Here is a 402720-nt window from a genome sequence, read left to right on the forward strand (position 1 = left end):
GCACGGACCAGCCCCGTTTCTCCGACGGCCGAGATCGTGCGGCCCCCGACGGAGACGGTCGCGTCGAAGACGGCACCCGCATCGTTCGTGACACGGCCCAGCTCGTCGAAGATCATCGGGTCCAGGTCGCTGGTGATCGCGACACCCGACGGCATCGTCGCTACGAAAGGGGTGCGATTCGTCTCGGGGTCGGCGATCGGCGAACCGAAGGCGCCGGTTCGACAGGAAGCCCGCTGGTCGAGCGTGTAGCCCGACCCGGAGAAGGCGACGCGAACCGGGCAGCCCGAGCTGGCGCCGAGGCGCCGTGCGAAGCGCAGGTCTGCGAGCGCCTTCCGGTGGGCCTGAGCCGCGGCCAGATCGCTGATCGAGAGCATGCGGGGCGCCGCGGTCACGGCGACGATGCCGATGATCACGATCACGACGATCGTCTCGAGCAGCGTGAAGCCCTCGCCCAGGCGAGGATCAAGCTCCCGTTCGCGATCGTGTCCGCCGGGCACGAATCCGTCTCAGGGGACGGTGACCACGATCTGCCCGTTGCCCGTGTTGTAGGCGATCGAGCGACCCGCGACGGGATTGTACGTGTACGTGCAGGTCGTGTTGTCGGTCGTGGCCTGCCATTCGGCGGAGGTGTTGGTCGCGATCGAGGGCGCGTCGCTCAGCAGCGAGTTCCAGACCTGGATGCATTCGGTTGCCGAGGTCGTCCCGTTGCCGCCGCCGGCATTCGAGTTCTCCGGCCAGCCGGCATCGTTGAAGCCGATGGTCACGCCGCCTTCCAGGGTGGCGGAGTTCACCGCGGCCGTGGCGCCCTGCGCAATCCAGGACGCGTGGCTCAGGTTCACGCCGCTCGAGATCGCGCCGCCGATCGCCTGGGTCTTGGCGTTGTGCGCCTCCCCGGTCATGTCGATGAAGCGGGGCAGCGCGGTCGCCGCGAGAATGCCGATGATGACGATCACGACGACCAGCTCGATGATCGTGAAGCCCTGGTTTCGACGTCGATGAGTGCGAGCGTCCATGGAGATCTCCTGTGAATGCGCCATCGATTCTCCGATCGGAGGTCCGTACCGTGCCCGGCGCACTGGGTTGGAATTCGGTTCACCACACCTCGAGCTTTACCGTGTGAGTGGATTCCTTCGATTCGCTCCACCGGGGCTCGATGAATGACCCGAGCACGCCTACGGTCATTTCTCCAGGGTCATCCCTTGGCGGCCGACGCCATCTCCCACATCGGGAGGTAGACGCCGAGGGCGAGGACGAGGACGAGCGCGCCGACGAAGATCATCATCACGGGCTCGATGAGGTCGCCGAGGGTCTTCAGGTCGTAGTCGACCTCGCGCTCGTAGTACCCGGCGACTTCCGAGAGCGTGTCCTCGACGGCACCGGTCTCCTCCCCGACCGAAAGCATCTGGAGGACGAGCGGGGTGAACAGGCCGCTCGAGTAGGCGGCCGCCGTCAGTGCGTCGCCGCCCTCGATGTCCCGCCGGATCTCCTGGATCTGTTCACCGACGGAGTCGTTGTCGACCGCTCGAGCAGCGATCGAGAGGCATTGCGTCACCGGGAGCCCGGCGCCCAGGGTGATCGCGAGCGTGCGGCAGAACCGGGCCATCAGCGCGCGTTCGAGGATCCCGCCGATCTTCGGTACGCGAAGGACCAGACGGTCCCACTGCTTGTGCCCCTCCGGAGTGGCGTGCCATTTGCGCGCCAGCCATGCGGCGCAGAGGAGCATGGAGAGAGCGATGTGCCAGTAAGTGGTCGTGAGCTCCGACGTCGTGATGAGGAGCCGGGTCGCCCAGGGGAGGTCGGAGCCGAAGCTCGAGAAGAGATTCGCGAAGGGCGGTACGACGTAGACGTCGATCACCGCGACCGAGACGATCATCGCGATCAGCACCATCGTCGGATACCGGAACGCGCTCTTGATCCGTTTGCGGGTCTCGTCCTCGAGCTCGAGGTAGCCGTGCAGCTGCTCGAAGGACTCTTCCAACCGTCCGGAGCTCTCTCCGATGTGGACGACCGAGATGAAGAGGTTCGAGAAGACGTCGGGATAGTTCTGCAGGACACTCGCGAGTTCGCGTCCCTTCTCCAACTCGTCGGCGACTTCACCGAGGATGCGCCCGAACTCGGGATTGCGCATCGAATCCGCGAGGCCACGCAGGCCGCGCGTGATCGGGACGCCCGCGCGGGACAACGTCACCATCTGGCGACAGAACATGATCACGTCCACGAGATCGATCGATCGACGATTCCACCAGCGGGAGAGCCCGGACGCGACGTCGTCGCCCGCTGCGCCGGATTCCTGGATCCGGACCGGAACGATCCCCTTCGCCGTCAGCTCTGCCGCGACGCTGCTCGTGGACGCGGCTTCGATCCGTCCCCGGATCGACTCTCCGCTCGAGCTCCGGCCTGTGTACTCGAATAACGCCAACGGGTATCTCCAGCTTGCCTGCTCGGATCAGGCCCGCCCGGGGCTCAGGCCGTCACCTTCGCGGCTCGCGCCTTCAGACCGGCGCCGGTGTCTTCCTGCTCACCGGCGATCCGGAGGACTTCCTCGAGGGTCGTCGTCCCCTTGGAGGCGTACTCGAGGGCGCAGATCGAGAGCGGGCGGAATCCCTTCGTCTCGGCCGCGGCGGCGATGTACGCCTGGGTGTCGTTCCGACGAAGGGCGTCAGCCATCGCTTCGTCGATCTCGAGCAGCTCGTAGACGCCCGTGCGACCCTTGTAGCCCGTGCCATTGCATTGCGGGCATCCCCGGCCCATGAGGAAATCCAGGAACTCCGCGCTCTCTCCGGCATTCGCCCGAAGCCACATCTTCTCCTGGCTCGTCAGCTTGTAGGGCTCCGCGCACGACTCGCACACGCGCCGAATCAAGCGCTGCGCGAGGACCGCGGAAAGCGCGGTCGCGACGAGGAAGCCTTCCGCGCCCATGTCCAGGAGACGAGCGGCGCTCCCCGCGGCGCTGTTCGTGTGGAGGGTCGAGAAGACGAGGTGTCCGGTCATCGCCGATCGAAGCGCGATCTCCGCCGTCTCCTGGTCGCGCATCTCACCGATCATCACCACGTCCGGATCCTGTCGGAGGGCCGATCGGAGCACGGAGGCGAAGCTCAATCCGATCTTCGCGTTGACCTGGCATTGCTGGATTCGTGGCAGGCGGTATTCGACCGGATCCTCCGCGGAGATGATCTTCTTGGTCGACTCGTTGAGTTCGGCGAGCGCGCCATAGAGTGTCGTCGTCTTGCCGCTACCGGTCGGGCCCGTCACGAGGATGAGCCCGTGTGGCTGATGGATGAAGTGACGGAAGCGGCGAAGGATTCTGTCCGGCATGCCGATGCCGTCGAGCCCGAGGGCATCGTCGCTCTGGTCCAGGAGGCGCATGACGACGGATTCTCCCCACTGAACGGGGAGGGTCGACACGCGCACGTCGATGTTGCGCCCGCTCACGCGGATGTTGAAGCGGCCATCCTGGGGCAACCGTCGCTCGGAGATGTTCAGGCCGGACATCAGCTTGAGCCGCAGGACCAGCGCCGACGCGATTCGCGTCTCCTTCATCGTCTGTTCGTTCAGGACACCGTCGACCCGTTGACGGATTCGAAGGCAGTTCTCGTCGGGCTCGATGTGGATGTCCGACGTGCCGACCTGGACGGCGTCCTCGAAGATCGATTTCAGGAGCCGGACGACCGCCGCGTCGTTCTCCTGCGCGCCCGACTCCAGCTGCGAAAGGTCGAAATCCGAACCGGAATCGAGCTCCTCGTGAAGCTCCTCGGCGAGCGTGTGGATCTCGCTCGTCTTCCGGTAGTTCCGGTCGATCGCGGCGAGCAGCTCCGATTCCCGCACGACGGCGGGCTCGACCGACGTCTTGATGATCCGCTCGATCTCGTCCATCGCGAAGATGTTCGTCGGATCGGCCATGCCCACGAGCGCCGTGTCGTTCTTGACGTCGAGCACGATCGCGCGAAATCGGCGCGCGTAGGTCTCGGGCAGGAGCTCGACGACCTTGGGCTTCGTTTCGTACCGGGTCATGTCGACCTTGGGGATGTCGAGCTGCTGCGAGAGGAAGTTCAGGAACTCGTCCTCGTCGATGTACCGGGCCTCGATCAGCTGTCGTCCCAGCTTGAGCCCGCTCTTCTTCTGGGCGGCGAGCGCGGATTCGAGCTGCTGCTGGGAGATGACCTCGTTCTCGACCAGGAGCTCGCCGATTCGGACCTTCTTGCGGGCCATGTCTATTCCTCCGCGTCCAGTCGCTCGATTCGCGCGGCGGCCCACTGTCGCGAAGCGCGCGGGAGGGTGCCGAGCTGCATCGCGATTCGATAGACGTCCGCGGCCTCCGCGCGTCGTGTGAGAGCGTCGAGGGAGATGCCCAGACCGAGCCACCACTTCGATTCGCCGGGGTACCTTCGGACGATCGCCTCGTAGCGAACGACGGCATCCTCATGCCGTCCGGCCCGCTGCAGGATCGCCGCGGCCAACGCATGGAGCTCGGGGGCCTCGGTCACGCTCGTCGTGGCGGACTCGAGAACTCGCAGGGCCTCGTCGGGGTGGCCTCCGTCGTCGAGCAGACGCGCCAACAACATCGCGATCTCCGGCTCATCGCCGCGGGTGCCGTGGGCGCGCGCCGCGAGGGCGATCGCCTCTTCGATCCGTCCGGAGTCGCGGAGGAGGGTGGCCCACTCGACGAGGGCCGCGTCGTGGGTCTCGTCGTGCGCGAGGGCCTCGCGAAAATGCCCTTCGGCCTGTTCGAGGTCCCCGCCGTCGCGAGCCCGTCGCGCCGCGAGGGTTGCCTCGGCTGCAAGCGCCCTGGCTTCCGCCTGCCTGCGTCGCGCGCGCTCCGCAAAGGAAGGTTCGATTTCCATCGTCGCTTCCCGCTTCGGAGAGAGAGCGGACCCGGTCGAGTCCGTGACGTATCGGAGCGGCGCGGCGATCCGGGACTTCGGCCCGCCCGCGGGCTCTTCGGCGCCGAGCTCGACTTCCGTCGCGTCGGTCGTCGACGCCGCGAGATCGAGGAGCAGGGTCGATCCCGACTCGCTCTCGAGCGATTGCGTTCGAACGTGCGTTCCGGGATCGAGCTCGAAGGCCAGATGCAGTGAATCGTCGCGCTGTGCGGTCGAAACGGCCCGGATGGGGGTGTCGACGAGGTCGAGCTCGGGACGCCAGGATCCGAGTCGGGTTCGTTCGAGGACGATCGCGAGTCGGTTCGCCTCATCGATCCGGCGCGTGAGGTGGCGCGTGCGACCGTCCGTCGAGATCCGAACCAACACGCGTCCCGCGTCACGCTCGAGCGCCATCGCGCGCAGCCGAACGGGGCGCTCGATCCGCGTGCCTTCGACGGCCCCGGTCGTCGCGACGTCGCCCGCGGCGGCGTCCGGCGGCCTCGGAATGGCCTCCGACGCCGGTTGCCGGCTTTGCTCGACTTCGCTTGCCGGGCCCGTGGTCGCGACCGCCGGCGCGGGTCTCGCCGCGACCGCCGGCGGTCGTGCGGTCTTCGGCGCGTCGAGGATCCAGAAGAGCGAGACCCCGATGAACGAGAGGGTGATCCCCGTCGCCCACCACTTGCCGCGGCGCGAGCGCCGTCGCTCCCGGACCCGCTCGCGAGCACTCAGGCCGCGAGCGACATCGTCCCTCCCGTACGGGCCGGGCCGTTCCTCGAACCCGAGGATGAGATCGTTGATGAGGCTCATCGAGTTCTCTCCTCGATCAGCGCGTCAGGCTCGACCAGCGTTGGGCGAGCGGCCGGGTGCCGGTTCGGGTCGAGAAGAGCGGACGCTTCTGCCACCGCTGGACGCCTTCGGTGTCGACGAGCGCCTTTCCGACGTGCCGTCGCCCGACCTGATAAGCACTCTCGCTCACGGCGGCGAGGAGCGCCTTGTGGCAGATGACGTTGATGAGCCGCGGAATGCCGCCACTCGCGCGGTGGATCCGTTCGATCGCGGCGGGCGTGAAGATCGTCTCGGGGCGGGCTGCGTCGGCCTCCGCCAGTCGGCCCCAGACGTAGTCCCGACAGGCCTTCCGGTCGATCGGCTCGAGTCGGGCAGTCCAGGTGATGCGTTGCTGGAGCTGACGCATCGAGTAGCGGGAGAGTCGCTCGTCGAGCTCGGGCTGCCCGAAGAGAACGACCTGCAACATGCGCCCCTGGCTGCTCTCCAGGTTCGAGAGGAGTCGCAGCTCTTCGAGGCTCTCGATCGGTGCCGTCTGCGCCTCGTCGACGAAGATCACGACGCGGGATCCCTTTCGCGCGATCTCGAGGAGGACTTCCCGGATCTCCCTGTGAGCCAGGTGGTGGCTGCCGCGCGGAGGCATGGTGATGTCGAGCTCGTCGGCGATCGCGTGCAGCAGGTCGAGCCGCCTCATCGCCGGATTGGGCAGGTAGACGGGGATGAACGAATCATCGATCTGGTCGAGCAGGCTCCGACAGAGCGCGGTCTTTCCGGTGCCGACCTCGCCGGTGATCTTGACGAAGCCCTCGCCCGATCGGAGCCCGAAGAGGATCGTGTTCAGCGCGTCGCGGTGGTCCGGGAGGTCTACGTAGACCGATGCATTGGAAACGGTCTCGAAGGGCATGCGAGTCAGCCCGAAGTAGTCGAGGTACATCGTCGGATTCCTCTCGCGCGTCGCCTAGCGACTCACCGGCGGCTGCGGAGGCAGCCAACCGTCCAGTTCGATCTCGCGGTCCGGTCGATCGCGGCCCGTGTTCCAGATCCCATCGATCCGTCCGGACGTGGACCGGAGCTCACCGCTCCAGACGTCGTTGTCGACGACCATCGGCCGCAGCAGGATCACGAGCTCGGTCTGGCGGCTCGCGAGGCGCGAGTGCTCGAAGAGTCGTCCGAGCCAGGGGACCCGACTGATCCAGGGGATGCCCGAGGTCTCGTCGCGCGCGTTGCTCTGGATCAGTCCGCCGATCACGACGATCTGGCCCGATCGGGCGCGCACGATGCTGTCCGACTCGCGAATGGTAGAGAAGGCGAGGGGGAGCTCGAGGGTCTCGTCCGCGACCGTGAAGGACTTCGTCTGGTCCGTGACCTCGGTGATCGCGGGATGGACGTGGAGGATCACGTCGTCCGTGTCGCTGATCTGGGGCGTGACGTCGAGCGCGATCCCCGAGAAGAAGGGCGTGAGCGTCACGTTGGGGGTCGACGTGGTCGCGGTGCCCGTGACGGTGGTCGTCGAGACCTCGGTCACGAAGAACTCGTCGCTGCCGACCTTGATGACCGCCTTCTGGTTGTTGACGGTCGAGATCCGGGGATTGGAGAGGGTGCGGACCTTGCCCTGGGTCTCGAGCAGCTCGATGAATGCGCTGAACTTGTCCGCCTGGATCGCGAGCGAGAAGACACCGCCGAAGGCGCTTCCGGCGGTGCCGGCGAGCAGATCTTCGAGGGGCGGGCCGATGTTCTGGCTGCTTCCGCGGCTGTCGGAGAAGCCGTTCTCGAAGACGGAGCCGCCGCCGCTCTGGCCGATCACGGCGGAGTCTCCGTCGTGGGTCGCCATCTGTGCCCAGTTGATTCCGGACTGGAAGCCGTCGTTGAGCGTCACCTCGAGGATCTTGGCCTCGAGGATCACGACGCGGTTCAGGTTCGCTTCGGCGCGTCGGAGGTACTGCGAGACCTTTCCCTGCTCGGCCGGGAACGCTCGCACGACGAGCAGTCCCGCGTGCGGACTCGCGTAGACGGAGCGGCCTTCCCCCTCGCCTACGATCGACTGGACGCTCGCGACGATCTCGTTCCAGAGGTCGGTCTTGCTGCTGGTCTGAATGCGGCTCCCCGCGCCGCTCTCTCCGCTGGCCGAGCCCTGTAGCTGCCCGACGTCTCCGCCCACGACGTCCGAGATCTGCCCCGCGCTCACGCGCGTCTCGGAGGATCCGGATCGCTGCAGGTTCAGGTAGTCGAGATGGAAGACGCGCGTACGAAGGCCAGCGGGCAGGACCATGAAGCCCGTTCGGGTCTTCTCGTAGCCGTAGCCGTAGGCCTGCTGGAGGGTGTCGAGCACTTCTTCGACGGTCACGTCCCGGAGCGCCAGCGAGATCTCGCCGGCGACGCCCGGGGCGAGGGCGATGCTGTACGGCGTGCCTTCGACGAGGGACATGAAGAACTGTCGTGCTTCCGCGCGATCGACCGTGACGTCGAAGCGGGGTTCGTTCGTCGCCCCCGACTCCTCGCCGCGGAGCGCCAGGCTGAAGGACGGCATCAGGGATTCCCGGACTTCGTCGGGGAGCGCGGGCTCAGCCGGCGGCGGAGCCTCGGCGACGCCTTCGAACGGCTCCTCCTCCGGAGCTTCGGGGTTCGGCGTCGCGCAGCCCACGAGGAGCGCCGCGAGGACGAAGGTCGGCGAGAGGGCGCGTCGCATTCGCGATCGGATCCTGGGAACGGAGATCATGATTCGAATCCTTCGCGGCGCGCCGGCGGCGTTTCCACGGTTTCAGCGTTCCCCCGGTCCGGGGCGGCGACGAGCGGGGCGTCGTCTCGACCGGCCGCGCCTCGCTGGGTGCGTCGCTTGATTTCCACCGGGATCAGCTCGAGCTCGATCGTTCGACCCTGGCGTCGAAGCGTGACCCGATCTCCCTCGATCGAGACCACGCGGGCCGACAGCACGACGTCGCCCACGCCGACGCGCTGGTCGTTCACGATCGCGATCCGCCGCGAGTCCGCCTGGAAGACGGCCTGAAGCGAGAGCGCCTCGGACTCGCCGGATTCCGACGTCTCGACCGACGCCCCGAAGGCCGGCGGTCGTGTCGGGTCCGGGGTCGTGTCGGCCGCCGACGGAAGGGCGAAGGCCGCGGCCAGGGCGAGCAGCGCCAAGTTCAGCGTGATCGAGCGATCAGACACCGATCCATTCCTCCACTTCGCTCAGGGTGTGGAGGTCGATCGTGATGCGCGCGTGGGGGTACGCGATCACCTCGTACTCGAGTCGATCCCACAGGAGGTGCCAACGCGCGCGCTCCACCCGCTCGAGGTATTCGACGGTCGAAGCGAAATCGCCGACGAGCTCGACGTGCATGCCGTGGCGGTAGAGGCTCGTCGTCGCATCGAGGACACTCGGCTCCGCTTCGTCGAGAGCGCCGGAGCCCACGCGGTGCGGCGTTTCGCTCGCGACCCGGACGAGCTCGAGGCCGTCGCTCGAACGAAGCATCGCCTCGAGGACGGAGACGACGTCTTCGGGCGGGACGAGCTCGGAGACCTCGCTCGCGATGTCGCGGTTGACGGACTCGAGCGCCCCTTCGAGCACCTGACGTCGTTGGCGCCAGGCGATCTCGTCCGGGCTGAGCTCGACTCTGTCGAGCGTCTCACGTTTCTCCTCGAGCGACTCGATCTCCTGCCGGATCGACCTGGAGAGTTGCTCGGCCCGCTTGATCTCGGCCTCCGCGGGCTGGATCAGGACATTGTCGAAGAAGAGGACGAGGACCGCGACCGCGCCGATGCCCACCACCGCGCGCTCGCGAGTGGTGAGGGCCTGGAACTTCTCGTCGAGACGAAGGAACTCGCTCTGGAAGGTCTCGCGAAGCCGTCTCAAGACTCGCCCTCCCCGCCGTAGACACTCGGCTCGTCCCGGTTCTTCCCGGAGAGGTCCTCGCTCTGCGAATCGTCGAGGGTCGCGAGGCGAAAGGCGATCGCTGGGTCGCGCCCGTCGCGTCGTTCGAGCAGGAAGGTCCGGAACCGTCGATCCTCGAAGCCGGAATCGCTTCCGAGACGACGGAGGTATCTGGGAATCGCCTCGGGCGTGAGCGATTTCCCCTCGATCTCGATGGCGTCGCCGCCGCTGGAGAAGCGGATTCGCTGCAGCCAGATCGACTCGAGGTCCTGGCGGGCGAGTCCACCGAGGAGGTTCGAGAACGAAGCGTCGCGTCGAGAGGTTCGCTGGGTCATGTCACGGAGGATCGAACGCCGGGCATCGAGCTCGGCGCTCAAGGCCGCGATCTCGGCCTCGGGATCCGCCTCGACGCCGCCCGCGACGGCGGCGGAGACGCGCGCGTCGACCTCGGCCGCCAGGAGGTCACGCCGCGACTGCAGGGCAGAGACTTCGGTCTCGAGCAGCTCCGCTCGCCAGGTCGCGAGCCCCAGGTAGATCGAGAGCAGGACGAGCACCGCCGCGGCCATTCGCGCGACGGAGGCGATTCCGAATCCACCTCGTCGCTTGCGGAGGGTCGTGGGCAGGAGTGCGTCGCCGATCGGACTCATTGCCCCGGTCGTGCAGCCGGCGGCCATCGCGACGGACAGGTGGAGATCCGTGGGTACGTCGGAAGGCGCCGCGAAGTAGCTGTCGAACTCGAACCACTCGATCGCGAGCGGCCGGAGCGCTTCGCTGAGGATCGGAACGAGCGGTGAGGTGTCGACCGTCGAAGGCAGGAGGGTGAGTCGCGAGGCCGGTGCGAGCCCGTACTCGCTCTCGTAGTAGTCGAGGGATCGCTGGATGTCGAGGAGCAGGGGATCCACGCCTTCCATGACCTCGGGCGCCATCGAGTCGCCGGAGAGCGCGATCTGGGCTGCGCGGTCGATCGCATCGAGGTCGACGTGGAGGTTTCTTGCGAGATGGAGATCGCCGCCCTGGGCGATCGTGAGCACGCTCGCCTTCTCGTCCATTCGCAACATCGCGGATCCCGAGACGATCTCGGGCATCTGCTGCGCGAGGGCGACCATTGCCGTCTCGACCACGTCGAAGCCGATGGGCCGAAGTCCGGCATCCTGGATCGCCCGTGAGGCAGCGGCGACGAAGTCGCCCCGCGCGGCGATGACGAACATGTGCGGCGTGCGTCCCCGCCTGGATTCTTCGGGCAGCGTGAGGATCGCGAGCTCGGCGTCGTCGACGTCGAACTCGACGAGGTCCTTGACCAGCCACCGGGTCGCGTCGCTGAGGTCTTCGTCCGGGACGTTGGCCGGGCGTTCGACGAGGCGCAGGCTGTAGCCATCGGAGGCGATGACGATACGGCACGCGTGGCCTCGAAGGCCGTGGCGTTCGACGAAGTCGCGAAGCGGGAGCGCGAAGTCCTCGAGGGCTTCGTAGGCGATCGTCTCCCAGGCGAGGATCTGCGTGGGAGCGCCGAGGGTGGAGTCGACGTGGACGACGCAGATCTCCCGCGCGCCTACGAAGATGCCCACCGAGGCTGCTTCGAGGTCGCCGGATTCCTTCTTGCGCTTCCACCAGGCCAAGTCGCCTTCTCCCCCTCGACGTCGTGGAGCATCACGCGCTCCTCGGTCGCCGTGGGCTCCCTGCAGCGATCGCGCAATCGATGCGCTGGCCGCGTGCAATGGAGCTGGACTCTTTGGCTGTTAACGGAAGCTGCGCGCGAAAGTTGAGAAAGGGTCGCTGGCGCGCGCCTCGTCTGCGCACGAAGCCGGGGCATTCCGCCACGAAGCGGGGTGGGGACTCCAGGCGCGCTTCCGGATCGACCGGATCGCGTCTGCCGAGAACACCCCCGGCCGACTCGGGTCGCACCCCTAGCGGAGCGGGCTGCCCTCGACGAAGCGCACGGCCTTCTTGCGCTCGCCCGACTCGGAGAACGTCAGCAGCCAGCCGTGCTGAAGGCCCGCGTCGAACTCGGCCTGCGCGCGTACGGCGCCGGACGGATGGAAGCGTGTCCACACGCCGATCCGGAGACCCTCGTGGTACTCGCCGACCTGCTCGGGCTTGCCATTCGCGAAGTAGCGCGCGTACCAGCCGTGGCGCAGGCCGCCGTTCCCGGCGCGCTGTTGGCACCATTCCTCTTCGCCCGTCTCGCCGGCGCGCGTGCGCAGCTCGGTTCCTTCCGGACAGGCGTCGGCGACCTGGACGGCGAAGGGCCGGAGCGGCGCGCCCTCGGCCAGAGGTGCCGCGGCGGCGGGGGCGTCGGAGCCGCCAGACGTGCGCGCGGACCTCTTCGAGCCGAGGACGAGGGATCCTGATCTCGACGCGCCGTCGGCGTCGGGCGAGTCGAGGCTCGCTTCGAGTCGGTTCAGATGGTGGGCCAGCTCTTCGTAGGTCTGGCGGTCGAGGTCGGCGTGCAGTCCTTCGAGATCGGCGCGGAGGCTTCGGACCAGGGCGAGGGCGTCCATCCGGTCGTCGTCCATCGCGGCGGGGGCGAGCAGGGCATCGAGCTGTTCGAAGCGCCCCTTCAGCTCGAAGAGCGCGTGGATCGTCCGGTCGTTCTGCCGCCGGGGGAGGGCCTCCTGCGGCGGCCTCTCGGCGAGCTCGGAGGGGAGCGCCGTCGGCGCGGGGCCCTCGATGGCCCCGTCGAAAGCACCGTCGGACTCCATCGCCTCGAGCTCCGCCATCTGCGCCGCCATCGCGGCCTCGCCCCACTCGGCCAGCATCCCTTCGAACGCTTCCTCGTCGACGTGGTGGGCGAGGTAGACGCCGGGCAGGATCAACGCGAGGGAGAGAACGGCCGCGGCGACGAGGCCGCCGCGATGTGGCCGGGCCCAGCCGTCGTGGAAGGCGAGCACCCAGGTCGCGATGACGTTCAGGAGGGGAAGGGCGAGGAGCAGGCCGAAGACCGGCGGCAGCGCGCGCCGATCCGCGAGGCGCCATCCGAGCCAGCCCGAGAAGCCCAGGAAATAGAGGTCGACCACCCAGGTCGAATAGGCCCCGATCAGGGTGGCGAGGGGGCCTTCGCCCAGCGCACCACTCGCGAAGCCCGTCAGGACCGCAGACAGAACGACCGCGGCGCTCAGCACGACGACCTGCCAGACGGTGCCGCCCGCAGCCCAGATCATCGGGATGAACTGGAGGCCCGGGATCCAGGCGAGGACCTCCGCCGTGTCGGACTGGTCCGTCTTCCGCGCGATCACGGACGTGGGGTGGCCCATCACGCAGAGGGAGAAGACGAGGACGGCGATGACGACGGTGATCACGATTCCCATGCAGGGGACATCGGCAACACAGATGTAGGATTTTAACACCATTTCGGTGGTTTGGAGTGATCGCGCGGTCCTGTGCGGAATGTTGCATTGAAAATGAAAACCGCTTTCGTTAAAACCGGGGCCCGCCTGAAAACGACTTTCAATTCCGATCCTGAACCGGAGATTCCATGAACCGCCCGATGTCCTCTTTCGTGGGCAGCAGCTGGGCCGCCCTCGCGGCCTTCCTGCTGATCGCGATCACGAATCCTGCCCTTGCCGAAGGCGAAGCCGACGAGGCTTCGAACGAAGCCACCGACAGCGAACGCCTCGAAGTCGTCGAAGCCAAGGTCGATGCGCTGACCGACGAGGTCGGCCGACTCGAGTCGATCTTCGCCGTTCCCGAGGAGCTCGAGTTCGAGTCCTTCAGCGGCCTCGGCCCCGCTGCGTCGAAGGTCTACAAGCGCGAGTCCGGTCTCTCGATCGGCGGCTACGGCGAGACCCGCCTGCGGACGTTCCACGGCCAGGGCGACGACAACGAGAACGACGTCTTCGATTCCCTCCGCGCAGTCCTGTACGTCGGCTACAAGTTCAACGACAAGTGGGTGTTCAACTCCGAGCTCGAGTTCGAACACGCCGGAACCGGCGGCGGCGGCTCCGTCTCGACGGAATTCGCGACGATCGACTACCTCCACCGCGACGAGTTCAACGTCCGTGCCGGCGTGTTGCTCATCCCGATGGGCTTCGTGAACGAGATCCACGAACCGAACTTCTTCTACGGCGCGGAGCGTCCCGAGGTCGAGCGACAGATCATGCCGTCGACCTGGCGCGAGAACGGTGCGGGCATCTTCGGCACGATCGCCGACCGCGTGCACTACCGCATCTACGTCGTGAATGGCCTCGACGGCGAGGGCTTCGACGAGGGCGGCCTCCGCGGCGGCCGGCAGAGGGCCAGCCGAGCCCTCTCCGACGACTTCGCCTTCGTGGGTCGCGTCGACGTCGACGTGACCGACGGGCTTCTGGTCGGTGGCTCGGTCTACGCGGGCCAGAGCGGCCAGGAGCAGCGTTCCGGCGGTTCGGCCCCGGTCGTGGGTGAGCTCCTGCCGGACCTGATGACGCACATCTACGAGATCCACGCCCAGTACAAGGGCAACGGGTTCAGCTTCCGCGGCCTCTGGAGCGAGGCCTTCATCGACGAGGCCGGCGCCCACAACCGCATCCTGGGCAGCGGACTCGCCTCCCGGATGCAGGGCTGGTACGTCGAGGGCGGGTACGACATCCTTCCGCTCTTCTGCGACACCAAACAGACCCTCGAACCCTTCTTCCGGTTCTCCCAGCTGGACACCCAGCACAAGACGCCTGACGGGGTGATCCGGGACGCGACCCGGGACGTGAACATCTATACCGCAGGCCTCCACTACCGGCCGATTCCGCAGGTCGTCTTCAAGCTGGACTACCGGCGCTTCGACCAGCGAAGCGGGTCTCGCGCGAACGAGGTACAAGCGCTCGTTGGCTACGTCTTCTAGTCGGAAATCGACACCGGTTCGGCCGGTACTCGGGAACGATTCGTTTCCCGTGAGCGCCCCGCCCGTCCTCCGGAATGCCGGACGGGTGGGGCGGCTCGCGTTTCTGCTCGGCGTGTTCGTCGCGGCGCTCGTGCCGACCCTCGCGTCGGCGAAGGTCTTCGTGAGCCAGAACCAGGCGCTGCGCGAAGCATTTCCCGACGCGACCCGGATCGAGCGCGAGACGAAGGTCCTCGTCGGGGCCGACTTCGACCGGATCAAGGATCTCACGAAGGACGACCGTCCGGCGAAGGTGATCGTCCTTCACACCGCCTGGCGCGACGACACCGTCCTCGGCTACGCGCACATCGACGTGCACAACGTGCGGACGAAGCCGGAGGCCTTCATGGTCGTGCTGACGCCCGACGGCATCGTGCGGAGCGTGCGCGTGCTCGCCTTTCACGAGCCCCTCGACTATCTGCCCACGGATCGCTGGTACGCCCAGTTCCAGGGCAAGACCCGGGAAGACCGCATGCGGGTCGGTGGCGACATCCACGGGGTGGTCGGCGCCACGCTGTCCGCCCAGGCGGCGTCGGATGGCGTGCGTCGCATGCTCGCGTACTTCGAGGTGCTCCTGAAGGCCGAGCCCATGGCGGCGGTGACGGAGGCGGCGCTCGTGCCTTCCGCCGATGCCGCCGATGAAGCGGCGCCGGTGGAACCCTAGACTCCGATTTTCGAGGGGAAACCGTGCGATTCACCGTCACCGGCGAGTGGGACCACAATCGACTGCTCCAGGTCGTGGTCGTGCTCTATTGCTTCTTCGTGATCCTGCTCTGGTTCACGAACTGGATGCTCTACTTCGACGCGATGGATCTCACGACGGCCTCCGTCGTCGATCACTATCTCGGCAACGAAGAAGAGTTTCGTTCGCCGCGGACGTATCGCGGGATGGTCGAGCTCGCCCATTTCCATCTCTTCGCAATGGGGATGCTGATGATGGTGCTCACGCACCTCGCGCTCTTCGTGCCCGTAGGCGCGCCGCTCAAGATCGCGCTGATCGTCGTCCCCTTCTTCTCGGCGCTCGCCTCCGAGGGCGCGGGTTGGCTCGTCCGCTACGGAGGCGCCGGATTCGCATGGACGAAGATCGCGGGGGTGCTGCTCCTTCAAGGCAGCCTCGCGGCGCTCGTTGCGATCGCCCTGTGGTCCGTCTTCGCCGGGAACCAGGGGGCGAACTACAGCGACTCGGACGATGACGACGACTGGGACTGATCCTCGGTCGCGGCGCTGCCTTCGGCGAGGTCGCTTTCTGGCGGTCGCAGCGCTCGCGTTGGGCTGCTGTGCCTGCGTCGCTCCGAGCTTCCAGTTCGACCTGCGCGAAGAGCGGGTCGTCGTCTCGGATGGATGGCTCGCGATGGGGACGTTCTTCGACGTCGATCTGCGCGTGCCACCGTCGCGAGTCGACGAGGCGCGTGCCTGGCTCGACGCCCAGCGTCAGGAGATCGCCCGTCGGGAAGCGATCTATTCCCGATACGATCCGCAGAGCGAGCTCTCGCAGCTGAACGCCGCATTGGCCGATGAGCGTGTCCTGCGCGACGGCGCCCGCGCCGGCCCCGAGCTCGAGGCGATCCTCTACGAGGCCCTCGAGGTCTGGGAGGGGAGCGCCGGAGCCTTCGATCCGACGGTCGGCCCCTTGATCGACCTCTGGGCCGACGCCGCCCTTCGAGGCGAATTCCCGGGACTCGACCGGATTCGCGAGACGCGCCGGCGCGTCGGGGCGCAGAGTCTTCTGTTGCCGGGAGACGGCGTGGTCGGCGTGACCGTCGAGGACGTCCAGATCGATCTCGATGGACTCGCGAAGGGCGTGACCCTCGACCGGATCGGCGCGGATTTCCGCGCCGTCTTCCCGAGTTCGGCTGCGCTCTTCAGCTTCGGCGAGAGCAGCGTCTACGCAGTCGGCGATCCAGAGGGCCGACCGCGCGGCGGCGGCTGGCGTCTCGAAGTCCGGTCACGGGATGACCGCGGGACCCGACTCTCGACGATCCAGCTCCGCGACCTCGCCCTCTCGGTCAGCTCGAGCCTCGGGCGGACCAGCGAGATCGGCGACGCGCGTATCTCCCATGTGGTGGATCCGCGCACGGCGGTCACGGTCGAGGGGACCGTCGAGGCGGTCGTCGTCTCTCCGCGCGCAGGCCTCGCCGACGGGTGGAGCACTGCTCTTCTGGTCCTGGGGGCCCAACGCGAGTCGATGCGACTCGTCGAACGGGCGGAGCTCGAGGCCTACGTCTTCGAGCAGGCGGGCCGCATCGCGGCGACCGACGGCTGGGAGGCGCTCGAAGCGGAACGCGCGCCCGACGCTCCGGTGGAGGCCGGGCCGGGCATCACCCCGGTCGGGTTCGAGTAGGCCCTGTCGATCAGTCCTGGGGGCCGTCCGCGAGCGCGCAGTCGCGGCGCGCTTCCTCGGTGCACGTGCAGGCGCGACCGGTCCCACCGCAGGACCCCTTCAGCTCTCGATTCGAGAAGATCACGCCGACTGCCATGGCAGCCATGGCGAGGCCGAAGAAGAGGGCGGTGGCGAGGAAGGTTTCCATGGACGGGGGCTCCCTGGGGACGTGCCGACGAACTATAGCCGACGGAGCGAGGAGGACGCGGAAGCACGCTCGGCGCCGGCTCAGCGGGCCTCCAGGTATTCGACCAATGCGCGCGCATTGTTGAGGTCGCGTTCCCGGGAGCCGAAGACGATCGAGTTCCGCCCCGGGACGAGCTCGGCGCGTAGGGCGTCGACCGCCTCCGGCCGGGCGTCGAGCTCCGCGAAGTAGCGCTCCCGGAAGCGCTCCCACTTCTCGGGATCGTGCTGGTACCACTTTCGAAGTGCATCCGAGGGGGCCGCGTCCTTCGCCCAGTAGTCGATCCGGGCCTTCTCCCGGGAGAGGCCGCGGGGCCAGAGCCGGTCGATCAGGATCCGCTTTCCATCGTCGTCGGACGCCGGCTCGTAGACGCGCTTCGTCACCAGCTCGATTCGCTTCGAGCGCGCGGTCATCGTCGCTCTCCTCGACCCGTTGGCGAGGATCCGTCTTCGCTGCGCCGAGGGACGCCGCGCGGGAAGGTCGGGAGCCGGGTCACCAGCGCGTACCAGGGGGCCGACTCCTCGGTCCAGATGTGGACGAGCGGTCGGGCCCCGGGGTCTCCGTCCAGGCTGCCGACCCGCAGAATCAGCTCGTCCTGGTCGTCCCAGGCGGCGAAGAGCTTCGCGCCGCAATGGCCGCAGAAGTGGCGCTTCTTGCCGGGCGACGATTCCCAGGCGCGCAGGGAGGCTTCGCCGCGCTGCCACCGGACGGCGTCGCGCGGGAGGCGCGCCGTCGTCGCGAACGCACCGCCCTCCGCCTTCTGGCACGTGCGACAATGGCAGAAGCCGATCGGGCCGAGGGGCCCCTCGATCGTGTAGCGGACGGCGCCGCAGAGGCAGCCGCCTTCGAGGCGTTCGCTGGACATGACGGTCCCCGGGCGTGCGCCGCCAGCCTAGCAAGCCTGTCCCCTGGATCGCGTATCCTGTCGGCAGAGAAATGGTTCGGGAGCGCGGACGATGAAGCGGGACGTCGAAACGCCGAAGGCCTACCTCGACCAGCTCGAGGGCGACCAGCTGGCCCTCGTGAAGGCGCTGCGAAAGGCGATCCGCCGGGCGATGCCCCGCTTCGACGAAGGGCTTCGCTACGGGATGCTCGACTATCCCGGGCTGGCGAACGTCGCGGCGCAGAAGCGGTACGTCGCGCTCTACGTCGCGCCGGAGATCCTGAAGAAGCACCGGGCGGCGTTCGCGGGCGTCGATGCCGGCAAGAGCTGCCTGCGTTTCACGAAGCCGGAGCAGGCCGACCCCGCGGCCCTCGACGCCCTCCTCGAGGAAGTCTGGGCCTGGCGCCGAGCGAAGGACGACTGATCAGGGTCGCAGCCGCGATTGGCGCAGGATCCAGGGCTGGGAACGTACCTCGTCGTAGTCGCCGTCGTGGATCTCGAAGCCGGCCCGCGCGAGTCGTTCGTCGAAATCGTCCTCGCTCCAGTAGTGGAACCAACGGGGCTCGCCGTAGCGTGCGTCCTCCCACTCGTCGCCGGTGCCACCCTTGACCGACGTATGCAGCCAGCCGCCCGGCCGCAGGATCCGGGCGATCTCGGCGAGGGCAAGGTCGACCTCGTCGGGCCAGAGGTGGAGCAGCGAGGCATTCACCCAGGCGCCCCCGAAGGCATCGTCGACGAAGGGAAGCCAGCGGAGGTCGCCCTGAACCCGCGGACCTTCGAAGTCCGCGAGTCCCGCGCGGAGCATGCCCAGCGAGAAGTCCATCGACACGGTCTCGACGCCGAGCCCTCGAAGCGCGATCGAGTCCCGCCCGGGGCCGCAACCGAGATCCGCGACCCGAGCCCCGCGCCCGACCCGACGGACGAGCGCTTCGGTCCAGGGCTCGCTGAAGGTCGGATCGCTCGCCTTCGCGCGAAAGGCCTCGGCGATCCGGTCGTAGGTGGCGCGGTTGCGCCTCGCGGTGTCGTCGTCGGTGGTCAGAACGTCGTGATCGCCCAGATCGAGGCGACGATGGTGGTGATCGCGGTGCCCCCGGCACCGATCGTCCTGAGGACGTTGTTCGATCCATCTCCCTTCATGCCGAAGGCATGGCAGGCGCGGAAGACGACGACGGCGACGCCGAGACCGTGGATCACGTTGCCGGGCGTGCGGTTCATCTCGAGCAGCGCCATCAGGATCAGGAGCAGCGGCACCGTCTCGACGAAATTCGCGTGCCGTCGCATGGCGACCCGAAGATCCGTTCGTCCGCCGTCGCCGAGGGCGACGCCGTTCTCGCCCCCGCGCAGCCGACCGGCTGCGGCCGAGATCACGAACGCCATCAGGCCGAGGAATCCCGCATAGAGCGCGGTGATGGTGGGCATCGCGACGAGCTCGGGCATGGCATCAGCCTCCAGTCCTTCGATGAACGAGAGCGTAGCGGTTGGTCAAGCCTCGCGAATGCCAGGCCGTTTCGCGTCTTCGTCGCGGACGGAGCGCCGGGGTGCGCGCATGCACGCGTTGACATTCGAGCCCGGTCGCGACAGAATGCCGCCCGAAGACGCTGAAGAGAGGAGGCATGGATGCCGACCCACACCGTTCCGAGCATCGCCCTTGTGCCCCCGCGCCGCCTTCGGATCCCCGAATAGCGACCGGCCCAGAATCGAACGCTCTCGAGTGAAGTGAGCTCCGTGCTGCGATGAAGTAGCCGGGTCTCCTTCGCCGCAGCCGTCGTGCTCGCACGACGTGCAGCGTCCGGTCCTCATCTTCGATCCGCGCGGCGCACGCCCAAGCCCTTTCCCCCTGCTTGGAACCCGCTTTCGCGTGACGGCGCGGAGGCCTTGCGCGCAGGCGTACCTCCACGCCTGGCGATCGACGTGCGACGCGCACGTTGAGAGACGAGGATCTCGTGAGTCGACGAAACCGTCGCGGACGCCGCGATGTTTCTACGGACTTCTTCTGCAAGCGTTGCCGCCTTTCGATGTCGGGCAGCGCACCTGGAACCGATCATCGAAACCACTGTTCTCAGTGCCTCTGGAGTCGTCACGTCGACGAACGTCCCGGAGACCGGAGATCGGACTGCCGCGGCGGAATGGAGCCGATCGCGATCTGGGTCCGGCCGGACGGGGAGTGGGCGATCGTGCACCGATGTGCGACGTGTCACGTCGTCCGTGTGAATCGGATCGCCGGGGACGACAACGAGCACGCATTGGCTTCGCTCGCCGCTCGTCCGATCGCGCTCCCCCCGTTTCCGCTCGATCGGCGCCCCGTCCCTGTGCGATTTCGCGAGGAGGAGGACTAGTCGTCCAGCTCGGCGATCTGCTTCTGCGAAGCGTCGGCGCGCCACGCGGCCTCGAAGATCGCCCGCGCCTGGCTCTTCTCGAGCTTCGACGTCCGCGCGAGGACCCAGGGGTACCCCTCGTAGTGGTCCGTGATGTAGAAGACCTTCGGGTCCATCTCGATCAGCGCTTCCTGCTCGTCGAGGCTCGCGACCTTCATCACGAGCGCCGGCTCCTTCTGATGGACCCGGACGAGGAGCTTCTTGCGGACCTTGAAAGCCGGCGTGCCGTAGGAGGAGCCCTCCTCCACGCCCGGATACGAGAGGAAGAGCTCGCGCAGCTTCTCGAAGGTCAACGCGGTCCTTCCGAGGCGCTCGCGAAGAGCGCGAGCACGCGATGGCCGAAGACGAGGGCCGCAATCACGACCGCAGCGATGGCCGCGATCAGCACGGCGCCCGCGGCGACGTCCTTCGCGCGCCCGATCTCCTCGTTGTGGTCCGGCGAGACCGCGTCGCCGATCGCTTCGATCGCGGTGTTGACCGCTTCGAGAGAGAGGACCGCGGCCATCGTCAGAACGAGGATCATCCACTCGATCCGCGGCAGATCGAGGGCGAGACCGCCGGCGATGACGAGGATCGCGCTCGCCAGGTGGAAGCGCGCGTTCGGCTCGGTTCGGAGCATCGAACCGAGCCCGCGGAAGGCGTTTCCGAAGGTGCGAGCGGACGGGATGAGTCTCGCCATTCGAAGAGCGTAGCGGGTCCGCGATCACGACCCACGCGGGGATCAGGGGGTCGGCGGGGCCGGGTCGATCGTCGGTGGGAAGAGCGCGTTGCTCTTCGCCTCGATCACGTCGCCTTCGCCGCGGACGAGGATGAGCGCGGCGATGTCCCACTCCTCCGTGAGGGCGAGGCCGTCCTCCTCGCCGATCACCATGAGCGCGGTCGCCCAGGCATCGGCCTCCGCCGCGGAGGTGGCGATCACCGTCGTCGCCGCGGGTCCGTTCTCGACGGGGCGCCCGGTCCGCGGATCGATCGTGTGGGAGATGCGGCGCCCGTCTTCGCGATAGAAGATCCGGTAGTCGCCGGAGCTGGCCATGCCCTGATTCGAGAGCTCGACGATCGACTGGATCGCTCTGCCTTCGTCGAGCGGCTTTTCGATCGCCAGCCGCCAGGGCCCCCCACCCGGCCGCTCACCGGCGGCATAGACCTCGCCCCCGATCTCGACCATGAAGTCTTCGCGACCGAGGTCGAGGAGGCCGTCGGCGACGAAATCGACTCCATAGCCCTTGGCGATCGACGAGAGGTCGATCTCGAGGGCGGGGTCGGCCTTCCGGAGGAAGCCTCGCCCGCCGACGGTGCCGCGCCCGACCCTGAGGAGCCGCGCGCCCATGTGGCCGAGGGCTTCGTGGATCTCTTCTTCGGTCGGCGGCTGGCCGACGCGCGCGCCCTGACCGAAGCCCCAGAGCGCGACGAGCGGACCAACGGAGATGTCGTAGGCACCGCCCGTCCATTTGCCGAGCTCGACGGCGAACGCGACGAGGCTTGCGGTCTCGTAGGCGACCGGGAAGGGGTCGGTCGAAGCGTGGGCGTTGAAGCGCGAGACCTCGGAGTCCGGATTCCAGTTCGACATCCATCCGTCGATCCGGGCCAGTCGCTCCTCGGCCATCGCCGCGACGTCCCGCTTGATCCGCCCGCCGAGTCCCTCGCCGGCGACCCGGATCTGGTAGGTCGTTCCCATCGTCTCTCCCGTCACGACGATCACGTCCGGGGCGGCGGGATCGTCGGCGAACCAGAGTCGGTGGACGGAGAGTGCACCGAGCAGCACGAAGGCGATCGCGATCATACGAAGCGTATGCGCGTCGAGGACGAGTCGCGGAGGAGGCATGGGTGGAGTCTCGCTCGGGGTGCCCGGAAGAGAAAGGGCGGATCCGATCGAATCGGATCCGCCCCTTCCGGACTCCAGTGTCGTCGACGGGTCTCCGCCGATGCCGTGGCTAGCCACCGACGCCGTGGCTAGCCACCAAAGTCGTCGAACATCACGTTCTCCGGCTCGACCCCGAGGTCGGTGAGCATCTTGATGACCGCATCGTTCATCATCGGCGGTCCACAGATGTAGTACTCGCAGTCCTCGGGTGCCGGGTGGTCCTTCAGGTAGTTGTCGTACAGCACCTGATGGATGAAGCCCGTGTAGCCGTCGAAGTTGTCCTCGGGCTGCGGCTCCGAGAGGGCGAGGTGCCAGACGAAGTTGTCGTTCTCCGAGGCGATCGTGTCGAAGTCTTCGATGTAGAAGGCCTCGCGCAGCGACCGGGCGCCGTACCAGAACGACACCTTGCGGTCGGTGTGGAGCCGGCGGAACTGGTCGAAGATGTGTGAGCGCATCGGCGCCATGCCCGCGCCACCGCCGATGAAGATCATCTCGTTGTCGGTCGGCTTCGCGAAGAACTCGCCGAAGGGGCCCGAGATCGTGACCTCGTCACCCGGCTTCAGGTCGAAGATGTACGAGGACATCTGGCCCGGCGGGATGCCTTCCGGTCCGCGGGGCGGGGGCGACGCGATCCGGACGTTGAGCATGATGATGCCCTCCTCCTCCGGATAGTTCGCCATCGAGTATGCACGCGTGACCGTCTCGTTCACCGTCGAGACGTAGCGCCAGACGTCGAAGTTGTCCCAGTCGCCGTGGTACTCCTCCTCGACGTCGAAATCGCGGTAGTTGACCGTGTGCGGCGGACATTCGATCTGGATGTAGCCACCGGCCCGGAAGGGGACGCTCTCGCCTGCGGGAAGCTCGAGGACGAGTTCCTTGATGAAGGTCGCGACATTGTGATTCGATCGGACCTTGCACTTCCAGCGTCGCACGCCGAAGACCTCGTCCGGGATCTCGATCTCCATGTCCTCCTTGACCTTGACCTGACAGGAGAGTCGGCAGCCCTCGCGGGCCTCGCCCCGGTTGATGTGGCCGGTCTCGGTCGGGAGGATCGAACCGCCGCCCTCGTGGACCTTGACGCGGCAGACGCCGCAGGTGCCCTGACCGCCGCAAGCGGAGGGGATGAAGATCCCGTTGTCCGCGAGCGTGTTGAGCAGCGTGCTGCCCGCCGCCGTCGTGAGCGCCTTGTCCGGATCCTCGTTGATCAGGATCTTGACGTTGCCGCTCTGGACGAGGCGGGATCGCGCAGCCATCAGGACGAGCACGAGGGCGATGACCACGCCCGTGAAGGTCGCTACGCCTGCAATTACGGTTTCCATCGATTGAAGCTCCCTCGCTCCTCTGAGGGCCGGTTCGAAGCAGACCGGAGCCCTCAGCGGTCGATCGCCGTGCGATCGACAGCGCGCTCTGCGCGCGTCTACAACTGAATGCCGGAAAAGGCCATGAAGCCGACGGACATGAGCCCGACGGTGATGAACGTGATGCCGAGCCCGCGAAGCGGACCGGGCACGTTGCTGTACCGCATCTTCTCGCGGATCGCGGCGAGGGCGGCGATCGCGAGGAGCCAGCCGATGCCGGAGCCCACGCCGAAGACCGTCGCTTCACCGAGCGAGTAGGCGCGCTCCTGCATGAAGAGCGATGCGCCCAGGATCGCGCAGTTCACCGCGATCAACGGCAGGAAGATGCCGAGTGCGTTGTAGAGCTCGGGCAGATAGCGGTCGAGCGTCATCTCGACGATCTGCACGGCCGCCGCGATGGTTCCGATGAAGGTCAGGAACTTCAGGAACTCGAGGCTCACGCCATCGACGATCGCCCCCTCCGCGAGCAGCAGCCCGAAGAGGAACTGGTTCAGCGGGCAGGTGATCGCGAGGACGAAGACGACCGCGAGACCGAGACCGACTGCCTGCTCGACCTTCTTGGAGACGGCTAGAAAGGAGCACATCCCCAGGAAGAAGGCCAAGGCCATGTTCTCAACGAAGATTGCCTTCGTTGCTAAGCTCAAGTAGTGCTCCAACGTGGAACTCCTCTTCGATCTGTTCGGGCTTCCATGAGCGCACGGCCCAGATGAAGCATCCAATGAGGAAGAAAGCGGCGGGCGCCAGGACCATCAGCCCGTTCGGCACGTACCAGCCACCCTCGTTGACGGGGTGCAGGATCGTATAGCCGTAGAACTTGCCGGTCCCGAAGAGCTCGCGGAAGAACGCGACGGCGATCAGGACGATCGAGTAGCCGACACCGTTGGCGAAGCCGTCGATCGCCGAGAGACGGACGGTGTTCTGCATGGCGAAGGCCTCGGCGCGGCCCATCACGATGCAGTTCGTGATGATCAGGCCGACGAAGACCGAGAGCTGCTTCGCGATGTCGTAGACGAAGGCCTTGAGGACCTGGTCGGTGATGATCACGAGCGACGCGATCACCGTCAGCTGGACGATGATGCGGATCGAGCTCGGGATGTGATTGCGCATCGCCGAGATCGCGACGTTCGAGAGCGTGCAGACTGCGACCACCGCGAGGCTCATCACCACCGCCGTCTCCATCTTGGTCGTGACGGCGAGCGCCGAGCAGATCCCCAGGACCTGGAGGGCGATCGGATTGTTGTTGAAGAGCGGGTCGATCATCGCTTCGCGCGGGCTGGTATCGGCCATCTTTTCTGCTCCTGAGTGGGTACGCCCTGGAGGCGTTTCGGAAGGGCTGTGCGGCAAGCTCGCCGAGCGCCCGCAGGCGAAGGTCTAGCCGGCGGACTCGCGGTACTTGTCGAGGTAGGGGCCGAAGCCGTCGTCACCGAGCCAGAAGCGCACGAGGTTCGTCACGCCGCGACTGGTGATGGTCGCGCCGGAGAGGCCGTCGACCTGGTAGGGGTCGTTTTCGACGGATCCCGCGATTCCCTTCTTGACGGTGATCGCCGGCTTTCCGCGGTCGTCGAAGGCGAGGCGGCCGGGCCAGAGCGCCTTCCAGCGCGGGTTGTCGACTTCGCCGCCGAGGCCCGGCGTCTCGCCGTGATCGTAGAAGGTGATGCCGCGAATCGTGCGTGCGTCGGGCTCGAGGGCCAGGTAGCCGTAGAGGAAGCCCCAGAGGCCGTAGCCCTCGATCGGCAGGATCAGGCCCTTGAGCTCGCCATCTTGGACGATGTCGAAGACGACGACCTCGTTCGGGAGGCGCAGGATCTTCGACGCGTTCTCGGGCGCGACGAAGCTGGTTCCGTCGCCCTTCGTCGCCTTGCGCTGGTCGTAGCTCGCCACGTCGACGCTCGGCGCCGGGGCGCCCGTCTTCAGGTCGATCGCCTTGGGCTGGATCGACTCGGTGTAGAGGGCGTTCACCTCGTCGGCCGAGAGGCCGGCGTCCGCGTCCATCAGCCCCGCCACGGTCAGGACCTTCTTCTGGACGTCGAGGCGCTTGTTGGCTTCCTGGAGGTCCTTGAGTCCGACCGCGGAGCCCGCGACGAAGAGCGAGGCGACGAGGCACACGGCGGCCGCGAAGCCGATGATGTAGCCGGTACTATGCTGCATAGCGTGCTTCCCTTCGGCGGATGTTGGCCTGCACGAAGTAGTGGTCGATCAGCGGCGCGAACATGTTCATGAACAGGATCGCGAGCATCATGCCTTCCGGGTAGGCCGGGTTGACGACGCGAATCAGCACGACCAGCACGCCGATCAGGCCGCCGTAGATCAGCTTGCCCTGGTTGGTGAAGGCCGAGGAGACGGGGTCGGTCGCCATGAAGACCATGCCGAAGGCCCAGCCGCCGAGGACCGCGTGCCAGTACCACGGGACGCCGAACATCGGATTGGTGTCCGAGCCGATCGCGTTGAGGGTGCCCGCCATGAAGATCGTGCCGACCACGACGCCGGCCATCGTCCGCCAGGAGCCGATTCCGGTCCAGATCAGCAGGAAAGCGCCGATCAGGCACGCCAGCGTCGAGGTCTCGCCCATCGAGCCGGGCACGAAGCCGAGGAACGCGTCCATCCAGCTCGCGCCGGCGAGGGCCGCCTCGCCCTCGACCGCGGCCGCGGCCAGCCAGGTCGCGCCGGAGAAGCCGTCGACGGCGGAGAAGTCGGCGGCGATCCAGGCAGCGTCGCCGCTCATGGCCGCCGGGTAGGCGAAGAAGAGGAACGCGCGCGCGGTCAGCGCGGGGTTCAGGAAGTTCATCCCGGTCCCGCCGAAGATCTCCTTCGCGAAGACCGTTCCGAAGGCGGTGCCGAGGACGACCATCCAGAGCGAGATCGTCGGCGGCAGCGTCAGCGGGATCAGCATGCCCGAGACGAGGAAGCCCTCGTTGATCTCGTGCTTGCGGATCATCGCGGTCAGCGGCTCGACGATGCCGCCGGTGAGCATCGCGGCGGCCATGATCGGCAGGTACTGCCCGGCGCCGACCAGCACGTTCAGGAACGGGTTCCGGAAATCGTAGTCGAACCCGAGGGCGTCGAAGAGCCAGGCCTGCCAGGTGTCGAGGGGCACGGCGCCCGAGGCGATCGCCAGCTGCGCCTGGTAGCCCGTGTTGTACATCGCCATCAGGATGCACGGGACCAGCGCGATCACGACGGTGAACATCAGGCGCTTGTTGTCGATGCCGTCGCGCACGTGCGAGGCCGTGCGCGTCACCTCGCCGGGCGTGAAGAGGCCCGTGAACTGGGCTTCCCAGAGCGGGTAGAAGAACTCGAGCTTCCCGCCCTTTTCGAAGTGGTGCTTGACGTTGAGATGGGCGTCCTTCAGGAACTGCATGGCTCCCTCAGCCCTCCTTCTCGATGAGTTCGAGGTTCTGTCGCAGGAGCGGTCCGTAGTTGACCTTGCCCGGGCAGACGTAGGTGCAGAGCGCGAGGTCCTCTTCGTCGAGCTCGAGGACGCCGAGGCTCTCGGCCCGCTCCGTGTCCCCGACGATGAGAGCGCGGAGGAGGAACGTCGGCATGATGTCCATCGGCATCACCTGCTCGTACTGGCCGATCGGGACCATTGCGCGCTGGCTGCCGTTGGTGTTCGTCGTGAATCGGAACTTCTTCGGCTTGAAGACCTTCGAGAGGTAGATCCCGGCGAGCGAGAACATGTCCGCGCCCGGCGTGAGCCATCCCATGAACACGTTCTCGCGATCCTCTTCGAGGAGGCTGACCTGGCGCTCGTAGCGGCCCAGGAAATCGAAGGCCTCGCCGTGGGTGCGTTTGCCGGAGAGCGCGGATCCCGAGATCGTGCGGATCTCGGCATCCAGCCCGGCGACGTCCTCTGCGACGATCTCGCTCACGCAGGCGCCGATCCGCGAACGGACGAGGCGCGGATCCTCGACGACCGGTCCACCGACCGAGAGGACGCGGGAGACGTCGAGGCGTCCGGTCCGCGCGAGCGCGCCGACGGCCGCGACGTCCTGGTATCCGATGTACCAGGCAGCGTGTTCGCGGTTCACCGGACGCACCGCGTGGATGTGGTAGCCGGGCGTCCCTGCCGGATGCGGGCCCGCGAAGGTCTGGACCTTGACGTTCTCGGGCTTGTCCGCGCCGAGCACCTCCGCGAGCTCGGAGTGCTCCGCCACGCACAGGTGGGTCGGGGCATCGAGCAGCTTCGCGAGGAGCGTGACGCCGAGGCGGAAGTCGTCGAGTCGGTCCTGGAGGACCACCTCCGGGAGCGGCGCGTGCGGGTTCGTGTCCATCGCCGTGATGAAGAGCGCCTCGGCCTGGCTTTCCGGAGACGGGACCTTGCTGAACGGGCGTACGCGAATCGCCGTCCAGAGCCCGGATTCGACGAGCAGAGCTCGAAGCTGCTCTCCGGAGAGGCTCGCGGGATCGCCCGACGGAGCGTGCTCGAAGGTCTGGAACTCGTCGTCGCCGGGCTGGCCGTTTCGCTCGCCGTCGGAGAGATCGATGACCACCGACTGGAGAGCGCGCTTCTCACCACGATTGATCGCGAGGACGCGGCCGGCGCCGGGCGCAGTGTGGAGTACGCCGGGCATCTTGCGGTCCTCGAAGAGGACCTGGCCGCGCTTGACCGTGTCGCCCTCGGCGACGTGCATCCGCGGCTTCATGCCGGGGAAATCGTCCGCCATGACGGCGACACGCGAACAGGGAGACGTACCTCGAACGACCTGGAGCGGCTTCCCGGGAATCGGGAGGTCGAGGCCCTTCTCGATCTTGTGCAGTGCCATGCTTGCTCGATTGTTGGGGTCCGCGAGCGGGCCCGTGCTGGTTGCGCGTCGCCCCCGGATCCGACGGTCGTGTGGATCGGGGTTGGGCTTCCGCCGAGGTCGTTCGGCTGAAGGGGCAGGCGACTTGTGTTCCGTCGTGAACCCGGATTCGAGCATCGCGACCGACCCTTCGGAGGGCTGATCGCCGGAATCGTCCCGCGGGCCTAACGAAGCCGACCCGACGGGCGCAGGGACCACGTCAGTCATCGGCGTTCATCGTCGTAAGGGACCGATCTCGAAAGGATTCTGGCTTCTGGAACGCCCGGGAGAGTAGGGTCCCGGCGGGGTTCTTTCAACCGGATTGCGTAGGGAGGAGGGGGACGCTTTCGGGATCTAGGGGCCTCTCGCGCATCGCCTTCGGGGGTTCACCCGACGGCGGCGGTCCAGGGCGCGTACGCGTCGGAGCGAACCGCTCCGGAGCAGGCCGGTCGAGGCTCGGGTGGCCTTGACCGAGTCGAGAACGGCCTCGAGAGAGCCTCTAACCCTCGAAATCGACGAGTGTTAGGCGCCCCGGCCGCTTCACGTGCCCGAATCGGAGAACCGGCCGAAGCGACGGGCGCGGAGGCGCGCGGGGAAGGTCGGTCCGGGGATGTCGTGGTGAGTCACGATCGGGACGGACCCTGGGATGGTGGGCCTTCTCGGACGACGATACGATAGAGGCAGCAGGATTTCGCTGCAACGAATCGCGGCGCGACGAGGGAGTGCGCCGCCAGCCGCCTCCGCAAGACGTCTTTCGGCGCGCGGGGGCACTCGAAAGAGAAGCTCGAAGAGGTCCCGAGCCCGACGACGCGACGCCCACGATCCGCCCGCCGCTCTCGCTCGCGGTGGCCCTGCTCTCGAGTGGCCATCGCCTGCCGTCCGGGCCCGCCCCCCCGACTCGAGTCCTCGAGCAAGGAGGTCCCATGAGAGAACCCAACCGAATCCTGACGGCCCGGGATCTGATGACTTCGAGCTTGATCACGTTCCGGCCGAATCAGACGATCCTCGAAGCGATCGCGACGCTCACGAAGCGGGGCGTCTCCGGAGCGCCGGTGGTCGATGACGAGGGCGTCCTGATCGGCATCCTCTCGGAGCTCGACTGTCTCCGGATGCTCGCTTCCGACGAGTTCTATCAGGAGGAGCAGGAAGAGCAGGGCGCTCTGGTCGGGCAGTTCATGACCCGGGACTTCCAGACCATCCCGCCCGAGATGGGGATCTACGCGATCTCCCACTACTTCCTGACGAGGCCGATTCGTCGCCTGCCGGTCGTCGACAAGAACCGGCTGCTCGGCCAGGTGAGTCGGCGGGACATCCTCCGTGGGATGGAGGAGATGAGCCGGAAGCGGTTGGTCCGGAAGCGATACCCGGATTACCTGCAGCCGACCTGACCTCTCGCGGCGGCCGTGGCGTCATGGCCGCCGCGAAAGGGCTCGCGAGCGTTCTCAGCTCGGGAGGGCGACGAGCACGGTCCCCGTCACGTGATCTCCGAGCTGGTTGGCGCCGCGGACGGAGACCTCGATCGTTCCCGCTGCGTCGTCCTTCGCCGTGACGGCGCCTTCGACGGTCATCGTGTCGCCGGGATAGTTCGGGGCGCCGAGTCGGATGTCGATCTTCTTGAGGGTCGCGCCCGGGCCGGTCCAGTCCGTCACGAAGCGTCCGACGAAGCCGTTGGTCGTCAGGATGTTCATGAAGATGTCCGGCGAGCCACGCTCTTTCGCGAGCTCGGGGTCGTGGTGCACGTCCTGGTAGTCGCGGCTCGCGATCGCCGTGGCGACGATCAGGGTGCGCGAGAGCGGGATCTCGAGCGACGGGAGCTTCTCTCCGACGGTGACCGAAGCCAGCGATCTCGTTTCACTCATTGGAGGACCGCTCCCGCGTCGGCTCCGCTCTTCGCCTCGGCCGCCATTCGCGCACCCAGCGTCGCAAGCTGCTCGTTGGAGCCGCCGAGGGTCATCGCGATGTGCTTGAGGCGCAGGAAGTGGCGGTGGATCGGGTAGTCGACGTCCGCGCCGATGCCGCCGTGGAGGTGCTGGCACGTGTGCGAGACGCGGTGACCGCCCATGCAGGCCCACCACTTCGCGATCGCCGCCTGCTTCTCGGCCGGATCGCCGTTGTCGATCCGCCAGGCCGCCTGCCACATGGTCGAGCGCATCGCCTCGACGTCGATGTACGCGTCGGCTGCACGGAGCGACACGCCCTGGAACGAACCGATCGGCTTGTCGAACTGCTTGCGCTCGCTCGTATAGGTCGCCGTCTGCTTCAAGCCTTCGTCGGCGACGCCGACGGCGAGGGCGGAGAGGGCCGTCGCAGCGCGCGGCTCCAGCCAGTCGAGGACGGCCTCGCCCGAACCGGGGAGCGCGAGCACGTCGCCCGCGGCCACGTTCACGCCGTCGAGGTTCAGCACGAACTGGCGTTCGTGCGCCGTGGTCTCCTGCTGCTCGAGGGTCACGCCGGCCGCGCCCGGCTCGACGAGGAAGAGGCCGAGCCCGCCGTCGCCCTGGGCGGAGACGAGGATCTTGTCGGCCGCCGCCGCGAAGGGTACGCAGACCTTCTGGCCGGAGAGGGCGAAGCCGTCGCCCGTCGCTTCCGCGCGCGTGCGCGCCTTGCGCGACAGCGCCGGGTCACCGACCTCGAAGAGCGCCGCGGTCAGGAGCGTGCTGCCGTTCGCGATGGCGGGAAGCAGGTCCTTCTTGAGGATCTCGCTTCCGAACTGCTGGATCGGCAGGGCCGTGTAGACGACCGACTCGATGAGCGGGATCGGAGCGAGGTTGCGGCCCGCCTGCTCGAGGAGAAGGCAGAGCGCGAGGAAGCTCCAGTCCTGTCCGCCGTGCTCTTCCGAGAGCGCGAGACCGAGCAGGTTCGACTCGGCGAGGGACGCCCAGAGGACCTGGTCGAAGCCCGGGCCGTCCGCGTCGGCCTCGACCTCGCGCAGGCGGTCGAAGCTCGTCGCGTCGCCGAGGATCTGGCCGGCCAGCTCCTGGACCGCTTCTTCTTCTTCACTGAAATCGAAATTCATCGGGAACTCCGTGATTGTTTCTGTCTGCGCGGCCCGTGGCCGTCGCGTGGGAGGAGGGGGCCAACCCGTCGCCGAGCGCCCGCAGGCGACAGACCAGGCGACTAACTCGGCGGTCGGAACTTGAGGATGCGAAAGCGCATCGTCGCGACGACCTCGCCGGCGGCATCCTTGTACGTGTAGAGCTGGGTCACGAAGTGACCGACGCCGAGGCCCGTCTTCTTCTCGCCGGAAATCGACTCGGTCGTGACCTCGTGACTGATCTGGTCACCGGGGACGAGCTCGCGGAAGTACTCCTGCTCGCAGTTGGTCGCGACGACCGAGGTGAAGCCCGCCTCGTCGAGGACGTCGAGGGATTGCTTCTGGTCGCCCAGCGCCGCGGCGTAGGCCTCTTCCTCTTCGGTCGAAGGCCGCAGTCCGCGCATCGTCCAGGCCTGCAGCATGGCCGGCGGCGCGATCAGCCCATCCCGGCCGGCAGCCTTCGCGGCCTCCGGGTCGAGGTACGCCGGATTGCGATCGCCGATCGCGTCGCACCAATGGTGGATCATCGGCTCGTTGACCGGATAGGGGCAGGTGCCCGTCGGGCCCGCCGGCGTGCCGGCGAAGGCGTCCAGGGTCTTCTGAAGATCGTCGCTCATACCGAGGTCTCCCCGCCTAGCGCGGAACGCGCGGCATGCGGAGGCCGGCCATCGAGACGATCTCCCGCTGGATCTCGTTCACACCGCCACCGAAAGTGTTGATCGTCGCCTGCCGCGCCTCGTGCTCGATCTCGCCGTCGATCTGCGCCGCCGGCGAGCCCGCGGCGACGAGCGCGCTGGGGCCCACGATCTCCTGGAGCAGGCGGTAGACCTCGAGCACGACCTCGGTTCCGTAGACCTTGACCGCGGAGGCGTCCGCCGGGTTCACGAACCCGGACTCGAGCTGCGACGTCATGCGCCAGTTGAGGAGCTTCATTGCTTCGATTCGCGCGTAGACCTCGGCCAGGTTCGACTGGACCCACGGCAGGTCGATCATCTTCTGACCGTCCGGCGTCTCGGTATCCCGCGCCCAGCTGATCACCTTCTCGGTCCGCGCGTACGCCGCGGAGCCGAAAGCCGCGAGTCCGACACGTTCGTGGTTCAGCTGGGAAGTGATCAGCTTCCAGCCGCCGTGCAGCCCGCCGACGATGTTCTCCTTGGGAACGCGCACGTTCTCGTAGTAGGACATCGCCGTGGCGGAGCCGGAGAGCGTGTGGATCGGCGCGGCGCTGAAGCCCTCGCTGTCGGCGGGGACGATGAACATCGTGATGCCCTTGTGCTTCGGGGCATCCGGATCGGTTCGCGCGGCGAGCCAGATGAAGTCCGTGTCCGTCGCACCCGACGTGAACATCTTCGTGCCGTTGATGACGTAGTCGTCGCCGTCGGCGACGGCCGTCGTCGTGAGGCTCGCGAGGTCCGTACCCGCGTTCGGCTCGGAGTAGCCGATCGAGAAGTGACACTCGCCGTGGAGGATCTTCGGCAGGTATTCCGCCTTCTGTTCCTCGCTGCCGTACTCCATCAGCGCCGGGCCGACCGTCGAGACGGTCACGAAGGGGAAGGGCGCGCCCGAGCGGCGCTGCTCTTCGAGGAAGATCATCTGCTCGACCATGGTCATGCCGCCGCCGCCGTACTCGCTCGGCCAGCCGACGCCGAGCCAGCCGTCCTTGCCGATCTGGCGCACGAGCTCGCGGTACTTCTGGCCGCCTTCCATGCCGGAGACTTCGGCCTTGACCTCGGGCGTCATCAGGTGGTCGAAGTAGGCACGGAGCTGCTGTCGCAGCGCCTTCTGGTCTTCGGTCAGGTCGATGTACATCTCTTCGTCTCCTCATGGACCGGATGGCGCGGTGACGCTTCGCAGGATCGGGCGGGCGCCGGCGCATCCGGGGTTGGGCGGCCGGAGCCGGTTCCGCCCCGAGTCATCGAAACCATAGCTGCGGAAAGAGGTGGGTGAAACATGTTCTACCGGGGGGTCATGGCGCCCCGAGGCGGCTTCCAGGGTCGCTCTGGCGCGTTTCGCGTCCCGACGGGGAGGCAGGGCCGAGGCCTCCCGCCGCGGCGTCCGGCTCGGGCATGCGGGGCTTCCACCGGAGACCCGGAGCCCAGCCGATCTTGAAAGGGTGTGGGTGACTCCGAATCGATGGACCCCCGAGTCGGTGGAGGGAGCGGTCCGGGCCGACCCCCTTCGGCCGCGTCTGCGCGCTCGACGACAGGAAGAATTTCCTGCCGCCCTCGTTCCCGTCATTCCACGCGCGTTTCCGAGGGGCAACGCACCGGCAGGTGAGCGCGCCAACCCATCGGACTGAAAGCACTGCTCCCATGTGCTCCCGGCGTCACCGTACTGCGGCGAGGCGCGCGCATCCGGTGGTGCGGCGGTCACGAGTGGTCCAGCGAGGGCGTTTCGCGGCTTGCCGTGAGACAGAGCGCGGGTACGCTTCGTTTTTCCTTCTGCCGATGAATCTTCCGGGGGCGAGCCGGGAGATGTGCCGAAAGGCAGCTCCCCAGAATTACCGAGTGTGAGAACAAGAACGCTTCGACCGCGGCGCAACCTGGCGGCCGCGCGAAGCGCTCGACTGTTTGAGGCACACCGGTTTGCGTCTGTCGTCTGGGCTCGAGGAATCCATCGTGGATGAAGACCTGAAGCGGATCGCCGCTCGGATCCGTAGCTGGCGGGACGAAGCCGGGCTGACTCTGCAGCAGCTCGGAGACCGCTCCGGCGTTTCCGCCAGCACGATCCACAAGATCGAGAACCTCCAGACGGTTCCGACGATCGCCGTGCTGCTCAAGGTGGCCCACGGGCTCAATCGGCGGCCGAGCGAGCTGCTCGCCGAAGTCGACGTCGGCCGGCAGGTGGCGGTCATGCGCCGCGACGATCGGCAGACCCTGTCGGTCGATTCGCGTGGGGCGATCGAACACCTCGTCGGGACGATCCCGCGGAACAAGCTCGACGTATGGCGCGTGCGGATCGAGCCCGGGATCGGTGCGGGCATGGAGGGTGATGAGCCCTGGCAGTTCCACGGCGAGATGGTCCTGCTCGTCGAAGAGGGCCTCGTCCGGACCGACGTCGGTGGCGAGATCTTCGAGGTCGGGCCCGGCGACTCGATCCACTTCGACCCGAGCATCCCCCACCGCTGGGTCGCCGCCGGCGAGAAGCCGGCGCAGGCGGTGGTCGTCGCGATCATCCCCGAGCGTCTGCAGGGGGACCTGATGGGCAGGATCACCGCCGCGATGGGGAACTCGTCGATCGAGGAGCCGGGCGCCGCGGCGCTGGCGGAGAACGCCTAGGGCTCAGGCCCGAGTCGGGTCCGCTTCGGCTTCACCGCCTCGGTCCGTGCGCTCCTCGGCGACGTCGCGGAGCACCTTCAGGATGCCCTCGCCGTAGCGCTGGGCCTTCGTCTCGCCGATCCCGTGGGCAAGGGTCAGATCCTCGACGCGCCTCGGCGGTTCCTCGAAGAGTCGTGAGAGTTCCCGGAGCGCGCGATCGCTCGCGATCACGTAGGGCGGCACGCCTTCGACCTGCGCGACCGTGAGTCGGTGGGCACGGAGCGCTTCGAAACGAGCCTGGCCGGCCTCGTCGAGCGGCGCGTCCTCCGTCGCCGTACCGCCCTTCTTACGGACGACGAAGCCCGGACTCGAGGGTGTCGGCGTTCGTGGCCCCGCCCCCTTCTCGGGCGGCAGCAGCAGACGGACCTCGCGCTCTCCGCGCATGACCGCCGCGCCGAGCTCGGTCAGCACCGCGACCGGGCGATCGCCACCGTCGAAGTCGAGCCAGCCCGCGGTGACGCAACGGCGCAGCAGGCGCGTGAGCCAGACCTCGCTTCGTTCGGCGAGGATCCCGAACGTCTTCGTCAGGTCGAGGCCGGCGCTCCGCAGGCGGGGATCGTCGACGCCCCGAAGCAGCGCGACGGCTGCCGAAAGGCCGTACCGGCCGTGGATCCGCGCGACCGCCGAGAGACTCTTGCGCACGAGGAGCGACACCTCCTCATCGGACTCGTCGTTCGCCCGTTGACCGCCGGCGCCCAGCTGGACGCAGATGTCGCAGCGCCCGCAGCCGGCGAGGGTCTCCTCCTCGTCACCGAAGTAGCGCAACACTGCATCGTGTCGGCAGGTCCCGCCTTCCGCGAAACGCATCAGCTCGAGGAAGAGGCTCCAGCGATGACGTGCGCTCTCGCTCGCGCCGGGGCCATCATGCACGGCATCGTTCTCGATCAGCGCGCGCCGGCGGGCCAGATCTCCCGGACCGACGAGCATCTGGCCGACCGCCGGCTCTCCGTCCCGTCCCGCACGCCCGACCTCCTGGTAGTAGGCCTCGATCGAGCCGGGAGGGGCGAGATGGATCACCGCCCGGACATCCGCGCGGTCGATCCCCATCCCGAAGGCGTTGGTCGCGACTACGACTTCGACCTCGCCTTCGGCGAAGGCGGCGTGGACGCGGTCGCGTTCCTCGGCGGTCAGCCCCGCGTGGTAGGACTCGGCGCGCCAGCCCCGGTCCCGGAGCCGATCCCGCTCGTTCTCCGTCGACTTGCGTGTCGGGCCGTAGAGGATCGCGCAGCCGCGACCTTCGCCCGGCGCGCCGAGCGTCTCGTGGAGCACACCGTCGACGGTGCGCCTTCGCTCGGCGGTTCGTTCGACCTCGAGCACGCGGAGCGCGAGGTTCGGACGCGCGAAGCCGCGGACGAGCTGGGGCGTCTCCGCCGGCAGCCCGAGGCGGACGAGGATCTCGTCGCGAACGAAGGGCGTGGCGGTCGCGGTACACGCGAGAACGCGCGCGCCCGGATGCTCCTTCAGGACGTGACCGATCTCGAGGTACTCGGGTCGGAAGTCGTGGCCCCATTCGGAGATGCAGTGCGCCTCGTCGATCGCGAAGAGCGGGACCTCGAGCCGGCGCAGGATCTCGCGGAAGCGCGGGAAGACCAGCCGCTCCGGCGCGACGTAGACGAGCCGGACGCGACCCGCTTCGAGGTCGTCGAGTCGACGCGCCATCTCCGCGCCGTCGAGGGTCGAAGCCAGGTAGGTCGCTTCGATTCCCAGTCGCTCGAGGGCATCCACCTGGTCGCGCATCAGCGCGATCAGCGGCGACACGACGACCGTCGTGCCTTCGAGGAGCAACGCGGGCAGCTGGTAGCAGAGGCTCTTGCCGCCGCCGGTCGGCGCGACCAGCAGCATCCGGTCGTCATCGAGGAGGCCTTCGATCGCTTCTCGTTGGCCGGGGCGGAACGTCGCGTGGCCGAGGCGGGCGAGGCGCTCGAGGAGTGCGGCCTCCCGCGCGTTCGGATCGTCCGGGTTCCACCCGAAGCTGCCCGGATCCGTTTGTTCTGCCATTCCGGGGGGATCTTCCTGTTCCTGCTCGTCGGGGGCGGCGTGGGGAGCGAATCGGGGAGCAGGCTAGCACGCGAAGGCCGCGCGCTTGCGGCGTGAACGCGCCGCATCGGGCACTCTCTCCACTTCCTCCAGTCCTGGATCCGGGAGCCCCGCATGGTCGAGATGACTCTGGTCTACGAAGGCGGTCTGCACACGACCGCGACCCACGGCCCGTCCGGCGCCGAGCTGGCGACCGATGCGCCGGTCGACAACCAGGGGAAGGGGGCGTCCTTCTCGCCGACGGATCTCCTCGGCACGGCTCTGGCGAGCTGCATGCTGACGACGATGGCGATCGTCGGGGACCGCGAGGGCTGGAAGATCGACGGTGCGCGGGCGCGGGTCGAGAAGCACATGGAGCTCGAGCCCCGGCGACGAGTCGGTCGCCTGGTCGTCGCGCTCACGATGCCGCCGGGTCTGCCGGAGGCGGCGCGGGCGAAGCTCGACGAGACCGCGCGCGGGTGTCCCGTCGCCCTCTCGATCCATCCCGACCTCGCGGTCGATCTGTCGATCGACTGGAGCTGAGGCCGGCGCGGAGATCCAGCGAGTGGAAACGGACGGGCGCTACACCCTCTACGGAGACCTCGCGCGTCGGGACGCGGCCGGATTGGCGGCGATCCTCGTGGCGAAGCGCGTCCCGGTCGAGCTCGTGGACGAGACGTCCTCGCTCGCGATGGTGCTCGCGTCGAGGGCGGGGCGCGACCGGGGCCCGTACCTGAGGACGCCGGAGGGCTTCGTCCTCGCCGACCCGTTCGCAATCCGGGAATGGCTCGACCGGGTCCATCCCGAGCCGGTGCTCCTGCCGACCACGCCGGTGCGACGGACCTGCGCCCGACTCCTCGAGGACTGGGTCGAGCTCTGGCTCCCGCATTGGCCACGGCGCTCCTGGGGCACGCTCGAACGGCTCGGTCTCCACGTCGGGGCGGCGGGCTTCCTGCTCGGCCGCGCGCCCACGCGCCCCGATCGCCTGCTCGCCGCGTGGCTCGAGACCGAAGTGCTCGTCCACGCGCACGCGCGCGAGCATCTCGCCCGGATCGCGCCTCGGCTCGTGCGATTCGGGGACGACCTGCTCGCCGCCGAGGAACGGGTCGACGGGTCGGCCGAGGAAGGGGACGCGATCCCGATCTCGCTCCTCGACGTGCTCGAAGAGATCGCGGCGGACTACCACGCGTTCCTGGTCCTGAACCATCAGGCCCTCAAGGATCACGAGGACGAGGTCCGGATCGATCTGGGCCTCGGGCGTGAGCCCCTTCCGGTCCAGCCCGAGTGCGAGGCACGGCGAACCGCGATCGGCCGGGAGCTGTCGTCCCTGGACCGGGAGGTTCGCCGCCGCGTTGCGGGGATGCTCGAGCCCGTGGGCGCCTGGCACGCGCTCACGCTCCCCCCGGTCCTCGAGGACAGGGACACGAGCGATCCGCGCAGCCTCTAGCGGGCCGGGTCGTTCTTTCGGCTCGCTTCCGCGACGAAGGGCTCGACGAGCTTGCTCGGGTTGCGGCCATCGACGTAGCCCATGAACGAGTGTTGCATGAGGTCGTAGCCGAGCATCGCGCGCACGCGCTCCGAGTATCGCGCCGCGGTCTCCGGCGGGACCGCGAGGACCATGTTCTCGATCTGCCGGAGCCAGGGCTGGCAGTACTGGAGCGTGATGCCGAGGCGCGTCGTGTTCGTGTGGTTCGCGCCGCCGCGGTGGAAGAGCGAGCCCAGCCAGACGAGGCAGGAGCCCGCCGGCATGACCGCCTTGAACGTGCGTGCGTCGTCGGCGGCGGGCGCTTCGCCGGGTCCCCAGAGATGGCTCCCCGGGATGATCTCCGTCGCCCCGTTCTCCTCGGTGAAGTCGTCGAGGGTCCACATCGTGCTGACGCCCTGGGGCGGTCGCGGGCGCGGCGGCGCGCCCGCTTCATCGTCGACGTGATAGTCCTGGCGGACCTCGTCCGGATGTTTGTTGATCGCGAGTCCACCCCAGAGCAGGTACGACGGCGCGAGGAAACGATCGATCAGGGCGAGTACGTCCGGGTGCTCGACGAGCGGAGCGATCGACGGGGCCTTGGCGAGGAGGGCATAGACCCGCTGGGTCTTGTGGCCTTCGAAGGGATTGCGGCCGAAGTGCGTGAGGTGCGGCGCGAGCTCGCCGCGAATCGTTTCGACCTCCTCGCGTGAGAGCAGCGACGGCAGGATCACGTAGCCGTGCGTCTCGAGGTGTTCGAGGGCCTCGGGGTTCGCATCGGACGTGGGAACGGCGGGTAGGGTGGCCATGGTGTGGCGGGTCTCCGGTTCGCCCGGTCGCGGCGCGCCCTCGGCGCGCTCGCCGCTAGCGGGTCTCTCCGCGCGCGATCGCTTCGAACACGTCCTCGCCTGCGACGGCGCGCGCCACGTCTTCGAGCCAGGGGAATTTCCGGATCGTGTGACCGCCGTCGACCGTCATGCTCTGGCCGGTGATCCAGGCGGATTCGGGACCGGCCAGGAAGCGGATCGCGCGACCGATGTCCGAGGCGCTTCCATCCTTCTTGATCGGCTGCTCTGCGAGGAACGCGTCGATCATCGGCCGGTTCTCGAACATCGTGTCCGTCGCGCCGGTCCGCGTCAGACCCGGGCGGACGGAGTTCACCCGGATCCCGTGCTGGCCGACCTCGTCCGCCGCGACGCGCACCAGCTGGTCGCAGGCCGCCTTGGCGGCGCAGTAGGCGGCCAGGAACGGAGAGGAGAACTCCGCGGCGGTCGAGCTCGTCACGACGATCGAGCCGCCCCCGGACTTCACCATCGCGAGGCCGGCGTACTTGATCATCAGGTACGTCGGTCGCACGTTGAGGTCGATCGTCGCCGAGAACTCTTCGTCGTCGTAGCCAAGGACCGGGCAGTAGTTTCCGCCGCCGGGGACCGAGACGGCGATGTCGAGGCCCGACTCGCCGGCGGCGGCCGCGACGGCATCACGGACCTGCGCGCCGTCCATCCCGTCGCAGGTTCGCGTCGAGAGCGAGCCGCCGTCGGGCGCTGCCTCTCGAAGTCCCTCTGCGGCCGCCTCCAGGCGCGCTGCGTCACGCGCGCAGATCAGGACGTCCGCTCCGTCCGCGAGGAGCGCTTCGGAGGTCGCGAGTCCGATCCCGCTGCTCGCGCCGATCACGAGGGCCCGCTTGCCCGCGAGGCTCCCCGGGCCTCCGATCCGGTTTCCCATCCCTGCGGCGTCGTCCGTCGCCATGCTCGCTCTCCTTCGCACCCGACCGCGGAGAGCAGCTCCGCGACGGCGTCCAGCGAGGGTAGTGCGGGCGGCTGGCGGTCGTCAGTCCGCGCGGCGCGCGGCATCGAGGGAGATCACGGGGGCGCGTTCGGCGTCGACGTCGCCGCGGCGCACGTCCGGCGCGCCGATGCGGGCCGCGTCCGCGGCCTGGTCGTCGCTCTGCTCCTGGCTCTCGCGCTCCGCCTGGACCCGCGCCTCGTAGTGGGCGATCTCGCGATCCCGGGTGGCGTCGTCCCAGTCGAGGACCTCGGCCATGAGCCGCGCGGCGGGCAGGGCGGCGATCACACCCCGGTCGAACGTCTCGATCGAGATGCGCGTTCGCCGAGTGAGGACGTCGTCGAGATGGAGCGCACCCTCGTGGCTCGCTGCGTAGCGGATCTCCGCGGCGAGGTACGTCGGCGCGCCGTCGAGGGGCTCGGCGAGCGTCGGGCGCTCACGGATCGAATCGAGCAGCTCGTGGATCCGGGTGCCGTAGCGATCGAGCAGTCGCTCGATCACGTGGACGTGCAGGCCGGTCTCCTCGGCGAGGGCCTCGCGCCGGTTCCAGTGGGCGCGGTAGCCGGCGGCGCCGACGAGGGGCGTCTCGTGGGAGCAGGAGGCCGGGACCTTCTGCTCGAGGCCGCGCGCGGCGACGTCGACCACGTCCTTGGCCATCACGCGATAGGTCGTGTACTTGCCGCCGGCGACCGTGATCAGCCCCGAGACCGATTGACTGACCGCGTGCTCGCGGGAGAGCTTGCTGGTCGCGTCGCTCTCGCCCTGGAGGAGTGGGCGGAGCCCGGCGTAGACGCCCTCGATGTCTTCGTGGCGAAGCGGCTGGGCGAGGACGTCGTTCACACGGTCGAGCAGGTAGTCGATGTCGGTCCGGCTCGCGGCGGGGTGGGCGAGGTCGAGATTCCAGTCCGTATCCGTCGTCCCGACGATCCAGTGGCTGTCCCACGGAATCACGAAGAGCACGCTCTTCTCGGTCCTGAGGATGAGGCCCGCGTCGCCGTGGATGCGGTCGCGGGGGACGACGAGATGGATGCCCTTCGAGGCGCGGACGTGGATCCGGCCGCGGCCGGCAAGCTTCTGGACGATGTCGGTCCAGACGCCCGTCGCATTCACGACCTGACGTCCGCGGATCTCGAGGGTGGCGCCGCTCTCGAGACAGGTCGCTTCGACCCCGGCGACCCGCGCGCCGGACATCACGAAGCCTTCTGCGCGAACGCTCGAGAGCGTCGCCGCGCCGTGCATCCGCGCCGTGCGCACCAGGGTCATCGTGTGCCGCGCGTCGTCGACCTGCGCGTCGTAGTACTGGATCCCGCCGACCAGGCGATCGCCGCGAAGACCCGGGAAGCGCCGGAGGACGCCGCGGCGCGTGAGGTGTCGATGGCGCGGGAGCGCGCGACGCCCGGCGAGGGTGTCGTAGAGGAGCGTGCCGGCGCCGATGTAGATCCGCTCCCAGATGCGTCGCGTGAGCGGATAGAGGAAGGGGACGGGCTTCACGAGGTGCGGGCTCAATCGATCGAGGAGCAGCGTCTGCTCCGTCAGCGCCTCGCGCACGAGCCCGAAGTCGAGCTGCTCGAGGTAGCGGAGTCCGCCGTGGATCAGCTTGCTCGACCGGCTCGAGGTCCCCGAGGCCCAATCGCGTTGTTCGATGAGCGCGACGGAGAGGCCACGACTGGCCGCATCGAGGGCGGTGCCTGCGCCGACCACGCCGCCGCCGATCACGACGAGGTCGAAGGTCTCCTGCTGGACACGTTCGAGATCGCGGCTTCGCTGGGCCGGATCGAGTCGGGCCGGATCCATGTTCGGCTCTCCGGGGACGCGGGGGGAGGGCGGAAGAGTAGCGTTCGGGGGGCGTGGGCTTCGTGGCCCCTGGTCAGTCCGGCGTCGAGGAGGTCGAGACCCTACTCGTTCAGACCTCGAGGCCTTCGTGGGTGGTCTCCACGTCGTCGCGGATCACCTGCTGGATGTGCTCCGAGAGCGGACGGAAGGCGACGGCCATGCCCCTGGGCAACCCGTTCCGGTCCCCACCCATGTTCGTGTAGAGGATCCGGCCCGAGACGAGGAGCCGATCGCGCCCGATCGGGAGCTCGAGTGCGATGTCCGAGCCGACGACCCAGGGTCGCGGCGTCACGAAGTAGGCGCCGCCGCTCGAGAGCGAGTAGCAGCGGACCGCCTTCTCCTTGCCCGAGGAATAGGTCCGCGTCCGCCACTCCATCGGCGCGCGCTGTTCGCCCCGGGGCGGTCGCTCCGACCAGGGAGAGAGGGCGCGATTGATCTGGAAGCGGAGCGCGTGGCGACCGAAGCGGCCGAAGAGAGCGAGCTCGACGCCAGCGTCCCGGATCTCGCGGCGGCGTTCGTCGCCGGGGGCGCGGCCGAAGGCGATCGGGACGAGGTCCGGCGCACCGGCGCGGATGCGCAGCTCGGCGAGGGCGGTCTCGAAGTCGTCGTCGATGTGGATCTCGGGCACGAGCACGACCTGCGGCGGTCGCTCGAAGGTCTCGGCGGAGTCGATCGCGTCGGCCAGGGAGGTCGCGACCAGACTCGCTGCGGGGAGGGCTTCGACCTCCTTGGCGAGCGCGCGGCGGAAGAGGCCGTCGGGACCGATCACGAGGACCGGGTCGTGGCGATGGGCGGCGAGTTGGGATCCGTTCCAGGTTTGCATGACCGACTCGGGCTTCGAAGAGCGTTGCGGAGATTTTTTCGTGGGGCGCGTTCCGTTCTCGTCGAAACCGTCTACCCGTCTCGAATCGATCGGAGCGCCCGAGGCGTGTCTTGAGGCCCAGGCGTGTCTCGAGGCGATAGACTCGTGCGCCGTGACCGACTCACAGGACACATCGCCCGCCGCCGTCCCCGCGTCGTCATCCACGTCACATCGCCTCCGCGTGATGGGCGTCGAGCTCCGCGTCGACGAGCCCGAGAGCGAGCTGCGCGCAAGATGCGCGCAGCGCATCGGCATCGAACCGGAACGCATCGTCCACCTGCGGATCGCCCACCGCGCCCTCGACGCCCGGCGGCGCGGTCGCCGGCACGACCTGCGCTTCGTCCATCACGTCGATCTGACGCTCGCCCCGGACGCGAGTGCCGCCGGGAGCAAGGCCGTGGCGAAGGCGCTCCGGACGGGAATCCTCCGCGAGCTGCCGCCGCCGGCGCGCTTCGAGCGCGACGGCGTGGAAGCCGCGGCGCGCGGGCGGAAGATCGCGGTCGTCGGGGCCGGGCCGGCCGGGCTCTACGCCGCGTGGACTCTCGCCTCGAACGGCGTCGCGGTCGACGTCCTCGATCGCGGCCCATCTCTCCGGGAACGCGGCCGCGCCGTCGCGCGCTTCACCCGGTCCCGGGAGCTCGATCCCGAGCGCAACCTCCTCTTCGGAGAAGGCGGCGCGGGCACCTACTCCGACGGCAAGCTCTACACGCGGAGCCATCACGCCCTGGAAGAGCCGATCGTGGCGACCCTCGTCGAGGCCGGAGCGGAGCCCGCGATCGCCTTCGATGCGCGCGCCCACGTCGGCACGGATCGGCTGCACCGCATCCTTCCCCGTCTCCGCGAGCGCCTCGAGTCGATGGGCGTCCGCTTCCACTTCGAGACGCGACTCGAGGGCCTCGAGCGGGCGCGCGACGGTCGCGTGGTCGCGCTCCGGACGAGCGAGGGGCGCTTCGATTGCGACGGGGTCGTCCTCGCCGTCGGGCACAGTGCACGGGACACGCTCCGGTCGCTCCACGCCGAAGGACTCCCCCTCGAAGCGAAACCCTTTCAGCTCGGCCTGCGGGTGGAGCATCCCCAGGCGCTCGTCGACGTCGGACGCTTCGGTGAGGGCGCGGACCTCGAGAAGCTCGGGCACGCCTACTATTCGCTCGTCGCGAAGGGGTCCGAGGGCGTCGCCGCGGTCCACAGCTTCTGCATGTGTCCCGGTGGACAGGTCGTCGCGGCGGTCGCGCAGCCGGGTCTGCTCTGCACGAACGGCATGAGCAACTCGCGGCACTCCTCGCCCTTCGCGAACTCGGGCCTCGTCGTGACCCTCGGGCCGCGCGAGTACGGCCGGGGCATCCTCGCCGGGGTCGACTACCAGGAAGCGCTCGAAGCCCGTTTCTTCGAGGCGGGTGGCGGCGACTACTCGGTGCCCGCGCAGCGGGTCGACGACTTCCTGTCGGGTCGCGCTTCGAGCGCGCTTCCGCGCAGCAGCTACAAGCTCGGGACGGTCCCGCGCCGGATCGACACGCTCCTCCCGGAACCCATCACGGACGCGCTGCGCGCCGGGATCGCGCGCTTCGACCGACAGCTCCCGGGCTACGCGAGCGAGGCCGGGCTCCTGGTCGGGATCGAATCCCGAAGCTCGGGCCCCCTGCGCATCCCGCGCGATCGCGTCTCGCGCGAGGCGACGGGGATCCCGAACCTGTGGCCGGTCGGCGAGGGGGCCGGCTACGCGGGCGGGATCATGAGCGCGGCGATCGACGGCGCGCGGAGCGCGTGGGCGCTGCTCGGCGTGGTCGAGGACTGAGGCGCATCTCGGAGCCGTCGTCGCCGGCGCGTGTGGGCGGTATCGTAATCACGTGCCGCCTCCGTCGTCCCCCGCATACGCGCGTTATGTCCTCGGTGTGATGTTCGCGCTCACGGCGCTGAACGTGATGGATCGACAGGTGCTCGCGGCGCTGGTCGAGCCGGTGAAGGCCGAGTTCGCGCTGACCGACCTGCAGATGGGGATCCTGCTCGGCAGCGCCTTCGGCTTTGCCCACGTGGTCGCGATGGTGCCGGCGGGGCGACTCGCGGATCGCGGGAGCCGCCGCAACGTCCTGGGCGGCGGGCTCGTGCTCTGGAGCGCTTTGACGTCGCTGACGGGACTGGCGCAGGCGGTCTGGCACCTCTTCGCGACCCGGGTGGGCGTCGCGATCGGCGAGACCGTGGGGAGCGGTCCGGCGCAGTCGCTCCTGACCGACTATTTCCCGATCGAGCAACGCGGGCGCGCGCTCTCGATCCACGCGTCGGGGGGCACCTTCGGCGCCATGATCGGCCTGGCGCTGGGCGGTCTCCTGGGCCAGATGGTCGGTTGGCGGTGGACCTTCGTCTTCTTCGGGATCCCGGGCCTGCTGCTCGCCGCCCTGTTGGTGGCGACGGTCCGGGAGCCGGTGCGAGGTGCGGCGGACGGCCTGACGACGAACGAGGCGACGCCGACCCTCCCGGCGGTCCTTCGGAAGCTCGCCGCGATGTCGACGTTCCGGCATCTCCTGGTCGCGGGTTCGCTCAACTGCCTGGCGAACTACGCCCTGCTGGCGTGGGCGTCGGCGGCGATGATGCGGGGGCACGGGCTCTCGCTCGCCGAGGCCGGTGCGCGGGTCGGGTTCTACGTGACGATGGTCTCCGCGCTCGGCTTGATCGCGGCCGGCGCGATCGCCGACCGCCTCGGGCGCCGCGACCTCCGCTGGTACCTGTGGTGGCCCTCGATCGCCTCCGTCGGCGCGTTCCCCTTCCTGGGCGCGTTCCTCGTGCTGCCGGATCCGGACGTCGCGTTCCTCGTCGCGATCCCCGGCGCCTTCCTGAACACGATGTGGGTCGGCACGTTCAACGCGACCGTCCACTTGCTCGCGCGTCCGTCGATGCGGGCGACGTCGTCGGCGCTCTTCGCGATGATCACGAGCGGGCTGGTCGGTCAGGGGCTCGGTCCGCCGCTCGTGGGCTTCCTCTCGGATCGGCTCACGCCGACCTACGGCGACGACGCGCTCCGCTATGCCCTTGCCGTCGCCCTCGCCGCGAGCGTCTGGGCAGGGCTGCACGGGGTGCTCGCCGCGCGGAGTCTCGAGCGCGAGCGCTTCGCGCCGGACGCCGTCGAAGAGACGCGTTAGTCGGAGAGCACGAGGGCGTGGGGGATCTCGTCCTCGTCGTCGGGCTGAGCCGGGAGCGGGTGGGAGAGGATTTCGCCGCATCGCGCGATGGCCTCTTCGAGGCCTTCGGTGAGGCGCCCGGCGCGGATTCCGGCGAGGATCCGATCCACGATCTCCTCCCAGCTCTCGCCGGGCCCCCGCGCCTGGTCGATCGCCTCGTCCGCCAGGACGACGACCCGGTGTTCGAGGAGGGCGACGAAGATCAGGATGCCGGTCCGGCCGCGGGTCCTGCGGAGTCCCTGCTCCTGGAAGGCGTGGAAGGCCGCGCGCTCGGCGCGTTGCTGGAGCTCGACGTCGGTCAGGAAGAGGCGGCGGATCGCGTCGATCCGGCAGAGCAGATGACCCAGCGCGAGACCCGTGAGCTGGAGCGCGAGGATCTCGAAGACGAGCCCTTCGACGGGCAGGTAGAAGGAAAGCAGGAGCGCGAGGGTCGCGAGCGCGACGCCGAGTCGCCAGGCCGCCGCCGGGTGCGGGTCGCACGCGCGCACGACGCTCACCACGATCTCGCCCGAGGTATTCGCCTCCGCGCGCTCTACGGCGGCTTCGATCCGCTCCCGTTCGGCGGTCCCGATCAGCTTCGACGGCCGCATCTCACCACCCTCCCGAGGCGCCGCCGCCTCCGAATCCACCGCCGAGGCCGCCTCCGAATCCGCCCCCGAAGCCGCCGCCGCCGAACCCGCCGCCGGAGCCGCCTACGTAGAAGCCCCCGCGGCCGCGTCGTCCCGGACTGACGGCACCCGTCACGAACATGGTCGAAGAGACGGCCGCCGCGAAGACGGCAGCGCCGAACGCGGCGAGGAGGGATCCGGTCAGCAGGCCGCACAGACCGCCGGCACAGATCGTCGACGCGAACGGCGCCAGCCACACGGGCTTCCGGTGAGTCAAGAAGGCCCCGATCAGAACGCCGAGCAGCGCGGAAACGAGGAAGTCGTTCGAGGACGATTCGATGGAGCGCCGAGCCTCCGCGGGCGGCAGCGCCTCACCGCGGCCGACGGCGAGGATCGCGTCGACGCCCGCCACGATGCCGGCGGCCATCCGGTCGCGTCGGAACTCGGGGATCATCTGCTCGCGCAGGATGCGCGCGGCGACGGCGTCCGGGAGGACGCCCTCGAGGCCGTAGCCGACCTCGATCCGCGCTTTTCGATCCTGTGAGGCGACGATCAGGATCACGCCGTTGTCGAACTCGGCGGTGCCGATCTTCCAGGCTTCGGCGACGCGGATCCCGAAGGCTTCGATCGGCTCGCCGTCGAGGGTCGGGACCGTGAGTACGACGACCTGATGCCGCGTCTCCGCTTCGTAGGCGCCGAGGGTCGAGCGCAGCCGGTTCTCGGTCTCTGCCGCGAGGAGTCCTGCGCCGTCGACGACGCGGGAGGTCAGCTCGGGGACCGCGATCTCTGCGAGCGCGGGGGCGGCACCGGCGAGAAGCGCGACGAGCGTCAGGACGAGTGTCGTCCGGATCGCGACCTCGCGAAACGACGCGCCGGGAACGTTCCCGCGCCGCCCGAGCCTCAGAACGTGATCTCCGGCGGCCGGTCTCCGACGTCCGCGCGGGCCTCGAAGGTGGGCTTCACCTCGGCACCGATGACCATCGCCGTCAGGTTCGTCGGGAAGGAGCGGACGAGGGTGTTGTAGCGGCGTACGCCGTCGATGAAGCGGCCGCGGGCGACGGTGATCCGGTTCTCGGTCCCTTCGATCTGGGCCTGGAGATCCCGGAAGCCGGCGGTCGCGGTCAGCTGCGGATAGCTCTCGGCGACGGCGAAGAGGCGGGAGAGGGCGCTCGAGAGCTGGCCCTGGGCGTCCATGAAGCGCTGGAGCGCCTCGGGGTCGTTCACGAGCTCGGGCGTGACCTGGATGCTCGTCGCCTGGGATCGCGCAGCGACGACCCCCTCGAGCGTCTCCTGCTCGAACGCGGCGGCGCCCTTGACCGTCTGCACGAGGTTGGGGATCAGGTCCGCGCGACGCTGGTACTGGTTGGTCACCTCGGCCCACTGCGCCTTGACCTCTTCGTCGCCGGCCTGGATGTCGTTGTAGCCACAGCCGGTCAGCGACAGCGCGAGCAGCAGCGCGGCGAGTACGCCCGATCGTCGTCTTCGGTCCTTCACGTTTCGAACCCCCCTTTCGAATCCGTCCCGTCCGTCGAGCGTGGTCTGGTGTTGGCGAGCCTAGGCGGGCGTCGCCTGCGCTCCGCGGATCAGCCGACCCGGTCGCGCGTCCGTGATCTCTCCATCGCGCATCGTCACCTGTCCGGAAACGATCGTCGCGTCGTAGCCCCGGCTCTTCTGGAGCAGCCGTCGCGCCCCGCCGGGCAGGTCGAAGGCCATCTCCGGTCGGCGGAGCGAGAGGTTGTCGAAGTCGATCACGTTGAAGTCGGCCTTGTAGCCGGGGGCGACCACGCCGCGGTCGTAGAGTCCGTAGACCCGCGCCGTGTCCTGGGTCATGCGATGGACGGCGTGCTCGAGGCCGACCTTGGGTCCCCGCTTCCGGTCGCGAACCCAGTGGGTCAGCATGAAGGTCTGGAGCGAGGCGTCGCAGATCACGCCGCAGTGCGCGCCGCCGTCGCCGAGGGACACGACCGCCCGGTCGTCGTTCAGCAGCTCGTGCATCAAGTCGAGGTTGCCGTCGCTGTAGTTGAAGAAGGTGAGCAACAGGAGCTCCTTGCCTTCGTCGCGCAGCATGTAGTCGTAGAGGACCTCGTCCGCGTTCCGGCCCTCGCGCTGGGCGATCGCCCAGATGCTCTGCTCCGGGCCCGGCTCGTAGTCCGGCGGATCGCCGAGGGGGAAGATCTTCTTCAGCATGTATTCGTTGTCGAGCATGCTGCCGAAGCCGGCCGAATCGTCCCGCTCCGGACCGAGGATCCGTGCACGCACGTCGGGATCCTTCATGCGGGCGACGCGCTCCGCAAGCGGCAGGTCCTTGATCTCGAGATAGGCCGGCCGGCTGAGGAACTGGTTCGCCTCGGTCTGATGGCCCGTGAGGATGCCGAAGGGACGCGGGGCGAACTGGGCCATCACGTCACCGCCGTTCTCGTGGGACTTGTGGCAGATCTCGACCAGCTCACGCCACTGGTTCGGCGCGCCGTCGAACTGGAGCATCGCGAAGGAGACCGGCCGCTGGATCTCCTTCGAGAGGCGCTGCATCCACTCGATCTCCTTGAGCGCCGAGTCGACCTCGTCCCCGCCCATGTCGCCCGCGGCGCCGGCGCCGGCGAGCTCGAACACGCCCTGGCCGAGGTCGCCGAGCACGCGACCGATCCCGAAGAGCTCGTCCTCCGCGGCGAAGGTGCCGGGCACCGGCTCGCCGGAGAGCGCCTTGTGTCCCATCGTCCGCGAGGTAGAGAAGCCGAGCGCGCCCGCCTGGATGCCTTCCTTCACGAGCTCGGCCATCTCGGCGATGTCGTCGGCGGTGGCCGCTTCGTTGTTCGCGCCGCGTTCGCCCATCACGTACGTGCGGATCGAGCCGTGAGGCACGTGGGTCCCGAGGTCCACCGCGAGCGGCGAGCGCTCGAGCGCGTCGAGGTATTCCGGGAAGGTCTCCCAGTCCCACTTGATGCCCTCGGAGAGCGCGGCGCCCGGGATGTCCTCCACGCCTTCCATCAGCTCGATCATCATCTGTCGCTGGTCCGGGCGCGCCGGGGCGAAGCCGACCCCGCAATTCCCGACGACGGCGGTCGTCACGCCGTGCCAGCCCGAGGGCAGCAGGTGCGGATCCCAGGTCGCCTGGGCGTCGTAGTGGGTGTGGATGTCGACGAAGCCCGGGGTGACCAGGCGGCCGTCGGCGTCGATCGTCTCCCGCGCCTCGCCCTCGACCTTGCCGACCTCGGTGATCACGCCGTCGCTCACGGCGACGTCGCCCGAGAAGGCTTCGTTCGTTCCGGTTCCGTCGACGATCTTTCCGTTGCGGATGACGAGGTCGTGCATGGCGAAGGGTGTCCTCGAGGATCCAGGACGGATCCGGATGGGGGGTGAACCCCCAATGGTGGCAGCATGCGCGACTGCCGTCGACCCTCGAAGACGCGGTCGCTCGGCTGCAATGCGCCGGCGGAAGGAATAGGCTTGCCGGTGCCTGCGGGCCCGGCCAGGGCCCCGGCCGGAGGTGACCGAGTGATTGCCGATATCTCCTTCGAGATCTGGCTCGCAGGTGGGCTGGCTCTCTACATGGCCTGGGCGATCGGCGCGAACGACGTCGCGAACGCGATGGGCACGAGCGTCGGCTCGGGTGCGCTGACGATTCGCGGCGCGATCATCGTCGCCGCGGTGCTCGAGTTCGGCGGCGCGTTTCTCGCGGGTGGGCACGTCACGAATACCGTCCGCAAGGGCATGCTCGACATGAACCTCGTGACGGAAGAAGCGATCCTCTACGGCATGCTCGCTGCGTTGGCCTCGGCGGCGACGCTCCTGCTGGCTGCGACGAGATTCGGGCTTCCCGTCTCGACGACCCACTCGATCGTCGGCGCGATCGTCGGGTTCGGCGCGATCGCGATCGGTCCGGACGCGGTCAACTGGGCCAAGGTCGGGCAGATCGTGCTCAGTTGGCTGACCTCGCCGCTCCTCTCGGGCGTGCTCGCGTTCGCGATCTTCAACCTGACGCGGCGGGCCGTGCTCGATCGGCCGGATCCCATGACGGAGGTGCGACGCGTCGGTCCCTTCTTCTTCTTCTACGTCTTCTTCATCATGGGCCTGGTCACGCTCTTCAAGGGTCTCAAGAACCTGAAGCTCGATCTCGATCTTCCCGAGGCGCTCGGCGGATCGGTCGTGCTCGGTCTCGTCGGAATGGCTTTCGGATACTTCGTCCTCCGGCGAGTCGACGCCGGTGAGGAGGTCGAGGGGAATCGTTTCGGTCAGGTCGAGCGCGTCTTCGTCGTTCTCCAGATCCTGACCGCTTGCGCGGTGGCCTTTGCGCACGGCTCGAACGACGTCGCGAACTCGATCGGCCCGCTGGCGGCGGTCGTGAGTGTCGTCGAAGGCGGGGGCGTGGCGGCCAAGGCGCCGGTCGAGCCGTGGATGCTCGCCGTCGGCGGCCTCGGGATCGTTCTCGGCCTCGGGACCTGGGGCTACCGGGTGATGGAGACGGTCGGGAAGAAGATCACCGAGCTGACGCCGAGTCGCGGTTTCTCGGCGGAGCTCGCGGCGGCGACGACGATCGTCCTCGCGAGTCGTATGGGCATTCCGATCTCGACGACCCATACGCTGGTCGGCGCCGTGTTGGGTGTGGGGATGGCCCGCGGGATCGCCGCGATCGACCTTCGCGTGGTCGGGAGCATCGTCGCTTCCTGGGTCGCGACGCTGCCGATCGCGGCCGCGCTCGCGATCTTCTTCTTCTACTTCTTCAAGGGACTCCTGTCCTAGCAACCGGAGCGAACCATGGCCTGGATCGACAAGCTCGTCGGCCGATCTCCGATCGAACCGATGCAGGAACACATGAAGGCGGCGGTCGCCTGCGCCGAGCAGATCCCGGAGCTCGTCGCCGCGATGTCCATCGGTGACCTGGAGGCGATCGCACGCGTTCGCGCGAAGATCGACGAGCGCGAGCACGAGGCGGACGGGATCAAGAACGAGATCCGGAACCATCTGCCGCGTCGATTCATGCTCGCGATCGAGCGGCGCGATCTGCTGGAGGTTCTGGAGAGCCAGGACTCCATCGCAGACGTCGCGCAGGACATCGCAGAGCTCGCGGACCAGCGGGGCATGGTTCTGCCCGAGAACCTGCGGGAACCCGTCGAGGCTCTGGCATCGCGCGTGGTCGCCGCCTGCAAGCTGGCCGAGAGCATCATCAACGAGCTGGACGAGCTACTCGAGACCGGTTTCGCCGGGCGCGAGTCCAGTCGGGTCGAGGGCATGATCGCCGATCTCGGCCGGCTCGAGACGGAGACGGACGAGCTCCAGGATCGCTGCTGTCGGGTCCTCTTCGGCATGGAAGACGAGCTCGGCGTCGCGACCGTGTACTGGCACCGCCTCGTACTCTGGATCGCGACGATCGCGGATCACGCCGAGCGGGTCGGAAACCGTCTACGTCTCCTGATCGCGCACTGATCCGTGCGGGCCGCGTTAGGCCTCGTCTCGCCTCGATTCGACCCCGACGGTCGCGGGCGCCGAGCGGGGACGCTGTAGCGTCGCCTCAGCCCGTCGTGAACTCCGCGAAGCGCAGGGCGAAGAAGAGCAGGATGCTCACCAGCAGCGTGAGACCGGCCCAGTGCACCTTCGGGTTGCGCGAGGCCGACTGGATCGTGAGGACCGAGGCGGTCAGGATCCGGACCGCCAGGAGCTGGCCGGTATTCTCGCCGTATCGACCGAGGTGGTCGGTGAGGAGCCACTCGAGGAGGCCCGCCATCGCGATCCAGATCGCGATCAGCAGGTAGGCCGCGCGCCCGCTCGAGAAGTAGTGGGCGCGGAGGCTCGTCGAGTCCGCCCAGGTCGCGGGGGGATGGATCAGGACCGCGGCGCCGGCCAGGGGAAGCGTCGAGGCGAAGTAGACGAGGAAGGTTCCGAAGGTCCACGGCACGTCGCGGTAGATCCAGCTCCCCCAGATCGACTGGACGAGGGTGATCAGGAAGAGGATCGAGCTCACGGTGTGGAGCGCGTAGGGCGGTTGGCTCTCGCGCAGCGCGAACTGCCGCCCCCAACCGGCGAGCACCTGCGAGACGGCGAAGGCCGTCACGAACGAGACGACCATCGTGATGTACTCGAAATGGTCCATCCCGATCGTCTCCAGGAGGGCGTGGCTAGAGCGTGACCTTCGCCGTGCCCACGACCGGGGTCTCGCCCTTTTCGTTCCGGAGCGTCAGGTCGACCTCGATCACCTTCGTGTCGTCGTCGATGTCGGTGACGACGCCGCTGGCGACGGGCTTCGAGTCGACGAGGAGCGGGGCGCGGAAGATCGTGTCGACGTTCAACACCTTCGCGTTCGGCGCCCAGGCATGGATCGCGGCGACGAGGATCCCCTGGCTCATGATGCCTGGCACGATCGCGCCGGGGAGTCCGGCCTTCTTCGCGGCCTCGTGGTCGGTGAATCGGTCGGCGAGCATCATGGAGGCCTTGGCGAAGACCTTCACGGTGTCGAGGCTCACGTCGACGTCGACCTCGGGGAGGTCCTCGCCGAACTCGACGTCTTCGAACTGCTTCTCGGAGGTCTCGGGGGTGTCGGAGGGCTTGCTCATGGCTCAGTCGAACTCGCGCTGGACCAGACGCCAGTCGACCGTCGCGAGAGGGTCGCCGCCCTGGTTGTAGAAGTTCATGCGGTGGACGATGAAGAGCATGGTGCCGGTCCGGCCGCTCTTCTCGTAGATGTCGTGGATCTCGCTCCGGCCGGTCACGCGGTCGCCCTGTCGGACCGGCTGGTGGACCTGGATCGACTTGCCGGCGTCGAAGCATCGGTGCATCTCGACCGGGAATCCCTCGGGCAGCGAGCGCGTCCCGTGGATCCGCGTGAGGTAGTTGGGCACGCCCTGGAAGTCCGCGTGGGACGGGTCGACGAAGCGCGGATGGGTCTCGCCGCAGGCGGTGGCGAAGCCGACGAGGGAGTCGGCCTCGATCTCGAGGTCGATCTCGTCGAAGACGTGGTCGCCGTATTCGGCGAGGAGTTCGGCAGCGGTCATGGTCGTTCTCGGCGGAGGGCGGCGGATCGGCCGCGGACCCGATCGTAGAGGTTTCGCCTGCGATGTCGAATCCGGCGCTCTCGAGATTCGCGTAGGAAACAGGCGGGCGCCCGTTCCTGGATTCTCGCTTCATTCGTCCGTCGGGGCGAGCCATTCCTTCGCGATTCCCGAGCCTCGGGCGCCACGAAGAGACGAGACCCCGGCGCGTTCGGCTCGGCCGGGGATTCGGAAGGAACCGCCCATGACCCCCCGATTCCGTGCCCCCTCGTCTCTCGTCGTCTTCTTTGTCCTGAGCTTCGCCGCCGGCGGTGCCCAGGCGTACACCGAGACCACCGACGGCGAGTTCTCCGCCGACCCCCTCGCGCCGACGCCGGTCGACGTCGCGCCGGGCAGCAACCTCTTCACGGGCTCGGTCGCGGCGCCCGAGGACGTGCGGGACTACTGGACGTTCACGATCGATCCCGGCGAGCTCCTGACGGCGATCCAGCTCGTGTCGTCCGAGGACGGCACGACCGGCGGAGCCCCTGACCGGGGGTTCATCGCCCTCCACCCGGGGGCGACGGCCGCGATCCCCGGTGGCAGCACGATCGGCGGGTTCCTCGGCGGCGATCATCTCGATGCGATCGACGCGGGAACGGACGTGCTCCTCAACCTGGCCGGGGCGCCGCTCGGCGGAACCGGCTTCACCGCGCCCCTCGGGCCAGGCGACTATGCGTTCCTCATTCAGCAGACCAGCGGCCAGATCATTGCCTACACCTTCGACTTCGTCGTCATCCCGGAGCCCGGCACGGCGTTGCTCCTCGGACTCGGGCTGGCCGGTCTGTCGGCGAGACGTCGCCGGTAGCTCGCGCCCGGATCGCCTTCGCTCCTAGACTGTCCAGCGAGGAGGGCGTCTCGTGATCAAGGTCATCGTGATGGTGAAGCGGAATTCCGCGCTCACCCCGGCAGAGTTCCATCGCCATTGGCGCGAGGTGCACGCGCGCCTCGTCGCGGACACCCCGAGCGTCGCCCGCCGCATCGTCCGCTACGAGCAGAACCACCGAACCGAGGAGGACTACGCCCGCGGCGAAGTCGACTTCGACGGCGTGGCGATCGCCTGGTACCGCTCGCGCGAGGACATGGACGCGCTCTTCGCGGAGCCCGACTACCAGGCCGTCATCGCCCCGGACGAGGCCCGGCTCTCGGATCAGGAACGCAACGTCTGGATCGTGACGGAAGAGGAAGAGGTGGTGATCGGCGGCGAGCGCTGAGCACCCCGCGGATGCCCCGCTACGCCTGGTCGAGGGGCGTCACCGCCTCGTACCCATCGCCCTTGAGCGCCGCGACCAGGCCGTCGATGTCGCGGATTTCCGCGTCGAAGCGCGTCGCACAGCGGCCGATGTGGGAGACGATGTGGGAGTCGGATCCGCCGATCCGCTTCCAGCCGTAGCGTTCCGCATAGGCGAGGGCCTCTTCGTTCTCTCCCTCGCGACTGCCGCCGTTCAGGGTCTCGACGATCTCGACGCCCTCGACTTCGCCCCTGGACTCCCAGTGGGCGCACATCCCGACCTTCGGACGGCCGGGGTGGCAGGGCACGGGGACCGCGCCGCAGCGCTTGCTCTCCTCGAGGACCATGGCGAGGGGGTTTCGGATGTCTGCGAAGTCGAAGCGCGCCTTCAGGTCGTCGTTCACGCCGAAGACGAGGACGTGGCCGTACTCGGTCTCGACCTCGCTCGCCTTCAGGATCAGCAGGCCGAACTCGTCCTCGAGGGCGCGGTAGTCGCTGGTGTCGTCGAACTGCCGGTGTTCCGTCAGGACGAAGCCGTCGAGGGGGAGTGACTTCTTCCGGATCCACTGGCAGTAGTTCTCGACCTTCGCGCGTCCGTCGTCGCTCGCGACCGAGTGGGAGTGGAGGTCGAGGATCATGCGGGCACGAACCTCGGCACGCCGAGCACGTCGCCGTTCTTCGACGGCGTCGGGACGAAGTCGACCTTGACGGGCATCCCGATCGTGACCGTGTCCGGGTCGCAGTCGACGATGTTCGTCAGGAGCTGGGGACCCTCTTCGAGCTGGACGTACGAGACGACGTAGGGGACCGCTTTCGCGAACGCGGGCATCTGGTTCTGCCGGACGACCGAGTAGGTGTAGACCTCGCCGCGTCCGCTCGCGACGAAGTGCTCGATGTCGTCGGAGAGGCAGCTGGCACAGAGGCCGCGGGGGCGGTGTTGGACCACGCCGCAGTCGCGGCAGCGCTGCAACACGAGCTCTCCACGGCCCGCGCCTTCCCAGTACGCGCGGCTCTCCCAGTCGATCGCGGGCGCGGAGTATTCGGGATTCTGCTTTTCGTCGGCCATCTCGCTCTCCCCTAGCTGTTGGACAGGATCAGCGTCGCGCCGCTGTGCATCAGACCGAGATAGCCGCCGGTTCCGTGGGCGACCGCGAGCTCGGCACCTTCGACCTGCCGCGCGCCCAGGCCGCCGCGCAGCTGCCGCACGGCCTCGATCACGAGGAAGATGCCGCGCATCCCGGAATGATTGGAGGAGAGTCCGCCGCCGTCCGGGTTGACCGGGAGGCGTCCGCCGAGCCCGATCCCGCCGTTCTCGACGAACGCGCCGCCCTCTCCCTTCTTGCAGAAGCCGAGGTTCTCGAGGGTGCAGAGGACGGTGATCGTGAACGAGTCGTAGATCGTCGCGAGGTGCATGTCGGCGGGCGAGAGGCCGGCCATCGCGAAAGCCTGCTCGCCGGACTGCTTCGCGGCGATCGTCGTCAGGTCCGGCGCGCCGATCTCGCGGTGGGCGACGGACTCACCGGTCCCGCGCACGACGACCGGCTTCTGCCGCAGGTCCTTTGCGCGTTCGAGGCTCGTCACGATCACGGCGCCGCCGCCGTCGCTGATGATGCAGCAGTCGAGGAGGTGGAGCGGGTCGGCGATCACGCGGCTCTCGAGCACGTCGGCCCGGGTGATCGGGTTCTGCATCTTCGCGTGGGGATTCAGCGAGGCGTGGTGACGGGTGGAGACGGCGATGTCCGCCAGCTGCTCGCTCGTCGTGCCGTACTCGTGCATGTGGCGGTGGGCGACCATCGCGTAGGACGAGACGAGCGTCATGCCGTAAGGCGTGTTGAACGCCGCGCCCGGGTCGCGTCCGCCGGAGTTGCCCGTCCCGATCGCCATCGCGTCGGAGGCGGCCGTCGATCCATAGAGGATCAGTCCGACGTCGCAGAGCCCCGCGTGGATCGCCGCAGCGGCGTGCGCCACGTGGGAGACGAAGCTCGATCCGCCGATGTTGCTCCCGTCGAGGTAGCGCGGCTTGATGTTCAGGTACTCGGAGAGCTGGACCGGCATCATCGCGTCGGAAGCCATCGACGCACAGAAGAGGCCGTCGACGTCCGAGAGCGTGAGCCCCGCGTCGGTGAGGGCTTCCCGGGTGCACTCGCCCATGATCTGGAAGGAGGTCTTGTCCGGCGCCCATCGGCTCTCGTATTCGTGGATGCCGGCGATCGCGATCTTTCCGGAGAACGACATGCTAGGCGGCCTCCGCGGCGCTTCGGATCCGATCGGCGAGGGCTTCGGGCTGCTCGAGCGGGAGGAAATGGGCGGCGGCCTCGATCGTCGAGGACCGGCCGTTCGAGAGCGCGCTCGCCAGGGCCTCGGCTCGCGCGACACAGTCCGCGTTCTCGGCGGCGCCGGACACGACCGTCACCGGGCATTCGATGCCACACGCCGCCGCGTCGAAGGCGTCCGACCAGGCGCGGCTCGCCTGGAGGTCGACGAGGGTCGCGCGCGGATCGGTCTTGATCCCTTCCATGTACGCCTTCTGCATCATCTCGCGCCCGCCTTCCTTGCAGACGCGGGCCGGATCGAAGGGGCGCGGGGCCTTGCCGCGGGTGACCTGGGCCATGGTCGAGATCGCGTCGTCCTCGATCCCGAGTGCGAGGCCCGAACCGCAGAGGACGAGCCCGGCGACGCGGGTCTGCTTCGCCCATTCGAGGGCGATCAAGGCGCCCATGCCGTGGCCGACCAGGATCGGCTCGTTCGCGCCGCACCAGTCCGCGACCCAGCGCGCCATCTCGGTCATGTCGCCGATCGAGGGCAGGGCGTCGAGGGAGCCCGAGCGTCCGTGACCCGGGAGGTCGAAGGCGATCGCGCCGCCGAAGGCTTCGACCGAGGAGAGCAGACCCTCGAAGACCGAGCTCTGGAGCCCGGCGTCGTGGAGGCAGACGATCGGCGGGCCGTCGCCCAGGACGGGCGGATCCTGGGGCAGGGTCGTGCGGCCGGTGTGGCGCACGAGGATCGGCAGGCCGTCCCGTCGGACGTATTTCTCGGGCATCGGGGGCTCCCGGATGAGGCGCGGCGTCGCGCCGAGGGAGTCCGACGAGTAGCAGAAAGTCCGCGCAGGCTCCGGGTACGTCCGGTGCCCGCGCGGACCTCGAGAGAGCGCGGTGGCTACTGCGGCGGGCCGGTCGGGATGTCCTTGAACGCGACGCCCTTGTCGGCGCGGGCGTCCGAGGGGAGGCCCATCACGCGCTCGGCGATGATGTTGCGCAGGATCTCGTCCGTGCCGCCCGCGATCCGCAGTCCGGGCAGCGAGAGGTAGCGCTCCTGCCACGCCGCGCCGTCCGGCGTCACCTCGTCGTCGAGCAGCGCGCCCGACGCGCCCGCGAGGTCCATCGCGAACGAAGCCGCCTCCTGCTGGAGCACCGCGCCGACCAGCTTGCCCATCGAGGCCTCGGGCCCCGGCGGCAATCCCTTGGAGAGCGCGGTCAACGTCCGAAGCGACGTGTTCTTGAGACCGCGCGCCTTCGTCACGTAGTCCGCGATCCGCTCGCGGACGGCGGTGTCTTCGATCGCCGGCTTGCCGTCGAGCTCGATCCCCTCGGCGAACTCGACCAGATCCTCGAGCGAGCCCACGCCCATCCCGGAGCCGATCGACTGGCGTTCGTTCATCAGCGTCGTGAGTGCCACCGACCAACCGTTGCCGACCTCGGAGAGACGCTGGTCGTCGGGGATGCGGACATCGGTGAAGAAGACTTCGTTGAAGCCCTGGGCCTTGTTGATCTGGGTGATGGGTCGGATCTCGATCCCGGGCGACTTCATGTTGACCACGAAGTAGGAGAGGCCCGCGTGCTTCACGACCGTCGGGTCGGTGCGCACGACGAGGATGCCCCACTCGCAGATCTGCGCGCCGGAGGTCCAGATCTTCTGGCCGTTCACGACCCACTCGTCGCCGTCCTTGACGGCGGTCGTCCGCAGGCCCGCGAGGTCCGAGCCGGCGGAGGGCTCGGAGAAGAGCTGGCACCAGACCTCCTCACCCGAGAGGAGCTTCGGGATCCAGCGCGCCTGCTGCTCCGGCGTACCGTGGGCCATGACGGTCGGGCCGCACATGCCGATGCCGATCGAGAAGATGTCGCCGGGCGTCTTGAACCTCGCCTGCTCCTCGTTCCAGATCACGTTCTCCATGGGTGTGGCGCCGCGGCCGCCGTATTCCTTGGGCCAGGTGATGCAGGCCCAGCCGGCGTCGGCCTTCTTCTTCTGCCAGGCCTGGGCCGCGGCCACGTTCTCGTCGGAAAGGTTCTCGCCCATGATCGGGGCGTCGTCGTCGGGCCCCCGCAGCTCGGCGTTCGCCTCGAGCCAGGTGCGCGCTTCGGCGCGGAAGGCGGCTTCTTCGGGAGTGTCGTTGAAATCCATGTCGTGTCTCCTGGGCGGATCGCCCGGCTGATGAGTAGAAGGAAGGAGGGGCGGTCGGATTCGCGGCTCGAGTGTCCGGCGCGAATCCCCTGGTTCCGGCGGAGCCGGAACTGACTAGACGAGCCGATCGATCAGGAGGTTCTTCCAGTATTTCGGGGTGCCGAGCTGCGACGAGAGGAGCTTGGCTCGCCGGTAGAAGAGGTGGCAGTCGTACTCCCACGTGTATCCGACGCCACCGTGGAACTCGATCATCTCGACCGTCGTGTCCTCGAAGGCTTCGCAGGCCGAGATCCGGGCGATCGCCGCGGCGGTCGCGAGCTCGGGGTCGTCGGTCGAGAGCGCCCAGGCGGCGTAGTACGCGTTCGATCGGGCGAGCTCGACCTTGCACCAGAGGTCGGCCATGCGGTGCTTGATCGCCTGGTTCGCGGCGATCGGCTTGCCGAAGGCGTAGCGACCGAGGATGAACTCGCGGGTGATCTCGAGGGCGCGTTCGGCGGCGCCGACCTGCTCGAAGGCCTGGAGAACCGCGGCGACGTCGAGGAGCTTCGCGATCCCCGCCTCGTCGGCGCCGGCGAGCTTCTCCGCCGCCGCCCCGTCGAACGCGAGCTTCGCCTGGGTCCGGCTCATGTCGAAGGAGTCGAGCCCCTCGCGGGTCACGCCCGCGCCGTCCAGGTCGACCACGTAGAGGCCGAGGGCTCCGCCTTCCGTCGCGGCGACGATCGCCACGTTCGCGACGTCGCCGTCCGCGACCGGAAGCTTCGTACCGCTGAGCGCGCCGCCGGAGACGCTCGCCTCGATTCCGGCCACCGCGTTCTGGCCGGGCTTCTCGGTGAAGGCGAAGGTGCCGATCGCCGAGCCGTCGGCGAGCTTCGGGAGCCAGGCGCCCTTCTGGGCGTCGGAGCCGAAACGGAGGATCGCCTCCGTGGCGACGTAGACGCTCGGGCCGAAGGGGATCGGCGCGAGGGCGCGACCGACCTCGAAGGCGATCATCGCGAGCTCGAGGTAGCCGAACTCGGCCCCGCCGTACTGCTCGGGCACGACCGCCCCCTGCCAGCCCATCTCCGCGGCGCCCTTCCAGAGGTCCGTCGCATAGGGCTGATCGCCCTCGAGGATCTCGCGACAGGTCGTGAGGGGTGAGTTGGCTTCGAGGTAGTCCCTCGCCGTTTGCTGCAAGAGCTTCTGTTCATCGGAAAAGTCGAAGTTCATGGCCTTCGGTGCTCCCTGTACGGATCTCACGGATCCCGGCCGGCGCGCCGTGTGCGTCTCGGGGGTCACGGAGAGGAATCGGGTCGGCAAGTCGCGGTGGAGGCGGGGCGGGCGCTCGGCCTTCTCTCCGCTGCGTGCGCAGAATCGCCGAATAGGAAGGCGTGTCAACGCCGGGTCCTGCTCGCGGATTGCTACTTTCCGCCGCGAGCGGAGCTGCGATCGAGCGGACGAAGCGGAGGTCAACGTGCGCCATTTTCCGGGATCCGATCCGAGGCCTTCGGCCGGAATCCCTTCTCGTGCCTCGAGGCCGTCTTTCCTCGTCACCGTGCTCCTTCTTCTCTTCTTCCCCGGGGTCGCGCTCGCTCAGGCGCTCGGGGTCGCGGAGACCGAGAACCTCGTTCGTATGCGGCACTACGAGGGCGTGCCGGCGGAATCGCTGGAAAGGATCGGGGCCGAAGGCTGTGAGCGCCTCGTCGAGATGCTGGCCGATCCCAAGGAGCGCAAGAGCCACGCCGAAGTCCTTCTCGGAATCGGGCGCTGTCGGCCCGACGGGGGTCTCGAGGCGATCGCGGCCTGGGCCGACCGACCCCGCGACGGAGAGATCGACCGCGCCACCTTTCGAGCCTGGCAGGCGCTGCCCTTCGCGTTGGCAGCCCTCGCCGAAGAAGACCCGCGTGCCGTCGCGCGCCTCACGGCCCGCCTAGAGAGCGAAGACACGCCGCGATGGACCTTCCGGCATCACCGGGGCGATCGCCTGAGGAAGCTGCGCAAGCGCGCGGCGGCGGATTGCCTCGCCGATACGGATCACCCGGACGCCGACGCCGCGCTCGATCGCGCCGCGCGTCGCGCACGCAACGTCGAAGTGAGGGCCCACATCGAGCGGGCCCGCGACCGCTACCGGGAACGCCGGGCGGAGCGTCGCGGCGACCGTCGTGAGGTCGGACGCGGGGGAATGAACCGATGAGGGCGGGATGGACCCGATTCATGGCAGCGACCCTCGCATGTTCGTTCTTCGGCGTCGTCTTCGGCTCCGCGGCGGCTGCGCAGACTGGACCCGAAGTCGATCTCCACGATCTGACCTGGTTCGTGCACGTCGATCTGATCGATCCCGGCGCCGGTGAGGATCTCGTCTACTGGAGCAACGCCATCTCCGAGGCCGTCGATCAGGGCAATCAGCTCCTGCAAGGCTCTCACGGACCCGCTGACAACGTCTGTTGCGCGAAGCTGGGTAGCTCGGTGGCAGTCTCGACCTTCGGCTCCCCCGACGACGGCCTCGATGTCATCGACAGCCTGGCCGACCAGCAGGCGATCGCCGCGCTCGGCAGCGGCATGGGATCGAGTGCCTTCCTCGTCGACAGCCTGACCTACTGCAGCGGCTCGTCGCCGGGGGCGATCGGCTGCGCGCTCCGGCCGAACTGTTCCGCCAACGCGAACGACGACCCGAACCTCTGGATGATGGTGACCGTGGATGCGTTCGAGGACGAGACCCTGGGTGCCGTGATCGCGCACGAACGCGGCCACAACTCCTGCCTTCAGCACGTCTCGACCCCGACCTGTGCCCTCATGCAGGCTTCGGTCTTCACGCCCGGCCTCGCCGGCTGTATCTCGCTGTCCGAGTGCACGAGCATCCGGAACGCCCGGACCGAGGTGTCGAGCGGCGAGTTCTGTACTTGTCACGACGGCTCTGGGTCGACGCTCGCCGACGGCGCCCTCTGCGACGCGAACGGCGGCGTCTGCTCCGGCGGTTGCTGCGGCCCCATCACGGGCGACGCCGGTGTGCGACTGCTCGCGGCGGGGGGACCGGGCGAGTTCGGCTTCCCGCCCGAGGAGGCGCTCACGGTCTCGCCCTACACGGGGGGCTGGTCGAGCCTCGGGACGTTCGCGCCCACCAACGACGACGTGCGCGGACTCGCCTACGCCTGGGATTCGGGCACGCTCTACGGGATCGTGCCTACGACCGCCGACGACGCGCTGGTCACGATCGACCCCGACACCGGGCAGATCGTGAGCTGGGTCGGGGCGATCGCGAACGGCACGGACGAGTTCATCAACCTGGCCTACGACCCGGGCCCGACGGCGGCGACCACGGACGATCGCCTGCTGGCAGTCGAATCGGAAGCGGATCCCGTGAACTTCGGGCAGGTCCGGTCGATCGACCCGGCGAATCCGAATACCTCGACGCTGCTCGGACAGCTCGGACGGAGTCCGTCGACCGCCTTCAGCGGCGCGGCGTTCCACCCGGGCCTGAACAAGCTGTTCCTGGCCTCGCCCTTCGGAAACACGGATCCGGAAGATCCGCCGCTCTTGACCGGGATCTGGGAGATCGACATGTCAGCCTGCCAGGGCGGGAACTGCACGCCGACCCAGCGCATCGGCCAGGGACTCTTCTGGAACAACGCCAGTCTCGCCTACTCGCCGGACACGGAAATGCTCTACGCCGTCGGTGAAGTGACCTACAACGTCGTGGGGGGCGGAAGCACGACCGTGTCCTTCTACAACGTCATCGATCCCACGACGATCTCGACGGTCGAGACCCAGCACGTCGACCGCTTCACGCCCGCAGGTCTCGCGAGCGTGCCGGAGCCGGGGCTCGGTGTCGGGCTGCTGCTCGGAGCAGGCCTGCTGGCCAGGCTACGACGCTCCCGTCGCTCGTAGGCGCCCTCGCGCGTCTCCTCGTTCCCGATCCTGCGACCCGCCCGGATTCCCGGAAAACGTGATGCCTGTCACGGCGGTAGATCCCCGCCTTCCGTTGACTGCGCGGCGTCGGACCCACTCGCTTTGTGACGAATCGCACCTTTCGTCCATTGGGGAGGGCAACGGGGTGAGAAGAGGAGGATGAGATGACGATTTCGAAGACGAAGGGCGCGGTGTTCGCGTCGATTCTCGGGCTGACGGTCGCGGCCGTCGGCTGCAGCGAAGATCAGGCGTCGACGCCCGGCGAGGCGCTCGACCAGACCCTCGGCAACGTCCAGGCCGGATTCGAAGACGCGGCGGACAGCGTCCGCCAGGGCGCCGGCGAGGCGCTCGACAGCGCGAACGACATGGTGAACGACGCGGTCGAGGGCGCCCAGGATGCCGCCAGCGGCGCGGCGGACGCGGTCAACGGCGCGGTCGAAGACGCGACGGACGCCACCAGGAAGGCGGCGAGCGACGCGGCCAATGCGGCCGGGGACACGATCGACTCGGCGAACGACGCGATGGGCGACGCGGCGGACTCTGCGAACGCCGCGATGAACGACGCCGCGGACTCCGCGAACGCTGCGATGAACGACGCCGCGGACGACGCGCGCTCGGCGCTCCAGTAGACCTCGCTCGTCGGCGGGCCGACGCGGCCTGTCGACGCGAACGACCATCGGATCCCGAGCGGATCCGAAACGGGGGGCCGTGCCCGGATGCCTGCCAAGAGCAGGGTCCGGCCACGGCCCCGTTTCGTCGTGCCGTCCTCCGCGCCGGGCGCCCGCAGGCGGCGGACCATCCCGCCGAGCGCCCGCAGGCGGCGGACTAGCCCGCCGAGCGCCCGCAGGCGGCGGACTAGCCCGACGGTCGGTTCACACCGACTGTGGCGGGCTCGGCGTCGTCGACCTCGGCCCCGGCCGAGACCGCAGGGGTCTCCGCCGTCGCGGTCGATGCGGCGACCTCGTCGAGCCACTGCAGCGATCCGAGCAGGACCAGGATCATGACCGCCAGGGCGGCAGCCGCCGCGGCGTTCCAGACGATGCGCTCGAACCAGAGCGCGGCGCGGTGATCGGCTTCCATTCTTCGCTGCGTTCCGGGCTGCATTTCGGGCTGCATGGTGGCTCTCTCTTTCTGGATCCGTCGCTGCGGGGTCCTTCCCCGGGAGGTTCGATCCGTCGTTTTCGTTCCCATCTTCGTGATCCGGCTCCGCCGGCCGGCCCGGGCTCGGGTTCCGCGTCCTGAAACGACGGAACCCCTCCGGCCGGTCGGGCGGGAGGGGTTCTCGTGGACTCGGTCCCCGCTTCTCGCGGGGCTTGTCGGGGTGGTTCGCTTACTGGCGATGCGTCACCTCGACCCGGGTTCGGAGTCCCCCTCCGTTGTCGATGCTCGAGCAGTGGCCCTGCTTGGCGCCGGCCTGCGTAAAGGACGCAAGGACCGGGTTCGCAGCCCCGCCGCGCGTCCAGCGCGTGCTCGACTGGATGCCGCGGCCAACCACGACACCGCCTCGCAGTACGCCTTCGACGACGCACGGCGGGACGACCATCGGGGTCGTCGCGGCGGCGCCTGCGGCGTAGAGGCTGATGTGGTTGGTGGACATCATCGGAACGGGAAACCTCGTGATTCGGGTCCGCGCTGGAACCTCGGTTGCGGGCTTTGTATCGGTTGACGCCCGCGAAGTCAAAGGCGTTTTCGCGTCGCCACGAAAATTTGCGACGCAGGGCCGCCGAGCGCGGGCCGAGGCGGTGCTAGGCGGTCGTGTCGTGGGGCGGCTGGACCGGGATCTCGGTGATCGAGGTCGCTCCGCCCATGCACACGTCGACGTCGTGCCCCGATACCCGCGGGCGGGCGTGGAAGTCGCTGATCCAGTGGAGCACCCCGTCGCGGGTTTCGTAGTGGAAGTCGTGGGGGCTCGGGTCGAGGGCGCAGAAGACGAGGTCGTGGCTCGTGCCCTCGTCCGTGGGGTGGGGCAGGTTCACGTTCCAGAAGTAACCGGGGCGGGGGGCGCGTTCGAGCAGGACCTCGAGGACCTGCTGGGCGCGCTCGGCGGTGGCGGCCCAGTCCGGGGCGCGGTGCTTCCCGATGTACTGGGAGATCGCGATCGCCGGGAAGCCGAGGATCGTGGCCTCCCGGGCGGCAGCGGCGGTCCCGGAGATGTAGGTGTCCATGCCGAGGTTGGCGCCATGATTGATCCCGGAGACCAGCCAGAGCGGGTCGTCGCCTGCATCGCCGAGGGTCTGCCGCGCGAAGGCGGCGCTCCGACCGAGGGCGACCCGCGCACAGTCGGCCGGGGTGCCGGCGAGGCCGAATCGGAGGGGGCCGTGCTGGTCGAGACGCAGCGGCTCGCGGGTCGTCACCGCGTGCCCGACGCCGCTCTGGGGCCCCGCCGGGGCGACGATCAGGCATTCGGCGCGGGGCGCGAGCACTTCGTGGAGGGTGGCGAGTCCATCGGCGGAAACGCCATCATCGTTCGAGAGCACCAGCGGCATCGGCCCCTTCCAGGTCGGTTGCGAGTTGGGGAGGCGGGGCGATCGTGGTCGGCGCCCGGCCTTGGACGCAAGCCCGGCCCTGCCTGCCTCGGTTCTGCCGACGGGCTGCATTTCCCGACGAAAAAACCGCAGCGCGTGATGGGAAACCCCTTCTATTGGCGCTGGAATGGACGATAGCTTCAAGGTCCACCGCTGGGGTGGCCCGGTAGAGACTCGACCGCGATCCGATCGCGCGTTCGAGCGGAGTGGGTACGACCCGGAGATGACCCCCCTGAAGATTTCGACGGAACAGATGATCGCGCTGCACGGCTTCTTCGCCGAGGCGGCGGCGGTCGGCGAACAGGCCCTCGGCGAGATGACCGGCTGCGACACCGAAGTCGAGGTCCAGGAGATCCGCGCGACCGCGTTGGCGGAGTTCGGCGAGCGGGGTCTGTGCCTCTCGGACGATCTCGTCGCCTCGGTCATGGGACGCCTGGACGGGCGCCTGCCGGGCACGCTCTCCCTCGCCCTCGAGCCGGAGGACGCGCTCCTCTGGGCCCGGTTGGCGGGCGGGGACGATCCGCTCGAGGCCTTCGTCGCGCTCTCGCGCACGCTGCTCGAGGGCGTGTCCCGCGCGCTCGGGGAGCTGCTCGACGGCGAGGCGCGCTTCGAAGGGGCCCGCCTCGTCGAGGAGCCCGAGCTCGCGATGCTCGTGAAGACCCACGCGCCGTCGGACACGATCGTCTTCTCGACGCGCCTGCGCATCGACGCCCGGGATGAGGTCCTGACCGCCGTCTCGCACATGCTGGTCGAGCCGAAGTACCTGGCCCAGGTCCTGTCGGCGCTGTCCGCTGCGCATCACTGATCTCATCAGTTCGCCCTTCGGGCGAACCAGGATGGACAGGTCGGTGGCCTTGCTGGGCGCGCTTCGCGCGACCGGCGGGCGACGCGACGCTGCTAACGTGGCGCGTCATGGCGATCTTCCTGATTCGACACGGCGAGACTCCCGGAAATCGGGACCGGATCATCCAGTTCCCGGACACGCCGCTCTCGGACCGAGGGCTCGAGCAGGCCGCGCGCCTCGGCGAGCGGATGGCGGGGCAGCCGATCCGCGAGATCTGGGTGAGCGACCACGCGCGGGCCCACCAGACGGCCCAGGCGGTCGAGCGCGCGACTGGCGCGAGCCTGTCCGTCGTCGAGGACCTGGCCGAGCGGAACCTCGGCGCCCTGCGTGGGCGCCCGTATTCCGAGCTCGACTTCGACCCCTTCGCGCCGGGCTACGTCCCGCCGGAAGGGGAGAGTTGGGAGGTCTTCCACGACCGGGTCGACAGCGTCTGGGCCCGGATCGAGGACCACTGGCGCGCGCACTTCGCGGGCGCCGACGACCATTTCTGCATCGTGACCCACGGCCTGGTCCTCCGCTCTCTCTTCGAGCGAAGGCTGCTGGGCGAGGCCGGACTCCAGGCGCACGCGAACGCCGACGGGCAGGTCGCGATCGCGAACACCGCCGTCTCGATCCTCGAGCCCCGCCCCCGCGAAGGCGATGTCCTCGACCATTCGATCGAGCTGCTCGCCTGCGTCGCCCACCTCGACGCGTCGACCGCGCCCCGCGCGAACCCGAACGTCGGGATGTAGACCCCGGCGAGCCCGAACTCCGCTCCCCGCTCCGGCGCCGAGCGGCGCTTCGTGATACCCCTACGGCATGGCCGATTCAGGGGGGAATCGCGGGACGCTCTCGGACGCGTCCGGGAGCTCGGGCGTCGACGTCCTCGCCGAAGTCTTCGGCCATGCGTCGTTCCGGCCCGGGCAGGCGGAGGCGGTCGAGGCCGTGCTCGACGGGCGCGATGCGGCCGTCTTGCTCCCGACCGGGTCGGGGAAGTCCGTCTGTTACCAGGTCCCGGCGATCGCGCTGGCGCGGGAGGGGCGCGGTACCACGATCGTCGTCTCGCCGCTCATCGCGCTGATGCAGGACCAGGTCGGTGCGCTCCGCGGGCGAGGCGTCGCCGCGGGCGCGCTTCATTCCCATCAAGACGACGACGAGCAGGCGGACACGGTCCGCGATCTGCTGTCCGGCCAGCTCGCGCTTCTCTACGTCTCCCCGGAGCGGGCCGCGAAGGCCAGCTTCCGGCGGATGCTCGACCGGATCGACGTCGCGCTCGTGGCGATCGACGAGGCCCACTGTGAGACGCAGTGGGGGCACGACTTCCGCCCGGACTACATGCTGCTCCGAGAGCTCCGGGACGTCGTCGACTGCCCGATGATCGCGCTCACGGCGACCGCCACTCCGGTCGTGCTCAAGGAGATCGAGAGCCGGCTCGGACTCGTGAAGCCCGCCCGGGTCCGCACGGGCTTCGATCGTCCGAACCTCTCGTTCGCGGTCCACGCGATTCGAACCGAGAAGGAACGGACGGAGGCGACCCTCGCCGCGATCGACGCCGCCGGGATCCGTGGGCGGGGCGGACGGGGGCGCGTGATCGTCTACTGCTCGACCCGCAAGGTCACCGAGCGCGTCGCGAAGTCCCTGCGCTCCTCCGGGCTCCGCGTCGGTCACTACCACGGCGGCCGGACGGCGCTCGCCCGCGAGCGTGCCCAGCAGGCCTTCGAGCAGGGCCGCACCCGGATCCTCGTCGCGACGAACGCCTTCGGGATGGGGATCGACCTCCCCGACATCCGCCTGATCGTCCACTACCAGACCCCCGGAAGTCTCGAGGCCTACTACCAGGAGGCGGGGCGGGCAGGCCGGGACGGGGACCCGGCGCGCTGTCTGCTCTTCTTCGGGCGCGCCGATCTCCAGACCCAGCGGCGGCTCGCCCAGAGCGGCCCGTCGAGCGCGGCCCTCGATCAGCGACGCGAGGACGCCCTCGGCGAGATCGAACGCTACGCGATCGGGATGGCCTGTCGGCACGCGGGGCTCGTCGCGCACTTCACGGGGGGCGAAGACGAGCCGACCTGCGGGCGCTGCGACGTGTGCGACGGGTCCGCGAGCGACGTCGACTCGGACGTCTTTGGCGCCGAGCGGGCGGCTCCTCCGGAGCCGCTGACCGCCGAGGTCGAGGACGTGATCGTGTCGGCGGTCGATCGACTCTCGCGCCCGGTCGGGCGTCGCAATCTCGCCCAGGCGCTCCGCGGCGGGAAGGCGAAGAGCCTCTCGCGGGGCGGGCTGCTCACGATGCCCGAGTACGGAACGCTCTCGGACTACGACGAGGATCGCCTCGTCGCCGGGATCGACAGGCTCCTCGCGCGGGGGCGGCTCGAACGAACGGGCAAGAAGTACCCGACGGTCTGGATCCCGGGGAAGCCGGTGCGCCCGGCGCGAACGCGCGGCGGGGAAGGCGCATCGGACGCGCGGCCCGTTAAGAAGAAGTCGTCGCGCTACGGGGGCGACATCGCCCGCGCCCTCGACAACTACCGCCGCCGTCGGGCGCGCACGCTCGGATGGAAGACATACATGGTCTTCCAGCGCGCGGCGATGCTCGCGATCGACCGCGAGGAACCCTCGACCCTCGACGAGCTCGCACGGATCCCGGGGCTCGGCCCGGCCAAGATCGAGCGCTTTGGCGAGGACATTCTCCAGATCGTGCGCGAGCACGGGGGGTGTTAGGCGCCGAGGACTCTACGCTCCGTCGAGCTCGACCTCGATCAGCACGACGTGACTCGCGCACTGCTCGATGTCGGACGCGCGCGGGGTCCGGTCCGCTTCGAGCTTGATGCCGTACACGCTCGCGTCGCGAGGAAGCGCGGTCAGGAACTCGCGCACGCCGGTTCGGAAGGCCTCGCTGTCGGTGGTGATCGCTCGGGCGGATCCGGGAAGGCGCTCGCCGGCGATCTCGACCTCGACCGGGCGAGACTCGCCCGTGAAGTTCTTCCACCAGCTCGTGTTGTAGCTCGACAGCAGACGGACCTGGCTGCCTTCGCGCACGTAGGAGAGCGGCGTCTCGTACTGCTTGCCCGACTTGCGGCCCGCGTAGCGGAGGATGCAGAGGTTGCCCTTCGCGACCCCCATCCGGAGGAGGGGGCGCATACCGACGTTCAGCAGGCTGAAGAACGTGTTGGAGAGGCTCAATGTCCGGCGTCCCCCTCGCTGGCCTGCTGCGCGTCCGCGTCCGCGTCGCGGATCATCGCCTCGACGACCTCTTCGAAGTCGTCGTTGTAGATCGCGCGGGTCCGGGACCACCAGGTCCGGATCCCCGGATGGCGGAGGTTGGCCCGGATCGCGCCCGCCTGGTCGCTCCAGACGTTCTCGGCGGTGGCGCCTTCGATGTAGCGCGTCCAGGTGTTCTGGTGGGCGAAGAAGAGCTCCTGGAAGAGCCGGCCCGTCCGGACCTTCTCGACCGGGTCGAGGGCATCGTAGTCCTCGATCCCCTTCAACCAGAGGGCGGCCAGCTCGGGATCGCGGATCAGCGGGTCCCGGAAGCGCGAGAACGAGCTCGCGATCGCGTCGAGGGCCGCGACCCGGAGCTCTCGGCTGTGCTCCCCGATCTGCTTCGTGTTCTGGCGGATCTGGACCGAGAGATAGGCGAGGGACACGATCACGCCGAGGGCGCCGAGGAGCTCTGCGATCGCGCCGACCGCGTCCCAGTTCACGAGGGCGCTCCCGGGTCGAACGCCCCCGCCCTCACGCGTAGTCGTCCGGCAGGTTGCGCCCGGTGAACAGCATGAAGGTCACGTTCTCCTCGCAGTCGCAGTCCTCGTCCCACTCGCGGACCGTCGTGAACTCCTCCTTCTCGGAGTGGTAGTAGAACGAGTTCAGGTCGAGGAGGTCCGCGAAGGCGACGAGGGTCGAGTGGGCCCACGAGGTCCAACCGTGATAGTTGAACATTGTCTTGTCCTTGCGCCCGTTCGTCGCCTGGAGGCGGAAGGAGAGCTGGTTGGTCAGCGGGTTCGGGTCGCCGCCCTTCTCGCCGGCGAGCTCGCACTTGAAGCCCGCGTCCTCCTGCTCCTGGCGGGTGAGCTCGTCGGTGTCGCCCATCTCCGACACGAGGCAGATCTGCGGCGTCTCGAGCATGAGGTAGTCGACGTGCTCCGTCGCCACCTTCATCAGCTGCATCATCTGCTTGGCGTCGAAGAAGTGGTGGCTCTGCTTGCCGATGTACGCGAGGGATTCGCCTTCGCTCTTCGACTTGATCTGGTCCCAGATCGCGGGCGCGAGCACGTCGCCGACGACGTACTCCTTCTTCGCCTGCGGGAGCCAGTTCTGGCCCATCACGAGCTCGGCGGCTTCCTCGTCGAGGTCGATCATCAGGTAGTTGAAGTCCGGGTAGCGGAAGTGGCCCGAATAACAGAACTCGGCGGTGCCGGCCATCGGCTCGACGATCGTCCGGACGTTCCGACACATCCGTGTCTCGATGAAGTCCTCGACGCCGAAGTCGAAGGTCCCGAGGACCGAGGAGTAGACCTTGTAGGGATCGAGGGCGTCGATCCCGCCGGTCTGGTACGCCTGGATGTAGTCGTAGTTCTCCACGAAGGGCGAGTCGTAGTTCTTCGTCCAGCCGAGCTCGCTGAAGTCGTGGAAGCCACAGCGGGTGATCGACTGCCAGAGCGCGAGGCGCTCCTTGCGGTCGTCCGGCATCCCGCAGGCGTCCTTGAAGCCGCGCAGCACGCACCCGTGGATCCGCGCGAGAAAGCCCCTGCGCTGGTCCTCGGTCATGTCCTCGAGGTCGCAGTCCCCCTGGAGCCGGATCCAGTCGGGCTTCGCGAGGTCTCCGCTCTCGATCCGCCCGAGGAGCTTGTCGAGGTCCTCGAACGTCTTGGCGATCTTCAGTACTTCCTTGCGGGACATGGCAACTCGGCTCGATTCACTGGGAAGAGCGCTCGCGCTCTTCGAGGTATTTCGTGAGGGAGCGATGGACCTGTCGGGCGCGTTCGCCTCGCCAGCCCTGCATCGACGTCAGCACGAAATACGCCTGCTGCGGAATCGCATCGGCGCCCTGCTGCTTGATCGCTTCGAGCGCCTGCTCGGCGACCGAGACGACCACGCCACTCGGACACGAGCGCGTCACGAACATGATCGCTTCGATCACGCCCAGGTCGCGCGCGTAGTCGCGGTCTTCGTCGCCGGCATCGCCGGTTCCGTCAGTCGTGTCCGCGTTCGACGTCATCGGTCGCGGGCATCCTCCCCCAAGCACCGAACGATATCGCATTCGGGTGCGACATTCTCCGACATCGCACGATCGAGCGTGATCGGGACGGGCAGGCTGCACGCGTCGCGACGACACGAACTCGGTCGACGTCGTCTCGATCGATGACTCGGTCGCGCCCTCCACACGGAACGGGTCCGCACCGCCGTCGCGTCGCGCTTCGCCGCGCCGATCCACTTTCCGCTGGACACCCGCCGTCCGGGGCGAGGCCGGTGGCGACGAAACGCTCGGCAAGGCCGGTGCGCTCGTCCTTGCCGGCGACCGACGCGGTCTCTCCGTTCGCGAGGCGTGATGTGTCGTGACTTGCGACGGAGGGCGGACGCTCGACCCGAACGGGCGGACGGTCGAGCTCATGCGCGTCGATCCGATCGAAGGGAACGGTGCGTCCTTCGCCCGCTTCGTCGTGTCGGACGGGCTCTGCACCTGCGACCCGTTCCGGGTCGGCCGAACCGCCGTGTTCGGCCGGGTCAGCGGCGGGAGGACGGCTGCAACGGCGCTGGGCCCTCGAGATCGCCGGGCCGGCGACGCAGCTCGTGTCCGGGCACCGCCCCGGGTCGCGAGCGGCTCGTGCCTCGCGTGTCCGTCGCCCCGCGCCGAGATTCGCGACCGTGTTCGCAAGATGGCCGATGGGCGGTCCGCCCGTCGCGCCGATGGCTTCGGCGGGTCGCATGTGATCGTCTCGAGTCGTCCGATTGACCCTTGGGGGAATAAAATCGATTAATATGATGTCCTTAAACGAGGGGCCTTTGTCATTGATGACGAAACTCGGGCCCGGCATCCTCTTCCCATGTCGAGCCCGCCGCTTCCGCCCCGACGAATCGCGATGGTCGCCTATCCGGGCGTCCAGCTCCTCGACGTCGTCGGTCCGCTCGAGGTCTTCGCTGCGGCGAGCGAAGCGGTCGGCGTGCAAGGCGCCGACGCGACCGCCCGTGGCTACGAGATCACCGTCGTCGGCTCCGCGCCCGGCACCGTCCGGGCCTCCTCGGGGCTCGCGATCGGCGTCGACCGGGCCTACGAGGATCTGCCCGACGAGATCGACACGCTGATCGTCGCCGGCGGCCACGGGACCGCCCGGGCGTTCCGCGAGCCCCGGATCCTCGAGGCGGTTCGCTCTGGCGCCGCCCGGGCCCGGCGGACCTGCTCCGTCTGCACGGGGGCGTTCGTGCTGGCGGCGGCGGGTCTTCTCGACGGTCGGCGCGCCACGACCCACTGGGGCAGTGCTGACGAGCTCGCGCGGCGCTTCCCCGACGTCGACGTCGACCCGGATCCGATCTTCGTTCGCGACGGGGACGTCTGGACCTCGGCGGGGGTGACGGCGGGCATGGACCTCGCCCTCGCGCTGGTCGAAGACGACCTCGGGCGGGATCTCGCCCTCGAGGTGTCGCGTCGGATGGTCTTCTTCCTGAAGCGGCCCGGCGGCCAGTCCCAGTTCTCGGCCCAGCTGGCGGGTCAGGCGGCCGATCGCGATCCGCTCCGGGAGCTGCAGGCCTGGGTCGTCGAGCACCCGGCGGAGGATCACGCGGTGGAGCGCCTGGCGGCTCGGGTCTCGATGAGCCCGCGGAACTTCTCGCGGGTGTTCGCGAAGCAGGTCGGGTTGTCGCCGGGGCGCTTCGTCGAGCGGGTACGGGTCGAGGCGGCACGAAGGCGTCTCGAGGATTCGCCGGGCTCGGTAGACGCGGTCGCCAGCGACGTGGGCTTCGGCACGGCGGAGACGATGCGTCGCGCGTTCCTCCGCCAGATCGGCGTGGGACCTTCGGCCTATCGCGAACGATTCAACAGCGCCCCCTGAGCCGGACACCAACAGAGAGGAACGAACGAGATGGCGGACGACAAGCGAACGATCGGAATCGTGCTCTTCGATCGGGCGGAAGAGCTCGACTGGGTCGGGCCCTTCGAGGTCTTCACGATGGCCCGTGAGGCGTCGGGCGGAAAGGGACCCGCGAGCGAGATCGAGGTCGTGCTCGCGAGCGAGCACGGCGGTGTCGTGACGGGGGCGAAGGGACTCCGGAACGAGGTCGATTTCTCCTTCGCCGACGCACCCGACTTCGACGTCCTTCTCGTTCCGGGAGGGATCGGCACCCGGGACGAGATGAAGAATCCCGTGATGCTCGACTTCCTGCGAAAGCAGGCGGCGACCGCCGAGTGGGTCACGTCCGTCTGTACCGGCTCGATCGTGCTCGAAGCCGCGGGCCTCACGAAAGGCAAGAAGATCACGACCCACTGGGGCTATCTGCCGACCCTGCGCGAGGACGCGGCCGGTCGCGCCGAGGTCCTCGAGAACGTCCGCTACGTCCGCGACGGCAATCTGCTGACCGCGGCCGGCGTCTCGGCGGGCATCGATTCCGCGCTCTGGCTCGTCGGTCAGCTCTACGGCGTGCGCCACGCGCGGATCACCCAGAAGATGATGGAGTACGACCCGGCGCCGCCCTACGCCGCCGAGGTCTGAGCCGCCGCCGAACCGAGCCCCGAACGCACGAAGGCCGCGATCCCCGACCGGATCGCGGCCTCGTGGAGCCCGCGCGCCCGGTCCGTGCCGCGCCCGATGCGGGGGGTGCGGCGCGGGCCGGGTGGGGACTCGGGGTCGTGCAGGTCAGGCCGTCGCTGCCTCGGGCTCCGGCCGTCCCTTCGGCACGAACATCGGGGTCGTCGCCTGGTACTGCTCGTAGCGGCGACCGAAGGCGGCCACGAGGTCCCGTTCTTCGAGGCGCACGGCGACCAGGATGTAGACGGTACAGACCCCGGCGAAGAGCAGGTGGCCCACGCTCATGGTCGGCGTCGCCCAGAGCGTGACGAACCAGCCGACGTAGAGCGGATGTCGCACGAAGCGGTAGAGCGAGGGCGTGACGAAGGCATCCTCGCGGGCGTCTCTCCGCCTCAAGCCGTCCCACACCTGACGCAGCCCGAAGAGCTCGAAGTGATCGATCAGCACGGTCGAATAGAGGACGGTGCCGACCCCCACGGCGAAGAGTCCGAATCCGATCCCCTGGCCGAGCGTCGACTCGAAGCTCCAGATCGTCTCGGGCAGCGGTCGCCAGAATGCGAAGACCGCGATCATCACGACGCTCGAGAGCAGGACGTAGGTCGCCCGCTCGATCGGCTCCGGCACGATCCGCGTCCAGGCCCGCTTGAAGGCGGGGCGTGCCATGCCCGAGTGCTGGACGGCGAAGAGGGCGAGCAGCGCGAGGTCGATCGCGACGGCGGTGCCGAGCGAGCCCGTCTCCCCGGAATCGATCGACTTCGGGACGAATCGGTTCGTCAGGAAGCCAGCCGTGTAGAGGAACGTGCCGAAAAAGAGGGCGTAGGACAGGGCGCCGTAGGCGAAGTGCGCGATGCGCTGCATGTGGGTCTCCGTGATTCCATCGGGGCGGACGGGCGATCCTCGGGATCGCGTCCGCGGGCTGTGTTTCGATGGGATCAGTATCGGAGCTCCTGGGCTTCCTCTCTGTCGGGGGCTTCACACAGGCGTCGATTCAGGCGCCGGGCTTCGCAGGGACGCGTCAGGGCTTGCGAAAGCGCAGGGTCATCCGGTCACTCTCGCCGATCGCGAGATACTTCTCGCGATCCGTGTCGCCGAGCCGGAGCGTCGGCGGCAGCGTCCACACCCCGCCCTCGTAGTCGGCAGAATCGTTCGGATTCGCGTTGATCTCGCTCTTCGCGTCGAGGACGAAGCCGGCGGACTCGGCGAGGGCGATGACCTTCTCCTCGGGGACATAGCCGTTGAACTCCGAGGTGTCCGTCTTCGGCCCCGCGCGGTGCTGCACGACGCCGAGCACGCCACCGGACTTGAGGACCGCGAAGAAGGCCGCGTAGGCGTCTTTCGCTGCGCCATCGCGGATCAGACCGTGGGTGTTCCGGAAGTTGAGCACGAGATCGACGCTCTCGTCAGCGCCGAGCTGGATCGTCGGCGGGTGGAGCACGGCGAGGTCGAGATCGCCGTAGCGCTCCGGCTGCTCCTCGAAGCGCGCGAGCAGCGCCTCGTGGGATCGGGTGACGTAGGCGGGAAGGTCCGGCTTCGAGAGGTCGTAGGAGGCGGCGATGTAGCGGCCGTCCGCCGCGAGCAGCGGCGCGAGGATCTCGGTGTACCAGAGGCCGCCGCCGGGTCGGATCTCGAGGACGGACATGTCGGGCTCGAGGCCGAAGAAGGTCAGCGTCTCGACCGGGTGTCGGTAGCCGTTTCGGGCGCGGTTCGACTCGCTCCGATGGGGATCGGCCGCCGCGCGCTCGATCGCCGCCGCGACCGGATCCGGCCCGTCGGCCGTTCCGCCGCCGAGCCACTGGCAGCCGGTGGTCGCGAGCGAGAGCGACAGGAAGAGAACGGAACCGAATCGAGACATGGGAACCCTCCGCGCGGAGCGAGCGAATCGCTCTCCGCGGAGCAGAGTCTGCCGCATCCCCGTCCCCGAGACGACGCTCCGTGGCGACGAGCCCCCCGGAGCCCTCAGCGCAAGACGCGCTCACCGAAGAGCGCGTCGAGAGGCGCGCAGCGCCGAAGATCTAGTAGCCGAGGTTCGACGCCAACCACTTCTCCGCCTCGTCGGCAGAGAGATCCATCCGCGCAGCGTAGTCCTCGATCTGATCCCGACCGAGGCGACCGACCGTGAAATAGCGAGCGTCCGGGTGGGCGAAGTAGAGGCCCGAGACGCTCGCCGCCGGCGTCATCGCGCAGGTCTCCGTCAGCTCCATCCCGACCGACGGGGCGTCGAGCAGCGGAAAGAGGGTGCGCTTGGGGAGGTGGTCGGGACAGGCGGGATAGCCGAACGCGGGGCGGATCCCGCGATACCGCTCGGCGATCAGATCCTCGTTCGAGAGGTTCTCGCCGTCGCCGTAGCCCCACTCCCGGCGCGCTCGCGCGTGGAGGAACTCGGCGAAGGCCTCGGCGAGGCGATCCGCGAGGGCCTTGACCATGATCGCCTTGTAGTCGTCGTGGTCCTTCTCGAAGCGCGCCGACAGGTCTTCCGCCTCGGTTCCGCTCGTGACGGCGAACGCGCCCACGTAGTCGGCCACGCCGTCTTCGCGGCTCGCGACGAAGTCCGCCAGGCACCGGTTCGGCTTGCCGTCGGGGGCGATCGCCTGCTGCCGGAGCATCGGGAAGCGCGCGACCTCGCCGGTCAGCTCTTCATCCGCGAACAGGACGACGTCGTCGCCCTCCCGACGCGCCGGCCAGAAGCCGTAGACGCCGCGGGGCCGGAGCCACTGCTTCTCGATGATCTCGTCGAGGAGCGAGCGGCCGTGCTCGTAGAGCTCGCGCGCCGCGGCACCGACCTTCGGGTCGTCGAGGATCTTCGGGTACTTGCCCTTCAGGTCCCAGGTGGAGAAGAAGAAGGTCCAGTCGATGAAGGGGTCGAGGTCCGCCGCGCTCACGTCGTCGATCACGCGCTTGCCCAGGAACCCGGGCTTCGCGGGTGCTGCCGTGAAGTCGAGTTTCTCGGCGTTCGCGCGTGCGTCGTCGATCGCGAGCAGGGGCTTCTCCTTGCGGCCGTCGTAGATGGCCCGGAGCTTCTCCTGCTCGTCGCGGTTCTCCTGTGCGAACCCGTCCCGTCGCTCGTCGGACAGGAGGTCCGACACGACGTTGACCGAGCGCGACGCGTCGAGGACGTGCACGACTGGCTGCGAATAGTTCGGCGCGATCTTGACCGCCGTGTGCTGTCGACTCGTCGTCGCACCGCCGATCAGCAACGGCAGCTCGAGGCCTCGCCGCTCCATCTCCTTGGCGACCGACGCCATTTCGTCGAGGGACGGGGTGATCAGGCCGGACAGTCCGATCATCTGCGCGCCTTCGGAGATCGCGGCTTCGAGGATCTTGTCGGCGGGCACCATCACGCCCAGGTCGATGACCTCGTAGTTGTTGCAGCCGAGGACCACGCCCACGATGTTCTTGCCGATGTCGTGGACGTCGCCCTTGACCGTCGCCATCACGATCTTGCCCTGGCTCGATCCCTCGACCTTCTCGGCCTCGAGATAGGGTTCGAGGTAGGCGACCGCCTTCTTCATGGAGCGCGCGCTCTTCACGACCTGCGGCAGGAACATCTTGCCCGCGCCGAAGAGGTCGCCGACGACGCGCATGCCGTCCATGAGGGGGCCTTCGATCACGTCGATCGGACGACCGAGCTTCTGGCGTGCTTCTTCCGTGTCGTCGTCGATGTAGTCGACGATCCCGTGGACGAGGGCGTGGGAGAGTCGCTCCTCGACGCTGTTCTCGCGCCAGGTGAGATCGACTTCGCGCTTCTTGCCCGCGCCCTTCACGGTCTCGGCGAACTCGACCATCCGCTCGGTCGCGTCGTCGCGCCGGTTGAAGAGGATGTCCTCGACGTGCTCGAGGAGATCCTTCGGGATGTCCTCGTAGAGCTCGAGCTGGCCGGCGTTCACGATCCCCATGTCCATGCCGGCCTGTGTGGCGTGGAAGAGGAAGGCCGAGTGGATGGCTTCGCGGACGCGGTTGTTCCCTCGGAACGAGAAGGACAGGTTCGAGACACCGCCCGAGATGTGGACGCCGGGACAGCGCTCGCGGATCTCGCGAGACGCGTCGATGAAGTTCTTCGCGTAGTCGTCGTGCTCTTCGATCCCCGTCGCGATCGCGAGGATGTTCGGGTCGAAGATGATGTCTTCGGGCGGGAACCCGGCCTGGTCGACGAGGATCCGGTAGGAGCGCTCGCAGATCTCGATCTTGCGTTCGGTCGTGTCCGCCTGGCCCGCTTCGTCGAAGGCCATGACGACGACGCCGGCGCCGTAGCGACGGATCAGCTTCGCCTTCTCGAGGAAGTCGGCTTCACCTTCCTTGAGCGAGATCGAGTTCACGACCGCCTTGCCCTGGACGCAGCGGAGCCCCGCCTCGAGCACGCTCCACTTGGAGCTGTCGATCATGATCGGGATCTTCGCGACCTCGGGCTCGCTCGCGATCAGATTCAGGAAGCGGGTCATCGCCGCTTCGCTGTCGAGCATGCCCTCGTCCATGTTGACGTCGAGCAGGTTCGCGCCGCCACGCACCTGGTCGAGGGCGACCTCGAGGGCGGTGTCGTAGTCGTCGGCCTCGATCAGCTTCCGGAACTTCGCGGAGCCGGTCACGTTCGTCCGCTCGCCGATCATCTGGAAGTTCGAGTCGGGCCGGATCACGAGGGTCTCGAGCCCGGAGTAGAAGGTCGCTTCTGCTTCGGCAGCGGGAATTGCCCGGGGCGCCACGCCTTCGACCGCCTCGGCGATCGCCTGGATGTGGGGCGGCGTCGTGCCGCAGCAGCCGCCGACGAAGTTGACGAGCCCGCTCGTGGCGAATTCGCCGACCAGCTCGCCGGTCGTCGCGGGTGCCTCGTCGTACTCGCCGAAGGCGTTGGGCAGGCCGGCGTTCGGATAGCTCGAGACGTAGCAGTCGGCGATCCGGGCGAGCTCCGCCACGTGGGGGCGCATGTCCGTGGCCCCGAGCGAGCAGTTCACGCCGACCGAGAGCGGCCTCGAGTGGGCGACCGAGCGCCAGAACGCGTCGACGGTCTGGCCCGAGAGCGTGCGACCACTCGCGTCGGTGATCGCGACGGAGATCATGATCGGCAGGCGGATGCCGCTCGCTTCGAAGGCTTCGTCGATCGCGACGAGGGCCGCCTTCGCGTTCAGCGTGTCGAAGATCGTCTCGACGAGCAGAACGTCGACGTCGCCCTCGATCAGCGCGTCGACCTGCTCGCGGTAGGCGGCCTTCAGCTCCTCGAAGGTGAGGCTTCGCGCGGATGGATCGTTCACGTCCGGCGAGATGGACAGCGTCTTCGGGGTCGGGCCGACGGCACCGGCGACGAAGCGCGGCTTCGACGGATCCTTCGCGGTCCACGCTGCGGCCGACTCTGCGGCGATTCGTGCGGACGCGAGATTGAGGTCGCGCACCGTGTGCTCGAGGGCGTAGTCCGCCTGGGAGATCGCGTTCGAGCCGAAGGTGTTCGTCTCGACGATGTCCGCGCCGGCGGCGAAGAAGTCGTCGTGGATCTTCCGGATGACGTCGGGGCGCGTGAGCGAGAGGAGCTCGTTGTCCCCCTTCAGCTCGCTCTCGTGGTCGACGAAGGTGTCTCCCCGGAAGTCCTTCTCCTCGAGTCCGAAGCCCTGGATCATCGAGCCCATCGCCCCGTCGAGGACGAGGATCTTCTCGCGGAGGAGACCGAGGAGCGTCTCGATGCGTTCGGGTCGGGCAGGGCGGCTGGACATGGCATGAGCTCCAGGGGGAAGCGCCGACGGCAGAGCCGCCGCGGCCGATTCGAAGGGCGCGAAGTTAACATCAGGACATTCGGATATCCAGATATAAGGGTTGAGGCAGGCTGATGCCCCCGGGGGCAAGCGACGGCGCCGAGACCGAGCGTCGTCCTGCGACTTCCTATAGTGGCGGGGAGCAGGTCGAGGAGTGGCTCGAGGCGAGATGGCAGCGTTGCGGCAGTTCCTGGCGCGACCCGACGTGCGCGAGCACTGCGAGATCGCGGGTCGTTTCGGCGTGATGGCGTATCACGGCGGGAACCTCGAGCGTACGACCGACGCGGTCGCGACCGAGGTCGCCGCCCGGACGGGCGCCTCCCTCTATACCGTCGCCCAGGCCGCGCCGAGTCGGACCCACCTCGCCTCGACGGCTTTCGATCCCGCCCACTCCGACGCGCTGGCCCGCTTCCTCGACCACGTCGACGTCGTCGTCACGATCCACGGCTACGGCCGCCGCCGGCTCCGCCATCACCTCCTGCTCGGTGGACGCAATCGTTCGCTCGCGACCCACGTGGCCGGCCACCTGCGCCGCGACCTGCCAGCGCGCTACGTCGTGCTCGACGACCTCGATCGAATTCCGAACGAGCTGCGCGGCCAGCACGAACGGAACCCGGTCAACCGACCGCCAGGGCAGGGTGTGCAGATCGAGCTTCCGCCTTCGATCCGCTGGAACTGGCGGGAGTGGGGGTGGTCGGATCACGCGGGCGTGTCGCGAACGGTCGCCATCCAGCGACTGATCGACGGCTTGTCCGCCGCCGTCGAGAACTGGCCGATCGCGCGCCCCTGAAGCGGGTCGGGCCCTTCGCTCAGCGCGTCATCCGGTCCCGATAGTCCCACACGGTCAGCCGTTCCACCTCGACGGCGATCAGGACTTCGTGGTCCGCCCGGGAGAGCAGCCACTTCGCGAGGGAAGACGAGCGGTCTCCGAGGTAGCGATCGATCAGGCGTCCGAGCTCCCGGGGCCCTCCGTCCGGGCCGACGGTCGCGCGGCCGGTCCCGCGGACGCCGAAGTAGGGCGGCTCGTTCGGGGCCAGCTCGAAGCCGCAGCGGGGGTCGCGCGCGAGCGCTTTCGCGACCCAGGCGTCGGCCTGCGTGGCACAGAGGAGACGGTCGCCGTCACGGCGGAACCAGAGGGAGCAGACGCGTGGGTAGCCCCGGGCGTCGGTGGCCGAGAGGCGGAGCGGGGCGATGAATCCGTCGAGGTGGTCGTCCACTTCCGATCGAGACCACGGGCTGTCTTCGGCGATCTGCACGGCTCCCCTCCTTCGCACGGAATGTTCACGCAGACGAAGTGCGTCGCAACCAACGTCGGAAGGCGGCCATCACGGCGGCGTGCAACGGTGCCTGCGTCCAGAGATAGATCCACCAGGGCAGGCGCGGCGCGTAGTCCTGGAGCGCGGACAGGGCCCCGTCTCCGTCCGGCGTGCTGCGGAACTCGAGTCGCGGTTCGCCGCTCGGGCGCTCGGCGGCGAGGAGGCCACCGACGACGTCGAGGACGTAGCGGCCCGAGGAGGTCGCGACGTCCCGGGGACGGAGGCGGATCAGGGGTGCCCGCAGCCCGCGAAGGCGGATCGTCGTCTCTTCTTCGTTCGTCGTGACGATCAGGAGCGCGGGGACCAGGCGCCCGAGCCACTCGACGTAGGCCCGCCCGAGCCAGCTCGCGTCCCGACCCTCCGGGAGGGGGAGGCGCTGGACCGACCGGGCGATCGGACGCTTCCACCCGCCCGTGTGGTCGACGGAATCCGCGAGCGCTTCCCGGAAGGGTCGACCCGGGAAGCCCATCTCCTCCTGCAGCCAGGGGTCCTTCACGACCATCGGATGCCGCAGACTCTCGATCAGCGGGCGCACGAGACTGCGCGAGTTGCCCGTCACGAGCGAGACCCAGAGCTCCGAGAGCGCCGGCGACACGAAGGGAACCGGGATCATCGGGCGTCTGCGCCCGAGGACCTGCGCCGTCGTCTTCATCATCTCGCGGTAGGTCATGACGTCCGGTCCGCCGACGTCGCAGATCCGCCCGGTCGTGGATTCGTGGTGGCAGCAGTAGGCGAGGATCTCGATCACGTCCGAGAGGGCGATCGGCTGGGTCTCGGACGAGGTCCAGCTCGGGCAGACCATGAGCGGCAGCCGTTCGACCAGACGGACGAGGAGGTTGAGCGACGAGCCCTCCGGGCCGACGACGAGGCCCGCACGAACCGCCGTCACCGGAACGCCGTGGGCAGCGAGGGCGTGCTCGACCTCCGCTCGACTCGCGAGGTGGCTCGAGATGCCCTTGTGCTCGTCCGGCGGAAGGAGGCCGCCCAGGTAGACGATCCGCTCGACCCCCGCCTCCGCCGCGGCCCGACCGAAGTTGTCGGCGATCAGCAGGTCGAGATCGTCGAAGCGGCCCTGCGTCAGTCGTGCGTTCGGGCTCATCGAGTGGACGAGATAGACCGCGAGGTCCGCGCCCTCGAGCGCTTCGCGGGTCTGCCGAACCGAGAAGAGATCACATCGTCGCGGCTCGATGCCGGGCGTCACCTCGCCGCCCGTATCCGCGTCGTCCCCACGACGCTGGCGTCGACCGAGGGTGAGTACGCGATCCGTCGGTGCGAGCTTGCGGGCGAGCGCGGAGCCGACGAACCCCGAGGCGCCGGCGATCGCGATGCGAAGGGGAAGGCGGGCTTCGGCGGCAGGCAAGTCGGGGATCGAAGACATGGACACGGTGGAGCCTAGCCGCGCGGTGGCCTCGCCGTCTCTCAGCCCTCGATCTCGCGGCGCCAGCGGCCGCCCTTGAACTGCTCGAGGATCTTCTCGACCCGCACCGTCGCCTCGTCGGGGATGAGTGCTGCGTCCCGGTGGCTCTGCAGGAAATCGTTGAGTCCCGCGACCGACGCGAGCATCTCGCGGTCGGCTTGCACGAAGCCCATCGTCCAGCTCCCGAAGGCGCGTTGTGGCGACTCTTCACGGAGCAGGACCCGGGTGTCCGTGTGACGATCGTCCGACTCGATGACGTCGTAGAGGGACTCGATTACTTCGAGGTCGCCCTCGAGGACCTGCAGGAAGGTCGGATCTGCGTAGAGGAGCATGCCGGAGACGCCGAGTCGACCGTTCTTGGCGCGGATGTGCGCGAGCAGCTCGAGCAGCTCGTCGGCGTCGCAGGGATCGACGGCGCGGCTGGTGTACACGATGCGATGAATCGCGGTTTCCGGTTCCTGGTCGGGTCGTTCGTCGGGCATGAGGTCGGGATCGCCCGATCGGCTGGAAGGCTTGATCGAGGGATTCACCGAGTGGGTTCGCCCACCCGATAGGCCCTACCCGCGGGGTGACGTTCGGATTCATCTGCGCGGGGTGGTTGCCAGGAGATCCGGTGTGCCCAGGATTCGCGTCCGAGCGCGAGCGGCCCGAAGAGGCCGCCTCTCGCACCGATGGACCCATTTCCGGAGCCCGTTCATGACCGCGACCACCCAACCCTTCCAGGCCGAGACGCAGAAGCTGCTCGATCTGATGATCCACTCCCTCTACTCGAACAAGGAGGTCTTTCTTCGCGAGCTGATCTCGAATGCGTCCGACGCCCTCGACCGACGTCGCTTCGAGGCGGTCTCGAACCCGGAGCTCGCGGTGGAAGGGGAACTCGGGATCGAGCTGGTCGCGAACCGAATCGACCGGACCCTCACGATCTCGGACAACGGGATCGGCATGAACCGGGAGGAGCTGGTCGAACACCTCGGGACGATCGCGCGATCGGGCACGCTCGAGTTCCTGAAGCGGGCAGGCGAGAGTGACGACGCGAGCCCGGATCTGATCGGTCAGTTCGGTGTCGGCTTCTACGCGAGCTTCATGGTCGCCGACGAAGTCGACGTCGTGAGTCGCCGAGCCGGTGAAGACAAGGCCGCGCGGTGGACCTCGAAGGGCGCCGGGGAGTATTCGCTCGACGATGCGGAGCGGGAAGCAGCCGGGACGACGATCCGGCTCACCCTCAAGGAAGTCGACGGCGAGGCCGGACTCTCGGACTTCGCCGACGAGTGGGTCCTCCGCAACGTCGTGAAGAAGTACTCGGACTTCGTCGCCTACCCGATCACGCTCACGGTCATCGAAGAGGCCTCCATGCCCGAGCCCGAGGACGGCGACGAAGCGATCGACGTCACGCCGGGCGAACCGCTCGAGCGCGCGGTGGACGCGCCGCTCAACTCGATGAAGGCGATCTGGACGCGGCCGGAGGCGGAGGTCGAAGAGGACGACTTCAACGAGTTCTACAAGCACGTCACCCACGACTTCCAGGACCCGATGCTCCGCGTCAGCACGTCGATCGAGGGCACCTTCGAGGCGAAGGCGCTCCTCTACGTGCCGGGCAAGGCGCCCTTCGACCTCTACCACCGCGAGCGCGCGCACAACGGCGTGCAGCTCTACGTACGGCGCGTCTTCATCATGGACGAGTGCCGGGAGCTCCTGCCGGAGTGGCTGCGCTTCGTTCGCGGCGTCGTCGATGCCGAGGATCTCTCGCTCAACGTCTCGCGGGAGATGCTCCAGCAGGACAAGCAGATCCAGACGATCCGCAAGCACCTGGTCAAGAAGGTCGCCGACAGCCTCAAGAAGATGTCGAAGGACGAACCCGAGGCGTACCTCTCGTTCTGGGGCGAGTTCGGTCCCGTCGTGAAGGAGGGCCTCCTCGACTGGGAAGAAAAGAAGGACCGGATCTTCGATCTCGTCCTCGCGCCTTCGACGAACCACGACACGGAGCTCACCGGCCTGACGAGCTACATCGAGCGCATGTCCGACGACCAGGAGGCGATCTACTACATCGCGGGTCCGAACCTCGACGTGCTGCGTCGCTCGCCTCATCTCGAGGCGTTCGAGGAGAAGGGGATCGAGGTCCTCTTCCTGACGGATCCCGTCGACGAAGTCTGGGCCAACCAGGGTCCGCTGGAGTACGCGGGGAAGCCCTTCAGGAGCATCGGCCACGGCGAGGTCGAGCTCGGCTCCGACGAGGACAAGGAGAGAGCCAAGGAAGATCTCGGCAAGAAGGAAGAGAGCTTCCAGGACCTGCTCGCCGCGATGAAGGCCTCGATCGAAGGCGACGTGAAGGAGGTGCGGCTCTCGAGTCGCCTGAAGAGTTCCGCGTCGTGTCTCGTCCTCGAGGAGGGGGACCTCTCGCCGCAGCTCGAGGCGATGCTCCGCCAGGCCGGGCAGGCGATCCCGGAGCGCCAGCCCATCCTCGAGCTGAACCCGGACCACGCCGTCGTCGCGGCGCTCGGGAAGCGCTTCGAGGCGAACCCGACCGATCCGCGGATCGGCAAGTCGGCCCGGCTGCTGCTCGGGCAGGCGATCCTCGCCGAGGGCGGGCAGCTCGACGATCCGACCGCGTTCGCGGAGCTCGTGAACGAATTGATGGCCGAGACGCTCTAGGCGCCCAGGCGAGCGCGTCGAGCGCCGCGGCGCTAGGCGGGGACGGGCGACAGGGGCAGCGTGACGCGGATCTGCGTCCCGTTCGCGCCGTCGCTCTCGATTTCGAGGGCGCCGCCGTGGTCGATCGCGATGTCGCGGGCGACGGAGAGCCCGAGACCCGTTCCGCCCTCACGCAGGCGCGTGGTGTAGAAGGGGTCGAAGACGTGACGCAGGTCCTGCTCCGAGATGCCGGGACCGTCGTCGGTCACGAGGATCTCGGCCTGGTCGGGACCGGTGCGGAGGCCGATGTGGACCGTGGCACCCTCGTCCCGGGATTCGAGGGCGTTGCGGATCAGGTTGATCAGCGATTCCTCGATCTCGACGGGGTTCGCCGAGATGATGGCCTCGGGCGCCTCGACCTCGACCTGGACCACGCCGTCCCGGCTCGCCGCATAAGGCCGGCACAGGTCGGCGACGCGCGTGATCGTGGGGCCGAGGTCGACGAGGCGCCGTTCCGACGGTTCGTTGCGCGCGAAGCGGAGCAAGTGCTTCACGATGTCGCCACAGCGACGCGCCTCTTCGATGTTGACGCGCAGGGCATCGGCGAGGCCGTCGGCATCGGTCGACGCCTGCTCGAACTCCTTGAGCGCGAGCTCCGAGCTCAGCAGGATCCCGCCGACCGGGTTGTTGATCTGATGGGCGATTCCAGCGGCCAGGGTCCCGACCGAGGCGAGACGCTCCCTTCGCTGGAGCTCGATCACCGAGGCGGTGAGCGCCTGGGTGCGTGACGCGACCTCTGCTTCGAGCGCCTGGCGATGGCGCGCGTCCTGCGCGGCCTTGTCGACCCGCCGTGTCACGTCCCGCGCCGTGACGACGAGGTGCTGCCTCCCGGTCGCGCTGTCGAAGGGTCTCGACTTGGCCTCGATCACCACCCGCTCACGCCCCGTCATCGACGTGGGGATCTCGAGCTCGACGGGACCAGCGGGGCCGGCGAGGAGCGTCTGCAGGTCGGGGCTGTCGTGGCGGCGGAAGACTTCGTCCAGCAGCTCGAAGGCATCGACGCCGATCATCGCGTTCGGGTCGATCCCGAAGAGCGTCTCGTGGGCCGGGTTCGCGTAGACGAATCGTCCCTGGGCATCGAGCTCGTAGATCAGATCGCTCGCGCCTTCCGCGAGGTCGCGGAAGTGGGTGAAGGCCGCTTCGCGCGCGGCGCGGTTCGACGCGTTCTGGGCTTCGAGCGCGCTGATCTGGGCGAGGTGTTCCCGCGCGTAATAGCGGAGCGTGACCGAGAGCACCGAGGCCGAGACGAGGGTCATGACCGGCTCGACCCACGCCGCGATCGGATCGGCGGAGGAGGCGATCGAGAGGCCCTGGACCAGGAACGCTCCCGCCAGGATCAGCGCGTAGTCGAGTCGCGGGATCCCGGCGATGACGCCCGCGCCGAGTGCGAGGAGATAGAGGACGGGCGTATGGGCGGCAGCGTCGTGGATCGAGTGGAGGACGAAGTTGTTGACGAGAATGACGGCGACGAGGACCGCCGTGCGGGATCGGGGACGCTGTGGGCGACGCGCCGCCAGCACGAAGAGCAGGATCGCCGAGGCGAACTCGAGGGACGGGAGCCCGCCCTCGTGGAGGCCACCGAAGACGAAGTGGACGGCGGCCGAGGCCAGATATCCGAGCCCGACCGCGAAGGTCGCCGGATGGATGGCGCGGGCGAGCGACGCGTCCAGGACGGCTTGCCCTCTGGTCGAGAGATCTTCCGCCATGCCGACCACGGTAGCGAAGCCGATTCACCGATCATGAGGCTGTCGGAAGGGATGGCCTGGAATCGCGCGTCGGAAACTTCTCGACCTAGCGGAGGCCCATCCCGACGTAGTCTTCGGGCAACGAGGCAGGGCGAAGGATCACGTCCGACGACGCCGGGCCGATCCGAGCCGCGAGGCGCTCCATCACGGCTCGATCGAAGCCGTAGAACTCGACCGCGTTGGCGCCGAGGATGCGCGCGGTCTCGTCGGGAGGGACGCCGTGGAAGGCGTGGCGAAGACACGTCGGCGTCTCGGGCCAGGTGCCTTCCGGGTGCGGGAAGTCCGAGCCCCAGAGGAGGTTCTCGATGCCGATCTCGTGGCGCATCTCGACCTCGCCCCGTGAGATGAAGGTCGCGGTGATCGCGCACCGATCCCGCCAGTACGCGCTCGGCCGTCGCTCGATCCGATCGCGCAGGGCCTGCGAGTTCCACATGTCGTACATCTCGTCGAGGCGCATCAGCTCCTGGGGGACCCAGTGCGAGAGTGCTTCTGCGAAGACGAGCTTCAGGCCCGGAACGCGATCGAAGACGCCGCCCCAGATGAAGAACCAGAGCGGTCTCCGGTCGTAGAAGGTCGATTCCGTGAAGTGGAAGAACGAGGCCAGGGGCTCCTCCGATCCGTACGCGGTCGCGCCGTCCGGCGAGCGGGCGTTGCCACCGTGGATGCTGACGGGCAGATCGAGGTCGGCGGCGAGGGACCAGAGCGGGTCGTAGACCGGGTCGTGATAGCCGGGGAGCCCCGGCTCCAGGGGCGGCACGAGCAGCCCGCCCCGGAGTCCGTCTTCGCGGGCCCGCTTCGTCTCGGTCATCAGGGCGTCGACGTCGTGGGCCGCGGGCAGCTGGATCACCCCCGCGCGTCGCGTGGGGTTCTCGTTGCAGAACTCCGCGAGCCAGCGGTTGTAGGCTCGCGCGCCCGCCAGCTGGAGCTCGAAGGGCCAGGGTCTGCCCGAGAAGATCGGGCCCTCGGACTCCATGATGTCCGAGAAGGGCGGCTGGTTCTCGACGAAGCCGTCGCCGTAGAGGATCTCGCCCGCGATGCCTTCCGCGTCGAGGAAACGGTCGCGGACGGCGCCGTCGAAGAGGCCGAGGGTCGCTTCGAGCGCGCGTTCCGAGAAGGCAGCAGCTGCTTCGGGGGTCGCGCCGGTCGCCTGCATGAAGCCGTCGAGGAAGCCGGCGAGGGCGTCGCGATCACCGCGCGCCGCGGCCTCCGCGAGGGGCGCACTCGGCCGTGATCGCCAGTAGCGATCGAACTCGTCGCGATATTCGGGGTCGAAGTAGGGCGCGAAGCCGGGGAGGGGAGGGCCGGCGTGTCCGTCGCCGGAGATGACGAGATAGCGGTCGCTCATGTCGGCTCCTGCTCGTCCTTGCGTTTTTCGACTGGTCTCGCGAGTTCGCGATTCGTGCTGGACGCGCTTGCCCGGGAGCGGGGATCGGCGACGCTCGGCGGGACGCGAAGACAAGGTGGCAGGCACGGCCGGGGTGTCAAACGCCCGGTCCCGGGAGGTGCGCGTGCGGGAGAACGAGATGGGACAGCCGATCGGATTCGCGATCGACGATTGGCAGGGGGCGGAGTCGCCGGTCCACGAGGGGATCGAGGGGGCGCGATGCCGGCTCGAGCCGCTCTCCGCCGATCGTCACGCGGAGGTCCTCCATGAAGCCTTCGCCGCGAACGCCGACGGCAGCAACTGGACCTACCTGCCCTACGGCCCCTTCGAGAGCGCGGCGGCGTACGCCGCGTGCGTTCGCGACTTCGAACGTCTCGGAGCGGCGGGAGACACGCTCTTCTTCGCGATCGTCGAGGGAGGGAGCGAGCGTCCGATCGGCGTCTCGTCCTGGCTTCGGATCGCACCCGCGCTGGGCGCGATCGAGGTCGGACATCTCTGCTTCTCTCCGGCGCTCCAGCGCACGCCGCTCTCGACCGAGGCGATGTTCCTGATGATGCGGCGGGTCTTCGAGGAGTGGGGCTATCGCCGCTACGAATGGAAATGCGACGCGCTGAACGCGCCGTCGCGCGCGGCGGCGGCCCGGCTGGGCTTCCGGTACGAGGGCACGTTCCGACATCAGACCGTCGTGAAGGGTCGCAATCGAGACACCGCGTGGTTCTCGATCACCGACCTCGAGTGGCCCGCGCTGAAGGCGGGCTTCGAGGCCTGGCTCGATCCGGCGAACTTCGACGCCGCCGGTGGCCAGAAGCGGCGGCTCCGGGACTTTCTACCGGCGACGGCGGGGCGACCGCTCGCAGAAGATCTCGCCTAACGCGCCTTCTTCCAGGCGGCGATCCGTTCTTCGAGCGGCTCGAAGGATCTCGTGAATCCGTCGAGGTCGTCGTAGCGCGCCCCCTGGATGTACTCCGTCACGCCGAGCGCTTCGAGGGCGGCGAGTCGATCGAGATCTTCGGCTTCGGACCGGTGACCGAGTGCGCCGAAGGCAGCGATCTCGGGATCGGCGCGACCGGCGTCGACGAAGCGTGCCCGGAGTGCGTCCGCGTGCTCGCGGATCTTCTCGGGATCGTCGGTCATCGGCATCCATCCATCGCCCGCGCGGACGGCGCGATCGAGGGCGTGGGGCGCCGCGCCGCCGATCCAGATCCGCGGTTTCGGAGGGTTCGGGCGGAAGAGGAAGGGTTGATCACGGAGCGAGGTCACGTCGCCCTCGGCGCCGAAGGCTTCGTTCAGGAAACGGAGCGTCTCGTCGGTGATCCGGCCGCGCTGGCTCCGGTCGACGCCGAGCGCCCTGAACTCGCTGCCCATCCAGCCGATGCCCACGCCGAGCTCGAGGCGCCCGCCCGACAGCTCCTGGATCGTCGCGATCGCCTTGGCGGTCGGGAGGATCGGGCGGTAGGGCACGACGAGAACGGCCGTTCCGATCCGGATGCGGTCCGTCGCAGCGGCGAGCCAGGCGAGGGAGGTGAGCGGGTCGAGGTAGCGTCCGCCGGAACCCTCGGCGTCGTCAGGCGGGATCGCGATGTGGTCCGGCACCCAGAGGGCGTCGAGACCGGCCTCCTCGGCGAGGCGCGCGCTCTCCCGCAGAACCTCTGCGTTGGCGGCGGCCCCCATCAGTCGAAGCGCGAAGCCGAAGCGCATGCCGATCTCCGGGTTGCGGGTTTGGGTCGTTCGGAAGGAATCGACGGGCCGGTCGGGAACGATTCGGTCGAACTTAGCGCTTGCCTCGCGGCGTGTGCGGACCATCACGTTTCGACCGGATCGAGGCCCTCGAGTGGTTCCTTCGCTTCCCGGAACCGTGGGTTTCCGGAAGTACCCGGTCCGGATCGACGCACATTTCACGTTTGCGTTATTTTCCGCGCGCTGTCCGTAGGGTCCGGGGGCGATCGTCTCCGCCCGCGCGGCCCGGGAGGATCCATTCTGAGCGGCTCCGCCGATGACGACTTCATTTCCGTTCGAGACGTCGATCTCGCCTTCGGAAGTCGGATCGTCTACGACAAGCTCTCGTGTTCGATGCGCAAGGGCGGTGTCCATCTGCTCCTGGGGGGCAGCGGCTCCGGCAAGTCGACGCTCCTCCGGATGATCGGTGGCCTGCAGCAGCCGACCGAGGGAGAGGTGCGCGTCGCGGGCCAACGTCTCTCCGGGCTCCGGGAGCGCGACCTCGGTCAGATCCGCAAGGGGATCGGCATGCTCTTCCAGAACGGGGCGCTCCTCGATTCGATGACCGTGCTCGAGAACGTCGGACTCCCCCTTCGCGAGCACACGGACCAGTCGATCCCGCAGATCGCCGAGCGCGTTCGGACCGTCCTCTCGGCGGTGGGGCTCGAGGACGTCGAGCCGCTGCTTCCGAGCGAGCTCTCCGGCGGCATGCTCCGCCGCGTCGCCTTCGCCCGCGCGATCGTCATGGAGCCCGAGATCCTTCTCTGCGACGAGCCCTTTTCGGGGCTCGATCCGCTGAACGTCACTCGAATCGAAGATCTCCTCATGCGCTTGAATCGCGACCTCGGCCTCACGGTCGTCATCACGTCTCATCACATGGCGTCCTCCCTCCGCATGGCCGACCAGATCATCCTGCTCCGCGACCGCAACTGCGTCGCGGGCACCCCGGAGGAGCTGGCCGGAGGACACGACGAGGGCGTGATCGAATTCCTCGGTGAAGACGGGCGCGCCTATCTCGCGCGTCTCCACGAGATCGAAGGAGCGTCGCCGGCATGATCGAATCGATCCGCTCCCTCGGTTCGCGCACCAACGAGCAGCTCGAGGGCCTCGGGCGAGTTACCGCCTTCGGCACGGCGATCACCGGCGCGACCCTTCGGCCGCCCACCCGCTTCGGCTTCTTTCTACGCGCGCTCTACGACGCGGGCGTCCTTTCTGTCGCGTTGATCGCGCTCTCCGGCTTCACGGTCGGGATGGTGCTCGGCCTTCAGCTCTTCAACGTGCTGACCCGCTTCGGGGCGGACGAGGGCCTCGGCGCGGTCGTCGGCCTCTCGCTGATTCGCGAGCTCGGCCCCGTGGTCTGCGGCCTGCTCGTCACGGGCCGTGCCGGCTCGGCGGTGACGGCCGAGATCGGCACGATGAAGGCGACCGAACAGCTCGACGGCCTGCGCATGATGGCGATCGACCCGATCCACTTCGTGGCGATGCCGCGGGCGCTCGCGCTGACCTTCGCGATGCCGCTCCTCAACGCGATCTTCATCGTCTTCGCGATCGCCGGGGCCTATGCGATCGGCGTCGCCAATCAGGGCATGGACGCGGGCGTCTACCAGTCCGGTCTCGAGAGCGCCGTCGAGTTCCGACAGGACGTGGCGCAGAGCCTCCTCAAGAGCCTCGTCTTCGGGATGCTGATCGGCCTGGTCTCGACCTACAAGGGCCACCACTGCGCGCCCAACGCCGTCGGCGTCGCGCGCGCGACGACCTCGACGGTGGTGACCGCCTCCGTCGTCATTCTCTTGTCCGACTACGTGATCACGGCGCTCTGGGGCGTCTAGTTTTTCGCCTGCGGGCGCTCGGCGAAGCGGTGCCTCGACCGAGCCGAGCTCGAAAGGAAGGATCGATATGCAGAGCAACGCCACCCGCGACCTCGTCGTCGGCCTCTTCGTCCTGATCGGACTGCTGGCGCTCGCCTACCTCTCGCTCCAGGTGGGCGGCATCGAGCTCTCCCAGGGCGAGAAGATCCTGCTCAAGGCCACCTTCGACGACATCGGCGGCCTCTCCGCCCGCGCACCGGTCCGCGTCGCCGGCGTGAAGATCGGCCAGGTCTCGGGGATCGACCTCGACGAGGACCTGCGCGCGACGGTCAGCCTCGAGGTCGACGCGGACGTCGGGCTCTCGATCGACTCCTCCGCGGCGATCCGGACCGCCGGGCTGTTGGGCGACCAGTTCATCGCCGTCGAGCTCGGTGCCGAGGATGATGTGCTCCTCGACGGGGAGGCCTTCCAGTTCACCGAGAGCGCCCTCTCGATCGAGAAGCTCGTCGGCCAGCTCGTCCACGACGCGGGCGTCTAGACCAGCCGATCGACTTCGAGAGACGATGTTGGTCGGCGGCGTAGCCGGTCGGTCGTCTGGCACGTAGTATCCGCGCGACCCGCTGGCCCATCCATCTGGAACGTCTCGTGAACTCCGCCCGTCGAATCTTTCCGTCCACGCTGATCGCGGTTCTCATGCTGCTGGTCACGACCGGGTGTGCCTGGCGAGAGGGGCCGGACCCGCTGGAGGACGCGAACCGCAAGGTCTTCGCCTTCAATGAAGGGCTCGATCGCTACCTGTTGGCGCCCGCGGCGACGGCCTGGGACTTCGTCGTGCCCGAGTTCGCGCAGAAGGGCCTCGACAATTTCTTCGGTCACCTGAACATGCCGATCGTCCTCGCGAACGACATCCTCCAGGGCAAACCGATCGCGGCCTTCGAGGACCTCGCGCGGATCACGCACAACACGGTCTTCGGCTTCGGTGGCTTCTACGACATTGCGACCGACCTCGGAATTCCCGAGAACGACGAGGATTTTGGTCAGACGCTGGGCTACTACGGGACGCCCGCGGGGCCCTACCTGATGGTTCCGATCCTGGGCCCGTATACGCTTCGGGACGGCTTCGGCGAGATCGTGGACACGACGGCGACGGGCTATCTCTACTCTCCCGTCTGGACATCGGCGCGTACGCTGAATCTCGACACGGCTGAACTCTGGGGCGTCTCGATCGGTCAGAAGGGCCTGGAGCTCCTGAACCTGCGCTCGATCTTCGACGAGGAGCTCGAGGAGAGCCGGAAGGACGCCTTCGACTACTACGTGTTCGTGCGCAACGCCTATCTCCAGAGCCGGGCGGCGAAGGTGGCCGACCAGACCGACGCGCCGGTGATCGACGAAGACGACCTCTACTTCTTCGACGAAGAGGAGTTCGAAGAGGATGAGGAAGAGGAGGACTATGATGACATCTGAGCCGACGGTCGACGGACTCCGGGCGCGTCATCGGGTCTCGCTGACCCGGCGAAGCTCGCGGCGCGCGTTCACGCGCGGCGTGCTCGGCGGGATCGCGATCCTGCTCGTGAGCGCGCCGGTGGGTTTCTCCGCCGATGACTCCGCCGAAGAGGCCGAGCTGACGGCGGAGCCCACGCAGATCATCGAGAAGGCCGCCGGTCAGATCATGGCCGTCCTCGCGCGCAAGGACGAGCCCGCCGAGGTCCGCGTCCGAGAGATCGAGGAGATCGCCTACGCGATCTTCGACTTCACCACGATGTCGAAGCTCGTGCTGGCTCGAAACTGGCGGAAGATGGACAAGCCGAAGCGCGCCGAGTTCGTCCGCGAGTTCAAGACCCACCTCTCACGGACCTACGGCACGCGTCTGGATCGCTACGACCAGGAGGAGGTCGAGGTCTACGGCGCCCAGGTCGAGGTCCGAAACGACGTCACGGTCAAGAGCCGGATCGTGGGCGGCCAGTTCGACGGCGCGGAGATCGCCTACCGCCTGCGCAACCGCAAGGACGCGTGGAAGATCATCGACGTCGTGATCGAGGGCGTCTCCCTCGTCTCGAACTACCGCTCCCAGTTCGCGACCGTGCTGAACGGCGGAACGATCGACGATCTCATCACGAAGCTGAAGGACAAGAACTTCGTCGTCGACCAACCGGCGCCCGAGAAGGGGCAGGGGTAGGCCCGCCTGCCTTCACCGGAGAAGGGAGTCGCGCGGAAATGCGGGCGAAGTACGAAGGCCAGGCCTTCACGGATCGGTTCGGACCCTGGGCCGCGATCGCAGGCGGCTCGGACGGGATCGGCCGGGCCTTCGCGGAAGTGCTCGCCGAACGAGGCTTCGACCTCGTCCTGATCGCGCGCAACGAAGCGAAGCTCGAGGACACGGCCCGCGCGATCCGGGATGCCCACTGTGTCGAGGTCCGGGTCGCGAGCATCGATCTGACCGGGGCCGACCTCGAGAAGGAGGTCGCTCAGGCGCTCGAGGGCCTCGACCTCGGTCTCTTCATCTACAACGCGGGCTCGGGACGCGGCATGGGGCCCTTCCTCGAGTCCGAGGCCGATCACTGGCTCCACCAGATGGAGCTCAGCTGCCGTGGACCGCTCCTGCTCTCGCATCAGGTCGGCCGCACGCTCTGCGCCCGGGGCCGGGGCGGCCTGATCATCATGTCCTCGCTGAGCTCGCTCTGCGGAAGCGCCTATACGACGACCTACGCCGCATCGAAGGCCTTCGACACGATCCTCGCCGAAGGGCTGTGGCAGGAGTTCGGGCCGCAGGGCGTCGACGTCGTCGGCTGTCTCGCCGGATCGACGGATACCGAGACCTTCCGCGAGGACACCGGGGGGAGCGACGAGGCGATGGATCCCCGGGACGTCGCCCTCGAGACCCTCGCGTTCCTCGGGCGCGGGCCGACCTTCGTTCCGGGCGCCGCGAATCGCGCCGGGGCGAAGGCGATGTGGCCGGTTCCCCGGATTCCCCTCGTCCAGGCGCTCAGCAGGGTCAATGCGACGAACTTCGCGCTGCCGTATCACGCGCAGGAAGGCGAGGAGTTCGGGGATCTCGACTAGGCTCCGTCCGGGGACTCGAACCCGGGAGACGGAATGGGAAAGCTCGAAGGCAAGGTCGCACTCGTGACGGGAGCGGCCTCCGGTGTGGGTCGGCAGACGGCGCCATGGGCAGCCCCGAGCAGGTCGCGGACCTGATCGCGTTCCTCGCCTCGGACGAGGCGGCCTACATCAACGGCGAGGACATCGTGATCGACGGCGGCACGCGCTCCGCGATCTAGTCCCGGCTCCGGGTGATCGCCGTCGCGCGCTCAGTCCTCGCTTCCGTTCGGGTCGCGCCAGGTCCGCTCGAAGGGGAGGCGCCAGGCGCGCGGCGCGATCAGCTGGTGGATCGCGTTCGGTCCCCACGACCCCACCGAATAGGGACGGGCGGGAGGCGGTGTCTCGAGGAGCGGCGCGGCGACCTCCCAGAGACGCTCGATGCCTTCCGCGGTCGTGAAGAGCGTTCGGTCCCCGCGCATCGCGTCGAGGATCAGCCGCTCGTAGGCCTCGAGGACGTCGCCTGCGAACTCCGTGTCGCGCATGGCGAACTGCAGGCTGAGCTTGTCGAGCCGCATGCCGGGCCCCGGGCGCTTCCCGTAGAAGGAGAGCGACATCTTGGAGACGTCGGAGAGGTCGAAGGTGAGGTGGTCCGGGCCGTGGGCGCCGACGCCGGAGTCGGCGGGGAACATGCTCTTGGGTGGTTCCCGGAACGCGATCGAGATGATCCGCTGACCTTCGGCGAGCCGCTTCCCGGTTCGCAGGAAGAAGGGCACGTCGGCCCATCGCCAATTGTCGATCATGCACTTGAGGGCGATGAACGTCTCGGTCTCGGATTCCGGATCGACCCCCTCGATCTCGCGGTAGTCGGCGTACTGGCCGCGCACCACGTCCTCCGGATGAATCGGCTGCATGCTCCGGAAGACCTTGTTCTTCTCCTCGCTGATCGGGCCGGGTGCGAGCTCCGTCGGCGGCTCCATCGCCGTGAACGCGAGGATCTGGAAGAGGTGCGTCACGACCATGTCGCGGAAGGCGCCGGTCGCCTCGTAGAACGCCGCCCGCGTCTCGAGTCCGAGCGTCTCGGGCACGTCGATCTGGATGTGGTCGATGAAATTCCGGTTCCAGATCGGCTCGAAGAGCCCGTTCGCGAAGCGGAAGGCGAGGATGTTCTGCGCCGGCTCCTTGCCCAGGAAGTGGTCGATCCGGAAGATCTGCTCCTCGTCGAAGACCGCGTGCAGCTGACGGTTCAGGGCGCAGGAACTCTCGAGGTTCGTGCCAAAGGGCTTCTCCATCACGATCCGTGAACGCTCGACCAGACCGGCTTCGCCGATGGTCTCGACCGCGGAGAGCGCGGCGCCGGGCGGCACGCTCAGATAGTGGAGTCGTCGGCACTCTTCGTCGAGCTCGCGCTCGGCACGCTCGACGGCGTCACGCAGCGCGCTCGGGCCGGCTCCGAGCGGCACGTATTCGAGGAGCGATTCGAAGTGCCGGACGCGATCGGGCTGGGGCGCTTCGTCGGCGAATTCTTCGAGCGCCTCGCGGACGATGGCGCGGAAGCGTTCGGTGTCGAGCTCCTCGAGCGAGACGCCGATGATGCGGCTCTTGGGGACGAAGCCCTCACCGACGAGATGGAAGAGGCCGGGGAGGAGCTTGCGACGCGAGAGATCGCCCGTCGCTCCGAAGAGGACCACGACCTGCGGATATTGCGGACCGATGTCCGCCGCGTTCTTGCTCAAAGCCTGCCTCCGCGTCGATGCGCGTCGTCGTTCGATTCGAAGGTACGGCACTCCTTCGTCCGGCGCCGAGGGCGCGGCCCGCAGAGGCGGGAGAATCCGCGCGTCTGGGTCGGGTTCGGCCCAAACCGTCGGCCACCCACGATCCCTGCCGATCTCGGCGGAGGACTTCGATATGGTGGACACGCGCAGGTCGGCCGGGGACGCCCGGTCGTGGTCGTGACGGAGGGGCGAATGCAGATCGCGCTGGTCGGACTCGGAAAGATGGGCGCCAACATGGCGCGTCGGCTGATGCAGGGGGGGCACGAGGTCGTCGTCTACGACCTCGATCGCGAGGCCGTCGACGCGTTGGAGAGCGAGGGCGCCGTCGGGGCGACCGATCTCGCCGATCTCGCGACGCGACTCGAGGCTCCGCGCGCGGTCTGGGTGATGGTGCCCTGTGGTGATCCGACGGAAGCCGTGATTCGCGACCTCGTTCAGGTGCTGGGGCCCGACGACGTCATCATCGACGGCGGCAACGCCCACTACAAGGATGACGTTCGCCGGGCCGGCGAGCTGGCGGAGTCCGGCCTCCACTACGTCGACGTGGGCACGAGCGGCGGCGTCTGGGGACTCGAGCGGGGCTACTGCTTGATGATCGGCGCGTCGGAGGCGATCTGGAACCGACTCCGGCCCGTCTTCGCGACCCTGGCCCCGGGACGCGGCGACATCGAGGCCACCCCCGGCCGGCGCGCCGGCGCCAGCACCGCCGAGGAAGGCTACCTCCACTGCGGCCCGCCCGGAGCCGGGCACTTCGTCAAGATGATCCACAACGGGATCGAGTACGGCATGATGCAGGCCTACGCGGAAGGCTTCGACATCCTGCGCGCCCAGGGCGGCGAGAGCGTCGAAGAATCGCTGCGACTCTCGCTCGACGTCGGTGAGATCGCGGAGGTCTGGCGGCGCGGCAGCGTCGTGACGTCCTGGCTGCTCGACCTGACGGCTTCGGCCCTCGCGAAGAGCCCGGAGCTCGACGAGTACTCGGGCCACGTCTCCGACTCGGGCGAAGGGCGCTGGACCGTCGAGGCGGCCGTCGAATCCGGGACACCCGCCGAAGTGCTGACGTCCTCGCTCTATACCCGCTTCCGTTCGCGCAAGAGCCACACCTTCGCGGAGAAGATCCTGTCCGCCATGCGCGCCGGCTTCGGCGGCCACCAGGAGCCACGTTAGTTGGCCGACCCCGCGCCGGACTCCCTGCAGCCGCTGGCTTCCGGAGGTCGCCTTCATCGGTTTCCCGACGCCGAAGCCGTGGCGCGCTCGGCGGCGGACGCCTTCGAGGCGGAGGCGGTCGCGGCGATCGATGCGCGCGGCGCGTTCCGGGTCCTGCTCTCCGGAGGCTCGACTCCGAAGCGGATGCTCGAGGTGCTCGCCGAGCGGGTCGACGACGTGCCTTTCGGCTGGGACGCCGTCCGCTTCTTCTTCGGCGACGAAAGGTCGGTCGGGCCGGATCATCCGGATTCGAACTACGGGATGGCGTGCCGCGCGCTGCTCGACGCGATCCCGGGGTCGGCGCGGCGCGCGGAGCGATTGCGGGGAGAGGCGCCGGATCCGTCGGAGGCGGCGCGCGACTACGAAGCGTGCGTGGCCCGGGAGTTCGGGGTCTCCACCCACGGCGCGCCCCCGGCCTTCGATCTGGTCTTCCTCGGGATGGGAGACGACGGTCACACGGCTTCGCTGTTTCCGGGGACCGCCGCGCTCGAGGAGCAGACGCGCTGGTTCGTCGCGAACGAGGTACCGCAGCTCGGGACCCGTCGATTGACGGCGACCTTTCCCCTGCTCGCCGGCGCGCGGCGGATCGTCTTTCTGGTTTGCGGAGCGGGGAAGCGGGCGCGCATGGCCGAGATCATGAGTCCGAATCGGGATCCCTCCGCGGTTCATCCGTGCGAGCGTGTTCGAAACGAAGGGCGGCTCGACTGGTTCGTCGATCGGGCCGCGGTGGGCGATCTCCGATGAGTCGCCCCGATCGGATCGTGTCGCTCCTGCCTTCCGCGACCGAGATCGTGTTCGCGGTCGGCGCGGGGGATCGGCTCGTCGGTCGTTCCCACGAGTGCGACCATCCCCCCGGCGTCGAAGTGCTCCCGGTACTCACGCGCCCGAGGCGGTCGCTGCCGCGCGCGAGCGGCGCGATCGATCGGACGGTCCGGGAGATCGTCGCCGAGGCGATCGCCGTCTACGAGCTCGACCTGCCGACCCTGGAATCGGCTGCCCCGGACCTGATCGTGACGCAGGACCTGTGCGAGGTCTGCGCCGTCTCCCTCGACGACGTGCGGCAGGCCCTGAACGAGCTGGCGGCGCGGGACGTCGAGATCTGCAGCCTGAGTCCGCTTCGTCTCTCCGACGTATGGGAGGACGTGCGGCGGGTCGGGCGCGCCGCAGGGCGCGCGTCGGAAGGGGAGGCGGCCGCGCGATCCTTCGAGGCGCGCTGCGCCGCGCTCGGCGAGGCGACCGCTCTGCTCGGGCGCCCTCGGGTCCTGACGATCGAGTGGCTCGACCCGGTCATGATCGGCGGGACGTGGATGCCGGAGCTCGTCGAGATCGCCGGCGGCGAGGCGCTCGTGACCCGGGCGGGCGATCACGCTCCGACCCTCGAGCTGGACGCGCTGCGCGCCCTCGACCCCGACGTCGTCGTGCTGAAGCCCTGCGGTTTCGACGTCGCGCGGACCCTCCGCGAGACGGCGCTGTTCCGAACGATGCTTCCCTGGGAGGAGTGGCGCGCGGCGAGGAGTGGAGAGGTCTACGTCGCCGATGGCAACGCGTACTTCAATCGGCCCGGTCCGCGGCTCGTCGAGTCCGCGGAGATCCTGGCGGCGATCCTCCATCCAGGGTCGTTTCCCGACCTCGTCGCGCGCCACGGACCCGAGCTCCGGCGGATCACGCCCGAAGGCGAGGCCGTCGCGTTCCGCTGACTTCGAGGGAGGGCCGAACGAGCGTGCCGCTCAGCCGCCGTCCCCCGGCTCCTCCGCCTCGGGCGGGGTCGCGTCCTGGAGGTCGTTCCGGAAGCCCTCGGGCAGCTGCACCTTCTGCCGTCCGCCCTTCTTGCCGCGCTTGACGCGCATGGCAGTCGGCGGAAAGGCCATCTCCGGATCGCCTTCGTCGAGAATCGCGTCGAGCTCGGAGAGCGAGTCGATCCGGATCAGCTTGTCGCGCATCTTGGTCGAGCCCGGGAAGCCCTTGGTGTACCAGGTCGCGTGCTTTCGAAAGTCGCGGATGCCGATCCGCTCGGTCACCCATTCGCAGAGGAGGCGTGCGTGGGTGCGCATCGTCTCGATCACTTCGCCGAAGTTCGGCGGGTCCGGCGGCGCAACGCCTGCGAAGACGGCAGCGAGATCGCGGAAGAGCCACGGGCGACCGAGACAGCCGCGCCCGACGACCACGCCGTCGCAGCCGGTCGCGCGCATCATGCGAAGGGCATCGTAGGCTTCCCAGATGTCGCCGTTGCCGAAGACGGGGATCGAATCGACGGCCTGCTTGAGCTCGCCGATCGCGTTCCAGTCGGCCTCGCCGTCGTAGAGCTGGGCAGCGGTCCGAGCGTGGAGGGCGATGGCCTTCACGCCTTCGGCCTCGGCGATCCGGCCGGTTTCGAGGAAGGTCATCCAGTCGTCGTCGATCCCCATGCGGAACTTGATCGTGACGGGGATGTCGCCCGCGTTCTTCACGGCGGCGCGCACGATCGATTCGAGGAGCCGCGGCTTGGCCGGAATCGCTGCGCCGCCCCCCTTTCGCGTGACCTTGCGGACCGGGCATCCGAAGTTCATGTCGATGTGATCGACGCGGTCCTCGCCGACGAGGAGCTTCGTCGCCTCGCCGACGTAGTGTGGGTCGACGCCGTAGAGCTGGAGGCTGCGCGGGCTCTCGTCGGGATCGAACTCGGCGAGGTGCATCGTCTTCGCGTTCCGCTCGACCAGCGCCCGGGCCGTGATCATCTCGGAGACGTAGAGCCCGGCGCCGAAGCTTCGGCAGAGGCGCCGGAAGGGCGCGTTCGTGATCCCGGCCATCGGCGCGAGGACGACCGGCGGGTCCGCCAGGATCGGGCCGAGGGAGACCGGTGCGAACTCGCCGGGGGCGGCGGGCGCGACGTCGCGGTTGATCTCGCTTACGTAGGTGGGGTCCAAGTCGGCATTCCAGCGCACAGGCAGGCGGGTAGATACCACGCCTCGGGCGTCCCGTGAATCGCGGTCGGCGCACGGACGCCCACGAGGCCGTCGCCCGTGGGGTCGCGCGCCGTCGTGTATGCGATCGGTCCGGCCGCCGGGCCCGTCGCTTGCCCCGAGCGCCGATCCGGGCTCTCTTCTGCCCATGAAGCGACTGCCGCCGTTCCTGCTCGTGTGGACCCTTCTCCTCCTGCCGTCCGCCCCGACGCAGGCGCAGGTCGGGCTCTTCCCGACCGAGGTCGAGCGGGTCGACGTGATCGTGATCGAGCGGGACGGTCGCGAACTCTACGCCTTCGATTCGGTGACGGGCGGACGCGTGACCGCGCGACTCGAAGTCGCCGAGGAGGTTCTCTTCCAGGCGAGTCGAGGGCGGGTCGCCGTCGTCGTGACCGATCGACGGGCGCTCGGGGTGACGCCGGGCCGCGACTGGAGCGAGCTCCGGTTCCGGATCGAGGAGTCGCCTGCGGCGTCGGTCCTGGTCGAAGACCGGCTGGCCCTCCTGGTCTCGAATCGCCGCGTGCTCGCGTTCAACGGTCTGGATGGTTGGGTCGAGGAGGCGTTCTCGCCCAACGAGGTCGCGACGGCGGTCCGGGTCGGAACGGCCGTCGGTGTGGTCACGACCAATCGCCGTGCGCTCGGGATCGCGCCTCGTCTGCGGAGGTTCGCGTCGGAGGCGCTGCAGCTGCGCGAAGGCCTCGAGGCGGTGACGGCGCAGGATACGCTGGTGACGATCCGGACCGCGCGTCGCATCCTCGTCTTCTCCGCGCCGCGTGGGACGTGGACGACACAGAAGCGTCTGCTGCGCTGACTCGGAATGCGCTCGTTCGGGTGCGTTCCGCGTCGTGCGTTCGGGCGCGGGCTGCCCGGAGCGCCTCGAACTCGAGGGGCTCGACGATCTTCGAGGCGCCCCGTGCCTCGCGCTTCGGGTCCAGCCGGATCCCCGTCGCGTCGCCCACGCGATCGAGACCGTCGAAGCAGCCGACGATCGAAGCCGCCTGGGCCGTGGCGCTTTCGCCGACCGCGGGGATCAGGGTCCGTGCGCCGCCGGGTCCGCCGCTCAGACGGCCTCGATTCGGGCCACCCGCCAGTCGCGTCCCGCGCGGCTCTGCGCCTGGGTGCGCGCGCCGGCTTCGCTGTTCGAACGGACCTGGAGCGTCTTGCTCTGGGGCCGGTCGAAGCGAATCAGGCGGACGCGGTAGGACCGCATCTGCGTGTCCCAGGTCCGGGGCATCGCTGCGGCGGGCTCGTTCGTCTCGTTCAGGTCCAGGGTGTGCTGCTCATCCATCGCATCGTCCTCCGATGCATCTGGGTCGTCGGAGCCCCGCTCCGGGGACCGTCGATCTACCCACCGACGCCCCTTTGCTTCCGCTCTGCCGATCTGCGAGGTGCCGTTCCCCGCGGGCCAGACTCGAGCCGCGGGAGCCCCGAGGTTCCCCCGCTTGACGATTGCGGCGAATGGCCCACTCTACGCCGCACCCCCCCACAGATCGCTCCACACAGGAGCCCGCCGCCGCGGACCGCGCGTCTCGAACGCCTGCAGAGCCGGCCTCCAGGGGTCCGCGCCGAGCATCGCCCGACTCGTGCGAAGCGCCCGTGCGCGCGGAGTCCGACGTCCGACGGACCGCAACCTGCGGAAGGGCTGGGAACATGGCCGCCAAGAAGAAAGCCGCGAAGAAGAAGGCCGCTGCGAAGCCCAACGGCTCCGGCGGGAAGAAGGACGTCAAGTACGACGAGAAGGCGATCCAGACCCTGGACGCCCTCGAGCACATCCGGCTGCGGACCGGCATGTACATCGGCCGCCTCGGCGACGGCACGAATCCCGTCGACGGCATCTACGTGATGATGAAGGAAGTGATCGACAACTCGATCGACGAATTCATCATGGGCGAAGGCAAGAAGATCGAGATCTCCCGCGACGACAAGACCGTCGAGGTCCGGGACTTCGGTCGCGGCATTCCCCTCGGCAAGGTCGTCGAGTGCGTGAGCCAGATCAATACCGGCGGCAAGTACAACGACGACGTCTTCCAGTTCTCCGTCGGCCTGAACGGCGTCGGCACCAAGGCGGTCAACGCGCTCTCGTCGGACTTCGAGGTGAAGAGCGTCCGCGACGGCAAGTACAAGCAGGCGAGCTTCGTCCGCGGGAAGCTCAAGAAGGAGAAGGGTGGGAAGTCGAGCGAGCCGAACGGGACCTACATCCGCTTCACCCCGGACGAGGAGATCTTCGGCGACTACGCCTTCCAGGAAAACTTCATCGAGCACCGCCTCCGCTACTACGCCTACCTGAATCGCGGTCTCAAGCTCCAGTACAACTGCCCGCCGCGGAAGGACACGTTCCAGTCGAAGGCCGGCCTGAAGGATCTGCTCCTCGACGAGCTCGGGGAAGCGCAGCCGCTCTACGAGATCGCGACCGGGGACGGGGACCACTTCGAGATGGCCTTCACCCACGGCAACGCCTACGGCGAGTCCTATTTCTCGTTCGTGAACGGCCAGTACACGAACGACGGCGGGACCCATCAAAGTGCGTTTCGCGAAGGCTTGCTCAAGGGCGTGAACGAGTTCTCGAAGAAGAGCTACGCGGGCGAGGACGTGCGCGACGGAATCGTCGCGGCCATCAGCGTGAAGCTCCAGGATCCCGTCTTCGAGAGCCAGACGAAGAACAAGCTCGGTTCCGCCGACGTACGGAGCTGGCTCGTTCCCGCGGTCAAGGACCAGGTGATCCGCTGGCTCCACGCCAACAAGAACGAGGCGAAGGTCCTCCTCGAGAAGGTCGCCCTCAACGAGAAGGTCCGGAAGGAGCTCTCGGCGATCAAGAAGGATGCCCGGGAGCGCGCCAAGAAGGTCGCGATCCGGATCCCGAAGCTCACCGACTGCAAGTTCCACTACGACGATCCGAAGGCGAAGCGCCGCGAGGACACGACGATCTTCCTCTCCGAGGGCGACTCGGCGGCGGGCGTAATGGTCCCGACCCGCGACGTGTACACCCAGGCGATCTTCTCGCTCAAGGGCAAGCCCCTCAACTGCTACGGGCTGAAGCGCGATGCGATCTACAAAAACGAAGAGCTCTACAACATCATGCGCGCCCTCGGAATCGAGGAGAGCCTCGAAGGGCTTCGGTACAACCGCGTCGTGATCGCGACCGACGCCGACGTCGACGGGATGCACATCCGCAATCTGCTGCTCACGTTCTTCCTCCGGTACTTCGAGGATCTCGTCCTGAAGGGGCACGTCTACATTCTCGAGACGCCGCTTTTTCGCGTCCGGAACAAGAAAGAAACGCGCTACTGCTACACCGACGCCGAGCGCGACGAAGCACTCGAGGCGATCAAGGGTCCGGAGGTCACCCGGTTCAAGGGCCTCGGCGAGATCAGCCCCAAGGAGTTCGGCCAGTTCATCGGCGACGGAATTCGACTCGTGCAGGTCAGCGTCGGCTCGATGGGTGAGGTCGAGAAGAGTCTCGACTTCTTCATGGGCAAGAACACGCCGGCCCGCAAAGAATTCATCGTGGACAACCTTGCTACGGACGTTCTTTGAACGTCCTTCGCAACATCGTCCACGACGATCGTGAGACTCTTTTCCTTGCGGTCGTCTGAGCTTGCTCGATGGAGTGGAAGAGGCCAGTTCGGCGCACCCTGGGTCGGGACGCCATGCATCTTGTTCGCGGCGCTCGTCGCTGCTGATTCGAGGGGAATGAATCGATGAGCCAACTCGAGAGCTTGATGAAGGACCACTTCATCGAGTACGCGAGCTACTTCATCCTCGATCGCGCGATCCCGGAGCTCCGAGACGGTCTGAAGCCCGTCCAGCGCCGGATCATGCACACGCTGTTCAAGATGAACGACGGCCGCTTCCACAAGGTGGCCAACGTCATCGGCGACACGATGAAGCTCCATCCGCACGGGGACGCGTCGATCGGCGATGCGCTCGTGGTCCTGGCGAACAAGGACTACTTCATCGAGCGCCAGGGGAATTTCGGCAACGTCCTGACGGGCCACCCCGCCGCCGCGCCGCGCTACATCGAGTGCCGACTGACCGATCTGGCGCTCGAGACCATGTTCCATCCGGCGCTCACCGAGTTCGTCGACTCCTACGACGGTCGAAACCAGGAGCCCGTCGTCCTCCCGACCAAGCTCCCGGTCATCCTGATGACCGGCACGGAAGGGATCGCGGTCGGGATGTCGACCAAGATCCTGCCCCACAACCTGCCGGAGATCTGGGCGGCGCAGATCGCGATCCTCAAGAAGAAGAAGTTCAAGCTCTTCCCGGATTTTCCGCAGGGCGGTCTGATGGACGTCTCCGCCTACGAGGACGGTGCGGGCAAGGTCGACCTTCGGGCGAAGATCGAGTCGCGCGACAAGAAGACGGTCGTGATCCGTGAGATCCCCTTCGGCACGACGACCGAGAGCCTGATCGCCTCGATCGAGGCGGCGGTCCAGAAGGGGCGCGTCAAGCTCTCGTCGATCGACGACTTCACGACCGACAAGGTCGAGATCGAGCTCTCGATCGCCCGCGGCTCCGACGCCAAGGAAGTCATCCCGCAGCTCTACGCCTACACGGACTGCTCGGTCTCGGTTTCCTCCAACCTCGTCGTGATCGACGACCGGAAGCCCATGCAGCTCTCGGTCACCGAGATCGCGAAGGCCTTGACCGAGCAGCTCAAGAAGCAGCTCAAGGCCGAGCTCGAGTACGACCGGGAGCAGCTGATCGATCGCAAGCACTGGCTGACGCTCGAGCAGATCTTCGTCGAGAAGCGCGTCTACAAGCAGATCGAGAACAAGAAGACCGCGGACGGCGTTCGCAAGGCCGTCTGGGACGGGATGCAGAAGCACAAGCGTCTCTTCGTCCGTCCGATGGTCGACGAGGACATCTCGAGGCTCCTCGAAGTCCGCATCCGCCGGATCTCCGCCTACGACATCGAGCGCAATCGCCAGGAAATCGCGGACATCAACAAGAAGATCAAGGAGATCGAGCGCAAGCTGAAGAACATGGTCAAGACGACCGTGGACTATCTCGAGGGGATGATCGAGAAGTACGGTGAGCAGTACCCGCGCCGCACGCAGATCACGGAGATCCAGCAGGTCGACAAGAAGGCCGTCGCGCGCCAGAACCTGCGCCTCTCCTACGACAAGAAGTCGAGCTTCTTCGGGACCGACGTCCGCGGCGACCAGTTCAAGATGACGGTCTCGGAGTTCGAGCACGTGCTGGGGATCGCGAAGGACGGGACCTATCGGATCATGAACGCGCCGGAGAAGGTCCTCTTCACGGGCCCCATGATCTACGCCGAGCTCTTCGACCCGGAGCAGGGCACGGAGTTCATCGTCGTCTACCGCGACAAGAAGAAGATGGCCTTTGCCAAGAAGATCAAGATCGAGAAGTTCATCCGGAACCGCGAGTACCGCCTGATCAAGGAAAAGGGGGGGCGGGTCGACCTCTTGCTGGGCCCCGACGAGCTCGGCACGGTCCACATGGATTTCGTCCCCGCGAAACGGCAGCGCCTCAAAGAAGCGGACTTCGACCTCGGCGGCCTAGAGTGGACCAGTCCGACGGCGCGGGGCGTGCGGATGGCGCCCAAGCCCGTCGGCAAGGTCAAGTTCCTGCCAGCGCCCGAGGGCGACGGCGGCGCCAGGAAGAAGGGCGCGACGAAGAAGGCCGCCGGTACGAAGGCGGCGAGCGGCAAGGCGAAGAAGGATGGCAAGCAGGGCGATCTCTTCTAGGGCGGGGGCGAGGCGGATGTTGGAGGTCTCACTCGTCGCAGCGCTCGTCCTGGGGATCCTCGTATTCGTCGCGTGCAACCGCGCCGACCGCGCCAAGGACTTCGCGGCAGCGGGTCCCGGGCTCGGGATGCAGTTCTCGGACGATCTGCCGGAAGACGCGGCGGCGGCGATTCGCGCGATACCCTCGGTCGCGCGGCGGACACGGAACTTCTTTCCGAGGGTGCTCGCGAACCCCGAGGCGATGGTCTTCGACTGGGTCTGGCAGGACGACCGCCTGAAGGACCGCAACCGCGGGACGCAGACGGTGGTGGCGCTCCGTCGGCCCGGAGCGGCGATGCCGGGGTTTCTGCTCGCGGAGAAGGCGGCGATCACGCGTGAGGACGCGCGGGCCGCGGGAGACGAGGTCGCGTTCACGTCTCCGGATCGATGGCTCGATCGATACGCCCTCCACGGCGAGGACAAGGAGGCGCTCCGGCGGCTCTTTCCCGAAGCGGCGCGCGAGGCGCTCACGACTCTAGCGGGTCTCCGCCTGGAGGGAGCCGGAGAGTGGGTGATCGTGTACGGACCCGAGCGCGACGTGGACCCGACGTCGTTCACGACGGAGCTCGCCACGGCGCGGGCGCTGGTGGAAAGCTGGGTCTCGCCGCCGACGGGATCTCAGTAGCGATTCCGCTGGTCCCGCGCGCGTAGATCCGCGGGCGGAGGAGCAGAAGCATGTGGAAGCGGTTGGGCATCGGATTCGCGCTGATCGTGGGCGTCCCTTTCTTCGTCGGCGTGGCGTTCCTGCTCGAAGCCCATCTCGAGCTGCGCGGCCTCGAAGTGCCGCTTCCGAGCGAGGCGGAGCGCGCCGCGTTCGCGGCCTCCGAGCCGGGACCGGTCTCGATCACCTGGCTCGAGAGCGGCCGCCAGCGACGGAGCGACGGTCTCTCGTCGACGACCGGGAGCTTCCTGCTCGGCTGGCCCGACGGACGCGAGTTCCTGATCGATGTCGGAATGACGGCGGATGGCATGCTCGAATTCGGCGCGGCCCTGGAGGTGGCGATGGACGCGGGTCCGATCCAGGTATTCGGTTCGGCGGGGGCCCAGCTCGGTCCCTCGGCCGAGCGGGTCGCAGGCGTCGGATTCAGCCATCTCCATCACGATCACACGGATGGCGCCGCCGAGCTCTGCCTCGCCCGGGACGGCGCGCCGCTCCCGATGGCCTGGGTACCGGATCAGGCGGAGCGCGGCAACTACACGACGGATCCCGGGCGGGCGCGACTGGACGACGCGACCTGCCTCGAGCCCGTGCGTCTCGCGCCCTCGAGCGCGGAGAGCGCGCTCCACCCGGTTCCGGGGCTCCCGGGACTCGCCGCGTTCACCGCGGGCGGGCACACCCCCGGCAGCACGGTCTTCGTCGCGCGCCTGCCGAACCGGATCGTGTACTTCGCAGGCGACATCACCAACGAGCGCCCACGTCTGCTCGCCAACGAAGGCAAGGGGTTCGTCTACAGCTACCTGATGGTGCCCGAGAACACCGGACGGCTCGACGTGCTCCGGCGATGGCTCGCCTCCCGACACGCCGAGGCGGACACCTTCGTCGTCGTGTCCCACGACCTCGAGGGGATGGCCGAAGCGGGGATTGCCCTGCCGGTCCGGTGATCGGGGCTAGCGGCCGATGTGCTCCAGGAGGAACTCCCGGAGCGCCTTGAAGTACCTGATCCGATCCTGGCTTCGCGCGAAGCCGTGTCCGGTCCGAGCCAGCTCGATCGTTCGGACAGGCGTGCCTTCGAGCTCGAGCGCGATCTTCATTCGGACGAGATGGTCCCAGTCGACGCGGCGATCCCATCGGCCGTGCGCCAGCAGGACCGGGATCCGGATCTTCTCGGCGTTGTATGCGGGGGAGTACTCGACCTGCTCGACGTAGTCTTCGTCGGGATTTCCGACGCGCTCTTTCATCCCCTCGACCAACCGTTCGCCCAGGAAGACGTCGTCGTTGTTGAACATCAGCGCGATGTCAGAGACACCCATGAGCGAGCTGGCGCACCGGTACGCCTCGGGCCGGCGCACGACGAGCATGAGCGCCGAGTATCCGCCGTAGCTGGCACCGTGGGTACAGATCCGATCGCCGTCGACCAACCCGCTCGACACGACCTGGTCGATGGCGGCTTCGATGTCGTCCTCGATTCCGCGACCCCATTGACGATTCCCGGCTTTCTCGAAGCGGGTGCCTCGTCCACCGGAACCGCGGTAGTTTACGCGCAAGATCGCGTAGCCCATCCTCGCTAGGTACTGGACGTCGGTGTTGTAGGTCAGCTGATCCGCCACGCCGATCGGTCCGCCATGAGGCATGACGACGAGCGGGGGTGTCCCCTTCATTCTCGGAGGGAGGGTGAGGAAGGCCGTTACCTCGATTCCGTCCGTCGATGCCACCCGGAAGCTCCGGCTCTGCGCGAGGATGTTGTTGTCGAGCCAGGGGCGGATCCGTCCGATCTCCTCGACATCGCCGCTCTCGATATCCAGCACGTAGAACCCCCCCCGGATCACCGGGCGGCGATACCTGGACGGAGACCACTCGCCCGTCGAGTGAGCGACCCGTGACCATCGGCCTCCGACCGGGGAAGGCGCGGTCGAGCGCGTCTCGTAGGAGTCCGTCGTTCGTCTCGAAGTAGTCCTGCCGGATCTCGCCCTCTTCGATGAAGGTCACGCCGAGGATTCCGCTACCGGAACCGTCATAGAGGACCGAGATGAGATCGGCCGTCGGATGCTCGTAGACGATGCGACCCACCTCGTCGTTCTCCGGGTCGTACGCGTAGAGGCCGTAGCGGTCGTCGTCCGGTTTGGTGGCCACGAGCATCGCGTCTCCCTCGCTCGTGAAGCCCATGGGTACCAGGTCGAGCTCGTAGATCTTCTCCTCGTCGGTCACCGTTCGCGCGATTCGCCAACTGGTCTCGCCTCGATTCCGGTACCGGATCCGCAGTACGAGTGGATCGTTGCCGATCGTGATGGCGCCGCGGATTTCGCCGCGCCCGTCCGAGAGCCAGCTGATCACGTCTTCGTCGAATGACGCGACGGGTTCTCGCCGCTCCTCGGATTCGGGCCTCGTCCAACGCCGCCAAACCTTGTTCGTCACTTCGAGGTCCGCGTAGGGGACGCGATAGACGGCGCGACCACGCTCGAAGGGTTGGAAGAGCAGCTCGCCCTTCACCTGCGTGAGCGCATCGACGACCCGGCCCGTCGTATTGACGTCGATCCTCTCGAACGCGAGGGGATCGTCGCCCCCGCTGAACGCGACCAGGCCGTAGAAGGTGCGCCTCGCCGTCGCGATCTTCGAGTTCGCATCCCAGCCGAGGAGGAGCGTGTCTTCATCGGACCACTCGAGATGGCTGAGGATGCAGGAGTCCAGATGGGCGCACGGAGCGAACTCCCAGACGATCCGGTCGTCGCCGCTTTCGAGATCGACGACCGCGGCTCGAGGCCCCTTGCGTTCGCGTCGATAGACGGCCACGCGTTTCCCGTTCGGGCTCACCCGCGCGAGAAAGTGATAGGGGTCGGAGAAGAGTTCGCTCACCGAGGCGAGGACCTTCACCTCGCTGGCCGTCGCGGGGACGACCGTCGTCATGAGAACGAGCACGAGAAGGAGTCGAAGGAGCGCGCTTCGTGCCCGGCGAGGCTCAGGGCTTCGCATCGTCGCCTCCTGACTCCGCGGATGCCTCGGCCCGGAGACGCTTGAGCCGCGTCGAGTAGTAGTTCAGGAAGTTGTCGCGTCGCCTCCCCGTGTAGCTCGCCGGATGTTCGAGGAGGAGCCAATCGGCTTCGTCGAGAAGCTTCTCGGCGATCTGTCCGCTCCGGTTCATGGTGAAGCTCATGAGCCGGAAACCGTCGCGAAACACGATCAGTCGGCCGGGGTAGTTGACCTCCCCTTCGTGCACGGTGAATTCGAGGAACGGGTTCTCGTCGTTCAGGTCGACCTCGAAGGGGACCATCTTTCCCCGACGCGGGTACCCCATGATCTCGACCCGGCGGAAGCGGTAGTCGCCCGCTTCGACCGCGATCAGCTTGAGAGAGTTTCCTTGCGGAAGATCTTCGATGCTGAACTTCCGGCCGGAGTCGCTCGTCGGCGCGACCCAGAGACGCGGGACGTCGTGGCTCAGCTGCATGTCGAGGAGCACGAAACCCTGGCCGGGTCCGAGTGCATGCTCCGTCTCGATCGGGCGCAGCGCGACTCGGAGCGTGCTCGCGGAGGTTCCGGCGCAGCTCGCGATCGAGAGAAGCGCCAGTGCACCCGACAGAGAGAGCCACCGGCGGAAGAGAACGCTGCGCATACGTCGATCATAGGCGGTCGAAGAGGCTGGCCATTGAACCGAGTTAAGCGCCCCGGCTGATCGCGAATCCCGACGAGGGCCTCGCGGCGGGGGCGGCGCCTGGTCGGGCCGATCGGGTCGAGGGCGAGAGAACGACCGTCTCCTGGCCCTCAGGGCCCCGACAGCCGATTCCGCTTGACTTTTCTTTCGATATTTCGATAGATATAAAAATATGGAAAAGCAAGACGTTCTCAGCGCCCTCGCAGCCCTCGCTCAGGAGACCCGGCTCGACGTGTTCCTGCGCCTCGTCCAGGCGGGGCCCGCCGGAATGCCCGCGGGCCAGCTGGCGAGCGAGCTCGGGGCGTCCCCCGCGACGCTCTCCTTCCACCTGAAGGAGCTGCGAAATGCGCGCCTCGTCCACTCGGCGCGTGAGGGAAGGTCGATCCGGTACGCGCCGGATTTCGCCGTCATCCAGGACATGGTCGGCTTCCTCGGAGACAACTGTTGCCGCGACTCGCCGTGTGACGCCGAGCTCGCGACGGATCTCGATCACTGAACGCCCGTCGGCGTCCAGGACGCCGCTCGAAAGGAACGAACATGAGACTGCAGCTCGCACTCAACGTGAACGACATCGACCAGGCGGTCGAGTTCTACTCGAAGCTCTTCGATGCGGAGCCCGCGAAGCGCAAGCCGGGCTACGCGAACTTCGCGATCGCCAACCCGCCGCTCAAGCTGGTGCTCTTCGAGGTGAAGGACGCTCCAGAGCGTCTCAACCACCTGGGGGTCGAGGTCTTCGAGGCCGAGGACGTGACCGCGGCGACGGAGCGTCTCAAGGCCGCCGGACTCGCCGATCTCGTCGAAGACGAAGCGACCTGCTGCTATGCGAAGCAGGACAAGGTCTGGGCGGTCGAGCCCCAGGGCCTGCGCTGGGAGTGGTATCGCGTCCTCGAGGACAGCGAGACCTTCGGCGAGGACGCGACCGGCGTCGTGGAGACCGAGGAGACGCCGAAGCCGCGGATCGAAGCCTGCTGCTAGACCCGCGCTTCCAGCTCAGTACTGCCGCCACCGCCGTTGGATGTGACGCTGGCGGACGTCGACCTCGCGTCGACGATCTGCCGTGCTCACGACGGGCGTGTCCGCGGGCAGGAGGTCCCGCACGCCCTCGATCGGTGTCACGACGGTCTTGAGCGTCGGCATCTGGTCCCGGGGCGGCAGCTCGTCGAAGAGGAAGCGCATCGACATCGTCGCCTTCTCGAGGCCCGTCGTGGCGAGCCAGCCCGGCGTGCCCGGATCCCGCTTGGAGATCACGTAGTAGCGCGCGCCGTCGGAGGCGATCGGGTTCTGGCTGCCCGTCTGACTGCTCACGTAGTTCGCCTGGTCCGGGGACTCGCCCCAGAGATTGCTCAGCTGGAACCCGACGTAGTGGGGCTCGACGGGCGACTCGACGCGAACGACCAGGGCCTCGTCGTTGCCGATCTCGAGGGTTCCGGCGGCGTAGAGCTGACCGGCGCCGGCGGTCCCACCGGCGATGAAGGGCGGGGACGGCGGGTTCAGGTCGTTCGACGGGAGCGCCTGACGGCCGTCGCCGTTGCGGTCACCGTTCACCTCGAGTCCGAGCTCGTGGAGTCGATTCCAGAACGCCACCTGGTTCGCGACGAGTCGGCCGATCTGCCCGAGGTGGAGGCCCATCTCGGCGCTCGAACGTGGCGGTCGGGGCATCCCGCGCATGTCCATCCGGACGATCTCGAGCTCGAGCGGGACCTCGTCGTTCCAGTCCGAGAAGATCTCGCGCACGTTGAGCTGGGTCGCGTTGCGCATCCGGTAGGTCGTCGTTCCGAAGACCGACGGGCAGGGGACCTCCGCACGGCTGGCGAGGAAGTGCCCCTCGTAGTCGTGGGGGCGGCGGGCGGCGACGACGATCTCGAAGCGTCCCTCGTCGTCGAGCTCGAGATCGAACTGATCGAGGGAATCGAGGGTCTGGTTCCGACACGCGGTCATCTCTTCGAGCTGCCCGGTCTGGCCGATCACCGCCGTCGAGGTCTGGAAGATCACCACTCGCGGCGCACGGGCCCCGTCTCCTCCCCGCTCGCCGGTCCGCCAGGCCCGCGAATCGAGAGCGCGTCCCCGGACGCGGTACACGCCCTCGGCATCGATCGTCGCCGAGAGGTACATCGTGTCGGGATTGTCGATCGTCCATTTCGAGAGCATTCGGACCGAGCGCTGGAAGTAGGGGAAGTCGGGATCGCGTTGGGTCTGCGCCTCGATGATCCGCGCGAGGTGACCGAGGAGGTACCGGTAGCCCTCGGCGAGGTTGCGGTCCGTCGGCTCGGGTGGAAAGAAGGTCGGATCTTCGATCGCCGTCCGCGCGTCCTCGAGTCCCTGTACGAAATCGACCCAGCCGCGCCCGAGCGCGACGGGAGCGACCGCCGACTCGGCGGAGACCGTGACCCTGGCCGGCGCCTCGCTCTCGGGCTCGCTCGTCCCGAAGAGTGCGCAGCCGGACGCGAGGAAGGGAGTCAGCATCAGGGCCCGCCAGGAGCGGCGTGCCGGGAGTCCGAACGTCAAGGGATTCTCCTCGTCGCCACGATGGGGAGCGATCGGGCGTTCCGGGGGCTGTCGTGGGTCCACGCGGCCGGTGGCCCGCCGGGCGGCGGGGCTGTTATCGTGGCCCCGGTCGTCGCGGGCGTCAATCGGGCTCGCGTCTCGCCACCGGTCGTAGGTGCACGCATGAATCGTCGCGCCCCGGGTGAGTTCGGCGACGTCACAGAACACGAGAACGATGGGAGTCGATTCATGGACGCGATGGAAGCCCTCTACACCACGCGCGCGATGCGCCGCGTGAAGCCGGACCCGATCCCCGACGAAGTCCAGAAGAAGATCCTCGACGCGGCGATCCGCGCGCCGAGCGGCGGCAACTCCCAGGGCTGGCGCTTCCTCCTGGTCGACGATCCCGAGGTGAAGGGCCAGCTCGGTCCGGTCTACCGCGGCTGCATGGACACGCTCTGGGGCTCGATCTACAAGGATCGGATCGACGCAGCGGAGGCCAATCCGGACGACCCCGAGAGTATCTCGACCATGAAGATGGTCCGGTCGGCGAGCCATCTCGCGGAGAATTTCGAGAGCTACCCGCTCTTCCTCTTCGGCTTCTGCCAGTTCGACAACAGCGGCGGCTCGATCTGGCCTGCGATCTGGAACGCCTGCCTGGCGGCGCGGACCGAGGGTGTGGGCTCGGCGGTCACGAGCGTCTTCTTCTTCCAGCTCGAAGAGATGAAGAAGATCCTCGGGGTCCCCGACGACACCTGGCACTTCGCGGCCTGCGTGAGCTTCGGCTACCCGACCGGGCGCTGGGGCGTCGCGCCGCGGATCCCGGTCCACGAGGTGTCGTTCCGGAACTCGTGGGACGGGGACCTCGGATTCGAGATTCCCGAGCCGCTCTTCCAGATGGACTGAGCCGCATGGCGGAATTCGACGCGGTCATGTGGGATTTCGGCGGAGTCTTCTCGCCGTCGCCCTTCACGACGGTCACGACCCTCGGGCGCGAGAAGGGATACGACCCCGACCGCTTCTTTGCCGCGGTCTTCGGCCCCTACGACGTGGACGGTGACCATCCGTGGCACCGCCTCGAGCGGGGGGAACTCGACTTCATGGGCGCGCGGGAGGAGATCATGTCCCTCGCGCGGGCCGAGGGCATGGAGGCGGATCCGATCGAGCTCTTCACCCGGATGGGTGAGGTCGGCGGCGGCATGCGGGCCGAGGTCATCGCGATGGCGACGACACTCAAGACCCGCGGCTTCCAGACCGCGATCGTGACGAACAACGCCCGGGAGTTCCGCGAGAACTGGACGAAGTCGGTTCCGATCGACGAGATCTGTCACGCGATCGTCGACTCGAGCGAGATCGGGATCCGCAAGCCGGATCCCCGGATCTTCGAGCACGCCCTCGTGACGCTCGGCGGGGTCGACCCGAACCGAGCGATCTTCGTCGACGACTTCGAGGCCAACGTCGAGGCGGCGGAGGCCCTCGGCTTCCGCGGCGTCCTGATGAAGGACGACTATCATCCGGCGCTCGAGGAGATCGAGCGATTGACGCGTTAGGTCACGGCGCGTCCACAGCCCGAGGACTGACCGAATGATCCGGCGATCGCCGATTCCCTTGCTGTGCACGAGCATGGCTCTCCTGCTGGTGCTCGCCTGCGCGACACCCCTCCGAGAACAGCCGTGGTACGAGGTCTCGAGCGATCGATTCACGGTCGTCTCGAATCTCGATCTCGACGAGGTGAAGAAGCTCGTCGTCTCGCTCGAACAGTTCCACGCGCTCGTCACGGTGACGACGAATCTCCGCGACTACGAGTCGCCGATTCCGACCGAGATCGTGGCGTTCGCGTCGCGTTCGCAGCTCGCGAAGTTCACGCGATCGAGGAACGTGGCGGGCGTCTTCATGCCCGGACTGCGGAGCAATCTGGTTCTGCTCGCGGAATCCGGGACTCGGCTCAGCGCGACCGATGTCGTACGCCACGAGTACGTCCACTACGTGGTGGCGAACGGCGCGGAGGCGCGCGTTCCGCTCTGGTACAACGAGGGCTTCGCCGAGTTCCTGAGTACGGCGAGAGTCTCGGACGGAAAGATGGTGGTCGGGGGCGTGCCCAGGCTTCGAGCCGACTGGCTCCAGCGCGGTCTCTGGCTCGACGCGAGGACGTTGATCGAGACTTCGGATCTTTCCGGGCTCCGGCGCAGCGACGTCGGAATGTTCTACGCCCAGGCCTGGCTCCTGGTCCACTACCTGAACCTCGATCGTCAGTCCGATCAGAAGATGATCGATGGCCTCAATCGGTATACGGCGCTCCTCGGGCGGGGAGTCGAGTCGGTCGAAGCCTTCGAGCGCGGTTTCGGCGAGGACGTGGACAGCCTGAACGAAAGTCTCCGGAACACGGCGAACGGGCGGTACGGATCTGGCTTGCAGCTCGTCGGGATGGACGTCGACAGGCTGGCCTACGATCGCGAGCCGCCGCGGGTCCGCGACCTGGCGCCCGGAGAGGTGTCGCTCGCGCTCGCTCGCGTATGCCTGAGGCACGGCGACTGGGACTGCGTTCGCGAGCGGGCGAGCCGGGCGGTCGAGGCGTCACCGTCGAGTGCGCGGGCGCATGCGATGCTCGGCGACGGGTACAAGGTCGCGAAGGAGTGGGATCAGGCCGAGTCGAGCTTCAGGCGAGCGCTCGAGCTCGCGGGCGATGACCCGATGGTGCGTCTCGACTGGGGCGAGTACCTGTTGTCGCGGGCGTACGACACGCCCGACGAAGACGAGAGGCGGAAACTCCTCGGAGAGGCGCGCGAGTCGTTTCGTGCGCTGCTCGACGCGAACGAGCGGAACCCCGAAGCCTGGACGGTTCTCGCTCAGACCTACGGTCTTCCGGGGGAGGACCTTTCATGCGCCCTCCCAGCGATCGATCGGGCCTTCGAGCTGCTTCCCTCTTCGGACGCCGTGAAACAGACACGTGCTCAGCTGCTGCTGCTCTCGGGGCAGCGACTCGAGGCGATTCGTGCGATCCACGGTTGGCTGGGGCTCGGTCACGTGACGTCGCCCCAGACGGCCGACGAGATCCTCGAGGGCATACTCGAGCAGCAGCGCCAACTCGCGTCGTCGCTCGGCGTCGACTACGTCGAACCGAAGGCCGAGTACTAGGCCTCGATCAGGACACCGTCCTTCTTGAGCTCGCCGACTTCGTGGACGGCGCCGAGCTCCTGGTCGAGATAGTCGGGGCCTTCCGCCGTGGGCAGGAACCATCCCGTCGGGCACATGGTCAGGATCTCGACGAACGAGAAGCCCTGGCCCTTCATCTGGGACTCGAACGCGCGGTCCAGGAAGCGTCGGGTCCGGTGGACGCCCTTCGCGTCGTGGACCGACGCGCGCGCGCAATAGGCGGTGCCCTGGAGCCGGGCGAGCAGATCACCGATCAGGATCGGATAGCCGTGCTCGCCGGCGTCGCGTCCCTCGATCGAGTTCTTGGTGCGCTGTCCGAGGACGGTGGTCGCGGTCATGTGGCCGCCGGTCTCGCCGAAGACGCCGTTGTTGAGCAGGATGCAGGTGACGTTCTCGCCGCGGGCGGCGGTGTGGATCACCTCCTGCAGGCCCTCGTTGACCATGTCGCCGTCGCCCTGGAGCGTGAAGACCAGGTTCTCCGGCAGCATGCGTTTCGCGCCCGTCGCGACGGAAGGGGCGCGACCGTGGAGCGCCTGGATCAGGTCGATGTCCATCAGGCTCGTGAGCGCCGTGTAGCAGCCGATCCCGATCGTCCCGATCGCACGCTGGCTCATACCCATCTCGTCGATCGCGTCGAGGATCTGGCGAAGGGCGAGAGGCTCGCCGCAGCCGGGGCAGAGGTCGTGCTCGCCCATCAGGGTGAGCGGCGGGAGCGAGGTGCCGGTCTGGCGGCAGGCACCGACGGGCGGTGCGTCGGTCGGGATCACGCGAAGCGGGTCGTTGGGGTCGGTCATCGGAGGACTCCTCGAAGGACGGAGTGAAAGAAACGGAGTGGAGGGAGCCGGCGGATCAGGCGACGACCCCGCGCGGAACGGGACGTCCCGCGTGGGCGTCACGGGCCCGTCCGGCGATCAGGTCGCTGTCGAGCAGCGCCCCGATCCCGAAGCCGGCCCCGTCCGTCGAGATGCCGCCGATCGGGACCACTGGAACGGAGCCGAGCAGCGAGAGCTGCACGTCTTCGATCATCTGGCCCGCGTTCTGTTCGAGCACGGCGACCTTCGAGCAGCCTTCGGCGGCCTTCACGAGGGCCTCCTTCGGGAAGGGCCACAGGCTGATCGGACGGAAGAGCCCGACCTTGATCCCTTCGGCCCGGAGGTCGCGCATCGCCGCGTGGGCGAACCGAGCGAGGGTTCCGAAGGCGACGATCAGCAGATCGGCGTCGTCTGTGTCGATCGCTTCGTAGCGTTGCTCCGCTTCGAGGATCTCGTCTTCCTTGTCGGCGAGATTCTGCCAGAAGCCGTTCGGGTCGATGCCCTTCGAGCCCTTCTCCATGCCGATCGGGTTCACGTTCCGCGAACGGCCCGAGCCACCGAGGGATCCGTCCACGGCCCAGTCCTTCGCGGGGAGCGATCCGAAGTCGATCTTCGGGGTCGCCACGGCCTCGGCGGTGTGCGCGATCAGGTAGTCGCCGTAGATCACGACCGGGTGGCGCCACTTGTCGGCCAGGTGGAAGGCGAGCTGGGTGAGCTCGACGGCTTCGCCGACGCTCTGGGGGGCGAGGACGATGTGGCGGTAGTCGCCGTGTCCGCCGCCGCGAGTGGCCTGGAAGTAGTCGCCCTGTCCGCGGGCCATGTTGAAGATCACGATCGGGATCTCCGCCCGCGTGATCTCCGACATCGACTCCTGCATGAGCGAGAGGCCCTGGCCCGTCGAGCCGGTCGCGGCGCGCGCGCCGGTCGCCGCCGCACCCCAGGCCTGGCCGATCGCCTCGATCTCGCTCTCGGCGTTGATGCAGGCGCCACCTTCGTCCGGCAGGCGCTTCGCGAAGCACTCGAGCACTTCGGTGAAGGGGGTCATCGGGTAGCCCGAGAAGAATCGGCAGCCCGCCGCGATCGCGGCTTCGGCGATTGCCTCGGAGCCTTCCATCAGTCGTCGTTCGGTCGTGGACACGTTCATCGTCCTCTCGTCGTGGACACTTTGGGGCTCCCTACGCGTCGAAGCGGTAGACGTCGAAGCAGAAATCGGGGCAGACCATCAAGCAGGCTCCGCAACCCGTGCAGCCTTCGAGGAGCTCGGGCAGCAGGTAGCCGGAGCTGTTGCGGACGGAGGACATACGCAGGACTTCGGGCGGACAGGCCGGGATGCAGAGCTCACAGCCCTTGCATCGCTCGGCGTCGAGCACCACGGTGCCTCGCGGTCCGCGAGTGGATCGGGTCTCGCTCGTCGGAGCGCTCATGCTGCGGCCTCCTGCCACGCGGGCACGGTGCCCGGCGAGACGGCTTCGCGACCTGCGGCGAGCGCGCGCTGGTTCGCTTCGAGAAACTGATGGCGATACGGGGGGAGCGATTGGGAGAGACCGGTCTCCAGCGCCGCGGGGCCGACGAGCCCGGTCGCCTGCGCGAACGCGCCTAGCAGAACGAGCGCCGCCGCCTTCGGAGCGTCGACTTCGCGGGCGAGCTTCGTCGCGGAGATCGCGACGACCGAAGCCTTCGTGTCGGGGAGCGGGCCTTCGAGCAGGTCGCCATCGACGAAGACGGCGCCGTCGGCGCGCAGCTTCGGCAGGATCGGGTCGGCGAAGCGCGGGTGGGCGATGACCGCCGACCAGGCATGCGAGACCATGGGCGGCGCGGTGATCGGGCCGTCGGCGATCACGAGGGTCGCGTCGGTGTTCCCACCGCGCATCGTCCCGCCATACGTGCCGAGGGACATGACCTCGCGGTCCTCCGCGGTGGCCGCGAGGGCGAGGATCTTCGCAGCGAGCTGGACGCCCTGCCCACCGATCCCGGTCCAGAGCACTTCACGTTCGATCGTCACTGGCTCTCTTCTCCTTCCTGAATCACGCTCGTGCCTCCGAATGCGCGCGTCGCGCCGCGGGTGAGGCCCGCGAGGGCCAGGGCTTCGAGGGCTTCGACCTCGGCGTCGGCGGGGCGGCGCCCCTCGATCAGCCGGGCTTCGACCCAGCCCATCATGAGGTGGTAGAGCGCCTCGCTCTCGGTGTCGGGATCGACCTCCGGCATGCGCCCGTTCGTGCGACCGCGCTCGAGGGCCGCCAGGAGCGGCGCAGCGACGAGCCGTTCGGAACCGGCGACCTCCGTCGGAAAGGACTCGGCGAGTCGGCCGCGGGAGAGGGCGAAGGGGCGCGAGGCGCGGGCGCTGCTCGGATCGAGGGCCTGGGCGGCCATGCCCCGGATCCACTCGCGGGCGGCTTCGACCGGATCGTCGACGCCGGCCATGCGCTGTTCGAGGTAGCGGGCGAGCCCGCGGATCCCGTCGTCGAGGACGGTGACCAGCAGCTCGTGCTTCCCCCGGAAGTGACGGTAGAAGGCCTGATTCGAGAGCCCCGCCTCGCGCAGGATGTCGGAGACCTTGGGTTCGAGGTGGCCGGTCCGCTCGATCACGCGGAAGGCGGCGGAGACCAGTCGCTCGACCTCGTCCTCCGCCGCGGCCCGCCGGCGGGCGAGGCTGCGGTCGACGGCGCTCCCTACGGCGCCGGTCCCCGGGCCCGATCCGGAAAGGGGGCCAGGCTCGGACGCGGGGGCGCAAAGCAGGGTTGAAATGCCTGTGAAGGCCTTAGGAACGTTGTTCTCCATTCCGAGAATGGTATTCTCGGTTCGAGCCCACGGCAAGGGGCATTCCGCGGCGCGGGGGGCGAGGCAGTCCGCCATGATCCGCGCGGTGGCCCGTGGGCGCAGGCCGATCTAGGGAGGAACGCGGGTGGAGAGCCAGGGCCGGAAGCTGCTGATCGGGGACATCCTGCGGCGCGCTGCCGAGGCGACCCCGGATGCGCCGGCGGCCTGCGTGGGCGCCGAGGACCGCGGCTATGCCACGCGTACCTTCGCCGAGCTCGAGCGGGACGCGAACCGCCTGGCCCTCGCGCTTCGGACGCAGCTCGGCGTCGGTCACGGGGACCGTATCCTCGCCTGGGCCGACACCTCGATCGAGGTGCTCCCGCTCTTCGTCGCGGTCGCCAAGCTCGGCGCCGTCTTCGCTCCGCTCAACGCGCGCCTCGGCGCTTCGGAGGCGGGGGAGGTCGCGGCACTGGCGCGGGGGACGCTGCTGATCGTCGACACGGCCCGAGCGCCCGGAGCGGAAGTGCTCGCGAAGGCAGCGGGGGTCGACCAGTGGGCGCTGCTTCCGGTCGGGGAAGCGGGGCGCGCGACGTCGGAAGGAGATCGCGGCGAGAATCCCGAGCGACTCGTGCTCGACGCGACGTCGCTGCCGGATCCGCCGCGCGCGATCGAGGAGCCGCGCCTCGAAGAAACCGATCCCCACGTGATCTTCTTCACGAGCGGAAGTACGGGCCGACCCAAGGGGGTCGTCCTCTCCCATCGCGCGAACTGGCTGCGCGGCTTCCAGGGCGTGTTCCGGGACGAGCCCGAGCGGACGGTGTGCATGTTCCCGCTCTTCCACATGGCCGCCTTCACCCTCGCGATCTCGGCCTGGCAGACCCGCGGCGAGATCACCTACACCGACTCCTCCGCCGAAGCCCTGCTCGCGGCCTGCGAGGCGCGAAAGGCGAATCGCCTCTACGGCCTGCCGCTCGTGTGGAAGCGGATCGTCGAGGCGGACCTCTCGAGATACGACCTCTCGCATCTCGTCCAGCTCGACTCGGGCACCTCCGCGACGCCCATCGAGCTCCTCGAACGCATGCGCGATTGCTTTCCCGCGGCGAAGATCCGGATCTACTACGGCTCGACGGAGGTCGGTTCCGCGACGGCGCTGCCCGACGAGGACGTGATCCGGAAGCCGGGGAGCGTCGGGATTCCCTCGGTGAACGTCGACGTCCGTCTCGATTCCGATGGCGAGATCCTCGCGCGCAGTCCCTACCTGATGGACGGCTACTTCGACGACGCCGAGGCGACCGAGGCGGCCTTCGAGAACGGATGGTTCCGGATGGGCGATCTCGGGGCCGTCGACGACGACGGCTATCTCTCGATCGTCGGTCGCAAGAAGGAGGTCCTTCGGACCGGTGGCGAGAGCGTCTCGCCCAACGAGGTCGAGGGCGTCCTGCGCGACTTCCCGGGAATCGAGGAGGTCGCGATCGTCGGCTTGCCGGATCCGGAATGGGGCGAGGTGTTGTGTGCGGCGGTCGTGGCGTCACCGGATTCGACGCCGACGCTCGAAGCGCTCCGGGCCCATTGCGAAGGGCGCCTCGCCGGCTTCAAGAAGCCGAGACGGATCGCGATCCTCGAGAAGCTTCCCCGGACGGCCGCGACGTCCCAGGTCCAGCGCACGATGCTCGTCGAAGAGATCCAGACGCGCGGGCTCGCGAAGGAGGAGTAGGCGGATGAGCGAGTCGATGACGATCGGGACCCAGCTGCCCGTCGACCTCGGGGCCGCCGTGACGGCGCGCTTCCCGGAGATCTCGGTCGTCGAGATTCCGCCGGAGGGTCCCGTCGACCCGGGCCTCCGGATCGACGTCCTGCTGACGCTGCCCTGGGGCACGCCGAACCTCGAGCAGATCCTCGGGTGCGGGGTCCGCTGGGTCCACGCCTACGGGACCGGCGTGAACGGCTTTCCCTTCGAGCTCCTCGGCGGCGTCCCGCTCACGTGCTCCCGCGGCGCGAGCGCGACGGCCATCTCCGAGTGGGTGATCGCGGTGCTGCTCGCGGCGGAGAAGCGGCTGCCGGAGACCTGGCTCGATGCGCCGCCGGAGCGCTGGAACGTGGCGGAGCTCGGTACGCTCCGGGACAAGAACCTGGCGCTGATCGGATTCGGCGGGATCGCCCAGGCCGTCGCGCGACGGGCGCTGCCCTTCGACATGAAGGTCCAGGGCTTCCGGCGGACGGCGGCGAAGAGCCCGGTGCCGGGCGTGGAGATCGCCACGAGTCTGGCGACCCTCCTCGCCGAGGCCGACCACGTGGTGGTGGCGGCGCCGGAGACCCCGGCCACACGTCATCTCCTGAACGACGAGACGTTCGGGATGATGAAGCCCGGGGCGCATCTCGTGAACATCGCGCGGGGCGGGCTCGTCGATCAGGACGCGCTCCGACGCGCCCTCGACACGGGACAGGTCGGGCTCGCGACCCTCGATTGCGTCGAACCGGAGCCGCTGCCCGAGGGCCACTGGCTCTACGCGCATCCGCGCGTCCGGCTCACGCCACACATCTCCTGGGCAGGCCCGGAGAGTCATGCCGGACTGATGGACCGCTTCGTCGAGAACCTCGAGCGATTCGTCGGTGGTGAGGCGCTGGCGTACCGCGTCGATCCCGACGAGCAGTACTGAGCGGCGGCGACCCGGCGCCCTGCCTACGAGTTCTTGATCTCGACGATCACTTCCCGGTAGGTCTCGTCGCCCACGTTGTAGGCCCACTCGAAGCCCCCCTTCGGGATCGAGACCGTGTTGCCGGCGGCGGGGACCTTGCCGACGAAGGAGGGCATCGCGTCGCCGGGTCCGGTCACGCCGGCCACGAAGTCGCCCTGGAAGATGATCAGGTAGTAGTCGAGCTCGTGACGGTGGAGGTCGCTCGCTTCGCCGGGCTCGAGGACGAGCTCCCACATCCGCACGCGATCGTCCTCGAAGATGACCGTGCCTCCGACGTTGCCGACCGGATCGTCCTTGTGCTCCTCGGCGAAGCGGTCGAGGCGGGCCTGCATCTCGGGGGTCAGGTCGATGAACTCGGGCGGGGTCGCGATCATGGGGTCTCTCCTCGGAGGGCGTGTCGACGGCGCAGCGATCCTAGGCCGGAAGCAGAGCCGATGCGAGGTCGGATTCCGGTGTGTCGGAGTCTGGCGGACGTCGCGTCAGACCGCGGCTTCGCCCTCTTCGCCGGTCCGGATGCGGATCACCTGCTCGACGTCGTAGACGAAGATCTTGCCGTCGCCGATCTTGCCCGTCTGCGCGGTTTCGGAAATTGTGGCGACGACCGTGTCCAGCTGATCGTCGCGCACGACGACCTCGAGCAGGGTCTTCGGCAGGAGGTCGACCTCGTACTCGGCGCCGCGGTAGACCTCGGTGTGTCCCTTCTGGCGGCCGTAGCCCTTGCCTTCGGTGACGGTGAGACCTTCGACGCCGACCTGCGCGAGGGCATCGCGAACGTCGTCGAGCTTGAACGGCTTGATGACGGCCTGGACGAGCTTCATGTGGGGGTCCTTTCGCGGGCGCCGTGCGCCGCGCCATCGGGACGCCGGAGGGGCGGGCGACGTGGCCCGCCCCGATCCGGGTCCTAGAGGATGTAACCGCGCTCTTCGTGTTCGGAGAGGTCGAGACCCTTGGACTCGGCTTCTTCGTCGACGCGGAGCCCGACGATCGCGTCGGTGATCTTGAGCAGCACGAAGCCGGCGCCCGCGGCCCAGCCGGCGGTGATCAGGGCGGCGAGCAGCTGGGTCCCGACCTGCGATCCGATCGCCATGTCGTCGACCAGGCCCCCGAACGCGGAGGCGCCGAAGACGCCGGCGAGGACGGTGCCGACGAAGCCGCCGACGCCGTGGACGCCGAAGACGTCGAGGCTGTCGTCGTAGCCCATCCGGGTCTTCAGGGTGGTCGAGGCGAGGAAGCAGATCGTGCCCGAGGCGAGGCCGATGCAGAAGCCGCCCATCGGGCCGACCACGCCCGCTGCCGGGGTGACCGCGGCGAGGCCGGCGATGGCGCCGGTCGCGATGCCCAGGACGGAGGGCTTCCCGTGCTTGAACCATTCGATGAACATCCAGGTCAGTGCCGCCGTCGATGCGGAGACGTGGGTGACGGTGATGGACATGGCGGCGGCGCCGTTCGCGGCGAGGCCCGAGCCGCCGTTGAAGCCGTACCAACCGACCCAGAGCATGCCCGTACCGGTCACACACATCGTCAGGTTGTGCGGCGGCATCGGCGTGTCGGGATAGCCCTTGCGCGGACCGATCACGATCGCGGCGACCAGCGCGGAGACGCCCGCCGTGATGTGCACGACGATTCCGCCGGCGAGATCGATCACGCCCCAGTCCCAGAAGAGGCCGCCGTCGCCGCCCCAGGTCATGTGGCAGATCGGGACGTAGACGACGAAGAGCCAGAGCGCCGAGAAGAGCAGGACCGCCGAGAACTTCATGCGCTCGGCGAAGGCGCCGATCATGAGGGCGGGCGTGATGACGGCGAAGGTGCACTGGAAGATGAAGAAGAGGATCTCGGGGATCGTGCCGGCCAGTGCGTCGGTCCCGACGCCTGCGAGGAACATCTTGTCGAGGCTGCCGACGAAGGAGTTCAGGTTCACTTCGCCCGCGACCATCCCCTCGGTTCCGAAGGCGAGCGTGTAGCCGAAGTCCAGCCAGAGGAGCGTCATCAACGCGGTCAGCGCGAGACACTGCATCAGCACCGACAACACGTTCTTCGTTCGGACGAGGCCGCCGTAGAAGAGGGCGAGTCCGGGCAGCGTCATGAAGAGGACGAGCGCGGTCGAAGCGAGGATCCAGGCGGTGTCCCCGGAGTCCAGCTCGTCGGCCATCGCGACGGAGGGCATGCCGACGAGCATGGCCACGAGGAACGGGACCGTGAGAGGCGAAGCGAAACGCGGGCGCGCGGAGCGAGACATGGTGGGGTCCTCGTGGGCTCGCGATCCCGTCTCGGGTCGGCGGGGACGAGCGGTCGTGGGAGGTCGTGAGAGGAACCCGCCGCACTCGATCGAGCATCGGATGCGAACCCGGAGCACGGCGGAAGGCCGTGCAGTTCTAATCCGAAGTGAGCCTCGAGGCAAACATAATGGTGCTTTTCGGCACAGATCCGGGCAGAGGTGTGCATCTGGCCGCACAGAGGGGGCGTTCCGCCCGCCTGCAGGCCCGCCTCGCCTGGCTTCGGGCGTGCGTCCCCGCCGCTCGGCGGGCGCACGCGCGGAGTCGGACCCGCCCGGACCGGGCTAGGGGACGAGGCACTCCAGTCGGTCGACGGCGTGGACCGGCGGGTTGGCGCCCGCCATCAGTTCGGTGATCGCGCCATAGACGAGCTGCTGCTGCTTGACCCGATTGAGGCCCTCGAAGGCCGCGTCGGTCACGGTGATCTCGAAGTGGCCCGGTCCCTGCGGACGGACGTCGATCAGGGCGTCGGGGAGCGCTCCAGCGATCGCCGCGCGGATCTGCTCGGCGATCTCTTCCGGCGGCGGTCCCGCGTTGATGATCTGCAGTGCCATGCGTCTCTCCGCCTAATATCGCGGCACGTCGGGGTCGATCTCCTGGCTCCAGGCATCGATCCCGCCGACCACGTTGAAGACCTGGGTGAAGCCGAGGGAGACGAACTGCTCGGCGGCCTGCTGCGAGCGGCCGCCGTGGTGGCAGTGGAGCACGAGCTTCGTGTCCCGCGGCAGGCCCTCGATCCGTGCGGCCTCGGTCTCGTTCAGGAGGACTGCGCCCGGGATCGCGGCGATCGCTCGCTCCTCCGGCGTCCGCACGTCGAGCAGCTCGATCGCTTCGCCCGCGTCGATCGAACGCTTCAGATCCGAGACCGACATCTGCTGGACCCGCGGCGCATTCGGGTTGTCGACCTTGAAGGCCTGGCCATTCGGCGTGTCGGCGACGTCGATGGTGATGCCGTCCGCGCGGCCCGCCGACATCGGATCGAGGAGCAGGGTCATCCCGGCGCCGCCGCCCTCGACGATCGCCTCGACGTCCGCGGGCGTCCGCGGCGCGAGGGAGAGGTGTGCCTGGAACGTGGCGTCGACGGAGAGGTGGAGCTCGCGGCCGCCGCCGCCGTGCTCCGCGGCGGCGCCGGCGAGGGCCTGCGCCGCGACGTCGCTCACGGTGATCTTCGGCTGGACGACCTCGACGGGCTCGAGGCCGAGCGCATCGTAGAGCTCGCCGTTGCCCATCATCTCCTGGACGATGTCGCAGCCGCCCACGAACTCCCCCTTCACGTAGAGCTGGGGGATCGTCGGCCACGACGAGAAGGTCTTGATGCCGTCTCGAATGTGCGGCGCGGAGAGCACGTCGACCGTGTGATAGGTCTCGAGCATCGAGTCGAGGATGCCGACGACGGTCGCCGAGAAGCCGCACTGCGGCGAGCGACGGTTGCCCTTCATGAAGAGGACGACCTCGTTCGTTTCGATCGTGTCGGTGATTTCCTGACGGACGGATTCATCGAGGGACATAACATCTCCGTGTTGCTGGGCGCGCGCACGAGGAATGAAGGACGGCGCGATCGGGGCGGCGAGGCGTCACGCAGGAGCGTGGGCGCGCCAGAACCCCGGAGGGCCCGCGCCGGTAGCGCGAACCCTAGCAGCAATGGGCGGGGATGGCCGAAATCGAGCGTTTCGGGAAGACCGGAGGCGGTCGCCTAGCCGGAGACCTCCTGGCTGTCCTTGACCCGGTCGGCACACAGGTTGAGGACCGGGTCGACGTCCGCCTCCGTGAGGTCGAGGAACGACCACGCGGGCTGGGCCGACAGGTCCAGGTCCTCGATCGGACGGGATCGGCCGACGCCGAGCTTGGAGAGGGCCATGCTCGTGATGGTGGTGAGGGCACAGGTCCGGGCCACGTCGTCGTCGAGTTCGGCGAGCTTGCCGGGGCTGTGGTGGTGCTGGATCGTGAGGACCAGGCTGTCGGGCAGGCCCCATTGCTGGACCACGGCCGCGCCGAGCTCGGCGTGGCTGAAGCCGAAGACCTCTTTCTCGACTTCGGTGAAGCTCCGCCCTTCGTTGTAGACGGTCATCATCACCCGCTCGTACTCCTCGCGGTGGCTGTTCGCGAGGGCCGTCTTGCCGATGTGGTGCATCAGGCCGGCAGTGAAGGCGATGTCGGGGTCGACGCCGATCCCGCGATAGTCCGCGAGGAGCGCCGCCACGGGGCCGGAGAGGGAGGAGTGCTGCCAGAGCAGCTTCTCCATCAGGCCGAAGCGCTTGTACGTCTCCTTCATGGAGGCCGCGAGCACGAGGTTCCGGACCGTCATCGTGCCGAGCAGCGAGATCGCGTGGGAAAGGCTCTGGATCTCGCTCGGAAAGCCGTAGAGGGCGGAGTTCGAGATCTTCAGGATCCGCGCGGCGATGGCGGCATCCTGGTCGATCAGCGAGCGGATGTCGTCGATCGAGCTGTCGGGATTGTCGACCGCCTGCACGACCTGATTGGCGATCGCGGGCATGGTCGGGAGGTCCCCCTCCGAGGCCTGCAGATAGCTGTCGAGACGATTGCTCATTTGGGGATGGACTCCGGGCGGACGTCGGCGCGCATGGGGTGGACGAAAGGCCACGCTCGACCTGTCTTTTCGACCGGATCGGAGCTTTCCATGAGGGTTGGATTCCGCGGTGACGCCGCCTTTCCCGAGGGGGCGATCAGGCTTCGGCGAGGAGCCGCTTCGCGATGCGTTTGGCGGTCTTGGCGGCGCGGGGCGTGCCTTCGATCTGGGCGGTGACGATCGCCCCCTCGAGGAGGAGCGCGAGCTCGTCGCGGAGATCGGTCTCGCGCGGCAGGTCGGCGGCCTCGACTAGCTCCCCCAGGTAGTCGCGCATGCGTCGCTTGAAGCTCTGACAGGAGCGCCGGAAGTCGGACTCGGTCTCGCTGTGCTCGCCGATCGCGTTGATGTACAGGCAGCCGTAGAAATCCGGCTCGGAGAACCAGTCGGCGGCGACGTCGAAGACCGCGAGGAGGCGAGCGCGGGGCGACTTCGCGCGCGCCTCAACCCGCCGCGCGAATCGGTTCCGGAACGCGCTGTCATAGTGGGCGAGGACGGCGAGCACGACCTCCTCCCGGGATCGGAAGTGGTTGTAGAGCGTCTTCTTCGACACGCCCGCTTCCGAGGCGATTCGGTCCATGCCGGTCGCGTGGAAGCCGTCGCGCGCGAAGAGCCGCAGGGCGGCGTCCACGACCGCTTGTCTTCGGGGCGGGTGGGGCAAGGGGCGTACTCCGATTCGGGCAAGGGGAAACTACCTCGTTTCTTTTCGGAGCGCCCAGATTGAGCCGATCGGTCAATCAATCGGGCCGTTCTGCCCTTCAGGACGCGCATAAATCGCGGCAGACTCTCTCTCGAAAGTAAACAATATCGTTTACTTTAGAATCGAGTCGACCTCCTGGCGGGGTCGGCCGCCCGGCGGGCCGGTCCCGCCCTCATTGGAGTCCATCATGAAGACCCTCCCCATCCTGATCCTGGCGACGACGTTCGTCGCCGTCTCGCTCTCCCCCGCCTTCGGCGCCGACGAGCACAACGTCGTGCCCGGTCTCACCGCCGAAGGCGCGCCGCTCGGGCTGCATGGGATCGACCCCGTCGCGTTCGTCGAGCTCGGCAATCGAATCGAGGGCACCCATGCGTACACCGAGACGCACGAAGGGGTCGCCTACTACTTCGCGAGCAAGGACAACGCGAAGGCCTTCAGGCGCAATCCGGGCCGCTACGCCCCGCAGAATGGAGGCTTCTGCACCTACGGCGTGTCCGTCGGAAAGAAATTCGACGGGAACCCCCGCTACGCCGCGGTCGTGGACGACCGGCTCTACGTCTTCCTGAACGAAGACATCCTGCGCGCGTTCGACGAGGACCGCGCTGGAGCGATCGCCAAGGCGGCGCGCAACTGGAAGAAGATCCGGTCGACCGCGGCCCGCGATCTCTGAAGCCTTCGCCCGACGGGAGCCGGCGTGCTCCCGTCGGGCCGGCTCGTGCCATCACCCACGGAGGCCGGTTCCATGCCCGACATTCTCAGCGAAGTGCTCGACACCCTCGAGCTCGAGTCCAGTATCTACTTCCGGGCGCAGCTCTCACGGCCCTACTCGATCGCCGTGCCCGAGCATCCGAACGTGGTCCGCTTCCACATCGCGAGCGAGGGGCGATGCGTGCTCTCGCTGGAAGGTGTCGACCCGGTGGCCTTCGGGCCCGGGGATCTGGTGATGGTCCCGCGTGGCTCGGGCCACGTGCTGTCCGACGACGCCGAGCAGGCAGCCCGCCCCCTCTCCGAGGTGCTCGACTCGAGCGGCTTCGACGGCGACGGCCCCCTCGTCTACGGCGGCGGGGGCGAGCGTACCGTCCTCGTCTGCGGCCACTTCGGGTTCAGCCCACGCGTCACCCACCCCTTCCTCGAGACGCTCCCGCCCGTGCTGCACCTTCGCCGCGACGAGGGGCCCGACTACTCGTGGGTCGAGCGGATGCTCGCCTTCACCGAGCACGAGTCCCGCACGCGTCCGACGGGTTGGCAGGGCGTGGTCGAACGCCTCTCCCAGGTGCTCTTCGTCTACGTGCTGCGCGCGCATCTCGAACAGGGCGAGGGAGATCTCGGTGCCTTGGCTGCGCTCTCGGATCCCCAGCTCGCTGCGGCGATGACCTGCATCCACGATTCGCCGGCGACCGACTGGACGCTCGACACGCTGGCGCAGAAGGCCGGTCTCTCCCGCTCGGCCTTCGTCCGGCGCTTCAGCTCCGTGTGCGGCGTCGCCCCGATGAAATACCTCGCCCGCTGGCGGATGGCCTGGTCGCGCCACCTCCTGGCGAGGTCGTCCCTGACCGTCGGGGAGATCGCGGCGCGCGTCGGATACGCGTCCGAGGCGGCCTTCGGTCGCGCCTTCCGCGATCACTTCGAGGAACCCCCGGGCGCGTACCGCCGCGCCCAGCGCGAGGCGGAATCCGCGCTCGCAGGACCTTCTCCGTTCTCACGTTCGCCCATCGAGGCGGACGTGGATCCACGCGCCCGACCCTGAAACGAAAGGAAGAACGATGATCGATCACATCAGCGTCGGCGTCTCGGCGATCGAGGCAGCGGCCGACTTCTACGGCCCGGTCCTCGGGCGCCTGGGCGTCAAGGAGCTCGCCCGGATGGACGGACTCGTCGCGTACGGTCGCGACCGGATCGAGTTCCTGGCGATGCAGCCCTTCGACCGAGGGGACGCGAGCGCTGGGAACGGAACGCACGTCGCGTTCCACGCGGCGGACGAGGACGCCGTCACGGCGTTCCACGCGGCGGCGCTCGAGGCGGGCGGGCGCTGCGCCGGCCCGCCCGGCGAGCGTGCCTATCCGCACGCGACCGTCTTCGCGGCCTACGTCCTCGATCCGTTCGGGAACAAGCTCGAGGCGCTCACGGCCGGGTTCGCGGCCTGATCGTCTCGCTGCGCGGCCCGGCACACCCCCCGTGCCGGGTCGCCTCTCGGGACGATCCCCGGCCGGAAGGCCCGACCGCGACTACTCGCTACAGACCCGCGTTGCCGCGGGGAGCCGATCGCACTCGAGGGTCTCGGTCACGCCGCCGGTGACCTGGGAGCAGGCGCCGCTGTGCGCCTGCATCTCGGCCATCGCGAGGTCTGCCGCCTGGGAGACGGAGCACGCGCGGCGTCCCTTGTACTCGACGCAGATCTCGCACCGGACGCTCGTGGCGTCCAGCGCGTAGAAGATCACGGCCGCGACGAAGGCGATTCCGATCGCGATGCCGATCGCGGTGCGCGCCATGAGGACTTCGCGGTCTCCTGCAGTTCGACGAGGTCGGCGAGGATCCGGAGCGCCTCGACCATCTGGGGTGTCGGCTCCTCTTCCTCTTCGTCTTCGGCCGAAGGAGTAGCGCTTTCGTTCGCCTCCTTCGATTCACCGCCGTCGCTGGCTTCCGAGGACTCGGCCTCGGCGTTCTCCGCCGTCGCCTCGGTCGATCCCTCGTCGCCCTCCGAGGTCTCCGCGGCTTCGGAGGCTTCTCCGACCGAATCTTCGGTCTCGTCCTGCTCGGCGCGCCAGGAAGCGAGGTGGATCACGTCGTCCTCCTCGGCCTGCTTGGCGAGGAGTTCTTCGATCTCCTTGAACTCCTCGTCCTCGGAGACGCGCTCCGCGGAGCGCCGTCGGAGCTCGGAGAGGAGCTGGTCGTTGACCGGCGTCCAGGTCGGTTCGACCGGGCTCGTCGATTCGTTGCGTCCGAAGCGCGGCATGCGGGTGAAGCCCGAGTGCACGCCCAGGAAGGGCGTGATGGTCTGGCTGCCGAGGGAGTAGGGCGTGTAGCGCTCGCCGAACTCGTCCGTCGCGAAGAGCGACGGCAGGATGATGTCGGCGGAGACGCCCGAGTGCTGGGTCGACTCGCCGCCGGGTCGGAAGAAGAGGGCGGTCGTGACCTTGAGCGCGCCGAGCTTGCCGGGCTGGTCGACGTAGCTCTGGACGGTTCCCTTTCCGAACGTGTGGTCGTCGCCGACGATGACCGCGCGACCGTAGTCCTGCATGGCGCCGGCCACGATCTCGGAAGCCGAGGCGGTGATGCGCGAGGTCAGGATCACGAGCGGGCCGTCGTAGACCGTGTCCGGGTAGGGGTCGGCCATGTACTGGACTTCGGAGAAGACGTTCTTGACCGCGACGACGTTGCCTTCCGGTATGAAGAGGCCCGCGATGTCCCGAGCGCTGTCGAGCTTCCCTCCGCCGTTTCGCGAGAGGTCGAGGAGGACGCCGTCGGCCTTCCATTCGGCGGCCTGGCGGAGCAGGTCGCGCACGTCGCGGTGGCTCTGGCGCTTGGACGGATCGGCGTCGCCGTAGAAGGTGGGGAGATCGATCACCGCGAGGCGCCGGATCTCGCCGTCGACCTCGATTTCGTGCTTCTCGAGCGTCGCTGCGGCGTCTTCGATCGTGACCTTGTCGCGCACGATCGGGACTTCGAAGCGCTCCTTCTTGCGCAGGACGGTGAGTTCGACGGTCGTGCCGCGCTCCCCGCGGATCATGGCGACGACGTCGCGCAGCGCCATGTCGACGATGTCGATCGGGTCCTCTCCCTCCTGGCGGACGGCGATGATCTTGTCGCCGGGCTCGAGGGCATCGGCCTTGTCCGTCGCACCGCCGGGAATGATCCGCTCGACCACGGAGTATCCGTCCTTCGAGGAGAGCGCGACGCCGATGCCGTCGAGGGACAGACTCATCTGGATCTTGAAGTCCTCGTCGGCTTCCGGCGGATAGTAGGCGGAGTGCGGATCGAGGGCGCCGGCGAAGGCGTTGAGGAACGTGCCGTAGGTGTCCCGCGGCTCGAGCTCCTTCGCGCGCTTCGTCATCAGCTCGTAGCGATGGATCAGCTTCTCCTTCGCCTTGTCGAGCTCCATGTCGCTGCTCAGGTAGTTCGACATCTGGAAGTGGACGAGCCGCTCGAGGAGCTTGACCCGGCCTTCTTCCGTCGACGGATGGCCGCGCTTGTCGGGGTCGAGGATCAGGCGGACGTCGGTGTCGAGGGCGTAGTCCTCCTTCGAGACGAAGGCCCGGACGTCTTTCTCCATCCGCTCGTAGCGCCCGACGAGGTCCATCTCGATCCCGTCGAGCAGCTCGCACTCCCCGTTCTGGAGCGCGAAGAAGACGCCCGCGAGGCGGCGGCGGAGATCCTTGATCTCGCCGGAGAGGAAGAGGGTCTTCGAGGGATCGATCTTCTCGAGGTAGGCGTCGATGGCGCGCTCGCGGATCTCCGTGTCGAGACCGCGGTAGCTGATGTGGCGCTTGAGCAGGGCCTGGAGCAGGTCCCAGCTGGTCGAGCAGGTGAGCTCCGGCTGCTTGTAGGCGTGCGCCCCGGAGGGGGCGAGGACCAGGAGGAGAGCGGTCGCCGCGAGGAGACCGCTCAGGAAACGGGATCGGCGCCGGGACTGAGGGGGGACGGGCCCGGGCCGGCCGGGAGGGGTCTCGTAGCTGCGCATCATGACTCCGATAATAGGGAGGGCCGCAGGTGGCGTCAGGCACGCCGCGAGCGCTCCCCGCATTTCCCTTCGGTCGCGCGCCGACGGGATCTGAGGTTTTGGGGGCCGACCGCCCCGATTTCGTTCACGAATTCACCCGACCGGAGGTCCCTCGGCTACAGTCGCGGCCCCCGAGGCCGGGTCCCACACGGCTTCGGAAGGATGGAGAGGGATCGATGCCGGATTTTCACTTCCAGGAGATGTTCGAGAGCGGTGACGACCCGACGGAGTACCGACTCCTCGGGTCGGAGGGCGTCTCGACGGTCGAAATCGACGGGCGCGAGATCCTCAAGATCGAGCCCGAGGTCCTGACGAACCTCGCGGCGGCCGCGATCAAGGACGTGTCGCACCTGCTGCGCCCGGGCCACCTCGCCCAGCTCGCGAAGATCCTGGAAGACCCCGAAGCGAGCGACAACGATCGCTTCGTCGCCCTCGAGCTGCTCAAGAACGCGAACATCGCCGCGGGCATGGTCTACCCGGGCTGCCAGGACACCGGCACGGCGATCGTCATGGGCAAGAAGGGGCAGGACGTCTACGTACCCGGCCACGACGAAGAGGCTCTCAGCCGCGGGATCTTCCAGACCTATACCGAGACGAACCTCCGTTACTCGCAGGTGGCGCCCCTGTCGATGTACGAGGAGAAGAACACCGGCACGAACCTGCCCGCGCAGATCGACCTCTACGCGACGGAGGGCGACGAGTACAAGTTCCTGTTCGTCACCAAGGGGGGTGGCTCGGCCAACAAGTCGCTCCTCTTTCAAGAGACGAAGGCGCTCCTCAACCCCGACTCGATCAAGAAGTTCATGGTCGAGAAGCTCAAGTCGCTCGGGACGGCGGCCTGCCCGCCCTACCACCTGGCGGTCGTGATCGGCGGAACCAGCGCGGAGATGACGCTCAAGACCGTCAAGCTCGCGAGCTGCAAGGAGCTCGACCATCTCCCGACCTCGGGAAACGTTCATGGCCGCGCATTCCGCGACGTCGAGCTCGAAGAGGAGATCCTCCAGCTGACCCGCGAGGTCGGGATCGGCGCTCAGTTCGGTGGCAAGTACTTCTGCCACGACGTCCGCGTGATCCGCCTGCCGCGCCACGGCGCGTCCTGCCCGGTCGGGATCGGCGTCTCGTGCTCCGCGGATCGCCAGATCAAGGCCAAGATCAACAAGAAGGGCGTCTTCCTCGAGCAGCTCGAGACCGATCCGGCGCGCTTCATGCCCGACCTGGTCGCCCACGAGCTGACCCGCGAGCCGGTCGCGATCGATCTGAATCGCCCGATGGAAGAGGTCCTCGCCGATCTCTCCCAGCACCCGGTCACGACCCAGCTCTCGCTCACGGGCACGATCATCGTCGCCCGCGACATCGCCCACGCCAAGCTCAAGGAGCGCCTCGACGCCGGCGAGGAGATGCCCCAGTACATGAAGGACCACGCCGTCTACTACGCGGGCCCCGCGAAGACGCCGGAAGGCGAGATCTCCGGCTCCTTCGGCCCGACGACGGCGGGCCGCATGGACTCGTACGTCGACCTCTTCCAGCAGCACGGCGGGTCGATGATCATGCTCGCGAAGGGCAACCGGTCGCAGCAGGTCACCGACGCGTGCGAGAAGCACGGTGGGTTCTATCTCGGGTCGGTCGGCGGCCCCGCCGCGATCCTGGCGAAGAACTGCATCAAGAAGGTCGAGATCCAGGAGTACGAAGAGCTCGGGATGGAAGCCATCTGGCGCATCGAGGTCGAGGACTTCCCGGCGTTCATCATCGTGGACGACAAGGGCAACGACTTTTTTGCGAAGATCTGATTCTCCGAATCAGATCTTCGTAGGCCGCGGGCACTTTCGCGGCGGAGTCCGTCGTGGCGGTTGATCCGGATCGATCGCCCACCCGCCAGGTCATCGCGATGCCGGCGGTGCGCCGGTTCCTGGGCGCCCAGTTCTTCTCGGCGTTCGCGCGGTCGCTCCTCCAGGCGACGATCGCGTGGCATCTCTGGAAGCTGACCGAGTCGTACTTCATGCTCGGCGTGATCGGGTTCGTCGAGTTCGTGCCGGTGATCCCGGTCTCGCTCTTCGCCGGCGCTTTCGCGGACGCCCACGATCGCAAGCGGATCGTGCTCTCGACGCGGTCGCTCACGCTCTGCGGCGCACTCGTCCTCGCGCTGGCGACCCGCGCGGCCTCGCCCGAGGTCGAGACCGGCGTCGTCCTCGCGACGGCCTTCGCGCTCGCCTTCTCGTCCTCCTTCGAGAACCCCGCGAGCACGTCGATCCTGCCGAACCTCGTGCCGATCCGGATCTTCGCTTCGGCGACCGTCGTCTCCGCGAACGTCCGGAACGTCGCGCGCATGAGCGGACCGGTCGCGATGGGCGCGCTCACGGCGGGCTTCGGGATCGCCTCCGCCTATCAGGTGACCGTCGGATGCCTCGCCGCGTCGCTGGTCCTGCTGTCGGGGGTCACGGTGCCGCGCCCGGCCGCCGAGGCGCGCCCGCGGGTCTCCTGGGTCGCCGTCCGCGAGGGGCTCGTCTTCGTTCGCGAGCAGAAGGCGATCCTCGGATCGATGACCCTCGACATGTTCGCGGTCATCTTCGCCGGGGCGACGGCGATGCTCCCGGTCTACGCGGACGAGATCCTCGGGGTCGGCGAGTTCGGGTACGGGCTGCTCTCGGCGTCGATGCAGCTCGGGACGCTGGTGATGGCGGCGATCATGTTGTGGCTGCCTCCCTTCGAGCGGCCCGGGCGGGCACTGCTCTGGGCCGTGCTCGGCTTCGGGCTCTCGACGATCGTGTTCGGCCTCTCGCGCTCCTTCCCACTCTCGGTCGCGGCCTTCGTCCTGGCAGGCATGGCCGATCAGGTCAGCATGGTGACGCGCTCGGTGATCCTCCAGCTCTCCACGCCGGACGCGCTCCGCGGACGCGTCAACTCCGTCGGCATGATCTTCATCGGCGCGAGCAACGAGCTCGGTGCGGCGGAGTCCGGGTTCCTGGCGGCCGTCACGAACGCGACGGTGTCGGTCGTCGCGGGCGGGTTCGCCTGCCTCGGGGCGCTGGGACTCGTGAACGCGCGGATGCCGCAGCTGCGCGACTTCGAGGTCGGCGCGGTGCGCGTCGGCGGAGATCCGACCGCAACGCACGCTATCGTGGCAACCGCGTCCGGGAACAGGCGTGGGGGACGGAAATGACACAGCGAGACGTAGTGGTTCTGGGCGCGGCGCGCTCGGCGATCGGGACCTTCCAGGGAGGGCTCTCAGGGATCGAGCCCGCCGACCTGGCCGGTCAGGTCATGAAGGCGTCGATCGAGCGGTCCGGCGTCGAGCCGGAGCAGATCGAGTACGTGACGGTCGGGAACACGATTCCCACGGAGAGCCGCTTCGCCTACGTCGCCCGGGTGGCGAGCATTCAGGCCGGTCTCTCGATGGACTCCGTCGCGATGTCCGTGAACCGCCTCTGTTCCTCCGGTCTGCAGGGCATCGTCACGACGGCGCAGAACATCCTGCTCGGCGACTGCGACTACGGCGTGGGCGGCGGGGTCGAGGTGATGAGCCGCGGTGCCTATCTCAGCCCGGCCCTGCGGAGCGGCGCGCGGATGGGGGATTCGACCCTGATCGACAGCATGCTCGCGACGCTGACCGACCCCTTCGGCGTCGGTCACATGGGGATCACCGCCGAGAACCTGGCCGCCAAGTGGGGCATCACGCGCGAGGAGCAGGACGCCTTGGCCGTCGAGTCCCATCGGCGCGCCGCGGCCGCGATCGCGGAGGGCCGATTCAAGGAGCAGATCGTCCCCGTCGCGCTGAAGACGCGAAAGGGCGAAGTCTCCTTCGAGACCGACGAGCACGTGAAGCCCGATACTTCGCTCGAGAGCCTCGCGGGCCTGCGCCCCGCCTTCAAGAAGGACGGGACCGTGACCGCCGGCAACGCTTCGGGCATCAACGACGGCGCCGCCTTCTTCGTGCTCGGCGAAGCGGACGCGGCGGCGAAGCAGGGACACACGCCGCTCGCGCGCCTGGTCGGCTACGCGGTCGCCGGCGTGCCGAACGACGTGATGGGCGAGGGGCCGATCCCCGCGAGCCGGCGGGTGCTGGACCGGTGCGGCCTGACCCTCGACCAGATGGACGTCATCGAGTCGAACGAGGCGTTCGCGGCCCAGGCCATCGCGGTCGCGCGGGGTCTCGAGCTCGACATGGAGAAGACGAACCCGAACGGCGGGGCGATCGCCCTCGGTCATCCGATCGGCTGCTCCGGCGCGTTCCTCGCGACGAAGGCCCTCTACGAGCTGCATCGCACCGGCGGGCGCCACGCCCTCGTGACGATGTGCGTCGGTGGCGGTCAGGGGATCGCGGCGGTCTTCGAACGACTCTGACAGTCATGACGGAGGGAGACCTGACATGGAAGCGACCTATCCGGCTCTGATCACGTGCATCGCGATCCTCGAATACATGGCCTTCACGCTGCGGACGGGCTTCGGCCGCCAGAAATACGGGGTCGAGGTCCCCGCCGTGACCGGGCATCCGGAGTTCGAGCGGATCTTCCGCGTTCAGCAGAATACGCTGGAACAGCTGATCATCTTCCTGCCCGCGCTCTGGATCTTCTCGTCGTTCGTGAGTCCGACGATCGGTGCGGGGGTCGGGCTCCTGTTCGTGATCGGCCGTCCGATCTACGCGATCACCTACGTGAAGGATCCCTCGACGCGAACGCTCGGGTTCCTGATGGGCTTCTTCGCGAACGTGGTCCTCGTTCTCGGGAGCCTCGGTGGGGTCATTGCGAGTCTGCTCTAGAGGGGGCGGATCGAACCGAAGGCTCCTCGGGTGCGCCTTGCTGTTCGCGCTGGTGGGCTGCGGCGATCCGGTCGGGACGCCCTGCGAAATCGTCGGCGACGGATTTCATGCCCGCCACGATTGTGAGCACAGGTGTCTGTCTCGGTGGCAGATCACCTGCCCGAGCGGCGCAGCGGTCACGCCCGACACCTGTTCCGGCGCCTTCGGCTGCACACCCGGCAGCTGTCCGAGCGGCAGCGTCTGCTACGCCGATGACGACCCGTTCGACGACCGAAGCTTCTGTGTGGTCGCAGACGCGTGCGGTCCGCTCGACGCCGCAGCGCTCGCGGACTGGGAGCGTCGCAGCCTGGCTCGTCAGAAGGCCGTGATCGCCGAGCGAGCGGCCAGGGAAGCGCGCAAGGCGGCCTGGCAGGCCGAGCATCCCGACGCGGTCACGGCTCCCGGAGCGACCCGCCCCTGACCCGAGCCGGGCCGCCGGGGCCTCGTGCACCCCGTCGCGTGCCGTCCGACCGGATGGACGCGAGCGGGTCCCCGGCGGATCGAATCCTCCACGGGCTTGCCTGCGGAGCACGCAACCCGCCGGCAACACCGCCGCGTGTCGCCGGAGGGGGACGCCCTCCGGAGAGGCCGTCGCGCTTTTTGCGTCACCCGAAGCCCCTCCTCAGGGACTTACGAGGCGAGGGTGGAGTTCCCCGTCTTCGTCCAGGGACGAGGGGCTCCGCGAACGAGTTCTCTCGAATCGTCCCGAGGTGACGCGACGATGATGGCGCGATCGATGCTCTGGCTCAGATACGGCTTCTGTACCTGCCTGGGATTGGCAGTGATCGGTTTGGCTGCGGTCTCCCCCGATCCCCTGCCGGATGCATCCACCGGAACCGACGTCCCCAGGGACGCCGGCCTCCGCTAGCCCCCACGCTCCGTCTCCTCCCATCCGAAAAGGGTCCATCGACTCCCTGGATGGACCGCCGCCCCACCGTCCCTCGAGCGGTGGGGCGGCCTCGTTTCGGGGCCCCGTTCCGCCGAGGGCTTCGCGCTCCGCCCCGCGCTGTGCTTCGCTCGCGCGATGGACCCCGTCCGGATCGAATCACTCGAGGATCCCCGGATCGCCGACTACCGGAACCTGAAGGACGCGCAGCTCGCCCGCGATCGCGACCGCTTCATCGTCGAAGGGCGCGGCAACCTCCGGGTCCTCCTCGAGCGTTCGCCCCTCGTCCCCGAATCGATCCTGCTGTCGGACCGCGCGTGGGCCGCGCTCGAAGCCGAACTCGGCGACGCACGGCCCGACTGTCCGATCTTCGTCGCATCGCAGTCCGTCCTCGACGCGATCGTCGGCTTTGCGATCCACCGCGGCGTGCTGTCCGCCTGTGCGCGGCCGGCGTCTCGGGATCCGCTCGCGCTCGTCCGCGAGACGATCTCGCGCGCCGGGTCGCGGTCGCGCTCGGCGCGCTTCGTCCTGCTCGAAGGCCTGACCAATCACGACAACGTGGGCGGGATCCTGCGCAGCGCGATGGCCCTCGGCGGCGACGCGGTCCTGCTCTGCCCGCGTTCTTGTGATCCGCTCTACCGGAAGGCGATCCGGACCTCGATGGGCGGGAGCCTGGTCGTTCCCTTCGCCCGCGCGGAGGACTTCGACGCGCTGCTGGCCGGCCTGGTCGATCTCGGCGTCGCGGTCGTCGGCCTCGATCCCGATCCCCGGGGCATCGATCTCGCGGACCTCGACCCGAGCGCGCTCGGGCACACGGCGCTCCTGGTCGGGACCGAAGGCGAGGGGATCTCCGAGGCGGCCCTCGCGCGGGCGACCCACCGCGCCCGGATCGACATGGAGCCCGGGGTCGATTCCCTGAACGTCTCCGTCGCGGCCGCGATCGCGCTCCACCGCTTTCGCGCGAGGTGACCGCCGGCCATTGCGGCCCGTCGTTCGGAGCCCGACGTTACGTCCTTCGCAGAGGAGCGAGCGACGTGGCGCGCGATGGATCGATTCTGGTGGTGAAGACGGGAGAGGCGCTCGCGCCCGTGAAGGCGGCGCGCGGCGACTTCCACCAATGGATCGCGAAGGGCATGGGGGTCGCCGACGACGAGCTGGCGGTGGCGCACGTCCATGCGGGCGATCCGCTTCCTGATCCCGCCTCGATCTCGGGGGTCGTCGTGACGGGCTCGCCGCTCATGGTCACCGACCGCGCCGATTGGAGCGAAGCCTCGGCGGCGTGGCTCGCGAAGATCGTCGAGGCGGACGCGATGCCGGTTCTCGGCATCTGCTACGGCCACCAGCTCCTGGCCCACGCCCTCGGCGGCGAGGTCGGGGCGAATCCGAACGGACGCGAGATGGGGACCGTCGAGGTCCGACACGATACGGCGGCGATCGTCGACGATCCGGTCCTGATCGGGGCCGTCGAGCCGGGGCACATGTCCCATCTCGAGAGCGTTCTCCGGCCGCCGTCCGACGCGCAGGTGCTCGCGACGACGGACCTCGAGGCCCACGCGGTGCTCAAGTTCGGTCCGCGACAATGGGGGCTGCAGTACCACCCGGAGTTCGACCGGGACATCATGCAGGGGTACGTCGCGGCCCGCCGCGAGATCATCGAGAGCGAGGGGCTCGACCCGGATGCGATGATCGAGAACGCGGTCGAGACCCCGGTCCTCACGAGCACCCTCGAGCGGTTCGCGGCCTTCGTCGAGAAGGGCTGACGCGCGGAGCGCAGGGGGCCGGGGCGCGCGATCAGCGCCGTGAGTGCCGCTTTACGCGGGCGCGGGCCTTCTCTTCCGCTCGCGCTTCGTCGCGGTGGCGCCGCACCTGCTCGCGGTAGACCCAGCGAAGCAGCTGCGAACGATTCGTCTCGTCGAGCCCCGCGAACTCGACCGCCGTGCTCGGCTTGCCGCGTCGGGTCGTCGGCGCGTCCGGTGCGCGGACGATCCGACCGGGGAGCACGAAGCAGAGCGAGCCGGGCAGCTCGAAATGGCAGACCACGTCTTCATCGACCCCGAAGTCGTCGTCGCTGGCGAAGCGGAGGCCGCCGGCCGAGACGTCGAGGAGGTCGAATACGTCGTCGATCGGCTCGTCCTGGTCTTCCGCGGGGCCCGGCATCACGAGCCGCACGACGCGGACCTGGTAGCCGTGGGCGGAGACCCGGACGAAGGCGCGCTGCTGGACTCGCTCCCATTCGGCCTCGATCCTGAGACCGAAGGTCGAAGGCGAGCACGCCACGACCGTCGCCTGGGTCGCGTAGCGCGCGTCGTCGGGGATCGGGCACTCGACGAGCAGGCTCTCGCCGCGGCGCAGAGGCTCGATCGAGCCGAGGAACCAGTGGGTTCCGTCCTCGACGTGGTCGACCGGGACGACCAGCGGAAAGCCGCCGGCGGGTCCCTCCGGATGCAGGATCACGAGACGCCCGGCCTCGATGATGAGCCGGCGCGTCTGTGGGCTGGCGTCTTCCACGTCTTCCACGTCGCGGTCCCCTCGGCCCGATCGACGGGCCTCGCACTCGTTTCGGCCTGTCCGACCGACGCTTGAGTTCGGGCCCTGCCTGTCGCCCCGAGGGGAAGAGCGTCAAGCGCGGTGGTGCAGCCCCGCGTTGCTCGACATTTCGAGTGATCACTCTTAGAGTCACCGCATGGATTATCGGGTCGCAGCGCTCGCAGAAGCCGCCGGTGTCGGCGTCGACACCGTGCGCTTCTACCAGTCCCGCGGCCTGATTCCCGGACCGCGGCGCGAGGGTCGCTTCGCGATCTACGGCGAGGTCCACCTCGAGCGTATCCGGAGGATCCGGGCGCTCCTCGACCAGGGCTTCTCGCTCGCGCAGATTCGCCGACTCCTCGAGGACGAGGCCGCCGAGGGCAGCTCCGCCGGAGCCCCCGATCGCGCCGACGATCGCGGCCTCCTCGAAGCCCTCGCCGCCCGGAGCATCGGCGAAGGCACCGTCTCCCGGGCCGAGCTCTCCGCCGAGACCGGCGTCCCCGAGGCGCTGGTCGCGTCGGTGATCCAGGCCGGCCTGATCCAGCCGATCGAGGTGCAGGGCGAGGAGCGCTTCCCGCGCCAGGACCTCGAGATGGTGAAGGGGGCGCTCGAGATCCTCGGAATGGGTCTGCCCCTCGACCGGCTCCTCGAGCTCGCGGCCCAGCACGCGGCGAACGTCGACGCGCTGGCCGAGCAGGCGATCGACCTCTTCGACGATCACGTCCGCACACCGCTGCGCGAGGCCTCGGGCGACGAAGAAGAAGAAGTCCGCCGGACCTTCGAGCGGCTCCTTCCCCGGGCGACCCAGATCGTCGCCCTGCATTTCCAGCGTACCGTCGTCGCCCGCGCTCTCGCGCGGCTTCGCGGGCGCGGCGAGGAGAGCGCCCTCGAACGTGCGCTCGATGCGACCCAGAAGGCCCGACTCGAGGTCTCCTGGCGTTAGGCCTCGAGACGAGTGGATGGGCAGAGCAAAGACAGTGGAGTTTCCGTGGCGTTAGGCGATCTGCCGACCGGTGAAGACAAGCGCGTTCGCGTGCAGGACATGTTCGACCGCATCGCACCGAAATACGATGCGCTCAACCGCGTGATGAGCATCGGCATGGACCAGCGATGGCGGCGCCGACTGCTCGACAAGATCGGCGTCGGGGACGGTGACCTGGTCGTCGACCTCGCCTGCGGGACCGGCGACTTCTGCGAGCTCGTCGAAGAACGGGGCGCCGAGGTCATCGGCGTCGATTTCGCGCTCCAGATGCTGAAGCAGGGGCGCACCCGCGGTCTCGATTTCCGCTCGGTCCAGGGCGACGGCGAGTGGCTGCCCTTCAAGACGGCCTCCGTCGACGTGGTGACCTGCGGCTTCGCGCTCCGCAACTTCGTGTCGCTCAAGGGCGTGCTCGCCGAGACCGCCCGGATCCTGAAGCCCGGCGGGCGGATCGCGCTGGTCGACGTCGATCGCCCCGCGTGGGCCCCGATCCGCGCCGCGCATTCCCTCTACTTCGATCGGATCGTGCCCTTCGTCGGCGGCCTCGTCTCCGACAAGAAGGCCTACGCCTATCTCCCGCAGTCGACGGCCTACCTGCCGCCGCCGGAGGAGCTCAAGGAGATGCTCTCGGGGGCGGGCTTCCTCGAGGTGGAGCGCGAGACCGTCTTCCTCGGCTCCGCGCAGATGCTGACCGGCGTGCGCGGTCCGCTCACGCCGGTGGGAGGAGGACGCGAGTGAACCTGCGACCCGACGCCGACACGATCGAACATCTCGTCGCGCGGGCGCGCGACGAGGGACGAACGCTCTGGCTCGCCTGCGTCGTCGCCGACCCGGCGGTCGAGGCCGTGCTCGCCTGTCCCCTGAGTGGCTTCGCTGCCGCGGGACGCGTGGATCGCTTCTTCTGGGAGCAGGGTGAGTCCGGAGATCTGGCGCTGGCCGTCGGTCTCGCGGACGAGATCGAGAGCGCCGGGGCGGATCGCTTCGCGGACGTCCGGAGCTGGACGCGCGAGGTGTCGGCACGGATGGCGTGGACCGGCGAGACGCGCGTGGCGGGCAGCCCCTCCTTCTTCGGCGGTTTCGGATTCGAGTCGACCTCACGCGGCAGCGAGGATTGGAAGGCCTTCCCGGCGGCGCGCTTCGTTCTGCCGGCGCTCGTCGTTTCGCGGATCGACGGTGCGCCGAGCGCGACGCTGGTCGTGCGGGTGGAGCCCGGGGCGACGGCGGCGTCGGTCCAGGCGGAGCTCGAGGCGCGGGCCCGCTCGCTCGAATCCCTCGCGACCCTGCCGGAAGCCCCGGCGGCAGCTCCGATCGATCTCTCCGACGTCTGGGGAGATGGACCCGAGTACCGGGTCCAGTCGGATCGGCCCCACGCGGTCTTCTGCGCTCAGGTCGAGGACGCCCTCGGCGCCTTCGAAGAGGGTGAACTCGAAAAGGTCGTCCTCGCTCGCTCGCTCTCGGTCGCGCACGACGGTCCGGTCGACGTGCCGGATTTCCTGGGACGACTGCGCGGGCTCTATCCGACCTGCACCCTGGTCGCGATGGGACGTGGCGACGACACCTTCCTGGCGGCAACGCCGGAGCTGCTCGTCCGGACGCGCGGCGACGTCGTCGCGACCGCCGCCCTCGCCGGGTCGGCGCCGCGCGGACGGCATCCCGAGGAGGACCAGGCGCTCGGGGCGTCGCTCCTCGCGAGCGCGAAGGAACGCGCGGAGCACGGGCACGTCGTCGAGGCGGTCCGCGGCGTCCTGGAGGCGCGCACCGTACGGCTCGACGTGCCCGAGGCGCCGGTGCTGCGAAGGCTCTTCGGCATCCAGCACCTCGAGACCTCGATCGCCGGTCGCCTGCGACCCGAGCACACCGACATCGTCGGGCTCGTCGAAGCCCTGCATCCGACCCCGGCCGTGGGGGGCGTCCCGGCGCCGGCCGCGCGGGAATGGTTGAGCCGGGTCGAAGGGCTCGATCGCGGCTGGTACGCCGCTCCGATCGGTTGGCTCGACCTCGAGGGTGGAGGCGACTTCCGCGTCGCGCTCCGGTCGGCGCTGATCCGGAACGGGGCCGACGAGGCCGGGGGCGGAAGTCGTACGCTGCTCTTCGCAGGAGCGGGACTCGTCGCTGGCTCGGTGCCCGCGCAGGAGCTCGCGGAGACGCGGATCAAGCTTCGCGCGCTGCTCGCTCCGCTGACGGAGATCTAGGTGACGGTTCCGCCCGATCTCCGGACGGAGCGCCCGGCGTCGGCCTTCGTCGCCGATCCCGCGGCGGTGTACGCCTACGTGGGCGCGTTCTTCCACGGCGTCCGCGCCGCCGGCGTCGAACACGTGGTCGTCTCGCCCGGTTCGCGATCGACGCCCCTCACGATCAGCGCCCGGCATACGCCGGGCCTGCGGACCTGGGTCGAGCTCGACGAACGGGCCGCGGCGTTCTTCGCTCTCGGGCTCGCGAAGGCCTCGGGCCGTCCCGCCGTCCTCGTCTGTACGTCGGGCACCGCGGCGGCGAACTACCTGCCGGCGATCGTCGAGGCCCACTACTCGCGGGTGCCCATGATCGTGGCGACGACGGACCGGCCGCCGGAGCTGCGCGACTGGGGCGCCGGGCAGACGATCGAGCAGAACGGTCTCTACGGCGGCTACACGCGCTGGGCGAGCGAGGTCCCGATTCCCGAAGCGGGGGAGGCCTCGCTGCGTCATGCGGGGCAGCTCGCGGGTCGGGCCTTCGACGAAGCGACGTCGACGCCGGCGGGCGCGGTGCACTTGAACTGGCCCCTCCGCGAGCCGCTGCCGCCGCCGGAAGGGGAGCTCGAAGAGATCCTCGCCGCGTCGGCCGCAGAGCTGCGGGTGCCGCGCTTCTCGGCGGCGCGAGCGATCCCGGCGCGCGAGGACATCGACGTGCTCGCCGGACTCGCGGAGGCGCACGAACGCGGGGTGATCCTCGTCGGGCCGCGCGACGACGACCCCGCCCTCGCCGACGCGATCGCAGCGTTCGGGACGGCGTCGGGGTGGCCCGTGCTCGCCGATCCCGCCGCGAACCTGCGCGCGGGCCGCGAGCCGGGCCGGGCGCCGATTCTCGACGCGGGCGACCTGCTGCTGCGGGACGGGCCCTTCCGCGAAGCGCGCGTGCCCGAAGTCGTGGTCCGGGTCGGGGATCCGCCGGTCTCGAAGCCCCAGCGGCTCTGGATCGAGGCCGCAGAACCTCGCGAAGTGCTCTGGCTCGACGAAGGCGGGCAGTGGGGCGAGCCCTCTCATCGCGCGACCCGCGTCGTTCGCGGGGGCGCGGCGGCGCTCCTCGATGGCGCCGCGGCGCAGCTCGGCGTGCCGTCGGCGCGACCGCCGCTGCGCGAGCGGGCCTGGTGTCGGGACTTCGAAGCGATGAACACCGTCGCGCGCGCGGCGATCGACGACGTCGCGCGGGACGACGCGGGCTTCTGCGGCCTCACGGTGGCGAGCGCCGTCGCGCGATGCACCCCGGACGACGCAGCGCTCTTCGTGTCGAACAGCATGGCGGTTCGCCTCCTCGATCTGGGCTTCGGCGTGCGCGCGTCCCGTCTCCGCGTCCACGCGAGTCGCGGTGCCGCGGGAATCGACGGGATCAACTCGACCGCCCTCGGGATCGCGGCGGCCACGGATCGGCCGACGGTGCTCTTCACCGGCGATCTCGCCTTCCTGCACGATCTCTCCGGCCTGCTGATCACGCGGCGGGTCACGCTCCCCCTCACGATCGTCGTGCTCGACGACGACGGCGGCGGGATCTTCTCCATGCTGCCGATCGCGAGCCAGGGCGAGTCGGTCGCGTTCCGCGAGCTCTTCCATACCCCGCACGGTCTCGACCTCGAGCGCGTGGCCGGGGCATTCGCGCTGCCGTACTCGCGTGTCTCCGAGGTCGCTGCGCTCGAGAAGGCGATCGAGGAAGGGACCGCCGCGCGCGGCGTCTCGATCGTCCACGTCCCGGTCGAGGCGGGGACGAACGAGACCCGCTACCGGGCGGCCGTCGCGAAGGCGCGCGCCGCGGTCGATGCGGAGGCCCCCTCATGAGCGGCGTCTTCGTCGACGCCGACGGCGTGCGCCTGCGTGCCGTGATCGAGGGCCCCGAATCGGCCCCGCCGGTCCTGATCCTGCATGGCTTCACGGGCTCCGCCGAGAGCATGGCGTGCGTCGCCGCGCCCCTCGCGGCCGACTACCGCGTCGTGCGCCTCGAGCTGGTCGGGCACGGAGAGAGTGATGCCCCCGACGACGTCGCGCCCTACGCGATGGACGTCTGCACGCGGCAGGTCGCGTCCGCCGCGTCCGCCCTCGGACTCGAGCGGCCTCACCTCGTCGGCTACTCGATGGGGGGGCGCACGGCCCTCGCGACCGCCGTCGCCTTCCCCGGACGGTTCGCGAGCGTGAGCCTGATCGGCGCGACGGCGGGGATCGCGGACGAGGCGGATCGCGCGGCCCGGATCGCAGCGGACGAAGCCCTCGCCGATCGGATCGAGGACGAAGGACTCGAGGCCTTCGTCGACCACTGGATGGCGCTGCCGATCTTCGCGAGCCAGTCGCGCCTCGGCCCGGACTTCCTGGCGCGGGCGCGGGCGGAGCGTCTCCGTCAGCGGCCGAAGGGCCTCGCGAACAGTTTGCGGGGGATGGGGGCGGGCGCGCAGGCACCGGTCTGGGAGGGGCTCGAGCACGTGACGGCGCCGGTGTTGCTCGTGGCGGGGGGCGAGGACGCGAAGTTCCGGGCGATCGCCGACGCGTTGGCCGCGCCGATGCCCGACGCACGGATCGAGATCATCGAGGGCGTCGGCCACGCCGCGCATCTCGAGGACGTGAACGCCTTCGGCGACGTGTTGCGCGCCTTCCTCGCCGAGATCGAGACGCGCCGGGAAGGAGAACGAGGATGAGCGAGGTACGACCGGGGAGCCCCGGCGCATGGGTGATGGCGATCCGGCCGCAGACGCTGCCGGTCTCGATCGGGCCCGTGCTCGTGGGGACGGCGGTGGCCTTCGTCGAAGGGGGCCTCCATGCGGGCGCAGCGCTGGCCGCGGCAATCGGCGCGCTCTGTCTGCAGATCGGTTCGAATTTCGCCAACGACGTCTTCGACTTCGAGAAGGGCGCGGACACCGAGGAGCGGATCGGCCCGCCCCGCGCGGCCCAGCTCGGTCTGCTCACGCCGGCGCAGCTGAAGCGCGGCATGATCGTCGTCTTCGCCCTCGCGACCCTCGCTGGCCTCTATCTGACGGCAGTGGCCGGCCCGGTCATCCTCGCGATCGGGGCCGTCTCGATCGTCGCCGCGATCGCCTATACCGGCGGTCCCTATCCGCTCGGTTACCACGGCCTGGGCGACGCCGCGGTCTTCCTCTTCTTCGGCCTCGTGGCCGTGGTCGGCACGACCTTCGTGCAGACGGGGACGCTGCCGACCCTCGCCTGGCTCTGTGCGATCCCCGTCGGTGCGTTCGCGACCGCGATCCTCGTCGTGAACAACCTGCGCGACGTCGACACCGACACGGTCGCCGGGAAGCGGACGCTCGCGGTCCGGCTCGGGCGGAGCGGAGCGCGAGCGGAGTGGGCGTTTCTCGTCTGGGGCGCGCTTCTCTTTCCGGTGGGCCTCTGGCTCGCCTTGGGACTCTCGCCCTGGGTGCTGCTTCCCTTCGCCTGTCTGCCCCGAGTCGTCCGGATCTTCGGCGTGATCCAGACGAGCGAAGAGGGGCCGGCGCTCAACCAGGCCCTCGCGGCGACGGCGCAGACGGGCTTCCTGTTTTCGTTGCTGCTCGCGCTCGGTCTCGTGGCCGGGGTGACCGGGTGAGCCGTCGACCTGCCCTTCGCTCCGCGGGCCCGGGCCGATCGTGAGGCAGCCGGACTTCGGCGGCTGGCGCCGCGGGCGGATCCTGCAGGCCGCGCTTCCACTGGTGCGGCCCCTCGCGACGGCGCACGGTCCGATCGAGCGCCGCAACGCCCTCGTCGTCGCCCTCGAGGACGAAGACGGTCGGGTCGGTTGGGGCGAAGCGACGCCGCTGCCCGAGTTCGGGACCGAGTCCTTCGAGTCCTGCCGCAAGCGGCTGGTCGCGCTTCTCGACGGGACCGCGCCCGCCTCGGACGTCACGAAGCCTTGCGCGGACTTCGCCTGGTCGACGGCCACGCGGGACCTCGAAGCGAGGCAGGTGGGGGAGAGCTTCGCCGAGCGCCTCGGCCGGGACGCGGGCTTCGGGGACGGCCCCCTGCCGAGCGTCTCGTCCCAGGCCCTCGTTGGCGGCGAGACCCCCGAGGCGGTCGTGGAATCGGCGCGGGCCCTCGTCGCCCGGGGCTTCCAGGCCTTCAAGCTCAAGCTCGCGGTGTCGCCGGGCGCGCGCCGTCTCGGTGTCGATCTCGATCGCGTCGCGGCCCTGCGACAGGTGATCGGTCCCTCGGCGCGGCTCCGGCTCGATGCGAACGAAGCGTGGAGTGAGACGGAGGCGCGTCGCGCGTTGGTGGCGCTCGCGTGCTTCGACGTCGACTATGTGGAGCAGCCCGTCGCGCGCACGGATCTCGAGGCGCTCGCGCGGCTCGCCGCCGAGGCGGACATCGCGATCGCGGCCGACGAGGCGCTGCTCGGAGCGGGATGGCGGCGCGTGCTCGAGGCGCGGCCGGTCTCGATCTGGATCGCGAAGCCTGCGGCCCTCGGTTCCCTCGACGCTGCCCTCGAGCTCGTCCGCGCGGTGGGCGAGCAGGGGGGACGGCTGGTCTGGTCGACGCTGATCGATGGGGCGATCGGTCGCGCGGCGGCGCGTGCCCTCGCGGGCGCGACCGGCGCGCCGGACGAGATCCACGGCCTCGGAACCGGGCCGCTCCTCGCCGCGGACCTCTGTGACGCGTCGGATCCCGTCACGGAGGGGCGACTTCCGACGCCGACCGGGCCCGGTCTCGGCCTCACGCCGGACGGGCCCGTCTTCGACGCGGCGAAGCTCGTCCACGAGGTCACGCGGTGACCGGCGCGGAGGAGGGCGTGCTCGCGAACGCGCTTCGCGACCACGGGAGCGCCGAGGCGATTCGCATGGGGGCGACGTCGCTCACCTGGTCGGCGCTCGCGCACGCGTCGCGACGGATGCAGGCCGCCCTCGAAGACGCCGGCGTCGCGAAGGGGGATCTCGTCGCGGTGCTCGCGCCGCCATCGGTCGAGGGCGCAGCCCTCCTCTTCGCGCTCCTCGAGCTCGGGGCCCCGATGCTGCCGCTCAATGCCCGCCTCTCCGAGATCGAGCAGGCGCAGGCGATCGAGGAGACCCACGCGCGCTTCCTCGTCGTCGCGCCGAGCGACGCGCTCGGCTCGCGACTCGCGAGGGAAACGGGCTGCGGTCTTCTCGCGCTCGCGCCGCGGGATGGCGCGAGCCCGCTCGCTCGTCTCGAGTCGCCGGATGGCGCGAGCCCGCTCGTTCGGCTCGAGTCGCCGGATGGCGCGAGCCCGCTCGTTTTTCTCGCGTCGCCGGCGCCCGGGCGCGCGGACGAGCTCGCCGGCGCCGCCGAACGACGACGGGACGAAGGGGCGGCGCTCGTGCTGCGCACGTCCGGGACCAGCGGGCGGCCGAAGGGCGCCGTGCTCGGGCTCGACAACCTGATCGCGAGCGCCGACGGGGCCGCGTCGCTGCTCGGCAGCTCGCCTTCCGATCGCTGGCTGCTCTGCATGCCGCTCTTCCACATCGGCGGGCTCGCGATCCTGATTCGCGCTTCCCGGGTCGGCGCGAGCGTCGTCCTGCACGCGCGCTTCGACGAGGTCGAGGTCGCGCGGGCGCTCGACGAGGACGGGATCACGCGGGTGAGCTTCGTCGCGACGATGCTCGAGCGGGTCCTCGCGACGCGAGGAGACCGTCCGGCGCCGGCGACCCTCGAGCTCGTGCTGCTCGGGGGCGGACCCGCGAGCGACGACCTGATCCGGCGCGCCGAGGCGCTCGGGTATCCCCTGGCCCCCACCTACGGACTGACGGAGGCGGCCTCGCAGGTGGCGACGCGACCGCCGCGCGCCGCGGTCGACGAGCCCGCCGGAGGACTCGTGCCGTTGGGCGGAGTCTCGCTTCGGATCGTGGACGAGAACGGCACGGCGTGTGCGCCAGGGGTCGAAGGGGAGATCCGGGTGCGCGGGCCGATCGTGATGCGGGGCTACCTCGACGACCCGGAGGCCTCGCGCGCGGCGCTTCTCGACGGCTGGCTCGCGACCGGCGACATCGGCCGCCTCGACGAAGCGGGCCGCCTGCGCGTCCTCGATCGCCGCACCGATCTGATCCTGTCCGGCGGCGAGAACGTCTATCCGGCGCAGATCGAGTCGGTGCTCGAAGCCCATCCCGACGTGGTCGAAGCCGGAGTCCGGGGCATCGAAGACGAGACCTACGGCGCTCGTCCCGCCGCCTGGGTCGTCCTCCGCGAGGAGGCACGGCTCGCGCCTTCCGCGCTGCTCGCGTACTGCCGCGCGCGTCTCGCCGGCTATGCGGTACCTGCTCGGATCGAAACGGTCGACGTACTTCCGCGCAACGCGACGGGCAAGTTGCTTCGTCGGCGCCTCGGCGGGGACGACTAGCCGATCGGAAACGACCGGGCGCCGGGCCGCCGATCACGCGGCCCGCGAAGGCCGCCGTTTCGTGGCCGCATCTTCGAAGGCTCGGGGCAAGGCCGCTTCGCACGGATGCTATGTTCGGCCCACCCCCTGATCGAAGGGGGAAGCGTGCGCCGACGCCGGTTCCAGATTCGCATCGCGCCTCACGCGCTCGCGGCCCGCGCTCTGGCCGCAGCGGTTCTGCTCTTTCATTACGCCTCCCCCGCGCTCACGGTCGAGGGCGAGCCCGATTCGACGCCGGATCTGGCGCGCTGGACCTGGATCGGGGTCGTCGAGTCCGGTAGCGATCCGATGGACCCGTCGATCGTGCCCGGGGCACCGCTCAAGATCGAGTTCGTCGCCGATCGCGCGGCCAGGCGGCGCGGCACCGGTCAGATCCTCGGCTTCGGGGACTGTGACGTCGAGGCGAATCTTCGGCTCTGGGTCGGTGATTCGGTCTTCGAGCTCGGCGCCAACCGGCAGACGGGCGACTGTCCGTACCTCGACCTGAGCCTGAGTCTCGACGATCAGGGTGGGACTGCGGCCCGGAATCCCGCGGTCGAATGCATTGGACGCCTCGACGCGCCGGAATGCGCCGTCCTCAGTCTCTTCGCAGCCGGCGAGGCCTGGTGCACGTCGGGAGCGCACGGCTCGACCTGCTCCCGCGTCGCGCTGCCGCACGGTCCCGAAGGCGAAGGGCGGCGCTACTGGGAGGTGGCCCGGCTCGGCGTGCGATTCGCCGACGACGCGGCCCGCTTTCCGAACCTCTGGGCAGCCGCCTCGCCCGACAGCGAATGCCAGTGGAGCTTCGGCCAGCACTTCATCATCGGCGACGGACTCCTGCCGCCCGACACGCCGGACCTGTCCGCTCTGCCTCCGGGTGAAATCGTCCTCGAGCTGCCGTTTCGGGACGTCCGGATTCGCGGACGATTGATCGCGCCGGGCGGCGTCCCACTCCGCACGGCGTGGACGATGGGAGGTTCCGTCGTCGACGTGCACGACGGCAGCGGGGGCCTCCCGTTCGACCCCGCCCTCTCGTTCCTGCCCCTCGGATCGCGCGTCCAACTCGACATCTCGGTCGACGACGCGCGTCCGACGAGTCGGGATCCCTGTGGAGTGACGAGTGCCGGCCGTCCACCGCCCGACGTGCACACTCGCCTCGACTTCGGGCTCGCTCCCGATCGCGACTTCCGCATCTCCGGTCGTCTCGGCGACTACCGGTTGGCCGGGCGCGACTGGGAGAGCTGCGATCTCCTCTGCGAACGTCCGCCTCGCCTCGACGTGTACGCGGCCACCGCAACGGATCCGCTCGTGGGCTGGCTTCCCTCTCGGTTGCAGCAGGAGGAGGCCTATTTCCGCTCCCTCGGATGCGAGGAGGACCGGGACGAGTATCCGCCCGAGTGCGCCGAGCCCTGGGTCGACCCGGCCAATCCGCCGCCCCTCGACACGCTCATCCTGACGACCAGTCTCCATCGGCGGGCCGTCCGCGCCGATGGCGCCACGAGCTCGGCGCTCGTCTCGGTTCTTCTGCAGGGCAGCGCGGTCTTCGACCCCGATCGGCCACTGGCGAATTCGTTCGACTTCTCGGCCCTGCGGACGGCGAGGGTGCTCGCAGTCGTCCTGGCGGAGCAGCCGTCGCATTTCGTCGAGATCGAGCTCGACCATCTCGAGAAGCACGAGTGGCGTTGCCGTCCTCCCTTCTTCCCGGGTGACGCGACGGGGGACGGCGCGGTCGATCTCGACGACGAACAGCGCATCCGCGGCAACCTCGGTAAGCGGTACGTCAGCCAGAGACAGGGCGATCTCGACTGTGATGGCTTCGTCGACGAGGCGGATCTGGCGATCTGGGCCGACAATCTGCGACCGCCGCTCTTCGCGCCCGAGCCGAGCTTCGGGGCGGCGCTCCTGATCGGGGCGGCTTCGCTGGTGGCTTCGACCGGGAGATCCCGTTCGTCCTCCGTGCGAGCGTCTTCGATCGGCTGAGTCGCTGCTTCGGATCTCGGATCAGGAGCCCGCGGGTGTCGGCTCGTCGAGCGCTTCGGCGATCCGGTTCCGCACGCGCTCCATCATCTCTTCCGGGGCGGTCTTCTCCACGTCCGACGGAGATACGGCGTCGAGGATCTCGATCGAGATGTCGTGGCGGCCCTGGAGGACGAAGCCGCGCTTCGGCAGCGCGTCTCCGGTCCCGCGGATCACGAGGGGCTGGATCGGCACGCCGTTTCGCTGGGCGATCTCGAAGGCGCCCGGCTTGAAGGCGCGCATGCGTCCGGTCGGGGAACGCGTGCCTTCCGGGAACATCACGATCGAGCTGCCCGCGTCGAGCGCCGCGTCGCAGGCGCGCATCATCGACATCACGCTGGTCTTCGTCCCGCGCTGGAGCGGGATGTACCCGCACAGGGTCATGTTCCAGCCGATCAAGGGCACGCGGAAGTTCTCGATCTTCGAGACCCACTTGAAGTGGCTCTGGAGTCGGAACATCACGAGGATGTCGAGCAGCGACAGGTGGTTGGCGACGATCACCGCCGGCCCCGCCCGATGGAGCCGCTCGCGACCGTGGATCGTCACCGCCCACGCGGGATTCAGCCAGGTGTAGAGCGAGGCCCAGAAGCAGGTGAAGCGGTGGAGGAGGGCGCGTCGGGAGTCGAAGGGCGCGGTGACGACGAAGATCAGGACCGCGATCGGAAAGAGCACGATCGAGGAGAGGGCGATGAAGGCCCAGAAGAGCGCGGAGAGCACCGGTCGCATCAGGCGCCCTCCGCTCGGTCAGTCGCCGAGCCGTCCGCTCGGGCGCGCACCGCACGTGCCGCTTCGACGAAGGCCGCGAAGAGGGCGCGGCTCGTCGCCTCGTCCATCTTTTCCGGGTGCCACTGCACGCCGATCTCCCAGCGATCCGGGGTCTCGATGGCTTCGATGACCCCGTCGGAAGCGGTCGCCGCGACGCGGTGACCGTCACCGATCGCGCGAACGGCCTGATGATGGAGGCTGTTGACCCGATGCGCACCCGGGCCGAGGATCGCCGCGAGGCGCGTCTGCGGGGCGACCTCGATCGGGTGGCGCCGGGACTCGTCGAGGCGGTGGGCATCGAATGCGCCGACGGCGCTCGGGAGATGGGGCTCGAGCTCGGCGCCGGATTCGCGGGCGAGCAGCTGCATCCCGTAGCAGATCCCCAGTATGGGCCGGTCGCGTTCGCGCGCGGCGGCCAGGATCGCCGCGTCGAAGGCGATCTGCGAAGCCGGAGCGAGGTCGAGCTCGACGCCCGAAGGAAGCGGTCGATCGCTCGGGAAATCGTCGCCGCCGGGCAGGAGCAGCCCATCGAGCCCTTCGATCAGCCCCGCCGTGTCCGACTGGATCGGAAGCTGCACCGCGATCCCGCCCGCCTCGTCGACCGCCCGCGCGTAGGCGTGGTCGATGTAGACGTAGTCCCTACCCGGCCGCCAGCGACCGCGATCGTCGAGGCAGAGCGGAATCCCGATTCGCGGCCTTTCCATGGCACGAGCATAGCCAGCTGCGGCATCCTGCCCGGATGGCGCAGGTGGTGATCGCGGGATGCGGCTACGTGGGGAACGCGTTGGCCGGGATGCTGATGGCGGAGGGGCACGAAGTCTTCGGCGTCCGACGAAACGTCGACGCCCTGGCTCCGGGCGTGAAGGGCATCGCCGGCGATCTCGCCGAGCCGTCGGCGCTCGGGCCGGCGCCGCCGCGGGTCGAGTACGCGGTCTTCGCCGTCGGCGCCGACGGCGGAAACGAGAAGGCCTATCGCCACGCCTATCTCGACGGCCTCGCGGGCTTCCTCCAGTGGCTCCTCGACGAGGGACAGCGACCGAAGCGGATCGTGATGACCTCGAGCACGAGCGTCTACGGGCAGCGGCGAGGCGAGATCATCACCGAGGAATCCCCCACCCATCCCACCCAGTTCCGCGGCGAGACCCTGCTCGCGAGCGAGGGGCTCGTCTCCGCCAGCGCGATCCGGAGCGTCGTCGTCCGACTCGGGGGGATCTACGGGCCCGGTCGCACGCGCTTGATCCAGCGTGCCCGGTCGGGGGAGCTCGTCCTGCGAGGGCGTGAGCACTACACGAACCGGATCCACCGGGACGATGCCGCCGGCCTGATTCGTCATCTGCTCTTCCATCCCGATCCGGCGCCCCTCTATCTCGGCGTCGACGACCGGAGCGCCGAGGAGTCCGAGGTCTACACCTGGCTCGCGAAGGAGACCGGTGGCCCGCCGCCGAAGGAGCCGGACGCCGAGGCCGCGCCGAGCGATCGGCGGAGGGAGGTCGGGAGCAAGCGATGCAGCAACGCCCTCGCCCGGGAGAGCGGCTACCGATTCCGCTTCCCGACCTACCGTGAGGGCTACGGCGAGCTGATCCGCGAGACGGCCGACGCTTGAGCGACGGCCGTCCGATGCCGCGACTCGCCTCCGAGACCCTCGCCATGCCCGGGGCGATCTATTCGCCCTTCGCGGATCGCATGGCGGATCACCCGGGCCCGCTCTTCCCCCTCCACGTCGGCGATACCTGGCGGGATCCCTTCCCCGGCGCGCGCTCCGAGGACGTCGCGTCGGCGGATCATCCGCGCCTCCACGCCTACGGCGACACGCGCGGCCTGCCGGCGCTGATCGAGGCGATCGCCGCGAAGCTCGCGCGCCGCAACGGGCTGACGCACGCGCCGGACGAGATCCTCGTGACCGCCGGCGCGACGGGAGGACTGGCGGCCGTCGCCGGAGCGACGCTCTCGCCCGGCGACGAGATCCTGATCCTGGCCCCGTTCTGGCCCCTCATCCGGGGGATCGCCCAGAGCTTCCGCGCGAAGCCCGTGGAGGTCCCCTTCTTCGATCGCGTCTCGAACGTCGAGGAGGCCGTCGCGTCGGTCGCTTCACGGATCACCCCCCGGAGCCGCGTCCTCTACGTCTCGACGCCGTCGAATCCGACGGGTCGGGTGATTCCGGGGGAGTGGCTCGAAGCGCTCGCGGCGCTCGCCCGGCGCCACGACCTCTGGATCTTCTCCGACGAGGTCTACGAGGACTATCACTACGACGGCGGCCCCGGCGCCCACGTCTCGATGGCCTGCTTCGCGCCCGAACGGACGGTCTCGGTCTACTCGTTCTCGAAGAGCTACGCGATGGCGGGGCAGCGGGTGGGCTACCTGGCCGCGCCCGCGGACCTGATCCACAACGCACGCAAGATCGGGACCCACGTCTACTACCACGCACCGATCATCGCGCAGTACACGGCCCTCGCGGCCCTCGAAGGCGGGGCGGGCTGGCTCGAGACGGCCCACGCCCAGGATCGCGAGGTCGGACGCCGGGTCGCCGACCTGCTCGGCGAGGACGCGCCGCGGGGCGGGACCTTCCTCTTCCTGGACGTGCGCGATCGCCTGGACGAACGGGGGCTCGAGGGACTGCTCGAGGACTGCCTCGCCGAGGGCGTCCTCGTCGCGCCGGGCTCGAGCTGCGGCGAGGCCTACGGCGAATGGATCCGGTTGAGCTTCACGGCCGCACCGGCGGACGACGTGATCGAGGCGGCGACGCGACTCGCGAAGGTCCTCGGTCGCGGCTGAAGCGCGCGGGGGCACGCCCTTCGGGCCCGTGATCGAGTATCCTCGGTCGGCCGCGCCTCGCGCGACGACACCTCGCCCGCGCCTGTCGAGCGCCCGACCGAAGGACCCCCGCCATGTCGATCGATCTCGTGAAGAACGCCCCGAAGACGCCCGCCCGGGAGGCGAGCATCCAGTCGATGGAGCTCGCGATGGCCGGCGATGGGGAGGGCTGGCTCGCCCTCTTCGCCGACGATGCCGTCGTCCAGGATCCCTACGGCCCGTCCGAGTGGGATCCGGAAGGGCGCGGTCGGATCGGCAAGGACGAGATCCGCGATTTCTGTGCGGCCTTCATCAAGCCCGACGCGATCCGTTTCGAGGTCCGCCAGACCCTCGACGGCAACGGTGCCTGCGTGAACGTCGGGACGATCATCGCCAAGGGACCCGATGGCCGCGTCGGCTGGAACGAAGTGATCAACGTCTACGAGGTGAACGACGCGGGCAAGATCACCCTTCTGCGCTCCTACTGGGACTTCGCGGCCAACCAGAAGACCTTCTTCTAGTCCACGCGGGCGCCCTTGCTCACCGTCGAACGCAGCAATCGGACCGAACGACTCTTCGAAGGTCTCGCGACCCGCCTGATGGCGCCCGGTCGCTCGCCCCTCGCGCCGTCGACCGTCATCGTCCAGGGCCCCGGCATGGAGCGCTGGCTCGCGCAGTCGCTGGCGCGCGCCTACGGGGTCTGCGCGAACACCGAGTTCATCTTCCCGCGAGACTTTCTCGAGCGGGTATTCGCGCAGGTCGAAGGGGACGCGCGACCGGCAGCGGGTCTCTGGCAGGGGGGGCGTCTCGTCTGGGCCGTCGCTCGCCAGCTCGAAGCCCTGCGCGACGACCCGGACTTCGCCCCCCTCGCGCTCCATCTCCAGGCGGCGGACGGCGAGTGGCGGCTCGTCCAGCTCGCGGGCGAGATCGCGGCGATGCTCGATCGCTATGCGACGCACCGCCCACAGTGGCTGCACGACTGGTGCGAAGGGCGCGACCTGCCCACCGAGGGCGACGCGCGTTGGCAGGGGCGGCTCGTTCACGCCCTCGGCCAGGCGAGCGCGGATCGTCCCTTCGCGGATCGAGCGCTCGCCGTCCTCGAAGCGCTCGAGAGCGAGTCGGCGCAGGCCGCGCTCGCGCAGGCGTGGCCCCGGGGTGTCGAGGTCTTCGCGGTGTCGACGCTGCTCCCGGTCGATCTCGCGGTCCTCGATCGGGTGTCTCGGATCGTCGACGTGCATCTGTCGATCCTGAGTCCGTCGCGCCAGTGGTGGGCAGAGCTCTGGCACGAGGTCCGGGACGCCGAGCGCGCGGGGCTCCTCCAGCCGGGCGGGCTGCCGATGGCCCCGCCGCCGGCAGAGGCGCTGATCGATCCGCCGACCCCCGCCGGGCGACTCCTCGCGAACCTCGGGCGACTCGGCGCGGATTTCCAGCGCTGTCTCGAAGAGCTCGAGTCGGCGCAGGAAGCGCCGGAGGATCGATACGAGACGCCGTTCGCCGCCACGCTGCTCGGTCGCCTGCAGCGACGCTTCCTCGACCTCGACACGCCCGGGGAGGATGAGCGGGTCGTCGCCGCGGACGACGATTCGATCCAGATCCATCGCTGTCACGGACCGCGACGGGAGCTCGAGGTCGTCCACGCGCAGCTCCACGAAGCGTTCCGTGCCCTCCCGGATCTCGTGCCCGAGGACGTGATCGTGATGGCGCCGGGGATCGATGCCATTGCGCCGGACATCGAGGCGGTCTTCGGGGCGTTGCGTCGAGAGGACGGCGCGATTCCGCATCGGATCGCGGATCGTGGCGCGATGCGACGTTCCCCCGTCGCGGAGACCTTCGTCGCGCTCCTTCAGCTGATGACCGGACGCGCGGGACGCGGTGAGGTCATCGACTGGCTCGCCCGCGAGCCGGCCCGCGCACGCTTCGGCCTCGAGGCGGACGCGGTCGAGGAGGTGGCGGAGTGGGCGGCGCGGGCGGGGATCCGATTCGGGCTCGATGCCGACCATCGCGCGTCGCTCGGGCTCGCCGCCGACCCGGCGCATACCTGGACGGAAGGTCTCGCGCGCCTGGCGCTCTCCCACGCGGTGGGGACGACCGGAGCGGCCTATCAGGATCTCGCGGCGGAGCGCATCGGACCGATGGCCGATCCCGCGCTCCTCGGTGCGGTCGGGGACGTGGTCGACCTGCTCGTCGCCGCGCGCCGCGTCGCTTCCGGTCGTCGTTCGGTCGGCGGCTGGTGTCGCTGGCTCGCGGAGCTGCTCGACGCGGCGTGCGACGGCGGGGATCTTTCCGCGGACGAACACGTTCGGATCCGCACGCATCTCACGCGAATCGCCGAGGACGCGGAGGTCGTGGGGTTCGAGGACGAGATCCCCTTCGAAGCGATCCGCGAGCGGGTCGTCGGGGCCTTGACTGCGAGCCCCGCCCCCCAGGCGTTCCTGGCCGGGGGCGTGACCTTCTGCGAGCTGGTACCGCTGCGCGCGATCCCGTTCCGGGTCGTCGTGATCCTCGGCCTGGTCGACGGCGCGTTCCCACGCGGCCGCGCCGCGCCGGGCTACGACCTGATGGCGCGGGCGCCGCGCGCAGGGGACCGAAGCCAGCGGAGCGACGACCGCTATCTCTTTCTCGAGGCGCTGCTCTCCGCGCGAGACCGGTTGATCCTCACGGCGCCGGCGCGTGACGTGCGCGACGGCAGTGACCTCCCGCTCTCGATCGTCGTGACCGAGCTCCTCGAAGCGCTCGACGGGACCTTCGTCGCGGAAGACGGTCGCGCGCTGCGCGAGCAGCTCGTCGCCGAGCACGCGCTCCACGGCTTCAGTCCGAGCTACTTCGAAGGGCGCCCCGGCCTGGGGCGGCGTGGACTCGACCCCGACGCCTACGCGGGGGCACGGGCGCGAAGGCAGGCGCTCCAGGACGGGGGCGGTCGCGTGCGTCGCTTCCTCGACGAGCCGATCGACGCGGCGCACGCGGTTCCGCCGATCGACCATCTCGGCCTCGAAACGCTGACGGCTCTGATCGGTCGACCCTCGCGGACCTTTCTTCGCGATCGACTGCACGTCCGACTCCCCCAGGAAGAAGACGTCGTCGACGAGCTCGACCCCTTTACCCTCGACGGCCTCGATCGCTGGGGACTCGGCAGCGCGCTGCTCCAGGCGATGGAAGAGGGCGCTTCCCCGGAAGCCGCGCTCGAGCGGTTGGCCGCCTCTGCGTCGACGCCCCGAGGCGTCGCCGGGCGCTCCGCCTTGCGGAGCATCCTGACCCAGGTCCTCGACGTCGCCCGCGTCGCGGCAGCTCGACGCGCGAGCGGTTCGCTCCCGGACCACCGAGCGAGTCTCGACCTCGAGCTCGCTTCCGGTCGGGTCGTCCGCCTCTCGGGCCGCCTCGATCACCTCACGCCGGCGGGGCGCGTCCTCGCGCGGTTCACGAAGCACGGGAAACGCGGCGAGCTCGAGGACTGGGTCCGCCACCTCTTCCTCTGCGCGTGCGTCGAGGAAGGGGCCGACCTCGAGCCGCATACCTTCGTCGTCGGACGCCCGACCGACACGAAGCAGCCTCGCCCGGTGATCGAGTTCGAGCCGGTCGAAGGCGCGCGCCGCGAGCTGGTCCGACTGCTCGACTGGGCGCTCGAGTCCGGGGATGGCCCGCTACCCTTCTTCCCGGACACCTCGCGTGAGTACGCGGCGGGGGCTGCGGACGATCCGGCGCAGGCCCGCCGGGCGGCCAATCTCCACTTCTTCGGGAGCGGCTCGGCCGCGTTCGGTCCGGGTCCCGAGGGCCAGCGCGAGCTCGAGATGCTGAGGTTGTGGGAAGGGCGCTCCCCGCTGGCCGAACCGGTGCCCGGCGTCGAAGGCCTCGACTTCGAGACGCTGGCGCGGGCGATCTACCAGCCGCTCTTCGATGCACGGAAGGAGCACGCTTCGTGAAGGCGCTCGATCCGTGGACGATGCCCCTCTCCGGAACGGCGCTCATCGAGGCGAGCGCGGGGACCGGCAAGACCTACACCCTGACGACCCTCTACGTCCGGCTGCTCGTCGAACGACGCCTCCAGCCGCGCGAGATCCTCGTCGTGACCTACACGAACGCGGCGACCGCCGAGCTTCGCGACCGCGTGCGTAGTCGGGTCCTCGAGGTGATCGACGCAGGCGATCGTGCGTCGAAGGGCGAGGCGCTCGGCGACGACCCCGAGTCGGAGCAGCGTCTGCGCGACCTCGCCGAGAAGGCGGCGCAGGATCCGGCCGGCGATCCGCTCCTTCGCGCGCTCTCGGAGTTCGACGAGGCGGCGATCTTCACCATCCATGGCTTCTGTCAGCGAACCCTCCAGGAGAACGCCTTCGAGAGCGGGATGCCCTTCGATGCCGAACTCGTCGAGAGGTCGAAGCCGATCGAGCTGACCCTGGCCCACGATCTCTTCCGCCGGCTGATCGCCGACGAGGACCCGGGGATGGTTCGTTGGCTGGTCGACGGTCCCGGTGCGAAGTGGGGATTCGAGCCGGACGCGCTCTACGGGAAGATCCTGTCGCAGCTCGGTGCGGACGACGACATGCCGCTCCTGCCCGCGCGGGAGGGCGGGGATGGCGGCGACGGACTCTCGGCGCTCGTCGCCGAAGCGGCAGCCGCGCGCCGGACCTGGGCCGCCGCCTGGAGAGCGGGACGCGACGAGATCCGCGAGCTCTTCACCGATCCGAAGCGCATGAACCAGGGCAGCTACAAGCTCTCGCGGATCGATTCACAGTTCCTTCCCTACTTCGACGGCGTGGCCCAGCGAGTCGAAGACGCGGGGGACGACGACGGCGCGGTCACCGCGGTCCCGCTCCCCGAGAGCCATTTCAAGCAGTTCACGACCGCAGGCCTCGCGAAGGGGGCCAACAAGAACCAGGATCCGGTTGCCCACCGCGTCGTGGCCGACTTCGACGTCGTCTGGGCCCAGACCGCAGCAATCGAAGCGATGCGCGAGACGCGCGTCCTCGAGCTGCGGCGACGCTTCGTCGAGCTCGCTCGCGAAGAGGCCGCGCGCCGCCGCGACGAGCGTCATCTCTATTTCTTCGACGATCTTCTGAGCGAGGTCCGGCGCGCGCTTCGAGGCGACGGTGGCGAACGACTGACTTCGCTGCTCCGCGAGCGCTACCCCATCGCGTTGATCGACGAGTTCCAGGACACGGACCCGGTCCAGTACGACGTGTTCAGACGGGTCTGGCACGATGCGCCGAAGGAAGCCGGACTCGGACTCGTGTTGATCGGCGATCCGAAGCAGGCGATCTATTCGTTCCGCGGGGCCGACGTGTTCACCTACCTGTCCGCGCACGAAGACGCGGGCGAGGCGGTCTACGGTCTCGAACGCAACTACCGATCGGATCCGAACCTGATCGAGGCCGTGAACGCGCTCTTCGGTCGACCCAAGGATCCGTTCAGGGTCGGAAAGATCGAGTTCTCGCCCGTCGGCGCGCGCCCGGACTTCACGCCTTCATTCGACGCCGGACGAGGCGTCGGTGGCGCGCTTCGGATCCTGATGCTCGAGCGCGAGTCGATCGAGCAGGCGACGGGGCAGTCGATCGACGTCGCGTCCCTGCTCGAGGCGAGGTTCGGCCGGACGCTCGGGGTGCGCGCCGTCGCGAACGATCTCGCGCGGCGCCTCGATTCCGGTGCGCAGGTGAAGGGCGAGCCGCTCGCGCCGTCGGACGTCGCGATCCTGTGTCGCAAGAAGTCGGAGATCCGACTGATGCGGGAAGCCCTCGAATCATCGGGCATTCCGTGCGTCGACCGGGGAGAGGCGGACGTCTTCGAGTCGCGCGAGGCATGGGAGATGTCGAGCGTGTTGCAGGCGATGCTCCACCCGACGGACCCGGCCCGGCTTCGCGGGGCTTGTTCGACCGGTGCCCATGGTGCGGACGCCGCGAGAATCGCGGCGTTGTCCGACGAGTCGACGGACCTGGCCGAGCGCTCGGAGGCGTTTGCGGAGTACGGTCGGATCTGGACGCAGTCCGGCTTCGGCCGGGCCTTCGAGACCTGGCGTCGCCGAGAGCGCGTGACCGAACGGCTCCTCGCCTATCGCGACGGCGAGCGGAGGATCACGAACTGGCTCCACCTCGCAGAGCTGCTCCAGCGCTACGCCAGCGAGAACCGGCCGTCGCGGGGCGGCCTGGTCTCGGCCCTCGATCGCGCGATCGCTTCGTCCGAGGCCCGTTCGAGCTTCGGTGGCGAAGCGTCGCTCCTCCGGTTGGAACGCGACGATCGCGCGGTCCAGCTCGTGACCCTTCACGGATGCAAGGGGCTCGAGTATCCCCTCGTCTATCTGCCCTTCCTGTGGGAGGATCCGGATTCCGGTGGCCGAGCCACAGGGAAGCCGCCCGTCCGATTCCACGACGAGGAGACGGGCGAGCGAAGCTTCGATCTCGCACGCTCGAAGGCGAGCGTCGACGCGGCGAAGGCCGAGACCTTCGCGGAGGAGCTGCGCCTGCTCTACGTGGGGCTGACCCGTGCGCGTCACGAGTGCGTGATCGGCTGGGGGGCGTTCAAGACGGCACCGAAGACCCCGCTCGCGTCGCTTCTCGCAGGGGCGGACGAATCCGGGACCGAGCTCAAGAAGTGGAGTGACGACGAATGGGTGGCCGCGTTCGAGACGATCGCGGCGACGGGCGACGCGTCGGTCTCGGTCGAGACGATGGACCTCTCCGAACGATCGCCGTGGAAGGGCGAGGCACCGGAGGTCGCTGCCCTCGTCGCGCCCGATCCGCCGGCATCGCTTCCCGCGGCGACCCGGACCACCAGCTTCACCGGTCTCACCCGCGAAGGACACGCCGCCGGGACGCCGGTGGCGGGAATCGACGTGCTCGGGCGCGATCTCGATTTCGCGGTGGATGTGGCGGAGGAGGACTCGGCGCTCCCCGAAGCGCCGGACCTCGCGCGCGACCTCCATCTCTTTCCGCGCGGCGCCGAGGCGGGGACGCTGCTGCACTCGGTGCTCGAACTCGTCGATTTCCCGACCGTCGCGGCGCAGGGCAGCGAGCCCCACCGCGAGGAGGCGCTCCGCCTGCTCGCCGCGAGCGGGATGGAGCCCGGCCTCGTCGACACGGCGCTCGGGGTGGTGGACGCCGTCGCGACGACCCCGCTGCGACTCGAGCCCGCGCCGTTCCGGCTGGCGGATCTGGGCGTGGGCGCGTTGCGCCCGGAGATGGAGTTCACGCTCGGGGCGCCGGGGGGCGGGTTCACGCCGTCGGCTCTCGCCGCCGCCCTCGAACGCGCGCCGGAGGGTTCGCCGCTCCGACGGTATGCGCCCGCCGCTTCGCGTCTCGGCTTCACGGCGCTTCGCGGGTTCCTGCGCGGCTTCATCGACGCCGTCTTCTTCGACGGCGAGCGCTACTGCCTGGCGGACTACAAGTCGAACCATCTCGGTGCGCGGCAGGCGGACTATCTGCCGGATGCGCTCGTCGCGCCGATGATCGACCACGACTACGTCCTCCAGTACCTCCTCTACACGGTCGCCCTCGATCGTCACCTCGCGACCTGCCTTCCGGACTACGACTACGATCGCGACTTCGGCGGAATCTACTACCTCTTCCTGCGCGGCTTCGCGCCGGAGCACGCGCCGCTCTGCGGCGTGTTCCACGACCGACCGCCGCGGCAGATCGTCGAGCGCGTCTCGGCGCTCCTGGGCCGGGAGCCCGAGGAGCGCGCGGCATGACGCTTCCTCTCTTTCCCGAAGCGAGCGAGCGGCCGTCGCCGAGTGCGAGCGGCCGCGACGTGCTCGACCGCATGCGCGCGGCGGGGGTCCTGACGGCCCTCGACGCACAGTTCGCCCGGCGGCTCACGGCGCTCTACGAGGTCGAAGACGAGGGCGTCCGTTGGGCGGCGGCGGTCGTCTGTCACCAACAGGCGAACGGACACGTCTGCGCGGATCTGCGACAGCTCGCGCGGGACGGCCTCGTCGCGGAGCTCGGGGACGAGGTCCGGGTCGAGTCCGTGCTCCAGACCCACGACGACGTCGAGGCCTGGATCGAGACGATCGCGCGGAGTCCGCTCGTGACACGGGAGGGGGAAGAGATCGAGCCGCGGCCTCTCGTCCTCGACGTGAAGCAGCGGCTCTATCTCGCCCGGGAGTTCGAGGCGGAGGTCGGGCTCGCGCGCCGTCTCGCGGAGCGGGGCGCCGCGCCGGATTTTCAGCTCGATCCCGACTGGACCGAAGACGTGATCGCACGGCTCGCCGGGGACGGGGATCCCGCGGCGGCCTCCGCTCTCCGGGTCGGCTTGACGCGCCCCCTCGCGATCGTGACCGGAGGGCCGGGAACGGGCAAGACGACCCTCGTCGTGCGGTTGATCGCCGCGCTCGTCGAGCGCGCCCTCGAGCGTGACGAGCCCGCGCCGCGGGTCCGGCTCCTTGCCCCGACCGGGAAGGCAGCGGCGGCGATGGCCGGAGCGTTCGCGCGCGGCCGCGAGAACGTCGACGCACCGTCGGCGGTGCTCGAAGCCTTGCCGGAGCAGGCCGGCACGATCCAGCGCGCGCTGCTCGGTCAGTCGCGCCTCGATCGCTTCGGGCGCGCGCCGGACGTCCGGCTCGACGCGGACGTGGTCGTCGTCGACGAAGCGTCGATGGTCGACCTCGCCATGATGAAGCGACTCTTCGACGCGTGCGTCGACGTGCCGCGCGTCCTCCTCCTGGGCGACTCGGATCAGCTCGCGAGCGTCGAGTCGGGGGCCGTGCTCCACGAGCTGAGCACGCCCGAAGGCCACGGTGGCGGTCTCGATCGCTCGCGGGTCCGCCTGACGAGGAGCCATCGCTTCGACGCGGAGGGCGGGATCGGTCGGCTCGCCGCGGCGATTCGGGACGGGGACGTGGACGCGGTGCTCGCGCTCCTCGACGATCCGGCGGTCCCGGAGGTGTCGCGCTTCGACGCCACCCGGCCGGACGAAGTGATCGTCCGCGTCGTCGCGGAGGCCGAAGCGATGCATCGCGCCGTCGCCGAAGTCGGCGATCCCGCCGAGAAGCTCGCTCTGCTCGGCCGCCACCGCGTGCTCTGCGCCCATCGTCGCGGACCGCTCGGCGCGACGGCTCTCGGGGCGCGCCTCGACGAAGCGGCGGCCGCGGTCCACGCGACGACGACCCGCGCCGGCTGGTGGCGTGGGCGCATGCTCCTGGTGACACGCAACGCGCCGGATCAGGATCTCTGGAACGGCGACATCGGCCTGATCGACGAGACGACGAACGGTTTGCGGGCGCTCTTCCCCGACGGCCACGGTGGCGTTCGGTCGCTCTCGGCCGGCCGCCTGCCGAGTCACGAGAGCGCGGTCGCGATGAGCGTGCACAAGAGTCAGGGGTCCGAGTTCGACGAGGTCGACCTGGTGCTGGGCGACCGGTCTTCGCCGATCATGACCCGCGAGCTCTTCTACACCGGTGTGACCCGCGCGCGCGAGGCGATCCGGGTCTTCGCCTCCGCCCCGGCGATCCGTGAGATGATGGCGCGACGGATCGTGCGCGACTCGGGGCTCGCGGAGAGGATCTGGAGCGACTGATGGCGAGCGGACGCCGAAAGAAGCCGGGACGGCGCGGACGCAGCGCGGAGGAAGCCAAGTCCCAGCCCGATTTCGAGGGCGGGAGCCCCGGACTCGTCGTCGCCCATCACGGCGTCGCCGTCCTCGTCCGCTTCGACGACGGCAGCGAGCGCCAGGTCTGGCTCCAACCGGAGCAGAAGGCCGTCGTCGGCGACCGGGTCCGCGTCGACGGTGACCGGCTCGCCGTCGATCCCGCACACGGGGTCCTGCGACGTCGAGATCCGCGGGGGCGCGAGCGCACGATCGCCACGAATCTCGACTGGCTCGGGATCGTCGTCGCCGTCGAGCCGCGGGAGCCTCCGGGCTACATCGATCGTGGTTTCGTGATCGCGCGCGCGGCGGGGATCGAGCCCTTCCTCGTGCTGAACAAGACCGATCTCGACGAGGGCGACGTGCTCGGGGCGCGCCTCGAGGAGATCTACGGGCCATCCGGACCCGTCCTCCGGGTGTCCGCCGAACAGCGCGTCGGGCTCGAAGCAATCGACGCGCTCCTGGCGGGCGGGAAGCTCGGCGCGTTCGTCGGTCCCTCCGGCGTCGGCAAGAGCTCGCTCCTGAACGCGCTCGTGCCGGATCTCGATCTGCGGGTCGGAGCGCTGAATCGCGGGAGCGGGAAGGGGACGCATACCACGACGACGGCGACGCTCCACGCGCTCGGAGAGGGCGGCTTCCTCGTGGATACCGCGGGCTTCAAGGACTTCATCGCGGTCGACGTCTCGCCCCTGGAAGCCGCTGTTGGATTCCCCGGATTCGAGGTCGCTCTCGAAGCGGGCTGTCGTTTCCGGGACTGTCGCCACCGGACGGAGCCCGGCTGCGGGGTCCTCGCCGCCCTCGAGGCGGGCGAGATCGACGAGCGCCGCCACCGCGCCTACGTGCAGCTCATCGAAGAGCTCGAGTCTCCGGACGATCTCCGCCGCTAGTCGTCGTCGGGCCCGGGCCGCTCGAAGCTGATCCGCCCGATCTTGCCGGCCCGAAGGTCCCGGAGAAAGACGTCGGCGGCACGATCGAGATCGACGTGTCCGCCGGAACGGAGCGCCCCCCGCCGTCTTCCCACCGCCTCGAGCAACTCCACGGCGCGCGTCGCGTCCGTGGGATCCGGTGACGTCCGCGCGAGGATGCCGGCGACGCCGTCTTCGAGGTCGAAGCGCTCCTCGAGGAGTGCCGGGTAGGTCGTCGCGACGAAGCAGACGGCCCAGCCCGCGACGTCGATCGGTTCGAAGGCGTTCTCGCCGACGGCGCCGCTCGCCGCGAGCCGGCGCGCGCCCTCCTGGTCGTCCAGCTTCGGCCAGAGGACGCCCGGAGAGTCGAAGATGGACAGATCGTGGTCGAGTTCGACCCGCTGGGCGCGTCGCGTGACCGCTGGCCGATCGCCGACCTTCGCCACCTTCTTGCCGGTCAGGGTGTTGATCAGCGTGGACTTGCCGACGTTCGGGATCCCGACGACGAGGATCCGGACGGTCTTGCCCGGCCCGCCCCGGTGCGGCGCGAGCTCACGACAGCGCTCCGGGATCTTCGCCACGCTCCTCCGCTCGCTCATCACGAGAGCGAGGGGGCGCGGGCCTTCCCAGGCCCGGGTCCACGCTTCGGTCACTTCGGGATCGGCGAGGTCGGACTTCGTGAACAGGGTGAGGATCGGCTTGTCGCGCGCGAGCTCCCCGAGCATCGGGTTCCGACTCGAGTGCGGCAGCCGCGCATCGACGAGCTCGACGACCACGTCGCATTTCCGGATCGCGTCGCCGATCTCCCGGCGCGCGCGATTCATGTGTCCGGGGAACCAGTTGATCTTCGCCATAGCCGGCGCGATTCGCGCCTCTCCCGTTCAGATGCCCGCACGATAGCGGCCCCCCTCCGTCCGGCGGTACTCTGGGCCATGGGGGTTCCTTCCATGTCGTCGAGCGAGTCGGTCCGAAGCCTGTTAGCCCGCGAAGCCGCCGGAGGCGACGCGCTCGTCCGCGGCTGGCTCCGCACCGTCCGCCACGGAAAGGGCGTGTCCTTTCTCGACGTCTCGGACGGCTCCTGCATGGACGGTCTCCAGGTCGTCGCGGGCCCGGAAACCGAGGGCTACGAAGAGGTCGTGAAGCAGCTCTCGACCGGCTGCTCGGTCGTTGCGCGCGGCGAGCTCGTCGACTCGCCCGCCAAGGGACAGCGCTTCGAGCTGAAGGCGAGCGAGGTCGAGCTCGTGGGCGATGCCGGTGAGGACTATCCGCTCCAGAAGAAGCGGCACAGCTTCGAGTTCCTGCGCACGATCGCGCACCTCCGACCGCGGACCAATACGATCGGGGCGGTGCTCCGGGTGCGGAACGCGGCCTCGATGGCGATCCACGATTTCTTCCAGCGCGAGGAATTCTTCTATCTCCACACGCCGATCATCACCGCGAGCGATGCGGAGGGTGCGGGAGAGATGTTCCGCGTGACGACCTTGCCGGTCGGCGACCCGCCGCGGGACGAGGACGGGAAGGTCGACGATGCGCAGGATTTCTTCTCGCGCCCCGCCTACCTCACCGTCTCCGGGCAGCTAGAGGGCGAGATCGGCGCGCTGGCGCTCTCGCGGGTCTACACCTTCGGTCCGACCTTCCGGGCCGAGAACTCGAACACCGCGCGCCATCTCGCGGAGTTCTGGATGGTCGAGCCCGAAGCCGCATTCTACGACCTCGATGATCTGGCGGATCTCTCCGAGCGGTTCCTCAAGTCCGTCTTCACGGACGTGCTCGACCGCTGTGAGGACGACATGGCCTTCTTCGAGAAGCGGATCGAGAAGCAGGCGATCGAGCGCATGAAGACGGTGATCGAGCGGCCCTTCGAGCGGATCCCCTACCGGCAGGCGATCGCGATCCTCGAGAAGGCCCGGGACGGCGGCGAGAAGTTCGAGTTCCCGGTCGGCTTCGGCCTCGACCTGCAGAGCGAGCACGAGCGCTACCTGACCGAGAAGCACACGGGCTGCCCCGTCGTGGTCACGGACTGGCCGAAGGAGATCAAGGCCTTCTACATGTACCGGAACGAGGACGACGAGACCGTCGCGGCGATGGACGTGCTCGTCGGCGGCGTCGGCGAGATCATCGGCGGCTCCCAGCGGGAGCACCGCGCGGACGTGCTCGAGGCGACGATCCGGGCGCAGGGCCTCGAGCCCGACGACTACTGGTGGTACCTCGACCTTCGTCGTTTCGGCAGCGTGCCCCACGCGGGCTTCGGCCTCGGCTTCGAGCGGATCATCCAGTTCATCACGGGCATGGCGAACATCCGCGACGTGATCCCGTTCCCGCGGACGCCGGGCTCGGCGGAGTTCTAGACCCTCGGGTCGCGCCGCTCGGTCGCCTCCGTCCGCAATCGTCCCCGACCGCCCTTCTTCTCAATCGCCATAGGTCTCTCGCGCCCAGCGATCGAGCTCCTGGTTCATCCGGTCGAGGGTCGCAACGGCGAAGCGCTCCTCCGCGACGGTGTCGCGCAGGTTCGCGCCGACCTCGACGAGGCGCGCGAGGCGGCGCTTGCGACCCGCCGGCGACAGCGGCTGGCCGCGACGCGGGCCGGACTGGACGGTCGGTTGGCCTTCGAGGAACGGCGCTTCGAGGCGCTCGAGCTCCAGAGCGAGCCGCGTGCGTCGAGCGCGGACGCGATTCACCCGCCGTACGACGGCGTCGTACCGGTCCTCGGCGTCGGCGCCCAGCGGATCGAAGGGTCGAACGAACTCGATCACCCGGGACGGCTTCGCGTCGATCTCCGTGTCCGGCGCGACGGAAGGCGCGCCCTTCGGTTCCAACGTGTCGTCCATCATCGACTCCTTGCCGAGGCGCGCGCTCGCTCGACGTCCGAGCGGATCGACACGCGTGCCTCGATAGGTAGGTTCCTCGCGAGATCAATACGGGTCGCGAAGAATGGGTCACCGAGTCGAACGATCGGGAACGCGAGCTCCGCTGATGACGCATCAGGTCGCTCGTTTCGACGAGAGGAACGAAGCGGGGTGACCACGCCCGCGACACCGGGCCCAAGGAAGCGGCCGCCTAGGGGCCCGTGGCGGCGCTCAGGCCGCGCAGACGTAGTCGAAGCCTTCGCGATAGCCGTACTCGTCGAGACGTGCCCGGATCTCCCCACGCGGGGTCGATCCTGCGACGGAGACCACGAGCGGGTAGGGCGGTCGTTCTTCGAGGGCATCGACCGGGACTACGGGTGCGCCCCCGATCGCGTTACCGAGCCGGCCGGGGTGGACCTCGACGATCGCTGCGGCGCGATGGCCGAGGGGCTCCAGCGCGTGGCGAAGGGCCTTGCCCGTCGAACCGTGCCCCCAGAGCAGGTATTCCGGCGAGCCGTCGAGGAAGTCGCGCGACAGGTGCCACGCGCGACACGCCGTGAACCGGTCGAGGCGACAGCGCGGATCCGTTCGGGAGAGTCGCGTCGGGAGATCGCGCCAGCCGAGGAGCCGCTCGGGCACCGTGCCGACGACGGGGCCGTCGCGGAGTAGACGCAGCACCAGGTCGTAGTCCTCGGGCCATCCGCGATCGCGATAGCCGAGGGCGGTGAGGCGATCCCGGCGGATCATCAGGGTCGGGTGCGCGACGGGGCATTCGATGAAGCGCTCGCGCCAGATCCGCGCCGGTGTATCGAGGGCGTTCAGCCAGCGTTCGTATTCCCGGCGCCCATCGCGGAGCCCCGCGCGCGGGAAGAGCCGGACACCGCCACCGACCGCCTGGAGGGTCGGTCGGGCGTCGAGCAACGCTGCCTGCTTCTCGATCCGATCTCGCCGCATCCAGTCGTCGGCATCGAGGCGCGCGACGAGGGGCGAGCGCGCTTCGCCGAGGCCGGCCTCCAGGCTGGCCACGATCCCGGCGTGCGGCCGGCGCAGCACGCGGAAGCGGGGATCGCGACGGGCGAAGTCGTCGGCGAGCGAGGCCGAGCCGTCGGTCGAGCCGTCGTCGACGACGAGGCATTCGAGGTCGCGTTCGGTCTGCCGCGCGACGCTTCGAAGCGCGGTCGCGAGGGTGGGGCGTGCGTTCCAGACGGGCATCAACACCGTCACGCGCGGCATCGAGGGAACTCCTGAGGTGAATCGAGCCATCGAGTGGGGGTTACTGACCACGCCGAGTCGAGATTTCCACGGCGAGGGTTGGGTTTCGCGAAACGCCTGCCGATGACAAGGAGCGAGTCGGTTCCCCACTTCTCGATTGGAGTCCTGCGCGTGCTTCGAGCAACGCCTTCCATGACATCCGCGAGGGTCCACATGCGTCGAACGCTGGTCGGCCTCGTCGTCTGCGTGTTCGCCCTCGGCGGATCCGCGACGACCGCCCGTGCGCAATCCGAAGACCAGATCAAGGCGGCGTTCCTCTTCAACTTCGCCCGCTACGTGGAATGGCCCGACGAGGCGTTCGCGAACGGGAGCGCGCCGGTGCGGATCTGCATGGCCGGCGCGGGCGACTTCGCGAGCATCGTGTCGCAGGCCGTCGGTGGCAAGAGCGTCGGCGAGCGTGCCGTCGACGTCGTCTCGGACATGAGCCTCGACGCCGCGGGCGGCTGCCACATCCTCTACGTCGGCGAGGGCCTCGACGCCGGCGCCGGTGCCGTCGCCTCGAGCGTCTCCGGCGGCCACGTGTTCACCGTCGCGGACCGCGAGGGCTTCGCTGCGGCGGGCGGGATCGCCAACTTCATCCGCGCGGACAACAAGATCCGCTTCGAGATCAACCCCAGCGCCGCGAAGCAGGCAGGGCTGAAGATCAGCTCCCGTCTGCTCCGTCTGGCGACGGTCGTGAAGTAGGAGTCCGGGCATGGGCGAATGCGACACGCGGAGCGGGCGATCCTCGAGCTCGACGGAGGGCCGGGTCGATGCCGGATAGCGACGTCGGACGCGATTCGATCCAGCGGCGGATCCAGCGGGGCTTCTTCGTCACGACGGGCCTCGCGCTCGTGCTGACCGCCGGCGCGCTCTTCACGACGGCCTCCCTGCAGTTCCGCCAGGACATGGACGAGAACCTCCGGGTCCTCGCCCGCGTGACCGGCGCGAACTCGGAGGCATCGCTCCTCTTCGACGACGACCAGGCCGCGATGGAGACGCTCCGTGCGCTCAAGGCGGTGGAGTCGATCGAGGCCGCCGTCGTCTACGACGGCGACGGCCGCGTGTTCGCGAAGTACGTCCGCGCCGACATCGAGGGGTTCCGCCCGCCGCGGGATCTCTCCTACGAGCCGACCTGGACGCGGGAGCACATCGACCTCGCTGCGAAGATCCGGATGGGCGAAGAACAGATCGGCACGGTCTACCTCCGCTCGGACACCAAGCAGGTCCAGGCCTTCCTCTTCACGTCGCTCGCCATCGTGTTCGGCGTCGTCGTGATCTCCCTCGTCCTCTGCTGGTGGGGCGCGGCTCGACTCCAGCAGACGATCGCGACGCCCCTCGAACAGCTGGTGCAGGGCGCCGCCTCGATGGCGGCGGGCGATCTCTCGACGCAGGTCACCGTGAGCTCGGACGACGAGACCGGGGCTCTGGCTCGGGCATTCAACGCGATGGTCGACAGTCTGCGCGGCCTGGTCTCGCAGGTCGGTGAGAACACGCGCTACGTCGCGACGGCCATGGGCAAGCTCACCTCCGCGAGCACCACCATGCGGGAGGAGGCCCAGCGCCAGGAGGAGGCCGTCGAATCGACCGCTGAATCCATCGGATCGATCATCGCCTCGATGCACACGGTGAACGCGAACGTCGAGGCGCTCTCGGAGACGGCGATCGAGACGTCGAGCGCGGCCATCGAGATGGACTCCTCGATCGCCGAGACCGCGAACCACATCGACGAGCTGTCGGAGATCATCGAGACGACGGCTTCGAGCGTCGTCGAGATGACGAGCGGGATTCGTGAGATCGCCCGCAGCGCCGACATCCTGAACCAGTCGACGGAATCGACCGCACAGGCCCTCGAGCTTCTCTCGGGCTCGGTCCGCACCGTCGAGTCGAACGCGAACGAGAGCCATGCGCTCTCGGACCAGACCCAGTCGAAGGCGGAGCAGGGCATGTCCGCGGTCCACCAGACCGTCGAAGGCATGGTCGAGATCCAGGAGTCCTTCGAGGGCATCGAGTCGATCATCTCGAGTCTGTCCGAGAAGAGCGAGTCGATCGGTGCCGTCGTCAAGGTCATCGAGTCGGTCGTCGAGCAGACGAACCTGCTCGCCCTCAACGCCGCGATCATCTCGTCGCAGGCGGGGGAGCACGGGCGGGCCTTCTCGGTCGTCGCCGAAGAGGTGCGCAGCCTCGCCGAGCGGACCGCCTCGAGCACCCGCGAGATCGCCGACCTGATCGATTCGGTCCAGGGCGGTGTCCACAGCGCCGTGGCTGCGATGGCGCAGGGCTCCACGCGCGTCGAGCGCGGCGTCGAGCTCTCGAACACGGCCGGCCGCATCCTGCGCGAGATCGGCGAGAGCACCCAGCAGTCGAACCGCTGGGCGAAGGAGATCGTCGAGGCGACCCGGAGCCAGGCGGCGGACATCGACCAGGTCGGGGTCGCGATGACCCAGGTCAAGGAGACCGCGACGCAGCTCAATCGCGGGACCCACGAGCAGGACAGCGCCACCGCGGAGATCACCCGGGGCGTCGAGCAGATGCGTCACCTCGGTCTCGAGGTGAAGAACTCGGCGCAGGAGCAGCGCCGCGAATCGAGCCTGATCACCCAGTCCGTCGAGATCGTCGCTTCGAAGATCAAGGAGATCTCGGTCGAGACCAAGGATCAGAGCAAGCGGGCCGACCAGATCCAGGAGGCCCTCGCGGTCTTCCGGGAGGTCACGGTCCAGACGACGCGTCGGGCCGCGGAGACCGCAGAGACGGTCAAGGATCTCGCGGACCACGCGGAAGGTCTCGAGCAGGAGATCGATCGCTTCCGGCTCTAGGCCCGGACGGCGTTCCGATCAATCCGCGCCGGTCTCCGACGCGCGCGGCGCGCTTACGAAGATCGGGCTCGACCACGCGTTGCCTCCGTCGGCCTGACGGATGCGGACGTAGTGGAACTCGCCGGGCCGCAGCGCCGGGATCTTCCGTTCGAGATCCACGCTGAGGGGCGTCTCCGGCTCGAGGGCGGCGATGCGGCCGCTGCGGACGAGCTCGATCCGGTCGATCGTGTCGGTCGCCTCGTATCGGATTCGAAGCGTGTGCTCGCGGTCGGCGGTCGGGAGCGTGCCGCCCATCGGGACGTCGTCGATCGAGACCTCGAGGAAGGGCCGGATGCCGTTCGTCGCAAACGTGTGTCGCCGGAGGAGGGCGTCCTTCACGGCGCCGCGATCGAGACGTTCGACGAAGAGTCCCGCGAGACCGCCGTGACCGCCGGCGATCTGCGGCAAGCCGGGGTGGCCGTCGTGGGAGTCGCCGCTGCCGATGAAGCCGTAGCGGTAGCCTGCGCGGAGGGCGTCGAGGACGAACCAGCCGGGCATCCCGCCCCGAACCGGGACCGGCATCTCCATGGACTCGCTCTGGCCGTGGACCGAGGCGATCTCGGTGACGGGTTCGAGCGCCGGGTCCGGTCGGTAGCGCCAGTTGACCGCGACGGGGTCGCCGGCGGAGTGATGGGCGAAGGTCAGGGCGTTGCGGCCGCGGAGCGCGTTCCAGAGCTCGTCGGGGCGGTCGGTGGCGTCGTCGACCGCGGAGAAGATCTCCGGGCGCGGCTCGCTGCCCGCCGGATCGAAGTAGAGGACGTGGCGGTGGCCGTGGAGCCAGCTGGTCCACTCGTAGCCCGGGATCGTGACGAAGCGATCGAGCTCCTCGGCGGCGTCGGTCGTGTCGAAGACGCCGCGCGCGGCCTCCGGGTCGAGCGCCAGCGGACGCATCCCCCAGTGGTCGTGGTCGGTCAGGGCGACCACGTCGAGACGCGCGACCTCCCGGGCGTACCGGAAATAGTCCTCCGGGCGGCCCGTTCCGTCGGAGAGGCCGGTGTGGCCGTGGAGGTCCCCCCAGACGAGCCGGCGCGGCCCACGTCGCGCGACGATCGGGGGCAGGGTCGCTGCGAAGTCCGCGAGGCGACCCGTGCCGCGGACTTCGAGACGGAGCACGCCCTCGCCGGAGACCTTGCCGAGCGAGACGCTCGCGCCCCCGTCCTGCCAGTCCGGCACGTCGATCTCTCGCGGCGGACCGAATGCGATCGTCGATTCCGGCAGGGGTCGGATCTCGAGCCCGACCCGCCCAGGGTCAGGCCCGATCGGAGGGGCGCCATCGGCGAGGCGGTCCGTCCGGTTGCCCTGCGCATCGACCAGTGACACGCGGACCGTGAGCGCGTCGCCCGGGGCGAGCTCCGAGGGTCCATGGGCGACGAGGCGCGCCGCGCGGCGTGCCGCGACGTCGAGGCGTGCTCCTTCGTCGGTGAAGCGGCGATAGCCGTCTCCGTCCGCGTCGACGGCGACCCCGATCTCCGCGTCCCGCTCCGCATAGCGGTCGATCTGCGCACCGAAGGGGCCGGCCCCGTAGACGAACCGGACCCGGTCCCCCTCGACCAACGGCCCACCTACGACTTCGAAGCCTGCGCCGGAAGCATCGGGGGCCAGTCGCGCGTCGCCGCGGACGACTTCGGCCACCGTGAAGCCCGGGGTCTCCCGATCGACGTGTTGTGCGGGGCTCCAGTCCCAGAAGGCCTCGGCGGCCAGGAAGAGGAGGCCGCCCTCGCTGACACCGAGGGGGCCGACCTCGAAGACGAGCTCGAAACGATGCGTCGTCGCCGCGGGGAGCACGGGCTTTGTCGAAGCTTCGGTCCGCCGCCACGGGCGACCGCCTTCCCGGGAGGTCGGGCCGACCGGGTCGACCCGCTCGAGCCAGACGCGGCCCCCGCCGTCTCCGGGATGGGCCTCGGCGGCCTGCTCGGCGAGCAGCAGGAGGTGGGTCTCGAGCTGGGCGTTCGGCGAGAGGGTGGGGTGCCGACTGGACCAGTCTTCGGGCAGCTCGAACCACGGGGCCGCCTCGAGGATCGGTGCTTCCCCTTCCTCCGGCTCCGGGGAAGCGGGGATCTGCGCGACGGGTTCTTCCCCGGCCTCGCATCCGGCGATCGCCAGCAGCAGGAGTCCCAGAAGGCCGTGCAGTCGGGACGCAATCTTCCAGCAGGAGCGGATTCCGAAGCCCCGGCGTCGGGGCGTGATCGCGAGCCGGTGTTCGTCCTTCCGTTTTCCCACTAAGGACAGTCGCCGGTCCGTCCGTTGATCAGAGAAGCCGGGAGCGTCGGCGGGCGGGTCCGTCCGGCACCTGGTGTCCCCAGGGAGACGACCGGATTGGGTTGGCTGCAGAAGACGCCGCTCGTGAGCCTGCTCTTCGCCGTCGCGATCGCGGCGGTGCCCTTCTTGCTCGGCGATCCGTCGCCCGGCTCGGGCGCCCGCTTCGACAACGCGCGGGAAGCGGCACGGGACTATTTCGTCCGGAATCCGGTCCTCGACGTAGATGCCCTCGGTGAGCTCGTCCTCGACGCCACCTGGCTCGCGGAGGCTCGCTCGGAGGCCGCCCTCGCCGAAGCCGAGTCCGCGAGCGACGTCCGTCTTCCGCCTCGGCTGCTCGCCCGCTCCCAGGCTCGGCTCGACGGCCTGATCGACGAGGCCTACGTCGCGCGCATGGGCGCCGATCCCGCCTGGCGTCTCGGCGTGCTCGATCAGCAGACGCCGAGCCGGAACTACATCTCGCATGCGTTCGTCCACGGGGCGATGGCGGCGGTCGGGCTGTGCATCGCCGTGCTCCTGTTGGTCGGCGTGCCCCTCGAACGAAGCTGGGGCTCTCCGATCTTCGCGCTCTTCGTGCTCACGTCGATCCCGTTGACCGCACAGGCCTACCGCGTGCTCGACGGCGCGAGTGGCGTGCCGTGGAGCGGCAGCGCAGGCCTCGCCGGCGCGCTCGTCGGAGCCTACTTCATTCGGAGTCTCGGCGGTCAGCTGCCGTTTCCGGGTTGGGTCGTGCTCCCGGTCTGGATCGCGACGGAGTCGTTCGCGGTCCGTGGCCTCTGGATCGACGACCTCGGCGCCGTTCCCTGGGCGACGCTCTGCGCGGCGGTGGGCTTCGGGGCTGCGACGGCAGGCGTCCTGCGACTGCTGAGCGTCGAGGCGCGAATCGACTCGATCTCCAACGAGCGCCGCGGCAAGGGGCCGAACCCGGTCGTCCTTCGCGCCGCGCGTCTGCGCAGCGACGGGGACCCCTATCAGGCCTTCGATCTGATCCAGGCCGCGTGGCGCGAGGATCCCGAGGACAGCGACGTCCGCGAGGCCTTCTTCTCGATCGCCGTCGAGGTCGGACAGCCGGAGGCCGCAGCCGAGGCGATCCTGCCGAGCCTGCGGACGGCGCTTCGCAAGGGCGAGTTCGCCCTCGCGCTCGACTACTGGTACCCCCTCGCGGCGACGCGCTGCGAGGTCTCTCTCGAGCCGACGGCCTTCGTGCGGTTGGGCGAGGCGCTGCTCGACGCGAGTCATCCCGAGGAGGCGCTCTTCTCGCTGCAGGGCGCGATCGACGCCGGCGTGTCCTCCGCCGGTGCGGCGCGGATCGTGAACATCGCTCGTGACCTCGACCCGGAGCTCACCCGCACGGCGGCGCAGCTCGCCCTCGAGGATCCCTCGATCGAAGGCCACCTCCGCGAAGAGCTCGAACGCCTCGTCGCGACGACCGACGCGCCGGGGGCGCCTGCCGCGAGCCCGGCCCCGCCGCCGGCGTCCCGTTCGCAGCTCGATCGTCGGGTGCAGGCCGAGCACCAGACCGTGGAGACGACCGCCTTTCCGCTCGAGCTCGATACCGACGTCGAGCCAGCGCAGACCTCCGATGCCAACGAGGACGCCCTCGCCGCGCAGGCCCTCGATACGGGCGCACTCTCGATGGAGCGTCTCGCTGCGGACGCGGCCGCCGACCCGGAGGCGGCTCCGGTCGACTCCGGCGATGTGCTCTCCCATTGGAACGACCGGTCGGCGATCGATGCCGACGCGCTCGCCGACGTCTCGGGGGTCCTCGAGCCGACGATGAACGAGGACTCGCTCTTCGAGATCGATGATCTCGAGACACCGGAGTCCGGGTTCGATTTCGGTCTCCACAGCGTCGGCGCGGACCAGGTGGATCCGTTGGAGGACGAGACCGACTCGGATCTCACGCCGATGATGGACGCGACCGACGAGCTCACGAGTCCGCTCGCCGGGGACGAAGACACGTCGACCGCCGTCTTCGGCGACGACGCCTCGGCCGCCGCCTCCGATGCCGACGCGAAGACGACGTTCCTCGACGCGACTCCGGCGGTGTCGATCGACGACGACGGCCGGACCGCCTTCTTCGATCCGCAGGCCGAGAGCGACGCGACGCCCGTCGCCCCCGCGACCGGCGACGTCGCGTTCGCCTCGCCGGGCCCCGAGGCCGCGACGACGGTGCTCACTCGCCGCGTGCTCAAGGCCGTCGACGCGGTTCCGGTCGGCGCGAGCGACGTGTGGATCGAGGTCGACGCCGAGGGCCGCGGGAAGACGAAGCTCCCCCTCGACCGGATCGATGCGATCGCCCTCGGTGCGGTCGACGGGCTCGGTCCGCGGCCGGTCCTCGTCATCGACTTCGTGCTCAACTGGACCGGCGACACCCGCGACCCGCTCAAGTCGATCCGGGCGCGCAGCGATCGCTTCGACCCGCTCGCCTTCTCTCCGGGGGCCGCGAATCCCTTCGAAGCGCTCACCACCTGGATCGCGTCCCTCGAGGCGAGAACGGGGGCGACCTGCCTTCCGAACCGGGACGTTCTCGAGGGCCGGTTCGGCCGCTTCGAGGACCTCGCGAGCTACGAACGCGACGTCCTGCTCGCGGAGTCCGCGTCCTAGTCGCTCGCGGTCAACTGCCTTCTTCGGCCTCGACGAAGGCGTTGGTCAGGGACAGCCGCGGCTCCGCCAGGGGCTTCAGACAGCCGTCGTAGAGCCGGCCGCGGACGTGGCTGAACGCGTACTCCTCGATCCCCGGCCCGGTCATCCGACACTTCGTGCTGGCCATGTGCAGCGTGATCACCCGGCGGTGGCGGTCGGTCTCGTTGCCTCCGCTCCGGTGGTAGAGCCGCGTATTGAAGAGCAGGCACTCACCGGGCTGCATCTCGAGGGCGATCGATCGACGATGGACGTCCTCTTCTCCCTCGACGCCCTCGGCGGCGAAGGCGCCGAAGTTGATCCCCTCGCGGGCGCCGTGCTCCTTCACGCCCTCCGTATGGGAACGGGGCACGACTTCGAGGGTGCCGTTCTTCTCGTCGACCGGATCGAGCGGGATCCATACGCCGAGGCAGGAATCCTGTGGCTCGAACATGAAGTAGACCGCGTCCTGGTGGAACGGGTGGACCGACTGGGGAACGCCGAGCGGCTTGTAGATGAACATCAGCAGGAAGGCCATCAGATCCTCGCCGATCAGCGACTCGACGGCGTCGAGGACCTTCGGGAGCGAGAGACACGCGCGGAAGGTCGCGTCGAAGCGGTCCGGGTTGAGGATCTTCCAGACCGCGTGTTCGGGATCCTCGGGCATCGGGAGATGCCCCTTGACGAACGAGATGTCCTTGACGATCCGGTTCGCGGCCTCCGGCGGGACGTCGCCGTGGACGACGTCCCGGGCGCGCGCCAGGAAACGTTCGATCTCGTGGGACTCGAGGACGGGCGGAAGGACGACGTACCCCTCGCGCCAGTAGTGATCGATCTGGTCCTGCGTGAGGCTGCCCATGGTCTTCTCCTGCCCGCGCGTCGCGGAGCGCCCCGCTTCGCCTACCCGCTCGCCGCGCCGTCCGATCCGATCGCCTCGCTCGCGAGGGCGGCGAGCCGCTCGGGAGGGATCGAAAGGAAGAGGCCTTCGGCTTCGGCGGTGAGCGTGTCGCCGGCGTAGACCTGCGCCTCGGTGAAGATCTTCCGGCCCTCTTCGCGCAGCAGCCGGGCTTCGAACCGGAGGTCGACGTGGAGTGGCGTGGGACGGCGGTAGTGCACGGTCAGGCGGCCGGTCATGCCGGGGTTGCCGCCGAGGCTCTGCACGTAGCCGAGCACCTCGTCGAAGGCGGCGGCGATCCAGCCGCCGTGGACGTGACCCGGCGGCCCCTCGTAGGCGGAGCCGAAGGTCGCGGTCGCGCGGGCGGTGAGCTCGCCGGATCGGGCAATCGCCAGCGGCGGCGCGAGCGGGTTGGCGAGACCGATGATCGGGCTCTGGTCGAAGAAGGCGGCCGCATCGCCCGACGTCGCGGCTTCCGGATGGCCCATCGTGCGGACGAGCTTCGGGTGACCCTCGAGACGATCCGCGTAGCGCTCGAGCGCGTCGGCGGCGCTGGCGAGCTCGTCTTCCGGCGCGTCGGAGAGCACCATGTGCTCGATCACGCGGCGCAGGGCATCGGCCAGGCGCCGCTTCTGCCGCCAGACCGTCGGATTCGGAACCGCCTCGGGGTCGTAGTAGGTGCGATCCCCGTCGATCGGGTCGTGCTCGGCCATGAGATGCGCTCCGTTCAGCCGAAGATCGCCGGGTCGAGGTCGACGCCGATCGGGCAGTGGTCGGAGCCCTGGGTGTCGGGCTCGATGAAGGCGTTGCGCACGAAGGGCATCGCCGACGGCGAGGCGAGGACGTAGTCGATCCGCCAGCCGATGTTCTTCGCGCGGACGCCGAAGCGCTGACTCCACCAGGAGTAGTGGCCGGGTCCGTCCTCGAAGGCGCGGAAGGTGTCGATCCAGCCGGCGTCGATCCAGCGGTCGAGCTCTTCGCATTCCACCGGGAGGAATCCCGAGGTCTTGCGGTTGTCCTTCGGCCGGGCGAGGTCGATTTCCTTGTGGGCCGTGTTGTAGTCGCCCATGACGAGGACTCGGTAGCCCCCGCGCCGCCATTTCTCGACCTTCTCGAAGAGGGCGCGATACCAGTCGAGCTTGTAGGGCACGCGGTCGTTGCTTCGGTCCTTGCCTGATCCGTTCGGGAAGTAGCCGTTCGCGACCACGAGGCGGCCGAAGCGCGCGACCTGGAGCCGTCCCTCCGCGTCGAAGCGGTCTTCGCCGAGGCTCGTGTCGAGGCGGTCGGGCTTGCGCCGGGAGAGGAGGCCGACCCCGGAGTAGCCCTTCTTCTCGGCAGCGACGTAGTGGTGCTGGTAGTCGTCGAGGGCGAGGATCTCGTCGGGGATTGCCGTCGTGTCGGCGCGGACTTCCTGCAGGCCGATGATCTCCGCCCGGGAGTCGCGCACCCAGACGTCGAGGCCCTTCTTCGTCGCGGCGCGAATGCCGTTCACGTTCCAGGAATAGACCCGGACGTCGTCCTTGCTCTTCTTCGGGGGTGTCTTCATTCGGGCGGCCACGTTCAGCTCTCGTCGGACAAATAGGTATAGCCGTTCAGGCCCTGGTCGTAGCGCTTCCGGAGGAGGGCCGAATCCTCGAGGGAGATCCGGCCGTCGCGCAACGCCCGCTCGATCGTGCGGCGAACCCGCTCGGAGAGGGCACGCTTGTCGTACTGGACGTAGGAGAGGACATCGGTCACCGCGTCGCCCTCGACGAAGTGCTCGACTTCGTAGCCGTCTTCGCCGTCGAGGCGGACGTGGACGGCGTCGGTGTCCCCGAAGAGGTTGTGCAGATCGCCCAGGATCTCCTGATAGGCGCCGACCAGGAAGACGGCGAGGAAGTAGGGCGCGCCGTTCCAGGCGTGGAGCCGCAGCGTCGGCTGTTCCTCGTGCTCGCCGATGAAACGGTCGAGTCGACCGTCGGAGTCGCAGGTCAGGTCGACGATCGTCCCGTTCCGCGCGGGCTCTTCGTCCAGCCGATGGATCGGCATGACCGGGAAGACCTGCTTGACCGCCCAGGCGTCCGGAGCGGATTGGAAGATCGAGAAGTTTCCGAAATAGGTGTCGGTCAGGAGCTCGTTCAGGTCCTCGAACCCCTCGGGCGTCTCGCCGAGCTGCGAGAGGATCTCTCCGATCCGGCGGCAGCCCGTATGGAAGAGCGTCTCGGACTTCGCGCGGCCGCGCAGGTCGAGGTAGCCGAGGGAGAAGAGCGAAGCGGCTTCGTCGCGTCCGTGGAGCAGATCGTGGTAGCACTCGGAGAGGGTCTCCGGCGCGATCGTATCGACGGCCTCTTTGAGCGAGTGCAGGACGGCGTGGTCGTCCTCTTCACAGGTCGGTGGCTTCGCCGGGCTCTGGTCCCGGTTCACGCCAATCACGTCGAAGACCAGCACCGAGTGGTGGGCGACCATCGCGCGGCCCGACTCGGTGATGAGGTCCGGCTCGGAGATGCCGGCGTCGGCGCAGGCCTGGCTGGCGGCGAAGACGATGTCGTTCGCGTATTCCTGGGTCGAGTAGTTCATGGACGACGGGTCGTCGGTCCCGCCGCCGATGTAGTCGACGCCGAGGCCACCGCCCACGTCGAGCAGGTGGAGCGACTCGGCACCGAGTCGGTGGAGCCCGACGTAGATCCTCATCGCCTCGCGGAGCGCGTCCTTGTGGGCGCGGATCGACGTGATCTGGCTCCCGATGTGGAAGTGGAGCAGCCGGACGCAGTCCAGCATGTCCTCGGCGCGCAGGCGCTCCACCGCCCGCACCAGCTCGTCGGCAGACAGCCCGAACTTCGAGCGCTCGCCGCTCGACTCGACCCAACGACCGGCGCCGACGGTCGACAGCCGCGCCCGCAGTCCGATCTGGGGCCGGATCCCGAGGCTCGCGGCGGCCTTCACGATCAGGTCGATCTCGTTGTACCGGTCGACCACGATCACCGGGTTGCGGCCGAGGCGCTGGGCGAGGAGCGCGGTCTCGACGTAGGCGCGGTCCTTGTAGCCGTTGCAGACGAGCAGCGCGTCCTGCGTGTCGAGCAGCGCCAGGGCGATCAGCAGCTCCGGCTTGCTGCCTGCTTCGAGACCGACACCGAAGGGCGCGCCGAACTCGACGACCTCCTCGACCACGTGGGCCTGCTGGTTGACCTTGATCGGATAGACCCCGCGCCAGCGCCCGGCGTAGGCGTTTTCCGCGATCGCCTCCGAGAAGCAGCCGGCCAGGTGCTCGATCCGCGCCGCGAGGATGTCCGAGAAGCGGATCAGCATGGGACGACGCAGGCCGCGACGCTCGAGCTCGCCGACGAGATGAGGCAGGTCGATCGAGCGCGACGGCTCGCTGCTCGACGCGTTCATCCCGGTCTCCGTTCCACGCGGATGCACGCGGAGGTCTCCGTCGGGAGAGACGGAGAAGAAGCCGTCGCCCCAGTCGGCGATCCGATAGAGATCGGCGCTCTGTTTCGGGGTCCATTCGGACATGGCGACTCCGGCGGTGGACGGCCGCGGGACGGGAAGAGAGGAAAGGGAGGAGGAGGGCGAGCACGCTGGAGGCGCCGCCGCCGGATTCTACATGCCCGCTTTTCGCGTGTACAGGAGTCGAGACCGTCGCCTAGAGCGGCTCTTCGTGCTCTTCCTTGGCGGCGAGGTTCCGCACCTTCACGACGCCGCGGGCGCGCTCGTCGTCGCCGATCAGGAAGACACGCTCGGCGCCGGCCTTGTCCGCATCGCCCAGTACGCGCTTGAGCTTGCTCTGGCCGAGGCAGAGCTCGACCCGACGTCCCTCCGCTCGGAGCCGGGAGGCGACGCCGATCGCGGCGGGCTTCTCTGCCGGTCCGAAGGCGTAGACGACGTCCTGCACATCCCGCGCGAGATCCGGCCAGAGGCCTTCGTCCGCCAGGAGCTCTGCGATCACCGCATCGCCGAATCCGAAGCCGACGGCGGGGACGGGCTTGCCGCCGAGCGTCTCGGCCAGGCGGTCGTAGCGGCCGCCTCCCGCGATCGCGCGCAGCTCGCCCGCCGTATCGAAGGCCTCGAAGACGACGCCCGTGTAGTAGGCGAGGCCGCGGACGACGCTGGCGTCGAAGGGAACATGGTCCGCGATGCCGTAGGCGTCGAGCAGGTCGTAGAGCTTGCGCAGGTCCGCGATCGCCTGCGAGTCGTCGACGGTGAACTTCGCGGCCTCGTCGAGGGAGCGGGCCGACAGCATCTCGATCACGGTCTCGGCCTCGCCCTCGGAGAGCCCGACCTTGCCTTCGGGATCGCAGAGCTGCTCCGTCACCGCCTCGGCCCCGATCTTGTCGATCTTGTCGATCACGACACAGAGCGGTTCGAAGACGTCGGGTCGATCCGCGAGCACGCCTGCGCGCAGCGATTCCTCGAGGAGGGCGCGACTGTTGAGGCGGACGCCCACCTTTCCCCGCGCGAGGCCGAGCCCGTCGAGCGCGTGGAACATCGCCGAGAGCAGCTCCGCCTCCGCCTCGACGCCGGGCTCTCCCCAGACGTCCATGTTCCACTGGAAGTGCTCGCGCCGACGGCCGCGGGTCATGCGTTCGTAGCGCCAGTTCTGCGTAACCGTGAACCAGCGGATCGGGAAGCGCATCGCGCCCTGGCGCGCGATCACCATCCGCGCGATCGACGGCGTCATCTACGCGCGCAGCGCGAGCTCCCGGTCGTGGAGCGTGAAGTGGTAGAGCTGGTCGACGATCTCCTCCCCGGCCTTCCGTCGGAAGAGGTCGAGATGCTCGACCATGGGCGCGTCGACCTCCTCGAAGCCGAACGCATGGGCCGACCGTCGGAACTGGTCGAAGAGCCAGTTCCGACGCCGCATGTCTTCGGGGTAGAAGTCCCGCGTGCCCCGAGGGGCCTTGAGTCCGTCGCCGCCTTTGCCCTTTGCCACGGGCCGCCTTTCGTCTTTCGGGGGCGGATCGCCGACGCCCGGTCGGGGCGGCGATCCCGCGCCGGCCGAATCGGCCGGGATTTCGCGAATCAGGGGATACCACGCTCAGGCCACGATGCGCAGCGTCCGACTCGTTGGGAGGCGATTTCGCTCCCGCGAAGCGGATAGGCGGACCGCCCGCCGTCGGCTCCCCCGGCGGGAGCGGGACTGCTACAAAGCGCCGGGAACGGGCCCGTGGGCCCACCGGTCGACCCGCCCGACGGCGGTCATCCAAACGAGGGATCTGGAACCATGATTTCGATGCTCGCGAAGACTGCGCTCCGAGGGCGCCCCGACAGGCTCGTCCTGACCCTCGCCCTGACGGTTCTCGCCATCGGGGTTCTGGCGTGCGGCGACGACGGCGCGCCCGGCGCCTCCCAGAAGACCGAGCCCGCCCAGGCCGCCGCGGCGCCGACCCCGGCGCCCGAGAAGAAGAAGTCGACCCGCCCGGAGACGCCCGCGGACATCCAGAACGGTCTCGTGCTCGCGCTCTCCGCGTTCCCGGAAGGCTCTTCCGATCCGCTCCCCGCGGAGCTCGAGTTCATCGTCCGCAAGGGCGGCGAGTGGGTCGTCACCCGGATGACCGACGAGGCGAGCAACGTCTTCCACAAGGCGATGGCCTACGAGACCCCCGCCGGCGAGACGAAGCTCCTGACCGGCGCCGGCGAGAAGGCGCTGCTCAAGCTCTGGACGAAGCAGCCGGACGGGGCCTTCTACTCCGAGACGATCTGGGAGAAGGACTTCGGCGGACAGTTCTCGCGCATGCGCGACATCGAGGTCGGCGACATCGACGGCAACGGCACGAACGTGATGGCCGTCGCGACCCACGACCAGGGCGTCGTCGCGGTCGTGCGGCCGACCGCCGACGGCTACGCGGTCGAGGAGCTCGACGTCGAGAAGGACACCTTCGTGCACGAGGTGGAGCTCGGGGACGTCGACGGCGACGGGGCGATGGAGATCTACGCCACGCCCTCCGAGCCGAACAAGCTCGACGGCTCGCACCAGTCGGGCCAGGTCGTGCGCTACGTCCCGAGCAAGGGCGAGGGCCGCGTCGTCGTGGCGGATCTCGGCGATCGCCACGCGAAGGAGATCCTCGTCCACGACATCGACGGCAACGGCAAGGACGAGCTCTACGTGATCGTCGAGGGGCAGGTCGATCCGGAGACGAAGCGCATGAGCCACCGGACCGAGGTCTGGCGCTACGAGGCCGATACGCCGGCGGACCAGGGCGTCGTGATCGCCGAGCTCGACGATCGACTGGGACGCTTCCTGACGCCCGCGGACCTCGATGGCGACGGGAAGAAGGAGATCGTGGCGGCCCTCTTCGCGAAGGGCGTCTGGTGGCTGCGGCCCGGTGACGACCCGACGAAGCCCTGGCGCAAGAAGGCGATCGATCGCCGCTCCTCGAGCTTCGAGCACGCGACGATCGCGCTCGACCTCGACGAGGACGGCCAGCAGGAGCTCTACGTCGCCGGAGACAACCAGGGCGAGATCCGGCGCTACGTCTGGAACGGCCGCCGGCTCGTCAAGGAAGTGATCTACGAGCGGAACGACCCGCGCTCGATCCTGACCTGGAACATCATGCCGATCCCGGCGGAGCTGGCGCTCGAGTAGGCGGCGACGCCGACGTCAGGCGTCCATCCGAGCGAGGGCCAGCATCGCGTTCGTCGCGATCTCGATGCACTGACCCATGTTCGCGTCGAGGTCGATCTCCGAGGGGCCGGGCCAGGGGGCTTTGTCCGAGACGACGCAGATCGCGCCCGCGCGGATCCCGAAGAGTCCCGCGAGGGTCAGCAGGATCCCGGCCTCCATTTCGCAGTTGAGGATGCGGGCCTGCTGCATGTCGCGGATGCGTGCGCCGAGAGGGGACGGCCAGTAGCCGTCGACGCTCATGCTGAGGAGCGTGTCGTCCGGACCCGCGACGGCGTTGCGCGCGTAGAACGCGTCGAGGGACCAGGTCACGCCGGTGCGCACGCGCGCGTTCGTCGCGCTCGCCGCCGCGACGAGCGCGCCGACGACGTCCCAGCTCGCGACCGCCGGATACTCCGGCACGACGTAGGTCTTGCTCGTGCCGTCGTCGCGCACGCAGCCGGTCGTGATCGCGAGGTCGCCGACCTCGAGGGCCGGGTCGAGGCCGCCGGAGTTCCCGATCCGGACGATCGTCTTCACGCCGAGCTTGATCATCTCTTCGAGCAGGACGGCGGTGCCAGGGGCCCCGATGCCGTGCGAGGCGACCGAGAGCGGGATCCCATCCTTCGATCCGGTCACGACCATGTACTCGCGCACCTGCGCCACGACGCGCTTGTCGTCCCAGTCGGCGGAGATGCGCTCGACCCGGGCGGGGTCGCCGCAGACGAAGGCGTGGGGGGCGAGTTCACCGGGACGCAGGCCGGTGATCGGTTGGGCGTCGCTCAAGACGGACTCCTTCGGGTGCGCAGGGGACGCGCGGCGGGGGCAGGAAAGCGGTTTTCGCGGGGGCGTGCCAGACTCCCGGCCCGCGCGCCCCGCGCCCTTCCGGGAGACGCGACATGCTCCGCCTCGAGACCGATCGCCTGATCCTCCGCCCCTTCGCGCCGACCGACTTCGACGCGGTCCACGCCTACGGGAGCGATCCCGAAGTCACGCGCTACACGAGCTTCGGTCCGAACACCGAAGAGGAGACCCGCGGCTTTCTCGAGACGTGCGTCGACGGCATGGCCCTCGCCGCTGCGACTTCGCCGGAGACGCACGTCGAGACCGGCTCCCTCGACTGGGCGATCGTGCTCCGTGACGGCGACTCGTTGATCGGGGGGTGCGGCTTGCGCGGCGGGCTGCCCGGAAGCGGCGAGCTCGAGACCGGCTACGTGCTGAATCGTGGCTATTGGAGGCGGGGCTTCGGGCGCGAAGCGGTCGAGGCCCTGAGGGACTTCGCGTTCGGTCCCTTGGCGGCCCGCCGGGTCTTCGCGCGGATCTTCCCCGCCAACGCCGGGTCGATCGCCCTGATCGAGTCCCTTGGATTCGTGCGGGAAGGGGTGCGGCGGCGGGACTTCTTCGTGCGTGGGGCATGGGAGGACGCGGCGGTCTACGCGCAGCTCGCCGACGATCCGCGATAGACTCCCGGACGAGCGATTCCCCCTGCGTTCCCGGGGATCGCCTCGCCCCTGGAGGTGTCATGCCCCGCCGATCGATCGGAGGCCCGCTCACGATCGGGATCGTCTCGATGGTCCTGGTGCTCGCCCTCGGCGTGGGCTGGCAGATCCTCGTCTGGCGGGACGAGCCCGGCGCCGAGACGGGCATGTCGACCTTCGACCTCGTGCTCTTCGGTTTCGGCACGCTCTTCTTCCTGATGGTCTTCGCGGGCCTGGTCTGGTTGAGCGTGAAGCTCGTCCTCGAGATGCGACTCAACCAGTCCCAGCGCGCGTTCATCGACGCCGTCACGCACGAGTTGAAGACGCCCCTCGCGTCCTTCCGGCTCGGGCTCGAGACCCTCGATCGGCACGAGCTGAAGCCGGAGAAGCGGGCGGAGTTCCTGGGACGAATGGGCGAGGACCTCGATCGCCTCGAGTACACGGTGACCCAGGTGCTGGCGGCCGCCCGGGCGGAGGAAGGGGCGGTCAAGACGGCCGATCGCCCGAGCGTCGATCTGCGCGAAGTCCTCGGAGCGAACGTGCGGGAGCTCCGGGAACGACACGATCTCGATGCCGACGCCGTTCGCCTGGACCCGTCCCGGACGCTTCGGGTGCGCGGTGACGAAGCCGAGCTGGGCGTCATCTTCCGCAACCTGCTCGAGAATGCGGTGAAGTACTCGGACGACCCGATCTGCATCCGCGTCGGGATCATCGAAGTCCCGGACGGCCGCGTGCGCGTCGAGATCTCCGACCAGGGGATCGGCATCCCGAAGCAGGAGCTCGGCCGGATCTTCAACCGGTTCTACCGGGCGGGCCGCGACGTCCAACGACAGGTCTCGGGGCTGGGCCTGGGTCTCTTCGTCGTTCGCACGCTGCTTCGCAAGCACGGCGGCGGGATCGTCGCGCTCTCGGAAGGGGCAGGGCGCGGGAGCCGTTTCGTCGTGACCCTGAGGCCCGCCTGATGGCCGCGGGGCCGGAGTCGAAGGGTCTCGCGGCACGGATCCTCGTCGTCGAGGACGAGGCGCACATCGCCGACGGGTTGCGCTTCAACCTCGAGGAGGAGGGCTATTCGGTCGAGGTCGCGACGGACGGGCGGACCGCCGTCGAGCGGATCTCCGATGGCGAAGCCCCGCGTCTCGACCTCGTGATCCTCGACCTGATGCTGCCCGAGCTCTCCGGCTTCGAGGTCGCGCGCCGGACCCGTGCGTCGGGCAACTACGTCGCGATCCTGATGCTGACCGCGAAAGACGACGGCGCCGACGTCGTCCGCGGCCTCGAGGAAGGAGCGGACGACTACCTGACGAAGCCCTTCCGACTCGAGGAGCTGCTCGCGCGGGTCCGCGGTCTCCTCCGACGCCGACGTTGGGACGGGGCGTTCGAGCGCACGGATCCGAGCGCCGAGGTCCAGGTCGGCAAGAGCGTGATCCACTTCGACCGCTTCGCGATCGAAACGCCCGACGAGACGGTCACGCTCACCACCCGCGAAGCCGGGTTGTTGCGCGCGCTCGTGGACCGCGAAGGCGAGACGGTCACGCGGGGTGAGCTGCTCGAGCAGGTCTGGGGATTGCGCCCCGACACCAAGACGCGTGTGATCGACAGCTTCGTCGTCCGTCTCCGAAAGTATCTCGAACGCGACCCGAGTGAGCCGGAACACATCGTCTCCGTCCGCGGACGCGGCTATCGATTCGATCGTTAGGACCGATCGCAACGGTTCGTCTCTGTCAAGTGCTCATTGCGGATCAATCGTCCACGACGCGATGAGAACGACGCACGAGTGACGCGTGTTTTTCGCTTGTGGAGAGTGGCGGGATCGTGCCAACTTCTCCCCATGAGTTCGTTGCGCATGCATGTCCAGCCGGTCCTCGGCGAGCCGACGCTGATGATGGCGTTCGAAGGTTGGAACGACGCGTGCGAGTCGGCTTCGTCGGCGGTCCGTTTCGTCGATGCCCATCTTCGCGGCGTGCCCCTCGCGGACATCGACCCCGACGACTACTACGACTTCACGGTCCGACGTCCGCAGGTTCACTACGCGACCGGACACTCCGGCCCGATCTCCTGGCCGTCGAGCGAGTTCCGCTACGGCGTGACCGAAGACGGACTCGAGCTGATCACCGGCCTCGGCGTCGAACCGCACATGCGCTGGCGCAGCTACTGCGAGTCGATCGTCGAGCTCGCCGTCGACATGGGCGTCCAGCGCTGTCTCCTGCTGGGCGCGTATCTCGCCGACGTCGTCTACTCCCAGCCCGTCACGGTCTCGGGCTTCGCCAGCGACGCCTCGCTCCTCGAGCGCTTCGAGGTCGAGCCGACCAGCTACGAGGGGCCGACCGGGATCGTCGGTGTGCTCGCGAACGCGCTGATCGAAGAGGGCGTCGAAGTGCTCTCCCTCTGGGCCGGACTCCCCCACTACATCACCGCGACCCCGAACCCGCGCGGTGCCCTCGCGCTCCTGCGCAAGGTCTCGCAGTACCTCGAGGTCCCCTTCGATCTCCAGAAGATGCGGGAGGACGCCCTCCGCTTCGAAGAGGACGTCTCGCGCGTCGTCGCCTCCGACGAAGAGCTCTCCGACTACGTCAAGGAGCTGAAGCGGCGCGAGTTCGCCCAATAGTCGCTCGTCTCGAACGCGGCCTTTCGGATGCCGTGCCGGGGCTGGGCCGGCGCGCGCTCCGATCCTCACTTTCTCTCGGCCTGTCGGCGGGGGGCGTGATCGTTCGGGCGTGGTGCACCAGGCCTCGCGGTTTTTTTGCGGTCTGAGCGCGCGCCGGCCGAGCCTCGGGCGGGGTGCTCGAGGGGCCACGTCCGAGCTCGCTCGGGTCGGTTGCGACTGCCGTGCTTGTTAGGCGGGGCTGCGCGGCGCGGCGTCCGATCGAAATCGTGCGAGCGCACCACGTGCGCCTCTACGCACATCGTCCCGAGCGGCCGGGGCGGCGGGCGCCTGGACCGCAATAAAACCGCGAGGCGCGATGCACGGCCTCCAGTGCATCATGCGGTCCGCCGGCGCGCCGAGGGAAAGTGAGGATCCAGCCGCCCGCCGACCCGGCCGCCTGGCACGGCCTGCGAACGCGCGCGTCAGCCGAGTTCGATACTTTCGCCGATGAGCATGATCGGGATGCTGTCGTCGACGATGTAGAGGACGCGGCCGTCTTCGCGCAGCAGGCCTTCCTCGATCACCGTCTCGACCTTCGCGCCGCCGCGGTTGCGCAGGCGCCCCGCTTCGATCTCGGCGTTGAGCGGCGCGAGGACCGCGGCCTCGGCGCGGGCCACGGGCTGGCGCGTCTCGGGGCAGCAGAGGATGTCGAGGAGTTGGTCGTCGATCGGCATGGGGGAATCCTAGCGGGCGTTCGGCCCGGTCGTCGTCCACGCGCGACGCATGGCCGCGGACGGCATTCGTGTCCGCAGGAGAGGCCGTCGCGATGGACGTCGCCACGCGTCTCGGCGTGACGAAGCCACTCTATCGCAACATCGCGGACGGATAGTCGAGGATGCGGCGGGCCACGATCAGCTGGTTGATCTGCTGGGTGCCCTCGTAGATGTCGTTGATCTTCGCGTCGCGCATCCACTTCTCGACCAGCAGCTTCTTCGAGTAGCCGACCGGGCCGAGGAGTTGGACCGCCTTCTGGGTGATCTTCGTGACCGCGAGGCCGGCCTTCGCCTTGGCCATCGAGGCCTCGAGGTTGTTGGGCTTGCCGGAGTTCATCATCCACGCGGCGCGCCAGGTGAGCAGTCGGGCCGCGCGGAGCTCCGCCTCCATCTCGATCACGTCCCGCTCGATCGCGGTCAGCTCCCGCGGCGGTGCGTCGTAGCGGATCTCGACACCCTGTCGTTCGAGCTCTTCCTTGAGGAAGTCGAGGGCGGCGCGGCCGATGCCCGTCGCCATCGCGGCGACGATCGGGCGGCTCGCGTCGAAGGTCGCCATCGCGCCCTTGAAGCCCTTGTCTTTGGGGTTGGCGCCCGACTTCTTCGGATCCTTCTTCTTGACCTCGCTCGAGCCGAGCAGGTTCTCTGCCGGGACGCGGCAGTCCTCGAAGCGGAGCGTGGCGGTGTCCGAGGCCCGGATGCCGAGCTTCTTCTCACAGCCGATCAGCTCCATGCCCGGGGTGTTCGCCGGCACGACGAAGGACTTGATGCCGCCACGGCCAGCGCTCTTGTCGATCGTGGCCCAGACGACGACGAAGCCGCCGTCGACGGTCGCGGCGCCTTCGCCCGCCGTGCAGAAGATCTTGGTGCCGTTGAGGACGTACTCCCCGGTCGCCTCGTCGTAGTCGGCGGTCGTCTCGATCGCGGCGGAGTCGGAGCCGGCGTTCGGCTCGGTGATGGCCATCGCGCCCCAGATCGGATGCCCCCCCTCCTCGCGGAACGCGTTCATGAACTTGCTGCGCTGCTCCTTGGTTCCGGCGGCGGAGACGGCGGAGCCGCCGAGGGCCGGCGTCGGCATCCGCAGGTAGAGCCCGGCGTCGCCCCAGCAGAGCTCTTCCGCCTGCAGGCAGACGGTCACGAAGCCGTCGTTCTGGAAGGCGCCCTTGTCCTGCGGCCCCTTGCGCCCCTCGCTCCACCAGTAGTCGACCCACTCGGTCGGGAGCGTGTGCTCCTCGAGGTCGTATTTTCGGGAGATCGGGCGCATCTGCTCTCGCGCGATCTTGTTGTAGTGCTCGAGGGAGATCTGCGAGCCGGCGCTGAGTTCGAAGTCGATCGGCATTTCGGACTCCATGTCGCGAGACAGCACGGCGAGAAACTTCGCCGAGCGCCCGCAGGCGAGTATTAGACCAGGGCGAGGGTTTCGAAGCTGGCGAGGCCAGCGAGGTTGCGGAGGTGGAGCTCCGGGAGGTAGTCGCGGATGTAGCCGTGACCGCCGAAGACCTGGACCGCGCCATCGGCGACGCGAAGACCGATCCGCATCATCTGATCCTGCGCGAGGCGGGCGAGGCGGCCCGAGGGCTCGCCTCGATCGAGGGCGTCGGCCGCTTCCCAGATCAGCAGGCGGGCGCCGTCGATCTCGATCGCCATGTCCGCGAGCATGAAGGCGATCGCCTGCCGGGTGGCGATCGGCTGTCCGAAGGTCTCGCGCTGCTTCGCGTAGTCCCGGGAGACCTCGAAGGCCGCGCGTGCCGTTCCGAGCGCGGCGGCGGCGACGGCAATCCGGCCGCGATCGATCAGGCCCCGGATCGCCGCGTCGTCAGCGGCCAGGCGAGCGCTCTCCGGAACGCGGACGCCGGCGAGGGTGAGCTCGGCGGTCGGGAGGCCGTTCAGGCCCATGTTCATCTCGGCCTCGGCCGACAGGCCCGCCGCGTCGAGCGGTACGACGAAGGCCGCGAGGGAGTCGTTTTCCCCTGCAATCACGACGACTTGACTCGTTCCCTCGAGCCAGGGGACCTGGCACTTCACGCCGTCCAGGACGATCTCGCCGCCGTCCGCCTTCGCCGTCGTGTGGGGGTGAAAAACATCGAAATCGAAGCGGGGCTCGACGATGGCGAGGGATCCCGGGACGAATCGATCCCCGACCAGCGAAGGCAGGAGCTCGTTCTGCAGGGATTCGGACCCGAAATCGGCGATCGGGAGGCCCGAGAGGCCGGGCGAGAGGATTGCCAGGGCCGTCGCCATGTCGCCCCAGCCGAGCTCCTCGGCGATCAGCGCGCCGGTCAGCGCGGAGCGCTCGCCGCCGCCGCCGACGGATTCGGGCAGGGCGTTGGCGACGAGACCGAGCTCGTGGGCGGCGTCGAGGACGGCCGTATCAGGGGTACCGCGCTCGTCGGCCTCGCGACACCGGGGGCGGATCTCGTTCTCGGCGAACTGGCGGACGGTCTCGATGATGAGGGCCTGCTCTTCGCTGGGCTCGAAGTCGATCATGGGGAACTCCGGGTGGGCGGGGAGAGGCCGTTCGCAGGCCTCGGTGGGGCGACCGAGCCTATCGGATCGGGTGGGGGATCGCCCCGCCGGTCGAGGACCGCGGGTCGGTCCGGCTTGCCGTTCGCGCGCCGGGATTCGACGCCCGCCGACCTGGCCGCATCGTGCGAACGCGTTCGCCCAAACTCCGGTTGCGAGCGCGGTCGGTCGAGCGCGCGATCGGGGGCTTCGTCGGACGGGGGATCTCCCCGGACGGCACTCCGGACTGCGCCTGCAACCATTCGCTGCGCGCTCCTTCCAGGGGTGCCACGGATACTCCGCCGCGACCGCTTGACGCTGATTTCCGCCCGTTGTAACCACGGGCGCGTTCTCTGAAAAGTCCGCGTTTCGACTGCAGTTCGGTCATGTTCCACCGCCTCTTCCGTCTCCCGCCGCGCCCGATCGGGGCCACCGGTCGGGGAGGAGCGGGCGGCCTCGGTGCGTGTCCGGACAACCCTGAGCACTCCTAGGAAACCGTTTGTTGCACGCGGGGCTGCGTCGCCCGACCGATTCTCTCGGCCGACTCGACGCGACTCGAAACGACCCCCGCAACGACGGATCTCAGAAGGCCCCTACTCCATATGTCTGATACACACTCGTCGAACGAGCAGACCGGAGCAGCGCGACGGCGCTCGCTCGTGATCGGTGCGCTCTCGGCCCTCGCTGCGGCCGTGTTCGTGTTCTGGTCCGGCTGGCCGACGCCCACCGACGGCGCGGCCAACGCTGCCGGTGGCGGTGACGTGCTGATCGCCACCAGCGTCTGCGAGGCCCACCTTCTCCGGTCTCGCAAGGAAGACGATCCGAGCCTCGAGATCGAGATCCCGGCGGAGTACGACAAGCAGTGGCCCTCCGCCTCCGCCTGTCAGTCCGCAGTCGACGCCTGGGACCCGACGGCCGAAGGGCCGATGCAGCCGATCCCGTTCAGCCACAAGCACCACGCGGGCGAGTTCCAGATCGAGTGCCTCTACTGCCATGCCGGGACCGACAAGTCCCAGGCCGCCGGCGTTCCCTCCGTCGAGCTCTGCATGGGCTGCCATTCGCAGTTCCCGGCCGAGTACGACCAGATCGAGGGCATCCGGATCCTCAAGGAGCACTGGAAGCAGAAGAAGCCGGTCGAGTGGGTGCAGATCCATCGCCTCCCCGAACACGTGCAGTTCCGGCACAACCGCCACATCCAGGCGGGCGTCGACTGTCAGAACTGTCACGGCGACGTCGCTTCCTACGACAAGCTCCCGCTCGTCGAGGACTCGCACATCGGATACCTGGTGCCGGTCGCGAAGCTCGAGATGGGCTGGTGCATCAACTGCCATCGACAGAACAACCAGCAGGCGTCCCAGGACTGCCTGAAGTGCCACTACTAACGAGAGGTCTCGAGGAATCCCATGTCCGAGCTCGATCGTCGTGACTTCCTGAAGGTCGTCGGTCTATCAACCGGCGCTGCAGCTACGATTGCCTGTGACCCCCCGGATAAGCTGGTCCCCTATGTGATCCAGCCCGAGGCGATCACGCCCGGGATCGCCACCGACTACGCCTCCACCTGCCAGGAGTGCCCCGTCGGCTGCGGTCTTCACGTCAAGACCCGTGAAGGCCGCCCGATCAAGGTGGAAGGCAACCCCGACCATCCGATCAACCGCGGCGCGCTCTGTGCCCGCGGTCAGGCGGGCTTCTCTCGCGCCTATCACCCGGACCGGATCGAAGGCCCGATGACCCGCGGAAGCGACGGCTCCGCCCAGCCGATCAGTTGGGAAGACGCGACGGCCAAGGTCGCGGCGAAGCTCGGCGGCTCTGCCGGCAAGACCTGGATCCTCGGCGGTCCGGTCGGTCCCTCGCTCACCGGTGTGATCGATCAGTTCGCGGCCGCTGCGGGTCTCGCGGGACATCTCACCTACGACAACTTCGGAACCCAGGCGCTGGTCGAAGCGAGCGAGCAGGTCTTCGGGGCCTCCGCCGCGCCGATCTTCGACCTCTCCGAGGCCGACCTCGTCGTGGACTTCGGCGCCGACTTCCTCGACACGACCGTCGAGCTCGAAGCGCAGTGGACGAAGGCCCGGGACGTCAACACGCACAAGGACGGCGGTGCTCGTCTGATCGCGATCTCGCCGCGGCAGAATCTGACGGCCTCGAACGCGGACCACTGGGTCGCCGCGGCGCCGGGCAGCGAAGGTGTTCTCGCCCTCGCGCTCGCGAAGGCCGTCGCCAGGAAGAAGGGGGCTTCGGTCGCTGCGGTGAGCGGCGCCGACATCGGTGGCGCGGTCTCGGCGGCGGGCATCAGCCAGGGCGTCTTCGACGAGATGGTCGAGAAGCTCGCGAGCGCGAGCCACGCGGTCGCGCTTCCGCCGGGCGTCGCGGCGTCGACCTCGGCCGGCGCGGGCAACGCGGCGGCGGTTCTCCTGCTCAACTCGGTCCTCGGTGCCGTCGGCTCGCAGCTGACCTACCCCGCCGAGGATGCGCCGAAGCGCGCGAGCCTGGCCGACATCATCGGCCTGGTCGAGCAGATGAACGCGGGCAACGTCGACTGCCTCCTCATCCACGACCTGAACCCGGTCTTCTCGCTTCCCGCTTCGATCGGCTTCAAGGAAGCGCTGTCGAAGGTGGACCTCGTCGTCTCCTTCGCGCAGCTGATCGACGAGACCACCGAGGTGGCCGGTCTGCTCATGCCCGACAACGCGGCGGTCGAGAGCTGGGGCGACTCGAGCCCGCGACCGGGTGTCCGCGGGATCGTGCAGCCGACGCTGCGCCCGCTCCACGACACGCGACAGCTCGGCGACTCGATCCTCGCGATCGGTCGCGCCATGGGCGGCGGCGTCGCCTCGCAGCTGCCCGAGGGCAGCTTCAAGAGCGTGCTCGAGTCGAACTGGTCCGGCAGCAGCTGGCGCCAGGCCCTCGCCCGGGGCGGCGAGTTCGGCGCGACCCCGAAGCGCACCGTGTCGGTCGCCGGAAGCGCGGGCAACGTCCGCCCCTCTGCCCCGAAGCTCGCCGGTTCCGGCAGCTACACGCTGGTCGCGTTCCCGCACTCCTATTACGGCGACGGCGCCGGCGCGGCCCTGCCGTGGATGCAGGAGATCCCGGACCCGGTCACCAAGCTTTCCTGGAACAGCTGGGCCGAGATCTCGCAGAGCAAGGCCGACGAGCTCGGCGTCGTGTTCGGTGACGTGATCTCGGTCGAGACCCCCAGCGGCTCGGTGGAGCTCTCGGTCTACCCGCGCGGCGGTATCCGCGACGACGTCGTCGCGATCCCGATCGGCCAGGGCCACACGGTCGGCCACTACGCCTCCCATGCGGGCGACGCCTCCCACGAGGGCGCGACCGCGAAGGACGCGATGCAGCGCGGCGTGAACGTCGCCGATCTGCTCCCGGCGGCGAGCGACGAGGCCGGCGGCCAGGCCTACCTGTCGACGACGGCGAACGTCGCCAAGACGGGACGCTTCCGACGCCTGGCCCTCTCGCAGTGGACCGACAACCAGCGGGGACGCGGTCTCGCGCCGGAGGTCAGCCTCTACGACCTCGCGAAGGGCGGCGGTATGGCGCACTTCGCGGCGGCCGCGAGTGCCGAAGGCGACCACGGCGAAGACGGCGGCGATCACGGTGACGGCGGTGGTCACCACTTCGAAGGCCCGCCCTTCGAGTTCGAACGCGGCTACGACGCCGATCCCGACCAGCCCTACCGCTGGGGCATGACGATCGACAACGACAAGTGCACCGGTTGCGGCGCCTGCATCGCCGCCTGCTACATCGAGAACAACGTCTCGATCGTGGGCGAAGAGATGGCCATCAAGCATCGCGAGATGACCTGGCTCCGGATCGAGCGCTACGTCGGCGACGGTGAGGTCGACTTCAACGACGGTGCCGAGCGCCGGCCCACGCCCGACGGCGAGAAGCTCGGTGAGAACGAGGTGCGGCACCTGCCGATGCTCTGCCAGCACTGTGGCGCGGCACCCTGCGAGGCGGTCTGCCCGGTCATCGCGACCTACCACACCGACGAGGGAATCAACGGCATGGTGTACAACCGCTGTGTCGGCACCCGGTACTGCGGCAACAACTGCACCTACAAGGTCCGTCGCTTCAACTACTTCGACTACGGCAACAAGAACTGGCCCGGCCTTCTCGGCCTGATGCTCAATCCGGACGTCACCGTCCGCGGCCAGGGCGTCATGGAGAAGTGCTCGTTCTGTGTCCAGCGGATCGAGACCGCGCGCCAGCCCGCCAAGGACGAGGGGCGCCCGATCGGGGACGGTGAAGTCCTCACGGCGTGCCAGCAGACCTGCGCAAGCCAGGCCATCACGTTCGGCAACGTGCGTGACGATCAGAGCGCGGCCGTACAGCTCGTGAAGCAAAGCGAAGACCGGGCGTACCACGCGCTCCAGATCCTCAACACCCGCTCCGCCGTGACCTACCTCGCGCAGGTCCGACGGGACGAGAACGGAGGCCACTGATATGGCACCGCCTCCCGCGTCTGCAGTCGCCGACTCGATGACGGCCCCGGCTGCACCCAGGGATTCACAGACCAACGTCGACATCATGGCGGTCACGAAGGGCTTTCACTGGCCCTGGCTGATCGCCCTGATCTTCGCCGTCTCCGGAGTCGGGTTGGCTGCCGGCACGCTGGCCTACCAGACCTACGTGGGTCTCGGAATCGCCGGCTACCAGGCGCCGGTCTTCTGGGGCGTCTACATCATCACGTTCGTCTTCTGGATCGGCATCGGCCACGCCGGCACGCTGATCTCGGCGATCCTCTTCCTCTTCCGGGCGAAGTGGCGGAACGCGATCAACCGCGGCGCCGAGGCGATGACGGTCTTCGCCGTCCTCACCGCGGCGCTCTTCCCGCTGATCCACATCGGGCGCCTCTGGAAGTTCTACTTCCTCCTGCCCTACCCGAACCAGCGCTACCTCTGGGTCAACTTCAAGAGCCCGCTCCTCTGGGACGTGTTCGCGGTCAACACCTACCTGACGATCTCGCTCTTGTTCTTTCTGGTCGGATTGATCCCCGACATCGCGATCGCCCGCGACCGCGCCGTCGGATGGAAGAAGGCGGTCTACACGGTTCTCGCCGGTGGCTGGCAGGGCACGGGCAAGCAGTGGAAGGCGCACAATCGGACCGTCCTTCACCTGTCCGGCATCGCGACCCCGCTGGTCCTCTCGGTCCACTCGATCGTTTCCTGGGACTTCGCCATGTCGATCGTCCCGGGCTGGCACGCCACGATCTTCGCGCCCTACTTCGTCGCGGGCGCGATCTTCGGCGGCTTCGCCATGGTGATCAACGTGATGATCCCGGTCCGCCGGATCTTCAAGCTCGAGCGGTACATCACCGACTACCACTTCGAGAACATGTCGCGGTTCATCCTCTTCACGAGTCTGATCTGCGGCTACGCCTACGGCGCCGAATACTTCATCGCCTGGTACTCGGGCGTCGAGTTCGAGCAGACCTCGTTCTGGCTGCGCGCCTTCGGTCCCTACTGGTTCTCGACCTGGTGCATGATCATCTTCAACGTCGTCATGCCCCAGCTCCTGTGGATCAAGAAGCTCCGGACGAACCTGCCCTTCCTGTTCATCCTCTGCTTCTTCATCAACCTGGGCATGTGGTTCGAGCGGTACGTGATCATCATCACCTCGCTCTCCCGCGAGTACGTGCCGGCGGCCTGGGGTCTCTACATCCCCAGCACCACCGAGCTGATCGTCCTCACGGGCAGCTTCTGCTGGTTCAGCATGTTCTTCCTCCTGTTCCTGAAGATGTTCCCGATCATCGCCATCGCCGAGGTCAAGGAACTCGACATCCACGCGAAGGAGCACCACTGAGATGCCGACTCTCGTGAGCGTCTATGACCTGGTGTCGGATACGTCGAACGCCGTGCGGAGCCTCAAGGCCCGCGGCTTCGACGAGCTGACGACCTACTCGCCGGCTCCCTTCGACGAGCTCGAAGAAGCGGAAGACCCGACGCCCTCCAAGGTGCGGATCTTCACCCTGCTCGGCGGCCTGGTCGGCGTCGTGACCGGCTTCGGCATCCAGATCTGGATGTCGATGGACTGGCCGATCAAGATCGCGGGCAAGAACTTCGCGGCGATCCCGCCCATGTGGATCATCGGCTTCGAGCTGACGATTCTCTTCGGCGGCGTCCTGACCGTGCTGGCGCTCTTCGCGCTCGGCGGTCTCTATCCCCGCCCGCTCGACAAGCACTACAGCCCCCGCTTCTCCGCCGAGGAGTTCGGCGTCGTCGTCGAATGCGCGGAGCGGGACGTGGCCGAGGTCGAAGCCGTCATGCGCGGCAACGGTGCGAAGGAGGTTTCTCTTCATGCGTAGCCGCAGGCGCCTCATGCGTAGCCGCAGCCGCTCCACGCGTAGCCGCAGGCGCTCCATGCGTAGTGCGACCGCGACCCACTCCCTTTCGCAGCCCATCCGCGGCAGCCACACGACGGAACGTCGTGTGATGATGGGCGTGATGTGCTTCTTCTTCCTGACGCAGGTCGGGTGCTGGGAGCAGGTCTCGAAGGAATGGTTCGAGCAGATGAAGTGGCAGCCGGCCGTCCAGGCGTTCGAGCTGAACCAGTACGACCACCAGATCCAGATCACGAATCTGAGCCCGCCCGACGGGACGGTCCCGATCGGCTGGGGCAGCGTGCCGGACCTCGCTTCGATGTCGCTCTCCGAGCAGGACGCGGTCCCGAACCCGAACGCGGCGACCTTCGAGTCCCTCGCGCGCGGCAAGGAGTACTTCGACGTCAACTGCGCGACCTGTCACGGCCCGACCGGCGGTGGCAACGGTCCGATCGCGGCGCCGAACGGTCCGATCCAGGGCGTGCTGCCGATCGGTCCCGGTTCGCCGCTGGGCTTCAGCCTCGCGCCGGGCCTCACTGATGGCCACATCTACACCACGATCTCCCTCGGCCGCGGCCGCATGCCGAGCTACCGCCGGATTCCGCCGGAAGCACGCTGGGACGTCGTGAACTACATCCGCGACCTCAACGGTCAGGGAGGTTGATCGTGAGCGCTGTTGCAACCGCAGCCGAGCGCGCCAATCCGGGCGCTCTTCCCAAGCCGCTCTTCCAGGCCTGCCTCGCCGCCGTCGTGGTCGGCATCGTCTCCCTGATCGGGGGCGTTGCGTCGGATCCGCAGACGGCCTGGCTGTCCTTCCATGCCAACTTCATCTTCTTCACGATGTTGTCCTGTGGCGGCCTCGTGCTGACCGCGATCTACTCGATCGTCGGCGCGCACTGGCCGGGGCCCTATCGCCGCTTCGCGGAGAGCCTCGCCGCCTTCATTCCGGTCGCCTTCGTGCTCGGATGCGTCGGCTACTTCGGCGGCGAGTACATCTTCGACTGGCAGGCGAACGGCGCCATGCACGGCAAGGAAGGCTGGCTGTCGAAGGGTCGCTTCTACGGCACGGACCTGGGTCTGCTGGCGATCATGTCCTTCCTCTCGGTCGCGATGCTCAAGGCCTCGTCCCGCCCGAACCTGCGCAACCTCGCGGAGAACGGCGAAGGCTTCGCCAAGCGCATGGCGGAGAGCTGGACCGCCGGCTGGAAGGGAGACGAAGAGGAGCGTGAGGCGTCGAAGAAGAAGACCGCCTTCATCGCCCCCTTCATCGGCCTCGTCTACGGCATCGGCTTCGCCTTCTTCGCCTTCGATCAGGTCATGTCGATGGAGCAGGCGTGGTTCTCGAACCTCTTCGGCAACTTCGTGTGCTGGGGCGGAATCCTCTCCGCCGTCGCCGCGTGCGCCGTGTCGGGCCTCCTCTCGAAGGACCTGCCCGGCTTCGAGGGCGAGATCACCGAGAGCCGGATGCACGACATCGGCAAGATGATGTTCGCGTTCTCGATCTTCTGGTTCTACCTCTTCTGGGCGCAGTACCTGGTCATCTACTACGGCAACCTGCCGGAAGAGACCTACTACCTGCGGGATCGCCTCGGCGACCAGTTCCTGATCGACAAGGGCTACTCCGCGGCGGCGTTCGCGAAGAGCTGGACGAACTGGGACTTCTCCTGGGCGCGCTTCCAGACCGGCTACGGCTGGATGGCGATGGCGACCTGGGCCTGCAACTGGGTCCTGCCCTTCTTCGTCCTCCTCGGGCAGCGCCCGAAGAAGACCCCGTGGATCGCGGGTCCGATCGCCGGTCTGCTGCTCTTCGGCCTCTGGCTCGAGCGCAACTTGCTCGTCTGGCCCTCGGTCGTGAAGGGCGACATGACGGCGCCCTTCGGCCTGATCCAGTTCGGGATCGCCGCCGGCTTCATCGGCGCGTTCCTGGCGGTGGTGCTCTACTACAGCCGGGTCTTCCCGACGGTCGCGGTCGCGGTGAAGGAAGACTAGTCCTTCGGTCGCGGGCCCACGCCGAGTGGGCCGCGAACGACGCTGAGCGATGACGAAGGGCGCGGTCCACGGGGCCGCGCCCTTCTTTCTTTCGGCGTGCGGTGCGCTTTCTTGGCGTGCGGCGCTCGGAGGCGACGTTGAAGCTACCCTCGGCCCATGCCGCCTGATTCGGACGCGAAGGATTCCCACGTCGAGGTCCCCGCGTCGGAAGGCGGCGCGCGGATCGAGCTCTCGGACGGCGGGGCGCTCGTGCTCGGCGCGGAGGGCGTTCGGCGCGTCGACTTCGACGGGACGGGCGGCACGATCCACGCGTACGAGGCGATCGGGCACGTCTACGCCAGCGAGCGCGTCCTGCTGATCGGGACCGCAGACGACCTGATCACGCTTCGCCAGCGGGATCTCGTCTCGGCGGACCCGAGAGCCGAGCGCGACCGGCTCTTCGAGGCGATCCGGGCACGGCCGGGCGGCGAGGTGATCCTCGCGTCGATCGCTGCGGTCGAGCGCCTGGGCGACCACGAGGGGCCCGCCTGGGTGATCTGGGCGACGGTGCTGCTCTGCGTGATCGGCGCGGGATTGCAGATCGCCGACCGGCTCTTCGACCAGGTGGGGATCTTCGTTCCGGAGCTCGTCGTGCGTGGCGAGTACTGGCGCGCCATCACGATGCACTTCCTGCACGACGTGACCGCGACGCCCGATTTCCTGCGCCCGCTCCTGCCGATGCTCCGCGGTCTACCGATCCACATGGCGTTCAACATGGCGGGGATGCTCGTCCTCGGTCATCTGGTCGAGCGGCCGCTGGGCGGCTGGCGGACCGCGATCGTGCTCGCCTTCGCCGGCTTCGGCACGATCGCCGGGATCTTCGTCTTCGGGCACGGACGGGTGCTGGGCGCTTCCGGGCTCGTTTCCGGGCTCGCCGGCGCGATGCTGGCCCTCGAGCTCCACTACGCGTTCTGGATGCCGACCTACTGGCGGATCCCACGGCGGATCTTCATCGGCCTGCTGCTCTTCCAGTTCGCGGTGGTCGACCAGCTCCTCGCCCACCTCGTCGCGGGCGGCGCGCACCTCGGTGGCTTCGCGGGAGGCTATGTGGCGACCTGGCTCCTCGGCCGGCCCGGCGAGGCGGAGCTGCGGCCGACGGCCTCGACCCGGGTCGGTGCGGTGAGCGCAGCGATCCTGGCGGTGATGGGATTCGTGGGCGCCTGGCCGCTCGCTCGCCACGACCTCCCGGCCCTCGAGCGGCACGCGCTCCGGGTCGCAGACCTTCCCTTCGACTACTACCGCCCGGGCTACGACAACGCCGCAGCCTGGCTGATCTCGATCTCGGGGGAGGCTTCGCCCGAGAGCCTCGATCTCGCCGTGGCGCTCGCGGAGCGAGCGGTGGGCGACACGGCGGGCCTGAACCCGAGCGTGCTCGACACCCTCGCCGAAGCGCTCTTCCAGCGCGGCGACCTCGAGGCATCACTCTTCACGATCGATGCGGCGATCGCGCTCGCGCCGAACGAGCCCTATTTCCGCGAGCAGCGGCGGCGGTTCACTGGCGAGCGGGATCCAGGCGACCGGCCGCCCGAGCCGGGAGAACCGCTTCCCCGGCGATTCGACCCGGTCGACACGAGCGGGGCGGCGATTCCGGAGAACCCCTCCGCCGCTCCCCCGGATGCCCGGGCTCCCGGCCCTGCCTGATCGCGGGCTCGAAACGAGACGATGACCGTGCCGGAACGATCTATCGTCCTTGGGATCGGTCCCGCATGGGACCGAGGAGGGCCGCGATTCCGATGCGTCATCTGATCCCGATCGTTCCCATGCTCGTGCACATCCTGCTTCCGGTGGCGGTGCGCGCGGAAATTCCCGAACCCGTTCCCCACGTGCACCCCGAGTTCGCCGCGTACTCCGACGCGAACGACGATGCCCGACTCGTGAAGGTGAGCGAGCACGTCTACGCGGCCGTCGGCTACGACATCGGGAACATCGGATACGTCGTGACCGAGGAGGGGGTGCTCGTCTTCGACACCGGCGGCGAGGTCCCCCGCGCGCAGCGCGCCCTCGCGGCGCTTCGGGAAGTGACCGACGCGCCGATCGTCGGCGTGGTGTACTCCCACGGCCACGGCGACCATACGGGCGGGATCGACGCGTTCGTTCCGCCCGACCAGCGCGGCGACGTTCCGATCTACGCGGGCAGGAATTTCGAGCGCTACCTCCGGGAGAGCGCCGTTCCGCGGGGTCTCATGCGGGCCTACTACCAGATGGGCTACCTGCTTCCCAAAGACGAGACCGGAAGCGTCGGCTCGGGGATCGGTCCCGCCGTCGGATCGGGCGGTGCGACCTATCAGCGGCCGACGGTCGTCGTCGAGGACACGCTCGACCTCGAGATCGGGGGCGTTCGCATCCACCTCTTCTGGGGAAACACCGACCTCGACGACGGTCTCTCGATGTGGCTCCCCGAAGAGAAGGTGATGTTCGTGGGGGATGCCGCCTACCCGATGCTTCCCGCGATCGCGACGCCACGTTTCGAGTTCGGCCGCCAGTCGTGGGAGGCGCTCGAGACCCTCGATCGATACCGGACCTTTCCGATCGAGCACCTCGTTCCCGGCCATCTGCGGGTGATCTCGGGGCGCGAGGAGGTCGCCCGATTCCTCACGAATTTCCGCGACCTCGTCCAGTACATGCAGGACCAGGCGATTCGAGCGGTCAATCGACGGCTCGACCACGCGGAGGCCGCCACCGAGATGGAAGCGAATCTTCCGCCCCACCTCGCCGACGATCCGAATCTGGCCGAGCGCTATCACGAGTTCGACTGGATCGCCAAGCAGATGTACACGAAGGCCGGCGGCTGGTGGAATGGGGACGTCGTCGACCTGATCGCGATCCCGCCGAAGGCCCGCGCGGAGCGGACCCTCGAGCTGATCGGCAGCCGGCGCAAGGTGCGTCGCGCCGCGGAGAAGGCCTTCGAACGCGGTGAACGCGGATGGGCGGCCGAGCTCGTCCGGATGCTGGTCGTGACGGATCCAGGAGACGCGAAGGCGAAGGAGATGCTTGCCCGGATCCTCCGTACGGTCGCCTACGACGCGAACACGTCGAATCTCCGTCACTACCTGCTGACGGAGGCGCTCGTCATGGAGGGCAAGGCGGATCTCGAGTCCCTCCCGATCGACGTCGCGAATCCGCACTTCCTCGCGGCGAATCCCGACTCGGTGATGTTTCGCGCGATGGGGACGAAGCTCGACCCGGTGTCCAGTGCCGAAGTCGAGCTCGTCGGTGGATTCACGATTCGCGATACGGCGGAGGAGCACACCCTGATCATCCGCCGGGGCGTGATCGAATGGCGCGCGGGGCGCCCCGAGAATGCAGACGTTCGCGTCGCCTTCGATCGGCGGACCTGGCTCCTGATCGCCGGAGGGCACCTGCGCTTTCTCGACGCACAGGCCAAAGGTCTGCTCGAAGCGAGCCCCGGCCGGGAGGCGCTCGCGGCATTCGTTCGACACTTCGACGGAGAGGGTCGGTAGGTGAAGGGGACGCACACGGACTCGGGACTCGCCACGCGCCTTCCTCGTCTCCCGAGCACTCGATGACGGCGCGTGTCGACCTCCTCGCCGACGAATCGGCGATTCGCGACACGCTCGCGCGCTACTGGCGCGGGATCGACCGGCGGGACGTGGCACTCGTCGCGAGCGCCTATCACCCGGATGCCCAGGACGATCACGGCTATTTCGAGGGGTCGGTCGAAGGGTTCCTCGAGTCCCTCGAGCCTTCGGTCTGGCGCTTCTTCGAGAAGACCTTTCATTTCAGCGGTCAGATCGCGGTCGACTTCGATCCCTCGTGTCCCGACCGTGCGGTCGCCGAGTCCTACGCCGAAGCGCATCACCTTCGCCGGGGGGAAGACGGGGCGCTCCACGACCTCGTGTACGGACTTCGGTACGTGGACGCGTTCGAGCGCCGCGACGAAGAGTGGCGGATCGCTCGGCGCGTCTGCGCCTGGGATTGGGCGCGCACCGACCCTTGCGGCGCGATTCCCCTCCCGGACACCTACGCTCGCGGTCGGAACTCGCGAGCGGATCCCGTCTTCGGCCAGCCGCAGAGGACCGGAGCTCCCGAATCCCTCGACACGCTCGCGATCAAGCGGGCCTGCTCGGACACCCTCGCGCGCTACGCGCGCGGGGTCGATCGCTGCGACGTGGAACTCGTCGCCAGTGCGTACCATCCGGATGCCTACGACGACCACGGCGGCTACCAGGGGGATGCGGCCGGCTTCGTCGCCTGGGTGAAGCCGACGGTCATGGACGCGTTCACCTGCACGATGCACAAGCTCGGCAACCAGCTGATCGTGGTCGAGGAGGGGCGCGCCTGGGCGGAGACCTACGCGATCGCGCACCACGTCCAGGGAGACAGCGACCTGCCGACGGACATGATCATGGGTGTCCGGTACCTGGACACCCTCGAGGATCGCGGCGATGGGTGGAAGATCGCGGATCGCAGGATGACCTTCGAATGGGAGCGATCCGTCGAGATCGGCTCCCAGACGGAGTACGAAGGCTTTGCGCGCGGTCGGAGGGACGGCAGCGACCCCGCGCTCGCGCCCCGTACGACGGTCGCCGTGCCGGTCGGGAGCTCCGAGATGGCGGAGCATGCGGAGATCCAGGCGGCGCTCTTCCGCTATTGCCGGGGCGTCGATCGCCGGGATCCCGACCTGATCCGCAGCACCTATCACGCGGACGCCTTCGACGACCACGGCGTGTACAAGGGAGATCTCGAGGGCTTCCTCGAGTTCGTCGAACGGGAGGTCTGGGCGAGGTTCCGGACGACGATGCACAAGCTCGGACAGGCGCTGATCGAGATCGACGGCGACGTGGCCTCCGCGGAGACCTACGCGGTCTGCCACCACGTGATCGCCGAGAACGGCCGGGACGTCGCCGACAGCGTGATGGGGATTCGATACCTCGATCGCTTCGAGCGGCGCGCGGGCTGCTGGCGGATCGCTCGGCGCGAGCTGCGCTGGGAGTGGATCCGGCTGGACGCGCTCGTCCCCCTCGATGCCGACTGGACGCTGGGACGGGCCGATGCGCACGATCCGGTCTGCCTGGCGGTTTCGGGAGAAGGCCCCGGGTCAGCGGCCGGCGAGTCGGGTCTCGGGTAGAGTCGGCTCGCCCCGCGCAGCAGGGACGAACCCGCGCCTCGGCTGCGGCGCCATCCGAGAGAGAAGAACCTTGAGCACCCCCTCCCTTCCGCTTCCCGCCCTGGCCCTCGCGGCCGTGCCCGGCCGTCGCCAGAAGACCCTCGACCTCGCCAAGGAGATCGAGCGCCGTGGCTATGCCGGGATCTACTGCGCGAGCTTCGGGGATGGCGTCGGGCTGTCGCATTCCCTGGCCCACGTGACGGAACGGATTCCGTTCGGCACGTCGATCGCGAACATCTACACGCGCCACGTGAGAGATTATGCGCAGACGATCTCGATGATCCACGAGCTGTCCGGCGGGCGCTTCCGATTCGGGATCGGCGTGAGTCACGATGCGATGAACGGGCGCCTCGGGATCAAGGGAGGCAAGCCCCTCGGCGACATCCGGGAGTTCGTCTCGGGTCTGCACGGCGCGAAGCGGGTGGGCGACCTCCCGCCGATCGTGATCGCAGGGCTGCGCACGAAGATGGTGTCGCTCTCCGCGGAGATCGCAGACGGCGTCGTGTACGCGAACGTCTCCCGGCGACATACGCCGAAGTCGCTCTCGGTGATCCCCGAGGCGCGGCGCTCGAGCGACGACTTCTTCGTCGGAAACATGATCCCGACCTGCGTCTCGGACGATCTCGAGGCCGCCGCGGCGATCAACCGTCGCACCCTGATCATGTACGTGAACTACCCGAACTACCGGAACTACTGGAAGGAGGCGGGCTACGTCGAGGAGATGGAGGCGATCGAAGCCGCCATCGAAGCGGGGGAGCAGGACCGGCTGACCTCGCTCATGACCGACGAATGGCTCTCCGACTGCACCCTCTACGGACCCGCGAGCCGGGTTCTCGAGGGGCTCGAAGCGTGGTACGCAGCCGGCCTGAAGACACCGGTGCTCGTGCCATCGTCGGCGAGCGGTGGCCAGTTCGAGGCCTTCGAAGAGGTCTTCTCGCTGTTCTGATCCGCCGGCTGCGGGCGCTCGCCGGGTGGGCTCAGGCTGCCTCGAGGGTGACCAGTCGCGACGGGACGCCGGCGTGCATGCCGTCGGTCCGGTCGGCGTAGTAGCGGGCGTTCAGGTCCGCCTCGGTCGCGTGTTCGACGAGCCGGAAGCCGCGCTCGGCGACGAGTTCCTCGAAGCGCTCGGGCAGCCAGCTGCTGACCCAGGGCTCGCCACCTTCCTCGGTGGTCATCCCGATCCGGCCGAGATAGTCCGCCTGCTCGGGGGTGAGCGGGACCTTGCCCTGGTAGTTCAGGCAGAGGCGGCTTCCCGGCGCCATCAGCGTCCGGACGTCCGCGAGGGTGGCTTCGGTCGCCTCGACGGAAACGTAGGGGATCGTGTTCATCCACGACCAGACGGACGGGCGTAAGGAATCGAAGCCTGCCGCGGGGAGCGCCTCGGAGACCTTCGTCGATTCGAAGTCGATCGGGACGAACGTGGGGACCTGGGCGGGCGTCTTCCCGGCGGCCTCGATTCGGCGCCGCTTGAGGGCCTGCACGTCCGGGAAGTCGACCTCGAAGACGCGGACGCGGTCCGCCAGGTCGTCGCGACGAAGCGCGAACGTGTCGAACCCCGCCCCCAGGATCACGTACTGGTCGACCCCCGCTTCGACGCATCGCTCGACCTCGTCCTCCGCATAGCGAAGCGAGCCGATCCCGACGGCCAGGATCAGCCGGAAGTCGATGCCCGAGCCGGCGAGGACCTTCGCGTCGTTCTCCGGGTCCTGGGCGACCCCCCGCGACGCTTCGCCGAGGAGCTCGAGGGCCCAGGTGTCCCGCAAAACCGGGTCTTCCGCGTGGAGCGTGTGGCTCGCGCGCCCGAGGACCGCGCCCTCCGCCGTGCCGAGACTCTCTCCATCTCCCGTCTTGGCCATGCTCTCCTCCTTCTAGCGTCGATAGCGCGTCACGACGGCGCGGTAGCGCCGACGCAGCGCTTCCGCGCGCGCCTCGGGCGTGACCCGGGGCGTCGACGCCGGCAAGTGTTCGCGGAGGCCTGCGAACGGCACGCGTTCGAAGGCCGGCGTCGGCGCCTCGTCCGCCCCGAGGAAGCGCATCGCGACCGTACCTCGGGTGTCGCTGGCCGGGTCGAGCCAGTTCGGGACGCCGGGATCCGAGTGCGCGATCACGGCACGAAAGACGCCGTCGTCGTCGACCTGTGCCTGGGCGTGGTTGAGCGAGCTCTGACGGGACGCGAACTCGATCTGCTCCCAATAGCGATTGCCCATCGCGAAGACCCAATGATGGGAGGCCGGGGGCACGAACGAGACGATCACGGCCTCGTCGGCCCCGCAGGCGAAGTTGCCCATGCAGTACGACTGGTCGGCCGCGCCCGCGTTCTTCGCCGCGCGGTCCGCGGCGTGGGTGATCACCGAGTTCTCCGGGAGCGAGAGGAAGCCGGCGCTCATCTGCGCCCACTGTTCCGCCCCCTTCACGAGCCAGGTCTCGAGGAGCGCGAGCTGGGCGCGGACACGCTCCGGCGTGGGTGGCGGGATCGGCCAGGTCGCGTCCTCGCGTTCGATGAAGAGATCGGCGGGTCGCTCGTGCTCCCAGTCCCCGAAGTACTGACGGACGAGCAGGAAGCCCGCGTCCTCCCGCGAAGGCAGCCAGTGCGCCGCTCCGGTTTCGCCCGCGCGCCCTCCGATCTGGAGGTCGAGCACGTCCCCGTCGCCGAGTTCGAGCGCGCGGGCGTCTGCGGACGCGACCGTCTCCGTCGCCGCGACGCTTCCGAGGGCGAAGTGGCCGGCGTTCACCTGGACGTCGAAATGGTTCGCGCTTCCGCGAGGGCCGCGCACGCGGTAGACGCCGTCACCGGCGAGCGGGGCGTAGAGGTAGAGACAATCGGGATGATCGAGGCCCCAGGGCATCGTGTAGTCCATCATCCGACCGAAGACGGGGTGCTCCGGATCGTTGTGGAGCACGCAGCTCACGAGCCCCGCCGCCAGGAAGCGCGCCACATAGCGTTCGGCTTCTGCCTCGAAGCGCGGGGTGTCCGGGGCGTCGATCTGCGCCACGATCTCCGCGGCGCGCTCGATCGCCCCGGCGATCTCGGGCCACGGTTTCGCGTCGATTGATCCGGCCATCAGCGGATACGATAGATCGCTCGCGGCGGGTGCGCGTGAGCCCCGACCGTCGGAGGAGACCCACGCATGGATCGATTCGTCGTGGGCTCCGGGCGATGTGGCTCGACGCTCCTGTCCCGGATGCTCGATCTGCACCCCGAGGTCACCTCGGTCTTCGAGTTCTTCAATGGTCTCGACGTGACCCGGCGCTTCGCGCCGACGCTCGAAGGCGCGGACCTCGCGACGCTCCTGGCCGCCGAGCAGACCGTCGTCACGGCCGCCTTGCGACGGGGTCACACTGCGGAGGAGGTCGTCTATCCCTTCGGCGCGGCCGGGGCGCGCTACGGGCCCGAGGATGCGCTTCCGTGGCTCTGCGTGGCGATGGCGCCACGGCTGACGGACGAGCCCGACGCGCTCTTCGACGCGCTGATCGCCTGGGCGCGGTCACGCCCGAGGGCCTCCGCGGCCGATCACTACCGCGCGCTCTTCGTCTGGCTCTGTGAGCGCCAGGGCACTCGCGCCTGGATCGAGCGCTCGGGCTCTTCGGTCGACTACGCGGCGGCGCTGGCCGCGAGCTTTCCCTCGGCCCGCTTCCTCCACATCCACCGCGACGGCCCCGAGACCGCGCTCTCGATGCGGGAGCACGGGATCTACCGCTTGCCCGTCGCGATGCTCTACGACGTTCTCCTCCCGAGCGGGCGCCGTTTCTCGACGGAGGGCGGCGTCGACTTCGCCGCGCCGCCGGAACCCGGGGACTGGATCTCGGAGGCGCTCGCGACCCGGCTGCCGCCCGAAGTCTTCGGCCGCTACTGGAGCGATCAGGTCGAACGGGGGGCGCAGGCTGCGGCCGAGATCGGGCGGGAGCGTTTCGCCGAGATCTCCTTCGAGGCCCTCGTCGATCGACCCGCGGAGACGCTCGCATTCGTGGCCGCGTTCTTCGAGCTGCCCTCGGGCGATCGATGGATCGACGCCGCGGCGGCCCTCGTTCGTGGCCGTCCGCCCGCGCGGCGTCCGGCGCTGGAGGCGGAAGGACGGCGCACGCTCGATGACGCATGTGCGCCCGGGCGCGAGGCGATCCGAACGGCCCGCGACAAGGGGCTCGTCCGGACGGCCGACGACTGACGCGTCCGCGTCGACGCGCCGGGAGTCAGCCTCGACGAGGTGCGCTTCCGGAACGACCTGCGGAACGGACCTTGGCCGCGAGCGCCGGGGGAAGGCCCGCTTCGGCGAGCCAGGCGGTCGCGGCCTGCGGGTCGACGGTCATCCATCCCTGTCCCGCCGCCGCCCGCATCTCGTGGCGGAGCGCGGGGTCCTCGGCCCGATCGGCGAGAGCGAGGCTCGCTTCCGGGTCGGTCTTGCCGAGCTCGAGGATGAATCGGTGATACGTCCCCTTCATGAGGGGATGCGGCGGATGCTCCATGATCCACGCATAGGCGTCATCCTTGTGCTTGCGGGAGAAGCTGATCCACGCGCGCTTCAGGATGGTCGCCTTCGCCGGCATGTCCGGCAGCGCGAGGGCCCATTCGAGGGCCGTCCGGCCTTCGGAGAGGGCCCAGTAGTAGGCGATGTGCTTGTGGATGGCGGGCCCCTCCGGCGTGTCCACGTTCTCGGCGGCCCAGGCTCTGGCCGCGGCCGTGTCGAACTCGAGCAGGGCGACGCCGGTGCGCGCGAAGAACTCCTTGCGGATGTCGCCCTGGAGGCCGCTCGACGCGTCGACGCTTCGTACGTACTCGAGGGCGGCCTCGACGCCGCGATCCTCGATCAGCGAGCGAGCGATGTGGAGCAGCGCGCCGCCTCGCACCATCGGCTCGAGGTCCTGGACGACGCCGAAGAGCGGACCGGGATCGGGCAGCTCGTCGAGCTCGAGCCAGGCGTCGACGACCGCTCGGGCCGCGGCGGTTCGTCCGTCGGCCTCGGCCGAGGACATGGCCTGGACGGCGTAGGCCGCCGCCTCGGGGTCCTTCGGGCCCCAGTGCTGGATCACGGTGCGAACCCAGGGGTGTCGGTCGCCCCACTGCGGATTGATCGGATGCGCGAAGGCGACGTCCGGGGCTGCCTCCGCCCACCAGCTCGCGACGAGGATCTCGGCGATCTCGTCGACGGCGCCGGCCTTCCGCAGCTCGCGCATCTTCTCGTGCAGCGCGAGTGCGACGGCGGGGTCGGTCTCGTCGAGCAGCTCGAGCAGCGCACGCGTACGTTCGCGCGGCGCATCGATCTCGAGGATCTCTTCCAGGGCGAAGGGCGCCTCGTGGGACGCCGTCGTGCTCTTCGAAGCGGCGGCACCCTCGGTCGGTGCCTGGGCGCCGTGGGCGAACCATCCGAGCGCGAACGCAGCCAGCAGTCCGGTCGCGATTCCGGCGGTCGTTCTTGCGTTCATGGTCCTGGCCTCCTGGAGGTCGATGGGCTGCGCCCGGTCGGCGTTCGCGCCTTCGAAGTGTGGCGAAATGCGGGCGTTCTGCCGAGCGGTTGCGACTTCGGAATCCGAAAAATGGGAAGGGCGGACGATCCTCGGATCGTCCGCCCCTCCGCGAAGGAACTGCGGCGTCGGTCACCCGACGTCGCGATGCGTGGCGCTCAGCGCCGGCTGCGTCGCCGCGCGACGAAGGCCAGGCCACCGAGCCCCGCAACGAGCGCCATTCCGGTCGCCGGCTCGGGAACCGAGAGGTTCATGTTGAGCCGGGTGATCCGGAAGAACGAGTTGCCACTGTCGGGATCGACGGCGATCCCGCCTCCGAGCATCACGATGTTCCGGTTCGAGCCCGTGCCGGCCGGGTTGGGGCCGGTCGTGATCGAGTCGTCACCGGCGCGGCTGAAGAAGAAGCCCTGCGACGCCGGGCGGGTGCCGAAGTTCGGCTCGAAGGGATCGCCACCGACCGTCGTCACGACCAGCGTGTACGGGTAGGGGTCCGAGCCGGAGATCGTCCCCGTCGTCATCTTGAAGCCCCAGCCCTGACCGGGCTGGTTCGGATCGGGGTCCGTGCCGCAGTTGCTGCCGGGACCGACGAAGGGGCTGAACTGCATGAAGCTCTGCCCGACCGTGCCGATGCCGTTGGTGCAGCCGAACGTCTCGATGACCGCGCCGTTCGCGTTGAGCCGCGCGAAGACGCGCGGGCCGTTGTTGCCGGGGAGGGTCGTGAACTCGAAGTTCGGGCGACCACCCGTCCACGCGAGGCTGTTGATGTCCATGTAGGAGCGCGTCGCCTGCGCGTCGGCCGCGTTCGGCGTCGACGGCTGGGCCGGAACGCGCCAGACGTTCTGGGCGAAGTTGCGGAGCAGGCTCAGCGTTCCGCCGAAGTTGTTCCGTCCCGAGGCGTTGCTGATCGACATCCGGATGCCGCGGTCGCCCTGGAGGATGGCGTCCAGCCAGAAGGGGCAGTCCCAGTCGCCGACCTGCGAGGACGCCGTGCCCGGGGCGGGGTTGCCGGGGTTGTGCGCGACCGGCGGGCACCAGGTGATCGCCGTACCGGCGGTGTTGCAGCCCGGGCCGGGGCACTCGGCGAGGGCGCCGGCGCCCTCGGCGAAGGTCGCGACGCCCTGCACGCTCATGAAGGACTTGGTCGTCTGGCCGACGTTGCCGAAGGCCGGGAAGTCACGGAAGTTGAGGCCATTGCGGTTGAGCACGCCGCTCGGGACGGTGACCGTGCGGCCCACGGTGGTGCCCGTGGTCGCGCCCGCGACGCTGACCGCCTGAACACCGTCGGTCGGCGGGTATTCGACCGCCGCACCAGCGCCTTCCTTGCGACCGTAGACGCCCGGAATCAACTCGAACCCCGCGGAGGGGTTCTCCACCAGGATGCTTCCGATCATGTTTCGGGGGGCGGCGCTCGCAGTCGTAGCGGCCACGGCCACCACGGACAGAGCGGCCAGGCCCACGAGGCCCTGGACGAATCTTCGCTTCATCATTCTCTGCTCCTCAACTTCCTTCGATGTCCCGAGCTGGCGCTCGATAAACTCATCCGCCTCGTGCCTGCCTGGGCTTCGTTCGACCCATCGTGCCGGGCCGATCCTTCGAGACGGATCCGACGGGAGCGGATCCCCCCGTCGTATGTGCGCTCCTGGACGGTTCGGGTGACGAACTGTCCGTCAAGACACACAGGCATTCTAAACACATGCGGACTCCGAGTCGATCAAAAAAAAAGCCTGAAATTCAGGTGTTACGGACTGCCCGCGGGTGTGACTTCGGTTCCGGACGCTCAGGCTCCGACGCCCTCGATCGGCGTGATTCGCGTCGGCGGGAGCGCGCGATTCTCCTTCTCGGCGGCGAGAAGGGCCTCTGCACGAGCTTTCTCCCCGCGGGATCGATGCGCGGCCACCAGAGTCGCGAGAGCGTCGATTCCCCCCCGAAACAGCACGGCCCGCTCCGCGAGCTCGACGGTCCGGATGTCCGTCCGTCCGCTCGCCAGTCGAATTCGGGCCAGCTCGAGCGCAGCCGTCGAATCCCAGGGCTGCTCGCGAAGGTGACTCTCCCAGGCCTTCTCGGCCTCCTCTGCGCGACCCATTCGTGCGAGGACGCGTGCGATGCCGCGGCCGGGCTCCCCTTCGACCGGGGCGGCCTCGGCCGCGCGCCGGAAGAGCCCGAGGGCCTCTTCGAGGGCCCCCGCCCGCTCGAGGTGGGCGCCGAGCGAGTGAAGCGGTCGCCAGGCGTCGGGTGCGAGCGCGACCGCCCGCTCGAGATGGGCCTGGACTTCGGAGGCCGCCGCCCCGGTCGCATCGAGCACGAATCCACGAATCTCGTGGATCGCGCCGGCGTCGGGGCTGGCCTCCAGGGCCGCGGCGCTCTCGGCGAGGGCCTGGTCCTTCCGGCCGAGGTCGAGGAGCAGGCGGACACGCACCCGGAGCGCTTCCGCGCTGCGCGCGGCCGTGAAGTCGAATCCCTCGACCGCGTCGAGAGAGTCGAGGGCGGTCTCGGCGCCCTCGGTGGAATCCAGGCGCTCGGCGCGCATCGCCACGGCCGTCGGCCACAGCGGACCGCCCGAGAGGCGTTCGAGCAGGGTGCGGACACTGTCGTTCTCGGCGCTGCTCGCGGCGCGTAGCATCATCCGGATGCCCTCGGCGTCTTCGCGATGCCGTCGGAAGTGCTGGGCGGCGCTGTTCCAGGCGTTCTGGAACGAGCCGGCGTGGAAGTAGAGCTTGGAGAGTCGCAGGGCCGCTTCCGTCTGCTCGGGACCCGAGCGGATCGATTGGCGGTACTCCTCGATCGCCCGCTCGAAGTCGCCGAGCTGCTCCGCCGCTCGCGCGGCGTAGTAGCGCGCGCCGGCGTTGTTGGGCCACGCGGGGAAAACCTCGTCGAGCCGGGCGAGGGCCTCCTTCGGTCGCTGCTCGTTCAGGTGGATTCGCGCCTCGATCAGCCCGCGGTACGAGTCGCGCTCGAGCTGGGCCGCGGTGGCGAGGGCCTCTTCGTGGCGTTCTGCCCGCGCTTGCAGGTCGGCCAGGGTCAGAATGGCGAGCTGGCTCGGTTGCGGTGTCGTGGCGATGGCCTGTCGGTAGGCTTCGATCGCCTTGTCGAGCTCGTCCCGGGCGACGTAGTGGTTCGTCAGGTCCGTCCAGGCCGCGATCCGCGTGCGGGGGGCCGCCTGCTCCGTTCCTTCGAGGAGGATCGCCTCGGCCCGTTCGTCGTCGCCCACCGCGACGGCGCGATCCGCGAGCTCGGTGCGGTAGCGCGCCGTACCCGGCGCGGCTTCCAGCGCCGCTTCCAGGATCGACGTCGCCCGGCCGCCCTCGCCGATGGCGTCGTAGAACGTGATCGATTGGGTGATCACCGCGTCGTCGAGGGGGAACGCCTCGAGGCAGGCGTCGAAGGACGCCCTGGCGGCCTCGGGCTTGCCGCGTTCCGCTTCGAGGGTGGCGCGGGTCGCGCAGACCATGCCGCTGGAGACGGACGGCGTCGCCTGCCCATCGCTCCCCCCATCGATGGCGGCGATGGCCTCGGCCGCCTCGTCGACCCGACCGAGCACGATCAGCGCCGCGGCGCGAGAAGCGAGGGCCGACGCGTCGTCGGGGTGGTGCACGAGAAGCGCGTCGAAGTCCGCGAGTGCTTCTTCCGCCTGTCCCTCGTTCAGATAGGCCATGCCCCGGAGACTGAGCGCGATGGCGGAGTCCGGTACGGCCTCGAGCACGACCGTCGCGTTCTCGATCGTGCCGGGCGCGTCGCCGTTCTGCATGCTGGCGGCGGTGAGCTCGAGGTAGGCGCGCGTATGCCACGCCGGATCCTCGGCGGCCTTCTTCAGGGACCAGACCGCGATGGGTGAGCTGGTCGTCCGATTCAGCGCCCGGCCGTAGAGCAGGTTCACTTCCGGATCGTCCGGGGATGCTTCGAGCAGCGTTCGCAGGGGCTCGAGACTGTCCTCGAAGCGGCCTTCTGCATGCAGGGTCCGGACGTCTTCGATCCGGGGGCCGGCATCGCAAGCCATGAGGATCGCGAGGAACAGACAGACGAGGAGGGCGCGGAGGGTCGGAGTCATGACTCGCCGAGCGTACCACCCCGTGCGGGCCCATGGCGTCGCATCGCTCCGGCAACCGGGGTGCGCTAGACCCTCCCGTCATGAAGATCGTGCGCGCGTTCCTCGCTTCCGCGGCCGGGCTGATCGCCCTGGCCGTGATCCTCTACTTCGCCGGCGTTCTGCAGATCGAGATGGGGAACGCCGACTCGCGTCCGCGCGGGACGATCTACGACATCGAGTCCCTCAAGCGACGAGACGACGTCAACGTCCTCTTCATCCTGACGGACACGCTCCGTTCGCACCGGCTCCACAGCTACGGCTACGACCGCGAGACGTCGCCGACCTTCGACTACATGGCCGAGACGGGCGTGCGGTTCGCGCGACAGCTCGCCCAGTCCTCCTGGACGAAGTGTTCGATGGCCTCGCTCTGGACCGGGGTGTACCCCCAGCGGACCGGCGTGCTGCGCTCCCCCCACGGCACCCCGGAAGAGGCGGTGATGCCGGCGGAGATCTTCCGGGAGGCCGGCTTCCGCACAGCGGGCATCTGGCGGAACGGCTGGGTCGCGCCGAATTTCGGATTCTCCCAGGGCTTCGAGGTCTACGAACGCCCGCTGCCGAAGGGCCGTCCTCGTCACCTCAGGGTCGAGAATCCGCACATCAAGCTCGAGGGAACGGATCTCGATGCGCTCGAAGCCGCCGTCGAGTTCCTGCGGATCCACGGCAAGGAGCGCTGGTTCCTCTACGTGCATCTGATGGACATCCATCAGTACCTCTACGATCCGTCGAGCGCGCTCTTCGGCACGACCTACTCCGACATCTACGACAACTCGATCCACCGCACCGACGGGATCATCGGTCAGCTGCTGACGCATCTCGTCGATGAGGGGCTGCTCGAGAACACGCTCGTGGTGATGGCTTCGGATCACGGCGAGGCGTTCAGCGAGCGGGGCCTCGAAGGCCACGCCCGGGAAGTCTTCCGGGAGTCGACCGAAGTCCCCTTCATCCTCGGCTTTCCCTTCCGCCTCGATCCGGGGCTCGTCGTCGAGCAGCGCACCCGGAACGTCGACATCTTCCCGACCGTCCTCGATCTGCTCGGGCTGCCCCCGCTCCCCGACACGGACGGACGTTCGCTCGCACCGGAGATCTTCGCGGCGGCCTCGGGTCGAGGGGCGGCCGAGGACGACATCGTCGGGGTGGCCCATCTCGATCGCGGTTGGGGACGCGAGACGCACCCTTCGCGTCCCGCCATCGCGATCACCCTCGGTCCCTACCGCTACGTCCTCCAGCGCGGCACGGGAGACCCGAACGATCCCGAGATCGAGTCCCTCTTCGATGCCAGCGACGATCCGCTCGAGCGGCGCAACGTGATCGAAGAGCTCCCGGACGTCGCCGACGACCTCCGCGACCTCGCGGACGAATACCTCGCGACCGAGGGCTCACCCTGGGGCGGGGGGCCGCTCGAAGTCGAGATCGACGAGATGGAAGCGAATCAGCTCCGCGCCCTCGGCTACGCCGTCGAGTAGCCGCCCACCCACCCGCAGCCGGCGGCTCAGGCTCAGAACGAGACTTTTGCGCTCAGGCCGTAGGTTCGCGGGTCGCCGACGAGGTTGCCGACCAGGCCAGGGCCCGCGGAGGCGTCGAAGGCGAGCTGCTTGTAGACCTCGTTGGTCAGGTTGCGGATCCAGCCCGAGACCTCGACGGTGCCCGACTCGTTGGTGAGCGTGACCCGGAGGTTGTGCAGGATCAGGGCTTCCTGACCGATCGCGAGCTCCGGCATGAAGATCTCACCCGTGGCGTCCGGTGCGCCCCGGCCGCCGCTCGGGTCGAAGTAGACGTCGTCCGACCACGTGAACTCGTAGCGGGGGGTGATCGTCATGCCGTTCGCGACGGGAAAGGGGTAGCTGACGTTGCCGGAGACCTTGAACCGAGGCGCGTTCGGGAGCGGGTTGTTGTTGAAGTCGGTGACGATCCGCTGGATGCGGGTCGCGACGCTGCCGTCCTGTCGCCCCAGGGCGTCGGTGAAGTCGAGGAACCGACTCTCGAGCCAGCTGAAGCGAAGCTCCGCGATCAGGCCGTCGATCGGTTCGAGCGTGGTCTCGACCTCGGCGCCGTAGAGCTCGGCGTCGTCGGCGTTGATCACGATCCGCTGCGGGGGCTCGCCGGCGTTGTTCGAGAACGTGAACACCTGGTAGTTGTCGTACGTGTACCAGAAGAACGCGCTGGTGAGCCGCAGTCGATCCTCGAACCAGCTCCCCTTGAAGCCGACTTCGAACGCGTCGATCACCTCGGGGTCGGCCACGTCCGTCACGGAGCCGGCCTTCCGCGCGTCGCGCGCGTTGAACTGCGCGCCCTTCCAGCCGTGGGAGTACTTCACGTAGACGTTCCGGAGCTCGTCGATGTCGTAGTTCAGCTTGATCGTGCCCGTCGGATGATCGACGGTCAGCGTGCGCTGACAGGGCGGAATCTCGCCGTCGAGCGAGATCCGGCAGCTCGAGGTGAGCACGCCGGGTGCGGTCTCCGCGAAGATGCGGGCGGCGAAGCGCTTGTACTCCCAGTTGTACCGTCCGCCGGCTTCGAGGGTGAGGTCGGTCAGGATGTCCCACTCGAAGTCCGCGAAGACGCCGAAGCTGCGCGTGTCCTGGACGTAGTCGGCGACGCTCGGCTCGAAGGGCGTTCGCGTGAACGTGAACTGGTAGTAGTCGAGGCGCTCCTCCAGATAGAAGACGCCCGTGCTCCACGAGAGCGGCATCTCGTCGAGCTCGCCGGAGGCCTGCACGTCCTGGGTGAACTGCCAGAGATCGTCCTCGATCAGGAACTCGAATGCGGTGTTCGGCGAATAGTCGGCATCGATCAGGCGCTCGCGATCGTCACGCTCGAAGCCGGTGATGGAGTCGATCTTCACCGCGTCGAGCGTCCACTCGCCCTTCACGTAGGCGCCCCAGCTCGTCTGCCGCTCGTAGCCCGGGTTGTTGTAGGCCCCCTCGAAGGGACGGCGGTCGAGGGGACGGTCCGCGAGGTTCTGCGCGAGGAGAGAGCTGGCCAGCGCCCTCGACTGCGGGCCCAGGGCACGGCAGGCGGCCTGCGCCGCCGGATCTCCGGGAAACTGCCTTCGACATTCGGCGTTGCTCGGCTGCGGGAGCGGCGCGAGGATCCGCTGGAGCTCCTGCCCGATCTCGGGCTGGACGTAGTTGAGTCGATCGCTCCCGCCGAACGTGTTCCGGGCGCCGATGTGTTCGCCGACGGTTCCGAGCTGGTCGCGGCGACTGCCGTGGAACGAGAAGGTCCACTGCATGTCCACGTCGGGCGGCTCGTAGACCGCGGTGAAGCGGCCCGCCCACACGTCGATGTCGTTGAGCTTGCTCCCGAGGCCGGGCCGGAGATCCACGGCGAGGCTGTTGCCACAGGCTCCCCCGACGTCGATTTCTTCCTGCGTGAGCCCGGCGCAGCGATTCGTGACGAGGCCGTTTCGGCGCTTCAGGGAAAACGCGGCCCGGGCCGCGAGGACGTCCGCGACGATCGGCGCTTCGAGGGCGCCTTCGACGTCGATGGAGTTGAAGTTGCCGTAGTCGAATCGGAGGAATCCACCGAACTCCCCCGTCGGCTTGCGCGTGTAGACCTTGATCGCGCCGGCCGAGGCGTTCCGCCCCGCACCGGATCCCTGGGGTCCCTTCAGGATCGAGACCGCTTCGACGTCGAAGAGCTGCTTCAGCTGGATCGCCGGGAGGTTCTTCGGCACGTCGTCTTCGTAGATCGCGACGGAGCCCGAGGCGTTGGAGTCGAAGGCGTTCAGACCGACGCCGCGGATGAAGAAGGTCGCCGAGGTCGAGCCTGCGGTTCGGATCTCGAGGTTCGGCGTGAAGGCGGCGACGTCCGACATGTCGGCTGCGCCCATCGCTTCGAGGTCGGAAGAATCGAAAGCGGTGACGGAGACCGTCGCCGACGTCAGCGCATCGATCACGCCACTCGAGGTGACGACCATCTCCTCGACCCCGGCCCACGGATCGTTCGTGCCCTCGGCGGAATTCTGCGCCGTCGCCGGGGAAGCGATCAGGTTCGCAACGAGTAGGACGGTGGCCGCGAGCGACTGAACGGCCACGAGCGGTCGAACGGCCACGAGCGACTGAACGGCCACGAGCGACTGAACGGCCACGAGCGGCTGAACGGCCTCGAGCGATAGACGGAGAGCCGTAGTGAGCGCGACGCAGCCGGATCGTCGGCCTGCCGGGGATTTGGGCATGGCGCGATCGTTCAGTATCCGGCGGCGACCGTCAACCGGTTCGGCGGAAGCATCGCTGGGCAAAGATCCCCAGCGTGCTACCCCATTTCCATGTTCCGAACCGCGAAGCCGCGCTCGCCCCGATCGACCCTCCGGACATTCACGCAAACCGGCTCGATGCTCGTTCTCGTCGCAGGCGCGATGCTCTTCCCGCCCGGCGTCCGGGCGGAGGAAGCTTCGAAGCTCGGTGAGCTGCTCGGTGAATGGCAGCCCGGACTCTCGATCTTCACCGCCGGGCTTCCCGAGGAGCGCGCCGGGCAAGCCACCACGGAGTTCGAGGGCTTCCAGGACGGGGAGAGCACCGGACTCCCTTGGAGCGTGGGCGCGGGCGTCGAGCTCGCGAGTCCGCCGCTCTTCGATGCGCCGGTGAAGCCGCGTCTGATCGTCCATGCCGAGTTCGCCTACGTTCTGGACAGCAACGACCCCGTGACGTCCATCGGTGATCCCGGGGGCCGGCCCAGCGTCTCTCCCTTCTTCCCCGCTCCGATCTCGATCGAGAGCCAGGGGGTCGCCCTCAAGGCCCAGGCCAAGCCCTGGGTCCTGACGGGGGGCATCGGGTCTCAGGTCGAGTTCGAGCTCTTCGACCGGGCGGTCTACGTGCGCCCCAGTCTCGAGTGGATGTACCGGCGCGACACGCTCCAGGCGATCGTCGGGGCAGGCGAGGGCGAAGTCCTCGATGGCGCCGGCAACTGCAACCCGTGCCGCGTCCTCTTCATCGATGCGGAGCGCGAGAAGGGCTACCACAGCCTCGGCGCCGGGATCGACGCGGGGATCGACGCGGGACGCGCCGGGCCGATGCTCGCGCGCTTCTTCACGACCTTCCGCGTCTATCACATCCTCGGCGATCGCAAGGCCGACCTCGCGGAGACCGGAACCTGGGAGCTCGAGGACGGCAGCCCGTCCACCCGGGTCCCCCCGACGAGCAGCTTCACGGGACGCTACGAGCGCGAGCCCGTCCACTACCGGGTCGGTGCGGGCTTCCGGCTGCTCTGGTCGCCGGAGTAGCAGCCCCCGCCTGCCCGGACCCGCGCGGTGGGCGGCCCGGCCTCGGCGGGAACGCCTCGAATCCGACGTCGACCGCTTGAATCGCCGCCCACTCGGCCCATACTCCCGCCCCGCCGGCGCCCGGGAACCCTCACGGGCTCGGCGGCGTCGAAGCCGCGTGTCGGCCGCGATCACGCGGCCCTGGACCGCGGACGCCGAGGAGGACGAGATGAGCGACGGGACGGGAGCCCCCGACGAGGGCCAGGGGCCTGCGGCCGGCGAGGCCCAGATCCAGGAACACGTGCGGGTCTGCAACGACCTGGTGGCCGAGGTCGCCAAGGTCGTGGTCGGACAGGAGGCGATGATCCAGCGCCTCGTGGTCGGGCTCCTCACCGGGGGGCACGTGCTCCTCGAAGGCGTCCCCGGCCTCGCCAAGACGCTGACCGTCCGGAGTCTCGCGACGGCGATCGACACCGACTTCTCGCGCATCCAGTTCACGCCGGACATGCTGCCGGCGGACGTGATCGGGACCGAGATCTTCAACCCACGCGAGGGCAGCTACTCGGTCAAGAAGGGGCCGCTCTTCTCGAACCTGGTCCTCGCCGACGAGATCAATCGTGCGCCGGCGAAGGTCCAGGCCGCGCTCCTCGAGGCGATGCAGGAGCGGCAGGTCACGATCGGGGACACGACCTACACCTTCGACGAGCCCTTCCTCGTGCTCGCGACCCAGAACCCGATCGAGCAGGAGGGGACCTACCCGCTCCCCGAAGCCCAGGTCGACCGCTTCATGCTGAAGGTCGTCGTCGGCTACCCGACCAAGGAAGAAGAAAGGAAGATCGTCGACCGGATGGCGAGCGGGCAGCCCGAGCCCGTCGTGTCGAAGGTCGCGACGCCGGCCCAGCTCCTCGCGGCGCGAAAGGTCGCGAGTCAGGTCTTCGTCGACGAGAAGGTGAAGGGCTACGTCGTCGATCTCGTTCACGCGACCCGCGATCCGAAGGCGGCGGGCATCGACGATCTCGAGGGCATGATCGAGACCGGGGCCTCCCCGCGCGCCTCGCTCTTCCTGACCCAGGCCGCGAAGGCGGGGGCCTTCCTCCAGGGTCGCACCTACGCCACGCCCCATGACGTGAAGAACTTCGCCCTCGACGTGCTGCGCCACCGCATCACCGTCACCTACGAGGCCGAGGCCCAGGGCCGCACGAGCGTCGACGTCGTCGAGCGGATCCTCGCGGGCGTCCTCGTCCCCTGACGAGCCGTCAGGCCTTTCTTCTTCGATGCTCACCAGCGAGATCCTCGGGCGCGTTCGCGAGATCCAGGTCCGCACCGGCCGTCAGGTGGCCGACGTGCTCGCGGGGGAGTACGTCTCGGTCTTCAAGGGCCGGGGCATGGAGTTCGACGAGGTCCGTCCCTACGTGCCCGGCGACGACGTCCGGTCGATCGACTGGAACGTCACGGCGCGAACCGGCGAGGCCCACGTCAAGCGCTACGTCGAAGAGCGCCAGCTCACGCTCATGCTGATGGCGGACGTCTCCGCCTCCCAGGACTTCGGCTCGCGCGGACGCAGCAAGCGCGAAGCGACGGCGGAGCTCTGCGCGCTGCTCGCGTTCTCGGCGACCCGGAACGACGACAAGGTCGGCCTCGCGCTCTTCCACGGCGACATCGAGCAGTACATCCCGCCGCGCAAGGGGCAGAAGCACGCGCTGCGCGTCGTGCGCGAGGTCCTGGCCCACGAAGACGCGCGGGCGGCGGAGAGCCTCGAGACGCCCGGCTTCGTCGCGCGTCTCCGCGCCGCGTGGGATCGCTTCGCCACGGGAAGGCGACCGCGGAAGGCGCGCGAGTCCACCGACGTCGGCCACGCCCTCGAGTTCCTGATGCAGGTCACGAAGCGTCGCACGATCTGCTTCGTCGTGAGCGATTTCCTCGACGACGACTTCGAGCACGCGATGGTCACGGCGAATCGGAGGCACGACGTGATCGCGGTCCTCGTGACGGATCCGAACGAGCTCGAAGTGCCGGATGCCGGGCTCGTCGCCCTCGAGGACGCCGAGACCGGCGAGACCCGGGTCGTCGATACGAGCGCCGCTTCGTTCCGGCGCGAAGTCGAGGAGCGGGCGCAGGCGCGCGTCTCGGATCTCCACCGGCGCTTTGCCTCCCTCGGCATCGACTTCATCCACGTCGACGCGAGCGGCGACGTGATCGAGCCCCTGGTGCGCTTCTTTCGCATGCGTGAGCGACGGGGGCGTCGATGATCCGGGGTGTTCGGGGCCTCCTCTTCCTTCTCCTGTTGCTGTCGGTGACCGCGCCGACCTTCGGGCAGGCCGAGGAGAGCGTCGTCGAACAGGCCTTCGAGCGTGGCCCGGTCCGCGGTGTGCTCCGACTCTCGCCCGCGGAGCCGGTGATCGGGGACGTGCTGACCCTCGATCTCGAAGTGGTCTCCGAGCCCGCGGTCGAGCTGTTGATGCCGGAGTTCGGCGAGGCCCTCGGGCGCTTCGAGATCGTCGACTTCGCTCCGAGCGAACGGATCGACGACGAAGGGCGAACGGTCGCGCGACAGACCTATCGACTCCAGCCGAAGCACTCCGGCGTCCAGTCGGTCCCGCCCCTGCGGGTCGAATTCGTCGACCGCCGACCCGGACGCGACCCCGCGCCGGACGGGGAGGACGCCTACGAGCTCCTGACCGAGCGGCTCCGCGTCGACATCGCCCCGGTCCTCGCCGAAGACGCGCCGCTCGAGCTCCGCCCGGCGCACCCCGATCTCGGACCCCGCCGCGGCCCGCTCGGTCCGGTCTGGTTCTGGGCCCTCGCCCTGGGCGTCGCCCTCGCGATCGCCGGACCCTTCGCGTGGCGGGCCCTCGCGGCTGCCCGTGCCCGACGTCGCCAGCGAAGTGCCTACGAAGTCGCCCGCCAGGCCCTCGACGGGCTCCTGTCCGGAGGTCGACCCGACGCCGCTCGCATGGACGCCTTCTACGTGGCGCTCTCGCAGATCGTGCGGACCTATCTCGAAGACCGCTTCGGCTTGCGATCACCGGAGCTGACGACCCAGGAGTTCCTGACCGAGATGGGTCGCTCGCCGGACCTCGCGCGCTCCCACCAGCAGCTCCTCCGTGAGTTCCTGACCCAGGCGGACCTCGTGAAGTTCGCGGGCCACCGCCCGGACGCGACCGTCGTCGACGAGTCGATCGCCTCCGCGGAGCGCTTCCTGGAAGAGACCCGGGACCAGGTACTCGGGTCGCAGCTCGGGGCGAAGTCTGCGGCGGCGGAGGGTGCGGCATGACCGATCTCGCCGGCGCGGGCTTCGAGTGGAGCGATCCGCTCTTCCTCTTCGCCCTGATCTTCGTGCCCCTCGTCTTCATTCGCGCGAACGCGCGGCCGGCGGCGGTCACGTGGTCGAGCCTCTCGCTGGTCGAGACCCGTGGCCGGTCGCTCCGCGCCCGGCTCACGTGGCTGCCCGCCGCGTTGCTGGCGTTGTCGACCGCTTGCCTGGCGCTCGCCCTGGCCGGGCCGCGAACCGGCGACGCGGTGAGCGAGGTGAAGCGGGAGGGCATCGCGATCGCGATGGTGGTCGATCGGTCCGGCTCGATGCAGGCGCGGGACTTCGTGCGCGGTGACCGGAGCGTGAGTCGCCTGGACGCGGTGAAGACGATCTTCCGGGACTTCGTGCTGGGGGGCGGGGACGCCGGCGACGGACGGCCCGACGACCTCGTCGGTCTCGTCTCGTTCGCCCGCTATGCAGACGGGCTCTCGCCGCTGACCCTCGACCACGGCAACCTCGTGGCGATCCTCGATCAGCTCGAGACGCCGACCACCCACGAAGAGGACGGCACGGCGGTCGGCGAAGGCCTCGCCCTCGCGGTCGAGCGACTGCGGCGGCAGGAGACGAAGTCGAAGATCGTGATCCTGCTGACCGACGGCGTGAACAACACCGGGGACATCGAGCCCCGGGAAGCCGCCGACCTCGCGGCCCGCTTCGGGATCCGCGTCTACGCCGTCGGCGCCGGCTATACCGGTCTCGCCCCGGTGCCCGTCCAGATGCCGGGCGGCCGGACCGTCCTCCAGCGCGTCCGCGTCGAGATCGACGAGGTCACGCTCCAGGAGGTCGCCCAGCGAAGCGGCGGTCGCTACTTCCACGCCACCGATGCCGACGGGATCCGCGAGGTCCTCGCCGAGATCGACCGCCTCGAGCGAAGCGAGGTCAGCGAGATCCGCTACCTCGAGTACGAGTACCACTACCTGCCCTTCGTCGCGGTGGCCCTCGTCGCGATGGCGCTCTCGCTCCTGCTCGCGGGCAGCTGGCTTCGGAGGCTGCCGGCATGAGCGGTCTCGGGATCCACTGGGCGCGGCCGGAGCTGCTCTGGGTGGTCGGGGCGTGGCTCTTCGTCGCCCTGGTCGTCGTCGGTCTCGACCGCCGCGGCGCGGGCGCCCTCGACCGTCTGGTGTCGAGCGCGCTCCAGTCGGCGCTGGTGGCGCGGCCGGCGCGCTGGCGCCGGGTGACGCGCCTCGCGCTGCTCGTCGTGTCCGGCTTCGCCATGGCGGCGGCGCTGCTCCAGCCCCAGATGGGCGAGCGTTTCGTCGCGACGCCGCGGGTCGGTGCCGAGATCATGATCGCCCTCGACGTCTCGCGTTCGATGCTCGCGGACGATGCGGCGCCGTCGCGCCTCGAGCGGGCGAAGGCGGAGGTCCGGGACCTGCTGGCCTATCTGCGGGACGACCACGTCGGGCTGATCGCGTTCGCGGGGCGGGCGAGCGTGCTCTCGCCGATGACGCCGGACAAGAGCTTCCTGCGTCTGGCCCTCGACGGCGCCGGCCCGCACAGCGTGCCGCGCGGCGGAACGAAGCTCGCCGAGGCGATCGGCCGCGCGGTCACGGGCTTCGGCGACCCGGGCCCCGCCCAGCGCGCCCTGATCCTGATCACCGACGGCGAGGACCACGACTCCTTCGCCCTCGACGCGGCCCGGCGCGCCGCGGAAGCCGGTATCAAGATCATCGCCATCGGCTTCGGCGACGAAGGCGGCAGCCCGATCTTCGTGCGGGATCCCGAGACCGGGGCGCGGGTGCAGGTGCGCGACGCGGAAGGGCGTCCCGTGATCAGCCGCCTGAACGGGGATCTTCTCCGGGAGCTCGCCCTCGCGACCGACGGCGCCTACGTCCCGGCGGGCACCGGGGTCCTCGACCTCGCGTCGATCTACGATGCGCACATCGCCGGTCTCACCCGGGGCCAGATCGACGAGCGGGGCCGCACGATCCGCGACGAGGCCTATCAGCTCTTCGTCGCCATCGCGTTCGTCGCGCTGCTCGCCGGCGTGCTCCTCGTCGGCGGAAGACCGCCGCGGGGCGGGGCGATCGCGGCGCTGTTCGCGGCGTTCCTCGTGACGACCGCGCATGCCCCCGAGACTGCGGCCCAGGGCGATCCGATCCAGGGGGAGGCCCTCGAGGAGACGGAGGCGGCGCCGCCCGTGCCGCCCGCCCCGACGCCGCAGGTCGACCCCCGCGAGCGCTTCAATCGTGCGAACGCCTCGCTCGCGGCGGGGGACGCTGCGGCGGCGACGGCGGGACTTCGTGATGCGCGACGCGACGCGCCGGACGATCCCGAGCTCCGATTCGCCGCGACCTACAACCTGGGCATGGCGGCGGTCGCGCGCGCGGACGCCGAGGAGGCGCCGGAGGCGAGCCTGGCCGCGCTGCACGAAGCAGCGGACTGGTTCCGCGAAGCCGTCGCGCTCCGCCCCGACGAGGAAGACCCGCGCCACAACCTCGAAGTGGTGCTGCGTCGCGCGCTCCTGCTGGCCGACGAGCTCGCGCGGCAGGAGGAGGGCGATCTCGAGCAGGCGCTCGACGCCCTGATCGATCGCCAGCGGGGCCATCTCGGGACCGCCGCGCAGCTGTTGGGCGCCGTCGCGGGCCGCGAGGGCGAGGAAGAGGAAGCGACGCTCGCGCAGCTCCGTCCCGCCTTCGACGCCGCGGCGACCGAGCAACGCGTGCTGCGCGCGGATGCCGACGCGCTGGCGGAGCGAGTGGTTCGCGAGCGGGAAGCGATCCTGCGGATGGTGGAGGACGTACGGTCGCCGGAGGACGCCCTCCGTGCAGCCCAGCTCGAAGGGGTGCTCGTCTACCTGGATTCGTCGATCGAGCGCATCGGCGGGACCCGTCGCCAGCTCCGCCTGCGTCGGCCGGAGCGCGCCTATCGACGCGGCGCCTCGTCGCTCGGTGAGCTGAAGCGCGCGCGGGACCAGCTGCGGGATCCCGTGCAGCAGATCGACGTGCTGATCCAGGAGACCGGCGAAGTGCTCCAGAAGACGGGCGCGCTGCTCGCTGCGGATCGGCCGTCGCCGAGCGGCGAGCCCGGTCCTGCGCTGCCGGCCTTCCTGACGCGCGGCGCGGTCGAAGAGGAAGCACGTCGACTGACCGATCGCGTCGGGGAGCTCGCGGGTCGCCTGAAGGTCGCGGCCGAGGAGGCCGCGAAGGCAGCGCCTGCGGCGCAGGGACAGTCTGCGGCGCAGGGACAGTCCGCGGCGCCGGTCGAGCCGGGCGCGCCGGATCCCGAGCTCTTGCGAGAGGCCCTGGTCGTCGCGGCGCCCCTCGTCGGCGAGGCGGCGACGTTCCTCGAAGCGGCCACGAACGAGCTCGGCGCGGACGCGCTGCGCGAGGCGTTCGCTTCCGAGGCGCGGGCGGGTCGGGCGCTCGCCGACGCACGGGAGTCTTTCTTCGACCTCGCACGCCTGCTCGGCGTGACCTTCGAGGACCAGTCGCGGATCGCCGACCTGGCTTCGACGGAAGAGGCGGCGATCGCGGAGGTACGCGACGAGTACGCGCCGATGGCGACGGAGCTGCAGTCGAAGAATCTCGAGCGCGCCGATCGACTGGAGATCCTGCTCGCGAAGGAGCGGGCGACCGCGCTGGCGGCGGCGGAGCAGGCGGCCGCTCAGGCCCCGCCGGCCGAGGACGAAGATCCGGCGGCGAACGAGAAGGCCCGGTTCGACGCGGCGAGTGCGCTGCTGGCGGCGGCGGACGGCGAGATGGAGGCGGCGCGCCTCGGCTTCACGGCGCGGGAGCTCGACTGGGTCGCGAGCGGCGCCCACGCGGCCACGGCGCGGGATCAGCTCGAACGCTTGCGCGAGCTCTTTTTTTCCCTGATCGAGCATCTCCAGAAGCTCGCGCGGGATCAGGTCGATCTGGCAGACGAGACGAACGAAGTGGCGACGCTGGCCACCGCGAACGCCGATGCCGAGGAGACCGCGGCCCGCGCCCGCGCGCTCGGCGACGATCAGGGCGGCCTCGAAGAACGGGCAGGCACGATCGCCGACGTCCTGCTGGAACGATCGCAGGTCGAGGCACCGGAGGGCGTCGCTCCGGAGGAGGCCGAGGCGGCACAGGCGAAGGCGCGTCGGGCGGCGGAGCACGTGGCGAGCGCGCAGCTCGCCATGCGCGACGCGAAGCAGGGACTCGAGGCCGAGACGCCGGACTTCGAAGCCGTGGCGCCGCCGCAGACCCTGGCCATCGAAGAGCTCATGAAGGCGCTCAAGCTGCTCTCCCCGCCGCCGCCTCCCGAGGATCAGCAGGGCGAGGATCAGGACGAGTCCGATTCCGAGGAATCCGAGGGGGGCGAGCAACAGCCGCAGCCCGAGGGAGGCGACGAAGGCGACGGTTCGCGCGAGAATGAGGCGGCCGAGTCGCAAGAGGGGCCGCAGGATCCCGGACAGCTCCTCCAGGGCGTGCGGGATCGAGAGGCCGAGCGGCGACGGGATCGCGAGCGCGAGCGCCAGCAGCGGCGATCGCAGCCGGTGGACAGGGACTGGTGAGGCGGGTGATCGACCGGAGAACGGGAAGGCGAGGGGGTTGGGCACGCCGGTACGCGGCCGGCTTCGGCCTGCTCCAGTTCGCCCTCGTCGCGTCGGGCGGGGCCTTCGCTCAGGAGGCGCAGGTCCAGGTCGGACGGGGGCCCCATTACGTCGGGGACCCGATCAACCTCCAGGTCGTCGCGTTCGACTTCGAAGAGGATCCCACGCCGGAGATCGACGCGCCGGCGCTCGAGGACGGCACGCTGCGCTTCGCCGGCGTCTCGCCGAGCGTCTCGTCGTCGATCTCGATCGTGAACGGCCGCATGTCCCGCTCGAAGGAGGTGCGCTTCGTCTACCAGTACGAGCTGATCGCGAACCGCACCGGACGGATCGACCTCCCGCCGTTCCGCGTGCGCCAGGGCGCGACGACCCGTTCGACGGGACCGACCCGCCTCGACGTGAAGGGCGTGCCCACGACCGGGATGGTCGGGCTGTCGGTCTCGCTTCCCGAAGGCCCCATCTTCGTCGGACAGAAGGTGCCCGTCGCGATCGAGCTGCGGATCGATCGCGAGGCCGAGCGGGATCTGATCGAGTACTCGGCGACGGTCCCCCTCTTCGATGTGCCGAACCTGCGCTTTCTGGATGCGCCGGGGAGTAGCCAGAGCACCCTCGAGATCGAGACGGCGGAGGGACGTCTCCGGCTTCCGGCGGCCCTGCGCGAGGAGACCGTGGGCGGTCGGACCGTGCTCGTCCTCCGGGCGGAGCGGACGATGATCGCGCTCTCTCCGGAGCCGCTCCGCGCCGCGCCGCCGCGGATCGTGATCAGCCGGGGGACCCGCTTCCGGCGCGATGTCTTCGGCCAGCGGCAGGCGACCTCGAGCGAACGCCTGATGTCGGAGGGCCGTCCCGTCGACCTCGAAGTGATCGAGGTTCCGAGGATCGGCCGGCCGCCGACCTGGGCCGGGGCCGTCGGCTCCGGCTATACCCTCGAAGTCAGCGCGGACCGCAGCGTCGTCCAGCTCGGGGAGCCGATCGTGCTCTCGTTCGTGCTCCGGGGCGACGGCGATCTCTCGAGCGCGGGGCTTCCGCCCTTCGATGCCCCGGGCTTCTTCGACCCGGCCCGGTTCCGACTGCCGGAGGAGCCGCCGGCGGGACTCGTCGACGAGGATGGCAAGCGGTTCGAGGTCAGCCTTCGCGTCCTCGACGCGAACGTGCGCGAAGTTCCGGCACTCGAGTACGCGTGGTTCGATGCCAAGACGCGGCGCTTCGAGACGACGACGACGCGCCCCATCGCGCTCTCGGTCGGGGCCGCTCAGGTGATCGGCGCCGACGACGTCGACCGCGGTGCCGGCGCTCTCGTCACTTCGTCCGCGTCCGGCGAGGCCGACGGCGACCCGGCCGGCACGCCGTCGTCGCCGGAGCGCCGCGACTCTTTCGCCGCGAGCGGCGCGAACCTCGCGATCGAGCTGCAACCCGCGCGGGTCCTCGACGGCGGCCGCCGCGTCGCGGGGGCCGGCGTCGAGGTCCCCGCGATCTACGCGCTGTCGGTCGCGCTGCTGGGATTCGCGGTCCTGGATGCGCGGCGGAGGAGACGGGATCCCGCTGAGCGGGCGCGGGCCGGTGCGATCGTGGCGGCGCGTCGGGAGATCGAAGGGGCCACCGAGGCGGGGGCGCTCGGACGCGCGCTGCGCGAGTTCGCGGCGGCGATGCCGGAGGCGGCGGCGGGGGAGCACGATGCGCTCCTCGCCGAGTGCGACGCGCTTCGCTTCGCGCCGGGGGGCGAGCAGGCCGAGCTGCCCGCGAGTTTGAAGGCGAGGGCGCTTCGCTTCCTGGACACCCTCGAGTCGGGGAAGGGCGCATGAAGCATCTCGCCTCTCGACCCGCCGGAGGGCGCACGAAGGGTTTGGCCCCGCGACTCGCCCGGGGGCACATGAAGCGTTCGGCCGCGCGAATCGCCGGACTCGTCTCGTTGGCACTGTTGATGGTCGGGCCGGCGTCGGCGCTCGACCGCGAGGCCCGTCTCGCGGAAGCGAGCGAGGCCTACGGGGCGGCCCTGGCCGAGCCCGATCGTGACGCACGCCTTGCGGGCTTTGCGCAGGCGCAACGAGGCTTCGCCTCGCTCGTGGAAGACGGCGTCGCAACGGCGCCGCTCTTCGTCAACCTGGGCAACGCAGCGCTGCAGGCCCAGGATCGCGGGACGGCCGTCCTCGCCTATCACCGCGCGCTGCAGATCGACCCCGACGACCCGACTGCACGCCAGAATCTCGAGTACGCGCGCGGGCGGCTACCGGGCTGGGTCCCGCGGCCGGAGGACGCCGAGGGCTTCCGGGGCTTCTTCGACGACCGACTGCTGCCGAGCGCCTGGCGGGTCCGGGGGGCGGCGGTCGCCTTCCTGGCGATGGCCATCGCAGCCGTCTTCTCGGTCCGCGAGCGACCGGGCGCCTGGCGGGGCGCCGCGGTCTTCGCCGGCGTGGCCTGGGCGCTCCTGTTGGGCTCGACCTTCGTCGGTGGGGCGTCGACGCGGCCCCTCGCCGTCCTGATCGCTGCGGAGACCGAGGCGCGCTCGGCGGACTCGGCGCTCGCACCCCGGGCGTTGCCCGAGCCCCTGCCGGCGGGCGTCGAGGTCGATTTCCTCGAGGAACGCCAGGGCTGGGCGCGTGTCCGGCTCGCGAACGGGCGCGACGTCTGGGTGCGGAGGTCGAACGTGGCACGGGTCGACGCCGAGAACGGGTGATCCCGAGCGCGTCTCTTCGACGCCCCGGTTCGCGGAAGGTTCCATGCTTCGGGGCCGAGTCATTTCCGGGCCATCGACGGACGGGGGGGGCGCGGTAGGGTCCGCCCCGGGCCGGCGGGGATGCGCGATCCTCGTGGGCCGCCGCACGACCGGGGTCGCGACGGCACGAGGAGGTCAGGATGGAGCCCATCCGGGTGGCGATCGCCGGCGTCGGCAACTGTGCGAGCGCGCTCGTGCAGGGCGTCGCATGGTACGCCGAGCGCGAGAGCGACGATCGGGCAGGACTCATGCGCACGTCGATCGGCGGCTTCCGGGCGGAGGATCTCGCGTTCGTCGCGGCCTTCGACGTCGATGCGCGGAAGGTCGGTCGTCCCCTCGAAGAAGCGATCCTCGCGGCGCCGAACTGCACCCGGGTCTTCCAGGACGCGTTGCCCAGGTCGGGGGTGTACGTGCAGTCCGCCCCGGTCTTCGACGGCATCGCGGCGCACATGGCGGACCACCCGGCGGAACGGGCCTTTCGCATCACGGACGAGCCGCCCGTCGATCTCGCCCGCGCCGTCGCCGATTCGGGGGCCGAGATCCTCGTCTCCTATCTCCCGGTCGGGGCCGAGGCCGCGGTTCGAGCCTTCGCCGAAGCCTGCCTGGCGGCGGGCGTCGCCTTCGTGAACTGCGTCCCCGTCTTCATCGCCTCCGATCCCGAATGGAGCCATCGCTTCCGCGAGGCCGGCCTGCCGATCGTGGGCGACGACATCAAGAGCCAGGTGGGCGCCACGATCGTCCACCGGGTGCTCGCCCGCCTGCTCGCCGACCGCGGCGTCGAGCTCGACCGGACCTATCAGCTGAATACGGGCGGCAATACCGACTTCCTCAACATGATGGAACGAACGCGCCTCGCCTCGAAGAAAGTCTCCAAGACCGAAGCGGTCCAGAGCCAGCTCGACGAACGCCTCGCGACCGACGACATCCACATCGGCCCCTCGGACTACGTCCCCTGGCAGGGCGACAACAAGGTCGCGTTCATTCGCGCCGAAGGGCGAGGATTCGGGGACGCGCCGATCGAGCTCGAGCTCCGGCTCTCGGTCCAGGACTCGCCGAACAGCGCCGGCGTCGTGATCGACGCGATCCGCTGCGCGAAGCTCGGCCTCGACCGGGGGATGGGCGGGCCGCTCGATGCGGCGTGCGCCTACTACATGAAGAGTCCGCCGATCCAGATGCGCGACGAGGAAGCGCGGGTCGCGGTCGACGCGTTCATCGAGGCGAAGCCGCTCGCGCGTCGCGACTGAGCGCGTCGGCGTCGCGCGCGAACGGGACGGCCAGCGGCCTACCAGATCAACTCGAGTCCCGCGCCCAGGCCGAACTCGCTGTGCCACTCCGCAGCGATCGCGGCGTATCGGTGGACGCGGAATCGCAGGCCCGTGCTGCCTTCGAATCCCTGCTCCGTGTCGAACTCGACGTCGCCCACGAAGCCGAGCCGCGAGGTGAGGTCGAGCTCCTTGGCGAGGGCGAAGCGCCCATGGCCGCGGGTGTCGATCCAGGCGCGGCCATCGAAGTTGAGCGGAAGGAGCGATTCCGCCCCGAAGACGCCGACGTCCCGCTCGTCTTCGAAACTCGCGCCGGCGAAGAACCGGTAGAAGCGGTTCACGTGATAGCGGTAGCGGGGCAGTACCTCGTGGTCGACGTCCCCTCGATAGCCGATCTCCCACTCGACGCCGAGCTCGTGTCGGCGATTGCTCGCGATGGCTTCGCCTTCGGTGAACTGGGAGAGCCCGCTCGCCTCCGCCCACGCGTAGATCGGGTCCTTGAAGAGCTGCTCGCGTTCTTCCGAGAGCGCGGGGTCGGGCGCGTCCCCTTCGTAGTGGAAGATGCGGCTCATGCCGGCCTTCATGTGGTAGAGGACGTGGCAGTGGAAGAACCAGTCGGCCTCGGCGTCGGCCAGGAACTCGATCGTCGTCGTCTGCATGGGGGCCACGTCGACGGTGTGCTTGAGGGGCGCATGGGCATCGGCCCGACGGAGGGCGTTCGCGCCGAGGACCCGGAAGAAGTGCCCGTGGAGATGCAGCGGGTGGTGCATCATCGTCGTGTTCTCGAGCTCGACTCGGAGGATCTCGCCGCGGCGGATGGGGATCACATCCGACTCGGCGAGGGTCTTTCCGTCGAAGGACCAGACGTAGCGATCCATGTTGCCGGTGAGCCGGAGTCGGATCGTTCGGGACGGCGCGTCTTCGGGGAGGGTGCTCGGGTGGCGCGATTGCAGCCGCTCATAGGGTGGGAGCGGCCGCGGATTGTGCGCCTCGGCGTGTGCGGCGTGACTCGCGTGCGAATCGTCGACGGCCGGCGAGTGGCTTCCGTCGGAAGCGCCGCGGTGTCCCGAGGGCATCTCGTGTCCCTCGTGTCCCTCGTGAACCGGGGGGTGGGAAGCTTCGGCTTCTTCGTGCGGCGCCCTGTCCGGCGTGGGGCTCGCGTGCGACGACCCGTGTGCGGCGCCGTGCCCGGCGTGGCGCATCGCGTAGAGGTTGGGGCGCGGTACGGACTCGGCGGGTCGATCCGGACCGGAGCCGATCCAGGCCGATGCCGAACCGGATCCGTCCTGGGCGGTCGCCCGGAACTCGATCCGGCCGTCGGCGGGAACCTCGACCACGACGTCGTAGGTCTCGGCGATCGCCATCAGGAGCCGATCGGTCTCGAAGGGCCGCACGTCGACGCCGTCGGCGGCGACGATTCGAAAGGGACGGGCGCCGATCCCCAGATAGAAGTAGGTCGACGCGGCCGCGTTCACGATCCGGATCCGGAGTCGCTCGCCCGGCCGGGCCTCGATCGTCGACTCGGGAGCGCCGTTGATCAGGAACGCGTCGTAGGCGACGTCCGAGAGGTCCATCGGGGGCATCCGTCGAAGCGACCTGCGCAGGACGCTGCCGAGCTCGCCGGCGCGCAAGGCGCCCCAGAGACTCTGCGCCGTTCCCTTCTCGACGGAGAAGTACTCGCTGCCTCGCTTCAGCAGGCGCAGGATCTCGTTGGGATCGCGTCGAGTCCAGTCGGAGAGCACGAGGACGACGTCCCGGTCGACGTCGGGTGCCGTCGCAGGTCGATGGTCGTGCGGCCTCGAAGTCGGTGCCTCGTCCTCGTCGATCACGATCGCGCCGTAGACGCCGCGCTGCTCCTGGAGCGCCGTATGGGAGTGGTACCAGTAGGTGCCGGGATGACGGATCGGAATCTCGAACGTGTGGGTTTCGCCGGGCCGGATGCCGGGTGTCGTCAGGCCGGGGACGCCGTCCTGCACGTTCGGGAGCAGGAGCCCGTGCCAGTGGATCGAGCTCGGGACGTCCATCGTGTTCGTCACGCGGATGCGAGCGAGATCCCCGACGCGCCACCGGAGCGTCGGTCCCGGGATGGCCCCGTTCACCGTCATGCCTTCCGACGTGACCCCGGCGATCTCGACCGATTCGCGCGCGATCGTGAGCTCGGCCTCGACGATGCGGAGTCCGTCGTGCTCGGTCTGGGCGATCGGCGGGGTGGCGCCGACCGTCCGTGCGGCACTCGCGAGGAGGAGAACGAGCAGGAAGGCGGACCGCAGATGGGCGGGAGTGGGACCTCGAGACATAGGGGTGCTCCAGTGAGATCGAGCCCGCGCGAGCGCAGGCGTGGGCGAACGAGGGACCGGACCGCGAAGGACGGCCGGCAGGTTCGCCGGATCTCAGATCAGGAGCGGGGCGTGGGTGACAGCGAGTCGGGGTGGGGGTGGGTCGTTCGACCGTGGCGGCGTCCGTCGAAGCGCCGCCTCCGAGGCTCGCGCGAGCAGGACGGGTGCCGTCGGTCGCCACACCCGCTCGACGAGCTCGTCGACGCCCGGACGCGCCGCGGCGAAAGGGCCTTCCCGGTCCGATGCCGCGTGCAGACCACAGGTGTCGCAGGGCGCATCCGCCGGGTCCGGACCGGCCGGGTGCTCGGCCATCCCGTCGCAGTGGTCGGCCATCGGCGTCGTTTCCGAGGCCAGGGCGTCGCAGACCACTGAACAGGTCGCACTCGTCGGGACGAGCACGAAGACGCACGCAATCGTGGCGAGAAGCCGACGCACGGTTCGAGCATAGCGTCGGAGGCCGCTGCTACGCTCCCGCCGCGCCTCGACCGGAGACCCCTTTGAAGATCCTCGCCCTCATCGGCAGCCTGCGCGCTGCCTCGTTCAGCAGGAAGCTCGCCCTCGCCGCTGCGGAGCTCGCTCCGGAAGGCACGACCGTCGAGATCGTCGACGGCCGCGATCTCCCGCTCTACGACCAGGACCTCGACGGGGACGAGAAGCCGCCGGCAGTCCAGACGCTCCTCGATCAGGTGAGCGCCGCCGACGGGCTGCTCTTCATCACGCCGGAGTACAACTACGGCGTCCCGGGGACGCTCAAGAACCTGATCGACTGGGCCTCGCGTCCCGCCTACAACTCGCCGCTCAAGGATCGTCCGTCGATGGTCGTGGCGCTCTCTCTCGCGCCGGCGGGAGGATCGCGGGCCCACGCGCAGCTGGGGACCATCCTCGCCGGAACCCTCACGCCGGTCTTCGTGAGCCCGGGCTTCCTGGTGGGTGGTGTCCACGAGCACTTCGACGAGAGCGGTGCCCTCACCAACGAGCTCACTCGGGTCCGGCTCGAGCGGACGCTCGCGGGCTTCGTCGAGTGGGCGGAGAAGACGTCCGCCTGAGCGTCGCGCGTCCAAGGCTCCTTCGCCCCGCCCCACGCGCCCGTCTACCCGCACCCGGGCGGATACGCTCCTCGCCGAAGACCCTTTCCGAATCCCGAATCCCGAATCCACCGGAGGATCCGATCATGCTCGTCATCACCGCCGTCGTCCAGAGCAGCGCCGCCGACATCGAGGCGCTCAAGGACGCCCTCGCCGAGATGGAGACCGCCAGCCGCGCCGAAGACGGTTGCCACGACTACACCTTCCTGCAGGAGGTGAACGATCCCGACGTGCTCCGGATCAACGAGCGCTGGGAGTCGATGGAGGCGCTCCAGAAGCACTTCGCGACGCCTCACATGGCGAAGTTCAACGAGGCGATCTCGGCGCGACCGCCGAAGTCGATGGACCTGCAGATCCACGAGCTCGGCGAGGCGCTCTCGCTTCCGAGCTGACGCCGAGCGCCCGCTCGCCTCCTCCCGAATCGCGCCCGTGGAAGGAGATCGGTCCTTGGCCGACCGCAACTACGGTGAAGGAGACGCGACGCATCAGGCCCTCGGTGGGGTGGATGCGATCCGGCGTCTCGTCGAAGTGTTCTACGAAGAGATGGACACGCTGCCCGAGGCGGCGAGGATCCGCTCGATGCACCCGTCGGATCTCGAGGTGTCGATCGACAAGCTCGCCCGCTTCCTGTCCGGCTGGACCGGAGGGCCGAAGCTCTACTCCGAGAAGTACGGACCGATCAAGATCCCGATCTTCCACCAGCACCTGCCGGTCGGCGAGGAGGAGCGCGACGCCTGGCTCCGGTGCATGGAGCGCGCCCTCGATCGGATGGCGTATCCGGACGACCTGAAGGCCTACATGCTGCGCGAGCTCTTCGTGCCCGCGGAGCGGATCCGCCAGCGGGTCGAGGCCCGCAAGCTCGAGAGAGCCGGCCCCGGAACGGCGGGGCTCACGATCGAGACGAAGAGCGGAGAGAATCGATGAAGCTGCACATGTTTCCCTTCGCGCCCAACCCCGCGAAGGTGCGCCTCTACCTGGCCGAGAAGGCGGAGCTCGGCTGTGAGGTCCCGCTCGAAGAAGTGACGGTCAACCTGCTCGAGTCCGAGCAGAAGAGCGAGGCGTTCCTCGCGAAGAATCCGCGCGGGACGCTGCCGGTTCTCGAGCTGGAGGACGGGACCTGCCTCTGCGAATCGCTGGCGATCATCGAATTCTTCGAGACGACGTACCCGAGCCCCTCGATGTGGGGCGACGACCCGGTCCGCGCGGCCTATGCACGGCAGATCGAGCGGATCGCCGACATCGGCGTCCTGATCAACACCGCCCGGGAGATCCACGCGTCGAACTCGCCGCTCGGGCTCCCGGCGAACCCGCCCGTCGCCGAGTACTTCGCCGGGAACCGCGCAAAGGCCGTGGCCCATCTCGAGAGCGAGATGGCGGATGGGCGCCCCTTCCTCGCCGGGGACCGACCGACCGTCGGTGACTGCACCCTGCAGGCGATCCTGCAGTTCGCGCGGTTCCGCGAGGTCGACGTCCTCGAGGACGCCCCGCGGCTGCGCGAGTGGTGCGACCGCTACCGCGAGCGACCGGCCGCGAAGAAGACGATCCTGCTCTAGAGCGCGTCGAGCGCTTCGATCGCCGCGCGGGCCACGTCTGCGTCACGGGCCTGGTCGGCACCGGAGACGCCGATGCCGCCCAGGACCAGCTCGCCCTCGCGAATCGGGTAGCCGCCATCCGCGGCGATGTAGCCCTCCACCTTGTCGATGATCTTGAGCTCGTCGGCCGGGATCGTGTCGACGTACTGCTTCCATTCGAGGGTGGACATCCCCGTGTGGACGGCGGTGAAGGCCTTGTGGCGGGCGGTCGTCGCAGCGAGGCGGGGCGCGCCTTCGCAGCTGAAGAAGCCGACCTCCTCGCCGGTCGAGTCGTAGACCGCGATGTGGACGCGGATGTCGAGCTCCCGGGCGCGCGCGACGGCCCGATCCAGCAGGGCGAGGGTCGCCTCGGTCGAGAGCGTGGCACGGAGGGCACTGGTGGGCATCGGTTCTCCTGTCTTGGCGCGGCCTGAGCGCGCGCTTCAGGCGGGGTCGTGGGAGCGTGCCGGTCGCGGTCTGACCGGCAGCCGTTCGAGCATCCGCAGGGCGAGCCCTGGAAGGGTCCGGAGCGGCTCCTCGGTCGCGAGCTCGAAGTCGTCGAAGCGCTCGAGCAAGCCGCGGAATGCGGTCTGCAGCTCGAGGCGGGCCAGCGGTGCCCCGACGCAGTGGTGCTCGCCCTGGGAGAACGCCATGTGTGCTCCGGCGTTCGGTCGATCGAGGTCGAGCACGTCCGGATCCGGGAAGATCTCCGGATCCCGGTTCGCGGCCGCGAAGCGGACGTGGACCATCGAGCCCTTCGGAATCGCCGTGCCGGCGACCTCCCCGTCCTCGACGGCATAACGAAAGAAGCCCTGGCTGGGCGATTCGAGGCGGAGGACCTCTTCGACGAAATTCCGGATCCTCGCCGGGTCCGCGCGAAGCGCCGTCGCGACGGCAGGGTGCTCGATCAGGAGCTTGAGGCCCGACGCGAGGGCGCTGGTCACCGTTTCGTGTCCGCCGACGATCAGATGCTCGGCGAGTCCCATCTTCTCGGCCATCGGAAGCGGCGTGCCATCCGGAAACGTCGCGGTCGCGAGGGTCGAGAGGACGTCGTCGCTGGGCGCCTTCTCCTTGCGCTCCATCCAGTCGGCCAGGTAGTGCTGGAGCTCGACGCCGAGATGGGCCACCTCGATCTCGCGCTCCAGGGTGAGCGCGCCCCCGAGCGGCTCGACCCAGGCATCGCTCCAGCGCTTGATCCGCCGGGCATCGTCGGCGGGCAGGCCGAGCAGATGCGTCACGACGCGGATCGGCAGCCAGGCGGCGAACCGCTCGATGAACTCGCACTCCTCGGTCGCGGCCATCTCGTCGAGCAGCCCATCGCACTCGCGTTCGACGAAGGGCGCGAGGGCTCGGACGCGGCCCGCGGTGAAGGCCGGGTTCACCAGGGCGCGATAGTCGCGGTGGATCGGCGGGTCCGACTGCAGGCGCGTGTCCCGTGGCCACCCGTCCGCTTCGAGGACGGCGCGCGCCTCCTCGTGCTGGAACATCGAGAAGCCGGCCTTGCCCAGCAGATCGTTCGACCAGATCTCCGGGTGCCGCAGGACGTGTTGCACGTCCCGGTAGCGGCTCACGAGCCACGCCTCCGCATCCGGCATCCAGTAGACCGGGGCCTGCTCGTGGAGCGCGTGGTAGTAGGCGTAGGGATCCGCCTGGATCGCCGGGTCCATCAGGCTGTGCGCTTCGACCTTCACGCGTGGCTCCCTGCGCCCCGCACCGGCAGTCGCTCGAGGGCGCGGACGGTGGGGTTGCGGACCTGCCAGGTCGGCCCTTCGACGCGGGCGAGGGCGATGTGCCCCGGAGCGAAGAGGGCTTCGAGGACGAGTCGGGCTTCCAGACGGGCAAGGGGAGCGCCGAGACAGTGATGCCGACCGCCGCCGAAGGCCAGTCCCCCCGTGCCGTCGCGATCGGGATCGAAGGTGTCGGGATCGGGGAAGCGGGCCGGATCGCGGTTCGCGGCCGCGAGGCCGAGGAGCACGTTCGCGCCCGCCTCGATCCGACGCCCGTCGATCTCCAGATCCACGAGGGCACATCGCGAGCAGGAGAGGGCGGGTGACTCGAAGCGGAGCGTCTCCTCGACGACCGCCGCGGCGAAGCCGGGCTCCCCGGCGATCCGGGCCCGGATCGAGGGGCGATCGAGCAAGAGGTGGATCGCGCTCGAGATCAGGCCTGCGGTCGTGTCGATCCCCGCCGTGAGGAGGAGGACGGCGTTCGCGACGATCTCGTCCGGGGTCAGTCGCGCGTCGTCGTCGCCGGGTCGACCGAGCGCGTCGAGCAGACCCGTCGCGCCACCGGGATGTTTCAGTCTCTCTTGGAACGCCTCCGCGAGCCCGTCGATCATCGCGAGACTCGCGCCGGGCTCGTCCGGCAGATCGCGCACGAGGAACTCGAAGCCCCGCCACGTCTCGGGATCGACCCCGAAGAGATCCCGCATCACGTCGGAAGGCACGGCGAAGGCGAGGCGCTCGACGAGATCGACGACGCCCGAGCCGAGGCCTTCCCTCACGTCGGCGAGTCTCGCGTCGACGACGTGTTGGATCCGCGACGTGATCGCAAGGATCGCGCGAGGCGTGAAGGAGCGACGGACGAGGGCGCGGGCGCGGTCGTGCGGGGCTCCGTCCCGGGACATGAGCCAGGTCGCCATCACCCGGGCGGCGCGTCCCTCCCGGGCGCCGAACGACGCGGCGACGCCGGAGCCGGCTCCGAAGCGCGCGTCCTTGAGGATCCGGTCGACGAGGTCGTGACTCGTGGCGAGCCAGACCCCGTCCGCGGTCTGGACGAGGGGATCGCGCTCGCGCACCTCGTGCCAGCCGGCATGGGGATCCGCGCGGCTCGCGATCTCGTAGGCATCCCAGCTCGGGGCGGTCGCCTCGGCCTCGGCTTCGATCGGCATGCGGGGGCTCGATCCTCCTGGTTACAAGGATGTTGGCATCCGCCGCGAAGGCGCCGCAAGTCGATTACGCTCCGAGGGACGGGAGGAGTTCGCCGATGCTCGCAGTCCGGTTCGAAGAGGGGAAGGTCGTGCTTCGCGAGGTCGCGCGGCCCGAGGGCGACGGCGTGCGCGTGAAGGTCCGCGCGTGCGGGATCTGCGGCTCGGACGTGACGATCCTCGACAGCGGCTTCCTGATCACCGGCACGCCCGGACACGAGATCGCGGGGGAGCTCGAGGACGGGACGCCGGTCGCGATCGAGCCGCTCGCCTCGTGTGGCGCCTGCGACTACTGCCTCGCCGGCGACACCCAGGTCTGCACCGAGGGCAACGCCATGATCTACGGGATCGGGCGAGACGGTGGGATGGCCGAGGAGCTGATCGTGCCCGAGCGGTGCCTCGTTGCGCTCCCGCGGAGCGTCGACGCTTCGACCGGCTTCCTCGTCGAGCCCCTCGCGGTCGCCGTACACGGGATCCGCCGGAGCGGGATCGACGGCTCGATGCGGGTGCTGGTCGTCGGTGGCGGGACGATCGGCCTGTGCGCGGCGGTGGCGGCGCGTGGCGCGGGAGCGCCCGTCGACCTCATCGCGCGACACCCGGCGCAGACCGCCGCGGCGAAGCAGATCGGGGCCAACGTGATCGACGAAGCGTCCGGAGGCGACTACGACGTGGTGCTCGATTGCGCGGGGACCCCCGCCGCGATCGAGACGTCCTGCAACGCGCTCAAGCCGAAGGGTACGCTCGGGATGCTCGCGTCCTCGTGGGACAAGTTCGAGATTCCGGGCCTCGTCGTCGCGGCGAAGGAGCTCGACATCGTGATCTCCGCGATGTACGGCCGCGCCGGCACGATCCGGGACGTCGACGCCGCGGCGCGTCTGCTCGGGGCGGACGAAGCGGTCGCCGACGCGCTGATCTCGGATCGCTTCCCCCTCGATCAGGCGCCGGCCGCCTTCGAACGGACGCGAGACCGCAAGGGCGGCGCGATCAAGGTCGCGCTCGAGCCCTGACGGCTCGTCGCAGGGATCGGGCGGGCCGCTAGGCGTCCGCCTCGTCCATCGCCTCGAGCACCTTCGCCGGATGGTCCGCGGCCTTCGCGACTTTCGGCCAGTGCTTGCGCACCTTGCCGTCGGGGCCGATCCAGACCGTGCTGCGAATGACGCCCTGGACCTTCTTGCCGTACATCATCTTCTCGCCGAAGGCGCCGTACTTCGTCATGACCTTCTTGTCCGGGTCGCAGAGGAGCGGGAAGTTCAGCTTGAACTTCTTGATGAACGCCTTGTGTTTCTCCTCGCCGTCCGGGGAGCAGCCGAGGACGACCGTGTCGCGCCGCGTCAGCTGGCGCTTGAGGTCACGGAAGCCGCAGGCTTCCTTCGTGCAGCCCGGCGTGTCGTCCCGCGGATAGAAGTAGAGGATCACGTTCTTGCCGGCGTAGTCCGCGAGCTTGTGCGCATCGCCGTTCTGGTCCTTCAGGGTGAATGCGGGGGCCTTGCGGCCTTCGGTCACGGGCATCGAATCCTCCTGGGCGTGTCGGCGGATCCTACCCCTTCCCGCCGGCTCGACCAGAGGACCGGGCTCTCCTACGAAGAACGGGGGCCTCCGAAGAGGCCCCCGTCTCGAGTCGGATGCAGGTCCGACGGTCGAAGTCGGTCGGGATCAGTGCGAGATCGCCGCCGGCAGATCGCCCGCCTGCTTGATCCATCCCTCGACCTGGCTGAGCGTCGGGACCTTCCGGGTCAGGTTCTTCTCCGCGTTCACCTCGGCGAGCTTGTCGGCGAGGTTCGCCGCGTTCCGCGTCGCGAGCTCCTTGACCGTGTCCACCCCGGACGCGACCAGCAGCTCCGCGTACTCGCCCGCGACGCCGCTGATGCGGAAGAGGTCCGCCATGTTCACGAAGGTGAGGATCCGGGACTCGGAGAGCCCCGTGGCCTCGGCGAGTGCCTTGCGTCCCGTCTTCGTGCCGCCCTGCGCGAGCAGGCCGTCGGTGTCCTTGACGCCCGCACCCTCGAACTTCTCGCCGAGAACCGGGCCGATTCCTTCGATTTCCGTGATCTTGAGATTCGCCATCGATTCGTCTCCTTGCGACGTCGCGTCCGGCGCGTCGCCTTCGTCTCTACTTTCCGAACAATTTTCCGGCGAGCCCGGCCAAAGCGCCGGCCCCGCCTCCGTTTCCGCCGCCGAGCCCGCCGAGCATGGACATCAGTCCGTCCGCGCCGCCGGCCTTGTCACCGAGCAGCGAGAGCACGACCGGAATCAGCGAGGACAGCCCGTCGCGGGCCTGTCCCTCGTCGAGTCCGGCCTGGCCGGCGATCGCGCCGACGTCGAGCTTTCCGAGGAGTGCGGCGACTCCGTCGCCCCCTCCCGCGAGCAGGCTCGACAGATCGAGATCGCCGCCCGCGATCGCATCGCCGATTCCCCCGAGCGCGGGCGGGATCAGGCTCTCGGCCTGGCTCGCGTCGAGGTCGCTGCCCTGAGTCACGGCCGCGAGCAGCGCGCCGCCGTGTTCCTTGAGAATCGTCTCCAGCATGATCTACTCCCTGTTCACGCCTCGCTTCCGAGGCGAATCGGAGAAGGGCCCCGTCCCGGTCGGTCGGATCCGCATCGACCGGCCGTCTCGGGACGAGGCCCGTCCCCGTTCAGCGTGACCGGTCGGTATTATTGTACGCCCAGCGACTTGAGGGTCGCGAGCGTCATGCCGCCTTCCGCCAGACCCTTTTCGGTCTGGTAGCCACGAAGGGCCGCGAGCGTCTCACGACCGACGATGCCGTCGATCGGGCCGGGGCTGTGTCCCGCCGCGTCGAGCGCGCGCTGCATGTTGCGCACGATGTCGGGCGTCGTGTTGGTCTTGCAGAGGATCTGGCGCCAGGCCATCTCACCTTCGGTGACCTGCACGCGCTTGCTGACCGTCTGGTACTCCGCGGCGACGGGGATGCGGCGCTCGGAAGCGGACGTCACGACCTTGCGGACCTTCACGGTCTTGTACTTCGCCGGAACCTCGACCGTGCGCGTCGTCGCCGGCGTCGTCACGACCTGTCGCTTGACCGTCTTGTACTCGGCCGGGATCGCGATCTCACGCGTCGTCGGGCCGGCGACCTGCACCTTCTTGCGGACCGTCTTGTACTCGGCCGGGACCTCGACGAGACACATGATCTCGCCCGTCGCCTCGTCGAGCTTCTGGATCGGACCTTCGCCCTTCTTCCAGACCGTGTGCGCCGGCTTCACGAGGATCTGCTCCTCCTGCCACTCGTACTGCGCCGGCACCTCCTCGAGGCGGCTGGACGCGGCCTTCACGAGGACCTGCTCCTCGACCCAGCCGTAGACCGCCGGGATCACTTCGATCCGCTCGGAGGCCGCTTCGACGAGGACCTGCTCCTCGACGGTTTCGTAGGTGGCGGGGATCAGCTCGAGGCGTTCCGAGGCCGCCGACTTCAGGACGTCCTCGGTTCGCGTCTCGTAGGTCGGAGGGACGAAGACCCGCGCGTAGCACTGCCCCGGCTCCGCCGGCGGCAGGAGATCGCCGCCCGGGATCTGGTTGTACGGCGTCGAGACGCGCGTGCTCGGAGGGGCCGCCGAGACGGGGGGCAGGGTCTGGTTCGAGATCTGCGTCTCGAGCGACTGGATGCGGTCTTGCCGCTGGTCGACTTCGCGTTCGAGGCTCGCGACGCGCGCCTGGCTCTCCTCGAGCTGACGGGCGATCTCGCTCTCGGGGGCGGACGTGGAAGCGCAGCCGGTCAGTCCGACGGCCACCGCCGCCCCGAGCAGGGGGAACAAGAGGGTGGAACGGGTCATCAGGATACTCCTTGAGAGATTCGGTCGGTCCGAATCGGACGCGGAACGGGATTGCGTTCCGGAAGAGCCGCCGTGGGTTGCGGAGGCATCATGTGAATCACCAATGCCCTTCGCTGAGATTCGACACGCGACCGACGGTTCCATCGACGACATAGTCATCCGCCGATACGCCGATCGGCGTTTGCGAAACGCGGCGGATCGGATGGGGGAATCGCGTTGCGGTCCCGAAAACGAACGACGCGCGTCTCCCACGAAGGGAAACGCGCGTCGTCGATTCGGGCGATGTCGATCGGAGGCTACTCGGATCGCAGTCGTCGCAACCAGTGCTGCATGTGCTCGCCCGCCGCTTCCCGTCCTCCGAGGCCGAAGGAGAGCGCGAAAGCCACGGCGATCGCGCCGAGGGTCAGGCCGAACGCGAGATTCACGATGTCGTCGGCGAGCCCCATCGCACGCAGCCCCATCGCGACCACGAGACCCAGGATCGCGTAGCGTGCGAGGCCGGCCATCGGTGACCCGCCGGAGCCCGCGAGACGGAGCATGGCGGCGTGGACGAGATTCGCGATCCACACGCCGGCCGCGATGATCATGCCGCCGAGCAGGACCTGCCCCGCGAAGCCGATCAGGGTCGCGACGATCATCGAGAGCTGGTCGAAGCCGAGGCGATTCGCGGCCTCGGTCAGGGCGAAGAGCATCACGAAGAACGACACGCCGCGACCGACCCAGCTCGCCAGGCTGCCAGACCCGGACTCGGCCGCGGGAATCCCCAGGCGCTCCGGAAGGCGATCGACGCCGAGGCCGCCTGCGAGGTTGCTCGCGAGCGTCGAGAGGAAGCCCGCGACGAGCCACGCGACCCCGAGGATGATCACGGCGGCGAACACGTTCGGCAGCGCATCCATGAAGGTGCCGAGCATCCGGGTGGCGGGATCCGAGATCGCCTCGATTCCGAGCGCGTTCAGGGCCGCGATGATCGCGGGGACGAGGATGAAGACGTAGGCGATCAGGCCGAGCAGTCCCGAGAGGGCCATCGTGCCCTGCAGCCCGGCGCTCTGGCCGAGGCGATCGATTCCGGTCGCCCCGAGCAGGTTCGTGACGAGGTCGCGAACGAGCCGTGCGACGAAGAGACCCACGAGCGCGATCACACCGGCGCCGAACACGTCGGGCAGCAGCCCGAGCATGTCGTCGAGCATGCCCTGTACGGGCGCGAGGAGCCCCTCCATCTCGAGCGCGCCGAGGATCCCGGGCAGGAAGAGCAGGAAGACGAGTCCGTAGAGCACGTTCCCGAGGCTCTCGGACACGGGCCGCATTCCCGCTTCGGTCGCGATCTTCTCGTCGAGGGAGGTCGCCGCGAGGGCGCGCGTGACGCCCGTCCGGAGGACGACCGCGAGCAGCCAGGCCACGCCGAGGAGGACGCCGGCGGCGATCGCCTTCGGCACGAAGCCCAGCACCTGGTCGACGAGACTCTGGAGCGAGGCGGACGCGTACTCGATCTCGAGCACGTTGAAGAACGCGACGAGGGTGATCAGGAGGACGAGGTAGTAGGCCCCCTTCCCGACGCCCCCCGCGACGTCCGCTTCGTTTCCGGTCGTCGCCGCGATTCGTTCGTTCAGTCCCAGGCGGTTGAACACGCCGCGCACGACCGCACGCACGACGACGGCCACCATCCAGCCGATCAACAGGAGTCCGATCGCTCCCGCGAGCATCGGTAGCGTCTCGCCGAGCGACGCGCTCAGCTCTTCGAAGAGGGCATTCCAGTCCACGGGCATCTCCTTCGCGTGCCGACGGGCGCGTGCGGCAAGCGGTCACACCCCGACCTGCCGGGGCTGAAGCGGAAATGCGGATGCTTCGAGAGCCGACACATCTCCGCGTGGGAGCGAGGGGATCCACTCGCCTCCGGGGCGCACGGACGTTTCGTTCACGACACGGAGCGCGCGGTACGATCGCCACGGCTGCGGGGGCGGGGCCCCGATTCCGGGGGACGCGTGCTAGTCGGCCCGGACCTCGATCGCCGAGGCGCGGCGCGCCTGCTCGAGGATGAAGGCCTGGATGCTGCGGACTTCGGACGCGGAGAGGAAGTCGTCGAAGCGCGGCATGCCGGCGGGCTGGAGCAGCCCTTCGAGGAGGATGCGCGGGAAGAGCGTGTGGGTCGCCTCGTTCATGTACCGCAGGTCCGGTACGCCGGAGCCGCCGCCGACGGCGCCCGGGCCGTGGCAGGCGGAGCAGTGCTCCTGATAGCGGAGGGCGCCGAGGCGACGCTCCGCCCGAGTCGACTCGAGGGAATAGGTCGGCGGTGGCACCGGACCGAGCGGAGGCCGGCCCGGCGGGACCTGGGCCTCGCCGCCGAGCTTCCAGGCGAGGACGCGTCCGCCGCCGCGGACCTTCGCGAGCAGCGCCGCCTCGCCCCCGCTCATCGCGAACGACGCGCCCCATCCCGCGGCCACCGCGACGTACTGCTCACCGTCGACCCGGTAGGTGATCGGCCCGGCCATCACGCCCGTGCCGACGGGGGATTCCCAGAGCCTCTCGCCCGTCGAGGCGCGGTACGCGACGAAGCGGCCATCCGCCGCGCCCTCGAAGAGGAGATCGTCGCCCGTCGACAGCGTGCCGCCGTTGAAGGCCGTGATGTGGGGCACGCGCCAGACTTCCTTCTGCGCGACGGGATCCCAGGCGAGCAGGAAGGCCTCCCAGCGTTCGTCGTCTTCGCTCGAACCGAAGTTCTCGTAGACCGCCATGTCGATCCCGGTGTTCCAGGTGCCTGGGCGGTAGCGCCAATCCGGGTTCATCTTGAACACGGCGCCCATGTTGCGGACCGGGAAGTAGACCAGGCCGGTCTTCGGATGGAAGCTCATCGGCGGCCAGCTGTGGGCGCCATAGGGGCTCGGTCGGACGAACTTCGCGACCTCGCGATAGTCCGTGTCCGTTTCGACGGGACGACCCTGTTCGTCGACGTGGGAGGCCCAGGTCGCTTCGGTGAACTTCTCCGCCGAGATGTACTCGCCGTTCGTTCGATCGATCACGAAGAAGAAGCCGTTCTTGGGCGCCTGCATCAGGACCTTCCGCGTTCGGCCCTCGATCTCGAGATCGGCGAGGAGGATGTGCTGGGTCGCGGTGTAGTCCCAGGTGTCGCCGGGGGTCGTCTGGTAGTGCCAGACGAGCTCGCCGGTCTCGGGACGGAGCGCGAGGATCGAGGAGAGGTAGAGGTTGTCGCCGCCCCCGGGACTGCGGAGCCAGCGGACATGCGGCGCGCCGTTGCCGGTTCCGACGTAGAGCAGCCGGAGCTCCGGGTCGTAGGCGAGGGCGTCCCAGACGGTCCCGCCGCCGCCGGCCTTCCACCATTCGCCGGTCCAGGTCGCGGCGGCGCGCTCGATCGCCTCGGACTCGAATCCCTCCGCCGGATCGCCCGGCACGGTGTAGGTCCGCCAGGCGAGCTCGCCGGTCTCCGCGTGATAGGCGGAGACGTAGCCGCGCGCGCCAAGGTCCGCGCCGGCGTTGCCGATCACGACGAGCCCTTCGACCACGCGGGGGGCGCCGGTGATCGAGTACGCCCACTCGGGCTCCCGGGTGTCGACGTCCCAGAGCGCTTCGCCGGTCTCGGCATCGATTCCGATCAATCTCCCGTCCAGGGTTCCGAGGAAGACGCGCCCGTCCGACCAGGCGGCGCCGCGGTTCACGACTCCGCAGCAGATGTCCCGGGCCATCCCGCGCGGGACCTCGGGATCGAAGCTCCAGAGCTTCTCGCCCGTCTTCGCGTCGAGGGCGTGCAGGATGCTCCACGGGGCGGTCACGAACATCCGACCTTCGACGACCAGCGGCGTCGACTCGACGCCGCGATCGCTCATCAGGTCGAAGCTCCAGGCGAGTCCGAGCTCGTGGACGTTCTCCACGTCGATCTCGTCGAGGGGGCTGTATCGCTGCTCCGCGAGGGTGCCGCCGTGGCTGCGCCACTCGATGTCGGGCGGTCCGGTTTCGGTCGGTGCGCCGGGCGGGGACGGGCAGCCGAAGAGCGCCGGAATCAGGCAGGCGAGACCGACGAGCGGAAGGGAACGACGGACCAGACGCATGCGGACCTCGGCGCAGTGAACGAGGCCCCGATGATGGGCCAGTCGCGTCGTCTCGCTAGTCCCCGCGCTCAGTCGCCCTCGTCGAACTCGATGCCTTCGACGGGTGACACCGGCAGCCCGAAGAGCCCCGCCGAGGCGGCCGTCATCCCGTTGATCACGCCGACCCGCGGCACGGGCCACATCCCCCTGGCCGCGGCCTGGTTCGTGGGACCGGGGACCCAGTTGGGCCCCTTGCCGAGATGGTCGAGGGCGCCGCGCGCGACCTCGGTCGGCGGCATCGCGTCGGCGAAGGCCTCCGGCTCCTGCTGCATCACGGTCTCGGTCCGCGTGGCGCCGGCCAGCACGCCGAGTACGTCGATGCCGGCCGGGGAGAGCTCCGCCCAGAGACCCTCGGCGAGGGTCGTGTCGAAGGCCTTGGTCGCGGAGTAGGTCGCCTGGTTTCCGCTCCCGGAGAGGCAGGCGAGAGAGGACATGAAGACGAGACCGCCGCGCCCGCGCGCGCGGAGTCGCGCGCCGAAGTGGTGGCCGAGCACGACCGGCGCGCGGCAGCTGAGCGAGACGAGGAAGAGCGCGTCGTCGACCGCCTGGTCGAGGAAGTGACCGGCCGCGGGATTGGAGCCGGCGTTGTAGACGAAGAGACCGACGTCGAGATCCACGGTCGCGTCCGCGACCGTCTGGCCGATGTCGTCGCGCGTGAGGTCCGCCTGGATCGTCCGGGTCGCGACCCCGAAGTCCGCTTCGATGGATCGGGCGAGCGCATCGAGCGGCTCGGCACGTCGCGCGATCAACGCGACGTCGAGACCGCGTGAGGCCGATTCGCGCGCGAACGCGCCGCCGATTCCGTCGGATCCGCCGGCGATCACCGCCCAGGGCCCGAACCGTTCGCGGAAAGCGTCGCCCTCGTAGCGAGCGGCCATCGATCCCTCCCTGCGCGAGGACGCGCCGTGGGCCTACCCGCGGTTCGCCCGGAGCGCGGCGATCCGTTCGTCGAGGGGCGGATGGGTCGAGAAGAGCTTCGCGAAGCCGCCGCCGCCGATTCCCATCGCCGCCATCCCGTCCGGAAGCTCGGCGGTTCCGCCCTTCAGGCGTTCGAGGGCCCCGATCATGTTCTCGGAGCCGGCGTACTGGGCACCGCCGGCGTCGGCGCGAAACTCGCGCTGCCGGGAGAACCAGCAGACGATGATCGAGGCGAGGATGCCGAGCAGCATCTGCGCGACGAGCGAGACGATCCAGTAGCCGGGGCCGTGACCGCGCTCGGTCTTGAAGACGAGCCGGTCGACGAGGTGACCGGCGATGCGCGAGAAGAAGACGACGAAGGTGTTCACGACGCCCTGGATCAGGGTCAGGGTGACCATGTCGCCGTTCGCGATGTGGGCGACCTCGTGTCCGATCACGGCGTCCACTTCGTTGCGGTTCATGCCGCGGAGGAGGCCGGTCGAGACGGCGACCAGGGCGCTGTCCCGGCGCATGCCCGTCGCGAAGGCGTTCGGCTCGTTCGCGGGGAAGACGCAGACCTCGGGCATGCCGATCCCGGCGGCTTCCGCGTGGGCGCGCACCCGGCTGACGATCCACTGGGCCTCGGGGTCCGTGCTGTCCTCGATGTTCTGGCAGCCCGTCGAGCGCTTGGCCATGAACTTCGACATCGCGAGCGAGATGAAGGAGCCCGTGAAACCGATGACCGCCGAGTAGATCAGCAGGGCCTGGAGGTCGAGGTCGACCCCCTGCTCGTCGAGCACGTTCCCGATCCCGAAGATCGAGAAGATCACGGAGATCACCAGGATCACCGCCAGGTTGGTGAGAAGGAAGAGCGCGATGCGCTTCATGGGTTCGGGTCCTTTTCGGGCGTCGCTCGGGAGGTCGGAGTCTAGGAATCGTCGGGTGACGGATCCAGCGAACGGATGCGCACGTTCCGGAACCGCGTCAAGTCCCCGTGATCCTGGAGGACGATGTGTCCGCGGGGGGACGCGCAGAAGCCCGTTCGCGCCGCGAACTTGCTGGCGGCGAGGGCTTCACGCCACTCGGGCGAGTCCAGTTGGACGTCGACCACGCGGATTCCGTTCAGATAGTGCGAGAGTCGTCCGTCCTCGAGGTGGACCCGGCCCTGGTTCCAGGCGTCCACGCCGCGAAAGGGCGCTGCGTTCGGGGCCAGCAGGTCGTAGAGCCCGGCGAGCCGGCGGGTTCCGGGGCGGCCGCGGTTCGCGTCCGGGTGACCGGCGTCGTCCAGGATCTGGAACTCGCACCCGAGGGCGTGGACGAAGCCCATCTCGCGCTGGGGCTCGGCGCGGTACTTGACGCCGCTGTTGCCCTCGCGGGCGACCTGGAACTCGAAGTCGAGGACGAAGTCCCCGAAGCGTTCCCGGCTGAAGAGATCTCCGCCCGCCCGGAACTCGACCAGACCGGCCTTCCGGATCGAGAGCGTGCCGTCGTCGGTGGACCACCCGTCCGCAGGAAAGGTCGCTTCGTCCGCGGCCTGCCATCCCGCTCCGCTCCGCCCGTCGAAGAGAAGGCGCCAGCCCGCGGCGCGTTCCGCCGCCGTGAGCGTATTCGGTGTGGCGGGTGCCCACGGTTCGATCCGGGTCGGTCGGTCGTCGGATTCTTCGGTCGCGGCGACCGGGAGCGCGATCAGGGCGAGTGCGAGAGCGAGCGTCGAAGCGATCGCCTCGAAGCGGCGCGGCGTCACGCGCGGCCCAGTCGCTTCAGCGCGGACCGAGCGGCGAAGTATCCGCCGAGGCCATGGACGCCGCCGCCCGGGGGCGTCGCGGCCGAGCAGATGAAGAGCCGCGGGTTCGGCGTCGAATAGGGATCGAGGCGGGTGACCGGGCTGTTGAAGAGCTGGAATGCATCCGCCACGCCGCCGGTGATGGCGCCGCCCACGTAGTTCGGGTTGTGGGCCTCGAACTCGGCGGCGTTCGTCGTGTGCCGCGCGAGGATCCGGTCCCTGAAGCCGGGGGCGAAGCGTTCGATCTGGCGCTCGATCGCTTCCGTACGATCGACGGTCGAGCCGTGGGGAACGTGGCAGTAGGCGTAGCCCGTGTGCTGTCCCGCTGGCGCGCGGCGGTCATCGAACTGACTCTGCTGGCAGAGGATCAGGTAGGGCTTGTCGTTGAGGCGCCCCGCGTACATGTCGCGTTCCGAAGCGCAGATCTCTTCGAGGGTGCCGCCCACGTGGACCGTCGAGGCTTCGAGGCAGCGCTGGTCCTTCCAGGGAATCGGTCCGTCGAGGGCCCAGTCGACCTTGAACGCACCGGGGCCGTAGCGGTAGCGCTCGAGACGACGGCGGTAGCCTGCCGGCAGATCGTCCGCGCCGATCGAGGCGAGCTGGGACGGGGAGGTGTCGAAGAGGACGACCTTCGCGTCGGGGAGCGCATCGAGGCGCTCGACGCGATGGCCGAGCTCGATCTCTCCGCCGAGGCTCGTGAAGTAGGAAGCGAGGGCGCGACCGATCGATTGGGAGCCGCCGCGGGCGACCGGCCAGTTCTCGACATGGGCGGTCAGGGCGAAGAGGGTCCCGAGCGCGGCGGTCAAGGGCTGCGACAGCGGGAGGACCGAATGCCCCGCGCATCCCGCCAGCAGCGCGCGCGCCCGCTCCTCCCGGAAGAGCAATCGTGCCAGCCGATTGGCCGAGAACGCGGCCCGGAGTCCGAAGCGCGCCATCTGGATCGGGTGCTTCGGGATCCCGAGCGGGGCCATCGCGTCGGCCAGCAGCCCGTGCGCGTCCCGCATCAGCGGCTCGATCAGTCGGATGTAGTTCCTCCGGTCGCGGCCGAGCTCGTCCGCGGTCCGGTCGAGGGAGCGGTAGATCATGACCGCGTCCGCGTCGTCGAGGGGATGCGCGACCGAGGCCGGGGGGAGGACCCATTCGAGGCCGTGCTCGTCGAGTGGAAGCTGCCGGTAGTACGGCGACAGGATGCCCATGGGGTGTACGGCGGAGCACACGTCGTGAAGGAAGCCGGGCAGGGTCAGCTCGGCGCTGCGCGTCCCGCCGCCCACTTCGTCGGCCGCCTCGACGACGCGCACGCTCGCACCGTTTCGGGCGAGCTCGATCGCCGCCGCGAGACCGTTCGGTCCGGAGCCGATCACGATCGCGTCAGGGGTGGAGTCGTGCGAGGTGGTGCTCATGGGACCCAGACCGTAAATCGTGCCGACGCGGCGGGCCAGCGAATCCGCGAGCTAGAGTCTCGCCGCGCGCGGCCGCTCCGGGGCGCGTCGGAGGAGTGGAGAGCATGGCCGGACGGCCGATCGATGCAGCCTGTCTCGAGGCGCCGGTCACGGGCGTCGGACTCGTGCCGGGGACCCTGGGCGATCAGCTCGAGGCGAGCGGTGACCGGGTGTCGCTCCTCGTCTTCCTGCGTCACTTCGGCTGCATCTTCTGCCGGGAGACGCTGGCGGATCTTCGCGCGGCGTCGGAGGCCGACGAGGCCTACCCGGACGTCCTCTTCTTCTTCCAGGGGAGTGCCACCGAAGGGCGCGCCTTCCTTCGCCGCTACTGGCCCGACGCCCGGGCCATCGCGGATCCCGATCTCGAATTCTACGAGCGCTTCGGCGTGCGTCGCGCGAGCTTCCTCGAGGCGCTCGGGCCGGCAGTGGTTCTCGGCGCCCGTTCACGCGCGCGGGCCAAGGGCCACGAGAACGGTCCGCGTAGCGGGGACATCTGGCGCATGCCGGGCGTCTTCGCCGTCGCGGACAAAGAGATCATCTGGGCCCACCAGCCGCGACATGCGGCGGATCACCCTGACTTCGATCGGATCCCGTCGATCGTCTCCGCCGCGACCACGGACTGACCGGCTAGGCGTCGGGTTCGACGGGACAGGTCTTCGGCGCGCGGCCGGTCAGCCGCAGGCGATTCCGCGCGAACCAGGTGTAGAGCCGGTCGAGTACCGCGCGAACCAGGCCGACGTGGGCGATCCGCACGATCCAGCCGCGGTCGAGGGCTTCGTAGAGGTGGATGAACACGTCCACTCCCTCCACGATCGTGCCGTCCGGCAGCATCCCGTGGATCCGCTCCTCGATCGTGGCCTGTTCCAGGCCGTACGCGGTCGCGTCGAAGCCGGGCAGCGAAAGATCCACGAGGTCGACGCGTCCGGCGCCTGCGTCCAGGCGCCGAACCACGTCGATCTCGCGCTTGCACAGCGGGCACGCGCCGTCGAAGAAGACGCGGAAGCGCCACTCGACCGGCTGGGCTTCGGGCTGGGGGAGAACCGACGCCGCCAACGCGCTAGCTCCAGCCGAATTCGGCACCGAGGGCCGCGGCAGCCGGGTGCTCTCGAAGCTGCTCGAGGGCGCGGCGCTCGATCTGCCGCACCCGCTCCCGGCTCACCCCGAGTCGCGCGCCGATCTGCGCCAGGGACGCCGCGGGCTCGCCCGAGAGACCGAAGCGCGCGTCGATCACCTCGCGCGCGCGATCGTCGAGGGCGGGCAGGACTTCGGCGAGGGTCCGTCGCAGGGCCGCGCCGTCGTGGTCCGCATCGAGGTCCTCGTCCGCCGGTGCTTCGAGGGTGTCCTCGAGCCAGAGGTCGTCGGTGCCCGCGACCGGGACGTGGGTCGAGATCTCGCTGGCGAGGCTTCGTTCGAGATCGGCGGCGTCCTCGGGTGCGAGGCCCATTCGCTCGGCGAGCTCCGAAACCGTCGGCTCTTCGCTCGAGAAGGCGCGGCGGGCTTCCTCGAGTCGCTTGAGCGCGCGCTGCTGGTCGAGGACCGGGCTCGGCACGCGGACGGTCCGCGAGTGCTGCGCGACCGCGCGGATCAGCGCCTGCTCGATCCACCACACGGCGTAGGTCGAGAACTTGTACCCGCGCGAGATGTCGAACTTCTCCACGGCGCGGATCAGTCCGAGGTTGCCCTCCTGGATCAGGTCGAGGAAGGGCACGCCGCGGTTCCGGAAGCCCTTCGCCGAGCGGATGACCAGGCGGAGGTTGTGGCGGATGAAGCGGTTCTTGAGATCCGTCAGCTGGGCGCGGGCATCGTCCGCCTCGCGGAGCACCTTGCGATCCGCGCGGGAGAGGTCCCGGCGTCGGCTCGTGCCGAGCTCGTCCTGGATCTGCATCAAGACAGGGAGCGCGATTTCGGCGTCGAGGGTCGCCTGGGCGAGTCGGTCCAGGGCTCGGCCCAGCGCCGCGTCGTCCTTGGCACGCCCGAGCGCCTTCACGCGCTTGCTGACGTTCGTGAGCGCCGCGTCGATCTGCCCGTTCGCGTCCCGCGTCTGACCGTCCCGATGGAAGCGGGAGAGGGAGCCCGTCACGAGGCCGCGGGCCCGCTTCTCGTTCCAGCGCTCGAGGAGCGCGGTGGCCGTCGCGGGGATCCGGGCCAGCGCCGCACGAAGGTCGGCTTCGGCCTGCTCCATCCCCTCGAAGAGCGCCTTCTGAGTCCCGGTTTCCAGGACCGGCGTGTCGTAGATGTCGTCGAGATAGCTCTGGAGGACATCCGGGGCGGCGGGGAGGGCGCTCGGGGTCGTCGGGGACGGGATGGTGGCGGGCATGGCTGCTCCGTGTTCGTTGGGCGCGGAGTGAGTGTTTCCCAGGATCATCGGTTTGTAAAGAAAAAATCTGTACAAGTATTGAACTGAGCCGATATAGTAACGGCCCAACGGGGAACAACGTGACCGAATCTGTACAGAGCGCTGGGAGAAGCCGTGTCCGCCGAGAGTGACAGCCCGACCGCGACCTACCCCATGCGCGTGGTGACCCGGATGACCGGCCTCTCTCCCGAGCGTCTGCGCGCCTGGGAGACCCGCCATCGCGCCGTGATGCCCCTGCGGACCGACGGGGGAAGCCGCCGCTACAGCGAAACCGACGTCGAACGTCTCCTCCTCCTACGAAAGGCCACGGAAGCCGGTCACAGGATCGGCGATCTCGCGACGTTGGAGCTGGATTCCCTCCGGGAACGATTCGGCGATGGGGAGGCGGTTCCGGCCGGGCGATTCGACGAGATGATCGCTGCCGTCGACGCCCTGGATGCACCAAAGCTGCGAGTGCTCCTCGAGGAGCGCGCGCGCGCCCTCGACCCGGTGCGCTTCGCCTTCGACGAGGTGTTGCCGCTCGCCTTCGAGATCGGACAGCGCTGGCTCGAGGGCCTGACCTCGGTCGCCGCCGAGCATCGGGCCACCAACGTCCTGCGATCCATCCTGGTGGAGGCCGTCGAGAACGGGCCCGTCGACGCGCTCGGTCCGAGGGTCGTCTTCGCTGCGCCGGAGGGTGAGCGACACGATCTGGGCGTCCTGGCGGCGGCGATCGCAGCGCGCAGCTTCGGCGCCCAACCGCTCTTCGTCGGGGCAGACGTCCCCGTGGACGACCTCGTGGAGGCGACGAAGAACGCTCGAGCGGAGGCGCTCGCCCTCGGATTCGTCGTGACGCCGACCGAGGAGGTCGGGCCAATCCTGCGCACCGTGCGGCGCGCGCTGCCGGACGGGGTCGCACTCTGGATCGGCGGCCGCGGCATCGTCGGGTGTCCGCCCGTCGCCGGGGTCGACCGGATCGAACACAATCAGCGCCTCGAAGCGTTCGTCCTCGAGGCGCGCCGAAGCCAGGATCGGGAGGGTGCGCGATGACACGCGTCGCCGTCGTCGGTGCGGGACTCGCAGGACTGCGCGCAGCGCGCCGCCTCCACGATGCGGGCGCCGAGATCCGGGTCTTCGACAAGGCGAGAGGCTCCGGCGGTCGGATGTCGACGCGCCGCACGGACTTCGGTGCGTTCGACCATGGCGCGCAGTACTTCACCGCGCGTGATCCGCGCTTCCGTGCGCAGGTGGAGACCTGGGTCGCCTCGGGTGCGGCGGCGCTCTGGCCGGGGAAAGTGGTGCGGCTCGCCGAAGGGCGGGTCGTCGCCGAGGAGCAGGCCGAGCCCCGCTTCGTCGGTGCACCGAAGATGAACGCCGTCGTCCGGGACCTCCTGGGCGAGATCGATGCCTCCTTCGGGGTTCGGATCGCGTCGCTGCGCCGTCGCGAGAATCGTTGGGTGCTTCGCTGCGACGCGGGCTTCGAGTACGAGGGCTTCGATCTCGTGGTCGTCGCGGTCCCGCCCGCGCAGGCGCTTCCGCTGATCGACGCGTCGTCGAACCTGGGACCCGCGATCGCGGGCGTCCGGATGTGGCCGTGCCACGCGACGATGCTCTCCTTCGAGGCACCGCTTCCGGTGGCCTTCGACGGGGCTTTCGTCGAGAGCGAGTCGATCGCCTGGGTGGCCCGAAACGACTCGAAGGCGGAGCGCGGGAAGGCGTCCTGTTGGGTCGTCCATTCGAACGCCGAGTGGAGCGAGCGCCACGTCGAGCGGGAATCGGCGAGCGTCGGTGCGCACCTCGAGGAAGAGTTCGCCCGGGCGCTCGGGGTCGAGCTTCCGCCCGTTCGCTACCGCGGGACCCACCGTTGGCTCTACGCGCGGCCGGCGCATCCCCTCGACGGGAAGACGCTCTTCGACGCGGAGGCCGGGCTCGGCGTCTGCGGCGACTGGACGCGGGGCGACGAGGTCGAGGACGCCTTCGTATCGGCGGAGGACCTCGTCGACGTGATCCTGCCCGCTCACGGTCTCGGGTGATCCATGCGCGGGCTCCACTGGTTCCGCAACGATCTCCGGCTCCGAGACCATGGCGCGCTCGAAGCCCTGGCCGATCGCGTCGAAGAATGGGGCGCGCTCTTCGTTCTCGATCCGGTGCTGCTCGACGCGAAGCTGACGCGGAATCGCGACCGGTTCATGATCGACTCCGTCGTTTCGCTCCGCGCGGCGCTCGAGAAGCGCGGCGTCTCGCTCGCGACGGTGAAGGGCGACCCCGAGACGGTGGTGCCGCGGATGGCGAAGCGCCTCGGCGTGCAGGTCGTCAGCTTCGTCGAAGCGGATACGCTTCGCGCGCGTTGGCGGGACGAGGCGGTTCGGACTGCCCTCGAAGCCGACGGGCGGGAGGTTCTCGCGATCCGCGATCACACGGTCTTCGGTCCCGGGGAGATCCTGACGAAGAAGGGCGGCCCCCACTCGATCTACTCCCCCTACCGCCGTGCCTGGTGGGCCGCCTGGGAGGCCGCGCCGCGCTGGCCCGCGCCGCGACTCCGCCTTCCGAAGCGGCCGATCGGAGTCGAGCGTCGTGCCGTCGAGGACGCGATCTCGAAGCTCGTCGAGCCGACGTCGCCCCGCGTCGGTCCGGCGGTCGGTGAGGCCGCGGCCCGGCGCCGCCTGACACAGTTTCTGGAGAGCCGCGTCGGTCGCTATGCGACGGATCGGGACGTCCCGGCGGTGGATGGCACTGCGCGGCTCTCGGCCTATCTCCGTTTCGGCGTGATCTCGGCCCGGCGCTGCTTCGCCGCCGGCCTCGCCCACGCCGAAGAGAATCCCCAGGATCGGGAAGGCGTCGAGAAGTGGCTCGACGAGCTGGTCTGGCGGGAGTTCTACGCCGCGGTCCTGGCGAACCGGCCCGAGGTCACGACGCGGAACTTCCGACCGGAATACGACGGTCTCCAGTGGCAGGACGATCCCGAGGGCTTCGCGGCCTGGTGCGAGGGAAGAACCGGCTACCCGATCGTCGACGCGGGGATGCGCCAGCTCGTCGCGACCGGTTGGATGCACAACCGGGTGCGCATGATCGTCGCGAGCTTCCTGACGAAGGATCTGCTGATCGATTGGCGGCGGGGCGCGCGCTTCTTCATGGACCACCTGGTCGATGGGGACCCCGCGTCCAACAGCGGCGGTTGGCAGTGGGCCGCCTCGACGGGAACCGACCCCCAGCCCTATTTCCGGATCTTCAATCCGACGAAGCAGGGAGAGCGCTGGGACCCGGAGGGTCGCTACGTCCGCCAGTGGATCCCGGAGCTCGAAGGCGTCGACACGCGGCACGTGCACGCGCCCTGGCGCGCGGGGACGCCGCCCGCGGACTATCCGGCGCCGATCGTCGCCCATGACGAAGCGCGCAAGCGCGCTCTCGACGTCTACAAGGCGGCGCGTGCGAGCGCGAGCTAGTCGGGTTCGCCGAGGAGCACGTCGACCTGTGCCGTCCGATGGTCGAAGATGCGATCGAGCTGCTTGCGCACGAGGGGGTGCGCGATTCGCCCGATCGGATCGAGGGGGAGGGCATAGTGGACGGTGTCCTGGATCCGGGTCGAGCGCTCGCCCTGCGCCGTGAAGCGGTGCTCGTGGTGCCAGAGGGCGAAGGGTCCCAGGATCTGCTGGTCGACGAAGCGAACGCCGGGCTCCCAGACGCTGATCTCGGTCAGCCAGCTGAATCGCACGCCGTAGAGGGTCAGGCGATACTCGATCAACGCGCCCACGCGCATCTCGATCGGCCGTGGCGTCTCGATCGTGAAGCGGAGCTCGGGGGGCGTGATCGCTTCGAGGTTGCCCGCGTCGGCGAAGAACGGGAAGACGTCGTCGAGGGGACGCGGGAGGGTCTGGTCGGTCTCCAGGGTGTAGATCATCAGGCGCAGGACACTAGTCTTCAGGGGTGGGGCGACAACCGCGCCGCCCCTTCGAGGGAGGACCTCCGTGAGCGACGACGCGCTTCCCGTCTGGCAGCGATGGCACGACGAGAACGAGCCGGTGCGGGTCGGGGTGTCCGCCTGCCTGCTCGGCGCCGAGGTCCGCTTCGACGGCGGACACAAGCGGGACCGCTACGTGACCGACGTTCTCGGAGCGCACGTCGAGTGGCGTCCGGTCTGCCCCGAGCTCGAGGCGGGGCTCGGCCTGCCACGCCCGGCGATCACGCTCGTCGGCGGCGAGCGCGGAGATCGGCTGATCGTCAGCAAGGACGGCTCGGACGTGACCGACGAGATGGCCCGGTACGCGGGTCCTCGGGTCGCGGAGCTCCTCGACGAAGGTCTCGACGGGTTCGTCTTCAAGAAGGACTCCCCGTCTTGCGGCGTGTTCCGGGGCAAGGTTCGGCCTGCGCAGAAGGGGCAGGCCGTCCGAACGGGGATCGGGCACTTCTCCCGGGTCGTCGTCGACACCTGCCCGGAGCTTCCCGTCGAAGAAGAAGGGCGGCTCAATGATGCCCGCCTGCGCGAAGGGTTCATCGAGGCGCTCTTCAGTCACAATCGCTGGCGGATCCTGGTGAAGCGCGGCCTCAGCCGACGAGACCTCGTGGCCTTTCACGAGGCGCACAAGATGCTGCTGCTCGCGCACGACGAGGCGCGCTATCGGACCCTCGGTCGAATCGTGGGGAGCTTCGGGCGGGTGCCGGACGAAGAGGTCTACCGCGACTACGAAGCGACCTTCCTCGCGGCGATTCGGCGGCCCGCCTCGGTCGGCCGGCACGTGAACGTGCTCGAACATCTGTTCGGTCACCTGAAGCATGCGCTCAGTCCCGGCGACAAGAAGGAGATCGGTGTCGCGATCCAGGACTATCGATCCGGGCGCGTTCCGCTGGTGGTCCCGGTCACCCTGCTCCGGTTCCTCGTCGCCTCGCACGACGCCGATTACGTCGGTGGGCAGCTCTACCTGGAGCCGCACCCGCGCGAGATGATGCTCCGCAATCACGTGTGATCCCGCGGCGGCGGCGCCGTGGCGTCGCCGCGCGTGACCCGTCCGCGGGCAGGACGCGCTGATTCCTTGAGCAGGCCGCGGGCACATGCTCGCCCCTGTGCGGCGTCGTGCTGCTCCGGGCCGTCTTCGGGCTGGCACCCATCTTGCTCTTCTCCTTTCTCGTAGCCGGAACGGGAGGCGATGGGATGGCGAGATACGGGTTCGAACGACTCTCCGCGCAGGACGCGGGCTTCCTCTGGGCGGAGACGCCCAATCAACCGATGCACGTCGGGGCCCTCGCGCTCTTCGAGATCGGCCCGCTCCAGCGAGAGGACGGCGGCGTCGACATCGACCGCTACCGCGACCAGGCCGAATCGCGCCTCCACTGGATCCCCCGCTATCGGCAGAAGATCGAGTGGACCCCGTTCGAGCGGTGGCCCGTCTGGGTGGACGATCGGAACTTCGACATCGCGCACCACATCCGCCACATCGCGCTGCCCCGACCGGGCACCCAGGCGCAGCTCAAGGAGATCGCCGCGCGGATCAACTCGAGACGTCTCGACCGTCGACACGCCTTGTGGGAGGTCTGGGTCATCGAGGGCGTCGAGGGTGGTGAGCAGTTCGCGATCCTGAACAAGATCCACCACTGCATGATCGACGGGGCCGCAGGGGCGGACCTCTCGCAGGTTCTGATGTCGCCGTCGCCGAAGGTCGAAGACGGCCCGTCGATCCCGTACATGCCGCGGCCGGCGCCCACGCGCAGCGAGCTGCTGGGGGATGCGCTCTCCGAGACCGTGCGGCGACCGCTCTCTCTGGCGCGCGACTGGATCGCTCAGGCGACCAGCTCTCCGGCCCAGAGGGCGGCCACCGAGATGAGCAGCACGACCGCGTCGGATCGCTTCCGTGCCTTCTCGGAGATGGCGGGTCAGGTCACGTCGGGGGCATCGCCCACGCCGATCAACGGCGAGCTCGGGCCGCATCGCCGCCTCGACTGGCTGACGATGCCGCTCGACGACGTGAAGGAGCTGCGGCGGGAGCTCGGGTGCACGATCAACGACGTCGTGCTCGCGACCGTGACCGGGGCGCTTCGGCGCTACCTGTTCCGCCGCCGCATGGACGTGCGCGAGCTCGACTTCCGGATCTCGGCGCCGGTCAGCACACGGCGCCCCGAGCACGACCGGATCCAGGGCAATCACGTCTCGAGCTGGGTCGTCCCGCTTCCGCTCTCCGTCGAAGATCCGATCGAGCAGGTGGAGGCGATCCAGGAGACGACGGAAGTCCTGAAGTCGTCGAACGCTTCGCTCGCGGTCGAGACGATCATGGATCTCGCAGAGTGGATCCCCGGGCCGATCCTCGAGCGCGCCCTGCCGGCGATCTCGAGCTCCGGTCCGGTGAACGCGATCGTCACCAACGTGCCGGGGCCCCAGTTCCCGCTCTATCTGGCCGGGGCGAGGCTGCTCGCGATGTATCCCGTCGTCCCGCTGATTCCGGGTGGGGGGCTCGGCGTCGCGCTCTTCAGCTACGAAGGCAAGCTCTGTTGGGGATTCAACGGAGACTTCGAGCTGGTTCCGGATCTCGGCTCCCTGGTCGACGACATCGCGGCGTCCTTCGAGGCGCTTCGGCAGGCGACGGTCGACCGCTACCTGGGCCGACGGACCGCCGCGCCGGAAGCGGCGGCCCGCTCCGAGTCGGAGTCGGTCGAGGCGCCGGTGGCCGAGGCGGCGCCGGAGGCCTCCGACGCCTCCGACCCCTCCGACGCCTCCGATGTCCCCGAGGTCGAGGAGGCTCCGTCCGAGGTGCCCAAGCCGATTGCGCTCGTGGACGGGCCCGAGGCGGGTGACGTCGAAGGGGAGGGCTCCGACGCCGAGGATTCGTCGATCGCGGCGGCGTCCGAGATGGAGGAGGTCGGAATCTCGACGGCCATCGGTCGGTAGAGCGCGGGGCTCTCGGCGAGCTGTCGCAGCGTCGCCAGATCGTCTTCGGCCGTCGGCGCGAACAGGTTGCAGACGTAGGTGGCGCGCAGCGTGCTCGCGGGCGAGATCTGTGGGTGCGCCTTGCCCGCATAGCAGAAGACCTTGCCGGGACCGGGGGCCACCTCGGGGCGCTGTCCGACCTCGACTTCGACCGCGCGCGTCCACGGCCCCGTGACGGCGCGAGCGTGGCGTACGCGAAGCGCGATCGGGCGATCTCCTTCGATCGTCGCCGGGGGCAGGGTCACCGCGATCCACGCCTCCATCGACGCGTCGAAGTGCAGGCTCAGCTCGGTCGCCGTATCCGGGAGGAGGATCGCGGCCCGGGAAGGGTCGAGGGAACGATGCCAAAGCCCGTCTCGGCCGAGGGTCTCGCGCGCTTCTCCTGGCGCCCCCGCCTCGCCGCGGAAGGCCGCGCGCGGCCAGCGGACCAGGGCCAGCCCTTCCGAGCCCGCCGCGCGGTCGAAGAACGCGAACGTCACGACGTATCCGGCTTCCTCGACGAACCCGCCCGCCGGGAGGAGCAGTCCGTCCTCACCGAGCGGCGCGATCGCGATCCGCCAGGCCGAGGGCGGCGCCTCCGGGTTCGGGATCCGGGCCACGTCCATCCCGACCGCATCGAAGGGAAGCCGTCGCCGACCGCGCGGCGGCGCGGCCACGATCCGCATCAACGCGACGTGGAGTTCGCCGTCGAGAAGGAGGCCACCGAAGGGCCAGTACCAGGGATCTCGGCCCGTCTCGCGCTTCGCGCGGACGACCCAGGCCGCATCCGCCGGCGGGGAGAAGAACGGGAGAGGGGCGCCCTCCGCATCGTGGCGTCCGAAGCGCTCGAGCCGGAAGCCCTCCGGAGAACACGTCGAGCGGGCGAGGCTGTTCGCGACGAACGGATAGGCCCGGCGGCCGGGCGCTTCCTCTCGTTCGACGAAGCTGTCGCCGAAGAGCCAGAGACTCGCTCTCTCCGGTCCGTCCGAGAGCGGGATCGAGAAGGCGCCGTCGCCGCCGTACCACCCGCTCCGATCGGGGAAGTCCGGAACGCAGTCCGTCGTCGGCGAGCGGTGCGTCGGATCCGAGTCCGGCGGCCCCGCGCAGGCCGCGAAGACGAGGGCGACGCCCATCCACACGGCGCCCGCGCTCGTTCTCGCGCGGTTCGGGACGGGAGGCGGTTCCGTTCGCGGCATGCAGACAGGGTAGGGCGCCCGTCCGAGCGCCGGCGAGCTCGACTGATCTCGATCTCCGATAGAGTCTCCGGGTCCAGGTCGTCCCGAACGCGGACTTCCGCAGCGCCCGGAGCCCCGTCATGAGCCTGCCCGACCCCTTCGAGCCCCTCGAGCTCGTCCCCCTTTGTTCCGCGACCCTGCAGGTCAGCCAGACCTCGATCCTCGAGAACACGCCGCAGGGCAGTCTCATGATCGGCGAGATCGCTTCGTCGACCTGGGAGGGGGACCGGTTCACGGCGCACCAACATGGCCGCACGGCGGCCGATTGGCTCGACGTGGCGCCCGACGGGACGGCCTGTGTCGACGTTCGCCTCACGCTGCAGACGACGGAGGGCGGCCTGATCTTCGTCGAGTACACGGGCCGGACGAATCTCGAGACGGGATACGCCTATACCTGCCCGCGCTTCAGGACCGGCGTGCCCGAGCTCGCCTGGCTCAACCACGTCCAGGCCGTGGCCAAGGGCTACTTCGACGGCGAGGAGATGACGGTGACCTATCCGCAGATCTTCGAGGTGCGTTAGGCGAAGTCTCGTCGCATGGGTCAGAGGCTGGGCTCGACGCGGGTCGCCATGAAACGGACGGCGAACCGGACCTCGTCGTCACTGAGTGCGGCGTTCCCGCCTCGAGCCGGCATCTCGCCGACCTTGCCGTAGAACCCGTTCGTGGCGTGGCCCACGAGCACGTCGAGACCCTGCTCGATCCGGGGGCCCCAGAGATCCCGGTTGCCGATCAGCGGCGCGCCGCCGAGACCGGTCGAGTGACACTGGATGCAGGTGCCGGTCCACACCACGCGTCCCGACTCGAGCTCCGGGTCCGCCAGCGGCGTCTCCCAGAGGCTCGAGTCGGGGAGCGGCGGTCCCTCGGGCATCTCCGAGGGCTCGACGAGCATGACGAACCCGTCGCTCTCCGGCTCCGCGGGCTCCGAGCAACCCGCCGCCAGCGCGACGATCGCGAGCACGGCGGCGCCCGCGCGCAGCGTTCCTGCGACGGCGGCGTCGCCTCGTGACGTCATGATCCGACTGGGATCCGGAGGACGACGCCGCCCATGACGTCGCCGAGGGCGAAGTCCGTCTTCGGCGTGTCCTTGTGTTCGTTGTGACAGGAGACGCAGGCCGGCGCGACGGCCGTATCGGCGTAGACCGCCGTGAAGTATTTCTGACCGCCGAGGGTCTCTTCGGCGTAGAAGTTCTGTCCCTCGTTCGAGGCCACGAACTCGAGCCCTGCGATCTCGACGTCGGTACGCGGGGTGTTCTGCTTGTTGATGGGCCACATCGAGAGCAGCGAGTACGTGAAGCCGACGTCCTTCTCGGCGACCATCTCGGCGCCCATGCGGAACATCTGGGCCGGGAGCGGGAGGGCGGGCTCGTCCTTCCAGTGTTCGCTCGCCGCGATCACCTGCTGTTCCTTCGCCAGGCGGTTCACGACGTTCCGCGTGTAGACCGTGCGGTCGGACTCCATGACGGCGTGCAGCGCGTCTGCCATCAGCTTGGGTTCGATCCCGCCGCCGCCGCCTTCCGCGGGGGGCTGACAGGCCGTGAGCCCGAGGCACGCGGTGAGCGTCGCCCGGGCGATCGTCTTCGAAACCGACTTCATCGTTCGTCTTTCTTGTTCGCGTCGTCCCACGGTGGGGTCCGACCTTCGAGCTGCCACCGCAGGACGGTGGCGAAGTGGATGCTCTCGACTTCTCGCGGCGGTCGGCCGCGATAGTTGGTGGAGACGAGAACGGGGTCTGCCAGCGAATCGAGGGAGAAGGCGAGGCCATGGCACTCCATGCAGGACGACCGGACCATCTTGTCCCGGGGCCTCAGGTGATCGTTCTGGTTGTGATCGACGCGCATGCGCTTCGCGTCGGCGGGATGTCGCGTCCGGGGCAGGTGGCAGGTCGCGCAGGACACGCCGCTGCCTTCCGGCGCGGCCCCGGCGAGCTCGGCGCGCCAGAGCGCCGCGTGGGGCGAGGCCTCCCAGGCGAGCGAGTGCTCGTCGGCGTGACAGCCGAGGCAGGATTCCGCCGCGGCGGTGCGTCGATCGTAGACGTGGGTCGCATGGCAGGCGTTGCAGTCGAGCGTGGCCTCCGCCGCCTCCGCCTGCATCGGTTGGCGCGCTTCCATGGGCCGCATCGGCGGAAGGTCTTCGGCGAACCGCATGCCGTGTCGGCTGGCGAGGAAGCCCTCGGCCTCCAGGGTGTGGCAGTCCCGGCAGACGACGAGATCGACTTCCTGTTGCCACCCGCCGCTCGCGTCCGCATGACAGTCGCTGCACTGCACGCCGCCGCGGGCATGCGCGCTGCCCGCCCATTCCGCGGCGGCCCGCGCCCCTGCGGCGCCGTCGGCTCGTCCGTCGTGCTCCGCGAGCGCGAGCGGAGCGCGGTCGACGGTCGCGGCGACGCCCTGCGCCCGCTTCCACCGCACCTCCGCGACCGGCCGGAAGTCCGGCTCGGCGCGATGCTCGACCAGGTAGTCCTCGTAGAGGGAGCGGTTGTCGTGGAAGTTGTGGCAGGCGGTGTTCGCGCAGCTGTCGAAGGGCAGCTCCGCGTGGGTCGGCCGCTCTTCGCCCACGTTCTCGTGGCAGCGGTAGCAGTAGTCTCCGGGAAGGCTGAGTCCCATCGAGGACGTGATCTCCGGTCGGTGTTCCTGGTGGCAGGTGATGCAGAGCCTCGCGTCGAGGACCTCGACCCGGTCCGCGTTGCGCGGATCGGTGAACTTGGTGCGCGGATGCGAGTCGTCCACCCTCGTGAGCTCGGCCGAGTGGCATCCTTCACAGGCTTCCTGCATCGCCGTCCGATCCGCGAACTTGTCCGTGTGGCACGACTCGCAGGCGAGCTCGATCTGGTAGTGCCCGTCCGTCGTCTCCCCTGGCAGGAAGACGGTCCGGTCGATCGGCATCGACTCGAGCTCCTCCGGCGCCCACATCAGTCCTCCGAGCACGGCTGCTCCCACGATCGTCGCGATCCCTCCTGTCCAGACACCGAACTTCGCCACCCCGATTTCCCGTTCGACTCCCGTGATGTCCTCAGTAGACGTAGACCGCGAGGACGTGGAAGCAGAGGAGGAGCGGCAGCGGCCAGACGAGGGCTACGTGTGCGCCCCGCCAGCCGCGCCGCAGAACGCTGCCGAGCTGCGGAGGAAGCCGGTGTTCGAGACTCGTCGCGAAGGCCGAGAACGTGCCGAGTACGAGCAGGCCGAGCACGGCGCTCATCAGCATCGCGTTCAGGTTGGCGCCGAGTCGCAGACCGGTGTGGACCGCACCGAGCAGGATCGTCGCCAGTCCGACCGACGTGTGGAGGATGCGCGCGGAGCGAACGGTGCTGCGCTTCAGGACGGGGATCCGGTCGCGGAGCGGGAGCAGGAACGCGACCGCCATCACCGCGACGAGGGCGTAGCCGCTCGCCTGCTTCCAGAATCCGTCGCGCCAGAGGAAGTCGATCTCGGGCGTGTCCAGGACCGACGTAGACATCGGGACCGGGCCCAACCACGTCCCCAGAGCGATCGCGGTCAGGCTCGCCCCGGCGATCCAGGCGAGTGCGCTTCCGGCGCCGACGCGTCGACCGACGCTCACCTCGCCGGCGAGCTCCGCGAGGATCGGCTGGCAGGATCCGCAGCCGCTGCCGGCCCCGGTCGCTTCCATCAGCATCGCGCTGGAGTGGCAACCGTCGGTCCAGGCTTCGCGGAGCGTTCCGCAATCTACGCCGGTGCAGGTGCAGACGATCGCTTCGTCGTGCCAGGTCTCGATCGGTCGGGCGTTCTCGCCGCGGAAGAGCTTCCCCCGCTCGAGGAAGCGTCGCTCCTGCGCCATGGTCACCTTCGCATCGCGCGCGATGGCTTCCTGGAGGTCGGGAAACTCGCTCGACGGACCGACGGCGATCGCGCCGACGAGTCGCCCGTTTCGCAGGACGAGTCGGCGGTAGCTGTCCTTCGACTTCCAGACGAGCTCGCGGACGAGGGTACCGTCCGCCAGGGACTCCCCGACGGCAGCGACCTCGACGCCCGGTACCTTGAGACGAGCGCTGGCGGTTCCGCCTACGAAGCTCCCGGTGCCGCTCCCGAAACGCTCCGCCAGCGCGCCTGCCATTGCATAACACGGCGCGACGAATCCGAAGAGGCGACCCTCGTGTCGCGCGACCTCGCCGATCGCGAAGATCTTCGGATCCTTCGTGCGGAGCTCGTCGTCGACCTGGACGCCGCCCCCCGAATGGCATTCGAGGTCCGCCTCGCGGGCGAGCTCGTCGCGGGGGCGGGTGCCGACGGCGAAGACGACGAGATCGGTCTGCAGGGTCTCTCCGGAGCCGAGCTCCACGGCGAGGCCGTCGTCGGTCTCGGTGATCCGGTTCGTTCCCGTGAAGAGGCGCAGGCCGATCCCGAGGCTGCGGATCTTCCCTTCCAGGATCGCGGCACCGTCCACGTCGAGCTGCTTGGGCAGGAGTCGCGGTGCCATCTCGACGACGTCGACTTCGCAGTCCTTCTCGCGGACGCCGTGGGCGAGCTCGAGCCCGAGCAAGCCGCCGCCGATGATCGTGACGTGGGACGCGCGGCGGGCTTCATGAGCGATCCGTTCGGCGTCGCCGGCGTCGCGGTAGGTCATGACGTCCGGGTGTTCGCTCCCCTCGACCGGCGGAAGGAAGGCACGGCTTCCCGTGGCCAGGACCAGATGGTCGTACGGAATTCGCTCGCCGGATTCCGTCTCGACGTGCGCTTCGGCGCGGTCGACTCGCGTGACGCGATCCTTCAGGACGAGTCGCACGTCACGGGACGCGTACCAGTCGGCTTCACGAAAGACCGGGGTGAGACCTCCGGCGACGACCCGCTCCAGATGGATGCGGTCGTAGGGAGGCGACGCCTCTTCGGTGATCAGCGTGATCTCGAGGTACTCGGCGGCGCTGCGACTGATCAGCGATTCGATGAAGTGGAAGGCGGTCATCCCGCCGCCGACGACGACGAGCGATTCGCGTTCGACGGGGGCGTGCGGCTTGCGGGTCCCTCGCTTCTTCTCGCTCCGTCGCCACATGGGCCGGGGTTCTCCGTGCCGCGATGCCAGCCAGGCGAGTTGGGAGGCGTTCGCGACCACCCTTGCGACGCGAACGCCTCCCGTCCCTGCTCCTTGTCGTCATGCCGGACCCACCACGATCCGAGCATGAGCTGGCGGAGTTCGCCATTTCAAGTCTCAGGCCAACTCGATCGGGACGACTCGGAGAAGTCCGGTCGACGATACGCGGCGGGGCGTCGATTTCGTGCGGGATCCCGCTCGAAGAGGCGGCGCACCGCGCTCTCCGGACGGGCCGGGGATCGCGTCCGCCCGGCCATGCTCGCGCGTGCTCAGTCGCGCGGCGGCGGCGTCGCTCTGACGGGCAGGACGGGTTCGCATCGAACCAGATCGGCGCGCTACGGCACGAAAATCGTCCGATCGAAGCCGTTCGAGCGATCAACCGTTGAGCAACGAGCGCGTACTTCGATGAGGCCCTTCCTGCGACGGTCGAGCCGCCGTCGACCCGGACGGGTCGAGCTTGGAAGCAGTTGTATCGAGCGGGACGCAAAGGTTCCGAGAAAAACTTGGCACGGGAGTTGGATACGGATCGCGTGGAACCCGAACGATTCGTCACCCATCCACCCAGGAGAATCCGGAATGTTCACCGACCGAGAGATCGAACTCGTACGCGAGACCTGGAGCAAGGCCTCCGCGGACCCCGATGCGGCGGCCGCGCTCTTCTACGGGAAGCTCTTCGAAACGGCCCCCGCCGTGAAGCCCCTGTTCACGGGCGACATGAAGGACCAGGGGCGAAAGCTCATGCAGATGATCGGCATCGCCGTGAACAACATGGACAAGATCGACGAGATCGTGCCGGCCCTGATCGAGCTCGGAGAGCGCCACGACGACTACGGCGCCGAAGAGGATCACTATCCCGTCGTCGGAGAAGTGCTGATCGACACTTTGAGCACCGCGCTGGGCGACGAGTTCACCGACGAGGCGGAGCTCGCCTGGGCCCACACCTACACCGCGGTGTCCTCGGTGATGTTGTCACGGTGACGTCGCCACGGGTTGCGTCGCACTCGGGCACGGGCTGGTCAACGACTGGGCGTTCCTCGAGCGGTTCTTCGCGATGCGGGCCGGAAGTGGCCCGCCCGCGCCCGCCGCCGCACGTTTCGCCTCGGCACGCTTCTTGAACTCCGTGAGCGCAGTGGTGTGGACCGGCCGTGAGAGAGCACGGCGCGCCCGGTGGCGTCGGTACGGCTCGTCATGCGCCGAAACCAGCCCGCTTCTCCGTAGCAAGTCCGTAGGAAGAGGAACTCGAGACCGTGACCGAGAGAATCGTCGTCGTTGGCAATGGAATGGTGGGGCATCGCTTCTGCGAGGAGCTGCTCGAACGAGACGGTGAGGGTCGCTTCCAGCTGACCGTGATCGCCGAAGAGCCTCGCCCCGCCTATGACCGCGTCGGCTTGAGCGCGTTCTTCGACGGCAAGACGGCCGAGGACCTCGCCCTCGCGACCCCCGAGTGGTACGCGGAGCAGGGCGTCGAGCTCCTCCTCGACGACGCGGTCCACGAGATCGACCGTGAGGCCCGTCAGGTCCGATGCGTTTCGGGCACGGTCCGCCCCTACGACCGGCTCGTGCTCGCCACCGGCTCCATCCCCTTCATTCCTCCGATTCCGGGCACGGAGAAGGAGGGCGTCTTCGTCTACCGCACGATCGAGGATCTCGAGGCGATGGCCGCGTGGGCAGCGCGTGAGGAGACGACCCGGGCCGCCGTGATCGGGGGTGGGCTGCTCGGCCTCGAGGCGGCCAAGGCAGCGGTGGACATGGGTCTCGAGACCCATGTCCTCGAACACGGGGGCCGCCTGATGCCGCGCCAGGTCGACGATTCCGGCGGTCGATTGCTGCGCCGGGCGATCGAATCCCTCGGCGTCTTCGTCCACGTCGAGAGTGGCGCTCAGGAAGTCCGGGGTGGCGACGCGGTCGGCTCGCTGGTCCTGCCGGGAGATCGCGAGCTCGACGTCGACATGGTGATCATCTCCGCGGGGATCAAGGCGCGGGACGACCTCGCCCGTTCCTGTGGCCTGACCGTCGGAGAGCGAGGGGGTGTCCTCGTCGATCGGGGGCTCGTGACGGACGACGAGCACATCTTCGCGATCGGCGAGTGTGCGCTCCACGAGGGCACGATCTACGGGCTCGTCGCGCCGGGCTACGACATGGCGCGCATCCTCGCGCAACGCTTCACCGGCGAAGACGTCGAGTTCGAGGGCGCCGACCTCTCGACGAAGCTCAAGCTGCTCGGCGTCGACGTGGCGAGCTTCGGCGATCCCTTCGCGGACGAGGAGGGCGTCGCTGCGCGCAAGGTCGTGATCGAGGACTCGGTCGCGGGTGTCTATCAGAAGCTCGTCGTGAGCGCGGATGGCGAGCGTCTCCTCGGCGGCATCCTGGTGGGCGATGCCAGTCCCTACATGAGTCTCCTCCAGGCGACTCGGAGCCAGGCGCCGGTCCCGCCCCGCCCGCATCAGCTCCTGACCGGCGTCCCGGACGCAGCCTCCGACGCGACCGATCTCCCGGACGAAGCCCAGATCTGTTCGTGCAACAACGTCGACAAGGGCGACATCGTCGCGGCGATCCGGGATCAGGAGCTGACCACGCTGCCCGAGCTCAAGGCCTGCACGAAGGCCGGGACGGGCTGCGGCGGCTGTCTGCCGATCGTGAAGAACGTGCTCGAGGCCGAGCTCGAGCGCGCCGGGATCACCGTCGACAGGAGCCTCTGCGAGCACTTCGCCTACTCGCGGCAGGAGCTCTTCCAGATCATCAAGATCAATCGGCTCGAGTCCTTCGACGCGGTCCTCGTGAATCATGGAACGGGAAGTGGCTGCGAAGTGTGTCGGCCGGCGGTGGCGTCGATCCTGGCGAGCACCTGGAACGACCCGATCCTGAACCACGCGAACATCCAGGACACGAACGATCGCTTCCTGGCGAACATCCAGCGAGGCGGGACCTACAGCGTGATCCCACGCGTACCCGGCGGCGAGATCACGCCCGAGAAGCTCGTCGTCCTCGGCGAGGTGGCCAAGAAGTACGACCTCTACTGCAAGATCACCGGCGGTCAGCGGATCGACCTGCTCGGAGCGCGCGTCGATCAGCTTCCCGGGATCTGGCGCGAGCTCGTCGAGGCCGGGTTCGAGAGTGGTCATGCCTATGGCAAGGCGCTCCGAACGGTGAAGAGCTGCGTCGGATCGTCGTGGTGCCGCTTCGGCGTCCAGGACTCGACGGGCTTCGCGATCCGCGTCGAGGAGCGCTACCGCGGGATCCGCGCGCCACACAAGGTGAAGAGCGCTGTCTCCGGGTGCGTGCGTGAGTGTGCCGAGGCCCAGAGCAAGGACTTCGGTCTGATCGCGACGGAGAACGGCTGGAACCTCTACCTCAACGGCAACGGGGGATCGACGCCGCGGCACGCGGACCTCTTCGCCACCGACCTGAGCGAGGACGAGGCCATCCAGCTGATCGATCGCTGGTTCATGTACTACATCCACACCGCCAATCCGCTCGAGCGGACGGCCCGCTGGTTCGAGCGACTCGAGGGGGGGCTTCCCGAGCTCCAGGCGATCCTGGTCGAGGACAAGCTGGGAATCTGCGAGAGCCTCGAGAAGGACATGGCGGCGCTCGTCGCGACCTATCAGTGCGAGTGGAAGGGCGTCGTCGAAGACCCCGAGCGCCAGAAGATGTTCACGCACTTCGCGAACGAGGACGGACCCGATCCGTCGCTTCGCTTCATCGAGGAGCGCGGTCAGAAGCGACCCGAGGACTGGAAGACCGAGGAAGCGCCGGCCGAGGAAGAGTCGAACGCGGCCGCCGTGCCCGAGGACGAGTGGACGTGGGTTCCGCTCGGAGACGCGGACACGATTCCGCGCGACTCCGGACGCGCCATGCGGGCCCCGGGCGGCCAGCTCGCGGTCTTCCACCACGCCGGGCGCGACGCCTACTACGCGACGGAGAACCGCTGTCCGCATCAGGGGGACATGGTCCTCGCGCGTGGTCTCGTCGGCTCGGACGGGGAAGAGCCGAAGGTCGCCTGCCCGCTCCACAAGAAGACGTTCTCGCTCCAGAACGGCAAGGGGCTGTCGGATCCGAACTTCTGCGTGGACACGTATCCGGTCGAGGTACGGGACGACGTCCTCTTCGTGAAGCTGCCGCCCGCCCTGGCCGAGGAACCCCCGTCGTGAGCGCCGAGGCGGAATGGGACGCCGCCACCCCGAACCTCGTGGAGCTGCTCCTGGAGGAGCAGCAGACGCTGACGGCGGTGGAGGTGTTCTCGTCGCTGCACGACGAATCGCCCGAGGCGAACGGACGCTACGAGTCGTTGCTCCCGTCCGGGACTCCGGGCGCGGGCGAGCAGCTCTCGTTCCGCGTCGACCTCGACGCGTGCACCGGTTGCAAGGCCTGCGTCACCGCCTGCCACAACCTGAACGGACTGGAGCCCGACGAGACCTGGCGCAAGGTCGGTCTCGTCGAGACCGGGGCGATCTCGGAGTCCGTCGAACGACAGCAGACCGTCACGGCCGCTTGTCATCACTGCGCCGAGCCCGGCTGTCTCGAGGGGTGCCCCGTCCGGGCCTACGAGAAGGATCCGACGACGGGGATCGTCCGCCATCTCGACGATCAGTGCATCGGTTGTCGCTACTGCCAGCTGATGTGTCCCTACGACGTACCGACCTGGTCGGATCGCCTGGGGATCGTCCGCAAGTGCGACATGTGCCACTCGCGGCTGGCCGAGGGCGAGGCGCCGGCCTGCGTCCAGGGCTGCCCGAACGGGGCGATCTCGATCGCGGTCGTCCCGGTCTCGCCGCCGGAAGAAGACGCGGCGCTCCTGCACGTCGTGGAAGGGGCGATGCCGCCCTCGAGCTGGACGCAGCCCTCTACGCGCTACGTCTCGACGCGGGAGACGGCGATCGGAGTCGATGCCGCGGACGCGATTCACGTCGAACCCAACTCGGCGCACATGCCGTTGGCGATCATGCTCGTCCTGACGCAGGCGGCGATCGGCGCGGTCTGGGGGGACGCGCTCCTGCAATCGTTCGTGAGCGGTTCGGCGCCCGGGGCCGCGGTCGTCGTGCCGACCCTCGCGCTGGCGGTCGCCATGCCCGGCCTGGCGGCGAGCGTCGCACATCTCGGTCGTCCCCAGTGGGCCTTCCGCGCGGTCCTCGGTCTCCGGACCTCCTGGATGAGTCGCGAGATCGTGGTGCTCGGCGCGTTCGCCGGCGTCCTCGTCGCCCTCGTGGTCGGGGCGTGGGTCGATGCGGCGGGCCTCGGGGACGCCTCCGTCCTCGGCCGGCTGTCGTCGCTCGCGCGTCTGCCTCTTGCCTGGAGCACCGCGTGGGTCGGGGCGCTCGGTCTCTTCTGTTCAGCGCAGATCTACGCGGCGACTCGACGTCCCTTCTGGACGCTCGGTCGGACCACGTTGCGTTTCGCGGGGTCGGCGGTCTGGGCGGGTGTTGCGGCGGTTCAAGTGGGGTTGGCCGCGGGTGCGGTCACGGCCGCCGGCTCTCCTACGGCCGCCCAGGCCGCTCTCGCCCTGTCGTTGATCGGCATCACGGCGTTGCGAGGGAATCTCGAATCGGGGGCGTTGCTCGAGGCGAGAACCCGCGCCTCGATTCGCGCCTTCGATCGTTCGCGACGACTGCTGCAGGGCCCCCTCCGCCGGACCGCCTCCGCGAGACGGGTCACGCTCGCCGTCGCCGGTTTCGGCGGGCCGCTCCTCCTGCTCTTCGGTCTCGTCGCCGGCTCGGGGGGCGCCGTGCTCGCGGTGGCGGTGGCCACATTCGCGCTCGGGATCTTCTCCGACGTCCTCGAACGGCGCCTCTTCTTCCAGGCGGAGGCGATGCCTTCCATGCCGGGAGCGGGGTAGGGCGGAGCGGTGATGTCGGCGGCCTGGCGATCGAGGGGGACGGATCGATGACTTCGCGATGGCGATCGAGGGGGACGGATCGATGACTTCGCGATGGCGAAAGAACGCGGACGCGCTCGCGAAGCTCGTTCGCAACCACGAGGGACCGCTCACTCAGGAGCTCGTGCGCAAGCCCGGTCGTTTCGGACTCGGCCAGGTGCCGTCTCGTCTCGCGCCGGACGCGGTGGCCCGATCGGTCTGCGGCTTCTGCTCGACGGGCTGCGGCCTGAAGCTCCACCTTCGCGATGGCGTAGCCTGCAACGTCAGTCCGGACCCGGACTACCCGGTCAATCGCGGGATGGCGTGTCCGAAGGGCTGGGAGGTCCTGTCGCCCCTCGACGCGGACGACCGCGCGACGCAGCCGCTGGTGCGGACGGACGACGGAAGCCTCGCGCCAACGACCTGGCCGGAAGCGATGAGGCACTTCACGGAAGGAGTCCGTGGCGTCCAGCAGGCACATGGGGACGCGGCGTTCGCCTTCCTGGGCACGGGCCAGATGCCGACGGAGGAGCTCGCGTTCCTCGGAGCCCTCTCCAAGTTCGGCCTCGGTATGGTGCACGGAGACGGCAACACGCGGCAATGCATGGCGACGGCGGTCGTCTCGTACAAGGAGTCGTTCGGGTTCGACGCGCCACCCTACTCGTATCAGGACTTCGAGGACTCCGACGTCCTCGTCCTGGTCGGCTCGAATCTCTGTATCGCCCACCCGATCCTCTGGGAGCGAATCTGTCGCAACCCCCACGATCCCCGGATCATCGTCGTCGACCCGCGCCGGACGGAGACCGCGGAGGCGGCAACACAGCACGTGCCGCTCAGGCCCAAGTCCGATCTCGTGCTCTTCTACGGGCTGGCGAAGGCACTGATCGAGCGCGGCTGCGTCGACGAGGCGTTCGTCGCTGCGCACACGACGGGCTTCGAGGCGTTCGCCGATTTCGTCGCGGCTTTCGACGAAGACCGCGTGCTGGCGGAGACGGGGATCGACGCGTCCGCGTTCGCGCGTCTGGTCGACACGATCGCGGAGGGCGAGCGGGTCTCGTTCTGGTGGACGATGGGAGTCAACCAGAGTCACGAGGGGGTGCGGGTCGCCCAGTCGCTCATCGACCTCGCGCTCCTGACGGGCAACATCGGCCGACCCGGAACCGGCGCGAACTCGATCACGGGCCAATGCAACGCGATGGGGTCCCGCCTCTTCAGCAATACGACGAACCTGCTCGGGGGACGTGACTTCACGTGCGAGACGGATCGCGCCGACGTCGCCCGTCTGCTGGACATTCCCGTCGAGCGCATTCCGAGCGAGCGGAGTCTCGCCTACGACGAGATCCTGGAAGCAGTGCGCGAAGGACGGATTCGCGGGCTCTGGATCGTGGCGACGAATTCCGCGCACTCGTGGATCGACCAGAACGATTTCCGGGAGCTGCGGGAGAAGCTCGACTTCCTGGTCGTCCAGGACATGTACGCGTCGACCGAGACGGCGGAGATGGCCGATCTCGTCCTTCCCGCGGCGGGTTGGGGCGAGAAGGACGGCACGTTCATCAACTCCGAACGCCGGGTCGGCCGCATCCGAAAGGTGCGGAGGGCGCCGGGGGAGGCGCTCGCCGACTTTCAGATCTTCCGCCTGGTCGCGAACGCCGCGGGTTGCGACGATCTCTTCGAGCGTTGGAAGACGCCCGAGGACGTCTTCGACCTGATGCGGACGCTCTCGCGCGGACGCCCCTGCGACATCTCGGGAATCGAGGGCTACCGAATGCTCGAGGAATCGGGCGGCATGCAGTGGCCCGTGCCCGAGTCCGCGACGGTGGACGGCGCGATGCCCGAGCAGGAACGCCGACTCTTCGCGGACGGTCGGTTCTTCCACGAGGACGGCCGGGCCAGGTTCATCTTCGAAGCGCCTCGTGCCGTGGCCGAGCCGACCGACGAGGCATTCCCGCTGGTCCTCCTGACCGGCCGCGGCTCCTCCGCACAGTGGCACACGGAGACGCGAACCGGGAAATCTCCGACCCTTCGCAAGCTCGCGCCCGCCGAGAGCCAACTCGAGATCCATCCCGACGATGCGTCACGGGCCGGGATCGCGACCGGTGACCGGGTCGCCGTGGCGTCGCGACGGGATCGGCTCGTGGTGCGCGCTCGCGTGACGACCGTGGTCCCTCGCGGTTCGGTCTTCCTCGCGATGCACGATGCTCGCACGAATCGACTGACCCATGCGTCCTTCGATCCCTACTCGCATCAGCCGAGCTACAAGCACGCCGCCGTCTGCATCGAGCCCGCCACCGCCGTCGACTGATGCATCCCTGACCGCGACGTGCCCAACGACGCGGCAGAAGAGACGCGACCGTCCGATCCGTCTTGCGACCGATGCGACCCACGTCGTTTTGCTTGAGGTGATCCGTGCCGGAACGAGTCGCCGGCCGCCCAGGCGCGTCGCTTCAGGCGCGACGCTCGTGTTGGCATCGATCTTGAAGACCATGGCGGCGTCCTCGCGCTTCGAACCGCCCTGATGACGAAAGGCCCAAACCGTGACGCTGACCGAACACGGCACCCCCAACCGGCGATCGAGAACCTTCGCATTCGTTCTCTCGCTGCTGCTCGTTCTCTCCCTTGCTCTCCCCGCCTCATCCGCGGAGCTCGAGCTCGAGAAGGACGAGCTCAAGTTCGGCTTCATCAAGCTGACCGACTGCGCGGCCCTCGTGATCGCGAAGGAGCTCGGGTACTTCGAGGACGAAGGGCTCTTCGTCACTCTCGAGGCGCAAGCGAACTGGAAGATCCTCCTCGACCGCGTGATCAGCGGCGAGCTCGACGGAGCCCACATGCTCTCCGGGCAGCCGATCGGCGCGACCGTCGGAATCGGAACGAAGGCAGACGTGATCACGCCGTTCAGCATGGACTTGAACGGCAACGGCATCACGGTCTCCAACGCGATCTGGGAGGAGATGAAGTCCGTCGACCCCGGGCTCGCCGTCCCGAAGCCCGTCCATCCGATCAGCGCCGACGCGCTGAAGCCGATCGTCGAGGACGCGAAGGAGCTCGGCGAGCCCCTCCGCATGGGGATGGTCTTCCCGGTCTCGACCCACAACTACGAGCTTCGCTACTGGCTCGCCGCGTCGGGTATCAGCCCCGGCTTCTACACGCCCGCGGACACGACCGGGACCACCGACGCGGACGTTCTCCTGTCGGTGACCCCACCCCCGCAGATGCCCGCGACCCTCGATCAGGGGACGATCCAGGGATATTGCGTCGGCGAGCCCTGGAACCAGCAGGCGGTGTTCAAGAAGATCGGCGTCCCGGTCGTCACGAACTACGAAATCTGGAAGAACAACCCGGAGAAGGTCTTCGGCATCACCCGCGACTGGGCCGAGCAGTACCCGAACACCGCGATCGCCGTGACCAAGGCGCTGATCCGGGCCGGCAAGTGGCTCGACGGGAGTCTCGAGAACCGCAAGCAGGCGGTGAAGATCCTGTCCAAGAGCGAGTACGTCGGGGCGGACGAAGAGGTCATCGCCGCGAGCATGACCGGCACCTTCGAATACGCCCGTGGCGACAAGCGGGACATGCCCGACTTCAACGTCTTCTTCCGATACGACGCGACCTATCCCTTCTACAGCGACGCGGTCTGGTTCCTCACGCAGATGCGGCGCTGGGGCCAGATCTCCGAGGCGAAGCCGGACGCGTGGTACGACGAGATGGCGAAGAAGGTCTACCGCCCCGACATCTACATGGCGGCCGCGAAGATGCTCCTCGCCGAGGGGCACCTCTCCGCGAGCGAGGTGCCCGAGACCGACGGCTACAAGGATCCCGACCCGGGGTTCATCGACGGGATCGTCTACGACGGTCGCAAGCCCAACGAGTACCTCTCGAAGTTCGAGATCGGCAACCAGGGCAGTCCCGAGACGGCCGCGCGCTAGGGGCGGATCCCCGCCCCCACCCTCGCTCCCACCACCACACTTGAAGCAGGAGACGCCATGTCTACGGAAGCGCCCGCCCTTCGACCGAAGGGCGCCCTCAAGTCCCGAGTGATCCGGACACTCGAGGGATTGGGCCTCGAGATCTTCGTTCCAGCCATCCGACTCGCAACCGGAGAAGAGCCCGCCGCGCAGGTGCGTGACCTGATGAAGTCGGTCGGCGTTCCGCTCCTCTCGATCGGGGTCTTCCTCGTCCTCTGGGCGTCGCTGGCCGCCTCGGTCGAGACCAGCATCGGGTCGGTCCCCGGCCCGACGCAGGTCTGGACCGAAGCGAAGTCGCTGGTCGACGAGCACTACGCCGAGCGCGCGAAGGAGGTCGCCTTCTACGAGCGGATGGCGAAGAAGAAGGAGGAGTGGCTCGCGAAGGGGAAGACCTGGAAGGACCGGAAGTACTCCGGGAAGCCGACCTATTTCGACCAGATCTGGACGAGTCTCCAGACCGTGTTCGCCGGGTTCCTGGTCGCTTCACTCCTGGCGGTCCCAATCGGGATCCTCTGCGGTCTGTCGACGACGATGAATGCGGCCTTCGCGCCGCTCATCCAGGTCTTCAAGCCGGTCTCGCCCCTGGCGTGGCTGCCGATCGTGATGATCCTGGTGAGCGCGCTCTATACCTCCGAGGATCCCTTCTTCGAGAAATCGTTCATCAGCTCGGCGCTGACGGTGAGTCTCTGCTCGCTCTGGCCGACCCTCGTGAATACCGCGCTCGGCGTCGCGTCGGTCGACCAGGATCACCTGAACGTGGCGCGGGTGCTCAAGCTTCCGTGGTCGACGCGGGTGTTCAAGATCGTCGTGCCCTCGGCGCTGCCGCTGATCTTCACCGGGCTGCGACTCTCTCTTGGCGTCGGCTGGATGGTGCTGATCGCGGCGGAGATGCTGGCCCAGAACCCGGGCCTCGGGAAATTCGTCTGGGACATGTTCCAGAACGGCAGCTCTCAGACGTTGGCCCAGATCATGGTCGCGGTGTTCACGATCGGCCTCATCGGATTCGCGCTCGATCGGCTGATGGTCGCCCTCCAGCGTTCGGTCAGCTTCGACGGCACGGTGTCGGCATGACGACGACCACGACGACCCCGGTCACGGAGACCGAGGAGCAGCAGCTCTCGATCGGATTCAGCGTGAGGAACGAGGCGCCGCAGCCCCAGGCACAGCCCTTCCTCGAGCTCTCGGGGGTCAGCAAGTCGTTCGGGGAGGCGGCCTCTCGGACCGAGGTCCTCTCGGAGATCGATCTTTCCGTCCGCGAAGGCGAGTTCCTCGCGATCGTCGGCTTCTCCGGCAGCGGCAAGACGACCCTGATCAACCTGATCGCGGGGCTCGTCGAGGCGGACGAGGGCAAGATCGAGCTCGACGGCAAGCCGATCACGGGGCCGGGCCCCGACCGGGGCGTCGTCTTCCAGAGCTACGCGCTGCTGCCCTGGCTCACGGTCATGCAGAACGTCCAATTGGCGGTCGACTCGGTCTTCCGGGACGCGTCCGCCGCGGACCGCGAGGCACGGGCGCGAAGCTACGTGGAGATGGTCGGGCTCGGCGCCGCGCACTGGAAGTATCCGCGGGAGCTGTCCGGCGGAATGCGGCAGCGCGTGAGCGTCGCGCGTGGGCTCGCCATGGATCCCAAGATCCTGCTCCTCGACGAGCCGCTCTCGGCGCTGGACGCGCTCACCCGGGCGACGCTCCAGACCGAGATCGAACAGATCTGGGCAGCGGATCGGAAGACGGTCGTCCTCATCACGAACGACGTGGACGAAGCGATCCTGCTCGCGGATCGGATCATTCCACTCCGCCCCGGGCCGCGTGCTTCGCTCGGGCCGGCGTTCGACGTGCCACTCGAACGGCCGCGAGACCGGACAGCGGTCAACGATGATCCGCAGTTCAAGAAGATCCGAAACGAGATCACCCACTACCTGATGGCCGTGAGTCGTCAGGCGGCTCGAAGCTCGAGCCGATCGCGGGTGCGCAAGCCCGACGCCAAGCCGCTGGACCTTCGTCCCCGCAGCCTGCCGTCGGCGAGGTAGCGACGAACATGGCTGGATTCCTCGAAACGATCGCCCTGTCGAAGGTCTACGACACGCCGGACGGGCCGCTTCCCGTCGTCGAAGGCTTCGAGCTCGAAGTGGCCGAAGGCGAGTTCATCGCGCTCATCGGTCACTCCGGATGCGGCAAGTCGACGGTCTTGCAGATGATCGCCGGCTTGAACGACATCTCCGATGGCAACGTGGTGCTCGATGCGCGCGAGATCGACGGACCCGGGCCGGATCGTGGCGTGGTCTTCCAGGCCCCCTGCCTGCTTCCCTGGATGACTGCTCGGGAGAACGTCCGGCTGGGGGTCGACCAGGTCTATTCGCACGTCGACGAGCAGACCCGGAGCGACATCGTGGACTACCACCTGGTTCTCGTCGGGCTCGGCGACGCGATGGACAAGCGGCCGGCAGAGCTCTCGAACGGGATGCGCCAGCGCGTCGGCCTCGCCCGCGCGTTCGCGCTCTCGCCGAAGATGCTCCTGCTCGACGAGCCCTTCGGCATGCTCGATTCGCTCACCCGTGTCGAACTCCAGGAGGTCCTGCTGGACATCTGGACCGAAGATCGAATGACCGCGCTCATGGTCACCCACGACGTGGACGAGGCGCTCTTCCTCGCCGATCGCGTGGTGATGATGACGTCCGGTCCCCGCGCCCGCGTGGGCCGGATCCTCGACGTTCCCTTCGGACGGCCGCGCGACCGCGCGGAGGTCCTCGAGCATCCCGACTACTACCGCCTCCGCGGCGAGCTGATCGGATTCCTCGAGGGGGAAGACCAAGCGCGCGCTGCGTGAGTCCGCCCCTTCCTCGGCTACCCGTTCTCGCCCTTCTCGCGAGACCGCACTCGCTTCGTCCCTGCTCCGCCGCCACCAACCACCTGAAACGGAAAAGGATGCGACCGAAAACCCCGACTGACCGAAGGATGCTCTGCCGCGCAGGTCTGCGCCTCGCGGTGACGGCATCACTCCTGGTGAATCTCCCCTCCTTCTCGCTCGCCGAGGAGTCCCCGCCGAAGAGCAGCCTCGACGAAGCGCTCGCAGTCATCACCGACGCCAAGCCCATCATCCATTCGACCGCACGCTGGGAATACGGCAAGGCCAACGGCCTGGAACACTCGCACGGGGCGACCCTGCGAACGCGCTTCGGCGTCCAGTCCGGGACCTACAAGGGCTTCACCGCCCTGGTGGAGGGCGTGAATACGTTCTCGCCCTTCTCGAGCGAATACTTCGATGGCCAGGCGCCGAACTCGCGCGGGCAGACGCCGGTCGCGGACCCCGAGCGGACCGACGTGAACCGGTTCTGGCTCGAGTTCGGCAAGAAGGAGTGGGCGGGGAGCAAGCTCAAGAGTGGTCGGCAGCGGATCAAGCTCGATGACGATCGGTGGATCGGGAACGTCGGATGGCGCCAGAACGAGCAGACGTTCGATGCGGCCCGTTTCCAGACGAGTCTCGGCGTGGACGACCTGGTCCTCCAGTACGTCTACGCGTGGGAGGTGAACCGGATCTTCGCGGACGTCGGAGCGCCGGGTCAGCTCGACTTCGACCCGAACGCCCACTTCTTCAACGTGGGATATAAGGTGAACGAGTCGCTCAAGGCGGTCGCTTTCGCCTACCTGATCGATCCGGACTCGCCCGCGTACTCGGCCTTCGGTTCCGCCACCTACGGGGCGCGCTTCACGGGTGCGATTCCGCTCAACGACGACTTTTCGATCCCCTACCAGGCTTCGTATGCCTACCAGACGGACTGGGGTCGCAATCAGGTCTCGTACGGCGCGCACTATGCCTACGTCGAAGCAGGGCTCAAGTTCAAGCCGATCGGCACGCTCGCCGCGGGCTACGAGCACCTCGGCAGCGATACCGACGCGCGGATCGTGACCCCGTTCTCCACGGCGCACAAGTTCAACGGCTTCGCGGACGTGTTCCTGAACAACGGCGGCTTGCGGGGACTGCGTGACTTCTACGTCTCGTTCGCGCCGAAGATGCCCTTCAAGGGATGGACGGCGAAGGTCTGGTTCCACCAGTTCTGGGACGACCAGGGTGGAGACAACCTGGGCCAGGAGTACAACCTCGTCACCAGCTACAAGTTGAACAAGCACATCTCCTTCCTGTGGAAGGCAGCGTACTTCGACGGGGGGAAGAACCGGTCGCCGAACGCGTCGGTCACGCGGAGCATCCTGCAGACGACGTTCAAGTTCTGAGCAGCGCGGGGCGGGAGGCTCGGCGGTCGCGAGACCGCGAGGCTCCCCGCCCTGGGCCGATCGCGGGCGCCGCCGCGGAGCGAGCAGGACGGGCCTAGACGGTCGGTTCGTTCCGCCGCCGGCCGACGTAGAGCGCGACGAGTCGGGCGACGAAGATCGTCAGGTAGAGCTGGCCGATCAGCGCCTCCGAGACGGCGAACATCTGGGCGAGGTCGCTCCGCGGGGCGATGTCGCCGTAGCCGAGGGTCGTGAGCGTCACGAAGCTGAAGTAGAGCAGCTGGGTCGCGTGCCGGGACCGATCTTCCATCGGGATCGGCGGCGCGCCCGAGGTGAAGGCATCGGGATCGAGCTGGGCGAGCAGGATGAACGCCACGGCGAAGCACAGGCCCACCAGCAGATAGACGCAGATCCCCCCGACGATCGTGTCGCGGGACACCTGATCGGCCTGGATCAAGCCGTTCAACATGACCAGGGTGGTCAGGCCGAGGAGCGCGAGCGCGATCAGCCCCGAGATGACCCGGACGGTCGTCGCATCCGTGTACTCGGCGAGCCCGAGGCCGACGATCGCCGCACCCCCGAGCCCGATGGCGACCAGGAAGATGCCGCGTTGGTGGCTGTTCACGACGACGGCGGCGACCATCACCAGCGCGAGCATGGGCGGGAATCCCGCAGATCGTCCGGTCGCGATCTGCACCAGGGGCAGCGCGACGAGGAGGAGGATGAGGGAGCCCAACAGGACGGCGTGGCGCCCGAAGGCGCCCTCGTCCTCGTCGCTTTTCGCGAGCGTGCGGAGCCAGGACATCACGCCGAGAGAGTAGACGACCTCGTTGCGATCTGGCGTGGTCGGGTGCTCAGTACTCCAGGTCGTAGGCGAGCTTCTGAAGGAAGACGATCGCGCCGCCGGGAGGTGGTCGGAACGGGGCGGCGCGACGAATGGCTTCCTCCGTGGCGCGAAGGAGGACGCGAGGCGCATCGGAGCGTGAACGGATGGCGTCGACTTCGCCGTCCGGTCCGATCTCGATCTCGACGAGTACGTCACTGGTGATCTTGCGCTTCCGCGCGAGGCGGGGATAGCGTTGTTGTCGCTCGACGAGGTTGCTCGCGTAGTCGACGTACTCCGCGCGCTCGTCCCGGTCGACGCCCTGGGGTGCAATCGGAGCCGGTTCCGAAGGCGGCGCCGCCGACACGTCAGGCAGGGTCGGCGTCTGACGCACGGTCTCGACGGGTTCGGCCGCGGCGACCCGGACCGTCTCCGGAACGGGCTTGGGCTCGGGCTGCTTTTCGACGGGCCTGGGCTTCGGGGGCGGCGGGGGAGCGGGCTCGACCGGAGGCGGCGGAGGTGCCGCTGCCGGCTCCGGAACCGCAGGAGCGGGCTGGAAGAGTCGGACCGCGACCACCTTCTCCTCGCCGAAGTCGACGCGTCGGACCGACGTGCGGTCCGACAGGAACCACGCCGCCGCCGCGTGGGCGACGAGCGAGATCGCGAGGGCGATCGCGAAGACGGGGTTCCTGTCGTTGCGCATCGGTCGGCGTCTACTTCGTCAGGATCAAGCGGTTGTTTCGCGTCAGGCGGAGCGTGTACACCTCGCCTTCGTGCTCGATCTGCAGGATGCCCTTCGGTCCGAGCATCTCACCGGCGCGCACGCGCTTGATCGTGTCCGCGGGATCTTCCGCGGATCCATCGTGCGTACAGTCCACGGTGGTTTCTCCAGGTTGGGGCGACAGGATTTTGTCGCCGCGTGGGTCGGCTCGCGGAGCCTTTCGAAGCGCTTCAACGGCGCCGGCGACGCACGGCCGAGAGGGCGAGCGTGCCGAACGCGAGTCCCGTGCCCAGGCCGGGCTCCGGGACCTCCGTCGTGAGAATGAGGTTGGCCTTCAGCGAGTCCGGGATCGACGGGTCCGCCTCGAGCGAGTGCATGCCGAAGCCGCGTCCCTGGTCGTTCGTGATCGCGACGCCGTAGTTCGGTGCACCGTTGTAGATCCAGTCGAAGACGACGGGCCAGGCGTCGCAGAGGACCGAGCCGAGGGTCGTAATGTTCGTGATGCTGTCGAAGGCGGGGTCGAAATCGGGCTTGTTGATCCAGTTGAGCGTCGTCTGGTTCCAATCCTCGGTGATCCGATGGCAGTTGAGGTCGGCGGGGTCCGTCGAAGGGTCTCCGAAGCCCGTGTTCTCGATGTCCCAGGTCACGAGGACTTCGGCGTCCACGAGGACGTGGCCCGCCGGAATGTCCGACAGGTCCACGTCGAACCAGAGGAAGGTCTCGAGCTGGTGCTGCGAACCGCCTTCCTCGTCCTCGCCTCGGAGCGCCCAGACCGATGGGTTGTTGAAGCGGATCAGGCTCGGCAGGAAGGAGTACGGCGCCGTGTCCTCGCTGACGAGGATCGGGATGACGTCGGCCCGCGCGGGCGGGGCGAGCGAGAGGAGAGGGGCCGCGATCAGGACGAGCGCGGCGAGCGCGTGAGCGATTCTGCGATTCATCATGGCATGTCCTTGGAGAGCGTTGGGTGCGCTGGCGGCGGCTGACGCGATTGGGTGCGATGCGACGGTCGAGGGACTGGCTAGGGCCAGCGCGCCTCCACGCCGCCGACGAAGGAGCGCCCGCGGACCCGGTAGGAGTCCACGACGCGGTTGTCGTTCAGGTTGTTGCCCTGGAAGAAGAGTCGGATGTCCGCCCCCAGGAGCGGCTCGAGGTCCTGGTTGATCCGAGCGTCGCAATCGAACGAGTCGCGCGACTTGTCGGTCGTGGTGAAGCTCGGCAGGCCCGTACCCGTGCCCTCGACGAAAGCGCGGTCCCGCCAGCTCGCGCGGACCGTGAGGCTCGTCCCGATCTTCTTCGCGCGAAGGATCAGCTTGCCGTTCGCGATGTGGCGAGGGGAGTTCGGGAGCTCGTCGAGAATCAGCGTGTCCGACTTGATGTCGGTCTGGAGCCACGTGTAGCCGAGGTTCAGCTCGACCCATTCCCACGGTCGGATCTCGACGCGGGCCTCGGCGCCCCAGGTGCGCAGCCGGTCGAGGTTGCTCCGCTCGAAGACGTTCCTCCGGATCGGCACGATCTCGTCGGTACAGCGCACGCCGAAGAGCGCGCACTGAATCGGGTCCGCGGCGCGGAACGCCTCCCGGACGATGACCTGTCGCCCCTGGAAGGACGATCGGATGCTGTCGTCGACTTCGTTGAAGAACCCCGAAACCGTTCCGGAGATCCAGCGCTTCGGATTGGCTTCGACGCTCGCGCGCACGGCCCAGGTCGTCTCCTGCTTCAAGCTCGAGTTTCCGGCGAGGAAGTAGCTGCCGCCGCCCTGGGGCACGGGCGGTTGGTAGAGGTCCCGAAGCGAGGGGTAGAGCGCGGCGCGCCCCGCGGAGACTCGAAGCTTGATCGCGCGTTCCGCGTCGAACCTGTATGGCGTGTAGAGAATCGCCATCTGCGGGAGCAGCTCCGGCTTGAACTGCGAGTTCATCTCGTAGCGGAGCCCGCCCTCGATCGAGAAGTTTTCGGTGAACTCCGACTCGGTCACGATGAAGAAGCCCGCCTGACCGTATCGACGGGCGACGTCCTCGATCATGAAATCGGGGTTCTCGATCGTGTCGGGGACCGGGCCCTCGTCGAGGTTGATCCCGTTCGCCAACAGGTCGGCGCCGACCTCGATCAGGTGCGTCGTGTCTCCCCACTCGACGTAGGTGCTCGCGCCCAGCTGGACGCGCTCGCTGTCGTCCCGCAGCTCGAACTCGCGACCCGTCGTCGTGTCGAGCGTCCAGTGGAAGATCGTGACCTTTGCGTAGAGCTCGGTCGCGTCGCTCACGGCGACCTTCGTTTCGACGTTGGCGAGGAATCGCTCCTGCTCGGCCCGCGAGTCGATCTCGCCGTCGTCGATCGCGAAGCCTTCGTTTCGCTTCACGTAGCCGAATCGGGCGACGAGCTCGGAGTTCTCACTCGGTCGGCCCGCGATCGTCGTGTAGACGTCGGTCTTCTTCTGGAAAGAGCCCTCTCCGAAAGTCAGCTGAATTCCATCTTGCGGGTCCGTGCTGCCGGGGAAGGGATCGCGGAAGCCGCCGAAGCGGTTGTAGTCGGCGATCACGCTCGCGCCCCAGTTCGGCCCGCCATACGCGCCGCTCCCGCCCATGCGCATCCGGCGCTGGTCGCCACCCGCGAAGGTGGCACCGACCCGCCAGCCGTCGGTCGGCGGCGGCTTGGTCACGAAGTTGATCACGCCGCCGCCGGCCCGGGCCGTGTAGCGGAGCGCCTGCGGTCCGCGGAGGATCTCGATCTTCTCGAGGTCGAAGAAGAGGAGGTCGCCGAGGTCGGCCGCTTCCTGGTTCTCACCGGAATAGCGCTGGCCATTCACCAGCAGCTCCGTGTACTCCGGCGGCAGGCCGTCGATCGAGACTGCACCCTGCTGGCCCTGGACCCGCGCCTGGATACGGATGCCCGGGATCGCGTCGAGGGCTTCGATCGGGGTGGTCGCAGGAAGGTCGGCGATGTCCTCCTCGGTCAGGACTTCGGTCTCGACCGGCGTGTCCTGGTAGAGCTCGGCCGGTCGGATCACCGAGTCGGTCACGAAGATGGTCTCGGCTTCCAGGATCTCACCCGAGTCCGAGCGATCCCGTTCCGGCTCCTCGTCGGCGTGCGAGGACAGGGGGGCGAGCAAGCTGAGGGCGGTGAAGAAGGCCATGTAGAAGGCCACGCGAGCGCGAATCAAGGGGGTTTTCCGGATCGGTTCCCTGTGGGGGTGAGCCGAGGTCGGTCCTGGCGGCCCGCGGCGGGCCTGCTTGGGGCTCGAAATCGAGCGAACGGCATTCTAAAGAACTTGAAATTCATTTTCAATATGGTTCAATGCGCCTCGCCGGAGACACCCTTCCGGGGAGAGACGCCGGTCAGGCCGGCTCGCCCACCCTCCGCCCGGCCATCGCATTCACGACGCGCGGGGACACCACCCCAGCCATTCGAAAACCTGAAGGAGCCCGCCCGCCCGAGGGTCGGCTCCGCCTGGAGACCCCGAGATGGCCGAGTCGGCCCCCCACGACTGGACCGCGACACGTTTCTTCGACCTTCTCCAGAAGCTCGGGCGCCTGCGCGTGATCTCCGTCTGCGGCCCGAGCGTCTTCGAGGCGATCTGCGAGGCGGGTCCCTACGACGTCCAGGGCGGCTCGATCAACATGGTCACGCCCGATTTCCACTGGCATTTCGCCCACGCGCGCCTCGGCTTCCTCCAGTCGCACGACACGACCCACGCGCGCTCGGGCCGGCGGGTCCTCTTCTTCTCGCTTCACGAGACACAGGACGACGCACCCTTTCTTCGCATCTACGTCTATCGCCCGCCGAACGAAGAGTTCGACCCGGCAGTGATCGACGTCTTCCAGGCCGCCCACGCCGAGCTCGAATCCGGTCTCGCGGTGGGTGCCGAGGAGAGCTCGTGAGCTCCTTCCGAACCATTCGTCGACGCCGCTGCCTTGCTCTGGCCCTCTCCGTGGCCGTCGGATGTCTCGCCGCGCCGATCGCCGCGCTCGCAGACGCGCCCGCCGAACGCCTGCGCGTGGCGACGCTCCTCCCCTTCGTCGAGGACGCCGTGCGGATCGCGTCCGACCGCGCGGTGGTCGTGGCGAGCGTTCGGCGAAGCGTCCACTCACCCCTCGCCGAGGGCGTGATCGATCTAGGCAATCCGCACGGTCCCAACATGGAGAAGCTCGCCGAAGCGCGACCGGACGTCGTGATCGGCGACGCGAGTGTCCATGCCCGGTTCGCCTCGGCGCTCTCGGGTTCGGGGGCGAAGCTGTTGATGCTCGAGACGTCGGGCGTGGATTCGACGCTCGAGGCCCTCTCACGGGTCTCCGAAGCGATCGGCGGCAGCGCGGCGCTCGACGAGAAGATCGACGCGGCCCGCGACGAGATCGCGAGACTCTCGGTGGACGGGAAGCCGAAGATCCTGACCCTCTTCGGGTCACCGGGCACGTTCTACGTGATGACCGATCGGGCCTGGCTCGGCGATCTCGCGAAGAGCGTGGGCTTCGAGGCCACGGTGTCCGACGGCGGGAACGAGCGATTCCCGGGCCTCGTCCCGGTCTCCGACGAGATCATGGCGATCGCCCGCCCCGACCTCGTGCTCCTGATCGCGCACGGCAACCCCACCCAGATCCGCGCCGAGCTCGATCGCCGCGTCGAGCGCGGCGGACCCTGGGCCGGGCTCGCGAAGGCTCGGCTCGGCGTGCACGTGCTCGATCCGATGCTCTTCAGTGCGAACCCGGGTCTGGCGCTGACCGAGGCGGCGAAGGAACTCGTCCGGCTCGGGACCGAGACGCAGGGGGTGGGCGCTCAGTGAACGCGCTGGTCTGGCAGGTCCGCTCTCGCGCCGAGCTGCTCTTCGAGCAGCCGATGGCGTGGACCGTCGTGACGGGCATCGCACTCCTCGTGGCGGGGGCCCTCGCGACCGCCCAGGGCGCCGTCGATCTGTCGATGCTCCAGCTGCCCGCCTCGATCCTCGACGCCGATCATCCCTTCCACGGCGTGATCTGGGACGTGCGTCTACCCCGCGTCGCCTGCGGCGCGCTCGTCGGTCTCGACCTCGCGCTGGCCGGGGCACTGCTCCAGACGACGGTCCGGAATCCGCTCGCCGATCCCGGGATCCTCGGGGTGACGGCCGGAGCCGGCGTGGGCGCGCTTGCCGTGATCTTGTTCCTACCGGGGCAGGGCGACCTCGTGCCGTGGGCCGGCTTCGTGGGTGCCGTCGCGACGATCGTCGTGCTGCTGGGTCTCGCCGCGACGAAGGATGGACAGACTGGCGCGCTCCGGATCGTGCTCTCCGGCGTCGCGCTGCAAGCGCTGCTCTTCGCCGTCATCTCCCTGATGACGTACATCTACGCCGATCGCGCGCCGGCCTTCACCGCCTACGTGGTTGGCTCGTTGAACGGGCTCGGCTGGACCGACGTACAGCGCATGATCCTTCCCACAGTCGTCGGTCTGGTCGCCGTCGTCGCCTATCAGCGCACGCTGAACCTGCTCCTCCTGGACGACAGCGCGGCCAGCGGCGTCGGCGTGCCGGTGGTCCAGGCCCGCCTCGGCGCAGCGGTCGTCGCCGCGCTCCTGACCGCAGCGGCCGTGAGCGCCGCGGGCCTGATCGGGTTCGTCGGCCTCGTCGTGCCGAACGCGATCCGGCTGCTCGTGGGTCCGGAACACAAGGCGCTCCTGCCCGCGACCGCGCTCGGCGGGGCCGCGCTGGTGATCTTCGCGGATCTCATCGCACGGACCGCGCTCTCGCCCCTCGAGCTGCCCGTCGGTGCGCTGCTCTCGATGGTCGGTGGGCCCTATTTCCTCTACCTGCTCTGGAAGAAGCTGCCGTGAGTGCTGCCGCCGTCGAGAGCCGCGAGCCGGCCATCGCGATCGAAGCGAAGCGACTCCACGTCCGTCATCCGGGCGTCGACCGCGACGTACTGCGGGATGCATCCCTCAAGATCCGGGAGGGAGAGATCCTGGCGTTGGTCGGGCCGAACGGCTCCGGCAAATCGACGCTGATCCGCGCACTCGGTCGCGACCTCGATCCCCGACGGGGAGAGATCGAAGTCGAAGGCGAGCCGCTCTCGAACTACGCCCGACGCCGTCTCGCGCGTCGCGTCGCGCGTCTGCCGCAGGATCCGACGACGCCCGAGGGCCTGACCGTCGAGGCGCTCGTGGAGTGTGGTCGCCATCCGCACGTCGGCTCGTTCGGCCGCCTCGGAAGCCGGGACCTGGCGATCGTCGCCGAGGCGCTCGAGGCGGTCGAGATCGCCGACTTCCGGACACGACCGCTCGAGACGCTCTCCGGCGGCGAGCGGCGTCGGGCCTGGATTGCGATGGCGATCGCGCAGGAGCCCCGGGTGCTCCTGCTCGACGAGCCGACCACGGCCCTGGATCTTCGACACCAGTTCGAGCTCCTCGACCTGCTCGTCCGTCTCAACCGGGAGCGGGGCACGACGATCGTTCTCTCGATCCACGATCTCGAGCACGCGGCCCACGTCGCCGATCGGGTCGCCGTCTTGAGCCGCGGGCGCGTCTACGCAGTCGGGCCGCCGGCGCAGGTCCTCTCTGAGGAGACCCTGCTCGACGTCTTCCGGGTCGAGTCGAAGATCTCGGACGAGGACGGCGACCTCACCCTACGCATCCTCGGACCGGGCGACCCGATCCGGAATTTCTGAGAACCCGCCCGCTCCCACCCCGGGAGCGGACCGAATGGAGAAACGTACATGTCGACCGAAGCGACGCCGCTGCCCAAGGAGTTCCTGAACTGGCAGGTGACTCTGCGGCATTTCACGATGACCGATCGGAACGGCGCGCCGCACATCGGCGTGGTGCCGACCGTGACCGTCAAGCGTCCCGGCGCGCACCTCGGCGTGATCCAGCACAGCATCGTCTGCGGTCTGCTTCCGCACGATCGTCTCCGCGCGGCGAAGACCCGGGAGTTTCGAGATCTGTACGAGAGCCACATCGAGAACGGCGCCCGAGCGGTCTACGACGTCGGCGTGGAGTACCTGCTCGACTACTACGTCTCGAGTGACGACTTCGATCCGGGGAGTGTCACGTCCCTCGTTCCCGAAGACTGCGCCCTCGTCGACGCCCTCAAGGCCGAGCCGAAGTGCACGCTCTCGTTCAACGTGTTCAACACGGAGGAGCCGCAGGCGATCGGCGGCCCGCGTTGTCAGCAAATCGACTGCGTCGTCGAGGTCCTCTCCGAGGGAGAGGTCTACGACAACGTCTGGTGGCACAACACCCTCTTTCACGGAATGGCGGACGAGCACGTCGTCCTCCATTTCAAGCACCAGCGAAGCTGGGATACCCGCTTCGGTGGAATTCAGGCCCTGAGAGGCTGAATCAGAACTTGCCCGCCAGCCTGTGTCTTCGATGCCGGCAAGCCAGCGACAAACGAACGCCGACCACAAGGGAGGGTCGGCACCTTGGGAAGACAAAGGATGAGAACGATGCTGAACAAGATGATGCTGAGCGCTGGTTTCGTGACCCTCGTGGCCATGGCCAGCACGGTCGCCGGTGCGGCCACGGTGCCCTTCGCGGAGTCCTTCGACGCGAATGCGGACGGCTGGACCGATTCCTCGAACCTGCCGATCACCTGGGTCGCCTCCGGCGGCGCGGACGGCGGCGGCTACGCGTCGACGACGTTCGACTACTCGACCTTCGTGTCGCCCTTCGGCGGTGGCCCGATCGTCGCGCGAGCGAACGGCGCGAACAATCCGAGCGGCGGCGCCTTCACGGGCGACTGGATCGCCGATGGCGTCCTGTCGCTCACGGCGAACGTTCGCCACAACTCGGCGGTGCCGCTGTCGTTCTCGACGCGCCTCGCCCCGGCGCTGAACTCGCCCGGGACCAACCTGATCGACTTCGTGCCGGTCCTCCCCAACGTCTGGACGGAGGTCACGTTCACGGTGACGACGGCGCCGGGACTCTGCGTCTTCGAGCGCCCCGGTGGTTGTACCCTCGCCGGCTTCCAGGACGTCGTGAACGTGCAGTTCGCCACGGACGCCCCGGACGGTGCCGGGCTCACCACCCTCGACTTCGACCTGGTCTCGCTGAACCCGGTTCCCGAGCCGGGCACCGCGATCCTCATGGGTCTCGGTCTGGCGGGTCTTGCGGGCGCGGGCCGCAAGGGGAAGCGAGCCTGATGCAGGATCGCAGGATCGTCTCGACTCTTCTGGGAATCGCGATGATCGGAATCGCTTCGGGCCCGGCGCTCGCCGCCGGGCCCGTCGCGGCTCCCACCGTCGACCGGAGTCTCGCCGACTGGTACGAGATGGGCGGCGCGGCCATGCACGGCCTCGCCCTCTGCTCGGTCCTCGTCGTCGCGCTGATCGGCGAACGTCTCTGGGCCCTGCGCCCCGGGGCGACCCTGCCGCGGGCGCTCGACGAGCGCGTCCGGGGTGTGATCGACGGGGCCAACCCGCTCGATCTGAAGCGGGACCTCGACGTCGGCGGCTCGGCCCTCGCGCGGATCGCTGCGCAGGCCCTGCGTCCCGAGGCCACCCTCGAATCGGTGGAGGCCTGCGGCGACGCCGAGGTCCACCGTCTCCAGCGCAATCTCCCGCTGCTCTCCGCGGTGGGCAACCTGGCCACCATGATCGGCCTGCTCGGCACCGTCATGGGCATGATCGAGGCCTTCGACATGATCACGGTTTCCGGGACCGGAGACGCGCGGGTCGTCGCGGGCGGCATCTTCCGTGCGCTCGTGACGACTGCCGGTGGCCTCGGCGTCGGAATCGCGGGGCTCGCAGCGCATGCGCTCCTCAGTCGATGGGCCGACGAGCGCTCCGCGATGCTCGAAGAGCGCGCTGCAGAGCTCTTCGCCTGCATCCACCGGACCGACGCGATCGCTCGGTTCGAGTTCGATCGCAAGCAGGACGGCCAGGCGTGAAGTTCGCACGCCGCCAGGACACGTCAGGGGGAACGCCGCTCGCGCCGCTCCTCGACGTGGTGTTCCTGCTACTGATCTTCTTCGTGGTGACGACCTCGTTCGCCGAGAGTCACCTTCCGCTCGACCTGCCGGAGGCGAGCTCGGGCAAGCCCGGTGAAGAGTCGGCGCTTCGGATCGAGATCAATGCCGACGGTGGGATCGTCGTCGAGGGCGAAGCGGTCCTGCTCGAAGAGCTGGGACTCCGCCTCGAAGAGGCGCACGCGGAGCAGCGACCGATCGAGATCCGCGCGGACCGGACGAGCGAACACGGTCGTTTCGTGACCGTACTCGACCTCGCCCGACAGATCGGAATCGAAGCGATCGGGATCGCGGTCGACGCCGCCGCGACCGTGGAGGTCGCCACGCCCGCGACGCCGCCGGCTGGCTGACCAGGGCCGCCGACTAGCCGTCCTTCCGATACTCCTCGACGATCGGCGCCAGCTCCGTCGGCGTCGCCCCGTGCAGGATCACCCCGTCGCAGCCGAGGTCCATCTGGTGGCGGATCGCGGCGACGCACTGCGCGGGCGATCCGGTGGCGGAGTAGGACAGCCACTCGTCCGGGATCAGCGTGGCGATGTGCTCGAGCTCTTCGGTCGTGGCCTTCACGTCGATCCCGCCCTGGAAGGTCGAAACCAGCTCGTCGGCCCGGAAGCGTTCGAGGACGGCCTCGTCCCAGCCGTTGGTGCCGACGAGCAGATCGCCGTAGCCCTGGAGGTAGGTCGCGAGTCGGCCGACCGACTTCATCAGCCGCTTCTCCTCGGGGAGGTGGTCGCCGATCGTCGCGAAGCAGGACCAGACCTTCACGTCGTCGGGGTCGCGCCCGGCCTGCTCGGCCGCCTGCTTGACGGTCTTGACCGCGCGCTCGGTCGTCTCGTCGCTGAAGTAGGTGTGGAGCACGACCTCGTCGAAGACGCGGCCGCCGAGGGCGAGGGAGTTCGGCCCGAAGGCCACGAGCAGGAGCGGGACCTCGCGGGCGACGTTCGGGCCGAGATGGAGGAAGGGGTAGCTCCCGATCGGGCCGTCGTGGCCGATCACCGGCTCGCCCCCGAGCAGCTTCCGCGTGACGCCGACGAAGTCCTCCATCTGTGCCGTCGTGATCGGCGGGATGCCGTAGGCCTTCTGCATGGGGACGATTCCGCGGCCGATCCCCAGGACGAAACGCCCGCCGGTCATGCCGTGCATCGTGAGCGCATAGCCCGCCGTCACGATCGGGTGTCGCGTGTTGTGGTTCGTGCAGGCCGTCGCGATCCGGATCGAGTCGGTGACCGCGCCGGCGGCCCCCGAGAGCGTGCAGATCTCCTTCTGGTTGTACCGCTCCGAGAGGAAGGCGGTTCCCAGGCCCATCGCCTCGCCGGCCCGGACCTCTTCGATCAGATCACGGGGCGATTCGGGCTGTCCGGCCAGGGCGTAGAAGCCGAGCTCGGGATTGACGGCGGTCATGAAGGATCTCCTGTGGCGTTCGGGTCTCGGGTGTCCTCCGGATCCTGCGCCGCTCCGGGGATCTCCGCCAGCGCCGCCGCGAACCAGACCGAGACGACGGGCCAGGCGAAGAGGATCCAGAGAACGAAGGGCAGGGCGTCCGAGAGGAGCATCGAGACGAAGGGCAGCTGCGCTGCCTTGTAGACGCGCTCGGTCAGATTGAGCGCGAGGTGGCCGGTGAAGAGGAGCGCGAGTCCGGCTCCGAGCCCGACGAGACGACGTCGCAGGGCGAGGCGCGGCGTGACGAGCATGAGCCCGACGAAGGGGACCCAGTTGATGTAGCGCTGGCGGAAGGCGCCGACCCGGGCGTCCCCGAAGCCGATCGCGTCATAGATCGGGGGCGCGACGGTCTTGAGGAAGCGTCCGTAGAGGACGCGTCCGCCCTCCTCCCAGAACCAGGTGAGCCCGATCGTGATCAGTACGAAGGCCACGATGATCGCAATCGCGCGTCTCATCGGTGGACGAAGATCCGGATCCAGCCGTAGAGCACGCTCACGATCATCGCAATCAGCGTCGCCTGCCAGAAGTAGACGTGGAAGAAGTCGAAATACTCGCCCTGGTACCGGCCGACGAGCAGGAGCGTCACGATCCGCAGCAGGTTGAAGACGAAGATCGCGAGGCAGCCGAAGATCACGCCGGCTGCGCGTGTTCGCAGGGGCGCAGGGAAGGCGAGGACGCAGGCCGAGTAGATCAACATCTCGAGCAGTCCGACGCACTCGATGATGATCGAGACCGCGAAGCCGTCGTAGGTCACGAGCTGGTCGCGCAGGGTCGTCGCGTCCGTGAAGAGGCGCAGGAAGACATGGACGCTGGTCGCGGTGAAGGCGGAGAGGTCTTCGAGCGGCTCTCGGAGGGACTCGAGGGCGACATTGAACGCGCTGCCAATCACCAGCAGGTAGGCGACGACGAGGAGCGGATACCGCACCTGCGGATTCGACCAGTGTGCGCGGATCCGGTCGGTGGGCGCCTCGGCCGCGCCGCTCGGCTCGGCCGAAGCCGGCTCCGGAGTCTCGGACCCTTCCGGGTTCCCGGGCATGGCGCGTTCCGCAGACGGGAGCGCGCACACCGGGTGTCGGATCGGCTTCCCGCCCTGGTGGTGGGCAGTCTTCCGACGCTAGCTCATCGGCCTCGTGCGCCGCTCAGACGCGGCCGGCGAGGAGGTTCTTCTCGGCGTATCGATAGCCGAGTCCGCGCACGGTCTCGATCGCGTCCTTCGCCCCGGCGAGCTTTCGGCGAAGACTCTTCACGTGCGCGTCGACGCTTCGCTCGGTCGGGTTCTCGCCCGGTCGCCAGGCCTCGTCGATCAGGTCGCGCCGACTGAGTACACGGCCTTCGTGCCGAGCGAGCGTCGCGAGCAGCTCGAACTCCCGGGGCGTCAGCGGCAGCTCGAGTCCCTCGAAGCGCACGGTTCGGCGCTCCTCGTCGATCATGAGGGGGCTCGGAAGCTGTGGCTCGCGCCGCGTGGATTCCCGGCTCGGCGCATCGCTTCGACGGAGGACCGCGCGGATCCGGGAGGCGAGCTCGCGCTGGAAGAAGGGCTTGGGCACGAAATCGTCCGCGCCACATTCGAAGGCGAGGATCCGGTCGCTCTCGTGGGACCACTCCGAGAGCAGGACGACGGGGACCTCCGCGAGCAGTCGGTTCTCGCGCACGTGCCGGCAGACGGAGAAGCCGGATCCGTCCGGCAGGGCCAGCTCGCTCAGGACCAGGCGCGGAGCGCCGCGATCCATGCGGTCGAACGCCTCCGTGACGGTCTTCGCGCAGACGAGCTCGAGGTGCGTCTCGACGAGCGCCTCGCGAACGAGCGCCGCGGTTCCTGCGTCGGAATCGACGAGGAGAGCGAAATTCTGTTCCGGTTCCGCGGGGGTCATGGTGCCACGCCGGAGCAAATCATCCTCGCGTCACAAAACGGTGACAGACCGGCGAGGAATTTCGAACGATCGCGTGTCGCTTGGTCGGACCGTGCAAGTTGCGGCGCGAGTTGCCGGTTCCCGTCGGGAATACAGAGGCGCTCACCCCCGTGCCTCCACCCCGGCGGGCAGAACCCCCTTCGTCGAACCTCCTCACGGTCTCACCAAATCGTCACGGGGGCGCGACTCGATCGTGTCATCGCCCGTTCATACTGCGCCGCGTCGGAGGGGGGCCCATCCCCGAGTGGTCAAGCACCCGTTCCAAGCCTCCGACGCCCAGCTTACTCCCAAGCAAGACTCCAACGACACACGGAAGAGAGAGAAGATGCGATTCAGCAAGTTCATGCAGTTCGCGCTCGCGCTGGCCGTCGCCGGCGCAGCGAGCGTCGCAGGGGCGCAGACCACGGTGGTTTCGACCGACGTGACGACCCCCACGACCTGGTGTGATGACGAGACCGAGATGTTCCTCCTGAGCCCGATCTTCGTGAGCTCCAAGCTCACGATCGAGCCCGGCTGCATCATCCGCGGCAACCCGCGCGGTGAGGCCTTCGATGCCACCCCTGGGAACGAGACGAACGGCGCGCCGGGTGCGCTGATCATCTCGCAGGACGGTTTCCTCGACGCGCAGGGCACGGCCAGCAACCCGATCATCATGACGACGGGCGCCCAGGACACGAACGGCGACAACATCGCCGACGACTTCGACGCCAACACCTTCGCCGATCCGTGGGACGGCAACGGTGCGGTTCCGGCGCTCCTCGACGATACGCCGGCCACCAACCCGATCGCGCCCCTCGATGCGGCGGGCAACCAGAACGCCGGCCTCTGGGGCGGCCTGGTGATCCTCGGTCGCGCGCCGACCAACCTCGGCGAGAACCTGATCGTGGGCTACGGCTCGGACACGGTCGAAGGCCTCGCGGTCCCCGGCTTCCCGGCCGGCGGTGCGCGCTACGGCGGCTACCAGCCCCACGACTCGTCGGGCATCCTCCGCTACGTCTCGGTCCGCAACGCGGGTGACGAGATCGGTGCGGGCAACGAACTCAACGGCATCACCCTCGGCGGCGTCGGCGACGGCACGATCTTCGAGTTCGTCGAGGTCTGGGCCAACGACGACGACGGCATGGAGTGGTTCGGCGGTACGGTCAACGGCCGCAACCTCGTGAACGCCATGATCGGTGACGACTCGCTCGACATCGACCAGGGCTTCAGCGGCAACATCCAGAACGCGGTCGTCCTCCAGACCTTCTTCAACGAGAACGGCGGCACGGACTTCGGTGCGGCGTCCGGCGACAACATCGGTGAGTGGGACGGCGACGACTGCGCAGGCTGCAACGTGCAGATCGACGACCTCACCTTCGGTCAGCCCACGGTTCCGCAGTCCTGGCCCAACGCCAACCCGGCCATCTACAACCTGACGGCGCTCGGTGCGGCCGACGAGGACTCGAACAACCCGGCGGTCTCCCCGACGACCGGCAGCCGCGGCCTCCGCCCGCGCGATGGTTGGACGGGCGTCGTGGCCAACTCGATCATCAACAACACGAACGGCACGCCCTGCGACGTCGAGTCCGACGCGGGTTCGCACGAGGCCGACATCGTTCGCATCGTCGCTTCGACCTTCGCGGACGCAGGAACCGCCCCGAACGCGAACTGCCTCACGGCGGCCGCGAACGGCGACGCGGCGGTCACCGCCGGCGAGTACGACGGCGGCTCCGCCAACTTCACGGCGGTCACCGGCGAGATCCTGGTCGAAGACAACTACTTCTTCGATCCCCAGGGTGGTGCCGGTGGCAAGATGATCGGCTCGAAGGTCGGTGATCCGGCGGATCCCCGCCCGGCGAACCCGACCGACGCCAACGTGTCGGGCGGTGTCCGACCCCGCGGTGCGGGCCTCGACGCCTCGGCGACCTACCGCGGCGCCTTCCCGGCCTCGCAGCCGCTCTGGACGGCCGGTTGGACGGTCCTCAGCACGGGCGGTGTCTTCGTCGAGTAGCCCTCGGCGAAGCACGGTCCCAGAGCACCTTCCTACGGAAAGAGCCTACGGAAAGAGAGAATGCAATGATGAAGAATCTGACGAAGCTCGCGTTCGCTGCCGGTCTCGCCGCCCTCGTGGCGGGCCCCGCCAGCGCGAGCCTGGTCGCCGGGTGGGACTTCTCCGACCTGTCTGGGGACTCGGCCAGCGTGCCGACGAACTCGCCGGCGAATGTGGTCGGCTCGGCGACGGCGACGGCGCTCAACGTGAGTGGCGACGTGGTGGCCTCGACCCTGCGCCCCGGCGCGGCGGAAGCCGATCAGTCGGGTCTCGTCGGCGGGATCAACGGATTCCCGTCCACGCAGGATCCGACCTTCGCAGCCGGAGAGACCGGCTTCGATCGCCGCGGTGAGCTGCTCGGCCTCACGGCCCGCGACGCGGCGACCGCGGAGTTCGACGTGACCCTGGCGGCGCCGACCGCCGAAATCTGGGTGGTCACCTTCGGTGCCGATGCCCTCAGCAACGACTCGGATGATTCGACGGACGTCACCGTGTCCTTCGGCGGCAGCTGCGGCGGCGCGGCCAGCGTCGCCACGGTCGAGATCCAGCCGGGTGATACCGAGGTCAGGCTGTTCCTCGGACAGCTCGGCTCGGCCGGTGGCTGCGTCGTCCTCGAGATGGACGGCTCGACCACCCAGCCGCTGATCGACAACGTGGCGATCTCGACGGTCGTTCCGGAGCCGGGCACGGGAGCGATGCTCCTGGCCGGGGCTGCGGGCCTGATCGTCGCGGCGCGTCGTCGTCGCTGAGGGTCCTGGGAGGGCCTTCGCGGGGCCACCCGCGGCGGGGTCCTCCGCTGAATCCAGAGAGCCGTCGTCCGGAAGGGCGGCGGCTCTCGCCGTTCGGGGCTAACTCCCGCAACGCGCCTCCACGTCTGCAACGACCGGGAATCGATCCGATGTCCTCCTCTCACCGCCGATCCGCTCCCTCGCGCCTCGCGGCGCCCTCCGTCCTCGTCGCGCTCGCGATGGGTCTCGCTGCCTGCGCCGCCTCGCCGCCGCAGCTCGCCCTCGACGCGCCCACGCCGGCGGAGCAGGTCCGGGGCGAGATCTATCACGCCGAAGACGAAGCGGCGCCGGTCGTGACGCTCCAGAACCTGCCGCGCAGCGAACGCTTCTGGCCCCATCAGATCCAGCTCACGACCGACTGGAAGCCGGAAGGCTGGGAGGGCGACTTCGGCTGGGGCATGGGCGTGGTGATCGAAGTCGACGATCAGTCCCGAATCCGGGTCGACTTCTCACGCTTCGGGAAGCATTGGATTCCCGCCGAAGTGACCGACGTCGTCGCGCGCGCGAACCAGATCCGGACCGGCGAGTCGGTGAAGTTCAAACCGAACCTGGTGCTCGCCCTCGGCAACCGCCTGCTCGACCCGACCGGGCGGACCCTCGCCGAGTCGAGCGTCGATCTGCTCGCTCAGAACGCGTTCGTGCTCGTGTTCGCGGATCCCCGGGACGAGGGTTTTCCCGATCTCGTGGCGAGCCTGTCCCCGCTCTTCGGTCGCGAGCGGTTCCATTGCGTGCTGCTTCCCCAGGGTGGTCATCCCGATTTCCACGTCTGGAAGGCCGTCCACGACGCCGGCTGGAAGGGATCGTTCCTCCTCGACCGGTTCTCACCGGCCTACACCGAGGGGTTCCTCGAGTCGGGGACGGCACTCCCCCGGGTCGAAGTCCGCTCACCCGAAGGGCGGCGCGTCTGGCAGGGCGGCGCGGGGGACGTCGCGGAGATCGAGGGGGCCTTCGGCACGTGACCTCGGAAGCGGTTGGAGGGGTCTGTCGCGTGCGCTTCGTGTGTCCATTCTGTGAAGACGAGAGCATCTATTTGACAAAGCCGTGAGGAAAGAGCGGACGGTCGTGAACGCGCGTCGTGAACTGGTAAAAAGACGCCAACCCGACACGCGGTGAGAACCAATCCCCATGCGATCCGTACCCTCCTGCTCGAAATCCATCCTCCTCGTCCTCTGCGGCGCGATCAGCCTCGCGCCGATGGCCGCCCTGGCCGAGTCGGACGGGGCCTCCGTCTCCGCCTTCCGCTCGAAGATGGAGAAGTGGGTCGAGACCCGGCAGATCCTCTCGGAAGAGCGCGCCGAATGGCTCGTCGAGAAGGAGAGTCTCGCCGCGACGCGCAAGCTCCTTCGGCGTGAACGCGACGATCTCCGAGCGGAGATCAAGGAGTTCGAGGAGACCGGCGCCGACGCGAGCGAGGAGCGCCGCGAGCTGCTTCTCCAGCGCGCCGAGTATCAGCGTTCTGCAGAGCTCCTCGAAACCGAGATCCGGCGCCTCGAGGCGCAGGTGCTCGCGCTCGCTCCTCAGCTTCCGGATCCCCTCCGCGACCGGCTCGACCTCCTCCTGGTCCAGATCCCCGAGGATCCGAACAACACGCGGATCGCCCTCGGGCAGCGCCTGATGAACGTCCTCGGCGTGCTCGCACAGGCCGAGAAGTGGAACAGCACCGCGACCTTCGTCGGCGAGACCCGCCCGGTCGGTCCCGACGGCCAGCGCATCCAGGTGCGCACCCTCTACTGGGGCCTCGGACAAGCCATCTACGTGGACACCCAGGGCCAGGTGGCCGGGATCGGCCGCCCCGGGGCCGAAGGCTGGTCCTTCGTGGACAACGCGGCCCTCGCGGACGACGCGAAGCTCTTCCTCGACATCTACGAAGGCAACGTGGACACGATCGCCTTCGTCCCGGTTCCCGTCGAAGTCGAATAACGAAGGCGGACGTCGCGCGGCGTCCGCCAGCGACCCCCTCGATTCCCCGCCGTTCCGAACTGCGCGATCGCGCGACGCCCACGGATCGAATCCATGCACAAGATCACCCTCCCTCTCGTTCTTCTCCTCGCGATCCTCGTGTTCGTGCCGCAAGCCGGTGCGCAGGAGGCCTCCGGCTTCGCGACGCAGCAAGGCGCCCTCGACGCGAAGCTCGACGGAGCCCTGCGCAGCCTCGCGAACGAACGCAACCGGATCTCACGGGAGAAGCTGCCGCTCTCGAAGGCGGTCGCGGCGCTCGAAGCCGAGGTCGCTGCGCTCCGCAAGGAGCGGGAGCGCTTCCAGAAGGTCCAGGACGCCTCGACGATCGACCTCGCGTCGCTGCGCAAGCAGGTCGCCTCTCTGGGTGACCAGGACGACTTCGTGAAGAGCCGCCTCGGCGAGTTCCTGCGTGACTTCGAGGGGCGCCTGAACATCGCGGAGCTGCCCCTCTACGAGGCGTTGACCGAGGCGGCGAAGCTCAGTGACAAGAACGTGAATCTCGACGCGGATGCGAAGCGCGCGACCCAGGTCGCGGTCGTCGATGCCGCCCTCGAGCGCGTGCGCGATCAGCTCGGCGGACAGCGCTTCGCGGGCGAAGCGCTCCGCCCGACCGGCGAGATCACCCCCGGACAATTCATCGCCGTCGGCCCGACCGTCTTCTTCGTCGCCGACGACGGCTCCACCTCCGGCCTCGTCGAGGCCCAGCTGAACGCGGCGGACCCGGTCGTCGTCCCGCTTCCCGACGTCCATGACGCCTCGCTGGTCGCAGTGGCGAGCACGGGGACGGGCACGCTGCCCCTCGACCCCACCCTCGGCAAGGCGCTCAAGGTCGAGAAGGCACGCAAGACCGTTTCCGAGTACGTCGCCGACGGCGGCGTCGTCGGCTACGTGATCATCGGCCTCGGTCTCTCGGCGCTCCTGCTGACGGGCTTCAAGGCGATCGAGATCGTCGGCTTCAAGGTCGCCGGCCACGAAGCGGTCGACGACATTCTCGAAGATCTCTCGAATGGGGCCCAGGCCGCTGCGGCGAAGCGCGCCGCCGGGATCGAGGGCGTCTCCGGGGACATGCTCCAGACCGGCGTCGAGCACGCGGCCGAGAGCCGCGGCGTGATCGAAGAGCTCCTCTTCGAGAAGGTGCTCCGCGTCCGACCGACCCTGGAACGCTTCCTGCCCTTCCTGGCGATCACCGCCGCCGCGGCGCCGCTCCTCGGCCTGCTCGGCACTGTGATCGGCATGATCAACACCTTCCAGCTGATCACGATCTTCGGAACCGGCGACGCGAAGAGCCTCTCCTCCGGCATCTCCGAGGCGCTCATGACGACGGCGCTCGGTCTCGTCGTCGCGATTCCGACGCTGATCCTCCACGGCGCGCTCTCGCGCATGGCGAAGCGCAAGCTCGGCCTCCTCGAGGAGCTCTCGGTGGCCTTCGTGAACGGGCTCGACGTCCTGCGCGGCGCCGATCGGCGCGGCTGATCGGGACGCGGAAGGGCAGGGAAGGGCGACGATGTCGACGATCTGGAACATCTGGCTGAGCGGAGGGTGGGTGATGATCCCGCTCTTCGGGCTCGCGGCGCTGCTCTACGCGCAGGCGTTCCAGCTCGTCATGTACGTGCGCCGCACGAACCTGCGCTCGGACTCCGAGCCCCACTGGTTCGAATGGGTCCGTGAGCCGGAGAAGGCGGAAGGCCGCGTCCGCGACATCATCGCGTACACCCAGGACGGCGCCGAGGAAGGTGCGATCTCCGGAGACCAGGTCCGCAACCGCTTCGACGAGATCCGGCTCGCCCTCGTGAGCCTGATCGAGCGCCGGACCGTGTTCGTCTCGACCCTCGTGGCTGCCGCACCGCTCATGGGACTCCTGGGCACGGTCCTCGGCATGCTCCAGACCTTCTTCGGGATCTCGACGAGCGGCGGAACCGAGACCGCGGGCGTCGTCGCCGCGGGCATCTCGGAAGCGCTCGTCACGACCCAGACGGGTCTCACGATCGCGCTCCCGGGTCTCTTCATCGTCATGATCATCCAGCGTCAGCGCCAGCAGCTCGAAGCGAAGATCGCGCGCCTCGAGAGCCTGACGCTCAGCCACCTGAAGCTCGACTGAGCGGGAAGAAGACGATGCCCCGTCGAAGCGTGCTCAGCCCCGAAGAAGAGACCGAGATCAATCTCTCGCCGATGATCGACTGCATCTTCATCCTGCTGATCTTCTTCATCGTGACGACCGTGTTCGTCGAGGAGAAGGGGCTCCAGGTCGCGAAGCCCGACGCTGCCGCGGTCGCGACGCCGAACGAGGACAAGGAGAACGTCGTCCTCGAGATCACCCAGCAGAACAAGATCCTGCTGAACGACAAGGAAGTCTCCCTCGCCGACGTGAGCAGCGGCGTGAAGGCGAAGGTCAGTGATCCCGAGACCCCGGTCGTGATCCGCGCCCACGAGAAGTCGAGTCACGGGATCTTCGTCGGCGTCTGGGACGCGGCGAAGCGCGGCGGCGCCCAGCAGCTCAGCTTCAGCACGGTGAATTGACGATGCCCCATCGCATGATCAGCGCAGAGCCCGAGCCGGAGACCGAGATCAATCTCTCTCCGATGATCGACTGCATCTTCATCCTGCTCATCTTCTTCATCGTGACGACGGTCTTCGTCGAGGAGCCGGGCGTCGAGATCTGGAAGCCCGACGCGACCGTCGACCTCGATCTCGAGAAGAACAGCATCATCATCGCCGTCACGTCGGACAACAAGATCGTCTACGGCGGCAAGGAAGTCGGCGTTTCCGGCGTCGGCGCCCGGGTCCGCTCGCTCCTCAACAAGGACGAGCTCCCGGTCATCATCCAGGCGGACGCCCGCGCGGACCACGGCGTCTTCTCCGACGTCTGGAGCGAGGTGAAGAACGCCGGCGCCAAGAAGATCAGCCTCTCGACCCGCAACGACTGACGTCCCCGATCCGAAGAACATGGCCCACTCCACCTTCAAACTCCCGACTCCCCGCAACGAGCTCGCGATCAGCGTGCTCCTCGGGGTGGGTTTCGCCTTCGGCCTCTTCGTGCTGATGGCGCTGGCCCAGATGCTCGGCGAGGTGCAGGTCCCGGAGAAGGATCTCGTCGAGCAGGTCGTGGCCTACACGCCGCCGGAGATCGAGGAGATCGAGGACGAGCTCCCGCCGCCGCCGGAAGAAGAGGAGCCGCCGCCGGAGCTCGAATCCGAGCCGCCGCAGCTCTCCCTCGACCAGCTGAACATCGCTCTCAATCCCGGGACCGGCGGATCGCTGGCCGGCGATTTCGCGATGCCGGCGATCGCGGCAACGTCGAGCTCACTCGGAACCGACGACTTCGTCGACTTCTCGGATCTCGATCAGGTTCCGCGTCCCATGCCCGGATCCCAGCTCGACTTCCCGCGTCGTCTGAAGCGCAGGGCGGTCTCGGGCCGCGTCGTGCTCTTGATCAAGCTGGCGGAGGACGGCCGTGTCCTCGAGTCCAAGGTCGAGTCGTCGAACCTGCCCGAATTCGAACCGATCGTGGCCGCCGCGGTCGCCAAGTGGCGCTTCACGCCTCCGACCAAGGAAGGCACCCCTGTCCGCGCTCAGGCGCGGTTCCCCGTGCCGATCCAGATCGGAAGCTAGGCGCCACCCCTTCCTCGCCCATCTTGTTCCTCCATTCAGGAATGACCCCATGTCCAGGACCTCCCGCTCTCTCGCAATCGCTCTCGTCGTCCCGCTGCTGCTGCTCGCAGTGGCCGTGCCGGCCCAGGCCCAGCGCAAGCCGTGGAGCGGCGCGTCGATCGTTCGCGATCCCGAATGGCAGAAGAGCTTCCTCGGCAGCTATGGCTTTCTGTCCGGCGCCGAGCCCGACATCAAGCCCTCCGAGCTCGAAGTCCTGAAGGAAGTGATCGAGCTGATGAAGTCGAGCCCACGGACCGCGGCGACGGTCCTCGAATCACGGACCGGTGAATCGAGCAGCGCGGCCCTCGACTTCATCCTCGCGAATCTGAACTTCCAGAACGGCAAGACCACCGAGGCCGTCCAGAGCTACGAGCTGGCGCTGAAGAAGTTCCCGGACTTCCGCCGCGCCCGGAAGAACCTCGGCCTCCTGATGGTCCAGCTGAACGAGTACGACGGCGCGATCGAGCAGCTCACCCGCGCGATCGAGCTCGGCGAGCGCGACGGCCGCGCCTACGGCCTGCTCGGCTACTGCTACGTCAACAAGGACAACTACCTGGCGGCGGAGGCGGCCTACCGCAACGCGATCCTCCAACAGCCCGACTCGAAGGATTGGCAGCTGGGTCTCGCGCGCGCCCTGAACGCACTCGGCAAGTACGAGGAGTCGGCTGCGCTCTTCTCGGCCTTCCTCGAGAAGTACCCGGAAGACGCACAGGCGTGGAAGCTCCAGGCGAATGCGTATCTCGGCCTCGATCAGCCCCTCGCGGCGGCGGTGAACCTCGAGGCGGTCCGCATGCTCGGCAAGGCGGACGCGGCGACCCTCAAGCTCCTCGGGGACATCTACATGAACGAGGGCATCTCCGACCTCGCGAAGGAGGCGTATCTCGAGGTCATCGCGACGGACGAGAAGGGGGCGCGCTTCGAGACCGCCTACCGTGCGGCCGAGCTGCTCCACCGCGCCCAGGCGAACGCCGATGCCGCCGAAATGATCGATTCGATCGGCCAGCGCTACAGAGGCAAGCTCTCGACCGACGACGAGCTCCAGCTGCTCACCCTCGACGCCAAGGTCGAGCGCGCGCGCGGCAACAAGAAGACTGCGGCCAAGCTGCTCGAATCGATCGTCGAGCGGGACGGGACCCGGGGAGACGCGCTCCTCGAGCTGGCCGCCTACCACCGCGACCAGGGGAACGACCAGCGTTCGCTGCTCCTTCTCGATCGCGCTCAGAAGCTCGAGAAATACGAGTACCAGGCCCTCGTCGAGCGCGCGCAGTTCCAGGTGACCGCGCGGGAGTACGACCAGGCCGCAGCGACGCTCCGACAGGCTCTCCGCATCAAGCGCGAACCGCGGATCGAGCGCTATCTCGCACGCATCGAGGACGCTACGCGTCGCTGATCGGCGGCGCACCTTCGCCCGGGTTCCGTTCTGCCCGGGCGTCGCCACTCCAACCACCGGACTGCCACCGGTGCCAGGGTAGACGGCCAACATGAAGCCCCCCGGACTTCCGCGGACGCCCCTCGTTCGCGTGCTCCGATTCCAGATGCGTACCCTCACCGTTCTCGCTCTTCTGGCGTTCCTCACCCCCGTCCTCGTCGACGAGGCGATCGCCCAGGAGGCGACCGGCACGATCTCGGGCCGCGTCTTCGACGGCGGTAGTCGGGCTCCGATCGACGGTGTGACCGTCGTGGTGGAGTTTCCGGAGCCGGAGGATGGCTCGGTGCCCCTCGAGCTCGTCACCCAATCGGGGCCCGCTGGCGACTTCGAGTTCGACGAAGAGGTGCCCGCCGGCTTCTACGTGATCAGCCTCGTGAAGGCGGGCTATCGCGCGTCGGTGATCACCGACTTCCAGGTCGTCGCGGGGGAGGACAACTTCATCGAGTTCCCGATGCCGCGTCAGCAGATCTCCGAGAGCGGCGACGTCATGGAGCTCGAGGCGTTCGCGGTCTCCGCCGAGGTCGTGGGCGACATGATGAACAATCTCGAGCTCCGGCTCGAGAGCGACGAGATCGTGAACCTGATGTCGGCCGAGGACCTCTCGAAGTTCGCGGCGAGCGACGTCGCCGACGCCCTCAAGCGCGTGGCGGGCGTCAACGTCGTCGAGGGCCAGTTCGCGATCATCCGCGGACTCGAGGACCGGTACAGCAGCACGACCTACAACGGCGCGCCGATCCCGTCCCCGGACCCGGACAGTCAGTCGGTCCAGCTCGATCTCTTCCCGTCGGACATCGTCTCCAACATCGACATCGGCAAGTCGTTCAATCCGCGCTCTCCGGCCAACTCGGCCGGCGGCTCGATCGACATCATCACCCACGACTACCCCGAGGAGCTGACCGCCAAGCTCTCCCTGGGTGCCGGTTTCGAAGAGCGGCCCCTCGACGAGTTCCTGCGCCTCGACAAGGGATCTCCGGTCGGGGTCCGCGAGGACGGCGTCGATCTGATCGAGTCGGATTTCAGCGGTCTCTTCGGCGGGCGGACCGAGTTCCTGGGGCGGGAGGTGCGCTTCAAGTTCGTCGCAGCCCACGAGGTCGACTACAAGACGCGGGTGGGCCACCAGCAGGTCTCCGAGCCGGCGGAAGCGCAGGGCCCCTTCCGCGACGGCGCTTTCCTGCGCGTCTTCCGCTCCGGCGGCGGTTCCCTGGGCACGCTCGACCGTCGCGGCCCCGTCTTCCAGCTGGAGGAGGGGCAGTGGCAGGAACAGCGGACGTTCTACGGAGGGATCGGCTTCGATCTCGACGAGGCCGGGAACCACCGGATCGACGGTTCGGTCTTCCACACTCGGAAGAAGGACGAGACGGTCCTGCTGCGCTCGAACGCGTTCTTCCAGCCGTCTCGCGTCGACGTCGCGCCGGGTGACCCCGGCTTCGACTTCTACGACAACATCAACGCCAGCACGGCGGCCGCGCCCGGATTCTTCGACGGGCGCCGCTATGCGAGCGAATGGGCCTTCGAGTGGTTCAACCCCGACGAGCAGGACGGCATCGAAGGCGGTCGGCACGCCTTCTTCTCGCCGCTCTACTGGAGCAACAGCTTCGAGCGGGAGCGCGACCTCACGGTCTACCAGCTGAACGGCGACCACGATCTCGGCGAGCACGTCGAGGGGCTCTCGGTCACCTGGGTCGCGAACTATTCGGAGACGAACCAGGAGGAAACCACGTTCCAGGCGCGGTACTCCTACAACACGGTGGAGAACCTGCTGCTCCGAAGCGGGGGTCTGATCCAGCCTCCGAACCTGCCCGCGAGTCCCGCCGACTTCACGGGACCCGGCATCTATGCCTCCCGCGCGGACCTCGTCTACGGCGCGAACGAGATCGAGGAGAACCAGTACTTCGGACGGATCGACTTCGAGTACGAGTTCTCGCCCTTCGACTGGATGGATGCGGCCCTGCGAAGCGGATACTGGTGGGAGCAGGGGAATCGCTCGGTCACCTCGCGGTTTCTCTTCCAGGCGCTCGGCGACCCGAACCAGCCCGGCGTGCACACGCCGCAGACGATCGTCGACGGACTCGCCCCGGCGGACTTCGACACGAGCCTCCCGGGAACCTTCTACGGCCCGGCCGCGAACGTCAACCAGTCGTTCACGGTGATCGGCGATACCCCCCAGCAGATGGGACGTCGGCTCTTCACCGGCGCGACGATCGATCAGCAGCTCGCCGACAACCGGCCGGGTCGGAGCCGGAACAAGCGCGAAGTCAGCGCCTTCAACTTCGAAGCCAAGGCCACGCTCTTCGACGAGCTCGACGTCCTCGCCGGGCTCCGGATCGAGAACCTCCGGATCACGACCGTGAACGATCCCTACACCGGGGTCTGCGGAGGGCAGGACTGGGTCGATGGGGCCTGTCCCGACCCGTCCCTGGACGAGGCGACGACCCCGCCGCGCTACCTCTTCCTCGACCGTCGCGACAACCCCGCCCCGCCCGACGTGGCCTCGCTCCCCGACGGCTTCACCTTCAACGACGAGCTGATCGGCTTCCGTGACGCCGTCCCGGCCGGGGAGTTCGTCGACTGCTTCACCCGGAGCTGCCTCGACAGCATTCTACGCGGCGAGATCGACGAGCTCTACTTCCTGCCGAGCGTCGGCGCCTCCTATCGCCCCTGGGACGGCTGGGTCTTCCGCTTCGCCTACTCGCGGACGGTCGCACGGCCCTCGTTCCGCGAGCTCGGGTACTACGCGTCGGTCGAGAGCAACAGCGACGACTTTTTCGTCGGCAATCCGCGCCTCGGGACCTCCGACGTCGAGAGCTTCGACGGCCGGGTCGAGTGGACATTCGGCGACTTCGGCGATCTCTTCGCAGCGAGCGTCTTCTACAAGACGATCGCCGATCCGATCGAACAGATCATCATCGTCGATCAGGGTGCGGCCTCGTGCACCGCGCCCGTCTGTCAGTACCGGACCTTCCTGAACAACCCCAACGAAGCCGAGCTGCTGGGCCTCGAGCTCGAAGGGCGCAAGACCCTCGATTTCATCGGATCCGAATCCCTCGGCGGCTTCCTCGAGACCTTCTCGATCGGCGGCAACTTCACCTACATCGACGCCGAGGTCGAGCGAGCGCAGATCCAGCGGGATCGATCGATCACCTGGTACGGCATCACCGACGCGGACATCGCCGCCGGGCGCGAGGCGTTCGGCCGGATGAGTCGCAAGCGCCGGCTCTTCGGTCAGCCCGAGTGGATCGCGAACGCGGACATCACCTTCGACCATCCCGACTGGGGAACGAAGGCGACCCTCTCCATCTTCGCGATCAGCGAGGTCCTGGACGCGATCGGCAGCAACGAGCTCTCGATCGAGACGGGTGTCATCGGGACCCAGTTCGACCGCTATCTCGACAAGTTCTACCAGCTCGACCTCGTCGTGACGCAAGCCTTCCAGGTCCCCGGTCTCCCGGGTGAGTTCTCGGCCCGCGCCAGCGTGAAGAACCTGACGGATACCACCCGCAAGATCATCTACGACCAGGGCCAGACGATCGACGACATCGCCGAGCGGTCGTTCCGGGTCGGGCGCGACTACTCCTTCGCGATCGGTTACACCTTCACGTACTGATCGCCATGCGTCGGGCCATTCCGCTCCTGCGTGTGATGCGGGAGCGCGTGATGTCGCGTGGTTTGCCGAGTCGAGAGGTGGACGCATCCGGCGGACGCGCGACGGCGGGTGGCTTTCTCGGAAGCCTCGTCTCCGTCGGGATGACGATCTACCTCTTCGGCGTCTTCCAGGATGCCCTGGTCGTCGCTTTCGACACGTCGGTCTCGACCCTCGCCTTCGGTCCGTCGCTGTTCACGGCCGCCAGCGGGATCCTCTCTCCCCTCGTCGGCCGTTCGCTCTCGACGCCGTCTCGGCCCGGCTTGTCGATCCGGACCGTGATGTTCGCCGGAGCCGTCTCGCTGGGCATGGGCTTCGTCCTGTTGTCTCGGGCGCCGTCGATCGGCTGGGCCGCGCTCGCCTTCGGGGGGCTGATCGCGCCCGGTGCGATCCTGATGGGTCCGCTCCTGGGCCAGGCCCTGGTGACGCAATGGTTCACCGAGGGCAGCGGGCGCATGCTCGGCGTGGTCTCCGCCGGGACGACGGTCGGCGGGATGCTGATGCCGCCGATCGCGGCGGTGTTGATCGAGTCGCTGGGCTGGAGGTCGGCGATGGTCGCCCTCGGCGTCATGGCGATGGGCCTGATGATCCCGGCGATCGCGCTGCTCGTCCGCGAGCGACCGCCGGGGGGATCGCTCGAGGCGGGTTCGCTCTCCGGCGAGGAGGAGGCCCTGGAGGTCGCGCGGACCGCGTCGACCGCCGAGCATCTTCGGGACCCTCGCCTCTGGTTGGTCGGGATCGCCTTCGGGTTGATCTTCTCCGCGGGCATGATCTCGACCATCTTCATGGTGCCCTTCGCGACCGAGATGGGCATCCCGCTCGTCTGGGGGGCCACCGTCGCGGGGGCCCGGTCGGGCCTCGCGGCGACGGGCAAGATCGTGTTCGGCGCGCTCGGCGATCGATTCGGCATACGGCCGGTGCTCGGGGCCGTCGTCGCCGTCGAGGCGGCGCTCACGGCGCTGCTGATCCAGACGCGCGAGCCGTGGGTCTTCGTGGCGATCTTCGTCTCGATCGGCTTCGTCGGTGGAGCGCCTCTCCCGCTCAAGGCGTCGATGGCGAGGGAGCTCTTTGGGCGAACGAACTTCGCGGGCTCGATGGGGTTGCTGCAGAGTCTGGCGGCTCCCTTCCAGCTCGCGATCGTTCCGATCGGGGGTTTCGTCTACGCGTCGACGGGCAGCTACGCGAGCGTCTTCCTTCTCACGATTCCCTGCTTTCTGCTCGGGGGATTGCTGCCCGTCTTCCTTCGCGCGCCCGAACGGGCCCCCGTCGCCGCGCGCTGAATCCGAGGTCGCGGAGTCCGAAAGCGTGATCGATACTCGGGGAGCGCACGTGGGACATGGGAGGGCGCATGGCCGAATTCGAGTACGACCCGACGGCGCCGGACTTCCAGGAAGACCCCCATCCGCTCTTCCAGCGACTCCGCGACGAGTTCCCCGCCTACCACAACGAGGCGCTTCGGTTCTGGGCCTTGTCCCGCTACGAAGACGTCCGAGACGCGGCGGCGGACCACGTCACGTTCGCGAACTCCGTCGATCACTACCCCGATCCGGAGGGCGATCCGAGCGAGCTGATGCCGCGCTGGATGATGGACTTCGGGCTCTTCTACATCGACGCGCCCCGTCACGATCAGCTGCGGCGGTTGGTCTCGAAGACCTTCACCCCGAGCCGTGTGACGCGACTCGAGCCCGTGATCCGCGAGCTGGCGCGCGGCCTCCTCCGCGACGTGGCCGAGAAGGGGCGGGCCGAGATCGTGCACGACTACGCGGCGCCCCTCGCGACCCAGGTGATCGGCGCGCTGCTCGGCGTGCCGGAGGCGGATCGCTGGCAGTTCCGGCTGTGGGCGGAGAAGATCGAACAGCGGGATCCCGACACACCCGCGGAGCTCGCCGCGCAGGAGCAGGCGGAGACGATCGACGCGATTCGCGCGTACATGCGCGCCCTCGTCGCCGAGCGGCGCGCCGCGCCCCGGGACGATCTCTTGTCGGCGCTCACCCTCGCGGAGGAGGGCGGTAAGAGCCTCGCGGACGAACAGATCGTCGATCTCGGCTACCAGCTGATGATCGCCGGCAACGACACGACGGCGGCGATGATCTCGAACGGGGCGCTCCGGCTCGCCGAGTTCCCGGACCAGCGGCAGGTGCTCCTCGACGAGCCCGGGTGGGTGGTGAACGCGGTCGAAGAGATGACCCGCTACGACTCGCCGACCGTCCAGTCCCCGCCGCGGATCACGACGCGACCGGTCGAGCTGCACGGCCGGACGCTTCCCGCCGGCTCTGCCGTCGTCCTGATCTGGATGTCCGCCAATCACGACGAGCGGCAGTATCCGGAGCCCTCGCGTTTCGACGTGAAGCGGACGCTCGGGCGACACATGGGGTTCGGCCACGGACGGCACGTCTGCCTGGGCGCGCATCTCGCGAGGCTCGAAGGGCGCGTGGCCTTCGAGGAGCTGCTCCGTGCGATGCCGGACTACGCGATCGAGGGCGAGGCCCGACGTTGGGCCAGCACCTGGCTGCGGCCGATCGGCCGGCTCGAGGTCGCCTTCGACGGGCGCCGCGCCCAGGAAGCGCTCGCCGACGCCTAGCCCGTGCGGCCGGCGACGACTCGACGGCGGCTCAGGCGAGCGCCGGCAGGACCCGTTCCGTGAAGAGGTCGAAGGTCTTCTCCGAAAGGGGCGAGACCAGCAGGTAGTCGAGGGGCATCGTTCCTTCGAGCTCCCGGAGCTGATCGACGACGCGCTCCGGGGAGCCGTGGACGATCACGCCGTCCATGTAATGCTCCGCGGGCTCGGTCGGCCGACCGTCTTCCCGAAACGCGGCGACGGCCTCCTTCGGCAGATAGCGACCCGAGAAGAGCGCCCCTCGCTCCGCGACCTCCCGCGCCTCTTCGTCCGTTTCGCCGAGGGCGATCAGACGCGCGATCGGACGGTCGCCTTCGGCCTTCCGACCGTGGACCGACTCGAAGCGGGCTTCGTAGAGCGCTTCCTTCCGCGCGATCATGTCGTGGGACGAGTGCGGATCCATCAGGATCGAGTGTCCCTCGTCCGCCGCCCACTCGATCGCTCCTTCGGAGCTCGCGGCGACCCAGACGGGCGGGTGGGGCGCCTGGGTCGGCTTGGGCAGGACCTCGACGTCTTCGAAGGTGTGGTACTTGCCGTGATGGGTCAGGCGTTCGTTCCGCCACGCGCCCAGCACGATCTCGACGGCCTCGCGGAAGCGCTCGGTACTCTCCTCCGGCGGGACGCCGAAGTTCTTGAACTCGACCGGGTCGAAGCCCCGTCCCGCGCCCCAGTTCACGCGGCCCCCGGAGAAGAGATCGAGGAGCGCGATCTCCTCGGCGATCCGCAGCGGGTGGTAGAACGCGGCGAGGGTCACACCGGTTCCGATCCGCAGGCGCTTCGTGCGGGCCGCGACCTGCATCGCCATCAGGTGGACCGAAGGGCAGACGCTGTAGCTGCTGAAGTGGTGCTCGGCGAGCCAGACCGCGTCGTAGCCGGTCTGATCCATGATCTCGATGCGCTCCATCGCGCGCGCATAGATGTCCTCGAGCGCGACGCTTCGATCGCGCCAGCCGAAGAACTGGAGGACGCCCACCTTCATCGCTCGACTCCCGTCACGCGCGGACGCGATAGGGCGACGCGTCCGCCGCCCACTGGATGATCTCGATCGGATGCCCGTCGGGATCGTGGATCACGAAGGCCGTCGAATTGTCGAAGGGCACCGGCTCGCTCTGGCAGTCCACCCCCTTCGCCCGGAGAGCCTCGTAGGCGGCCCGGACGTCGCGGACCTCGAAGGACATCAGGGTGCGTTTCTCGGTCGTGGGTTCGCGCCAGCTGTGCCAGAAGAGCTGGACGACGGTGTTTCCGGCGACGAGCCCGCGCACGAGTCTCGAACGTGCACCGGGCGTCGCGGTCACGGCCTCGAACGCAGGCCCCTCGAGATCGCGCTCCATGACGGTCTGCATTCCGAAGACCGAGCGGTAGAAGCGAAGGGCGCGGTCGAGGTCGGCGACCTGGAGCGAGACATGGGAGAGGCGGGCGAGGCCGGCCGCTTCGAGGGCGAAGCCGGGCTCGTTCGGTGCGACGGGCATCGGTTCAGCATACCACCCGGAGACGATCCCGAGGTCCGACACGGCGACTCCGCGTCCGGAGATTCGTGGCACAATCCGGGGCCATGGCGCGTCCTGATCACGATCCCTCCCAGGCCAGCTACACGACCCCGGAAGGCTTTCACGTGCGACGCCTCGCCGGGGCCCTCGGCGCCGAGGCCCGCGGCGTCGACCTTGGCCGGCTCGACGGGGAGGGGGCGCGCGCGATCGAGCGTGTCCTGCTCGACCACCATGTCCTCTTCTTTCCGGGCCAATCGCTGAACGTCGACCAGCACATCGCCTTCGGCCGTCACTACGGCGAGCTCGAAGGGCATCCTCATCTCGAGAATCCGACCGAGGGCCTGCCGCCCGAGATCTTCGAGCTCTCGGCAAGACGTGGCGGGGTCGCCGACGAATGGCACTCGGATCTCACCTGCCTCGACTCGCCCGCGCTCTACTCGATCCTGCACATGGTGCGCGCGCCGGCGGTGGGCGGGGACACGATGTGGGCGAATCCGGCGATGGCCTACGACGAGCTGTCCCCGCCGATTCGCGACCTCTGCGACGGACTCACCGCCATCCACGACGGCGAGCCCCACGGACTGGACGACGTGAAGGCGATCCATCCGGTCGTGCGCGTCCATCCGGTGAGCGGCCGCAAGGTGCTCTTCGTGAACGAGCACTTCACGCGCCGGATCGTCGAGCTGTCCGCCGACGAGAGTGCGTTGCTGCTGGGGCACCTCACGCGCTGGGTCTCGAACCCGCGGTTCACCGTCCGCTATCGCTGGGAGACGGGCACGGTCGCCATGTGGGACAACCGCACGACGCAGCACTTCGTGCTCAACGACTTTCACGAGGAGCGCGTGATCCAGCGCGTGACGGTGATGGGCGACCGCGTCGAGGAAGCGGCGCCGCCGCGTTGGCCGCCGTTTGAGCGCGTCGGCGGGCCGAGCGACACGAGTCGGCACGAGGCCGAGGTCGCGGAGATCGCAGCCGCCCGGGCCCCTTCGGACTGAACGGAGCGCAGCCAGGTTGGGAGCGCCGGGGTCGATCGCCGCGTCCCTCCGTGAAGATCCGTTGACGGCGATGGCGGGACCGCGTCGTCCGGCGGGCGCTCCCGTTGCGAAGCGGCGCTCGTGACACCGAAGTGTGCAGCCAATGCCCCAGGGTCGTCCCCGGTTCGAGTCGATGGGTGCGTAGACTCGCCACATCACACTGGGGGGTGTCCAATGAGGATCGCGATCTTTTCCGAGGTCTTCCTACCGAAGATCGATGGCATCACGAACCGGCTGCGTCACACGATCGATCGACTCGTCGACGGCGGCCACGAAGTGCGGGTCTTCGGCCCGCTCCACGCGCAGGGCAGCTACCGCGGCGTCAAGGTCGTCCAGGTCCCGGGACTGCCGCTGCCGCTCTACCCGGGACTGCAGATCACGCATCCGGATCCGCGCGTCGCGTGGGAGCTCTTCAAGTTTCGTCCCGACGTCGTCCATGCGGTCGGCCCCGCGAGCCTCGGCGTGCTCGGCTCGATCACGGCCCGCGCGCTCGGTCTTCCGCTCGTGGCGTCCTACCACACGGATCTGCCGGCCTACCTGCCGCGCTATCTGCCGCGCTGGGGCCTCGGCTTCGCCCAGCCGGCGATCTGGCCGGTGATCCGCGCGGTTCACGGCCTCGCCCACCTGAATCTCTGCCCTTCGACGGTGACCCGGGAGGAGCTCGAGTCGCACGGCATCGAGCCCGTCGGGATCTGGCGCGGTGGCGTCGACACGGAGCGCTTCCGGCCGAAGGCGGCGAGCGCGACGATGCGGCTTCGCCTCACGGAGGAGGTCCGGCCCGACGCCGTGAAGGCGCTCGCCGTCTACGTCGGTCGCGTCGGCGCGGAGAAGGGGCTGGATCGACTCTTCGAGCTGCACGACGCGATTCCCGGGCTGCACGTCGCCGTCGTCGGCGACGGGCCGGATCGGGAGCGCCTCGAGAAGATGGCCAGGGGAAGACGGTTCGTGTTCACCGGCTTCCTGCGCGGAGACGACCTCGCGGCGGCCTATGCGAGCGCGGATCTCTTCTTCATGCCGTCCACGACGGAGACGCTCGGTTTCGTGGTGCTCGAGGCGATGAGCTCCGGCACGCCGGTCGTCGCCGCGCGCGCGGGCGGACCGCTCGACCTGATCATCGACGGGGAGAACGGTCTGCTCTACGAGCCGGACGATCCCGCCGAAGCGATCCGGCAAGTGAAGAAGCTGCTCCACAACCCGAGCCAGCGACGCCATCTCGGGGCCCAGGGCCGAAAGGCGGCCGAGCGGAGGACCTGGGACGAAGAGACGCGCCGACTCCTCGACCACTACGAGACGGCGATCGACCTCGCGAGTCGTGGCCAGGACGCGCTCCACGGCGATGTGAGGCACTAGGTCACGCCGACGACGCGACCCCCTCTGCACGCTCCGTCCTGCGTGCCGGCCGGGTCGATCGGCCCGAACCCCGATCGGCCCGGCCCTCCGCGTCGGGCCCTCCGCGTCAGGCCTTGGGAAGGGTCCGATCGGTCGCGTTGCGAGCCGGAATCCCCCTACCTAGACTGCGGCGCCGCGATTCCCCACCTCGCTGGAGTGCCCGTTGCCGACCTTGCCGCGTCTCTCTCGATCCCTCCCGCTCGTCCTCGCCAGTCTGCTCGTGATGGCCCTGCCTGCTCAGGCCGGTTGGAAGCTCGATGACGTGATCGGCTCGGACACGATCTCCCTCTCGTTCGAACATCGGAGCCGCTACGAAGGGCTCTCGGACCCGTTCCGGGTGGCCAACCGGGGCAAGGCGTACACCGACGTCTTCGCGATGCGGACCCTGCTGCACGCGAAGGTGAAGCTGCCCGAGGGTTTCAGCGTCGGCGCGGAGCTGATGGATTCGCGTGCCTTCCTCTCTTCCGATGCGGTCCTCAACACGACGACGGTGAACCCGGCGGAGCTCCTCCAGGCCTACGTCCGCTGGGACGGCGACGCCCTCGGCGGAAAGCTCCGCGCTCGGCTCGGACGCATCACGATGGACGTCGGCTCGCGGCGCTTCGTGGCACGCAACCGCTACCGAAATACGATCAACGGCTTCACCGGCATCGATCTCGACTGGCACGGGAAGGGCGCAGACGCCGGCCGCAACTTGCGCGTCTTCTTCACGCTGCCCGTCCAGCGTGAGCCGAACCCTCAGTCCTCCGCGAACCGCCGTCGCCGCCTGCGCGACGACGACGTGGTCTTCGACCGCGAGGACTTCGACAACCTCTTCTGGGGCGTCTTCGCAGCGCGGGACTTCGATGCGCTCTTCGGCGTCGACGGGGTGCGCGGCGAGCTCTTCCTGTTCGGGCTGCACGAGAGCGACAGCGGCAGTCGTCCGACCCGGAACCGCCAGCTCTACACGCCGGGCTTCCGACTCGTTCGGAAGAAGGCGAAAGAAGTCGTCGACTTCCAGATCGAGGCGACCCTCCAGGCCGGTCAGTCCCGCACGTCGGCCTCCTCGACGAGCGAGAAGGACCACCTGGCCGGCTTCGTCCACGGGACACTCGGCTACACCTTCGACGCGCCGGCCACGCCGCGCCTCGCGTTCCAGCTCGATTGGGCGAGCGGTGATTCGAGCCCGAACGACGGAAACAACGAGCGCTTCGACACCCTCTTCGGGGCGCGGCGTTTCGAGTTCGGCCCGACGGGCATCTACGGTCCCTTTGCGCGGGCGAACCTGATCACGCCCGGGCTCCGCGCCGAGATCAAGCCCTCGGACAGCGTGACCGCCTTCGCCATGGCGCGCTCGTTCTGGCTGGCCTCGAAGACCGACGGGTGGACCACCTCGGGCGTGGTCGATCCGCGAGGCTCGTCCGGCGATCACATCGGGACGCAGATCGAGTTCCGCGTGCGATGGCGGATCGTCCCGGAGACCGTCCTCCTCGAGGCGGGCTACGCCCATCTCTTCACCGGCGAGTTCATCGACACCAACTCCACGTCGTCGACCTCGAACCGCCAGGGCGACTCCGACTACGTCTACACCCAGGCGAAGATCAACTTCTGACCGCGGTCTGAACGCGGTCGAGGTTCGAGGTCCACCGCCGGGTTCGTCGGCAGGTCTGCACGTTCGCAGTCCTTATGTGGCGTTCGTGTGAATTTGTGAATTCACGCGCTTCGAATCGGGGTGGTTCCGCCAGCTTTCGGCCGATTGCGAATCGATGTTTCATTGAAATCGTCACGGAATCGCCGCAGCAAGTTGACGATTCGGAGAAGGTCTTCATAATGTCGTGACGCGAGCGAGCCGATCCTGTGTCCATGAACGTTTCCATCACACGCTCCAGAACCGCAGGCATCGGGCGAAGCGTCCGGCGGCACTTCGACCGCCGGCAAGTGATGCGTGAAGCGTCGCGAGCCAACTCCCCCAGGCAACAAGAGGTCGGAACCATGAAGGCCATCCAGAAGATCGAAACGGGAATCTGCATGACGATCGGCGCCCTGCTCGCCACGGGCTGGGTGCTGGCGATCGGCGAACTCTTCGCCCATACGGTCTAGTCAGACCCTCCCGATCGGGTCTCCTGGCGAACACGCCTCGGGAAGCCCTGCGCTCGGCGCGCGGCCCGGGCGAGATCCCGCCGCGCCACGCACGGCCGCGCACGATCGGCATCTACCCCGACGCCCCGGAGATCCCCGTGATCTCCGGGGCGTCGTCGTCTCGGGCGACCTCCGGATCAGCCGCGCCCCTGGCTCAGGCCGAGCGCGACGAGGTGGTCGGCGCTCTTCCGGAGCGCTTCGAACACGTCGCTCGCGCACTCGTCGAGCTCCACGATGTGCCAGTCCGCATGGACGGCCGCCCGTGCGCAGGCGGCGACGTCGACGCGGCCCTCGCCGAGCGCGACCTGCGGCTCGCCGAGCACGCACGACCCGTCCTTCAGGTGGACACGGCGGGCGCGCGGGCCGAGCGCCTCGAGGACGGCGACGGGGTCTTCACCTGCGGTCTGCGCCCAGTAGGTATCGACTTCGGCGTTCACCCGGTCGTCGACCTCCGCCCAGAAGACGTCCCAGGCGGAGCCTTCTTCGAAGCGGACCTCCCACTCCCAGTGATGGTTGTGAAAGCCGAGGGCGATCCCCCGTTCGGCGGCGCGATCGGCGGCGGTGCCGAAGCGATCGATCGCTTGCCGTAGGACGTCGAGGTCGGCGTGTGCGTTCGCCGCGCCGGGCAGAGCCATGAAGCTCGCGAGGACGAGCTGGTCGGTCCCGATCGTCTCCGCGAAATCGAGCACGGCCTGGGCGGTTTCGCCTTCGGGTAGCGGTGCGTGCAGGCTCGCGACCCGGAGACCGAGTTCGTCGAGGAGCGCGCGGTAGCGGTCGGCCTCCGGGAAGGGCACGCGCATGTCCTCCGGAAGCGCCTCGAGCGGAACCGGTCCGAAGATCATCGGCTCGACGCCGACGTATCCCAGCTCGGCCAGTCGGGCATGGGTCCCCGCGAAGTCCTCGATCAGCTGGCGGCGGACGCTGAACAGATTCACCGCGAGGGGGCGAGGGGCGAAGGGTTCGTCGGACATGGGGGATCCTCTCTTCGCTCGCAGTGGACCTGCCGTGCTCGACGGCGCGGCGTCGTGTCGGTCAGGCGCGCTCGCGCGCGGTCTGGCAGTCGATGCAGGTGTGGGATTCGGGGCGGGCACGGAGGCGGGCGAGGCCGATGTCTTCGCCGCACGCACGGCATTCGCCGAACTCTTCCTCGCCAATCCGCGCGAGGGCGGCACGGACGGCCTGCCGCCGGGCCTGTTGGGCGGCCCGGTTGGCCTCGGCCATCTTCTGCTGCTGGATCGCATCGATCCGAGACACCCGCCCGATCGCCGGGGGGTCGAGCTCCACCGGGCGCGCGGCGTCCGCGGCGCTCTCGAGCCCCTCGTCGAGCTCCCGGGCGAGGGTCTCGAGCAGGCCCCGCAACTCTTCCTTCTCCGAATCGTCGAGGGGCAAGGGATCTCCGGGTGGGCGCGGGAAACCGCGCGGCAAAAGCGTAGGGGGCCGTGGGTCGCGCCGCCCGCGGGCCCGTGGCTGCTAGCCTCGACCCGTGACGCGATCTGCCCGAGGAAGCCGCCCGATGACGCTGTGGATCGCCTTCCTGGTTCTGCTGCCCCCCATGGTCGGCGGCGCCGAGGAGGTGGTCGTCGCCGTCGCGAGCAACTTCGCCCCGGTGGCCGAGGGGCTCGCCGAAGACTTCGCCGCGTCCACCGGACACGAGATCACCCTCGTCGCGGGCTCGACCGGGAAGCTCTACGCGCAGATCGTGCGCGGCGCGCCCTTCGACGTCTTCCTCGCCGCGGACACGGCTCGTCCCGCGCGACTCGTGGCCGACGGGCAAGCGATTCCGGACGCCCGCCGCGTCTACGCCGTCGGCCGACTCGTTCTCCTTGGCCGCGCCGACGACTTGCCGACGCAAGTCGGTCCGGAGCTCCTCGCGACGGGGACGTTCCGGCACCTGGCGATCGCGAATCCGTCGCTCGCGCCCTACGGCGTCGCCGCGCGCGAGGTCCTGCGGGCCCTCGAGCTCGACGTGGTCCTCGCGGATCGACTCGTCTTCGGCGAGAACATCGGCCAGACCTTCGCCCTCGTCGCGAGCGGCAACGCCGAGCTCGGCCTCGTCGCCCAGGCCCAGGTCATCGGCGACCCGGCGCGCCGGTCGGCCGCTTGGCTCGTGCCCGCGCGCCACCACGCCCCGATCCGCCAGGAGGGCGTCCTGCTCGCGCGGGCCGCCGAGAAAAAGTCGGCACGTGCCTTCCTGGACTATCTCGCCACGGACGAGGCGAGGCGCGCGATCGAGGCCGCGGGCTACGAGGTGCCCTGAACGATGTCGTTCGCTTCCGTCGATCCGACACCGATCTGGATCACGCTCCAGCTGGCGGCCTGGACGACGGGCCTCCTCTTCATGGTCGGCACCCCGATCGCCTGGTGGCTCGCGCGAACCGAGTCTCGCGCGCGACCTCTGGTCGAAGCGGTGACGGCGCTGCCGCTGGTCCTGCCGCCGACGGTGCTCGGGTTCTACCTGCTGATCCTGATGAGTCCCGAGGCGCCCCTCGGCCGGCTCTGGCTCTCGGCGACGGGCGACACGCTCACCTTCTCGTTCTCGGGGCTGGTCGTGGCCTCGATGATCTATTCGCTCCCCTTCATGGTGCAGCCGCTCGCCGCCGCCTTCGAGGGGGTCGGACGGGGGCCGATCGAGGCGGCGGCCAGCCTCGGCGCGTCCCCCTTCGACGCCTTCCTGCGTGTCGCCGTGCCGCTCTCGAGACGCAGCTTCTTGACCGCTGGCGTGCTCACCTTCAGTCATACCCTCGGCGAGTTCGGCGTCGTGTTGATGGTCGGGGGCAACATCCCCGGCGCCACCCGGGTCCTCTCGATCGCGATCTACGATCACGTCGAGACGCTTCGCTACGCGGAGGCCCACGCGTTGGCGGCGGGGCTGCTCGTCTTCTCGTTCGCCGTCCTGGTCCTCGTCTACGCCTTCGACCGGAGGGCCCGCGTCCGTGTCGGCTGAGCGCGAGCAAGCGCGGGCTTCCGCGTCCGCCGAGCCCGAGGCCTGGCTCGACTTGTGCGTGCGGGTCCTGCTCCCGGACTTCACCCTCGAGGTCGACGAGCGGATCGAAGCCCGGGGCGTGACCGCGCTCTTCGGGCCGAGCGGGAGCGGGAAGACGACGCTGCTCCGGGCGATCGCCGGGTTCGAGCGACCGGTCCGGGGCCGCATCAGCCTGGGGGACGACGTCTTCTTCGACGCGGACGGGGGGCGCTTCGTGCCGCCCCACCAGCGCCCGATCGGCTTCCTCTTCCAGGACGCCCGGCTCTTCGACCATCTCGACGTCGCGGGCAATCTCGACTTCGCCGCGCGCCGGCGTGGGCGCGGGGACGCGCGCTTCGCCGCGTCGGACGTCGTGACGAGCCTCGATCTCTCGTCCCTGCTCGCGCGTCGCGTAGAGGGCTTGTCGGGCGGGGAACGCCAGCGCGTGGCCCTCGCGCGGACGCTCCTCGCCGGACCCGAGCTGCTTCTGCTCGACGAGCCGCTCGCGGGCCTCGACGTCGCCCGCAAGGCGGAGATCCTTCCCTACCTGGAAGCGGTGACCCGCCGCTTCGCGATTCCCACGCTCTTCGTCAGCCACGATCTCGACGAGGTGGTCCGACTCGCGGATCGGGTCCTCGTGCTCGCGGACGGGCAGGGCGTCGGAGAGGGGCCGACCGCGGAAGTCGTCGAGCGCCTCGATCTCTCCCGTCTCGCCGACCGCCAGGAAGCCAGCGTCGTCCTCGAAGGACGAGTCCTCCGCCACGACGAGCGACTCCACCTCACGCAGGTGGACCTGCACGGCGACACGGTCTCGCTTCCTCTGGCCGATCGCCTCGTGGAGGGGGATCCGGTCCGCCTGCGGGTCCTGGCCCGGGACGTGGCGATCGCGATCGAGCGGCCGGCGGGACTCTCGATCCGGAACGTGCTGCCCGGCCGGATCACGGCGATCCGCCACGAAGGCGCGGGGGCGTCCGACGTGACGATCCAGCTCCGTGAGGATCACCTGCGCGCCCGACTCACGCGGGCGGCGGTCGAGGAGCTCGAGCTCGCGGAAGGGCGCGAAGTCTTCGCGCTGGTGAAGAGCGTGAGCCTCGATCCGGGACGTTAGGCGGACGTCGTGGCGCGATCGTCCCTGGGCGTCGGACGCCCAGGGACGCCGCGGCTCATTCGTCCTCGACGATCGCCTCGAAGGGGACCTTCTCGCCGTCGGCGAACTCGAGGATGATCTCGAGCTTCTCGCCACCGGTCAGCGTACGCGGGGACATCAGCCGGAGGAAGAGGCCGCGATCCACGAAGGCGACGTCACCGCCGGCGGGCACCGGCATACCGCCGGGCATGGGCTCGGAAGACCACTGTCCGTCCTCGTCGACGGCGGTGCGCCGGATGGACACCTTCTCGGCGCAGTCGCAGCTCGCGCCGACGATGGTGCGCGTCCGCGTACTGCCGTTCCGGAGCACGAAGTAGACGCTCGGGGCTTCGTCGGCGAAGGGCAGGGTGACCCGTCCGTTGGCGACACGAATCTCGCCCGTGTCGGCGGCGGCGACCCCGGTCCAGGTCGCGAAGGTCACGGACACGAGAAGGAGGGCGGCGATCAGTCGATTTCTGCGCATCTTCGGATCCTCGATCATCGTTCTGCGGGCTCGATCCGCAGGATCATGCTCCCCGAGCGATGCTCGAGGAGGGCGATCAGTTCCCCGTTCGGTCCGACCTCGACGTCACGGAACCGGCCGAGCGCTTCGATCAGGGTCTCGCGCGCCCGCTCGCCGTTCTCGTCGACGACGTAGCGCCAGAGATCGCCCTTCGAGAGCGTGCCGACGATCAGGTCGTTCTGCCACTCGGGGAAGAGCGCGCCGCGATAGAAGACGATGCTCGAGATGCCGGGCGAAGGCGTCCAGTCGATCGTCGTCGGGGTCAGATCCGCCGGGTCGACCTCGAGTCCGAGCTTCTTCGCGTAGGGCAGGGGGCGCCCGTCGTAGTCCACGCCGCGCGAGACGACCGGCCAGCCGTAGTTGCGCCCCGGCAGGAGCAGGTTGGCCTCGTCTCCGCCGCGAGGTCCGTGCTCGGTCGACCAGAGGAGTCCCGTCGCCGGGTCGAAGTCGAGCCCCTGGGCGACGCGATGGCCGAGGGTCCAGATCGAAGCGAGCGCGTCCGGAACGTCGACGAAGGGATTGTCGTCCGGCGTCCTGCCGTCGTCGTGCATCCGCATCGTCTTGCCGTCGGGCCGCGAGAGGTCCTGGACGCCCGAGTAGTCGGTGTAGTGGCCGACGGTCAGGTAGACGTAGCCCCGATCGTCGAAGGCGATCCGAGCACCGGCGCCGTTCTCGGCGCCGTCGATCTGGTAGGTCCCCTTCGGCGCTTCCCAGATCGTCTCCTGGTCGATCCAGCGATGGCCGTCGAGGCGGCCGCGGACGAGCCGGAGCATCGCGGCGCTCTTCCCGGACGCGCGGCTGGCGGCGTTGCAGTCGTCGCAACGATCGCCGTAGACGAAGTAGATCCAACCGTTCTCGGTGAAGTTCGGATGGAGCGCGACCTCGTGGGCCCAGCCGGTTCCGGTGTAGGCGGTGCCGCGCAGGACGGAGTCGTTCCAGATCCGCGGGGTGCCTTCGACGAGCGTGATCGCCCGACCATCCGCCTCGACGATCGAGAGGCCCTGCATCTTCTCGGTCACCAGGAAGCGCCCGTCGGGCAGGGGCGCGATCGAGTAGGGCTCGGTCAGACCGGTGTAGATCGTCTCGATCCGGAGCGCGTAGTCTTCCGTGGGGATCGGCTCGGTCGGGATCGAGGGGACGGCGCCGACGCCCTGGCCTTCGGCACCGCGGTCGCCGTGCCGCTTCTCGAGCAGGTAGATGGCCAGGCCGCGGATCTCGTCCGGGGGAAGCACGTCGCGCCAGGCGGGCATGTCCGACTCGGGGACCCCCGTCGCGATGCTCGAGACGAGGGCCTCGAGGGTGTCGCCGTCCTTCAGCTCGCCGAGCAGGGAGGGGCCGAGGGCGCCGCCCTCGTGGCCACGTCCGTGGCAGACGGCGCACTGGGCCTGGTAGATCGCACCCATCTCGTCGGGCAGGACCCAGGCGTCGCGGCCGGGATCGCCTTCCTCGCCCGCCGGCTCGTCGATCGGCGTCGCGCGTGGCGGTTGGCAGGCGGCGAAGAGGAGCGTGATCGCCCACCCCAGGAAGAGGGCGGACGCCGGGCGGAGGGCGCGCGTGTGCATGACCTCCGAGTATAAACGGCTCGGCCGCGCGTCGGGTCTACCAGGCGACGGAAAGCGAGGCGAGGCCGTGCACGTGGAGCTGGCCCTTGTAGACCGGATCGCCCGCCAGCCGCAGCCCCGGCAGGCGCTGGGCGAGGGCCGAGAAGGCGTGCCGGAGTTCGAGGCGGGCGAGGGACGAACCCAGACAGAAGTGGGCGCCCATCCCGAAGCTGTGGTGGTCGATGTCGTCGCGCTCGATGTCGAGGGTGTCTGGATCGCGATAGCGAGCCGGGTCGCGATTCGTAGCGCCCCAGAAGAACATGACGGTGTCGTCCTTCCGGATCGTGCGGTCGTGGAAGGGCACGTCCGCTGCGGCGAATTTCGTCGTCATCTGGACCGGCGTATCGAATCGGAGCAGCTCCTCGACGGCATTCTTCTCGAGGGCCGGCTGCTCTCGCAGCAGCCGGAGCTGGTCCGGATGACGCAGGAGCGCGAGCGCCCCCTTCGCGATCATGTTGGCGGTCGTCTCGTGTCCCGCCTGGAAGAGGAGCAGGCCCGTCGAGACGATGTCGGCGTCGGAGAGCGCCGCGCCCGTCTCGCGTTGGAGGGCGACGAGGCGGGAGATCAGATCGTCGCGGGGCTCCGCGCGTCGCGCGTCGATCAGGGACTGCATGAAGTCCATGAACTGCCGGGCCGCTTCGTTTCCTGCCGCCTCCATCTCGGGCGAGAGGTCCCCGCCCTCGTCGGCGCGCTCGGAGAACGTGCGGGACCAGGCCTCGATGGACGGAACGGCTTCGAGCGGAACGCCGAGGAGCTCGCAGATCACGGTCACCGGGATGCGGAACGCGTAGTCGCGAACGAGATCCATCTCGCCGGCTTCGAGCCGCTCGTCGATCAGGCGATGCACGAGCGCCTCGATGTGGGGCTCGAGCTGTCGGACGGATCGCGGGGTGAATCCGCGGTTCACCAGGCCGCGCAGCTCGGTGTGTCGCGGCGGTGGCATGAAGGCGAACATGCCGCGCATCGCCTCGATGAAGGGCCCGCCGCTCCCCATGCCGGCCATCACGAGCTGGCGATCGTCCTTGATCAGCGACGCGTTCCGCACGAGCAGCTCGTCGTCCTCGAAGCGCGTGATCACCCACGGGTTCTGAAGCCGCGGGAAGTCGGCGCGGAAGACCGGCGCCGCTGCGCGGAGCTGGTGATAGAGACGAACCAGATCCCCGCCCTGGGACCCCGTGGTCAGGATCTCCTGGAAGAGGGCGTTGGGGTCGTCGGGGAGGTCTTCGTAGGGCAGGGCGCTCATGACCATTCTCCTCGGTGTTCGAAGAGCAGCGTCACCGGCAGCGGGTCGAGCTCGAGCAGCTCACTGTGGGTGCGGTCGCCGCTCGTCGCATTGATCCGGTCCCGCATCGCTTCCACGTCGTCGCATTCGATCTCGTAGAGCGCGAGGAAGCGCCGGCCGTCGATCGAATCCAGGCCGGGGATCAGCTGATGCGGGCTCGCCTCCCACCGGGTCGCCTTCACGATCCCGTCGAGGGCGAGGAGCTCCTGCACGTGGAACTCGTACCAGGCATGGAAGTCGTCGACCCGCTCGGGGTCGGTCGTGCTCGAGGCCACGAGCATCAGGGCGCGGGGCATGGCGTCCTCCTCACTCCGATCCGGGCGGTGCGCCCGGAATCGGTCCCTTGACCTTCATACCGGCGGTGATCCCGCCGTCGAGATCGAAGTCGGCCCCGGTATAGAAGGCGCTGTCGTCCGAAGCGAGGAAGGCGACGGTTCCGGCGACGTCCTCGACGCGTCCGCGTCGTCCGATCGGCGGCGGATCGTGCCGCTCCTGGAGTTCACGCATCTTCGCGATGTCCGGCACGAAGGGCTCGACCATCTCGTTGCTGCCGGCGGCCGGGTTCACACAGTTCACGCGGATCCCGTAGCGGCCGAGCTCCAGCGCCGCGACCTTGGTCAGGCCGCGGACGGCGAACTTCGAAGCGCAGTAGGCGCTCGTGCCGCCCGCCGCGTGATGGCCGTCGATCGAGGAGATGTTCACGATCGATCCGCCGCCGTTCTCGCGCATCGGCGCGATCGCCGACCGGACGCCCAGAAACGTGCCGATCTCGTTCACCCGGACGAGCCGGAGGTAGTCTTCGACGTCCGTGTGTTCGATCGGGGCGATGTGGATCACGGCGGCATTGTTCACGAGGGTGGTCAGCGGTCCGAACGCGGACTGTGCGAGGGCGATGGCCGCACTCCAGTCGCCTTCTTTCGTGACGTCGCCGTGGGCATAGCGCGCGCGTTCGCCCAGATCCTCGGCGACGGCCCCGCCGAGTTCGTCGAGCAGATCGACCAGGACGACGCAGGCGCCGTCGGCGACGAGTCGCCGGGCGATCGCTTCGCCGGATCCCCGCGCCGCGCCGGTGACGATCGCGGTCTTGCCTTCGAGTCGGTCCATCGAGCCTCCCGGGATCTGCTCCCTCAGGTCCGATGGTGGCAAGCCGAGCGCGCAATGCCATCCCGATCGGCTACGATCGTCGCATGGGGTCGAGAGGGAGAAGAGCGCGCCGCGTGGTGGCGCTGATCGCGATGCTGAGCCTCCTTGCGGGCTGCGGGGGGCGGCTCGGGCCGGCGACCGTCTCGCTCACGCGCACCCACTACAACGTGGCGGCCCAGGAGACGAGCGCGGAAGAGCTCCTGCTGAACCTGGTTCGTCTGCGCTATCGCGACTCGCCCTACTTCCTCCAGATCGCCTCGCTCTCGACGAACATGCGCGCGGCCGCGGGCCTCGGGAGCGAAGCCTCCTTCGTTCCGAACGGAGCCGACAGCCGGCTGCTCTCGGGCACCTTGTTGATCGAGGAATCGCCCACGATCACCTACACGCCGCTGGTCGGCGACCGCTTCGTGACCCAGCTGCTCGAGCCCGTCGCACCCGAGATCCTGCTGCTCCTGTCCCACGCGGGATGGTCGATGGACCGTTTCCTTCGGCTCTTCGTGCAGGAGATCGGCGGGGTTCCGAACGCGCCGACGGCGTCGGGACCGACGCCGTCGACGGAGCCGGTCTTCGAGGACTTCCTCCGGGTCGCCGAGCTGCTGCGAGTCCTGCAGATGCGTCGACAGCTGCAGCTGATCGGTGGATCGCTCGGAGGCCGCGGCGCCGAGACGCCGCAGCCCACCGAACAGGGTGTCCTTCTCAAGTTCGCGCCGGAAGCGATCGAATCCGACGAGTTCCGGGAGCTCCAGGGGCGGCTCGGCCTCGAGCCTGGTCGTGAGATCTTCGAGCTCGTGAGCGGGATCGGCGCGCGTGCGCCCCACCGCATCAACCTGGTTCTGCGTTCGGTGCTCTCGTCGATGTTCTACGCATCGCACGGCATTCGCGTGCCCGAAGACGACCGGCTGGCGGGGCGTGTCACCACGACGATCTCGCGGGACGGGGACGCTTTCGACTGGGGTCGCGTGACCGGATCCCTGCTCGACGTGGAGTCCGGCCGTCCGTCGGAGCCGGCGTACGCGTCGGTCCGCTATCGCGGCCACACGTTCTGGATCGACGACAGGGACCTCGATTCGAAGTCGACCTTCACGATGCTGAACCTCGTGCTCGCGTTGCAGGCCGGAGAGCTGCCGTCCGGTGGTCCGATCCTCACGCTTCCGGTCGTTCAGTAGGCGAGGGCGTTCGTCCCGCAGCCGGCCTGCGCGGAGGGGCTCGGGAGGGCGTCGCGAATCGCGAGACGGCCCGCTCAGCTCGGCACGCGGATCCGTTCGACCAACGCGTGGACGTCGTCCGAGGGCGGGGGCGTCCACGCGGACACGCCGAGGGCGACGGCGAAGTTGAGGCCCGCCCCGACGGCGCCGATCCCCTCCGGAGAGATCCCGAAGAGCCAGTTCTCGGCGACGTCGGCGGCCATCGGTTGGATGACGATTCCCTTGAACCAGACGATGTAGCCGAGGGTGAAGAAGAGGCCGGCGAGCATGCCGGCGATGGCGCCCTGCTTGTTCACGCGGAAGGAGAAGATTCCGAGGAGGATGGCCGGGAAGAGAGAGGCGGCGGCGAGGCCGAAGGCGAGGGCGACCACCTCGGCCACGAAGCCCGGCGGGTTGTAGCCGAGGTAGCCGGCGAAGAGGATCGCGACGGCGGTCGCGGTCCGACCCGCTTTGAGCTCCCCGGACTCGCCGATGTCCGGGCGGAAGACGCCCTTCAGCAGGTCGTGGGAGACGGCGGCCGAGATCACCAGCAGGAGCCCGGCGGCGGTCGAGAGGGCGGCGGCGATCCCGCCGGCGGCCACCAGGGCGATCACCCAGTCGGGCAGGCCCGCGATCTCGGGGTTCGCGAGCACGATGATGTCCCGGTCGACCCGGAGCTCGTTGCCGGCCCAGCCGTGGCGCGCGGCCTCGGCGGCGAAGGCGGCGTTCGTGTCGTCGTAGTATTGGATCCGCCCGTCCCCGTTCCGATCCGTGAACGCGAGAAGCCCCGTGTCCTCCCAGGTCCGGAACCACGCGGGGCGATCCTCGTAGCGGAGATTCGCCGTCGCTTCGAAGACGGGTCCTTTCTGGATCGTCTCGGTCAGGTTGAGCCGGGCGAGGGCGCCGACGGCGGGGGCCGTTGTGTAGAGCAGCGCGATGAAGAGCAGTGCCCAGCCGGCGGACATGCGCGCGTCGCGCACGCGGGGGACGGTGAAGAAACGCACGATCACGTGGGGCAGGCCGGCGGTCCCGATCATCAGCGCCAGGGTGATGAAGAAGACGTCGGTCCGGCTCTTCGACCCCACCGTGTAGGCGGCGAAGCCCAGATCCGTCACGACCTGGTCGAGCTGGACGAGCAGCGGAACGCCGTCGGTGCCTTCCACCGTGCTCGCCATCGCGACCTGCGGCAGGGGTTGTCCGGTGACCTGCAAGGAGATGAATACGGCGGGGACCGTATACGCGAAGATCAGCACGCAGTACTGGGCGACCTGGGTGTACGTGATGCCCTTCATGCCGCCGAGGACGGCGTAGACGAAGACGATCGCCATGCCGATCAACAGACCGACGCCGATCGGGACCTCGAGGAAGCGCGAGAACACGATCCCGACCCCGCGCATCTGCCCGGCCACGTAGGTGAAGGAGATGAGGATCAGGCAGACGACGGCGACGACGCGGGCGGTCTGGGACTCGTAGCGTTCGCCGATGAACTCCGGGACCGTGAACTTCCCGAACTTGCGCAGGTAGGGCGCGAGGAGGAGTGCCAGCAGGACGTAGCCGCCCGTCCATCCCATCAGATAGACCGAGCCGTCGTAGCCGAGGAACGCGATCAGTCCCGCCATCGAGATGAAGGACGCTGCGGACATCCAGTCGGCGGCGGTGGCGAGCCCATTGGCGACGGGATGGACCCCGCCGCCAGCCACGTAGAACTCGCCGGTGCTGCTGGCGCGACTCGCGATCGCGATCCCGATGTAGAGGGCGAAGGAGGCACCCACGACGAGATAGGTCAGGGTCTGGAGATCCACGCCTAGTCCTCTTCCACGCCGTGCTCGTGATCGATCTTCCCCATGCGCCAGGCGTAGAAGAAGATCAGCGCGACGAAGACGTAGATCGAGCCCTGCTGGGCGAAGAAGAAGCCGACCTGCAGGCCGCCCCACTCGATCCGGTTCAGCCAGTCGAGACCGAGGATCCCGAAGCCGAAAGACACGAGGAACCAGACGGCGAGGCAGAGCCCCACGAGACGCAGGTTGTCCTGCCAGTAGGTGGTCTTGCGCAAGAAGAGGCTCCTGATTCGCGCGGACCGGGACGGCGGCGCGGGCGATCGCCATCCGGAGTCCAGCGGATCGCGCCGTTGGGGGCAACCCTGCGGATCGTCGTCGCAGGAATGCTCGAGCACCTACAATGAGGGACGCAACCGCCTGGAGTTCCGATGTCCGAGTCCCTGGTCTTCAATCCCTTCAGCTACGAGATGCACGAGGATCCGTACCCGACCTACGCGCGGCTTCGGGACGAGGCCCCCTGCCACCACAACGCGGAGATGGACTTCTGGACCTTGTCGCGCTTCGACGACGTCCTCGAAGGCTACCGGGACTGGGAGCGCTTCACGTCGACGAAGGGCGTGGCCCTCGAAGAAGTCGGGTCCGGAAGTGCGCCGTCGATGATCGGGATGGATCCGCCCGTCCAGACGAGGCTCCGCAAGCTGATCGTCCGGGAATTCAACCCGAAACGGGTGGGGGCGCTCGAGCCGCGGATCCGCGCATTGACGACCCGCTTCCTCGACGAGCTCGTCGAGTCCGGGGCGTGCGATCTGATCGAGCGCTTCGCGGCGCGCTTGCCCTCCGACGTGATCTCGACGCTTCTCGGCGCGCCGTCCGAGGATCACGAGTCGCTCCGGACCTGGACGGAGACCATGATGCACCGTGAGGACGGCGTGTCGTCGATCTCCCCCGCAGCTTCCGAAGCCTCGGGGAATCTGCTTCGCTACTTCGCCGATCTGATCCAGCGGAAGCGGAAGAAGCCGGGGGCGGACCTGATCTCCGGACTGGTCGAGGCGGAACTCGAGGGCCGGCGGTTGGACGATCGCGAGATCCTCGGTTTCTGCTTCCTGCTCATCTCCGGCGGCAACGAGACGACGGAGAAGCTGATCGCGAACACCGTGCACCAACTCTCCCGTCATCCGGCGCAGAAGGCCGCGATCGTCGAGGACCCGGGGTGGATTCCCGCGGCGATCGAAGAGTCGTTGCGCTTCCGCAGCCCGACCCAGTACATGGTCCGGGCGGCGACCCGCGACGTCGGGCTACACGGACGCACGATTCCCGCCGGCGATCGCGTGGTGCTCCTGATCGGTGCCGCGAATCACGACCCGCGCCGCTTCGACGAGCCGAATCGCTTCGATCTCCACCGGAACGCCGTGCAGCATCTCGCCTTCGGTTTCGGCCCCCATTTCTGTCTCGGCGCACGGCTGGCGCGACTCGAGGCGCGCGTCGCCATGGAGGAGATCCACGCCCGGCTGCCCGACTACGAAGTCGACGAGTCCGGTGTGAGCGTCGTCCATGCCGGGAACGTGGCCGGGCTCGCGACGCTCCCGATCCGCTTCAGTCCGTCGGCGCCGATCGGTTCGGCTTGATGCGTGGCTAGCGTCCGCAGACGAGGTTGCAGGGCAGGTCCACGTGGAGGACCGCCCCGTTGGCGCAGTGGCACGCGCCATCCGCAGCGCGTCGGGACGCTCGCGCCGGCGCTGCCTGCGCCGGCGCGGCCGGACTCGGACCCTCGCGCGGGCTCTCGAAGGCGAGCTCGCCGGGCATGCACTGGCTCCCCCCGGAGCTCGGACAGCCGGGTTTGTAGACGAGGCCCGCGACCGGCGTGAATCCGCGCGGCGTCCCGTTCCAGAACTTCACCGGGATCGTCTGTCGCTTGCCGTCGCGCCGGAGCTTGAAGACCTCGAAGTGGAGGTGCGGGCCGGTCGAGAAGCCGGTGTCGCCGGAGAGGCCGATCAGGTCCCCCTGTCGAACGCGCTGTCCGACCCGGGCGGGGCCGCCGTGTCGCAGGTGCGCGTAGATCGCGAAGGTCCCGTCGCGGTGTTCGATCACGACCCGGTTGTCCTTCTCGAACTCCCCGGTTCGCGTTCCGCTCGCGACCATGTCGTTGATCACCTCGACGATCACGCCGCCGCGGCTCGCCAGGATCGGCGTGCCCCAGGGCATCGGGAAGTCGAGGGCATAGGCGCCGAGCCCCTTGTGGCTGAACTTGCCGTTGTAGCCCTGGCTGATGCCGCGCCGCGTCCCGCCGCCGAAGGGCATGCGGTAGTGACGCGAGTCGTCGTGGACGGCGTTCGGATTCCCGCGCAGCATCGTGAACTTCGTCTCGTGGGCGTAGGCACGTCGCTGGTCGACGATCGCCGCGACCCCCGCGTCGTAGCGCCCGCCGGGCTCCGCGCGGAGGGCGAAGGGCAGGGGCTGCAGCGGGCGGAGGTTCTCGAGGGTCGTCGGCTCTACGACGATCCAGGTCGACGCCTTGCGCCGACTCTGGATCTGGAACGTCACGAACTCTCCGCGGCGCACCGTGCGCAGGCACACCCGATCGTGGCAGGTCCACTCGGACGTCTCCTCGGTCGACGCCGCCGCGGCGTCCGCCAGCGGGCCGACGGCACCGGAGAGGAGGACGAGAGCCAGGGTCGGGACGAGGTCGGCGACGCGCATGCGTCGCGTATCGGAGCCCCCGCTTCGTGGCTTGAAGGTCCGCGCGCGCTAGTCGGCGGGGGCCGGCGGGAGGACGATGACCCAGGCCTCGGTCGCGCCCTCGGGGTTTCGCCCCGTCCCGGCGATCGTTCGTCCGTCGTCGGAAATCGCCTCGGCGCGCTCGAGGTGCCAGTCCTTCGGGATGTCGATCCCGTTCGCGCCTGCGACGGCCTCGACCGAGCGGAGGCCACGCGTTCGCGACCAGACGAAGGCCTCGCTCCCGCGCTTCGTCGTGCCGCGCCCGACGATCCATCGGCCGCCCTGCGAGACCGCGAGCGCCTCGCTGTCGTGGGCGCCTCCGGCGAGGTCGCCCAGGCCCCGCAGGCCGCCTCGAACGCTCCATCGGAAGGCTTCCGGCCCGCGCGCGCTCGTCCCGACCCCGACGACGACGCTCGCGTCCGGCGCGATGCCGCGCGCCTTGCTCTCGAAGGCGCCTCCGGAGAGGTCGCCGAGTCCGCGCGGCGCTTCGCCCTCGCGCCAGAGGGTCGCCTGCCACCCGCGCTCGGAGCTCGCGCCCCCGACGATGCTCTTTCCGTCCGCCGAGACGTCGTCTGCGCGGCTGCTCGGACGTCCACCCTCGAGGCTTCCGAGGTCGACCATGCCCGTATCGCGGGTCCAGCGGAACGCGCGCGGCCAGGTCCGGACGCTGCGGATCGCCTGGGCCGTACCGACCGCGACGGATCCGTCCCGGGAGACACCGATCGCGTCGTTCGAGAAGATGCCGCGAGGCAGATCGCCGAGGCCGAGCATTCCTTCACTCGCGCTCCAGCGGAAGCCCTCTTTGCCGGAGGAGGACTGGCTGGTCCCGACCACGACGCGACCGTCGCCGGAGATCGCGGTCGCGCGACTCACTCGCGCGCCGCCCTCGAGATCGCCGAGGGCCACCAGACCGGCGTCGGCATCCCAACGGAAGCCCTCCTCGCGATCGAACTCGTCGACGATCGACGCGCCCACGACGAAGCGCCCGTCGGCGCTCAGGTCGAGGGTCCGGCTGGCGAAGGCGCCGCCCGGGAGATCACCGAGCGCGTGGAAGCCCGCGGCCGTCTCCGCGCGAGCCGCACCCGACGAAGCGCAGAAGAGCAGCGTGAGGAGGAGGATCCGTCGAATCACGGCGCCTGACGGGCCGCCGCGGCCTTCTCGACCTCGGCCCGGACCGCTTCGCCGTTCGCACGGAACATCGCGAGCACCGGCTCCGGGAGCCAGTCCGTCACCGACTTCGCGAAGGTCGGAAGCGACTCGACGCGTGCGAACCAGTCGCCCACCCGCGGTCGGGCCTCGACGAGCGTGTCCATCGCGAGATGGCGTAGGCGCAGCACGTACGGCAGGGCCGCCGCGTCGGCGAGTCCGAAGGTCTCGCCCGAGAGCCAGGGTTGCCCGGCGAGGGCCGCGTCCATGTCGTCGAGGAAGTCGAGATGGGCGTGGAGCGCGCCGACGAACTCGGGGGCCTCGACGCCGTGCTCGATCACCGAGCGACGCCGAGCGCGCTGGGCCGGGTCCGGGATCGCGGCGAGGTTCTTTTCTCGGACCTCTTCGGGCTGCTGGAGAAGAATCGCGCGCGGGCCGATCGCGAAGGTGATCACGCCGCATTGCGGATGCACCGAGTCGATCATCCTGGTCCACAGCCGGACGGCATGTCGTCCGGCCGGGTCCGTCGGCCGCAGGGGCTTCTCCGGATAGGCCTCGTCGACGTACTCGTTGATGAGCGTGCTCTCGACGAAGGCGCGGCCGTCGTCGACGAGGGTCGGGACGACGTGGCTCGGATTCAGCTTGACGTATTCGGGGTCGTGCTGACCGCCGCCGATCAGATCGATCTCGTGGGAGGTGTAATCGAGACCCTTGGCGTCGAGGACCAGGCGGACCTTCTGGGAGCAGGTCGAGGCGGCGTTGTGGTAGAGCTCGAGCATGGTGGGAGCGTAGCGTGCCGCGGGGTTCGCTCGGCTCGCACCCGGTCGGTATCTCTCAATGGCGACGACCGGCCAGCCGACTACCCTTCGAGGCGCACTTCTTCGAGACGCACGGTTTCGAACCGCGTTGGGGGACGCACTCGGCCGGACCATGGGGGATCCGCTCGAATCGCCCGCGAGCCCCGCGCAGAGAGTGGGGAAGCTTCGACGTGGCACCTGGGAATCCGGACGACGCGACATCGACCCGGCGTTGGCTTCCGCTCGCGGCCGGCGGCGCCCTGGCCGTCGGCGGCTTCCTGGTCGGGCAGTGGTCGGCCGCGGTCGACTCGATCCCCCACGACGTCGCTGCCGAGGACATCTCGGCGGAAGAGATGGAGGCCGCCCTCGACCACGTGATCCGGGTGCCTCTCGCCTTCGAGCGGTCGCGGGAGCTGATCCGCCTGCTCGAACGACTGACCCCCGAGAACATCGGCGGCGCGCTCCAGGTCGTGGCCGAGCACCAGGAGCTCTGGGATCCGGTCGACCTCCAGCTGCTGACCTCGGCCTGGACGGCGATGGATCCGATCGGTGCCGCCGAAGAGACGCAGACCTGGGTGCCGGAGATCCGGAGCGAGGTCGCCTTCCGGCTGGTGATCCGCGAATGGGCCACCGGAGATCGACAGCTCGAGGCCGTCGAATACGTCCAGACGCTGCCGGACGAGCGACTCTATGCCCTCGCGGGTGGCCCGCTCATTCGCGGCTGGGCCCTGTCCGGCGACGGCGACTACGCGCTCGAGATGGCGCGGCTGCTCTGGGACAGCCGGACCCGACTCGACGTCGTGGACGGATACTGTCGCGGCGTCGTCCAGAGCGAGGGGCCTGATCGGCTCCTCGAGATCGTGGAGGCGCTCGACCCCGCGCTCGAGGATGCCTTCGATCAGCGGCTGGCCCGGATCGGCCTGATCGTCGCCGCGCCTCTGCGTCCGGAGAAGGCGGCGGCGCTGCTTTCCAAGCTCATTCCGGGGGACGAGGAGCGGCAGGCGCGCTTCGAACCGGTCGTGCCGCGGATCGCCTCGAGCTGGCAGGACGAGGGCTTCGAGGCGCCGGCGGATTGGCTCGCGACGCTGCCCTCCTCGCGGTCGCGCAACAACGCGCTTGCGGCCCTGCTGCGCGACTGGCGGGCTTCGGCGCCCTCCGAGATGGGCAGCTGGTTCGAGGCCAGTCCGCTCGATCCGCAGCTCAAGGGCGACCTGCGGCGCGCGCTCGCGCCGCGCAAGGCGCGCGAGGTCGAGGTCGAGGCTGAGGCTTCCTGACCGACGTGCGGGTGGGCTCCGGCGGTCGAAGGCCTGAGGCTGGCGGCCGCCCACAAAGAAAGAGGCCGCCTCGACGATGTCGAGACGGCCTCTTCTTGGACTGTGCTTCGAGCCGACCCAGCCGTGAGCGGATGCTCAGGAGAGGGGGGCTCTCAGCCGGTTCCGCTTAGCGGCGACCGCGGCGAACCGCCATCGTGCCGAGCAGGCCGACGCCCGCGAGCAGCGCCACCGCCGAAGCGGGCTCCGGGGTGAACACGAGGTTCATGCCGGAGAGCTGGGCGTTGATCTGCTGGCCACCCGTCGCGTCGGTTCGCTTGGAGTAGGAACCCGCCACGAGGCCGACGTTGCGGCGGAGACCCGTCGCGAACGAGGACACGGCGTCGTGTCCGTCACCGATCATGGTGTTGGTGTCGAGGATCGTCGCCGCACCCGCCATCCGCGTCGCCTGACGCGTGATGGTGATGTTGCCGGTCGTCCAGGCATACATGTGCTTGTTGGACGTGGCGCTCGGGAGCGGGAACGGGCCGGGGCCACCGTTGGTGTCGAAGCCGACGACGATGTTGCAGCCCGGCGGCAGCGCGGGGGCCGCCGTCGAGGTGCAGAAGCCGCCCGGGAGCGGGTTGTGCGGGTCGAGACCGAAGGTCTTGAGCGTACCCGGAGCCTGGCCGCCCGCGACCACGTAGTTCCAGCCCGCGCCGTTCCGGATCGCCGGGTTGCCGAGGATGCCGTCACCGAGCGGGTTGACGCCGATGACCGGCGCCTGGGCGGGCGTGCCGAGGGCGTCGATGTTCGGGCCACCGATGAAGAGGTCGCCGCCACCATCGAGGAGGAGCGTCGCCGTACCGGAGAAGCCGTTACCACCGCTGTAGGTGACAGAGACGCGCTCGAGACCACCGTTGAACGTGTCGGTGATGGTCGTGTTGATCGCCTGGCGATACTGGTAGTTCGGGTCCGTCGTGGCGAGGCCGTTGTTCTGGCCGAACGCGTTCAGGTTGCCGACGGAGAACACGCGGTTCGCGAAGGCGCGGGTGTCGGCGTTGCCGACGAAGCCGCTGGCGCTCTCCGTGAGACCGCCGTTGAGGGTGCGGTCCGCACGCGGAGCGCTCGCCATGAACGAGGTCACGAGGTAGATCGCGACGTTGCCGAGCACCTGCGCGTCCTGGGTCCTCGTCTGGTTCATGAAGCCGGCCGGGAGCGTGAACGCCGAGCCGACCGCGCGCGGATCGCCGACGATCGAGGTCGCGCCGGGAACGCCGATGACGGGCGCCGTCGTGTTGCCTGCGCCCTGACCGAAGAACGCCTGTCGCTTGAAGTGGCAGCGCGCGTTGTCCGCGGAAGCGTCACAGGCCACCAGCGGCTGGTTCTGCGGGATGTTGATGATGATGCCGTTCGTCTCGTGGTAGTTACCGGCGAGCCCGACCGCGCCGGCATTCCCAGCGAAGCCAGCGATCATCGCGACGGCGAGTGCGCCGCGAAGCCAGTTCTTGAACATCGAGTTTCTCCTTCAGATTGAATTCGTCGGAAGCTCAGGTCGGGTCGCTCTCGTCACGCGTACGACCCGCTTGCACTTCCTCATCCGCCTCGCCGAGGCGCGGCGCATGTCCTGTTCGGAAGGGGCCCATGGCCCTCATTCCATCTCTCTCTTGATCTTGATGTGACCAGGGGCATCCGTTCGTCGCGGATGCCCCATGTCCCCCATTTGTCCCTGACGGTGATTCTGATGCGAATCGCCCCCGGGAAGAAACACGCTGCACCCTATCACGGCCGCCTGTGCGACTGGTGAGAATTATCAACGAGAAGTCGTCTTTTCGGACATTTCCGTGACGGGCAAATCATCGGCAAAGTCGCCGGTCGAGATCTTAAATCTCAAATGATTCCAGCGTTTTGAGGACATGAGTTGCGACTCTCTAGGTGGATCCTCATTGATCCCCCGGGGGCTCGCGAGTGTTCCTGAGGGGGCATCAGGTGTCGCGGAGTCGTGATTCGTCGCCCCAACTGCCCCCAGCCGCGGTGGCAGACGAGATGGACGAGGGCGCGACCCGGCCAAAGAAAGAGGCCGCCTCGACGGAGTCGAGGCGGCCTCTTCTTTTCAGGCCCTGCTTCCTGCCGTCTCTCCGAGGAGAGAGGCCCTCAGCGTGATGTGCCTATCGGCGTGCCTATCGGCGTTCCTACCGGCGTCGTCGGACCGCCATCGTGCCGAGCAGGCCGACGCCCGCGAGCAGCGCCACCGCCGAAGCGGGCTCCGGGGTGAACACGAGGTTCATGCCGGCGAGCTGGGCGTTGATCGCCTGAACGCCCGTGCCGTCGGTTCGCCTGGAGTAGGAACCCGCCACCAGACCGACGTTGCGGCGGAGACCCGTCGCGAACGAGGACACGGCGTCGTGTCCGTCACCGACCATCGTGTTGGTGTCGAGGATCGTCGCCGCACCCGCCATCCGCGTCGCCTGACGCGTGATGGTGATGGTGCCCGTCGTCCAGGCGAAGACGTGCTTCTGCGACGTTGCACTCGGGAGCGGGAACGGGCCGGGGCCGCCGTTGGTGTCGAAGCCGACGACGATGTTGCAGCCCGGCGGCATCGCGGGGGCCGCCGTCGAGGTGCAGAAGCCGCCCGGGAGCGGGTCGTGCGGGTCGAGACCGAAGGTCTTGAGCGTGCCGGGGGGCTGGCCGCCGGTGACCACGTAGTTCCATCCCACACCGTTTCGTTCCCGCTGGACGGCGCCACTGGGCGACGCGAGGGGGTTGACGCCGATGACCGGCGCCTGGGCCGGCGTGCCGAGGGCGTCGATGTTCGGTCCGCCGATGAAGAGGCGACCGCCACCGCTGAGGAGCAGGGCCGCCGTCCCGGAGAAGCCGCCCCCGCCGCTGTAGGTGACCGAGACGCGCTCGAGGCCGGCGTTGAACGTATCCGTGACGGTCGTGTTGATCGCCTGCCGGTAGTCGTAGTTCGGATCCGTGGTCGCGAGACCGTTGTTCTGGCCGAAAGCGCTGACGTTGCTGACCGAGAACACGCGGTTCGCGAAGACGCGCGTGTTCGGCGGGGTCACGTAGCCCGGAGCGCTCTCCGTCAGGCCGAGGTTCGTGTCGCGGTTCGCGCCGGGGGCACTCGCCGTGAAGAACGTGGTCAGGTAGATCGCGACCGCGCCGAGGACCTGGGCGTCCTCGGTCTGGCTCTGCGCCATGAAGCCCGGGGGCAGCGTGAACGCGGAGCCGACCGCACGCGGGTCGCCGACGATCGAGGTCGCCCCGGGAACGCCGATGGCGGGCGCCGTCGTGCGGCCCACGCCCTGCCCGAAGAACGCCTGTCGCTTGAAGTGGCAGCGCGCGTTGTCCGAGGACGCGTCACAGTCCGCCAGCGGCTGGTTCTGCGGGATGTTGATGATGATGCCGTTGGTCTCGTGGTAATTCCCCGCGAGCCCCACCGCGCCGGCATTCCCAGCGAAGCCAGCGATCATCGCGACGGCGAGTGCGCCGCGAAGCCAGTGCTTGTACATCGAGTCTCTCCTTCAGATTGAATGCTGCAGAAGCGCTTGCTCGGTCGGTCTCATCGAATCCTGTGTGCGACCCGCTTGCTCTTCTTCGTCCGCTTCAGCTGGACGTCGCTCATGTTCCGCGGAACCGGAGCCAGGCCCCGTTTCCTTCATGGTGGGGCACAAGCCCCGTTGCTATGCCGGCTGCGAGGCCGGCCCTTCCGTCCTGTGTAATTCCGTTGCGAATCACCCTCACGGAAGGGACACTTTTCAGCCTAACATGATCGCCACCCGGACCGGGAAGAATTGTTGATCGGCAGTCACCTTTCTTGGGACGATGGGCTGTGCGGTCCCTCAGGGCGGTCGCCCAGCAGACACCTCGCGGGCCAGCGTCAAATTGCCGGCCGTCTGGTCGACGACCAGGCTGCGCGCTCGGATCCGGGCGGGACGGCTGCGAAGCGGTACGATCGCCGCCTCCCCGCGAGATTCGGAGTCAACGATCCTCGTCTCGCTGCCGATAAGAGAAGGCCCATGGGCCGTCTCCCGGGTCCAGAAATGCGTGCCGCGTTCCAGGCCCATGGGGAGGCTCTCGAAGGGTGAGATTCAGGAAGGCGCCGATCATGTCCCGACAGACGAAGAAGAACGATGATTCGACCCCCGCATCGACGCAGATCGGGGCGGAGTCCCGAGCGACAGGGCGAAGTTCGGGTCTAATTCACCTCGCTTTGATGATCGCGTTGCTGGGCTCGTCGCTCGTGACACTTCATTGCGCAGACGGCGATTCGGGCCGGTCGCAGCCGCCGGAAGGCGGCCTCGCCGCGATTCTTCGCCACCCGGATCCGCTGGAGCGGATTCGCTGGACGGCGGAGTACCTGGAGGACGCCGACCCCGAGGATCTCTTCGAGATCCAGTACGTGTTCGAGACGGCGCCGCTCGCTCGCGGCGATCGCGAGTACGCCCTCTTCGGCCACTGGTGGGCGACCTTCGATCCGAAGGCCGCCTACGACGCCACGTTCAACTCGTTGCGGATGGAAGGGGGCCACGTCATCCGTCAGATCATGCGGACCTGGGCGCGGAATGATCCGAAGGCGTTGAACGGGTCGGAGCTGCTCTGGGATCCTCAGACCTGGGGATCGACGGCGCCCGGCATGCGCCCCGAGCTCGTCGAGGCGGTCACGATCGGCTGGTACGAGTCGGGCGAACCGGACCTCGAAGCCTGGCTCTCCGGGCTCTCGGACGCGAGTGCCCAGTCCGCCGGGCTCAAGACCTACGTCACGATGAAGGTGATGTACGACGGCGGAGAGGAAGCGCTCCGCTGGGCGCTCGCCCTCGACGAAGACGAGGGGAGGAAGGCGATCTTCGGCCTCGCCCTCAACGTCGTGTCCCACGAAGACCCTCAGCTCGCCATCGAGTGGCTGGGAAGAGCCGAGGAGATGGGCGCCGACGTGGGCAGCGCGATGCGTCGGATCGCGAATGCCTGGGGCCACCACGACCCCGTTGCCGCGGCGGCCTGGCTGCTCGAACAGGAAGACAGCCGAGACCGAGCGGTGGCGCTCAAGTCCGTGGCCCAGCACTGGGTGCGATGGGACTACGACGGGTTCCGCGAATGGCTCCGCGGGCAGCAGAAGGACGTCGGGTTCGACAAGATGCGGGCGACCTTCGTGCGGTCGGGGTCGAAGAGCCGCCAGTACAAGGTCGACTGGCGCGCGCTGCTCGAGGTCGCCGAAGCGATCACGGAGCCGGCGCAGAATCGCAAGGAGGTCTACTGGGTCCTCCAGCGCTGGTACCTCGTGGACGAGGAGGCCGTGCTCGCCTGGTTCGAGGCCAACCCGGACCGCTTCCCCGAGAAGGTGAAGAAGCGCCTCGGTCTCGTGCCCGACAACGAGTCGGCATTGATCAAGGCCGCGGTTGCGGATCAGACGACGGAGTCACCGTCGTAGATTCCTGCTGATCGGATTCCCCGGGCGGCGTGCTCGGCCGTCTCGCAGGAGTCGGCCCCGGCGACGTCGCAGGACTAGCGTCGGCGGCGGCTCGGAGTGCCGTCGAAGCGGACCCGGACCCCGGTGCCGAGCCGGTAGAACCACCGATCGTGCTTGTACGTCCAGGTTGCCTGCTCTTCGGGGTATTCGGGATTCGCGGCGGAGAGGTTCGTTTCGAGGTCGCCGAAGATCCGCGTGCCCTGACCCTTGATATAGATGGACCAGGCGAAGGGCCCGAGGTGGTCCCCCGCCTCGTACTCGACCTCGAACGCGGCGCCGGCGCCATGGTAGATCTCGCGCTGCTTGCCGCTGATCTCGATCGAGCGGTAGGTGTTGTCATAGGTCCGCGCGGAACCCACGTTGGTGTTCAATCGGACCGCGCGGCGCAACACGCCGTAGACGTCGAAGGGGAGGCGCGAGTAGACGACGGACGGCTTCAGCCGGAAACGGTGGCCCTCGATGTCCACGAGAAAGGCGGCGCCGAAGCCGGCGTGGACCTGGGGACCCTGGTACTGCACGGTGGTCTTCGTGCCGCGTCCCGTGACCGCGGTCTCGCCGAGGATGGCCGTCGAGCTGTCGGTGACGCCCAGCGGGATGCCGAGCCTGCCGGGATTGCCGTCTCGTGCCAGACCGACTTCCGGACCGATCGCCGCCGCGACGTTCACGTTGAGGAAGAAGCGCGGCGCGTATTCGGCGGACGCGACGCGAGGCGACATCAGCTCGAAGTCGCCGCCGACCGTGAAGGCGGTGATCTGCTCTCGTGAGCGCGACGGGTTGAGTACCTGATCGCCGTTGAAGTCCAGGAAGCGTTGACCCGCGTTCGCGACCCGGGGGCCCACGATGGTCGTCCCCGTCGTGACCGCCTTGCCGGTCGTGCCCATGACATCGACCTGGAGCGCCATTGCGGGCGTCCATCGTCGCTCGGGATCGAAGTCGTCGTCCGCGGCCGTGACAGGCGTTGCCGATCCCGCGACGAGCGCCGAGGTCGAAGCGATCAAGGCGAGGCGTTCGAACGCACCACGGATGGCGCGTCGTCGGTCGGGCGACTTCGAGGCGGACGGGTTGATCATCTCCGGACGTCTCCGTCTCGGTGCAGGCTCGCCATGCGCATCTCCCAAGTCTATTCGAAATCGTCGAGACATGACTACTGCACCCGTAGGGTCGAGAACACCCGAATGGTCCGGATTCGATCCGGCGCTCGAAGTGTGCTCGGAGGTGCGCCTGTACGGAAACGAGAATGGCCGGGCGCACAGCCATCGTCGAGCGGCTGCCTAGGCTAGCTGGATGGGAATCGTTGTCGACACATTCGAACCGGGTGGGAATCGCTCGTGTTCTAACGACTCGTCAACTGCTGGGGCCTCATGCAGGAGACCGGCAAGGGGCGATGTTCGAAGTACTGGGCGAGGCGCGCACGTATCGATTCCGGTACCCATGGGTGGAGCCTATGAGGGCTTGAGGCCGGAGGGCACCCTGCTAGCGTCGGGACCTCCGGAAGACTGAAGGAGTCCGCCCCGATGCGTGATTGTTGGGCTCGCGCCGCCCACTGCTCGCCCGTCAAGATCACTCTGTGCGTATTCGGCATGGCCGTGGTCGGCGTGGTGGCGAGTGCTCCTCGAGCGGTTGCGCAAGAGACCGATTCCGCCGACCCCTTCGCGGGCGTCGAAGAGATGGTCGTGACGGGTTCTGGTACCGCGGCGCTTCTCGCGGAGACGAACTCCTCTTCGATTGGCTTCAACGCGGACGACCTCGATGGCCTCGGCGTAGAGAACATCGGCGACGTCGCGGACTACGTTCCGAACCTCGAGATCCGGAGCCAGAACCAGACGAACGCTTCCTTCTTCGTTCGTGGCGTCGGCCTCCAGGACTTCGGCGCCAACGCTTCGAGCTCCGTGCCGATCTTTCAGGACGGCATCGTCCGCAACCCGTCGGCGACGCAGCTGTCGGGTCTCTTCGACATCGGCGCCCTCAGCGTGATGCGGGGGCCGCAGGGATCGGGGAACTATCGGAACGCTTCGGCGGGCGCGATTTCGTTCGAGGCGGCGAAGCCGACGAGCGACTTCACGGGTTATGCGACGACGACCATCGCCCGCATCGTGAGCGTCGATGCCCGCGACGCGAATCGATACGGCTTCGAGACGGCGGTGAGCGGCCCCGTCTGGGGCGACGTGGTCTCGATTCGCTTGTCGACGCGATACAGCCACGAGAATCCCTTCCACGAGAACGGATGTGCGAATCGAACGCCGATCGACGATCGACTCGGCGTCTCGCTCGGCGGGCCGATCTCGTCGGAAGAGGCGGCGCTCTGCGGGGAAGACATTCGTCCCGCACGTACGGGGCCGCCCAACAAGAGTCAGGTCACTCCGTATCTCGGTCGCTACATCGGCGAGGTCGACGACTTCGCCTTCCGCGGTCAGATCAGGATCGAGCCTCCCGACCTCCCGCTCGACGTGACCTTCCGGGTCGAGCTCTCCAACCTCAACCGGGACTCGACGGTCGGCCAGCACATCGGTACGAGCCGCCGCATCCGAGGCAGCGGAAACATCTTCGAGCGCCACCTCGGTGGTGGGGATCGGCGTCGATACATCGATCCCGACATCGCAGCGCGCGAGGATCAGCTGATCGACTTCTTCCGCAACGCGAACCCCGGCCTCAACAACAACGGGGTCCTGGCGCTCGCCGAGCGGCAGCTCAATCGAGAGCTGTACAAGCAGCCGCTCGACGAGAGCCCCTATCGCGGCGACTTCGACAGCCCGGGTCGCACGATCCTCGAGACCAACGCGGCTTCGATGGGGCTCGACTACGAACTCGACTCGTCCGTCCTGGAGGTGAATCTCGGCTTCGTCGACTACAAGAAGTCGGAGGTGCAGGACACGGACATGAGTCCGAACATCCTCTTCCCCTCACGCTCGAACGACCAGGCCTGGGAGGTCTACGGCAGTCTGGACTGGAGCGGGGACGCGATCGCAGACTTCCCGATCGAATGGAAGCTCGGCGGCTACACGCTGATCGAGCAGGTCGAGGCGACGCAGCGACAGACGATCGCGATCTCGAACGCCGCCACGAACTTCATCAACGACTTCACCCAGGAGATCTACAGCTTCGGCACCTTCGCCGAGGCCCGATACGAGTTCTTCGAGGGTTGGAGCGCCGAGGCGGGCATCCGATACAACTGGGAGCGGAAGGACTTCGACGTCCGGCGGTTCAACCGGACCGTTCCCACGTCGCCGATCGAAAAGTCGGCGAACCAGCGCACCTGGGATGCGATCACCGGCTTCGGACTGGTCAAGTACGAATTCACCGAGTCCATCGCCGCCTGGATGAAGTACACGCGTGGGTTCAAGGCAGGCCACTTCAACCCGAGCCGCCCCCGCGACGCCAAGGCGCCGGGGCGAGGCTTCGCGGATCCGGAGCAGATCGACGCCGTCGAATGGGGCTTCGAGTTCGGGGCCTGGGCCGACCGCATCAAGGGCAACGGCGCGATCTTCTACTACAACTACAAGAACTACCAGGTCTTCCGTCTCTCGAGCACGGCGTCGGGCGTCTTCCGGACGATCGAGAACGCCCAGCAGGCGCGGAACTACGGCGCCGAGGCCGAGCTGGTTATCAGGCCCCTCGAGGGCTACGCCCCGGAGGCGATCGAGGGCCTGAACATGAAGCTCAACCTCGGCTGGCTGGATACCAGCTTCGTCGAATTCACGGCCTTCGAGGAAAGGCCCTTCTCGGCCGGCTTCATCGGCGTCACGATCGACTATTCCGGCAACCAGCTCATCAGCGCCCCGAACCTGCAGGTGGTCGGCGTCTTCACCTGGCCGATCATCATCAACCGCTTCGGCACGATCACCCCGCAGTACGACTTCACCTGGACCGACGACACGCCCTTCGGCCCGAACGGCGGTCGAGGCGAGGTCGACAACGACGGCAACGACCGCTTGCAGCCCTACACGGTCGGCAATCGCGCGTACATCCTGCACAACGTGCGGTTGTCGTATACGCCGCTCGAGGGGCAGTTCGAGGTGGCTGGATTCTGTCGGAATCTGACGGACGAGCGGTACGTGAACTTCGGGGTGGATCTGAGCCAGTTCGCGGAGTTGATTCTGAACTTCGTGGCGCCGCCGCGGACTTGTGGGATGGACATCCGCTTCAACTGGTAAGTCGTGGACCGGAGAATTCGCCCCGGCCATCGTGTGCCCGACTGGTCCGCTGCGATAGCCCTCGGTTCCGGTCAGATGGCTTTCTTCGCACAGTGTTCGACGCAGCGGCCGATGGCTCTCGTCTCGATTCGACCGAAGTAGCAGTCGTCGAGCCACTTCGAGAGCCGTGACCGGAAGGGCATCAGGCGTCGGGCGAGGATCGCGTCGAGCGTCAGCGCCCGCTTGATCAAGCCCAGCGCCACCGCCGGTGGACCATTCCGTCGGTTCTCGGATCGATCCTTCATGTAGTTGCGCCAGACCGTCCAGATCGCGGCTCGATAGAGCATGGATTGGCGGCGCTTCGAGAAGGCGATCGTCTCGCGTTTGTGGTTCGCACTCGAGTGGCGAAGCAGAGAATCGGTGAGATTGACGGGAAAGAGCGGGTTGCTCGTCGTGCGCGGTTCTCGGGAATTCGTCCGCTGGTGAAGGAACGTTCGGTCCGGGAGGCGGCGTAGCGCCGCCGGGTACGAGGTGTGCTCGTCGGATCGGAGCTCGACCACGCCTCCCGGCGGGATCACGCGCCGGAGCAGCTCCTCGACTCGTTTGCGGGTCGCTCGAGCGTCGGGCCTTCCGTACTTCTTTTCGAGGATTCGCCGCCTGACGGCCTGACTCGGACGCATCACCCCGCTTCGCCGGAGCTCCGCATCGTTGAAGCCGTAGACGAAGAGTGATGTTCCGACGACCAGGTTGAGGTCCATCGGCCAGTACTGGCTGTGCTCGAAGCTACGAAAGCCATCGAGCACGAGCGGCTCGGTCGGGCAGGCGCGCGGCCGGATGCGCTCGTGAAAAAGGAGGCAGTGTCGGCCGAGCCGGTCCGATAGACGACGAATCGTCGTGTGGGAGACGCCGAACTCTCGCGCGATCTGACGAAAGCCGGAGCACGACACGAGCCGGTGAAACGTGGGGGCGAGCAGGTCCGGGCGTCTCAGCCAATAGGTAGTGGAGAACGTCTGTGAACTGAAGTTCCGGCCGCAATGGGAACAGCGGTACTTCTGGATCCGGCGAGGTGCTCGGTTCCTGACGTAGAAGCCCTTCTTGACGAAGCGCCAAGCCCCTGGTTCGCCATGGGAATCACAGCAAGGGTTGGGGCAGAAGGGAGGGCGGTGCAGGCGTGTGGTGATCGACATCCCTTCTGGCATCGCACGATCGGTGCCAGGAGAAATCTTCGGTCCACCTACGGGATTTCGTACCCTAGGGCGCGAAGCTGATCCAACTGCAGCTCATCCAGCTCATAGAACTGCTGCTCGAACAGCGGCGGCTCCCCCGCCTCCCGGTCCGCCACCGCGCGCAGCCGTTCCAGGACCTCGCCCTCCGCGCTCGCGAGATCGAACTGCTGTCCGTCTTCCACCGAGAACAGCGACTCGAACGGCTTCCCGTCGCCGTCACTCCCAGCGACGTAACGGTAGGGCCCGTCGAGCACCGTGACGGCACCCGAGGCGTCGGTCCCGGGGCGTCCCCAGTTCTCGTCGAGGTACGCCATGACGACGTCGTCCGGCGCGGCCTCGGGCGCGGTGCCTCGAGCGCTCGCCACGATCGTGTCGAAGCGCGAGTGGCCGTCGAGACCCGATCGATCGTCGGGGACACCCGCCAGCTCGAGGAGGGTCGGCCAGACGTCTTCGTTCGACGTCAGCTCGGTCACCACGATCGGCTCTTCGAGGGCGAAGGGCAGGGAGATGATGAGCGGCGTCTCCGTGGTCTCCGGGAAGACGGATCGCGCGTGGCCTTCGAAGCCGCGCTCGCCGAAGGCCTCTCCGTGGTCCGAGAGGATGACGACGATCGTCTCGTCGAGCAGTCCGCGCTGGCCGAGGTGATCGTAGAGCTTCGAGACGACCCAGTCGGTCCGCAGGAGGGAGTTGTCGTAGAGGTCCGCGATCGTGTTGCCGAAGAGTGCCGACTCCTCGTCGTAGGTGTACTCGTGCAGGTCCATCAGGTGCAGGTAGAGGAACCAGCGCTTGGACTCGCCGTGGATGCGAAGGAACTCGATGCCGTCGTCGATCAGGGTCTCGTCGTTGCCGTGGGCCTGCGCGTTGGGACGGAGCTGGACCTCGGAAGGCTTGAGCCCGAGGCCCATGGGTCGGAAGTATTTGTCGAATCCCTGGTCGAAGCCGAAATAGCCGTGGACCCAACCGTTGCGGTAGAGGCCCACGTTCATGAATCCGGCCTCCGCGAGGAGCTCCGCCGGCATGAGGACGTCGTCGGGGATGGTGTGGTTGAACTTGGTCACGCCGACGCGGAGCGGGGTGAGGCTGGACCAGAGCGAGGCCATCGAGGACTTGGTCCAGGACGACTGGGCGATGTGTCGGTCGAAGCGGATTCCCGTGCTCGCCAGCTCGGTCAGGAAGGGCGTCGTGTCGCGCTCGTAGCCGTAGGCGCTCATGCGCTCCGCGCGGAGCGTGTCGATCAATACGAACAGGATGTTCGTATCGGTCCGCTCGGACAGCGCGACGAGATCCTCGATCGATCCCGTCGGGCGCCAGGACGACTCGCCGGGCTCGATCCGGATCGAGCGGAACAGGAAGGCGGTGATGAGCGCGACCGCCAGCAGGACGAAGGGCCAGAGCGGCCGGTTCGAAGCGTTCTCCGACATGGCGGCGGACTCTACTCGATTCGATTCTCCGGGGGTAGGGATGCCCTTCGCACTTTGCGAATCGAGGGCGGCGATGCTAACCGACACGCATATTCGATCAGTGCATGCGGTTGCCCCCCCTTTTACGGCGCTTCGGCGTCGTAGAGGACCAGCGGTGCTTGATGAAGCGAGCGGCGCGTTGATCGGAAGACGACCTGCGGCCGCGCGATCGATGGCGCCTCGCCGATCGCTCGCGCGCAAGGAGAACGAGATTCTCACCTCGGCAACCGTTCGGAGATTTCCCGGGACCCTCGGAAGTGTGAGACGTCGGGCGAACCGCGTACGCGCTGCGCGTTTCCCGCTCACGTGCTGCCTGGTCGTCGCGATCCTGTCGGGTTGCGCGAGCGAGCCCGTTCCCACCCTCGACGAGGTCCGGACGCTGCTCGCGGCGGGGCAGGTCGACGAGTCGGTCGAAGCGATGCGGGCGATGATCGATGCGGGGGATCGGAGCGGGGAGACGCTCTTCCTCTATGGGCGCACGCTGAGCCGGCTCGGCCGCGCGGGCCAGGCCGTCTGGGCGCTGGACGAGGCGATGAACCTCGAGGACTGGGTCGTGCCGGCCGGTGTCGCGCTGGCGAGTTCGTGCAACCAGTGGGAGAACTGGGATCTCGCGCTCGCGACCCTCGCGCGGGTTCGCGACGAGCGGCCGGACGATCCCGAAGAGGACCTCGGTACGCGCCTGCTCGAGGCGCGGGTCCGGCTGAACACGCGGCGCATGAACGACGAGGCGCTCTCGCTTCTCGAGGGGATCGTCGAGGATTTCCCGGAGTCCGAGATGGCGCGCCGTATGAAGGCGGTGGCGCAGCTTCGGGTGGGCGATGCGGATGCGGCGTACGAGACGATTCTCGCCGCCGGTCTGCTCGGAAGCGGTGGGACTGCGGAGGAGGGCGATCCCGTCGCCGAGGCCGGTGAAGAGGCTCCTGGGGATCCCGAGGACGAGGGGGACGGGCCGGCCCTCGCGGCAGCCGATCCGCCTCGGGACGGCGACGCGGAGGGCGCGGAGAGCGAGGCGGCGGCCGTCGCGGCCGCGGAGATCGATGCGGTCGACGGGGAAGAGTACTGGTGCAGCGTGCGGATCAGCTTCAAGCGCGAAGCCGGCGACATCGCCGAGGCCGAGGAGATCGCCTCGTCCTGCCTCGAGAAGTTTCCGGAGTCTCGTGGCGTCCTGAACGAAGCGATCCAGCTCTACGCGGCGCTCGGCAAGAACGATCGAAGCCTCGACGTACTGAAGCAGGCGTATGACGAGTCGCCCGGCGACGCTCAGATCCGCCGGGCCTACGTCACCTACCTGACCGAGCTGGGACGGGTCGACGACGCCGCGGACGTGATTCGTTCCTCGATCGAATATGCGAAGGAGAACGCCTCGGACGGGGTTGTCGTCGCGGAGGCGACCCTCGAAGCCGAATACGGTGCGTTCATGATCGATCTCGGGCGCTACGAAGAGGGCGTCGAGGCCTACGAGCGCTCCCTCGAGCTCGCGGGGGATCTCGCGGCACCGGATCTCCTCTTCCGGGCAGCGGACGCGTTGATCTATCTCGAGCGCTACGACGATGCGCTCGATCTCGCGCGCCGGACGCCGGTGGACGTCCACCGTGAGATGGTGATGGGGCGCGTGGCCTTCGAGCGCCGGGACTACGCGGGCGCGATCGCCTACATGACGCGGGCCGCGACGCTGTGGCCCCAGAACGCCCCGGTCCGGTACTACCTGGCTCGCGCGGCCGAGGGGATCGGGGAGTTCGACGAGGCCGTCGAGCACTACCGTCAGGCGGTCCGGTCGGATCCGTCCCTCGCCGAGGCGCGCGAACGCTTGATCGCGCTCTACATGTCCGAGGGGCGTGCCCGCGAGGCGCTGACGATCCTCAACTTCAACTCGCCGAAGGGGGACTCGGCCTCGAGCACCCGGCTCCATCTGCTGCGCGTCGAGCTCCAGGCGCGGCTCGCGATCGAGCCGAACCTCTCGCTTCCGCGCGGACTCGACATGCCGATTCGGGATTTCCAGGTCGCCGTCGCGGGCGCGCTCGCGAACGGGCTCGCCCACGTCGCCGGCCCCGCCGGCGCCGCCGCGACCCTCGCTGAGCTCGTCGAGGCTGCGGAGCCCTCTTCCCGGGCTCCGTTGATCGCGCAACGGATCGTGCGTCTGCTCGAATCGGGCGCCACGACGGAGGCGATCGAAGTCGCCCGGTCGGCGGCCGCGCGGTTTCCGAAGGACCCGACGCTTCGCGTCGCGGTCGGGCGCGCGCTGTCGCAGGACGACGCGTCGCAGGCGGAGGCTCGCGTCGAGTTCGAGGCCGCCCTCGAAGCGGACGAGGACGCGGTCGATGCCGTGATCGGGCTGGGGGATCTCGCCCGTCGTGCCGGGAAGGCGAACGAGGCGATCGCGCACTACGAACGTGCGCTCGAGATCGACGACACGCGCTTTGCCGCGGCGGGCCCGCTCTCCGAGCTGTTGGTGGAACGCGGCGATCGAGCTGCGGCGATCGAAGGGCTCGAGGATTTCGTCGCACGCGTCGCTCCCTACGACGGGCGGGGCGCGCGTCTACTCGCCGAGCTCCTCGGCGACGACGCCGATGCGGAGCGTGAGGCCCGGCTGACAGCGCAGGCGGATCGCTTCGCCGCGCCGCCGGAGACGCTGCCCCTCTCGAGCACCTAGCGCGCGCGGGCGATCGTGCTTCGCGCGCGCAGGCCCGCGCGCTGCGAAGGCCGTTCGAGGTGACTGGGTCGGTTTCCGGGCTCGGCCCGTGCCGCCCGAGCCGCGTCTCCGCGTCGGGGACGCGTCGATCTCTGCGGTGCCTCCCGCGGGGAAATCGAAGGGTGGGATTTTCACAACTCTTCGATTTTTCTCCCCACTCCTGCTTTGGCTCGTGATAGGGTGGTCGAGACCTGTAGGGGATGGCCGTCTGCGGTGGGACGCAAACGGTGCAAAGGCTTGTTCAACCGTCTTTTTTCACCATCAGGTCAGATTGAGTGTGCGGAGGGAGCGCGTCACCGCGGATGGTTCGCGGCGCCGGGCTCCAGCCAGCGGACCTTCGTGTCCAGCGCTGGCTCATTCGCTCCGTGTGGATACGGATCGCGCGCGTCTTTCGCGTGGGATTGCTGATTCTGATGAGGTGAAAGATGATTCGAAAGCAGAGTCTCGCCGCGGTTGCCGCGGTGGTTGGCCTGATGATCCCCTCGGGCGCTATGGCGCTCGGTATCTCCGTCGTGGGCTCCTCGAGCACCAGCGGCACCCCCGGCCTGGTTCGATTCGGTGACACGATCACGGTCGACCTCGTCGTCGAGAACGCGACCCTCGATGACATCTTCGGGATCGACATCGCGGCCCGTGGCCACGACGTCAATGGTGACGGCCTCGCCAACGACGGTCTCGAGATCGTTGGCGGGCAGACGTCCTTCAACCTCTTCGCGGACATCGGCGCCGGCGACCTGGGAATCGAGAACACGATCAACCCGGGCATCCAGCTGCGCGGTTCCCCGCTGATGTTCCCCGGCACGCCGTCCGAGACGCCCGCCGTGGAGCTGCACGCGATGGTCTTCTCCGGACTCGACACGCTGGGTGGTGCGGGTGACGGCCAGGACGACTTCGGCGTCGGCCCGAACTTCAACGTCGAGGCGGGCAACGTCCACTTCCAGGTGACCTTCTCGCCCACCAACGGTCCCTCGAGCCCGCTGGTCAGCCTGACCGACATCACGCTCGAGTTCGGCGTCTTCTCCGAGCTCGGCTACGAGGCGGTCGGTGACGGTGGCGGGTTCCTTTCGTTCACCAACGACAGCCTGACGATCCAGGTCATCCCGGAGCCAGGCACCGCGCTCCTCATGGGCCTCGGCCTGGCCGGCCTGGCCACGATTCGCCGCCGCTAGACCTGACTGGCAGGCGGCCGGCGGGGCCGAGCTCCCCTTTCTTTCGGCTTTTGTAAGGCTGCTTGGCTCCGCCACCCAGACGACGGCGGGTTCCTCGACGAGGAGCCCGCCGTTTTCTTTTTTGCGGCCTTGCTCGGCGCAGTTGATCGCGACGGGAGTTGCTCGTCGGGCGACCGGTCGCCGTATCGGGCGCCTGGGAGGTGGTCGCTTCATCGCCTGCGCATCTGGCGACGAGCCAGGCCGGGTCTCGCCCGCTGCCTTCGTCTGCGCGGATCGAAGGCGGGCCTCGCTAGCGCAGCTGGCGCTCGAGGTCGTCGAGGGCGGCTTCTGCCCAGCTCTCGAGGGTCGCGTCCGCGGTGCCGCCGATCGGATGGGGGACGACGACGACGCGGGCGTCGGGGAAGCGGAGCTCGCGGGCCATCTGGTCGGCGAGCGCGGCGAACTCGCGGCTCGCGATCGCGACGGTCGCGCGGCCGCGTTCTTCCAGGGAGCGCGTGTCGTGGAGACTCCACGACGTGCAGCTGCCTCAATCGGCGGTGCCCGTGAGGACCACCTCCACTTCGGCGGCGAGGCGATCGAGGAGGTCGGTTTCGCAGGGGGTGGCGGCGGTCTGCTTCTGGAACACGCCCACGAAGGTGGCGCCCGTCCGCGTCGCGAGGCTTTGGCCCATTGCGCGCAGGAGGTGTGCGGCGCCCGCCTTCCCGTTGTCGAGGGCAGCGATCCGCTTGCCCGCGAGCGCGCCGATCGCGACGCGCGCCGTCGGCATCGCGTTCGGATCGACGCTGCCTTCCGGGGAGTAGATGTTCGTGGCGGCCATCGGGTCGAGCTCCTTGTTCGGGGTCGGGGGGTGGGGGATGGATCGGGCGGGGAGGGATCGCTTCAGGGCGCCAGCGGCAGCGTCGCGCTGGCTGTCATGCCCCAGCTGGGGACGACGCAGGAGTGCTTCCCCGCGCCGCCGGTCACGAGGATCCGGAACTTGTCGGGATCCCGCGCGATCGGCTTGGCGTCGTCGTCGCCCAGGGCCTCTTCCCACTCCGCGTACTGCGCGATCTCGAAGGCGCGTCGGAAGCGTCCCATCGGGAGTCGCGCGTGTTCGAAGAAGAACTGCTGGACGTCTTCTCGCGAGTAGCCGGCATCGGCGATCCCGTGAGCGTGTTCCGGGCCGAGGAAGACGAACCACTCCGCGCTCGAGACCGGCGCGTTGTTCGAGCCGAGGGTCGTCATCGTGCTCGCGATCATCTCGAGCGTCTGCGAAGCCGACCGGACTTCGTGGTCCTGGACGTTGTGCGGGTTCTCGCCGCAGTGGACCGAGACGGCACTCGGAGCGTCGAGTCCGCGGCTGGCCGGGTAGGGCGCCCAGGGGCTGTCGGCCTGGTTCTCGGCCACGCAGTACGTGTACTTGGACGGTTGCCCCTGCGTGGAGGCATCGCCGGCGCCGGGGCGTGCGCCCGCCACGTTGAGCATCACGAGGCGGAGTGCCCGCCCGACGGTCGCGTTCGCGCGGTTGCCCGGCCCGAAGGCCCCGAGCCCGGCATTGAAGCCGAGCTCGGCGACCGCGTCGCCGTGGACGATCAGGAGGGGCGCCACGGGATGCGTCGTCGCGTTCACGCCGCGGAGGTTCACCTCGGCCCGGGTGAGGGCCCGGATCGCGGTCGTGAGGATCGGGAGCGTTCCGGCGGGACAGCCCGCCATGACGGCGTTCACGGCGAGGGTACGTCGCGTGACGAGACCCCCCCGAGGTGGGAGTGAGGTCAGGACCTCGTCCGGGTCGACGCCGATCGGGAGGCACGAGAGGGCCCGCTCGACTCGCTCCGGTGTCGGCGGGATCAAGGGGAGTCCATCCCCCCAGCCGCGACCTTGAGCGAACTCGAGGAAGGCTTCCGGGTCGTCGTCGGGGAGCTCGATGTCGGCGTCGAGGGGGGCCTTCGCGGGGCCCTCGGTATCGGCGCCGGGGAGCGCACACACGTCGTCCTCGCACGCCCCATCGAGGGGCGGCGTTTCCCTGATGCTCTCGTCGCCTGCCGGGCTACCGTCGATTCGTTGGGTCACTGTCCATCTCGCGTCGGAATCCTAGGCCATTCAGGCGAGAAGAGTGATCCGAGAAGTGAGGTCCCCGCAATGCCCGAGCTTCCGAAGACGTTGTTCGATCCGGAGATCATCCGCGATCCCTTCTCCACCCTGGCGATCCTGCGAGAGCACGCACCGGTCTTTCACGACGAGGCGGTCGGTCTCTTCGTCTTGTCGCGACACGACGACGTCAAGGCGTTGTTCGCCGAGGAGCATCTGCTCTCCCGCGACCGCAGGCTCGCGCCCGACTTCGTGCCTCCGCCGCCCGGGTCGTGGGCCGAGAGGATGGACGAGCAGGGGACGGGACGCGCGGAGGGCGAGGACCATCGCGCCTGGCGAGCGCGGCTCTCCAAAGGATTCACGCCGCGCGCGGTCGCTCGCCAGGAAGCGCAGGTCCGGGAGGTCGTGGCGAAGTTCGGGGATCCGCTGCGGGGGCGAAAGGGCGTGGTCGATCTGGTCGACGCGTTCACGAATCCGATTCCCAATACGGTGATCAGCCGGATCGTCGGAATCCCGCCGTATCCGGACGAAGAGGACCGGTTTCGTCAGCTCGCCCAGGACGTGATCCGTCGCTTCTTTCCGATGGCAGACGAAGAGAACATCCGTCGGGGCGAGGCAGCCTTCGACGAGCTCGCCGAATGGGTCGGAAAGCTGGCAGAGGAACGGCGCGAGCAGGCCGCCGAGGATTTCGTGTCCGATCTGATCCACGGCAATCCGGACGATCCGATGACCGACGAGGAGATCGTGATCATCGTCGCGATCCTGATCGCCGCGGGTTCCGAGACGACGACGCTCGGGGGGACGAACGCACTCAAGCTGCTGCTCCGGCATCCGCACCAGCTCGAACTCCTGCGAGAGGACCCCGGTCTCGCGAGGGCGGCCGTCCGAGAGTCCTTGCGATTCGATTTCGGAACGATCGCAGGGTCGCCCCGTTTCGCGATGGAGGACTTCGAGCTTCACGGGGTGGCGATCCCGAAGGGCTCGGTCGTGATGCTGAGCTCGGCCGCAGCGAATCGCGATCCCCGTGTCTTCGACGACCCGGATCGGTTCGACATCACGCGCGACAACCGGGAGATGCTCACCTTCGGGAGCGGCCCCCACTACTGTCTCGGCGCGAACCTCGCGTTGCAGGAGATGGCCTGCATGCTCGATGCGGCGACGAGCTTCCTGCCCGAGACGGCACGGCTCCTCGATGACGAGATCGAATGGGAGTCGGTCGGAATCATCCGCCGCCCGAGCACCCTCCCGGTCCACTTCGGCTAGTCGAGCCGAGGAACGCTCAGCGCAAGCCGCGTCCCGGGCTCCCCCAGAGCCCTCAGCGCAAGCCGCGTCCCGGGCTCCCCCAGAGCCCTCAGCGCAAGCCGCGTCCCATGCTCCCCCAGAGCCCTCAGCGCAAGCCGCGTCCACGAAGGACGCGGCGAGAGGCGCGTAGCGCCGACCAAAAAAAGTGCGCGTAGCGCCGACTGCTTAGCCGAGCGTCCGGAACGCGTTGGTGTGGGTCTGCTCCGGGAATTCGCTCGCCGCGAGCGGCACGCTCAGCTCGTCCCAGGTCGGACCGCACTTCTCGGCGAGGGGCTTGAGTGCCTCCAGGTCGAAGTCGTAGAGCTCTGCGGCGTTCAGGCCGAGCATCTTCCGGGCGTTCTCTTCGCCGACGTCGTTGAACGTATGGCGCAGGGCCAGGCGCGTGTGGGGGTAGGTGCCTTCGTAGTGGGGGTAGTCGCTGCCCCAGAGGATCCGCTCGGTGCCGATCACGTCGCGATCGCGGATCTCGACCGGCGACGCGGAGCTCGCGCCGTAGTAGCAGTTGCGCTGGGCGTAGAAGGACGGCGGCTCCGGGGTCGCGACGCCTTCCGGGAACTGGAACTCGCCGGCGACGCCCTTCGAGATCCGCTCCCACGCCGAGTCGAGGCGCTGGAGCGTGTCCGGAACCCAGGCACAACCGGACTCGGTGATGATGTACTTGAGCTTCGGGAAGCGGTGGAAGACGCCCGACAGGATCAGCTGGCTGTAGCTGCGTGTGGAGAAGAAGGGCGTTTCGATCAGGCGGATCGGCAGCGAGATCGGCAGCCGGCCGTAGTCGGGGGAGCCGGTCCCGCCGTGGTGGTTGATCACGAGCCCCGTCTCTTCGAGCAGCGCCCACATCCGGTCGTAGTCCGGGTGGTAGAGCGGCTTGATGAAGCTCGTGCAGTCGTCCGGGACGTGGGGCAGGAGCACGCCGCCGCGGAGGCCGGCGTCGGCGATCCACTCGATGTCCTTGATGGCTTCGTCGATGTCGTTGAGATAGACGAGCCCGATCCCCGCGCGCTGGGCCGGGAACTCGTCGCACCAGTCCTTGAGCCACCGGTTGTGGGCGCGGATGCCCTCGAGGCGGAGCGGGTAGTCCTCGGGGCTCGGATTGCCGCAGATGAGCACGCTGGTCCGGAAGAAGGGCGGCACGGTGTTCGGGAAGATGATCTCGCCGACGACGCCGTCGTTCTCCATGTCGGTCATGCGCGCATCGTCGTCCCAGTTGAGGTGCTTCTTGGAGCCGATGTGCTTCTTCTGGGGGTTCGTGTAGGAACCGCGCCAGTCGTCGAAGAGCGCCTGGTGCTTGCTGTCGAGGTAATCGCGGTATCGGTTGACCTGGGCACCGGCGTGGGTGTCGGACGAGATGACGACGAAGGGTTCGCTGCTCATGGGACCTCTCTCGATTCGGGCGGGGTTCGGGCGTACCGGGCCTGCTGGGGAGCGCCTCCAGCCGCCCCCCGATCATGTCAAATCGGTGGGGCGGCGCCAGACGAGCCCGGCGGGTGCGCTCAGGTGCCGCCGAGTCGCAGCGTGAGGCCCGAGGCGAGGCGCCGGATCGTGGCGAAGGGGACCAGTCGGGGCGGCTCGACGATCTCCATCTCGCGGGTCGCCGACAGCAGCGCGCGCACGACCTCCTGGGCCTCCATGCGCGCCAGGCCGGCGCCGAGGCAGAAATGGGCGCCGAGGCCGAAGGAGAGCGGTCTCGGGCCGCGGCGATCGAGGTCGAAGCGGTCCGGGGCGTCGAACGCGCGAGGGTCGCGATTGCTGCCTGGAAACAGGAAGTGGACCGGGACGCCGCGGGGAAGCGCGTGGCCCGCCTGCGTCTCGAGGTCCTCGGTCGGCGCCCGGAGACTGCCCAGCGTCGGGGGTTCGAGGCGCAGCATCTCTTCGACGGCCACCGGGATCAGGGTCGGATCCTCCCGGAGGCGTGCGACCGCCGCGGGATGGCGGAGGAGCGCTGCGAGCCCGATCGAGAGCAGTCCGCGCGTGGTGTCGTGGCCCGCGAAGAGGAGGTTGATCGCCATCGCCTCGCACTCCTGCGGCGAGAGCCGGTCGCCCGCGTCGGTCGCGCTCGCCAGCGCGGTCAGCAGGTCGTCCCGCGGCGCGCGACGCCGCGCGTCGAAGAGCCCGCGAAGCAGGCCGGTCAGCGCCTCGACCGCCTCTTCGCACCGCGCCCTTTGCTCGTTCGAGAGGCGCGTCGCGAAGACCCGGCCGAGCTCCGCGGTCCAGTCGCGCACCGCCGGCCAGGCGTCTTCGGGAACGCCGAGCAGCTCGCAGATGACGGCGATCGGGAGGGGGTCGGCGACCGCTGCCTCGAAGTCGACGTCACCCGCGTCGACGACAGGGCGGACGCGTCGCTCGGCGAGGGCGCGCACGCGCGGACGAAGGGCGTCGACGCGGCGCGGCGTGAAGGCGCGGCTCACGAGTCCGCGAAGCCGTCCGTGCTCCGGTGGATTCGTGTTGAACATGACGAGGCGCCACCAGTCGGCGAGAGGGCCTTCGGTGATGCCGATGCCTTCGAGGAGCCGCCCGCCGACCGTGAGCATGCGCGGGTCGGCGAGGAGGCGTTCGGTGTCCGCATAGCGAAGGACGACGCGCTCGCCCCGACCGGTGCGCGCGAGGGGGGCGGCTTCGCGGGCGGGGGCGAGGGCCGCGGCCGGGTCCTGCCAGAGGTCCGGGTCGGCGAGGTCGACGAGGGGAAGGTCTTCGGGATCGTCGGCGAGGGCCATCTCGCCACCGTAGCGGTCGCGGACGGCCGGCGCGCCGCCGGTGGCGCGTCGCCGCGAATCCCGCGACCCTTGCCGCTCGCCCGAACGAGCGCGGCCGAGTCGCGCATCGAGATCGAGTTCGGAACCGAAACCGAAACCGAAACCGAGAAAGGACCTCCCGACATGTCGACCTTCGCCGCCATTCCCTGGATCGCCGAACACATCGAGCTCTACGAGAAGGATCCCGAGAAGGCCCACATGTGGGACTCCTCACATCTCGGCGGTCCGGGCATCCTGCCCACGCTCCTGCTGACGACGACCGGTCGCAAGACCGGCGAGAAGCGGTCGCTGCCCCTGATCTACAAGGAGATCGACGGCGCCTACGTGATCATCGCGTCGAAGGGCGGCATGCCGAACCACCCGATCTGGTTCCTCAACCTCGAGGCGAACCCGGCGTGCGACCTGATGGTCGGCGCGAAGCCGGTGAAGGCCCGCGCGCGGGTCGCCGAAGGCGAAGAGCGCACGAAGCTCTGGGCCGAGCTCGCCGAGCTCTATCCGCCCTACGACGACTACCAGACGAACGCCGGCGAGCGCGTGATCCCGGTCGTGGTCCTCGACCCCGTCTGAACCTCCGGCTGCGTGCACTCGCCGGGTTGGTCCGCCGGCTGCGGGCGCTCGTCTAATCCGCCTGCTGCGGGCGCTCGCAGGGTTGATCCGGCGGCTGCGGGCACTCGCCGCGGTGGGTCACTCTGGCGTGCGGCCCGTCAGCTTGTAGATCCCGTCGTTGCATTCGGTCTCGGTGCGGACGGTGGTCGTAGGCGTGATCTTCTGCAGCTCGTTGGTCATGTCGGTGACCATCTCTCCGAGGGCCCGCCCGAGCCGCGGGAGATTCGCGCCGACGCGACCCGTGCCCGGGCCACCGCCCAGTCCGCGATGGGACGCGTAGCGGATCAGGACCTGATTCGACCTGGAATCGCTGAACTCGATGATCATCGTCGCCGAGCCGAACGAGTTCACGAAGGAGGTCGACGATCCGCTGCCGCCGCTCTCGTCGATGTGCAGTCGCATGTCCTTCAAGCCGAGCTGGATCGCGACGACGCACGGACCGGGTTTGTAGGCGCGCCCGACGGGGCTCGGTTCCTCCGTGAACGCTTCCATCGCCTCGATCAGCATGAGCCGGACCTTCTGCTCCTCGTTCGGTTCCAGCTCCGTCTGCCCGAGCCCGTAGGTGAAGCCGACGCCGGCGATCAGGATGTCGTCGTAGTGTCCGACGTGGTGATCGGGACGGACCCAGAGCATCGACCGGGGCGTCTTGCGGACGAGCGCCAGGCCGCTGGGGGTCATCTCGGGGGCGTCCGGGACGCCGCGGCTCCCGCCGGGTCCGTCCGCGCCCGTGCAGGCGAGGAGCCCACCGATCAGGAGCAACGCCAGCGTCGAACGTGCGCGAAGCCGGCGTGCGCCGGGATGGTCGAAGGAAGCAGGTGCCATGACGGATCCTCCCGAGCGGGCCTTCGAATGGAGTCTGCCGCGCCTCGGGTGTTCGCGCACCCGCGATCGCCCCGCGCGCGGCGACGACCGGTCGGGGGAACGCCCCCCGAAGTCAGGGGCTGCCGGTCGCTGCGAGGAGAGGCCGACGAGGTCAGGAGAACGCGACGGCGGAGTCCGAGAGGCCCAGGAACGCCACGGTGTCCTGGATGGCATTTCCGGCGGCGCAGACCGCAACGCGGCGTAGCACGCGCGGGCCGACCACCCGGGGGCAGGCCGCCCGGGCGTGCTGCAGGGCCACGTTGTCCCAGACGACCAGATCGTCGGGGCGCCAGACGTGGACGTAGCGATTGGCCTCGGTGTAGAGGTAGCCCTCGAAGATCCTGCCCAGCAGGGCACGGCTCTCCGGATCCCCATGCTCCTCGTCGGAGAGCTCGACGATCCGCTCCGTCTGCTGGAGCGTGCAGGTGAGCGCGTCGACGCCGGGCTTGTGGGGGTGTTCTCGGATCAACGGCCAGGTGTGGCTCTGGGTGGGCGCCGCCGGATCCGTGCGCCCCTCGAGATAGAGCCGCACGTCCGGCTTCATCTCGGCGAGGTCGTGCGCGCAGAACACGTGATAGCCGGCGAGCTCCGCGCGCAGAGGGGCGGGCATCTCGTCGAGGGGCGCGACGTTGCTGTAGAAGAAGGTCTCGGAGGGCGTGTCGGGAAGCCGTTCGCCCCAGAGCGAGATCACGTCGGCGGGGTAGGGCGTGTAGGTGTAGTCCATGTGAGCCGTGAGCTCGCCCTCGCGGTACCCGTCGTTCATCTCGTCGGTGCCGTGACCGTCCGCGTTCGACACCCACGAGTGGAACTCTCCCGGAACGCGCTCCTCGATCACCGGGCCGAAGTGCGCGAGAAGCGCGACCTGTGCGTCGATCGAGAGCTCCGCCTGGTCGGGGAACACTAACAGGTGTCGATCGTTCCAGACCGCTTCGATTTCGCGCCAGGTCGCGTCGTCGAGGCCGGCCTCGAGGTCGACGCCGTCGACGCGGGCGCCGATCCGACCGGGGAGGGGTTCGAACTCGGCCATGGAAACCTCCGTTCCTCGCCTAGCGCTTCGGGGCGACTTCCTCGAATCGGATACCACCGCGGGCGAGGTCGAAGGAGAGATGCTCCTCCATGTTTCCGATCTGGTCCACGATCACGACGCGATCGGCGAAACGCCAGACGTCGTCCCGGCGCTCGAACCGGTCTTCGTAGCGACCGCCGACGATCGCCTGGAACGGAAGCTTCTCGGTCGCCTGGAAGACGACGAAGTACGACTTCGCGGTCGCCGTGTCCTGCTCTTCCTCGATCTCGATCCGGACGTTCGTGGAGAGGTGGCGCGTGCGGAGCGTGCCGTCCTCGTGGACGCGGTTGGTGGCCGCGTAGAAGCGGCCGACCTGCTCGCCCGTCATGCCGTTCTCGCTGTCCTCGGCGGACGTCGAACGCATCGTCCCGTGCGCGAAGAGCGCCGAGAGTCCGTCGAAGTCGGCGAGATCGACGCACTCCGCATAGCGGAACATCAGCGTCGAGATCGCGTGGTGGCTCTCCCAGGTTCCGGCTCCCATACGTTTCCTCCCCTCGGATCACGGACATCGAGGCCGATCCGGCCCTCGCCGACACTGTACACTGCGAAGCGATGGAGAAGCTGGTCTATCTGCTGGGGGATACGGACGCGGGGACGACGCCGCGAAGTCGGGACGACCTGCGCGATCGGATCTTCTCCGTCGTCCCGGCGCTCGAGTCCGCCGGCGGGAAGTCACTCACGATCTCCGTGGCGGACGTAGCGGATCCGGCCGCCGAGGGAATCGCCCAGGGCAACGCCCACGGGTTGATCGACGGCCAGATCTCGCTCTGGCTCGATCACGTCGATGCTCGCGGCGAGGTGGAAGCGATCGTCCGCGGGCTGGCGACGCGACATGCCGGCTATCTGGTCACGGAGTCGATCCTGCGCGAGTACCCGGATCGGAGTTGGAAGCGCGGTGAGGCGAGCCCGGGCGTCACGATCCTCTCGACCTTCCCGAAGTCCGACGCCCTCGACCTCGAGACCTTCTATGCGCGATGGCACGGGTCCCACGGTCCGCTCTCCCTGCTCCTCCATCCCCTCACCCGCTACGTGCGCAACAGTGTCTTCCGCCCCTTGACCGAGAACGCGCCGACCCTCCACGGGATCGTCAGCGAGTCCGTCGGATCCTGTGCCGTCGCCGCGGATCCGGAGATCTTCTACAGCGGGCGCGAGAACCGGAAGAAGCTCGTGAAGGACATGCTCTCCTTCCTCGACTTCGAGACCGTGAGCAGCGTGGCGATGCGCGAATACCTGTTCTGAGGCGCGATCCCGGAAGGGACGCGCCACGCACGGAGTGCCCCCGCGCGATCAGGATTCGCCGCGCTGCGCCCGCGCCCGGGCGGCGAGGAAGCGGCGCGTCCGGTCGGCGCATTCGGGATCGGCGTCGCCCGAGACCATGATCGGATTCAGGTCCGTCGCGCCGCTCGCCTCGAGGCGTTCGAGTCCCTGGACGATCGCGTCCTCGTTCCCGACGATCGCGAGCTGGCTCACGCGCTCGAGCCCCTGGGCCGCCATCGCCCGCTGGTAGGGCGGAAGCGCCATCGAGGGCGCCGTATAGGCGTCCATCAGCGTCGACATCGCGTCGACCTCGTCGGTCAGCATGACCGGCACGCTCGCGACGATGCGTTTGCCCGCCGGCAGGCGAGGGGCGACGTGGGACTGGATGAAGTCGGGGCCGGCGAAGACGAGGGTCACTCCGTCGGTGAGCTCGCCGGCCAGCTCGATCATCTTCGGGCCGAGGGCCGCGAGGATCACGCTCGGGGGCGTCGTGCCCTGGATCGGCGTGTCCACGCGCACGCGCTCGAACTCTCCGGCGTGCTTCACGTACTCGCCGCGCAGCAGCGGGCGAAGCACCTCGAGCGCCTCCTTCGTTCGCGCGAGCGGGCGGTCGTTCGGCAGGCCCAGCTTCTTGTCGAGGATCGCCGCATGACCCGCGCCGACGCCCAGGCACAGACGCCCCTGCGTCGAGAGCTGGGTCGTGAGGGCTTGTTGGGCGAGGGTCACCACGTGGCGCGTCGGAAGCGGCACGACCGACGTCCCGAGCTCGATCCGGTTCGTACGGAGGCCCGCCATCGCGAAGAGCGTCAAGACGTCGTGGACGAAGATCTGCCCGATCCAGACCGTGTCGAATCCTTCGGCCTCGGCGCGTTCGAAGTCCTGGAGGATCGTCTCCGCCTCGGCGACGCCGTGGGTGTCGAATTGAAGGCCGATCCGCATCATCGCCGACTACTCTACCATCGATCGCAATCCGCTCCCGAGGCGCGGAGCGCGCGAGAGGGCACGGGATGGGACGCTGGAGCAAGGAAGAGATCGAAGCCGCCTTCAAGACCTATCAGGTCCAGGGCCGCGCCGCCGCGCGGTCCGGAGACTGGGCGCGCTGGGGCGAGATGTTCACCGAGGACGTGACCTACGTGGAGCAGGAGGTCGGTCAGTGGGGCGGGCGCGCGGCGGCCGTCCGCGAGATGGCCGCGCTCATGCACCAGAACGAGGGCACGCCCTGGGTCTGGGTGAACCAGTATCCCGTCAAGGCGTACCTCGTCGACGAAGATCGCGGCTGGGTGTGGTCCCAGATCTGGAATCGGATGGAGGACCCGGGCAACGGGCAGGTCCTCCAGGAGAACTGCCTGACCATGCTCCGCTACGACGGGGACGGGCTCTTCTCGTACGAGGAGGACCTCTACAACCCCCACGCCTACGTCCGGATGGTGAAGGAGTGGGTGAAGATCCACGAGGCGTGCGAGAAGGACGCGATCGACGAGACGACGCGCGCCGCGCGCGCCGAGGCCGCGCGGGCCTTCGCGGACGAGCCGACCTTCGAAGCCGAGTCGCCGCCCATGGACCTCGGCAAGCGCCACGCCGAGGCGCGCGCGAATCGCGGGTCGCAGGGACGCTTCCCGCGCGAGGAGATCGAAGAGGCGTTCGACCACTTCCGCAAGCAGCTCGCGTTGGCGGGCAAGACGCGCGACTGGAGCCACTTCGGCGCGGCGATCACCAAGGACGCGACCTGGATCGACTGCGCCCTCGGCCACATCGGCAAGCGGGAAGGCATCCTGCGAACCATCGAAGACCGACTCCACCGGGTCGAGGACGATGCGCCCTGGGTCCAGCTCTGCCGCTTCCCCGCCGGCGAGTTCATCATCGACGAAGCGCGGGAGAGCGTCTGGTCCTTCTTCTGGGCCCGCTTCGCCGACGTCGGCGACGGAATCCGCCACGAGGCCAAGGTCTTCGCCGAGCTCCAGTACCACGGCGACGGCCTCTTCAAGGTGATCGAGACCCTCTACAACCCGAACCACTTCGACAAGGCGATGGCGTCGTACGTGGCGGGCCGCGACGCCTACGAAGAGCGCAAGGAGCGCCGGGCGAAGCGTCTCGCGGAGCGCGAAGCGAAGGCGCGGAGCATGACGCCGGACGATTGAGTCCCCGCGCAACGATCCGCGTCACGTCGTGACGTTGCCGCCGTTCAGCTGGAGCGTCTGTCCGGTCATCCATTTGGCTTCCTCGCTCACCAGATAGACGACGCAGGGCGCGATGTGTTCCGGCTGGGCGCAGAATCCGACGGGGACGGTCTTGGCCATGTGGGCCGTGACGCTCGGGTCCGTGTGATTGTCGATCATGCCGAGGGCGACGGTGTTGGCGGTGACGCCGTTCCGGGCGACCTCCATGGCGAGGTGGCGCATGAAGGCGATGCCGCCGCCCTTGCCGGCGCCGTAGGCGGAGACGCCGAGGGGGATCCCGGTCGTGCCGGCACCGGAGCTGATGGTGACGATCCGGCCGTAGCCGCGATCGCACATGCCGTTGATCACGGCGTGGCTGCAGTTCATCACGCCATACGTGTTGAGGTCGATCTGCTTGCGCCAATCCTCGGGCTTCGTCTCGCGGAACTGGCCGACGCCCATGCCCGGCGGCACGCCGGCGTTGTTCACGAGGATGTCGAGGGGGCCGAGCTCGGCTTCGACCTTCGCGACGCCGGCGGTCACGGCCTCGTAGTCGCTGACGTCGAAGGCGGCGGCGATCGCGGCTCCGCCCTCGCTCTTGATCGCGTCCGCCGCTTCGGCGGCGCGGTCTTCGAAGAGGTCGTTGATCGCGACCTTCGCGCCCTGGCTCGCGAGGGCCTGAGCGATGCCGCGGCCGACGCCCTGTCCGGCGCCGGTGACGAGGGCGGTGCGCCCGGTGAGATCGAACATGGGGTCTCCTTCGCAGGGGCCGATCGCCGGCCCGCGTACACGCTATCGGATTGGCGGGTGCTCGCGAGACGGTTCGTCGGCGGTGTACGCTCCGGCGCCGCGGACACCGTCCGCGGTCCTGCAGCCCGGAGGCCCCATGCGCATCGGTATTTCGCTCCCCGTCCGCGAACTGAAGAACGACCTCGGTGCGATCCGCGAGTTCGCCCAGACGGCGGACGATCTCGGCCTCGCTCATCTGCGCGTACCCGACCAGGTGATCCGCCCGAAGAGCGGTCACCTGCACGAGCCGATGACCCTGCTGGCCTGGGTCGCCGGGATCACGCGTCGGATCGAGCTCGTGCCTTCCGTGATCGTGACCCCCTCGCGCCAGACGGCGCTCCTCGCCAAGCAGGCCGCGGAGATCGACGTGCTCTCGGGCGGTCGGCTCCGGATGGGGATCGGCGTCGGCGGGAGTCGCGAAGAGTACGAAGCGCTCGGCGAGGACTTCTCGACGCGCGGCCGGCGATGCGACGAGCAGATCGAGCTGCTCCGGAAGCTCTGGACCGAGGAGAATCCGATCTTCGAGGGCGAGTTCGATCGGGTCGACGGGTTCGGGCTCGACCCGCTCCCCGTCCAGCGGCCGATCCCGATCTGGGTCGGTGGGGGCGCGGGCTTCGGCAAGGATTTCGGACGCGAGGCGCTGCTGCGGCGGATCGGTCGACACGCGGACGGTTGGTTCGCGATCGTGCCGATCCCCTCCGTCGCCGGCTTCCAGGAGACGATCGCGGTGCACGCGCGCGAGGCGGGTCGCGACCCGGCTTCGATCGGCCTCGAAGGAGGCTGCGGCATGGCGGGCAAGACGACCGAGGAGTGGCTCGGCCGGCTGCGCGACTGGGAGGGCGCCGGCGCCTCGCACCTCTGCCTGCGGACCCTCGACGGCGAGCTCTCCGCGCCGGAACAGCTCGACCTCATGCAGGCCGCCCACCGCGTCCTCGGCCTCGAAGGCATCGCGTGCGAGTGACCGCGTTCAGCCGACCGGGTAAGAGCCCTCAGCCGACCGGGTAAGAGTCCTTCGGCAGCTTCGCGTGGTCCCACGACACGATCCGCTCCGGGCGCAGGCGGACGCCGACGCGATTGCGGATCACGTGCTCGACCATCGGGCGTCGGGATTCGTCCCAGGGACCCTGCTGACGCTCGTTGAGCGCGACGCCGATCCGGAACAGCGTCGCTTCGTCGTCGAGGAGCTCCGCTCGGCCCGCCACGTTCACGCCCGCGAGCTCGTCGTAGTGGGCGCCGCTCTCGACGTGGAGGGAACAGCGCGGATCGCGGCGCAGGTTCACGATCTTCTGCGCCTTCGCCTTCGACAGGAGATGGACCGCGCCGTCGAACCAGGCGAAGTACATCGCGATCTGGTGGATCAGCCCGTCGGGGCCGATCGTCGCCATCGTGGCGGCCCGATGGACCGACAGGTAGCCATCGATCTCGTCCTCGGTCATCACGACGCGCGCGCGCAGGTTCTCGCCCATGTGGCCAGTGTAGAGGGCCCGTCCCGGGCCCGCGCGACCCGCTAACGTTCGGAGACCCACAGGAGGACCGCGTGTCTCGAGGCTGGATCATCGTCACCGTCGCGTTCGTGGCGAACTTCGTCGCCATGGGCACCGTGCTCCAGCCGGTTCCGGTCCTGCTCCTCCCGTTCGTGGAGGAGTTCGGCGTCGGTCGTGCCTGGGCGGTCCTGCCGTCGGCGGCGACCCTGGCCGGGGGCATGGTGATCATGCCCTTCGTCGGACGATTGATGGCGACGGTGCCGATCCGCCGGATGATGATCGCGGGGGCGCTCTCGCTCTCCTTCGCCTTCTATGCGATGTCCCTCGCGACCGAGTTCTGGCAGATCCTCGCGCTCTTTTCGCTCCCCTGCGGCTTCGGCCTGGGGGCGCTGGGGGTGGTCGCGACGAACACGTTGGTCGTGAACTGGTTCGAGGAGCAGCGAGGGCTCGCCCTGGGCGTCGCCATGATGGGGATGTCGCTCGCGGGTGTGGTCATGTTGCCGCTCTCGGGCTGGGTCCTCGAAGCGTCGGGCTGGCGAGGCGTATGCCGGATGCTCGCGTCGATCGATCTCGCCGTCGTTCCGCTGCTCGCGCTGACGATCGTGACGCGCCCCTCGGACGTCGGCCTCCGGCCGGATGGCGCGACCGACGCGCGGGACGAAGGTCCCGCACTGCTCGCGCAAGAGGAAGACGGATCGATCGCGTCGACTCGCGAGATCGTCACGAACCCGTCCCTCTGGCTGCTCGCGGCGGCCTGCGGCCTGGTCTTCTTCGGCTCGATGGGGATCATGAACAACGGCATCGCGTTCGCCGTCGATCGCGGGATCGATCCGCTTCGCGCGTCGGTGATCGTGGCGGCGATGGCCCTCGGGGCCGGAGCGGGCAAGCTCGTCTTCGGCTGGCTCGGTGGGCGATTCGGGGAACCCGTGGCGTTCGCGATCGCGCTCGGCCTGCAGGTCGTGACCCTTGCGGGTTACCTCGTCTTCGCGTCCTACGAGATCCTGCTCGTGATCAGCCTGGTCTATGGCCTGGGCCTCGGCGGGATCTCGCCCCTCCAGGTCGCGCTGCTCGCGCGGGTGGTCGGTGCTCGCAGCTTCGCGCCGGCGCAGGGCCTGATCGGACCGATCCAGATCCCGTTCCAGATCGCCGGCCCGTCCCTGGCCGGCTTCATCGCCGACACGCGCGGGAGCTACGACCTCGCGATCGTGATCTTCATCGCGGCGATGCTCGTGTCCGCTCTCGCGATGGGTGCGATGACGCTGCGCGAGAATCGGAGCACGGCGCTGGCCGACGAGCCGGCGACGGCCTGACGCGACTCCTGCTCAGGCGGGAACGACTTCGTTGCGCTGGAGGCCGAGATCGAGGGCGCCATCGTCGGTGCCGATCCGGGCCTCGATCACGTCCCCGATCTGGAGCCTTCGCTCGTTGCCGCTCGCAACCCGACGCAACATGCCCTGCCGGCGCTTCGGGCTCACGATCTGGCCGATCGCCATGATCGGCTTCGGCGGCGCCTGCATCGCGCAGCCGCCCGGTGTCCCGGTCGCCAGCAGGTCGCCGGTCTGCCAGTCCTGGAGACCGGAGAGCTCGGTCAGCGTCGGCGCGGGCCGATGGATCATGTCCGTCGCGAGGGCGTTCTGTCGCGTCTCGCCGTTCACGGAGAGCTCGAGGCGGATGTCGTCGAAGCGGGCGAGATCGTCGGCGTCGACGAGGGTCAGGAAGGGGCCGCAGGGCCCGAAGGTCCGGTAGCTCTTGCCCTTGTAGAACTGCATCTCCGGGAGCTGCACGTCGCGTGCGCTGATGTCGTTCACCAGGACGAGCGCACCGACGTACTCGTGCAGGTTCTGCTCGTCCACCTCGACCGGTCCGTCGACGTCGCTCGCGAAGACGAGGCCGAGCTCGACCTCGTAGTCGAGGAACTCGACGTGGTCGGGCTTGCGGATCGCCGTGGTCGCGGGCGCGAGACACGACGAGGCCTTGCGGAAGAAGACGTTGAAGGGGCTCGTCTTCGGATCGAAGCCCGACTCCTGCATGTGCGAGTAGTAGTTGATCGCCTGGCAGAGGAACTGACGCTCCTGGGTGATCGGCGAGAGGACTTCGAGGTCGGCGCGGGCGAGCGCGCCTTCGCCCGTGCTTGCCGCCACGGAGCGGGCGGCGTCGCGCCCGGTCTGCATGAAGTCGCGCGTGGTCGGGAAGTCGCCTTCGATCGGGGCGACGCGATCGCCGAGTACGACGCCCCAGGCGGGGCCTCCGGCGGTCTGATAGCGGACGACATTGAGGGCCATCGTGGGATCTCCTGTGAAGACGCGGGTTGCGCGGGACTATCGAAGCCAGGGACGGGCGGGCTGGCCCATCGCGCCGGCGAGTTGACGAAGGGTGGCGAAGTCGATCCGACCGGCGCGGAGCTCGCGCAGGACGTCGCGGAGCAGGCCGAGGCCGGGCTGGGGACCGAAGGACTTCGGGAGATCTTCGCCCCAGGCGTAGATCCCGCCTCGGGTGAGCGGCGAGTATCCCGTCGGCACGCTCGCGTCGAAGACGTCGCCGTCGCTGTAGTGCTCCATCTCGTGACCGTCGGGATCGCGCCAGTAGTCGAAGAGCTGGCTGCCGAGGAGGTGGCGTCCGATTCCCCAGAAATGATTCCAGCCGGCAGCGTGCATCACCTGATTGCCCTGACCGATCGCATCGACGTCGATCACCTCGAACGCGCAATGGACGAAGGTCGGCGCGAGTCCCATCGCCAGCGCGACAGCGTGGTGGTCCGAGGGCGCGTCGCCGCGGTCGGTCCGCATGAAGGCGAGGGCGGGGCGCCCGTCGTCGAGACACTGCACGTCGCTCGGGAGGAGGCCCAGGTGGCGCATGTACCACTCCGCGGTCTCTTCGAAGCGGTTCGACTGGAGCACGTAGTGGCCGAGGCGCCAGGCGAGGGCGGGCTCGAGGGGCGCGCGCTGTCCAGTGTTGACGCGCGGCTTGTCGAAGGGCGTGTTGACCGGGAGGATCTCCTCGCGAAAGGGCAGGGGCTCGACTCGTTCCACGCCGTACGCCACCTCGACGAGGTAGCCGTTCGGGTCGGTCAAGCGCACGACCTCGCCGCCGCCGGGCCGTTCGAGCTTCTCGATCGGTCGACCGGTTGTCGCCGACAGGGTGTCGAGGTCTTCTCGCGAGGCGGCGAGGAAGCCGCCGCCCACGAAGCCCGGATCCTCGGCAGGACGGGCGAGATAGACGTAGGGCAGCGGACCGGCGCCGCGGAAGAACTGGCCCTCGGGACTCGACCCCGAGGCGACGAGACCGAAGTCCTCGAGGAAGGGCTGGACCTTCGCGAGATCGGGCTTGTCGAAGATCACCCAGGCGACCTCGGCGGCCTTGATGATCGGGTCGTGGCGCTCGAGCGGGATCGAGCCGGGCGGACGGGAGGCATGGGCCATGTCGAGGGACTCCATTCTGGACGGGCGGTGGGATTGCGCGGGACCGGTCAGGACCGGGAGGCCCCGCGGACGCGATCGAGGATCGCGCCCGGATCGTCGGGCACGGCGTCGCCGCGCCAGGCGACGTGCTGGTCGGGGCGGACCAGGACGAGGTCGCGTTCGTAGATCGTGCGGACGCGGTCTTCGCGCACGTCGAGCACGTCGAGGGGGACTCCGCGTTCGCGCGCGGCGGCGAGCATCGATTCGACGTCCCGGTCGACGAAGCGGATCAGGGTGAAGCCCTTGCCGAGCAGGTCGAAGAGCGCGCGCCCGTCCTCGAGGAAGAGGCTCGGAATGCGCGCGCCGGGGCGCGTGGTCGGCACGTAGTGCGCCATGCCGACGGGCGGAGCCTCGTCGTCCTCGTAGCAGAGGACGTTCGAGTCGTCGTAGCGATACCCGATTTCGATCCCGAGGGCCTCGTTCTCGAGGTTGCCGAGCTCGAGGATCTTCGCGCCGTACGCCTCGCGTGCCCGGGCGCCGGCCTGCGAGTCTTCGTGGACCGCCGGGGTGTGATGGGAAGCGATCTGGACGCGGACCCCGAGATGGCGGGCCGAGGCCGCTCGGTTCCGGAAGCCGACCGGTCGTCTCTCGGCGTCGTAGGAAGGCAGGAGCCCCGGACCGCCCCAGCCTTCGACCCTCGCGGCGAGCTTCCAGCCGAGATCCACCGCATCGCCGACGCCCGTGTTCATGCCGTAGCCGCCGGTCGGGACGACCTGGTGGGCCGAGTCGCCGGCGAGCCACACGCGGCCCTGGCCGTAGCTGCGGGCGAGGCAGAGCCGGGGGCGCCAGGGGTTCGCGACGAGGATCTCGCAGTCGAACTCGGCTCCGACGTTCTCGAAGAGGAACTTCTGCGGGTCGAGCTCGGTCGCGTCGACGCCGCCGGGGAGCGGAACGTGGATCGTCCACGTGTCGCGGTCGTTCTGGGAGATGATCGTGCCGCCCACGGCGCTCTGGATGTGCCAGGCCGTGCCGAAGCGCTCCATGAAGTCGAGGTCGCTCGACTTGAAGTGGATCATGTACATCTCGCCGCCCGGCGGCCGCTGGCCGTGGATCAGACCCTTGACCGCGGTCTTGATCAGCTTCCAGAGCCCGCCCGAGGCGCGCGCGACCTCGCCGGGCGCGAGGTCGTCGAGCGGGGTGCCGAGCTCCTTGCGCGTGACGCTGCCGGCGCCGTCGCAGCCGGCGAGGTACTGCGCGCGGACCGACTCGGTCGCGCCGCTCGCGGTGTTCCGGATCGTCGCGGTCACGCCGTCTTCGTCCTGCGTGAACGATTCGAGCGCGTGACCGAAGCGGACCTTCACGTGCTTCGCTCCCCGCTCCAGGATCCCCTTCAGGACGGGCTCGAGCACCACCTGCGAGATCCGCAGGTCGGGCTCGAGGGGCATCGTGCCGTCGTTCGTCGTCCGGATGATGTCGCGGCCCCAGTGGATGCTCGGATAGTCGAAACGCGCGACCTCCCACTCCGCGAGGCGCGTACACCAGACGACGGTCATCGGGTTCTCTTCGGGCACGCCATGGCCGCGGATCTCGCCCGCGATCCCGAGTCGCCGGAAGTGCTCCATGCTCCGGCCATTGGTCACGTCCATCTTCGGATGCTTCGTGGTCGACGGGTTTCGCTCGACGAGGACGGCGTCGATCCCGCGGTGCTCGAGCTCGAGGGCCAGCACGAGACCGACGGGGCCTCCGCCGGCGATCAGGACGGGCGTCTCGGTCACGGGCGGGTCTCCGTCGCCGGCGCATCGGCCGCCAGCTGCGGGAAGAAGAGGCGGACGACGGCTTCGGCGTGGGCGTCGATCGCCTCCTTCGCGAAGACGTCCTTCGACGTGATCATCTCGAACTCGGGGGCGAGGGTGTACCGCGTCGTCGCCGCACCGATCAGCATGTACATGAGCTCCTCGGGTGGTGCGGGCAGCTCGACGCCGTCCGCTTCGAGCTCACGGAATCCGCTCATCGAGACCTCCATGAAGCCGCGGATGTAGTGGTCGACCAGCCAGACGAGGCGTTCGCTCGAGGTCTTGCCTTCCTGGAGCATGAATCGGTGGAAGTGGGGATGGGTCGCGTTGAAGCGGACGAACTCCGTCACCAGGAGTCGGACCCGGGTCCGGACGTCGACGCCGTCGAGTCCCTGCGCCCGGGTCATGAGCCGCTCGCTGATCGTGCCCATCAACGATTCGGCGGCGGCCTTCCAGAGCGCCTCCTTGGTCGTGAAGTGGAACGGGATCGCGGATTGGGCGACGTCCGCGCGCCGGGCGATCGCGCGCGTCGAAGCGCCCGAGAAGCCGTGGAGAGCGAATTCGTGGCAGGCCGCGTCGACGAGCCGCTGGCGGGTCTCGGCGCTGCGCTGTTGGGGTCGTCGGGTCCGTCCAGGCATCGCCCTTGTTTAGTTCGATCGAACTAAATAATCAAGATAAATGGGTCGAACGACCTGAAAAGCCGACTCGCGGCCGCTGCCAGGGCGTGGCGGAGTCGAAATCTCTCTGGAAATCCGCGATCTTGCGCGAGCCGGCCCGGACCGGGGCGGGAGGAGGCGACATGGGACGATGTGAAGGGCGAGTGGCGTTCGTGACGGGGGCGAGCCGCGGAATCGGCAAGGCGATCGGCATGCGTCTGGCGAGTGAGGGCGCGTCCGTCGTGCTCAACGCCTCCCGCATGGGCGCCCACGGCGATCTGCCGGGGACCCTCGAGAGCGCGGCCGCCGATCTCCAGGAGGCGGGCTTCAAGGCCGCGGCGATCGCCGGCGACCTCGCCGATCCCGCCGCCCGGGAGGGATTGATCGATCGCGCGAGCGACTTCTTCGGTCCGGTCGACATCCTCGTGAACAACGCGGCGGCCGGCTTGATGAAGCTTCCGAGCCAGACGACCAACGAGGACCGGAGCTTCATGTTCGAGCTGAACGTGAACGCGCCCGTCGACCTGGCCCAGCAGGCGATTCCCGGCATGATGGAGAAGGGCGGCGGCTGGATCCTCAACATCGGGAGCGCCACCTCGTCGAATCCGGAGCTCCCCTACCGCGACTCGAAGACGTCCGCCTGGATCATCGGCGCCTACGGCGCGACCAAGGCCGCCCTGGACCGCTACACCGAAGCCCTCGCGCACGAGATGCAGGAGCACGAGATCTTCGTGAACTGCATGATGCCGACTTCGATCGTGCTGACGAGCGGGGCGGACTACGTACGCGACATCGCGCGCGCCAACCCCGACTGGGTCGAGCCCGTCGAGATGATGGCCGAGGGCGCGCTCGAGCTCTGCTCGGGCCGCCACGTCGGCCGCGTCCTGACCAGTCGCGAGATCGTCCACGGCACGGCGCGCAAGGTCCACAGCCTGGACGGCAAGACGGTGCTCGGCGACGCGTTCCTGCTCGCGGATCCGGAGTCGACCTTCTGAGCGACGACGAGATCCTGATCGTCTCGGGCCTTCCGCGCTCCGGCACGTCGCTCGTGATGCAGATGCTCGAGGCGGGCGGCGTTCCGATCCTGGCGGACGACCTACGCGCCCCGGACGAGGACAATCCGAAGGGCTACTACGAGCTCGAAGCGGTGAAGGGACTCGCGGAAGACGCGTCCTTCCTCGACGAAGCCGTCGGTCGAGCGGTCAAGGTCGTGGCCCCCCTCGTCGGGAAGCTGCCGGTCGGGCACGCGTACCGGATCGTCTTCATGGAGCGGGATCTCGAGGAGGTGCTCGCTTCGCAGGAGGCGATGATGGAGCGCCGCGGCACCGTCGACGACGCTTCGGGTCCCGCGATGGCGATCGCCTTTCGAGGCCTGCTCGAGAAGGTCACCGGCGAGCTCGTGTCGCGCTCCGACGTCGAGATCCGATTCTTCTCGCACGCCATGCTGCTGCGGCTACCGGATCTCGTGGCCGCGCGGATCGCGGAGTTCGTCGGTGGGATCGATCCCGCGCGGGTCCCCGCCATGGCGGCCTGCGTCGCCCCCGGGCTCCACCGCCGCCGCGCCCGTTAGACGGTCCCCGCCTTCTGGTACGCGGGGCGCGCCGCGATCCGCTCGCAGTAGGCCCGGCAGTTCGGCGTCGCCTCCGAGACGAAGCCGAGATAGCCCGCGATGTTCAGACCGAACTGGATCATGATGTCGGCGGCGCTGAAAGTGTCGCCGACGATGAAGTCACGGCCTTCGAGAGCGCGCTCGACGACGCCGACCAACGACGGCGCGAGTTCCTTGCCCCGATCCACGAGGGCGGGGATCCGCATCTCTTCGGGCATCGGCCCGCCGTGCGCCGCGACCTCGCCCATGATGATGGTGAGCGGGTTCTCGCCGTAGGCCATCCACTGGGAGACGAGGGCGCCCTCGCGAGTGCCCCGCGGCGGGACCAGGGAATCGCCGCCGTGCTTCGTCGCGAGGTACTCGAAGATCGCGGTCGTCTCCCAGAGCACGAACCCGTCGTCGTCGATCGCCGGGACCTTGCCGAGGGGATGGATCGCCAGATAGTCGCGGGTCTTCATCTCCGGCGTGAACATCGCCAGCGGTGAAATCGAGTAGTCGATCCCGAGCTCCTCGCAGAGCCAGACGACGCGCATCGAACGCGACTGTTTCGAGTGGTAAATCGTCAGCATGCCCCCAGTCTAACCGCCCCGGCGGGCCGTTCGGAGCCCGATCGCGCGGGTCTTCCCGGGTGGCTACGTTCGCGTGCCGCTGACAGGCACCCACCCTCGGAGACAGACCCATGGGCAATCTCATCGTCAAGAACGGCCTCCTGATCGACGGCACCGGAAGCCCGGCCCGCAAGGCGGACGTCCGGATCCGCGACGGCCTCGTGACCGAGGTCGGACCCGATCTCGAACCGGACGGGGAGGAGGTCGTCGATGCCGCGGGCGCCTACGTGACCCCCGGCTTCATCGACTCCCACACCCACCTCGATCCGTCGATGTTCTGGGATCCGGGCTGCGACCCGATGCCCCAGCACGGGGTGACCACGGCGCTGATCGGCAACTGCTCGCTCTCGCTGGCGCCGGTCAAGCCCTAGCACCTCGACGAGGTGATGGACGTCTTCTGTTACATCGAGGACATGCCGATCGAGGAGTTTCGGAGCGGCATCCCCTGGAACTGGCAGACCTGGCGCGAGTACCGCGATTCGATGAACGAGAACGGGGCGGCGCTCAACATGGCGTCCCTGATCGGTCACTCGATGCTGCGGATCTACGTGATGGGCGAGGACGCCTGGACGCGCGCGGCGACGGACGAAGAGATCGAGGCGATGTGCGCGGAGCTCGCCGATGCCCTCGAGGCCGGCTGCTACGGGCTGTCGACGTCGTTCTTCGACGTCGACAGGCAGGGGCGCTTCGTCCCGACGCGCTTCGCCGAGCAGAAGGAGTTCGACGCCCTGGCGGCGACGATGGGGAAGGCCGGCCACGGCCTCGTCGAGTTCATCCCGAACTTCACCGGCGAGAAGCCCCTCGAAGAGATGAAGCAGATCGCCGACGCGACGGCGCCGCACGCCGGCGTGACCGCGATCTGGAACGGGCTGCTCCACACCGAGATGGCCCCGGATCGCCACCGCGAGCTGATCGACTACTCGCAGTCGCTCCGCGACGCCGGCGCCGACATCTGGCCCGTCGCCTCGCCGCGGACCGTCGACTTCAACGTCAACTGGGAGCAGACGATGGTCTTCATGATGCTCCCGGAAGGCTGGAACAAGATCATGCTGGTCGCGGGGGAGGAGCGCGCCGCGATGCTCCGGGATCCCGAGTGGCGGAAGGTCGCGCGAGAGGAGTGGGATCGGGTCGACAAGTCGCTCTTCCCGAACACGCGGATCGAGCACGTGAAGTTCACCTCGGTTACGAAGCCCGAGCACGAGCGCTGGCTCGCGAAGAGCCTGAAGGACCTGGTCGACGAGCGTGGCGGGCACCCGAGCGACGTCTTCGCGGACTGGATCCTCGAGAACGACCTCGAGCCCGGGGTCGTCGCCGCCGGCGTGTCGAACTCGAGCGTCGAGGGCGTGAGCGAGATGCTGGTCGACGATCGCGTGATCGTCAGCGCGAGCGACGCGGGCGCGCACGTCCAGATGATGTGCGCCGCGGGGGACACCACGCTCTTCCTGACGCGTCATGTCCGCGAGCGCGGCGACTTCACCCTCGAGAAGGCGATCTGGGAGCTGACCGGTGCCCAGACCAAACGCCTCGGCTTCAAGGATCGCGGGATCCTCGCGCCCGGCTACGCCGGGGATCTCACGATCTTCGACCTGGACGAGCTCGCCTGGGGGAACGAGTACTTCGTGGACGACCTGCCCAGCGGCGGTGCTCGCCTCCGCCGGCCGCCGGGGGGCTATCGGCTGACCGCCTGCAACGGCGTCGTCACCCAGCGCGACGGCGAGCTGACCGGCGCGAATCCCGGCCGTGTGCTCGACGGGGGCGCGGCGCGCCCGGGCTGATCCGACGAGCGGCGTTCGGCCGCGAATCGTTTCAGGCTCGCTCCGACGTCACCGCCCGCTCGAGCTTCTCGAGGTCGTAGACCACGACGTAGCCGCGTCCGTGCTCGATCAGGCCGTCGGTGCCCCAGCCGCTCAGGATCCGGTTCACGCTCACGCGGGTCATGCCCACGCTCTCGCCGATCTCCTGTTGCGAGAGCTTGTGCTCGATCCGGAGCGAGCCGTCGTCGTTCTGGTGGCCGTACTGGTCGTTGAGCGTCTTCAGTCGGTGGAGGAGCCGCGTCCCGGAGTCGAGCAGGACGGCATCCTCGACGAAGGACGTCGACTGGCGAATGCGGCCGCACAGGATCGCCATCATCTTGATCGCGGTCTCGGGATTGCGGCGCAGGACGTCGAGGAAGTCCTGCCGCGCGAGCTCGACGATCTCCGAGTCGACCGCGGCGATCGCGTCGGCGGAGCGCGGGAGGCCGTCGAGGAGCGCCATCTCACCGAAGACCTGGCCGGCCTCGATGATGTTGTGGATCACCTCGGTTCCGGTGGGCGAGGTCGAGACGATCTTGACGCGACCCTTCGCGACGAACATGACGTCGGTCCCTTCGTCGCGCTTCATGAAGATGATCTTGCCGCGCGGGCACTGGACGCGGCGAACGCGTCCGGCGAGGGCATCGATCTCGTGCCCGGGGATCTGGCCGAGCAGGTCCGAACTCCGAAGCAGGCTGAGAAGCTCTTCGCGTCCGATCGGCGGCATGGGGCGGGGCGCTTCCTCGTCGATTCCGCAGGCAGGCGAGGAAGAACACCCTCTGCACGGCGCGCACGGAGGCCGGAAGCATCGCAAACGAACCCGCGGCTGCCCACCGACCGAGGGTCGGTCCGCGCGGTCCGTCAGGGGGTGGTGGAGCCGTTCGGCGGAACCTCCAGCACGTCGATGGGGACGCCCTCTTCCTCGTCGGGAAAGATCTCCGCCGGCGCGAGCTCTCGCAGGGCCTGCTTGGAGGTCACGTGGACGCGGATCGCCACCTCGTCGAGGAGTTCGCCCCGCCGCTCGCGGAGTCCGACGTCCACGCCGGTCACGCCCGGGCGACGCAGCCACGCGCCGCGAACCCGTTCGAGCACCTTCCGTGCCCGCTCCACCTTCGCTGAATCGAGGGGTCTCATGGTTTCCTCGTCGTTGGATTCGCGGAGCACAATGCCGCTCGGCGCGCGATGGACACATCACGAGGATGCGCCGCGCCCGGCGGCTTCGATGTATCGACCTTCACAGTCCCGCGATCTCGGGACGTTTTCCTTTCGGACACCTCTCTCGCGTGCCGAGCGGCGGCGGTACCCTTCGTTCGAGGTATCGAAGTGTCGAATCCGGATCCCACACGCCTGCAGAGCGCCCGCTACACCTCGGAAGACTGGGCCGCCCTCGAACGGGAGCGACTCTGGCCGCGAACGTGGCAGATCGCCTGCACCGAGGACTGCGTTCCCGAGCCGGGCGACCACTGGCTGTACGAGATCGGCGACGTGTCGATCGTGGTGGTGCGGGGAGGGGACGCGCGGATCCGTGCCTTCCTGAACGCCTGCCCGCACCGGGGCAATGCCCTGGTCCGTGGACACGGCCGCGGCCTCGACCGGATCCGATGCGCCTACCACCACTGGTGCTTCGGGCTCGACGGGCGCCTCGAATCGGTCTCAGCCCAGGGCGAGGCGGCAGCGAGGGGAGGCGCCCCGACGCGCGCGACGGGCGGCGCCGGAGTTGGCCTCGTCGATGTCCAGGTCGGCGTCTGGGGCGGATTCGTCTTCGTGAACCCGGACCCGGAAGCCGAGCCGCTGGAGCGCTGGCTCGAGGGCCTTCCCGACGAGCTCGCCTGGGTCGAGATGGCGCGGTTCGGCTGCGACCGTTTCATGACGATCGAGCTCGACTGCAACTGGAAGGTCGCCGTCGACGCCTTCATCGAGACCTACCATCTGCACGCGGTCCACCCGCAGATGCTCGCGATCGCGGACGACGTACACACGCCGATCACCCTCTACGACAAACACACGAAGTTCGTGCAGCCCTACGGCGTTCCGAGTCCGCGACGCGGCGGAGACGTCGGCGACCAGGAGCTGTGGGAGAGCTTCGCGTCCAACCTCGGACACCGGATGGGGATCCCCTTCGCCGAGCAGATGAAGCCGGGGCCCGCGCCGACGGTGCCGGATGGCCAGACCATGCGGGACGTGCTGGTCGGCCGGATCCGCGCCCATCTGTCGACGCTCGGATCGCTCTACGACGACCTCGACGATCACCACGTGATCGACGACTTCCACTACCACGTCTTCCCGAACGCGGTCTTCAACGTGTTCGCGGGCTGGTACGGGTTGATCCGCACGCGCCCCGGGCCGACGCCGAACACGTGCTTCCTCGACATGTGGAACTTCGACCTGCGCCGCGCCGACGACCCGGACGCGCACCCCCGCCCGGAAGACGTCGTGCTCCCGCGCGACGAATGGCCCGCCCTGGGTCCCGTCCTGATGCAGGACCTCGAGCTTCTGGGCCAGGTTCAGAAGGGGCTCCGCCAGCCGGGCCTCCACGAAATCCGCCTGACCCCCGCCGAATCCCGGATCGGCCGGATGCACACCATCCTCGACCGCTTCCTCGACCCGCCCGAAGCCCTCCGCCTCCCGGCGAAGCCCGACTGACGCCCGCCCGCAGGCAACGGACTCAGCAGAAGCCCATCGCCTGCGCGACCCCCCCTTTCGCCGAGCGCCCGCAGGCGAAAAACGAGCCGAGCGCCCGCAGGCGAAAACCTAGTCGAAGACGATCACGGAGCGGGCGACCTCACCGGCACGCATGGCGTCGAAGGCCGGGTTGATCTCGTCGAGGGGGATGCGCTTGGAGATCATCTCGTCGAGCCGCAGGCGACCGTCCAGGTAGTAGTCGACGTACTGGGGCATGTCGCGACGGAACGCGTTCGAGCCCATGAACGAACCGAGGATCCGCTTCTCCTGGAGGGTCAGGTCCGACGCGTTGATCGGGACCTCCTGGTCCGTCGGGAGGACCCCGACGAGGACCGCCGCGCCGCCCTTCGCGATCATGCCGACGGCCTGCTTGATGGTCGGCTGGAGGCCGATGCACTCGAAGGCGTAGTCGACGCCGCCCCCGGTCATCTCGAGGACCTCGCCGACGGCGTCCTTGTCGGCGGCGTTCACGGCGTCGGTCGCGCCGAGATCGCGCGCGAGCTCGAGCTTCCAGTCCATCGTGTCGATGGCAATGATCCGGCCGGCGCCGGCGATCCGGCAGCCCTGGAGCGCGGAGAGGCCGACGCCGCCGAGGCCGATGACGGCGGTCGTCGCACCGGGCTCGACCTTCGCGGTTCGCAGCGCGGCGCCGATCCCCGTCGTCACGCCGCAGCCGATCAGGGCCGCGCGATCGAGGGGCATGTCGTCGCGGATCTTCACGAGCGCCCGCTCGTGGGTCAGCATGTTCTCGGCGAACGACGACAGCGCGAACTGGACGATCGGCTCCCCGTTCTGGGTGAGTCGCGACGTGCCGTCGAGGCGCGCGAGCATCTGCGGGGGCAGGCAGAGATGGGGGCGGCCTGTCAGGCAGTAGTTGCAGCTGCCGCACCAGGCGTTCAGGCACCCGATCACGTGATCGCCGGGCTCGAAGTCCGTGACGTTCTCGCCGACGGCTTCGACGACGCCGGCCGGCTCGTGGCCGAGGACGCAAGGCAGCATCATGCCCATGTCGCCGGTGATGATGTGGAGATCGCTGTGGCAGATGCCCGAGGCGGCGGTCCGGGTCAGGACCTCGTTCGGGCCGGGCTTGTCGATGTCGACCTCTTCGATCGAGAGCGGGGCGTTCAGTTCACGGAGGACGGCGGCCTTCATGGGGATCTCCTGGCGGATGGACGTTTCGCGAGCGATCGAGTCTAGCCTCGGCGCACCGCGGCTCGCGACCCATCCGAAGGCGCGATTGCTACGGTGATCCGACCGGCGGACGACCGTCGGAACGTTGGAGGCACGACTCGTGGAAGACTGTCCGATCCAGATCGGAAGCATGCTGCTCACCCTCGTGGACCCGAGCCCGGGCCACGAAGCCGCGTACAACCGCTGGTACGAGCGCGACCACTTCTACGCGGGCTGCATGGTCGGTCCCTGGCTCTTCGCCGGGAGCCGCTGGGTCGCGACCCGCGCCCTCAAGGACCTGCGGATCTCCGACGGAGGCGGCGAGGTCGCGAACCCGGTCGATGCCGGGTCGTACGTGGCGATCTACTGGGTGCTCGAAGGCAAGGACGACGATCACTGGAAGTGGGCGGGCGAGCAGGTTCACTGGCTCTACGAAAACGATCGGGGCTTCGCCGAACGGACCCACGTCCACACGGTCCTCTTCGACTACGTGACGACCGCCTATCGCGACGCCGATCCCGTCCCGATCCAGCTGGCCCTCGATCACGGCTACCCCGGAATCGCGATGATCGCGACCGAGCGCGCGGAAGGCGTCTCCGAGGCGGACCTCGCCGCGTGGACCGCCTCGTCCGAGGCGCTCTCGGACGGCGGGGTCGCCTCGATCTCGACCTGGCGACCACAGCCGCGCAACGAGATCACGGGCAACTCGCCGATGGACCTCGGGACGGGGACCGGCGGGCCGGAACGGACGATGCAGCTCGCCTTCCTCGAGCGGGATGCCGCCGACGCCTGGACCGAGGTCGAGGCGTACGCGAAGGCGATCGACGGGAGCGGTCTCGGGCGGGTCTGCTTCGCGGGCCCGTTCCACAAGACCGTCGTCGGGACCGACACCTACGCGGATCAGCTCTGGTAGGCGGTCGCCCGGCCTAGCCCGAGCCGCCCGCGCGGAAGGCGGCGAGCCAACGCGCGAGGTCGTCCGGCGTGAGGTTCCGCGCCTCGCCGCTCGACATCTCGAGGGTCCGTCGGGCGAGGCTCGGCCAGTCGGCGATCGGGACGTCGCAGCGTGTGGGCGCCAGCACTTCCCAGTGGGCGATCGACTCGACGCCGAGCGCCGCCAGCAGCGGTCGATGGCGATCGAAGCGGCCGACGTTCACGACGATGCGCGGCCACGCGTCGAGCTCGTCCGCGAGGGCGGGGTCCTGCTTCATCCCGTGCAGGCGCCGGCAATCGCTGCACCACGCCGCGGAGAACTCGACGAGCAGGGGGCGCGCGGACTCCAGGGAAGAGCGGCAGAGCGTGTCGAGCTCGCTCGTCAGCTGTGCATCGGTCCGGAAGGGAGCGTCGTAGGCCGTGGCCGGCGAGGGCACGCTCGGATCGGCGTCCGTCCGTTCGCAACCGAGGCCCGGAACCAGGGCGAGAAACGCGATGAGCGAGGGGATCGGGTGGGCTTTCAAGGGGCCTCCGGCGCGCTGCGGGGAGCGCGGCGAGAGTCTAGTCTTGGCGCCCGCGTCGCGCCGATCCGGGCGGGACCCATCAGGAGATGACCGTGCTCGAGGTGAACGAATATTTCGACGGCAACGTGAAGTCGATCGGCTTCCAGACCGAGACCCTCCCGGCGACCGTCGGCGTGATGGCACCCGGCGAGTACGAATTCGGGACGAGTCAGAAGGAGACGATGACCGTCGTCTCCGGCGAGCTCGTCGTGAAGCTTCCCGGCGAGAACGACTTTCGCGCCTATCCGGCGGGCGAGCGCTTCGTCGTCGAGGCGAACCAGTCGTTCCAGCTGAAGGTCGCCGTCGCGACGGCCTATCTCTGCACCTACGCGTAGGGCCGACGAGGGGGGCGAAGCGACCCCGGGGACCCGGATCCGGCGCCGACGACGGGCCGGCGCCCCCGTCGTGATCGACGCCGCTCCGGAATCCTGAGCGCTCACCGTCTCGGCCTCGGGGAAACACGTCCCCTCGACGAAAAACCGCCCGATTTTCCGACACATCGGAAGTCTCCACACCACGGAACCCCACACGCAGCGGGCCTGCTCTGGGACCGCAGCGGGTAGTTGGGGTTCCCGATGTACACGCGACTTCTCTTCCCGATTCTGGCCACGATCGGCCTCCTGCTGAGCGCAGGAGGGGTTTCGGCCGCCGTGATCGAGGCGACGGCTTCCTCCTTCACGGGAGATCCGCTCTCGGTCTCCGTCACCATCGACGACGAAGCCGACGCCGGGAGCCTCGTGATCACGCTCTCGGTCGACGAGTCGGAATCGACCGCCGATCTGCGCGGTTTCTTCGCGCACGTCGCCGACGAGAGCCTGCTGGCGGGTCTGTCCGTGAGCGGCGCGAGCGTGGGCAGTGCGACGTTCGCAGCCAACGACGTGATCAATCTCCGGCGCGGCAACAACCTGAACGGCGGTGGGTCGCTCTGCCCATGCGATCTCGGCCTCGAGATCGGAAGCCCGGGAATCGGCTCCGATGACATCCAGTCCGTGACCTTCACGCTCTCGCACGCGACCGAGAGCTTGAGCACCTCCTTCCTGAGCGGACAGGCCTTCGGTGTGCGCGCGACGAGCGTCGGCACCGACGGCTCCCGCGAGGGTTCGTCGAAGCTGGTCGGGGTCGTCCCCGAGCCGTCGACGTCGCTGCTGCTGCTCATGGGGCTGGCCGGTCTGGCCGGATCACGCCGACGCTGATCCACCGAGGGAGACACCCTCGATTTCGCCTTCGTCCCCGACCTCCCTTACGATCTGCTCGATCTGCGAGGGAGGGAACGCAATGATCGCGTCGAATCGGATCCGACGATGGGTGGGTGCACTCGCGGGATGCTTGCTGGTGTCTTCGGTCGCCTGTACGGGTCCGATCTCCGTTGCCACCCGGAACCACGACGAGATCCGGCTGGGAGACTTCGACGCCTTCCGACTCGAGGTGGCGAGCGCCGAGGGCGCCGATCCGGAGCGTGACGGGATCCCGCTCCAGCTGCTCGAGCGGGAGGCGGGCGCGCTCATCACGGAGCGCGGCTACCGACTCGCGCCCGGCGCGGGCCACGCCGTCTCGATCCGCCTCACGGCGGGTCCCGAGCGGGTCGTCCGCCGGACGTGGTCCGCAGATCCCGGATACAACGCCTATGTCGAGCGAGAACGCGAGGAAGCCGTCCTCGTCCTCTCGGCGGTCGACGACGGGCGCGGGCTCGAAGCGTGGCGCGGCGAATCGCGCGTACGGCTCCCCGAGGCGGGGATGCTCGTCGGCCCGAGCCGCGAGACCGTGTGGATGGATGCCCTCGCCGAGCTGATCGGCCGACTGCCGGCGCGCTCCGAGAACTGACTCTCGGGGCGACGTCCGAGAATTCACCGAAATGCCATCCGTCCCGCCGCCTCGAGGACCTAGCCTCCGGGCCAAGAGCTCATGTCGACGTCCCGCCCCCTCTCCGACCCCACACCGACGCCCCGCTCGCTGATCGCCGCCTTCGTCCTCGCGCTGGCGGCGGTCGCCTGCTCCGATGCGCCCGACGACACCGTCTCCGACGAGCGCCTGGCCGCGTATCGCGCGCAGATCCCGGATCTCGTGGCCGAGGACTGCCGTCGCCATGAGACGAACGTCTCCGTCCACGGACCCGCGTGCGAAGCCGCTTCCTCGCTCTTCCACGAGGCCGTCGGCGATCTCCTGGCGACCGTGCCGCCGACCTGGGAGAAGCAGGTCCTGGCGATCGGGGGCATCTGCCGAGCCAAGGCCTATCGCTACGCGCAGTCAGAGCTGGATCGAAGGGAGGAGACCGACCTCCTCGTCGAGGGACTCGCGGCGGCGCCGGTCTGTCTCGAAGAGCAGTTCGAGCTCTTGAAGGACGTGGCGCGCCGCGAGGGCGTGCCGGTTCCTGGCGACTGATCGCGCGTCGGACGCGATGGCCCGTCCTCCTTCCGCTGCCTAGACTCCGCCCGCGTTCCGACGCCGAATCGTCGGGCGGAGAGGAGGCGAGCGATGAGTGATCAGCGACTGCAGGGCCAGGTGATGATGGTGACGGGGGCCTCCTCCGGGATCGGTCTCGCCTGCGCCGAGCGTTTCGTGCGCGAGGGCGCGGTCGTCCACGGTTTCGACGTCGCCGAAAAGCCCGCGGCCTGGGCGGCGATCGAGAAGGACGCGCCCGGCTCGACGTTCACCGTCGGCGACGTGCGCGACGAGGCGGCCCAGAAGGCGTGGGCCGCGGACGTGAAGGCCGCGCACGGTCGGATCGACTCGATCGTGACCGCGGCCGGCGTCGCGAGCGGCGGCCCGGTCCACTTGATTCCCACCGAGGAGTGGCAGCGGGTGCAGGACATCAACCTGACCGGGACCTTCCTGTCGGTGAAGGCGGTGATCGACACGATGCTCGAGCAGCGCTCGGGTACGATCATCACGGTCGCCAGCGTCGAAGGTCTCGAGGGCGCCGAAGGGGGCAGCACCTACAACGCGTCGAAGGGCGGCGTCGTGCTGCTGACGAAGAACCTCGCGATGGACTACAGCCGGATGGGCATCCGGTCGAACTGCATCTGCCCCGGGTTCATCGACACGCCGCTCTTCCAGTCCGTGATCGGTCAGCCGAGCCAGGCCGAGTTCGCCGAGAAGATCAAGGAGCAGCACAAGATCGGCCGCTTCGGGCGACCCGAAGAGATCGCCGGCGCGGCCTTCTTCCTCGCCTCGGACGACTCGAGCTTCGTCTCGGGCCACGCGCTCCCGGTCGACGGCGGCTACGTCGCGGGTCATCGACACGGACACACGAAGCTGATGGGGCTCGACTGAGACCTGGCGGCGCTGCGCGCCTCTCGACGCAGCCTTTGTGGGCTGCGTCTTGCGCTCAGGGCTGTGGGGGAGCGCGTTTGTATCGCCTGGGCCTCTCGACGCAACCTTTGTGGGCTGCGTCTTGCGCTCAGGGCTGTGGGGAGCGCGCTCGGATCGGCTTTGCGTCTCTCGACGCGGCCTGATCGCCCGCGGCTTGCGCTCAGGGCTGTGGGGGATGCGCTCGGATCGCCATTGCGTCTGGTGCGCTTCGCCCAGCGCGGGTCTCCGGGGGGTCAGTGGACGGTCGTGGGGACCGTGGTGGGGTGGGGCTCGATCTTCGTGGTGGCGCGGGCAATCGATTGGGCCATGGCAGCGAAGGCCTCGGGCGTGAGGCGGAGGGTCGTGTTGGCGAGCGTCAGGTGGACGCTGCCGCAGGTGCAGTGGGTGATCTGGTGACCGTCTCCGCGGGCGAGGAGGCGGTGGCGACAGGCGTCGGAAGCGGGGCGGCGGGGCATCTCGGGACTCCGTGTTGGGGTGACGCGGCCTAGATTACGAAATTGAAAATCATTTTCAATATCGTGGTAACAGTCTGCCCTGACGAATGAATTCGCTCCAGAACAGGTTCAGCCCGTCCGCTTCGCCCACTCCCGGCGGATGAAGTCGTGGCCCTCCCGGGCGAGCTTCTCCTCGTCCTCGAACATCGGGCGCCAGATCTTCGTCGCGGCGGCGAGGGACGGCAGGGCGCTGCCGAAGGCCTCGATCGTGAGCCAGCCGTCGTAGCCGCCGGCCACGAGGGCATCGAAGGTCGCGTCCCACGCGACCTGTCCGGCGCCCGGGGTGCTGCGGTCGTTCTCCGAGATGTGCACGTGATGGATGGCCGCGGCGTTCGCGCGCACGGCGCCCGGGGAATCCTTCTCCTCGATGTGGGCGTGGAACGTGTCGTAGTGGATGCCGACGTTCGGACGGTCGAGGTCCCGGACGTAGCGCGCCGTGTCCGCCGCGGTGTTCAGGAGATAGATCTCGAAGCGGTTCAGGAACTCGAAGGCGAGGGCGATGTCGTGCTTCGCCGCGTGGTCGGCGACCTCGCCGAGCACCTCGACGCTGCCGTTCCATTCCTCTTCGGTCGGGCCCGCGCCGCTGAACTGCCCGATCGCGGCGTAGAGCGGCCCGGCCAGCGTCGACACGCCGGCGGCTTCGCAGCAGTCCACGACGAGACGCAGACGCTCGGTCGCGGCGGACCGCACCGCCGGATCGGGAGAGATCGGGTCGTGCTCGGGGTTGCAGACCGTGACTGCCGTGCGTTCGAGGCCGAGGTCGTCGAGGTGGCGGCCGAGGGCGGCGAACCGCTCGGGATCCGGATCGAAGATCGGCAGCTCGACCCCGTCGAAGCCCATCTCCTTCAGACGGCCGTAGAGCGGCAACCATGACTCGTCGACCGGGTCGTCGGTCCAGAGGAAGAGGTTCATTCCGACCTTCATGGGTGACTCCTGGGGAAGCGGGGCCCGGTGCGGCGAGGGACCGCGCCTACTCTACACTCTCCCCGGTCGTCTCCGGCCGCTGGAGAGGAGGACGTCCATGCGCATTGGCTTCTACGCGACCCTTCGAAAGATCGTGGGCGAGAAGTACGTCGAGCTCGACGTGCCAGTGCCGTGCACGCTCCAGCAGATCGTCGACGCCGTCGTCGCGGCCCATCCGGATCTGGGCGAGGAGATCCTCGACCCATCCGGGGGGCTCGACCGGTACATCCATCTCTTCGTCGACGGGCGCAGCTCCAAGTTCCTCGAAGCCGGCCTCGCGACCGAGGTCGACGGGAGCCAGTCGATCGAGTTCTTCCCGGCGGTGGCGGGCGGCTAGCCCGGATCCCAGCGGACCCTCGCGAGCGGTCGCGCCTCAGTGCAGGGTCGCGAAGCTGGCGCCCAGGCTCGGGAGCTTGGGACCCAGGTCGCGCAAGGCCTCGTTCAGCGCGTTCTCGGTCAGCGTGGCGAAGTAGAGCGCGTCGTTGCCCCAGTTGTAGAAGAGCCCCTGCGTGAGCTTGTGGCGGCCGTCCGTCTGGTAGGTCCAGACGACCTGGCCCGACGGATCGACGAGCTCGAACTCGAACTCGGTCTCGTTGATCGACGATCCGGCCGGGAATCCGATGTACCAGAGCAGGGGGCCGAAGACGCTCAGACCGTACGAGTAGACCGTTCCCTGATAGAAGGTCCGGTGGGCCGTGCCGCGGAGCATGTAGTCCGCTTCGCGCGTCTCGCCTCCGAGCGTGAAGTAGACACGCTTGAAGAGACCCGAGTTCTCGAAGGATCGCGCTGCCGCCTTCCCGAGATCCTCGTCGACCTGGAACTCCCACTCGGAGATCGTCATGAACGCCTTCGCCGCTTCCGGGCGCTCGTAGTTCACGCTGGCGTAGGGCATGAGCGGGATCAGGTAGAGAAACATCGTCGCCGACTGGTTCTTCACCGGCCGGGACTCCCGGAACGGGAGGACGCCGATCGTCAACTCCGTGGGCTGGGTATCCGCGCGGTAGAGCTGGTCGGGGTTGACCGGGTAGGTCCACTTCGCCTGGGTATTGCAGCCGACGAGCGAGAAGATCGTCGCGAGGACGGTGAGCAGGACGATTGCCGAGCGGGACATGACCTCTCCTTCGCGCCGAATGCGCGGCCAGTACGGGACGGTCGAAGCGTAGGCGAATGTCCTGTGCCGTCGAGTGCGCACGCGGCCGGACGAGGCCGTGCGTCGGAATTCCGCCGTACGGTCTTTCCGAACGGAATCAGCCCGACCCGCCTCCGCTGCCGGGGACGCGAGCGACCTGGATCAGGGGACCTGCAGCTCGGCGAGCTTCTCGTCCGGGACGACGCCGTCCTTCCAGCCGCGAATCGCGTAGTACTCGCCGAGCATCTGATCGAGCTCGGAGACGTGGCCCTTCGAGCCCGAGAGGGTCGAGGCCTCCTCGGTGAAGCGCTTCGGCAGGGTGTCGCTGCCTTCGCGAAAGCCCGCCAGGTTGTTGTAGTAGCGCTCCAGGTTGTAGATGCGTTCGCCGGCTTTCATCACGTCGTCGGCGGTGCATTCGATTCCCATGGCGCCGGCCCACTGCTGGGCGTACTCGTCGGCGCCCTGGGCGAAGGCGCTGAACTTGCAGAGGTCGAGGCTGTCGGAGAACGCGGCGAGGTCCTGGAAGATCATCACGAGCTCGCCCTTGCCCTTCCAGGCGAGCGGGTCGGCTTCGACGTCGACCACGCCGAGCTCGGCGGCGGCCACGTAGGCACGCAGATGGCACGCGCCGCGGTTGCTGGTCGCGTAGCCGAGCCCCATCCCCTTCAAGCCGCGCGGGTCGTAGGCGGGCACGGCCTGGCCCTTCACGGCCATCGCCGCCTCCGGTTTTCCGAGATTCGCGGCCGCCCGGACTGCACCGTCCGCGAGCTTGTCGCCCACGCCCTCGCGAAGCGCGAGCTGCTCGGTCAACGCGACCATGCGGCCATCATCGCCCCAGGCGAGCGATTCCCCGTTCGTCAGCCCGTCCTCGGAGCACTCCATGAAGACAGAGTAGACGTTGCCGAGCTCGATCGGGTCGAGGCCGTAGTCGTTGCACTGGTCGATCAGCTTCGCGACCGAGCGGATGTCGTCGACGTCGCAGTTGGCGCCGAGGGCCCAGGCGGGCTCGTACTCGACGCTCTCCATCTTGAGGCCCTTCCACGGGCCGTCCTCGATGGTCACCTCCTTCTTGCACGCGACCGGACAGGCGTGGCAGGTCGGGTTTCCGGAGAGGAGGTTCTGCTCGACGTACTCCCCGGAGAGGGTCTCGGCCCGCTCGCCGAAGGAGGTCAGCTGGGAGTTCCGGACGCCCAGGGCCCCGATCGAGTTCGTCACGTTCATCAGCACGTTCGTGCCGTAGACCGAGAGGCCGCCCTTCTTGGGACTCGTGATGTTCTTCTCGTCGCGGATCGTGTCGAGGGCGGCCTTCCGCGCGCCCTGCCAGGCGGCCTTGTCCGGAACGTCGCTCTTCTCGTTGCCCGCGCGGACGACGATCGCCTTCAAGTTCTTGCTCCCGCCGACGGCGCCGGTTCCGCCGCGGCCGAAGGCGCGGTCGTCTTCGTTCACCCAGACCGCGAAGCGCGAGAGGTTCTCGCCGGCCTGGCCGATCGCGTTGACCGAGAGGTTCTTCTCCCCGTAGCGCTCCTTGTAGAACGCCACGGTCTCGTGGATCCCCTTGCCCCACGTGTCGCTCGCGTCGCGGATCTCGATCTCGCCGTCCTCGACGAAGACGTAGACCGGGGTGTCGGCCTTGCCCTCGAAGACGATCCCGTCGAAGCCGGCCCAGCGGACGCGGGCGGCGGTCCACCCGCCCTGGTGGCTGTCGGTCACGGTGTTCGTGAGCGGCGACTTGGTGACGGCGGCCCAGCGGCCCGACATGCTCGTCTCGCTGCCGGAGAGCGGTCCGTTCATGAAGCAGAGGATGTTCTCGGGCGAGAGTGGGTCGACGTCGACGCCGTTCTCGAGCACGTAGCGGACGCCGAGGCCGCGACCGCCGATGTACTTGTCGACCCATTCCTGCGGCGCCGGCTTCTTCGTGACGGTTCGGTTCGTGAGGTCGATGTGGGCGATGTCGCGGCCGAAGGTCCTGGCGTCCATGGGTGGGCTCCCTTGCGCGCGCCCGCCGGAAGAGGCGTAGCGCCTCACCATTCTAGACCGATCGACGGCGGCGTTGGAAGCGCTTTCCCGACCGGGTGGGCGTGGCCTCGATCCGGAACGCAGAAGGCGACCCGCCCGCCCCCCGGCAAGCGGGCCGCCCGGGCCGACCGCCGCGCGTCAGAACCGGAAGAATACGCCTGCGCCCACGGAGACGTAGTCCAGGTCCTCGACGTCGCCGGTCGGAAGCACGTAGCCCGTGTCGACGGAGAGGCCGATGTTCTCGGTCACGTAGAACTCGACACCGCCGCCGAAGCGAGCCGCGAAATCGGTGTCGGTCTTCTGGAACGTCGAGACCGGGTCGTCGGATCTCGCGCTCAGGAATCCGAGTCCGGCCGAGAGGTAGGGCTGGACGCGCCCGGTCGCGAGATAGCCCTTCACGTCGCCGGTGAGCGCCTGCGTGCGCGTCTCCGAGATCTCCGTTCCGTCCACCGACGTCTCGAAGTCCTCCATCCACTCGTAGTGCGCCTCGAGGGCGAGGTGCGGCGTGATGCGCGCACCGAGCCGGCCTGCGAGGCCGAACGAAGGATCGACCTCCACGTTGTTCACGCCCGGGATCTCCGTCAGCTGCCCCTCGAGCCGCGTCGTGAAGCCACCGACCAGGCCGCCGCCGACGTAGAGACCCGAGCGGGCGTAGTCGCCGTTCTCCGCCATGATGCGATCGAATCGGCTGTTGGCCTGCGCGGACCCCGCGCCGCCGAGCAGCGCCAGCGCGGCCAGCGCCACGATCGGTGCGAACCGCACGCGGGACCGCGTCCGTCGCTCGCTCGGGAAGGGTCGCCCCTCCCGGAAGAAGCGGGTCACGGGATTCGGATTCCGGTGGCGGGATTGCGATCGACGGTCCATGTCTCGGTCCTCCATGGCACGCGGTCTCGTCAGCGCGCTCGAGGCGACCTGCCTCTCTGGCGACGACGGTCGAGTCGAGGGCGGGCGTTCCGTCCCCGTCTCGTGCGTGTCCGTTGAGGCGTGGGAGCGGCGTAGACCGGGCGCAGTTCGGGAATCCGCGTCGCCGCGCTCTCGTCCGGTTCGCGGAAAAAGTGCGGAACCCGGGCGTACGTCGAGGCACGCAGGCCGGCCCGCGGGCGCGGCCCTGCCCTTCGTCTCGCGGCTCGGCGGGCGCGAGACCCGGCTATCCTCGGCGGCGACCGAGGGTCCAGGATCGAGGAGGGGCGAGGGCGTGGCGCTGACCAGGGAACGGGCCGAGGCGGTCTTCGCGGCCTACAGCGAGCGACACGCTCGTTGCGACCTCGCCGGGGTCCTGGCGCTGTTCGCTCCGGATGCGACGGTCGAGGATCCCGTCGGCGCACCGGGCTACGTCGGTCTCGACGCGATCGAGGGGTTCTATTCGGGGACGCAGGCTCGGAACGGTCCGATGACGATCGAGCGGGCGGGCGCGCTGCTCGTCGGGGGCGACGAGCTCGCGGTGCACGTCCGGGCCGAGCTCGAGGCGGCGGGCGCGCCTCCGGCGATGGACGTGATCTACGTGATCGCCGTCGACGAGGCGGGTCGGATCCGTTCGCTTCGGGCGTGGTACTAGCAGCCTGCTCCCGTCGATCGTGTCCTATCCTGCCGCTCGGATCGCGCAGACGGAGCGCGACCGGAAACCGGGAGAACGGGAATGAAGTGGCTCGTCATCGCGGGTGGCACGCTCGTCGTGCTCGCGGTCGCGATGCCCGTCCTCATGTACGTCCAGGGGCGCCTGTCGAACCCCGGTGTCGAGGACGAGGTCCGCAACGATCCTTCGGGTGAGCGCGCGCAGAAGGTCATGCTCCTCACGCTGCCGTCCGGGAGGACGATCCCCGTGAACTTCCTCCGGGAGGACGGGCGCGTCTATGCGGGCGCGGACGGTTGGTGGTGGAAGGAGCTCCGCGACGGACCGCACGAGGTGACGGTCTTCGTGCAGGGCGAGGAGCTGTTCGGCCGTGCTCGCGCCGTCACCGATCAGCCCGAATATCGGAAGGACGTCTTCACCCGGCTTCGGCCGACGGCGCTCCCGGGCTTCGGGACGCTCGTCGAGGTCCTGCTCGATCCGAACGATCCGGGCGGCCCGGTTCGCTAGTCGCGACGGCGTCTACAGGTTCCCCGCACACGCCACCGCGTTCTCGAGCATCCGGTCGACCCGGGCGAGTACGTGATCGACGTCGGTTCCGCCGCCGAGGCCCCCCGCGGCCCCGGCTCGGAGACGCGCGGCGACCCCTTCGACGAGGCAGGCCATCTTCCACCAGCTGAAGGCCCGGTAGTAGTCGACCTGCGAGAGGTCGAAGCCGGAGCGGTCGGCGTACATCGCGATCGCCTCGGCGCGGCGCGGAAAGGCCGGGTGGCGCGTCGGCGAGGGCGAGCCGAAGTCGTGCTCCTCGTCGGGGTCGGTCCAGTAGAGCACGGACCACACGAAGTCGGCGACGGGGTCGCCCAGGGTGCAGAGCTCCCAGTCGAGGACGGCGCGGATCCGGAAGTCGCGCCCGAGCACGGTGTTGTCGAAGCGGTAGTCGCCGTGGACCAGGCCGCAGCCCTGCTGCGCGGGCACGTGCTTCGAGAGCGTCTCGTGGAGCTCGTAGACGACCGGCAGCTCGCGACCCTTCGACGCCTCGAACTGACGAAGCCAGCGCGCGAGCTGTCGCTCGACGTAGGCGTCGCGCCGACCGAGATCGCCGAGTCCGACGGCGTCCGCGTCGAGCTTCGCCATCGCGACCTGTACGTCGATCAGGGACTCGGCGGCCGTCCGGCAGGCGTCCGCGTCCATGTCCTTCGCGTCCTCCGGACCACGGAGGATCCGTCCCTCGGCGAAGCCCATCACGTAGAACTCGGCCCCGATCACCGAGACGTCCTCGCAGTAGGCGACCGCATCCGGAACCGGGATGCCGCATTCCGGGTGGGCGTGGAGCGCCTCGATGATCCGCCACTCGCGACCCATCTCGTGCGCCGTCGCGATCCGCGCCCGCTCCGGCGGGCGGCGAAGCGCCCAGCGATGCCCGTCGGGGCGCTCGACCACGTAGGTCAGGTTCGAGCCGCCGGCGGCGACGAGCTCGAAGGAGAGCTCGGCGTCCGCTCCTTCGACGTTCTCCGCGAGCCAGGACCGGATCGCGGGCAGGTCGAGTCCTCGCACCTCGCTCATCGTTCGCGCGCCTCGTGCATCAGAAGCCCGACGTCGGGGCGTCGGGGTTCAGCGCCGCGCCGAGGGCGGCGTTGTACACGGTGAACGCGACTCCGGCGGTCCGCGGATCGAGGGGATCGGCGCCGTGATAGGCGCCGGGGCAGTTGTAGAGCTCGACTTCGATCCCGGCGGCGAGCAGGTCGAGTCCGTACTGGATGCCTTCGTCCCGGAGCGGGTCGAGGCCGTTCGTCTGGATGAAGGCCGGCGGGAGTCCGCTCAGGTCCTCCGCCCGACCCGGCGCCGCGTAGGCCGGCGTCTTCTCGCGGTCGAAGTCCTCGCCCAGATAGTGGAGCCACATGCCCTCGGCGGCGGCCGCGTTGAACCCCGGGGTCCCCGGCCCCGCCTGACCCATCGAGGGCGTGTTCAAGCGGTCGTCGATCACCGGAATCATCATCGCCTGGTAGCTGATCTCCGGTCCTCCCCGGTCTCGTGCCATCAGGGTGATCGCCGCCGTGAGGGCGCCGCCGGCGCTCCCCCCGGTCACGACCAGGCGGTCGAGATCGGCGCCGAGCGCGTCGGCGTTGTCTGCGGCCCAGAGCAGGGCCGCATAACAGTCTTCGGGCGCGGCGGGGTAGGGGTGCTCCGGCGCGAGCCGGTAGTCGACGGAGACGAGGACGCAGTGGTGGTTCATCGACCAGTTCGCCTCCATTCCGGCGAAGGTCTCGGGATGGAGGAAGCAGAACGCGCCGCCGTGGAAATGGACGAGGAGCGGCAGCGCGCCCTCCGCATCCTTCGGGCGATAGACGAGAACGCGGACGTCCGGGGCGCCCTTCGGGCCGGGGACGAAGCGCTCTTCGATGTCGAGTCGCTCGCGGTGCTCGTCGGTCAGCTCCATCCCGGGGAACAGATCCTCGGGCAGGCTGCGATCGATCGGTAGGAGCTTGTCGGCGCGGGGCATGTTCTTCCTCCAGCGGAGATCCTATCACGCGGAAGGAGTCGTCGAGTCGGTCATCTCGGGCTTGCGATAGGCTTTCTGGGACTCCGATCGAGGTGCCAAGCCATGAACGCGACCGATCTCCTTCGCCCTGCCTTCCTGCTCGCCGCCTGGACCCTGGTGATCACGGCCTGGATGTTCGTGACGCGGATCCCGACGATGGCGAAGCTGAAGATCGATCCGCAGGACGCGCGCGACACTTCGCGCCTGAACGACCTGCTCCCCCACGAAGTGCAGCGGGTCGCGCGGAACTACAACCATCTCTTCGAGCAGCCGACGCTCTACTACGCGGTCGTGCTCATGATCGCGACGATCGGCGCCGTCGACGAACTCCACGTCGCCTGCTCGTGGGCGTTCATGGGGCTGCGCGTCGCTCACTCCTGCGTCCAGGCGACGATCGACGTCGTGCCGATCCGCTTCGGGCTCTTCCTGCTCGCCTGGATCGTGCTGGCGGTGTTGATCCTGCGCGCCCTCGTCGGACTCTTCTAGGCGCTTGCTTCCGCGTAGAACTGCGCGTACCAACGCCGGAAGACCGCGATTGCGGACTCCGTCTCGTTGAGCGCCGGCGTCTCGCGATAGACCTTGTGCTCCCAGATCGGGACGTCGGACTCCCACTGGGCGAAGGCGGCCTCGGAGAGCGCCTTGGCGTAGGCCTCGGTCGCCGCAGGGTCGTCCAGGCGGCCGACGTTCACGACGCCGCGGAGCTCGACGTGCTGATCGTCGACCGGCGTGACGTAGAGCCGCTGCATCGCTTCGAGCCCCGAGTCCTTGACCGTGAGATCCGCGGCGGTCAGCCCGGGCCCGAAGCAGAAGCCGTGTCCCGCGAGGATCGGGTCCTCCAGTCGGAGGTCCGGGACCAGCGCCTCGGGGTCCGATTCCATCGCGACCGTGAAGGTGGGCCCCTCGAGCTCGGGCTCTGCGATCGCGCGCATCAGATGCGTCTCGTGGATGAATCGGAAATGCCCGAAGTCCGCCGTGTTCTCGCAGACCTCCTGGGTGTGCCCTGCGATGGTCCACGTGCGCGACAGGCTCGGCGTCCAGCAGGCATCGTCCCAGTCGGGCATCTCCCAGTCCGGTGCATCGCCGCGCGCGGAGTGCCACACCAGGACGACGCCGTGCTTCTCCCGGACGGGCCACGTCGGCGTCTTCGCATTGGCGGGGATTCGCTTGCCGTACGGCATGCCACTGCAGGCGCCGTCCGCACCGAATCGCCAGCCGTGAAAGGGGCAGACGAGGTCGTCGCCCTCGACCGCGCCGCCGTGGCCCAGGTGGGCGCCCAGGTGCGGGCAGTACGCGTCGAAGACCCGGGCCTCGCCGCTGGTCGCCCGGAAGAGCACGAGCTCCCGGCCGAAGTAGCGGATCGGGCGGACCTCGCCGATCGCGAGCTGATCCGAGCTCGCGACGGCGAACCAGCCCCGCGGATAGGGCGGTAGATCGATCCGTCGGGTCATGGAGATCTCCGACTCATTGGCCGTCGCTACCGCCTAACGACAAGAGTACCCGCCGTCGACCGGCAGCGTATGGCCGGTGATGAAGGACGCCGCCGAACTCGAGAGGAACACGACGGCCGTCGCGATCTCGTCGGGCTGGCCGAGCCGGGCTATCGGGTGGAGGCGCTCGTACTCGTGCTGGATCTGCAGGTCCTCGCGGAGGATCTCGGTCATCGGGGTCTCGATGTAGCCGGGTGCGACGGCGTTCACCCGGACGCCCCGCTCGGCGAAGGCGATCGCGTACTGAGCGGTCATGCCGACGACGGCGTGCTTCGAGGCGATGTAGGCGATTCCGCCGCCCTCGACCATCGACGCCGCGGGTTGGTTCATCGAGATCGGCGAGACGAGGCCCTGGAGGCCGGCGATCGAGGCGGTGTTCACGATTGCGCCACCGCCCCGCTCGGCGAGGAGCGCCGAGCCGTGCTTGAGTCCGTAGTAGACGCCGTTCTGGTTCACCTCGAGGGTCTTCTGGTAGTCGATGTCGCCCACGCCGGCGTTGTTGAAGAGGATGTCGAATCCGCCGAGTGCGTCGATCGTCTGCTGGAGGCTCTTCTCGACCGCGCTCTCGTCGGTCACGTCGAGCTGGAGCGATGCGGCCTCGCCCCCTTCGCCACGGATCGACTCCGCCGTGACCTTCGCGCCGTCGGCGTCGATGTCGGCGCACATCACGCTGGCGCCCGCCTGCGCGTAGCGGATCGCGGTGGCGCGCCCGATGCCGGAGCCGGCGCCGGTCACGAGGGCGACCTTTCCGTCGAGGTCGATCACGGGGGAGAGGGACATGGGGGCTCCTTCCGAGGCGCGCGGCGTGCGCGAATCCTGCGCCTCCGAGTCTGGCACCGCGATCTCGCGCCGGCAATCGCCGGTTCGGCGCGCGTGGCCGGCGCGCTCCCCTAGTCTTCCGCGGGCAGTGCGGTCGGGAACCGGCTAACCCACTGCATGTAGGTGACCATCGCGCGATCGCCGGCGACCAGGCTGCCGACCTTGAAGCGGATCCCCTGGAGCGTGCGGGCATCGTCGACGAGCAGGTCGTCTCCGAACTTCTGCTGCTCGTCGAGGCGGGCGTCGATCTCGCTCTCCGAGAGACCGCCGTCCCTGGGCACCGCCGCGACGTACCAGGTCTGGGCGCGGTCCCCGATCGGCGTGGACGTGAAGATCCCGACCGTCGTGTGATCGGTCACGGTCTGGAACGACACGACGTTCGTGCCCGTCACGCGGATGCGCTGCTCGAAAGCGCCGGTCTCCTTCGAGACGAAGGGGATGTCGAGCTCGATGTGGTGCTCGCCCTCGTAGCGGACGTCCTCGGGCTCGACCGCGAAGTCGAGATCGTGCACGTAGCGCAGGTGCATGAAGTCGAAGGTGTTCCCGATCGAGAGCCAGGGGGCGACTTCGAAGACGTTCGTTCGCTTCACGCGGAAGACGAGGTCCTTCTCCTCGTAGTCGCGAACGGTGGGTGGTGAATAGAGCGGGGTGTCGTCTCCGTGCCAGGCCCAGATCAGACCGAAGGACTCGTGGGTCGGGTAGCTGTGGAGACGTGCCGCCGTCGGGATCGGCCCCTCCGAGGGGATCTTCGCGCAGGATCCGTCGGGCCCGAAGCAGAAGTGGTGATAGGTGCACCGGATCGTGTCGTCGACGACGTCGCCCAGGGCGAGATCCGCACCCATGTGCGGGCAGCGGGCGGTCATGACGACCGGCTCGCCGGAGGCCTTGCGATAGACTACAACCCGGCCGGAGAGGAAGTCGGCGCCGACCGGATCCGACGCGGGAACCTCTTCGGAGGTCGCGACCGCGTACCAGCCCTGGGGCTGGGGGTCGCCCGGGCGGATCGCGGCGTCGAGGCGCTGCCAGTCGGTGTCTTCGGCGGATGCGGCGCTGGCCATCGGTGGCTCCTTCGTTGCGGGCGCTCAGGCCGGGTCGATCATCGACTCCTTCAGGTAGAGCGAGTCGATGTACTCCCGGACCGCCTGGATCTTCCCGTCGCGCACGTCGAAGACCAGGCAGTGGTCGGTCTGGTATTCGTTGCCGTTGAGTCCGGTCGAGCGGTGGGTCATCTCGACGACGACGTGCTCGCCCTGCGTGACGACGAGGTGCGTCTCGAGGTCGTAGGAGCTCATGCCCGTCGTGAAGAGGCCCTTGTCGACGGCGAAGTAGCCCTCGAAGATGTCCTTCCGTCCGAAGAACTTGCCGGGCCAGGGGAGCGAGGGCGGCGTGGTCCAGGTCGCGTCCTCGGCGAAGGCTTCGTAGGCCGCGTCGTGGCGGCCGGCCTTGATGTCCTCGAGGTACTCGAGGACGACGGTCTTCGGGTCCAGGGCCATTCGTGGGTCCTCCTTCAGGCCTCGACCTCGACCGCGGTGATCGAAGGGTCGAGGGTCACGACCATGTCCTTCATCATGGCGCCCAGGGCATCGGGCTCCATGACGCACTCGGCGCACTCCTCGTTCACGCCCGGCACGTAGCGGACGCGGAGCACGCCACCGTCGTCGGACACGAGCGTCACGCTCCCGCCCTCGGGCTTCACGATCTCGTTGAACTGCTCGACGACCTGACGGGCGCCTTCGGACATGGGAACTCCTGATTCGAGCAGGCTGTGCGGCGGCAACTCCGCCGAGCGCCCGCAGGCGGCGGCTAGGACGTCAGTCTCGCCCTTACCTTGGGGGCGACCTCGGCAGCGAGATCGCGGATCTCGTCCTTGCTCCAGATCGCCGTCGGGATCGCCGGATAGTCGATGATCACGAAGGGAAAGTCGGGCACGCCCGACAGCTTGGCCATCGCCTGGGCAGAGCCCTCGACGGCCTTGTGGATGATGGCGGCGGTCGGAATGCCCGCCCACTCGAGCTCGATCGCGTCACGCAAACTGCGTGCAGAGCAGCTCCCTCAACCTCCGAAGCCGGCGATCGCCAGCGAGGTCTCCGAGGTGAGGCGTGCCCAGTCCGCCGGCTCCGGCGCGACCGAGACCGACGACTTGAGGACGCGGACCGCCGCGATCGTGTCGTCGTCACGGGTGAGTTTCTCGTAGACGGCGTCGAGGAAGAGCTTCGATTCGCCGAGTCCGTTGGCGACCAGGCCGAGCACGCGGCCGTCGAGGCTCGCCGGCCGCGAGGGCAGGGCGCGCTCGTCCGTCCGCGCGAGCGGGCCGCTCGTCGGGTCGAGTCCGATCAGGGGTTTGTCGGTCATGTCGTCCTCCTGGCGTCGGTGCGCTCGGGCACCGTCGGGTGGAATCGTTTCACGCGGGCGTGATCACCGGCTCGGTGATCGCGATCGCGAGATGGGGAAGCAGCACCCAGGTCTGGGCCATGCCATCGCCGCCGGCCGCGACGATCAGGATGCCTTCCTTCTTTCCGATACCGACGATCCGGCCGTTCGGCCCGGGATCCTCGGTGAACTTCGGGAAGAGGTAGTCACGGATGTCGGCCTTCGACCAGCCCGCGCGATCGAAGAAGCGCTGGTGTTCCGGGCCGACCACGAGCATCGCCGTCGTGTCCTCGCCCAGGAACTCGTCCCCGGCGATGCCGTTGCGGCGGAGCGTCGCGAGCATCGACTCGCAGAGCTCTTCCGGTGCCCGCGAGGTGAAGTCGACGGCGGAGTCCACGGTCATGACCGAGTGGACGGTGACGGCGCTCTCGTCGGCGCGAAAGCCCCGTTCGACGTGCATCGGTGTCCAGTTGCTCGCCTCTTCGTTCTCGCCGAAGCAGAAGCTGAAGCGATGGGGACTCGAGAAGCTCGCGCGATCGAGCACGCCCGGGATGGCGCGGCAGACGTTGCGGACCACGAGGCGGAGGGCGCGGCCGATCGACGCGTTGGCCCGGAAGCCCGGACCCATGCATCCGGCGCCGCACTCGATCCCGATCTGCGTGCGGATCGGGCCGTTGACCACGACGGTCTGGACCGCCCCTGAGAGGGTGCCCGTCGTGCTGTGACAGTTGGCCTTCTCGTGGAGATGGGCGCGGACGGCGGCCACGACGACGGGGAAGTATTCGGGGCGGCAGCCGGCCATGACGGCGTTGATGGCGGCGTGCTCCGCGGTGACCCGCACCTCGCGGGTGGGGACTTCGCCCAGGAGCACGTCCGGGGCGAGGCCGCCCGCGGCGAGGAAGGCCTCGACCCGCTCGGGCGTCGGCGCCACGATCGGCAGGCCGTCGGTCCAGCCGTTCGCGTGGTAGGTCTCCTGGAGGTCTTCTTCGTCACGAAAGGCGTGGGCCTCTGCGGCGAGGGCGGTCGCGGCCATGGCTGGGGCGCCTCCTGCGGAGCGGGGGATTCCGTGCGTCGGAAACACGGTTCCACAGATCGCCGGAGGCGGCCACCACGCAGATCCGCCCTCCGATCGGCCATCCCGCGCGCATCTCGGAGTGGCTAGGATCCGGGATCCGGTGGCAGCGAGCCGTCGGGCCCGGCAGGAGAACACGTGATGACCCCGACCTATCGGTTCGACGGCGACGAGATCGACTGGATCGACTTCGACGATCCCAGCCAGGACTATCCGTGCAAGTACCAGATGGCGATCCTCGGGGCCGACCCCGCGACGAACCGCATCGACCTGATCGTGAGGTGGCCGCCGAACTCCTACTGCCACTTCCATCGCCACGTCGCCGACACGGCGATCCTCGTCCTCGAGGGCGAACAGGTCGTGACCGAGATCCTCGACGACGGATCCGAGGGCGAGACGAAGGTGCGTCCGGCCGGGACCTACGTGATGAGCAAGGGCGGCGAGGCGCACATGGAGAAGGGCGGACCGAACGGCGCGACGGTCTTCTTCGCCTTGCACTCGGTCGAGGGCACGGTCTTCGAGACCCTCGACGAGGACATGAACGTGCTCGACGCGTCGACGGTCGCCGAGACCGCGAGCAACCTCGGCTTTGCGAATCCCGGGGCGGCTGCGTGACTCGGCGACCAGCGCGATGACCTCGCCTCCCGCCGATCTCGCGCCGTCGGGACGCGCACTCACACCGGCGGGACTGCACGCGATTCGCCGGAACTTCTCGACCGAGGAGAGCGTGGCTCGGGCGCGGGCCTTCCAGCCCCGGTCGACCGACGTCTTCATCGCGACCTACTCGAAGTCCGGAACGACGCTCCTCCAGCAGATCGTGCACGGCCTGCGCACGAAGGGCGACATGGACTTCCGGGACATCTCGGAGGTCGTACCCTGGATCGAGGTCGCCCACGACCTCGGGCAGGACCTCGAGGCCGAGCAGAAAACTTCTCCCCGCGCGTTCAAGACCCACTTCGACGGCGACTCCCTCGCGATCGGCGGGCGCGTCGTCTACGTCGTACGGGAGCCGATCGCGGCGCTCGTCTCCTTCTACCACTTCAACTCGGGCTGGTTCATGGAGCCGGGGGCGATGAGCCTCGAACGCTTCGCCCTGGAATACATCCTCGGGCGCCGCGGGCGCCACGACTACTGGCACCACGTCGCGTCGTGGTGGCCACGGCTCGCGAGTGAGGACGTGCTGCCTCTCTGCTACGAAGACGTCGTCGCCGATCTACCCGGGACCGTCGCGCGGGTCGCGCGCTTCATCGGCGTCCCGGACGAGCCCGAGCGTCTCGAGATCGCGACCCGCCAGGCGAGCAAGTCGTTCATGCAGCAGTACCCGACGCTCTGGGAGGACGAGCGGCTGCGGGAGTACTGCAATCCGGCGATGGGACTGTCGCTCGAGTTCAAGGGCACGAAGGTCCGGGCGGACGACGCGGGGGAGCGCGCCGGCGAGCAGCTCGATCTCGTGACGGGCGCCGTGCGCGAAGCCTGGGACGCGCGTTGGACCGAGGTCGTCGCGGGCCCGACCGGCTGCGCGGACTACGCCGCACTGCGCGCGCGAATCGGCGAGATGGGTCCCCCCTAGGAAGCCGGCTCGGACGCCCTATGCTCCCGCTGCCCCCGCCCTGGAAGCCCGGAGCTCCGCCCCGTTGTCCCACGCCGCATCCCCCGAGTCCGACCCGTCGCCTTCGGCAGCGAATCGAAACGGTCTCGGAGAAGCCGTCGAGACGTTTCGGCTGCCTCACTACGGCGCGCTCTGGGGCTCGAACCTCATCCAGTTCGTCTGCTTCCACGTCTTGTTCATGGCGATGCAGTGGCTCGTCACGAGCCTGACGGATCTACGAGCGGGGGTGACCTTCCTCTCGATGATCCAGGGCGCCTCGATCGCGATCGCTTCGCCTTTCGCCGGCGTCGTCGTCGATCGCTACGCGAAGCGGAATCTGATCGTGCTCGGTCGCCTCGGTCTCGTGGGTGTCGCGACGACGACCGCGCTGCTCGTCTACGCCGGGGCTCTCGAGTACTGGGGGCTCGTCGCGATCGGTGTCGTCGGAGGGGCGCTGGCGTCCGTACTCGGGCCGGCGACCCAGACCTTCGTCGTCGATGTCGTCGGTCGGAACCGGACCCAGCACGCGGTGACCCTCAACTCGATCGGCTCCTCGTTCGGGACGGTCGGGGGCGCGGCGCTCGCCGGGGTGTTGATCGGGGCCGTCGGGGTCGTCGGGACCTATCTGATCGCGGCGGTCGGCGTCATCGTCTCGGCCTTCGCGGTGCTTCGGATTCCGACGCTCGGGCGTGCGGAGCGCAGCGAGCGGACCTCGCTGGGCCGCGATCTGCGCGAGGGGTTCGCCTACGTCCGCGAGCGGCCCGCGCTGATGTTGGCGCTCCTCGCCTGCGCGATGGCGATCTTCAACGGGGCGATCGGGCCGATGCGGGTGATCTTCGCGAAGTACGTCTTCGAGGCGGGGCCCAGCGGATTCGGCGCGATGTCCGCGGCGCACGGGATCGGCACGATGGGGGCCGCGCTCTTCCTGACGCTCAGACCGCCGACGAAGAATTTCGGGCTGCTGATCACAGGGACGATGTTCCTCTACGCCGTCGGGATCCTGCTCTTCTCGTTCGCCTTCTCGTTCGAGTACATCCTCGCCGTCGAGCTCTTCCTGGGCGTGGTCGGCCAGGCCTGGAACATCTGCGCGATGGTGGGCTTCCAGCTCGTCGTGCCCCCGGAGATGCGCGGTCGCGTCCTCAGCATGGTGCTGACCCTCGCGCAGCTCGGCTTCGTCGGCGCCGGCCTCGTCGGACTGCTCGCCGACGCGGTGGGGGACCAGCTCGCGGTCGGGATCTTCGGGGCCATCCCGACGACCCTGCTCGCCCTCCAGCTGCTCTTCGGCTGGCGGGTCCTCAAGCAGATGCAGGTCGGCCGCTGAGCTTCCCGGCGAGCGCCCGCAGCCGGAGGAGCCGCAGCCCCGGCGAGCGCCCGCAGCCGGCGGAGCGGCAGCCCCGGCGAGCGCCCGCAGCCGGCGGAGCGGCAGCCCCGGCGAGCGCCCGCAGCCGGCGGAGCGGCAGAC

372 protein-coding genes and 3 pseudogenes (2 of these 375 running past the window's edge) are annotated in these 402720 nt (G+C 68.8%); 183 read left to right on the forward strand and 192 right to left on the reverse strand.

The window, feature by feature from the left end:
* Nucleotides 1-4, reverse strand: partial view of a pilus assembly protein MshD gene (locus tag NXI30_06950; protein MCR9093935.1) — the 5' portion only. 482 nt of this gene lie to the left of the window's left edge; 4 of the gene's 486 nt are visible here — the first part of the coding sequence; the start codon lies at nucleotides 2-4; its stop codon lies off the left edge, out of view.
* A protein-coding gene (locus tag NXI30_06955; GenBank protein ID MCR9093936.1) for a prepilin-type N-terminal cleavage/methylation domain-containing protein crosses the window boundary here: on the reverse strand, nucleotides 1-497 show its 5' portion. It extends 7 nt beyond the left edge of the window; 497 of the gene's 504 nt are visible here — the first part of the coding sequence; its start codon is at nucleotides 495-497; its stop codon lies beyond the left edge, outside the window. Before NXI30_06955 ends, NXI30_06950 begins: the two co-directional genes overlap by 11 nt.
* Nucleotides 498-506: 9 nt before the next feature.
* Nucleotides 507-1013, reverse strand: coding sequence for a prepilin-type N-terminal cleavage/methylation domain-containing protein (locus NXI30_06960; protein MCR9093937.1), 507 nt, complete (start codon nucleotides 1011-1013; stop codon nucleotides 507-509).
* Nucleotides 1014-1192: 179 nt separating this feature from the next.
* A complete protein-coding gene (locus NXI30_06965; GenBank protein ID MCR9093938.1) occupies nucleotides 1193-2419 on the reverse strand; it encodes a type II secretion system F family protein in 1227 nt (408 codons plus the stop codon).
* Between the two features lie 44 nt (nucleotides 2420-2463).
* The gene (locus NXI30_06970) at nucleotides 2464-4215 is read right to left on the reverse strand and encodes a GspE/PulE family protein (GenBank protein ID MCR9093939.1); all 1752 of its coding nucleotides are present in this window, start codon (nucleotides 4213-4215) and stop codon (nucleotides 2464-2466) included.
* Complete coding sequence (locus NXI30_06975; protein ID MCR9093940.1) at nucleotides 4212-5666, reverse strand: tetratricopeptide repeat protein; 1455 nt, start codon at nucleotides 5664-5666, stop codon at nucleotides 4212-4214. Before NXI30_06975 ends, NXI30_06970 begins: the two co-directional genes overlap by 4 nt.
* Nucleotides 5667-5682: 16 nt before the next feature.
* Nucleotides 5683-6576 carry an AAA family ATPase gene (locus NXI30_06980; GenBank protein ID MCR9093941.1) on the reverse strand — a complete coding sequence of 298 codons (894 nt, stop codon included), beginning with the start codon at nucleotides 6574-6576 and terminating at the stop codon, nucleotides 5683-5685.
* 24 nt (nucleotides 6577-6600) lie between these two features.
* Entirely contained in the window at nucleotides 6601-8328 is a 1728-nt protein-coding gene (mshL, locus tag NXI30_06985; GenBank protein MCR9093942.1) for a pilus (MSHA type) biogenesis protein MshL, read from the reverse strand.
* A 26-nt stretch (nucleotides 8329-8354) separates the two neighbouring features.
* Nucleotides 8355-8807 carry a hypothetical protein gene (locus tag NXI30_06990; protein ID MCR9093943.1) on the reverse strand — a complete coding sequence of 151 codons (453 nt, stop codon included), beginning with the start codon at nucleotides 8805-8807 and terminating at the stop codon, nucleotides 8355-8357.
* Entirely contained in the window at nucleotides 8800-9492 is a 693-nt protein-coding gene (locus tag NXI30_06995) for a type II secretion system protein M (protein MCR9093944.1), read from the reverse strand. The genes NXI30_06990 and NXI30_06995 overlap by 8 nt, the downstream gene beginning before the upstream one ends.
* The gene (locus NXI30_07000) at nucleotides 9489-11126 is read right to left on the reverse strand and encodes a PilN domain-containing protein (protein MCR9093945.1); all 1638 of its coding nucleotides are present in this window, start codon (nucleotides 11124-11126) and stop codon (nucleotides 9489-9491) included. The genes NXI30_06995 and NXI30_07000 overlap by 4 nt, the downstream gene beginning before the upstream one ends.
* A 288-nt stretch (nucleotides 11127-11414) precedes the next feature.
* Nucleotides 11415-12815, reverse strand: coding sequence for a hypothetical protein (locus tag NXI30_07005; protein MCR9093946.1), 1401 nt, complete (start codon nucleotides 12813-12815; stop codon nucleotides 11415-11417).
* Nucleotides 12816-12982: 167 nt separating this feature from the next.
* Between NXI30_07005 and NXI30_07010 the strand changes: the two genes are divergently transcribed.
* From NXI30_07010 to NXI30_07025, 4 genes are read left to right on the forward strand one after another with little or no spacing between them, the layout of a single operon-like run.
* Nucleotides 12983-14317, forward strand: coding sequence for a hypothetical protein (locus tag NXI30_07010; protein MCR9093947.1), 1335 nt, complete (start codon nucleotides 12983-12985; stop codon nucleotides 14315-14317).
* 49 nt (nucleotides 14318-14366) lie between these two features.
* Nucleotides 14367-15017 carry an FMN-binding protein gene (locus NXI30_07015; GenBank protein MCR9093948.1) on the forward strand — a complete coding sequence of 217 codons (651 nt, stop codon included), beginning with the start codon at nucleotides 14367-14369 and terminating at the stop codon, nucleotides 15015-15017.
* 23 nt (nucleotides 15018-15040) lie between these two features.
* Nucleotides 15041-15562, forward strand: coding sequence for a hypothetical protein (locus NXI30_07020; GenBank protein MCR9093949.1), 522 nt, complete (start codon nucleotides 15041-15043; stop codon nucleotides 15560-15562).
* A complete protein-coding gene (locus NXI30_07025; protein ID MCR9093950.1) occupies nucleotides 15543-16694 on the forward strand; it encodes an FAD:protein FMN transferase in 1152 nt (383 codons plus the stop codon). The genes NXI30_07020 and NXI30_07025 overlap by 20 nt, the downstream gene beginning before the upstream one ends.
* Before the next feature lie 10 nt (nucleotides 16695-16704).
* Here the strand turns inward: NXI30_07025 and NXI30_07030 are convergent, their stop codons facing one another.
* From NXI30_07030 to NXI30_07040, 3 genes are all read right to left on the reverse strand, one after another.
* A complete protein-coding gene (locus NXI30_07030; GenBank protein ID MCR9093951.1) occupies nucleotides 16705-16881 on the reverse strand; it encodes a DUF539 domain-containing protein in 177 nt (58 codons plus the stop codon).
* An 80-nt stretch (nucleotides 16882-16961) separates the two neighbouring features.
* Nucleotides 16962-17330, reverse strand: coding sequence for a DUF488 family protein (locus tag NXI30_07035; protein ID MCR9093952.1), 369 nt, complete (start codon nucleotides 17328-17330; stop codon nucleotides 16962-16964).
* A complete protein-coding gene (locus NXI30_07040; protein ID MCR9093953.1) occupies nucleotides 17327-17782 on the reverse strand; it encodes a GFA family protein in 456 nt (151 codons plus the stop codon). Before NXI30_07040 ends, NXI30_07035 begins: the two co-directional genes overlap by 4 nt.
* A 91-nt stretch (nucleotides 17783-17873) precedes the next feature.
* Here NXI30_07040 and NXI30_07045 point away from each other — a divergent pair, with 91 nt between their 5' ends.
* Nucleotides 17874-18224, forward strand: a complete 351-nt coding sequence (locus NXI30_07045; GenBank protein MCR9093954.1) for a DUF1801 domain-containing protein — start codon at nucleotides 17874-17876, stop codon at nucleotides 18222-18224.
* Here the strand turns inward: NXI30_07045 and NXI30_07050 are convergent, their stop codons facing one another.
* Together NXI30_07050 and NXI30_07055 are read right to left on the reverse strand one after the other, a co-directional pair.
* Complete coding sequence (locus NXI30_07050) at nucleotides 18225-18788, reverse strand: class I SAM-dependent methyltransferase (GenBank protein ID MCR9093955.1); 564 nt, start codon at nucleotides 18786-18788, stop codon at nucleotides 18225-18227. It abuts the gene before it with no gap.
* Between the two features lie 47 nt (nucleotides 18789-18835).
* Nucleotides 18836-19237 (reverse strand): MAPEG family protein, encoded by a 402-nt coding sequence (locus tag NXI30_07055; protein ID MCR9093956.1) that lies wholly within the window; start codon nucleotides 19235-19237, stop codon nucleotides 18836-18838.
* Nucleotides 19238-19743: 506 nt separating this feature from the next.
* On the opposite strand from NXI30_07055, the gene NXI30_07060 reads away from it, so the two are divergent.
* Entirely contained in the window at nucleotides 19744-20136 is a 393-nt protein-coding gene (locus NXI30_07060; protein ID MCR9093957.1) for an RNHCP domain-containing protein, read from the forward strand.
* Here the strand turns inward: NXI30_07060 and NXI30_07065 are convergent.
* From NXI30_07065 to NXI30_07105, 9 genes are all read right to left on the reverse strand, one after another.
* Nucleotides 20133-20468, reverse strand: a complete 336-nt coding sequence (locus NXI30_07065; protein ID MCR9093958.1) for an MmcQ/YjbR family DNA-binding protein — start codon at nucleotides 20466-20468, stop codon at nucleotides 20133-20135. The genes NXI30_07060 and NXI30_07065 overlap by 4 nt on opposite strands.
* Nucleotides 20465-20854 carry a diacylglycerol kinase family protein gene (locus NXI30_07070; protein ID MCR9093959.1) on the reverse strand — a complete coding sequence of 130 codons (390 nt, stop codon included), beginning with the start codon at nucleotides 20852-20854 and terminating at the stop codon, nucleotides 20465-20467. Before NXI30_07070 ends, NXI30_07065 begins: the two co-directional genes overlap by 4 nt.
* A 42-nt stretch (nucleotides 20855-20896) precedes the next feature.
* Nucleotides 20897-21997, reverse strand: coding sequence for an FAD:protein FMN transferase (locus NXI30_07075; protein ID MCR9093960.1), 1101 nt, complete (start codon nucleotides 21995-21997; stop codon nucleotides 20897-20899).
* 128 nt (nucleotides 21998-22125) lie between these two features.
* A complete protein-coding gene (nqrF, locus tag NXI30_07080; protein MCR9093961.1) occupies nucleotides 22126-23355 on the reverse strand; it encodes an NADH:ubiquinone reductase (Na(+)-transporting) subunit F in 1230 nt (409 codons plus the stop codon).
* 98 nt (nucleotides 23356-23453) lie between these two features.
* Nucleotides 23454-24050, reverse strand: coding sequence for an NADH:ubiquinone reductase (Na(+)-transporting) subunit E (gene nqrE, locus NXI30_07085; GenBank protein MCR9093962.1), 597 nt, complete (start codon nucleotides 24048-24050; stop codon nucleotides 23454-23456).
* Nucleotides 24007-24681 carry an NADH:ubiquinone reductase (Na(+)-transporting) subunit D gene (locus tag NXI30_07090; GenBank protein MCR9093963.1) on the reverse strand — a complete coding sequence of 225 codons (675 nt, stop codon included), beginning with the start codon at nucleotides 24679-24681 and terminating at the stop codon, nucleotides 24007-24009. The genes nqrE and NXI30_07090 overlap by 44 nt, the downstream gene beginning before the upstream one ends.
* 84 nt (nucleotides 24682-24765) lie before the next feature.
* Complete coding sequence (locus NXI30_07095; GenBank protein ID MCR9093964.1) at nucleotides 24766-25542, reverse strand: Na(+)-translocating NADH-quinone reductase subunit C; 777 nt, start codon at nucleotides 25540-25542, stop codon at nucleotides 24766-24768.
* A complete protein-coding gene (locus NXI30_07100; GenBank protein MCR9093965.1) occupies nucleotides 25532-26752 on the reverse strand; it encodes an NADH:ubiquinone reductase (Na(+)-transporting) subunit B in 1221 nt (406 codons plus the stop codon). Before NXI30_07100 ends, NXI30_07095 begins: the two co-directional genes overlap by 11 nt.
* Before the next feature lie 7 nt (nucleotides 26753-26759).
* Nucleotides 26760-28151 (reverse strand): Na(+)-translocating NADH-quinone reductase subunit A, encoded by a 1392-nt coding sequence (locus tag NXI30_07105; protein MCR9093966.1) that lies wholly within the window; start codon nucleotides 28149-28151, stop codon nucleotides 26760-26762.
* A 947-nt stretch (nucleotides 28152-29098) separates the two neighbouring features.
* Here NXI30_07105 and NXI30_07110 point away from each other — a divergent pair.
* Nucleotides 29099-29563: a CBS domain-containing protein gene (locus NXI30_07110; protein MCR9093967.1), complete on the forward strand. Its 465-nt coding sequence runs from the start codon at nucleotides 29099-29101 to the stop codon at nucleotides 29561-29563.
* Between the two features lie 54 nt (nucleotides 29564-29617).
* On the opposite strand, the gene NXI30_07115 is transcribed toward NXI30_07110, so the two are convergent.
* The 4 genes from NXI30_07115 to NXI30_07130 all read right to left on the reverse strand — a co-directional run bounded on the left by NXI30_07115 (nucleotide 29618) and on the right by NXI30_07130 (nucleotide 33018).
* Nucleotides 29618-30034, reverse strand: coding sequence for a MaoC family dehydratase (locus NXI30_07115; protein MCR9093968.1), 417 nt, complete (start codon nucleotides 30032-30034; stop codon nucleotides 29618-29620).
* On the reverse strand, nucleotides 30031-31191 hold the full coding sequence (locus tag NXI30_07120; protein ID MCR9093969.1) for an acyl-CoA/acyl-ACP dehydrogenase: 1161 nt from the start codon (nucleotides 31189-31191) through the stop codon (nucleotides 30031-30033). The genes NXI30_07115 and NXI30_07120 overlap by 4 nt, the downstream gene beginning before the upstream one ends.
* Before the next feature lie 101 nt (nucleotides 31192-31292).
* Entirely contained in the window at nucleotides 31293-31826 is a 534-nt protein-coding gene (locus NXI30_07125; protein ID MCR9093970.1) for a MaoC family dehydratase N-terminal domain-containing protein, read from the reverse strand.
* Between the two features lie 16 nt (nucleotides 31827-31842).
* The gene (locus NXI30_07130) at nucleotides 31843-33018 is read right to left on the reverse strand and encodes an acyl-CoA dehydrogenase family protein (protein MCR9093971.1); all 1176 of its coding nucleotides are present in this window, start codon (nucleotides 33016-33018) and stop codon (nucleotides 31843-31845) included.
* Between the two features lie 809 nt (nucleotides 33019-33827).
* On the opposite strand from NXI30_07130, the gene NXI30_07135 reads away from it, so the two are divergent.
* On the forward strand, nucleotides 33828-34487 hold the full coding sequence (locus NXI30_07135; protein MCR9093972.1) for an XRE family transcriptional regulator: 660 nt from the start codon (nucleotides 33828-33830) through the stop codon (nucleotides 34485-34487).
* Nucleotides 34488-34490: 3 nt separating this feature from the next.
* Here the strand turns inward: NXI30_07135 and NXI30_07140 are convergent, their stop codons facing one another.
* Nucleotides 34491-36524: an ATP-dependent DNA helicase gene (locus NXI30_07140; GenBank protein MCR9093973.1), complete on the reverse strand. Its 2034-nt coding sequence runs from the start codon at nucleotides 36522-36524 to the stop codon at nucleotides 34491-34493.
* Between the two features lie 153 nt (nucleotides 36525-36677).
* Here NXI30_07140 and NXI30_07145 point away from each other — a divergent pair, with 153 nt between their 5' ends.
* Together NXI30_07145 and NXI30_07150 are read left to right on the forward strand one after the other, a co-directional pair.
* A complete protein-coding gene (locus tag NXI30_07145) occupies nucleotides 36678-37085 on the forward strand; it encodes an OsmC family protein (GenBank protein ID MCR9093974.1) in 408 nt (135 codons plus the stop codon).
* Between the two features lie 22 nt (nucleotides 37086-37107).
* Nucleotides 37108-37989 carry a hypothetical protein gene (locus NXI30_07150; protein ID MCR9093975.1) on the forward strand — a complete coding sequence of 294 codons (882 nt, stop codon included), beginning with the start codon at nucleotides 37108-37110 and terminating at the stop codon, nucleotides 37987-37989.
* On the opposite strand, the gene NXI30_07155 is transcribed toward NXI30_07150, so the two are convergent.
* The 4 genes from NXI30_07155 to NXI30_07170 all read right to left on the reverse strand — a co-directional run bounded on the left by NXI30_07155 (nucleotide 37986) and on the right by NXI30_07170 (nucleotide 42445).
* Entirely contained in the window at nucleotides 37986-38813 is an 828-nt protein-coding gene (locus NXI30_07155) for a phytanoyl-CoA dioxygenase family protein (protein MCR9093976.1), read from the reverse strand. The two genes, NXI30_07150 and NXI30_07155, sit on opposite strands and share 4 nt — an antisense overlap.
* A gap of 55 nt (nucleotides 38814-38868) precedes the next feature.
* A complete protein-coding gene (locus NXI30_07160; GenBank protein ID MCR9093977.1) occupies nucleotides 38869-39753 on the reverse strand; it encodes an SDR family oxidoreductase in 885 nt (294 codons plus the stop codon).
* 81 nt (nucleotides 39754-39834) lie between these two features.
* Nucleotides 39835-41583: a glycerol-3-phosphate dehydrogenase/oxidase gene (locus NXI30_07165; protein ID MCR9093978.1), complete on the reverse strand. Its 1749-nt coding sequence runs from the start codon at nucleotides 41581-41583 to the stop codon at nucleotides 39835-39837.
* A 109-nt stretch (nucleotides 41584-41692) separates the two neighbouring features.
* Nucleotides 41693-42445, reverse strand: coding sequence for a hypothetical protein (locus tag NXI30_07170; protein MCR9093979.1), 753 nt, complete (start codon nucleotides 42443-42445; stop codon nucleotides 41693-41695).
* 223 nt (nucleotides 42446-42668) lie between these two features.
* Between NXI30_07170 and NXI30_07175 the strand changes: the two genes are divergently transcribed.
* Both NXI30_07175 and NXI30_07180 read left to right on the forward strand, forming a co-directional pair.
* Nucleotides 42669-44276, forward strand: coding sequence for an FAD-dependent oxidoreductase (locus NXI30_07175; protein ID MCR9093980.1), 1608 nt, complete (start codon nucleotides 42669-42671; stop codon nucleotides 44274-44276).
* Between the two features lie 52 nt (nucleotides 44277-44328).
* Nucleotides 44329-45615, forward strand: a complete 1287-nt coding sequence (locus tag NXI30_07180; GenBank protein ID MCR9093981.1) for an MFS transporter — start codon at nucleotides 44329-44331, stop codon at nucleotides 45613-45615.
* Here NXI30_07180 and NXI30_07185 read toward each other — a convergent pair.
* From NXI30_07185 to NXI30_07200, 4 genes are read right to left on the reverse strand one after another with little or no spacing between them, the layout of a single operon-like run.
* Nucleotides 45612-46244 (reverse strand): hypothetical protein, encoded by a 633-nt coding sequence (locus tag NXI30_07185; GenBank protein ID MCR9093982.1) that lies wholly within the window; start codon nucleotides 46242-46244, stop codon nucleotides 45612-45614. The two genes, NXI30_07180 and NXI30_07185, sit on opposite strands and share 4 nt — an antisense overlap.
* A gap of 1 nt (nucleotide 46245) precedes the next feature.
* Nucleotides 46246-47166 carry a TPM domain-containing protein gene (locus tag NXI30_07190; protein ID MCR9093983.1) on the reverse strand — a complete coding sequence of 307 codons (921 nt, stop codon included), beginning with the start codon at nucleotides 47164-47166 and terminating at the stop codon, nucleotides 46246-46248.
* Nucleotides 47163-47756 carry a LemA family protein gene (locus NXI30_07195; GenBank protein MCR9093984.1) on the reverse strand — a complete coding sequence of 198 codons (594 nt, stop codon included), beginning with the start codon at nucleotides 47754-47756 and terminating at the stop codon, nucleotides 47163-47165. Before NXI30_07195 ends, NXI30_07190 begins: the two co-directional genes overlap by 4 nt.
* A 60-nt stretch (nucleotides 47757-47816) precedes the next feature.
* On the reverse strand, nucleotides 47817-49571 hold the full coding sequence (locus tag NXI30_07200; GenBank protein MCR9093985.1) for an amidohydrolase family protein: 1755 nt from the start codon (nucleotides 49569-49571) through the stop codon (nucleotides 47817-47819).
* A 237-nt stretch (nucleotides 49572-49808) separates the two neighbouring features.
* Between NXI30_07200 and NXI30_07205 the strand changes: the two genes are divergently transcribed.
* Nucleotides 49809-50999, forward strand: coding sequence for an inorganic phosphate transporter (locus tag NXI30_07205; protein MCR9093986.1), 1191 nt, complete (start codon nucleotides 49809-49811; stop codon nucleotides 50997-50999).
* A 15-nt stretch (nucleotides 51000-51014) separates the two neighbouring features.
* Nucleotides 51015-51683 carry a TIGR00153 family protein gene (locus tag NXI30_07210; protein ID MCR9093987.1) on the forward strand — a complete coding sequence of 223 codons (669 nt, stop codon included), beginning with the start codon at nucleotides 51015-51017 and terminating at the stop codon, nucleotides 51681-51683.
* An 85-nt stretch (nucleotides 51684-51768) separates the two neighbouring features.
* Here the strand turns inward: NXI30_07210 and NXI30_07215 are convergent, their stop codons facing one another.
* From NXI30_07215 to NXI30_07225, 3 genes are read right to left on the reverse strand one after another with little or no spacing between them, the layout of a single operon-like run.
* Nucleotides 51769-52347: a hypothetical protein gene (locus NXI30_07215; protein ID MCR9093988.1), complete on the reverse strand. Its 579-nt coding sequence runs from the start codon at nucleotides 52345-52347 to the stop codon at nucleotides 51769-51771.
* A 25-nt stretch (nucleotides 52348-52372) separates the two neighbouring features.
* Nucleotides 52373-52807: a MaoC family dehydratase gene (locus tag NXI30_07220; GenBank protein ID MCR9093989.1), complete on the reverse strand. Its 435-nt coding sequence runs from the start codon at nucleotides 52805-52807 to the stop codon at nucleotides 52373-52375.
* Nucleotides 52808-52810: 3 nt separating this feature from the next.
* Nucleotides 52811-53245 carry a MaoC family dehydratase N-terminal domain-containing protein gene (locus NXI30_07225; protein MCR9093990.1) on the reverse strand — a complete coding sequence of 145 codons (435 nt, stop codon included), beginning with the start codon at nucleotides 53243-53245 and terminating at the stop codon, nucleotides 52811-52813.
* A 241-nt stretch (nucleotides 53246-53486) separates the two neighbouring features.
* Between NXI30_07225 and NXI30_07230 the strand changes: the two genes are divergently transcribed.
* The gene (locus NXI30_07230) at nucleotides 53487-54089 is read left to right on the forward strand and encodes a PEP-CTERM sorting domain-containing protein (protein MCR9093991.1); all 603 of its coding nucleotides are present in this window, start codon (nucleotides 53487-53489) and stop codon (nucleotides 54087-54089) included.
* 52 nt (nucleotides 54090-54141) lie between these two features.
* Complete coding sequence (locus NXI30_07235; protein MCR9093992.1) at nucleotides 54142-54495, forward strand: EthD domain-containing protein; 354 nt, start codon at nucleotides 54142-54144, stop codon at nucleotides 54493-54495.
* 19 nt (nucleotides 54496-54514) lie between these two features.
* On the opposite strand, the gene NXI30_07240 is transcribed toward NXI30_07235, so the two are convergent.
* The 6 genes from NXI30_07240 to NXI30_07265 all read right to left on the reverse strand — a co-directional run bounded on the left by NXI30_07240 (nucleotide 54515) and on the right by NXI30_07265 (nucleotide 60116).
* A complete protein-coding gene (locus NXI30_07240; protein MCR9093993.1) occupies nucleotides 54515-55150 on the reverse strand; it encodes a hypothetical protein in 636 nt (211 codons plus the stop codon).
* The gene (locus tag NXI30_07245; protein MCR9093994.1) at nucleotides 55147-55578 is read right to left on the reverse strand and encodes a Zn-ribbon domain-containing OB-fold protein; all 432 of its coding nucleotides are present in this window, start codon (nucleotides 55576-55578) and stop codon (nucleotides 55147-55149) included. Before NXI30_07245 ends, NXI30_07240 begins: the two co-directional genes overlap by 4 nt.
* An 11-nt stretch (nucleotides 55579-55589) precedes the next feature.
* Nucleotides 55590-56747: an acetyl-CoA acetyltransferase gene (locus NXI30_07250; protein MCR9093995.1), complete on the reverse strand. Its 1158-nt coding sequence runs from the start codon at nucleotides 56745-56747 to the stop codon at nucleotides 55590-55592.
* A gap of 1 nt (nucleotide 56748) precedes the next feature.
* A complete protein-coding gene (locus NXI30_07255; GenBank protein ID MCR9093996.1) occupies nucleotides 56749-57552 on the reverse strand; it encodes an alpha/beta hydrolase in 804 nt (267 codons plus the stop codon).
* A 116-nt stretch (nucleotides 57553-57668) separates the two neighbouring features.
* Nucleotides 57669-58910, reverse strand: a complete 1242-nt coding sequence (locus tag NXI30_07260) for an acyl-CoA dehydrogenase family protein (protein MCR9093997.1) — start codon at nucleotides 58908-58910, stop codon at nucleotides 57669-57671.
* 114 nt (nucleotides 58911-59024) lie between these two features.
* Nucleotides 59025-60116, reverse strand: coding sequence for an acyl-CoA/acyl-ACP dehydrogenase (locus tag NXI30_07265; protein MCR9093998.1), 1092 nt, complete (start codon nucleotides 60114-60116; stop codon nucleotides 59025-59027).
* Between the two features lie 325 nt (nucleotides 60117-60441).
* On the opposite strand from NXI30_07265, the gene NXI30_07270 reads away from it, so the two are divergent.
* The 3 genes from NXI30_07270 (at nucleotide 60442) to NXI30_07280 (ending at nucleotide 63421) form a co-directional block, all read left to right on the forward strand.
* Nucleotides 60442-61080 (forward strand): hypothetical protein, encoded by a 639-nt coding sequence (locus tag NXI30_07270; protein MCR9093999.1) that lies wholly within the window; start codon nucleotides 60442-60444, stop codon nucleotides 61078-61080.
* Nucleotides 61081-61100: 20 nt separating this feature from the next.
* Nucleotides 61101-62771 carry a hypothetical protein gene (locus NXI30_07275; protein ID MCR9094000.1) on the forward strand — a complete coding sequence of 557 codons (1671 nt, stop codon included), beginning with the start codon at nucleotides 61101-61103 and terminating at the stop codon, nucleotides 62769-62771.
* A gap of 185 nt (nucleotides 62772-62956) precedes the next feature.
* A complete protein-coding gene (locus tag NXI30_07280; GenBank protein MCR9094001.1) occupies nucleotides 62957-63421 on the forward strand; it encodes a hypothetical protein in 465 nt (154 codons plus the stop codon).
* 226 nt (nucleotides 63422-63647) lie between these two features.
* Here NXI30_07280 and NXI30_07285 read toward each other — a convergent pair whose 3' ends face one another.
* From NXI30_07285 to surE, 3 genes are all read right to left on the reverse strand, one after another.
* Complete coding sequence (locus tag NXI30_07285) at nucleotides 63648-63908, reverse strand: hypothetical protein (protein MCR9094002.1); 261 nt, start codon at nucleotides 63906-63908, stop codon at nucleotides 63648-63650.
* Nucleotides 63909-64122: 214 nt separating this feature from the next.
* Complete coding sequence (locus NXI30_07290) at nucleotides 64123-64389, reverse strand: hypothetical protein (protein ID MCR9094003.1); 267 nt, start codon at nucleotides 64387-64389, stop codon at nucleotides 64123-64125.
* A 148-nt stretch (nucleotides 64390-64537) separates the two neighbouring features.
* Nucleotides 64538-65278: a 5'/3'-nucleotidase SurE gene (gene surE, locus NXI30_07295; GenBank protein ID MCR9094004.1), complete on the reverse strand. Its 741-nt coding sequence runs from the start codon at nucleotides 65276-65278 to the stop codon at nucleotides 64538-64540.
* Nucleotides 65279-65540: 262 nt separating this feature from the next.
* Between surE and NXI30_07300 the strand changes: the two genes are divergently transcribed.
* The 3 genes from NXI30_07300 (at nucleotide 65541) to NXI30_07310 (ending at nucleotide 68858) form a co-directional block, all read left to right on the forward strand.
* A complete protein-coding gene (locus tag NXI30_07300) occupies nucleotides 65541-66122 on the forward strand; it encodes a hypothetical protein (protein ID MCR9094005.1) in 582 nt (193 codons plus the stop codon).
* Nucleotides 66123-66229: 107 nt separating this feature from the next.
* Entirely contained in the window at nucleotides 66230-66892 is a 663-nt protein-coding gene (locus NXI30_07305; GenBank protein ID MCR9094006.1) for a histidine phosphatase family protein, read from the forward strand.
* Nucleotides 66893-66959: 67 nt separating this feature from the next.
* Nucleotides 66960-68858, forward strand: coding sequence for a RecQ family ATP-dependent DNA helicase (locus NXI30_07310; protein ID MCR9094007.1), 1899 nt, complete (start codon nucleotides 66960-66962; stop codon nucleotides 68856-68858).
* A gap of 12 nt (nucleotides 68859-68870) precedes the next feature.
* Here the strand turns inward: NXI30_07310 and NXI30_07315 are convergent, their stop codons facing one another.
* From NXI30_07315 to NXI30_07330, 4 genes are read right to left on the reverse strand one after another with little or no spacing between them, the layout of a single operon-like run.
* Nucleotides 68871-69320, reverse strand: coding sequence for a nitroreductase/quinone reductase family protein (locus NXI30_07315; protein MCR9094008.1), 450 nt, complete (start codon nucleotides 69318-69320; stop codon nucleotides 68871-68873).
* Entirely contained in the window at nucleotides 69317-69841 is a 525-nt protein-coding gene (locus tag NXI30_07320; GenBank protein MCR9094009.1) for a hypothetical protein, read from the reverse strand. Before NXI30_07320 ends, NXI30_07315 begins: the two co-directional genes overlap by 4 nt.
* A gap of 31 nt (nucleotides 69842-69872) precedes the next feature.
* Complete coding sequence (locus NXI30_07325; GenBank protein MCR9094010.1) at nucleotides 69873-71036, reverse strand: hypothetical protein; 1164 nt, start codon at nucleotides 71034-71036, stop codon at nucleotides 69873-69875.
* A gap of 16 nt (nucleotides 71037-71052) precedes the next feature.
* A complete protein-coding gene (locus NXI30_07330; protein MCR9094011.1) occupies nucleotides 71053-71355 on the reverse strand; it encodes a hypothetical protein in 303 nt (100 codons plus the stop codon).
* A gap of 826 nt (nucleotides 71356-72181) precedes the next feature.
* Between NXI30_07330 and NXI30_07335 the strand changes: the two genes are divergently transcribed.
* Both NXI30_07335 and NXI30_07340 read left to right on the forward strand, forming a co-directional pair.
* On the forward strand, nucleotides 72182-73183 hold the full coding sequence (locus NXI30_07335; protein ID MCR9094012.1) for a GlxA family transcriptional regulator: 1002 nt from the start codon (nucleotides 72182-72184) through the stop codon (nucleotides 73181-73183).
* A gap of 30 nt (nucleotides 73184-73213) precedes the next feature.
* A complete protein-coding gene (locus NXI30_07340) occupies nucleotides 73214-73840 on the forward strand; it encodes a DJ-1/PfpI family protein (GenBank protein ID MCR9094013.1) in 627 nt (208 codons plus the stop codon).
* Nucleotides 73841-73984: 144 nt separating this feature from the next.
* Here NXI30_07340 and NXI30_07345 read toward each other — a convergent pair whose 3' ends face one another.
* From NXI30_07345 to metH, 3 genes are all read right to left on the reverse strand, one after another.
* The gene (locus NXI30_07345; protein MCR9094014.1) at nucleotides 73985-74734 is read right to left on the reverse strand and encodes an isoprenylcysteine carboxylmethyltransferase family protein; all 750 of its coding nucleotides are present in this window, start codon (nucleotides 74732-74734) and stop codon (nucleotides 73985-73987) included.
* 157 nt (nucleotides 74735-74891) lie between these two features.
* Nucleotides 74892-75728 (reverse strand): methyltransferase, encoded by an 837-nt coding sequence (locus NXI30_07350; GenBank protein MCR9094015.1) that lies wholly within the window; start codon nucleotides 75726-75728, stop codon nucleotides 74892-74894.
* 160 nt (nucleotides 75729-75888) lie between these two features.
* Entirely contained in the window at nucleotides 75889-79569 is a 3681-nt protein-coding gene (metH, locus tag NXI30_07355) for a methionine synthase (protein ID MCR9094016.1), read from the reverse strand.
* A gap of 208 nt (nucleotides 79570-79777) precedes the next feature.
* On the opposite strand from metH, the gene NXI30_07360 reads away from it, so the two are divergent.
* Complete coding sequence (locus NXI30_07360) at nucleotides 79778-80398, forward strand: poly-gamma-glutamate hydrolase family protein (GenBank protein ID MCR9094017.1); 621 nt, start codon at nucleotides 79778-79780, stop codon at nucleotides 80396-80398.
* Nucleotides 80399-80417: 19 nt separating this feature from the next.
* On the opposite strand, the gene NXI30_07365 is transcribed toward NXI30_07360, so the two are convergent.
* Genes NXI30_07365 through NXI30_07375 form a run of 3 tightly spaced genes read right to left on the reverse strand, consistent with a single transcriptional unit; the run spans nucleotide 80418 to nucleotide 82823 of the window.
* Nucleotides 80418-80864, reverse strand: a complete 447-nt coding sequence (locus NXI30_07365) for a pyridoxamine 5'-phosphate oxidase family protein (GenBank protein ID MCR9094018.1) — start codon at nucleotides 80862-80864, stop codon at nucleotides 80418-80420.
* Between the two features lie 25 nt (nucleotides 80865-80889).
* A complete protein-coding gene (locus NXI30_07370) occupies nucleotides 80890-82302 on the reverse strand; it encodes an NAD(P)H-binding protein (GenBank protein ID MCR9094019.1) in 1413 nt (470 codons plus the stop codon).
* Between the two features lie 41 nt (nucleotides 82303-82343).
* Nucleotides 82344-82823 carry a BLUF domain-containing protein gene (locus NXI30_07375; protein MCR9094020.1) on the reverse strand — a complete coding sequence of 160 codons (480 nt, stop codon included), beginning with the start codon at nucleotides 82821-82823 and terminating at the stop codon, nucleotides 82344-82346.
* 214 nt (nucleotides 82824-83037) lie between these two features.
* Between NXI30_07375 and htpG the strand changes: the two genes are divergently transcribed.
* Entirely contained in the window at nucleotides 83038-84990 is a 1953-nt protein-coding gene (gene htpG / locus NXI30_07380; protein MCR9094021.1) for a molecular chaperone HtpG, read from the forward strand.
* A 32-nt stretch (nucleotides 84991-85022) separates the two neighbouring features.
* On the opposite strand, the gene NXI30_07385 is transcribed toward htpG, so the two are convergent.
* Entirely contained in the window at nucleotides 85023-86735 is a 1713-nt protein-coding gene (locus tag NXI30_07385) for a PAS domain-containing sensor histidine kinase (GenBank protein ID MCR9094022.1), read from the reverse strand.
* A gap of 85 nt (nucleotides 86736-86820) precedes the next feature.
* A complete protein-coding gene (locus tag NXI30_07390; GenBank protein ID MCR9094023.1) occupies nucleotides 86821-88119 on the reverse strand; it encodes an amidohydrolase in 1299 nt (432 codons plus the stop codon).
* Nucleotides 88120-88297: 178 nt separating this feature from the next.
* Here NXI30_07390 and NXI30_07395 point away from each other — a divergent pair, with 178 nt between their 5' ends.
* The gene (locus NXI30_07395; GenBank protein ID MCR9094024.1) at nucleotides 88298-89029 is read left to right on the forward strand and encodes a GNAT family N-acetyltransferase; all 732 of its coding nucleotides are present in this window, start codon (nucleotides 88298-88300) and stop codon (nucleotides 89027-89029) included.
* Here NXI30_07395 and NXI30_07400 read toward each other — a convergent pair.
* Nucleotides 89026-89856: a TIGR03619 family F420-dependent LLM class oxidoreductase gene (locus tag NXI30_07400; GenBank protein ID MCR9094025.1), complete on the reverse strand. Its 831-nt coding sequence runs from the start codon at nucleotides 89854-89856 to the stop codon at nucleotides 89026-89028. The genes NXI30_07395 and NXI30_07400 overlap by 4 nt on opposite strands.
* On the opposite strand from NXI30_07400, the gene NXI30_07405 reads away from it, so the two are divergent.
* From NXI30_07405 to NXI30_07435, 7 genes are all read left to right on the forward strand, one after another.
* Nucleotides 89740-90930, forward strand: coding sequence for an ATP-binding cassette domain-containing protein (locus tag NXI30_07405; GenBank protein ID MCR9094026.1), 1191 nt, complete (start codon nucleotides 89740-89742; stop codon nucleotides 90928-90930). The two genes, NXI30_07400 and NXI30_07405, sit on opposite strands and share 117 nt — an antisense overlap.
* Nucleotides 90927-91703 (forward strand): MlaE family lipid ABC transporter permease subunit, encoded by a 777-nt coding sequence (locus NXI30_07410; GenBank protein MCR9094027.1) that lies wholly within the window; start codon nucleotides 90927-90929, stop codon nucleotides 91701-91703. The genes NXI30_07405 and NXI30_07410 overlap by 4 nt, the downstream gene beginning before the upstream one ends.
* Before the next feature lie 67 nt (nucleotides 91704-91770).
* Nucleotides 91771-92220 (forward strand): outer membrane lipid asymmetry maintenance protein MlaD, encoded by a 450-nt coding sequence (gene mlaD, locus NXI30_07415; protein ID MCR9094028.1) that lies wholly within the window; start codon nucleotides 91771-91773, stop codon nucleotides 92218-92220.
* 107 nt (nucleotides 92221-92327) lie between these two features.
* Nucleotides 92328-93146, forward strand: coding sequence for a VacJ family lipoprotein (locus tag NXI30_07420; protein MCR9094029.1), 819 nt, complete (start codon nucleotides 92328-92330; stop codon nucleotides 93144-93146).
* Entirely contained in the window at nucleotides 93136-93858 is a 723-nt protein-coding gene (locus tag NXI30_07425; GenBank protein ID MCR9094030.1) for an ABC transporter substrate-binding protein, read from the forward strand. The genes NXI30_07420 and NXI30_07425 overlap by 11 nt, the downstream gene beginning before the upstream one ends.
* Before the next feature lie 38 nt (nucleotides 93859-93896).
* A complete protein-coding gene (locus NXI30_07430) occupies nucleotides 93897-94742 on the forward strand; it encodes an SDR family NAD(P)-dependent oxidoreductase (GenBank protein MCR9094031.1) in 846 nt (281 codons plus the stop codon).
* A gap of 104 nt (nucleotides 94743-94846) precedes the next feature.
* Nucleotides 94847-94960, forward strand: a complete 114-nt coding sequence (locus NXI30_07435; protein ID MCR9094032.1) for an SDR family oxidoreductase — start codon at nucleotides 94847-94849, stop codon at nucleotides 94958-94960.
* 30 nt (nucleotides 94961-94990) lie between these two features.
* On the opposite strand, the gene zwf is transcribed toward NXI30_07435, so the two are convergent.
* Nucleotides 94991-96454 carry a glucose-6-phosphate dehydrogenase gene (gene zwf / locus NXI30_07440; GenBank protein MCR9094033.1) on the reverse strand — a complete coding sequence of 488 codons (1464 nt, stop codon included), beginning with the start codon at nucleotides 96452-96454 and terminating at the stop codon, nucleotides 94991-94993.
* Nucleotides 96455-96685: 231 nt separating this feature from the next.
* On the opposite strand from zwf, the gene gnd reads away from it, so the two are divergent.
* Genes gnd through NXI30_07455 form a run of 3 tightly spaced genes read left to right on the forward strand, consistent with a single transcriptional unit; the run spans nucleotide 96686 to nucleotide 99396 of the window.
* Entirely contained in the window at nucleotides 96686-97660 is a 975-nt protein-coding gene (gene gnd, locus NXI30_07445; protein ID MCR9094034.1) for a decarboxylating 6-phosphogluconate dehydrogenase, read from the forward strand.
* On the forward strand, nucleotides 97661-98443 hold the full coding sequence (gene pgl / locus NXI30_07450) for a 6-phosphogluconolactonase (protein ID MCR9094035.1): 783 nt from the start codon (nucleotides 97661-97663) through the stop codon (nucleotides 98441-98443). It abuts the gene before it with no gap.
* The gene (locus NXI30_07455; protein MCR9094036.1) at nucleotides 98440-99396 is read left to right on the forward strand and encodes a cobalamin-binding protein; all 957 of its coding nucleotides are present in this window, start codon (nucleotides 98440-98442) and stop codon (nucleotides 99394-99396) included. The genes pgl and NXI30_07455 overlap by 4 nt, the downstream gene beginning before the upstream one ends.
* Before the next feature lie 30 nt (nucleotides 99397-99426).
* On the opposite strand, the gene dusB is transcribed toward NXI30_07455, so the two are convergent.
* Nucleotides 99427-100602, reverse strand: a complete 1176-nt coding sequence (gene dusB, locus NXI30_07460) for a tRNA dihydrouridine synthase DusB (protein MCR9094037.1) — start codon at nucleotides 100600-100602, stop codon at nucleotides 99427-99429.
* 184 nt (nucleotides 100603-100786) lie between these two features.
* Here dusB and NXI30_07465 point away from each other — a divergent pair, with 184 nt between their 5' ends.
* Complete coding sequence (locus NXI30_07465) at nucleotides 100787-101449, forward strand: hypothetical protein (protein ID MCR9094038.1); 663 nt, start codon at nucleotides 100787-100789, stop codon at nucleotides 101447-101449.
* 249 nt (nucleotides 101450-101698) lie between these two features.
* Here the strand turns inward: NXI30_07465 and NXI30_07470 are convergent, their stop codons facing one another.
* Nucleotides 101699-101926 carry a hypothetical protein gene (locus tag NXI30_07470; GenBank protein ID MCR9094039.1) on the reverse strand — a complete coding sequence of 76 codons (228 nt, stop codon included), beginning with the start codon at nucleotides 101924-101926 and terminating at the stop codon, nucleotides 101699-101701.
* A 362-nt stretch (nucleotides 101927-102288) separates the two neighbouring features.
* Between NXI30_07470 and NXI30_07475 the strand changes: the two genes are divergently transcribed.
* The 4 genes from NXI30_07475 to NXI30_07490 all read left to right on the forward strand — a co-directional run bounded on the left by NXI30_07475 (nucleotide 102289) and on the right by NXI30_07490 (nucleotide 107993).
* A complete protein-coding gene (locus tag NXI30_07475; GenBank protein MCR9094040.1) occupies nucleotides 102289-104172 on the forward strand; it encodes a type IIA DNA topoisomerase subunit B in 1884 nt (627 codons plus the stop codon).
* A 164-nt stretch (nucleotides 104173-104336) separates the two neighbouring features.
* Nucleotides 104337-106352, forward strand: a complete 2016-nt coding sequence (locus NXI30_07480) for a DNA topoisomerase IV subunit A (GenBank protein MCR9094041.1) — start codon at nucleotides 104337-104339, stop codon at nucleotides 106350-106352.
* A gap of 16 nt (nucleotides 106353-106368) precedes the next feature.
* Nucleotides 106369-107016, forward strand: coding sequence for a hypothetical protein (locus tag NXI30_07485; protein ID MCR9094042.1), 648 nt, complete (start codon nucleotides 106369-106371; stop codon nucleotides 107014-107016).
* 50 nt (nucleotides 107017-107066) lie between these two features.
* Nucleotides 107067-107993: an MBL fold metallo-hydrolase gene (locus NXI30_07490; protein MCR9094043.1), complete on the forward strand. Its 927-nt coding sequence runs from the start codon at nucleotides 107067-107069 to the stop codon at nucleotides 107991-107993.
* 6 nt (nucleotides 107994-107999) lie between these two features.
* Here the strand turns inward: NXI30_07490 and NXI30_07495 are convergent, their stop codons facing one another.
* Both NXI30_07495 and NXI30_07500 read right to left on the reverse strand, forming a co-directional pair.
* Nucleotides 108000-108878, reverse strand: a complete 879-nt coding sequence (locus tag NXI30_07495) for a prolyl oligopeptidase family serine peptidase (GenBank protein ID MCR9094044.1) — start codon at nucleotides 108876-108878, stop codon at nucleotides 108000-108002.
* Between the two features lie 1127 nt (nucleotides 108879-110005).
* On the reverse strand, nucleotides 110006-110656 hold the full coding sequence (locus NXI30_07500; protein ID MCR9094045.1) for a hypothetical protein: 651 nt from the start codon (nucleotides 110654-110656) through the stop codon (nucleotides 110006-110008).
* A gap of 211 nt (nucleotides 110657-110867) precedes the next feature.
* Between NXI30_07500 and NXI30_07505 the strand changes: the two genes are divergently transcribed.
* Nucleotides 110868-111191, forward strand: a complete 324-nt coding sequence (locus NXI30_07505) for a metalloregulator ArsR/SmtB family transcription factor (protein MCR9094046.1) — start codon at nucleotides 110868-110870, stop codon at nucleotides 111189-111191.
* A 41-nt stretch (nucleotides 111192-111232) separates the two neighbouring features.
* Nucleotides 111233-111670: a VOC family protein gene (locus tag NXI30_07510; GenBank protein MCR9094047.1), complete on the forward strand. Its 438-nt coding sequence runs from the start codon at nucleotides 111233-111235 to the stop codon at nucleotides 111668-111670.
* Between the two features lie 15 nt (nucleotides 111671-111685).
* On the opposite strand, the gene NXI30_07515 is transcribed toward NXI30_07510, so the two are convergent.
* Nucleotides 111686-113200, reverse strand: a complete 1515-nt coding sequence (locus NXI30_07515) for a hypothetical protein (protein MCR9094048.1) — start codon at nucleotides 113198-113200, stop codon at nucleotides 111686-111688.
* Nucleotides 113201-113362: 162 nt separating this feature from the next.
* Here NXI30_07515 and NXI30_07520 point away from each other — a divergent pair, with 162 nt between their 5' ends.
* The 3 genes from NXI30_07520 to NXI30_07530 are packed head-to-tail and all read left to right on the forward strand — an operon-like array spanning nucleotide 113363 to nucleotide 116314.
* Nucleotides 113363-114085, forward strand: coding sequence for a nitroreductase family protein (locus tag NXI30_07520; GenBank protein ID MCR9094049.1), 723 nt, complete (start codon nucleotides 113363-113365; stop codon nucleotides 114083-114085).
* A 5-nt stretch (nucleotides 114086-114090) separates the two neighbouring features.
* Nucleotides 114091-114729 (forward strand): HAD family phosphatase, encoded by a 639-nt coding sequence (locus tag NXI30_07525; protein ID MCR9094050.1) that lies wholly within the window; start codon nucleotides 114091-114093, stop codon nucleotides 114727-114729.
* Nucleotides 114730-114763: 34 nt separating this feature from the next.
* Nucleotides 114764-116314, forward strand: coding sequence for a hypothetical protein (locus tag NXI30_07530; GenBank protein ID MCR9094051.1), 1551 nt, complete (start codon nucleotides 114764-114766; stop codon nucleotides 116312-116314).
* On the opposite strand, the gene NXI30_07535 is transcribed toward NXI30_07530, so the two are convergent.
* The 5 genes from NXI30_07535 to NXI30_07555 are packed head-to-tail and all read right to left on the reverse strand — an operon-like array spanning nucleotide 116311 to nucleotide 119922.
* On the reverse strand, nucleotides 116311-117126 hold the full coding sequence (locus NXI30_07535) for a thiamine pyrophosphate-dependent enzyme (GenBank protein MCR9094052.1): 816 nt from the start codon (nucleotides 117124-117126) through the stop codon (nucleotides 116311-116313). The genes NXI30_07530 and NXI30_07535 overlap by 4 nt on opposite strands.
* 55 nt (nucleotides 117127-117181) lie before the next feature.
* Nucleotides 117182-118288: a hypothetical protein gene (locus tag NXI30_07540; protein ID MCR9094053.1), complete on the reverse strand. Its 1107-nt coding sequence runs from the start codon at nucleotides 118286-118288 to the stop codon at nucleotides 117182-117184.
* A gap of 31 nt (nucleotides 118289-118319) precedes the next feature.
* Nucleotides 118320-118568, reverse strand: coding sequence for a 4Fe-4S dicluster domain-containing protein (locus NXI30_07545; GenBank protein ID MCR9094054.1), 249 nt, complete (start codon nucleotides 118566-118568; stop codon nucleotides 118320-118322).
* The gene (locus tag NXI30_07550; GenBank protein ID MCR9094055.1) at nucleotides 118565-119146 is read right to left on the reverse strand and encodes a 2-oxoacid:acceptor oxidoreductase family protein; all 582 of its coding nucleotides are present in this window, start codon (nucleotides 119144-119146) and stop codon (nucleotides 118565-118567) included. Before NXI30_07550 ends, NXI30_07545 begins: the two co-directional genes overlap by 4 nt.
* Nucleotides 119143-119922: a TetR/AcrR family transcriptional regulator gene (locus tag NXI30_07555; protein MCR9094056.1), complete on the reverse strand. Its 780-nt coding sequence runs from the start codon at nucleotides 119920-119922 to the stop codon at nucleotides 119143-119145. Before NXI30_07555 ends, NXI30_07550 begins: the two co-directional genes overlap by 4 nt.
* Before the next feature lie 124 nt (nucleotides 119923-120046).
* On the opposite strand from NXI30_07555, the gene NXI30_07560 reads away from it, so the two are divergent.
* Nucleotides 120047-121615 carry an acyl--CoA ligase gene (locus tag NXI30_07560; GenBank protein MCR9094057.1) on the forward strand — a complete coding sequence of 523 codons (1569 nt, stop codon included), beginning with the start codon at nucleotides 120047-120049 and terminating at the stop codon, nucleotides 121613-121615.
* 4 nt (nucleotides 121616-121619) lie between these two features.
* On the forward strand, nucleotides 121620-122558 hold the full coding sequence (locus NXI30_07565) for a dihydrofolate reductase (GenBank protein MCR9094058.1): 939 nt from the start codon (nucleotides 121620-121622) through the stop codon (nucleotides 122556-122558).
* Nucleotides 122559-122581: 23 nt separating this feature from the next.
* On the opposite strand, the gene NXI30_07570 is transcribed toward NXI30_07565, so the two are convergent.
* The 7 genes from NXI30_07570 to NXI30_07600 form a co-directional block, all read right to left on the reverse strand.
* A complete protein-coding gene (locus NXI30_07570; GenBank protein ID MCR9094059.1) occupies nucleotides 122582-122971 on the reverse strand; it encodes a hypothetical protein in 390 nt (129 codons plus the stop codon).
* Nucleotides 122972-123076: 105 nt separating this feature from the next.
* Nucleotides 123077-123415: a P-II family nitrogen regulator gene (locus NXI30_07575; protein MCR9094060.1), complete on the reverse strand. Its 339-nt coding sequence runs from the start codon at nucleotides 123413-123415 to the stop codon at nucleotides 123077-123079.
* Between the two features lie 83 nt (nucleotides 123416-123498).
* On the reverse strand, nucleotides 123499-124746 hold the full coding sequence (locus NXI30_07580) for an ammonium transporter (GenBank protein ID MCR9094061.1): 1248 nt from the start codon (nucleotides 124744-124746) through the stop codon (nucleotides 123499-123501).
* A 408-nt stretch (nucleotides 124747-125154) separates the two neighbouring features.
* Entirely contained in the window at nucleotides 125155-125424 is a 270-nt protein-coding gene (locus NXI30_07585; protein MCR9094062.1) for a BolA/IbaG family iron-sulfur metabolism protein, read from the reverse strand.
* Nucleotides 125425-125436: 12 nt separating this feature from the next.
* Nucleotides 125437-126378 carry a Grx4 family monothiol glutaredoxin gene (gene grxD, locus NXI30_07590; GenBank protein MCR9094063.1) on the reverse strand — a complete coding sequence of 314 codons (942 nt, stop codon included), beginning with the start codon at nucleotides 126376-126378 and terminating at the stop codon, nucleotides 125437-125439.
* Between the two features lie 185 nt (nucleotides 126379-126563).
* Entirely contained in the window at nucleotides 126564-127418 is an 855-nt protein-coding gene (locus tag NXI30_07595; GenBank protein MCR9094064.1) for an HDOD domain-containing protein, read from the reverse strand.
* 136 nt (nucleotides 127419-127554) lie between these two features.
* Entirely contained in the window at nucleotides 127555-128115 is a 561-nt protein-coding gene (locus NXI30_07600; GenBank protein ID MCR9094065.1) for a TetR/AcrR family transcriptional regulator, read from the reverse strand.
* A gap of 226 nt (nucleotides 128116-128341) precedes the next feature.
* Here NXI30_07600 and NXI30_07605 point away from each other — a divergent pair, with 226 nt between their 5' ends.
* The 3 genes from NXI30_07605 to NXI30_07615 all read left to right on the forward strand — a co-directional run bounded on the left by NXI30_07605 (nucleotide 128342) and on the right by NXI30_07615 (nucleotide 130298).
* Entirely contained in the window at nucleotides 128342-128824 is a 483-nt protein-coding gene (locus NXI30_07605; protein MCR9094066.1) for a hypothetical protein, read from the forward strand.
* Between the two features lie 72 nt (nucleotides 128825-128896).
* Nucleotides 128897-129901 carry an AraC family transcriptional regulator gene (locus NXI30_07610; protein MCR9094067.1) on the forward strand — a complete coding sequence of 335 codons (1005 nt, stop codon included), beginning with the start codon at nucleotides 128897-128899 and terminating at the stop codon, nucleotides 129899-129901.
* Between the two features lie 16 nt (nucleotides 129902-129917).
* Nucleotides 129918-130298, forward strand: a complete 381-nt coding sequence (locus NXI30_07615; GenBank protein MCR9094068.1) for a VOC family protein — start codon at nucleotides 129918-129920, stop codon at nucleotides 130296-130298.
* A gap of 81 nt (nucleotides 130299-130379) precedes the next feature.
* On the opposite strand, the gene NXI30_07620 is transcribed toward NXI30_07615, so the two are convergent.
* Together NXI30_07620 and NXI30_07625 are read right to left on the reverse strand one after the other, a co-directional pair.
* Complete coding sequence (locus tag NXI30_07620; GenBank protein MCR9094069.1) at nucleotides 130380-130643, reverse strand: hypothetical protein; 264 nt, start codon at nucleotides 130641-130643, stop codon at nucleotides 130380-130382.
* The gene (locus NXI30_07625) at nucleotides 130589-132835 is read right to left on the reverse strand and encodes a carboxy terminal-processing peptidase (protein ID MCR9094070.1); all 2247 of its coding nucleotides are present in this window, start codon (nucleotides 132833-132835) and stop codon (nucleotides 130589-130591) included. The genes NXI30_07620 and NXI30_07625 overlap by 55 nt, the downstream gene beginning before the upstream one ends.
* Nucleotides 132836-133047: 212 nt before the next feature.
* On the opposite strand from NXI30_07625, the gene NXI30_07630 reads away from it, so the two are divergent.
* The 7 genes from NXI30_07630 to NXI30_07660 all read left to right on the forward strand — a co-directional run bounded on the left by NXI30_07630 (nucleotide 133048) and on the right by NXI30_07660 (nucleotide 140309).
* Nucleotides 133048-134658 carry a fumarate hydratase gene (locus NXI30_07630; GenBank protein ID MCR9094071.1) on the forward strand — a complete coding sequence of 537 codons (1611 nt, stop codon included), beginning with the start codon at nucleotides 133048-133050 and terminating at the stop codon, nucleotides 134656-134658.
* A 53-nt stretch (nucleotides 134659-134711) separates the two neighbouring features.
* Complete coding sequence (locus tag NXI30_07635) at nucleotides 134712-136028, forward strand: MFS transporter (protein ID MCR9094072.1); 1317 nt, start codon at nucleotides 134712-134714, stop codon at nucleotides 136026-136028.
* Nucleotides 136025-137209 carry an acetyl-CoA C-acyltransferase family protein gene (locus NXI30_07640; protein ID MCR9094073.1) on the forward strand — a complete coding sequence of 395 codons (1185 nt, stop codon included), beginning with the start codon at nucleotides 136025-136027 and terminating at the stop codon, nucleotides 137207-137209. Before NXI30_07635 ends, NXI30_07640 begins: the two co-directional genes overlap by 4 nt.
* Nucleotides 137210-137234: 25 nt before the next feature.
* Complete coding sequence (locus NXI30_07645; GenBank protein ID MCR9094074.1) at nucleotides 137235-137624, forward strand: MAPEG family protein; 390 nt, start codon at nucleotides 137235-137237, stop codon at nucleotides 137622-137624.
* Nucleotides 137625-137661: 37 nt separating this feature from the next.
* Nucleotides 137662-138084 carry a hypothetical protein gene (locus NXI30_07650; protein ID MCR9094075.1) on the forward strand — a complete coding sequence of 141 codons (423 nt, stop codon included), beginning with the start codon at nucleotides 137662-137664 and terminating at the stop codon, nucleotides 138082-138084.
* A 603-nt stretch (nucleotides 138085-138687) separates the two neighbouring features.
* A complete protein-coding gene (locus tag NXI30_07655; protein MCR9094076.1) occupies nucleotides 138688-139518 on the forward strand; it encodes an RNA methyltransferase in 831 nt (276 codons plus the stop codon).
* A gap of 65 nt (nucleotides 139519-139583) precedes the next feature.
* Nucleotides 139584-140309, forward strand: a complete 726-nt coding sequence (locus NXI30_07660; protein MCR9094077.1) for a glutamine amidotransferase — start codon at nucleotides 139584-139586, stop codon at nucleotides 140307-140309.
* Nucleotides 140310-140340: 31 nt separating this feature from the next.
* Here the strand turns inward: NXI30_07660 and NXI30_07665 are convergent, their stop codons facing one another.
* A complete protein-coding gene (locus NXI30_07665; GenBank protein MCR9094078.1) occupies nucleotides 140341-141066 on the reverse strand; it encodes a PilZ domain-containing protein in 726 nt (241 codons plus the stop codon).
* Between the two features lie 166 nt (nucleotides 141067-141232).
* Between NXI30_07665 and NXI30_07670 the strand changes: the two genes are divergently transcribed.
* From NXI30_07670 to NXI30_07710, 9 genes are all read left to right on the forward strand, one after another.
* Nucleotides 141233-142018, forward strand: coding sequence for a MerR family transcriptional regulator (locus NXI30_07670; GenBank protein ID MCR9094079.1), 786 nt, complete (start codon nucleotides 141233-141235; stop codon nucleotides 142016-142018).
* A 45-nt stretch (nucleotides 142019-142063) separates the two neighbouring features.
* On the forward strand, nucleotides 142064-142792 hold the full coding sequence (locus NXI30_07675) for a ubiquinone/menaquinone biosynthesis methyltransferase (protein ID MCR9094080.1): 729 nt from the start codon (nucleotides 142064-142066) through the stop codon (nucleotides 142790-142792).
* Nucleotides 142789-144246 carry an isochorismate synthase gene (locus tag NXI30_07680; GenBank protein ID MCR9094081.1) on the forward strand — a complete coding sequence of 486 codons (1458 nt, stop codon included), beginning with the start codon at nucleotides 142789-142791 and terminating at the stop codon, nucleotides 144244-144246. The genes NXI30_07675 and NXI30_07680 overlap by 4 nt, the downstream gene beginning before the upstream one ends.
* Nucleotides 144247-146079 carry a 2-succinyl-5-enolpyruvyl-6-hydroxy-3-cyclohexene-1-carboxylic-acid synthase gene (gene menD / locus NXI30_07685; protein MCR9094082.1) on the forward strand — a complete coding sequence of 611 codons (1833 nt, stop codon included), beginning with the start codon at nucleotides 144247-144249 and terminating at the stop codon, nucleotides 146077-146079.
* Nucleotides 146076-146927: a 2-succinyl-6-hydroxy-2,4-cyclohexadiene-1-carboxylate synthase gene (gene menH, locus NXI30_07690; protein MCR9094083.1), complete on the forward strand. Its 852-nt coding sequence runs from the start codon at nucleotides 146076-146078 to the stop codon at nucleotides 146925-146927. Before menD ends, menH begins: the two co-directional genes overlap by 4 nt.
* A complete protein-coding gene (locus tag NXI30_07695; GenBank protein ID MCR9094084.1) occupies nucleotides 146924-147829 on the forward strand; it encodes a 1,4-dihydroxy-2-naphthoate polyprenyltransferase in 906 nt (301 codons plus the stop codon). Before menH ends, NXI30_07695 begins: the two co-directional genes overlap by 4 nt.
* Before the next feature lie 40 nt (nucleotides 147830-147869).
* On the forward strand, nucleotides 147870-148988 hold the full coding sequence (menC, locus tag NXI30_07700) for an o-succinylbenzoate synthase (GenBank protein ID MCR9094085.1): 1119 nt from the start codon (nucleotides 147870-147872) through the stop codon (nucleotides 148986-148988).
* Nucleotides 148985-150565, forward strand: a complete 1581-nt coding sequence (locus NXI30_07705; protein ID MCR9094086.1) for an AMP-binding protein — start codon at nucleotides 148985-148987, stop codon at nucleotides 150563-150565. The genes menC and NXI30_07705 overlap by 4 nt, the downstream gene beginning before the upstream one ends.
* 144 nt (nucleotides 150566-150709) lie before the next feature.
* The gene (locus tag NXI30_07710; GenBank protein ID MCR9094087.1) at nucleotides 150710-152563 is read left to right on the forward strand and encodes a hypothetical protein; all 1854 of its coding nucleotides are present in this window, start codon (nucleotides 150710-150712) and stop codon (nucleotides 152561-152563) included.
* Between the two features lie 21 nt (nucleotides 152564-152584).
* Here the strand turns inward: NXI30_07710 and NXI30_07715 are convergent, their stop codons facing one another.
* Together NXI30_07715 and NXI30_07720 are read right to left on the reverse strand one after the other, a co-directional pair.
* Nucleotides 152585-153325: a 1-acylglycerol-3-phosphate O-acyltransferase gene (locus NXI30_07715; protein MCR9094088.1), complete on the reverse strand. Its 741-nt coding sequence runs from the start codon at nucleotides 153323-153325 to the stop codon at nucleotides 152585-152587.
* Nucleotides 153325-154068, reverse strand: a complete 744-nt coding sequence (locus tag NXI30_07720) for a gamma-glutamyl-gamma-aminobutyrate hydrolase family protein (protein MCR9094089.1) — start codon at nucleotides 154066-154068, stop codon at nucleotides 153325-153327. The genes NXI30_07715 and NXI30_07720 overlap by 1 nt, the downstream gene beginning before the upstream one ends.
* A 35-nt stretch (nucleotides 154069-154103) precedes the next feature.
* Here NXI30_07720 and NXI30_07725 point away from each other — a divergent pair, with 35 nt between their 5' ends.
* The 7 genes from NXI30_07725 to rsgA all read left to right on the forward strand — a co-directional run bounded on the left by NXI30_07725 (nucleotide 154104) and on the right by rsgA (nucleotide 166608).
* On the forward strand, nucleotides 154104-154967 hold the full coding sequence (locus NXI30_07725) for an SDR family oxidoreductase (protein ID MCR9094090.1): 864 nt from the start codon (nucleotides 154104-154106) through the stop codon (nucleotides 154965-154967).
* Nucleotides 154964-156136, forward strand: a complete 1173-nt coding sequence (locus NXI30_07730) for a pyridoxal phosphate-dependent aminotransferase (GenBank protein MCR9094091.1) — start codon at nucleotides 154964-154966, stop codon at nucleotides 156134-156136. Before NXI30_07725 ends, NXI30_07730 begins: the two co-directional genes overlap by 4 nt.
* 113 nt (nucleotides 156137-156249) lie before the next feature.
* Nucleotides 156250-156675 (forward strand): nuclear transport factor 2 family protein, encoded by a 426-nt coding sequence (locus NXI30_07735; protein ID MCR9094092.1) that lies wholly within the window; start codon nucleotides 156250-156252, stop codon nucleotides 156673-156675.
* 15 nt (nucleotides 156676-156690) lie between these two features.
* Nucleotides 156691-160071, forward strand: coding sequence for an exodeoxyribonuclease V subunit gamma (gene recC, locus NXI30_07740; protein ID MCR9094093.1), 3381 nt, complete (start codon nucleotides 156691-156693; stop codon nucleotides 160069-160071).
* Complete coding sequence (recB, locus tag NXI30_07745) at nucleotides 160068-163826, forward strand: exodeoxyribonuclease V subunit beta (GenBank protein ID MCR9094094.1); 3759 nt, start codon at nucleotides 160068-160070, stop codon at nucleotides 163824-163826. The genes recC and recB overlap by 4 nt, the downstream gene beginning before the upstream one ends.
* The gene (recD, locus tag NXI30_07750) at nucleotides 163823-165652 is read left to right on the forward strand and encodes an exodeoxyribonuclease V subunit alpha (GenBank protein MCR9094095.1); all 1830 of its coding nucleotides are present in this window, start codon (nucleotides 163823-163825) and stop codon (nucleotides 165650-165652) included. The genes recB and recD overlap by 4 nt, the downstream gene beginning before the upstream one ends.
* Entirely contained in the window at nucleotides 165652-166608 is a 957-nt protein-coding gene (gene rsgA, locus NXI30_07755) for a ribosome small subunit-dependent GTPase A (GenBank protein MCR9094096.1), read from the forward strand. Before recD ends, rsgA begins: the two co-directional genes overlap by 1 nt.
* Here rsgA and ylqF read toward each other — a convergent pair.
* Entirely contained in the window at nucleotides 166605-167480 is an 876-nt protein-coding gene (gene ylqF / locus NXI30_07760) for a ribosome biogenesis GTPase YlqF (protein MCR9094097.1), read from the reverse strand. The two genes, rsgA and ylqF, sit on opposite strands and share 4 nt — an antisense overlap.
* Before the next feature lie 93 nt (nucleotides 167481-167573).
* On the opposite strand from ylqF, the gene asnS reads away from it, so the two are divergent.
* Entirely contained in the window at nucleotides 167574-168974 is a 1401-nt protein-coding gene (gene asnS, locus NXI30_07765; protein MCR9094098.1) for an asparagine--tRNA ligase, read from the forward strand.
* 60 nt (nucleotides 168975-169034) lie between these two features.
* On the opposite strand, the gene NXI30_07770 is transcribed toward asnS, so the two are convergent.
* Nucleotides 169035-169454, reverse strand: coding sequence for a hypothetical protein (locus NXI30_07770; protein ID MCR9094099.1), 420 nt, complete (start codon nucleotides 169452-169454; stop codon nucleotides 169035-169037).
* Nucleotides 169455-169703: 249 nt separating this feature from the next.
* Nucleotides 169704-170705 carry a glycosyltransferase gene (locus NXI30_07775; GenBank protein MCR9094100.1) on the reverse strand — a complete coding sequence of 334 codons (1002 nt, stop codon included), beginning with the start codon at nucleotides 170703-170705 and terminating at the stop codon, nucleotides 169704-169706.
* A 192-nt stretch (nucleotides 170706-170897) separates the two neighbouring features.
* On the opposite strand from NXI30_07775, the gene NXI30_07780 reads away from it, so the two are divergent.
* A complete protein-coding gene (locus tag NXI30_07780) occupies nucleotides 170898-171428 on the forward strand; it encodes a YfiR family protein (protein MCR9094101.1) in 531 nt (176 codons plus the stop codon).
* A 68-nt stretch (nucleotides 171429-171496) separates the two neighbouring features.
* Nucleotides 171497-173539, forward strand: coding sequence for a methyl-accepting chemotaxis protein (locus tag NXI30_07785; protein MCR9094102.1), 2043 nt, complete (start codon nucleotides 171497-171499; stop codon nucleotides 173537-173539).
* Between the two features lie 18 nt (nucleotides 173540-173557).
* On the opposite strand, the gene NXI30_07790 is transcribed toward NXI30_07785, so the two are convergent.
* Nucleotides 173558-175798, reverse strand: coding sequence for a CehA/McbA family metallohydrolase (locus NXI30_07790; protein ID MCR9094103.1), 2241 nt, complete (start codon nucleotides 175796-175798; stop codon nucleotides 173558-173560).
* Nucleotides 175799-175894: 96 nt separating this feature from the next.
* On the opposite strand from NXI30_07790, the gene NXI30_07795 reads away from it, so the two are divergent.
* A complete protein-coding gene (locus tag NXI30_07795; protein MCR9094104.1) occupies nucleotides 175895-178441 on the forward strand; it encodes a rhomboid family intramembrane serine protease in 2547 nt (848 codons plus the stop codon).
* Nucleotides 178442-178451: 10 nt separating this feature from the next.
* Here the strand turns inward: NXI30_07795 and NXI30_07800 are convergent, their stop codons facing one another.
* The 6 genes and pseudogenes from NXI30_07800 to NXI30_07825 all read right to left on the reverse strand — a co-directional run bounded on the left by NXI30_07800 (nucleotide 178452) and on the right by NXI30_07825 (nucleotide 184263).
* A complete protein-coding gene (locus NXI30_07800) occupies nucleotides 178452-179315 on the reverse strand; it encodes a phytanoyl-CoA dioxygenase family protein (GenBank protein MCR9094105.1) in 864 nt (287 codons plus the stop codon).
* Between the two features lie 41 nt (nucleotides 179316-179356).
* On the reverse strand, nucleotides 179357-180064 hold the full coding sequence (locus tag NXI30_07805; GenBank protein ID MCR9094106.1) for a PaaI family thioesterase: 708 nt from the start codon (nucleotides 180062-180064) through the stop codon (nucleotides 179357-179359).
* Between the two features lie 14 nt (nucleotides 180065-180078).
* Nucleotides 180079-180897: an exodeoxyribonuclease III gene (locus NXI30_07810; protein ID MCR9094107.1), complete on the reverse strand. Its 819-nt coding sequence runs from the start codon at nucleotides 180895-180897 to the stop codon at nucleotides 180079-180081.
* A gap of 14 nt (nucleotides 180898-180911) precedes the next feature.
* A complete protein-coding gene (speA, locus tag NXI30_07815; GenBank protein MCR9094108.1) occupies nucleotides 180912-182846 on the reverse strand; it encodes a biosynthetic arginine decarboxylase in 1935 nt (644 codons plus the stop codon).
* A gap of 130 nt (nucleotides 182847-182976) precedes the next feature.
* Nucleotides 182977-183279 carry a His/Gly/Thr/Pro-type tRNA ligase C-terminal domain-containing protein gene (locus NXI30_07820; protein MCR9094109.1) on the reverse strand — a complete coding sequence of 101 codons (303 nt, stop codon included), beginning with the start codon at nucleotides 183277-183279 and terminating at the stop codon, nucleotides 182977-182979.
* 24 nt (nucleotides 183280-183303) lie between these two features.
* Nucleotides 183304-184263, reverse strand: a pseudogene (locus NXI30_07825) (ATP phosphoribosyltransferase regulatory subunit).
* A gap of 291 nt (nucleotides 184264-184554) precedes the next feature.
* On the opposite strand from NXI30_07825, the gene NXI30_07830 reads away from it, so the two are divergent.
* Entirely contained in the window at nucleotides 184555-185916 is a 1362-nt protein-coding gene (locus tag NXI30_07830; protein ID MCR9094110.1) for a VCBS repeat-containing protein, read from the forward strand.
* Between the two features lie 15 nt (nucleotides 185917-185931).
* On the opposite strand, the gene NXI30_07835 is transcribed toward NXI30_07830, so the two are convergent.
* On the reverse strand, nucleotides 185932-186717 hold the full coding sequence (locus NXI30_07835) for a nucleoside phosphorylase (protein ID MCR9094111.1): 786 nt from the start codon (nucleotides 186715-186717) through the stop codon (nucleotides 185932-185934).
* A gap of 113 nt (nucleotides 186718-186830) precedes the next feature.
* On the opposite strand from NXI30_07835, the gene NXI30_07840 reads away from it, so the two are divergent.
* The 4 genes from NXI30_07840 to NXI30_07855 all read left to right on the forward strand — a co-directional run bounded on the left by NXI30_07840 (nucleotide 186831) and on the right by NXI30_07855 (nucleotide 190014).
* Complete coding sequence (locus NXI30_07840) at nucleotides 186831-187394, forward strand: GNAT family N-acetyltransferase (GenBank protein MCR9094112.1); 564 nt, start codon at nucleotides 186831-186833, stop codon at nucleotides 187392-187394.
* 59 nt (nucleotides 187395-187453) lie between these two features.
* On the forward strand, nucleotides 187454-188371 hold the full coding sequence (locus NXI30_07845) for a HAMP domain-containing histidine kinase (protein MCR9094113.1): 918 nt from the start codon (nucleotides 187454-187456) through the stop codon (nucleotides 188369-188371).
* Nucleotides 188371-189105, forward strand: coding sequence for a response regulator transcription factor (locus NXI30_07850; GenBank protein MCR9094114.1), 735 nt, complete (start codon nucleotides 188371-188373; stop codon nucleotides 189103-189105). Before NXI30_07845 ends, NXI30_07850 begins: the two co-directional genes overlap by 1 nt.
* 132 nt (nucleotides 189106-189237) lie before the next feature.
* Nucleotides 189238-190014, forward strand: coding sequence for a PAC2 family protein (locus NXI30_07855; GenBank protein MCR9094115.1), 777 nt, complete (start codon nucleotides 189238-189240; stop codon nucleotides 190012-190014).
* Between the two features lie 461 nt (nucleotides 190015-190475).
* Here the strand turns inward: NXI30_07855 and NXI30_07860 are convergent, their stop codons facing one another.
* The 3 genes from NXI30_07860 to NXI30_07870 form a co-directional block, all read right to left on the reverse strand.
* The gene (locus tag NXI30_07860; protein ID MCR9094116.1) at nucleotides 190476-190727 is read right to left on the reverse strand and encodes a hypothetical protein; all 252 of its coding nucleotides are present in this window, start codon (nucleotides 190725-190727) and stop codon (nucleotides 190476-190478) included.
* Between the two features lie 130 nt (nucleotides 190728-190857).
* Entirely contained in the window at nucleotides 190858-192102 is a 1245-nt protein-coding gene (locus tag NXI30_07865; protein ID MCR9094117.1) for an acyl-CoA dehydrogenase family protein, read from the reverse strand.
* A gap of 62 nt (nucleotides 192103-192164) precedes the next feature.
* A complete protein-coding gene (locus tag NXI30_07870) occupies nucleotides 192165-193250 on the reverse strand; it encodes an acyl-CoA dehydrogenase family protein (GenBank protein ID MCR9094118.1) in 1086 nt (361 codons plus the stop codon).
* Between the two features lie 617 nt (nucleotides 193251-193867).
* Between NXI30_07870 and NXI30_07875 the strand changes: the two genes are divergently transcribed.
* From NXI30_07875 to NXI30_07920, 10 genes are all read left to right on the forward strand, one after another.
* A complete protein-coding gene (locus NXI30_07875) occupies nucleotides 193868-194647 on the forward strand; it encodes a cytochrome c family protein (protein MCR9094119.1) in 780 nt (259 codons plus the stop codon).
* Between the two features lie 21 nt (nucleotides 194648-194668).
* Entirely contained in the window at nucleotides 194669-197719 is a 3051-nt protein-coding gene (locus NXI30_07880; protein MCR9094120.1) for a 4Fe-4S dicluster domain-containing protein, read from the forward strand.
* 1 nt (nucleotide 197720) lies between these two features.
* A complete protein-coding gene (nrfD, locus tag NXI30_07885) occupies nucleotides 197721-199079 on the forward strand; it encodes a polysulfide reductase NrfD (GenBank protein MCR9094121.1) in 1359 nt (452 codons plus the stop codon).
* A gap of 1 nt (nucleotide 199080) precedes the next feature.
* On the forward strand, nucleotides 199081-199581 hold the full coding sequence (locus tag NXI30_07890; protein MCR9094122.1) for a DUF3341 domain-containing protein: 501 nt from the start codon (nucleotides 199081-199083) through the stop codon (nucleotides 199579-199581).
* A gap of 55 nt (nucleotides 199582-199636) precedes the next feature.
* The gene (locus NXI30_07895; GenBank protein ID MCR9094123.1) at nucleotides 199637-200260 is read left to right on the forward strand and encodes a cytochrome c; all 624 of its coding nucleotides are present in this window, start codon (nucleotides 199637-199639) and stop codon (nucleotides 200258-200260) included.
* 2 nt (nucleotides 200261-200262) lie between these two features.
* On the forward strand, nucleotides 200263-201585 hold the full coding sequence (locus tag NXI30_07900) for a hypothetical protein (protein MCR9094124.1): 1323 nt from the start codon (nucleotides 200263-200265) through the stop codon (nucleotides 201583-201585).
* A 156-nt stretch (nucleotides 201586-201741) separates the two neighbouring features.
* Complete coding sequence (locus tag NXI30_07905) at nucleotides 201742-203265, forward strand: rhomboid family intramembrane serine protease (protein ID MCR9094125.1); 1524 nt, start codon at nucleotides 201742-201744, stop codon at nucleotides 203263-203265.
* Between the two features lie 92 nt (nucleotides 203266-203357).
* Nucleotides 203358-205085: an MBL fold metallo-hydrolase gene (locus NXI30_07910; GenBank protein MCR9094126.1), complete on the forward strand. Its 1728-nt coding sequence runs from the start codon at nucleotides 203358-203360 to the stop codon at nucleotides 205083-205085.
* 62 nt (nucleotides 205086-205147) lie between these two features.
* Nucleotides 205148-206713 (forward strand): nuclear transport factor 2 family protein, encoded by a 1566-nt coding sequence (locus tag NXI30_07915; GenBank protein ID MCR9094127.1) that lies wholly within the window; start codon nucleotides 205148-205150, stop codon nucleotides 206711-206713.
* A 70-nt stretch (nucleotides 206714-206783) separates the two neighbouring features.
* Nucleotides 206784-207698: an LLM class flavin-dependent oxidoreductase gene (locus tag NXI30_07920; protein ID MCR9094128.1), complete on the forward strand. Its 915-nt coding sequence runs from the start codon at nucleotides 206784-206786 to the stop codon at nucleotides 207696-207698.
* A gap of 31 nt (nucleotides 207699-207729) precedes the next feature.
* Here NXI30_07920 and NXI30_07925 read toward each other — a convergent pair whose 3' ends face one another.
* Nucleotides 207730-208608 carry an SAM-dependent methyltransferase gene (locus NXI30_07925; GenBank protein MCR9094129.1) on the reverse strand — a complete coding sequence of 293 codons (879 nt, stop codon included), beginning with the start codon at nucleotides 208606-208608 and terminating at the stop codon, nucleotides 207730-207732.
* A 12-nt stretch (nucleotides 208609-208620) separates the two neighbouring features.
* The gene (locus NXI30_07930; GenBank protein MCR9094130.1) at nucleotides 208621-209814 is read right to left on the reverse strand and encodes a hypothetical protein; all 1194 of its coding nucleotides are present in this window, start codon (nucleotides 209812-209814) and stop codon (nucleotides 208621-208623) included.
* 66 nt (nucleotides 209815-209880) lie between these two features.
* On the opposite strand from NXI30_07930, the gene NXI30_07935 reads away from it, so the two are divergent.
* Nucleotides 209881-210915 carry a sulfotransferase gene (locus NXI30_07935; GenBank protein ID MCR9094131.1) on the forward strand — a complete coding sequence of 345 codons (1035 nt, stop codon included), beginning with the start codon at nucleotides 209881-209883 and terminating at the stop codon, nucleotides 210913-210915.
* A gap of 25 nt (nucleotides 210916-210940) precedes the next feature.
* Here the strand turns inward: NXI30_07935 and NXI30_07940 are convergent, their stop codons facing one another.
* The 3 genes from NXI30_07940 to NXI30_07950 form a co-directional block, all read right to left on the reverse strand.
* Nucleotides 210941-212170 carry a hypothetical protein gene (locus NXI30_07940; GenBank protein MCR9094132.1) on the reverse strand — a complete coding sequence of 410 codons (1230 nt, stop codon included), beginning with the start codon at nucleotides 212168-212170 and terminating at the stop codon, nucleotides 210941-210943.
* Between the two features lie 197 nt (nucleotides 212171-212367).
* Nucleotides 212368-213696 (reverse strand): PEP-CTERM sorting domain-containing protein, encoded by a 1329-nt coding sequence (locus NXI30_07945; GenBank protein MCR9094133.1) that lies wholly within the window; start codon nucleotides 213694-213696, stop codon nucleotides 212368-212370.
* 290 nt (nucleotides 213697-213986) lie between these two features.
* On the reverse strand, nucleotides 213987-216254 hold the full coding sequence (locus NXI30_07950) for a tetratricopeptide repeat protein (protein ID MCR9094134.1): 2268 nt from the start codon (nucleotides 216252-216254) through the stop codon (nucleotides 213987-213989).
* 80 nt (nucleotides 216255-216334) lie between these two features.
* Between NXI30_07950 and NXI30_07955 the strand changes: the two genes are divergently transcribed.
* Nucleotides 216335-217756 carry a sulfatase gene (locus NXI30_07955; GenBank protein MCR9094135.1) on the forward strand — a complete coding sequence of 474 codons (1422 nt, stop codon included), beginning with the start codon at nucleotides 216335-216337 and terminating at the stop codon, nucleotides 217754-217756.
* 32 nt (nucleotides 217757-217788) lie between these two features.
* On the opposite strand, the gene NXI30_07960 is transcribed toward NXI30_07955, so the two are convergent.
* The gene (locus NXI30_07960) at nucleotides 217789-220470 is read right to left on the reverse strand and encodes a TonB-dependent receptor (GenBank protein MCR9094136.1); all 2682 of its coding nucleotides are present in this window, start codon (nucleotides 220468-220470) and stop codon (nucleotides 217789-217791) included.
* Between the two features lie 156 nt (nucleotides 220471-220626).
* On the opposite strand from NXI30_07960, the gene NXI30_07965 reads away from it, so the two are divergent.
* The 9 genes from NXI30_07965 to NXI30_08005 all read left to right on the forward strand — a co-directional run bounded on the left by NXI30_07965 (nucleotide 220627) and on the right by NXI30_08005 (nucleotide 233285).
* On the forward strand, nucleotides 220627-221514 hold the full coding sequence (locus tag NXI30_07965) for a hypothetical protein (GenBank protein MCR9094137.1): 888 nt from the start codon (nucleotides 220627-220629) through the stop codon (nucleotides 221512-221514).
* 208 nt (nucleotides 221515-221722) lie between these two features.
* Nucleotides 221723-222742, forward strand: coding sequence for a MoxR family ATPase (locus NXI30_07970; GenBank protein MCR9094138.1), 1020 nt, complete (start codon nucleotides 221723-221725; stop codon nucleotides 222740-222742).
* Nucleotides 222743-222767: 25 nt separating this feature from the next.
* Nucleotides 222768-223742: a DUF58 domain-containing protein gene (locus NXI30_07975; protein MCR9094139.1), complete on the forward strand. Its 975-nt coding sequence runs from the start codon at nucleotides 222768-222770 to the stop codon at nucleotides 223740-223742.
* On the forward strand, nucleotides 223739-224767 hold the full coding sequence (locus NXI30_07980; protein MCR9094140.1) for a BatD family protein: 1029 nt from the start codon (nucleotides 223739-223741) through the stop codon (nucleotides 224765-224767). The genes NXI30_07975 and NXI30_07980 overlap by 4 nt, the downstream gene beginning before the upstream one ends.
* On the forward strand, nucleotides 224764-225807 hold the full coding sequence (locus tag NXI30_07985) for a VWA domain-containing protein (protein ID MCR9094141.1): 1044 nt from the start codon (nucleotides 224764-224766) through the stop codon (nucleotides 225805-225807). The genes NXI30_07980 and NXI30_07985 overlap by 4 nt, the downstream gene beginning before the upstream one ends.
* Nucleotides 225804-229289: a VWA domain-containing protein gene (locus NXI30_07990; protein ID MCR9094142.1), complete on the forward strand. Its 3486-nt coding sequence runs from the start codon at nucleotides 225804-225806 to the stop codon at nucleotides 229287-229289. The genes NXI30_07985 and NXI30_07990 overlap by 4 nt, the downstream gene beginning before the upstream one ends.
* A 5-nt stretch (nucleotides 229290-229294) precedes the next feature.
* Nucleotides 229295-231130, forward strand: coding sequence for a BatD family protein (locus tag NXI30_07995; protein ID MCR9094143.1), 1836 nt, complete (start codon nucleotides 229295-229297; stop codon nucleotides 231128-231130).
* Nucleotides 231131-231198: 68 nt separating this feature from the next.
* The gene (locus NXI30_08000; protein MCR9094144.1) at nucleotides 231199-232002 is read left to right on the forward strand and encodes a hypothetical protein; all 804 of its coding nucleotides are present in this window, start codon (nucleotides 231199-231201) and stop codon (nucleotides 232000-232002) included.
* A gap of 179 nt (nucleotides 232003-232181) precedes the next feature.
* Nucleotides 232182-233285, forward strand: a complete 1104-nt coding sequence (locus tag NXI30_08005; GenBank protein ID MCR9094145.1) for an inositol-3-phosphate synthase — start codon at nucleotides 232182-232184, stop codon at nucleotides 233283-233285.
* Nucleotides 233286-233323: 38 nt separating this feature from the next.
* On the opposite strand, the gene NXI30_08010 is transcribed toward NXI30_08005, so the two are convergent.
* Both NXI30_08010 and NXI30_08015 read right to left on the reverse strand, forming a co-directional pair.
* Nucleotides 233324-235600 carry a multicopper oxidase domain-containing protein gene (locus tag NXI30_08010; protein MCR9094146.1) on the reverse strand — a complete coding sequence of 759 codons (2277 nt, stop codon included), beginning with the start codon at nucleotides 235598-235600 and terminating at the stop codon, nucleotides 233324-233326.
* Nucleotides 235601-235693: 93 nt separating this feature from the next.
* The gene (locus NXI30_08015) at nucleotides 235694-236074 is read right to left on the reverse strand and encodes a hypothetical protein (GenBank protein ID MCR9094147.1); all 381 of its coding nucleotides are present in this window, start codon (nucleotides 236072-236074) and stop codon (nucleotides 235694-235696) included.
* Between the two features lie 62 nt (nucleotides 236075-236136).
* On the opposite strand from NXI30_08015, the gene NXI30_08020 reads away from it, so the two are divergent.
* From NXI30_08020 to NXI30_08035, 4 genes are all read left to right on the forward strand, one after another.
* Entirely contained in the window at nucleotides 236137-236685 is a 549-nt protein-coding gene (locus tag NXI30_08020) for an NAD(P)H-dependent oxidoreductase (protein ID MCR9094148.1), read from the forward strand.
* A gap of 125 nt (nucleotides 236686-236810) precedes the next feature.
* A complete protein-coding gene (locus tag NXI30_08025) occupies nucleotides 236811-237116 on the forward strand; it encodes an antibiotic biosynthesis monooxygenase (GenBank protein ID MCR9094149.1) in 306 nt (101 codons plus the stop codon).
* Nucleotides 237117-237171: 55 nt separating this feature from the next.
* The gene (locus NXI30_08030) at nucleotides 237172-237648 is read left to right on the forward strand and encodes a group II truncated hemoglobin (GenBank protein ID MCR9094150.1); all 477 of its coding nucleotides are present in this window, start codon (nucleotides 237172-237174) and stop codon (nucleotides 237646-237648) included.
* Complete coding sequence (locus NXI30_08035; protein ID MCR9094151.1) at nucleotides 237645-238277, forward strand: glutathione S-transferase family protein; 633 nt, start codon at nucleotides 237645-237647, stop codon at nucleotides 238275-238277. The genes NXI30_08030 and NXI30_08035 overlap by 4 nt, the downstream gene beginning before the upstream one ends.
* On the opposite strand, the gene NXI30_08040 is transcribed toward NXI30_08035, so the two are convergent.
* From NXI30_08040 to NXI30_08050, 3 genes are read right to left on the reverse strand one after another with little or no spacing between them, the layout of a single operon-like run.
* Nucleotides 238274-238702, reverse strand: a complete 429-nt coding sequence (locus NXI30_08040; GenBank protein MCR9094152.1) for a heme-binding protein — start codon at nucleotides 238700-238702, stop codon at nucleotides 238274-238276. The genes NXI30_08035 and NXI30_08040 overlap by 4 nt on opposite strands.
* Before the next feature lie 36 nt (nucleotides 238703-238738).
* Nucleotides 238739-239986 (reverse strand): cytochrome P450, encoded by a 1248-nt coding sequence (locus NXI30_08045; protein MCR9094153.1) that lies wholly within the window; start codon nucleotides 239984-239986, stop codon nucleotides 238739-238741.
* Nucleotides 239983-241185, reverse strand: coding sequence for a cytochrome P450 (locus tag NXI30_08050; GenBank protein MCR9094154.1), 1203 nt, complete (start codon nucleotides 241183-241185; stop codon nucleotides 239983-239985). The genes NXI30_08045 and NXI30_08050 overlap by 4 nt, the downstream gene beginning before the upstream one ends.
* Before the next feature lie 95 nt (nucleotides 241186-241280).
* Between NXI30_08050 and NXI30_08055 the strand changes: the two genes are divergently transcribed.
* Nucleotides 241281-242228, forward strand: a complete 948-nt coding sequence (locus NXI30_08055; protein ID MCR9094155.1) for an alcohol dehydrogenase catalytic domain-containing protein — start codon at nucleotides 241281-241283, stop codon at nucleotides 242226-242228.
* 28 nt (nucleotides 242229-242256) lie between these two features.
* Here NXI30_08055 and NXI30_08060 read toward each other — a convergent pair whose 3' ends face one another.
* The 10 genes from NXI30_08060 to NXI30_08105 form a co-directional block, all read right to left on the reverse strand.
* Nucleotides 242257-242730 carry a peroxiredoxin gene (locus tag NXI30_08060; GenBank protein ID MCR9094156.1) on the reverse strand — a complete coding sequence of 158 codons (474 nt, stop codon included), beginning with the start codon at nucleotides 242728-242730 and terminating at the stop codon, nucleotides 242257-242259.
* Between the two features lie 144 nt (nucleotides 242731-242874).
* The gene (locus tag NXI30_08065) at nucleotides 242875-243285 is read right to left on the reverse strand and encodes a DUF4332 domain-containing protein (GenBank protein ID MCR9094157.1); all 411 of its coding nucleotides are present in this window, start codon (nucleotides 243283-243285) and stop codon (nucleotides 242875-242877) included.
* 46 nt (nucleotides 243286-243331) lie between these two features.
* Nucleotides 243332-243745, reverse strand: coding sequence for a hypothetical protein (locus NXI30_08070; GenBank protein MCR9094158.1), 414 nt, complete (start codon nucleotides 243743-243745; stop codon nucleotides 243332-243334).
* Nucleotides 243746-243873: 128 nt separating this feature from the next.
* Nucleotides 243874-245007, reverse strand: a complete 1134-nt coding sequence (locus tag NXI30_08075) for a peptidoglycan-binding protein (GenBank protein MCR9094159.1) — start codon at nucleotides 245005-245007, stop codon at nucleotides 243874-243876.
* Nucleotides 245008-245303: 296 nt separating this feature from the next.
* A complete protein-coding gene (locus NXI30_08080; protein ID MCR9094160.1) occupies nucleotides 245304-246764 on the reverse strand; it encodes a mechanosensitive ion channel in 1461 nt (486 codons plus the stop codon).
* A 225-nt stretch (nucleotides 246765-246989) separates the two neighbouring features.
* Nucleotides 246990-249065, reverse strand: a complete 2076-nt coding sequence (locus NXI30_08085) for a PQQ-dependent dehydrogenase, methanol/ethanol family (protein MCR9094161.1) — start codon at nucleotides 249063-249065, stop codon at nucleotides 246990-246992.
* A gap of 68 nt (nucleotides 249066-249133) precedes the next feature.
* Nucleotides 249134-249982: an SDR family NAD(P)-dependent oxidoreductase gene (locus NXI30_08090; GenBank protein MCR9094162.1), complete on the reverse strand. Its 849-nt coding sequence runs from the start codon at nucleotides 249980-249982 to the stop codon at nucleotides 249134-249136.
* A 33-nt stretch (nucleotides 249983-250015) separates the two neighbouring features.
* A complete protein-coding gene (htpX, locus tag NXI30_08095; GenBank protein ID MCR9094163.1) occupies nucleotides 250016-250888 on the reverse strand; it encodes a protease HtpX in 873 nt (290 codons plus the stop codon).
* Nucleotides 250889-250929: 41 nt separating this feature from the next.
* Nucleotides 250930-251745: a DUF1080 domain-containing protein gene (locus tag NXI30_08100; GenBank protein MCR9094164.1), complete on the reverse strand. Its 816-nt coding sequence runs from the start codon at nucleotides 251743-251745 to the stop codon at nucleotides 250930-250932.
* Nucleotides 251742-253184, reverse strand: a complete 1443-nt coding sequence (locus NXI30_08105; GenBank protein ID MCR9094165.1) for an NAD(P)/FAD-dependent oxidoreductase — start codon at nucleotides 253182-253184, stop codon at nucleotides 251742-251744. Before NXI30_08105 ends, NXI30_08100 begins: the two co-directional genes overlap by 4 nt.
* A 104-nt stretch (nucleotides 253185-253288) precedes the next feature.
* Between NXI30_08105 and NXI30_08110 the strand changes: the two genes are divergently transcribed.
* Nucleotides 253289-253846, forward strand: coding sequence for a SelL-related redox protein (locus NXI30_08110; GenBank protein MCR9094166.1), 558 nt, complete (start codon nucleotides 253289-253291; stop codon nucleotides 253844-253846).
* Nucleotides 253847-253850: 4 nt separating this feature from the next.
* Here NXI30_08110 and NXI30_08115 read toward each other — a convergent pair whose 3' ends face one another.
* Together NXI30_08115 and NXI30_08120 are read right to left on the reverse strand one after the other, a co-directional pair.
* Nucleotides 253851-254276, reverse strand: coding sequence for a DUF393 domain-containing protein (locus NXI30_08115; GenBank protein ID MCR9094167.1), 426 nt, complete (start codon nucleotides 254274-254276; stop codon nucleotides 253851-253853).
* 4 nt (nucleotides 254277-254280) lie between these two features.
* Entirely contained in the window at nucleotides 254281-255540 is a 1260-nt protein-coding gene (locus NXI30_08120; protein ID MCR9094168.1) for a sigma-70 family RNA polymerase sigma factor, read from the reverse strand.
* A 153-nt stretch (nucleotides 255541-255693) separates the two neighbouring features.
* Between NXI30_08120 and NXI30_08125 the strand changes: the two genes are divergently transcribed.
* Genes NXI30_08125 through NXI30_08135 form a run of 3 tightly spaced genes read left to right on the forward strand, consistent with a single transcriptional unit; the run spans nucleotide 255694 to nucleotide 259001 of the window.
* Nucleotides 255694-256608, forward strand: coding sequence for a MerR family transcriptional regulator (locus NXI30_08125; GenBank protein MCR9094169.1), 915 nt, complete (start codon nucleotides 255694-255696; stop codon nucleotides 256606-256608).
* Nucleotides 256605-257591, forward strand: a complete 987-nt coding sequence (locus NXI30_08130) for an NAD(P)-binding protein (GenBank protein ID MCR9094170.1) — start codon at nucleotides 256605-256607, stop codon at nucleotides 257589-257591. The genes NXI30_08125 and NXI30_08130 overlap by 4 nt, the downstream gene beginning before the upstream one ends.
* A gap of 3 nt (nucleotides 257592-257594) precedes the next feature.
* Nucleotides 257595-259001: a DNA photolyase family protein gene (locus NXI30_08135; GenBank protein MCR9094171.1), complete on the forward strand. Its 1407-nt coding sequence runs from the start codon at nucleotides 257595-257597 to the stop codon at nucleotides 258999-259001.
* Here the strand turns inward: NXI30_08135 and NXI30_08140 are convergent.
* Entirely contained in the window at nucleotides 258998-259456 is a 459-nt protein-coding gene (locus tag NXI30_08140) for an SRPBCC family protein (protein MCR9094172.1), read from the reverse strand. The genes NXI30_08135 and NXI30_08140 overlap by 4 nt on opposite strands.
* Nucleotides 259457-259523: 67 nt before the next feature.
* Here NXI30_08140 and NXI30_08145 point away from each other — a divergent pair, with 67 nt between their 5' ends.
* The 3 genes from NXI30_08145 to NXI30_08155 all read left to right on the forward strand — a co-directional run bounded on the left by NXI30_08145 (nucleotide 259524) and on the right by NXI30_08155 (nucleotide 264206).
* Nucleotides 259524-260519 carry a DUF523 and DUF1722 domain-containing protein gene (locus tag NXI30_08145; GenBank protein ID MCR9094173.1) on the forward strand — a complete coding sequence of 332 codons (996 nt, stop codon included), beginning with the start codon at nucleotides 259524-259526 and terminating at the stop codon, nucleotides 260517-260519.
* Nucleotides 260520-260704: 185 nt separating this feature from the next.
* Nucleotides 260705-262432, forward strand: coding sequence for a wax ester/triacylglycerol synthase family O-acyltransferase (locus NXI30_08150; GenBank protein MCR9094174.1), 1728 nt, complete (start codon nucleotides 260705-260707; stop codon nucleotides 262430-262432).
* Nucleotides 262433-263765: 1333 nt separating this feature from the next.
* Complete coding sequence (locus tag NXI30_08155) at nucleotides 263766-264206, forward strand: DUF3237 domain-containing protein (GenBank protein ID MCR9094175.1); 441 nt, start codon at nucleotides 263766-263768, stop codon at nucleotides 264204-264206.
* Nucleotides 264207-264226: 20 nt separating this feature from the next.
* Here NXI30_08155 and NXI30_08160 read toward each other — a convergent pair whose 3' ends face one another.
* The 4 genes from NXI30_08160 to NXI30_08175 form a co-directional block, all read right to left on the reverse strand.
* Nucleotides 264227-264697 (reverse strand): c-type cytochrome, encoded by a 471-nt coding sequence (locus NXI30_08160; GenBank protein ID MCR9094176.1) that lies wholly within the window; start codon nucleotides 264695-264697, stop codon nucleotides 264227-264229.
* Nucleotides 264694-265278 (reverse strand): DUF3365 domain-containing protein, encoded by a 585-nt coding sequence (locus NXI30_08165; GenBank protein MCR9094177.1) that lies wholly within the window; start codon nucleotides 265276-265278, stop codon nucleotides 264694-264696. Before NXI30_08165 ends, NXI30_08160 begins: the two co-directional genes overlap by 4 nt.
* Entirely contained in the window at nucleotides 265275-266621 is a 1347-nt protein-coding gene (locus NXI30_08170) for a cytochrome c3 family protein (protein ID MCR9094178.1), read from the reverse strand. Before NXI30_08170 ends, NXI30_08165 begins: the two co-directional genes overlap by 4 nt.
* A gap of 73 nt (nucleotides 266622-266694) precedes the next feature.
* On the reverse strand, nucleotides 266695-268686 hold the full coding sequence (locus NXI30_08175) for an FAD-dependent oxidoreductase (protein MCR9094179.1): 1992 nt from the start codon (nucleotides 268684-268686) through the stop codon (nucleotides 266695-266697).
* 615 nt (nucleotides 268687-269301) lie between these two features.
* Here NXI30_08175 and NXI30_08180 point away from each other — a divergent pair.
* From NXI30_08180 to NXI30_08215, 8 genes and pseudogenes are all read left to right on the forward strand, one after another.
* A complete protein-coding gene (locus tag NXI30_08180; protein ID MCR9094180.1) occupies nucleotides 269302-269703 on the forward strand; it encodes a globin domain-containing protein in 402 nt (133 codons plus the stop codon).
* Between the two features lie 269 nt (nucleotides 269704-269972).
* A complete protein-coding gene (nirB, locus tag NXI30_08185) occupies nucleotides 269973-272876 on the forward strand; it encodes a nitrite reductase large subunit NirB (protein MCR9094181.1) in 2904 nt (967 codons plus the stop codon).
* Entirely contained in the window at nucleotides 272873-274558 is a 1686-nt protein-coding gene (locus NXI30_08190; protein ID MCR9094182.1) for a dimethyl sulfoxide reductase anchor subunit, read from the forward strand. The genes nirB and NXI30_08190 overlap by 4 nt, the downstream gene beginning before the upstream one ends.
* Before the next feature lie 82 nt (nucleotides 274559-274640).
* Nucleotides 274641-276878 carry a nitrate reductase gene (locus NXI30_08195; GenBank protein ID MCR9094183.1) on the forward strand — a complete coding sequence of 746 codons (2238 nt, stop codon included), beginning with the start codon at nucleotides 274641-274643 and terminating at the stop codon, nucleotides 276876-276878.
* A 295-nt stretch (nucleotides 276879-277173) separates the two neighbouring features.
* Complete coding sequence (locus NXI30_08200) at nucleotides 277174-278496, forward strand: ABC transporter substrate-binding protein (GenBank protein ID MCR9094184.1); 1323 nt, start codon at nucleotides 277174-277176, stop codon at nucleotides 278494-278496.
* Nucleotides 278497-278553: 57 nt separating this feature from the next.
* Nucleotides 278554-279606 carry an ABC transporter permease gene (locus NXI30_08205; GenBank protein MCR9094185.1) on the forward strand — a complete coding sequence of 351 codons (1053 nt, stop codon included), beginning with the start codon at nucleotides 278554-278556 and terminating at the stop codon, nucleotides 279604-279606.
* A 62-nt stretch (nucleotides 279607-279668) separates the two neighbouring features.
* A pseudogene (locus NXI30_08210) lies at nucleotides 279669-281359 on the forward strand (nitrate ABC transporter ATP-binding protein).
* Nucleotides 281360-281517: 158 nt separating this feature from the next.
* The gene (locus NXI30_08215) at nucleotides 281518-282762 is read left to right on the forward strand and encodes an alginate export family protein (protein ID MCR9094186.1); all 1245 of its coding nucleotides are present in this window, start codon (nucleotides 281518-281520) and stop codon (nucleotides 282760-282762) included.
* Between the two features lie 94 nt (nucleotides 282763-282856).
* Here NXI30_08215 and NXI30_08220 read toward each other — a convergent pair whose 3' ends face one another.
* The 5 genes from NXI30_08220 to NXI30_08240 all read right to left on the reverse strand — a co-directional run bounded on the left by NXI30_08220 (nucleotide 282857) and on the right by NXI30_08240 (nucleotide 287457).
* The gene (locus NXI30_08220; protein ID MCR9094187.1) at nucleotides 282857-283564 is read right to left on the reverse strand and encodes a potassium channel family protein; all 708 of its coding nucleotides are present in this window, start codon (nucleotides 283562-283564) and stop codon (nucleotides 282857-282859) included.
* A 49-nt stretch (nucleotides 283565-283613) separates the two neighbouring features.
* Nucleotides 283614-284285, reverse strand: coding sequence for a TonB family protein (locus tag NXI30_08225; GenBank protein ID MCR9094188.1), 672 nt, complete (start codon nucleotides 284283-284285; stop codon nucleotides 283614-283616).
* A gap of 10 nt (nucleotides 284286-284295) precedes the next feature.
* Entirely contained in the window at nucleotides 284296-284460 is a 165-nt protein-coding gene (locus tag NXI30_08230) for a hemin uptake protein HemP (protein MCR9094189.1), read from the reverse strand.
* A gap of 73 nt (nucleotides 284461-284533) precedes the next feature.
* Nucleotides 284534-285244 carry a DNRLRE domain-containing protein gene (locus NXI30_08235; GenBank protein ID MCR9094190.1) on the reverse strand — a complete coding sequence of 237 codons (711 nt, stop codon included), beginning with the start codon at nucleotides 285242-285244 and terminating at the stop codon, nucleotides 284534-284536.
* 77 nt (nucleotides 285245-285321) lie between these two features.
* A complete protein-coding gene (locus tag NXI30_08240; GenBank protein ID MCR9094191.1) occupies nucleotides 285322-287457 on the reverse strand; it encodes a TonB-dependent receptor in 2136 nt (711 codons plus the stop codon).
* A 301-nt stretch (nucleotides 287458-287758) separates the two neighbouring features.
* Between NXI30_08240 and NXI30_08245 the strand changes: the two genes are divergently transcribed.
* The 8 genes from NXI30_08245 to NXI30_08280 all read left to right on the forward strand — a co-directional run bounded on the left by NXI30_08245 (nucleotide 287759) and on the right by NXI30_08280 (nucleotide 293573).
* Nucleotides 287759-288175: a hypothetical protein gene (locus NXI30_08245; protein ID MCR9094192.1), complete on the forward strand. Its 417-nt coding sequence runs from the start codon at nucleotides 287759-287761 to the stop codon at nucleotides 288173-288175.
* Nucleotides 288172-289074 (forward strand): ABC transporter substrate-binding protein, encoded by a 903-nt coding sequence (locus NXI30_08250; protein ID MCR9094193.1) that lies wholly within the window; start codon nucleotides 288172-288174, stop codon nucleotides 289072-289074. Before NXI30_08245 ends, NXI30_08250 begins: the two co-directional genes overlap by 4 nt.
* Complete coding sequence (locus tag NXI30_08255; GenBank protein ID MCR9094194.1) at nucleotides 289071-290093, forward strand: iron ABC transporter permease; 1023 nt, start codon at nucleotides 289071-289073, stop codon at nucleotides 290091-290093. The genes NXI30_08250 and NXI30_08255 overlap by 4 nt, the downstream gene beginning before the upstream one ends.
* A complete protein-coding gene (locus NXI30_08260; GenBank protein ID MCR9094195.1) occupies nucleotides 290090-290923 on the forward strand; it encodes an ABC transporter ATP-binding protein in 834 nt (277 codons plus the stop codon). The genes NXI30_08255 and NXI30_08260 overlap by 4 nt, the downstream gene beginning before the upstream one ends.
* A 48-nt stretch (nucleotides 290924-290971) precedes the next feature.
* The gene (locus tag NXI30_08265) at nucleotides 290972-291595 is read left to right on the forward strand and encodes a hypothetical protein (protein MCR9094196.1); all 624 of its coding nucleotides are present in this window, start codon (nucleotides 290972-290974) and stop codon (nucleotides 291593-291595) included.
* A 99-nt stretch (nucleotides 291596-291694) separates the two neighbouring features.
* Nucleotides 291695-292399 (forward strand): PEP-CTERM sorting domain-containing protein, encoded by a 705-nt coding sequence (locus NXI30_08270; GenBank protein MCR9094197.1) that lies wholly within the window; start codon nucleotides 291695-291697, stop codon nucleotides 292397-292399.
* Nucleotides 292399-293145 carry a MotA/TolQ/ExbB proton channel family protein gene (locus NXI30_08275; GenBank protein ID MCR9094198.1) on the forward strand — a complete coding sequence of 249 codons (747 nt, stop codon included), beginning with the start codon at nucleotides 292399-292401 and terminating at the stop codon, nucleotides 293143-293145. Before NXI30_08270 ends, NXI30_08275 begins: the two co-directional genes overlap by 1 nt.
* Nucleotides 293142-293573, forward strand: a complete 432-nt coding sequence (locus NXI30_08280; protein MCR9094199.1) for a biopolymer transporter ExbD — start codon at nucleotides 293142-293144, stop codon at nucleotides 293571-293573. Before NXI30_08275 ends, NXI30_08280 begins: the two co-directional genes overlap by 4 nt.
* 13 nt (nucleotides 293574-293586) lie before the next feature.
* Here NXI30_08280 and NXI30_08285 read toward each other — a convergent pair whose 3' ends face one another.
* The 4 genes from NXI30_08285 to NXI30_08300 form a co-directional block, all read right to left on the reverse strand.
* Nucleotides 293587-294624: a TIGR03857 family LLM class F420-dependent oxidoreductase gene (locus tag NXI30_08285; protein MCR9094200.1), complete on the reverse strand. Its 1038-nt coding sequence runs from the start codon at nucleotides 294622-294624 to the stop codon at nucleotides 293587-293589.
* On the reverse strand, nucleotides 294621-295118 hold the full coding sequence (locus tag NXI30_08290; GenBank protein MCR9094201.1) for a hypothetical protein: 498 nt from the start codon (nucleotides 295116-295118) through the stop codon (nucleotides 294621-294623). The genes NXI30_08285 and NXI30_08290 overlap by 4 nt, the downstream gene beginning before the upstream one ends.
* Nucleotides 295115-295699 (reverse strand): archaeosortase/exosortase family protein, encoded by a 585-nt coding sequence (locus tag NXI30_08295; GenBank protein MCR9094202.1) that lies wholly within the window; start codon nucleotides 295697-295699, stop codon nucleotides 295115-295117. Before NXI30_08295 ends, NXI30_08290 begins: the two co-directional genes overlap by 4 nt.
* Before the next feature lie 103 nt (nucleotides 295700-295802).
* A complete protein-coding gene (locus NXI30_08300) occupies nucleotides 295803-296534 on the reverse strand; it encodes a response regulator transcription factor (GenBank protein MCR9094203.1) in 732 nt (243 codons plus the stop codon).
* Between the two features lie 364 nt (nucleotides 296535-296898).
* Between NXI30_08300 and NXI30_08305 the strand changes: the two genes are divergently transcribed.
* The 13 genes from NXI30_08305 to NXI30_08365 all read left to right on the forward strand — a co-directional run bounded on the left by NXI30_08305 (nucleotide 296899) and on the right by NXI30_08365 (nucleotide 312647).
* Nucleotides 296899-298563 carry a hypothetical protein gene (locus NXI30_08305; GenBank protein MCR9094204.1) on the forward strand — a complete coding sequence of 555 codons (1665 nt, stop codon included), beginning with the start codon at nucleotides 296899-296901 and terminating at the stop codon, nucleotides 298561-298563.
* A 68-nt stretch (nucleotides 298564-298631) separates the two neighbouring features.
* Nucleotides 298632-299351: a PEP-CTERM sorting domain-containing protein gene (locus tag NXI30_08310; GenBank protein ID MCR9094205.1), complete on the forward strand. Its 720-nt coding sequence runs from the start codon at nucleotides 298632-298634 to the stop codon at nucleotides 299349-299351.
* Between the two features lie 149 nt (nucleotides 299352-299500).
* Nucleotides 299501-300349, forward strand: coding sequence for a hypothetical protein (locus NXI30_08315; GenBank protein ID MCR9094206.1), 849 nt, complete (start codon nucleotides 299501-299503; stop codon nucleotides 300347-300349).
* 166 nt (nucleotides 300350-300515) lie between these two features.
* Entirely contained in the window at nucleotides 300516-301310 is a 795-nt protein-coding gene (locus NXI30_08320; GenBank protein ID MCR9094207.1) for a DUF3450 domain-containing protein, read from the forward strand.
* Nucleotides 301311-301403: 93 nt separating this feature from the next.
* Nucleotides 301404-302822 (forward strand): MotA/TolQ/ExbB proton channel family protein, encoded by a 1419-nt coding sequence (locus NXI30_08325; GenBank protein ID MCR9094208.1) that lies wholly within the window; start codon nucleotides 301404-301406, stop codon nucleotides 302820-302822.
* 31 nt (nucleotides 302823-302853) lie between these two features.
* Nucleotides 302854-303447 carry a MotA/TolQ/ExbB proton channel family protein gene (locus NXI30_08330; protein MCR9094209.1) on the forward strand — a complete coding sequence of 198 codons (594 nt, stop codon included), beginning with the start codon at nucleotides 302854-302856 and terminating at the stop codon, nucleotides 303445-303447.
* A gap of 14 nt (nucleotides 303448-303461) precedes the next feature.
* Complete coding sequence (locus NXI30_08335) at nucleotides 303462-303866, forward strand: biopolymer transporter ExbD (GenBank protein ID MCR9094210.1); 405 nt, start codon at nucleotides 303462-303464, stop codon at nucleotides 303864-303866.
* Between the two features lie 2 nt (nucleotides 303867-303868).
* Nucleotides 303869-304273: a biopolymer transporter ExbD gene (locus NXI30_08340; GenBank protein MCR9094211.1), complete on the forward strand. Its 405-nt coding sequence runs from the start codon at nucleotides 303869-303871 to the stop codon at nucleotides 304271-304273.
* Nucleotides 304274-304292: 19 nt separating this feature from the next.
* Nucleotides 304293-304958: an energy transducer TonB gene (locus tag NXI30_08345; protein ID MCR9094212.1), complete on the forward strand. Its 666-nt coding sequence runs from the start codon at nucleotides 304293-304295 to the stop codon at nucleotides 304956-304958.
* Between the two features lie 49 nt (nucleotides 304959-305007).
* Complete coding sequence (locus NXI30_08350; protein ID MCR9094213.1) at nucleotides 305008-306387, forward strand: tetratricopeptide repeat protein; 1380 nt, start codon at nucleotides 305008-305010, stop codon at nucleotides 306385-306387.
* A 91-nt stretch (nucleotides 306388-306478) separates the two neighbouring features.
* Nucleotides 306479-310030, forward strand: coding sequence for a TonB-dependent receptor (locus NXI30_08355; protein ID MCR9094214.1), 3552 nt, complete (start codon nucleotides 306479-306481; stop codon nucleotides 310028-310030).
* 50 nt (nucleotides 310031-310080) lie between these two features.
* Complete coding sequence (locus NXI30_08360; protein ID MCR9094215.1) at nucleotides 310081-311346, forward strand: MFS transporter; 1266 nt, start codon at nucleotides 310081-310083, stop codon at nucleotides 311344-311346.
* A 68-nt stretch (nucleotides 311347-311414) separates the two neighbouring features.
* Nucleotides 311415-312647: a cytochrome P450 gene (locus NXI30_08365; GenBank protein MCR9094216.1), complete on the forward strand. Its 1233-nt coding sequence runs from the start codon at nucleotides 311415-311417 to the stop codon at nucleotides 312645-312647.
* Nucleotides 312648-312678: 31 nt separating this feature from the next.
* Here the strand turns inward: NXI30_08365 and NXI30_08370 are convergent, their stop codons facing one another.
* Together NXI30_08370 and NXI30_08375 are read right to left on the reverse strand one after the other, a co-directional pair.
* On the reverse strand, nucleotides 312679-313662 hold the full coding sequence (locus tag NXI30_08370) for an LLM class flavin-dependent oxidoreductase (protein MCR9094217.1): 984 nt from the start codon (nucleotides 313660-313662) through the stop codon (nucleotides 312679-312681).
* 13 nt (nucleotides 313663-313675) lie between these two features.
* Nucleotides 313676-314152 (reverse strand): VOC family protein, encoded by a 477-nt coding sequence (locus NXI30_08375; protein ID MCR9094218.1) that lies wholly within the window; start codon nucleotides 314150-314152, stop codon nucleotides 313676-313678.
* 83 nt (nucleotides 314153-314235) lie between these two features.
* Here NXI30_08375 and NXI30_08380 point away from each other — a divergent pair, with 83 nt between their 5' ends.
* The 4 genes from NXI30_08380 to NXI30_08395 all read left to right on the forward strand — a co-directional run bounded on the left by NXI30_08380 (nucleotide 314236) and on the right by NXI30_08395 (nucleotide 318672).
* Complete coding sequence (locus NXI30_08380; protein ID MCR9094219.1) at nucleotides 314236-315165, forward strand: TauD/TfdA family dioxygenase; 930 nt, start codon at nucleotides 314236-314238, stop codon at nucleotides 315163-315165.
* 213 nt (nucleotides 315166-315378) lie between these two features.
* Nucleotides 315379-316554 carry a glycosyltransferase family 1 protein gene (locus tag NXI30_08385; protein ID MCR9094220.1) on the forward strand — a complete coding sequence of 392 codons (1176 nt, stop codon included), beginning with the start codon at nucleotides 315379-315381 and terminating at the stop codon, nucleotides 316552-316554.
* Nucleotides 316555-316756: 202 nt separating this feature from the next.
* Nucleotides 316757-318184, forward strand: coding sequence for an alginate export family protein (locus tag NXI30_08390; protein ID MCR9094221.1), 1428 nt, complete (start codon nucleotides 316757-316759; stop codon nucleotides 318182-318184).
* A gap of 251 nt (nucleotides 318185-318435) precedes the next feature.
* Nucleotides 318436-318672 (forward strand): hypothetical protein, encoded by a 237-nt coding sequence (locus tag NXI30_08395; protein ID MCR9094222.1) that lies wholly within the window; start codon nucleotides 318436-318438, stop codon nucleotides 318670-318672.
* 176 nt (nucleotides 318673-318848) lie between these two features.
* Here the strand turns inward: NXI30_08395 and NXI30_08400 are convergent, their stop codons facing one another.
* Nucleotides 318849-319682, reverse strand: coding sequence for a sugar phosphate isomerase/epimerase (locus tag NXI30_08400; protein MCR9094223.1), 834 nt, complete (start codon nucleotides 319680-319682; stop codon nucleotides 318849-318851).
* Between the two features lie 61 nt (nucleotides 319683-319743).
* The gene (locus NXI30_08405) at nucleotides 319744-320100 is read right to left on the reverse strand and encodes a TraR/DksA C4-type zinc finger protein (protein ID MCR9094224.1); all 357 of its coding nucleotides are present in this window, start codon (nucleotides 320098-320100) and stop codon (nucleotides 319744-319746) included.
* 124 nt (nucleotides 320101-320224) lie between these two features.
* Here NXI30_08405 and modA point away from each other — a divergent pair, with 124 nt between their 5' ends.
* Genes modA through modC form a run of 3 tightly spaced genes read left to right on the forward strand, consistent with a single transcriptional unit; the run spans nucleotide 320225 to nucleotide 322781 of the window.
* Nucleotides 320225-320968: a molybdate ABC transporter substrate-binding protein gene (modA, locus tag NXI30_08410; GenBank protein ID MCR9094225.1), complete on the forward strand. Its 744-nt coding sequence runs from the start codon at nucleotides 320225-320227 to the stop codon at nucleotides 320966-320968.
* 3 nt (nucleotides 320969-320971) lie between these two features.
* Entirely contained in the window at nucleotides 320972-321655 is a 684-nt protein-coding gene (modB, locus tag NXI30_08415; GenBank protein MCR9094226.1) for a molybdate ABC transporter permease subunit, read from the forward strand.
* Nucleotides 321645-322781, forward strand: a complete 1137-nt coding sequence (gene modC / locus NXI30_08420) for a molybdenum ABC transporter ATP-binding protein (protein MCR9094227.1) — start codon at nucleotides 321645-321647, stop codon at nucleotides 322779-322781. The genes modB and modC overlap by 11 nt, the downstream gene beginning before the upstream one ends.
* A gap of 55 nt (nucleotides 322782-322836) precedes the next feature.
* Here modC and NXI30_08425 read toward each other — a convergent pair whose 3' ends face one another.
* From NXI30_08425 to NXI30_08445, 5 genes are read right to left on the reverse strand one after another with little or no spacing between them, the layout of a single operon-like run.
* The gene (locus tag NXI30_08425; protein ID MCR9094228.1) at nucleotides 322837-323283 is read right to left on the reverse strand and encodes a copper chaperone PCu(A)C; all 447 of its coding nucleotides are present in this window, start codon (nucleotides 323281-323283) and stop codon (nucleotides 322837-322839) included.
* A 14-nt stretch (nucleotides 323284-323297) separates the two neighbouring features.
* The gene (locus tag NXI30_08430; GenBank protein ID MCR9094229.1) at nucleotides 323298-324884 is read right to left on the reverse strand and encodes a PQQ-dependent sugar dehydrogenase; all 1587 of its coding nucleotides are present in this window, start codon (nucleotides 324882-324884) and stop codon (nucleotides 323298-323300) included.
* Between the two features lie 37 nt (nucleotides 324885-324921).
* Nucleotides 324922-326166, reverse strand: coding sequence for a cytochrome P450 (locus tag NXI30_08435; GenBank protein ID MCR9094230.1), 1245 nt, complete (start codon nucleotides 326164-326166; stop codon nucleotides 324922-324924).
* Entirely contained in the window at nucleotides 326163-326501 is a 339-nt protein-coding gene (locus NXI30_08440; protein ID MCR9094231.1) for a hypothetical protein, read from the reverse strand. The genes NXI30_08435 and NXI30_08440 overlap by 4 nt, the downstream gene beginning before the upstream one ends.
* A gap of 10 nt (nucleotides 326502-326511) precedes the next feature.
* Nucleotides 326512-327309 carry a glucose 1-dehydrogenase gene (locus NXI30_08445; GenBank protein ID MCR9094232.1) on the reverse strand — a complete coding sequence of 266 codons (798 nt, stop codon included), beginning with the start codon at nucleotides 327307-327309 and terminating at the stop codon, nucleotides 326512-326514.
* Between the two features lie 83 nt (nucleotides 327310-327392).
* Here NXI30_08445 and NXI30_08450 point away from each other — a divergent pair, with 83 nt between their 5' ends.
* The gene (locus NXI30_08450) at nucleotides 327393-328514 is read left to right on the forward strand and encodes a hypothetical protein (GenBank protein MCR9094233.1); all 1122 of its coding nucleotides are present in this window, start codon (nucleotides 327393-327395) and stop codon (nucleotides 328512-328514) included.
* 74 nt (nucleotides 328515-328588) lie between these two features.
* Here the strand turns inward: NXI30_08450 and NXI30_08455 are convergent, their stop codons facing one another.
* Together NXI30_08455 and NXI30_08460 are read right to left on the reverse strand one after the other, a co-directional pair.
* Entirely contained in the window at nucleotides 328589-330334 is a 1746-nt protein-coding gene (locus NXI30_08455) for a cation acetate symporter (GenBank protein ID MCR9094234.1), read from the reverse strand.
* A 2-nt stretch (nucleotides 330335-330336) separates the two neighbouring features.
* Nucleotides 330337-330585: a DUF4212 domain-containing protein gene (locus NXI30_08460; protein MCR9094235.1), complete on the reverse strand. Its 249-nt coding sequence runs from the start codon at nucleotides 330583-330585 to the stop codon at nucleotides 330337-330339.
* A 153-nt stretch (nucleotides 330586-330738) separates the two neighbouring features.
* On the opposite strand from NXI30_08460, the gene NXI30_08465 reads away from it, so the two are divergent.
* Nucleotides 330739-331935 carry a cytochrome P450 gene (locus tag NXI30_08465; protein MCR9094236.1) on the forward strand — a complete coding sequence of 399 codons (1197 nt, stop codon included), beginning with the start codon at nucleotides 330739-330741 and terminating at the stop codon, nucleotides 331933-331935.
* 7 nt (nucleotides 331936-331942) lie between these two features.
* Here the strand turns inward: NXI30_08465 and NXI30_08470 are convergent, their stop codons facing one another.
* The 3 genes from NXI30_08470 to NXI30_08480 are packed head-to-tail and all read right to left on the reverse strand — an operon-like array spanning nucleotide 331943 to nucleotide 334950.
* Entirely contained in the window at nucleotides 331943-333007 is a 1065-nt protein-coding gene (locus NXI30_08470; GenBank protein MCR9094237.1) for a M23 family metallopeptidase, read from the reverse strand.
* Nucleotides 333008-333055: 48 nt separating this feature from the next.
* Nucleotides 333056-334156 (reverse strand): PEP-CTERM sorting domain-containing protein, encoded by a 1101-nt coding sequence (locus NXI30_08475; protein ID MCR9094238.1) that lies wholly within the window; start codon nucleotides 334154-334156, stop codon nucleotides 333056-333058.
* A complete protein-coding gene (locus NXI30_08480; GenBank protein ID MCR9094239.1) occupies nucleotides 334153-334950 on the reverse strand; it encodes a glutathione S-transferase family protein in 798 nt (265 codons plus the stop codon). Before NXI30_08480 ends, NXI30_08475 begins: the two co-directional genes overlap by 4 nt.
* Nucleotides 334951-335159: 209 nt before the next feature.
* Here NXI30_08480 and NXI30_08485 point away from each other — a divergent pair, with 209 nt between their 5' ends.
* Complete coding sequence (locus NXI30_08485) at nucleotides 335160-336242, forward strand: hypothetical protein (protein MCR9094240.1); 1083 nt, start codon at nucleotides 335160-335162, stop codon at nucleotides 336240-336242.
* Nucleotides 336243-336408: 166 nt separating this feature from the next.
* Here NXI30_08485 and NXI30_08490 read toward each other — a convergent pair whose 3' ends face one another.
* Entirely contained in the window at nucleotides 336409-337734 is a 1326-nt protein-coding gene (locus tag NXI30_08490; GenBank protein ID MCR9094241.1) for a hypothetical protein, read from the reverse strand.
* Between the two features lie 676 nt (nucleotides 337735-338410).
* A complete protein-coding gene (locus tag NXI30_08495) occupies nucleotides 338411-339733 on the reverse strand; it encodes a PEP-CTERM sorting domain-containing protein (GenBank protein MCR9094242.1) in 1323 nt (440 codons plus the stop codon).
* 704 nt (nucleotides 339734-340437) lie between these two features.
* Between NXI30_08495 and NXI30_08500 the strand changes: the two genes are divergently transcribed.
* Entirely contained in the window at nucleotides 340438-341649 is a 1212-nt protein-coding gene (locus NXI30_08500; protein MCR9094243.1) for a hypothetical protein, read from the forward strand.
* 74 nt (nucleotides 341650-341723) lie between these two features.
* Here NXI30_08500 and NXI30_08505 read toward each other — a convergent pair whose 3' ends face one another.
* Complete coding sequence (locus NXI30_08505; protein ID MCR9094244.1) at nucleotides 341724-342758, reverse strand: hypothetical protein; 1035 nt, start codon at nucleotides 342756-342758, stop codon at nucleotides 341724-341726.
* Nucleotides 342759-343202: 444 nt separating this feature from the next.
* Between NXI30_08505 and NXI30_08510 the strand changes: the two genes are divergently transcribed.
* Entirely contained in the window at nucleotides 343203-345839 is a 2637-nt protein-coding gene (locus NXI30_08510; GenBank protein ID MCR9094245.1) for a TonB-dependent receptor, read from the forward strand.
* Between the two features lie 71 nt (nucleotides 345840-345910).
* On the opposite strand, the gene NXI30_08515 is transcribed toward NXI30_08510, so the two are convergent.
* Nucleotides 345911-346621 (reverse strand): hypothetical protein, encoded by a 711-nt coding sequence (locus NXI30_08515; GenBank protein MCR9094246.1) that lies wholly within the window; start codon nucleotides 346619-346621, stop codon nucleotides 345911-345913.
* A gap of 431 nt (nucleotides 346622-347052) precedes the next feature.
* Nucleotides 347053-348465: a sulfatase gene (locus NXI30_08520; protein MCR9094247.1), complete on the reverse strand. Its 1413-nt coding sequence runs from the start codon at nucleotides 348463-348465 to the stop codon at nucleotides 347053-347055.
* A 298-nt stretch (nucleotides 348466-348763) separates the two neighbouring features.
* Here NXI30_08520 and NXI30_08525 point away from each other — a divergent pair, with 298 nt between their 5' ends.
* Both NXI30_08525 and NXI30_08530 read left to right on the forward strand, forming a co-directional pair.
* Nucleotides 348764-351154 (forward strand): tetratricopeptide repeat protein, encoded by a 2391-nt coding sequence (locus tag NXI30_08525; protein ID MCR9094248.1) that lies wholly within the window; start codon nucleotides 348764-348766, stop codon nucleotides 351152-351154.
* A gap of 464 nt (nucleotides 351155-351618) precedes the next feature.
* The gene (locus tag NXI30_08530) at nucleotides 351619-352362 is read left to right on the forward strand and encodes a PEP-CTERM sorting domain-containing protein (GenBank protein MCR9094249.1); all 744 of its coding nucleotides are present in this window, start codon (nucleotides 351619-351621) and stop codon (nucleotides 352360-352362) included.
* A gap of 289 nt (nucleotides 352363-352651) precedes the next feature.
* Here the strand turns inward: NXI30_08530 and NXI30_08535 are convergent, their stop codons facing one another.
* From NXI30_08535 to NXI30_08545, 3 genes are all read right to left on the reverse strand, one after another.
* Nucleotides 352652-352783, reverse strand: a complete 132-nt coding sequence (locus tag NXI30_08535) for a hypothetical protein (GenBank protein MCR9094250.1) — start codon at nucleotides 352781-352783, stop codon at nucleotides 352652-352654.
* 105 nt (nucleotides 352784-352888) lie between these two features.
* Nucleotides 352889-353179 carry a hypothetical protein gene (locus NXI30_08540; GenBank protein MCR9094251.1) on the reverse strand — a complete coding sequence of 97 codons (291 nt, stop codon included), beginning with the start codon at nucleotides 353177-353179 and terminating at the stop codon, nucleotides 352889-352891.
* A 62-nt stretch (nucleotides 353180-353241) separates the two neighbouring features.
* A complete protein-coding gene (locus tag NXI30_08545; protein ID MCR9094252.1) occupies nucleotides 353242-354411 on the reverse strand; it encodes a hypothetical protein in 1170 nt (389 codons plus the stop codon).
* A 69-nt stretch (nucleotides 354412-354480) separates the two neighbouring features.
* Between NXI30_08545 and NXI30_08550 the strand changes: the two genes are divergently transcribed.
* Complete coding sequence (locus NXI30_08550; GenBank protein MCR9094253.1) at nucleotides 354481-355692, forward strand: cytochrome P450; 1212 nt, start codon at nucleotides 354481-354483, stop codon at nucleotides 355690-355692.
* 204 nt (nucleotides 355693-355896) lie between these two features.
* Here NXI30_08550 and NXI30_08555 read toward each other — a convergent pair whose 3' ends face one another.
* Entirely contained in the window at nucleotides 355897-357105 is a 1209-nt protein-coding gene (locus NXI30_08555) for an amidohydrolase (GenBank protein MCR9094254.1), read from the reverse strand.
* A gap of 119 nt (nucleotides 357106-357224) precedes the next feature.
* Nucleotides 357225-358445: a cytochrome P450 gene (locus NXI30_08560; protein ID MCR9094255.1), complete on the reverse strand. Its 1221-nt coding sequence runs from the start codon at nucleotides 358443-358445 to the stop codon at nucleotides 357225-357227.
* Between the two features lie 162 nt (nucleotides 358446-358607).
* On the opposite strand from NXI30_08560, the gene NXI30_08565 reads away from it, so the two are divergent.
* Nucleotides 358608-359051, forward strand: a complete 444-nt coding sequence (locus tag NXI30_08565; protein MCR9094256.1) for a nitroreductase family deazaflavin-dependent oxidoreductase — start codon at nucleotides 358608-358610, stop codon at nucleotides 359049-359051.
* Between the two features lie 117 nt (nucleotides 359052-359168).
* Here the strand turns inward: NXI30_08565 and NXI30_08570 are convergent, their stop codons facing one another.
* The 3 genes from NXI30_08570 to NXI30_08580 all read right to left on the reverse strand — a co-directional run bounded on the left by NXI30_08570 (nucleotide 359169) and on the right by NXI30_08580 (nucleotide 361498).
* Complete coding sequence (locus NXI30_08570) at nucleotides 359169-359912, reverse strand: hypothetical protein (protein ID MCR9094257.1); 744 nt, start codon at nucleotides 359910-359912, stop codon at nucleotides 359169-359171.
* A 151-nt stretch (nucleotides 359913-360063) separates the two neighbouring features.
* Nucleotides 360064-360978: a TauD/TfdA family dioxygenase gene (locus NXI30_08575; GenBank protein ID MCR9094258.1), complete on the reverse strand. Its 915-nt coding sequence runs from the start codon at nucleotides 360976-360978 to the stop codon at nucleotides 360064-360066.
* Nucleotides 360979-360997: 19 nt separating this feature from the next.
* Nucleotides 360998-361498, reverse strand: coding sequence for a nuclear transport factor 2 family protein (locus NXI30_08580; protein ID MCR9094259.1), 501 nt, complete (start codon nucleotides 361496-361498; stop codon nucleotides 360998-361000).
* 71 nt (nucleotides 361499-361569) lie between these two features.
* Between NXI30_08580 and NXI30_08585 the strand changes: the two genes are divergently transcribed.
* Nucleotides 361570-362256: an EthD domain-containing protein gene (locus NXI30_08585; GenBank protein ID MCR9094260.1), complete on the forward strand. Its 687-nt coding sequence runs from the start codon at nucleotides 361570-361572 to the stop codon at nucleotides 362254-362256.
* Between the two features lie 48 nt (nucleotides 362257-362304).
* Here NXI30_08585 and NXI30_08590 read toward each other — a convergent pair whose 3' ends face one another.
* Nucleotides 362305-363216: an LLM class flavin-dependent oxidoreductase gene (locus NXI30_08590; protein ID MCR9094261.1), complete on the reverse strand. Its 912-nt coding sequence runs from the start codon at nucleotides 363214-363216 to the stop codon at nucleotides 362305-362307.
* Nucleotides 363217-363281: 65 nt separating this feature from the next.
* Between NXI30_08590 and NXI30_08595 the strand changes: the two genes are divergently transcribed.
* Nucleotides 363282-364412, forward strand: a complete 1131-nt coding sequence (locus NXI30_08595; protein MCR9094262.1) for a hypothetical protein — start codon at nucleotides 363282-363284, stop codon at nucleotides 364410-364412.
* 21 nt (nucleotides 364413-364433) lie between these two features.
* Here NXI30_08595 and NXI30_08600 read toward each other — a convergent pair whose 3' ends face one another.
* Nucleotides 364434-365180 carry an SDR family oxidoreductase gene (locus tag NXI30_08600; protein MCR9094263.1) on the reverse strand — a complete coding sequence of 249 codons (747 nt, stop codon included), beginning with the start codon at nucleotides 365178-365180 and terminating at the stop codon, nucleotides 364434-364436.
* A 136-nt stretch (nucleotides 365181-365316) separates the two neighbouring features.
* Between NXI30_08600 and NXI30_08605 the strand changes: the two genes are divergently transcribed.
* Nucleotides 365317-366180: an LLM class F420-dependent oxidoreductase gene (locus tag NXI30_08605; GenBank protein ID MCR9094264.1), complete on the forward strand. Its 864-nt coding sequence runs from the start codon at nucleotides 365317-365319 to the stop codon at nucleotides 366178-366180.
* 28 nt (nucleotides 366181-366208) lie between these two features.
* On the opposite strand, the gene NXI30_08610 is transcribed toward NXI30_08605, so the two are convergent.
* Nucleotides 366209-366685 carry a pyridoxamine 5'-phosphate oxidase family protein gene (locus NXI30_08610; protein MCR9094265.1) on the reverse strand — a complete coding sequence of 159 codons (477 nt, stop codon included), beginning with the start codon at nucleotides 366683-366685 and terminating at the stop codon, nucleotides 366209-366211.
* Nucleotides 366686-366756: 71 nt separating this feature from the next.
* Here NXI30_08610 and NXI30_08615 point away from each other — a divergent pair, with 71 nt between their 5' ends.
* Nucleotides 366757-368013: an MFS transporter gene (locus NXI30_08615; GenBank protein ID MCR9094266.1), complete on the forward strand. Its 1257-nt coding sequence runs from the start codon at nucleotides 366757-366759 to the stop codon at nucleotides 368011-368013.
* A gap of 12 nt (nucleotides 368014-368025) precedes the next feature.
* Here the strand turns inward: NXI30_08615 and NXI30_08620 are convergent, their stop codons facing one another.
* From NXI30_08620 to NXI30_08635, 4 genes are read right to left on the reverse strand one after another with little or no spacing between them, the layout of a single operon-like run.
* Nucleotides 368026-368985, reverse strand: a complete 960-nt coding sequence (locus tag NXI30_08620; protein ID MCR9094267.1) for a fumarylacetoacetate hydrolase family protein — start codon at nucleotides 368983-368985, stop codon at nucleotides 368026-368028.
* A gap of 36 nt (nucleotides 368986-369021) precedes the next feature.
* On the reverse strand, nucleotides 369022-370122 hold the full coding sequence (locus NXI30_08625; protein MCR9094268.1) for a VOC family protein: 1101 nt from the start codon (nucleotides 370120-370122) through the stop codon (nucleotides 369022-369024).
* Nucleotides 370123-370169: 47 nt separating this feature from the next.
* Nucleotides 370170-371876 carry an FAD-dependent monooxygenase gene (locus tag NXI30_08630; protein MCR9094269.1) on the reverse strand — a complete coding sequence of 569 codons (1707 nt, stop codon included), beginning with the start codon at nucleotides 371874-371876 and terminating at the stop codon, nucleotides 370170-370172.
* Entirely contained in the window at nucleotides 371873-372532 is a 660-nt protein-coding gene (locus NXI30_08635) for a TetR/AcrR family transcriptional regulator (GenBank protein MCR9094270.1), read from the reverse strand. Before NXI30_08635 ends, NXI30_08630 begins: the two co-directional genes overlap by 4 nt.
* A gap of 161 nt (nucleotides 372533-372693) precedes the next feature.
* Between NXI30_08635 and NXI30_08640 the strand changes: the two genes are divergently transcribed.
* Both NXI30_08640 and NXI30_08645 read left to right on the forward strand, forming a co-directional pair.
* Nucleotides 372694-373545 (forward strand): SDR family NAD(P)-dependent oxidoreductase, encoded by an 852-nt coding sequence (locus NXI30_08640; GenBank protein MCR9094271.1) that lies wholly within the window; start codon nucleotides 372694-372696, stop codon nucleotides 373543-373545.
* A 56-nt stretch (nucleotides 373546-373601) separates the two neighbouring features.
* Nucleotides 373602-374120 (forward strand): sulfotransferase family protein, encoded by a 519-nt coding sequence (locus NXI30_08645; protein MCR9094272.1) that lies wholly within the window; start codon nucleotides 373602-373604, stop codon nucleotides 374118-374120.
* Here the strand turns inward: NXI30_08645 and NXI30_08650 are convergent.
* Nucleotides 374117-374728: a glutathione S-transferase family protein gene (locus NXI30_08650; protein MCR9094273.1), complete on the reverse strand. Its 612-nt coding sequence runs from the start codon at nucleotides 374726-374728 to the stop codon at nucleotides 374117-374119. The genes NXI30_08645 and NXI30_08650 overlap by 4 nt on opposite strands.
* Before the next feature lie 110 nt (nucleotides 374729-374838).
* On the opposite strand from NXI30_08650, the pseudogene NXI30_08655 reads away from it, so the two are divergent.
* Nucleotides 374839-376542, forward strand: a pseudogene (locus NXI30_08655) (amidohydrolase family protein).
* A gap of 31 nt (nucleotides 376543-376573) precedes the next feature.
* Here the strand turns inward: NXI30_08655 and NXI30_08660 are convergent.
* Both NXI30_08660 and NXI30_08665 read right to left on the reverse strand, forming a co-directional pair.
* Nucleotides 376574-377287, reverse strand: a complete 714-nt coding sequence (locus NXI30_08660; GenBank protein MCR9094274.1) for a Crp/Fnr family transcriptional regulator — start codon at nucleotides 377285-377287, stop codon at nucleotides 376574-376576.
* Nucleotides 377288-377421: 134 nt separating this feature from the next.
* Entirely contained in the window at nucleotides 377422-377694 is a 273-nt protein-coding gene (locus tag NXI30_08665; protein MCR9094275.1) for a hypothetical protein, read from the reverse strand.
* Nucleotides 377695-377883: 189 nt separating this feature from the next.
* Here NXI30_08665 and NXI30_08670 point away from each other — a divergent pair, with 189 nt between their 5' ends.
* Complete coding sequence (locus tag NXI30_08670; GenBank protein ID MCR9094276.1) at nucleotides 377884-379203, forward strand: aromatic ring-hydroxylating dioxygenase subunit alpha; 1320 nt, start codon at nucleotides 377884-377886, stop codon at nucleotides 379201-379203.
* Between the two features lie 108 nt (nucleotides 379204-379311).
* On the opposite strand, the gene NXI30_08675 is transcribed toward NXI30_08670, so the two are convergent.
* Nucleotides 379312-380394, reverse strand: coding sequence for a Zn-dependent alcohol dehydrogenase (locus tag NXI30_08675; GenBank protein ID MCR9094277.1), 1083 nt, complete (start codon nucleotides 380392-380394; stop codon nucleotides 379312-379314).
* A 139-nt stretch (nucleotides 380395-380533) separates the two neighbouring features.
* Between NXI30_08675 and NXI30_08680 the strand changes: the two genes are divergently transcribed.
* Nucleotides 380534-381325 (forward strand): hypothetical protein, encoded by a 792-nt coding sequence (locus NXI30_08680; protein MCR9094278.1) that lies wholly within the window; start codon nucleotides 380534-380536, stop codon nucleotides 381323-381325.
* A 13-nt stretch (nucleotides 381326-381338) separates the two neighbouring features.
* Here the strand turns inward: NXI30_08680 and NXI30_08685 are convergent, their stop codons facing one another.
* Nucleotides 381339-381866, reverse strand: a complete 528-nt coding sequence (locus NXI30_08685; protein MCR9094279.1) for a thioredoxin family protein — start codon at nucleotides 381864-381866, stop codon at nucleotides 381339-381341.
* A gap of 92 nt (nucleotides 381867-381958) precedes the next feature.
* Between NXI30_08685 and NXI30_08690 the strand changes: the two genes are divergently transcribed.
* The 5 genes from NXI30_08690 (at nucleotide 381959) to NXI30_08710 (ending at nucleotide 385175) form a co-directional block, all read left to right on the forward strand.
* Complete coding sequence (locus tag NXI30_08690; GenBank protein ID MCR9094280.1) at nucleotides 381959-382240, forward strand: pyrimidine/purine nucleoside phosphorylase; 282 nt, start codon at nucleotides 381959-381961, stop codon at nucleotides 382238-382240.
* A 240-nt stretch (nucleotides 382241-382480) separates the two neighbouring features.
* On the forward strand, nucleotides 382481-383098 hold the full coding sequence (locus tag NXI30_08695; GenBank protein MCR9094281.1) for a PEP-CTERM sorting domain-containing protein: 618 nt from the start codon (nucleotides 382481-382483) through the stop codon (nucleotides 383096-383098).
* A gap of 139 nt (nucleotides 383099-383237) precedes the next feature.
* Nucleotides 383238-383726 carry a hypothetical protein gene (locus tag NXI30_08700; protein ID MCR9094282.1) on the forward strand — a complete coding sequence of 163 codons (489 nt, stop codon included), beginning with the start codon at nucleotides 383238-383240 and terminating at the stop codon, nucleotides 383724-383726.
* A gap of 81 nt (nucleotides 383727-383807) precedes the next feature.
* Nucleotides 383808-384284 (forward strand): hypothetical protein, encoded by a 477-nt coding sequence (locus NXI30_08705; GenBank protein ID MCR9094283.1) that lies wholly within the window; start codon nucleotides 383808-383810, stop codon nucleotides 384282-384284.
* Nucleotides 384285-384377: 93 nt separating this feature from the next.
* Nucleotides 384378-385175 carry an SDR family oxidoreductase gene (locus NXI30_08710; GenBank protein MCR9094284.1) on the forward strand — a complete coding sequence of 266 codons (798 nt, stop codon included), beginning with the start codon at nucleotides 384378-384380 and terminating at the stop codon, nucleotides 385173-385175.
* 272 nt (nucleotides 385176-385447) lie between these two features.
* Here the strand turns inward: NXI30_08710 and NXI30_08715 are convergent, their stop codons facing one another.
* Together NXI30_08715 and NXI30_08720 are read right to left on the reverse strand one after the other, a co-directional pair.
* Nucleotides 385448-385669, reverse strand: a complete 222-nt coding sequence (locus tag NXI30_08715; protein MCR9094285.1) for a hypothetical protein — start codon at nucleotides 385667-385669, stop codon at nucleotides 385448-385450.
* Nucleotides 385670-385777: 108 nt separating this feature from the next.
* Complete coding sequence (locus NXI30_08720) at nucleotides 385778-386632, reverse strand: sugar phosphate isomerase/epimerase (protein ID MCR9094286.1); 855 nt, start codon at nucleotides 386630-386632, stop codon at nucleotides 385778-385780.
* 97 nt (nucleotides 386633-386729) lie between these two features.
* On the opposite strand from NXI30_08720, the gene NXI30_08725 reads away from it, so the two are divergent.
* Nucleotides 386730-387008, forward strand: coding sequence for a MoaD/ThiS family protein (locus tag NXI30_08725; protein ID MCR9094287.1), 279 nt, complete (start codon nucleotides 386730-386732; stop codon nucleotides 387006-387008).
* A gap of 36 nt (nucleotides 387009-387044) precedes the next feature.
* On the opposite strand, the gene NXI30_08730 is transcribed toward NXI30_08725, so the two are convergent.
* The 3 genes from NXI30_08730 to NXI30_08740 all read right to left on the reverse strand — a co-directional run bounded on the left by NXI30_08730 (nucleotide 387045) and on the right by NXI30_08740 (nucleotide 390680).
* Nucleotides 387045-387782: a hypothetical protein gene (locus tag NXI30_08730; GenBank protein ID MCR9094288.1), complete on the reverse strand. Its 738-nt coding sequence runs from the start codon at nucleotides 387780-387782 to the stop codon at nucleotides 387045-387047.
* Nucleotides 387783-387962: 180 nt separating this feature from the next.
* Complete coding sequence (locus tag NXI30_08735) at nucleotides 387963-389777, reverse strand: aldehyde ferredoxin oxidoreductase family protein (protein MCR9094289.1); 1815 nt, start codon at nucleotides 389775-389777, stop codon at nucleotides 387963-387965.
* A 177-nt stretch (nucleotides 389778-389954) separates the two neighbouring features.
* A complete protein-coding gene (locus NXI30_08740; protein ID MCR9094290.1) occupies nucleotides 389955-390680 on the reverse strand; it encodes a porin family protein in 726 nt (241 codons plus the stop codon).
* 331 nt (nucleotides 390681-391011) lie between these two features.
* Here NXI30_08740 and NXI30_08745 point away from each other — a divergent pair, with 331 nt between their 5' ends.
* Nucleotides 391012-391371, forward strand: coding sequence for a nuclear transport factor 2 family protein (locus NXI30_08745; protein ID MCR9094291.1), 360 nt, complete (start codon nucleotides 391012-391014; stop codon nucleotides 391369-391371).
* 81 nt (nucleotides 391372-391452) lie between these two features.
* On the forward strand, nucleotides 391453-391893 hold the full coding sequence (locus tag NXI30_08750) for a hypothetical protein (protein ID MCR9094292.1): 441 nt from the start codon (nucleotides 391453-391455) through the stop codon (nucleotides 391891-391893).
* Nucleotides 391894-391905: 12 nt separating this feature from the next.
* On the opposite strand, the gene NXI30_08755 is transcribed toward NXI30_08750, so the two are convergent.
* The gene (locus NXI30_08755; protein ID MCR9094293.1) at nucleotides 391906-392946 is read right to left on the reverse strand and encodes a phosphotransferase family protein; all 1041 of its coding nucleotides are present in this window, start codon (nucleotides 392944-392946) and stop codon (nucleotides 391906-391908) included.
* 19 nt (nucleotides 392947-392965) lie between these two features.
* Nucleotides 392966-393883 carry an alpha/beta hydrolase gene (locus NXI30_08760; protein ID MCR9094294.1) on the reverse strand — a complete coding sequence of 306 codons (918 nt, stop codon included), beginning with the start codon at nucleotides 393881-393883 and terminating at the stop codon, nucleotides 392966-392968.
* A 102-nt stretch (nucleotides 393884-393985) separates the two neighbouring features.
* On the opposite strand from NXI30_08760, the gene NXI30_08765 reads away from it, so the two are divergent.
* Nucleotides 393986-394408, forward strand: coding sequence for an MAPEG family protein (locus NXI30_08765; GenBank protein MCR9094295.1), 423 nt, complete (start codon nucleotides 393986-393988; stop codon nucleotides 394406-394408).
* Here the strand turns inward: NXI30_08765 and NXI30_08770 are convergent.
* The 8 genes from NXI30_08770 to NXI30_08805 all read right to left on the reverse strand — a co-directional run bounded on the left by NXI30_08770 (nucleotide 394405) and on the right by NXI30_08805 (nucleotide 399631).
* Nucleotides 394405-395370, reverse strand: a complete 966-nt coding sequence (locus tag NXI30_08770; protein MCR9094296.1) for a Rieske 2Fe-2S domain-containing protein — start codon at nucleotides 395368-395370, stop codon at nucleotides 394405-394407. The genes NXI30_08765 and NXI30_08770 overlap by 4 nt on opposite strands.
* Before the next feature lie 33 nt (nucleotides 395371-395403).
* The gene (locus NXI30_08775; protein ID MCR9094297.1) at nucleotides 395404-396189 is read right to left on the reverse strand and encodes an SDR family oxidoreductase; all 786 of its coding nucleotides are present in this window, start codon (nucleotides 396187-396189) and stop codon (nucleotides 395404-395406) included.
* Between the two features lie 110 nt (nucleotides 396190-396299).
* Nucleotides 396300-397286, reverse strand: coding sequence for a Rieske 2Fe-2S domain-containing protein (locus NXI30_08780; GenBank protein MCR9094298.1), 987 nt, complete (start codon nucleotides 397284-397286; stop codon nucleotides 396300-396302).
* Between the two features lie 24 nt (nucleotides 397287-397310).
* A complete protein-coding gene (locus tag NXI30_08785; GenBank protein MCR9094299.1) occupies nucleotides 397311-397721 on the reverse strand; it encodes a nuclear transport factor 2 family protein in 411 nt (136 codons plus the stop codon).
* Between the two features lie 14 nt (nucleotides 397722-397735).
* Nucleotides 397736-397969, reverse strand: coding sequence for a hypothetical protein (locus NXI30_08790; protein MCR9094300.1), 234 nt, complete (start codon nucleotides 397967-397969; stop codon nucleotides 397736-397738).
* A 62-nt stretch (nucleotides 397970-398031) separates the two neighbouring features.
* Nucleotides 398032-398259, reverse strand: a complete 228-nt coding sequence (locus tag NXI30_08795; GenBank protein MCR9094301.1) for a hypothetical protein — start codon at nucleotides 398257-398259, stop codon at nucleotides 398032-398034.
* Between the two features lie 21 nt (nucleotides 398260-398280).
* Nucleotides 398281-398580, reverse strand: coding sequence for a hypothetical protein (locus tag NXI30_08800; protein MCR9094302.1), 300 nt, complete (start codon nucleotides 398578-398580; stop codon nucleotides 398281-398283).
* Nucleotides 398581-398629: 49 nt separating this feature from the next.
* Nucleotides 398630-399631, reverse strand: a complete 1002-nt coding sequence (locus NXI30_08805; protein MCR9094303.1) for a hypothetical protein — start codon at nucleotides 399629-399631, stop codon at nucleotides 398630-398632.
* A 180-nt stretch (nucleotides 399632-399811) separates the two neighbouring features.
* On the opposite strand from NXI30_08805, the gene NXI30_08810 reads away from it, so the two are divergent.
* From NXI30_08810 to NXI30_08820, 3 genes are all read left to right on the forward strand, one after another.
* A complete protein-coding gene (locus NXI30_08810) occupies nucleotides 399812-400285 on the forward strand; it encodes a hypothetical protein (protein ID MCR9094304.1) in 474 nt (157 codons plus the stop codon).
* A gap of 16 nt (nucleotides 400286-400301) precedes the next feature.
* Nucleotides 400302-401240: a sulfotransferase domain-containing protein gene (locus tag NXI30_08815; GenBank protein ID MCR9094305.1), complete on the forward strand. Its 939-nt coding sequence runs from the start codon at nucleotides 400302-400304 to the stop codon at nucleotides 401238-401240.
* A 64-nt stretch (nucleotides 401241-401304) separates the two neighbouring features.
* Nucleotides 401305-402579, forward strand: coding sequence for an MFS transporter (locus tag NXI30_08820; GenBank protein ID MCR9094306.1), 1275 nt, complete (start codon nucleotides 401305-401307; stop codon nucleotides 402577-402579).
* Nucleotides 402580-402720: the final 141 nt, after the last annotated feature.

It is taken from the genome of bacterium (assembly GCA_024742285.1).
Classification (GTDB): domain Bacteria; phylum Myxococcota_A; class UBA9160; order UBA9160; family UBA4427; genus UBA4427.

Coding starts and splice junctions, on each gene's coding strand:
- NXI30_08300 (MCR9094203.1), bottom strand. CDS start 296,534: ATGACCCCCGCGGAACCGGAACAGAATTTCGCTCTCCTCGTCGATTCC.
- NXI30_07645 (MCR9094074.1), top strand. CDS start 137,235: ATGGAAGCGACCTATCCGGCTCTGATCACGTGCATCGCGATCCTCGAA.
- NXI30_08660 (MCR9094274.1), bottom strand. CDS start 377,287: ATGCCGCCGATCGGACGCGAAGAGCTTCTCAGCCTGCTTCGGAGTTCG.
- NXI30_07985 (MCR9094141.1), top strand. CDS start 224,764: ATGACCGATCTCGCCGGCGCGGGCTTCGAGTGGAGCGATCCGCTCTTC.
- htpX (MCR9094163.1), bottom strand. CDS start 250,888: ATGAAGCGCATCGCGCTCTTCCTTCTCACCAACCTGGCGGTGATCCTG.
- NXI30_07870 (MCR9094118.1), bottom strand. CDS start 193,250: ATGATCGACTTCGAGCCCAGCGAAGAGCAGGCCCTCATCATCGAGACC.
- NXI30_08330 (MCR9094209.1), top strand. CDS start 302,854: ATGTCGACGATCTGGAACATCTGGCTGAGCGGAGGGTGGGTGATGATC.
- NXI30_07670 (MCR9094079.1), top strand. CDS start 141,233: ATGGATTATCGGGTCGCAGCGCTCGCAGAAGCCGCCGGTGTCGGCGTC.
- NXI30_07090 (MCR9093963.1), bottom strand. CDS start 24,681: ATGGCCGATACCAGCCCGCGCGAAGCGATGATCGACCCGCTCTTCAAC.
- NXI30_08075 (MCR9094159.1), bottom strand. CDS start 245,007: ATGACCCGTTCCACCCTCTTGTTCCCCCTGCTCGGGGCGGCGGTGGCC.
- NXI30_07250 (MCR9093995.1), bottom strand. CDS start 56,747: ATGTCGTTCTCCGGAAAGATCGCGATCGCCGGCATCCACGAATACGAG.
- NXI30_08735 (MCR9094289.1), bottom strand. CDS start 389,777: ATGGACGCCAGGACCTTCGGCCGCGACATCGCCCACATCGACCTCACG.
- NXI30_07955 (MCR9094135.1), top strand. CDS start 216,335: ATGAAGATCGTGCGCGCGTTCCTCGCTTCCGCGGCCGGGCTGATCGCC.
- NXI30_06980 (MCR9093941.1), bottom strand. CDS start 6,576: ATGTACCTCGACTACTTCGGGCTGACTCGCATGCCCTTCGAGACCGTT.
- NXI30_08345 (MCR9094212.1), top strand. CDS start 304,293: ATGGCCCACTCCACCTTCAAACTCCCGACTCCCCGCAACGAGCTCGCG.
- NXI30_08385 (MCR9094220.1), top strand. CDS start 315,379: ATGAGGATCGCGATCTTTTCCGAGGTCTTCCTACCGAAGATCGATGGC.
- NXI30_08790 (MCR9094300.1), bottom strand. CDS start 397,969: ATGTCCGAAGGCGCCCGTCAGGTCGTCGAGCAGTTCAACGAGATCGTG.
- NXI30_08315 (MCR9094206.1), top strand. CDS start 299,501: ATGTCCTCCTCTCACCGCCGATCCGCTCCCTCGCGCCTCGCGGCGCCC.
- NXI30_07500 (MCR9094045.1), bottom strand. CDS start 110,656: ATGCGCAGCGTTCTCTTCCGCCGGTGGCTCTCTCTGTCGGGTGCACTG.
- NXI30_07075 (MCR9093960.1), bottom strand. CDS start 21,997: ATGCCTCCTCCGCGACTCGTCCTCGACGCGCATACGCTTCGTATGATC.
- NXI30_08540 (MCR9094251.1), bottom strand. CDS start 353,179: ATGGCCGCCACGAACATCTACTCCCCGGAAGGCAGCGTCGATCCGAAC.
- NXI30_07910 (MCR9094126.1), top strand. CDS start 203,358: ATGCGTCATCTGATCCCGATCGTTCCCATGCTCGTGCACATCCTGCTT.
- NXI30_08245 (MCR9094192.1), top strand. CDS start 287,759: ATGGCCGAGTCGGCCCCCCACGACTGGACCGCGACACGTTTCTTCGAC.
- NXI30_08025 (MCR9094149.1), top strand. CDS start 236,811: ATGCTCGTCATCACCGCCGTCGTCCAGAGCAGCGCCGCCGACATCGAG.
- NXI30_07570 (MCR9094059.1), bottom strand. CDS start 122,971: ATGATCGCGACCCCGCCCGAGTTCATCGACCTGACCCCCGAGATGCAG.
- NXI30_07895 (MCR9094123.1), top strand. CDS start 199,637: ATGCGTAGTGCGACCGCGACCCACTCCCTTTCGCAGCCCATCCGCGGC.
- NXI30_07485 (MCR9094042.1), top strand. CDS start 106,369: ATGTTGGAGGTCTCACTCGTCGCAGCGCTCGTCCTGGGGATCCTCGTA.
- NXI30_07375 (MCR9094020.1), bottom strand. CDS start 82,823: ATGCCCGACGAACGACCCGACCAGGAACCGGAAACCGCGATTCATCGC.
- NXI30_07490 (MCR9094043.1), top strand. CDS start 107,067: ATGTGGAAGCGGTTGGGCATCGGATTCGCGCTGATCGTGGGCGTCCCT.
- NXI30_08035 (MCR9094151.1), top strand. CDS start 237,645: ATGAAGCTGCACATGTTTCCCTTCGCGCCCAACCCCGCGAAGGTGCGC.
- NXI30_07695 (MCR9094084.1), top strand. CDS start 146,924: ATGAGCGAGGTACGACCGGGGAGCCCCGGCGCATGGGTGATGGCGATC.
- NXI30_07030 (MCR9093951.1), bottom strand. CDS start 16,881: ATGGAAACCTTCCTCGCCACCGCCCTCTTCTTCGGCCTCGCCATGGCT.
- NXI30_08275 (MCR9094198.1), top strand. CDS start 292,399: ATGCAGGATCGCAGGATCGTCTCGACTCTTCTGGGAATCGCGATGATC.
- NXI30_07140 (MCR9093973.1), bottom strand. CDS start 36,524: ATGGCAGAACAAACGGATCCGGGCAGCTTCGGGTGGAACCCGGACGAT.
- NXI30_07335 (MCR9094012.1), top strand. CDS start 72,182: ATGTCGAGCCCGCCGCTTCCGCCCCGACGAATCGCGATGGTCGCCTAT.
- NXI30_08480 (MCR9094239.1), bottom strand. CDS start 334,950: ATGCTCGAGCTCTACCACAACGCCGCCTCGACCTGCTCCCAGAAGGTC.
- NXI30_07725 (MCR9094090.1), top strand. CDS start 154,104: ATGGCGCAGGTGGTGATCGCGGGATGCGGCTACGTGGGGAACGCGTTG.
- nrfD (MCR9094121.1), top strand. CDS start 197,721: ATGGCACCGCCTCCCGCGTCTGCAGTCGCCGACTCGATGACGGCCCCG.
- NXI30_08165 (MCR9094177.1), bottom strand. CDS start 265,278: ATGAAGTCGGTTTCGAAGACGATCGCCCGGGCGACGCTCACCGCGTGC.
- NXI30_07780 (MCR9094101.1), top strand. CDS start 170,898: ATGCGTCGAACGCTGGTCGGCCTCGTCGTCTGCGTGTTCGCCCTCGGC.
- NXI30_08120 (MCR9094168.1), bottom strand. CDS start 255,540: ATGCCCGCCACCATCCCGTCCCCGACGACCCCGAGCGCCCTCCCCGCC.
- NXI30_08635 (MCR9094270.1), bottom strand. CDS start 372,532: ATGCCTGGACGGACCCGACGACCCCAACAGCGCAGCGCCGAGACCCGC.
- NXI30_08740 (MCR9094290.1), bottom strand. CDS start 390,680: ATGGACCGTCGATCGCAATCCCGCCACCGGAATCCGAATCCCGTGACC.
- NXI30_08550 (MCR9094253.1), top strand. CDS start 354,481: ATGCCCGAGCTTCCGAAGACGTTGTTCGATCCGGAGATCATCCGCGAT.
- NXI30_08135 (MCR9094171.1), top strand. CDS start 257,595: ATGCGCGGGCTCCACTGGTTCCGCAACGATCTCCGGCTCCGAGACCAT.
- NXI30_08320 (MCR9094207.1), top strand. CDS start 300,516: ATGCGATCCGTACCCTCCTGCTCGAAATCCATCCTCCTCGTCCTCTGC.
- NXI30_08285 (MCR9094200.1), bottom strand. CDS start 294,624: ATGACCGCCGTCAATCCCGAGCTCGGCTTCTACGCCCTGGCCGGACAG.
- NXI30_08340 (MCR9094211.1), top strand. CDS start 303,869: ATGCCCCATCGCATGATCAGCGCAGAGCCCGAGCCGGAGACCGAGATC.
- NXI30_07990 (MCR9094142.1), top strand. CDS start 225,804: ATGAGCGGTCTCGGGATCCACTGGGCGCGGCCGGAGCTGCTCTGGGTG.
- NXI30_08005 (MCR9094145.1), top strand. CDS start 232,182: ATGGAGCCCATCCGGGTGGCGATCGCCGGCGTCGGCAACTGTGCGAGC.
- NXI30_08520 (MCR9094247.1), bottom strand. CDS start 348,465: ATGTCGGAGAACGCTTCGAACCGGCCGCTCTGGCCCTTCGTCCTGCTG.
- NXI30_07850 (MCR9094114.1), top strand. CDS start 188,371: ATGGCCGCGGGGCCGGAGTCGAAGGGTCTCGCGGCACGGATCCTCGTC.
- NXI30_08220 (MCR9094187.1), bottom strand. CDS start 283,564: ATGTCCTGGCTCCGCACGCTCGCGAAAAGCGACGAGGACGAGGGCGCC.
- NXI30_07155 (MCR9093976.1), bottom strand. CDS start 38,813: ATGGCCACCCTACCCGCCGTTCCCACGTCCGATGCGAACCCCGAGGCC.
- NXI30_07555 (MCR9094056.1), bottom strand. CDS start 119,922: ATGGAGAACAACGTTCCTAAGGCCTTCACAGGCATTTCAACCCTGCTT.
- NXI30_08765 (MCR9094295.1), top strand. CDS start 393,986: ATGAACGCGACCGATCTCCTTCGCCCTGCCTTCCTGCTCGCCGCCTGG.
- NXI30_08430 (MCR9094229.1), bottom strand. CDS start 324,884: ATGCACACGCGCGCCCTCCGCCCGGCGTCCGCCCTCTTCCTGGGGTGG.
- NXI30_07455 (MCR9094036.1), top strand. CDS start 98,440: ATGAGTCGCCCCGATCGGATCGTGTCGCTCCTGCCTTCCGCGACCGAG.
- NXI30_08720 (MCR9094286.1), bottom strand. CDS start 386,632: ATGAAGGTCGGAATGAACCTCTTCCTCTGGACCGACGACCCGGTCGAC.
- NXI30_07240 (MCR9093993.1), bottom strand. CDS start 55,150: ATGATCCTCGACCTCCACTCCCACTCGGTCGCGAGCGACGACGGACGC.
- NXI30_08760 (MCR9094294.1), bottom strand. CDS start 393,883: ATGCCCCGCGCCGACAAGCTCCTACCGATCGATCGCAGCCTGCCCGAG.
- NXI30_07280 (MCR9094001.1), top strand. CDS start 62,957: ATGACGATTTCGAAGACGAAGGGCGCGGTGTTCGCGTCGATTCTCGGG.
- NXI30_07470 (MCR9094039.1), bottom strand. CDS start 101,926: ATGGATGAGCAGCACACCCTGGACCTGAACGAGACGAACGAGCCCGCC.
- NXI30_07215 (MCR9093988.1), bottom strand. CDS start 52,347: ATGGACCATTTCGAGTACATCACGATGGTCGTCTCGTTCGTGACGGCC.
- NXI30_08730 (MCR9094288.1), bottom strand. CDS start 387,782: ATGTCCCGCTCGGCAATCGTCCTGCTCACCGTCCTCGCGACGATCTTC.
- NXI30_08090 (MCR9094162.1), bottom strand. CDS start 249,982: ATGGCCGCTCGCTACGAGGGCGACGCTTTCCGCGAACGGTTCGGGCCC.
- NXI30_08535 (MCR9094250.1), bottom strand. CDS start 352,783: ATGGCCCGCGAGCTCCGCTTCCCCGACGCCCGCGTCGTCGTCGTCCCC.
- NXI30_08585 (MCR9094260.1), top strand. CDS start 361,570: ATGGAGAAGCTGGTCTATCTGCTGGGGGATACGGACGCGGGGACGACG.
- NXI30_07210 (MCR9093987.1), top strand. CDS start 51,015: ATGGCCTGGATCGACAAGCTCGTCGGCCGATCTCCGATCGAACCGATG.
- NXI30_08060 (MCR9094156.1), bottom strand. CDS start 242,730: ATGCCCGTGACCGAAGGCCGCAAGGCCCCCGCATTCACCCTGAAGGAC.
- NXI30_08805 (MCR9094303.1), bottom strand. CDS start 399,631: ATGGCCGCGACCGCCCTCGCCGCAGAGGCCCACGCCTTTCGTGACGAA.
- NXI30_07095 (MCR9093964.1), bottom strand. CDS start 25,542: ATGCAGCATAGTACCGGCTACATCATCGGCTTCGCGGCCGCCGTGTGC.
- NXI30_07370 (MCR9094019.1), bottom strand. CDS start 82,302: ATGTCTTCGATCCCCGACTTGCCTGCCGCCGAAGCCCGCCTTCCCCTT.
- NXI30_07935 (MCR9094131.1), top strand. CDS start 209,881: ATGGATCGATTCGTCGTGGGCTCCGGGCGATGTGGCTCGACGCTCCTG.
- NXI30_08580 (MCR9094259.1), bottom strand. CDS start 361,498: ATGGGAGCCGGAACCTGGGAGAGCCACCACGCGATCTCGACGCTGATG.
- NXI30_07640 (MCR9094073.1), top strand. CDS start 136,025: ATGACACAGCGAGACGTAGTGGTTCTGGGCGCGGCGCGCTCGGCGATC.
- NXI30_08325 (MCR9094208.1), top strand. CDS start 301,404: ATGCACAAGATCACCCTCCCTCTCGTTCTTCTCCTCGCGATCCTCGTG.
- NXI30_08085 (MCR9094161.1), bottom strand. CDS start 249,065: ATGCGTCTGGTCCGTCGTTCCCTTCCGCTCGTCGGTCTCGCCTGCCTG.
- NXI30_07040 (MCR9093953.1), bottom strand. CDS start 17,782: ATGTCCAGCGAACGCCTCGAAGGCGGCTGCCTCTGCGGCGCCGTCCGC.
- NXI30_08150 (MCR9094174.1), top strand. CDS start 260,705: ATGGCGAGATACGGGTTCGAACGACTCTCCGCGCAGGACGCGGGCTTC.
- NXI30_07345 (MCR9094014.1), bottom strand. CDS start 74,734: ATGCAGCGCATCGCGCACTTCGCCTACGGCGCCCTGTCCTACGCCCTC.
- NXI30_08425 (MCR9094228.1), bottom strand. CDS start 323,283: ATGCGCAGAAATCGACTGATCGCCGCCCTCCTTCTCGTGTCCGTGACC.
- NXI30_07205 (MCR9093986.1), top strand. CDS start 49,809: ATGGCCTGGGCGATCGGCGCGAACGACGTCGCGAACGCGATGGGCACG.
- NXI30_07025 (MCR9093950.1), top strand. CDS start 15,543: ATGACGACGACTGGGACTGATCCTCGGTCGCGGCGCTGCCTTCGGCGA.
- NXI30_08375 (MCR9094218.1), bottom strand. CDS start 314,152: ATGCCCGTCGCACCGAACGAGCCCGGCTTCGCCCTCGAAGCGGCCGGC.
- NXI30_08305 (MCR9094204.1), top strand. CDS start 296,899: ATGCGATTCAGCAAGTTCATGCAGTTCGCGCTCGCGCTGGCCGTCGCC.
- NXI30_08575 (MCR9094258.1), bottom strand. CDS start 360,978: ATGGCCGAGTTCGAACCCCTCCCCGGTCGGATCGGCGCCCGCGTCGAC.
- NXI30_08755 (MCR9094293.1), bottom strand. CDS start 392,946: ATGAGCGAGGTGCGAGGACTCGACCTGCCCGCGATCCGGTCCTGGCTC.
- NXI30_07255 (MCR9093996.1), bottom strand. CDS start 57,552: ATGCCCGAGAAATACGTCCGACGGGACGGCCTGCCGATCCTCGTGCGC.
- NXI30_08110 (MCR9094166.1), top strand. CDS start 253,289: ATGGCCGGACGGCCGATCGATGCAGCCTGTCTCGAGGCGCCGGTCACG.
- NXI30_08050 (MCR9094154.1), bottom strand. CDS start 241,185: ATGCCGATCGAAGCCGAGGCCGAGGCGACCGCCCCGAGCTGGGATGCC.
- NXI30_07275 (MCR9094000.1), top strand. CDS start 61,101: ATGGCAGCGACCCTCGCATGTTCGTTCTTCGGCGTCGTCTTCGGCTCC.
- NXI30_08565 (MCR9094256.1), top strand. CDS start 358,608: ATGTCGACCTTCGCCGCCATTCCCTGGATCGCCGAACACATCGAGCTC.
- NXI30_07930 (MCR9094130.1), bottom strand. CDS start 209,814: ATGGCCGGATCAATCGACGCGAAACCGTGGCCCGAGATCGCCGGGGCG.
- NXI30_08590 (MCR9094261.1), bottom strand. CDS start 363,216: ATGATGCGGATCGGCCTTCAATTCGACACCCACGGCGTCGCCGAGGCG.
- NXI30_08365 (MCR9094216.1), top strand. CDS start 311,415: ATGGCCGAATTCGAGTACGACCCGACGGCGCCGGACTTCCAGGAAGAC.
- NXI30_07805 (MCR9094106.1), bottom strand. CDS start 180,064: ATGGCCGAGCACGACCCGATCGACGGGGATCGCACCTACTACGACCCC.
- NXI30_08555 (MCR9094254.1), bottom strand. CDS start 357,105: ATGAGCAGCGAACCCTTCGTCGTCATCTCGTCCGACACCCACGCCGGT.
- NXI30_07915 (MCR9094127.1), top strand. CDS start 205,148: ATGACGGCGCGTGTCGACCTCCTCGCCGACGAATCGGCGATTCGCGAC.
- NXI30_08650 (MCR9094273.1), bottom strand. CDS start 374,728: ATGCTGACGATTTACCACTCGAAACAGTCGCGTTCGATGCGCGTCGTC.
- NXI30_08610 (MCR9094265.1), bottom strand. CDS start 366,685: ATGGGCGAGAACCTGCGCGCGCGCGTCGTGATGACCGAGGACGAGATC.
- NXI30_08040 (MCR9094152.1), bottom strand. CDS start 238,702: ATGCCCACCAGTGCCCTCCGTGCCACGCTCTCGACCGAGGCGACCCTC.
- NXI30_07385 (MCR9094022.1), bottom strand. CDS start 86,735: ATGGCGGAAGATCTCTCGACCAGAGGGCAAGCCGTCCTGGACGCGTCG.
- NXI30_07615 (MCR9094068.1), top strand. CDS start 129,918: ATGATCGATCACATCAGCGTCGGCGTCTCGGCGATCGAGGCAGCGGCC.
- NXI30_07185 (MCR9093982.1), bottom strand. CDS start 46,244: ATGCGGCCGTCGAAGCTGATCGGGACCGCCGAACGGGAGCGGATCGAA.
- NXI30_07285 (MCR9094002.1), bottom strand. CDS start 63,908: ATGCAGCCCGAAATGCAGCCCGGAACGCAGCGAAGAATGGAAGCCGAT.
- NXI30_07305 (MCR9094006.1), top strand. CDS start 66,230: ATGGCGATCTTCCTGATTCGACACGGCGAGACTCCCGGAAATCGGGAC.
- NXI30_08065 (MCR9094157.1), bottom strand. CDS start 243,285: ATGGCGAATCTCAAGATCACGGAAATCGAAGGAATCGGCCCGGTTCTC.
- NXI30_08605 (MCR9094264.1), top strand. CDS start 365,317: ATGCGCATCGGTATTTCGCTCCCCGTCCGCGAACTGAAGAACGACCTC.
- NXI30_07540 (MCR9094053.1), bottom strand. CDS start 118,288: ATGAACGTGTCCACGACCGAACGACGACTGATGGAAGGCTCCGAGGCA.
- NXI30_08360 (MCR9094215.1), top strand. CDS start 310,081: ATGTCGCGTGGTTTGCCGAGTCGAGAGGTGGACGCATCCGGCGGACGC.
- NXI30_07125 (MCR9093970.1), bottom strand. CDS start 31,826: ATGAGCGACGATCTTCAGAAGACCCTGGACGCCTTCGCCGGCACGCCG.
- NXI30_08810 (MCR9094304.1), top strand. CDS start 399,812: ATGACCCCGACCTATCGGTTCGACGGCGACGAGATCGACTGGATCGAC.
- recD (MCR9094095.1), top strand. CDS start 163,823: ATGACGCTTCCTCTCTTTCCCGAAGCGAGCGAGCGGCCGTCGCCGAGT.
- NXI30_08070 (MCR9094158.1), bottom strand. CDS start 243,745: ATGCTGGAGACGATTCTCAAGGAACACGGCGGCGCGCTGCTCGCGGCC.
- mshL (MCR9093942.1), bottom strand. CDS start 8,328: ATGCGACGCGCCCTCTCGCCGACCTTCGTCCTCGCGGCGCTCCTCGTG.
- NXI30_07735 (MCR9094092.1), top strand. CDS start 156,250: ATGTCGATCGATCTCGTGAAGAACGCCCCGAAGACGCCCGCCCGGGAG.
- NXI30_08105 (MCR9094165.1), bottom strand. CDS start 253,184: ATGAGCACCACCTCGCACGACTCCACCCCTGACGCGATCGTGATCGGC.
- NXI30_07830 (MCR9094110.1), top strand. CDS start 184,555: ATGATTTCGATGCTCGCGAAGACTGCGCTCCGAGGGCGCCCCGACAGG.
- NXI30_07980 (MCR9094140.1), top strand. CDS start 223,739: ATGATCCGGGGTGTTCGGGGCCTCCTCTTCCTTCTCCTGTTGCTGTCG.
- NXI30_07480 (MCR9094041.1), top strand. CDS start 104,337: ATGAGCCAACTCGAGAGCTTGATGAAGGACCACTTCATCGAGTACGCG.
- NXI30_08155 (MCR9094175.1), top strand. CDS start 263,766: ATGAGCCTGCCCGACCCCTTCGAGCCCCTCGAGCTCGTCCCCCTTTGT.
- NXI30_08705 (MCR9094283.1), top strand. CDS start 383,808: ATGTCGACGTCCCGCCCCCTCTCCGACCCCACACCGACGCCCCGCTCG.
- NXI30_08500 (MCR9094243.1), top strand. CDS start 340,438: ATGATCGCGTTGCTGGGCTCGTCGCTCGTGACACTTCATTGCGCAGAC.
- NXI30_08750 (MCR9094292.1), top strand. CDS start 391,453: ATGAAGTGGCTCGTCATCGCGGGTGGCACGCTCGTCGTGCTCGCGGTC.
- NXI30_08180 (MCR9094180.1), top strand. CDS start 269,302: ATGTTCACCGACCGAGAGATCGAACTCGTACGCGAGACCTGGAGCAAG.
- NXI30_07630 (MCR9094071.1), top strand. CDS start 133,048: ATGCCGGATTTTCACTTCCAGGAGATGTTCGAGAGCGGTGACGACCCG.
- NXI30_08205 (MCR9094185.1), top strand. CDS start 278,554: ATGTCTACGGAAGCGCCCGCCCTTCGACCGAAGGGCGCCCTCAAGTCC.
- NXI30_07535 (MCR9094052.1), bottom strand. CDS start 117,126: ATGACCGACCCCAACGACCCGCTTCGCGTGATCCCGACCGACGCACCG.
- NXI30_07890 (MCR9094122.1), top strand. CDS start 199,081: ATGCCGACTCTCGTGAGCGTCTATGACCTGGTGTCGGATACGTCGAAC.
- nqrF (MCR9093961.1), bottom strand. CDS start 23,355: ATGGAAACCGTAATTGCAGGCGTAGCGACCTTCACGGGCGTGGTCATC.
- NXI30_07810 (MCR9094107.1), bottom strand. CDS start 180,897: ATGAAGACACCCCCGAAGAAGAGCAAGGACGACGTCCGGGTCTATTCC.
- speA (MCR9094108.1), bottom strand. CDS start 182,846: ATGTCCGAATGGACCCCGAAACAGAGCGCCGATCTCTATCGGATCGCC.
- NXI30_08175 (MCR9094179.1), bottom strand. CDS start 268,686: ATGTGGCGACGGAGCGAGAAGAAGCGAGGGACCCGCAAGCCGCACGCC.
- NXI30_07905 (MCR9094125.1), top strand. CDS start 201,742: ATGCCGCCTGATTCGGACGCGAAGGATTCCCACGTCGAGGTCCCCGCG.
- NXI30_07770 (MCR9094099.1), bottom strand. CDS start 169,454: ATGGACGACACGTTGGAACCGAAGGGCGCGCCTTCCGTCGCGCCGGAC.
- NXI30_08140 (MCR9094172.1), bottom strand. CDS start 259,456: ATGATCTACACCCTGGAGACCGACCAGACCCTCCCGCGTCCCCTCGAC.
- NXI30_07340 (MCR9094013.1), top strand. CDS start 73,214: ATGGCGGACGACAAGCGAACGATCGGAATCGTGCTCTTCGATCGGGCG.
- NXI30_07855 (MCR9094115.1), top strand. CDS start 189,238: ATGAGTTCGTTGCGCATGCATGTCCAGCCGGTCCTCGGCGAGCCGACG.
- NXI30_08290 (MCR9094201.1), bottom strand. CDS start 295,118: ATGAGACGCGCGATTGCGATCATCGTGGCCTTCGTACTGATCACGATC.
- NXI30_07950 (MCR9094134.1), bottom strand. CDS start 216,254: ATGACTCCGACCCTCCGCGCCCTCCTCGTCTGTCTGTTCCTCGCGATC.
- NXI30_07505 (MCR9094046.1), top strand. CDS start 110,868: ATGGAAAAGCAAGACGTTCTCAGCGCCCTCGCAGCCCTCGCTCAGGAG.
- NXI30_07775 (MCR9094100.1), bottom strand. CDS start 170,705: ATGCCGCGCGTGACGGTGTTGATGCCCGTCTGGAACGCACGCCCCACC.
- NXI30_07625 (MCR9094070.1), bottom strand. CDS start 132,835: ATGATGCGCAGCTACGAGACCCCTCCCGGCCGGCCCGGGCCCGTCCCC.
- htpG (MCR9094021.1), top strand. CDS start 83,038: ATGACCGCGACCACCCAACCCTTCCAGGCCGAGACGCAGAAGCTGCTC.
- metH (MCR9094016.1), bottom strand. CDS start 79,569: ATGTCCAGCCGCCCTGCCCGACCCGAACGCATCGAGACGCTCCTCGGT.
- NXI30_08355 (MCR9094214.1), top strand. CDS start 306,479: ATGAAGCCCCCCGGACTTCCGCGGACGCCCCTCGTTCGCGTGCTCCGA.
- NXI30_08370 (MCR9094217.1), bottom strand. CDS start 313,662: ATGAAGGTGGGCGTCCTCCAGTTCTTCGGCTGGCGCGATCGAAGCGTC.
- asnS (MCR9094098.1), top strand. CDS start 167,574: ATGTCGTCGAGCGAGTCGGTCCGAAGCCTGTTAGCCCGCGAAGCCGCC.
- NXI30_07970 (MCR9094138.1), top strand. CDS start 221,723: ATGAGCGACGGGACGGGAGCCCCCGACGAGGGCCAGGGGCCTGCGGCC.
- mlaD (MCR9094028.1), top strand. CDS start 91,771: ATGCAGAGCAACGCCACCCGCGACCTCGTCGTCGGCCTCTTCGTCCTG.
- NXI30_07565 (MCR9094058.1), top strand. CDS start 121,620: ATGAGCGAGTCGATGACGATCGGGACCCAGCTGCCCGTCGACCTCGGG.
- NXI30_07845 (MCR9094113.1), top strand. CDS start 187,454: ATGCCCCGCCGATCGATCGGAGGCCCGCTCACGATCGGGATCGTCTCG.
- NXI30_08785 (MCR9094299.1), bottom strand. CDS start 397,721: ATGGCCCTGGACCCGAAGACCGTCGTCCTCGAGTACCTCGAGGACATC.
- NXI30_08770 (MCR9094296.1), bottom strand. CDS start 395,370: ATGACCCGACGGATCGATCTACCGCCCTATCCGCGGGGCTGGTTCGCC.
- NXI30_07100 (MCR9093965.1), bottom strand. CDS start 26,752: ATGCAGTTCCTGAAGGACGCCCATCTCAACGTCAAGCACCACTTCGAA.
- NXI30_07965 (MCR9094137.1), top strand. CDS start 220,627: ATGCTCGTTCTCGTCGCAGGCGCGATGCTCTTCCCGCCCGGCGTCCGG.
- NXI30_07245 (MCR9093994.1), bottom strand. CDS start 55,578: ATGGCCGACGAAAAGCAGAATCCCGAATACTCCGCGCCCGCGATCGAC.
- NXI30_08490 (MCR9094241.1), bottom strand. CDS start 337,734: ATGTTCAAGAACTGGCTTCGCGGCGCACTCGCCGTCGCGATGATCGCT.
- NXI30_08725 (MCR9094287.1), top strand. CDS start 386,730: ATGCGCATTGGCTTCTACGCGACCCTTCGAAAGATCGTGGGCGAGAAG.
- NXI30_08570 (MCR9094257.1), bottom strand. CDS start 359,912: ATGGCACCTGCTTCCTTCGACCATCCCGGCGCACGCCGGCTTCGCGCA.
- NXI30_08235 (MCR9094190.1), bottom strand. CDS start 285,244: ATGATGAATCGCAGAATCGCTCACGCGCTCGCCGCGCTCGTCCTGATC.
- NXI30_08350 (MCR9094213.1), top strand. CDS start 305,008: ATGTCCAGGACCTCCCGCTCTCTCGCAATCGCTCTCGTCGTCCCGCTG.
- NXI30_08465 (MCR9094236.1), top strand. CDS start 330,739: ATGTCCGAGTCCCTGGTCTTCAATCCCTTCAGCTACGAGATGCACGAG.
- NXI30_07055 (MCR9093956.1), bottom strand. CDS start 19,237: ATGCCCGAGCTCGTCGCGATGCCCACCATCACCGCGCTCTATGCGGGA.
- NXI30_07330 (MCR9094011.1), bottom strand. CDS start 71,355: ATGACGTCGAACGCGGACACGACTGACGGAACCGGCGATGCCGGCGAC.
- NXI30_08435 (MCR9094230.1), bottom strand. CDS start 326,166: ATGAGCGCCCTGCCCTACGAAGACCTCCCCGACGACCCCAACGCCCTC.
- NXI30_08600 (MCR9094263.1), bottom strand. CDS start 365,180: ATGTTCGATCTCACCGGGCGCACCGCCCTCGTCACCGGCGCCGGACAG.
- NXI30_07425 (MCR9094030.1), top strand. CDS start 93,136: ATGACATCTGAGCCGACGGTCGACGGACTCCGGGCGCGTCATCGGGTC.
- NXI30_06975 (MCR9093940.1), bottom strand. CDS start 5,666: ATGAGCCTCATCAACGATCTCATCCTCGGGTTCGAGGAACGGCCCGGC.
- NXI30_07170 (MCR9093979.1), bottom strand. CDS start 42,445: ATGCAAACCTGGAACGGATCCCAACTCGCCGCCCATCGCCACGACCCG.
- NXI30_07230 (MCR9093991.1), top strand. CDS start 53,487: ATGACCCCCCGATTCCGTGCCCCCTCGTCTCTCGTCGTCTTCTTTGTC.
- NXI30_08310 (MCR9094205.1), top strand. CDS start 298,632: ATGAAGAATCTGACGAAGCTCGCGTTCGCTGCCGGTCTCGCCGCCCTC.
- NXI30_07605 (MCR9094066.1), top strand. CDS start 128,342: ATGAAGACCCTCCCCATCCTGATCCTGGCGACGACGTTCGTCGCCGTC.
- NXI30_07400 (MCR9094025.1), bottom strand. CDS start 89,856: ATGCGCTTCGGCTTCGCGCTTCGACTGATGGGGGCCGCCGCCAACGCA.
- NXI30_08505 (MCR9094244.1), bottom strand. CDS start 342,758: ATGATCAACCCGTCCGCCTCGAAGTCGCCCGACCGACGACGCGCCATC.
- NXI30_08665 (MCR9094275.1), bottom strand. CDS start 377,694: ATGAGACCCCTCGATTCAGCGAAGGTGGAGCGGGCACGGAAGGTGCTC.
- NXI30_08775 (MCR9094297.1), bottom strand. CDS start 396,189: ATGTCCCTCTCCCCCGTGATCGACCTCGACGGAAAGGTCGCCCTCGTG.
- NXI30_07435 (MCR9094032.1), top strand. CDS start 94,847: ATGGGCAGCCCCGAGCAGGTCGCGGACCTGATCGCGTTCCTCGCCTCG.
- NXI30_08695 (MCR9094281.1), top strand. CDS start 382,481: ATGTACACGCGACTTCTCTTCCCGATTCTGGCCACGATCGGCCTCCTG.
- NXI30_07165 (MCR9093978.1), bottom strand. CDS start 41,583: ATGGATCCGGCCCGACTCGATCCGGCCCAGCGAAGCCGCGATCTCGAA.
- NXI30_07175 (MCR9093980.1), top strand. CDS start 42,669: ATGGGCGTCGAGCTCCGCGTCGACGAGCCCGAGAGCGAGCTGCGCGCA.
- NXI30_07620 (MCR9094069.1), bottom strand. CDS start 130,643: ATGGCGCGCACCGCGATCGGCATCGCGATCGGAATCGCCTTCGTCGCG.
- NXI30_07545 (MCR9094054.1), bottom strand. CDS start 118,568: ATGAGCGCTCCGACGAGCGAGACCCGATCCACTCGCGGACCGCGAGGC.
- NXI30_07045 (MCR9093954.1), top strand. CDS start 17,874: ATGAAGCGGGACGTCGAAACGCCGAAGGCCTACCTCGACCAGCTCGAG.
- rsgA (MCR9094096.1), top strand. CDS start 165,652: ATGGCGAGCGGACGCCGAAAGAAGCCGGGACGGCGCGGACGCAGCGCG.
- NXI30_08710 (MCR9094284.1), top strand. CDS start 384,378: ATGAGTGATCAGCGACTGCAGGGCCAGGTGATGATGGTGACGGGGGCC.
- NXI30_07350 (MCR9094015.1), bottom strand. CDS start 75,728: ATGTCTCGATTCGGTTCCGTTCTCTTCCTGTCGCTCTCGCTCGCGACC.
- NXI30_07580 (MCR9094061.1), bottom strand. CDS start 124,746: ATGGCCGACGAGCTGGACTCCGGGGACACCGCCTGGATCCTCGCTTCG.
- grxD (MCR9094063.1), bottom strand. CDS start 126,378: ATGTCCCTCGATGAATCCGTCCGTCAGGAAATCACCGACACGATCGAA.
- NXI30_07160 (MCR9093977.1), bottom strand. CDS start 39,753: ATGGCGACGGACGACGCCGCAGGGATGGGAAACCGGATCGGAGGCCCG.
- NXI30_08055 (MCR9094155.1), top strand. CDS start 241,281: ATGCTCGCAGTCCGGTTCGAAGAGGGGAAGGTCGTGCTTCGCGAGGTC.
- NXI30_08640 (MCR9094271.1), top strand. CDS start 372,694: ATGGGACGATGTGAAGGGCGAGTGGCGTTCGTGACGGGGGCGAGCCGC.
- NXI30_07875 (MCR9094119.1), top strand. CDS start 193,868: ATGTCTGATACACACTCGTCGAACGAGCAGACCGGAGCAGCGCGACGG.
- NXI30_07325 (MCR9094010.1), bottom strand. CDS start 71,036: ATGTCCCGCAAGGAAGTACTGAAGATCGCCAAGACGTTCGAGGACCTC.
- NXI30_08645 (MCR9094272.1), top strand. CDS start 373,602: ATGCAGATGCTCGAGGCGGGCGGCGTTCCGATCCTGGCGGACGACCTA.
- NXI30_07200 (MCR9093985.1), bottom strand. CDS start 49,571: ATGCACGACCTCGTCATCCGCAACGGAAAGATCGTCGACGGAACCGGA.
- NXI30_08675 (MCR9094277.1), bottom strand. CDS start 380,394: ATGAAGGCCGCCGTCCTCCGTGAACTGAACGCCCCGCTCTCGATCGAA.
- NXI30_07785 (MCR9094102.1), top strand. CDS start 171,497: ATGCCGGATAGCGACGTCGGACGCGATTCGATCCAGCGGCGGATCCAG.
- NXI30_07595 (MCR9094064.1), bottom strand. CDS start 127,418: ATGAGCAATCGTCTCGACAGCTATCTGCAGGCCTCGGAGGGGGACCTC.
- NXI30_07975 (MCR9094139.1), top strand. CDS start 222,768: ATGCTCACCAGCGAGATCCTCGGGCGCGTTCGCGAGATCCAGGTCCGC.
- NXI30_08195 (MCR9094183.1), top strand. CDS start 274,641: ATGACTTCGCGATGGCGAAAGAACGCGGACGCGCTCGCGAAGCTCGTT.
- NXI30_08335 (MCR9094210.1), top strand. CDS start 303,462: ATGCCCCGTCGAAGCGTGCTCAGCCCCGAAGAAGAGACCGAGATCAAT.
- NXI30_07610 (MCR9094067.1), top strand. CDS start 128,897: ATGCCCGACATTCTCAGCGAAGTGCTCGACACCCTCGAGCTCGAGTCC.
- NXI30_08000 (MCR9094144.1), top strand. CDS start 231,199: ATGAAGCGTTCGGCCGCGCGAATCGCCGGACTCGTCTCGTTGGCACTG.
- NXI30_07925 (MCR9094129.1), bottom strand. CDS start 208,608: ATGGCCAAGACGGGAGATGGAGAGAGTCTCGGCACGGCGGAGGGCGCG.
- NXI30_07220 (MCR9093989.1), bottom strand. CDS start 52,807: ATGAGCAAGCCCTCCGACACCCCCGAGACCTCCGAGAAGCAGTTCGAA.
- NXI30_06960 (MCR9093937.1), bottom strand. CDS start 1,013: ATGGACGCTCGCACTCATCGACGTCGAAACCAGGGCTTCACGATCATC.
- NXI30_08295 (MCR9094202.1), bottom strand. CDS start 295,699: ATGCCCGGGAACCCGGAAGGGTCCGAGACTCCGGAGCCGGCTTCGGCC.
- NXI30_07070 (MCR9093959.1), bottom strand. CDS start 20,854: ATGGCGAGACTCATCCCGTCCGCTCGCACCTTCGGAAACGCCTTCCGC.
- NXI30_07010 (MCR9093947.1), top strand. CDS start 12,983: ATGAACCGCCCGATGTCCTCTTTCGTGGGCAGCAGCTGGGCCGCCCTC.
- NXI30_07265 (MCR9093998.1), bottom strand. CDS start 60,116: ATGAACTTCGACTTTTCCGATGAACAGAAGCTCTTGCAGCAAACGGCG.
- menH (MCR9094083.1), top strand. CDS start 146,076: ATGAGCGGCGTCTTCGTCGACGCCGACGGCGTGCGCCTGCGTGCCGTG.
- NXI30_07260 (MCR9093997.1), bottom strand. CDS start 58,910: ATGGATTTCAACGACACTCCCGAAGAAGCCGCCTTCCGCGCCGAAGCG.
- NXI30_08265 (MCR9094196.1), top strand. CDS start 290,972: ATGTCGACCGAAGCGACGCCGCTGCCCAAGGAGTTCCTGAACTGGCAG.
- NXI30_07395 (MCR9094024.1), top strand. CDS start 88,298: ATGGGACAGCCGATCGGATTCGCGATCGACGATTGGCAGGGGGCGGAG.
- NXI30_07120 (MCR9093969.1), bottom strand. CDS start 31,191: ATGAATTTCGATTTCAGTGAAGAAGAAGAAGCGGTCCAGGAGCTGGCC.
- NXI30_08395 (MCR9094222.1), top strand. CDS start 318,436: ATGAACGTTTCCATCACACGCTCCAGAACCGCAGGCATCGGGCGAAGC.
- NXI30_07390 (MCR9094023.1), bottom strand. CDS start 88,119: ATGAGCGACCGCTATCTCGTCATCTCCGGCGACGGACACGCCGGCCCT.
- NXI30_07945 (MCR9094133.1), bottom strand. CDS start 213,696: ATGATGAAGCGAAGATTCGTCCAGGGCCTCGTGGGCCTGGCCGCTCTG.
- NXI30_08440 (MCR9094231.1), bottom strand. CDS start 326,501: ATGCCCCGCGCCCTGATGCTCGTGGCCTCGAGCACGACCGACCCCGAG.
- NXI30_07430 (MCR9094031.1), top strand. CDS start 93,897: ATGCGGGCGAAGTACGAAGGCCAGGCCTTCACGGATCGGTTCGGACCC.
- NXI30_07530 (MCR9094051.1), top strand. CDS start 114,764: ATGATCCGGCGATCGCCGATTCCCTTGCTGTGCACGAGCATGGCTCTC.
- NXI30_07310 (MCR9094007.1), top strand. CDS start 66,960: ATGGCCGATTCAGGGGGGAATCGCGGGACGCTCTCGGACGCGTCCGGG.
- NXI30_07575 (MCR9094060.1), bottom strand. CDS start 123,415: ATGAAGCTCGTCCAGGCCGTCATCAAGCCGTTCAAGCTCGACGACGTT.
- NXI30_07035 (MCR9093952.1), bottom strand. CDS start 17,330: ATGACCGCGCGCTCGAAGCGAATCGAGCTGGTGACGAAGCGCGTCTAC.
- NXI30_07300 (MCR9094005.1), top strand. CDS start 65,541: ATGACCCCCCTGAAGATTTCGACGGAACAGATGATCGCGCTGCACGGC.
- NXI30_07960 (MCR9094136.1), bottom strand. CDS start 220,470: ATGCCCAAATCCCCGGCAGGCCGACGATCCGGCTGCGTCGCGCTCACT.
- NXI30_07840 (MCR9094112.1), top strand. CDS start 186,831: ATGCTCCGCCTCGAGACCGATCGCCTGATCCTCCGCCCCTTCGCGCCG.
- NXI30_08130 (MCR9094170.1), top strand. CDS start 256,605: ATGACACGCGTCGCCGTCGTCGGTGCGGGACTCGCAGGACTGCGCGCA.
- NXI30_08160 (MCR9094176.1), bottom strand. CDS start 264,697: ATGACGTCACGAGGCGACGCCGCCGTCGCAGGAACGCTGCGCGCGGGC.
- NXI30_07510 (MCR9094047.1), top strand. CDS start 111,233: ATGAGACTGCAGCTCGCACTCAACGTGAACGACATCGACCAGGCGGTC.
- NXI30_07130 (MCR9093971.1), bottom strand. CDS start 33,018: ATGTACATCGACCTGACCGAAGACCAGAAGGCGCTGCGACAGCAGCTC.
- NXI30_07715 (MCR9094088.1), bottom strand. CDS start 153,325: ATGCGACCGGTGCTCTCCGCGCTCTTCTGGGCCTTCATCGCCCTCTCC.
- NXI30_08715 (MCR9094285.1), bottom strand. CDS start 385,669: ATGCCCCGCCGCCCCGCTTCCGACGCCTGTCGCCACCGCCTCCTCGCC.
- ylqF (MCR9094097.1), bottom strand. CDS start 167,480: ATGGCGAAGATCAACTGGTTCCCCGGACACATGAATCGCGCGCGCCGG.
- NXI30_08780 (MCR9094298.1), bottom strand. CDS start 397,286: ATGGCCAGCGCCGCATCCGCCGAAGACACCGACTGGCAGCGCCTCGAC.
- NXI30_07145 (MCR9093974.1), top strand. CDS start 36,678: ATGGTCGAGATGACTCTGGTCTACGAAGGCGGTCTGCACACGACCGCG.
- NXI30_07475 (MCR9094040.1), top strand. CDS start 102,289: ATGGCCGCCAAGAAGAAAGCCGCGAAGAAGAAGGCCGCTGCGAAGCCC.
- NXI30_08595 (MCR9094262.1), top strand. CDS start 363,282: ATGGGACGCTGGAGCAAGGAAGAGATCGAAGCCGCCTTCAAGACCTAT.
- NXI30_07465 (MCR9094038.1), top strand. CDS start 100,787: ATGAAGCGACTGCCGCCGTTCCTGCTCGTGTGGACCCTTCTCCTCCTG.
- NXI30_08450 (MCR9094233.1), top strand. CDS start 327,393: ATGGGGTCGAGAGGGAGAAGAGCGCGCCGCGTGGTGGCGCTGATCGCG.
- NXI30_08560 (MCR9094255.1), bottom strand. CDS start 358,445: ATGGCCCTCGCCGACGATCCCGAAGACCTTCCCCTCGTCGACCTCGCC.
- NXI30_08625 (MCR9094268.1), bottom strand. CDS start 370,122: ATGGCCCATGCCTCCCGTCCGCCCGGCTCGATCCCGCTCGAGCGCCAC.
- NXI30_08620 (MCR9094267.1), bottom strand. CDS start 368,985: ATGGCCCTCAATGTCGTCCGCTATCAGACCGCCGGAGGCCCCGCCTGG.
- NXI30_08510 (MCR9094245.1), top strand. CDS start 343,203: ATGCGTGATTGTTGGGCTCGCGCCGCCCACTGCTCGCCCGTCAAGATC.
- NXI30_08225 (MCR9094188.1), bottom strand. CDS start 284,285: ATGCGCAACGACAGGAACCCCGTCTTCGCGATCGCCCTCGCGATCTCG.
- NXI30_07115 (MCR9093968.1), bottom strand. CDS start 30,034: ATGAGTGAAACGAGATCGCTGGCTTCGGTCACCGTCGGAGAGAAGCTC.
- NXI30_07410 (MCR9094027.1), top strand. CDS start 90,927: ATGATCGAATCGATCCGCTCCCTCGGTTCGCGCACCAACGAGCAGCTC.
- modB (MCR9094226.1), top strand. CDS start 320,972: ATGTCGTTCGCTTCCGTCGATCCGACACCGATCTGGATCACGCTCCAG.
- NXI30_07860 (MCR9094116.1), bottom strand. CDS start 190,727: ATGCCGATCGACGACCAACTCCTCGACATCCTCTGCTGCCCCGAGACG.
- NXI30_08530 (MCR9094249.1), top strand. CDS start 351,619: ATGATTCGAAAGCAGAGTCTCGCCGCGGTTGCCGCGGTGGTTGGCCTG.
- NXI30_07005 (MCR9093946.1), bottom strand. CDS start 12,815: ATGGGAATCGTGATCACCGTCGTCATCGCCGTCCTCGTCTTCTCCCTC.
- NXI30_07655 (MCR9094076.1), top strand. CDS start 138,688: ATGGACCCCGTCCGGATCGAATCACTCGAGGATCCCCGGATCGCCGAC.
- NXI30_08400 (MCR9094223.1), bottom strand. CDS start 319,682: ATGTCCGACGAACCCTTCGCCCCTCGCCCCCTCGCGGTGAATCTGTTC.
- NXI30_07865 (MCR9094117.1), bottom strand. CDS start 192,102: ATGCCGATCGACTTCGAACTCAGCGCCGGCTCGCAGATCTCCCTCGAG.
- NXI30_07520 (MCR9094049.1), top strand. CDS start 113,363: ATGAATCGTCGCGCCCCGGGTGAGTTCGGCGACGTCACAGAACACGAG.
- NXI30_07525 (MCR9094050.1), top strand. CDS start 114,091: ATGGCGGAATTCGACGCGGTCATGTGGGATTTCGGCGGAGTCTTCTCG.
- modA (MCR9094225.1), top strand. CDS start 320,225: ATGACGCTGTGGATCGCCTTCCTGGTTCTGCTGCCCCCCATGGTCGGC.
- gnd (MCR9094034.1), top strand. CDS start 96,686: ATGCAGATCGCGCTGGTCGGACTCGGAAAGATGGGCGCCAACATGGCG.
- NXI30_07225 (MCR9093990.1), bottom strand. CDS start 53,245: ATGACCGCTGCCGAACTCCTCGCCGAATACGGCGACCACGTCTTCGAC.
- NXI30_08495 (MCR9094242.1), bottom strand. CDS start 339,733: ATGTACAAGCACTGGCTTCGCGGCGCACTCGCCGTCGCGATGATCGCT.
- NXI30_07800 (MCR9094105.1), bottom strand. CDS start 179,315: ATGGGCAGCCTCACGCAGGACCAGATCGATCACTACTGGCGCGAGGGG.
- NXI30_08010 (MCR9094146.1), bottom strand. CDS start 235,600: ATGTCTCGAGGTCCCACTCCCGCCCATCTGCGGTCCGCCTTCCTGCTC.
- NXI30_08445 (MCR9094232.1), bottom strand. CDS start 327,309: ATGGACCGACTCGAAGGCAAGACCGCGATCGTCACCGGCGCGGCGCGG.
- NXI30_07110 (MCR9093967.1), top strand. CDS start 29,099: ATGAGAGAACCCAACCGAATCCTGACGGCCCGGGATCTGATGACTTCG.
- NXI30_08800 (MCR9094302.1), bottom strand. CDS start 398,580: ATGACCGACAAACCCCTGATCGGACTCGACCCGACGAGCGGCCCGCTC.
- surE (MCR9094004.1), bottom strand. CDS start 65,278: ATGCCGCTGGTGCTCTCGAACGATGATGGCGTTTCCGCCGATGGACTC.
- NXI30_08470 (MCR9094237.1), bottom strand. CDS start 333,007: ATGCGCGTCGCCGACCTCGTCCCGACCCTGGCTCTCGTCCTCCTCTCC.
- NXI30_08380 (MCR9094219.1), top strand. CDS start 314,236: ATGGCGCGTCCTGATCACGATCCCTCCCAGGCCAGCTACACGACCCCG.
- NXI30_07290 (MCR9094003.1), bottom strand. CDS start 64,389: ATGTCCACCAACCACATCAGCCTCTACGCCGCAGGCGCCGCCGCGACG.
- NXI30_07360 (MCR9094017.1), top strand. CDS start 79,778: ATGGCAGCGTTGCGGCAGTTCCTGGCGCGACCCGACGTGCGCGAGCAC.
- NXI30_07720 (MCR9094089.1), bottom strand. CDS start 154,068: ATGGAAAGGCCGCGAATCGGGATTCCGCTCTGCCTCGACGATCGCGGT.
- NXI30_07940 (MCR9094132.1), bottom strand. CDS start 212,170: ATGAACGCAAGAACGACCGCCGGAATCGCGACCGGACTGCTGGCTGCG.
- NXI30_07585 (MCR9094062.1), bottom strand. CDS start 125,424: ATGGCACTGCAGATCATCAACGCGGGACCGCCGCCGGAAGAGATCGCC.
- NXI30_07880 (MCR9094120.1), top strand. CDS start 194,669: ATGTCCGAGCTCGATCGTCGTGACTTCCTGAAGGTCGTCGGTCTATCA.
- NXI30_08270 (MCR9094197.1), top strand. CDS start 291,695: ATGAGAACGATGCTGAACAAGATGATGCTGAGCGCTGGTTTCGTGACC.
- NXI30_08815 (MCR9094305.1), top strand. CDS start 400,302: ATGACCTCGCCTCCCGCCGATCTCGCGCCGTCGGGACGCGCACTCACA.